Origin of the sequence: Frondihabitans sp. PhB188, from assembly GCF_003752365.1 — a bacterium.
In the GTDB taxonomy this organism is placed as follows: domain Bacteria; phylum Actinomycetota; class Actinomycetes; order Actinomycetales; family Microbacteriaceae; genus Frondihabitans.
In genome coordinates this window covers 226647-683772 of sequence record NZ_RJUO01000002.1, presented here as the reverse complement: position 1 = coordinate 683772, position 457126 = coordinate 226647, and the positions used below count along the sequence as shown (strand labels likewise).

Here is a 457126-nt window from a genome sequence, read left to right as displayed (position 1 = left end):
CCTTCACGCTCCGCGACCCGCTGCCGCTGGGATCGACGCCATGGCTCCTCGGCCTGTCTCTGATCGCCTTCAGCTGCACTGCGCTGGCCGAGTCGAACCCGTTCCGCGCCGGCGTCATCTGCCTCGGGATCGACGCGGCTCTGGCCGTCGTCTACGCCGACAGGCTTCCCATCGCCCACACCCTGATCACCAACTTCGGACTCCTCCTGCTGGCGGCGGGCCTGATCGCGGGAGTCCGGGCGCTGCGCGCGCGGGCGGATCGGGCGGACCAGGCCGAGGAGCGGGCGCGGATGCTCTTCGAAGACCACCAGCGCCAGGGCGCGCTCGAAGCCGAGCGTGTCCGCACGGACGCGCTGCTGCACGACACGGTTCTCGCGGCACTCCTGGCTGCGGCCGGCAACGACGCGCCGGACCGTGCTGCCGGCATGGCCCGGGCGGCTCTAGATATCGTGTCTGCCACCAGCACTCGCCCGCAGACGCCACCGCGGATCGCCTCCCTCGGCACGGCACTGTCGAACGCCGAGGCCGATCTCGCCCGCTTCCGTGGTGTGGCCACCCTCGACCTGACCCGCCTGGACGCCCTGGAGCTGCCGTCCGAGGTGGCGGAGGCTCTCATCTCCGCGACCGTGCAGGCTCTCCGCAACAGCGTGACCCATGCCGGGCCGTCCGCCCGGCGGACCGCTGCAGGCTCCCGACTCGACGACGGCGGCCTCCGGATCACCGTCTCGGACGACGGATCCGGCTTCGATCTCGGATCCATCCCACAGGAGCGACTCGGCGTCCGGGTGTCGATCCTGGAGCGCGTGCGTCACGTCGGAGGGTCGGCGAGCATCCACTCGGCACCGGGCGAAGGCACCACCGTCGTCCTGGAGTGGCACCCCGATCGCGCCCCGTCGCCGCTCACCCGTCGACCGGGCGAGTCGTTGTTCACCGTCATCCCGCGGCGCGTCCTCTATCGAATCCTCGGCGCCCTGATCGTCGTGGCATCCCTCATCGCGACACTCGACGCCCTTCTCGTCACCCACGCGTACGCATCGGTCGCAGCATCCGTCCTCGGCCTGAGCATCCTGCCCGCCCTCGTCCGGGGAGCACGGCGCGGAACGATGTCGAACCGCGCCGCCTGGGTGACCACGGGAGTCGGGGTCCTCCTGTGCTGCATCGCGACGATCGGGCTCGATGCCGCCGACTTCGACTCGGCGTCCATCGCCCGATTCACCTGCGGGGTCCTCGCGGGGGCGGCCATGGGGTGGATGGCGGGCCGCAGGCTCCCGCCCCTCATCACCATGGGCGCCCTCGTGACGCAGATCACCCTGTGGGCGGGCCCGTCCGGTGTCATCCGGCTGGGCCTCGCCGGCGAGATCGTGATCGTCGTAGCCGGGCTGCTCATCCACCACGCCATCCGCAAGGTCACGGCCGCGGCCGAGGTCGCAGCCAGGCAGCACGAGGAGCTGACGATCCAGCAGGCCGAGCTGGACGCGTTCGACACCGAGCGCCAGCAGCGACTTCAGCACGCCGGGAACACGGCCGCGCCGATCCTCCGCCACATCATCGCCGTGGTCGGCCGACTGGGCGAGGATGCCCGTACCGAATGCCGCGTGCTGGAGCAGGCTCTCCGCGACGAGATCCGCGGCCGCAGCCTGCTCAACGAGGCCGTCCGCCAGGTGGTCTCGGCTCATCGCCGCCGTGGCGCGCTCGTGCAGATCCTCGACGACGGCGGTCTCGACGGCCTCGATCCTGCCGCCCTCGACCTGCTCTTGGACGACGTGGCTCGGCACCTCGAGCCCGTCCGGTCGAGCCGCATCATCATCCGGACCGGCCGCCCCGAATCCGACACCGCCATCACCATCGTCGCCTCGACCCCCGACGAGACGGCCGCCGCCCTCGGCCTCGACGCCGACGACGAGGTCGACCTCTGGGTCACGATCCCGCATCCGGAGGCCGTCGAGCTCGCTGCCTGAGGACCCGCCGACACAGCGACGCCGAACGACCAGAGAGAGCGAGTGACGGGAATCGAACCCGCGCTATCAGCTTGGGAAGCTGAAGTTCTGCCATTGAACTACACTCGCGCACCGCCGAAGCGGAGCAAGACTACGCCGAGACGCAGCCCGTCAAGCATACCGAACGGCACGTGACCCCTGAGAACCCACGGCGTAATGCAGGCGTAATTCGCGAGCCACGCAGGCGAAATGCGCCGGGCGAAGACTGAGCGCATCCCAGTCAAGGAGCATCCATGATCGTCACAGTCGTCGCCGGCAACCCCAAGCCGGCCTCCCGCACGCTCGAGGCCGCCCGCCATGTGGCCGAGTCGATCACCGGCCGAGCCGCCGACAGCGAGGTCGACGTGGTCACTCTCGGTCCTTCTCTGCTCGGCTGGGGCGACGACACCGTGAAGGCAGCGGTCGAGCTCGTGGCCGGCAGCGACCTCGTGATCGTGGCCTCGCCGACGTACAAGGCGAGCTACACGGGTGTGCTCAAGTGCTTCCTCGACCAGATCGACGGGGCCACCGGGCTGAAGGGCGTCACGGTCGTGCCGCTCATGCTCGGCGCGGGGCCGACTCACGCCCTCGCTCCCGAGCTGCTGCTCAAGCCGATCCTGGTCGAGCTGGGCGCCACCGCTCCCGCGCAGGGCCTGTATCTGAACGAGAAGGCCTACGCCGACGAGGGCGCGTACGGCGGCTGGCTCGACAACTGGAGAGACATCGTCCTGGCATCCGCATCCGCCACCCTCGCTTCGTCTGCCTCGGGCAAGGAGTAGCCATGACCACCACCACGATCCACGACCTCGTCGAGGTCGGCACGCCCGATGCCGCAGCAGCGGTCAAGCTCGCATTCGGCTCGTTCCCTTCCGGTGTCGCGGCGCTCGCGGCCGAGGTCGACGGAGTCAGGGTCGGAATGGTCTCGTCGTCGTTCAGCGTCGGCGTCTCGTTCGACCCGCCGATGGTGATGTTCTCGGTGCAGAACTCCTCGACGACCTGGCCGATCCTCAAGCAGGCGGGCAGGATCGGCATCTCGATCCTGGGCTCGGCGCACGACGAGGCCTGCTACCAGCTGTCGAGCCGCAGCCGGGACCGCTTCGCCGGCCTCGACCTCCACGAGCCCGAGTCCGGTGCGATCTTCGTGAACGACGCCACCGTGTGGCTCGAGTGCGTGGTGCGCTCCGAGATCCCGGCGGGCGACCACCACGTCGTCGTGCTCGAGGTCACGTCGCTGCGCGTCGGCGACCAGACGGAGCCGCTCGTCTACCACGGCACGCGCTTCCGACGGCTCATCGCCGTCTGACCTCGCAGAATGCCAGGGGCGCAGGAACTCGCGCCCCACCGCCGCCGGGCCCCTAGCCCAGCGCGACGATCCTGACGTCGACGCCCGGCCCGGGCGCCCCTCGCGCGGCCAGATGGTCGAGTACCGCCGCCGCGACCGTGCGCGCCACTGCGGGCCCCGAGTGCTCGGGCCCCACGGCGACGTCGAGCTCGACCCTCGTCTGCGTCGCGGATAGGGCGACGGCGACCTGCGGTGTCGTCTTCGTGACCGTGCCGATGACGCTCCGGGCGAGCTGGGCGAAGCCCGGCCGCGGGTAGATCGCGGCGACGCCGGGAACGGAGCGGACGACCGCGGCGAGGTCGTCGGCGAGCGTGTCGGTCATGCGGCACCTCCGCCGAGCTGGTGCACGTCGCCGACGATCACGTCGACGCTGTCGACGACGAGCTCGGTCTGCGCGAGCAGGCGGGTGGCCACCGCTTCGCGGACCTCGTCGGCCATCGCCGGCACGAAGATCCCGCGGAGGGCGCTGATGGTGACTTCGACGTGAATCGGCGCGCCGGGCTCGGCGAGCGGACCGTCGAGACCGCAGGAGATGACCACGGCTCCGGGCACCGAGTCGCCGGCCTCGCGGATGAGGCCGCGGACAGCCCCCTCCGTCAGATGCAGCGTGCTCTGCAGGTCGGAGGAGACGAGAGGGATGTCGCGGCCGCTCCGCGCCTCGCGTCTGACGCGTTCCATGACGCCGCCGAACCAGCTCGGGTCGGCGAGGCTCTCCTGGGTGCCCTCGTCGGCGACCAGCCGGCTCGACAGGGCCCGGAGGCGCTGCAGCACTGCGAGCTGCCCGGCGTTCTCGGGAACCTCCTCGATCGAGGGGTCGTAGGGGATCCGGCCGGAGTCCAGGTAGTCGGCCAGGCGCTCGAGGGTGACGGTCTCGTCGCTCATCGCCAGGCCTCCATCTCTGTGGTCAGTGTCTCTCTCGCCCGGGCCAGCTGGCCTCGGGCGGCGGTGGTCGTGATGCCGAGGTGCTCCGCGATCTCGCCGTACGACTCGCCACCCACCTCGCGGAGGATCCAGCTCTGCCGCTGGAGCGGGGGCAGGCGGTCGAGCGCGCGGCGCAGGCCGGCCATCGCGTCGTCGGTCTGGGCGATGCGGGCCGGGTCGCCGTGGTCGTCGACCGGCAGCCGCGCCGAAACCGCCTCGTCGTCGATGTCGTCGGACGGCTTCCTCGCCCGCATCAGGTCGAATGCCTTCCGCGAGACGATCCGCATCATCCATCCCCGGACCGTATCCGGCGTGGTCAGGTTGGGCAGCTCGCGCCAGATCGCCACCGAGGCCTCCTGCACGGCGTCGGACGCATCGTGCTTCGAGCTCGTGAGGCGCACGGCGTAGGCGGTCATGAGGCCAAGGTGCCGCCGCAGGAGCACCTCGAAGGCGCGCGCGTCTCCGTCGGCCGCCCGGCGAGCGAGCAGCCCATCGGAGGCCTCGGCCAGCGACGGCGCGGGCGGGGGAGCGAGGTTCACCCCCTCAGACAACACCCCGGTTCCTGCAAAAGAAGTTTTTCGAAGAAAGTGCGTGACGTTTTCGGGAGTGGATGCGTCTCATTGTTACGCGGCTTCACGCCGCCCCGGACTCTCACCCCAGAGGAGCACCATCATGGCCGACAAGCCCACCGTCCCGACCGCTACCGCCACCCCGACGCCCACCGCCACTCCGGCGGCCGGCCGCGTCGACAAGGTCGCCACGCCGGTCACGACCACGACGACCGCCACGGGTGCGGCCACCTCAGGCAAGACCGTCATCGCCGACAGCGTCATCTCGAAGGTCGCCGGCATCGCAGCCCGCGAGGTTCCCGGTGTGTTCGCTCTGGGTGGCGGCGCCGCCCGCGCGTTCGGCGCCATCCGCGACGTGATCGGCTCGACCGACCTGTCGCAGGGCGTGCGCGTCGAGGTCGGGGAGACCCAGGTCGCCGCCGACGTCACCATCGTCGTCGAGTACCCGACGCCGATGAACGCCGTCGCCGAGCAGGTCCGTGCCGCGGTCGCCCTCGCCATCACCGACCTCGTCGGAATGCAGGTCGCCGAGGTCAACGTCGCGATCAACGACGTGCACATCCCCGGCGAGGACGACGACGACGAGAGCGTGCCCGCCGAGAGCCGCGTGCAGTGAGCGCGACGACCACGGGCATCGTGATCGGCGCCGTCCTCGGCGTCGTCGCGGTGGCCTTCGGCTTCTGGGCGCTCGTGCTGGTGGCCGTGTTCATCGCCGTCGGCGCCCTCGTCGGCCGCGTGGCGGCGGGCGAGCTCGACGTCTCCAGCCTCGCCGACGTGCTCCGCGGACGGCGCTCGTCCCAATGACAGACCCCCAGGCCGCCGCTCCCGTCGATGGCGACGGGGCGGCTTCGAGCGGGTGGTCGTCGGGTCCTGATTTCCCGGCGGCCACCTCTGCGCACCCCGGTGGCATTGACCACCCGATCGGCATGCGCGACGTCCCCGGGCGGGGGCCCGTGATCCCGGGTCATGTCAGCATCGCCTCCCGCGCCCTCCAGCGCGTCGGCGGTGCCGTCGTGGCCGAGCAGCTGCTCGTCGAGCGGCGTGACGTCCGGGTCGACGCGCGCGACGACGACGGCAGCCTCGCTCTCCGCGTCTCGACGCCGATGACGATCCCCCCGCTGACAGCCGTACCCGCCGATCAGGTCGGCGTGGTCGCCACGATCACAGCGCTCCAGGAGACTCTGACCCGTCGCATGGCCGAGGTCACGGGGCGCTCCGTCTCGCGCGTCGATGTCACCGTGACCGGCAGCCGCCTCCCCCTCACGAACGGACGACTCTCATGAGCTCCCTCAACCGGCGGATCCTGCGCCGCGAGACCCATTCATCGCGCTCCGGAGCGACCGTCGTCGTCCTCGTCGTTCTCGCGCTCGTCGCCGCCTACGTCGGCCTGGAGGCCGTCTACGACGCCCTCGGCCGGAAGCCGCTGCTGTTCTCGCCGCTGGACGTGCTCGGCTCGCTCCTGACTGCGGCGACCACCCAGGGCGGCCTCGTGATCGCAGCCGGCATCGTCACCGGCCTCCTCGGCCTCGTGCTGCTCGTCATCGCGCTCACGCCCGGCCGCCGCGGCCGCCACACCCTCGACGATCCGCGCCTCGCCGTGGTCGTCGACGACCAGGTCGTCGCCGCGTCGCTCGCCCGCACCACCCGTGTCGCCGCCGCTTTGGCGCCGGGCCAGGTCAGCGCCTGGGTCTCGCGTCGTGAAGCCCGCGTCACGATCACGCCCGCATCCGGTGCGCTGGCCGATGTCGAGGCCGTGCAGGCCGCGGCGTCCGACGAGCTCGCGGCCGTCGGGTATCGTCCGGCCGTCACCGCCGACGTCCGCGTCACCCGATCAGGAAAGCTCGGCGCATGACCTCCACCAATCGTCCTCTCAACCGGCTCTTCCTCGCGGTCGTCGGGCTCGTCTTCCTCGCGGTCGGGGCCTTCCTCGTCGCGGCGGCCCTCCCCGGCCGGTCGGTCGTCCGGGACTGGATCGGCCGCGCACGCGACGCCCAGGACACCGCGCTGAAGTCGTCGGCCATCGGCCAGCCCGCACCCTTCGACGGCAGCTACCTGCCGTGGGGACTCGCAGTCGTCTGCCTCGTCGTCGTGCTCGTCGCCGTCATCGCGGCGATCGCCCGCGGCGGCGGACGCACCGATCGCGTCGTCGAGGTCGACGAGCCCGCGGGGCGGATCGTCGTCTCGTCGCAGTTCGCTGAGACCGCACTCGTCGACGCGCTCCAGCCGCGCCGCGACATCGCAGCCGTCTCAGTCGCTTCGTACCAGCTCAAAGGAGCGCCGGCACTCAAGCTGCGCCTGCGCCTGACGGCCGGGTCGTCGCCGGTCCCCGCCGTGCGGGCGGCCTCCGAGGCCGTCACCGGGCTGGACGCCGTGCTCGGCGGCCCGCCCCTGCCTGTGCTCGTCGAGGTCGTGGGGGCGTCGCCCGTGCGACCCGGCGCGGACTCGCGCGTCAGCTAGATCCGCCCGCGTCAGACGCGCAGCAGCAGCTTGCCGACGTGGCCGCCCTCCTCCATCCTCCGATGGGCGAGGGCGGCTTCGTCGAGTGAGAACACCGTGTCGATGATCGGACGCACGACGCCCTGCTCGACCAGTGGCCAGACGTACTCGCGCAGGCCGCGGATCACCTCGGCCTTCTTGGCGACGGGGCGCGACCGCAGAGTGGTGCCCCAGACGCGACCGCGCTTGGCCATGAGCGCGCCGAGCTGGAACGTCGACGCGGCGTTGCTCTGATTGGCGATGACCATGATCCGGCCGCCGGTGCGGAGAGCTGCGATGTTGCGCTCGAGGTAGTCGCCGCCCACCAGGTCGAGGACGACGTCGGCGCCGCCGAGTTCCTGCGCCTTCTCGACGAAGTCGGCCTCGTGGTAGTCGACGGCGGTCGCACCGAGCGACTCGCAGAAGGCGACCTTCGCCGCCGAGCCCGCCGTCGCCAGCACCCGGGAGCCCAGCGCCGTGGCGATCTGGATCGCCATCGTGCCGATGCCGCTCGAGCCGCCGTGCACGAGCAGCGTCTCGCCGGGCTGGAGCTGCGCGCTCTGGAACACGTTCGACCAGACCGTCGCCGCGGCCTCCGGGAGGCCGGCCGCCTCGACGAGGTCGACCCCGTCGGGCACCGGTAGGACGAGGCGCGCGTCGACGGCGACCCGCTCGGCGTATCCGCCGCCGGCGAGGAGCGCGCAGACGCGGTCGCCGCGGGCGAAGGCGGTGTCGCCGGGGTCGGCGATGGTGCCCGACACCTCGAGGCCGGGCCACTCCGGCGCGCCGGGCGGCGGCGGGTAGTGGCCCTGGCGCTGGTTGACGTCGGCGCGGTTGACGCCGGCCGCGACCACGTCGAGGACGACCTCGCCGGGGCCCGCGGTCGGGTCGGGTGCCTCGCCGGGCGTGAGGACGTCGGGGTCGCCGGGCTCGGAGATCAAGATCGCTCGCATGGGATGATCCTGCCCCGTGCTCGCCGTCGAGAACTCAGGTTCGGTGCGCGGCGCCGCCGGCGGGGCACGTGCCAAGCCCCGCCGGGCCTGCACCGCCCCTGAGTTGCCAACGGCCGCCCCGCCCGCACCGCCCCTGAGTTGCCGACCGCCGCCCCGCTAGGCTGGCCGGGTGCTGCTCTCCGACCGCGACATCAAGGCCGAGCTCGACCTCGGGCGCATCGGGCTCGACCCGTACGACCCGAGCCTGATCCAGCCGTCGAGCATCGACGTGCGGCTCGACCGCTTCTTCCGGCTGTTCGACAACCACAAGTACCCGTTCATCGACCCGGCCGAAGACCAGCCGGAGCTGACGCACCTCGTCGAGGTCGACCCCGACGAGCCGTTCATCCTGCACCCGGGCGAGTTCGTGCTCGGCTCGACGTACGAGCTGGTGACCCTGCCCGACGACATCGCGGCGCGCCTCGAGGGCAAGTCGTCGCTCGGCCGTCTCGGCCTCTTGACCCACTCGACCGCCGGCTTCGTCGACCCGGGCTTCTCGGGGCACGTCACCCTCGAGCTCTCGAACGTCGCCACCCTGCCGATCAAGCTGTGGCCGGGTATGAAGATCGGGCAGATCTGCTATTTCCGGCTGTCCTCGCCGGCCGAGAACCCCTACGGCTCGTCGATCTACGGCTCGCGCTACCAGGGACAGCGGGGCCCCACGGCGTCGCGGTCCTTCCAGAACTTCGTCCGCACCGACACGGGTGCGGCACCGTCAGCGGCGAAGGACGCACAGGCTTAGGCCGAGTGCGGCCACTGCTCCAGCTGCCACCCCAGCCACGGCGACCACGCGAACGGCGCGGCCTCGACGGAGGCCTGCAGGTCGGCGGGCGAGATCCACGCCCACTCGGCGACCTCGTCGGGCGACGGCGCCGGGACCCCGACGGCCACGGCGGTGAACACCGGGCAGATCTCGTGCTCCACGACGCCCGAGGCGTCTACGGCGCGGTAGCGGAAGTCGGGCAGGATGGCCTCGACCTCGGCGACCTCCATCCCGAGCTCCTGGCTTGCGCGGCGGCGGACCGCCTCGGCAGGCGTCTCGCCGGGCGCGGGGTGGCCGCAGAAGGAGTTGGTCCAGACGCCCGGCCAGGTCGCCTTCGTCAGCGCACGACGGGTGACGAGGATGTCCCCCGTCTCCGGATTCGTCACGTGGCAGCTAAAAGCCAGGTGAAGCGGGGTTTCCGTCGTGTGGACGAGGGATTTGGGGTACGTGCCGACGGAGTTTCCGGCCTCGTCGACCAATACCACCAGCTCATCGAGGTCGTGTGCCACGGAGGCCGTGGTCGGCTGAGGAAGTGCCTCGGATTCGGGTCTCATTGCGCTGTAGTCTGCCCTAATGGAAGGTGATCACGCGCTCGCAGAGCTGCAAGCGGTGGGCGGGGGTCGCGCCTCCGACACTACCGAGCGGGTCGACGAGGTTCTCGCCGGGTTCTTCCAGGGCGCAAAGCGCCGGGCCGCCCGACTCGGGCCCCGCTACGTCGACCTCTGGAACGTGCTCGAGCGCAACTCGGCCGGCGGCAAGCGGTTCCGCCCGCGCATGGTCGTCGCCGCCTACGAGGGCCTCGGCGGCACGGACGCCGACGCGTGCGCCTCGGTGGGCGCGGCGTTCGAGCTGCTCCACACGGCGCTCATCGTGCACGACGACGTCATCGACCGCGACTTCTCGCGCCGCGGGATCCCCAACGTCTCCGGCAGCTACCGCGACACGGCGACGACCGCCGGCATCAGCACGCCCGCGGCCGAGCACCGCGGAATGTCGGTCGGCGTGATCGCCGGCGACCTCGCCCTCACCGGAGCGTCGCGTCTCATGCTCGAGGTCTCCTGCGCCGCCGGGGTCCGCGCGCAGCTGCTCGACGTGCTCGACGAGGCCGTCTTCGCCAGCGCCGGCGGCGAGCTGCTCGACGTCGAGCTCAGCCTCTCGCCCGAGGTCCCGTCGGTCGACGAGGTGCTCGAGATGGAGCGCGCGAAGACCGCCGTCTACTCCTTCGAGGCTCCCCTCATGGCGGGCGCTCTGCTCGCCGGCGCGGCACCCGACGTGGTCGTCGCCCTGCAGTCGTTCGGTCGCGAGATCGGCATCGCCTACCAGATCGTCGACGACCTCCTCGGCGTCTACGGCGTCGAGACGGAGACCGGCAAGACCACGCTCGGCGACCTCCGCGAGGGCAAGCGAACCGTCCTGATCGCGCACGCGGCGACGACCGACGACTGGTTCGCGATCCGGCCCTTCATCGGCAAGTCCGACCTGACCCTCGACGAGGCCGAGCACGTCCGGGCGCGGCTGGAGTCGTGCGGGGCCAAGGCCGCCGCCGAGCGCCTCGTCGACGAGCACGCCCGCCGAGCGCTGGCGATCCTCGACTCCGAGCTGATCACCGCCGACCTCCGATCGGTTCTCCACCCCGTCGTCGACACGGTTCTCGAGCGGACCCGATGACCCGTCTCGCCCTCTACGACCGGGTCGCCCACGAGGCCTCGGCCGACGTCATCCGCCGCTACTCGACCTCGTTCGGGCTCGCCTCGCGGCTCCTCGGCGCCGACGTCCGCGCCCACGTCGAGAACATCTACGCCCTCGTGCGGGTCGCCGACGAGATCGTCGACGGCCCCGCGGCCGAGGCGGGGGCCGACCCGGCCGAGTGCGAGCGCATCCTCGACGAGTTCGAGCGCGAGACCGAGCAGGCCATCGCCATCGGATTCAGCGCCAACCTCGTGGTCCACGCTTTCGCGGCCACAGCCCGAGAGACCGGCTTCGCGCAGGAACTCACCGCCCCGTTCTTCGCCTCCATGCGACGTGACCTCCACGCCGCCGAGCACGACCAGGCGTCGTTCGACCTGTACGTCTACGGGTCTGCCGAGGTCGTCGGCCTCATGTGCCTCCGGGCGTTCCTCCAGGGCCGCACCTACGACGCCCGCACCCTCGTGAAGCTCGAGAACGGGGCGCGCGCTCTGGGTGCGGCGTTCCAGAAGGTGAACTTCTTGCGCGACCTCAGCGACGACTTCGAGACACTGGGCCGCAGCTACTTCCCGGGGGTCGACCCGGCGAGCTTCAGCGACAGCGAGCGCGACCGACTCGTCGCCGACATCGACGCGGACCTCGCGGTGGCACGCGAGTGCCTCGAGTTCCTGCCGTCGTCATCCCGGCGTGCGGTCGCGCTGGCGCTGGGCCTCTTCGCCGAGCTGAACCGCCGCCTGGCCGTGACGCCGGCGGTCGAGCTGATGCGCACCCGGATCCGCGTGCCGAACCCCGTGAAGCTGCGCATCGCGGCGCGAGCGGCGGCCGGACTGTGAGCGGCAAGACGGCCGTCGTCATCGGCGGCGGCATCTCGGGTCTCGCCTCGGCCGGGCTGCTGGCGCGCGAGGGGTACGCGGTGACCGTGCTCGAGAAGGCGGGCGCGGTGGGCGGCCGGGCGTCGACGTGGGAGTCCGACGGGTTCCGCTTCGACATGGGGCCGAGCTGGTATCTGATGCCGGAGGTGTTCGACCACTTCTTCCGGCTGATGGGCACGACGGCCGAGGCCGAGCTCGACCTGGTGCCGCTCGACCCCGGCTACCGGGTGTACTTCGAAGACGGCGAGCCGATCGACATCCCGCAGGGGCTGGCCGAGAACCTCGAGCTGTTCGACCGTCTCGAGCCGGGCGCCGGAGAGCGGATGCGCCGGTACCTCGCTTCGTCCCGCGAGACGTACGACATCGCGAAGGAGCGCTTCCTCTACACGAGCTTCGGCAGCCTGCTGCCGCTGCTGCGCCGCGACGTCCTGACCCGCCTGCCGAAGCTCGCGCGCCTGCTGCTGCAGAACCTCGACTCGCTGGTCGGGAAGACGGTGAAGGAGCCGCGGCTGCGGCAGATCCTCGGGTATCCGGCGGTGTTCCTGGGCTCGTCGCCGTACGAGACGCCGAGCATGTACCACCTCATGTCGACGCTCGACCTCGACGACGGCGTGCAGTACCCGATGGGCGGCATCGCGGCGGTCATCGCGAGCATCGAGAAGCTGGCCCGCGAGGCCGGTGTGACCATCGTGACGGAAGCCGAGGTCACCCGGATCCGCACCACGGCCGGCCGGCGTCCGCGAGCCACCGGCGTCGACTGGGTCGACTCGTCTGGCACCGCGCGATCCACCTTCGCCGACGTCGTCGTCTCGGCGGCCGACCTGCACCACACCGAGACGGCGCTGCTGCCGAGCGAGCTGCAGACGTACGGCGAGAGCTACTGGGCCGACCGCAACCCCGGCCCGAGCGCCCTTCTGATGTACCTCGGCGTCGAGGGCGAGCTGCCCGAGCTCGAGCACCACACGCTGTTCTTCTCGAGCGACTGGCACGACAACTTCGGCCGCATCTTCCACGAGCCGAAGAGCATCCCGGCGCCGCCCTCGCTCTACGTCTGCAAGCCGTCGATCGTCGACCCGGCCACGGCGCCCACGGGACAGACGAACCTCTTCGTGCTCGTGCCGCTGCCGGCTCAGCCGGAGCTCGGGCGCGGCGGGGACGGGCTCGATGCCGCCGGGGGCGCCTCTGCCGTCGACAACTCAGGCTCGGTGCAGCTCGAGCGGCTCGGCGACGCTGTCATCGAGCAGATCGGCGCCTGGGCTGGCGCACCGGACCTGAGTTCTCGAATCGTGCTCCGTCGCACGCGCGGCCCGCAGGACTTCGTCGACGACTACAACTCGTGGTCGGGCAGCATGCTCGGCCCGGCGCACACGCTCCGGCAGAGCGCGATGTTCCGCGCGGGCAACGCCTCGAAGCGGGTCCGCGGCCTGCACTACGTCGGCGGATCGGTGCGGCCCGGGATCGGGCTGCCGATGTGCCTCATCAGCGCCGAGGTGCTCCTCAAGAACCTCCGGGGCGACACCTCGACCGAGCCGCTTCCGGAGCCCTGATGGGCGTGCTCTACCTCGTCGGCCTCCTCGTCGCCCTGACGGGAATGGTCGTGCTCGACCGTCGCTTCGGCCTGTTCTTCTGGCGCGACGCCCGCCGGGCCGCCGTGGTGCTCCCGGTCGGCATCGCGTTCTTCCTGGTCTGGGACCTCCTCGGCATCCGGAGCGGCATCTTCTTCCGCGGCGAGACGTCGTTCATGACGGGCCTCCAGATCGCACGGGAGCTCCCGGTGGAGGAGGTCTTCTTCCTCGCGCTGCTCTGCTACCTGACGATGAACCTCGCCGCCGGCATGCCGCTCGTGCTGTCGGCAACTCAGGGTCGACGCACGCGGGGGCGGCGCTCGTGAGCTACTGGGCGCTCAACGCGTTCTTCCTCGGAGCCGTCGCCCTGGCGGGGATCGCGGCCGCGATCACGCTCCGAGCGCGTCGGGCTCGCGTGCACGGCTCCTGCGTTGTCAGCGCGGCGCTCACTGTCGGCGTGCTCCTCGTGATGACCGCCGTCTTCGACAACGTCATGATCGGCATCGGCCTCGTCGGCTACGACTCCGGGAAGATCAGCGGTGTGTTCGTCGGCATCGCACCTCTGGAAGACTTCGCGTACGCCGTCGCGGCGCTCGTCCTGCTGCCATCGCTGTGGGTGCTGCTCGAGAGGAGGCCGAGGTGAAGGCGCTCTTCCCCGTGTCGCGCCCGCTGAGCTGGGTGAACACGGCGTTCCCCTTCGCGGCCGCGTACATCCTCACCGGGCTCGGCTCGGACGGCGTGAACTGGATCATCGCGATCGTCGGCATCGTCTACTTCCTCGGGCCCTACAACCTGGCGATGTACGGCATCAACGACGTCTTCGACTACGAGAGCGACCTCCGCAACCCGCGCAAGGGCGGCGTCGAGGGCGCGATGGTCGACCGCAGCTTCCACGCCACGATCCTGCGGGCCGTGGTCGTGACGAACGTGCCCTTCCTGGTCTTCCTCGTGCTGGTCGGGCATCCGCCGAGCTGGGCGGTGCTCGCCGTGAGCATCTTCGCCGTCATCGCCTACTCGCTGAAGGGGCTCCGGTTCAAAGAGCGGCCCTTCCTCGACTCGATGACGAGCAGCACGCACTTCACGAGTCCCGCTGTCTACGGACTCGTTCTCGCCGGCGCCACGTTCACCCCGCAGCTCTGGGCGCTGCTCGGCGCCTTCTTCCTCTGGGGGATGGCGAGCCACGCGTTCGGCGCGGTCCAGGACGTCGTCGCCGACCGCGAGGGCGACATCGCCTCGATCGCCACCGTCATGGGCGCGGCCTGGACCGTCCGATTCGCGTTCGCCGCGTACGCGCTCGCCGGCGTGCTGATGCTGTTCACCGCGTGGCCCGGCCCGCTGGGGGCTCTGCTGGTGGTGCCGTACCTCGTGGCGGTCGCACCGTTCTGGAGCGTGGCCGACGCCGAGGCCGAGTCGGCCAACCGCGGGTGGCGCCGGTTCCTGGCCATCAACTTCGCGTGCGGATTCCTCACCACGATGCTGCTGATCTGGTGGGTGGCTCTGGGCCCCTGATCGTCGTTTTCCGACAGTCGCCCATCGATTTGGCCGGGAACGGCTCCGCAGTGCCAGCCTTAAGGTCTGTTCATCTCAACCCAAGGAGAATCGCATGAGAGGCAAGATCCTGTTCGTCGCCGGACTCGCAACCGGATACGTCGTGGGTGCCCGCGCGGGTCGCCAGTCGTACGAGAAGATCAAGCGCCGTGCCGACCAGGTCTGGCACGACCCGTCGGTCCAGCGTGGCGTCACCAAGGCCGAGGACTTCGTTGCCGAGAAGGCGCCGATCGTCGGCAAGAAGGTGCAGGAGGCTGCGTCCGACGCCGCCCACGCCGCTACGGAGAAGGTCAAGTCGGCCACCTCGAAAGACACTCCCTGACCGTGGGTCTCTTCGACGTCTTCGACACGAAGCCGGAAGCGGGCGAGCGCAAGTCGCTCGGCAGCATGCTGGCTTCGCTCCCCGATCTCATCTCGCGGCTGATCCGGGGTGAGATCGCACTCGCGCGCGCTGAGCTGATCGCCAAGCTCAAGGTCGCGGGCCGCGGGATCGGCCTGCTGGTCGGCGCCGCCGTGTTCGGCTTCATCCTGCTCGAGGTGCTGATCGCCGCGGCGATCCTGGGCACCGCGACGGTGTTCCCGGCCTGGCTCGCGGCGCTTCTCGTAGCGGCGGCTCTGCTCGTCATCACGGCCGCGCTGGCCTTCGTCGGCTACCGCTCGCTCAAACGGGGCGTTCCGCCGGTGCCGACCGAGACGATCAAGAACGTCCGGAGCGACGTGCACGCCCTCAAGGGCGACGCCGCGAAGGAGTCGGCCGCGAAGTCATCGGCAGCGGAAGGCGACGCGAGATGAGCGAGCGCGACGACCCGAAGAAGCCCGCTGACGGGCTCGCCGACGACGTCGCGAAGATCTGTGACGAGTTCGCGGCCACGCTCGACGCGATCGAAGACCGCCTGAACCCGAAGACCCAGCTGCGCCGAGCCCGGTCGCGCGTGAGCAACGACCCCAAGGTCCTTGCCGCCGCGGCCGTCGGCGCTGCCGGGCTGGCGGCGGCAGTCACCGGCGTCGCACGCCTCGTGTCGCGCGCTCGCCGCTGATCCCTCCCCGGCGCGGACCCCTCCCGGGTGTCCAGCCACGCGAGACCCGCCCACACGAGACCCGCCCACACGAGACCCGCCCAAGCGAGACGTTGAACCCCCGGAGGACCCCGTGGCCCGAACTGCTGCTGCACCTGCCCGCGAGACCGGCGACGATGTCCGTGACGAGGGCCCCGATTCGCCGCTCGACCTGACGAAGCGCACCTGGATTTACACGCTCAAGAAGACCCTGCGCGAGTTCTCGAGCGACAGCTGCACGGATCTCGCTGCGTCGCTCACCTACTTCGCTGTTCAGGCTCTCTTCCCGGCGCTCCTGGCGATCGTGTCGATCCTCGGCCTGTTCGGCCAGGCGGACCAGACGACCAAGCAGGTCCTCGCCCTGCTCGGCCAGCTCGGCGCCTCCGACCAGATCATCCAGACGATCAGCGGCCCGGTCGAGGCGCTCTCGAAGTCACCCGCCGCCGGCATCACCTTCGTCGTCGGCGTGGTGGGCGCCATCTGGTCGGCCTCCGGCTACGTCGGAGCCTTCGGCCGCGCCATGAACCGGATCTACGACCGCCAGGAGGGGCGCCCGATCTGGAAGCTCCGCCCGACCAACCTCCTCGTCACGATCATCGCCGTCGTGCTGATCGTGATGGCCGGGTTGATCCTCGTGCTGAGCGGTGACATCGCCCGCACGATCGGCGACTTCGTCGGGCTCGGCGACGCCGCAGTGACCGTCTGGCTCATCGTCAAGTGGCCCGTGCTCGCCATCATCATCGTCGTCGTGGTCGCGGTGCTGTACTACTTCTCGCCGAACGTGAAGCAGCCGAAGTTCCGCTGGATGAGCATGGGCGCGCTGCTCGCGATCGGCATCTGGCTGATCGCTTCGATCGGCTTCGCGTTCTACGTCGCGAACTTCTCGAACTACAACAAGACCTACGGCGCTCTCGGCGGCGTCATCGTCTTCCTGCTCTGGCTGTGGATCACGAACAACGCCCTGCTCTTCGGCGCCGAGTTCGACGCCGAGGCCGAGCGCGGCCGCGAGCTCCAGGCGGGCATCAAAGCCGAGGAGGACATCCAGCTGCCCCTCCGCGACGACCGCCAGATCGAGAAGAAGGCGCTCAAGCACGAGAAGGACGTCCAAGAGGCGATCGAGGTCCGCGAGGCGGCAGAGCAGCAGCAGGAACTCGAGACGGCCGAGAAGGAGCGCGAGCGCGCCGGCTCCGAGTCCACGCCCAAGAACCCCGTCGACAACCCCGCCGACTTCGTCTGAGTCGTCGCACGCCCGCCAGCCGACGTCTGGCTAGACGTGGTGGGCGCCGTCAGCCGTATGACGCTCGTGCTGAGCGCCCCGGTCGGGTCGGCCCGGACGCCAGACCGGCCGAAGTGCGGGGTCCGTGCGGACCGTGCGCTGCTTCCGTGACGGGAGGGTCAGAACGAGAATCCGAGCTCGGCGGGATACTCGCCGCGTGCCGTGAGAGTGGCCGCCGCGTCGCGGAGGTGCGAGAGCGTGAGGCCCATGGCGCGCGGCCCGAAGCTCACGCGTGATACCCCGAGCTCGGCGAGCTTCGCGAGCGGCACGCTGTCGGCACCCGAGATGACGCTGACCTTGCCGTGGATCTGCGAGAGCGCGTCGGCCACCATCTGCTCGGTCGTGAGGCCGAGCACGAACGCGACGTCGGCGCCGGCGTCGAGGTAGGCGTTGGCGCGGGTGACCGCGTCGTCCCAGAGCGACGGGTCGCCGGCGAGAGCGTCGACGCGAGCGTTGATGACGATGGGCACACCCGCGCGGTCGCCGGCGGCGCGGGCCGCGGCGATCTTCGAGACCTGGGTGTCGATGTCGTACAGCTCGGCCTTGTCGCGACCGACGCTGTCCTCGATGTTGAGGCCGGCCGCGCCCGCTTCGATGAGCCGCCAGACGTTGTCGCGCGTTCCTGGGGCATCCGTGGCGTAGGCCTTCTCGAAGTCGACCGAGACGGGCAGCTCGACCGAGCGGACGATCAGCTGGGCCGCGGCCAGGGCCTCGTCGACGTCGAGGCCTTCGCCGTCTTCGACGCCATGCGCCTCGCTGATCGAGTGGCTCGCCGTCGCCAGCGCCTTCACCCCCGGAGCGGACGCGACGACGCGCGCCGTGATGCTGTCCCAGACGTTGGTGACGATCAGGGGATCGCCGGGAACGTGCAGAGAACGGAGCGTTTCGGCCTTCTCGGCCGTGGACTGGATCGACATGGGTCAAGCAAACCAGTCGGGGCCGATCGCCGCCAGCGTTCTCCACAGCCCCGTGCCGGTTTTGCACAGCGCCCCCGGCCCCGCGCGGGCCGCGCGGAAGGCGACGCCTAGACTTGCCGACACCGCCAGCCGAGACCGGCCGAGCGGAGCGGCCCACGGAGAACGGGAGGCGAGTTGGCCAAGGCACCCACCGTGTACGACGTGGCCGACCATGCCGGCGTCTCGATCGCGACGGTCTCGCGCGTCCTCCGTCGGCCCGACGAGGTGCGGCCCGAGACTCGCGCCCGCGTGCTCGAGTCCGTACGAGACCTCGGCTACGTCCCGAGCGGCTCGGCCCGCGGTCTCGCCGGGCGCCGCACCGGAGTGCTCGGGCTGTTCCTGCCCGGCTACGACGGTATCGACGTCTCCGTGGCCGACACCGTCGACGGGCCGTCCGGCGTGCCGCTCATCGACGATCGCGAGCCGATGGCCGCCCCGCCGTCGACGAGCCTCTACTTCGACGAGGTGCTCCGCGGCGCCGAGGTCGAGGCCTGGCGCCACGGATTCGCCCTCATGGTGGCTGCGGGCCGCGGTCAGAGCCGCGACGTGATGGTCAACGACATCGCGGGTCGGGTCGACGGCCTGGCGGTCCTCTCGCAGACGGTGCCCTCGGACCTCGTCGCGCACGTGTCGCGACGGATCCCCGTCGTCGTCGTCGCCGACACGAACCCGGGCGACGACCTCGATCACGTCGGGGTCGACAACGCCGGCGGCATGCGCGCTCTGGCGCACCACCTCGTCGACGGCCACGGCGTCACATCGGTCGTCTACGTCGCGGGGCCCAGCGACTCGCCCGACGAGGCCGGCCGCCGCGAGGGCCTCGACCAGGGGCTGGCCGACGGTGCGTTCGACCCGGCCGGGCTGCGGGTCGTCCCAGGAACCTTCGGGCGCGAGCGCGGCCGCGCCGTCGCCGAGCAGCTCCTCGCCGAGAGCGCCCTCCCGAGCGCGATCGTGTGCGCCAACGACCAGTCGGCTCTCGGTGTGCTCGACGTGCTCGCGGCGCGCGGGGTCGATGTGCCCGGGCGCGTGCTCGTCACCGGATTCGACGGCATCGACGCCGGTCGGTTCTCGACGCCGCGCCTCACGACCGTCCGGCAGCCGATGGCGGAGCTCGGCCGCGTCGCCGTCCGCGCGATCGTCGACCGTCTCGCCGACAGCACGCTTCCGGCGCGTCGACTGACGCTGCCGGTGCAGATCCTGCTCCGCGAGAGCTGCCCGCCGGCGCCCTAGGGTCGAATCCCGGTCGCCGCGACCAGCCGTCCGCTAGAAGTCCGTGACCCCGTACACCGGCCGGTCGGCGGCGAACATCTGCGTCGCCAGACGGATCGCGCCTCGGGTGTGCTCGACCACGAGACCGGCCTCGCCGAGCACCGACACCGGAACGCCGCCGAGGTAGAGCGTGGCGAGGGTCGCGGCGTCGAGCTCGAGCGACGCGGGCGCGGAGTCGGCGATGCGCGTCGCGTGTCCGACGCCGTCGACGACCTCGAGGCGGAAGGTGCCCTCGGCGTGCCCGAGCTTGTCGTGCACGCGCAGGGTGATCTCGCCGTCGCGGGCGTAGGGCCGGGCTGAGAGGGCCTTCTGCACGTCGAGCACGCGGAGCCAGACGTGGTCGCTCTCGCGCTCGGTCTGAAGCGAGCGGCTCGCGGTGAGGGCGTGCAGCAGCGGTGTCTCGACGGGGGCCTTCGACCAGCGGATCCGCTGCACGAGATCGACCGAGCCGAGGAAGTCCCACAGCCCGAGGAAGGCGTCCGCCGTCGCACTCACGAGATCCGCGATCTCGAGCACCGACGCTCCCGCCTCCTCCCGCATCGAGTAGAGCACGTACCCGTCGGCCTCGCCGGAGTCGGGCACGTGGATGGCGGCGCGCAGCTCGTCATCGGGCTTGGCGGTGCCGTAGGTGAGGCCGTTGTAGAGGTTCGAGTACTGGCCCTGCCGGTCGACCGAGCCGGGCGTGGTCTCGTGGAAGCGGGCGAAGACGCGCGGTGCGATGGCGGCGAGCGAGGTGGGGCTGGCCATCTCGACGCGGCCGGTGGGCTGTGCGAGCAGGGTGACGGGAACGTCGCGCTCGAGCACGACGGTGCGCTTGCGGGTCGCCGGGCCGTAGCCGAAGCGGCGGTAGATGGTCGACTCGCTGGCCGTCAGCGCGGCCAGGGCGTGCCCCGACGCGGCGGCTGCGGCGAGGCGCTCGGTCATCAGGGTACGGAGCATGCCTCGGCGACGGTGGGTCGGGCGCACGGTGACGTCTGACACCAGGTACGCATCGACGAGGCGGCCGCCGCCGACATTGATCGTCTTGGTGTAGCCGGTGAAGGTGCCGACCGGCCAGGTCTCGTCGAGGCCGCCGGCGACCGGGCGCCTCGGGTACACGCCCGTGAAGACGCGGCCGTCGTCGACCGAGCCGATGGCCGACTCGCGCACGGCATCGGCGTCGGCCTTCTCGTGGAACCCGATGCGGGTCGCTCCGAGCCAGGCGGCCGTCGCCTCGTCGGGCTTGCCGTCGACGAGGGCGGGCGAGAACGTGCGGACGACGTAGTCGTCATCGAAGGAGGCCATGCCTCCAGAGTAGGGGAGCGTCGCTGACCGGTCCCGGCGGGCCCCAGCCGGTCGCCGCGCAGTCAAACGGATCGTCTATCCTCTTTTCATGCCCCGTCCGACGCGCGCCGACGCGCACCGCAACCGCGTGCGGCTGCTCGCCGCGGCCCGCACCCGGCACCGGGCCGAGGGCCGCGTGCCCGGCCTCAACGAGCTCGCGCGCGACGTCGGCATGGGCGTCGGAACGGTGTACCGGCACTTCCCGACCCAGCGGGCGCTGGAGGAGGGGCTGGCGGTGGAGCCTTTGCTGCGCCTGGTGGCCGTCGTGCGCGACGCCGCGGCGGTGGGCGACCCCGGCGAGGCGTTCGAGCGCGCCGTCCGCGGGTCCGTCGCTCTCCAGGTGCGCGAGGTCGGGCTCGGCGAGGTGGTGACGGCTCAGGATGCCGTCGACCCGGACGTGGCCGCGGCGAAGGCGGAGCTGCGGAGCCTCGGCCGCGCGCTGCTGGAGGCTGCGCAGAAGGCGGAGGCGGTCCGACCCGACGTCGAGCCGGCCGACGTCGAGCGGCTCGCCCGAGGGGTCGAGGTCGCCGTGCGCCTCGCGCCCGAGCGGGGCCGTGCGGCGGTGCTCGCCGCGTACCTGGAGGTCCTCCTGGCGGGGCTCAGGGCGTAGAGCGCGAGAGGACCCCGAGTTCCTGCGCTGTGATCGAGGCTTGTCTCCGAGCTATGTATGCGCTTACACTGACCATGGTCACGCCGCATCGACGCGGCACGCGCCCGGGCGGAAGCCTGCGGGGCGGATCGACAGCACAGAAAGACGTGGCAACGATGCACACGACACCTCGCACGAGAACTCGCAGAGCGGCTGCGGCCCTGGGCTCCCTGCTCGCGGCCGCGCTCGTCCTCACGGGCTGTAGCATCGACATCAAGAGCGCGCCTGATCCGTCCCTCGGCGCCGACACGATGCTGATCGCGGCCGACAACGGCAGCCCCTCGCTGCAGCGGGTCTTCAATCCGTACCTGCCGAACACGCGCGTAGCGAGCTGGTACATGTTCGAGCCGCTGGTGATCCTCAACGACCTCAACGGCGACGAGGAGCCGTGGCTCGCGTCGAAGACCGAGATCCCGGACCCGCAGACGGTCGTCTTCACGATCCGCCAGGGCGTCAAGTGGTCTGACGGAAAGGCGTTCGGCCCCGACGACGTGAAGTTCACGTTCGACATGCTGAAGAAGTTCCCGAGCCTCGACCTCAAGGGCGCGTGGCAGTACATGAAGAGCGTCGAGGTGAAGGGCGACACCGTCGTCGTGCACCTGAAGGGCGACGACGTGCCCGCAGCCCAGATCATCGAGCAGACGCAGATCGTGCCCGAGCACATCTGGTCGAAGGTGAAAGACCCCTCGACCTTCACGAACCCCGACCCGGTCGGCACCGGCCCGTACAACCTCGGCAACTTCACGCCGCAGGAGTACGCGATGGACAAGAACCCGCTCTACTGGCAGGCCGACAAGGTGAAGGTGCAGCACCTCGTGCTCCCCGCGTCGAACACGCAGCTCGACGTCGTCACCAAGGGCTACGACTGGGCGTTCTCGTTCATCAGCGACGTCAAGGGCACCTGGAACGCGGCGAACCCGTCGAACACGTACTGGTTCCCGCCGGGAGGCACGATCAGCCTGTTCCCGAACCTCACCGAGGCGCCGTTCAACGACCTCGACTTCCGCAAGGGGCTCAGCTACGCGCTCGACCGCAAGGCCGTCGGCGACGCCGCAGCCGAGGGCTACATGCAGCAGGCCGGCCAGACCGGCATGCTGCTGCCCAACCAGGAAGACCTGCTCGACCCGGCCATCCCCGACAAGGGCCTCATCGCGCAGAGCGACTCGCAGGCGAAGTCGTCCTTCGCCAAGGCGGGCTACACGATGAAAGACGGCAAGCTCGTCGACACGACGGGCAAGGCGCTGACCATCACCATCACGACGGCCAACGGCTACTCCGACTGGCTGCGCGCAGTCCAGGCCATCACCAAGCAGTGGGCCGCCGTCGGCATCACCGTCAAGGTCGCCCAGCCGCAGCCCGCGGCCTACCAGCTCGCTCTCCGCAACGGCGACTTCCAGCTCGCGATGGGCTCTGTCGGCGGTACCGGGTCGGTGTACCAGGACTTCGCCAACAACCTCTCGAGCGAGTTCTACACGCCCATCGGCAATCAGGCGGCGAACAACTTCGGCCGCTACAGGAGCGCCGAGGTCGACGCCATCCTGAACGAGTTCACGACGACGACCGACGAGCAGGAGCAGAAGCAGCTCGGCTACCGGCTGCAGCAGATCTACTACGACGAGCTGCCCTCGATCGGCCTCTACTACGGCGGCTCATGGGGCCTCTTCTCGACGCAGAAGTTCACCGGGTGGCCGAGTGCCGACGATCCGTACACGAGCCCGAAGACCTACGTCTCGACAGCCCTGCTGATCCTGACTCACCTGAAGAAATCGGAGGCCGCGAAGTGACATACGCACTCCGCAAGGTCGGCCTGCTGATCCTGACCCTCTGGGCCGCCATCACGCTGAACTTCTTCCTGCCGCGGCTCATGCCCGGCTCGCCCACCGACGCCGCGATCGCGAAGCTCTCGCAGAACGGCCCGGTCACCGCCGCCACGCGCAAGGCCATCGAGATCCAGCTCGGCGTGCCCGACGGCAACCTGCTGTCGCAGTACGGCCAGTACCTCAAGCAGGTCCTGACGCTGGACTTCGGCGTGAGCTACACGTTCTACCCGCAGCCCGTCGCCGACCTCGTCGGCCAGGCGCTGCCGTACACCCTGATTCTGGTCGGGTTCGTCACGATCGTGGCATTCGTGCTCGGCACCCTGCTCGGCGTGCTTGCGGCGTGGAAGCGCGGCACCTGGCTCGACGCGCTGCCGACCCTCGGCGGATCGTTCGCGAGCGCCTTCCCGTACTTCTGGACGGCGCTCCTCCTGCTGTTCTTCCTCGGCTACGTGTTCAAGATCTTCCCGACGTCGGGCGCCTACGGCGTCACCAACGTGCCCGGCTTCTCGGGGGCGTTCATCGGGTCGGCCCTGAACCACGCGGTGCTTCCGGCGGTGACGATCCTGATCACCTCGCTCGGCGGCTGGATCCTCGGCATGCGCAACACCATGATCTCGACGCTCGGCGACGACTACGTCACCTTCGCCGAGGCGAACGGTCTCAAGCCGCACACCGTGGCCATCCGGTACGCGGCGCGCAACGCGATCCTCCCGAACCTCACCAGCTTCGGCCTGGCGCTCGGCGGCGTGGTCGGCGGCTCCGTGCTGGTCGAGACGGTGTTCGGCTACCCCGGCATCGGCTACCTGCTGCTCAAGGCCGTCACCAACCAGGACTACCCGCTCATGCAGGCGCTCTTCCTGATGATCACCGTCAGCGTGCTCCTCGCCAACTTCATCGTCGACATCCTGTACGGCGTCCTCGACCCGCGAACGAGAAAGTGAGGGCCGAACGATGACGACGACCCCTATCACCGCAGGAACTCCGGCACCCCCGCCCGACACCTCCGTCGCCGCGGCCGCCTCCCCCCTCCAGGTCCTCGCCCGCGTGGCGGCCACCGTCTGGTCGAACACCAAGGCGCGCATCGGCGTGGTGATCCTCCTCCTCTTCGTGCTGGCGGCGATCTTCGCGCCCCTGCTCGCTCCGTACGATCCCTCGTCGACCGAGTTCGCTCGCAGTCAGGACGCCTCCGCCGGGCACTGGCTGGGCACGACGGCCGCCGGCGAGGACGTCCTGAGCCAGCTCATCCAGGGCGCGCGCATCAGCGTGTTCGTCGGCTTCGTGGCGGGCCTCCTCTCCACGCTGGTCGCCGTGCTGATCGGCCTCAGCTGGGGCTACGTCCGCGGCTGGGTGGGCGACGTGATCAACTTCGTGGTGAACCTCTTCCTCGTCGTGCCGGGCCTGCCGCTGATGATCGTGATCGCGGCGTACCTGCAGAACGGCGGCATCGGGATGATCATCCTGGTGGTCGTGATCACCGGCTGGGCCTGGGGCGCGCGAGTGCTGCGCAGCCAGACGCAGTCGCTCCGCGGGCGCGACTTCGTGACCGCCGCGGTGTTCAGCGGCGAACGGCCGGCTCGGATCGTCTTCCGCGAGATCCTGCCGAACATGACCTCGCTGATCGTGGGCAACTTCTTCGGAGCGGCCACGAGCGCGATCCTCGCCGAGGCGGGCCTGGAGTTCCTCGGGCTCGGCGACCCGTCGACGGTCAGCTGGGGCACCATGCTCTTCTGGGCTCAGAACTCCAACGCGCTGCTCACCGGCCAGTGGGCGCTGCTCTTCGCGCCGGGCCTCTGCATCGCCCTGCTCGCGACGAGCCTCACCCTCATCAACTTCGGCGTCGACGGTCTCAGCAACCCGAGACTCCGCGAACGACGGAAGGTCCGCAAATGAGCTCCGACGACATTCTCCTCACGGTAGAAGACCTCAGCGTCGTCTACGAGCCCGACGGGGCCGACCCGACCTTCGCGGTCGAGAACGTCTCATTCGAGCTCCGTCGCGGCGAGTTCGTCGGGCTCGTCGGCGAGTCCGGATCCGGCAAGTCGACCCTCGGCTTCGCCCTGACCCGCCTCTCCAAGCCGCCGGCCCGCATCAGCCACGGGACGATCCTGTTCGACGGCACCGACATCGCCTCGATCGACGCGGAGCACCTGCGCGAGCAGCGCCAGGGCGGCTTCGCCATGGTGCTGCAGTCGGGCATGAACGCGCTCAACCCGGTGCGCACCATCCGCAACCACTTCTTCGACGTCTTCACGGCGCACGGCCACGTGTCGCGCGAGCGTCGCGAGGAGCGGGCGCGCGAGCTGATCGGCAAGGTCGAGCTGCCGGCCGCGACCCTCGACCGCTTCCCGGGCGAGCTGTCGGGCGGCATGCGCCAGCGCGTCTCGATCGCGCTCGCCCTGTCGCTCGAGCCGCAGCTGATGGTGTTCGACGAGCCGACGACCGCGCTCGACGTGCTCGTGCAGCACGCCGTGATGAACACGATCCGCGACCTGCAGGCCAGCGAGGGCTTCACCGCAGTGCTGATCAGCCACGACCTCGGAATCGTGCTCGAGGCGACGGAACGCGTGCTGGTCATGCATGAGGGCGTCATCGTCGAGGACGGCCCGTCGTCCGAGATCCTGAACGCGCCGACCGCCGACTACACCCGGATGCTGCTGAGCCACTACGCCGACCCGCGCGCCGAGGTCGTCTCGCTGCCCGGCTTCGAGGACCGCGCGATCCGACGCCAGGCCGGGGCCTCCCGGAGCGCCGTGGCCTCGCCCGAGCACGCGCCGACCGTCGTGACCCGCTCGATCAGCACGGCGCAGGAGTCGATCGTCGTCGAGCACGTCTCGAAGACCTACCCGCCGCCCCGACGCGGCGAGCAGCCGGTCCGCGCCGTCCGCGACGTGTCGTTCACGCTCGAGCCCGGGCAGTCCCTCGCTCTCGTCGGTCAGTCCGGCTCGGGCAAGTCGACGATCGCGAAGATGATCACCGGTGTCGAGAAGCCGAGCGAGGGGTCGATCCGCTTCGGCGGCCTCGACGTCGCGAAGCTCCGGCGCGGCCAGCTCCGCGACCTGCACCGCAACGTGCAGATGGTCTTCCAAGACCCGTACGCCGCGCTCAACCCGCTGCACACCGTCGAGTACACGCTGACCCGGCCCGTGGTGAACTTCACCGGGCTGAAGGGCCGCGACGCCCGTCAGCGAGTGCTCGAGCTGCTCGAGACGGTCGGCCTCGCGCCGGTCGAGCAGTTCGCCGCCAAGCTGCCGCACGAGCTGTCCGGCGGGCAGCGCCAGCGCGTCGTCATCGCCCGGGCGCTCGCCTGCGACCCGCAGGTGATCATCGCCGACGAGCCGGTGTCGATGCTCGACGTGTCGCTCCGAGCCGGCGTGCTCGCGCTGCTCGAGGACCTGAGGGAGAAGTGGGGCGTGAGCCTGCTCTACATCACGCACGACCTGCTCTCGGCGCGGCTCATCACCGGCAACATCATGGTGCTGCACGACGGCGCCGTGGTCGAGCGCGGCGAGACGGCCGAGGTGCTGCAGCGGCCGACCGACGACTACACCGTCGCACTGCTCGAAGCCGTGCCGAACCCGCAGCGCACGCGCCGCTGACCTCCGACACTCCACCGAAAGGAGCCACCGTGCTCACCTTCCCCGACGGCTTCCTCTGGGGCGCGGCCACCGCCGCCCACCAGATCGAGGGCAACAACGTGAACAGCAACTGGTGGGTGCACGAGCACACTCCGGGCACGAGCATCGTCGAGCCCTCGGGCGACGCGGCCGACAGCTACCACCGCTTCCGCGACGACATCGAGACGCTGGCCGGGCTCGGCCTCAACAGCTACCGGTTCAGCATCGAGTGGTCTCGCATCGAGCCCGAGCGCGGCTACGTCTCGCGCGCCGAGCTCGACCACTACCGCCGCATGGTCGATGCCTGCCACGAGTTCGGCGTCGAGCCGATCGTCACGCTCATGCACTTCACGGTGCCGCGCTGGTTCGAGCGCGACGGCTTCTGGCGCGCGTCCGACGCCGCCGACCTCTTCGCCCGCTACACCGAGGCGGCCCTCCCGGTCGTCGCAGAGGGCGTCCGCTACGTCTGCACGATCAACGAGCCGAACATCGCCGCCATGCTCGCCGGCGGCGAAGACGCCTCGAACCTCGTGGCCTACGGCCTGCCGAACCCCGATCTCCAGGTCGCCGACGCCCTCCTCGCCTCGCACGACCGGTCGCGCGAGGTGCTCTCGCAGGTCGCGGGGCTCCGAACGGGCTGGACCGTCGCCACCCAGGCGTTCAAGGCCGTCGACGAGCCGGGCGCCGCCGAGAAGCTCCGCGAGTACGGCCACCCGCGCGACGACTGGTACCTCGAGGCCGCGCGCGGCAACGACTTCGTCGGCGTCCAGGCGTACACGCAGACCTTCATCGGGCCGGAGGGCCCGCGCCCTGTCGCCGACGGGCTCGAGACCACCCTCACCGGCTGGGAGTTCTACCCGCCGGCCGCCGCCGAGGGCATCCGAAGTGCGTGGGAGCTCAGCGACCACGTGCCGGTCATGGTCACCGAGAACGGCATCGCGACCGCCGACGACACCCGCCGCATCGCCTACACGCAGGGCGCGCTCGAGCACATCCACGCCGCAATCGACGACGGCGTCGACGTGCTCGGCTACCAGCACTGGAGCGCCCTCGACAACTACGAGTGGGCCTCCGGCTTCCGCCCCACGTTCGGCCTCATCGCGTGGGACAAGCAGACGTTCGAGCGGACCCCCAAGCCGAGTGCGCGCTGGTACGGCTCGGTGGCGAAGGCCAACGGGCTGACGGCGGCCTAGACCGCGGGCGCAGGAACTGCCGGCGCTGCCCACCCCCGTCAGGAAGTTCCTGCGCCCTGGTCTATGGATGTGAAATATCGTATGATTGCCGACGACTTGTCCCGATCGTCAGGAGTCCGCATGCCCGCCCCCGAAACGAAGAACGACCGCCGCCGCGCCGCCCGAGAACGCGCGAGGCAGGCCATGGCGGCCCAGAGGCGCAGCGCCGCCCGCCGCGCTCTCGCCATCCGGTCGGGCATCGTCGCCGGCGTGATCGCCGTGCTGGCCGTCGTCGCTCTGGTGGTCGTCTCTGGCATCACGCCGCCGGGCCCGGGCCCCCGCAACCTCGCCGGCGACGGCGTCCGCATCGGCGAGGGCTTCGTGGCGGAGCGCAGCGTGGCCCTGCAGCCGGGTGCCGAGGCCACCCCGCCCGCGGCTCACGACGCCGACGCCGTCACGATCCGCGTCTACATCGACTACCTCTGCCCCAACTGCGGTGCATTCGAGGCCGAGAACGGCGACTACATCGAGGGCCTGGTGAAGTCGGGCGCCGCGGTGGTCGAGTACCACCCGATCGCGATCCTCGATCGCCTCAGCCAGGGGTCGAAGTACTCGACACGGGCGACGGCCGCCGCCCTGTGCGCAGCCGATCTGGCCCCCGACTCGTTCTTCGCCGTGAACGCGAAGCTGCTCGCCGACCAGCCCGCCGAGAACACCGCCGGCCTGACGAACGAGCAGCTGGTCTCCCAGATCTCCGGCACGCGAGGCCTGAAGAATCCCGCCGCCGTCGCGGAGTGCGTGCGAGACCAGCGGTTCGCCCCCACGGTCGCCGCCGTCACGAAGCGGGTCGCCGACAACGCCACGGCGGGGAGCGACGTCGCCGAGTTCCGCGGTACGCCCACGGTGATCATCGACGGCCGACAGTGGGAGGCCGGGGCTCAGACCTTCAGAGCCGCCGTCGCCTCGGCGACCGCCACCCGCGCGGCCGCCGAGTAGCCCTCGTCAGTCGATCGCCTTCTGCCTCGGGTTGACCCGCACCATCATCGCCAGGCCCACGGCCAGCACGATCGCGATGCCGATGGCGCCGAAGCGGGTGTTGCCCGAGATCGCCACGAACACGGTGAACAGGAGCGGCGCGAGGAAGCTCACGGCGCGGCCGGTCGTCGCGTAGAGGCCGAAGATCTCGCCCTCGCGGCCGGGAGGCGTGACCCGCGCGAGGAAGGAGCGGCTCGACGACTGGGCCGGACCGACGAACAGCGAGAGGAACAGCCCGCACGCCCAGAAGCCCGCCTTGGCGTCGCCGACGAACAGGATCGCGACGGCCGCGATGACGAGACCGGCGAGGCACACCACGATGATGAGCTTCGGCCCGAGACGGTCGTCGTAGCGGCCGGCCAGGAAGGCGCCGGTGCCGGCGACCAGGTTGGCCGCCACGGCGAAGTAGAGCACCTCGCTCTGCGTGAAGCCGAACACCTGCGAGGCGATGATCGCGCCGAACGTGAAGACCGCCGCGATTCCGTCGCGGTAGACGGCAGACGCTCCGAGGAAGAGCAGCACCTGCGGGTTCTTGCGGTACAGCTGGGCGATCGTGCGGCCGATCCGCTTGTACGAGGCGAGGAAGCTCAGTCGCGCCGTCGTCGGCCCGGTCGCGGGGATCTCGGGGACGTTCACGAACAGCGGGATCGCCAGGAGTGCGAACCACAGTGCCGACGCGACGATCGCGAACCGGACGTTGAGCACCCCGCCGGCGATCGAGGAGTCGAGGCCGAGCACGCCGGCGTGTCCGTCGACGCCGAAGCTCTGGATGAAGAGCACGAGCAGGATCACGAGCAGGACGATGCCGCCGAAGTACCCGGCTCCCCAGCCCCAGCTCGAGACTCGGCCGACGTTCTTCGGAGTCGAGACCTGCACGAGCATCGCGTTGTAGTTCACGTTGGCGAACTCCATCACCACGCTGCCCAGGGCCAGGAGCATCGCGCCGACGATCAGGTACGACTGCCCCGGCGCCACGAAGAACATGCCGAGCATCGCCGCGATGACGATGCCGGTGTTGATGCCGAGCCAGAGCTTCCGCTTGCCGGTGCCGTCGGAGCGCTGGCCGAGCAGCGGCGCGAGCAGGGCGATCAGGAGGCCCGCGATCGTGAGGGCGGTCGAGACGACCGAGGCGTTGTGGGCCTTCGCGGCCACGAGGGCGGCGTTGGTCATGTCGTCTCCGGCGGCCGCGACGACGGCGGGCGCGACGAACGAGTTCGACGCCAGGTAGGTCGAGAACACGAAGGTGACGACGATGGTGTTGAAGCCGGCGGAGCCGCAGTCCCAGAGCGCCCACGAGACGATCCGGCGACGGGGGATGGGAGTGGTGTCGGCCAGCGTCGCCTCGGTCATGACTGGACGCTACCGCGAACCTGTGAACGGAGGGTAGCGCCGTCCCGTCAGGAGCTCGGCGGGATCGAGACCCGGGTGGTGTCGACGCCGTCTGTGGCGAGCACCGTCGCCACGGCGTCGCGCCCGTCAGGCAGGAGCCGAGCGACCACGCGCCCGCTCTCGGCGGCGTCGAGCTGGGCGACGAGCGCCGTCTCGATCCGCTCGCGCACCTCGAGCGGCACGTCGGCGCCGGCACGGTCGTCGAGCAGCGACACGTCGACCCCGCGGGCTCGGGCTCGGCTCGCCGCGTCGGTGACCGGCGCCGTCGCGAGGTTGCTGGCTCGCAGCTGATCCCGGAGTCCCGCCTCGGCGAGGGTGAACGCGCGGCGGTCGTCTTCGGTGATGAGCTCGGCCGTCAGGATCCGCTGGAGCGCCGGCGTCGCGAGCGAGCGCAACTGGTCGAGGCGCGTGTTCTGCTCCTCGAGCGCGGCGGCGGCGGCCGCTTCCGAGCGCAGGCGCGTGAGCTCCGACCGCTGGAGGGTGCGGATCGACGCGCGCGTCCGGCCGAGCAGGATCGAGAACAGCCAGACGACGAGCACCAGCGCTGCCGACCGGATCACGAAGCCGACTCCCGCGGCGACACCCCGACCGACCACGGCGCTCCAGAGGACCGTCATCCCGGCCATGATCGCGAACCCCGACCACGCCCAGCCGGCGCGGCCGCGCAGCGTCAGCAGGAACATCACGAACGAGACCGCGCCCCACATCCAGGTCGCCCACCCCGGCCAGCCGCGGTCGGGGAGGTTCCACACGTTGAGCGAGGCGAGGGTGGTCAGCGCGACCACGCAGACGGTGAGCCGGAGCGGGTACGGCTCTTCGTGAGGCAGCGTGACCAGGTAGCCGGCGACCAGGACGGCCCCGAGAGCGCCCAGGGCGAGCAGCGGCACCCGGTTCTGGGGGAGCCCGTAGACGGTCACGGCCGTGTGCACTGCCGCGAAGAGCACGAAGAGCGCGGTCGTGCCGCGGCCGGTCAGCCGCAGGAAGGACGGCGTCGACGTCGTCATGCGACCTCCTCGGGCGACCAGGCGAGTGTCACGCGCGTTCCCAGTCCGCGGCCCGACTCGATGTCGGCGTGGCCGCCCGGCAGCGTCGCCATCCGGTTGAGGATGCTGACGCGCACGCCGAGCCGCTCGGGCGGGATCCGACGGCTGTTGAACCCGCGGCCGTCGTCGCGCACCACGATGGCGAGCCCGCCGTCGAGCGATGCGACTCGGACGAGCCGGGTGACGTCGCCCCCGGCGTCGTCGGCCGCCGCATGGAGCAGCGAGTTGCGGACGGCCTCGCTCGTCGCCTCGATGAGAGCCTGGGCGATGTCGGCAGGAACTCGCACGGCCGCCCCGAGCTCCCCGTCGAACGCGATCCCGGCCCCCTGCGACGACACCGTCGAGCGGAGGCGCCCGACGAACTCCTCCCCCGACAGCACCTGGTGCGGCGGCAGCGCCTCCTCGTTCAGGGTCCTCAGCGTGCTCGCCGCGAGCTCCCGCAGCGCCGGCGTCGGCACCGCGTCGGCCCGCGACGCGATCAGCAGCGCTGACAGCACGTGGTCGTGCACCAGGGCATCGATGCGGATCCGCTGCTGCACGCGCGCCGATGCCTCGGCCTCGTGCGATGTCTTGACCCGAGCGGCCTCGGCTGCGGCGTCGAGGCGGACCGCACTCGACCGGGTGACCAGCGTGAGCGCGACGAAGGCGCAGTCGAACAGGAAGTTGTAGGCGAGGTCCAGGGCCGCCAGAGTCACGCCCACCTCGGGCGCCGTGAGGTAGCGGATGACGCCCGATGTGATCGAGGTCGCGAGCACGTAGGCGGCGATGACCGGTCGACGCGCGCCGACCGCCATCGCCACGGCCGGCACCGTCATCAGGTCGTTCGTCCAGGGCGAGTCGCTCCCGGGCAGAGACTTCTGCGTCATCACGAGCGGGAACGCGAGCATCACGCCCCAGAAGGTCAGCGCGTGGGCCAGGGCCACCCGCCGGAGTGCAGTCAGCGAGGCCCAGGGGGCGAGCGCCAGCAGCAGGAACGGACCGGCCGCCGCCACGCAGTACAGAACGAGTCCTGCGACGCCGCCCATCGCCCCGAACTGCGCCATCGCCTTGCTGAAGCCGACGGCGAGGTAGACGATGCCGCCGATTCCGATCGAGACGTAGAGGATCCGCAGCACCCGGCGCTCGGCGTCGCCGCCCGCCTCGACGCTCTGCGTCTCGGTCATCGTCGCGGTCGGTCCTCGTCGATCAGGCCGTCCTCCGCCGCGCGACGGTGCAGGTCGACCTTCGTGTGGGCGGGGCGCCCGGCGTTGGCGTACTTGGCCCGGATGCGCGAGACGTAGTTGGCGACCGTCGACTTCGACAGGTTGGTCAGGTAGGCGACCGACTGCGCCTTCTCGCCGGACGCGTAGAGAGCGAGGATCTCGCGCTCGCGGGCGCTGAGGCCCGCATCGGCCAGGCCTTCGTCGCCGTCGATGGCGGCGGCCCAGTCGAGGCCCGGGACGGTCTCGCCGCTCGCTGCCGAGCGGATCGCATCGACGAGCTCGTCGACCGGCTGCGACTTGCGGACGATGCCGAGCGCGCCCGCCTTCGCCGCATCGCGGATCGCCTGTGGATCTTCGGCTGCGGTGAGGATCAGCACGTCGACGCCCGCAGACAGCAGCGAGCGGATGTTGTCGGTGGCGCTGGAGCCGTCGCCGAGACGCAGGTCGAGGACGACGAGGTCGACGGGGTTCTTCGCCAGGTCGAGTTCACGGACGGTCGCGGCGACGGTGGTCACGTCGATGTCGGGGTACTGGCGGAGGAGCTCGGCGAAGCCGACGGCGACGATCTCGTGGTCTTCCACGAGGGCGACTCGCAGGACGGTCAACGCCGCGGTCTCGGGGCCTGGGGTCGGGTCGGGCATCGCGTCTTCCACTCGTGAAGTCTAGGGTTCGTCGAATTTCCACCACGGTAGCGCGAATCGACTGTCTGCCCCCCATTCGGGTGCCATCACTAGTGATTCTGTCGAACTGGTTCGGTCGGTGGGATTCTGATGGCGTCGGAAGAGACGCCGGCCTCGATGCCCGAATCATCGAGATGCACCAGAGGGGCTGCCGCGAGAATCAGCGGGGGACGACACGCCGGTGGGGGGCCACGGTCGTGTCGTCCGCTGACGCGGCAGCCCGCCTCTGCTCCTGCGGAAGCGCGAAAGAGGGCGACCGGCCGTCGACCAGTCGCCCTCTTCGTCACGCGGGTGCTACTTGGAGTCCTTCGGCGTCCACTTGCCGTACGCGACAGATGACGTCTTGCCGTCCCTCGCGGTCTGGTCGAAGCTCAGCGTGTATGTGTGCTCCGGGTTCCAGACGCGCGTGGCAGTCCACTCGCCCTTCGCGTCCGCCGTGACGGACTGGTACGTCGTCGCGGTCGTGGCCGACGTGACGGCGATGGTCGCGAACGGCGTGGCGGTCCCGCGGAACGTCGCGTGGACCCCGGCCCCCTGGGCGGCGCCCAGAGCAACACCCGAGACCTGCAGCGGAGTGAAGACCGGTGCCTTGATGCCGATGGTCGTCGTGCTGGTGGTCTTGTCGGGGTTGGTCTGCGTGACCGTGACCTGGTAGTCGTTCGACGGGCCCCAGTTGCGCTCGGGGAGTGCCCAGGTGCCGTCGGCGGTGACCTTGGCGCTGCCCATCGGCACGTTCCAGCCGTTGGTGGCGTTGACGGCGGTGATGCCGGCGCCGGGGGTCCCCGTGCCGCGCAGGACGTTCAGTCCCGGTCGGTACGTCGCGCCGTCGGGGATGCTCGTGACGGCGACCGGCACGTTCGCCTCCTTGGACTTGAGGTGGATCACGGTGGTCTTCACATCGGCGCCCTTGGTAGCCGTGACGGTGATGTCGTAGCCGGCCGTCGTGGGTCCGAGGTTGCGGCTGAATGTCCAGTCGCCCTTCGAATCAGCAGTGTGGCTTCCCATCGGGGTACCCCACTGGTTGACGGCCGTGATCCGGGCGCCGGCCGTCGCAGTTCCGCGGAACTCGGCCACGCCGACGTCGTAGGTCGAGCCGTCGGCGGGCGACGACACGACGAGCGGACGCGAACCCGCGTAGTCGAGGTGCACGGTGGACGAAGACGAACCGGCAGGGCTCGTCTGCGTGAACGTGATGTCGTATCCGGTCGTCGTCGGTCCGAGGTTGCGAGCGAAGGTCCACGCGCCATCCTTGACGGTGGCGCGCCCCATCAGGGTGCCCCACTGGTTCGTCGCCGTCACCGTGGCGCCGTCGGTGCCGGTGCCCGCGAACGTCGAGATGCCGTCGACGTAGGTGTCGCCGTCGCTGTGCGACGTCACCGCGAACGGAGCGTCGGCCGTCGGGACGACGTCGACCGTGACGCGGGAGCGCGTCGTCACGTGGGCGTTCTGACTCTGCTCGACCGTGAAGGTGTGCTCGCCCGGGGTCAGGTCTGCGAGGGGCACCGCGTAGGTCCCCTCGTCGCCCGCGCCGCGCTTGCTGGCCTTCGCCATCGTCTCGCCGAGGACCTCGTCGCCTTCCTTCACGACGACGGTGGTGTCGCGAAGGGCGCTGCCCCGGAGCTCGGTGGAGTCGCCGACGATCTCGTCGCCGTCATCGAGCCCGTCGATCGTGACGACGTTCTTGGCGTCGACGTCGATCTCGATCGACTGCTCGTTGCCGAAGAGCTTCTGGGTGGCGACAAAAGGGACCTTCAAGTACCGCTGCAACGCGCTGGCAGGGACCCTGGCCTTCCACGTGCCGGTGGTGTCGACGTCACCTGCGTAGATCACCAGCGGCTTGGAGCCGAAGGTCACGTCGGCTACCACCTCCACGACGCGGCCGTCGGCGCCGGTTCCCCAGACCTCCAGGTCGTCGCCGTCGATCGCGACATCCAGGCTGAACGGAACCGATCCCACGTCGGACGGGGCGGTGAACTTCGCGATGCTGGAGCCCAGGACCGAGACAAGGTCAAGTCGGCCCTCGGTCGACGACGGCGCGAGAGAGACGTTCTGCCTCGAGGCAGGATTGCGGATCTCTCCGCCCGCGGCCACGAACCACTTCTGGTCACGCGCATTGTCACAGTCCTCAAGGGTGAGGCGGCGGTCTCGGACGTCGGGCTTCGCGTCGGTCAGGCAGAGCTCACCCGAGGCGTCCGTGATCGGTACATCGGCGCCGCGCTTCACGATCAGCGGCACAGCACCGACTCCGGCCTCGTCGGAGGACTGCTCCTTTCCGTTGGAACTGACGAGGTGGCCGTCGTTCGTCACTGTGAAGCCAGCGTTGAAGACCTTGCCTGGAAGGCCCGCGTAGCGGAACACAGCGGGGGAGGTGTCCCCTGTCGCCGCATCGGCGGTGACATCGACGGCGATCGTGTCGCGAGTGACGACAGTCGGGGCGTCGCGTTGCGCCTGCTCGACTGTGAGAGTGTGCTGACCCGTTGTCAGGCCCCGCACGGGGATGGAGTAGGTACCGGCGTCGGAGGCCGCGCGGGTCGACGACGGCTCTGCGATGGCCGACCCGATGACGGTCTCGCCCTTCTTGACGACGACCGTGGCGCCCGCCTGGGCTGCACCGGAGAGAGTGAGGGCATCCGAGGCCACCGTGCCCTCGATGGGATCGATCGTGACGACGTTCTTCGCGTCGATCGGGGTCTCGAACTCGACATCCTGGCCAAGGAAGCTCGAGAGGCCCGTGAGAATGATGTCGGGGAAGCGGTCGAGGATGCTGGTCGGAATCGACACCGACCAGATGCCGTCGGGATCGGCCCGTCGCGAGGCGAAGACGGCGCCCTCGCCGTTCACGTCACCCGAGACCGTCACGTACGAGTCGGGGTGGGCCGTGCCGAAGAAGGTCACCTGCTTCGGGGTGATGTCGGCGTGGACAGCGAACTCGCCTTCGCCGATGCCTTCCGGTGCACTGAGCAGGGCGGGTGCGGCGGGATCGAACCGTGCGGTCAGAGTCGCGGTCGATCCGGCGACTTCAGGCTTGAGGTATGAGGCCGTCTGGGCGTGGATGATCGATCCGTCGTCCAGCACGGCCCAGTCCTGGTCGCCTTCACCGGTGCACTGCGTCATCCCGACGCTCCAGTCTCCCCGGCTTCCCCAGCCGGGCGAGAGGGCCAGGCAGGTGTTGTCGTCGGCGTCCCGGATCTGCTGGACACCGCCGAGGGTGAACGAGAGGGTGCTCGCTTCGGGGGCCGCAGCGGCGAACGACGTCGCGCCCGCGTTGGAGCTCGTCAGCGAGCCGGTTCCGTCGACGGAGAAGCCCCCGAAGCGGTAGCCGCCTCCTCCGTCGCTCCAGCGGAAGACGAGCGGGTTGTCGGTGATGGTGCTCGCGCGGGACTGCGACTGCGACGTTGCGGGGCTCTCGGCGAAAGCTGCGGTCTGCAGTCCGGCGGCCAGAAGCGCCCCGAGGCTGAGGGCCGATGTCGCCGCGATTGTGCCGCGGCGTCGGCGGGAGGATGGCTTCACGTGTGTTCCTTTTGTACGGGCCCGAGGGCGATGCTGGAGCGATGGAGGCGGCGGAGCCCAGCGCAGAATGCGGCGCTGGGCTCCGCCGCTCAGAGTGAGAGACCGGACCTAGTTCGCCGACGGGGCCTTGACGATGACCGTCGCCGTGCTGGTGGTCTTGTCGGGATTGGTCTGGGTGACCTTGATCTCGTAGTCGTTCGAGGGGCCCCAGTTGCGCTCGGGGAGCGCCCAGCTGCCGCCGGCAGCGACCTTCGCGGTTCCCATCGGAACGTTCCAGTTGTTGGTGGCGTTGACGGCCGCGACCGTGGCACCGGGGGTGCCGGTGCCGCGGAGGATGTTCATGCCGGGCGTGTAGGTGGCGCCGTCGGCGATGCTCGTCACCGTGACGGGAACGTTCGCCTGCTTCTCATAGTCGAGGTGCAGCGAGACGGTCTTCGCCTCGGTCCCCTTCAGCGTCTGGGTGAAGACGATGTCGTAGCCCGCCGAGGTCGGCCCGAGATTGCGCGCGAACGTCCAGACCCCGTTCTTCACCGTGGCCGAGCCCATCGGCGTCCCCCACTGGTTCTTCGCCGTCACCGTCGCGCCTTCCGCGCCGGTGCCAGAGAATGTGGCGATCCCGTCGGCGTACGTGTCGCCGGTGGTGTGACTGGTGACTGCGAGATCAGCCGCTTCGAGCACGCGGGTCACCGCGTGGGTGACGGTCTGCTTGTCCGCGCCGGCGGTCTGCGTGACGGTCAGAGTCGACTTGCCGAGGCTGAGTCCGGCAGTCAGGCTGGCGGACCACGTGCCGTCCTCCTTCACCGTCGCGCTGCCGATCTTCGACTTGGGGCCGTAGCTGATGGCGACGGTCGATTTCGGCTCGCCCGTGCCCGTGAAGACAGGACGCGAGACGGTGACGGTGGAATCCGCGGCGGGGGAGTCGACGACGGGAGGGGCGATACCGTCCTGGACTTCGACGGTCACGCTGGACCGGGTCGTGGCGTTGTCGTTCTGACGCTGTTCGACGGTCAGCGTGTGCTCGCCGGGGGTGAGGCCCGACACGGGGACCGCGAAGGTGCCCTCATCGCCTGCGGCGCGTGCCGCGGCAGGCTCGGCTTCGACCTCGCCGAGAACCTCGTCGCCCTCGAGAACGCGTACTTTCAGGCCCCTGAGAGCAGTACCCGAGATGGAGGTGGACCCGCCGACGATGACGTCGCCGTCGGTGAGGTCCGCGATGGTGACGACGTTCTTGGCATCGAGATCGAACTCGAGGACCTGGGTCTGCGAGAGGTAGCGATCGGTCACGGTGACCCGGGCGTCGGGTACCTGGCGCAGGACGGCGCCCGGGACGACTGCGCTCCATGCGCCCGTCTCGTCGACGCTCCGCCCGGTGAGCTCTTGCGTGAGCCCGTTGATCGTGGCCGTCACGACGATCTCGCTCAACGGAGTCGCGGTGCCGGCGAGGTGGAGGGAGCCGTCGGAGAGATCGGCTTTCGCTCGGAGCGGCTCGGAGAAGACCTGCGGGGCGACGATGGTCATCCAGCGGCCCGCGGCTCCGGAGACCTGCAACGTCCAGGAGCCCGGCGTGGCGCCGGCGACCGGTACGAGGCCACGATCCGCATTGACGTCCTGGATGGTGCCGTCCTCCGTCATCGTCCACTCCTGGTCGGACTCACCGGTGCAGTCGAGGAGACGGGGGCGCTGATCCGCCGCCGAGCGCAGGGGCAGGGTGAGGCACTTCTCGCCGGCTTCGTCGGTGATCGCCGCGTTGGGCGTGCCGAACGAGTAGACGAGGGTCGTCGCTCCGCGTGCGGCATCGTCGTAGTCGCCGGAGGGCGTCGCCGAGAGGTAGCCGTCGGCGTCGGCGACGAAGCCGAGCAGTCGGTCGGCGCCGTCGAGAGACGGCGCGGCGAAGACCGAGGGGACCGCGTAGACGAGGTCGTCCGCCCCCGCGACCCGCACATACGCGTCGAAGGTGCCGGAGGCACTGGTCTCCGTGACCTTCACGAGCACCTCGGCCATCGCGCGGGCAGTCCGGGTCGAGAGGGTCGCCTTGACGGAGTAGGTTCCGTCCGGCGCGACGACTGCGTCGCCCTTCACCGCATCGGGCTCGATGAGCCCCGAGACGACGATGTCGGCCCCCGGGGTGCCCCGGCCGGTGATTGCGACAGATCCGTCGCCGAGCTTCGCGCTCTCGGTGGAGACGGGTCCTGAGTCGTGCCGCTGCACCACGGTCTTCGTAGACGACACCCGTCCGTCTTTCGACGTGGCTGTCACGACGAGCTCGTCGAGAGGCGCGACTCCTCGTGCGATAAGACCGAAGAGACCGCGGGTGTCTCGCGAGCCGATCGTCGTCGTCGCGACGGTCGTGCCGTCGAGCTGCACCGTGACCGTGGTGCCGGCACCGGCCTTGCCGCCGACGATGGCGGCGCCCGCCGTATCGAAGGCGAAGACGTCCTCGAGCCGCGGTCCAGCCTCCGGAGGCTCGATGGCCTCGTCGGGCTGGAAGTTGTCGGCGACGCCGGCCTGGGCGAAACCGGCGGTGCCCTTCTCGACGAAGGAGAGCCCCTGCGAGGAGGCCCCCAGGACGGCGTCGGGGAAGCCGGCCAGCCGGATGTTCAGCTCGCCACCCGTCTGGAACGTCTCGTAAGCCTGTCGCGGGTCATCTGCGTTGCACGAGACGAGCCGCACATCCGGGACGTGGGTGAGGCACCTGTCGGCTGCCCGGACCAGGCCTGTCTCGCCGACCCTGGGCAGGGAGAATCGCGCCGCCGCGGCTGTGGCCTCCGAGACGGATGCCGAAGGCGCGCCCGCGGCGATCCCTCGAGGCCCGGTCGTGGGTGTGGTGATGGGTACGAAGGAGCCAGCGCCGTCGGCGAGGACGAGCGGGCCGGCGATGCGGGTGGTTGCGGCTACTGCCGGGGTGGCGGCGATGGCGCTGACACCGACGGCCAGGAGGCAGGTCGAGGCAAGGCCCAGGGTACGGAATGACTTCATGAAGCTGCTTTCATCGATGGGGTTATCCACATGATATGTCACATGCATTTTCCGTCTTGGTCGAATTCCTTACGAGATGATCCGTATTCGAAGTTGAGCCTGGGGCGCTCAAGTCTTCAGGGGAAGACTTGACTCGAGTCGAAGGTCGAGTAAACTTGAGCGCGTCGGACTCAACTCCGACTCTCAGGTTTAGGTACACCAAGCACGACGAAGGAGAACAGCCACATGGCACGTGCAGTAGGAATCGACCTCGGTACCACCAACTCGGTGGTCGCCGTCCTCGAAGGCGGCGAGCCCACCGTCATCGCCAACGCCGAGGGTCTTCGCACGACCCCGTCGGTCGTCGCGTTCACGAAAGACGGCGAGGTGCTCGTCGGCGAGACCGCGAAGCGCCAGGCCGTCACCAACGTCGACCGAACCATCGCATCGGTGAAGCGTCACATCGGCACCGACTGGAAGGTCGAGATCGACGACAAGAAGTACACGCCGCAGGAGATCTCGGCCCGCATCCTGGGCAAGCTCAAGCGCGACGCCGAGCAGTACCTCGGCGAAGACGTGACTGACGCGGTCATCACCGTTCCGGCCTACTTCAACGACTCCGAGCGCCAGGCCACCAAGGAGGCCGGCGAGATCGCGGGCCTCAACGTGCTCCGCATCATCAACGAGCCGACCGCGGCCGCTCTGGCCTACGGCCTCGACAAGGGCAAGGAGGACGAGCTCATCCTGGTCTTCGACCTCGGTGGCGGCACGTTCGACGTCTCGCTCCTCGAAGTGGGCAAGGACGACGACTTCTCCACCATCCAGGTGCGGTCCACCTCGGGCGACAACCGCCTCGGCGGCGACGACTGGGACAACCGCATCGTCGAGCACCTCATCAAGAAGTTCAAGGACGCCAACGGCGTCGACCTCTCGACTGACAAGATCGCCAAGCAGCGCCTCAAGGAGGCCGCCGAGCAGGCCAAGAAGGAGCTCAGCTCCTCGTCGTCGACCAGCATCCAGCTGCCCTACCTCACGCTCACCGCCGACGGCCCCCTCAACCTCGACGAGACCATCTCGCGTTCGCAGTTCGAGCAGTGGACCTCCGACCTCCTCGACCGCACCAAGAAGCCGTTCAACGACGTCATCAAGGAGGCCGGTGTCAAGGTCGGCGACATCGCGCACGTCGTCCTCGTCGGCGGCTCGACCCGCATGCCCGCCGTCTGGGAGGTCGTCAAGCAGCTGACCGGCGGCCAGGACCCGAACAAGGGCGTGAACCCCGACGAGGTGGTCGCCGTGGGCGCGGCCCTCCAGGCCGGTGTCCTCAAAGGCGAGCGCAAGGACGTCCTGCTCATCGACGTCACCCCCCTGTCGCTCGGCATCGAGACCAAGGGCGGCGCGATGACCAAGCTCATCGAGCGCAACACGGCCATCCCGACCAAGCGCAGCGAGACCTTCACGACGGCCGACGACAACCAGCCGTCCGTCGCGATCCAGGTCTTCCAGGGCGAACGCGAGTTCACCCGCGACAACAAGAACCTCGGCACGTTCGAGCTGACCGGCATCGCTCCGGCTCCGCGCGGCATCCCGCAGATCGAGGTCACCTTCGACATCGACGCCAACGGCATCGTGCACGTGTCCGCGAAAGACAAGGGCACCGGCAAGGAGCAGTCGATGGTCATCTCGGGCGGCTCGTCGCTCTCGAAGGACGACATCGAGCGCATGGTCCGCGAGGCCGAGGAGCACGCCGCCGAAGACAAGGCGCGCCGCGAGGCCAACGAGCTCCGCAACTCGGGCGAGCAGCTGGTCTACTCGATCGAGAAGCTCCTGAAGGAGAACGACGAGAAGCTCCCTGCCGACGTCAAGACCGAGGTCCAGGGCGACGTCGACGCGCTGAAGACCGCGCTCGCCGGCGACGACGAGGCGGCCATCAAGCCGGCCGTCGACAAGCTGACCGAGTCGCAGCAGAAGATCGGCCAGGCGCTCTACGCGTCCGACCAGGCCTCGGCTTCGGCTCCGACCGACGAGCCCGCCTCCGAGACCCCGGCCGACGACGAGGACATCGTCGACGCCGAGGTCGTGGACGACGAAGACGACAAGAAGTAGCCCGTGACCGACGACAAGAACGGCACCCCCGAAGAAGAGCCGCTCCAGCCGACCCCGGAGTCGCCCAGCGAAGACGGCGGCACGGCCGACGTCGAGGGCGCGGAAGAGCTCGTCGAGGCCGAGGGCCCCGATGTCGAGCTGTCGGTCGAAGACGAGGCGATCCTGGATCAGGCCTCCGTCGACCTCGTGGCCGACATGCGCCAGGACATGCTCCGTGCGCAGGCCGAGCTGGTCAACTTCCGAAAGCGCGTCGAGCGCGACCGGGAGGCGAACCGGGACGCCGTCGTGGCCGAGGTGATCCGAGCGATCCTCCCGGCTCTCGACGATCTCAGCCGCGCCGAGCAGCACGGCGACCTCACCGAGGGCCCGATGGTGGTCATCGCCCAGAAGCTCCGCAGCGGATTCGATCGCTTCGGACTCACGCAGATCGGAGCCAAGGGCGACGTGTTCGACCCGAAGTTCCACGAGGCGATCGTCCAGCTTCCCACGGCCGACGTCACGGTCAACACCGTGGCCGATGTCATCGAGCCGGGCTACGTACTCGGCGAGAGGGTGCTCCGGGCGGCCAAAGTCGCCGTCTCGGTCCCGGCCTAGGCACTGCAGCGCCACCGGCGGCGGGCTCCCTCCAGGGGCCCGCCGCCATACTGATACTTCCGCGTCCCTCGAGGGGCGCGAGCGACACACAGAAGGGCGGCACGAGTGGCCAGCCAGGATTGGTTCGACAAGGACTTCTACGCCGTGCTCGGCGTGTCCAAAGACGTGACCCCCGCGGAGCTCAAGAAGGTCTACCGCAAGCTCGCCCGCCAGTACCATCCCGACTCGAACCCCGGCGACGCCAAGGCCGAGGCCAAGTTCAAGGAGATCTCCGAGGCCAACTCGGTGCTCTCCGATGCCGCGCAGCGGAAGGAGTACGACCAGATCCGCGCCATGGGCTCAGGTGCTCGCTTCACGGCGGGTGCCGGCGGCCAGGGTGGCGGGGGAGGCTTCGAGGACGTCTTCGGCGGCATGTTCGGCCAGGGCGGCCGACAGGGCGCAGGCGCCGGGCAGTATCCTTCAGGAGCGCGGGGCGGCGGCTTCGAAGACATCTTCTCCGGCATGTTCGGCGGCGGCGGTTTCGGCCAGACCAGCGGCGGCTACCGGGGATACGGCGGCCCGAGCAAGGGCCGCGACATCGTCGCCTCGACCACCCTCGACTTCCGCACGGCCATCACCGGCGACACCATCACGCTGACGCAGTCCCAGGGCAAGCCCATCAAGGTGCGCGTGCCCGCCGGCGTCCACGACGGCCAGAAGATCCGTCTGCGCGGCCGCGGCGAGCCCAGCCTCGACGGTGGCGAGCCGGGCGACATCGTCCTGACGATCGCCGTCCGCCCGCATCCCGTGTTCGAGCGCGACGGGCTCAACCTGCGACTCGATGTCCCGGTGACCTTCGCCGAGGCTGCCCTCGGCGCCACCATCGAGGTGCCCACGCTCAGCGGCGAGAACGTCCGCCTGCGGGTCGCGCCCGGGACGCCCAGCGGCCGCGTCCTTCGGGTCAAGGGCCGCGGGGTCGATGCGAAAGACGGAAAGGGCGACCTGCTCGCCACCGTCCAGGTGGCCGTCCCTTCGCACCTCAGCGACAAGGCCAAGGCGGCTGTCGAGGCCCTCGTCGCGGCGCTGCCCGTCGAGAACCCGCGCGGCGACCTGCTCGACCGAGCCAAGCAGAACTCGTAGCCCCGATCCTCGTAGTCTGACGACTATCCCGAGCCGGTGAGGAGGCCGACCATGGACGAGTACTCGCCGATCTTCGCGATCGCGGTCGCTGCCGAGCTCGCTGAGATGCACCCGCAGACGCTCCGCCAGTACGACCGCCTCGGACTCGTCATCCCGACGCGGACGGCTGGCAAGTCGCGGCGTTACTCGATGCGCGACGTCAATCAGCTGCGCGAGATCTCCCGCCTCAGCGGCGAGGGCGTCAGCCTGGAGGGCATCAAGCGGATCCTCGAGCTGGAGAACCACGTGACCGCACTGCAGTCGCGGGTACGCGAGCTCGAGTCTGCGCTCGCCGACGAGCTGCTGAACCGGCCGGGGTCGCGGGTGTTCGCGGCGTCGTCCGGCGGCGGCGTGGTGCCGCTTCGGGCCGGGCGGCGGCCGGAGCGCCCGACGCAAGTGGTGCTGTGGCGGCCCGAGGGGCGGTGAGGCGGCGGTGAGCTTCGTCCGACCGGCGCAGGTGCCGCGAGGCCCCGTTCTTGCGCCCCCTCGTGTCGTCGACCTGGCGGCGGGAGACCCGATCACGCCGGTCTGGGTGAACGAGGTGGGCGGTCTGACGTTCCAGCTCGGCGACGGCGACACCCGGCGGTTCGCCAAGTGGGCCCCGCACGGACGCGGCCTCGACCTGGCCGGCGAATCGGCGCGACTGCGCTGGGCCGTCGACCATGCGCCGGTGCCGCGAGTGCTCGACGAGGGGCGCGACGACGACGCCGAGTGGCTGGTGACGGCGGGGCTGCCGGGCCGGAGCGCGGTGGACGATCGGTGGCTCGCTGATCCTGCGCGGGCTGTGCCGGCGTGCGGTCGGGCGCTGCGGGCGTTCCACGACACCGTGCCCGTCGACGGCTGCCCGTTCGACTGGTCGATCGAGGAGCGGGCCGCAGGCTCGACGTTCGACACCCGCGACGCGCCGCCGATCGATCGGCTCGTCGTCTGCCACGGCGACCCCTGCGTACCCAACACGATCCTGAACGACGACGGCTCGTGGTCGGGCATGGTCGACCTCGACGCGCTCGGAACCGCCGACCGATGGGCCGACATCGCGGTCGCGACGATGAGCCTGACCTGGAACTACGGCCCCGGATGGGACGCCCCTTTTCTCGAGGCGTACGGCGTCGACGACGACCCCGCGCGCATCGAGTTCTACCGGTCGCTCTGGAACCGCACCTGAGACCGGGCTAGGGTCGGGCCATGAAGAAGGTGTCAGGGACCATCTCTCATCCGCTCACCGTCGAGGAGCCGATCGTGCTCACCGGGGTTGCTCCGAGGGGAGCGCTGGTCTGCGAAGGCGGCTCGCTCGACCTCCGCGGCGTCGTCGGCGACCGGCTGACAATCGAGCCGGGCGGGTACGTGCTCCTCAGCGGCACCTGCGACGCGACGGTCACGATCCACTCCGGCGGGTTGCTCGAGGTCGCAGGCACGCTGAACGGCCGCATCGCTCGCAACGACGGGGAGGTCTGGGCCATGGTGGGCTCGACCATTCAGGGACGGCTGCTGACGGCGCTCGGTCTGCTCGGGCCGCTTGACCCGGAGGCGACAGTCGAGGCGGGAGCGCCGCGGTTCCGGTTGACGTCGGTCGGAGGTCTTCTCGAGGTAGTGCCCTAGGCGTCAGGTGGTGTGCGCGTCGAGGAGGCTCTCGGAGCAGGGAGCGGGGAGCTGGTGCAGAGTCTCCGCGGCGAGTTCTGCTGCGATCGCGTCGCAGTCCAGAGTGGCCTGCCGCAGAGCGCTGTATGACCGCGTGAGCCGCGGCTGGCCGAAGATCTCGGTGATGTTGGGCAGACGCAGCTTGTAGGCGAGACCCGCCGTGGTGTCGTGGCAGACTCGCTGCAGATGCGGATTGCCGCAGTAGTCGACGAAGAGGTCGAAGGCTGCATACGTGTGGACGTTGAGGGCCAGGCCGTCATCGTTCTGGAGATCCGCCAGGCAGGTGTCGAGGGTGGCGACGATCTGCCTCCTCACCGGATCGGGCAGGACCGGCGTCGCCAGCCGAACCGCGCCTCCGAACAGGACCCCCAGCGTCTGGATGACCTGGACGGCCTCCTCCGCCCGGGGGACGGCGACGCGGGTGTGCTTGTTCGGCACGATCTCGACGAAGCCCGCGTGCGCGAGATCGCTCAGTGCCTCCCGCACAGGTGTCCGCGAGCAGCCCAGCCACGAGATGAGGTCGTCGTCGGCCAGGCGCTCTCCGGGTTCGAGGATGCCGGACAGGATCGCCTTGAGGATCTCTTCGCGGATCCGGTCGCGCATGAGCGTGCGTGGACTCGAGCGTTGGGTCTCAGGGATGGGCATAGACACAGCGTTTCGCAACAGTTGCCGTTTGTCAAATGTTTTATGCACATATTACGTTCGGGATCTACCGACCGGGCTGTGCACATCAGTACGCTTGGCTCATGCCCCTCGACCTCGCCGCCCTCCGCCGCCGTCCCGACTTCGAGGCGCCGAACCTGGTCGCGGTCGATGCCACCGATCGGCTGCTCCTCGATGAGGCGACCGCGACGCTCTCGGCACTCGGCTCCGGGCATCTCGCCGTCATCGGCGATCACTACGGCGCGCTCACCCTCGGTGCCGCGTCGGCGCACGGGCTGACCGGCATCCGCGTGTTTCAAGATCCGCTCGTGTCCGAGCTGGCACTCGACGCCAACGCGGCCGAGGTCGGTCTCGAGGGCACGTATGCGCACCATTCCCTCGACGGGGCGCTGGTCGACGGGGCCAGGGCCATCCTGCTCCAGCTGCCCCGCTCGCTCGCCGCGCTCGACGAGATCGCCGGCCTCATCGCGCGCCACGCCCATCCCGAGGTCGTCGTCTACGCCGGCGGAAGGCTGAAGCACATGACGACCGCGATGAACGACGTGCTTCGCGAGCACTTCGAGGTGCTCTACGCGGGTCTGGCGCGGCAGAAGTCGCGCGTGCTGACCGCGTCCGAGCCGGTCGACCCGCCGGTGGAGTCGCCCTGGCCACGCTCTCAACGGCACGATGATCTCGGTCTCGCCGTCGCGGCGTTCGGTGCCACGTTCGCCGGCGCGAAGATCGACATCGGCACGCGCGCCCTGCTCGACGTGCTGCCGGAGGCCCTCCCGTCGGCCGATGTGATCGTCGACCTGGGATGCGGGTCGGGTGTGCTCGCGGTCACAGCCGCCCTGAGGCGGCCCGAGGCTCGCGTCATCGCGTCCGACCAGAGCGCCTCGGCTGTCGCGTCCGCTCGGGCGACAGCAGAGCTGAATGGCGTCGCCGACCGCGTGATGGTCGTGCGCGACGATGCTCTCTCGTCGCAGGCCGAAGGATCGTGCGATCTGGTGCTGCTGAACCCGCCCTTCCACGTCGACGCCGCGGTCGAACCCGGCATAGCGCTCAAGCTGTTCGAGGCGGCGGCCCGGGTGCTGCGGCCGGGCGGAGAGCTGTGGACGGTGTACAACTCGCACCTCAAGCACAGAGACACCCTGGAGTCCGTCGTGGGTCAGACGCGTCAGGTCGCGCGCAACCCGAAGTTCACCGTCACGGCCTCCGTCCGTCGCTGACGGGCGCTCGCGTCAAGCGAGTGGTTCCCGGTGTCGTGCCGTGCCGATGTCGCCGACCTGCTCGAACAGCCAGGCCGTGCTCCGTTCGGCTGCGTCGCCCAGAAGGGCTTCGCGGACTTCCTGCTCTTCGCGCTCGTGACGAAGGGGATCGCCTGTACTCGATTCCGACATGGTCACCTCCCGTTGGCGTATTTCGGTTATCCCCGTCGTCCGCAGATCGAGGTGGGATCAGTCTTGCCCCGACCACGAGGGCCGCGCCCGTCTCCCAGGTGAAATTAATCGGCCGTTCTCATACGTCCGGCCCGGACCCCAGCTTGCCCAAGGACAGGTTGTACCTCGTTGCAATTGTCGATAGGAGAGACCGTGAATTCCTGCGACTCGTCTAGTCGAGCCGTTCCTCGATCGTGAGCGACGCTTCGATGTAGGCGAGTAGCGCGCTCCCGTACGCGTTCTCGGCGTCCGGCGCCGCGAACACCTGGATCTCAGCGCCGATCGTGGTGCTCACCTCGAAGTCGCCGGCCTCGGTGCGGGTCAGCGCATGGAACGTCGGGCCCAGCAGGTCTCGAAGCTGGTCCTCGCGCGGCAGCCAGAGCGAGTCGTCGGTCGACACCGAGTCGAGAGCCCACTCGGTGGTGCCGTTGAAGCCGAGCTCCGTGCCGGTCGGGTAGGTGTGCGCCTCGATGGTCATCTCACTGATGGTGAAGATCTCGGGGTCGCCCTCGCCCGGGTCGAAGGCCTCGCTGTCGATGAGAAAGCGGTCTCCGGTTGCGGGTCGCCAGCGGAGTCCGGCGTCGTGGAGGTTTCGGGCGAGAGCGACATCGATCATGCCGCCATCCTGCCCGACGCGGCTACTCCCTGCTCGTCCGGCCGGGGTGCTCACGGCAGGGGCGCAGGAACGCGGAATGGGCGCCTCCCACAGGAAGGCGCCCATCTCAGCGTGCTCGGCTTACTTCGTCGCTGCCGTGATCGTGTTCGCGGCTCCCTTGTCGTCCACCTCCGGCTTCGAGGCGCCGGTGTACTTGACGGCGTTCTCGTTGCCTGACAGGCGGACACGAGTCGTGGCATCGTCGACCGTGATGGTGTTGCGGTTGCCTTCGACCACGAGGTCGGTGGTGCCCTTCAGCGTGATCGAGGCGCCGGTTCCGACGACGCTGGTCAGATCGCACTTCACGTCGACGGTCTTCGGCTTCTTCGCCGCCTTGAGGGCGTCGGCGTCGATCAGCATGAAGTCGTCGACGCACTTCAGCGTGACTGCCGACGGCGCTTGCGTCGCGGTCGGCCCGGTCGGTTCGGGCTCCGAGACCTCGCTGGCGACTGTGCAGCCGGTCAGGGCGGCGCTTGCGCCGATCAGGAGGGCGACGGCGGACAGTCGTGCGGTGCGGCGGCGCATCAGCGTGCCGTGACGGTATTGCCCGCCGTCGTTCCGGTCGTGACGGTCGGTGCTGCCCCACCGTGAGTGAGCGCGTTGTCGTTGCCGCCGAAGTCGACCTTCCCGACGCTGGCGACGGTGACTTTGTTGTCGCTGCCCTCGAACACGAGGTGCTTCACGGCGCCGAGGGTGATGGTGCCATTCGTGCCGACGACGCTGACGACGCTGCAGCTTCCGGCCAGGTCGATCTGCGGTTTCTTCGCCGTGGGGGTGAGGACGGCGACGCCGTCGACGCACTTGTTGACGACCGGATCGGCTGGCGTCGGGAGAGAGGGCGAGGGCGTGGGGGCCGAGGTCGAGTCGGCGGTGGTGTCAGACGAGGTGCAGCCGGCGAGGACAGCGACGAGGCCGGCGCCGAGGGCGAGCGTGAGAATCGGGGTCTTCTTCATGGCGTTCGTGCTTTCTGGCGAGTCGGGGCAGGAGAGTGTGAGGGGCGGCGGGCCGGTAGGCCCGCCGCCCGGGTGGTGCGGGTGTTACTTGGGGGGGGTGGTGGCGGTCCAGGTGCCGTAGTTGACGCTGTCGGTCTTGCCGTCCTTTGCGACCTGGTCGAAGATCAGGTTGTAGGTGTGGGTGGCGTTCCAGGTGCGGGTCGCGGTCCACTGGCCCTGGGGGTTGACCTCGACGGTCTGGTAAGGCGATCCGGTGGAGGCGGACTTGATGGTCACGCTGCCGCCGGGGGTGGCGGTGCCGGTGAAGGTGGCGAAGATGGCGCCGGGGCCGTTTTCGGCGCCGGTGGTGACGCCGGTGACTTCGAGGTCCTTGAAGACGGGGGCGAAGATGTTGACCATCGTCGTGCTGGTCGTCTTGTCGGGGTTGGTCTGGGTGACCTTGATCTCGTAGTCGTTCGAGGGTCCCCAGTTGCGCTCGGGGAGTGCCCAGGTGCCGTCGGCGGTGACCTTGGTGGTGCCCATGGCGACGTTCCAGCCGTTCTTGGCGTTCACGGCGGTGATGGTCGCGTTCGGGGTGCCGGTGCCGCGGAGGATGTTGAGTCCGGGCGTGTAGGTGGCGCCGTCGGCGATCGAGGTGACTTCGACGGGGACGTTCGTGACTGCCTGGCTGATGTGCAGCGTGGAGCGCTGGACGTCGTCGCCCTTGGTGGCGGTGAAGCGGATGTCGTAGCCGGCGGTGGTGGGGCCGAGGTTGCGCGAAAAGGCCCAGTCGCCGTCGAGGTTGGCGGTGGCGGTGCCCATTCGGGTGTTCCACTGGTTGACGGCGGTGACGACGGTGTTCGGCGACGCCTTGCCGCGGAAGGTGGCGTTGCCGACTTCGTAGGTGGAGTTGTTCGCCGGGCTGGTGACCTGGAAGGCGATGACGCCCTGGTAGTTCAGGTGCAGCTGCGTGGTCTCGGTCCGGCCGTCTTTCGTGGCGGTGAAGGTGATGTCGTAGCCGGTGGTGGTGGGTCCGAGGTTGCGGTTGAACGCCCAGTTGCCGGTGCCGTCGGCGGTGTCGGTGCCCATGACGGTGCCCCACTGGTTGACGGCGCGGATCGTGGCGCCGACCGCGGCGGTGCCGCGGAAGGTCGTCATGCCCTCGGCGTAGTTCTCGTTGTTCGTGTGGGAGGTCACGCGGAACGGGGCCTCGGCGGCGACGCGGTTGACGATGTGGGTGAGGGTCTGGGTGTCTTTGCCGGAGGTCTGGGTGACGATGAGGGTCGATCGGCCCAGGGCGAGGCCCGAGGTGAGGTTGGCGGTCCATTCGCCGTCGGCGTCGACCGTGGCGGTGCCGATGGTGGAGTTGGGGCCGTAGCCGATCTTCACGGTCGCGCCGGGGTGGCCGTGGCCGGTGAAGACGGGGCGGGAGGTGGTGACGTTGGAGTTGTTTCCGGGGGACTCCACGGTCGGCGCGGTGATCTCGCCCTCACCATCACCCGGGTCGACGGTGCCGTCGGGGTTCAGGACGAGGGTGGCGGTGGTGATGTTGTTGCCCTTGCCGGTCTGAGTGACGACGAGGGTGTGTTTCGCGTTCGAGAGCTCGGCGACGCGGAGGCTCCAGGCGCCCGATGAGAGAACGTGGCCGCCCTGGAGGATCCCAGTCTTGCCCTCCTCCTGAATGCGAACCTGCGCCTGGGGCTCGCCCCGACCGGAGAAGGTCAGGGTGCCCCCCGGGTGAACGTAGTTGTCGACCGGGGATGTGATGGTCGTCGCGGCGCCGTAGATGAACTCGACCGATGTGGAACCGGCGTCGGTTCCGTTGATCGACTGGGTGACCGTGAAAGTGTGGGCGCCGCTGGCGTTAGGCGCCGCGACGGTGTGCTCGTAACGGCCAGTTTCGGAGTCCGTCTTGGTGGTGGCGACGGTCTTGCCGTCTTCGTCGGTGATGGTGATGTCCACGTTCTTCTCGCCGGTGCCGGCGATCGTCACGTCGTCGGTAACGGTGGTCGTCGCGGAAGCGGTGCCGGTCACGGCGGCGACGTCGAGGTCGAACATGAAGTCGAGCTCGGAGATTTTCTTACCGTCACCCCAGTTCTCGAGGTGGGTAGAGTTCTTGCCGTAGTTCAGGTCCTCAAGTACAGCGGACCAATTGCCATCGCTGTCGACATCGACTTCTTGGTTGTCATCGATCACGACGGTGGAATCAGGTTTTGCAGCACCGGTCAGCTTCGCCGTTCGGTTCACGAGGTCTGTGTCTTCGAGACCTGCCGTCATACCGAAGCGGATGCCCGTGAAGTCGGCAGCAGGGCCGGTGCTCGCTCGGTTCCACCACATCGTGCCATCGATCGTGACTGGCCCAGTTATGTAAGTCTCGCTCTTTGTGGCGGATAGGCGGCCGGCCGCATCGATCTTCCAGTCTCCAGTCATTCCGCAACCGCCGCTGTTGTCGCCGATTACGCCAACGTTCTTGTAACCAGCAGGAGCGAGGCACGCTCCAGAGCTGGCAACTCTCATGTTGAAGGCTCCGTCAGCCATTGGATAGAGGAGCAAGTCGGCAGCTTTGGACATTGCCTCGGCTTTCGTGTTGACCTTCGAGACGTAGACACCGGAGCTGGACGTGTACCAGGATCCAGCGACTTGGGCGTACATCTTTGCGGCAACGGGCTCCAGAGCAGCTGGAGAGGACAGGGGAGCTTCGGAGATGGCGGCGCGTGCGCTAGCGGGGCCGAAGCTCAGGCCAGAGGCGACAGTGGCGGCCGCAAGGGCGCCTGCCCCGAGGCCCCTAAGGATTTTCTTTGACAAGTTAAAATCTTTCGTTCGGGCCGCATACGGCGGCTCGGGCATGAATATCTAAAATGTTACGCCAGGAATGTGAATACTGCAAGGGTCGACGAAGTTGACCCTAGTCGAGCAGGCGAGTCGCGGCTAAACTTGAGTCAGTTCAACTCAAGTTTGCGAAGAATCACGAAAGGCACCATCGAATGGCGAACATGCAGGGCGCACCCGCCTCCGACGAGAAGCAGAAAAGCGCCCTCCAGCAGTACGGCGTCGATCTCACCGCGATCGCGGCGAGCGGCAAGCTCGATCCCGTGATCGGCCGAGACTCCGAGATCCGTCGCGTCAGCCAGGTCCTCACCCGCCGCACCAAGAACAACCCCGTGCTGATCGGCGAACCCGGGGTCGGCAAGACGGCCGTCGTCGAGGGCCTCGCTCAGCGGATCGTCGCGGGCGACGTCGCCGATTCGCTCAAGGGCAAGCGCCTGATATCGCTCGATATCGCGGCGCTGGTCGCCGGGGCGATGTACCGCGGCCAGTTCGAGGAGCGCCTGAAGAGCGTCCTGAAGGAGATCACGGAGTCCGACGGGCAGGTCATCACGTTCATCGACGAGCTGCACACGCTCATGGGTGCCGGTGGCGGCGAGGGCAGCGTCGCCGCGGCGAACATGCTGAAGCCGATGCTCGCCCGAGGCGAGCTCCGCCTCATCGGCGCGACCACGCTCGACGAGTACCGCCAGTTCATCGAGAAAGACGCAGCCCTCGAGCGCCGCTTCCAGCAGGTCTACGTGGGCGAGCCCACAGTGGAAGACACCGTCGCGATCCTCCGCGGCCTCAAGGAGCGCTATGAGGCGCACCACGGCATCACGATCGCCGACAGTGCTCTCGTCGCCGCCGCCTCCCTCAGCAATCGCTACATCACGAACCGCCAGCTCCCCGACAAGGCGATCGACCTGGTCGACGAGGCGGGCAGCCGCCTCAAGATGGAGATCGACTCGTCGCCCGTCGAGCTCGACCAGCTCTACCGCGGAATGGTGCGGCTCCAGGTCGAGGAGCTCGCGCTCCAGAAGGAGAAGGATGCCGCATCGCAGGCCCGCCTCGAATCGCTCCGCGACGAGCTCACCCTTCGCCAGCAGCAGTACGCCGACCTCAATCGGCGTTGGCTAGCAGAGAAGGCCGCGCTCCAGGGCGTCGGCGAGCTCAAGGGCCAGCTGAACCAGGCCCGCATCGACCTCGACAAGGCCATGCGCGAAGGCCGCTACCAGGACGCCTCCAAGATCAACTACGAGACGATCCCCGAGATCGAGAAGGCCCTGGCCGACGCCGAGAGCCTCGAGGCCGGCGGTGACCGGATGGTCAACGACCAGGTCACCGATGCCGACATCGCCGAGGTCGTCGCGTCGTGGACGGGCATCCCGGTTGGCCGCCTCATGGCCGGTGAGACGGAGAAGCTCCTCCACCTCGAGACGGAGCTCGGCCAGCGAATCATCGGGCAGCGCGAGGCGGTCCAGGCCGTCAGCGAGGCGGTGCGGCGCACCCGCGCGGGGATCTCCGACCCGGATCGTCCGACGGGGTCGTTCCTGTTCCTCGGGCCGACCGGCGTCGGAAAGACCGAGCTCGCCAAGGCCCTCGCCTCGTTCCTGTTCGATGATGACAAGGCCATGGTCCGCATTGACATGTCGGAGTACGGCGAGAAGCACATGGTGTCTCGGCTCGTCGGAGCCCCTCCCGGGTACGTCGGCTACGAGTCGGGCGGTCAGCTCACCGAGGCCGTGCGCCGGCGCCCGTACAGCGTGGTGCTCATGGATGAGGTCGAAAAGGCCCACCCGGAGGTGTTCGACGTGCTGCTCCAGGTGCTCGACGACGGTCGCCTGACCGACGGGCAGGGCCGGACTGTCGACTTCCGCAACACGATCCTCATCTTGACGTCGAACCTCGGGAGCCAGTTCCTGACCGATCCGTCGCTGTCTGACGAGCAGAAGCGCGACGCCGTCGACGAGATGGTGCGCCAGGCGTTCAAGCCCGAGTTCATCAACCGCCTCGACGACATCGTGCTCTTCCAGTCGCTGACGAAAGACGACCTCGGTCAGATCGTCTCGCTCTACGTCGACCGGCTGGCCAAGCGCCTCACGGACCGCCGCCTCGAACTCGCCGTCACGCCGAACGCGCGGACCTGGCTCGGCGACCGCGGCTACGAGCCGGTCTACGGCGCCCGGCCTCTGCGCCGCCTCATGCAGCGGCAGATCGACGACAACCTGGCGCGCGCTCTGCTCGACGGGTCGATCGCCGATGGCGACACGGTGCTCGTCGATGTGGCCCCCGACGGTGAGTCGCTCGCCGTGTCGAAGTCCACCCTCGACGACTCCGAGTAGGTAACAGCAGCCGGCCCCCGGGATGGCCCTCGCTGTCGGTGTGACATCGTGCCGCCGACGGCGAGGGCCATCTCGGGCACCCGGGCCGCGCTTCGCGGTCAGGGGCGGCAGAGCCGGGAGGGCGCAGGAACTCGCCCACCCGGCCCGCGCTCACTCCTTGCCGGGCGTCCAGGGGCCGTGCGTCACCGAGTCGCTCCGGCCCCGCGAGTCGGTCTGCTCGATCGCGAGGCGGTACGTGTGCGTGGCCGACCACGTCCGGGTCGACGTCCAGGTGCCGTCTTCGCCGGCCTTCACGGTGTCGTAGCGGTCGCTGGACTGGGTGGAGCGGATGACGACGGACGCTCCGGGCGTCGCGGTGCCCCGGATGGTGGCCCGGACGGAGGTGTCGTCGCGGTCGTCGGTCGTGATGCCGGCGAGGGCGAGTTCCTGCCACGCGTCGAACGGCACGGTCGTGGAGCCCGTCGGCGAGGAGCTGGTCCAGCCGCTGACGGGCGTGAAGGTCACCGAGAGGGGGCTCGTGTCGGGCACGTACGCGCCGGCGTTCACGGTGAGCTTGATGCCGCCGTTGCTCGCACCGGCGTTCGGGAGGTCTGCGCCGGTGCGGAGCGACGTGCGGGTGACGACCGTCGCGCCGTCGGCGGCGGGCTTGGCGGCGAAGGAGATGGTCCAGCCGTCGCGGGTGGTCGTCGCCGGCAGTGTCGCGCTGAGGCCCTTGGGCAGAGTCGCGGCCCAGACGAGCTTCTGCCCCTTCTTCACGGTCAGGCCCTTGGCACCGGTCGCGGGCTTGATCGTGAAGGCGAGCGTTCCCGTGGTGTTCGGCAGGAAGTCGTCGCCGGCGGCGGGGGTGACGGACACCGCGTGGACGCCGATGTTCGTCGTCGCCTTCGGTGCTGCGTTCGCTACGGCGGGCGGCGTCGCCAACGCCGCGACGAGGCCGGCAGTGACGGTAGCGGCCAGTACTCTCTTCATCGAAAACCTCTCATCTGCATTTATGGACAGAATGTTGCGTCCGGTGTAATTAATACAGATGGCCGAGGTTCGCGCAAATCAACGACGGAACGCCGCCCCCCAAGAGGGAGACGGCGTTCTGCTAGACGGGACCTAGTCGCGGGCGACGACGAGCTCGTCGAGGGCGAGGCGGGTGCGGGGGAGCGTCTCGCGCTCGGCCAGCTTCTCGGGGAGCTTGCCGGCCTCGTCGACGACGCCGAACGCGGTGACGGTGACGGGCAGGAAGCGCTCGGTCAGATCGAACGCCGTGCGGATGCCGTCGGCCTCGATGCCGGCCATCTGGTGGGCGTGCAGGCCCTCGGCGTGGGCCTGCACGGTCATCGCCGACACGGCGAGGCCCAGGTCGTACTGCGCCCAGCGGCGCTCTTCGCCCTCGTCGGTGGCGGTCTCGGCGACGGCGACGACGAGCGCTGCCGCATTGCCGGCCCACAGAGTGTTGAAGCCCATGAGGTTGGCGAGGATCGTGTCGAAGGTCTTCGTGCCGCGGCGGCCGGCGATGAAGCGGCGCGGCTGCATGTTCGAGGCGGATGGTGCCCAGCGGGCGGCCTCGAGGAGGGCGGTCAGCTGAGCGTCGGTGATCTCGGCGGCGGCATCGAACGAGCGGGGGCTCCAGCGCTCGTCGAGGAGCTCGACCAGCGGCACCTCGGTCTCGGACGAACGGACGGTGGATGAATTCGTGATGGTCATAGCTGTCTCCTCGACGCCGACGGTGGAACGGGGTGTGGTTCTCCTCGCCGTCGAGGAGTGCTGCTTCGTGCAACAGGCTACGCCCGGTGAATATGCCGACGCATCGACTTTCTCGTGGTGGCCGGGTCTCGGTCCGTCAGGGTCTCGGTCCGTCAGGCTCTTGGTCCGTCAGGGTGTCAGGCTGCCGAGCACGGCCGAGTCGAGCATGTCTTCTGTCACCGAGTACAGGGCGACGATCAGGATCGCGGCGACGATCGGCAGCCAGAACGTCGGCACGCGGCGCAGCACGAACAGCGCCGAGAACACCGTCGCGAAGACGGCGAGGATGATCGGCACGGCGATCGTCAGGGTGTTCGCCAGAGCCGTGCCGTCGACCGAGTACTGCGGCTCGGCCGCTCGTGCCGCCCCGGTGATCTCGTAGACGACGGCGATGAAGTAGAGGATCGCCGTGAACACGACCGTCGCGACGAGGTCGCCCTTGCGCGGGTGGTGCCGGCCCGGGTACCGGCCCGCCAGGCGGGTGGTGGCCACGGCTCCATCGGGGAGCCGCTCGTCGAGCGGGCGGTCGGGGGTGGGGATGCTCACGGGGCCGACTCGATCTCACGGCGGATCGACTCGGCGAGGGCGTCGACGTGTGCCTCGGTGGTGTCGAAGGAGCACATGAGCCGGACCTCGCCGGTCGACCGGTTCCAGTCGTAGAAGCGGTGCTCGGCGCGGACGGGCTCGATGACGTGCCTCGGCAGGATCGCGAAGACGGCGTTCGCCTCGACCGGCTGCGTCACCTCGACGCCGGGGAGCTCCACGAGCGCGTCGCGAAGCCTCTGCGCCATCGCGTTGGAGTGCTGCGCTGACCGCAGCCAGAGGTCGCCCTCGAGCACAGCGACGAACTGAGCCGAGACGAAGCGCATCTTCGAGGCCAGCTGGGCGTCCATCTTGCGGATGTAGGTGACGCCGGGGAGCTCGTCGTCGGTGAGGACGACGACCGACTCGCCGAAGATCAGGCCGTTCTTGGTGCCGCCGAACGACACGGCGTCGACGCCCGCGTCGCGCGTGAACTGCTGCAGCGTCGCGCCGGTCGTCGCTGCCGCGTTCGCGATTCGAGCGCCGTCGAGGTGGACCTTCATTCCGAGCGAGTGAGCGTGCTGCGTGATGGCGCGGATCTCGGAGACGCTGTAGGCCGTGCCCATCTCGGTCGTCTGCGTGATCGAGACGGCGAGGGGCTGCGGGCGCTGCTGATCGCCCCAGCCGTAGGCCTGCCGGTCGATGAGATCGGGTGTGAGCTTGCCGTCGGTCGTCGGCACCGTCAGCAGCTTGATGCCGCCGAGCCGCTCGGGCGCTCCGCCCTCATCGGTGTAGATGTGCGCAGTGGCTGCGCAGATGACCGCACCCCAGCGGGGCACGAGGGCCTGGAGGGCGACGACGTTCGCACCGGTGCCGGTGAGGACGGGGTGCACGGTCGAACCTTCACCGAAGTGCTGCACGACGAGCTCCGAGAAGCGTGCCGTGTAGGGATCGGCCCCGTACGACCCGACGTGCCCGCCGTTGGCATCGGCCAAGGCCTGGATCACCTCGGCGTGGGCGCCGGAGTAGTTGTCAGAGGCGAAGGAGTGGAGGGCGGGATCGTGCAGCTGGCTCACCCCTCCAGTCTCCCTCACTTTGCCGACACGGCTCATTCCTCCGCCGAGTCGGACCTCCCGGTGTCGTCGGCGGGCGGCGCGTCGTCGTCGGCGTCGTCAGCGCGGGGCGGCGCTGGCGGCGGAGCGATGTACTCGGGTGCGGGAGCGGCGAACGCGTCGCCACCGTAGACAGCGTTGATGCGCGCCTGGACGTTCCGCCAGATGGTGAGCCGCTGCTGGTTCATCGCGCCGTACCCGCCGTAGATCCGGTACTGGTTCTGGTGGCCCGAGATGTTGCCGACCCAGGAGGCGGTGACGACCTTGCTCGAGCCGCCGACGAGCCAGGTCTGCTCGGCGTGGTCCGTCGTGCCGGTCTTGCCCAGGATCGGCACGCCGTCGCGCGGGTTGGCCGACGTCGCGGTGCCGCCCGTGAAGACCCCCTGCATCGCCGACGCGACCTTGGCCGCGACGCCGGCGTCCATGACCCGCTCGCAGTGCGACCGGTGCCCGGCCAGCTTCTTCCCGTCGCCGTCGACGATCGAGTCGATGTAGATCGGCTCGCAGTAGACGCCGCCGTTGGCGATACCCGCGAACGCGGCGGCCATCGTGACCGGTGCGACCGTGTTGCCCGAGCCGATCACCGACGACGGGTACGCGACGAGATCGGCTCCGTCGGCGGCGTGGACGCCGAGCGATGCGGCGACGTCGCGGATGTCGCAGAGGTCGAGCTTCTGCGCCATCGCGGCGAAGGCGGTGTTGATCGAGCGGGCCGTCGCCTGGCGGGCGGTGACCGTGCCGGGGTTGCCGAAGTCGTCGTTCTTCGGGTCGAAGGTCGTGAAGTCGGCCGCGCCGCAGATGCGCATCGGGCTGAAGTCGCGCGGGGTGGCGTTCACGGTCTCGCCGAGCAGGTGGCCCTTGTTCAGCCAGTCGATGAGCGTGAAGGGCTTGTACGTCGACCCGGGCTGGAACCCGGTCGAGCTGCCCCACTTCTGATCGACCGCGTAGTTGACGGCGGTCGTGGTCGGGCCGCCGCCGTCGCGGGTGTCGTCGAAGTCCTTGTTCTGGGTCATCACGATCACGCGGCCCGAATCAGCCTCGACCGAGACGACGACACCGCCCAGGTCGTACCGCACCTCGTCTTTGGGAGCGTAGGTGTCGACCTGCTGCTTGGCTGTCGCCGTGAGGTCGAGGTCGAGGGTGGTGTGGATCTCGTAGCCCCCGAGCCGCCAGTTGTGCTCGCGCTCGGTGGTCGTCTCGCCGAGGGCGGGCATCGTCTTGACCATGCGCCGGATCAGGTCGCACCACTGCCGGGCGCCGATCTCGCCGACCGCGAGGCAGCCCTGCGTCGCCGAGGTGAGATGCACTGACGACCGGACCGTCTTGGCCTTCGCCTTCCCGAGGGTGGCGGCCGAGATCTTTCCGTGCTCATGCATCGCCTCCAGGATCACGTCGCGCCGCGCCTTGTTGGCCTTGTAGTGCGAGGCGCTCGACAGGTTGCGCCTCTCGGGGTTCTGCACCGTCGCGACGAGGCTCGCCGCCTCGGACGGCGCCAGCGCCTTGGCGTTCTTGCCGAAGTAGCGCTGGCTGGCGGCCTCGACGCCGTAGGTGTTGTCGCCGAAGTACGCGATGTTGAGGTACGCGAGCAGGATCTCGTCTTTGGTGTAGCGCTTCTCGAGGCCGATCGCGAACTTCATCTCGGCGATCTTGCGCGAGGTGCTGAGCTCGGTGGCCTTCTTGTAGGCGGCTTTGCGCTCGGCCGGGTCGTCGAGCGCCTCCGCCTGGGCGACGAGGATGTTGCGGACGAGCTGCATGGTCAGCGTGGACCCTCCGCCAGCCGCGCCGAGCTCTCGCGACAGCGCGCTGCCGGCGGCGGCCCGGGCGAGAGACGTCAGGTCGACGGCGCCGTGCTCGTAGAAGCCGTGGTCCTCGCCGGCGACGGCCGCGTCTTTCACCGTCTGGGCCACGTCGTCCCAGCCGACCGTGACCCGGTTCTCGCTGTACAGCGTCGCGAACGGCACCTGCTCGCCGCCGCGCTCGGCATAGAGCACGTTGCGCTGCTGGAGCTTCTGGATCTCGATGAACTCGGGGATGCTGTCGAACGTCGTCGCGGCGGCACCTGCGGCTCGGCCGGCGACCACCACTCCGGGCGCGACGCCGACCGACACTAGCAGTCCGGCGACGGCGCTGAGCGCGATGAAGCCGGCCAGGGCGGTGAGGGCTGAACGGAGGCGGTGAGGCTCGTGGGGCATGGGTCACATGGTATGTCACACCTCTGACAACGGAATCCCCCGCCCGGTGGACCCTGCTAGCCCGTCAGAGGGAGTTCTCGCTCAGCCATTCCGTCAGGACGCGCTCGAACTCCTGCGGCCGCTCGACGCTCGGCAGGTGCGCCGAGTCCGGAAAGCGTGCACCCGACGAGTTCGGCACCGTCGACAGCAGGTACTCCGCCGCCGCGAGCTCGCCCGACAGGTCGTGCTCGCCGACCACGACCAGCGTCGGCACCTCGATGTCGACAGTCCGGTAGTACGCCGGCGACTCCAGCGGCACGGGCGTGGCCTGGTCGGCGAAGCGCTTCAGGTTGTCGGCGTTGAGCTCGGAGGCCAGGCGCAGGAACTCGGGATCCAGCTCGAGCACGTCCCTCGTGGGCCCCGCCGCCCACAGCTCCGCCTCCCGCCGGTTCAGCTTCTCGTTCTCGCCGCGTGCAAGCAGGTCGTCCAGCTCGTCGAACAGCTCGTTCTCGCGCTCGGTCAGGTCGACCTCGGGGAAGCCCGACGGGTTCGAGCCGATCGTCACGAGCCCGGTGACGCGGTCGGGGTGCTCGAGGGCGGCGTCGATGGCGATGCGCCCGCCCCGGGAGGCGCCCACGAGCACCGCGCGGTCGATTCCTGCTGCGTCCATCACCGCGACGAGGTCGTCGACATCCGAGAAGCGCACGTCGGCGGTGGTGGTCTCGCCGAAGCCGCGGGTGTCGTAGCGGAGCACGCGGCGGGTGCTCGCGAGCGGCACGGCGAGAGGCTCCCACATGCGGAGGCTCGCCACTCCGGCGTGGATGAGGACGACTGCGCGGAGTTCCTGCGCCCCTGCGTTCTCGGGCTCGTGCAGCTCGTAGTGGAAGGTCGCGCCGTTGAACTCCGTCTCAGCCATGGTCACAACCTACGGCACGACCGGCCGGAGCTCGCCGCTCAGGCAGACTAGACGGATGGGCGGAGTGCTGATCGGGTTCGGGATCATCGGCACCGTCATCGCGATCGGCTACGTCGTCGGCCGCATCGACCTGCTCGGCCCGCAGGGGCACCGCGTGCTGAGCCAGCTCGTCTTCTTCGTGCTCACGCCGTGCCTGCTGTTCGTGAACATCTCGAAGGCCGACGTGAACGTGCTGTTCTCGCCGGTGCTCGTCGTCTCGACCATCTCGGCGCTGTTCGCCGGCGCCATCTCGATCGTCGTGCTGCGCCTGGTGTGGAGGCGATCCGTGCCCGAGACCGCGATGGGGACGATGGCGGGCGCCTACGTCAACGCGAACAACATCGGCCTGCCGGTCGCCGTCTACGTGCTCGGCAGCGCGACCTACGTCGCGCCGGTGCTGCTCTTCCAGCTGCTGGTTCTGACGCCGATCGTGCTGACCATCATGGACATCACGACGGCCACCGGGCCCCGCGGAAGCCTGCTGAAGACGGTCACCACCCCCTTTCGCAACCCGCTGCTGATCGCATCGCTGCTCGGCGTGCTGTGCTCGGTCTTCGAGGTCAGGATCCCGGACGACGTGCTCGAGCCCTTCGCGCTCATCGGGGCCGCGGCGGTGCCGGTCGTGCTGATTTCGTTCGGCATGTCGCTGCACGGCCAGAAGCCGCTGCAGGCCGGCTCGGCGCGGGGCGAGATCGTGCTCGAGAGCGCACTCAAGATTGTCGTGATGCCGCTCGTGGCGTGGATCCTGGGCGCGTTCGTCTTCGACTTCTCGCACGAGCAGCTGTTCGTGACGGTCGTGCTGGCAGGGCTGCCCAGCGCGCAGAACGCGTTCAACTACGCGCAGCGCTACGGGGTCGGGGTCGCCGTGGCCCGCGACACGGTGCTGATCACGACGATCGCGGCTGTCCCCGCCCTCGTGCTGGTCGCCGCGCTGCTGAAGTAGGAGCGGGCTGGAAGGCCGCGCCTGTCTAGAAGGCAGCGCCTGTCTAGAAGATCATCGGCCGGTCGTCGTCGTCGCCCGAGTCGACCTCGAGGTCGACGACCACCGGCACGTGGTCGCTCGGAGCGTCGCCCTTGCGCTCGTTGCGGTCGATGCGCGCGCTCGTGACCAGGTCGGCGAACGCCTTCGAGCCCAGGATGAAGTCGATGCGCATGCCCTCGTTGCGCGGGAAGCGCAGCTGCTTGTAATCCCAGTAGGTGTAGCCCTCGGGGAGGCGCGGGCGCACGACGTCGCTGAGCAGGCCCGGCTCGGTGAACGCGTCGAACGCGGCCCGCTCGGGCGGGCTGGTGTGGGTGTGACCCTCGAAGACCGCAGGGTCCCAGACGTCGCTGTCGAGGGGCGCGACGTTCCAGTCGCCCATGAGCGCGAGGGGCTGGTCGGGGTTCGCCTTCAGCCAGGCCTTCGTCTCGACCTGGAGCCTGGCGAGCCAGTCGAGCTTGTACGTGTAGTGCGGGTCGTCGAGCTCGCGGCCGTTCGGCACGTAGAGGCTCCAGAGGCGCACGCCGTCGACAGTGACGCCGATCGCGCGCGCCTCCTTCGGAGCATCCTGCGACTCGACTCCCTTGGCGAAGCCGGGCTGTGTCGGAAACGTGATCTCGACGTCGTCCATCGGCAGCCGGCTGGCGAAGCCGACGCCGTTCCACTGGCTCAGCCCGTGCATCTGCACCTCGTAGCCCGCCGCCTCGAACACGTCGAACGGAAACTGCTCGGGCTTGCACTTGAGCTCCTGCATGCCGAGCACGTCGACGTCTTCGCGGACCAGCCAGTCGACGACGCGGCCCGCGCGAGCACGGATGGAGTTGACGTTCCAGGTGGCGACACGCATGCCACCACGGTACCGGGCGCAGGAACTCGGGGTGGCCGGTTCGACCGCGCCCCGCGCGCCTGTGGAGAACTCCGGGAGGGCGCATCGCGCGCCCGGGTAACATGGTCGCCGTGACCGATGCACGCCAGAAGCTCATCTCCTACATCAGTGACCTTGCCGTCTTCCACGGCGACTTCACGCTGACCAGCGGCAAGAAGGCGACGTACTACGTCGATCTGCGCAAGGTCAGCCTCGACCACCGGGTCGCGCCGCTGATCGGCCAGGTCATGGTCGACCTCATCGAAGACGTCCCCGACGTCTTCGCGGTGGGCGGGCTGACGATGGGCGCCGACCCGATCGCCGCCGCAGTGCTGCACCAGGGTGCCGCCCTCGGCAAGGACTACGACGCGTTCGTCGTGCGCAAGGAGCCCAAAGACCACGGCCGTGGCCGTCAGGTCGAGGGCCCGGAGCTGACCGGCAAGCGCGTCATCGTGCTCGAGGACACCTCCACTACCGGCGGCTCGCCGCTCAAGGCCATCGAGGCTCTGAAGAAGGTCGGTGCCGAGGTCGTGGGCGTCGCCGTCGTGGTTGACCGTTCGACAGGCGCCCGAGAGGTCATCGAGAAGGCCGGCTACCCCTACTTCGCCGCCATCAGCCTGGAAGACCTCGGGCTGCAGCCGTGAGCGACGAGCGCAGTCCCGACGAGCAGCCCCCGCGTTCCACGCCGGGGCCCGACGGCGAGTCTGCGCGTGAAGTGCCGGGGCAGGGGTCTCCTGCACCTGATTCTCCCGTTCCCGGGTCTCCGACGTCGGGGCGCCGGGCCCTGCCGGTGGCGCCCGACTCAGTGCCGTCGGGTTCTTCGGCGTCGAGTTCTCCGGCGTCGGGGCAGTCGGCGTCGGGACAGGCGCCCTCCGTCTCGTCACCGTCGGCATCACCCGAGTCGGGTGACCCCGAGACCTACCAGACCATCCAGATCCTGCCCCGGCGGCTTCCCAGTGCCGAGTCGTTCTTCGGCGAGCCACGGCCGCCGCGCCATTCGGCCCGCGTCGATTCGTCGACTGAGCCCCTGAGCCCGGGGACGGCTCCGGACGCCGCGGCGGATTCACGTGCGGCTTCGGCGGGCTCGCCTGCTGTTCCGTCCGGTTCGCCCTCGGCACCGGCGGGTTCCTCGCCGGTGCCCTCGCCGGTCGAGCCCGGGGCATCACCGAGTGCGACGGCGCCCGAGGCATCACCGACTGCGCCGGCGCCCGATGCGGAGCCTCGGCCGGCGCCCGTGACGCCTCTCGTGGCAGAGCCGATGTTCACGGCGGCCGCCGTCTCATCGTCCGAAGCGCCGCGCGAGGCGTCGGAGGATGCGCCGGGACTCGACGCTCCTGCCCCCTCGACCGAGCCTCCCACGTCTCCGCATCCGATGGCCCTCGACCTGTCGACCCTCCGCGGTCAGTCCGGCGACGAGCCCCTCTCCGATGCCGCCAGTCCGTCGAGCCTGACGGCCGAGCAGCCAGCCCTCGACGCTGACGCTCTGCCGCGCCACGACAGTGCAGGCGAGACGCCGACGGCCGCATTCGGGGCTGTCTTCGGGGCGGTGCCTGACGCTTCAGTGGATACTGACGCTTCAATGGATACTGACGCTTCGGTCGATACTGACGCTTCGGTCGAGACCGACGCACCCGGTGCGGTCGCCGCCCCGGCTGGACCCATCGCTCCTGTGGCTGCGGCCTCCGAGCCGAGCGCCGCGCCTGTCGCGCCTGCCGCCTCGTTCACGGAGCTCATCGCCGTTCCGGCCGATGCAGTGCCGCCGACCGCCGAGCCGACCAGCTTCAACTGGGCCGACATCGCGTCGCCGGCCACCGCTTCCATCGACGCGTCAGACGTCCATGGTGTGCCGATGGCGCCCGAGGTGCCCGACGACGTGGTGCCGGTCGATCCGATCGCTCTCGACACCGAGGTCGCCGCCGCCCGGCCGGTGGTCGACCACGACGCCGTGCGCGCCGCCGATGCGATTCCGCTCGAGGTCGACGACACCCCCGCCGGGACGGTCGATCCCACGCCCACGATGGCGTGGAGCATCAACGACGGCGACGACGATGGCCCCCAGGGGGCGCGGGACGAGGCGACGCCTCCATTCAGCGGCGCGCCCGCCGACGCCGCGGCCGAGGCCGCGCCCGCCGTCGTCTGGTCGCTGAGCGACGACGACCCCGCACCCGCGGGTGGCTCGCCGGTGTGGGACCTCTCCGGCACGGACGACGGGTACGCGTCGGGGGAGTCGGACGTTCCTGCGCCCGCCTCTGAGCCGGCCGGCTCCGACGGCGACGAGACGGACGACGTCGACGCGATGGCCGCGCTCTTCGGCGAGCCGGACAGCGCGCCGGGACCCGAGGCGAGCTTTGACGACACGGCGACGCAGGCCTGGATCATGCCATCGGAGGAGTCGGCATCGTCGCAGGATGCCTCACCCGAGTCGTCGGCGCTGGAGGAGGACCAGCCGCTCGTCGCAGCTGCCTCCGGCGCCCAGACTCCGACCGGCCCCCAGACTCCGACCGGCCCCCAGACTCCGACCGGCGCCGAGACTCCGACCGTCGCCTACACGCCGCCGTTCGCGGCTGAGCCCGAGGCGTCTGCCGGGGGTAGCTCCTGGGCGGAGACTCCGACGGTCGCGTACACGCCGCCGGGCTCGACCGACCTGCCATCTGCCGTCTCGGAGCCTGCCGGGTTGGAGAGCGCCGCCTCGGAGCCTGCCCAGTTGGAGCCCACCAAGGCTGAGCCCGCAGAATCCGCGGCGACTATCGCGCTGCCGGCCGTCGCCGATCGTCCCTCCAGCGAGTCCTCGACCGCAGCGTCGGCCGACGCCGCTCCGACCGCGGTCGTCCCCGGACTGACCCCGTCGTACGGCGGGGCCACCGGGCGTGTGGTCACGCCCATCGACCCGAAGAACGTCCCCGCCGCCTGGGCCAGCGCTGCGCCGGGCGGCTACGCGTCTCCTGCGGCGAGCAGCATGGCTCCGCCCATCGACGCCGACCCCGGCAGTCCGGTCCGCGGCGGAAGTCGACGACCGTGGCTGTTCGTCGGGATCATCGTGGCGTTCCTGGTCGTGCTCGCCGTGCTCTTCTTCTTCGGTCGCACGATCGCCACCGGCGGGACATCGGCTCCTGCGCCGGCTCCCGTCGCGTCGACGACGTCGACGCCCTCGGCCACGACGAAGACGAGCCCGAGTCCGTCGTCGAGTCCGGCTCCGACGAAGACCGCGACGGCTGGCCAGGCTGCGCCAGGCACCCACCCGTGGAACGAGCTCACCGGGGGCGAGTGCCTCTCGGCGTTCACCAACGCGTGGCAGACGACGTACGACGTCGTCGACTGCGGGGGGTCGCACGTCGCCCAGCTCGTGTCGACCGGCAAGCTCGACGGAGCCGCCGGCTCGACGTACCCGGGCTCGGACGCGCTGCAGGCTCAGGTCTCGGGCGCGTGCCAGAAGTCGACCGCGATCAACATCAGCGCGGCGCAGGCCTACACCGACCTGCAGATCTCAGACAGCTACCCGTCGACAGCGGCCGAATGGGCCGCGGGCGCGCGCGACTACTACTGCTTCGCCAGCCGTGCTGGCGGTCAGGCGATCGCGAGCGACCTGGCGCCCTAGCGCAGCAAGACCGCCCCCCGGTGAGGAGTCGCTCGTTGTCGCCGCGGCGACCGGCGGCAGCAACGAGCGACCCCTCGGCGGCCGCGGAGTGACGCTGGGCGCTCGTGAGAACGTCAGAGGTTGCCGTCGGCGTCACCGAGGTCGTACGCGACAGGCTCGGTGCGGACCAGCTCGTGCACCCCGGCCAGGATCTCGGTCGGACGGAACGGGTAGCGGTCGATCTCGGCCTGGTCGCTGATCCCGGTCATCACGAGGATGGTGTGAAGGCCCGCCTCGATGCCGGCGATGATGTCGGTGTCCATGCGGTCGCCGATCATGGCCGTGTTCTCGGAGTGGGCGCCGATCCTGTTCATCGCCGATCGGAACATCATCGGGTTCGGCTTGCCGACGACGTAGGGCTCCTTGCCCGTGACCTTCGTGATCATGGCCGCGATGGCGCCGGTCGCAGGCAGGATGCCCTCGGCGCTGGGGCCGGTGGCGTCGGGATTCGTGACGATGAAACGCGCGCCGCCCATGATGAGACGGGCCGCCTTCGTGATCGCCTCGAACGAGTAGTTGCGCGTCTCGCCGACGACGACGTAGTCGGGCGCGGTCTCGGTCATGATGAAGCCGGCCTCGTGGAGGGCCGTGGTCATGCCGGCTTCGCCGATGACGAAGGCCGAGCCGCCCGGCATCTGCGAGCGGCAGAAGTCGGCGGTGGCGAGAGCCGAGGTCCAGATGCGGTCTTCGGGCACTTCGAGGCCGGACGCCCGGAGGCGGGCCGAGAGGTCGCGGGGCGTGAAGATCGAGTTGTTGGTCAGGACGAGGTACGGCGTGCCCGCGTTCTGCCACTGCCGGATCAGGTCGGCGGCGCCGGGCAGCGCCTGGTTCTCGTGGACGAGGACGCCGTCCATGTCGGTGAGCCAGCATTCGATCTCGTCGCGCGTCGCGGAGGCTGTGGCTGAAGGCATAGTCGAAGAGTAGCGGGAGGTGGTTACTGCGAGACTGAGGCCGTGACCGAACAGCCCGAGGCCAGCCCGGAGAGAACGACCAGTCCCGAGAGAACGACCAGCCCGGAGCGGACCACCAGCCCCGAGCAGACGACGCACGGTGTCGGTCCGTGGGCGGGCGAGCGCCCCGACGATCCGCGCTTCGACCCGAAGCTGCTCGACGAGGGCGACACGCGCAACGTCATCGACCGCTACCGGTACTGGTCGATGGAGGCGATCGTCGCTGACATCGACGCCCATCGGCACCCGTTCCACGTGGCGATCGAGAACTGGCAGCACGACCTCAACATCGGCTCGATCGTGCGCAGCGCCAACGCCTTCGCGGCCGACACCGTCCACATCATCGGCCGCCGCCGCTGGAACAAGCGCGGCGCGATGGTGACCGACCGGTATCAGCACGTCGTGAACCACCCGGACGTCGAGACCTTCATCGCCTGGACGAGGGAGCGCGGCATCCCCGTGCTCGCCATCGACAACGTCGACGGCTCTGTGCCGATCGAGACGTACGACCTCCCGGCGGAGTGCGTGCTGCTGTTCGGTCAGGAGGGGCCGGGCCTGTCGCCCGAGGCGATCGCGGCCTCCGACGCCGTGCTCGAGATCGTCCAGTTCGGCTCGACTCGGAGCATCAACGCTTCGGCCGCCGCCGCGGTCGTCATGCACGCCTGGGTACTGCAGCACGTGAAGTTCTGACAGCCGCCGCCGCTAGCGTTGCCTCATGTCCTCCACGAACCTGCTCGGCATTCCCGAGACGCTCCTCCCCGCTGAACCCGACGTGCTCGCCGCGCTCGAGGCCGGCACGCCACTGGTCGAGATCGTGACCGCGCATCCGTCGTCGTCGCTCGCCTGGGCTCTCCTCTCCGACGAGGCGGCAGCGGCCGGCGGGCGTGACCTCGAGGCGTACGCCTATGCGCGCGTCGGCTATCACCGCGGACTCGACTCGCTCCGCAAGGCCGGCTGGCGCGGCCAGGGCCCTGTGCCGTGGGCGCACGAGCCGAATCGCGGTGTCCTCCGGTCGCTGTTCGCACTGCGTCGCGGCGCCACGGCCATCGGCGAGACCGAGGAGGTCACTCGTCTGACGACGTTCCTGAACGACTCCGACCCCGAGGCGCTCGCGCACCTCCAATAGCACCTGAACCACCCTTGCCGGATGTGATATTTTGCATTAGATTTGGTGAAGCGACGCAGGGTCGCCAACCGAACGACCGAGCCCGACCGGTCGAGAATGCGAGATCAACCGGTGAGTTCGCCGCTTCGAGTGCTCCAGTACGGCGTCCACGATCGTGCGTACCCGCGCAATTCACGAATTCGTCGCTACCTGGAGTCCCTGGACGGCGTCGAGGTCCGGGTGGTCGAGCGAGCGAGGTCGGGCGGCCGGGTCCGGCGGGCCCTGGCCGACCTGACTGGCCTGTGGCAAGGCTCGAACGGTGCGGCGATCATCCTCCTGTCCGAGTTCCGGCTCACCCACGCCCCACTTGTCCGTGTCGTCGCGCGCCTCCGCCGGGCGCGCATTATCGTCGACGGATTCGTCGGCCTGCACGAGACGGCAGTCGGCGATTGGGGCTCCGTCCGCCCAGAGTCCCGGCGTGCCCGCCGTCTCGCGGCTGCCGATCGACGGGCCCTTGCGGCGGCCGACCTCTTCCTCATCGACACCGAGGTCCGGGCGTCGCAACGGCGCGGGGTTGTACCGCGCAGGGCTGTGTTCCGCAGGGCTGTGTCCCGCAGGAGCGCGCACATCCGCGTCCTCCCCCTCCCCGTCGGCGCCCCCGCCTGGGCCGTCCACCGCCCGCCGTCGCCGACCTCCCGCCTCCGCATCCTCTACTACGGCAACTACATCCCGCTCCACGGGCTCGACCTGGTCGCGGAGGCCCTCGACGAGCTGCACGGCCGACGCGACTTCGAGGTGACCTTCCTCGGCAGCGGGGCACGACGCGAGGCTTTCGAGGACCGGGTCGCCGCGAGCGCCTGGTCGCCCCGCGCGACGTTCTGCGACCCCGTGCCCGAGGCGGAGCTCGCCGACCGTATCGCCGACGCGACCGTGGTGCTGGGCGTCTTCGGAGACTCCGACAAGGCCCGCTCGGTCGTGGCCAACAAGGTCTGGCAGGGGCTCGCCTGCGGTCGCACTGTCGTCACGCAGGCCGGAGAGGCGCTCGCCGATGTGCCGCCCGCGGTGCGCGAGCTGCTCGTCGAGACCGAGCCGGGCTCGGCCCAGGCGCTCGCGGAGGCTCTCTCCCGAGTCCCGCTCAGCCCGTCGCCCGTCGCACCTCGCGCCAGCGTGCTCGTCGAGGAGCACGTCTGGGCCCGCTTCGCACCCCTCGGCGACTGGGTGAGCGAGGTGCGCCGGTGACCCGCCGCCAGCTCCGCGACATCGCCCTCTACGTGCTCGCGCCCCTCCTGGGCGGCCTGACCCCGCTCGCCGTGATCCCCGCAGTCACCTCCACCGCGGGTGCCGACGGCTGGGCGAGCGTCGCGGTGGCGCTCGCCGTCGGAGTGGCGCTGTCGGTCGTCGCCGAGCTCGGCTGGACCATCGTCGGTCCGCAGCGGGTGGCCCGTGATCGAGCTGGCGCGCTGGGCCTCTACGACGCAGCCTTCGCGTCGAGGCTCGCCGCGGTCGCCGTGCTGGGTCCGGTGGCCTCGGTCGTCACGGCCTCGCTCGTCGACTCCCATCGGCCGGCGGCAGCTCTGCTCGCATTCGCCGTGGTCGCCGCCTCCCTCAACCCGACCTGGTACTTCATCGGCACCGGCCAGCCTGTCCTGATCGTGGTGTGCGAGACGGTGCCGCGCGTGGCGCTGACGCTGTTCGCCGCGTTCGCCATCGCCGACGGCGCACCCCTCGAGGTCTACGGAGGCGCTCTGCTCGCCGGGGTGCTGGCGTGCTGGGCGCTGGCGGTGTGGCTCGGTCGACTGCCCGCAGCCCCGTCACGGCCGGCGTGGGCTGCGGTGCCCCAGACCCTGCGGGAGCAGGGCGTGCTGCTCGCCGGTCGCGGGATCACCACTGTCTACAAGTCGCTGCCCATCGTGCTCGTCGGGCTCGCAGCGCCCTCCGCCGTCGCTGCATACGGCGCCGTCGACCGGCCCCTGCGCATGGGGCTCGTCGTGCTCGCAGCTGTCCCGAACCGCATGCAGGCGTGGGTCGGCCACCCCGAGAGGCACCATCGCGTGCGGCGCGCCCGCCTGTCGATCGGGCTCAACGCCGCGCTCGGACTCGTGGCCGGGCTGGTGTTCGCCGTCGCCATGCCGTGGCTGAGCCCGTGGCTCTTCAGCGGCGTCGTCACCTTCTCGGCCGCCGCCGCGATCTGGGGCGGCGTGCTCGTCGCCGTCATCTCGCTGTCGCGCGGGCTGGGCCTGGCCCTGGTGGCCGACGACCGTGCCGGGACGACCACGTGGGCCTCCGTGGCGGCGGCTGCGGTCGCGGTCGTCGGAGTGCCGGTCGGGGCCGTGTCGGCTGGAGTGGCCGGCGCGCTCGCCGGGCTCGTCGTCGCGGAGACGGCCGGCGTCGTCGTCCAGGCCCTCGCGCTCCGGGCGCGGGTCGACGCGCGGGCGGTGGCGGCATGACGATGCTCCTCGTCGCCGCGCTGGGGCTCGCCGCACTCCTCGCCGGCCTCGCCCTCACGACGATCGTGCCGCGTGACGCCCGGCTCGGCGTCACGCTGGCGCTCGGCGTGGGTCTCCTCTTCGGCGCCACCTCGCGGAACGTCCCGGAGACGATTCGCGACGGCACGCTGGTCGTCGCGACGGTCGCAGTCCTGATCGCCGCGCTGCTGTCGCCTCGACCCCTGCACTCCCGTCGGGCTCCGTTCGGCGTCCTCGCCGCGTTCTTCACCGTCATGGTCGTCACGACCCTGGCCATGAACCCCGAGGCGCAGAATCTCGTGGTCCGGATCAGCGTCGTGTCCATCGCCTTCGCCTTCGCAGCGGGCCGGCTGGAGCGCCGCGGTCTCGCCGTCTTGCTCGACGGGCTGAGCCTGCTCGCGGTGATCGAGGCCGTGCTGGGCGCCATCGAGTTCTTCGTCACCGGCGAGCCGATCCCGTGGGGCCGTCGCGTCGCGGAAGACGGCTCATTCTTCGACGACACCAACAAGCTTCTCGGCGGTTCGTCCCTGCGCGTGCAGGGCACGACAGAGCACCCGATCCCGTATGCCGTGGTGCTGCTCGTCGGCGCTCTCGCCCTCGGCGTCCGGTGGGCGGCGCACGCGTCTCTCCTCCGTGTCGCGGCAGTCGCGCTGATCGGCCTCGGCCTGGTGCTGTCCGGGACGCGGAGCGCCATCGTCGCCCTGGCACTCGGCGGCGCCTACCTGGTGCTGTCGTCTGAGGCGTCGACTCGGGTGCTCCGGGTGACTGTGGTGGCGCTCGGCGGCCTGGTCGGGGCTGCCGTCTTCCTGCCCGTGATCGCCGATGCCGTGTCGACGCTCCTGTCGTCGGGGTCGTACGAGAACCGCGCCGGCGCCCTCGAGTCCGTGCCGCGCCTCCTCGGCCAGGACTTCGCGCACGTCCTTCTGGGCAACGGCGCCGGAAGCGAGCCTGGACTGTATGCGAACGGACTTCTGCCGCAGACGGGGTTCCAGAACGTCGACAACCAGCTCGTGACGAGCCTGGCTACGACCGGCGTCCTCGGCGCGGGCCTCTTGATCGCAGCGTTCCTGACCGGTTTCGCGTCCGCCGCGCGGCCCGGTCGCGTCCTGATCCTCGCGCTGGCTACGATGTTGTTCTCCTTCGACTACCTCGCGTGGAGCTCGATGGCGGCACTGATGGCCGTGGCGATCTGCCTGCCTCGACACGATGGCGAACCCGCTCCGTCCCGGAGCACCACGAAGGCGGCCGGGCTCACCTCGGCCTCGAAGAACCGACTGGAGTCGACCCGCCTATGAGCCGAAACCCCTCGACGACGACCGCCCCGACGCCGACGGCAGCGATAGTCGGCACCCGCGGCTACCCCAGCTACTACGGCGGATTCGAGACTGCCGTGCGCAGCCTCGCCCCCGCTCTCGTCGACGCGGGCTGGGATGTCGTCGTCTACGGCCGCCCCGGCTCCACGCGCGACGACGACCCGGGTCGTGACGACCGGGTCCGCACGGTCGTGACCCGCGGTTCCGAGACGAAGTCTCTCTCGACGCTGACGTACGGCTTCACCTCGGCCGTTCACGCGATGCTCCACAAGCCCGACGCCGCGTTGATCATGAACGTCGCGAACGGCTTCTGGCTGCCGCTCTTCCGGCTGCGCGGAATCCCCACGCTCGTCAACGTCGACGGGATCGAGTGGGAGCGCGCCAAGTGGGGCCGGCTCGCCAAGACCGTCTTCAAGGGCGGCGCCTGGTTCACGGCGAGATTCGCCGACCGCCTCGTCTGCGACGCCGTCGAGATCGCCCGCCGCTGGCGCCAGAGCTACGGCGTCGACGGCGTTTTCATCCCGTACGGCGCCGAAGACCCGGGCGCTCTGTCGATCGAGCCCGGACTGACCGAGCGCCAGTACGTGCTCGTCGTCGCGCGCTTCGTCCCCGAGAACACCGTCGGCGAGTTCTTCGAGGCCGTCGACCTCCTCGCTGCCGACCACGACGTCGTGATCGTCGGATCCAGCGGCTACGGCGGCGAGCTCGACGATAAGGCGGCGGCCCTGGCCGCGAAGCACGAGCGCGTGCAGTGGCTCGGCCACGTCAGCGACGACCGTCGCCTGCTCGCGCTCTGGCAGCACGCCGGCGCCTACTTCCACGGCCACAGTGTCGGCGGCACCAACCCGGCTCTCGTCCAGGCGATGATGTGCGGTGCGCCGACAGTGGCCCGCGACACGGTCTACAACCGCGAAGTGCTGGCCGACTCCGGCGTCTTCGTCCAGCCGACACCGCGGGGCATCCGCGATGCGATCGTCGCGCTGCTCGGCGACCCCGAGCGCCAGCAGGCGTTGAGCGCTGCGGCCCGCGAGAGGGCGCTCGCCGAGTACACTTGGGCCGGAGTCAACGGCCGCTACGAGGCTCAGCTGCGCGACCTGCTGCGCTCGTAGGCGCATTCGGTTGCGGGGCGCAGCTCCTGTCTCTGCAACCGATCTGGCCCGAGGGGACGGCGCCCGCCCGACGAGCGGGACTCAACCTCGCAGTCGGCCCATGAGCCGCGCGACGCTGGCGGTCGCGGCATCGACGCGCAGGCGCATGGCCTCGTACACGGCGTCGCCCTGCAGGTAGGGGTCGTCGATGTCGTCGTCTGAGGGAGACGGCGCAGGAACGAGCCCCCGACGCCGAGACAGGAGCGCCACCGCCGGGGCCCGCTGCGGCCCGTCGACCCCCGCCAGCCCGTCGGCGAGGTCGGCGTCGTCGAGCGAGTCGGCCAGGCGGGCGAACTCCGTCAGGGTGAACGCGATGCGGTTCGCGCGAGGCCAGGTCAGCACAGTGTCGCGGCGGTGGTCGCGAGTGAGCGCGAGAATCAGGTCGGCATCGCTGGCGATCGCTCGATCGAGCTGCCTCGCCTCGTGGCCCTCGGTGGTGAACCCGGAGCGAGTGGCGGCCGCCTCGGTCTCGGGTGTGGCGGGGGCGCCGATGACGGCTCCGGTTCCGGCGCTGACCACCTCGATCTCGGGCTGGTCGCGCATTGCGCGGCGGAGGGCGTGCTCGGCGTAGGGCGACCGGCAGATGTTGCCGGTGCAGACGGTCAGGATCCGGAACGGGGCGGCGGTCACTGGCGGACCTGCCGCAGGGCCTTTCGGCTCATTCCGCCGGCCGGGATGGTCTTCTCCGGGGCCCGGCCGTAGTACTCGGAGTAGCCGCCGTACCCGTAGCCGTTGGGGCCCTTGGTGGGCAGCTTGGTCATGACCACGCCCAGCGTGCGGCTGCCGATGTTCTGGAGCAGCGTCATGGCCTCCCGGAGCTGGCCGCGTTTCGAGCTGGCTGCCGAGACGATCAGGAGCGTGCCGGTGACGATCTTGCTGAGGACTGCTGCGTCGGTGACCGGAAGGAGCGGCGGGGCGTCGATGAGCACGAAGTCGTACCTCTCGGACAGTTGCTCGAGGGCGGCGCTCATCCCCATCGAGCCGAGCAGCTCGCTGGGGTTCGGTGGCACGCGCCCGGCCGGCAGTACAGCGAGATTGCCGCGTGAGCCCCAGGGCTGGAGGGCGTCGTCCATCTCGATCTGGCCGATCAGAACGTCGGTCAGGCCGACGGCGCCCTCGATGCCCATGATCTCGGCGGTGCGAGGGCGGCGGAGGTCGGCGTCGACGAGGACGACCGAAGCTCCGCTCTCGGCCAGGGCGATCGCGAGGTTCGCGGTGGTCGTCGACTTGCCCTCGGCGGGCATCGCGCTGGTCACGACATAGCTGCGACGGGTGACGCCCGGATCGATGAAGTTGAGGTTCGTGCGGAGCGCGCGGAACGACTCGGCGCGAGGGCTGCGCGGGTCGACGTGCACGATGAGCGGGTGCTTCGCCGCCTCGGGGTCGAAGCCGATTCCGCCGATGACGGGGGTGTCGGTGATGCTCGCAACGTCGGGCGCACCGTGGATGCGGGTGTCGAGCGTGTTGCGGAGGAGAGCACCCGCAAGCCCGGCGAGGAGGCCGACGACGAAGCCGAGGGCAATGTTGACCGGGACGTTGGGCGACGCGGGCGACGTCGGTGCGACGGCTTTCTGGAACGTGGCGATGCTGACCGGCGAGGTCGACCCGACGGCAGGCGCCTCTAGCTTCTTGGAGACGACGGTGCTGAAGCTCTTGGCGATCGCGTCGGCGGTGGAAGCGGCGCGCCCCGGATCGGTGTCGCTGACCGTGATGTCGATGTTCACCGTGTTGGGCTTCGACTGGGCCGAGACGCGACTCGCAAGCTGCATGCCGGACTCGGCGAGGCCGAGCTCTTTCACGACCGGGTCGAGCACGTCGGAGCTTGTGACGACCTGCACGTACGACCGGACCTTGGCCTGAGCCGCCGTGCTGCCCTGAGAGAGGTCGACGGCGCTGTTGTCGCCGGGCGTCTGCACCGACACGTAGAGCGTGGTCGTCGACTCGTACGTCTTCGTCGCGAGGAGCGAGAGGAGGCTGCCGCTGAGGAGTCCGAGCAGCGTGGCGGTGAGGATCAGCATCCAGCTGCGGCGGAGCAGCCGGATGAATTCGGTGAGTTCCATGGGGTCCCTGCGGTCAGTCGAGTGGTTCGGGCTGGATCGCCTCGACCGGACGGGTTGAGTCGCAGGAAGAAGCGCGGTGTGCAGTCATCAGCGTAACATGTTGGATTTGCATACGACAGGGCTAGGCGAGGATCGAGTTCAGCCGGACGGCTGCGGCATGAACCGATGCGTCGATGCTCATGGTGGAGGCGTTCGCGTGGACGTGGTCGGAGACTCGGCGCCGCAGGATCGGGTCGGCGACGAGGTCGCGCACGGCCGCGTCCCACCGAGGTGTGTCGTCCAGGGGTAGGACGAAGCGGCGGGCGAGCGCGGGGTCGGTGTAGAGGAAGGGTGCGACGCCGACCTGGTCGCTGAGGACGACCGGGAGGCCGCTCCAGGCCGCCTCGACGGCGCTCCTGCCGTACGCCTCGCGCTGGGCCGTGGATACGAACATCGACGCGTCGCGCCAGAGGTCGGCCGCGGGGCGCCAGCCGCCCCAGTCGAGCCCCGCGGGTGCCGTCGCGCGAAGCTGCGCTTCGAGCGGGCCGGCCCCGTGCAGGCGCCCGGGGATGCCCGTCCGGCGCACGAGCGAGGCGAAGTCGCCGGGGCGCTTGTCGCTGGTGAGCCGCGCCGCCCAGACCATGGGCGCATGGGCGGTGTCGCCGAACGAGCGGCGCTCGACGGGTGCGATTCCGGCCGGCACCACGTGCGCCGTGCGGGCGCGCGCGACCTGACCGGCGAGAAGCGGGGTGGTGGCCCAGACGTCGTCGGCCGCGCGGAGGGCTCGGGCCTCGAGCAGCTCGAGGGCCCGGCTTCGCAGAGCGTTCTGCTCGCCGCGCTCGGGCCACGGCAGGCCGCGGACCCAGGCGACATGTGCGGCGCCGCCGAGAGCGGGGATGCCGCGGGCGACGGCCATATCGGACTGCGAGATCAAGGTGATGACGACGTCGGCCCGCGTCGCCTCGGCGCAGGACGTGATCGCCTGGCGGATCTCGGGGAGGAGCCGCCGCCCGTGCTCGAGCATCGGCACCTCGGTCACGCCGGGGGTGGGCGCGACCTGGCCGGGGGCTCCGGGACGGACGCCGACGAGGGCGGTCCAGTCGAGGCCGGCAGCGCGGGCGGACGTCACGAGGTCGAGCGTCGAGCGGTAGACGCCGCTCCGAGCCATCAGGGGAAGGGCGAGGAGGCAGACCCTCACGCCGCGACCTCCGCCCCGAGCAGCGACAGCAGGAGGTCGTTCTTGACCCGCCACGTGGCCTCGGCCGGGAGCGGCGATGGTCGACGCGCGATTCGGTCGCCGGCCGAGGCGTGGGCGGCGATGACGTGCTCGTGCACCGAGAGGTCGCAGGCGAGGACCTCGTCGAGACCGCGATCGGTGACGCTGCAGAACGGCGTGCTCAAGACGGGGAGGCCGGCTGCTCGGTACTCGTACGTCTTGATGACGTCGCCGCCGACCTCGCCGTCGCCGACGCGGTGCGGGATCCACCCGAGGTCGAAGCGGGTCAGGAGCGCGGGGACGTCGTCGTAGTGGACGTCGCCGAGCAGCTCGACGTTGGGCAGAGCCGCCAGGGCGGGGCGGAACTCGGCGTCGAGGATCGGACCGGCGAAGACGAAGTCGACCTCGGGCAGGGCGGCGACCGTGCGGACGATGCCGTCGAGGTCGAGGCGGCGGCCGATCTTGCCGACGTAGCCGACCGTGAGCGCGCCGGTCGCGGCTGAGGTCGCGGAGAAGCGCTCCGGATCGCAGCCGTTGGGCACGAGGATCACGTCGTCGCGCCCGAACCGTCGGGCGAGCTGCTCCGTGCCGGCCCCGTTGGCCGTCACGTGGGTGGCTGCGGCGAAAGCGGCCGCGTACGCCTCCTCGACCTCGTCGCGGATCGACTCGAAGGCGTGGTGGATGCTCCAGTCGTCGAGGAGGTCGAGAACGGTGGGGCGACCGGACGCGAACGGGTTGGAGTGCTCGGGGGCCGTGGCCACGAACGGGTTCCAGACCAGGGCTGGCGTCTCGGCGTGAGCGGAGGGGATACGCGGGTAGCGATCGGCCGAGTCGACCCACCAGCGCCGGCGGCGCCGAGGGTGGGGGAGGCGCCAGGTGCCGGTCTCGACGGGGCTCGTGCCGGCGGCGAGGCCCCGGGTGCGCTTCGGACGGATCCGGTCGCGCGCGCGGAGCACCTGGGGCTCGGGGCGCGAGACGACGGCCACGCCCTCGCGGGTCGTCGCGCCGAGCCACTCGATGAAGTGGCCGTCGCGGGTGCGATAGCCCTCGGTGAGGAGCTTCGTGGTGCCGTGCATCGGGTAGGCGAGGACGGATGCCTCAGGCCAGTTGGGAGACTCCACGGGGTCCTTTCGGGCATACCGCGCGAGGGTTGTATGCGCAGTGTGATATGTCAACTGTAGCATCACATACCCGCGGAAAGAAGGCCCACCCCGACGGATCGGAGTGGGCCCGAGGTGACGCGCGCGACGTCAGCCGATCAGCGACGGCCTCAGGTCGCGCAGCGTGCGGCGCGCCGTCATGCGGCGGGCAGCGACGAACGACAGCAGGAGCGCCCCGAGCAGCCACAGGCCGAGCACCCCGGCGTCCTGCCAGGCGCTGGCGATGTTGCCGCCGTACATCAGCTGGCGGATTCCGTCGACGGCGTAGCTCATCGGCAGGGCGAAGTGCAGCGCGGCCAGCGGCCCGGGGAGCGTCTGCCAGGGGAACGTGCCGCCCGCTGTCACCAGCTGGATCAGCATCAGAACCAGGCCCAGGAACTGCCCGACGCTGCCGAGCCACACGTTCAGAGTCATGATGATCGCCGCGAAGGTCACCGACGCGAGCACCATCAGGCCGACCATCGGCACCGGGTTCACGACGTCGAACCCGAGCGCGAACTTCACGATCGCGAAGAGGGCGAGCATCTGAACGAGTCCCAGCACGGCCGGCGACAGCCAGCCGGCCAGAGTGATGCGCCCCGGCGCCCGGATCGCCGTGATGGCGCGCTTCGAGATCGGCTTGATGATGAGGAACAGCGCGTACATGCCGATCCACGCCGCCAGGCTGATGAAGAACGGGGCGAGGCCCGCGCCGTAGTTGCCTGCGCTGGCGATGGACGAGTCGCGGATCGAGACCGGGTCGGCAATCGCCGCGGCCTGCTTGTCGCGGCTGGCGGCCGTGGTGGCCGGGATCTGCTTGACGCCGTCCTTCAGGCCCGAGGTGAGCTTCGACGAGCCCGAGACGAGGTCGGCGGCTCCGGCGTCGAGCTTCGTGAGGCCCGACGACAGCGAGGCGGCGCCGGTCGACGCGGTCGCCGCTCCGGACGCGAGCTGCGACGACCCGTCGGCGGCGGTGGCGATGCCGTTCGTCAGGGCCGGGGCGGCGGCGCTCAGCTGGGCGGCTCCGGCGTCGAGCCGGGAGATGCCGTCGGCGAGGGCCGGGGCCGAGCCGGACAGCGTCTGGGCGCCGGCGGCGACCTGGGCGCTGCCGGTGGCGAGTTCCTGCGTCGATGTCTGCAGGGTGGCCAGCTGCTTCTCGGCCGCGCTCGCGGCGGTGGTGAGCCGCGTGGCGCTCGCCGTGTTCGAGGCGGTGAGGAGGCCCTGGAGGGCGGTCTTCTGGGCGTCCGTGAGGTTCGTGGCCGCGGCGATCTGGTCGAAGCCCTGCTGCTGCGCCTGCTGTGCGGCGGCGAGCTGGGCGGGCAGGGCGGCGACGGTGGCGAGAGCGATCGCGTGCTGGTCGGCAGCCTTCGTCGCGAGCTTGGCGTTGCCCTCGGCCACCTTCTGAGCGCCGGCGTTCAGATTCGCCGCGTCGGCCGGCAGCGAGGCCGTCTGCGACGTCAGCGTGTCGAGGCCGCTCGTCAGCTGCGCGGTCTGCGCGGGGAGTGCGGCCGTCGACGACTTCAGAGTCTGCAGGCCGTCGTTCAGGGATGCTGCTCCCGTCGACAGCTCCGACGTTCCCGAGGCGAGATCCCGGGCGCCGACCTTGGCGCTGTCGAGTCCTGACTTGAGCGATTTCGCACCCGAGGTGACCTTCGAGGATCCGTCGGCGGCGTCCGAGATGTTCGAGCGCACGTCGTTGAGGCCGACGAGCAGCGTCTTCGCTGCCGTCTTGCCCACCTCGGCGGTGATCGTCGCACGGATCGTCTTGCCCGCCTGATCGGCGATCGTCGACGAGAGGTAGCTCGTGGTGTCGTTCGTGGTCAGCTGGATCTTCGCGGCCGTGGGGTCGGTCGTCGACGCCGACGACAGGTCGGACGAGAACGACTTCGGGATCGAGAAGACGAAGTTGTAGGTCTCGTCTTTGATGCCCTTGTCGGCGGTGGCCTGCGAGACGACGTGCCAGTCGAAGTCCTTGCCGTCGACCAGCTGCTTGGTGATCGTGTCGCCGTAGTCGACGGCGTTGCCGTCGGCATCGGTCGCGCCGACGTCGTTGTTCACGATCGCCGCCGGGATGTGGTCGAGCTTGGCGTACGGGTCTTGGTTGGCCCAGAGGTACATGCCGCCGTAGAGGAGCGGCACGCACATGAGCGCGACGAAGGCGAGACGGGCGAGCGACGAGGCGGTGAGCCGCTTCAGCTCGGTGCGGACGAGGGCGAAGGTCTTCATGAGGATGCTTTCGGCGTCAGACGGCGGGGTTCGCGTCGACGCCGTCGTCGACCGGGAGCTGTTCGGTGGGTTCTTCGAGAGCAGGCAGGAGCTGGTTCACATGCAGCGCTGCCGCGACGCCGGTCACGAGCAGCACGGTGAAGCCGCGCGCCGAGAGGTCTTCGACGACCCGGAACCAGCGCTCGGTGTCGCCGCCGTGGCGTTCCGGCGACGTGATGATCAGGCCCTTCACGCCCGGGCGCAGCGCTGCGAGCTCACTGAGCAGGCGCACGCGGGCCTCGGTGGGCAGGTTCTTGAGGCGGGTCTCGTCGTGCTCGGCGAGGCCGACGGTGTCGAGGAAGTCGCGGGCACTGTCGGCGTTTCCGCGGAGGCCGGCCAGGGCGAGGTCTTCCTGGACGACGGTGCGGACCATCAGGTCGGCGAACGGCTCGGCGACGGTCGGGGTATCGACCAGGGCGAACGTCTCGCGGATGCGTGCCGCGTCGTCGACCCCGTCGATCAGGACGCGTCCGGTGTCGGGGCGCATGCGGCCGCCGGCGATGAGCGAGGCGAGCGTCGGGGCGCCCTCGGTCTCGACCGCGACGACGCCCGGCACGCGGGTGGACGCGGCCGCGGAGATCGCCGGCAGGGGAGCACCGGGGCCATCGCCGAGGCCGACGGCTTCGAGTGTGAGGTTCATGCGCGTGCCTTCTGGATCGTGGTCAGGATGGCCGTCGCGTCGGCCTGGCCGAAGCCGACCATCGCGAGGACGGAGAGCACGACGAGCCGCCGCCCCTCCGACGTCGACATCGGGTGGCGGGTCGACTCGTCGAGCACCGAGATCGCGGCGCTCTCGACGAGGCGTGCCAGGCGTCCGACCTCGATGTCGGTGCGGAACGAGCCATCGGCCACTCCGCGCGCGACGATGCGGAGCACGTGCCGACGGAGCGGAAGCAGGGCGTCGCCGACGAGATGAGCGTGCGGGCCGCGAACGGTCATGAGGGCCATCGACCTGACGTGGTCGACCTCATCCCACAGTCGTGCGCCCACCAGGGCCAGATCCGTCGCAGGAACTCGCGGCTCCTCGTCGGGGGCACCAGTGAGCATCGCGCGGTTGATCCTCGCCGCGCCGTGGAGGGCCACCTCGGCGAGGAGGGCGTCGCGGGTCGCGAAGTGACCGTAGAAGGCGCGGCGCGAGAGCCCCGCCTCGGTCGCCACGGCTTCCAGGGACGCGCTCGGGTCGGCGTTCAGCACGGTCGCCGCCGCGAGGATCAGCGCCTCGCGGTTCTCCGTGGCGTCGCGCCGAGGCGTACGGATGCGGGGCGTGGTGAGGGGCATGGCACGAGTGTACGCCTAAGTTGCACGCGTGTGTGCACTTTAATTCACGGGCGAGTTCGCTTGACAGGGCGACACGCCCGGGATGTATGCTCGGTGCTTCGTGCCGAACCCGGCACACGCCCTTGGAAGGAGCCGGTCGTGCTGAAAAGTCAGTCGAACCCGCAGCGCTATGAGCTCGAGCTCGCGCGCGCCTTCCACGAACTCGACTAGGGTCCGGACCTTCGACACACGAAGCCCCGCACCTCAATCGAGGCCCGGGGCTTCTCTCATTTCTCTCGCTTCTGCAGGGCGGACGGAATGCGCCTCCCCGGGTGCACTCCGCATCACCTCACAGAAACGAAAGGACCATGAAGAAGATCACCGACCGGCTCCTCAGCTGGGCGTCGATCCTGGAGCCGAACACCGAGCTCCAGGCCCGCACCACCTCGACCATGCCGTTCATCTACCCCCACCTCGCCCTCATGCCCGACGCCCACCTGGGCCTCGGCGCCACGGTCGGGTCGGTCATCCCCACGCTCGGCGCGGTCATGCCCGCGGCCGTCGGAGTCGACATCGGCTGCGGCATGATCGCCGTGAAGACGCAGTTCACCGCGACCGAGCTGCCCGACGACCGGAAGGCCGTGCGGGAGGCCATCGAGCGCGCCGTCCCCACGTCGGCCGGGTCGTACAACCGCAAGGTCGTCGCGACGGCGGAGCCGCGGGTCGCCGAGCTCGCGGCGATGGCCGAGGACGCCGGGTTCGATCCTGCGACCTACTCCGGCAAGTGGGATCTGCAGCTCGGGTCGCTCGGATCGGGCAACCACTTCATCGAGATCAGCCTCGACGAGAACGACGACGTGTGGCTCTTCCTGCACTCGGGAAGCCGCGGCGTGGGCAACAAGATCGCGCAGAAGCACATCGCCGTCGCCAAGGCAGCGATGACGAAGTGGTGGATCGAGCTGCCCGACCCCGACCTCGCCTACCTGGTCGAAGGCACGAAGGAGTTCTCGAGCTACATCGCCGAGCTGAAGTGGGCGCAGCACTTCGCGCTGCTCAACCGCGAGGAGATGATGGACCGCGTCGTGCGGCAGTTCTCGGACTGGGTCGGCGCGCCTGTCACCGAGCTCGAGCGGATCAACACGCATCACAACTTCACGCAGAAGGAGCAGCACTTCGGCAAGAGCGTCTGGCTCTCGCGGAAGGGCGCGATCTCTGCGCGCAAGGGGGAGGCGGGCCTGATCCCCGGGTCGATGGGCACCGCGTCGTACGTCGTCGAGGGCCTCGGCAACCCGGTCGCGCTCGAGTCGTCGCCGCACGGCGCCGGCCGGCAGTTCTCGCGGTCGAAGGCGCGCAGGACCTTCACGCACGACCAGCTGCGGGAGGCCATGCTCGGGATCGAGTACCGCGACACCGACGCGTTCCTCGACGAGATCCCGGCGGCGTACAAGCCGATCGACCAGGTGATGGCGGATGCTGACGAGCTCGTGTCGATCCGGCACACGCTGCGGCAGATCGTCAACGTGAAGGGCGACTGACAGAAGGAAGAGAGCCGGGCGCACGGATCAGGTGTGCGCCCGGCAGGGGGCCGGGGCAGCGCGCACGGATCAGGAGTGCGCGCGGCCCCGGAGACGACCGCTAGCTCGGGAAGCTGGCGGTGGCGACGATCGGCAGGTGGTCGGACTTGCCGCGGGGGAGGACGCGGACTGGTCCGACGAGCAGCCCGCGGGCCGCGACGAGGTCGAACCTGCCGCGGAGGACGCCGAAGCGGCGGTAGGTGTCGTCCGCCGCAAGCGACAGGGTGTGGCCGGTCGAGGCGAGCATGCGGCGGAGCGAGCCCACGCCGACGGGGTAGTTGAAGTCGCCGATGAGGAGGGTGGGCAGCCCTCCGCCGAGCGAGTCGAGCAGGGTGTGCGCCTGGCGCACCTGGCGGCGGCGCAGGCCGTTGCCGGCGGTGAGCGGCGACGCGTGGAACGAGCCGACGACGAACCGCCGACCCGAGAACCGGTCGAAGAGGCGAGCTGAGACGAGGCGGTGCGGCGTGGGTCCGTGCATCCGGTCGTGAACCGAGCGCCCGAGGCGGTCGACGCGGGCGTCCTCGACGACGAACCGGTCGCTGTGGCCGTAGACGGCGAGGCCGAGGCGGCCGTTCGAGGTCGCCACGAGGCTCGAGAGCCGGCCGATCGAGTCGGGCAGCTGCTCGGTGCGGGCCTCCTGGAGGAAAAGCAGGTCGACGCTCTCGAAATCGACCAGCGGCTCGAGCTCGTCGGCGGCGCGGTGCTTCCACAGGTTGTAGCTGAGGATCCCGTAGCCCGAGACGGTGCCGGAGCTGCGATGGGAGCTGGTGCATCCTGCGCTCTCGGTGTTGTTCACGGTGCGTCCCCTTCCCTGGGATGGTCGGTCTTCGTGCGTCCCGGTTCGTTCGGCGCCGTCCGCGAGAGGGTTGGGTCGCGCCATCACCCCAGAGCGAGGGCCGCGCCTGCTTGAATAGTCGCGATGACGCCCGCGCCCCCTCTCTTCCTCCGGCCGAGACTGGTCGGCCTGGTCGCTCTGGGCGGTGCCATCGGCACGGGCATCCGCGAGGCCCTAGCCCTCACCTGGCCGGCCGCGACCACCGGCTTCCCGCTCACGATCCTTCTCATCAACGTCGTGGGGTCGTTCGCGCTCGGCCTCCTGCTCGAGAGCCTCACCCGGCAAGGCGCCGATGAAGGCGGGCGCAGGAACTCGCGGCTCTTCGTCGGCACCGGCGTCCTCGGCGGCTTCACCACCTACAGCTCCTGGGTCACCGACGTCGCCACCCGCCTCGGCCCCGCACCCGGCGTCGCCCTCGCGTACGCGGCGGCGTCGCTCGTGCTCGGGCTGGTCGCCGCGCTCGCCGGGATCGCGCTCGCGGCCCGCCTGAGGCCCACCTCGTGATCGTGTTCCTTCTCGTCTGCGTGGCTGGCGGCGTCGGCGCCGCCCTGCGCTTCGTCGTCGACGGCGCGGTCCGTCAGCGGCTGGCGAGCACCCCGCTGGCGACGTTCCCCGTCGCGACCCAGGTGATCAACGTGACCGGCTCGTTCGGCCTCGGGCTCCTGACGGGGCTGGGGGCGTCGTCGGGCCTGCCGCACGACTGGGTGCTCGTGCTGGGCGGCGGCCTCATGGGCGGGTACACGACGTTCAGCACGGCGAGCGTCGAGGCCGTGCGCCTGGCCGGGCAGCGGAGGTTCGGAGCCGCAGTCGTCTACGGCGTGGGGACGCTCGTGGTCGCGACCGGCGCAGCGGCGCTCGGGGTGTGGATGGGCGGCGGGTTCTAGTTCCTGCGGCCGCCGCTGCTGGTGTGGCAGTCTCATGGCCATGGACCCCGTGACAGCGATCGCCTGGATCGTCGTGTTCGTCGTGGTGACGGTCGCCGTCACCGGGCTCTCGGGTCGGATCGGCTGGTCGGCACCCGTCACGCTCGTGCTCGTGGGCGCCATCGCCTCGTTCGTGCCGGCCGTGCCGCGCGTGACTCTCGAGCCCGACCTCGTGCTGTTCGGGCTGCTGCCTCCGCTCCTGTTCGCCGCCGCGATCCGGACGTCGCTGATCGACATCCGCGCCCGCAACGACTCGATCCTCTTGACCAGCGTCGCTCTCGTCGCCTTCACGGTCGTGGCCGTCGGCTTCGCGGCCTGGTGGCTCGTGCCCGGCATCACCCTCGCCGCCGGGCTCGCCTTCGGGGCCGTCGTCGCCCCGACCGACGCGGTCGCCGTCACCGCCGTCACCGGGAAGGTGCCGCTGCCCCGACGCGTCGTGACGATCCTCGAGGGCGAGAGCCTGCTCAACGACGCGACCGCCCTGGTCGCGCTCGACGCCGCGATCACGGCCATCACGCGGGTCGTCACGCCAGCGGACGTCGCCGGCGACTTCGTGCTGGCCGTCGTGGTCGGCGGCGGCATCGGCATGGCCGTCGGCTTCGTGCTCGGCGACATCCGCAAGCGGCTGCACTCGGCCGTGCTCGACACCAGCCTGTCGCTCGTCACGCCGTTCATCGCCTTCCTGCCTGCGCAGCTCCTGCACGGGTCGGGCGCGCTCGCGGTGGTCGTGGCGGGCCTGTATCTCGGCTTCCGGTCGCCCGTGGTGCTCTCGGCCGAGGCCCGGGTGGCGGAGAGGCTGAACTGGAAGACGGTGCAGTTCCTGCTCGAGAATGCGGTGTTCCTCTTCATCGGGCTGAACCTCGCGGGGGTGCTCGAAGGGGTCGTGAAGAACGGGCCGGGCCTCTGGGTGACCGTCGGGATCAGCTTCGCGGTGCTGGCGGTCGTGATCGCGTCGCGGTTCGCGTGGGTGTTCTTCACGATGCTGCTGTACCGGATCGGCCCCGCGCGGGTGCGCGAGCGCGCCTGGTCGGCGGCCTCGTCGACCGTGGTCTCGGCCGCGGGTATCCGCGGCGTGGTGACTCTCGCAGCCGTGTTCCTGCTGCCCGACCAGACGCCGCAGAGGGAGCTGCTGCAGTTTCTCGCGTTCGTCGTCGTGCTCGGCACGCTGCTCCAGGCGCTGCCTCTGCCGCTGCTGATCCGGCGCGTGCACCTGCCCGCGCCGAACCTCGCGCAGGAGTGGACCGAACGGCAGCTGCTCACCGCCGAGGCGAAGCAGGCGGGGATCGAGCGGCTCGACGCCGTCCGCACCGAGGACGACGAGGAGCGAGTCGTCGAGCAGCTGCGTCGGGCCTCGAGCTTCCTCTCCGAGCAGCTCGCCGACCCGTCTCCCGCCGACCGAGAGCCGTCGCCGGTCACGTTCAGCCGCCTGCGCGGCTCCATGATCGCCGCCGAGCGCGAGGCCGTGCTGCTCGCGCGGCGCGACGGCCGCTATCAGGAGGGTGCGGTGCAGGCCGTGCTCGCCGCCATCGACGCCGAGGAGACCGCGCTGCGGGCGCGGCACCCGAAGGCGATCGGGGAGTAGACCTCGGCAGGCTAGAGGCTCAGGTGCCGCAGCAGGATCGCGGCAACGTCAGTCGGCCCGACCGGCGCCGCGGATTCGACCAGCGTCTGTCCTCCGAAGCGCCGCAGCCCCAGGAACGACCGTGTCAGCACCTCGTCCGCCCCGCCGTGGCCGCCCTCGTCGAGGTGGCCGTGGTCGGTGGTGATCGCGACGAGCCAGTCCTCGTCGCGGGTCGCCGCTCGTGCCTCGACCTCCGCCAGAAGCCGGCCGAGCCGCTCGTCGACGCGGTGCATCGCCTCGCGGTACTCGGCCGAGTCGCCGCCGTAGAGGTGGCCCGCCTCGTCGACCTCGCCGAGGTAGACGAAGCTCAGGTCTGGGCCGGCGTCGCGGAGGGCCAGCCGCGAGAAAGCGGCGATCTCGCCGTCGGCATGCCGGTAGCCGTAGACCTCGCCGTCGCGGATCACGACGCGGTGACGGCCGGCGCGCTGGTCGTCCTCGCGGAACGCCAGCACCGGGCCGGGGCCCGCGGGGTCGGCGAGCGGCGGCCAGCTGACGGCCGCGAACGTCGAGCGGCCCGCAGCGGCGGCGCGCGTCAGCACGTCGACGGTCGCGTCGAGGCGATGGCCGAAGAAGGAGTTGTCGAAGACCCCGTGCACCGCGTGCGGCGCACCGGTCAGCAGCGACGACCAGCCGGGGCCCGAGATCGTCGGCACCTCCATGGTCAGCGGCAGGTGCGAGCCCTCGCGCAGGAACTCGGCAAGGTACGACGCCGCGCCCGGCCGCAGCGCGTCGTCGATTCGGAGTCCGTCGATCCCCACCAGCAGAGCCTTCGCGTCAGTCACGGGGCCAGGGTGCACCGGCGGGGTTGCGCGGGAGTGAACGGGGTTCCCGCGCCGTGTCCCTTTCTCTCGGGGCTGTGTCTCTCGGGCCCGTGTCTCTCGGGGCTGTGGATAACTCGACTGCCATTCCGTGGCGAAAACGTAGGATTGCCGGGTGACAGATCAGATCGAAGACCTCCACTTCGAGACGCGCGAGCTCTCGCTGCCCTCGGGCAAGCGCGATCCCGAGCGCGTCCCTCGTCTGTCGCGGACCGCCATCGTCCTTCTCCTCTGCATCCCGCTCGGCCTGGCTCTCGCGCTCGCGGCCATGTACTTCACCGGGGCCCTCGGCGGCCGCCTGATCGTCGACCCGGGCGCGATCGTCACGAACGGCCTCCCGATCACGACCGCCCTCTTCGACGGCTCCGCCGCCGTCGCGATCGGCCTGCTCGTCATCTCGGCCGTCGCGTTGCCCGGGCAGAAGACCGACCCGAAGTCGGCAAGCTTCAGCCAGTGGTACGCCTCCAGGTGGGCCACCTGGGCCGTGCTCGTCTGGCTGGTGTCCGCCGTCGCGAACCTGATGTTCCGGGCCGCCAACGTGCTCGGCGTCCCGTTCACGTCGCCGACGTTCCGCAGCCAGTTCTTCTTCTTCGCCTTCCAGCTCGAGCTCGGCCAGACCTGGGTCGTGACGATCTCGTGCATCCTCGCCGCGCTCGTGATCCTGCTCTCGACGAAGAACGTCTCGTGGCTCGCCGCGGCGATGGGCTTCGCCCTGTTCGCTCTGCTGCCGCTGTCGCTGTCGGGCCACTCTGCGGGCTCGAACGAGCACGTCAACGCCGTGAACAGCCTCGCCATGCACCTCGTGGGCGTCACCGTCTGGATGGGCGGCCTGATCGCCGTCATCCTGCTCCGCGGCAAGGTCGGGACGAACCTCGCCACGGTGGTCTCCCGCTACTCGGCCCTCGCCATCTGGGCTTTCGCCTTCGTCGCCTTCTCCGGCGTGATCAACGCGAGCCTGCGGCTCACGGGCCCCGCCGACCTCGTCACGACGACGTACGGCATGCTGATCCTCGCCAAGTCGATCATCCTGATCGGCCTGGGCGTCGCCGGCTACCTCCACCGCCGTCGCGTCATCCCGCGACTCGTCCGCGAGCCGGGCCGCACTCGCTCGTTCGTGCGTCTCGCCGTCGGCGAGGTCGTGTTCATGGTCGTCGCGATGGGCCTGTCGGTCGCCCTGTCGCAGAGCGCGCCCCCGGTGCCCCAGACGAACGGCGGCGACACCCGCGACGGGCTGATCGGCTTCCCGTACCCGGCGCCGATCACGATCCCGCGCTTCCTGCTCGGGTTCCACCCCGACTACTTCTTCATCGCCGTCGCGCTCATCATGGCGGGGCTGTACATCGCCGCCGTCATGCGGCTTCGCCGCCGCGGCGACACCTGGTCGTGGGGAAGGACCGTGCCGTGGCTGTTCGGCTGCCTCGGCCTGTTCTTCGCGACCAGCGGGGGGCCCAGCGTCTACGGCGCCGTGAACTTCTCGACTCACATGATCCAGCACATGGTGCTGATGATGTACGTGCCGCCGCTCCTCGTTCTCGGCGCTCCGATCCTCCTCGCGCTGCGGACGCTGCCGAAGCGCCGCGACAACAGCCGCGGCCCGCGCGAGTGGATCATGATCGTCATCCACTCCCGGTACGGCCAGGTCGTGACCAACCCCGTCGTGGCGGCGATCATCTTCGCCGGCAGCCTCATCGCCTTCTACTACACGGGCTGGTTCCAGGCGTCCCTCCAGACCCACCCCGGGCACTTCCTCATGGAGGTTCACTTCCTGCTCTCGGGCTACCTGTTCTTCTTCGTGCTGATCGGCGTCGACCCCGGCCCCAAGCGGCCGCCCTTCCCGATGCGGATCATCCTGCTGCTGGCGACGCTGGCCTTCCACGCGTTCTTCGGCCTCGCGATCATGTCGCAGACCACCATCCTCGCCGCCGACTGGTGGCACGCCCTCGGCAAGACGAACTACCAGGACCTCCTCTCCGACCAGCACACCGGGGGCGCGATCGCCTGGGGTGCGGGCGAGTTCCCCACCGTGCTCGTGGCACTGATGGTGATGCGGCAGTGGATCCGCAGCGACGAGCGCGTCGCCAAGCGCTATGACCGGCGTGCCGAGGTCGACGGCGACGCCGAGCTGCGGGCCTACAACGAGCAGCTCGCCGTGATGGCGGGCAAGCCGGCGGCCGCGCGCACCGAGGCGTCGACCCCCGGCGCGGAGTCCGACTCCTCCGCCGCTGCTGGCGATGCGCCCGACCGCCGCTCCGACGCCCAGTAGGCTCGTCGGCATGACCGTCCGGGTGACCTCGCGCGGGCTGCGCGTTGTGCGCGGCCTCGTCGTGGCGACCCTGTCGGTCACCATCGCCGCGTTCTCGCACGTGGCCGGCGGCGGAATGGAGCCGGGCGTGCTCGGCACCGTGCTCGCGCTCGCCTTCGCGATCCTCGCCAGCATCGCGCTCAGCGCCCGCGCCGTCTCGGTCGTCCCGCTCGCGATCTCGGTCGGGCTGAGCCAGGTCGTATTCCACCTGCTCTTCAGCCTCGGCGCCGATCTTCCCGCTTCTGCCGCCGGAACTCACGTGGGCATGCTCGGCATGGTGATGTCGGGCGGCGCCACCGCCACCCTCCCCGACCTCGGCGGCTCGACCGTCCACGCGATGGAGGGCATGAGCGACGCCCGCATGTGGGCGGGCCACCTCGCTGCCGCGGTCCTCACGACGCTGCTGCTCCTGCACGGAGAACGGGCCCTGCTGACCGTCGTGCGTCTCGCCGTCGCGCGTCTGGCCGTGGTCGTCCGCGTGCTCGTCGCAGCACCGCCCGTCCTCGCGCATTCCGTCGCGGCAGCGGTCGGCGACCGCAGCGGCATCCGCCGCCCTCTCGACGTCCTGCTTGCCTCTCGTCCGCATCGGGGCCCGCCGCTCGGCGCCTGACTCCGACCTCCTTCCCCTTTCTCGCGCGCGCACCGCCGCTCGATGGGCGGGCTCTCGTCGTGTCCGGCCCCTCTCCGGAGGCGCGCCGACACCGACCGCCACCCGCCGATCCCTTCACGGGCGCCGACCGGCACCCGCTCGGCGATCCTGCGCGCGCACCCTCACGAGAGACACCTCAACGCATGCCCTCCTTCCCCCTGCGCCGCGCGGCGCTCATCCTCCCGCTCGCCGGCGCACTCGTCCTGGCCGCACCCCTCGCGGCGTCCGCCCACGTGCACGTCGAGGGCGACGACGTCGCGCCCGGCTCGTACTCCACCCTCCAGTTCAAGGTCCCGACCGAGTCGGCGACCGCGTCGACCGTCAAGGTCGAGGTCGCCTTCCCGACCGACCACCCGTTCACCTCGGTCTCGTACCAGCCGATCGCCGGCTGGAAGGCCGACGTCGTCACCGGCACGCTGTCGAAGCCGGTCTCGACCGACGACGGCGAGATCACGAAGGCGGTGACGAAGGTGGTGTGGACCGCCGACTCCACTGCGGAGGGCATCGCTCCGGGCGAGTTCCAGCTGTTCACCGTCTCGGCGGGAGCCGTGCCCGATGTCGCCTCGGTCGAACTGCCGACGACGCAGACCTACAGCGACGGCAGCGTCGTGAAGTGGAACGAGGCGACTCCGGCGTCGGGCGAGGAGCCCGAGCACCCGGCACCCGTGCTCGCCATCACCGAGGCGGCGGCCGATCACCACGGTGCGGCGTCCGACACGGCGACGAGCGAGGCCGCGGCGACCGGTACGAGCGGCGACGGCGACAGCGGTCTCGGTCTGGGCCTCGGCATCGGCGGTCTCGGACTCGGGATCATCGCCCTGGCCGTGGCGGTCCTGGCCTACGTCCGCAGCGGTCGGGGTGCAGGCGCGGCTCGCCCGGCAGGCGGATCGGCCCCCACCACCGGATCGGCGGACTAGCGCGTGGCCCCGTCAGCACTCCGGCGCATCGCGGTCGCGGCGTCGGTCACAGCTGCCGCCGCGGTGCTGGCGGTGGCCCCGGCCGTCAGCGCGAGCGCCCACGACTACCTGGTCAGCTCGACTCCGGCCGACGGGTCGACGCAGTCCGAGAAGCTCGACCAGGTCGTGCTCACCTTCAACGACCGCGTGCTCGACCTGTCGGGCGACGGCTCGTCGAACGTCGTCGAGGTGACCTCGTCGGCCGGCAGGCACTTCGAGTCGGGCTGCCCGGCGATCGCCGACACCGACGTGACGGTGCCCGTCGCTCTCGGCGACTCGGGCAGGTACACGGTCACCTGGCAGGTCGTCTCGGCCGACGGGCACACCGTCTCGGACTCGATCGGGTTCACCTACGACAGGCCCGCCGATGTGGATGCCGCCGCCGGGAGGGCCTCGCGCCCGACCTGCGGCGACCAGCCCACGTCAGGAGTCGGCGCGTCGGCGTCCTCCTCGGGAGCTGAGGAGGGCGCAGGAACGTCCGCCCTCCCCGTCGCCCTCGGCGTCGGGGGCGGCATCATCCTCGTCGCCCTCGTCGCTGTGGTCGTCGTGCTGACCCGGTCGCGCAAGGGCCCGGCCGGCGGCCCGCCCGCGCAGTAACAGCTCTGCCGAGTGCGCGGTCTCTGCTTCCGGAAGTGCGCTTCCGGTGCGGAAACCGCGCATTCGGCACCCCGACGGCAGGCGTCTGTAGACTTAGGTGCACCTGCGCACGGGTGCATTCCCCCGAAGCGAGGAGCACCCAATGCCCGCCATCGTGATCATCGGAGCCCAGTGGGGCGACGAAGGCAAAGGCAAGGCCACCGATCTGCTCGGCAGCCGCATCGACTACGTCGTCAAGTTCAACGGCGGCAACAACGCGGGCCACACGGTCGTCATCGGCAACCAGAAGTACGCCCTCCACCTGCTCCCCTCGGGCATCCTCACCGAGGGAGTGACCCCGGTGATCGGCAACGGCGTCGTCATCGACATCGAGGTGCTGTTCGACGAGCTCGACGCGCTGATCGCCCGAGGCGTCGACGTCTCGAAGCTCAAGGTCAGCGCCAACGCGCACCTCATCACGCACTACCACCGCACTCTCGACAAGGTCACCGAGCGATTCCTGGGCTCGCGGTCGATCGGCACCACCGGCCGCGGCATCGGGCCGGCCTACGCCGACAAGATCAACCGCGTCGGCCTCCGGGTGCAAGACCTCTTCGACGAGAACATCCTGCGCCAGAAGGTCGAGGCCGCTCTCGACCAGAAGAACCACCTGCTGGTCAAGATCTACAACCGCCGCGCGATCAGCGCCGACGAGGTCGTCGAGACGCTCCTCAGCTACGCCGAGCGCCTCCGCCCGATGGTCGCCGACACCGCGCTCGAGCTCCACACCGCGCTCGAAGAGGGCAAGACCGTGCTGTTCGAGGCCGGCCAGGCCACGATGCTCGACGTCGACCACGGCACCTACCCCTTCGTCACGTCGTCGTCGTCGACCGCGGGCGGAGCCGCCACGGGCTCGGGCATCGGCCCCGGCCGCATCGCGCGGGTCATCGGCATCGTCAAGGCGTACACCACACGGGTCGGGGCAGGCCCCTTCCCGACCGAGCTGTTCGATGCGTCGGGCGAGTTCCTGCGCGCCAACGGCTTCGAGTTCGGCACCACGACCGGCCGCCCGCGCCGCTGCGGCTGGTACGACGCCCCGATCGCCCGCTACTCGGCGCGGATCAACGGCGTGACCGACTTCGTGCTGACGAAGCTCGACGTGCTCACCGGCCTCGAGACGATTCCGGTGTGCGTCGCCTACGACGTCGACGGGGTGCGCTTCGACGAGATGCCGGTGTCGCAGTCCGACTTCCACCACGCCGTGCCGATCTACGAGGAGTTCCCGGGCTGGACCGAAGACATCACCGGCGCCCGCACCTTCGACGACCTGCCGAAGAACGCCCAGGACTACATCCTCGCCGTCGAGAAGATGAGCGGCGCCCGCATCTCGGCGATCGGCGTCGGCCCCGGCCGCGATGAGATCGTCGAGCGGCACGACCTGCTGAGCTGACGACACCCGTCGCGCACCCGTTCTCAGCGTTTGGACAGGTCGCGCACAGGCGGAGGGTGTCGTGTTGCATCATGACACTTGAGATCGCCTACACCGCCATCGCCCACGCAACCGGAGGCGGCCGCGACGGCCACGTCCGCAGCGAAGACGACCGGCTCGACCTCGACACCCGGCCCCCCAAGGAGATGGGCGGCTCGGGTGACGGCACCAACCCCGAGCAGCTGTTCGCCGCGGGCTACTCGGCCTGCTTCCTGAGCGCCCTCCATGGCGTCGGCAAGGCGAAGGGCTTCGACACCACAGACGCCTCGGTCTCGGCCAGCGTCGGCATCGGCGCGAACGGAGAGGGCGGCTACGGCCTCGCCGTCGAGCTCGACGTCTACACGCCGAATGTCGCGCCGGAGAACCGCCAGGAGCTCGCCGACGCCGCCCACCACGTGTGCCCGTACTCGAACGCCACCCGCGGCAACGTCGAGGTGACGATCACGCTGGTCGACTAGAGGTCGGCTGCCCGGCCTCTCAGAGCTGGGCGTGTGCGGGCGGTCGCTCGGCGGTCGGGGTGAGAGCCCCGCTGCCGCGGCCGCCCGCTGTCGCGCTCCAGGCGAGGACGAAGATGAGCAGCGCTGCGGCGGCACCGGCGAGCACCATCGTTCCGATCCGGCGGCCGCGCGAGAGGCGGGTCTCGCGGACCTCGAACGAGACCGCGTGGCGTTGGCTCGCCGGCCAGGTGCCGTCGAACGACCAGGCCTCGACCACGCGCCGCGCCACGAACTCGTCAGCGCCCGGCCGTTCGCCCGCCGGGATCTCGGCGTAGGCGAGCTCGTCGATGTCGGCGCCGACGCGGGCCGCCGTTGCCCGGGCCGTGCGGAGCACCGACTGCGGCGTGCGAATCAGGTCGCCGGCGTTCCGCGCCAGGTCGATGGGCCCGAAGAGTGTTGCGCCCCAGAACAGCACAGCCAGGGCCCCGTCGCGGTCGCTGTGAAGCGTCAGGAGCAGTACCCCCACGAGAAAGACGATGGCGCCGACCACGATGCCGCGCACGGCCTGGGTCCGGTGCGGCCCGGCCAGGCGTTCCCAGCCCACGGCGTCACGCTCCCAGAACGACCAGCCCCGTGGAGCCTCGAGGAGGCCAACCACCGGCGTCCAGCCGAGCGGAGGCGTCCAGCCCTGGTTCGCCGCGACCCAGTCGGGGCTGGGCTCGGGCCAGGACGCAGGAACTCGGAACCGCAGCGGAAGCACCCCCGGGGCGGGCCGCGTTCTCGTCATCGGGGTCGCCGGATCGGCCGTAGCGAGTTCCATGAGGTGGGTGCCTTCCGTGGCGTCGTGCTGGAGCGTCGTGCTCTTCGAAGACTAGGCGTGCCGGCGTCTCGGGGCCATTCCCCTTAGCTGGGGGTTCCCCCGCCGCGTCGGCGGTGCGTCGGATCATCCGGCCTGGCGGTTTCTGCGAGCCGATAAAGTCGAGTCATGTCTGACACGACTCCCTCGGCCGCCGTCGCGCGCCTCCATTCGATCCGCGAGAGCATCGACAACATCGACGCCGCCCTCGTGCACCTGCTGGCCGAGAGGTTCAAGTTCACGCAGTCGGTGGGCGTGCTCAAGGCCGAGGCCGGCATGCCGGCGAGCGACCCGGATCGTGAGAAGGTGCAGATCCAGCGGCTCCGCGCCTTGGCCGTCGACTCGCACCTCGACCCCGACTTCACGGAGAAGTTCCTCGGGTTCATCGTCTCGGAGGTCATCCACCACCACGAGCGCATCGCGGCGGGCGACGAGGTCGGCTCGTGACGCGGATGTACGTCGGGGGCTACACGGCCTCCAGCGGCGGGACGGGCGAGGGCATCACCGTCTTCGAAGGGTCCGGCGACAGCGGATGGCGGGCGATGCAGGTCGTCCAGGCCGACGACCCGACCTTCCTCGCAGTCACCGAGGGCGCGCTCCACGCGGCGTCCGAGACCGTCGAAGGGCGCGTCGTCTCGTACACGATCAGCGCCGGCAGCCTCGTCGCGGCCTCGGTCGCGGCTTCCGGTGGCACGGCGCCGTGCCACCTCGTGCTCGACCCGGCCTCCGGCGCTCTCGTCGTCGCCAACTACACGGCCGGCACGTTCGGCGTGCTGGCGGCCGATGCGTCCGACCCGGCGCGTGTCACGCGCGTGCTGCCGCTTCCCATCGGCCGCGGGCCGGTGCTCGACCGCCAGGACGGCCCGCACGCGCACAACGTGATGCCCACCCCTGAGGGCACGGTGCTGGTCAGCGACCTCGGCTCCGACCGCATCTACGAGGTGCGCGTCGACCCCGTCACCCTCGAGCCGTCGTTCATCGGGTCGTCGGCCCTGCCGTCCGGCTCGGGCCCGCGGCACTTCGCGTGGCTCGGAGACAAGCTGCTCATCACCGGCGAGCTCGACGGCCGCCTCCACGTGCTGTCGCGCACCGAGTCGGGGTCGTTCGGCGTCGACTACTCCGTCGCCGCCTACGACGCGCGACTCTCCTTCGCCAGCGACGAGGTGCTGCTGTCGCACGTCGCCGTCTCGGACGGGTACGTGTACGCGGCGGTCCGCGGGCGCGACACGATCACCGTCTTCGCACCCGGTGCCGACGGCCGCCTGGCCGTCACCGCCGAGGTCCCCGCGGGAGGCCACTGGCCGCGCCACTTCGCCATCGAGGGGGGTCGCCTCTACGTCGCGAACCAGCTGTCGCACACCGTCGCCGTGCTGCCGATCGGCGCCGACGGCGTTCCGGGTGCGCCCGAGCTCCAGATCGAGCTCGGCAGCCCGTCCTGCGTCGTGTTCGCGTAGCGCCGGCGCCGGCGCCGGAGTCGACGCTCGCGACTGGTCCGGTGTGGGCGCGCGCTGCGGGGGTGCTCGGCGAGGTGGCCGTCACTGTCGGGTCGGCGGGCCGTGGGCGACGCCGAGGGCCATCTCGCGGTCGTGCTTGACGGTGCCGCCCGCGGGGTGCCCTGTCCTGGGCGAGCGCGGTGTCGAGTGGGCCCGATCTGGGGAAGAGGGCCGCGTGTTGGCGAGATGGCCGCCGCCGTCGGGTGGGCGGGGCGTAGGCGACGTGGAGGGCCATCTCGCGGTCGGGGCTTGACGGTGCCACCTGCGGGGTGCCCCGTTCTGGGCGAGCGCGGCAGGGCGACCGCGGCAGGGCGGGGCCGGCGGGGCCGCGCCCGCCGCCAGCTATTCCGCGATCGTGGCGCCGAAGCGCGCCGGCAGCGTGCCGCGGTGCGCCGCGCGGAGCTCCTCGAGCCCCACCGTGAAGACGCCCTGCACCTCGAGCGACGCCGACTCCTTGTCGGTGACGCCGATGCGCGCCACCGGGTAGCCCCGGCCCTCGCACAGCCCGCGGAACTTGACGTCGTCCTCGCGCGGCACCGACACGATCACGCGCCCGGTCGACTCGCTGAAGAGGGCGGTCGCCACGTCGACGCCGTCGCGCTCGACGATCTCGTCGAGCCACACGCGGGCGCCGACGCCGAAGCGCAGCACCGCCTCGGCGAGGGCCTGGCCGAGGCCGCCGTCGCTGAGGTCGTGGGCCGAGCCGATGAGCGACTCGGAGGCACCGGCGCGCAGCAGCGCGGCCAGCTGCTTCTCGCCGGCGAGCGAGACGCGCGGCGGGCGGCCGCCGAGGTGCTCGTGGATGGTGCCGGCCCAGGCCGAGCCGTCGAGCTCGAGCGACGTCGTGCCGAGCAGGTACAGGTTGTCGCCCTCGTCCTGCCAGCCGGAGGGGATGCGCTGGGCGACGTCGTCGATCACGCCGAGCACGCCGACAACCGGCGTCGGGTGGATCGGCTGCGTGCCGGTCTGGTTGTAGAACGACACGTTGCCGCCCGTCACAGGGATCTCCATCTCGAGGCACGCGTCCGACAGCGCTTCGACGGTCTGCGAGAACTGCCACATGACCTCGGGGTTCTCGGGGGAGCCGAAGTTGAGGCAGTCGGTCACAGCGACCGGCGTCGCACCGGTGACGGCGACGTTGCGGTACGCCTCGGCAAGGGCGAGGCGTGCGCCCTGCGCCGGGTCGAGCTGGCAGTAGCGGCCGTTCGCGTCGGTGGCGATGGCGAACCCGAGCCCCGACTCCTCGTCGACGCGGATCATGCCGCCGTCGTCCGGGAAGCTCAGCGCGGTGTTGCCGAGCACGTAGGTGTCGTACTGGTTCGTGATCCAGCTCTTGTCGGCGAGGTTCGGCGAGGAGAGCAGGCGCAGGAACTGCCCCCGCACGTCGTCGCCCTCCTCCGGGCGGGGCAGGCCCGCCGCCGAGTCGCCCTGCAGCTCGTCGATCCACGACGGGTAGGCGACGGGGCGCTCGTAGACGGGGCCGTCGACGGCGACCGTGCGGGGTTCGACGTTGACGATCTCTTCGCCGTGCCAGTTGATGACGAGGCGGCCGGTGTCGGTGACCTCGCCGAGGACGCTGGTCTCGACGTCCCACTTCCTGACGACGGCGAGGAAGGCGTCGAGCTTGTCGGGACGCACGACGGCCATCATGCGCTCCTGGCTCTCGCTCATCAGGATCTCCTCGGCGGTGAGCGTGGGGTCGCGCAGCAGCACCTTGTCGAGCTCGATGAACATGCCGCCGTCGCCGTTCGAGGCGAGCTCGGACGTGGCGCAGGAGATGCCGGCGGCCCCGAGATCCTGGATGCCCTCGACGAGCTCGTCGCGGAACAGCTCGAGGCAGCACTCGATGAGCACCTTCTCGGCGAACGGGTCGCCGACCTGGACGGCGGGACGCTTGGTCGGGCCGCCCGAGGAGAACGTGTCGGAAGCGAGGATCGACGCGCCGCCGATCCCGTCGCCGCCGGTGCGCGCGCCGAACAGCACGACCTTGTTGCCGGCGCCCTTGGCGTTGGCGAGGTGGAGGTCTTCGTGGCGGAGGACGCCGACGCTGGTCACGTTGACGAGCGGGTTGCCCTGGTACACCGGGTCGAAGATCGTCTCGCCGCCGATGTTCGGCAGGCCGAGGCAGTTGGCGTAGAAGCTGATTCCCGAGACGACGCCGTGGACGACGCGCTCGGTGTCAGGGGCGTCGAAGGCGCCGAATCGGAGCTGGTCCAGGACGGCGACGGGGCGGGCGCCCATGGAGATGATGTCGCGGACGATGCCGCCGACGCCGGTCGCGGCGCCCTGGAACGGCTCGATGTAGCTGGGGTGGTTGTGGCTCTCGCCCTTGAACGTGACGGCCCAGCCGCCGCCCACGTCGACGACGCCGGCGTTCTCGCCCATGCCGACCATCAGGTTCTTCTTCATCTCGTCGTTGACCTTCTGGCCGAACTGACGGAGGTACATCTTGCTGGACTTGTACGAGCAGTGCTCGCTCCACATGACCGAGTACATGGCGAGCTCGCCGCTGGTGGGGCGGCGGCCGAGGATCTCGCGGATCTGCAGGTACTCGTCTTCTTTCAGGCCGAGCGCGCCGTACGGCTGCTCGCGGTCGGGGGTCGCCGCTGCGTTCGCGACGGTGTCGGGGATGTGGCTGCCGGGGGCCTTGGTGAGTTCGGTGTCGGTCATTTGACGAGCGCCTTCTGGATGACGGAGGTGAAGAAGGTGAGGCCGTCGACGCCGGACGACATCGCGGCCGGGGTGTCGGGGCCGAAGCCGGGCTCGGTGGCGTGCTCGGGGTGCGGCATGAGCCCGACGACGTTGCCGCGCTCGTTGGAGACGCCGGCGATGTCGTCGAACGAGCCGTTCGGGTTGACTCCCACGTAGCGGAAGGCGACCTGGCCCTCGCCCTCGATGCGCTTGATGGTCTCGTCGTCGGCGATGAAGCGGCCGTCGGCGTTCTTCAGCGGGATCGTGATCTCCTGGCCCTGCGTGAAGCCGGTGGTCCAATCGGTGGCGGCGTTCTCGACGCGGAGCCGCTGGTCGCGGCGGATGAACTGCTGGTGCGCGTTGCGCGTGTGGGCGCCGGGGATGAGGCGCGCCTCGGCGAGCATCTGGAATCCGTTGCAGATGCCGAGCACGGGCATGCCCTTGTTCGCGGCGTCGACGACCTCGGTCATGATCGGCGACAGGCTGGCGATCGCTCCGGCGCGGAGGTAGTCGCCGTAGCTGAAGCCGCCGGGAAGGATGATGGCCTCGACGCCGTCGAGGTCGTGCGAGCCGTGCCAGAGGGCGACGGGCTCGCCGCCGGCGAGGCGGACGGCGCGCTGCGCGTCGCGGTCGTCGAGCGACCCCGGGAAGGTGACTACGCCGATCCGCATCAGGCGCTGACGGTGTTGTCGAGGACGGTGATGCTCACCACGTCTTCGATGACCGAGTTCGAGAAGACGTCGTCGGCGAGCTCCTTGACCTCGGCGAGGACGGCGTCGTCGACGTGGTCGACGGTGAGCTCGAATCGCTTGCCGATGCGCACCTCGTGGTAACCCTGACGGCCCATGCGCGAGAGGGCGCCGGTGACGGCCTTGCCCTGGGGGTCGAGCAGTTCGGCCTTGGGCATGACTTCGACGACGATCGTGGGCACCAGATGTCTCCTGAAGGAAGGGGGGCAGGACCGTTCGAGTCTACAAGTTCTGCGTTTGGCGGCAGAAGCCAAGGCTCCTGTCAGCGCGCTCTTATGACCGACCGGCAGAGTAGTTGTTGTCGGAAGCGACGAGGTCTTGTGATCGGGCCTTCGAAGTCCTCCGGCACTTGCTGTGAAGCTATCTGATCCGCTTCCAGCCTGAAGGCGCCTAGTCATTTCCCCCGATGGCTAGGCGCCTCCTCCTTTTTCGACCACGGCTCGCCCTTCGCCCGACGAGATCGGGTTCAGCGCTCGCCGCGCAGGTGCGCCGCCGTGAGAGCCGCCATCTCGTCGTCGCTCAGCTCGTCGATGACGGCCGCCTCGCGCCGGTCGGTGCGGGTCCACCGCACGAACAGGAAGATCAGCACCGGGATGTCGGCCACCTCGGCGATGAACCAGAGCAGGTCGCCCGAGAGCTGCTGATCGCGGAGCTGCGAGGGGAACCAGCCCGGGGCGAGCGCGGCGACCGCGTGGCCGTGGTCGAGCACGTGCCCGGTGATGCGCAGCACGATGGCCGGGATGGCGTCCAGGATGAGCTCGACGAACGCCAGCATGAACTCGACCGTGATGTAGAAGCTCGTGTGCGCCCGGCTGCCGTCGAACACCGGCAGGATCATGAGCAGGCCGACGAGCGGCACCAGCACCGTGATGAGGGCCTCGCTGATCGCGTTCTCGCGCAGGGCGAAGGCGATCGGCGTCAGGAACAGGGAGAACGCCGCCAGGGCGAACAGCGGCGAGAAGATCGCGCTGCCGAGCACGCGCATGAGGCGCGACGACAGGAAGTTCTCGAGCCGGGCGCGGCCGGTCTCGTCGAGGGCCAGCCGGGCCAGGTGCACCGGGCGGCCGACGGCGACGAGGGCAGGCACGACGAAGAGCAGCAGGGCGATCCGCGTCGTGAAGGCGAAGCGGAGGTCGTGGCTGTAGGCGCCGAGGAATCCGAACGAGATCAGGGCGTACGACCCGAGGCCGAGCGCGGCGAAGGCGAGGGTGCGCCAGCTCGACCAGGCGTCGCCGTTCCTGCGCGCGTGGACGACGCCGATCGCGTAGAGGGCGGCTGCCGCCACGATCACGACGAGGGCGACGGGGTCGAGGCGGAAGGTGAGCAGGATCGTGGCGACGGGAGGCGTGGCGATTTCCAATCAGGAGAAGACGGATCAAGTATGCGCTCGTCACGAGGGGTCCTCAGTTGTTTTGAATCATTCATAAAGACGTGCTTGACTGGGGTGATGGAGTCGAACGAGGCGGGCAGCATGCTGCGTGATGCGGGCCTTCGCGTCACCGCACCGCGCCTGGCGGCCCTCGAGGCGCTCGGCGACCACTCGCACGCCACCGTCGACGAGGTCTACGAGCGCGTCGCGACCGGCCTGCCCGGCACATCGCTCCAGGCCATGTACGTCGTGCTTGCCGCTCTGACCGGCGCGGGCCTCGTGCGGCGCATCGAGCCCGCCGGCTCGGCCGCGCGCTACGAGCTCCGCATCGGCGACAACCACCATCACGTCGTCTGCTCGCTCTGCGGCGCCGTAGAAGACGTCGACTGCGTCGTCGGCGAGGCTCCGTGCCTCATGCCGTCGCACACGTCCGGCTACCTGGTGCAGACCGCCGAGGTCACGTTCTGGGGCCTCTGCCCCGCCTGCCGTGCCCTCGAGACCGGCGACGACGCCGTCGCGTCCGTACCGGCTGCCGCGCCCCACGATCAACCCGTCCGTTCCTGATCAGCTAGGAGACAGAAATGACAGACGACAACTACACGACGAACGCCGCCGGCGCCCCCGTCGCGAGCGACGAGCACTCGCAGAGCGTCGGGGCCGACGGCCCCATCGCGCTCCACGACGCGTACCTCGTCGAGAAGCTCGCCCAGTTCAACCGCGAGAAGGTGCCGGAGCGCATCGTCCACGCCAAGGGCGGCGGGGCGTTCGGCACGCTGACCGTGACCGGCGACGTCTCGAAGTACACCCGCGCCTCGCTCTTCCAGCCCGGCGCGACCACGGAGATGCTCGCCCGCTTCTCGACCGTCGCCGGCGAGCAGGGCTCGCCCGACACCTGGCGCGACCCCCGCGGCTTCGCGCTGAAGTTCTACACGGACGAGGGCAACTACGACCTCGTCGGGAACAACACCCCGGTGTTCTTCATCCGAGACGGCATCAAGTTCCCCGACTTCATCCACTCGCAGAAGCGCCTGCCGGGCTCGCACCTCCGCGACCACGACATGCAGTGGGACTTCTGGACCCTCTCGCCCGAGTCCGCCCACCAGGTCACCTGGCTGATGGGCGACCGCGGCCTGCCGGCCTCGTGGCGCATGATGGACGGCTTCGGCTCGCACACCTACCAGTGGATCTCGGCCACGGGCGAGAAGTTCTGGGTCAAGTACCACTTCAAGACCGAGCAGGGCAACGAGATCCTGACGCAGGCCGATGCCGACCGCATCGCCGGCGAGGACGCGGACTTCCACATCCGCGATCTGTCGGAGGCCATCTCGCGCTCCGACTTCCCGACCTGGAAGCTCAGCGTGCAGATCATGCCGTACGCCGACGCCGCGACCTACCGCTTCAACCCGTTCGACCTGACCAAGGTGTGGCCGCACAGCGACTACCCCCTGGTCGAGGTCGGGACCATGGAGCTGAACCGCAACCCCGAGAACTACTTCGCGCAGATCGAGCAGGCGACGTTCGCCCCCTCGAACTTCGTGCCCGGCATCGCGGCCAGCCCCGACAAGATGCTGCTCGCCCGCATCTTCAGCTACGCCGACGCGCACCGCTACCGCGTGGGCACCAACCACGCCCAGCTGCCGGTGAACATGCCGAAGAACGAGGTGCACGACTACTCGAAGGACGGCGGCGCTCGCTACCACTTCTCGTCGGCCACGACGCCGGTCTACGCGCCGAACTCGGTCGGCGGCCCGCACGCCTCGCCCGAGGCGCACGGCGACGACTCCGGCTGGGAGTCCGACGGCGTCCTCGTGCGCTCGGCCGCGACGCTCCATGCCGAAGACGACGACTTCGGCCAGGCCGGGACCCTGTACCGCGACGTGCTCGACGACGCCGCTCGCAAGCGCATGGTCGGCAACATCGTGGGCCACGTCTCGAAGGTCACGCGCCCCGACCTGCTCGAGCGCGTGTTCGCGTACTGGACGAGCGTCGACGCGGAGCTGGGTGCGCGCGTGCGCGCGGGCGTCGTGCCGTCGGCGCCGGGCTCCAACGAGGACCCCGCGACGGTGGGCGTGCTGCAGTAGTCTCAGCCGCGCCGAAGCGGCTCAGCCCCGCCGGGTCTCCGGCGGGGCTGAGCCGTTCTCGCGGGGCCTGCCGCCGGGCTCAGACCATCTGGCCGTTCCAGTGGATGTCGCCCCCCGGCCAGTCCGAACGGGCCGCCCGGCACGGCCGCAGCAGCCATCCGGAGTCCTGGCTGACGAGGGTCGATGCGCCGTCGGCCGAGAACGCGTTGTAGTGGCCGGTGACGCCGTCGAGCGGCTCCCAGCCGTGGGTGCTGTAGAAGCGCTGCGTCTGCTCCCCGGTCTCGAGCAGGCCGAACGGCGCGGAGAGGCGCTCGAGCCCGGCGTCGACGAGGCGGAGCAGCTCACGGCCGAGGCCCGTGCCCTGCAGGATCGGCGAGACCGCGACCATGCCGACCGCGGCGACGAGCTGGTCGGCACCGTCGTCTGCCGCCGAGCCGACGGTGACGAACTGGCGGCGGAGCCCGGCGTGGGCGACGACCACGTCGCCCGAACGGGCGAGGACGCGGAGCTCGGGCTGCATCCCGGCCCAGCTGCGGGCGCCCTGGTACCAGTGGTCGTACGAGTCGAAGGCCTTCGCGAGCATGGCGGCGACGGCCTCGTGGTCGGCCAGCGTCAGATCGCCCTCGCGGACGATCTCGAACAGCGGCTCGGTCGGGCCGTCGTCGGCGTCGGACTGGGCCTGGTAGGTCATCCGTTCACCGTACGCGCGCCGGTCTGGACCGGGCGGGGCTACTCGTGGGTGAGCGTGCGACCGTAGCAGATCGAGTCGGAGTGGCCGACGTAGTGCCCGAAGTTCGGGATCTTCACGTAGCCCTCGCGCTCGTAGAAGCGGATCGCGTCGGGCTGGGCGACACCGGTCTCCAAGACCAGGCGGGTCCAGCCGCGCTTCAGGGCACGCGCCTCGAGAGCGCGGAGCACCTGGACGGCGGCACCGCCGCCTCGGCTCGACTGGCGGACGAACATGCGCTTGATCTCGGCGTCGCCGGCTTCTGCGGCCTCGCCGTCGAGCCTGCGCAGACCACCGCACGCGACGGGCTTGCCGTCGATGGTGGCGACGACGAACTCGGCCATGTCGGCGGCCGTCGGCTTGACGCCCGGCTCGGAGTCGTCGGTCCCGTAGCGGATCGCGATCTCAGCTCGCTGCTCGCAGCGGAGGTGGGCGCCTTCAGGGTCGGTCCACGGACGGTCCTGAATCTGGATGTCGGTGGTCAGTGTGTTCGTCACCGGAACATTCTGCATCTTCTCGGACGGGATCGTTAATCACATCCATCCAGATTCATGCAATTCAGTCAGCCGGAGGCGAAACGGACTCTAATTCGCGTCAGACCGACGGGTCAGGCGCTCGAGCAGCTCCCGGTAGCGGCCGGCCGTCTGCTCGATGACCCCGGCGGGCAGGGCGGGTGGAGTGCCCTCTCTGTCCCAGTTCGCCGACAGCCAGTTGCGCACGATCTGCTTGTCGAAGCTGTCGGTGCGGTTGCCCTGGTCGTACACCGACTTGTCCCAGTAGCGGCTGGAGTCGCTGGTCAGCACCTCGTCGGCGAGGGTGATCTCGCCTGTCTCCCGGTCGGCGCCGAACTCGAACTTCGTGTCGGCCAGGATCACGCCGTGCTCCGCTGCGATCGCGGCGGCCCTCCGGTAGATCTGCAACGACAGGTCGCGCAGCGCGGTCGCCGCGTCGGCCCCGACCAGCTCGACGGTGCGCTCGAACGTGATGTTCTCGTCGTGGTCGCCGAACTCCGCCTTGAAAGCCGGCGTGTAGATCGGCTCGGGCAGGCGGTCGCCCGACGAGAGCCCTGCGGGCAGCGGGATGCCGCAGACGGTGCCCGACTCCTGGTACTCGACCCAGCCGCTGCCGACGAGGTAGCCGCGCACGACGCACTCGATCGGGAACATGTCGAGCGGCTTGACCAGCATCGACCTCGACGCGACGGTCGCAGGAACTCGAGACGGAGACAGAGCGGGATCGATCAGGTGGTTCGGCACCTCGGCCAGCTGCGCGAACCACCAGGCGCTCAGCTCGGTGAGCAGGCTCCCCTTGCCGGTGATGCCGGGCTCGAGCACGAAGTCGAAGGCACTGATCCGGTCGCTCGCCACGACCAGCACGGCCGGGGCGTCGGCCAGGCCCGTGAATCCGTCGGGCACGTAGAGGTCGCGGACCTTGCCGGAGTAGAGGTGAGTCCAGCCGTCGAGGGGCTCGCCCGTGGGGCGCTCGGGGCCTGCGCCGGTCTGGTCGGTGCTCACTCGGCCACCTTCGCGGCGATGTCGCGTCGGAACTGGCCGCCCTCGAGCGAGATCCGGCCGAGCGCCTCGTACGCGCGGCTGCGGGCCTCGGTGAAGCCGGCGCCGGTGGCCACGACGCTGAGCACCCGGCCGCCCGTCGCGACGAGACGGTCGTCGAGGCGGGCGGTGGCGGCGTGGGCGATCGTGACGCCGGGAACCGCCAGGGCGGCGTCGAGCCCGACCAGCTCGCGCCCCGTGATCGGAGCGTCGGGGTAGCCCTCGGAGGCGAGGACGACGGTGACGGCCACCTCGGACGAGAAGACGGGAGCCGCGTGCGACGACAGCGAGCCGTTCGCGCTCGCGAGCAGCAGGGTGCTCAACGGAGACTCGAGCCGCGGCAGCACCACCTGGGTCTCGGGGTCGCCGAAGCGCGCATTGAACTCGATGACGCGGACGCCCTGCTCGGTGAGGATCAGGCCCGCGTAGAGGAGCCCGATGAACGGGGTGCCCTCCGTGGCGAGCTGGCGCACCGTCGGGAGGGCGATCGTCTCGATGACCTCCTCGACGAAGTCGGCCTCGCTGCCGAAGCGGTCGGCGAGCCACGGCAGCGGCGAGTAGGCGCCCATGCCGCCGGTGTTGGGGCCGGCGTCACCGTCGAGGAGGCGCTTGAAGTCCTGGGCGGGGCTGAGGGGGAGGACCGTGTGGCCGTCGGACAGGAGGAAGAGCGAGACCTCCTGGCCCTCGAGGAACTCCTCGATCAGCACCGAGCCGTGCTGCAGCCAGTAGGTCGCGTGCTCGATGGCGGCCGCGCGATCGTCGGTGACGAGCACGCCCTTGCCGGCGGCGAGGCCGTCGGCCTTCACGACGTAGGGGGCGCCGAATTCGTCGAGCGCCGTCGTCGCCTCGGCCAGGGTGCCGGTGCGGACGGCTCGGCCGGTGGGAACACGCGCTTCGTCCATGATCCGCTTGGCGAACGTCTTCGAGCCCTCGAGCGCGGCGGCCTTCCTGCCCGGGCCGAACACCGGGATGCTGTGCGCGCGCAGCACATCCGCGACACCGGCGACGAGCGGCGCCTCCGGACCGACGACGACGAGGTCGACGTCGTTCTCGAGCGCGTACTCCGTCACGACGCTGCCGTTCGTGGCGTCCAGGCCGACGACCTCGACCTCGGCGGCCATGCCGGCGTTGCCGGGCGCGGCGATGATGTGGTGGGCAGGGCCGTCGCCGGCGCGCTCGCGGAGGAGAGCCGTGACGATGGCGTGCTCGCGGGCACCGGAACCGAGGACGAGGATTCGCACGAAGGACACCTTATCGAGAGACGCGGTCAGGCTCCCCATGGGGCGCAGTAGCGTGGGAGCCGTGGCAAAGGCACGAATCGACCCGGCTGACGGCGCCGCCGCCGTCCGCGAGGCCCTCGGCGCGGGCGCCGACGCGCCTCGCACCGCGAAGGCGACGGCCGTCCGCTACCTCCTGCAGCTGCTCGGCGACCGCGAGCCCGGCGCGACCGTCGAGGTGCGCGTGCCTCCGTTCGGCGCCGTGCAGTTCCGCGAGGGGCTGAGTCACACCCGTGGAACCCCGCCGAACGTCGTCGAGACTGACGCGCTCACCTTCCTGGCCCTGGCCGACGGGCGGCTGACCTGGGCGGAGGCGGTCGACCGGGCGCTCGTGTCGGCGTCGGGGAGCCGCGCCGACCTGACGGGGTACCTGCCGATCCGGTGGGGGTGACGGCCAGTTCCTGCGCCCGGTCTCTCGACGCGGTGAGGACGGGCCCGGGCACCTGAGAGAATGGACGGGTGAGTACGGCACCCCAGAGTCCCCAGCAGCCCGAGCCGCAGGTCGAGACGACCCGCGACGAGGTGCGGGTGCGGCGGTCGCCGAAGTACTCCGTCTTCATCTTCGCCGGCATCATCGTCGGCGTCATCGCCACGTTCATCGCCGTCGCGGTCGCTCCCGGCGACGACCAGACGCCGTTCGCGCAGGCGTTCGGCTACTTCGCGCTCTACGGCATCGCGATCGGCGCCCTGCTCGGCGCGATCGTCGCCGTGATCTTCGACGCCGTGCTCGCGCGCCGCACCCGCAGCGCCGAGGGCGAGCGCGAGTCGCTGACGCTGCCCGAGACGGACGAGCCGGTCGAGGGCGAGCTGGAGTAGGGCCGTCGCGGCCTGGGCTCTCGGGATCGGAGGGTCTAGCCGTCCTGGCCGGTGAGGGTGCGGTCGCCGAGCGGGGCGTCGAGCCCGACGACCACCGTGGCGCGGAGGCCCTGCTGCGTCACCCACTCCGGAGCCCCGGGGATGATCCCCTGGTGAAGCTCGATCCGGACCTCCGTCGCCGACTCGAACACGCGGGCGTTGACGCCGTAGGCCTGGGGTACTCCGGTCCAGAACGCGACGCGGATCGTCGTCGGCGAGAAAGCCTCGGGGGTGAACCACCTCACCGGGGTCAGCTGCGTCATGTCGTCGCGCGACTCGAGCCGGAGCCCGATGGGAAACGGCGTGGCACGGGGCAGCTGGGTCGGTGCCGAGCCGTCGGGCGCGGAGGTGTCGGACGTCGGCGTCATCGACCGCGACGCGAGCAGGCCTGCCACGGCGATGGCCGCGATGCCGCCGATCTTCACTCTCCTGCGCATTCCGCATGGTAGCGCGGGTGTCGTGACGCCGCCCCCTCCGGATCGGCTCGAGCCCGCCGTCGCGCCGGCGGGATCGTGCCGATTCGGCGGGGCCGTCACCCTCGGCGGCTACCGCGGCACCCGCAGCCGCGCGAGCAGCTCCGGCCCCGAGCGCTCGATCTCGCGCCCGCCGAGGCGGATGCCGGCGGAGAGCACGACGGCACCGAGGCCGAGGCCGACGACGAGGGTGATCCAGCCGAGGAGGGCGCTACCGACGACGCCCGCGACGACGGCGAGCACGATCTCGGGGAGTGACAGGGCGGCGAGGATGCCCCAGGTGGCGAACGTCGTGACCGATGTCGTGAAGCCGGCGCCGGTCTTCGCGGCGAACGGGCTGTCGCCGGGGGCGGGCACCGGCAGGATGATCCTGCTGCTCGAGAGGCTCGAGAGGCCGAGACCGCTCAACAGGATTCCGAGCGAGAGTCCGAGCAGGGCGGGGAGAGCGGCCCAGGAACTCGCGACCGCCGCCGACCCCACCGTGATCCCGGCCACGACGGGCACGGCGAACACGGCCACGGCGGCGACCCGGCCGGTGCGGTCGGCCCGGCCGGTCACCCGCGCCGACAGGTGGGCGGCGAACGCCGTCGAGTCGTACGACAGGTCGCTGAAGATCGAGAGCGACACGAGGAACGCCACGACCGGCCCGGCCGCCGTCACGAGGCTCGGCAGGTCGAGGGTGCGGCTGTTCACGTAGAGCAGGATCGGGAAGATCGGGATCAGGATGAGCTGACGGCTGTAGCGCGGATCGCGGGTCCAGTAGGTGAGCGATCGAGCGGCGACGGCTCCGGTCGGAGACGCGGGGAACCAGCCGAACAGGCCGATGTGGCCGGCTTCGGCCGTCTTCGTCTCGGGCTGGACCGTCGTCACGAGGGCCGTCGCGAGCGTGCGCCGCCAGATCAGGACGATCACGGCCAGCGTCGCGACTGCGATCAGGAACTTGAGGCCGGCCTCGCCGTAGTGGCCGAGCGCGAGGTCGGACGGCACCGACCAGGCGGCGCCGAGCGGCGACCAGCTCAGGCCATCAGCCAGCTTCGGCAGGGCGTCGGCCGCACCGCGGATGCCCGCCGTCAGGACGGTGATGAGCGGGCCGAGCAGCAGGAGCGGCACCAGCACCAGGATTCCCGAGATCTCGCGGTACCGCCGGTGCGACGAGAGTCCGGCGTTGAGCGACTCGATCATGCGCGACGCGCAGACGCAGGTGAGCACGGCGATGGCCGCGGTGACGACTGCGGCGAGGGCGATGCCGGGGCTGCGCCACCAGGTCGCCGCCGTGAAGACGCCGGCCAGGAGGGTGACGGCGCCGGGGATCCCGAGCACGCCGCAGACCGCGAGGGCGAGCACCAGGCGCGACGGCGCGATCGGGAACACCCGGAGCCGCGCGACGCTCAGCGTCTGGTCGATGCCCGACGTGAGCAGGGGGACGACCGCCCACCCGAGCACGGTCGCCGCCCCGGCGAGGACGACGATCGTCCGGGCGAGCTCCACCGGAGCAGAACCCAGCAGAGTCAGCCCGATGAACGCCAGCACGAGGATGCCGATGCCGTAGACGGCGCCGATGATGACGGCCACCAGCTGCCACGGGCTGCGCGAGAGGGTGTTCCGCATCACGAGCAGCCGCAGCCTCAGGAGGTGCGCAACCACTCGGGCCCTCTCGTGTGGTGGCGGCCGCCGACGAGGTCGACGAAGACGTCTTCGAGGTCGCGGCCCGAGCGCACCTCGTCGATCGTTCCGGAGGCGAGCACGCGGCCGTCGGCGATGACGGCGACGTGGTCGCACATGCGCTGGACCATGTCCATCGCGTGGCTCGACACGATCACGGTGCCGCCCGATTCGACGTAGCCGTGCAGGATGTCGCGGATGTTCGCTGCCGACACCGGGTCGACCGACTCGAACGGCTCGTCGAGCACGAGCAGGCGGGGCGCGTGGATGAGGGCGGTGGCGAGAGCGATCTTCTTGGTCATGCCGGCGGAGTAGTCGACGACGAGCTTGCCGGCGGCCTCCCGCATGTCGAGCAGCTCGAGGAGGTCGTGCGTGCGGGCGGTGACGGTGTCGCGGTCCATGCCGTTGAGGAGGCCGTGGTACGTGATGAGCTGCTCGCCGCTGAGCCGGTCGAAGAGGGCGATGCCGTCGCTCAGGACGCCGACGAGGCGCTTGGCCGCCGTCGGATCCGCCCAGACGTCGACGCCCAGGATGCGGAGCTCACCGGCGTCGGGGCGGAGGAGCCCGGTCGCCATCGAGAGGGTGGTCGTCTTTCCGGCGCCGTTCGGGCCGACCAGCCCGTAGAACGAGCCGGAGGGCACCTCGAGGTCGAGGCCCTGCACGGCGATCTTGTCGCCGAACCGCTTCCAGAGTCCGCGGATGCTGAGCGCGGGAGTGCCGTCGCCGCGGCGGGGCTCGACCAGGCGGGTCGCCGGATCGGGTGGGGGCGCGTCGGACATGCCGTTCAGCCTAAGCGGGCAGGCACCTCGTGCGGTGGGTGAAAGCGCAGGTGCCGCCCGGACTGGGGTGGCCGCCCGCTCAGCTGAGCTGGTTCGCCTCGACCCAGGCCAGGTACTCGGGGGTGACGCTGCCGGTCACGTAGTCGCCGGTGAAGCAGCTCATCTCCAGGTCGGTGACGCTCGAGCCCTCGGTGATGGCGGAGCGCATGTCTTCGACCTCCTGGTAGATCATGTGGTCGGCGCCGAGCACCTGAGCGATCTCGGGGATCTTGCGGCCGTGCGCGATGAGCTCCTGGCGGGTCGGCATGTTGATGCCGTACACGTGGGGGAAGCGCACCGGGGGAGCAGCCGAGGTGAACGTGACCTCGTTGGCGCCGGCGGCGCGGGCCATCTCGACGATCTCGCGCGACGTGGTGCCGCGCACGATCGAGTCGTCGACGATGAGGATGTTCTTGCCCTTGAACTCCGAGCCCATGGCGTTGAGCTTCTGGCGCACCGAGCGCTTGCGCTCGGCCTGCCCCGGCATGATGAAGGTGCGGCCGACGTAGCGGTTCTTGTAGAAGCCCTCGCGGTACTCGATGCCGAGCTTCTGAGCGACCTGCGATGCGGCGGGGCGCGACGAGTCGGGGATCGGCATGACCACGTCGATGTCGCCGGTCGGGGCGTACTTCGCGATGGTGTCGGCCAGGCGGTCGCCGAGGCGGAGGCGGGCGTCGTACACCGAGATGCCGTTCATCACGGAGTCGGGGCGCGCGAGGTAGACGTACTCGAACGAGCAGGGGATGAGGCGCGGGGCCGCATGGCACTGCTTCGAGACCATCTCGCCGTCGAGCGAGATGAAGACGGCCTCGCCGGGTGCGACGTCGCGGATGATCTCGTAGCCGCCCGACTCGAGCACGAGGCTCTCGGAGGCGACGATCCACTCCTCCTTGCCGTTGTCGGCGAATCGGCGGCCCATGATCAGCGGACGGATGCCGAACGGGTCGCGGAAGGCGAGGAGCCCATGGCCGGCGATCATGGCGATCGCGGCGTAGGAGCCCTGGACGCGGTCGTGCACGCGGGTGACCGCGGCGAAGATCTGCTCGGGGTCGAGGTCGTGCCCGTTGACCTGCTCCTGCAGCTCATGCGCGAGCACGTTGACGAGGAGCTCGGTGTCGCTGTTCGTGTTGAGGTGGCGACGGTCGATGTGGAACAGCTCGCTGGTGAGCTCGCGCGTGTTCGTGAGGTTGCCGTTGTGGATGAGGACGATGCCGTACGGAGCGTTCACGTAGAACGGCTGCGCCTCCTGCTCGTTCGACGCGGCGCCCTTGGTGGCGTAGCGGACGTGGCCGATGCCCATCGTGCCCAGCAGAGCGCGCATGTCACGGGTGCGGAAGCCCTCGCGCACCTGACCGCGGGTCTTGTGGGAGTGGAAGACGCTGCCCTCGGCGGTCGCGATTCCGGTGGAATCCTGACCGCGGTGCTGAAGGAGGAGAAGCGAGTCGTAGACGAGTTGGTTGGCTGGCTCGTGCGCGACGAGACCGACGATGCCGCACATGGCGAGCTGGCTCCAGACCGTAGAGTTGGGCTTACCCACACAGTCTGCCATGACAGCCATTGGATGAAGAATTGACCAACAGCAGCTCCAGCTCCTATGCCGCCGCCGGTGTCGACACGGCCGCCGGCGACCTCGCCGTCGAGTTGATGAAGGCGGCTGTGTCGGCCACTCACACGACTAACGTGCTCGGCGGTGTCGGCGGGTTCGCGGGGCTGTTCGACGCGTCCTTCCTGAAGCGGTACGACCGCCCTCTGCTCGCCACCAGCACGGACGGCGTGGGCACGAAGGTCGCCATTGCGCAGGCCCTCGACAAGCACGACACCATCGGCCAGGACCTCGTGGGCATGGTCGTCGACGACATCGTCGTGGTGGGCGCCCGCCCGCTGTTCATGACCGACTACATCGCCTGCGGCAAGGTGGTGCCCTCGCGCATTGCCGACATCGTCGCCGGCATCGCGCGCGGCTGCTCGGCGACGGGCACGGCCCTCGTCGGAGGCGAGACCGCGGAGCACCCCGGCCTGCTGGGCCCCGACGACTACGACGTCGCGGGAGCCGCGGTGGGAGCGGTGGAGGCCGACGCGCAGCTCGGGCCGCACCTCGTGCAGGACGGCGACGTGGTCCTCGCCCTCGAGTCGTCCGGCCTGCACTCCAACGGCTTCTCGCTCGTGCGTCACATCCTCCGCTCGGCCGACCTCGGCTACACCGACGCGAACGCCGACCTCGGCGGCCTGATCGGCGAGGCGCTGCTCGAGCCGACGCGCCTGTACACGTCGCCGCTGCTGAAGGTCCTCGACGACCCGGCCGTGGCCGGCGGCGTCCACGCCCTCAGCCACGTCACCGGCGGCGGGATCGCCGCCAACCTCGCCCGCGTGCTGCCTGTCGGCTCCTGGACCGAGGTCGACCGGGCCTCCTGGTCGCCGGCGCCGGTGTTCCGCGTGCTCAGCGACATCGCGGGCGCCACGCTCGAGTCGAGCGAAGGCACCTGGAACCTCGGCATCGGCATGATCGCCGTCGTCTCACCCGCGGCGGCAGCCGCCGTCGCCGCGCTGCTCGAGGCCGAGGGAATCCGTACCTGGCAGGTCGGCGGCGTGTCGATGGCGACCCGAGACCTGGCCGGGTTCGAGCAGGGTGCGAAGGGCGTCGACGGCGGGGCCGTCCGGCTCGTGGGCTCCTTCGCTTCGTGACCACCCCGAGTTCCTGCGAGGTTAACGACAGGTGACGCCGGCCTGGCAGGGCCCCGACAACGGGGGACGCCGAGGTCACAGGATTTGTCCGCATTAGGCGGGACAAAACGGGCGTGTCGGACGTACCATGTGAGGGCCGCTCAACGAGGAGCGGCAGGCCCTCCCGAAAGGGCCGTCTACACAAGGGGCCCTGAAATGGCTTACACGCGTACCGTCACCGTCGTCGCTCACGAGGTCTTTGTCCGCACCGTCGAGGTGCCCGACGAGATTCCCGCCGAGCCGTTCACCGCGATCACCGGCGGCCGTGCCACCGCCGCGTTCACCGCAGCAGGCGGGTTGCTCGTCGTCGCCCTGGCGCTCATGCCCGCGATAACGGCGCTGTTCCACCAGTAGCCGTCGGCTGAGGAACGACGACGAGGGCCGCCTCCGTAAGGGAGGCGGCCCGTTCGTGCGTGAAGCCGCTACTGCACGTGAGCGCGCTGAGGTGGCGACTGCTTACGGCGACGCCGACCGCAGCACAGTGCTGGCGCTAGGCCGACTTGTGCTGCGGGCTCTGCTCGGCGTCGTAGTCGTCGGCGTAGGTGTCGACGTACTGGTCGTCTTCGCCGGTCTCGTCTTCGTCGTCGTCAGCCCACTTGTCGACGTACTGATCGTCGTCGTGCGGCGTAGACAGCTCTTTTTCGAGCGCGCCATAATTGGTGTCCGGGCTGAAGTACTTCAACTCGCGGGCAACCTTGGTGTGCTTAGCTTTTTGACGGCCGCGCCCCATGCGAGACCCCCTCGTGATTCTGGCCCCGTTCGCCGCCTCGGCGATACGTCTCCAGGAGAAACACTGGAGCTCGTTTCGCCGACGGGGCGCGGGAACTACCGACAGGTAAATGGTGCAAAACTAACCGCAACCTTAGCATGTGCCCGAGCGGTAGGACTCAGACCCGGAGTGCCACCAGAATGGGGAGCATGGCTGTCGACGCGGGAACCTCCGGGAACGCCGCTCGTACTCGAGTCGTGATCATCGGGGCCGGTCAGGCCGGACTTTCCGTCGCCTACTACCTGCGACGGTTCGGCCTTGCGCCGGGCAGCGACTTCGTCGTCGTGGACCGCGGGCCGAGCACCGGCGGGGCCTGGCAGTTCCGGTGGCGGGCGCTGCGCCTCGGCACCGCCCACAAGGTCAACGACCTCCCCGGGATGGCCGATCTGGGAATCAGCTTCGAGACCGCTGACCGCACGGCTCCGGCGCGCGACATCGTCTCGGACTACTACGACCGGTACGAGCGCTACTACGACCTCCAGGTGCTCCGCCCCCTCGACGTTCGGCGGGTCGACGAGGCCGGTGACGGGCGGCTCGCCGTGCACGTGCTCGACACGACCGGCGAGACCGAGGGAACGGTCACGACCGAGATCCTGGTCAACGCGACCGGCACCTGGGGCTCGCCCTTCCGTCCGCACTACCCGGGCAGCGCGACCTTCCGCGGGCGGCAGCTGACGACGGTCGACTACACCGATGCGGGTGACTTCCGCGGACAGGACGTCGTGGTCGTCGGTGGAGGCACCAGCGCGATCGGGTTCCTGCTCGAGCTCGAAAAGGCCGACGTGCCGACGACCTGGGTGACGCGTCGCCCGGTCGAGTGGTTCGACCAGCGGGAGCTCGGTATCGAGATGGGGCTGTCGGCCGTCGCCGAGCAGGACGACGCGGCGAAGCGGGGCCTGGCGCTGCCCAGCATCGTGAGCGGCACGGGCGTCCCCCTGAGCCGCCGGCACCGCGCGGGCATCGACCGCGGCGTGCTCGTCGAGAAGCCGATGTTCGCGTCGATCGAGCCCGACGGGGTGCGCTGGGCCGACGGGAGCTTCCAGAAGGCCGATGCGATCCTCTGGGCGACCGGCTTCCGGCCCGAGCTGCGGCACCTCTCGGCGCTGAAGCTGCGCAGCGAGCAGGGCGGCGTCGCGGTCGAGCGCGGCGTCTCAGCGCTCGATCCGCGCGTCTACTTCGCCGGGTACGGCCCGCAGGCGTCGACGATCGGGGCGAACCGGGCGGGGCGCGTCACGGCGAGGCAGATCCTGCTGGCGCTGAGCGCGCGGTAGGGGCGCGTCGGCGGCGGGGCGGCGGCGGGCACCGCCGGCAGGCCGGGTCTGCGGCTAGCATCGGCACACACCCGCGAGAAGGGAACACCATGACGTCGGACGCGAAGGTCTCCGCCTACCTCGATGCGCAGCCGCCCGAGCTGGCCGACGTGGGCTCGGTGCTCCGCGACGTGCTCGACACGTCGCTCGTGCGCGCCGAGGGAACGCTCTGGCACGGCCACCCGGTCTGGATGATCGGCAAGACGCCGGTCGCGGGCTTCAAGGCCTACCCGAAGTACGTCACGCTGCTGATCTGGCGGGCGGCCGAGCTGCCAGCGCACGAGGGGCTGCAACTCAACGCGTCCGGGCTCGGCTCGACCAAGCTGTCGTCGTCGGCCGCGATCTCGCGCGCGCACCTGTCGGCGCTGCTTGCCGAGGCGGAGGCGCTCGCCGAGTAGGCGGCCTGCCACGCTCAGGGGCCGACTCAGAGCCGCGGTGCCGGCTCCCCGCCGAGGGCCGACCACACCGTCACGGCCGCCGCCGCCGACCAGGCCTGCGGGCGGCACGCCGCCGGGTACGGCACGGGGCGCGGGATCTCGCGCGCGGAGTCGCCGGAGTGGAGCTCGGGCATCCGGAAGTCGAAGGCCGGTGCTGCGGCGAGCAGGCCCTCGGCGAGCGAGGCGGCCTCGGCGGTGAAGCCGTCGCGCGCGAGGCCGGAGATGGCGATGGCGGTGTCGTGGGTCCAGACGCTGCCGCCGTGGTAGCTGAGCGGCCAGTAGCCGGCGGAACCGGTCGACATCGTGCGCAGGCCGAAGCCGCTCGACATCTCGGGCGAGACCAGACGGCGGGCGACGAGCGCCGCCTGCGCGGGGTCGAGCAGGCCGGTGCCGAGAACGTGGCCGAGGTTGCTCGTGACGGTGTCGACGGGGCGCTTGTCGGCGTCGAGCGCGATGGCGAGGTAGTCGCCGTCGGGGTCGGAGATCCAGAACGAGGCGTGGAAGCGCTCCCTGAGCCGGGCCGCCCACTCGCGCCAGGGCGCGCCGTCGCCGCCGAGCCGGTCGAGCAGCTCTGCGCCGTGGTTCGCGGCCTCGTAGGCGTACGCCTGCACTTCGACCAGGGCGATCGGGCCGGTGGCGAGGGTGCCGTCGCGCCACTGGACGCTGTCGCCGGAGTCCTTCCAGCCCTGGTTCGAGAGGCCGTGGCCGGTCTCGTCGACGTACTCGAGGAGGCCGTCTCCGTCGCTGTCGCCGTAGTCGCGCATCCACGCGAGAGCGGCTTCGAGGTGCGGCAGAAGCGCGCGGACCTCGTCGTCGGGAAGGCCCCGGGTCCAGGCGTCGTGCAGCAGGCAGATCCAGAGGGCGGTCGCGTCGACCGTCCCGAAGTAGAGCGGCGGCAGGCTGATGCCCTCGCCGGGCAGGGTGAGGGTCTGCGACCGGAGCTCGTGCATGATCTTGCCCGGCTGCTCGGCCGTCTCGGCGACCCGCTCGGTGCCCTGCAGGCCGGCGAGCACGCGCAAGGTGCCGCGGGCGATCAGGAGCCCGTCGTCGACTGGGAGCAGAAAGCGCGCGGCCCAGAGCGAGTCGCGGCCGAACAGGGTGAAGAACCACGGCGCGCCGGCGGCGAGGAAGACGTGGTCGGGCTCGGCGACGGTGGTGAGGCGCAGGGCCTCGAGGTCGTCGAGGGCGCGGTCGAGCCAGCGAGCCAGGCGGTCGTCGGCGGGACGCGGGTCGAGGGCGGCCCACCGGGCGGGGGCGGAGACGCCGGCCACGACGGCGGCGGCGACGTCGGCGTGGAGGTCGAAGCCGACGGTGGTCTCGCCGCGCGCGGGCACGGTCGCGCTCCAGACGAGCTCGAGCCCGTCTGGCGCGGCGGCCGCGGAGGCACCCCGCAGGTCGAGGCGGACGCTCGCCGCCTCGGTCGCCCAGGTGGCGGACGTCGCCGAGACGTGGACGGTCGGCGCGCTAGGGCCGGAGGAGCCCGCCTTGACGTCCTCCAGGGCGGTGGCGTCCGGGGCGAGACGCACGCGGACCTCGACGGCGAGCGCCCGGTCGAGGCGGGAGGTGAGGGTGATGCGCTCGTGGATGCCGGCCGTGTGCGCGACGCGGAGCGAGCTCACGCGGACGTCAGGGTCGGCCCCCGGGTCGTCGAGCTGGCGCAGGAGCCCCTCGAAGCGCACGGCCGAGGCGCCGAGCGGCACCGTCGCGATGTGCTCGGGCGAGACGCCGTTCACGGTCAGCGACAGCCCCGAGATGAGCCGGACGTCGCCCAGGTAGACGCCGTGGATCGCGGCCGCGCCCATGGAGCCTGCGGCATCCGACCACGCCTGCGAGGGGGCGCGAAGCACCACGGTCTCGGCGTCGAGGAACGGCTGCAGGCGGGTTTCGGTGAGGGTGTCGGTCATGGGTCGGCTCCTTACGAGTCGGAAGTCGGGGAGATGCCGGGCAGCAGGCGGGCGTCGAGCGGGGTCGAGCCGCCGGGCTCGACGCGGTGGACTCGGCCGTCGGCCCGTTCGGTAATGATGTCGACGAGCACGGGGCCGTCGCCGTCGTCGCGGTAGACGACGCCGGTGCCCTCGTCGAGGGCGAGGCCCGGCGCGAGCAGGCCCCCGGCGACCGCGGCCTCGTAGGCCGGGCGGCGGCTGGCATCGGAGTCGTAGTGCACGGCCAGCGATCCGGGCACGAGGCCGAGCCCGTCGGCGACGGCCAAGGCGGTCGGCCCGAACGAGGTGGTGACGCCGCCGGTGTGCCAGCACAGCCCGCCGGCCGAGCCTCCGGCGAGGACGACGCCGCGGCGCCACGCGTCGCGCAGCACCGAGTCGAACCCGTGCGTCCGCCACACGGCCAGCAGGTTCACGACGCTGCCGCCCGAGACCCAGACGACGTCGGCGCCCGCCACGGCGGCTTCGAGCGACGGCGCGTTCGGGTGCGGGAAGAACCGCAGGTGCTCCGCGTCGGCGCCCGCGATGCGAGCGGCTTCGAGTTCCTGCCCCTCCAGGGAACGCTGGTCGCCGCCGGCGGTGTTCACGTGCAGCACCCGGGGCCTTCTGGTGGCAGGAACTCGCGCCAGCCTCAGAGCCTCGACCAGCAGGGGCCCGTAGCGGCTCTCGCTCCACTCCCCGGGCACGAGGCCGCCGCACGTGGCGAGGATCGTCGGGGCCTGAGCCGTCACTCCTTCACCGCCCCGTCGCTGGAGTTCATGATGCGCTTCTGGAAGACGAAGAACAGCACGGCCACCGGGATGGTCATGATCGCGGCCGCGGCGAGCTTGATCGGGTACTGGTTGCCGCTCGACAGCTGGCCGGACGCGAGGCTCGCGACGCCCTTGGTGAGGGTGGTCAGGCCGGGCGACTGGGTCGAGATGATGAAGTGCGGCAGCTCGTTCCAGGAGCCCTGGAACGACAGGATGATGATCGTCACGAGGGCGGGTCTCGCCATCGGGAGCACGATCGACCAGAACACGCGGAAGGTGCCGGCGCCGTCGATGGACGCCTGCTCTTCGACGGACCGCGGGATCGACTCGAAGAAGTTCTTCATGATGAAGACGCCGGCCGCGTCGACGAGCAGCGGGATGATCATGCCGGCGTACGAGTCGTACATGCCGAACTGGTTCAACACGAGGAACTTCGGGATCATCAGGACCACGCTCGGCACCGCCATGACCGCGACGAGCAGGGCGAAGACGACGTTCCGGCCGCGGAAGTCGAGCCTGGCCAGCGCGTAGCCGGCGAGCGAGTCGAAGAACACGCGCCCGGCCGTCACGAACACCGCGACGATGAACGAGTTCTTCACCCAGGTCGGGAAGTCGCTGTTCGTGAACAGCGTGTGGAAGGCCGCCGTCGTCCAGTTGACCGGGAGGGCCAGCGGGTTCGCCGTCGCGTCGGGCTCGGTCTTGAACGCGGTGACGACGTTGATCAGGAAGGGGAGGACATAGATCACCGCGATCGCGATCAGCGCGACGTACAGCACGATGCTGGCGGGCATCAGGGCGCGGTGGCGGCCGGCGCGGGCGGGCGGTGGCGCCTTCGAGTCTGGCTCTGGCGCACCGGTGCCGATCCGGTCGGCGAGGGGTGTCGAGGTCATCGGGAGGTCTCCTTCGCGGTCGTCGCGGCGGCACCGGTCAGGCGCGCGGGGTCGTAGAGGCGCATGCGGCGCTTCGAGACGGCGCGCTCCCGCAGCACGGAGCGCTGGACGAGCGTCAGCACGACGATGATGACGAACAGGATGAAAGCGATCGCGGCGCCCTGGCCCCACTGCTGGCTGCCGAACGCGGTCGTGTACGAGAGGTACGACGGGGTGACGGTCGTGTTGTCGGGTGCGCCCCGCGTGCCGGTGTAGATCTGGTCGAAGACTTGCCAGGTGCCGATCAAGCCGAGCGTCAGGACCGTGAACAGCGTCGGACGCAGCTGCGGCAGAGTGATCCGCCAGAACCGCTGCCAGCCGTTCGCGCCGTCCATCATGGCGGCCTCCTGGACCTCCGAGCTCAGGTTCTGCAGCGCCGCGATGAACAGGAGCATGAACGTGCCGCTGGTGGTGAAGACGGCCATCATGATGAACGCGCTCATCGCGACGCTCGGGCCGGCGAACCAGTCCCACCACGAGACGCCCAGCGCCGTGTGGCCGGTCAGTGCCGCCGGGCCCCGATCGACGCCGAACAGCCTCAGGGCGAGGTGCACGATGCCGTCGGGGTCGTTGAACCAGTTCGGTCCGTGGACCCCGATGAACGAGAGCGCCTTGTTGACGGCGCCCGTCGTCGAGAAGAGGAACAGCCACAGCACGGTGATGGCCACCGAGCTGGTCACCGACGGGAAGTAGAACGCGGTGCGGAAGAACCCGCGGCCGCGGAGCACCTGCCGGTTGACCAGCACGGCGAGCAGCAGGGCCACCGCGGTCTGGATCGGCACGACGAAGACGACGTACCAGGCGTTGTTGCGGAGGCTGGTGCCGAAGTTCGTCTCGGCCAGCGAGCCGCCCGAGAGCAGCTGCTGGTAGTTCTTCGTGCCGACGAACTTCACGCCGGATGACAGGGGCGAGCCGACGCCCGACCAGTCGGAGAAGCTCACCCACAGCGCCATCAGCACGGGGACGAGGAGGAAGAGGCCGAGCACCACGATGGTCGGCGACACGAACAGCCAGCCGGCGGCCCCCTGGCGCCGGGGCGGGCGCTTGCGGCCCGCCATCAGCTCTGCCCGGCCATCACTGGCTCAGCACCGCGGCGAACTGCTTCTGCGTGGTGGCCAGCAGAGCCTTCGCATCGGCGGTCTTCAGGCCGGACATCTTCGAGTCGAAGGCGGCGACCACGTCGGCCGAGCCGGCCTGGTTCGGGACGCCCTCAGCGAAGGAGGCCGAGTCGAGGAACGGCGCCAGGTCGGGGTTGTCCGTCTTCCAGGTGTCGGCGGCCGACTTGACGCTCGGCATCACGCCGAAGTCCTTGGCGAAGGTGAGCTGCTGGTCGGTCGACGTCAGCTTCTCGACGAGGTCGAGGGCCGCCTTCTGATTGGGGGAGTCTTTCGCGATGCCCCAGCAGTTCGTGAACTGGAGGGTGCCCTGGCCGGAGGGACCGGCGGGCATCTCGGCGACCTTGTACGAGATGTCGGGGTAGTCGGCCGACAGCGCGCCGGTGATCCAGTTGCCCTCGACGGTCATGGCCGCCTGGCCCTTGCCGAACGACTCGCCGCCCCAGCCGGTGCCGAGGTCGCTCGAGAACTTGGCGTCGCCCGACTTCAGGAGGCCCTGGACGTACTCGAGGCCCTGGAGGTTGGCGTTCGAGTCGACGGTGGCCTTCGTGCCGTCGGCGTTCGTGAACGAGCCTCCGGCCTCGGCCATGAAGGCGCCGACGCGGGCGTACTGCGGGCTGAGGGCGAGGCCGACGTGGTCGCTCGTGGTGAGCTTGGCGGCGACCGTCTTCAGCTGGTCCCAGGTGGTCGGGACGTCGCTGTCGGTGAAACCGGCCTCCTTCCACATCTTCTCGTTGATGATGAGGCCGAGCGTCGAGAAGTCCTTCGGAGCGCAGTAGAAGGTGCCGTCGACGGTGAAGCTCTTCACGAGGGTCGGGAAGAAGTCGCTCTTGTTCTTCAGCTGGTCGCCGTAGGCCAGCAGGCTGCCGTTCTTGGCGTAGCCGGCGAGCTGGTCGGTCGACACGTAGAAGACGTCGGCGGGCTTGCCCGAGGCGAAGCCCTGGCTGAGCTGCTGAGTGAGGTCGGAGGCCGCCGTGACGGTGGCCTTCGTTCCGCTCGACTTCGACCAGTCGGCGACGGCCGACGAGACCGCCTTCGTCTCGTGAGAGCCGCTGGATCCGATCAGGATGCTCAGCGGATCGTCGCTCGAGGTGAGCGCGGCGGCGGAGGAGCCGCTGCCGGCCCCGTCGCCGCTCGAGAACCCGGAGCCGCAGGCGGTCAGCCCGAGGGCGGCCACGGCGGTCAGGGCGCCTGCGGCCAGCAGGCGGTGGGTGCGTCTTTGCATTTCGTCTCCTTCGGCGAAGCTTCGCGGCAGTGCGGAGCCGGGGATCGCGCGGTGCACGAGCACCGTTATTTGAACGATCAAACTTTCTGGTAGAGACTGTAGGTCGAGCGGCTCGGCGGTGTCAAGGCGGGTCCGGGCCGCGTGTAACGTACGGGGAAGCCCGCGACGGAGGGAGGTGCGATGACCGGCACACGCCAGCCCACGGTCCACGACGTCGCCGCCGCCGCCGGGGTCTCGCGCCAGACAGTCTCGAACGTGCTGAACACGCCCGCCATCGTCAAGCCGGCCACCCGGGAGCGCGTCGAGCTGGCGATCGCCGCCCTCGGCTACCGCACCCACGCCTCGGCCCGGCGCCTGCGCACCCGCAAGAGCTCCACGATCGGCATCCGCCTCGACCCGGTGACGAACGGCATCTCGGGCTCGGTGCTCGACCGGTTCCTGCACGCCGTGACCGAGCGCGCCGACACCCGGGGCATGCGCATCCTCCTCTTCACGGCGCGCGATCCCGACGACGAGATCCGCCAGTTCGAGCGGCTCCTCGACGGCGCCGACGTCGACGGCTTCCTGCTGACCTCGACGACCTACGACGACCCGCGCACCGAGTGGCTGATCGCCAACGGCGCCGACTTCGTGACGTTCGGGCGGCCGTGGGGCGTAGCCGACGTCTACGACGACGCCCACCGCTGGGTCGACGTCGACGGGCACCACGGGCTGGCCGAGGCGGCCCGCGAGGTGCTCGAACTCGGGGCCCAGCGGATCGCCTACCTGGGCTGGCCGCCGTCCTCCGGCACCGGCGACGAGCGCCGCCGCGGCTGGCGCGACACGATGGAGGCCGCTGGCGTCGACGGACTCGACGCCCTGGAGCTGGCCTGCGAAGACTCGGTGGGGCTCGCCTCCGAGGCCGTCCGCGCTCTGGTCGACTCGGGCACCGCCTTCGACGGGCTCGTCTGCGCAAGCGACACCCTGGCGTTGGGAGCCCTCATGGTGCTGGGGTCGTCGGTGCCCATCGTCGGCTACGACAACACTCCGGTCGCGTCGGCCGTGGGGCTGGCCAGCGTCGAGCAGCCGCTCGAACAGGCGGCCGCGGCGGCCCTGGAGCTCCTGCTCGACGAGCGGCCGGGGGGCGACCTGATCGGAGAGCCGGGTTCGGCGGGCGACCCGCGTCACCGGCTCCTGCGGCCCGAGGTCGTCTGGCGCCGCTAGAGACGACCCCGAGGGGCGCAGGAACTAGCGCCCGCCGCCGTCCTGCGACTTCTTCGAGGGCGCCGACGCGCTGTTCCGGGCCGTCGACCGCGCCGCGGCCGCCTTGCGGCGCGCCTTCGACGACGAGCCCTTGCCGGCCGGGGCGGGTACGCGCTCGTCGACCGCGACCGCCGAGCGGGCGACCGCTTCGGCCTCGGCCTGCGCGGCCCGGGCCGACTCGGCGTCCTTGTGCATGGTGCGGGGCACCGGCTTGACCGGGCGCCGCGGCTCGCCGGAGCGGTCCTGGCCGGGGAACACGCGCGAGCGGCGACCGTAGAGCAGCTCGGACGAGTCGAGCAGCCACGGAACGAGCGCGACGGTGACGCCGTGCGCGAGCATGAGCTTCTGCCGGATGCGGCGCGAGCGGTGGTTGTGCAGCAGCGACTCCCACCAGTGGCCGACGATGTAGATCGGCGTGTAGACGGTGACGACCTCGGCCCCGAACTCCTCGCGGTGCGCCTTGATGTACTTGATCACCGGCACGGCGACGTCGCGGTACGGCGACGGGATGATGATCAACGGCACGTCGATGTTCATCTCGTCCCAGCGCTTCTGCAGAGCCTGGGTGGTCTCGGGGTCGACCGACACGTGGATCGCCTCGAGGGAGTCGTGACGCGCCGCGATGGCGTAGTCGATCGCCTTGAGCACGGGCTTCTGCATCTTGCCGACCAGGATGATCGCGTGGTCTCCGGTCGCACCGAACGTGGTGGTCTCGTCGACCTCCACCTCGACGTCGACGTCGCGGTAGTAGCGGTTCACGCCGAGCATCAGGGTGAACAGGATGGGCATGATCACGAACACGATCCAGGCGCCGTGAGTGAACTTGGTGATCGTCACCACTACGAGGACGGTGAAGGTCAGGATCGCGCCGATGAGGTTGATGGTGAGCGAGCGCTTGATCTGACCGCGGTCGACGGTGGCCGGGTCTTTCAGCAGTCCGAGCCAGTGGCGCACCATGCCCGACTGGCCGAGGGTGAACGAGACGAACACGCCGATGATGTACAGCTGGATCAGCTGCGTGACGTTGGCGCGGAAGACCAGCAGGATCATGCTGGCGATGATCGCGAGCACGATCACGCCGTTCGAGTAGATGAGGCGGTCGCCGCGGCTGTTGAGGGCCTTCGGGGCGTAGGTGTCGCGGGCCAGGATCGAGCCGAGCAGCGGGAAGCCGTTGAAGGCGGTGTTGGCCGCGAGGAGCAGCACGGCGGCGGTGACGGCCTGGATGACGTAGAAGAAGACGGACGAGCCGCCGAACACGCTGGCGGCGACCTGCGAGATGAGGCTGGGCTGCGGGGTGGTCTCGCAGTTCCTGAGCCCGATGAGATCGCAGGATGCCTCGGCGTAGTGCACCTTCGAGATGAGGGCGACGGCGACCAGTCCGGCGAACAGCACGATGGCGATCGCGCCCATCAGCACGAGGGTCTTCTGCGCGTTCTTGACCTTCGGGAAGCGGAAGGCCGGGACGCCGTTCGCGATGGCCTCGACGCCGGTCAGGGCGGAGCAGCCGGAGGCGAACGCGCGGAGCAGGAGGAGCACGAAGGCCGCGTGGGCCACCTGGTCGCCGTGCACCTCGTACTGCGCGCTGGAGGCGACCGGAGCATCGCCCGTGGCCGTGCGGAACAGCGCGACGACGATCATCACGAAGACGCTGGTAATGAAGAGGTAGGTCGGAACAGCGAAGGCCTTGCCCGACTCGCGGACGCCGCGCAGGTTCACGGCGGCCAGCAGGATGACGAAGAAGATCGCCATCTCGACCCGGACCTCGTTGAGCTGAGGCACGGCCGAGATGATGTTGTCGACGCCTGAGGCGACCGACACGGCCACGGTCATGACGTAGTCGACGAGGAGGGCGGACGCGACGATCAGGCCCGGCTTCTCGCCGAGGTTCTTGCGGGCGACCTCGTAGTCGCCGCCACCCGACGGATAGGCCTTGATGAGCTGGCGGTACGACAGGACGACGACGATCAGCAGGATGACGACCACGGCGGCGACACCCGGCGCCAGGGCCAGGAACGCCGTGCCGCCGATCAGCAGGATCATGAGGAGCTCCTGCGGCGCGTACGCCACGGAGCTGAGCGGGTCGCTCGCGAAGATCGGCAGCGCCAGGTGCTTGGGGAGGAGCTGACCCTCCAGCTTCTCGGAGGACAGCGGCTCGCCGATCAGCCACCTCTTGGGGGACCGTACGTCGTTAGTCACGAGCCGCAAGCCTAATCCTGTGCGAGGGCCTGTCAACATCGCGGGCCGCGCCGGTATTCCCCCAGTTCTCGGGCCGCTCACAGCACCCTCACGGAGCGGTGCCACAGCCGCCCCTCAGCGGGGCTGGTGTTGCATGAGAGAACTGCTACCGGTCGGTTCTTTCTCAGGGTGAGGCGCACGTGCATCTTCTTTCGGTCTTCAGCCTGCGCAACCGGGCCCTCATCGCTCTCATCACGATCGTGGTGGCGGTGTTCGGCGGGTACGCGTTGACGTCGCTGAAGCAGGAGCTGATCCCCGACATCCAGTTCCCGCAGATCGCGATCGTGTCGTCGTACCCGGGCGCCTCGCCCCAGGTGGTGAACGACAGCGTCTCGGGGCCCATCGAGAAGGCCATCCAGGTGATTCCGGGCCTCAAGTCGACGACCGCGACGTCGCAGACCTCCGAGAGCAACATCTCGGCCGAGTTCGACTACGGCACCGACCTCCCGGCCACCGAGGAGAAGATCCAGCAGGCCATCGACACGGTCACCCTGCCCGACAGCGTGAACACGCAGGTCGTGTCGGGGAGCCTCGACGACCTCCCGGTCGTGCAGCTCGCCGTCACGGGCGGCCCCGCCGACAAGCAGAAGCTCGTCGACGACCTGACCAACATCACCGTCCCTGCCCTTCAGAAGCTCGACGGGGTGCGGCAGGCGTCCGTCTACGGCGACGCCGGGCAGCGCTTGACGATCAAGCCCGACCAGGCGAAGCTCGCCGCGGTCGGCCTGACGATCTCCGCCATCAAGGACGCCCTCGACGACAACGGAACTCTCGTGCCGGGCGGCCAGATCACGCAGAACGGCAAGACGCTCTCGATCCAGGCGGGCCAGCGGCTCACCTCGGTGGCGCAGGTGCAGAAGCTCCCGCTCGTCGGCGCGAAGAACGCCCTCACCGGCGCCCTGCAGTCGACCGACATCGCCGACGTGGCCACCGTGAAGCTCACCAGCTCGCCGATCACCTCCATCTCGCGCGTGAACGGCAAGGACGCCCTGACGATCGCCGTGACCAAGACCCTCGAGGCCAACACCGTCGACGTGTCGAGCACGATCCGCGATCAGATCTCCTCGCTCGAGTCGAACCTCTCAGACGGCGTGAAGATCGAGGTCGTCTTCGACCAGGCTCCGTTCATCACGCAGTCGATCGAGAGCCTCTCCACCGAGGGGCTGCTGGGGCTCGCCTTCGCGGTGATCGTGATCCTGATCTTCCTGCTGTCGTTCCGTTCGACGATCGTGACCGCGATCAGCATCCCGACCAGCGTCCTCATCACCTTCATCGGCCTGCTCGCCTCGAACTACACGCTCAACATCCTGACCCTCGGCGCCCTGACGATCGCGATCGGGCGCGTAGTCGACGACTCGATCGTCGTGACCGAGAACATCAAGCGGCACCTCGTGCCGGGGGTGCCGCGGCTCCAGGCGATCACCGAGGCCGTGCGCGAGGTCGCGGGCGCGGTCACCGCCTCCACCATCACGACCGTCGTGGTCTTCCTGCCGCTGGCCTTCGTGCAGGACGTCACCGGCGAGCTGTTCCGCCCGTTCGCCCTGACGGTGGTCATCGCCCTCGTGGCGTCGCTGTTCGTATCGCTGACGATCGTGCCCGTGCTGGGCTACTGGTTCATGCGCCCGCCGAAGGAGCACAAACACGACCGCGCCCCGGCGAGCGATGCGGCCCCGACCGATCGGCTGCACCGCGCGTACCGCCCGATCCTGCTGGGCACCCTCCGCCACCCGTGGCTGACGATCCTCGCCGCCGTCGTGATCCTGGCCGGCTCGGGAGGCGCCGCGACCCTCCTGACGACGAACTTCCTCGGGTCGAGCGGCCAGAACACCCTGACGGTGACGCAGGAACTCCCTGCGGCGTCCAGCCTCGCCGTCCAGTCGAAGCAGGCGGAGAAGGTCGAGAGCGCACTCGACTCCATCGATGCCGTCGACACGGTGCAGCTCACCATCGGGTCCAGCGGCAACTCGCTGGCCGCGTTCTTCGGCGGCACCGGCGGCAGCACCGTGACCTACCAGATCACCACCGACGAGAACGCCGACCAGGACGCACTGACCGCCACCGTGCGAAACAAGCTGGGCGCGCTCTCCGATGCCGGCGACATCTCGGTCGAGGCGTCGTCGGGGCTCGGATCGAGCAACGACATCGAGGTGGACATCACGTCCAACGACGCCACCACCCTGTCCACGGCGTCCGACCGGGTGCTGAAGGCGATGAAGGGCCTGCCCGACACCGCCGGGGCCTCGACCAACCTGTCGGCGGCCCAGCCGCTCATCGGCATCCAAGTCGACCGCGCGAAGGCGGCGACCTACGGCCTGACCGAGCTCGAGGTCGGCGGCATCGTCTCGCAGGCGGTGCAGCCCTTCCAGGTCGGATCGCTCGAGATCGACGCGACGACGGTCGACATCTACACGATCCCGACGAAGGCACCGGCGACGCTGTCGGCGCTCAAGTCGGTGAAGATCCCGACCCCCACCGGGACGGTTCCGCTGTCGTCGATCGCGACGGTCTCGCAGACCGACGGACCGACCTCGATCACCACCGAGAACGCCGTCCGGAGCGCCACCGTCACGATCACGCCGGCCTCCGACGACCTCTCCGCCGCGAACTCGCAGGTCACCAAGGCGCTCGACGGGGTCGACCTGCCGAAGGGCGCGAGCGCCGAGATCGGCGGCGTCACCTCGCAGCAGGGCACGGCGTTCGCCGACCTGCTCATCGCGATCCTCATCGCCATCCTGATCGTCTACATCGTCATGGTCGCGGCGTTCAAGAGCCTGCTGCAGCCGGTGCTTCTCCTGGTGTCGATCCCGTTCGCCGCGACCGGCGCCATCCTGCTCCAGCTGATCGCCAACGTGCCGCTCGGCGTTCCCTCCATCATCGGAGTGCTGATGCTCGTCGGAATCGTCGTCACGAACGCCATCGTGCTCATCGATCTGGTCAACCAGTACCGCCGCCGTGGCCTGAACGTGCGAGAAGCTCTGATCGAAGGAACGTCGCGGCGTCTGCGGCCCATCCTGATGACGGCGCTCGCGACCATCTTCGCCCTCACCCCGCTGGCGATAGGTCTCACCGGGCACGGCTCGTTCATCTCGCAGCCCCTCGCGCTCGTCGTGATCGGCGGCCTGGTGTCGTCGACCGTGCTGACGCTGATCGTGCTGCCGACGCTGTACGGCCTGATCTACGGGTGGCTGGAGCGGCGCGCGGCGCGGCGCGGGGCGGTCGCCGCGTAGCGCTCTGCGCTCTGCGCTCTGCGCTCCGCGCTCTGCGCTCCGCGCTCGGCGCTCGGCGCGCGGCCTGCAGCGCGGCGCGAGATGGCCCTCGTCGTCGGGTCGGCCGGCGCCGCCCGACGGCGAGGGCCATCTCGCGGCGGAGGACTCGGTTCTACCTCGGGGCGGCGGCGAGTTCCTGCGCTCGCTATTCGGGGGTGAGGCGTGTAGCGTTGGTTGGTCGGCTCGAGACACCGTGCTAGTTGCGCGGATGGGTTTGTGTTCCTGCTGTGCCTGCTCCAGGCACCAGGACAGTCTCCGGGGCCGGAATCGCAGCGATCCGCTGCGACGAATCACATATGTGAACGGTCCCTGGCCAATGGCGCCCGGGTGAATCCTCGCGTCATCGAGAACCCAGGAAGAACCATGTCTCCTTACGACAGCTCTGCATCGCGCCCGCCCCGTGGAAAGGGCGAGCGACCCGGCTCCAAGAGCCCCAAGCACCGCGGGTTCCGCCCCGAGGCCGAGGGCGCTCCCGTCAAGAAGCGCTGGGACGCCGACGGCCGCGCTGCTCGCGCCGAGGGTCGTCCGGCCCGCGCCGAGGGCGGCCGCCCCAACTGGGAGCCGCGCAAGACCGGCGGCTCCAACCCCCGCTTCGGCGGCGGTGCCCGTGACGACCGCGACGCCCGCAACGGCGCTCGCGGCGGCGATCGCCCCTCGTACGACCGCGACTCGCGCCCCTCGCGCGGTGACGACCGCCCCTCGTACAACCGCGGCGGCGACCGCCCCGCCTACAACCGCGGCGGCGACCGCTTCGACCGCACCGACCGCTTCGGCGGCGGTCGCCCGAGCCGCGACGACCGCGCCCCCCGTTCCACCGACCGCGACGACCGTCCGGCCCGCGGCTACGACCGCCCCGAGGGCGGCCGCCCGGGCCGCGAAGACCGCGCCCCCTTCAAGAAGCGCGACGACTACGGCACCGGTCGCCCAGCGCGCTCGTTCGACCGCGACGACCGCTCCGCTCGCGGCACCGAGCGTCCGGCCCGCGGCGTCGACCGCGACGAGCGAGGCAACCGCCCGCCGCGCGACGACCGTGCGACGCGCGGCTACGACCGCGACGCGCGTCCGGCCCGCTCGAACGACCGCGACGACCGCGGAGCCCGCAGCGACGACCGCGGAACCCGCAGCTACGACCGCCCCGCGCGTGGCGACGACCGCGCGCCCCGCAGCTACGACCGCAGCGATCGCCCTGCTCGCTCGTTCGATCGCGACGCCCGTCCGGCCCGCTCGTTCGACCGCAGCGACCGCCCGGCGCGCTCCTACGACCGCGACGACCGCCCCGCACGCCAGGAGCGCAGCAGCGACTTCTACCCGAAGCGCGACCACCAGCACTTCAGCCCCGAAGACGACGTCAAGCTCGAGAAGCTGCAGGCCGAGGTCGTCACGGCCGGCGACGTCGCGGGCAAGACCTGGGGCGACCTGGGTCTCGGCGACAACCTCACCCGTCAGCTGATCGCGATGGGCGCCCCGTCGCCGTTCCCGATCCAGGCGGCGACCATCCCCGACGTCATCGCGGGCAAGGACGTCCTCGGCCGCGGCCGCACCGGCTCCGGCAAGACCATCGCCTTCGGCGCTCCGCTGGCCGAGAAGCTCCTCGAGCACGGCGGCGCCAAGGACCGCAAGATGGGCCGCAAGCCCCGCGCGCTGATCCTCGCCCCGACCCGCGAGCTCGCGATGCAGATCGACGACACCGTGCAGCCGATCGCCCGCTCGGTCGGCCTCTTCACCACGCAGATCTACGGCGGCGTTCCGCAGCAGCGACAGGTGCACTCGCTCCAGCGCGGCGTCGACATCGTCATCGGCACCCCCGGCCGCATCGAGGACCTCATCGACCAGGGCAAGCTCGACCTGAGCGAGGTGACCGTGACCGTCCTCGACGAGGCCGACCACATGTGCGACCTGGGCTTCCTCGAGCCGGTGCAGCGCATCCTCCGCGAGACCGCCGACGTCACCCGCCACGGCGCCCGCGCCCAGAAGCTCCTGTTCAGCGCGACCCTCGACAAGGGCGTCGCCAAGCTGGTCGACGAGTTCCTGACCGACCCGGCCGTCCACGAGGTCGCCGGCGAAGACCAGGCCTCGGCGACGATCGACCACCGCGTGCTCCTGATCGAGCAGCGCGACAAGGGCGCAATCATCGAGCAGCTCGCGCAGGGCAAGGGCAAGACCCTCGTCTTCGCCCGCACCCGCGCGTTCGCCGAGCAGCTCGCCGACCAGCTCGAAGACGCCGGAATCGCGTCGACCAGCCTCCACGGCGACCTGAACCAGTCGCGCCGCACGCGCAACCTGCAGCTGCTCACCTCGGGGCGAGTCAACGTGCTCGTCGCCACCGACGTCGCCGCCCGCGGCATCCACGTCGACGACATCGAGCTGGTCATCCAGGCCGACGCCCCCGACGAGTACAAGACGTACATGCACCGCTCGGGCCGCACCGGCCGCGCCGGCAAGGAGGGCACGGTCGTGACGCTGATCACGCGCGCCCGCCGCCGCCGCATGGAGGAGCTCCTCGACCGCGCCGAGATCAAGGCCGACATGATCGAGGCCCGTCCCGGCGATCGCCTGATCGACGAGCTCGCCGGCCTCTAGGCGTCACCCCCTCGAGACTCCAGCACCCGCTGATCCGGCACGCGCCGCACCATCGGGTGCTGGAGTCTCGTCGTATCGCGACCGTTCACGGCGGCGTGCCAGACTGCGCCCCATGCAGATCGTCACGTCGACCACGGCCAACGGAATCCTGACCCGCTCCGCCAGCGTCCCCGGGCGGTGCTACGGATCGATCGCCTTCGGCGTCGGCACCCGCGACGAGCCGGTGGCTCACCGCGGCATCAGCCACCTGATCCTGCACCTGATCGAGACGGCGATGGAGCCTGCCCTCATCCCCGCCGACGCGGCGCTCGACGAGGGCGCGCTGACGTTCAGCGCCTCCGGCACGACAGCCCAGGTGCTCCGCTTCTTCGAGACGCTCTCGGACGCCGTCCTGGCCCTCGGCAGCGTCTCGTCGTTCGAGCTGAGCCGGGCCAAGCGCCTGCTCGAGCTCGAGGATCCCGGCAGCGTCGCCTCCCCCGGCGTCGACATGCGCACCTTCCGCTACGGCCTCGGAGAACTCGGCCGCGCCGGCTTCGGCGAGCCCGGCGCCTCGGGGGTCGGCAAGAAGGACGTCTCACGCTGGGCCGCCACCTGGCTCACTGCCGAGAACGCGGCCGTCGCCCTCACCAAGCCCATCACGGCCTCCTTCGACCTCGACCTCCCGTCGGGCCCCAAGCCGTTCCGCGGCACGGCTGTCGCCCGCCCCGGTACGCCCACCCTGATCGCGTCAGAGAACGCGGGCATCGGTGCGTCGATCGTCCTCCCCAGCACCGGGGCGCAGGAACTCGGGACCGCCGTCCACCTCGCCCTCCGCGACCGCCTCCGCGTCGAGGCCGGCCTCGCCTACTCGGTCGACTTCGACCTCACGCGGGTCTCCGACACGGAGTCGGCCCTGACCTACTCGTTCGAGCCGGCCCTCGCCGACATCCCCGAGGGGGTGAGGGCGCTGGTCCACGGCCTCCAGGACATCGCCGACGAGGGCGTCTCCGCGGCGGTCCTCACTCTGGCGGTGGAGCACGCGCGTCTGGCCGCGGCGAGCGACCCGGAATCGGTGGCCGCCCACCTCCGCGACGCGAACGGCGCCGCGCTCCGCAGCTTCGGGACGGCGACGCGCGAGGAGAGCATCGCGACGGCCTCGGCCTTCACCTCGGAGTCGGTGGCGGCGGCCGTCTCGGCGGCGCTCCCGTCGCTGCTCGTCGCGTTCGACGGCGCCGCCGACCTCGCGAAGGTCGCCATGTCGCTGAAGCTGCCGATCGACTCGTTCGACCTGCTGCAGGAGTCGACCGAGAAGACGTGGAAGAAGGCGGTCAAGGCCGGCGCACCGGTCTGGTCGGGGAGGAAGTCGGCTGGCGCCGAGGGCGTCGAGGCGATCATCGCCGCCGATGCGGTGCTGTTCCGCGAGGACGACGTCGTCGCGGCGGTGCGGTTCGACGACCTGCTGATCGTGGGGGAGCGGCCCGAGGGAACGCTCGTACTGGTCGACGCCGACGGCCGATGGGACGCCTTCCACGCCGGCGAGTGGAAGCGGGGAAAGGCGTTCGTCAAGGCGCTACGGAAGGCTCTGCCGGCGGGCACGGTGGTGCCGTTCGCGGCCGTGGGTGCCTGAGGGGTCGGAGGGACGGCGAGGGGCAGTTCCTGCGCAGAGCGAGCCCGGGGCTCTCTCGGCTCAGAGGCGGTCGAGGATGCCGCGCGCGTAGTTGGCCTGCCCGGCGTGCTGCAGGCAGTCGTCGACGATGCTGACGAGGCGGGCACCGCGGGTGACCGGCGGGGTCCAGCCCTCGTCGACGATGTCGTCGAGGTCGGACTCGCCGACGCCGGCCAGGTAGGCGGCCGACTTCTCGGTGACGGCGGCCAGGTAGCCGTTCAGCAGGTCGGGCGTCGCGACGACGCGTGCCACATCGCCGGCGCTCATTCCGTAGCCCATCTCGTCGGGGCCGAACGGGAGCTCGAAGCGGTCGTACCAGCCGTCGGCCGTCCACACCTGCTCGGTGCCGGCGAGGTCGGCGATCTGGACGTCCTGGCCGCGGGCCGTGTGCCAGGCCAGCCAGGCGATCGTGTTGGTGCCGGGGCCCGGGCGGGCGGAGAGCTGCTGGGCGTCGAGGTCGGCGGTCGCGCGCTCGATGAGGGCGGGGACGCGGGAGAAGGAGTCGGTGAGCAGCTCGGCGGGAGTCATGGCTCCACGCTACGACCGGCCGCCGACATGCGCCCGCCGGCGAGACCAGTCAGGCCGTGCTCTGGTCGAAGCAGTCGGACCCCTCCGAGAGGGCGACCGCGACGCGGCCGAAGAGGGTGGTCATCTCGGCGTAGTCCGACTCGGGGATCGCCTGCGCGAGGGCGCAGCGGTAGACGTCGGCGACGGTCTGCACGGCGCCGCGGCCGGCCGGGGTGAGAGCGAGCACGACGCTTCGGCGATCGGTGGGGTGAGCCGTGCGCTCGATCGTGCCTCCCGCCTCGAGTCGGTCGACGAGGCTCGTCGTGGCCCCGGTGGACAGCTCGAGGAACTCGGCCACCTGCTTGGGCGTGACGCCGTCGCCGGCCTCGGAGATGAAGAAGAGGGCGCGGATGTCGGTCGCGCCCATCGCGAGGGCTGTGCTCTGGTGGATGATGACGCGGCCGTGCTGGAGCTGCATGAGTCGGAAGGCCTTGAGGAGCGCGGTGAGCTGCTCCGCCGAGGTCGATGCGGGCGCGGTGGCCTCGCTGATGGTCATGGGTTCTCCTGCTGTCAGGGCGGCGGAGCGCTGCGTGCAGCTGGTCGTCCGGAGCCGATGTCTCGATGATCGAGGTAGTCAATGCTAACCGACTACTCGATCATCGAGTCATCCCCAGAACTGGGGAGAGTCCGCCCGCCCGGGGCGCTCCGGTGCCAGGATGCAGGGATGAAGCTCGCAGAGGCCCTGATCAACCGGGGCGATCTCCAGAAGCGCATCGAGCAGCTCCGGGCCAGGATCCTGGCCAACGCCCGCTACCAGGAGGGCGAGGAGCCGGGCGAGGACGCCGCGGCGCTCCTCACGGAGGTGCAGTCGCTGCAGGACGCCCTCGAGCAGCTCGTCGTCGCCGTCAACCTGACGAACGCGTCGACCATCCTCGACGACGGGCGCACCATGACCGAAGCCCTGGCCCACCGCGACCTGCTGCGGACCCGGCACTCGATCCTCACGCAGGCCGCCGACGCGTCGGCCGGGGTCGGGGACTACGGCGGCTACCGGCAGCTCCGCAGCGAGCTGCGGCACCTCTCGGCCCTTCCCACGGCGCGTGTGCGCCAGCAGGCCGACGACGTCGCCCGGCGGCTGCGCGAGCTGGACGTGCTCATCCAGCAGGCGAACTGGGAGGCCGACCTCTCGGACTGATGGAATTGACGACTCGTCCGGTGAGTCGGTAGGCGCCGATCGGAGCGAGCACGGAGCCGACGAGGCGGCGGTCAATCCGCCTCATGTCTCCGCGAGGGGCAGCGGGCCGCGCAAGCAGGCACACCTCAGCCCAGCACGTGGAACACGTGACACCTCAGGAGTCACACCTCATCACCCCGTGCTGGCCGATCGACGCCGAGGGTGGGATCGGGGCCTCACCGGGCGGAGAGTCGTGGCGCGCCGAGGCTGTGGACGACTTCCGATGCGTGTCGGAGGGGCTGGATACAGTGATGCCACCCTCCACGAAAGGCCTCCCCGCTTGCGCATCCTCCACACCAGCGACTGGCATCTCGGGCGAACCCTGCACGGCGTCGATCTGACCGAGCACCACGCGGCGTTCCTCGAGCACCTCGTCGAGGTGGTGCGCGAGAGGGCAGTCGACGTGGTCGTCGTCGCCGGCGACGTGTACGACAGGGCCGTGCCGGCGGTCCCGTCGGTGCGGCTGCTCTCCGACGCCTTCGCCCGGCTGAGCGACCTCGCCACCGTGATCGTGACGCCCGGCAACCACGACTCCGCGACCCGTCTCGGGTTCGCGGCGGGGCTGATGCGGCCGAGCCTGCGCATCCTCGCGTCGGTCGACGACGTGGCCGAGCCGGTGGTCGTCACGGACTCCGACGGGCCGGTCGCGTTCTACGGCGTCCCCTACCTCAATCCGGACGACGTCCGGTACGCGTTCGGCGCCGAGCCGCTCCCGCGCTCGCACGAGGCCGTGATGGCAGCAGCGCTCGCCGGCGTCCGCGACAACCTCGCCGGCCGGGACGGCGCACGGTCGGTGGTCGTCGCCCACGCCTTCGTGGTGGGCGGGGCGGCCAGCGAGAGCGAGCGCGACATCCGCGTCGGCGGGGTCGACTCCGTGCCGACCGGGCTCTTCGACGGCTTCTCCTACGTGGCGCTCGGGCATCTCCACGGGCAGCAGACGCTGCGCTCCGACAGGGCCGTGATCCGCTACTCGGGGTCGCCGCTGGCGTTCTCGTTCGGCGAGCGAACGCAGGTGAAGTCGACGACCCTGATCGAGCTCGCGGCGGACGGGAGCGTCGCGCTCGAGCAGATCCCGGCACCCGTGCCACGACGGCTGTCCGAGATCACGGGCGACCTCGCCGACCTGCTCGACGGCCGTCACGACGACGTCGTCGACGACTGGCTCCGCATCTTCGTGACCGACGCGGTCCATCCCGCCGGGCTCCACGCTCTCCTGCGCGAGCGGTTCCCGCACGTGCTGGCGATTCAGCACGTGCCCACCGGCGGTCTCGCTCCGAGCGAGAGGCGGGCCATCGCCGTCGATGCCGACCCCGTCGAGGTCGCGACCGGGTTCGTCGAGTACGCGGCGGGTGCGGCGCCGACCGGTGTCGAGATCGCCGTGCTCCGCTCCGCCTACGAGCGCGCCCGCTCGGCAGAGGCGAGCGACTGATGGACCTCCACCGCCTCACTCTCCGCGCCATCGGCCCCTACGCCGGCGAGTTCACCGTCGACTTCGCCGCGCTCGGCACGTCGGGCGTCTTCCTGCTCGAGGGGCCGACCGGCGCCGGCAAGTCCACCGTCATCGACGCGATCGTCTTCGCGCTCTACGGCTCGCTGGCCGGCGCGGCCTCGAGCGACGACCGCCTCCACAGCCATCACGCCGCCCGCGACGTCGAGCCGTTCGTCGAGCTCGTCTTCGAGACGCCGGTCGGCATCCACCGCATCCGACGCACCCCCGCGTGGGAGCGCCCCAAGGCGCGCGGCGAGGGCTTCACGCGCGCCAACGCGTCGGTCACCCTGACGCGGCTGGCCACGCCCGACTCGCAGGGCGGCGAGCCGGTGTCGTCGCGCGCGCAGGAGGTCGGCTCCGAGATCGTCCGGATCGTCGGACTGACCAAGGAGCAGTTTCTCCAGACGATCGTGCTGCCGCAGGGCGAGTTCGCGCGCTTCCTGGCGTCGACCGGAGAAGAGCGGCGCCTCGTGCTGCAGTCGCTGTTCGGCACCGAGATCTACGACCGCACCACCGCCGAGCTCGTCATCGCCCGGCGCGACGCCCACGCGGCCGTGACCGCCGCCGAGACAGCTGTCGCGCAGGCGCTCGCGGGCCTTCGCGGCGCCACCGGCGACGACGGGGTCGAGGTCGTCGACGCACCCGATGCCGTCGCGCGCTTCACTGCGGCCGCTTCCTCGGGGGTCGACGCCCGAGAAGCGCGTCGAGCCGTCGCGGCCGCGGCCGAGGCCCGCCGTGTCGAGGCGGTCCGGCTGGTCGACGCGCTGGCGCGCCGCAGTCGTCTTCTGGCCCAGCGGCAGGAACTCGAGGCCGCCACCGCCGCTGCCGACACCGCGCGGGCTCGCCTCGCGTCGGCCCGCGCGGCCGCCCTCGTCGTGGCACCCGCTGCCGCACTCGCCCGTTCTCGGGCCGAGCTCGAGGCGGCTGCTGCCGCTCTCGCGGCCGTCGAGCCTGCGTCCGGCACATCGGCTCCGCCCCTCGCGGCTTCCCCTCCAGTGTCGGCTTCCGCTGCGTCTGTCGCTTCTCCTGACGCGGGGCCGTCCTCGTTGCGTGACCTCGTCCTCCGCCGCGACGCGCTCCTCGCCGAGATCGCCACGCTTCGCGACGTCGCGCGCGTCGAGTCGGGGCTCGACGCTCGCCGGTCGGCCCTCAGCCAGTCGCGACAGACGCTGCAGACGGGGCGCGCCGACATCGAGACGACCGAGTCGGCGCTGGCCGAGCGGGCTGCGACACGGGTCGAGCGGGTCGCCGCCCTCGACGACCTGCGTCGGCGCGTCGGCGACGTCGAGAAGGCGCGCTCCGAGTCCGCCGCCGCCGAGGTCGCCCTCGCCCGACTGCGTCGTCGCGACGACCTCGCGGCGCAGGTCGAGTCGATCGGTGCCCGCGTCGCACTGGCCGTCACGGCGGCGGGGGAGGCCGTGGCGGCCGAGGCCGAGCTCCGCCTCCGCCGTATCTCGGGCATGGCCGGGGAGCTCGCACGCGATCTCATTCCGGGGGAGCCCTGCATGGTCTGCGGAGCGGTCGAGCATCCGCACCCGGCCGGGATGCTCGACGAGCACCCGTCCGACGAGCGGATCGAGGAGGCCGCCGACGCAAGGGCTCAGGCCGAGGCCCGGCTTCGTGAGGTGCGCGGCGAGGAGAGCGCGCGTCGCGCGCTCCTCGACGACGCGAGCGCCGAGGTCGGCGATGCGACCGGCGACCAGCTCGCCGAGCGGCTTCGGGCGGCGACCGTCCGCCTGGCCGAGCTCGAGTCGGCGCGCGGCGAGCTCGCCACCGCCGAGACCGCGCTGGTCGCGTTCGACGATGAGACGACGGCGATGGCCACGGCCCTCGGCATCGCCCGCGAGGCGGCCCAGGGGCGGGCGGCCCGAATCGAGGCGGACGCCGAGGCGATCGACGCCGACACGGCTCGCGTCGCGGAGGCGCTCGACGGCCGCGCCCAGAGCTGCCGCGACCTCGTGTCCACCCTCGACGCCGACGAGCGCGCCCTCGCTAGCCGAATCGCCGCCCGCCGTACCCGTGACAGCGCCGCCGAGACCGTCGAAGCGCGTGCGGCCGAACTGGCGGGAGCCGTCGAGGCGTCGCCGTTCCCGAGCGCCGATGAGGCGGCGGCGGCCGTCCTCGGCTCCGCCCGGGAGGCCGAGTTCGCGCGGGTGGTCGCTGATCACGAGTCCGCCACCGCGATCGTCGCCGCAGGGCTCGCCGCCGCCGACATCGCGGCGCTCACCGGCGACGAGGAGCCCGGCCTCGAGGCCGCCACCGAGCGCGCCGACGCCGCCACGACCGCCCTGGCCGAGGCCGTCGATGCGGCCGCCAGGGCGAGCGACCTGGCGACGCGGGCCACGACGGCGCTGCAGGCCGTCGACGCCGCCGTCTCCGCGCAGGCCGCCGTCGCCGGCGAGACCCGGGCGATCGTGCGGATGGCCGACATCGCCAGCGCCGCCGGACGCGAGAACCTGCGCGGGGTGACGCTCGGGACCTACGTGCTGCTCCGACGGTTCGACGACGTGCTCGACGCGGCCAACGCCCGCCTCAGCGTGATGTCGAGCGGTCGCTACCAGCTCGAAGGGGCCGAGCGCGAAGCGGGCGCCCGCACCCGCAAGACCGGCCTCGCGCTGGCGATCCGCGACAACGCGACCGACACCACCCGCGACCCCAAGAGCTTCAGCGGCGGCGAGACGTTCTACGCCTCCCTCAGCCTCGCGCTCGGGCTCGCCGACGTGGTGAAGTCCGAGGCCGGCGGCATCGACCTCGGCACGCTCTTCGTCGACGAGGGGTTCGGCACGCTCGACCCCGAGACGCTCGACTCCGTGATGACCGAGCTCGGCAAGCTGTCGGCGGGTGGCCGCGTCGTCGGCATCGTGAGCCACGTCGACGAGCTCAAGCAGCGGATCGCCGACCGGATCGAGGTGCGGAGGAGGCCCGACGGGTCGTCCGTGCTCACGACGACGGCGGGGCGGTGAGGGGTGCGCCTGTCTTTCTGGCGACCGCCTCGAGTTCCTGCCAGGCACTGCCCTGCGCCCGCGGGGATTTCAGGGAGGATGGACGGATGACCATTCGATCGTTCGACCCCGCCGACACCGACGCGGTGGTCGCCCTCTGGCAGGAGGCCGGTCTGACCCGGCCGTGGAACGACCCGCGCAAGGACATCGAGCGCAAGCTGCGCGTGCAGGCCGAGCTCTTCCGCGTGGCCGTGGCCGACGACGGACGGATCGTGGCCACGGCGATGAGCGGGTACGACGGGCACCGCGGGTGGGTCTACTACGTGGCGGTCGCGGACTCCGAGCGGGGCACCGGGCTGGGCGCGCGCATGATGGCCGACGCCGAGGGGCTGCTGCTCGACCTCGGGTGCCCGAAGGTCAACGTGCAGGTGCGGGAGGGCAACGACCGCGTCATCGGCTTCTACGAGCACCTCGGGTTCGCGCCCGACAAGGCGATGGGACTGGGACGACGACTGATCGCAGACTGACCGGCTACCCTCGCCAGGTGAGCCACGCCTACCACCGGATGTTCCGCGCGCACACCGGGTACCGGTGGTGGAAGCCGCTGGTGGCCATCGCGATCGGCTTCGCGCTCTACTTCGGGTTCTCGCTCGTCTGGCAGCAGGGGCTCGTGCTGATCGTGGAGGCCGTCGGCGGACGTCAGGCGGGCGTCGACCTGGTCGACGCGGCGCAGCGCAACCCGCAGGACAGCTCGAACCCGCTCGTCATGCTGCTGACGCTGGGCGCGCTCGCGACGATGGTGCCCGCCGTGATCATCGCGGTCCGGCTGGCGGGCCTCGGCGGATGGGGTCAGCTGACCAGCGTCGTGGGGCGGCTGCGCTGGCGGTGGCTGGCGCGGTGCATCGTGCCCGGCGCCGTCTTCATCGGCGTGAGCATCGGCCTGAACGTGCTGACCTCGTCGATCTGGCCCGAGCAGGGTGCAGTCACGGCGCCGGGGACAGCGACGCCGCCGGCCGCGCTGTTCGCCTCGATCGTGATCATCCTGCTCTTCGTGCCGCTCCAGGCGGCCGGCGAGGAGTTCGCCTTCCGCGGGCTCGCCATGCAGAGCCTCGGCTCGTGGGTGCGCTGGCCCGTCGTCGCCATCGTCGTGCCGGTCGTCGGCTTCGCGTTCGCGCACTCGTACAACGCGTGGGGCCGTCTCGACGTGTCGGCGCTCGGCATCGCCTTCGCGTACCTGACCTGGCGCACCGGCGGGCTCGAGGCGGGCATCGTCGCGCACGTGATCAACAACGTCGTCGTCTTCATCATCGCGGCGCCCGTCGTGCAGGTCAGCCAGAACGACGGCTCGCCGATCGGGGCCGGCATCACCGTCGTGTCGGCAGGCGTCTACGTGCTCCTCGTCGAGTGGCAGGCGCGCCGGCACAGCCCTCAGCGCACCGGTGGCGGGCCTGTGGAGAACGCCAGCGCGATGTCGGACGACCCTCGTAGACTCGCCCGGTGACCACGACCTCCGCCCCCGCTCCCGTCGGCCGCACTCCGCTCGACGTGCTCCACGACGTCTTCGGCTACGACGCGTTCCGGGGCAGCCAGGCCGCGATCATCGACCAGGTCGCGAACGGTGGCGACGCCCTCGTGCTCATGCCCACGGGTGGGGGCAAGTCGCTCTGCTACCAGGTGCCCGCGCTCGTGCGCGACGGGGTCGGCATCGTCGTCTCGCCCCTCATCGCGCTCATGCAAGACCAGGTCGACGCGCTCGAGGCGGTCGGCGTCCGGGCCGCCTTCCTGAACAGCACGCAGGACTCGATGCAGCGAGCCGGCGTCGAGGCGGCCTTCCGCTCGGGCGAGCTCGACATGCTCTACCTGGCTCCCGAGCGGCTGCGGCTCGAGTCGACGAAGCATCTCCTCGACCAGGGGCGAATCTCGCTGTTCGCCATCGATGAGGCGCACTGCGTCGCCCAGTGGGGTCACGACTTCCGACCCGACTACCTCGAGCTCTCGGTACTGCACGAGCGGTGGCCCGATGTGCCGCGGATCGCCCTCACGGCGACCGCGACCGAGACGACCCACCGCGAGATCTCGACCCGCCTCGATCTCGACGGCGCCGCGCACTTCGTCGCCGACTTCGACCGGCCCAACATCCAGTACCGCATCGAGGCGAAAGACCAGCCGCTGAAGCAGGTGCTCCGCCTCATTCAGACCGAGCACCCCGGCGACGCCGGCATCGTCTACTGCCTGTCTCGCAACTCGGTCGAGAAGACCGCCGAGTCGCTCGTCGCCAACGGCATCCCGGCGCTTCCGTACCACGCCGGCCTCGACGCCGGCACGCGGCAGCGCAACCAGTCGCGGTTCCTCCGCGAAGACGGCATCGTCATGGTCGCGACCGTGGCGTTCGGCATGGGCATCGACAAGCCCGACGTGCGGTTCGTCGCCCACCTCGACCTGCCCAAGTCGGTCGAGGGCTACTACCAGGAGACCGGTCGTGCGGGCCGCGACGGCCTGCCCGCCACGGCATGGCTCGCCTACGGGCTGCAGGACGTCATGCAGCAGCGCCGCATGATCGACCAGTCCGAGGGCGACGCCGCGCACCGCCGGCAGCTCACCGCTCATCTCGACGCGATGCTCGCGCTGTGCGAGACCGTCGAGTGCCGCCGAGTGCAGCTGCTCGCCTACTTCGGCCAGACCTCGACGGCCTGCGGCAACTGCGACACCTGCCTGACCCCGCCGACCGCGATCGACGGCACGGTCCCGGCGCAGAAGCTCCTGTCGACGATCGTCCGCCTCAAGCGCGAGCGCAATCAGCAGTTCGGTGCCGGCCACCTCGTCGACATCCTCCTCGGCAAGCGCACCCCGCGCATGACGCAGCAGGGCCACGAGGCCCTCGCCACGTTCGGCATCGGCACCGAGCTGAGCGAGATCGAGTGGCGAGGCGTCGTGCGCCAGCTTCTCGCCCAGGGCCTCCTCGCGGTCTCGCCCGACGGCTACGGCACCCTCCTGCTGACGGACGCCTCTGGCGAGGTGCTCTCGGGGGCCCGGCCGGTCCGGCTTCGCAAGGAGCCCGAGCGCGCGGCGAGGTCGGTGCGCACCCGTCGGGGTTCCGGCGCCGCGGCCGTGACCGATCTGCCCGCCGAGGCCCAGCCGCTGTTCGAAGAGCTCCGCGCCTGGCGGGCCGCGACGGCTCGCGCCGCCGGAGTCCCCGCCTACGTCGTCTTCGGCGACGTGACGCTGCGCGGGGTCGCCGCCACGCGCCCCACCACGCTCTCCGCCCTCGCCGCCATCTCGGGCGTCGGCCAGAAGAAGCTCGAGACCTACGGCGAGGCGCTGCTCGAGGTGGTGGGCGGTGCTGGGGGTGGCGGTACCGCTGGATCGGGTGGGGCTGGGGCTGGCTCTGCGTCTGTTTCTGCCTCGGGTGGTCGAGCGGCGCCGGGGCGCGGGCCGGCCGCCGCGCCGGTGACCAGCTTCGACCCCGAGCCGGAGTTCGACGACGGCGGCTGGCCCGACGCGCCGCCCGACGACGCGTACGACGAGGGAGTGCCGCCCGACGAGTGGCGGTAGGGCGGACGCGTTGGCGGTCGCCTGCGTGCAGGCGCTAGCTCGCGTGTTCGCGCGCTAGCTCGCGTGTTCGCGTGTTTGCTCGCAAGGAAGTGTGGGGTGGACGTCCTTGTGGGGCGGGCGGATTGCGGCGGTTTGCCTTGTGGGGCGTGCAGCTGGACGGCGGAGTCCTTGTGAGCGCGCAGGGCGTCCTTTGATGAGGACCCACGCGGGCGGCGGGCGGCACGGAGCGCAACACGAATTGACCGCGCACGGGCCCGGCGGCTACCGTCGCGGCATGCCCGCGCCCGCCGACCCGACGCCTGACGCCCCGCGCCCCGACGCCTTCGCCGTCGTGTGGACGACCGCGGACGCGCCCCTCGCCCGCCCCCTCGTCGACGACCTCGCCCGCGACTACGACGCGCGCTACGAGCCCAACGACGGCATCCCGTCGTCGGCGGAGCTGACGCGCTACCCCGTCGAGCTGTTCACCCCCGAGCGCGGCGGCGCATTCCTGATCCTGACCGAGACCGCGCCGGCCGACCCTGCCCTCGACGCCCCCGCCCCGATCGCCACCGCCGTCGCCGGCGGGGCCTTCATCCGCGTCGACGGCGACACCGTCGAGATGAAGCGCGTCTGGACCCACCCCGACCACCGCCGCCGCGGCCTCGCCCGCCGGGTGATGGCCGTGCTGGAGGCCGAGGCGCTGGCCCGCGGCTACACGACCGCGCAGCTCACGACGGGTGCGCGTCAGCCGGAGGCGCTCGGCCTCTACCTGCGCCTCGGCTACGAGCCGCTGTTCGACCTCGACGGCGACTACGAGCAGATCAGCTACCTGAGGTTCCGCAAGGTTCTGGCCAGCCCTGGCGCGTAGCGTCGAGTGCATGAAGGTTACTGTTCTCGGTCTCGGCATCATGGGTCTCGGCGTCGCTCGCACGCTCCTGAGAGAGGGGTTCGACGTCACCGTCTGGAACCGGTCGGCCGAGAAGGCGGCGCCGCTGGCCGATGAGGGCGCGACCGTGGCGGCGTCCCCGGAGGAGGCCGTGGCGAGCGCCGACGTGATCCTGTCGATCCTGTTCGATGCGGACAGCGTGCTGAGCGTGCTCGCTCAGGCGTCCGGCGCGGTCCCGGACGACGCCGTCTGGGTGCAGGCGTCGACGATCGGCCTCGACGGCACGAACCGAGTGGTCGCCGCGGCCGACGACGCGGGCGTGTCGCTCGTCGAGGCCATGATGCTCGGCACGAAGCAGCCGGCCGAGACGGGCAAGCTCGTGATGCTGGCGGCGGGCGACGTGGCGCTGCTCGAGAGGGTGCAGCCGGTGCTCGACGCCATGGGTGCGAAGACGGTCGTGGCCGGCGACCGGGTCGGCAACGGCACGGCGCTGAAGCTCGCCGCCAACGCCTGGGTCGCGACGGTCACGGCGGGGATCGCGCAGTCGATCGCGCTGGCGGAGGCCCTGGGTCTCGACGGGGGGCAGTTCCTGCGCGCGATCGAGGGCGGTGCGACCGATACGCCCTACGCCCACGTCAAGGGCGAGTCGATGCTGTCGGGGGAGTTCCCGCCGTCGTTCGCACTCGACGGCCTGCGCAAAGACCTCAGCCTGATCGGCGAGGCGGCACGGGGCTCCGGAGTCGAGCCGCGCGTGCTCGATGCCCTCGCCGCGACGTACGCGGCGGCATCGGGTGACGGCCACGGCGGCGACGACATCGCGAGCGTCTACGCGGCGTTCACCCCTCGGGGCTGACCAATTGTTGCGAGTTAGAACAAATTGGTGATGTGAGCGCTCACTCCCGCTAGAGTCTCCGCATGACGTTCACCGCCGAACGCGAGCAGAACTGGGCCGGCACTCACGTGTACGGTGCCTCGCGCATCCTGAATCCCACATCCGTCGACGAGCTGCGCACGATCGTGGCCGCCGAGCCCCGTGTGCGAGCACTGGGCACACGCCATTCGTTCAACTCGGTCGCCGACGGGCCCGGCGTTCTGGTGTCGCCGATCGACATCCCCGCCGACATCGTCGTCAGCGACGACCGCACCTCGGTCGCAGTGGGCGCAGGAACCCGCTACGCCGTCGTCGCCACCGAGCTCGAGCGGCAGGGCCTCGCTCTGCACAACATGGGCTCGCTCCCGCACATCTCCGTCGGCGGGGCGACGGCGACGGGAACCCACGGGTCAGGCGCGGCGAACGGGTCGCTCGCGACCTCCGTGCGCGCCCTGGAGTTCGTCACGGCCGACGGGTCGGTCCGCACGGTCACCCGCGGCGACGCCGACTTCGCCGGCAGCGTCATCCACCTCGGCGCGCTCGGCATCGTGAGCCGCGTCACGCTCGACGTCGAGCCGAGCTACCGCGTGCGCCAGGACGTCTACCTCGGCGTGCCGTGGTCGTCGCTCGAGGGTGCGGGACTGCGGGAGATCATGAGCTGCGCGTACAGCGTCAGCCTGTTCACCGTCTACGGCGACGACATCACCCAGATGTGGGTGAAGACCAGGATCCCCGAGGGCGTCGACGACGTCGAGATGCCCGACGAGCTGTTCGGCGGCAAGCACAACGACAACCGCGTCGCCTTCGTGTCGGAGGACGACAACACGACTCCGATGGACGGCTCCGTCGGCCCCTGGGTCGACCGGCTGCCGCACTTCCGCATCGACCGGAACCCCTCGAACGGCGAGGAGATCCAGACGGAGTACTTCGTGTCGCTCGACGAGGGCGCCGCCGCGATCCAGGCGGTGCGCACGTTGGCCGCGAAGATCCAGCCGCACCTGCTCGTGACCGAGCTGCGCGCCGTCGCCGGCGACGACTTCTGGCTGAGCGAGACGCAGGGGCAGGACTCGCTCTGCATCCACTTCACCTGGGCGAAGCACGTCGACGAGGTCGCCGAGCTGATCCCGCAGATCGAGGAGGTCCTGCGGCCGTTCACCCCGCGCCCGCACTGGGGCAAGGTGAACACGGTGTCGGCGTCCGAGCTCGAAGAGCGCTACCCGCGGCTCGGGGAGTTCCGCGCGCTCGTCGCGAAGCACGACCCCGACGGCAAGTTCTCGGGCGGGTTCCTCGACGAGCTGGTGCTCGGGCGCTGATCGCGGCTCGGGCGCTGAGCGCGGCTCCGGGGCTGAGCCCGGCTTCGGCGTAAGGCGGCGTCACACGGGCGGCGGCTCGACGGCCGCTGGTTAGCCTTGACGGGTGGACGACGACCTGCAGGCGATGGTCGACTCCCTCGCGCTGAGCATCCAGCGGTCCGTGGCGGTCGACGACGCTCAGCTGCGCCTCGTCCGGTCCAGCGCCCACTTCGGCGACGAGGACGACCTCCGGCTCAAATCGCTGGTCGACCGGCGCGTGCCGGACGGCGTCGCCTCGCACCTGCACCGCCTCGGCGTCCCGTCGTGGCGGACCCCGGGTCACGTGGCCGGCACCCGGGATGACCCGTTCGCGACCCGCTGGTGCGTGCCGCTGCGCGCAGGTCTCGAGCTGCTCGGATTCCTGTGGGTCATCGACGACGGCGACCTCACCGACGACCAGCTGTCGCTCATCGCCGACGGGGCGGCGCGCTTCGAGGCCCGCCTGTCGCGCGACGCCGAGACCAGGGCCGGCGTCGATCGCCACCTGCAGAGGCTCGTCCGCGCTCTCGTCTCGCCGTCGGCATCCGAGCGGTCCGCCGCCCTCGACGCGGTCCGAGCCGGAGACGGCGGCGACCTGAGCCGCATCGACACCCTCCCGGCGCTGAGCGTCGTGCGGATCGCGGTCGAGCCGGGTCCGGATCCGTCGGCGGCGAGGCAGGCGCTATCGGCCTCCCTGTCGCGAGGCCTCCGAGCCGGGCTCGCGACGCGTCCGCCGGGCACCTACGCCGTCGCCGTCGGCGAGCGGGAAGCCGCCGCCCTCATCGGCTGGTCGGCCGTACCCGCCGATGGCGACGCCGAGATCGTGGGCGCGCGGGTCCGCGACGCCCTGGCCCGGACCGACCCGGACGTGGCCGAGGGGTCGACCGTCGGCGTCGGCGGAGCGGTGACCGCGCTCGACGAGGCGCACCTCTCCGCTCGGCAGGCCGCCGTGGCCGTTCGGGCCGCACGCGCGGACGCCGAGCCGCTCCGGCTGTGGTCCCGTCTCGGCGCGAGCGCGCTCGTCGCGGCCATCACGCCAGGCGGGATCGACCTCGAGGTCCTTCCGGAGCCGTTCGCGACGTTGCTGGCAGAGCAGAGTGGCGACACCCGCGCCCTGCTCCTCGCGTACCTCGACAACGCGGGGAGCGCATCGGTCACGGCGAACCAGCTCAATCTGCACCGGTCGACGCTCTACTACCGCGTCGCGCGCTTCGAGCAGGCCACCGGTCTCAGCCTCGACCGCGGCAGGGACCGACTGGCGCTGCACCTGTGGCTGACGCTCGACCGATTCGAGTCGTGAGGGGACGCTCCGGTCGCTGTCGGCACCGCGCGGTAAAGTTCCGCCCGAGCACCCCGAAGCACCGGGGTACGCGGAGGGGTACAGCGCAGAGATGACGCGACAGTTCGATCGGCCGAGAATCGAGGCGGCGGTTGCCGAGATCCTGAGCGCGATCGGCGACGATCCCGCCCGGCCCGGCCTCGCCGATACTCCCCGCCGCGTCGCCGACGCCTACGAGGAGTTCTTCTCCGGGCTCGGGGTCGACGTGAGCGCCCTGATGGGCGCCAGTGTCGTCCCCGCCGACGCCGGCGAGCTCGGCGAGCTCGTCATCGTGCGCGACATCCGGTTCCGGGCGGTGTGCGAGCACCACCTGCTGCCGTTCCTGGGCGTCGCGCACGTCGCCTACGTGCCCGGCACGCAGATCGTCGGGCTCGGCAAGATCCCCGGGCTGGTCGACACGCTCGCGTCCCGCCCCACGCTGCAGGAGCGCCTGGGCGAGGAGATCGCCGACGCGCTGGCGTCGTCCGTCGACGCGGCAGGCGTCCTCGTGGTTCTCGACGCGGTCCACGGCTGCGTGACGACCCGCGGCTCGCGGCAGACGCAGAGCTCGACGGTCACGGTGGCGAGCCGCGGCGTGCTCGGCGACCCCGCCGGTCGTGCGGAGGCCATCGCCCTCATCGGCCAGGGGGTCGAGTGACCTCGCTCGAGGCCGCGCCCGGGTTCCGGCTGCCGGCGATCTCGACCCCGGTCCGCCGCATCGGCCGCCGTACCTTCGACTTCGACCGCCAGATCGCCGTCATGGCCATCGTCAACCGCACGCCCGACTCGTTCTACGACCAGGGCGCCACATTCGCGCTCGACCGTGCCGTCGAGGCGGCGGTCGCCGCCGCCTCGGCCGGCGCCGACTGGGTCGACATCGGCGGCGTCAAGTTCGCTCCGGGGCCCGAGCTCTCAGCAGTCGAGGAGGCGGGGCGCGTCGTGCCGGTGGTGGAGGCGCTCGCACAGCAGTCGGATGTCGTGATCTCGGTCGACACGTTCCGACCGGAGGTCGCCGAGGCGGCGATCGCGGCGGGCGCCAGCGTCATCAACGACACCACCGGCCTCGCCGACCCGCGCCTCGCCGACGTGGTCGCGACCAGCGACGCCACCCTCGTCGTCACGCACTCGCTGGCTGCGCCGCGGCAGCCGGTGCCCCGCCCGCACTACGACGACATCGGCGGAGAGGTGGCGGAGTTCCTGCGCGGGCGTGTCGACTTCGCTCTCGAGCGGGGGATCCCCGAGGAGCGCCTGATCGTCGACCCCGGGCACGACCTCAACAAGAGCACGGTGCAGACCCTCGAGCTGACGCGCCGGCTGGCGGAGTTCACGACGCTGGGCCTGCCGGTGCTGGCCGCCGTGTCGAACAAGGACTTCATCGGCGAGTCGCTCGAGCGAGAGAAGCCCGAGCGGCTGGCCGGCTCGATCGCCGCAGCGACCGTGTGCGCGATGCTCGGAGCCCGGATTGTGCGGATGCACGCCGTGCGCGAGTCCGTCGACGCCATGCGCATGGTCGAGGCCGTGCTGGGCTGGCGCGAGCCGGCGAACCCGGTGCACAACCTGTGATCGACGCGCTGCTCCCGACACCGGGGAACGACCTGAGCGACGACGACCTGCTGGCGCTGTACGCGCCGGCCGACCGCTCCGTGCCGCGGCTGCGCGCGAACTTCGTGGCGAGCGTCGACGGGTCCGCGACGGCGTCCGGGCTCTCCGGCGCACTCGGCGGCCCGGCCGACAAGCGCGTGTTCGACCTGCTGCGGCAGCTCTGCGACGTCGTCGTGGTGGCTGCGGGCACGATCCGCTCGGAGGGGTACGGGGCGATGCGCCTGCCGGCGTCGGCCGAGCAGTGGCGGCGGGCGCAGGAACTCGCGCCCCAGCCCGCCTTCGCCATCGTGACGGGGCGCCTCGACCTCGACCCGTCCTCCGACGTGTTCGCGAAGGCGCCGGTGCGACCGCTCGTGCTGACCGCCGCCTCGGCCGACGCGGATCGGCGTGCGGCGCTCGCCGAGGTGGCCGACGTGGTCGACTGCGGCGACGACACGGTCGAGCCGCGGCGTCTCGTCGAGGTGCTCGTCGCGCGCGGCCTGACGCAGATCCACTGCGAGGGCGGGCCGTCGCTGCTCGGCGCCCTGATCGAGTCCGACGTGCTCGACGCGCTCTGCCTCACCATCAGCCCGGCGCTCGAGGGCGGCTCCGGCCCCCGGATCACGCACCGCGCCGCCGGCGCCGCTCCGATCGACCTGCGGGCGATGACGCTCGACCACGTGCTGAACGCCGACGGCATGCTGCTGACGCAGTACTCGCGGCGGCGCTGACCTCTGCCGGTCGCGACACGTGTCGAGGTAGCGACCCCACATCCGCGACAGGTGCCGACCGACTGGGCTCCGGCCGCCGAATAGCATCGAGCATGCCCATCGATCAACCGAACCCTGCCGCCGCGGCTCGTGGCTCTGTGCACGTCGTGGGCGCGGGCATCCTCGGCCTCTCGGCCGCCTGGCACCTCCATCTCGCGGGCTATCGCGAGATCACCGTCGTCGATGCCGGGCCCGCCCTCCACGGCACGACGCCGGCGGGCGCCGGGTTCGTGCTTCCTGCCGCCGCCGACGAGAGCCGCCGGGGCGGCACGTTCGCGGTGCCGATCTCGCACTACTCGCTCGACTTCTACCGGCGGCTCCACTCCGACGGCCACGACATCGAGTTCGGCGAGCACGGCAACATCGTCATGGCGACCACCGAGTCCTTCCTCGCGGAGTCGGCGGCCGGAATCGCCGGTCATCCCCTGGCCGATCCCGGCACCCGGGTGCTGAGCGCCGCCGACGTCGTGAGCCTCACCGGAGGCGCGGTGGACGGCGCCGCGATCACGGGCGGCGTCTTCATGCCCAGAGCCGGCCAGGTGACCACTTCTCGCGTCGTCGAGGTCCTGACCGCGCTGCTCGAGGCGGAAGGCGTGCAGATCGTCTACGGTGCCCGCGTCACCGCCCTCCAGACGGCCGACGGGCGTGTCTCCCTCCTGAGCACGTCCGTCGGCGACCTCCCCGTCGAGGCTGTCGTCCTCGCAGGTGGAGCGTGGCTGAACGCTCTGCTCGAACCCCTCGGCACCCGGCTCCCGCTGCTGCCGATGGTGGCCACGCGGTTCGTCACGGCGGATGCCGGGCTCGCCGCCGATATGCCGACGATCCAGAGCCGGGACCTCGGGCCGATGTGGCTCCGCAACCTGCACGGGTCGTTCTCGTGGGGTGCCGGCCCCGGCTATCGGAGCTCGCGACTGCTCCGCGCCTCGGGGGTCGACACCGGAGTCGCCGTCGGACGCCCCCGTGCCGACGTGCTCGTCGACGCCCTCCGGGTGCACCAGCCCGTGATGGAGCACGTGTTCCCGGTGCTCGCCGATGTCGAGGTCGTCACCGTCATCCAGGGTCAGCCCGTCTGGACCGCCGACGGCCGCGGCTACGTCGGCGAGGTCCCGGGTGTCGACGGCCTGTGGGCGCTCGGCGGAGACAACGAGAGCGGCGTCATGAACGGACCCGGGATGGGCCGGCTCCTCGCCGACATCGTCACCGGCGCCGACGACCCGATCGCCGATGTCGCGGCCTTCCGTCTGGACCGCCTCCCGCAGGCCGACTTCCCGACCGAGGAGTCCATCGAGGCCTTCATCGCGTCCGAGGGCGACCGCGTCGCGCACGCGTTCACCGATTGATCCACCTCGCCACAGCAGGCACACCTCCCCACCACCGATCGATAGGCCCTTTCATGCGACTGAAGTCCCGGCTCGCCGTCCCCCTCGTCGGAGCAGCGCTTCTCGCCGTCCTCTCCGGCTGCGTCAGCGTCTCCTCCGACTCCGTCGACGACAGCTCGTCTGACACCATCACCCTCGGGACCACCGACAAGGTGACCGCCCTCGACCCCGCCGGCTCGTGGGATACCGGGTCGTTCGCCATCCAGACCAACGTCTACGGCGAGCTCCTCAACTTCAAGCCGGGCACGACGACGCCGGTTCCCGACCTGGCCGAGTCGGCCGAGTTCACGACGCCGACGACCTACACGGTGAAGCTTCGCTCGGACGAGAAGTTCTCGAACGGCCACGCGCTGACGTCGTCCGACGTCAAGTTCTCGTTCGACCGCATGATCTCGATCGCAGACGCGAACGGCCCGTCGTCCCTGCTGTCGAACGTCGAGAGCGTCGCCGCTCCCGACGACACGACGGTCGTCTTCACGCTCAAGGAGGGCGACGACCAGCTCTTCCCGCAGGTGCTCGCCTCGCCCGCCGGCTTCATCGTCGACGAGGACGTCTTCTCGGCGACGAAGCTGACCGCCGACGCGACGATCGTCGCGGGGAACCCTTTCTCGGCGCAGTACCGCCTCAAGCAGTACACCCCGTCGCAGATCGCCGACTACGTGGCCAACACGAACTACGACGGCGTCCTCGGCTCGCCGAAGACGAAGAACATCCTCGTCACGTACTACACGAGCGCCACCGACCTCAGGCTCGACGTCGCCGACGGCAAGGTCGACATCGCCTCGCGCGCCCTCTCGCCGACCGACATCGTGTCGCTCCAGAAGAACTCCAAGGTCACGATCCATACGGGGCCCGGCTCGGACATGCGCTTCGTCGTCTTCAACTTCGACACCATGGCGTTCGGCACGAAGTCGTCCGACCCCGACAAGGCCAAGGCTCTCGCCGTCCGCCAGGCCATCGCCGACGTCGTCGACCGGGCTGCGCTCGCGAAGGACGTCTACAAAGGCACCTTCTCGCCGCTCTACTCGGTGATCCCGGCGGGCCTCGCCGGAGCGACCGACGCCTACAAGACCGCCTACGGCGACGGTGAGGGCGGCCCGGACGTCGCGAAGGCCGAGGCCGTGCTGAAGGCCGCCGGCATCACGGCGAAGGTCCCGGTCAAGCTGCAGTTCAACACCGACCACTACGGCGCCTCGTCGTCGGACGAGTACTCCGAGCTGGCCGACCAGCTCAACGCCTCCGGCCTGTTCACCGCCACCACGCAGTCGACCCTGTGGGAGCAGTACCTGAAAGACATCTCGGCGGCCGAGTACCCCCAGTTCCAGCTCGGCTGGTCGGCCGACTACCCCGACTCCGACAACTACTTCAACGTGATCTACGACCCGGCCTCGTCGCCCGCTTTCATCAACAACGGGGCGCGCGACGCGAAGCTCAACGAGCTGATCGCCGGCGAGAAGGTCGAGGCCGACGCCGCCGAGCGGACCACCCTGATCGAGGAGGCCCAGACCCGCGCCGCCGAGGTGCTGTCGACGCTGCCGCTGCTGCAGGGCAAGCTCGTCGCCGTCTCGGGGACCGACATCACCGGCATCGACTCGACGCTCGACGCGTCGAACCGCTTCCGCTTCGGGGTGCTCGGCCGGAAGTAGCTAGCGCGCCAGCGCGAAGCGCGACGGCGGGCGATCGCCCGCCGTCGCGAGGTCGGCGAGAATTCGGCCCACGGTCGGCGTGAACTTGAAGCCGTGCCCTGAGAAGCCGGCGCCGACCGTGACCGGGCCGACGCGGTCGAGCACGAAGTCGGTCGTGTCAGTCGACGTGTAGGTGCAGCTGATCTCGGCGAAGTCGTCGGGGTCGACGCCCGGAAGCCAGTCCGCCGCGTACCGCCGGAGGGCTTCGAGCTGCACGGGCTCCGACTCGAAGGTGCGAGCATCGGGGTCTGTCACCAGTCCGGTGCCGTGCCAGCCGACCTTGACGCCCTCGCCGGGCGTGAGCATGCCGTAGACGTCGGAGTACCAGTAGTCGCCCGACTCGCTCGAGCGGTCGTGCAGGTGGTTGAACGAGGGCCAGGCGTCGCCCCCGAGCGCGGGCCTGAGGGCGAAGTGGGCGGGCTGCTCCTGCGTGACGACGAGTCGCGGCAGCCGGATCCGGTCGCCGAGCAGCTTCTCGGTCCAGGCGCCGGCCGTGACGACGAGCGACCGGGCTCGCACGGTGGCGACCCGCCCGTCGGTCTCGAGGTCGACGTCGGCGTGGTCGTCGGCCACTCGGATGTCGACGGCGCGCGTCGCGTGCCTGACCTCGGCGCCGAGCGACGTCGCGACCTGCTGCAGCGCCGCGACCGAGGCATCGGCGCGCACGCGGCCGGAGTCGGGCGAGAACAGCACGCGCGTGTCGAACCGCATTCCGGGCCACCGCTCGTGCGCCTCTTCCGGGCGCAGGAACTCGGAGCGCACGCCCGTCCCGGCCAGCGCCGCGCGCACCGCGTCGAACGAGGCCCGCGATTCGCCGTCGCCGTTGCCCGGGCCCTCGCCGTGGTTCACCAGGCCGACGAGGTCGAGCAGCTCGGCGCCCGAGGCGGCCTCGAGCTCCTCCCACAGGCATCGTGCCTCGACGAGCATGGCCACGTAGTCGGGCTCGGAGTAGGCGACGTTGAAGTTGCGGAACTCGCCGTGCGAGGCGCCCATCGCGTGGCCGGGCTCGAAGCGCTCCGCGAGGAGCACCTCGCGGCCGCGTCGGGCGAGGGCCCAGGCTGTGGCGGAGCCCATCGCGCCGCCCCCGACGATCAGCGTGTCGACGTGTTCGATGTTGGGTCCTCTCGTGGCCGTCGTTCAACGGTACGGCGAGTGCGACAGCCGGGTGGCCGACAATCGTCGGAATCCGGAGTCGTCACCTCGACCAGGTGCCGCCAGCGGCCTCCGTCGCGGTGGACCGGATGCGCCCGCGACGATCGGTACCATAGGTCGCATGCAGGATTTCGGCGACTTCATCCAGTGGCTGACCGACTCGGCCAGCCAGCTGCCGACGACGCTCGTCTGGGGCCTCGGATTCGCGTTCGCCTTCCTCGAGTCGGGGCTCGGCCTCGGCTTCTTCGTTCCGGGCGAGACCGTCGTGACGATCCTGGCGGCGACGTTCGAGTCGGTCCCCGCCGTCCTCGTGATGCTCGTCGTCGTGGCCGTCGGCGGATCGCTGGGCGACCATGTCGGCTACACGATCGGCCGCCGGATCGGCCCCCGCATGCGCGAGACGAAGCTGATCCAGAAGCTCGGCACGAAGAACTGGGACCGCGCCGTCGGGGTGCTCGAGAAGCGCGGCGCCCTCGCGGTCTTCCTGACGCGGCTCGTTCCGGTCGTCCGGACTCTCACTCCTGCCGCGGCCGGCGTCGCCCAGGTGCCCTACCTCGCCTTCCTTCCGGCCTCGCTCCTCGGCGCCCTGACCTGGTCGACCCTCTACGTCGGCATCGGCTACCTCGTGCGGTCGTCGCTCGACGTGATCCAGAAGTACCTGGGCTCGGCCGGCTGGCTGGTGCTGGGGGCGGTCCTCGTCGTCGCGGTGATCGTCATCATCGTGCGCATCGTGCAGAAGCGCGCGCCCGCCGACGATCAGCGCGCGGTGATCGGCAACGGCGCCGAAGCCGGCACCATGCCGCCGGCCAAGGGCGTCATCGGCTCGCTGCGGTACCGGCTGTTCCAGCAGGACGAATGGCGGACGATCCCGAACGCCGTGTCGGCGGTGCGGATCCTCCTGCTGCCGGTGTTCGGAATCCTGCTCGTGCTCGAGCACTACTGGGCGTCCATCGTCGTGCTCCTCGTGGTCTTCCTCAGCGACTTCGTCGACGGGTTCGTCGCCCGACGCTTCCACATGACCAGCGTCCTCGGCGCGTGGCTCGACCCCGTCGCCGACCGCCTCACCATTCTGATCGTCGGCGTCTCGTTCGTCGCCGCGCGGATCGTCCCGTGGCAGACGGTCGTGATCCTTCTGATCCCCGACGTCCTGATGGGGATCTGGGCGGTGGCCGCCTTCAACGGCGCCCCGGACGTGAAGGTCTCGTTCATCGGCAAGGTCCGCACCACCCTGCTGTTCGTCGGGCTGTTCCTGATGCTGGTCGGAATGGCGGTGCCGTCGGTGTACCGCGTGTTCGTGGGCGTCGGATTCGTGCTCTTCCTGCTCGGCATCATCGGCCACTACATGGCGATGACTCACAACGCGCGGGGCATGCTCGGCCTCTGGCAGCGGTCGCGGGCGGCGGGGCGGGTCGACGCGGCGTAGCCTGCCGGTTCAGGAGGGGCGGCGGCAGTTCCTGCGCCCTCTGCCGTTTTGCAGGCTGCGCAGGTTGTTCACCTTCGTGACCCCTGTTCGTTATCCGGGCTTCCTAGGTTTCTCTCGGCACCCTCCGCCGAGATCAGAGAGAAGAACATGCGCACTCGCCCCACCCGCCGAGCCGTCGGCACGGCCGCCGTCGCAGCACTGGCCGCCGTCGCCCTCGTCGCGACCCCGATCGCCGCCACCGCCGCGACCTCGTACCCCAGCGACACCACGGCACCGGCGCTCACCCCGCTGTTGACCGGCTACAACCAGTTCTGGACCTCCGACGGCAAGAACGACCTCCACGGCTCGGTCGAGGACAACGCGACACTCGCCCTCAACGACAGGCTCGCCGTCTGGATCAACAACAACGCCACGGCGAAGCAGCAGTTCCGCGCCCTGCAGAACTCCGAGTACCAGACCAGCGACGGCACCGCCTACGACCAGTCGGTCTCGATCGCCGACGGCCTCGGCTCGGTCATCTCCAAGCTCTACGTCAAGGGCACCGTCAGCGGCGACCTGCCGCTGACCACCGCGCTGGTCAACTCGTCGACGGGCACCTCGGGCGCCTACGTCGGCACCAGCGTGCCGAAGGCCGCCTTCAGCTACCCGCGCCCCTACCTCCCCAGCGACGCGAGCTCGACCGCCGTGTCGGGCGACGCCGCCGGCTGCGCCCCCGCGACGGTGAACGCGTCGTCAGTGCAGAGCAACCGCACCGGAAAGAGCTACGCCGACGCGGCCGGAAACCTGAAGATCAAGCGCGTCGCCGACACGGTCGACGCGACGCACGAGTTCTCGAACAGCGACGTCGCCCTGTCGGCCGGCTACGGCACCGTGGGCATCTGCACCGGAGGCTCGTACCCGTCGGGTCACACCACGACGGCCTACCAGGCCGGACTCTCGCTGGCCGAGCTCCTGCCCGAGCTCGCCCCCGAGATCCTCGCCCGCACCTCCGAGGCCGGCAACAACCGCATCGTGCTCGGCGTGCACTACCCGCTCGACATCGTCGGAGGCCGCATCTCGGGCGAGGCCGCTCTCGCGACCCGCATGTCGGACGCCGCCTACGTGAAGGGCGTCATCGCTCCCGCGCGCGCGGAGCTCGTCGCGTACATCAAGTCGCAGACGCACACCACTCTCGCCAAGACGCTGAAGACCCAGAAGTCGTACGCCGACAACCCCTACGGCGGCAAGAAGATGCCCGGCGGAACCGCGCAGATCGTCACCGACCGCCGCTCGGCCGTCAACGTCTACACCGACCGCCTGACGTACGCCTTCCCGAAGACGGGCGCCACCGGTGCAGCGGCGTCCGTGCCGGCGGGTGCGAGCAGCCTGCTCCTCACGGCCTACCCGACGCTGACGGACGCCCAGCGCACCTCGGTGCTCGCGCAGACCGAGATCGCCTCGGGCTTCCCGCTCGACCAGACCCGCAAGGCGACCGGCTCGTGGGAGCGGCTCAACCTCGCGAAGGCAATTAGCGCCATCGTCCAGGTAAACAAGAACGGCACCGTGAAGGTGCTCTCGACCGGTGGCGTGGCGAAGGTCGTCAAGGCCGTCAAGTAGGGCACAGGTCAGTACGGTCGGCCGGGTCTCCGCTCTTGCGGGGGCCCGGTCGTCTGTGCGGGCGCAGGGCAATCGCATCGCCGGCGTCCAGCCCGTCGAAAGCCGCGGCCCCGATGGTTGACACGTCAGGAAGCCACGAACCGAGAGGGCCGCATGAACATCCGCGCCAGAGGGATCCGCAACGCCCGCGCCGTGACCGCCGTCGTCGGGGCCGTGGGCGTCGTCATCGCTGCCGTCAGCGGTATCGCCGTCTTCAACCAGAGCGCCGACGCGTCGGCCGATGCCGCCACCACGCCGGGCGCGTCGACCTCGTCGACGGCGACCGACTCGGCCTCCGCCGAGCCGTCGAGCTCGTCGTCCGCCTCCGCCTCCGCCTCCGCGTCATCGTCAGCCTCCACCGAGCCGTCGGACACCTCGTCGTCCGAGAGCTCGTCGTCCGGCATCAGCAGCGGCACGTCGTCGGGCTCCTCCGACGCGACGTCGTCCGGCTCCTAGCCCAAGGCCGTCCGCGGGCACGGCGAGACTCCAGCGGTGGCCCCTCGGCGGAGCCGATCAAGGGCCAAATCTGGAGTCTCGCCACCTGCAGGAGGCTGGCTACGAGCAGGTGTAGGTCACGCCGTTGACCTGGTGCGTGCCCGGACCGAGGTCGGCGCACTTGGCGGCGACGCCCGCGATCGCGATGCCGCCGATGATCCCGCCGATGATCGTGAGCGCGAGCACGACGCTCGCGATGATGATGCCGGCCGTGGCGAGGCCACGCGGCCGGCCGTCGCGGGGCGCGGTGCGGAACGCGATGATCGACAGGATGAGCCCGACGACGCTGAGCACGCCGAGGAAGGCGAGGATGAACCCCACGATGGCCATCGGGGAGGTGCCCTGGCGCACGGCACCCGGGTTGTAGCCCTGCTGCCCGTCGTACGGCTGCGGAGACCCGTAGCCCTGCGGCTGGCCGGAGCCCTGTCCGTATGCCGGCGGCTGTCCTCCGCCTGCCGGAGGCCCGCTCTGGTAGGCCGGCTTGCCGTCGTCGTCCGGTGTCCGTGCGTCGCTCATGTGATCCCCCTTGTTCGTGATGGTGCGTGCAACAGTAGGCCACTGGCGCCCAGGGCGCATTCCGGGTCCTCATAAGAACCGCAGGGCGACGACAGGGCAGGCCGAAAGGTGCGGCCGCGACAGTGGAGGTCCCGACGGAAGGACCAGCCATGACCCAGTACTCCCCGCAGGCGGCCACGACCCTCACGGCCGCGACCGAGTGGCCGCTGTGGAGCACGACGGCGCGCATCGTCGTCACGGACGCCGTGGCGCTGACCCGCGCCCGGCAGATCGCCGACCGGATCCTGGCCGACGTCGAGATGGCGGCGAGCCGGTTCCGCGCCGACTCGGAGGTCCGGCGGATCCAGGACCGCGCCGGGGAGGGCGTCGAGGTCAGCGACATGCTGGCGGCGCTCGTGCACCAGGCGCTGCTCGCCGCCCGCGTCACCGACGGCGACGTCGACCCCACGCTCGGCGGGGTGCTCGACGGCCTCGGCTACGACCGTGACGTCAGGATGCTGCCCCGCGCCCAGCACGGCGACGAGGCGTCGTTCTCGATCTCGGTGGCGGTGCCGCGCGAGCCCGGCTGGTCGCGCGTGCGGCTGGACGGGCGGGTTCTGACAGTTCCTGCGCCCCTCCGGCTCGACCTCGGCGCCACGGCGAAGGCCGTCGCCGCCGACCTCTGCGCGACGGCGATCGCCTCCGAGCTGCAGTGCGGCGTGCTCGTCAGCCTCGGCGGCGACATCGCCACGGCCGGGCGGGCGCTGGGCGACGGCTGGCAGGTGACGGTGCAGGATCTCGCGGACGACCCGGTGTCGCGCATCACCGTCTCCGACGGCTTCGCGGTCGCCACCTCCAGCACGCAGAAGCGCCGGTGGGTGCATGACGGCCGCCAGGTGCACCACATCCTCGACCCGCGGCTCGGCCTGCCGGTGCCCCCGGTCTGGCGGAGCGTCACGGTCGCGGCGCCCGACTGCTTCCACGCGAACACCCTCTCGACGGCCGCGATCGTCAAGGGGCGCCGCGCGATCGACTGGCTGAACCGCCGCGGCATGCCGGCCCGCCTCGTCGACACGCACGGCGACGTCGTGCACCTGAACGGCTGGCCCGACGACGAGACCGCTCCGCACCGCCACGCCGACCGCTGGGCGAGCTGACGTGGACGACGCCCTCTGGGCCATCGGCCGAGGCACCGGCATCGCCGCGCTCGTGCTGTTCACGGGGTCGATCGTGCTCGGCATCATCACCCGGTCGGGCCGGCCGCTGCCCGGACTCCCGCGCTTCTCGGTGACGCTCGTGCACCGCAACGTGTCGCTCGCGGCAACCCTCTTCTTGCTCGTGCACATGAGCACGCTGTTCTTCGACCCGTACGCGCAGCTGAACCTGCTCGACCTGGTGGTGCCGTTCTTCGGCGAGTACCGGCCGTTCTGGCAGGGCCTCGGCACGGTCGCGTTCGACCTCGCCGGCGTGATCGTCGTGACGAGCCTCCTCCGCAACCGGCTCGGGCCCCGCGTCTTCAAGGCCCTGCACTGGTCGGCCTACGCGCTCTGGCCGATCGCGCTGGCGCACGCCGTCGGCAACGGCACGAACGGCACCGACGGCTGGTTCCTCGCGCTCGCCGGGGCCTCGGTGCTCGCCGTGCTGGTCGCCCTCGGCTGGCGGCTGTCGTCGCGCTACGTCGAGTTCCGCGGAGTTCGACTCGGAGAGATCTCATGACCATGACCCAGCCCATCCGCACCAGCGTCGCCGGCCCCACCGGGGTACGACGCCTGTTCGCGGCACCGGCACCCGACCTCGCGTCGCACCTCGCCGCGTTCGGCCCGATGCCCGCCGCCTTCGACGAGGGCCATCTGATCGCCGAGCTCGATGACTCCGGCCTGACGGGGCGGGGCGGCGCCGCGTTCCCGACCTGGCGCAAGCTCATCGCCGCGGCCGAGTCGGTGCCCTCCAAGCGCGGACCCGCGGTCGTCATCGCGAACGGCGCCGAGGGCGAGCCGCTCAGCAGGAAGGACGCCACTCTCCTGCGCAGCGCCCCGCATCTCGTGCTCGACGGGCTCCTCCTGGCAGCGGCCACGATCCGCGCCGGCGACGTCGTGCTCTACGCACCGGCCTCGTCGTTCGAGCCGGTGGCGCGGGCCATCGCCGAGCGTCCCGACGCGGGCCGTGTGCGTCTGGTCGCCGCCCGTGACACGTTCCTATCAGGCGAGGCGTCGGCCGTGGTCAGCGCGGTCGGCGGCGGGCCCGCGATCCCGCGCGACCACCCCGCCCGGCTGACCGATGCGGGCCTGCGCGGAGCCCCGACCCTCGTGCAGAACGTCGAGACCCTCGCCCACGTGGCGCTGCTCGCCCGGTTCGGGGCCACCTGGTTTCGCCAGGCGGGAACCCCCGACGACCCCGGCACGCGCCTCGTCTCGCTCAGCGGCGACCTCCCGGTGCCGGCCGTCTTCGAGGTGCCCGGCGGCGTGCCGCTCGCCGACGCGCTGGGCGCCGCGGGAGCCTCCGTCGACGGCCTCCGAGCCGTGCTGGTCGGCGGCTACCACGGCGCCTGGGTCCCGGCGTCGGCGCTCTCCACCCGGTTGTCGATGCAGGAACTCGCGCCCTTCGGCGCAACCCCCGGCGCCGGAATCCTCATGGCCCTCGGCACGCACCGATGCGGCCTCGACGCCGCCGCAGAGATCGCGGCGTACCTGGCCGGCCAGTCCGCCCGCCAGTGCGGCCCGTGCGCCAACGGCCTGCCGCGGCTCGCCGACGTGCTGCGGCGCCTCGCTGCCCGCGACCGGGCCGAGTGGCTCCCCGGCGAGGTCGACCGGCTGGCGCGGCTGGTCGCCGGGCGCGGCTCGTGCCACCACCCCGACGGAACGTCGCGCATGGTCCTGAGCGCGCTCACCGTCTTCGCCGACGACGTGCGCGAGCACCTCGCCGGACGCTGCGTGGTGACGTCGTGACCCGCGTCGACGTGCCGTTCGGGCGGCGGGCCGTCGGTGCGCGCGGCGCGCGTGCGGCCGGTGTCGACGCCGCGCCCCGCGCGGCGGGCGCCGGCACGCTCCACATCGACTGGACGCGCTGCGACGGCCGCGGGCTCTGCACCGAGCTCCTGCCGGAGCTGCTCGACCGCGACGAGTGGGGCTACCCGCTCGCGCGCACCGGGCCGGGGTCGGACGTCGCCGTGCCCGCCGAGCTCGCCCGGGCAGCCCGCCAGGCGGTCGCGCTGTGCCCGCGCGCGGCGCTTCGGCTGGGGTGAGCGGCTTACGTGCTCGTTCCCGCAGTCTCGCAGCGATACCCGAGGGTCGTCAGCGGCCGGGCGGGAGAGCAGCCGCACCGGGCCGCCGAGCCCGTCGTCGGGTAGCCCGGTCGCGCAGAAACCTGCGCGACGGCGGCACGAACCCGAACACGAACGAGATCGCGAGCAGAGCCAGCAGTACATCGGTGGCGACCGAGGCCCCCGCGCTCCCGGCCGTCGGGATCGCGAGACCGAGCACGACCCAGCGCGGCCACCCCCAGCCGCGCCAGAGGAACACGGCCAGGACGACCAGGATCGCGGGCAGGATCGACCCGCCCGCCAGCGCGCCGACGTGAGTCCCGGGCGTCGAGGCGGCCGCTGTGATTGTTGAGACGACACCGATCGCGGCGCCGACGGCCAGCAGGGCCGCAGCGATGACAAGAGTTGCCGGTGGGCGATCGTGGCCCGGCTGGGGGTCTGTCAACGGGTTCCCTCCTAAGCGGATTCCCTCTGTGTGGTCTGGATAACCGTTCTACCGCGCGATACGCGGGCTCGGGCACCCCGTTCCTGCGCTCCACCTCCACCGGCAGGCATAGCCTTCAGACATGACACGCCTCACGACGCCCTTCGGGGCCAAGTCCACCGCCGCCGAAGTGCTCGAGGGGATCGACCTCACCGGGAAGCGCGCGGTCGTCACCGGCGGCGCCTCGGGCATCGGCATCGAGACCGCGCGGGCGTTCGCCGGCGCCGGAGCCGACGTCACGCTGGCCGTCCGCAACGAGGTCGCCGGGGCCGAGGCGGCGGCCGACATCGCGTCGACCACGGGGTCCACGACGGTCGCGAGCCGCTACCTCGACCTGCAGAAGCGCGAGACGCTCGCCGCGTTCGCCGACGCCTGGGACGGCCCGCTCGACATCCTCGTCAACAACGCCGGCATCATGGCGACGCCGTTCGAGCGCACTCCCGACGGAAACGAGCTGCAGTTCGCGAACAACCACCTCGGCCACTTCGCCCTCGCCGTCGCCCTGCACGACGCGCTGGCCTCGGCCCGCGACGGGGCCCGCATCGTGTCGCTCAGCTCCACCGGGCATCTGGCCTCCGACGTGGTCTTCGACGACCTCGCCTTCGAGCGCCGCGAGTACGACCCCTGGCTCGGCTACGGCCAGTCGAAGACCGCGAACGTGCTCTTCGCCGTCGGCGTCTCACAGAAGTGGGCCGACGACGGGATCACCGCGAACGCCGTCCACCCCGGCGGCATCATGACGAACCTGCAGCGGCACCTCGACCCCGACTTCGCCAGGAAGGCCGGCTGGGTCTCCGAAGACGGCACCCCGAATCCCGCCTTCAAGACCACGGAGCAGGGCGCGTCGACGTCGGTGCTCGTCGCGGCATCGCCCCTGGTGGACGGCATCTCGGGCCGCTACTTCGAAGACGCCAACGAGGCCCTGCCCCACGACCCCGACGGCCCGCGCTCGGGCGTCGCCGCGTACGCGGTCGACCCGTCGTCCGCCGAGCGCCTCTGGGCGGTGTCGCTCGACCTCACGCGGTAGACGGGTCGAGGGGTACGCGCAACCCCTTGTGCGCCAGCCCCGAACGCGTAGAACTGAACGATGAAGCGAATCACCTACGGCGGCCGCTCGCTCGTCACCGCGGCCGTCGTGGCCGACGCTCTGCTCGACTACGCGGTCCACGTCGCCGGGCGCGGCGTGGCCGTGGTGGTGGAGGTCCCGGTGCTGGAGGAGAACGGCGACATCGCCTCCCACGCCCTCCTGCTCGGCCCGGGGACCGCGCTCGACGTCGTCGACATCGACGGCTACATGTCCGCCAGTCGCGACGGGGAGTTCGCGATCCCCGACTTCCCCCCGCTGATAGTGCACGCGATGTCGCTCGATCCGGCCGACGCGCCCGAGCTCGCCGATCCCTTCGAGATGCTCCGCGGCGAGATGGCGCCGCGTCCCGCGTAGCGGCTGGGCCTCCTGATCCGGCCGTCACATCAGTCCGCGGCATGGCACCCGGGCCGATCGCGAGTGCGTGGGCCGCACGGAGGGGGCGCAGGAACGGGCAGCCCGCCGGCGAGCCGCGAGTTCCTGCCCGCTCGCCGGGCCGGCCCGGACGCCGTCACACCCCCGCCCCGCGCCCGAAACACTCCCGCAACACCGTCGGCCTAGGTTCGTCACATGGGAGACCTCTTCGACGGCTATGCCGGCGTCAGCCACGGCAGGGCCGGCGGCGCGGCCACGGGCGCATGGGACGAGATGTTCCTGCGCGCCGGCGGTCCACGCGCCATGTACCGCGAGATCCATGCCGCGCTCGAGAGCATGACGCAAGACGAGCTGCGGGGCCGCACGGCCGCCCTCGCCGACTCGTACCTCGCCCAGGGCGTCACATTCGACTTCGCCGGCGAGGAGCGGCCGTTCCCGCTCGACGCGGTGCCGCGCGTCATCGAGCAGGCCGAGTGGGTGGACGTCGAGAAGGGCGTCAAGCAGCGGGTCAAGGCGCTCGAGGCGTTCCTCGCCGACGTCTACGGCCCGCAGCGCGCTGTGGCGGACGGCGTCATTCCGGCGTCGCTGATCACGTCGTCGAGCCACTTCCACCGGCAGGCCGCCGGCATCGACCCCGCCAACGGCGTGCGGATCCAGGTGTCGGGAATCGACCTGATCCGCGACGAGGCAGGCGCCTGGCGCGTGCTCGAGGACAACGTGCGAGTGCCCTCGGGGGTCAGCTACGTCATCTCGAACCGCCGGGTCATGGCGCAGACCCTGCCCGAGCTGTTCGTCTCCATGCGGGTGCGGCCGGTCGGCGACTACCCGAACAAGCTGCTCCACGCGCTGCGCAAGAGCGCCCCGGTCGGCGTCGAGGACCCCACCGTGGTCGTGCTCACGCCCGGCGTCTTCAACTCGGCGTACTACGAGCACACGCTGCTGGCCCGCCTGATGGGCGTCGAGCTCGTCGAGGGCCGCGACCTCTACTGCTCGGGCGGCCGCGTCTGGATGCGCACCACCGCCGGCCCGCAGCGCGTCGACGTGATCTACCGCCGTGTCGACGACGAGTTCCTCGACCCCCTGCAGTTCCGCGCCGACTCGGTGCTCGGCTCACCGGGCCTCCTGATGGCGGCGCGGCTCGGCACCGTCACCATCGCCAACGCGGTCGGCAACGGCGTCGCCGACGACAAGCTCGTCTATACGTACCTGCCCGACCTGATCCGTTACTACCTCGGCGAGGAGGCGATCCTGCCGAACGTCGACACCTGGCGCCTCGAAGACCCGGGCGCGCTCGAGGAGGTGCTCGACCGGCTCGACGAGCTCGTCGTCAAGCCCGTCGACGGCTCGGGCGGCAAGGGCCTGGTGGTCGGACCGGCCGCGTCCAAGTCGGAGCTCGACGAGCTCCGAGCTCGACTCATCGACGACCCGCGGGGCTGGATCGCGCAGCCGGTCGTCCAGCTGTCGACGATCCCGACGCTCGTCGACGACGGCCTCCGGCCCCGCCACGCCGACCTCCGCCCCTTCGCGGTCAACGACGGCGACGACGTCTGGGTGCTGCCCGGCGGCCTCACGCGCGTCGCGCTCCCCGAGGGGCAGCTCGTCGTCAACTCGAGCCAGGGCGGCGGATCGAAGGACACCTGGGTGGTCGGCGTCGACGCCGGCACCTGGGTGGCGGGGCACAGCGTCTCCGAGCTGGTCGGCGAGCAGGCGACGCCCACGTCGTCGATCCCGATCATCGCGGCCGACCACGTGCCCGACCACTCGCCCGAAGACGACCCCAAGCGCGACCAGCAGTCGCAGCAGCAGCAAGCGCAGGTTCCCGGACCCCACAACGTCACCCAGGAACAGCAGCAGCAACAGGAAGGCACGTCATGCTGAGCCGGATCGCCGAGAGCCTCTTCTGGATCGGCCGGTACATCGAGAGGGCTGACGGCACCGCCCGCATCCTCGACGTGCACCTCCAGCTGCTCCTCGAAGACCCCTGGATCGAGGAGGACGCCGCCTGCCGGTCGCTCCTCTCGGTCATGGGGTCGGAGGCGCCCGAGGGCGTCGAGATCACTCGGGCCGACGTGCTGTCGATGCTCGCCGTCGACCGCCACAACCCGGCTTCGATCGCCTACTCGCTCGGAGCGGCGCGCGAGAACGCCCGGCGGGCCCGCGAGATCGTGTCGACCGAGCTCTGGGAGTGCCTCAACACGACCCGTGCCCGGATGCCGCGCAAGGTGTCGAGCGACAAGGTGCACGAGTTCTTCGCCTGGGTGCGCGAGCGCTCGGCGCTGGCCGTCGGCATCATCGAGTCGGCGACGAGCCGCGACGAGGTCTGGCAGTTCTTCACCCTCGGCCGGTCGATCGAGCGCGCCGACATGACTGCCCGCCTGCTGGCGACGCGCACGCTGACCGAGGCGTCGGGCCCGTCGTGGACCACGATCCTGCGGTCGGTCGGGGCGTACGAGGCGTACCTCCGCACGTACCGCGGGGTGCCGAGCGCACGCAACGCGGCGGAGTTCCTGCTTCTGGATCGCCTCTTCCCGCGGAGCGTGCTGTTCGCGATCTCGCGGGCGGAAGCGTGCCTGCGCGAGGTCGAGCCCAACACGGCGCGGACGGCCTCGTCGGATGCCGGGGTCCGTATCCTCGGACAGATGCGCTCCGAGCTCGAGTACAAGCCGATCGCCGAGATCCTCGACGACCTGCCGACGCACATGGACGCCGTGCAGGCCGCGACGTCGGCCGCATCGGAGGCGATCCGCCAGCGCTACTTCCCGACCTCCGCCGCGCCGACCTGGGTCGGTGAGCGCTCGTGAGCCGACTCCGCATCAAGCACGTCACGGGGTTCCAGTATGAGGGCGAGGCCAAGGCCAGCTACAACGAGGCGCGCATGCTGCCGGCGTCGACCGAGAACCAGTTCGTGCTCTCGTCGAACCTCCGCATCGAGCCGAACTCGGGCGCCCACGAGTACCTCGACTACTGGGGCTCGCGCGTCTCGTCGTTCGAGGTGCTCCAGCCGCACCGCCAGCTGTCGCTGACGGCGACGTCGCTCATCGAGGTGCGCCCCTCGCCCCACCTGCCGCACGACCTGTCGTGGGACGACCTCCACGACGCCGCCACCCGCCGCTCGGAGTTCGTCGAGCAGCTCGAGCAGACGCCCCTCACGGCGCCGCCGCCCGAGGTCGTCGAGCTGGCCGCCGCGGCGGTCGCCGACACGGCGACGCCCTGCGAGGCCGCGCTGCGCATCGGCGAGGAGATCGGCGACCGGGTCAAGTACCTCCGGGGCGTCACGAACGTGAAGTCGACCGCGGCCGACGCCTGGGCCGCGGGAGCCGGCGTCTGCCAGGACATCGCCCACATCACACTCGGCGCGCTCCGCTCGGCGGGCATCCCGGCCCGGTACGTCTCGGGGTACCTGCACCCGAAGCCGGCCGCGCCGCTCCACGAGACGATCGTCGGCGAGTCGCACGCGTGGGTCGAGTACTTCTGCGGCGGCTGGTCGGGCTACGACCCGACGAATCTCATCGACATCGGCGAGCGGCATGTCGTCGTCGGCCACGGCCGCGACTACAACGACGTGCCGCCGTTGCGCGGGGTGTACGGGGGATCGCGGACGTCGAAGCTCTTCGTCACCGTCGAGATCACCCGCGAGGCGTAGTCCGCGGCCTCCGCCTCCGCCTCGGCCCCGCTCCCGCCCCCGAAGCCGCCGAGACTCCAGACGTGGCCCCGATTCGGTATCGAAAAGGGGCCACGTCTGGAGTCTCGGCGGCTCGGCGGCTCGGAGGCTCTGCGGCTCGGCGCAGCAGGGCGCCGACGGTCAGCAGGCCTCGTAGACGTAGTCGGCCGACTTCGGCGTCGTCAGGTCGCGATCGCGCAGGATCGTCATCGGCGGCGTGGCCGAGCGGGCGCAGACCTCGGCGAACGTGCCCCGGAGGTCGTCGGTGTACTCGACGTCGAGCACGTTCGAGCCGTACACCGTCGTGAAGGTGCCGCACTCGTCGTAGGTGTCGCACTCCTCCGAGACCGCGAAGTCGTAGCCGATCTGCGTCTTGCCGCGCGATCCGAGCTGCGCGGTGTTCTTCTGCCCGGCCGCGAGGCCGTCGGCATGGGCCTGCTTCACGAGCAGCTTCGCGAACGCGATCGCCTGAGCCAGCGTCAGCGCGCCCTTCGATCGGGAGTACGAGTCGAGGTTGTCGAACTCGACGGCCTCGAAGCCCTTCGTCGCGCACGACTTCGTCGACCCGCCGACGATCGTCGCCGCCTCGAGCCGCTTCGCGCGCGTCGAGATGTCGATGATGTGCTCGTCGGGCCAGCCCGGGTCGACCAGCGGCTTGCCCGACTTGGTGTGCACGATGAGCGAGCTCGGCCACTTCACGCCAGGCTGGGTCTGGAACCCGTTGACGTAGCAGATCGAGTAGATGCCCTTGGCCGGCTTCGAGGTGCTGTCGCGGGTGACGACCGTGACCCCGTCGGGCGGCGTGTACGAGCCGCCGAGCTGGTAGTCGGCGGCGCCGTGCACGGGCGGGAGTGCGATCGTCGCTGGCGGGTCGGCGACCGAGGCCGAGCACCCTCCGGCGGTGGTGACGACGAGGGCTGCGACAACGGCGGCCGCGGCGAGAGCGAGGCGGGCGCGGAGCATGCGCCCCAGCCTAGGTGGCGCCGACGCCACGAGGCAGGCCCCCGATCGGGCAGGCGCGCAGGAACTGGCGGCCCGCCGCCGTTCGCCGAGTTCCTGCGCCCCCGCTACCGCCGCGCGACCGTCTCGTCGGCCGCCAGCTCCGTTCGGACGCCGTCGCGCATCGCCTGGCCCGGCAGCGTGATCAGGCCGGTCGGGGGCAGCCCGTCGCCGTCGTGCCGCACCCGGAAGTGCAGGCCCGAGTCGTGCCGCAGGCGCAGGTGCTGGCGCCGGACGAGCCAGATGATCGCGACGGCTGCCGCCGCGAACCCGGCCCCGGCGCCCACGCCGATGGCCGCGCGCGGGCCGTAGGTGTTGGCGACCCAGCCGACGATCGGGGCGCCGATGGGGGTTCCGCCCGTGAAGATCGCCATGTAGAGGGCCATGACGCGGCCGCGCATCTCGGGTGCCGCGCCGAGCTGGACGGTGCCGTTGGCGGTCGTCATGAGGGTGATCGACGACAGGCCGACCGCGACGAGCACGGCGGCGAAGCTCCAGTAGGTCGGCATCAGAGCGGCCACGGTGCAGGTGACGCCGAACGAGACGGCGGCGAGCACGAGGATCCGCATGCGGGGCCGCTCGCGCCGCGCCGACAGCAGGGCACCGGCGAGGGATCCCACCGCGACGGCCGAGGTGAGCAGGCCGAATCCGTCGGCTCCGACGCCGAACGCCTGCGTGGCCATCGTCGAGGTGAAGATCGGGAAGTTCATGCCGAACGTGCCGATGATGAAGATCATCACGAACACGACGACCAGGTCGGGGCGACCGCGGACGTACCGGAACCCCTCTTTGATCTGGCCCTTCGCCCGCGAGACCTTCGGCTTGAACTCGAGCTCGCGCACGCGGATGAAGCGGAGCGACGACAGGACCGCCAGGAACGACGCCGCGTTGATCAGGAAGACCCAGCCCGAGCCGACCGTCGCGATGAGCACGCCGGCGACGGCGGGGCCGATCAGCCGGGCGCCGTTGAACGACGCCGAGTTGAGCGACACCGCGTTCGACAGCTTCTCGGGCGGCACGAGCTCGGAGACGAAGCTCTGGCGGATCGGCGCGTCGATGGCCTGCACGATGCCGAGCAGCAGCGCGAAGCCCCACACCATCCAGAGCTGGACGACGTGCGTGACGACGAGCAGGCCGAGCGCCAGCCCGAGCGTGCCGAGGGCCGCCTGCGTGAACATCAGCATCCTGCGGCGGTCGTAGCGGTCGGCGATGAGCCCGGTGATCGGGATCATCAGAATCGGCGGCAAGAACTGCAACGCCATCGTGACGCCCAGCGCCGTGGCGTTGTGGTCGGTGAGCTCGGTGAGCACGACCCAGTCCTGCGCGGTCGACTGCATCCACGTGCCGGTGTTCGACACGAGCGCCCCGCCGAACCACAGCCGGTAGTTGTGCAGGCTGAGCGAGCTGAACATCGCGCTCACTCGCGAGCCAGCTCTCGCAGGATCCGCGTGGCCTCGGCAAGCGATCGGCGCTCGTCGGCGGTGAGCCTGGCCAGCCGCGGCACCAGCCACTCGTCGCGCCGGCGCCGCGTCTCGAGGACGAACGTCGCGCCGTCGAGCGTGGTGCGGAGCACGACCTTGCGCCGGTCGTCGTCGTCGGTGCCGCGCTCGACGAAGCCGAGCTCGACGAGGGCGCCGACCGTCCTGTTCATCGACGGGGGAGTCACGCCCTCGTGCTCGCTGAGCGCGCCGATCGTGAGGGGCTCGTTCTGGAGCAGGAAGCCGAGGGCCGCCATCTGCGCGTCGGTGACGTGCGTGTCGGCCTTTTGCTGACGGAGGCGGCGCGAGAGGCGGAGGACGCCCTGGCGCACGTCGGTCGCCAGCTGGGAATGGGGCACCGTGCGCAGGGCGCCGGTGCTGGGACTGGGGTCGGTCATCGATGGTTAGCCTAACAAATTAGCTTTGCTAAATAAATGGCACCGGCGTAGGATTCGAGATAAGCAACAACCGTTTACTAAATGTCACGAAGGACACAAGAACATGGCAAGGTTCGACAGCAGGGTCGCGATCGTCACCGGCGGCGGCAGCGGCATCGGCGAAGGCATCTCGAAGGCGCTCGCCGCCGAGGGTGCGAAGGTCGTCGTCACCGACATCAAGATCGAGGCCGCGCAGCGCGTCGTCGACGAGATCGTGGCCGCCGGCGGCACCGCCGCGGCCTTTTCGGCCAACACCGGCATCGCCGAAGACAGCGAGAAGACCGTGAAGTTCGCGCAGGACACCTACGGCGCCCTCCACCTCGCCGTCAACAACGCCGGCATCGGCGCGCCCGCCGCGAACATCGGCGACTACGAGGTCGCCGCATGGGACCGCGTCGTGAACGTCGACCTGAACGGCGTCTTCTACGGCCTCCGCTCGCAGCTGCCCGCCATCGTCGCGGCCGGCGGCGGCGCCGTCGTCAACATGAGCAGCGTGCTCGGCTCCGTCGGCATCGCCCAGAACGCCGCCTACGTCGCCTCGAAGCACGCCCTCATCGGCCTCACCAAGGTCGCCGCCCTCGAGTACTCGGCGCAGGGCGTCCGCACCAACGCCGTCGGCCCGGGCTTCATCGACACCCCGCTGGTCCGCTCGTCGCTCAGCCCCGAGGCGCTGACCGGCCTCGAGGCGCAGCACGCCACCGGCCGCCTGGGCACGGACGCCGAGGTCGCCGCGCTGACGCTCTTCCTGCTCAGCGACGACGCGTCGTTCATCACGGGCTCGTACCACCTCGTCGACGGCGGCTACTCGGCCCACTAGACCGCAAAGGGGGCGGCTGGGCCGCCTGAGGCCGAGAGCGCGCTCGTTGTCGTTTCCGCCCCGGAAAACGACAAAGAGCGCACTTTCTTCGTCGCGGGAGTGCGCGCTTCAGCGCCGCTTCAGCAAACTGCCGTCAAGATGGGCCCCACACAGTTGGGGAGGCCGCATGCGCGTGCTCGTCGTCGAAGACAACGCGGGGCTCGCGCACGGCCTCCGGCTCGGGCTCGAGGCCGAGGGGATCGCCGTCGACCACGCCGCGACCGGCACCGACGGCCTCTGGCGCGCCCGCGAGAACGAGTACGACGTGGTCGTGCTCGACATCATGCTGCCCGGCATGAGCGGCTACGCCATCTGCCGCACCATGCGCGACGAGGGCGACTGGACCCCGGTCATCATGCTCACGGCCAAGGACGGCGAGTGGGACGAGATCGAGGGGCTCGACACGGGAGCCGACGACTACCTGACGAAGCCGTTCTCGTTCTCGGTCCTGCTCGCCCGTATGCGCGCGCTCGTGCGGCGGGGCGCTCGCGAGCGGCCGACGGTGCTCGAGGCCGGAGACCTGCGCCTCGATCCTGCGTCCCGGAAGGTCTTTCGCGGCGACGAGCAGATCGAGCTGACGACGCGCGAGTACGCCGTGCTGGAGTTCCTGATGCGGCACGCGGGCGAGGTCGTCACGAAGCGGCAGATGCTCGACGGCATCTGGGACGACGACTTCGAGGGCGACAACAACATCGTCGAGGTCTACGTGCGGCATCTGCGCAACAAGATCGACCGGCCGTTCGACCGCGAGTCCATCGAGACCGTGCGCGGCGCCGGGTACCGTCTGGCGGGCAACGGTGGCTGAGCGTCGGCGACGAGGTTCTCTCCGCCTGCGGATCACCGTCGCGGCCGTCGCGATCGTGGGCGTGACGCTCGTGGGGGCCTCGGTCGTGTACTCCGTCGTGCAGCGGGCCGTGCTCGAGCAGGGCGTGCGGTCGACCGCGACGAGCGACGCCGACCGGGTGCTGTCGCGCCTCGAGGCCGGAACGGCGCCCGCGACGGCGGTCCGGGGCACGGGCACGCCCGACGGGTCGGTCGCCGTGGTGCTGTCGGCCGACGGGTCGAAGGTGCTCGCGTCGTGGGGCGATCCCTCCGCGGTCCGCGCCTACCTCACGCTCGCGTCGCCGGTGAAGACCGGCACGGTGTCGCTGTCGGGCGAGCGGTACGCGTTCGAGACGTCGTCGGGCACGTTCACGCCGACGCCGGTGCCGACCGTCACCGTCCCGGCCCAGGACGACTCGGGCAAGACCTCCCCGTCGCCGAGCTCCGAGCCGACCTCGGGCGCAGGAACCGGCACCACCACCGGCACCACCGACGACTCGGGCGGCTCGGGAGCAGACTCCGGCGGAACCTCCGGCGGGTCGGACGACTCCGGCGGCTCCGGCTCCGGCAGCGGGCGCCAGTCGGGCAAGGGCGGCGGCGGTGGCTCCGGCGGCGGTGGCTCCGACGACGTCGGTGCGCCCGCTCCCGGCGCCCCCGCGCCCGACGCGGGGTCGGCCTCCGTGAGAACGCCCGGCCCCGTGATCCACCTCGCCGCCGCGCGGCCCGACCCGTCGACCGACTACGTCGTGGCCGCGGCTCGCTCGCTCGCCGCCAACGCCGTGACCGAGCGCGCCACGCTCACCACGCTCGGCGTCGTGATCCCGATCCTGCTGCTGGTCATGGCGGCGACGACGTGGCTGGTCGTCGGCCGGTCGCTCCGGCCCGTCGAGCAGATGCGGCTCGAGGTCGAGGGCATCACCGCCGCACGGCTCTCGAATCGGATCCCGGGCCAGGGCGGCTCGGACGAGATCGCCCGGCTCGCCACCACCCTCAACGAGATGCTCGACCGGCTCGACGACTCTGCCAAGTCGCAGCGTCGCTTCGTCTCCGACGCCTCGCACGAGCTGCGGTCGCCCCTCGCCGTCATGCGGCAGCTCGCCGAGGTGCAGCGCGCCTACCCCGGCCGCATCGAGCCGGAGCTGCTCGCCGACACCGTGCTCACCGAGGGACAGCGCCTGGCCGACCTGGTGCAGGGCATGCTGATCCTCGCGCGAGCCGACGAGGGCGGACTCGAGCCTGCGATGCAGGCCGTCGACGTCGACGACATCGTCCTCGGCGAGGCGGCACGCCTCCGCTCGGCGGGGGCGGTGACGGTCGACGCCACGAACGTCACAGCGGCCCGGGTGCGGGGCGATCGGGGGATGCTGGCGCAGGTGGTCAGGAACCTCGCCGACAACGCCGCCCGGCACGCAGCAGGCGCGGTCGCCCTCTCACTCGAGGTCGCCGACGGGCGAGTGCTGCTCGCGGTCGACGACGACGGAGCGGGTGTGCCCGCGGCCGACCGCGATCGGGTGTTCTCACGGTTCGTCAGGCTCGACGAGGCCCGGGCCCGCGAGGCCGGAGGGTCGGGGCTGGGACTCGCCATCGTGCGCAGCCTCGTCGGCGTCCACGACGGCGAGGTGCGCGTCGCCGACTCCGCCCTGGGCGGTGCCCGCTTCGAGGTGTCGCTTCCCCTGCTCGACGACTGACGGCCCTCGACGACCGAGCCCGTTCGCACCTGAACGTTCGTTCAGGGCGCTTCAGACCCGGTTCAGCACCCCCTTGGGAAAGTCATGTCAGCCGCACAGGCGGCCCACCCACCACGGAGGACATCATGAACCGCACCAAGAAGCTCGTCATCACCGGCACCGCCGCCGCGGCGCTCGTGCTCGGATCCGCCGGCATCGCCTTCGCCTCGCAGGGCGCCGACGACACCGCCACGCCGGTCGCCACGACCACCGCCAGCCCCGCCGCCCCCACGGCATCGGCCACGCCGACCGGGTCGCCGAGCACCACGCCCACCGCGAAGCCGCACGCGCGCCACGGCCACGGCGCCGATGACGCCGCCGGTCACGCGCGCCACGGACGCGGGGCCGACGACGCTCCGGGCCACGTGCGCCACGGGCGTGGGGCCGATGACGTCGTCGCAGTTCCTGCGCCCGTCGCCTCCACCACGCCGGCCCCGACGACCGCGCCGGCCGCCGACGACTCCGGCCACCACGCCACCGCGCCGGCCCCGGTCGCCTCGACGGCTCCCACCCCGGTCGCCGCCGTCAGCGATGACGGCCCCTCGCACGACGCGGGCGACGACCACGGTGGAGACCGCGACGGCTCGAGCAGCGGCAGGCACGGCGGCTCGGACGACGGCTCCGGCCACGACGCCGGTGACGACCACGGCGGACACGGCGGACACGGCTCTGACGACTGATTGTCTTGGCGGCTGGCGCCGCCGTCACCGCCGAGAGTGCACTCGTTGTCGCCCAGGACCCCCTGGTGCGATAACGAGTGCGCTTTCGCGCGCGGGCCGCAGCCTCGCCGCCACCCAGTGCCAGACTGGCGTCATGGCTCGCGACGACCGCACGCTCACGGACGCCCACGGCGTCGTCATCCACTACTACGTGTGGGCGGCCTCCGCGCCGCGCGGCATCGTCCAGCTCGCGCACGGCGTCGGCGAATACGCGCTCCGGTACGAGCGGCTCGCCGAGGCACTGGCCGCCGCCGGCTACACCGTCTACGCCGACGACCACCGCGGACACGGCCGCACGGGCATCGGCCAGTGGGGCGAGGGCAGCCCGATGCTCGGCCACCTCGGGCCCGGCGGCCTCCCCGCCACCGTCGAGGCCGTGCGCGATGTGACCCGGACGGCCCGCGCCGACGCCCCCGGGCTCCCGCTCGTTCTGCTCGGGCACTCGTGGGGCTCGCTGATGGCTCAGATCATCGTCGACGCGCACGCCGACGACTACGACGGCGCCGTCCTCACCGGCACCGCGTATCGCACGCCCCTGACGATGAACGGCGGCGACCTCAACAAGCGCCACGCGCACCTCGGCACCACGGGGTTCGAGTGGCTGAGCCGCGACCCCGCCGTCGCCGCCGCGATGGCCGTCGACCCGCTGGCCATACCAGCCACCGTCCTGAAGCTCTTCGGCCTCCGCGACGCGCTCCGCCTCTACGGCCGCCCTACCCGGCACCCGAAGCGCGACCTGCCGCTGCTCGTGATGGTCGGCGACGACGACCCGCTCGGCGGCCGCACCAGCGCGGAGAAGCTCGTGGCGGCGTACCGGGACCGGTCGGGCTTCACCGACGTCGAGCTCATCGTCTACGACGGGGCGCGGCACGAGGTGTTCAACGAGACCAACAGGGACGAGGTCACGGTCGACCTGATCGGGTGGCTCGACGCTCGTTCCGCAGTTCCTGCGTAGGCTCGCTTCTATGCACGGTGAGTACAAGGTCCCAGGCGGAAAGCTCGTAGTCGTCGACCTCGACGTCATCGACGGGAGGCTGTCGGGGTTCCGGCTCGCGGGCGACTTCTTCCTCGAGCCCGACGACGCCCTCGAGGCGATCGACCGCGCCGTCAACGGTCTTGACGCCGCCGCCGACTCCGCCGACATCTCGGCCGCGATCCGGGCGGGGCTCCCCGAGGGCACCACGATGCTCGGCGTCTCGCCCGAGGCGATCGCCGTCGCGATCCGCCGGTCGCTGAGCCGCGCGACCGACTGGCGCGACTACGACTGGCAGATCATCCACGACGGGCCCGTCTCGCCCAACGTGCATCTCGCTCTCGACCAGGTGCTCACCGAAGAGGTGGGGGCCGGCCGCCGCGGGCCCACGCTGCGCTTCTGGGAGTGGAACGAGCCCGCCGTCGTGATCGGCAGCTTCCAGTCGCTCAAGAACGAGGTCGACGCTGAGAACGCCGAGAAGCACGGCTTCCAGGTCGTGCGCCGCATCTCGGGCGGCGGTGCCATGTTCATGGACGCCGACTCGATCGTGACCTACTCGCTGTACGCCCCGGGCGACCTCGTGCAGGGCATGAGCTTCGCCGACTCGTACGCCTACCTCGACGAATGGGTGATCCAGGGGCTCAAGTCGATGGGCATCGACGCGTTCTACCAGCCGCTCAACGACATCACGAGCGCCAAGGGCAAGATCGGCGGCGCCGCGCAGAAGCGCCTCGGCAACGGCGCCCTCCTGCACCACGCCACCATGAGCTACGACATGGACGGCGACACGATGGTGCAGGTGCTCCGCATCGGCCGCGAGAAGATGAGCGACAAGGGCACGACCTCGGCGGCCAAGCGGGTCGACCCGCTGCGCTCGCAGACGGGACTGCCGCGCGCCGAGGTGATCGACAGCCTCAAGCGCACGTTCACGGGCCTCTACGGCGCGACCGTCGGTCACGTGACCGACGACGAGCTGGCGCAGGCCGAAGAGCTGGTGCGCACCAAGTTCGCGACGCCGGAGTGGCTGGCCCGCGTCCCCTAGAAAGCCGAGTGCGAGAGGTAGTCCGCGGGCACAGCGCCGAGCACCGACGGCCGCCTCGGGTCGATCGGCTCCGTGATGGCCGTCGCGCCCTTGCGGATGCGCACGGTCATCAGCAGCTCCTGGCCGAGCGCGGGCAGCGACTCGTGATCGGGGTCGCGGATGCCGAGCACGAGAGTGTGCGAGGCGTCGGCCAGCCGGAACTCCACGTATCCCGCAGAATCCCACGCGTCGACGATGCGGCCGCCGACGGTGCCGACGGCCTCTGCCTCGTGGCTCTGCTCGACGAGGTCGGCGATCGTGCGGGTCTCGGCGGCGTCGGCGGCGGTCGTCGTGCAGGGCCGCACCGGTGCGGAGCCGGTCAGGGCTGCGCGCCGCTCATACGGCGAGTCGCCGGCGGCCTCGGCCGAGTCGCAGAGATCGGAGAGCAGGAACTCGAGATCGGCAACCGCCCCGCCGTCACCCCCGACGAACACGGGAATCCCGTCGACGAGGCCCGCCCCCTCTTCCGCGGCGGCCGTCGCGCCCGCCAGCCGCTTCGGCGTGGCCATCGCCCGCCCGAAGAACAGCGGCAGGGGCCCGCCGCTGCGCCACCGGTACAGCACCTCGACCTGGGCGCTCAGCTCGGTCGGCGCGAGGGCGCGACGGAGCGCCTCGACACCGGAATCGTCGAGACCGGGGGCGAGGGAGGCGAGGAGGGCCGAGTCGATTCCACTGAGAAGGCTCTCGAATCGGGTCAGCTGCTGGGCGAGTGTCACCCTCTGAGTTTCCTGGAAGCGCACTCCACGCGTAAGTCCGCAAAGGGGTGCGACCCGAACGCGGGCCGGTCAGCCGACGACGACGTAGTGGTAGCCGAAGCGCCCGCCGGTCACCGACGACGGCCGGGGCGACCTCGAAGGGCTGGGCGAACACCACGCGCACCTGCGGGCCGCTGGTGGCGCGGGCACCCGTGCCGAAGACGATCCAGCCGCCGGTGTCCGAGCCCGACACGACGGCGGGCTGCCCGCCCGTTCCGTTCGCCGCCGGCGGCTAGTGCGCCCCGTTGGGTGAAGCGGTCGGGCGCCTGGAGAGGCGTATTAACTCTGGGTAGTCATCCAGAATTCGTACTCGAACGGAAATCGGCTCTAGCCGATGACCTGGTACGTGAAGCCGAATCCCGTCTTGGTCACGCCCTGGGGCGGGACCTCCGCCAGGCCGATGTCGAAGTGGGTGCGCGACGGCGACACGTAGAACGGTCGCGTGGCCGCGCCCGAGCCGGTCGGGGTGATGACGACCGCGGGCGTCACGTCGAACGGCTTGTCGTAGGTGACCCGCACCAGGCCCCCTCGCACGGTCAGGGTGCCCGTGCCGAAGTAGAGGAATCCCGACGTGTCCGTGCCGTTCAAGGTCGGCGAGGGCGGAGCGGTCCCCGCCCCGGGCAAGGGCGTCAGCTGAGGCTTCGACAGCGCCCGGTCTGACCGAAGATGTCTCCCGAGGATGACGTCCTCGCTCGCGCGGATGCGACCGGGCCAGATCCACGTCGGACGGTCGGCGGAATCGCGGTCATCGGCCAGGAGGGTCTTCGAGTAGGGGGCGGTGCTCGTGGGGTCGATCAGGACCCGAGCGCCGTAGGCGTCTCCCGCCGTGACCGCCGCGCGCTCGAACCGCGCGAAGCGGGTGCCGACGACGGCGAAGTCGTCGCCCCGCTCGAGCTGGATGAGGGTCTCGGACGGCCCGCCCGTCTTCCTGGCGTCAGCGCCCAGGAAGGCGCCGCCGATGAGGCGGATGCCGCCTGAGAGCGGCTCGGTGAGAGTCAGGTTCTGGCGGTGGACGAGGAGCGGCGCGGGGCCGCCGTAGACGAACGCGTCGGTCAGCTCGAGCTGGCGGACGTTGCCGAGGCGGATCAGCGGATCGACGTTGCCGGGGAACGCCGAGTGCTCGTCGGCCGGCGACTCGACGTGGAGGAACGGCAGGCGCACGAACTCCACGACATTGCCGCCGTGGCCGTCCCAGGCGATATCGAGGGCGACGTTGGCTGCCCGTTCGATGGTGAGGTTGTAGCAGGTGAACGTGTTGGTCTGCTTCGTCGGGTCGTCGGGCGTGGTGACGACCATCGCCGCGGCGTCGCGGCTTCCGCAGTTGTCGATGAACAGGTCGGTCCAGGTGTTGTTGTTGACCCGGTTGATCTGGATCGCCGTACCGGGCACATCGAACAGCCGGACGCGGTTGATGCGCGACTCGAAGCCGTTGTCGACGCGGATGAGGGGAGCCCGGCTGCCATTGCCGTGGAGCGTGATGAACTCGACGGTGATGGCGCCGCCGTCGATCACGAGCAGCGGGTCGACGCTCCGCTCGCGGTGGTGCAGGTTGACGCCGCCGCGGGCCGACGGTGTGAATCGGCTGCTGTCGGCACCCTCCCCGATGATCTTGACCAGGGTCGGGATGGTGAGGCTGTCGATGATGTAGTGGCCGCTCGGGATGAGCACGACGCCGAGTTTCGCGTGCGCCGCCTGGATGGCCGCCTGAAAGGCGACGGTGTCGTCGGTGACGCGGTCGCCGACCGCCCCGAAGTCGGTGACGTCGAACATCGACGCTGTGACCTTCTGCCCGCTCTTTCCCGGTGTGGGTGCTGCCGATGCCGGCGAGGCGGCGACGGCCGTGATGCCGGCGGCGGTGGTGAGGGCCGCCGCGGCGAGGAAGCCGCGACGGCCATGGGGAGAGGGGCTCCGGTCAGAAGTCATGCAGAGGACTCTACATGAGATATTTCAATGACTCAGCGCCGCACGAGCTCCTCGTACTGCGGGTTCTTCTCGACGTACTTCGCGACATACGAGCAGGCGGGCACGACGCGCTTGTCGCTCGTCGCCTTCACGTCGTCCAGGGCGTGCTGCACGAGCACTGCGGCATAGCCGTTGCCCTGCTCGGCAGGGTCGACCTCCGTGTGCGTGAACGCGATCTCGCTGTCGGACTCCTGGAAGGCGGCGAAGCCGACCGTCCGTCCGTCCTTGAGGATCGTGTACTGGCTCTGGGCGTCATCTCTGCGGACTTCGACGGTCATGGCCGAAACGATACGCCGCGGTGGTCGGGCGGCGCTGTCAGGACGACCACAATAGGAGGATGCCCGCAGACTGGACCACGGAGTCGCGTGACCGTGTCGTCCACGGCGACAACCTCGAGTTCCTGCCGACCCTCCCCGACGGGGCGTTCACAGTCGTCTACCTCGACCCGCCGTTCAACACCGGCCGCAGCCAGACCCGGCACGAGACGCACTCGGTGCGGGGCTCGCGCACCGGAGCCGTGGCCGGCTTCAAGGGCGTGCAGTACGAGCGGATCCGCGGCGACCTGATGAAGTACGACGACCGGTTCGACGACTACTGGTCGTTCCTCGAGCCGCGGCTCGCCGAAGCATGGCGGCTGCTCGCGGACGACGGCACCCTCTACCTCCACCTCGACTACCGCGAGGCGCACTACGCGAAGGTGCTGCTCGACGCTCTGTTCGGCCGCGCGTCCTTCCTGAACGAGATCATCTGGGCCTACGACTACGGCGCCAAGAGCAAGTCGCACTGGCCGACCAAGCACGACACGATCCTCGTCTACGTGAAAGACCCGGCGAAGTACCACTTCGACTCGAGCGCCGTCGACCGCGAGCCGTACATGGCGCCGGGCCTGGTCACGCCCGAGAAGGCCGCGCGGGGCAAGCTGCCCACCGACGTCTGGTGGCACACGATCGTGTCGCCGACCGGCAAGGAGAAGACCGGCTACCCGACGCAGAAGCCGCTGGGCATCCTGCGGCGCATCATCCAGGCCTCGACGCGCGAGGGCGACTGGGTGCTCGACTTCTTCGCAGGATCCGGCACGACGGGTGCGGCAGCGGCCGAGCTGGGCCGCCACTTCGTGCTCGTCGACAGCAACACGGAGGCCGTCGCCGTGATGCGCCGACGCCTTCCCGACGCCGACTTCGTGACGGCCTAGGGGCCGCAATCTGCTGCGTTGTCGGTGGCCCGGCATAGCTCCGCTATTACCGGGCCGCCTCCGCCTTGCATCTCACGGCTCCTAGGCCGCCACTTCGTGACGGCCTAGGCCGCCACGGGAGGGTTCAGGCCGTCTTGAGCAGCTGTTTGAAGGCCGAGCCGTGGAACACGAGGGGTTCCAGCGACGCGTCGGTGTAGAGGCCGGTGACCTCGAGCAGGATCATCGTGTGGTCGCCCGCGGGGTACTCCGCGTACGCCTTCGTCTCGAGCCACACGGGCGAGCCGTGCACGAAGAGGGCTCCGTCGTCGCTGGTCTCCAGCTCGAGGTTCTCGAAGCGCGTCGCCTTGTCTTTCGCGGCGATCTGGCGCGCGGTCTGGCCGTGCGTCTCGCCGAGCACCGAGATGCCGATGCGCTCGGCCTTCTTCAGCGTGGGCCAGGTCGTCGACGTGTTCTGCACCGAGAAGCCCACGAGCGGCGGGTCCATCGAGATGCCCACGGTGAACGACGAGGCCACGAGGCCTTCGCGCTCGCCGTCGACCTCGGCGGCCAGCGCGACCACCCCGGACGGGAAGTACGAGAACGTCGTGCGCAGGAGCTGCGAGTCGGGGGAGTACGGGGTGAGAGCCATGATCGGGTCCTTCGTCGGTGTTGTGGTTCCATCGTGACACTCGATTGTTGAATCTAGATTTCGCCGCCGTGAAAAAAGTCGCCGTATTTCGTCGGAGGCCTGGCCGTGGCGGCGGAAGGCCCGGAACTGCGGGAGTTCCGGGCCTTCTGCCGAGGTGACCACCTCGAGTTCCTGCGCCCTGGGCTCTGCCCGGACGCGAGTCCGCCGACCTAGTCGCGGCTGGGGATGCGGATGCTGCCGGTGTCGGGCGACACCGGGGAGCCCATCGTGTTGGCGGCGGACTGCGCGGCGAGTGCGGCGCGGTCGGTCTCCTCGGCGTCGGCATCGACCTGCGCCTTGGCGGAGGCCGCCGCGGCGTTCTGGTGGGCCTGCTCGGCGTTCTGGTGGGCCTGCTCGTCCATGGCGGAGCGCGTGCGGAGCGGCGCCGGGCGGAGGAAGAAGCTCAGGACGAACGCCACCGAGACGACGACGAGCGCGATCGTGAAGACCGAGACCGACGCGTGCGCGAAGCCGTAGAGGAACGGCGCCTTGAGGGCTTCGGTCGCCTTGTTCAAGAACGAGGTGTCGCCGTTCAGCGCGTTTCCGAGAGCGGCGGTGTTGCCCGTCTGGACCTGCTTGAGCAGGTCGAGGATCCCGGCGTTGTTCGGGTTCGACGTCACCGTCGTGTCGGCCAGCGCCGACTTCAGGTTCGCCGCAAGCGTCTTGTCTTTGAAACCGTCCGGGATCGTCGTGCCGAGGCGCGAGAACAGCACCGAGAACAGGATCGCCGTGCCAGCCGTGCCGCCGATCTGGCGGAAGAACGTCGACGACGAGGTCGCGACGCCGATGTCGGCCGGGCCGACGGAGTTCTGCGAGGCGAGGGTCAGCGTCTGCATGAGCTGGCCGAGGCCGAGGCCCACGAACACCATGCCGATGGAGAGGAAGTACCACGGCTTGTCGTAGGTGAGCTGGCTGAACCAGGCGAAGCCCAGGATCATGAACGCTGTGCCGATCGGCGGGAACATCTTGTACTTGCCGGTGCGGGAGATGATCTGGCCCGAGACGATCGACGAGATCATCAGGCCCAGGATCATCGGGAGCATCTGGAAGCCCGACTCGGTGGGCGTGGAGCCGTTGACGAGCTGCAGGTAGAGCGGCACCGTCAGGAGCGCGCCGAACATGCCGAAGCCGACCAGTACGCCGAGGACGGTCGCCATCGAGAAGGTGCGGCTCTTGAACAGCTTGAGCGGGATGAGCGCGGCGTCGCCCATCATGCGCTCGGCCACGATGAAGCCGATGATGCCGAGACCGCCGATGACGTAGCAGGCCCAGGCGCTGAGCGAGCCCCAGCCCCACTCGCGGCCCTGCTCGGCTACCAGGAGGAGCGGCGCGGCCGACACGATGACGAGCGAGGCGCCCCACCAGTCGATGCGGATGTTGTCTTTGCGGCTCTGGCCGGGGATGTGGAGGAAGCGGCCGACGATGATGAGGGCGATGATTCCGATCGGCACGTTGAGCAGGAAGACCCAGCGCCATCCGGTGATGAACAGGATCGAGTCCGCACCGGCGAAGAGGCCGCCGATCAGCGGGCCGATGACCGACGAGATGCCGAAGACGGCGAGGAAGTAGCCCTGGTACTTCGCGCGCTGGCGGGGAGCGAGGATGTCGCCCATGATCGCGAGCGGGAGAGCCATGAGGCCACCGGCGCCGAGGCCCTGCAGGCCGCGGAAGGCGGCGAGCATGTACATCGAGTCCGAGAACGACGCGGCGGCCGACCCGATGATGAAGATGGCGATCGCGATGATGAACAGCGGGCGGCGGCCGAAGAGGTCGGACAGCTTGCCGTAGATCGGCGTCGCGATGGTGGAGCAGATCAGGTAGGCCGTCGTGACCCAGGCCTGGTGGTCGAGGCCGTGGAGGTCGTCGCCGATGGTGCGGATCGCCGTGCCGACGATCGTCTGGTCGAGCGACGACAGGAACATACCTGCCATCAGGCCGAAGATGACGAACAGGATCTGCCTGTGCGTCATCAACCCCTGCTGCTCGACGGGTGCCGTCTCTGGTGCGGCTGCTTCTGCCCGGGACATCTGTCTCTTTTCGTCTCATTGCGTACCGCGCGCACTGACCGCGCGCGATTGTTTGCAATCGATGCAAAATTACACGAGTGTCACGAATTTGCCTAAGCCGTTCTCCCGAGCTGCCGAGGTCGCAGTGTTAGTGTGGCCGCCGCCCGGTCTGACTCGAATGGTTTTGGTGCATGCGTAAAAGGTTCGTCCCTGTTCTGACCACGGCCGTGGTCGCGACCGCCCTGCTAGCAGGATGCACCTCCGGCACGTCCGGCGTCATGCCTCCCGCGACGCTCGGAGAGCAGACGCCCCTGAAATCGTCGACCCCGGCGGCTCCCACCGCGTCATCGCTGTCGGCGACCTCCGGCGGTCTCGTCGGCGGCTCGACCGTCACCATCTCGGGCACGTCGCTCGCCGACGTCAGCGCCGTGAAGTTCGGCACCGTCGCCGCCACCTCGGTCAAGGCCACCGCCACCTCGGTCACCGCCGTCGTGCCGCACGCCGTCGACTACCAGCCGTCGACGGTCGATGTCACAGTCACCGGCGCCTCGTCGTCGGGGCTCTCGTACGACTACAAGGTGACCGACGGTGTCGACAGAGAGATGCAGTACGCGTTCCAGCACTGGTCGGCGAAGGCGTACAACGCGTCGTTCGCCAACTTCAACGCCGTCGGCGGCGACTGCCAGAACTTCGTGAGCCAGGCCCTCGCCGCGCGCGGCCTCGCCCAGAACGACTCCTGGTACTACAACTCGACCGGCCACAGCGAGTCCTGGGGCTACGCTCCGTCGTTCGACACGTACCTCGCGACGACGCCGTCGCTCGGCTTCACCCGCCTGGCCGCGACCGAGCGCTCGAAGCTCGCCATCGGCGACCTGGCGTACTTCGACTGGAACGACAACGGCGTGCCCGACCACGTCATGATCGTCAGCGCGATCGCAGGCAGCAAGATCTCGCTCGTCGGCCACAACCTCGACTACGACTACCGCGACCTCGACACCGCCATCACCAAGGACCACCCCGGTGCCGACGTCTGGTTCTACAAGGTCCCAGCGTCTCTGTAGCAGCGCCTGCGCCTGCGCCTGCGCCTGCGGCGCCGGCGGGTGAGGAGTCGCTCGTTGTCCTGCTCGACCCCGGTCGCCGACAACGAGCGACTCCTCACCGTCGTCCACAGGGGGCGCTTCTCCACAGAAGAGACCTGGCGCAGGAACTCGGGGTGGCCGGGCCGCCACGCTGGGTGCGTGTCCTCGTCGCCCCTTCCTGATCCGCTGGCTGAGGCGCCGTTCGCGGTCGCCGATGCGTACCGCGCCGGAGTCGGCGTGGGCCGCCTTCGCGCGGCAGACCTCGCCGTGCCGTTCCTCGGCGTCCGGGCGGTCAGCCCGGCAGCAGACCTGGCCGGACGATGTCGCGAGGCAGCCCTCGTGCTCGGGGCGGACCAGTGCTTCAGCCACCTCACGGCGGCGGCCCTCTGGGGTCTTCCGCTTCCTTCCCGGTACGCGGATCGTCCGGTGGAGCTGCACGTCTCGACGACGGGGAGTCGGGCGATGCGTCGTCCGGGAGTCATCGGCCACCGGATCACGCCCGTAGCTCGACTCCTTCTCGACGGGCTGCCGGTCGTCGACCCGGTCACGGCGTGGGCGCAGTGCTCGGAGCAGCTCCGGGTCGACGATCTCGTCGCGATGGCCGACGGCCTCCTCGGGGAGTGGTCGACACGACCCCGGGCGCGACTCGTGGAGCGCGAGCTGCTCGAACGCGCCGCGGCCTCGCGTGCGGGTTCCCGCGGTGTCGTCGCACTCCGGGAGGCGCTCGATCTGGCACGGTCGAACGTTCGCTCACCCGGCGAGACGCGCCTCCGCCTCCTCCTCGTGCGGGGCGGACTGCCGGAGCCCGAGCTCAACGTCGAGGTGCGTGATGACGACGATCGCTGGCTCGGCATCGGCGACCTCGTGTTCCGCGACGCTCGAGTCGTCGTGGAGTACGAAGGCGACGGGCACCGCGTCGACAGGAAGCAGTTCGAGTCCGACATCGACCGCCGAGAGCGGTTCGCCGACGCGCGGTGGCGCACCATCCGCGTCACCGGAGGCGCACTGCGCACGTCGTCGAGCCAGGTCGTCGCGCGAGTGCGCAAGCACGTCCTAGGTGCAGATGCTTCCCCTGCAGGCCGGTGAGGGGTCGCTCGTTGCTGTCGGCGGGGCGGTTGAGGACAAGCAGCGACTCCTCGCCGGCGTGCGCGCGTGCGCGCGTGCGCGTGCGCGTCAGCGCGCGCTCGCGCTCAGCGCGTGGGGCGGAGGAGGAGGGGGATGAGCACCGCGACGGCCAGGAGCACGGCGGCGACACCCCCGACGAGGCCGAGCCAGAGGGCGCCCGCGCCCGGGGCGGAGCCCGGCACAGGGCGCGCGAAGGTGAGCACGACGAACGCCACGACCTGTGCCGCCACCTGCACGAGCACGTAGCGCACGAGGGGCGGCCGGAGCACGGCGACCTGCACGCGCGCACGGAGCGGCAGCCAGGCGGCGAGCTGCCCGGCGACGAGCAGGAGGTGGATCGCTGCGAGGAGCACGACGAACGCGGGCGTGTAGCCGAGGTCGCCGTCGATGACGAGCGCGAGGCCCAGCATCACGCTGAGGATGGCGGCGAAGGGCGTGCGCGGCAGGGCGGCGGCTCCGACCGTGAGGAGGAGCGCGACGACGAGCCAGCCGCTGACGCCGATCACGACGAGCGACGCGAGGGCTCCGACGACGCCGATCAGGACGGTGACGGCCGCGGCCGGGACGGTGCGGCCGACCGCGGGGAAGCCGGGGGTCATCGCATCCTCCGGGGGCGGCTGAGCATGCGCAGCTGCACGGCTGGAACCGGCACGCCGGGCTGCTCGCCCCACCGCACCAGCTCCACGCCCGACGCGGCCATGCTGTCGAGCCGGTAGGTGCGCTCGAGCATGAGCAGCTGGTGGGCGGTGCGCTCCTCGCGGGTGGTGCGGGAGATGTCGGCGGCGGGCAGCACGTCGACGGCGAGCACCCGGTGGCCGGTGGAGGCCCAGGTGATCGCCATGGTCGCGGCCTGCTCGTCGAGGAAGGTCGACAGCACGACGACCAGCGACGAGGCCGGCACGAGCGGCGTGCGCACGGACCGGACCGGCTCGCCCGTGGGGGCCGCCGTCGCGATGGTCTTCTGCAGGCGTTCCAGGTGCCGCGTGCCGCCGCCCGGCTCGACCGCGCGGGCGGTGCCGGCGAGGTCGCGCAGGCCGACCCGGTCGCCGGCGGCCAGGTAGGCGGCCGCGAGCGAGAACGCGGCCTCCCGGGCCAGGTCGAGCGACGTCGCCGTGGCGACCGTGCCGCGCGCGCCCGACCAGCGGGTGATGTCGGCGCCGACGTCGTCGCGGTCGTCGATGACGAGCATCACGATGGCGTCGGCGGTCGAGAAGGTGCGGCGCACGTAGAGCTCGCCCTCGAGGGTTGCTCGGCGAGCCGTGGCCTTCCAGTCGATGCGCCGCAGCCGATCGCCGGGCGTGAACAGGGCGACATCGCGGAACTCCCCGCCGTCTCCCGGCGTCGCCGAGCCGTGGGCGCCGGTGATGCCGACGACGCGGAGGGGCAGCGGCAGGTTCTCCATCCGGAGGCGCGGCGGCGGTACGACGCGCGAGCTCACGGGCCCGGGCTCCGGCGACGAGACGGCCGTGCCGCGGGCACCCAGCACCGAGTAGTGCATGCGCACGATCTCCTGCGGGCCGGAGTGGGCGACAGGGATCGTGCCGATCAGCCGCGCGGCGGTGTCGCGGTCGACGGCGAAGCGGTGCGTCGTGTCGTCGGCGGCCTCCAGCAGCACGGCGACGCTCTCGGCCCCCTCGGGCAGATCGAAGCCGATGCGATAGGCCACCCCCGACGAGTCGGCATCAGGGCGCAGGAACGTGCGGACCGTCACCGCGGCCCCGCGCCGCGGCCGCGCGTCAGCCCCAAGCGCCACCGCCACGAACAGCGGGAGCGCCAGCAGGGCGAACTCGGCGTGCGTGGTGACGAGTCCGAGGGCCGCCAGCAGCACGGCGGCGCCGGCGCCGAAGAGCACGGGCGGGGTGACCGCCCAGCGCGGCGCCGCCGAGGTCTGGTCGACCGCCCCTCCCGCACCCGGATCACGCTCGCCTCTCGCAGGCGTGCCGACTCCGCCGGAGGACTGCGCGCCGGTCGGCGAGGTCGCCCCCGACGGAGGCTCGGCCTCGGTCACGGGCGCGCGGCGACCGCCGGCGCGCCCTCGCCGACGGCGGGCGGGCCCGCGACCTGTCCGACGATTCCCCGGATCACGCCGGCCGAGTCGACGCCGTTGGCCCAGGCCTGCGGGGTCAGCGAGACGCGGTGGGCGAGCACGGGGACCGCGGCCGCCTTGATGTCCTCGGGGGCGACGAAGTCGCGGCCGTCCATGACGGCGCGGGCGCGACCGACGAGCATGAGGCCCTGGGCGCCGCGGGGCGAAGCGCCGACCTGGATGTCGCGGTGGCCGCGAGTGGCAGTGACGAGGTCGACGCAGTAGAGGGCGATGTCGGGGTCGACGTGCACGGTCTCGATGGTGTTCTGCATCGCGAGCAGCGTCTCGGGGCTGATCACGGCCTCGACGGAGCCGACCTCGCGGCGACGGTCGACGCGGTTGAGCAGCACGGCCTGCTCGCCCTGCCGCGTGGGGTAGCCGACCGAGAGGCGCACCATGAAGCGGTCGAGCTGCGCCTCGGGCAGCGCGTACGTGCCCTCGTACTCGATGGGGTTCGAGGTCGCGATGACGTGGAACGGCTTCGGCAGCGGGAAGCTCTGGCCCTCGACGGTCACCTGGCCCTCGGCCATCGCCTCGAGAAGCGCCGACTGGGTCTTGGGCGAGGTGCGGTTGATCTCGTCGGCCAGGAAGAGGCCCGTGAAGACCGGCCCGGGGCGGAAGACGAACTCCGAGGTCTTGGGCGCGTAGAGGAACGAGCCGGTGATGTCGGCGGGCAGCAGGTCGGGCGTGCACTGGAGGCGCCGGAAGTCGAGCCCGGTGGCCTGCGCGATGCTGCGCGCCGCGAGCGTCTTGCCGAGGCCTGGGACGTCTTCGAACAGGACGTGACCGCCGGCCAGGATGCTCGCGAGGGCGAGCTCGAGCGGGTCGCGCATGCCGACGACGAGGCGGCCGACCTCGTCGAGGATTCGTCGGCTGAGGTCGGCGACCTCGGCGATGGAGAGCTGCGCGTCGGGGGAAGTCGTGGTCACGGGTGCCTCTCGGTGGGTGCGGGGTCGGAAGCGGGTGCGCCGCCTGGATCGGGTGCGCTGCTGGGAGCGGCTGCCGGGCCCGAAGCGGGTTCCCTGCCGAGCGCCTCGACGGCATTCATCAGCCGGGTGAACGACACGAGGTCGAGGTGCGACCTCCGCGGCGTCATCAGCGTGCGGACGACGGGCGGTGCGAGGATCGCCTCGATCTGAGCCCGGTCGTCGGGGTCGTACAGGTCGAGCCCGTAGAGGAACAGCAGGCGATGCCGGGCCGCCTCGCGGACTCGGGACAGCGTCTTCTCGTGGATGCCGCCGTGCGATTTCATCGCCCAGCCGAGGCGCTCGAGGTCGCGCCGGGCACCGGGCGTGCGCCGGACGACCGGGCGCGGCCACTCGGCCCTGTCGCCCTCCTGGACCGAGATCCAGGTCACGCCGACGGCGAACACGGCCAGGCTCACCAGCGACGCCGGCAGCGGTTCGACGCCGAAGAACCAGACGATCCCGCCGACGACGAGCGCGGCGACGGCGACCAGGATCGCCGGCACCCGCAGCGGCGGACGGAGCAGCGCCCTCACGGCGCGGCCTCCGCGTCGGCGGCGGCCCACTGGGCGTCGAGGGTCTGCAGGGCCGCGCGCGCGGCGGCCACGTCCCGCGCCGTCGAGACGGCGTCGCCGAACCGGACGGCCAGGTACAGGCGTCGGAGGGTGGCGAGGGCGGACCCGTCGACTCCCGTCCGTTCCAGGATGCGGCTCGTGAACTCGGTCGGGGTCTCGGACTCCAGCCGGCGGTACCCGGCGTCCTCCGCGGCCTCCTGCAGGCCGAGCCAGGCCTGCACGATCGCGTCGCCGGGCTCCCGGTCTCCGTCGAGCACGTCGAGTGCGCGTCGGAGCCCCCGCCGGAGGTACGGGGCGCTCGTCTCGACCGACGGGTCGTCGCCGAGGAGGTCGAGCGCCTCATCGCCGAGACCGCCCGGGCCGCCGCGCTGGCGGTCGCGCAGTCGTCGCAGCACGTAGCGGACGACCACGAATACCAGGAACGCGCCCACCAGGCACAGCACGAGGATGACGATCCAGCCGAGGTCGGGGCGGCTGCCCGTCGCGATCGGCGGCGGAGTGCCCGTCGCCACGGCGGCCGGCGGCGGGGTCTGGACGAGCGGCTTCGGGCTGGGCAGCACGCCGAACGTGCGGCGCGGGCCGGTGAAGACGAGGGCGCTGCCGAGGGCGCTCCCGAGTGCGATGAGCAGCGCGAGGCCGCCGGCGACGAGGCCTGCGACGGGCGGGCGGAAGCGGCGGCGTGGCTCAGCCACGTCTGGTTCCTGCCGCGAATCGCCCTCGCTCATGCCTCGACGCTACCGGACGCATCGCGGCCGGAACCGCGACGGTGCGCGCCTGGGGATAACTCGCTACGCGGCGACGCCGAGCCCGTCGAGCGCCTTCTCGAAGATGGTGAGCCCCTGCATGCCGGGGAGGCTGGCGATGTTGTTGTCGAGCTTCTTCATCTCTTTGCGGCCTTCGACGCCGCTCATGATCTGGCCGAACACGAACTGCACGTCGTCGCGCTCCATGATGCTCGAGCCGACGGGGGCCCAGAACTTCGAGAGGAGGAGGCGCGTGAGCTTCTGGGCGCGCTTGCTCTTCTGCAGGCGCTCGCGGGCCTGCGACACGTAGAACGCGACGTGGCGGGTCTCCTGCTTGGCGATGCGGCGCAGCAGCTCGCCGAGCACGGGATCGGTCTCGAGGTCGGCCATTCGCTTGTACGCGCTGACGGCGGACCACTCGTTGGCGGCGCCCCACGACATGTGGACGGCCACGAAGTCGCTGCCGACGATCTTGCCGAGCATGGACTGCTTGATCGGGTCGAGGCGGTCGCGCCAGCCCAGCTTGAGGCGGGAGGCGCGGAGAGCGTCGTAGTCGACCGTGATGCCGTGGACCTCGAGGACAGCGCCCAGGGCCTCGCCATGCCAGAACTCCTCGCGGTTCCACATCGTCATGAACGTCGAGATGTCGCCGTCCTTGTGCGACGGCGTGGTGAGGAGGTCTCGGGTGTAGCAGACGGTGTGGTACTCGACGTCGGCCATGTAGCGCAGAGTGCGGAGCGTCTCGGGAGAGAGGGGGTTCTGGCGGAAGTGCTCGAGATCGAGGTCGTCCCAGCCCAGGCGCTCAGAGCCGGCAGCGTACTTGTCGATATCGAATGCCATTACATGTCGGAAGAGGCATATAGCCTCTCCCACTCCCTTCGGGTCTGCCGCCTCGACGGCGCGCGCAGACTTCTACGCGTCCTTAGAGATTAGCTCGATCGGCCCGCGCTTCCAATCGCGGATTCTCCACCTTCTTCGGAGCGCCTCCCGCGAGAGATTGGCATCGGGGTTCACGGCACTGGGATTTCCGACCATCTCGAGCCAGACGAGGTCGGAATGGCTGTCACCGTATCCATAGGAGGCACTCAGGTCGAGGCCGTTCAGAGCGGCGTACTGGCGCAGCCAGGCGGCCCTGGCCTCACCCACCACCGGAGGCTTCGCGAGGTACCCGGTGAATATGCCGTCGCGGGCATGCATGGTGCCTGCGACGACCTCGTCGAACAGGTTCGCGAGGGGCTCGACGAGAGTCCCGATCGATCCGGTGACGAGCACCGTGCGGTGGCCGGCAGCGCGGTGGGCGGCGATCCGCTCAATCGCGGCGGGCATCGTGCTCTTGAGGAGCGTCTGACCGAAGCTCTTGGCGACGACCTCCTCGAGGCGGCTGACGGGCATGCCCTCATAGCGGCGCAGGAACGCGCGGATGAACTCGGCGCGATCCCGCTGCTCTGCCCGCAGGTACCCCGGCAGCGCCGCCAGCAGGCTCGCCACCTCGCCCGGCCAGGCCGCCTTGCCGAACCCGCTGCCGCGCACCCAGAGGTACTGCTCGACGAGGTTCGAGTCGACGACCGTGCCCTCGAGGTCGAACACGGCGACGACGTCGCTCCGCTGCGGCAGCACCGGCTCGGCTGCCGGCGCCGACGTGGCAGGTCGCACGCTGAACGCGCGCGTCATCGTGGTGACGGCGGGGAAGTGGACGCCCTGGAAGTAGTCCTCCCACTGGATGTCGGTCATGTCGAAGCCGATGTCGAGAGCCTTCTCGGGCGTCTGGGTCGCTACGATCGCGGCCTGGAGGGCCTTGGTGCGGGTGTCGTCGAAGATGATCTCGGACTGGATGTAGTGGCGGTAGAGGTCCGTCAGGCTCTGCAGCGACTCGAGGTCGCTGCGACGGCGGTCGACCGAGGCCAGCGCTTCTCGGGTGCGCGTCGTCGAGGGCATCCGGATGAAGAGCGACTCGCGCGCGTCGTTGATCCGGGCCCGAAGGCGCACGGCCCGCTCGACCTTGCGGCCGCCGGGGAAGCGCCAGGTGGCCGCCGCGATGTCGCCGCTGTCGGGCGTCGGCACCGGATGCGCCGTGAAGAACATGCTGAGGTTGGTGAACATGCGGTGGATCGGTAGCGGGTTGCTGGCCCCCGACGACACATGGAAGAACTGCGGTTCGCCCGCCGGGGCCGGGTTCGCGGCCACCAGGACGATCACGTTGACGACGAAGTCGACGGGCACGACGTCGAGGACGGAGTCGGGGACGCCCGGGAACTCGGGGAGCATGCCTCGGCCGTAGGCCATGATCAGCGGGTCGGCGACCTTGAAGCCGTCGATCCAGCCCGGGTACGGGTGGCGGAGAGCGCTCTCGACGATGGCGGGGCGCACGAACGAGAGCCGGTGGCCCGCAGCCGCCCACATCTGCTCGGCGGCGCGCTCGGCGAAGGCCTTCGTCAGCGTGTAGACGTCGGTCCAGCCCAGGCTCTCGGCACGTGTGCGGCCGTGGTCGACCAGCTTCGCCTTCACCCAGTCGACGCGGCGCGACTCCGCCTCACGGGAGACGGCCAGAGGGCCTTCCTTGCCGTGCTTGGCCCGGGCCTCCGCCATGAACCGGCGGAGCACCTCGGGCTGGCGCGAGGCGAGCTCGACGCGCGAGCGGGCGCCGCGTGCGGCGTCGAACTCGGCGCGCCAGTCGACGTCGTGCGTCAGCGACGCCTCGGGGAAGATGCCCTTGCGGAGGCCGCCGACGTACGCGGTGGAGACGTGCACGACGTGCGGGTCGATCTCGGCCGCGAGCAGTGCCTCGTAGAGGCCGACCGCGCCGCCGACGTTGGTCTCGAACGCCTGATCGATGGGCGGGTCGAACGACACGCTCGACGCGCTGTGGATGACGAGGTCGATGTCCTTCGGCAGAGCCGGGACGGAGTCGAGCCCGCCCTCGAGCACGCGGAGCCGCTCGGTGACGGCACGCTCGACCTCGGCCTCGCCGACCGAGTCGCGCCACGACTTGAAGACGGGCTTCCGGAGCATGTGCCGCAGACGGTCGACGCCGGACGTGCTGCCCTTGGTCCGGATCAGCAGCGAGACGGTCGTCTCCGGGTGCGAGGCGAGGAGCCGCTCGAGGATGGCCTGGCCGACGAAGCCCGTCCCGCCCGTCAGGAAGACGTGGGCGTCGCCGAGGTCGGTCTGAAGCTCGGGGAAGGCGGTGACGGCGGCGCTCACGGCAGGAGCTTCTTCGCCGTGACGGAGCCCATGCGGGCGTCCATGCCGGGCAGGGCGGCGACGCGCGTGCCGATCGACTCCGCGCGGGCGGCGCCCCCGGTCCCGCCGAAGACGAACGTCTCGAACATGTCGCGGTCGACGGCGGCTCGCTCGACGCCGCCGATCGGCCAGGCGGCCGTGAGGAGGGCGGCCCTGGCGCGCCGGACGGCCGCCTTGGAGTCGCGGAGCCGCCAGTCGGTCTCGTCGGCGAAGAACGCCTCGTGCCTGGTCTTGATGATCTGGATCCTGCCGATCGTGTCGCGCAGCGCGGACGACGTCGTCGTCTCGCGCAGGTGGTCGTATGCCGCTCGGAGTATCCACTCGTCGATCAGGCCGACCGTCATGTGGACGGCCACGATCGGAGTCCCGAGCCCGACGGCCGCGAGGGCTCGGCGGATGGGGCCGGAACGCTGGATCGCCTCGTCGGCGCTCCTGCGGGGTGCCCCCTCGGGGACGGTCCGGGTGCGGGGGAGGCCGTGAGCCTCCAGGACGGCGTCCAGGGCGTCGGCCATCCAGAACTTCTCGAAGGCCCAGGTGACGAGGAACGCGGTGACCCGGGCGTCCTTGTGGGTCGCTGTCACGAGGAGGTTGCGGAGGTGCTCCATCGTGGCGGCTTCGAGCCTGGCGGCGTAGCGCAGGAACTCGAGTTCCTGCGCTGAGAGGGGCTCGGACTCGTACGAGGCCAGGTCGAGCTCGGACCGGAAGTTGCCCTGAGCCGTGCGCGTGAACTCGCGGATGTCGAACGGCCGTGCGACCTGCGGGTCAGGACTCGTGGTCATGAGCGTTTGCCTCCGGAGCGGTACTGAGCAATGGTCGATGCACGAAGTTGCCCGTAGGCACCGTATCGTAAGCGGCATGGCTGTAGCGCTCGTGACCGGGGGCACGTCCGGCATCGGAGCCGAATTCGCCCGCCAGCTCGCACACAAGGGATACGACCTCGTTCTCGTCGCTCGAGACGAGGTGAGGCTCGCCTCCATGGCGACGGAAATCCGCGGCATCGGCCGCTCCGTCGAGGTCTTCCCCGCCGACCTCGCGAACCGCGACGACGTCGACCGGGTGGCTTCGCGACTCGAAGACGACGACCGTCCCGTTGACGTGCTCGTGAACAATGCCGGCTTCGGCATGCACATCCCGTTGACGTCGCGCGACGTCGCCGGACTCGACCTCGGCTTCGAGGTGATGTGCCGTGCGGTGCTGGTGCTCTCGGGTGCTGCGGCACGGTCCATGCGCGGTCGCGGAACGGGCCGCATCATCAACGTGTCGTCGACGGCCGGCCTGCTCGCGATGGGCGCCTACTCCGCGATCAAGGCGTGGGTGACGTCGTTCTCCGAGGGCCTCGCCGTCGAGCTGGACGGAACCGGCGTGACCGTCACGGCCGTCCTGCCCGGCTGGGTTCGCACGGAGTTCCATCAGCGAGCCGCTATCCGGACGACCAGCATTCCAAACTCCCTCTGGCTCGACGCCGAACAACTGGTCACCGCGTGCTTGCGCGACGTCGACAGGGGCAGAGTGATCTCCATACCCACCGTTCGGTACCGAGTGCTGGTCGGGTTGCTGCGTCACGCACCCAAGAGCGCAGTCCGCAAGGTGTCGGGAGCCATCTCGTCCAGCAGGAAGAAATCCGTGGAGGCGTGATCGTGGACGAACCGAAGAGCGACAAGGTCGAGAAGGCCGACAAGCACGACGACGCCGCGTCGAAGCTGGGCGCCGTCGCGGCTGACGTCGCCGGCCGAGTGAGCGAGAGCGCCGCCGACGTCAAGGTCCGGGTCAGCGAGGGCGCCGCCGATGTGAAGGTGCGCCTGGGCGAGGGCGCGGCCGACGTCCGCGACCGCTTCAACAGCCGGCGGCACGCGTCCGCGCGCTACGTGGCCCAGCGCTGGCTCATGAAGCCGACCATCTGGTCGATCACCGACGTGACCGTGATCGGGCGCGAGCGGCTTAAGGGCCTCGAGGGCGGCTTCGTGCTCATCGCCAACCACTCCAGCCACCTGGACGCGCCGCTCATCGTCGGCGCTCTCCCGCGCAAGCTGTCGCGCTACCTCGCGACCGGAGCCGCGGCCGACTACTTCTTCGACGTCTGGTGGCGTCGCGGCCTCACCTCCCTGTTCTTCAACGCGTTCCCGATCCAGCGCGGACGCCGAGCCGGTGCGAAGCCGTCGAAGCACGCCGACGCGGCCGTCAGCGCCGCCTCGCTGCTCAGCCGCGGGTTCCCCGTCCTGGTGTTCCCCGAGGGCACGCGGTCGAAAGACGGCGAGATGGGCCCGTTCAAGCCCGGAGCCGCCCGCCTCGCAGCGGCCTGCGACGTCCCGATCGTCCCGCTCGCCCTGATCGGCGCCAACATCGCGCATCCGCGTGGGGCCCACTGGCCCCGCCCGGGCCGGCTTCCCGTCGGCGTCGCGTTCGGCGACCCGATGCGGCCGGAGCCCGACGAGACCGCGATCGCGTTCTCGAATCGGCTCCGCGAGGAGATCCTGCGCATCAGAAACCAGTACTCGGCCGATATCCTGGGCCGCACCCTCTCGCCGTCCAAAGGAGCCCGCCCGTGACCGACCTCAAGCCCCGACAGGCCTCGGCCGCCGAAGACGGTCCCGACGTCAAGCACATGAAGTGGTGGGGCTGGGGCGTCGACGGCGTCGCCTTCCACCACGAAGACAAGCCCGCGTTCGCGCCGTTCGTGAAGAAGATGGTCGGCGTCGACCTCAACTCGGCCGCCGTCACCGCCGCCCCGTCGTTCGACGAGCTCGACATCCCCGGCTCGAGGATCACCGCCGAGGTCTCGTCGGCCCTGTCGCTCATCGTCGGCGAAGGCCACGTCGTGCTCGGCGACATGGAGCGCGTCGTCCACACGTACGGCAAGAGCATCCGCGACCTGATCAAGATCCGCAACGGCATCTTCCCGCGCGTGCCCGACGCGGTCGTCTACCCGGCCACCGAGTCCGAGATCGCCAAGATCGTCCAGCTCTGCGTCGAGCACGACCTCGTGCTCATCCCCTTCGGCGGCGGCAGCAACATCGTCGGCGCGCTGGAGCCGATGCCCGGCGAGGACCGCATCGTGCTCTCGCTCGACATGGGGCGCCTCGACCGTGTGCTCGACATCGACGAGGACGGCCGCCTGGCTCGCATCCAGGCCGGTGCCCAGGGGCCCGACATCGAGGAGCAGCTCAACGCCAAGGGCTGGACGATGGGGCACTTCCCCGACAGCTTCACGCACTCCACCCTCGGCGGCTGGGTCGCGACTCGCTCATCGGGCATGCAGTCCGACAAGTTCGGCGACATCGCCGACCTGACCAAGGGCCTCCGCCTGGTTCGCCCCGACGGCGTCGTCGTCATCCGCGCCGTGCCGTCGGCCTCGACCGGCCCGTCGCTCCGCGAGATGATCATCGGCTCCGAGGGCCGTCTCGGCGTCATCACCGAGGTCACCGTCCAGGTGCACCGCCTCCCCGAGAAGCGCGAGATCCTCGCCTACTTCTTCCCGACCTGGGAGGCCGGCCTCGCGGCCATGCAGGCGATCTCGGAGAGCGACGCCAACCCGTCGATCACCCGCGTCTCGAACGAGTTCGAGACCGAGATGTCGCTGGCCACGTCGAAGGCGAGCAAGGGCATCTCCTCCCTCCTCAACCAGGGCGTGCAGCGGTTCATGAAGCTTAAGGGCTGGGACCTCTCGAAGATCTGCCTGTCGTTCATCGGCTATGAGGGCTCCGAGGAGCACGTCGCCATCAACGAGAAGCTCGTCTCGAAGATCGTCCGGAAGCACGGCGGCTTCGGCGTCGGCAAGGGCCCAGGCGTCCTCTACGACCAGAAGAAGTTCGACACTCCCTACCTGCGCGACTTCTTCCTCGACCACGGCGGCGCAGCCGACGTCTCGGAGACGAGCGCCCCCTGGTCGAAGCTGCTTCCGCTCTACAACGGCGTGTACGCGTCGGCGAACCGCGCCTTCGAGAAGATCGGCGTGCAGGGCCTGATCATGGCGCACCTGTCGCACTCGTACCACTCGGGCGCCTGCCTGTACTTCACGTTCGCGTTCGAGCACGGCGACCAGCCGCTCGAGCAGTACGACGTCGTCAAGAAGGCGATCCAAGACGCGTTCATCGCCGAGGGCGGCACCGTCTCGCACCACCACGGAGTCGGCCTCGAGCACGCCCCGTGGATGGCCGCCGACGTCTCGGCACCCGGCCTCGCGCTGATGCAGGGAATGCTCGACACCGCCGACCCGAAGCGCAACTTCAACCCGGGCAAGATCACCGGCAAGTAGGGGCGGGGCGCGTGCTGGCCCCGGGCCGGCGGGCCAGCCCCGTCGTATCGGCGTGCCCGCCGCGCCAGCCCCGCCAGATCGGCTCGCTCCCTCCGTGTGAACGGCGGGGGTGAGCCGATTCGGAGGGGCTCGCCGTGTCTCCGGGCGCAGGAACTGCGCCACCCCGTACGGCAGACTGTCCGGATGCGCACCGCCAGCCCGTCCAACTCCGACCGCAGCCGCTTCACCGCCCTCGAGCTCGAGCTGGCTGCCATCCTGTGGGCCTGGGACCCTGTCGGGGTCGCCCCCGGCCGCACCGACGACGGCGAGTACGACGACCTGGTGCGGCCGATCCTCATCGAGCTCGGCCACGGCGTCCGCGACACCGCCCTCGCCGTGAAGATCGCCGGCGCGATGAGCACCGACTACGGCCTGGCCATGCGCGAGCAGCAGGCCCGCGGCGTCGCCGCCACGATCACGGAGTGGTGGGCGGCGCAGCCCTGACCCGCCGCTCGCGCCGCATGCCGACGGCCCCGCACGCAGACGGCCCCACAGGCCGCGGCGAGTGGGGCCGTCTGCACTGAATCGTGCGGTGCTCGAACAGCTAGGCGCCGAGCGCGGCGTCGACGATCGTCTTCGCCTCCTCCTGGACGCGCTTCAGGTGCTCCGGGCCCTCGAACGACTCGGCGTAGATCTTGTAGACGTCTTCGGTGCCCGACGGGCGGGCGGCGAACCACGCCTTCTCGGTGACGACTTTCACGCCGCCGACCGCGGCGCCGTTGCCGGGGGCCTCGCTGAGCTTCGCGACGATCGGGTCGCCGGCGAGCTCGGTGGCCGTGATGTCGTCGCCGCTGAGCTTGCCGAGTCGTGCCTTCTGCTCTTTGGAGGCGGCGGCGTCGATGCGCTGGTAGACCGGAGCGCCGAACCTCTCGGTCAGGTCGGCGTACAGCACCGACGGAGACTTGCCTGTGACGGCGAGGATCTCGCTGGCGAGGAGGGCGAGGATGATGCCGTCTTTGTCGGTGGTCCAGACGGAACCGTCGCGACGCAGGAACGACGCGCCGGCCGACTCCTCACCGCCGAAGGCGACGCTGCCGTCGACCAGCCCGGGTACGAACCACTTGAACCCGACCGGGACCTCCCAGAGGCGACGGCCCAGCGAGTCGGCGACCTTGTCGATGATCGACGACGACACCAGCGTCTTGCCGATGGCGGCGTCGGAGCGCCACTCGGGGCGGTGGCTGTAGAGGTAGTCGATGGCGACGGCAAGATAGTGGTTGGGGTTCATGAGGCCGCCGTCGGGGGTCACGATGCCGTGGCGGTCGGCGTCGGCGTCGTTGCCCGTGACGATGTCGAACTCGCCCTTGCGCTCGACGACGCTCGCCATGACGGAGGCGCTCGAAGGGTCCATCCGGATCTTCTCGTCCCAGTCGAGCGTCATGAAGCGCCAGGTCGGGTCGACGCCGGGGTTCATGACCGTGAGGTCGAGGCCGTAGGCGTCGCGGATGGCGGCCCAGTACTCGACGCTCGCGCCGCCCAGCGGGTCGGCACCGATCTTGATGCCGGCCTTCTTGATGGCGTCGAAGTCGATCACGTTGGCGAGGTCGAGCACGTAGCGGCGCAGGAAGTCGTAGCGGCCGGGGCTGACGTCGCTCGTCTTCACCTCGACGTTGCCGCCGGCGATGATCTCGTTGGCGCGGTTGGCGATCCACGACGTGGCGTCGCTGTCAGCCGGACCGCCGTGCGGGGGGTTGTACTTGAAGCCGCCGTCACGAGGGGGATTGTGGCTGGGCGTCACCACGATGCCGTCGGCCTGCTCGGTGTGGGCGGGATCGTTGTTGTAGACGAGGATCGCGTGGCTCACCACGGGGGTGGGCACGTAGCCGTTCTCGGCGTCGGCGAGGACCTTCACGCCGTTGCCCGCGAGGACCTCGAGGGCGGTGCGCTCGGCAGGGCCCGAGAGGATGTGGGTGTCGCGGCCGATGAACAGCGGGCCTGTGATGCCCTGACCGGTGCGGTACTCGACGATGGCCTGCGTGATCGCCGCGATGTGCGCCTCGTTGAAGGCCGAGTCGAGCGACGAGCCGCGGTGGCCGGACGTGCCGAACACGACCTTCTGCGACGGGTCGGTGACGTCGGGGGTCAGCGAGTAGTAGGCGGATGTGACTGCCTCGGGGTCGATGAGGTCAGCGGGGGTGGCGTAGGTGCCGGCGCGATCGGTCATGAGACTCATAGTGGCACCTGGCGGAGAACCGCGTCGAAGTTGTCCACAGGCGAGGCGGGCCAGCGAGGAGGAGGGTGCGCCTGCCCTAGGCTCTGAGCCATGTCAGAGCACGCCGGCGCCCGCCCCGAGACCACGTACAGCTATCTCGGCCCGGCGGGCACCTTCACCGAGGCGGCCCTCAAGCAGGTGCCGGAGGCCGCCGGGAAGACCTGGCGCAGCGTCAACAACGTGGGCGAGGCCCTGGCCGACGTCGTCGCCGGGCGCAGCGTCGCCGCGATGATCGCGATCGAGAACTCCGTCGACGGCGGCGTGAGCGCGACGCAGGACGCCCTGGCGAACGTGCCCGGCCTGCGGATCCTCGGCGAGTACCTCGTCAAGGTCGACTTCGAGCTCGTCGCGCGGCCGGGTACGTCCCTCGCGGAGGTCAAGGTCGTCAACGCCCACCCGGTCGCGTACGCCCAGTCGCGCCGGTGGCTCGACAGCACGCTGCCCGAGCACGGTCACCTCCCGGCCACCTCCAACGTGGCTGCGGCCGCTGCCCTCCTCCCGCCGGCGCCGGGTGAGGCGATCGTCGGGGTTCTCGCCGACGCGGCCGTCGCGCCCCTCGGCATCACCGAGCACTACCCGCTCGAGGTGCTCGCGCGGAACATCGGCGACAACTCCAACGCCGTCACGCGCTTCGTGCTCGTCGGCCGGGCCTCGGCGGTGCCAGCGGCGACCGGGTCCGACAAGACGACGATCATCGCCGAGCTGCCCGACAACCGCGCTGGAGGGCTGCTCGACATGCTGGAGCAGTTCGCGACGCGCGGCATCAACATGAGCCTGCTCCAGTCGCGACCCATCGGCGACGCGCTCGGCCGGTACCGCTTCGTGATCGACCTCGACGGCCACATCCTCGACGAGCGGGTCGCCGACGCCCTGCTCGGCCTCAAGCGGTTCAGCCCGAGCGTGATGTTCCTCGGGTCGTACCCGCGGGCCGACCACAAGGCGGTCACGGTGACGCCGCGCTACGACAACGCCGCTTTCGTCGAGGCGCGCGACTGGCTTCGCGGGTTGGTCGCGGGCGAGCCCGGCGACGGGTAGGCGCGGGGCGGGCGAGCCCGGCGGCGGGTGGATGCAGGCGGGCGGCGGGCGAGCCCGGCGGCAGTTCCTGCGCCCGCGGGGTTCTAGGCGGGGACGCGCACTCGGAGGGCCAGCGGGTCGACCCAGGCTCGGATGGCGACCGCCATGCCGTGCGAGTCGCCGTCGAGCTCGAAGTCCTGGGGGGATTCGAGGCGGACGACGATCTCGGAGCCCTTCATGTAGCGGACGGTCTTGAGGTCGGGCGCGAGCCTCATGACCTGGCGGCCCGCTCGGCTGCGGCGGAGGATGCCGTTCTCCCACACGATCTTGAGCCAGATGCCGACCCAGTCGATCTTGCGTTCGGGGCGGAGGGCGACGATGTCGAACACCCCGTCGTCGATTGCCGCGTCGGGCAGCAGCATCAGGTTGCCGGGGAGCAGCCCGCAGTTGCCCAGGATGATCGTGTGGGTCTTCATCGACTTGCGGCCCGAGTGGTCGAGGTCGTAGCGGATGTTCATGCTGTTGTTGTCGCGGAGGCTCCGGGCGATGGCGTCGACGTAGGCGAGCCAGCCGATGCGCTTCTTGAGGGTGTCGTTCGTGTTGGCGAGCATCTGGGCGTCGAGCCCGAGCCCGGCCATCACCACGAAGACGCTGCGGTCGCGCGTGCCGTCGGGGTTCTCGATGTCGACGACGCCGAGGTCGATCTTGCGCTCGACGCCGTGGAAGACGGTCGAGATCGCGTTGTCGAGGTGGTCGAGGCTGAGCTTGAGGTTGCGGGCGAGCAGGTTGCCGGTGCCCGACGGCAGGAGGCCGAGCGCCGTCGTGGAACCCCGCAGCGCCTCGGCGACGTTGCGCACGGTGCCGTCGCCGCCGGCGGCGATGACCACGTCGGCCCCGGCCTCGACGGCCTGGCGGGTGACGCCGCCGCCCGGGTCTTCGATGCTGGTGGCGTAGTAGAGCGTCTCGTTCCAGCCCGCCTTGTTCTGGTGACGGCGGACCGACTTCTTGATGTCGGCGAGCGACACCTTGATCGGGTTGTAGACGACGGCCGCGGTCTTGGGAGCGGCGGCGGCGGCCTCGGGGGCATCCCTCTCGGCGGGCGGGGAGGACGGGGTGCTCATGGGCCAACCGTATTCGACGCGGACCGCGCGTGTGTGGCGGGCGTGTTAACGCAGTCGTCGAGCGGCGTTCTCCACAGGCCTGACGGGCGGAGGCGACTCGCGGCCGGTATTCCTTAGACTGGCGGGGTGATCGATCCCCAGCTGCTCCGCGACGCCCCCGACCTCATCAAGACGAGCCAGGCGGCGCGCGGCGACTCCACCGAGGTCGTCGACGTCGCAGTCGCGGCCGACGTCAGCCGCCGGGCCGCGATCGCGTCCTACGAAGACCTCCGCGCCGAGCAGAACGCCTTCGGCAAGACCGTGGCCAAGGCGCCTAAAGACGAGAAGAAGCAGCTCGTCGCCCAGGCCCAGCTGCTCGCCGCCAGGGTGAAAGAGGCGCAGGCCGCGTCGACCGCCGCCGACGAGGCCTTCGACGCGGCGATCCGCGCCATCGCCAACCCGATCATCGACGGGGTGCCGGCCGGCGGCGAGGAGAACTTCGTCACTTTGCGCACGCACGGCGAGCCCCGCGAGTTCGACTTCGAGCCGCTCGACCACGCCGACCTCGGCGAGAAGCTCCGCGCCATCGACATCAAGCGCGGCACGAAGGTGTCGGGCTCGCGCTTCTACTTCCTGCGAGGCGTGGGCGCCCGCCTCGAGCTCGGGCTCATGAACATGGCGCTCGACAAGGCCATGGCCGAAGACTTCACGCCGCTCATCACGCCGACGCTGGTCCGCCCCGAGATCATGGCCGGCACCGGATTTCTCGGCGCCCACTCCGACGAGATCTACTACCTCCCGGCTGACGACCTCTACCTCACCGGCACGAGCGAGGTCGCGCTCGCCGGCTACCACGCCGACGAGATCGTCGACGTGTCGGAGGGCCCGATCCGCTACGCCGGCTGGTCGACCTGCTACCGCCGCGAGGCCGGTGCCGCCGGCAAGGACAACCGCGGCATCCTGCGCGTGCACCAGTTCAACAAGCTCGAGATGTTCACGTACGTGCACCCCGATCAGGCCGAGGCCGAGCACGACAAGCTCGTGTCGTACCAGGAGGCCATGATCCAGGCGTGCGAGCTCAGCTACCGCGTCATCGACGTGGCTGCCGGCGACCTCGGCTCGAGCGCGGCCCGCAAGTTCGACATCGAGGCCTGGGTTCCGACGCAGGGTACCTACCGCGAGCTGTCGTCGACCTCGAACTGCACGACGTTCCAGGCCCGCCGCCTCGACACCCGCTACCGCACCGAGTCGGGCAAGACGGCGCCGGTCGCCACGCTGAACGGCACGCTGGCCACCACGCGCTGGCTCGTCGCGATCCTCGAGACGCACCAGCAGGCCGACGGCTCGGTCGTCGTGCCCGCAGCCCTCCGCCCCTACCTCGGCGGCCTCGAAGTGATGGAGCCCGTCGCGTGACCTCCTCCACCCCCGCCGTGACGCGGTCCCCTGCTCCGCGCCGAGACGACGCCTGGCTCGTCGCGCTCGACGTCGACGGCACGATCATGACCGAGGGTGGCCAGATCAGCGATGCGGTCGCCGGCGAGATCCGCCGCCTGCGCGGCGAGGGCCACGAGGTCATGATCGCCACGGGCCGCTCGGTCGCGATGACGCTGCCCGTCATGGAGCGGCTCGGCCTGGAGTCCGACTACGTGGTCTCGTCGAACGGTGCGATGACGCTCGGGCGCGATGACACTGCCGCCAGTGGTTACTCGACGGTCTTCGTCGAGGAGTTCGACCCCACCGATGTCCTCACGACGATCAACGGCCGCCTCGAGGGCGCCGGCTACGCCGTCGAGGATGCCCACGGCAACATGCTCTACCTCGGGGCGTTCCCCGAGATCGCCCTCACTCCGACGAGCCGCGAGGCGAGCTTCGACGAGCTCTGCGGTGTCCAGGCGACCCGCGTCGTCGTCATGTCGCCGTCGCACAGCCTCGACGAGTTCCTCGAGATCGTCGAGAGCATGGGCCTGCACAAGGTCAGCTACAACGTCGGCTGGACGGCCTGGCTCGACATCGCGCCCTTCGGCGTGACCAAGGCCACGGCGCTGGAGCGCGTCCGCACGTGGCTCGACATCCCGGCCGAGCGCGTCATGGCCGTGGGCGACGGGCGCAACGACATCGACATGCTCGCGTGGGCCGCGCGCGGCGGCCGCGGTGTCGCGATGGGGCAGGCGCCCGACGACGTGCTCGAGGCGGCGTCCGAGCGGACCGGCTCGGACGTGGAGGACGGGCTCGCCGCGGTGCTGGCGACGCTGTAGCGCTTGTACGCCGCGCGAGCGTGCGCCTCGCGTCGCGTCGCGAGCGTGCTCGTCGCGCCGCTTCATAAGGACGCCTGGGGTAGACGTCCTCGTCAGCGTCGCACCCCGGCGGCGTTCTCCTAGTGGGCGTCGCAGATTCGCCGTCGAATCCTTCGTCACGCACACGTCGTCCTTGCCAGAGGACGCGCCACATCACGCGTCCGATACACTCGCAGAGGCTGCGAACCCGCGTGTTCGCACGCCGGGAGGGCTGTCCGAGCGGCCGATGGAGCTTGTCTTGAAAACAAGTGGGCAGAAATGTCTCGTGGGTTCGAATCCCACGCCCTCCGCATGGCCACAGTGATACTCGTCCGGCATGGACGCACGTCCGCGAACGCGTCGGGGGTGCTGGCCGGGCGCACCGCCGGCGTCCGGCTCGACGACACCGGGCGGCGTCAGGCCGCGCGCACAGCCGAGAGGCTGGCGGCGGTTCCGCTGGTGGCGACGGTGTCGAGTCCGCTGGAGCGGTGCCGCCAGACGACCAAGTTCCTGCGCGATGCCCAGGAGGGCAGCCCTCCCGCGCTCATCGAACGCGCGATCACGGAGTGCGACTACGGCGACTGGCAGGGGCGCACGCTCGCGGAGCTCGCCAAGGAGGACCTCTGGAAGGTCGTCCAGTCGCAGCCGTCGGCCGCGGTCTTCCCGGGCGGCGAGTCGCTGCCGACGATGCAGGCGCGTGCGGTAGCGGCGATCCGGAAGCACGACGCCGCGTTCGAGGCCGAGTTCGGGCCGGGTGCGGCGTGGGCGGCGATCAGTCACGGCGACATCATCAAGTCGATCCTGGCCGATGCGCTGGGCATGCACCTCGACCTCTTCCAGCGCATCAACGTCGGCCCGGCGTCGGTGTCGATCATCCGCTACGGCGCGAACCGGCCCGACGTCATCGCGACGAACACCGATTCGGGCGACCTGTCGTGGCTGGCGAAGACGGCGGCGCCTGCGGCCGATGCGGCGGTCGGCGGCGGCGCCTGAACCCTCGCGTTCGGCTTCTGCGCCGAGTTGCGAGACGCGGCATCCCCGCCGTTTCGGCAAAGTCCCTCTGACGCGACGGCGGGGCCGTGCCGATTCGGCGGGGCCGCGCCGCAGACCGGCGGTGCCGTGCCGATCCGGCGGGGGCCGTACCGCGCGACGGCGGGGCCGTGCCGAAACGGCGGGCCCGCACCCGGCGACGGCGGCGTCCGATGCACGCAGCGCCAGCCTCGCAAACACCCGGGAAGACCCCGCCCGACGCTCGTAGAATAAGCGCATGCCTACCATCGTCCACGGGTTCGACTGGCCAGACCGACTGATCGTCGGGACGGTGGGCCACCCCGGTTCGCGCTCCTTCTACCTCCAGGCGAAGGACGGCCGCCGCGTCGTCAGCGTCGCTCTCGAGAAGGAGCAGTCCGCGGTCCTCGCCGAGAAGATCGACGAGATCCTCGACGACCTGATGGCCCATGAGGGCAACCCGTTCAGCGTCCCGTCCGGCACCCCCGTCGAGCTCGTCGACAACGAACCGCTCGAGCAGCCCGTCGACTCGCAGTTCCGCACCGGGGCGATGACCCTGGGCTGGGACGTCACGACGTCGCAGGTCGTCATCGAGGCCTACCCGGTCGACGACAGCGACGACGATGTCGATGAGATCGACGCCGAGACCGAGCCGGCCGAGATGATGCAGGTGCGGATCCCCGTCGGCACGGCCCGGGCGTTCGCCAAGCGGACCCTCGAGATCGTGGGCGCAGGCCGTCCGCTGTGTCCGCTGTGCGGCCAGCCCATGGACCCCGAGGGGCACGTCTGCGTCGAGCCCGGCGACTTCTGATGCAGCCGGCGGCCGAGCTCGACCACGGCGCGCTCGAGATCACCGGTCGCATCCCCACCGCGTCGAACGCCACGTTCCTCGGCACGATCGGCGGGATCGAGGTCGTCTACAAGCCGATCGCCGGCGAGAAGCCGCTCTGGGACTTCCCCGACGGCGACCTCGCCCACCGCGAGGTGGCCGCGTACGTCGTCTCGGAGGCCTTCGGCTGGAACATCGTGCCCCGCACCTGGCTGCGCGAGGGCCCGCTCGGCCTCGGCATGGTGCAGCTGTGGCAAGACATCGACCCCGACCAGGACGCCGTCGACCTCGTCGACTCCGCGCTCGTGCCCGACGAGGGGTGGCGCCACGTCTTCGACGGAAGCGACGAGTTCGACAGGTCGGTCGCTCTGATCCACGAGGATTCGACCGCGCTGCGCCGCATGGCCGTCTTCGACGTCGTCGTCAACAACGCCGACCGCAAGGGCGCGCACATCCTCGAGATGCCGGGCGGCCACCGGCATGGGGTCGACCACGGCCTCACCTTCCACGAGGAGCACAAGCTCCGCACCGTCCTCTGGGGCTGGCTCGGCGAGGGGCTCCGCGACGACGAGGTCGCCGGCCTCGATCGGGTGCTGGCAGGCCTCACGTCCGGCGGCCTGGCCGACACGCTCGGCGACCTCCTGCAGCAGCGGGAGATCGCCGCGTTCACCGCCCGCGTCGAGCGCCTGCGGGCCAACCCGATCTTCCCCGCGCCGCGCGGCCACATGCCCGCGGTGCCCTGGCCCCTCTTCTGACGGTTCGGGGCTCGTGCCAGGTCGGCGAGAACTCACGCCGTCCTGAAGCGACGCTGCCGGGCTTCCCCCGTGCGTGGATGCGCGCCGAGGGGTTTCGTCTGGAGTGGCTTTCCCTGGCGGTGAATTCACGCCCAGGGAAAGCCGGAGTGGCTTTCACTGGCGGTGAATTCACGCCCAGGGAAAGCCCTCCAGAACGAAACCCCGGGGGCGTGCGGACCCGAGCCGCAAGGGCGCAGGAACTCGGCCTACGCCGACCACGACCCCCAGCCGCGCCCGAACATGTCGTCGAACCCGGCCGGACCGCCGAGCCCGCCGCCGCCGAAGCCGCCGGCCCCCCGCGACCCGAGGTACGAGCCCACCACCGCGGCACCGAGGTCGTCTGCCTCCGGCGCCGTGACGCTCCCGCCGACGCGCTTGGCCATCGAGTCGATGAAGCGGGCGAGGCCGGGGTCGTCCCCGAGACGGAAGAACGTGGTGTGGGCGCCCAGCCGCATCGAGTTGTCGAGCTCGCGCACGGCGTACGCGATGGTCAGCGGGTCGGGCGGGTAGCTGAAGTAGACCTCGCCGTTCGGCTCGAGGTGCGATGTCGGCTCGCCGTCGGTGACGATCAGCAGCACCGGCTGCGCGTTGGGGTGCTTGCGGAAGTGCCGGTTGGCCAGGAGGAGCGCGTGGTGGAGGTTCGTGCCCTTGTCCCACATCGCTTCCAGGCCCACGAGCTGCTCGATGTCCATCACCTCGGCCTGGCGGCCGAACGCGATGAGCTGGAGCTCGTCTCCGCGGAAGCGCGAGGTGATCAGCGTGTGGAGGGCGAGCGCGGTGCGTTTCATCGGCACCCAGCGGTTGTCCATCGCCATCGAGAACGAGGTGTCGACGAGCAGGGCGACGCAGGCCTGGGTGCGAGCCTCGGTCTCCTGCACCTCGACGTCGCCGATCTCGATTCGGAGGGGAGTTCCTGCGCCCTCGCCTGCCTGGCGGGTGATCGCGTTCGTGATGGTGCGCGTGACGTCCCAGGGCTCGGTGTCGCCGAACTCCCATTCGCGGGTGGCTCCGGAGCGTTCGCCCGCGGCGCCGGCCTTGCGCATGTCGCGGGCTCCCTGACGGCCCGACATGCGGTCGGCGATGTCGCGCAGCAGCGCCTTGCCGAGCTGTCGCATGGCCTTGGGGGTCAGCTTGAGCGAGCCGTCGGTGCCGCGCTTGACGGCGGCGGAGTCGTGCAGGGCCTTCTCGAGCTGCTGCAGGGCCCGGGCGTCGACCGCGGCCTCGTTGCCGAGCTGCTTGGCGAGCGTGTCGAGGTCGAGGTCGTCGAGCTGGGAGCCGTTGTGCGACTGCGCGAGCTGCTCGGCCAGCTGGTCGAGGTCGGCGAGGTCTTGGAAGACGCCGGTGCCGTCGCCCAGGCCGAGGCCCTGCTCGCCGTCCATCTGCTCGGAGCCGCCCCAGTTCTCGCCGGGGCGGAGCGCCTGGAGGTTCTCGTCGAGCTGAGCCAGGGAGTCCATCAGATCGGGTGAGCCGAAGGCCTGCTGGGCCAGGGCGTCGAGCTCGTCGCGCTGCTCCTGCGTCATCGAGTTGCGCATGCGCTGGGCGGCGGCGGCGCGGGCCGCCATCGCGTCGATCAGGTCGTCGACGTTCTGCGGGTTCTCGGGGAAGAACTCGCCGTGCTTGGCCATGAAGTCGTCGAACTGCTCGGGGGTGTCCTCGCCGCGGGCGTGCGCGGCCAGCAGCTCGTTCAGGTCGCCGAGCATGTCCTGGATGGCCGCCCGGTCGGCGTCGGTGGCGCTCTCGAGCGCCTGCTTCATGCCGGCGAAGCGCTGGTCGAGCATCTCGCGGCCGAGGAGGTCCTTGATCTTCTCGAAGTCCTGGCGGGCTTCGCGGCTCTTCCACCGGTAGTCGTTCAGCTCGGTGACGGCGGCCGCGGGCGAGGCCGGGAGGCTGTCGAGCTGGAGCTCCGAGAGGGCGCGGTCGCCGTCGTCCATCTCGGTGTCGCGCGCGAGCTGGCCGCGCTCGGCGAGGACGGCCTTGTCGAGCAGCTCCTTGATCTCGCGGATAGTGCCGTCGAGGTTGTGCTTCTGGGCGAGCTCGCGGCGGCGCTCGGCGACCCGGCGTGCCAGGTCGTCGAGCCCGGCCTGGTCGCGTCCGCCGCGTCGCAGGAACTCGCGCATCGCGTGCTCGGGCGAGTAGCCCGCCATGACCTCCTGCCCGATGGCGTCGAGCGCCTCGGTGAGGTCGACCGGCGGGGCCAGCGGGTCGGGGCCGCCCGCGTACTTGCCGTAGCGCGAGTCGCGCGACAGGCGGCGGTTGCCCCTAGCCATAGATGGCCTCGCCTCCGCCGGTCTCCTTGCTCACTCGGCGCGCGAGGTAGAGCCCCTCGAGGGCCAGCTCGATCGCGCCGGCCTTCTCGCCGTCGGTCTTCGCGTCGAGCCGTTCGCAGACGTCGTCGTAGATCTCGGACTCGCCCAGCGACGGCAGGCCCGCCAGGAAGTCGCGCGCCGTCACCTGCTCGCCGGTGGTCACCATCGTCCCGGCCTCGAGCGCGTCGACGAGCATCCCGAAATCGATGCCGCGGAAGTGCGCGCGCACTGCCTCGGCCGTGGCCGTCCGCAGGAGGTGGTCGAGGATCTCGTCTTCACGCCCCTCCTCGCCCGACTCGAACTCGATCTTGCCGCCGAGCACGTCGACCGCCGTCTCGAGGTCGATCGGCCTGGCCACCGCCTCGGGCTCGCCCTGGCGGCTGGCGCGGTGCAGCGCCGCCGCCGCGATGGTCTCGGCCCCGGCGATCGCGAATCGGGCGCTGACGCCGCTGCGCTGGTCGACGGCGCTCGACTCCCGCAGGGCCCGGGTGAACCGGGCCAGGATCTCGATCAGGTAAGCAGGAACTTCGGCCACCAGATCGGCCTCCTGCAGGATCACCGCGATCTCGTCGTCGAGCTCGGTCGGGTAGTGCGTGCGGATCTCGGCGCCGAACCGGTCTTTCAGCGGCGTGATGATGCGGCCGCGGTTCGTGTAGTCCTCGGGGTTCGCGCTCGCCATCACCAGCACGTCGAGCGGGAGCCGCAGGACGTAGCCGCGGATCTGGATGTCGCGCTCCTCCATGACGTTGAGCATGGCGACCTGGATGCGCTCGGCCAGGTCGGGCAGCTCGTTGATGGCGACGATGCCGCGGTGACTGCGGGGGATGAGCCCGAAGTGGATCGTCTCGGGGTCGCCGAGGCTGCGGCCCTCGGCCACCTTCATGGGATCGACATCGCCGATGAGGTCAGCGACGCTCGTGTCGGGGGTCGCGAGCTTCTCGACGTACCGCTCCGAGCGGCTCCGCCACTCGACCGGCAGCAGGTCGGCGAGCTCGGCGGCGCGTCGGATGCTCTCGGACGTGATCGGCTCGTACGGGTGCTCGCCGAGCTCGGAGCCGGCAATCACCGGCGACCACTCGTCGAGCAGGCCGGCCATGGTGCGGAGGATCCGCGTCTTGCCCTGGCCGCGCTCGCCGAGGAGCACGATGTCGTGCCCGGCGATCAGAGCACGCTCGAGCTGCGGGATGACGGTGGATTCGAAGCCGTGGAGGCCGGGCCAGGGGTCACGGCCTTCACGGAGAGCGGCGAGCAGGTTGTCACGGATTTCGGCACGAAGGGTCTTCTGGACGTGCCCCGCTGCGCGGAGCTCGCCGACCGTTGCCTCAGTTGGACGGGTCACTCGCGCAACGGTACGCCCGCTGTGTGTCGTCGGCGTCACACGATGCTGTGCGCCCTCCGCATCGAGCCCTACTTCGCGGCCTCGGCGACGACGGCGTCGACGGCGTCGGCCGGGGTCAGCGCGTCGGCGGCCGGCTTCGGGAAGCTCGAGATCGTCGACTTCGTGATTCCCGTCGACGAGATGAGCAGGTTGCCCTGGACCGCCGTGATGGCGCTGAAGGTCGCGTCACCCGCCGCGGCGCCGGCCGACGACGGGAGCGTGATGGTCTCCTCGAGGTCGATCGTGCGGTCGGCGTCGGTCGAGGCCGTGCCCTTCTTCAGCGCGATGGTGATCGACTGCCCCTGGACGGTGAGGGTGATCTTGCCGCACGCCGAGATCAGGTCGTCGACCTTCGACTCGGTGTCGCCGCTCGTGATCGCGCTGGGCAGCGCCTTGCCCGCGACCGTGGCGACGGAGACGGTGCTGGTGCCGTCGACGAGGGCGGCTCCCACGCTGTCGGCCGGGGCCGTGATGCCGAGGCCGGCCTTGAGCTTGGTCTTGCACGACTCGGGCGCGATCGTGACGCCGCTCTGGTCGAGGAGGGTCGAGAGCGGCGAGCTGCCGGCGGCCGAGGTGTTGGCCGCCTTGAGAGCGGCGTTGTCGTAGAGCTTGGCGCTGGAGCCGACTTTCGGCTTGACGGCCGTCATCAGCGCAGTCAGGTCGTCGGACGTGTAGGTCTTCGCGTCGGCGGTCGGGGTCGGCGTGCTTGCCGGGGCTGAGGAGTCGCCCGCACTCGGCGTCGACGGCGACGAGCACGAGGTGAGCCCGGCCGCGGCGATGGCGGCCGAGGCGACGAGGACGAAGAGGCGGGCGGTACGGCTGATCTTCACGGGAGTGCCTTCACGGGACGGCTGCCGGGGCTCGCGAAGCATCTCGCCCCCCACGGACATGATTCTTGGTCGATCCCAACAGTAGACCCGCCCTCGCGCTGCGGGCCGACCTGTCAGCGCGCGACGGGCGCCGGGTCGGGCATGACCGGCAGGTCGGCCAGCCGGCGGGTGCGCCGCCAGACGAAGAAGCCGGTCAGGGTGAAGACGCCGTAGACGATGTACATGAGCCCCGACGCCCAGAGCCCCGCGCTCAGCAGCAGCGGGACGCCGACGATGTCGACGGCGACCCAGATCAGCCAGAACTCGACCCACCCCTTGGCCATGCCGTAGGTGGCGAGCAGAGACCCCGTGAAGATCCACGCGTCGGCCCAGACGGGAGCGTACGAGCCGAGGGCGGTGAAGATCGGCGTGAGCACGGCGGTGCCCCCGACGAGCGCGACGAGGAGGAGGACGCGGGAGCGGGCCCCGGCCCAGCGGGGCTCGACGGCGGTGGCGCCGGAGTTCCTGCGCCCCTGCCAGCGGTACCAGCCGTAGACGGAGACGATGATGAACATGATCTGGCGGCCGGCCTGCCCCAGCAGGTTCACCGGGTGGGGCGTGTCGAACACGGCGCCCATGAACACCGTGAAGAGCAGGGCGTTGCCCAGGATGCCGATGGGCCAGGCCCACACCTTGCGGCGCATGCCGCCGAGCGCGCTGATCAGGCCGAAGAGGTTGCCGATCACCTCGCGCCAGAGCACGGCCTGGTTGCCGACCGTGAACTGCGCGTCGAAGAGCCAGTGGATGGCGCTCATGATTCCTCCCGGAGGGTCGCCAGGGTCAAACCGTAGTCGCCGGTTTTCCATTCCCCCGTATGGACTTTCGCCGGGCGCGCGAGAGCGAGGCGAACAGCACCCCGCCCACCACGAAGGCGCCGCCGATCAGCTCGGCGAGGTCGGGCACCTGCCCGAAGGCGAGCCACGACGCCAGCACGCCGATCACCGGCACCAGCATCGAGAACGGCGCGACCTGCGACGACGGGTACTTCGCGAGCAGGCCGTTCCAGAGCCCGTAGCCGAGCACCGTCGCGAACAGGATCACGTACAGCAGCCCGAGCACCGCCGGGAGCGCGTCGAGCGTCAAGGCCGTCGACAGCGACCGCCCGATCCTGCCCGGCCCCTCGAACAGCAGCGACAGCGCCAGCATCGGCAGAGGCGGAACGACCGACATCCACAGCGTCAGGTGCAGGGCGTTCGGGGCCGCCGCCCTGCGCGACGCCACGTTGCCGAGCGCCCAGCCGAGAGCACCGCACAGACCCAGGGCCAGGGGCAGGAACTCCGCCACCTGCGCCCGGTGCACCGCGATCGAGGCGAGCCCCACCACCGCCACCCCGATCCCGATGGCCTGGCGGCGGGTGATCCGCTCCCGGAGCAGCACGCCGGCGATCAGCACGGTGAAGGGTGCCGACGCCTGGACCACGATGGATGCGAGACCGCTGTCGAGGCCGGCGTCCATGGCGAGGTAGAGGAAGCCGAACTGCAGGATGCCGAGACAGGTGCCGACGGCGAGGAGCCACCGCACCGGGATCGCCGGCCTCGGCACGAACAGGACGGTCGGTATCGCGAGGATCCCGAAGCGGAGGGCCACGGTCAAAAACGGCGGGAAGTGCTCGAGCGCCAGCGCCGTGGCGGGGAAGTTGACGCCCCAGACGATCGCGACGAGGGCGGCGCGGAGGCGGTCGGTCGGCGTCATCGCCCCATCCTGGCGGGGATTCCACGCGGCGGACAGCTCCAATCCGCAGTCCGCGGCATTCTGCAGATCGCCTCCGAATCCCGTCGGCGGTCAATGGCTGCTGGCTAGAATCGTGAGCCTTGCCGCCCCCGCGCGGCGCGGCGTCGTACCGGGCGATTCGGGCCCGGGTGCCTTTCGACGTGTGCGCCGCCGCCTGAGGAAAGGACCCGCGTGAGCGACAACCACCGCTCCGAGAGCCCCCGCCGTGCCGCACGCCGAGCCCGGGAGGCCGCCGAGGCCCCTGCGACCCCGTCGCCCGCCGACTCCGGCCTCGCCCGGCACGGCCGTCTCGGCCACCGCGGATCCGGCGCGTTCGTGCTGAAGTCCGTCGCCATCGCCGCGGCCGTCGTGCTGGTCAGCGGCGTCTCCGTGGGAGCGATCGCCATCAAGCAGCTGAAGGACAATCTGGGTAGCGGAGTCGCCCTGCAGGGCGAGGAGACCGAGAAGGCGCTCCAGGGCACCGGCATCGGCGCCTACCAGGGCGGCTTCAACATCCTCATCGTCGGCACCGACAACGACGCGAAGCAGAGCACGACCGAGTTCGGCGAGCGGGACGCGACGCTCAACGACGTCAACATCCTGCTCCACGTGTCGGCCGACCACACCAATGCCACGGCCGTCAGCATCCCGCGCGACCTCGTCGTTCCGATCCCGTCCTGCAAGAAGGAGGACGGCTCCGGCTCGTCCAGCGCGATGTCGGCGCAGCCGATCAACACCGCGTACTCGTACGGGGGCCTCAACTGCGTTGTCCAGACGGTGAAGGGCCTCACCGGCCTCGACATCCCGTTCGCCGGCCTGATCTCGTTCAACGGCGTCATCGAGATGACCAACGCGATCGGCGGAGTCCCGGTCTGCGCCAACAAGCCGATCCACGACACCTACACGGGCCTCGACATCCCGGCGGGCACGACCACGCTGCAGGGGCAGGACGCCCTCGCCTTCCTGCGCTCGCGCCACAGCATCGGCGACGGATCCGATCTCGGCCGCATCTCGAGCCAGCAGGTGTATCTCTCGTCGATGCTCCGCACGATCAAGTCGAAGGGCGTGCTGGGCAACCCGGCCAAGCTCCTGAAGCTGGCGCAGGCGGCGACCGAGAACATGACGCTCTCGAACAGCCTCAACAACGTCAGCCGCATGATCGAGATCGGCGTCGCCCTCAAAGACCTGCCGCTCGCCAACGTGAACTTCGTGCAGTACCCCGGCTCGACCGCCGGCACCGGCGTCTACTCGGGCAAGGTCCAGCCCGACACGGACACAGCAGGGCTCCTGTTCGACGCGATCAAGGCCGACAAGCAGTTCACTATCCCGGAGGGCTCGACCGGCATCGGCTCGGAGGACACCTCCGGATCGACCGCCACGTCTCCCGCCACCACGCCCGCGGCGCCGTCGTCCGGGGCCGCCGGGACGCCGACCGCTCCTGCGACGTCGTCGACGACGTCGCCGTCTCAGACGACGCAGATCAGCGGCCTCACCGGTCAGACGGCCGCCGACAAGACCTGCTCGGTGGCCTACAAGTTCTAGGTGCTCCCTGAGGGGAGGTCCGCCCCGCGAGTAACCATCTCGCGGGGCGGCCTCAGTCACTCGACCGCTCAGGGGATGAGCGGGAGTGAGACCCTGCGAGGCCGGGATCAGGGGTGTTCGGCCTCGCAGGGCGCTGCGTGTCCGGGCATCTCTGCACGGCGGAACATCCGTTCCAGGCGCGACTCGACGGATTCGGGCCGTCGAGACTGGGGAGCGCCTCGGGGTGGAACGGGCTGGTGAGTAGAACTCTAGGTGTCCGCACAAATGAGGACAAGGGGACATTCCCACCCAGATCGGGGGGCAAAAACGTCCGCGTTAATGCGGACACGGGGTCAGCGACCTCATGGCGCAGGAACTCGCCCGGCCTCCGCTATAGTGGAGGCCGTGCGCTCGCAAGTCGGGCGCCGAGGAGCTGTCGCATAGTTCGGCCTAGTGCACCACCCTGCTAAGGTGGAGTGCCCTTTTTGGGCACCGTGGGTTCAAATCCCACCGGCTCCGCACTGGATTCTGCCTGTTCGCCGCTGGCGCGGCTCACCAACGCCAGTGCTAGCGCCTTCGGCTCGCTCTCGCTCGCACGCGTCTTGCTCGCTGGCGCTCGCTCGACGCTGTGGCCTACCTCGCTTCGCTCGGTGGCCGGCGGTGGCGCGGGACCACGACAGGGCCTACCTCGCTTCGCTCGGTGGCCGGCGGTGGCGAGGGTCGCGGGGCCGGGGATCAGGAACGCGTGCACGTACCAGCCGGGAGCCAGTCCGCCACGGCGAAGGCGGGGCCGACGGTGTGCACCATCTCGTTGGCGACCGAACCCGGATCGAGGGCCGCTGCCCTCAGCGTTCTGTACCACGGCAGTTCCTGCGCCCCGATGCTGAGGAGCACCACGCCGATGAAGGGCGATCTCACGGAGGCCTCTCTCGACCGGGACGGGGTGGCACCGGCGAAGTGATGCCGAGCAGCCCCTTCGTGACCCGGCCGTCAGGGTCATCGGGCATCATGGGGGCATGGGATACAGCGCCGTCCTCTTCGACCTCTACGGCACCCTCGCGCCGGGTGGCACGAGGGCGACGCGCGACGCGGTGTCGCTCCAGGTCGCTGACGACCTCGGCGTCGACCCGACCGCGTTCTGCGACCTCGTCCGCGACACGTTCCTGGACCGCACGCTCGGCCGCCTCGGCTCGCTCGAGGAGACCCTCCGCACCCTCGCCGGCCGCCTCGGCGGCTCACCCGACGACGCCGCCGTCGAGCGCGCCGTCGGTCGACGTCTGGGGATGACCGCGTCGCTGCTCGAGCAGACCTGGGCCCTCGAGGTGCTCGACGAGCTCCGCGACCGCGGTTACGCGCTCGCGCTGGTCAGCGACTGCTCCGTCGAGACGGCCGTCGTCTGGCCCACCACGGCGCTCGCGGAGCGCTTCCAGACGGCAGCCTTCTCGTCGGTCCACGGGGTCAAGAAGCCCGACGCCCGGCTGTACCGGGCTGCGACCGACGTGCTCGGGGTCGAGCCCGAGGAGTGCGTCTACGTCGGCGACGGCGGCAGCACCGAGCTTCCCGGCGCCGCGGCGCTCGGAATGCGGGCGATCTGGCTCGACCACCCCGGCAACGACGGGGGAGCCGCCGACCCCGGCTGGTCGGGTGAGGCGATCCATGAGTTGCGCGAACTGCTCGGGCTGCTTCGACCGCTGCACGTTCCTGCGCCAGGAGACTGATCTCACCCTGTCGGGGGATAGCCGTTTCTCAGGCGATCAATAGAATCGACCGCATGTATCTGGTGCTGTCGGCGTTCTACTTCCTGCTGGTCATCGCGGCGCTCGTCGACATCATCACGCGCGACGAGTCGCAGGTGCAGCACCTGCCGAAGCTGATGTGGGTCTTTCTCGTGATCATCATCCCGGTGATCGGCAGCATCCTCTGGTTCGCGGTCGGCCGCGACTACCGGCCGCAGCCGGAGTTCGTCCGCTACGGCGATCCGCGCCGGCACTCGGCGGCCGCCGAGACGGTCGACGTGCGGGCGCAACGCGTCTCGACGACGGAGCAGCAGCTCGCCGAGCTCGACCGCGAGATCGAGTTCTACGAGAAGCAGGCGAAGCTCAAAAGGCTGCAGTCCGAGCTCGACGACAAGGCCGGCGAGTAGCGACCCGCGTCTTCCTCTCCACAGGGTGACCGTTCGGCGACGATCGCGCGAACCCTGTGGAGAACTGTCGCAGGAACTCGAGAACTCGGCTTACATGGCAGAGGTCGCGGGTCACACCGCTCGCGGGTTCCAGCTCAGGGGAGACAAGCCATGCAACGATCACACGTGCGCGCCGTCGGCGCAGCAGTCGGGGCCGCGGCCATTCTCGGCGGCGTCCTGGTGGCGGTTCCGGCTTCGGCCGCTCCGTCGTCCGGCACCGTGCGCATCCACGACATCCAGGGCGCCGCGTGGGTCTCGCCGCTCGACGGCCAGAAGGTCGCGAACGTGCCCGGCATCGTCACCGCGGTCCGCGCCAGCGGGTCGAGCCGCGGCTACTGGATCCAGGACGCGCAGGCCGATTCCGACCCCGCGACCAGCGAGGGCGTGTTCGTCTACACGGGCGCTGCGCCGACCGTGGCCGTCGGCGACTCCGTGCTGGTGTCCGCGAGCGTCAAGGACTATCGCGCGATCGCGTCGGGCACCACTCTCGCGACGACCTCGTACCTCTCGGTCACCGAGCTGACCTCGCCGACGGTGTCGGTGCTCTCGCACGACAACGCCCTGCCCGCCCCGGTCGTCATCAGCCCGACGACCGTGCCCGCGGTCTACGCCCCCGACCTCGCTGGCGCGAACATCGAGTCGACGGCTCTCGCGCCGACGCGCTCGGCGCTCGACTACTACGAGTCGGTCGAAGGCATGCGCGTGCAGGTCGACGACGCACGGGTCATCGGCCCGAGCGACCAGTACGGCGAGCAGTACATCACGACGAAGCCCGACCAGCTCGCCAGCGCCCGCGGCGGCGCCCTGCTCACCGCCGAGAACGCGACGCCGTCCGGTCGCCTCGAGGTCGTCCCCGCCGACGGCAGCAACCCCGGCGTCAGCGTCGGCGACGTCCTCAGCGGCGCGACGGTCGGCCCGATCGACTACTCGCAGTTCGGCGGCTACCTGATCACGGCGACCACGCTCGGCTCCGTCGCCTCGAAGAACCTCGCGCCGACCGTCGCCGAGAAGGCCGACCGCAAGCAGCTCTCGGTCGCGACCTACAACGTCGAGAACCTGCAGCCCACGGACTCGGCCGCGAAGTACGCCGCGCTCGCCAACGGCATCGTGACGAACCTGTCGTCGCCCGACATCCTCACCGTCGAGGAGGTGCAAGACGACAGCGGCGCCGCCGACGACGGGACCGTCGCCTCCGGCCAGACGCTCGCCAAGCTGACGTCAGCGATCAGAGCCGCCGGCGGCCCGACGTACTCGTCGCGCTCGATCGACCCGGTCAACGACCAGGACGGCGGCCAGCCCGGCGGCAACATCCGCATCGTGTTCCTCTACAACGCCCAGCGCGTCAGCTTCGTCGACACGGGCGATGCCGGCGTCGACCGCGCAACGACCGCCACCGCAGCGATCTCGCGCAGGGGCGCCTCGTCGCTGACTCTCTCGCCCGGCCGCATCGACCCGACCAGCGACGCTTGGGCGTCAAGCCGTAAGCCGCTGGTGGGCCAGTTCACGTTCCGCGGCAAGACGGTGTTCGTCGTCGGCAACCACTTCGCCTCGAAGGGCGGCGACCAGAGCCAGGACGGCCGCTTCCAGTACCCCGCGCAGTCGAGCGCCGTCCAGCGCGCGAAGCAGGCGACCGAGGTCAACCAGTTCGTGGGCAGCATCCTGAAGCACGACTCCAGGGCGGCTGTCGTCGTCGCGGGCGACCTGAACGACTACCAGTTCAGCCCGGCGATGAAGGTGCTCACGGGCCAGGCCAAGGGGAAGCCGATCCTGACCGACCTGATCACAACGCTGCCGGCGAACCAGCAGTACACCTACGACTATCAGGGCGTGAGCGAGGTGCTCGACCACATCCTGGTCACGAAGGGCGTCGGCACTCCCGAGTACGAGGTCGTCCACACCAACGCCGAGTACGCGAACCAGATCAGCGACCACGACCCGCAGGTCGTCCGGCTGTTCGGCAAGGCGGAGAAGCCCGACCTGTCGATCGCCCCGTTCGGCACAGCCGTCGGCTACAGCGACGCGCTGAACAAGCTCGACTACAAGGGAGCGGAGGTCGGCGGCCTGTCGTCGCTCGCGTACGACAAGCGCGCCCGATCGTGGATCTCGGCCGTCGACAACCACGCCGACGACCCGTCGCGCCTCTGGTTCATCGGCCGCTCGCTGCAGAACCCGACCGTGACCCGGTCGCCGCTGGTGCTGAAGAAGTCCGACGGCACGCCCTACACCGGGCTCACGGCCGACAACGAGGGCCTCGCGGTCCTGCCGAACGGCGACTACCTGATCTCGAGCGAGACCGAGCCGTCGATCCGCGTCTTCGGGCGCGACGGCGTCGAGAAGTCGCAGCTCGCCGTCCCCGGTCGCTTCGCGGTCACCGGTACGACCCTGGCCGGCTCGTCGGAGGTCGGTGAGGCCACCTCGAACGCCACTCTCGAAGGGCTGACCATCTCGCCGTCCGGCCGCACCATCGTGGCGGCGATGGAGGGGGCGCTCTCGGGCGACGTCTCGTCGAGCGGCGACGCCACGTCGCACCGGTTCCTCGTCTACACGGCTGGCAAGAGGGGCACGTACTCGCTCACGAAGCAGGTCGGGTACCGCACCGAGACCGGCATGCGGGTACCCGAGGTCGCGGCTGTCGACGACGACCGCCTCCTCGTCGAAGAGGCATCGTTCGCCGCCGATACCGGCAACGCCGTGACGCTCTACGAGGTCAGCGGGCTGTCGAAGGCGGCCGACGTCTCGAAGGTCGCGAACCTGTCGGCGGCGCCGGCCCGATCGATCCTGTCGAAGACACTGGTCGCCGATCTCGTGAAGGGCCCGACGCTCGGCGCCACAGCGCTCGAGTCTCAGGCGAACCCGCTGCTGGACAACTTCGAGGGGATGGCGCTCACCAGCGGCAGCTCCGGGCTGCGGGGCCATGGCGCCGGCAGGAAGGTCGGCGTCAGCCTGATCTCCGACGACAACTTCGGAGCCAAGCAGGTCACGCGCGTCGTGAACATCGAGCTGAAGCTGCCCCGGTAGTCCGTCCGATCAGGTGAGGTGCCGGCCCAGATGCGCGAGCTGGGCCGGCACCATCCGCCGCCAGTAGCCGACGTCGTGCGCACCCGGCTCGAACCCGCCCGCGGGCGCCGTGGCAAAACCCGCCACGTAGTCGCGCGCGGCCGGGTAGAACCCGTCACCCGTCCCGCAGTCGACCCTCACGGCGATCCCGTCGAGGGTCGACTGCCGCCCGAACACCGTGTGCGCGGCGAAGTCGGCGGGCGAGTCGAACGCGATCGACGCAGCCTCGGCGGCCGTGTGCCAGATGGCCGGGCTCTCCGCAGCGACCGCGGCCACGCGCGGCGAGCCGAGCTGCGAGGCGAGCGCCAGCGCGCCGAAGGCGCCCATCGACCAGCCCAGAAAGCCGATCCGCGCGACGTCGAGCCCCCTCTTCCGAAGCAGCGGCAGGAACTCGCCCACCACCATCGCACCGGCGTCCTCACCGGTCACCCGCCGGTGCCAGTAGGTGTTGCCTCCGTCGATCGAGGCGAGCGCGAACGGCGGCCCGCCGGCCTGGGCGTGCGCGGCGAGGTACCGGTCGAGGCCCAGGTGCGCGCCGCCGAAGGCGGAGGCGTGGGTGCCGCCGTAGCCGTGGAGCACGACGGCCACGGGGAGGGGATCGCCGGGCGCTGAGCCGGGCGGGTACGCGATCGACCAGCCCACGTCGGCCCCGAGGCGGGCCTTCGAGGCGAACGAGCCGCTCACGAGGCTGCCCCCGCCGGCGGAGGGCACGACGCCGGGTGCGCCGTCGAGGTGCAGCAGGCGGTGGAGGGTAGTGCGGCCCGGCAGGAGCCCCTGCTCGACGGCGGCGCCGCCTGCGGCGGTGAGGGCGGCTGCGGTGGCGGCAGTTCCTGCGCCCCAGAGCAGTGATCGTCGGGAGAGCAGTGATCGTCGGGAGAGCAGTGCTCGTCGGGAGGTGGTCACGTCGCGAGGCTACTGAGCGGCACCCGCCCGCGGGGTCCGCCGCGAGGACGAGACACCTGGGTCGCTAGGAGCGTTTGCGCGCGGCGATCGAGAACGCGAGCGGCAGCCGGTCGGCGTGCTCGGGGAGCACGTAGTCGCCGCCCTCCTCGACCATGTGCGGCAGGGCGGCCCAGGGGAGAGTGCGGTGCTCCTGCAGGTCGATCAGCTGGAGGCCCGCGCCGAGCAGCGCGCCGACGATCTCGGCGAGCGAATGGGGCCACTCGTACGTCGTGCGGTGCGCGATCGTGGCGGCAGGATCGCCGATGTAGGTCTGCTCGTCGTCGTACCGCAGCGGCTCAGGCCCCGGGAAGTAGCGGCGCCCGACGACCAGCAGCCCGTCGTCGCGCTCGTCATCCATCGCGTTCAGGATCGGATGGGCGTCGCGCACGTAGAAGAGGCCGCCGGGCTTCAGCAGGGCGTCGATCGTGCGTGCCCAGGCGCCCAGGTCTTCGAGCCAGCAGAGCACGCCGATGCTGGTGTAGACGACGTCGAAGGTCTCGTGGACGTGCCCGGGAGCGTCGTCGACGGTCGACTCGACGAACGTCGCGCGGTCGTCGAGGCCCGACGCGGCGGCCAGGTCGCGCGCGGCCGCGATCGACGCAGGCGAGAAGTCGATGCCGGTGACCGTGGCGCCGAGCCGCGCCCAGCTGAGCGTGTCGGTGCCGATGTGGCACTGCAGGTGCGCGAGCGCGAGGCCGTCGACGGTGCCGCCGGGCAGGAACGGGGCCATCAGCGGCACGTCCTCCCGCACGACGTCGGAGAGGTAGTCGGGCGACGCCGCGAACCGGTCGACGCGGTACCCCTCCAGGTGCGGTTCGACGCGGTCGTCCCAGTTCGCGCGGTTGGTGTCGGTGTGCTCGGCAGGCATGGCTCCCCCTCGGTCGGTGCCGCCCGGGAGGGCAGCCGACCAGGATGCCAGGTGCGGCGGCGTGGCGCCACCCCCGAGGCGATGCGGGCGCAGGAACTGCCGCCCCGGCCCCCGGCGCGACCATTGCGTCCGAGGCCGCTTGGCGTTGTCTGGGCGTTCACGCGCTCAGGAACCATCGGGGAGGCGGCCGAGTTCCTGCGGTCTAGGCTTTCGGGCGTGGACAGCCCCGGAACGCGCAAGGTCGGCCGACCCCGCGATCCGCTGGTCGAGGAGCGCCTCCTGCGCGTCACGCAGGAGCTGATCGCCGAGATCGGGCTCGACTCGCTGACGATGAACCGCGTCGCCGAGCGGGCCGGGGCGAGCAAGGCGACGCTCTTCCGGCGCTGGGACGACAAGCGGTCGCTCGTGCGCGACGCGGTCGCCGCCTTCGACGTCGACACCACGATCCCGAACACGGGGGCGCTCCGCACCGACCTGGAGGCCCTGATCCGCACCTGGGTGAGCCCGATCGGCTATCCGCCCGCGGAGTTCCGACACGTCATCGCGGCGATCTCTCGAGACCCCGACATCTGGCGCGCCTTCGACGCCGCCACCCACGCCGAGCGCACCCGCTCGCTGACCGTCATCGTGAAGCGCGCCGTGTCGCGCGGCGAGGCAGAGCCCCTGCGGTACGACGCCGCATTCGTCACCCGCGCCGTGCACTCGCTCGCCGTCGAGCACGCCGCCCAGCGCGAGCTGCCGCTCGACGAGGCCTTCGTGGCCCGCGCCATCGAGAGCATCGTCGAGCCGATCCTGGGCGTCGGGCGCGACCCCGAGGCCGACGCGCGCGACGTGGCCGCTGGCATCCCCCTGCACGTGCGGCGCTAGCGCGCCGGCGCCCCGGCGCCCCGGCGCCCCGGCGCCCCGGCGCCCCAGCGCCGCCGCCCCGCCGCCCCCGCCGGCAGGCCGGTGAGGAGTCGCTCGTTGCTCTAAACCGCCCTGGCGGCGAGCAACCAGCGACTCCTCACCGGCCTGGGGCGGGGCTGGGCGGGGCGCGGGGCGGGGCGCGGGGCGCGGGCGCGGGGCGCGGGGCGCGCGGGGATGGGACGATGGGGGCATGACCGCCACGCTCGTCGCCAAGGGGCTCGCCGGCGGATACGCCGCTCGCACGCTGTTCGACTCTCTCGACCTGACCGTCGCCCCCGGCGACGTCATCGGCCTCGTCGGCGTCAACGGCGCGGGCAAGTCGACGCTGCTGCGCCTCCTCGCCGGCGTCGACCAGCCGCTCGCCGGGACGGTGTCGCTCTCGCCGAGAGACGCGTTCGTCGGGTGGCTGCCGCAGGAGCACGAGAGGATCGCCGGCGAGACCGTCGGCGCGTACATCGGCCGCCGGACGGGCTGCGCGACGGCGACGCTCGAGATGGACGCCGCCGCAGCTGCTCTCGCCGACCCCGACGGGGGCGACGCGGCGGCCGACGCCTACTCGACGGCGCTCGACCGATGGCTCGCCTCGGGCGCGGCCGACCTCGACGAGCGGGTGCCCGTCGTGCTGGCCGACCTCGGGCTCGACGACGCCGTCGGGATCGACAGCGAGATGACGGCGCTCTCGGGCGGGCAGGCCGCCCGGGTCGGGCTGGCCGCGCTGCTCCTCAGCCGCTTCGACATCGTGCTGCTCGACGAGCCCACGAACGACCTCGACCTCGACGGGCTCGCGCGGCTGGAGGAGTTCGTGGGCGGCCTGCGCGGCGGCGCGGTGCTCGTCAGTCACGACCGCGAGTTCCTGCGCCGATCGGTCACCGCCGTGCTCGAGCTCGACCTGCCCCAGGCGACGCACCGGCTCTTCGGCGGCGGGTACGACTCGTACCTCGACGAGCGCCAGATCGCCCGCCAGCAGAAGCGCGACGCCTACGACGAGTTCGCCGCGACCAAGGCCGACCTCGTCGGGCGGGCCCGCACGCAGCGCGAGTGGTCGAGCCAGGGCGTCCGCAACGCGATGAAGAAGTCGCCCGACAACGACAAGATCCGCCGCAAGGCCGCCGCCGAGTCGAGCGAGAAGCAGGCGCAGAAGGTCCGGCAGATGGAGTCGCGGATCAGCCGCCTCGACGAGGTCGACGAGCCGCGCAAGGAGTGGCAGCTCGAGTTCACCATCGGCCAGGCGCCGCGCTCGTCGTCCGTCGTGGCGACCCTCTCGGAAGCCGTCGTCGAGCAGGGCGACTTCGCCCTCGGGCCCGTGTCGCTGCAGGTGAACGGCGGCGACCGCATCGGCATCACCGGCCCGAACGGCGCTGGCAAGTCGACGCTGCTCCGCGCTCTTCTCGGGCGGCAGGAACTCGCCGCCGGCTCCGCCTCGCTCGGCGCCACGGTGGCCGTCGGCGAGGTCGACCAGGCCCGCAGCGTCTTCACCGGCCGCCGCGCGCTCGCCGACGTCTTCGAGGCCCTCGTGCCCGAGCTGACGCAGGCCGAGGTCCGCACGCTCCTCGCGAAGTTCGCGCTCAAGGCCGACCACACCGGCCGCGCCGTCGACGAGCTGTCGCCGGGTGAGCGCACCCGTGCCGGGCTCGCGCTGCTTCAGGCCCGCGGCGTGAACGTGCTCGTGCTCGACGAGCCCACCAACCACCTCGACCTCGCCGCCATCGAGCAGCTCGAGCAGGCCCTCGACTCGTACGACGGGACCCTGCTGCTCGTCACCCATGACCGGCGCATGCTCGAGACCGTGCGGCTCGACCGGCAGTGGCGCGTCGAGGCGGGGCGGGTGACCGAGCTCTGACCCGTGTGGCGGCGTTCACGAGGGCCGCAGGCAGGCGCTAGCCTCAGACCATGAGCTGGAAGTCCATCACGGCGACCGTGGCCAAGATCGTCGTCGGCATCAACTTCTTCCTCCGGGTGACATCGGTCATGGCGGTGCCCCGCAACCGGCGCCCGACCACCGCCCTGGCGTGGCTCCTCGCGATCTTCGCCGCGCCGATCCCCGGCGTGATGGCGTTGAACCTGTTCGGCTCGACCCTTCTCCCCAAGGGGCGCCGTGAGAAGCAGGCCGAGATCAACGGGTTCATCCTCGAGACGACGTCGGGCCTCGACCTCGTCACGAAAGAGGAGAGCTGGCCGCGCTGGTTCGGCTCGGTCGTCGACCTGAACCGCAAGCTCGGCGCAATGCCGCTCGTGGGTGGCAACGACGCGCACATCCTCGCCGACTTCGCGGGCACGATGCGCGCCATGACCGACGCGATCGCCAAGGCCGAGCGCTACGTGCACGTCGAGTTCTACCTCTTCGCCTACGACAGGGCGACGGTCGAGTTCTGCCGGGCCCTCGAAGACGCGCACCGGAGGGGCGTCACCGTCCGGGTGCTCTACGACCACTGGACGACCATGCGGAACCCCGCCTCCAGAGACACTCTGGCGTGGCTCGAGCGCACCGGGATCCCGAACCGCGCCATGCTGCCCGTGAACGCGCGAACGCTGCTGCGGCGCCGCCCCGACCTGCGCAATCACCGCAAGGTCGTCGTGATCGACGGCACCATCGGCTTCATGGGCTCGCAGAACCTCGTCGATCCCGATTACAACAAGGCCTCCAACCGGCGTCGGCACCTGCGCTGGAAAGACCTGATGCTCCAGCTCGAGGGTCCGGTCGTCGCCGGTGTGAACGCCATCTTCATCACCGACTGGTTCGCCGAGACCGAAGAGCTCCTGCAGCGCGAGGCCGACCCCATCCACGACGTCGTCGAGCCCGACACGCTCGACTGCCAGATCGTGCCCTCGGGGCCGGGGTTCGAGGGCGAGAACAACCTCCGCCTCTTCAACGCGCTCGTCTACGGCGCCCAGGAGAAGCTGATCATCGTCAGCCCCTACTTCGTTCCCGACGACTCCATGCTCTACGCGATCACGACCGCGGCCCAGCGCGGCGTCGAGGTGCAGCTGTTCGCCTGCGAGGTCGGCGACCAGTTCATGGTCTATCACGCTCAGCGCTCGTACTACGAGACGCTTCTGCGCGCCGGCGTGCGCATCTTCCTGTACCGCAAGCCGATCGTGCTGCACGCGAAGCACTTCACGGTCGACTCCGACGTCGCCGTCGTCGGGTCGAGCAACATGGACATGCGGTCGTTCAGCCTGGACTTCGAGGTCTCGGTCATGATCCGCGGCCGCAGGTTCGTCTCCGAGCTCGCGAAGGTGCAAGACGACTACCGGGCCGAGTCGCGCGAGCTGTCGCTGACCGAGTGGCTCGACCGGCCGCTGCTGTCGCGGATCCTCGACAACGTATGCCGGCTGACGGCGGCGGTGCAGTAGAGCGGTCCCCCCCGGGCCGCTTCGCTAACCGTCTGACGCACGACTCGCCGACGCGACGGTCAGCGGTGCGTGAAACGGTTAGCGAAGGGACGCCGGCGGGGCGTCAGGGCGCCAGCGCACCGGGGGTGTACGTCAGGATCGCGACGCCGGTGGCCGTCGTGCGCGCCTCGGCGAGCGTGAGCGGCACGGGGCCCGCGCCCGGCGCCCAGAGCGGGCGGCCGGTGCCGACGACGACGGGAAACACCATGAGGCGGATCTCGTCGACCAGGCCCGCGGCGACCAGGGCGCCCAGCAGCTGCGCGCTGCCGTTGATCAGGAGCGTGCCGGTCGACGCGTCGTCTTTGAGGGCGCGCACGGCCTCGACGACGTCGGTCGCCAGCGGAGACGCGTTCCACGTCAGCGCGTCGGGCGTAGACGTCGCGACGAACTTCGGCATCGAGTTCATCTTCACGCCGAACTCGCCGGTCTCGGCCTCCATCTGAGGCCACGCCTGCGAGAAGCCCTCGTAGGTGACGCGGCCGAGCAGCAGGGCGTCGGCCTCGATGAGGTTGTTGTACTGGAACGCCTGGAGCTCTTCGGCGAAGTAGGGCGCCGACCAGCCCGGCTCTTCGAAGACCCCGTCGAGGGTGACGTACTCGACTGCGACGATGCGACTCATAGGGCAGAAGCTAGCGCACCGAGGTGACCTGCCGGTAGGCGGCGACGAGCCCGTCGGCGGAGTGGGCCCAGCTCAACCCGGCGGCACGGACGCGCGCCGCGGTCGCGAGCGACGCAGCGAAGCCCCCGTCGCGGAGGATGCGCTCGATCGTCGATCCCCAGACCTCGGGGGCGCGCGACCGCAGCACGACGCCCGTCACGCCGTCCACGACGGCTTCGCGGAGGCCGCCCGCGGCCGCAGCGACGACGGGCGTGCCGCTGGCAGCAGCCTCGAGGGCCACCAGGCCGTAGGTCTCGGAGTGCGACGGGACGACGGCCACGGCGGCCTCGCGGAGCAGCGCGGCGAGGTCGGCGCGCGGCTGCGGACCGACGAACCGCACCCGGTCGCCGATGCCGAGCCCGTCGGCCAGGGCGCGGAGCTCGCCGGGGTAGCTGCGGTAGTCGACCGACTCCTCGCCGGCGATGACGAGGTCGGGGCGCACGTCGGCGGGGATCGCGGCGACGGCCTCGATCGCCAGGTCGAACCCCTTGAGCGGGTCCAGGCGGCCGGCCGCGACGACGAAACGCGTCTCCGAGCGCGCACCCGGCCGGAACATCACCGAGTCGACCCCCGGCGGCACGACGTGCACGCGGTCGGGGTCGCCGCCGAGGCGGTGCACGACGGTCTCCGCCTCGGCGGCCGAGATGGCGACCACGCCGTCGGACTCGACGGCCAGCCGGGCCTCGCCGGCGAGGCGCCCGGGCGACTCGGGCCTCTCACCGTCTGACAGCGGGCTCGCCGGATCGGCGGCGATCGAGTGGAAGCTCTGCAGGTGCGGCAGCCCGCGCTCGCGGGCGTAGGGCATCGCCGCGATGCCCGAGAACCAGTGGTGGGAGTGCACGATGTCGTACGGCCCGAAGGCCTCCAGGGCGGCGCCGAAGTCGGCCATGTAGAGCTCGTGCATGCCCTTCGCCAGGGGCTCGGCGGGGCCCGCGTCGAGGAACCTCAGCACGACGCCGTCACCCAGCGACGTCGACTCCGGCTGGTCGGGCGACGATCGGCGGGTGAGCACCTCGACCTCGTGGCCGAGCGCCCCGAGGGCCACCGCCTGGTTCCGGACGACGACGTTCATGCCGCCCGCGTCGCCGATCCCGGGATCGGACGCGGGTGACGTGTGCAGGCACACCAGGGCGATCCGGAGAGGGGTCGAGGGCATCGTCCCAGCGTATCGGCCCGGCCGGGGTACGTCGCGGCCGGACGATCTCAGCCGCCGACCGGTATCACTGAGCCATGACCTCCTCCTACCCGTACCCGCTCGGTGTCTCCGTCGTCGACGGCGGCGTCCGTGTCGCCGTCTACTCCGAGACCGCCACGGCCGTCTACTTCTGCAGCTTCGACGCCGACGGCGCCGAGACCCGGCAGGAACTCGACACGCGAACCGGGTACGTCTTCCACGGCTTCGTTCCCGGCATCACTCCGGGCACGCACTACGGTCTGCGGGTCGACGGCGCATGGGACCCCGCCAACGGCCTCCGCCACGACGTCGCGAAGCTCCTCCTCGACCCGCACGCCCGCGCCATCGACGGCGGCTTCGAGTGGGGCCAGGCCCTGTTCTCGCACGAGTTCGACGACCCGTTCGCGCGCAACGACGAGGACTCGGCGGCGTCCATGCCGAAGTGCGTCGTGACCGACGACTCGTTCGACTGGGGCGACGACGCACCGCCGCAGGTGCCGCTGGCCGAGACGGTGCTGTACGAGGTCCACGTCAAGGGGTTCACGAAGAGGCACCCGGGGGTCGCGGCGGACACGCAGGGCACCTACGCGGGTCTCGCAGTTCCTGCGGTCATCGAGCACTTCACGAAGCTCGGCGTGACCAGCGTGGAGCTGCTGCCCGTGCACCAGTTCGTGCAGGACGACACCCTCGCCGACAAGGGACTCCGCAACTACTGGGGCTACAACTCGATCGGGTTCTTCGCGCCGCACAACGAGTACTCGTCGTCGGGCCAGGCCGGCCAGCAGGTCGCCGAATTCAAGTCGATGGTGAAGGCGTTCCACGCGGCGGGGCTCGAGGTGATCCTCGACGTGGTGTTCAACCACACCGCCGAGGGCAACCACCAGGGGCCGACGCTGTCGTTCAAGGGCATCGACAACGCGTCGTACTACCGGCTGGTCGACGACGACCGCCGCAGCTACTTCGACACCACCGGCACCGGCAACAGCCTCAACGTCGGGCACCCGGCCGCCCTGCGCCTTATCATGGACTCGCTGCGGTACTGGGTGACCGAGATGCACGTCGACGGCTTCCGCTTCGACCTCGCGACCACGCTCACCCGTCAGGACGGCGACGCCGAGAAGCACAGCGCGTTCCTCGACCTCTGCCACCAGGACCCGGTGCTCGCGCCGGTCAAGCTCATCGCGGAGCCGTGGGACACCGCGGGCTACCAGGTCGGCGGATTCCCGGCCGACTGGTCGGAGTGGAACGGCAAGTTCCGCGACGACACCCGCGAGTACTGGGGCTCGGGCGACGTGCTCGGCACCTTCACCCAGCGCGTGCTCGGCAGCCCCGACGTGTACGAGGGCGACCGCCGCGCGCCGGTCTCGAGCGTCAACTTCGTGACCGCGCACGACGGCTTCACCCTGCGCGACCTCACCTCGTACGCCGAGAAGCACAACGAGGCGAACGGCGAGGACAACAACGACGGCGAGAGCAACAACGCCTCGTTCAACGGCGGAGTCGAGGGCGACACCGACGACGCGGGGGTGCTCGAGTGGCGGGGCCGCCAGCAGCGGAACCTGCTGGGCACCCTCCTGCTGTCGGCCGGCGTGCCGATGCTGCTCGGCGGCGACGAGCTCGGGCGCACGCAGGGCGGCAACAACAACGCCTACTGCCAGGACAACGAGATCTCGTGGTTCGACTGGGAGAACGTCGACCAGGAGCTCCTCGACTTCACCACCGCGCTCGTCTCGCTCCGGAAGTCGTCGAAGGCCCTGCGCCCGGAGTGGTTCCGCACCGCCCCCGGCGACTCGGCCTCGACCGTCGAGATCCTCCGCGCCGATGCCCGTCCGTTCGAGGAGCACGACTGGCAGGATCCCGAGAACCGCGCCGTCATGTTCGTTCTCGCGCACGAGGGCGCCGACACCCTGGCCGTCCTGATGAACGCCGCCCACAACGGCGTCGAGTTCACGCTGCCCGAGGCGCCCTCCGGGGAGTGGGAGCTGGCGATCTCCAGCGACAGCGAGCAGCAGGTGGCCGCTCCGGTCTCGACGCTGATCGTCCGCGACGCCTCCTTCACGGTGGTCCGCTCACGCGCCTGATTGTTCACATGCCCCGGCGTGAGGGGTCGGTGGTTGCTCGGCGGGCAGGCTCACCTGAGCAACCAGCGCCCCCTCACCGGGACGGATAGGGTCTCTCCATGCACTCCAGCTTCGCCGTCCGCTCCGTCAGCGAGGACGACTGGCGCCAGGTGCGGTCGCTCCGCCTCGAGATGCTGGCCGACACCCCCATCGCGTACGGCGAGACGCTCGAGACGGCTCTGCGCCACCAGGAGCCCGAGTGGCGCCTGCGCGGCCGCCGCGGCACCGACCGCAGCTCCGCCTCGTTCGCCGCCATCGAGGTCGCCTCCGGGCGCTGGATCGGCACGATGGGCGGCTACCTTCCGACGGGCGGCGAACCGCTGCTCGTCGGCGTCTACGTGGCGCCCGACTTCCGCGGGGCGGCGGCGGGCGTCGCCGACCTCCTGCTCGACGCCGTCGAGGCCTGGGCGGACGGGTACGGCGAGGAGCTGTTCCTGCACGTCCACGAGGACAACCGGCGTGCCGTCCGGTTCTACGAGAAGCGCGGGTTCGTCGACACCGGCCGCCGCCTCGCCTACGAGCTCGAGCCCGGCGGGCGCGAGGTTGAGATGCGCAAGCAGCTCTAGCGGGTCAGAGCAGGCGCTGCGTCGGCCGGCACGGCGTGACGATCGTCGCAGGGCGCCCCGCCTCGTCGAGCGGCTCGTCGCGCCCCAGCACCTGCGTGCGGTCGAGCCCGTGCCGCAGCCACACCGACGCCGTCCAGGCGCAGAGCACGGCATCGATCAGGTCTTCGCGATGCTTGTGCCCCGGGCCGTCGAGCGGCGTGGGCGACTCCAGCAGGTCGGCTGTGAGCGGGTGCGACCGGAGGTCGACAGGAGGGTCGGCGGCGTCGAGCCGGGCCAGCCGCCCGATCAGGTCGTCGGTCGCCGCGCGCCGGGCCAGCCGAGCCTCAGCGGGTGGGAGCGCCCGGTCGAGCCGCTTGTACCGCGGCCGCTCGACGTCGTAGCCCAGCTCGGACATCCCGACGAGGGTGGTGAACGGGTAGCACTCGAAGGCGACTCGGGCTCCGTCGGCGGGTGGCGATGTTCCTGCGACCACGGTCACGCCGTGCTCGTCGAGGAGATCGCGCAGACGGAGGCCGGCGAGCCAGGGGAGGGCCTGATTGGTCGCATTGCACGAGACCTTCCAGCGGCCGTAGGCGCGCCCGACCTGCTTCTCGGACTCGCGCATGCCCGTCGCGTTCGGCACGACGAGGGGCGCGTCGACGGCGATGACCGCCCCCGCGCCGGTGTGGCGCAGGATCCACTCGGCGGTCGCGTCGACCCCGCGGGTCCAGCCCGCGTCGACGATCGTGCCGTCGGGCTGCATCGCGCAGACGCCGGTCTCGTTCGCCAGCCTCGCCCGGGTCGCCGGCCCGGTCGTCGACGCCGGCCTGGCGGGAGACCCCTCGCCCCACGCGAGGTCGACGCCGATCAGGAGCACGAGCCCACGGTAGTCGCGGCGGCTCCGAGTCCGGCGCGCGGACTACCCTTGCGGCATGAGCGACCTGGCGCCCACCCGCACGCCCACCCCGGCCGACCTGCGACGGTGGCGCCGCTACCTCGCCGACGAGCGAGCGGAGGCGGCCGTCTACCGCGACCTGGCCGCGCGGCGCGCGGGGGAGGAGCGCGACATCCTGCTCGCCCTCGCCGACGCCGAGGGGCGCCACGCGCAGCACTGGCTCGATCTGCTGGGCGACCGCGTGGGCAAGCCCGCCGGCACCGACCTCCGCACCCGGATCCTCGGCCTGCTCGCCCGCCGCTTCGGCTCGATCTTCGTGCTGGCCCTCGTGCAGAGCGCCGAGGGCCGCTCGCCGTACGACGCCGACGCCGACGCGACGGACGCCATGGCGGCCGATGAGCGGATCCACGGCGAGGTCGTGCGCGGGCTCGCCGAACGCGGGCGGTCGCGGCTGTCGGGGACGTTCCGGGCGGCGGTGTTCGGCGCGAACGACGGTCTGGTGTCGAACCTCGCGCTGATCCTGGGCGTGAGTGCGACAGGGGCCTCGCACGCGGTGGTGCTCGTGACGGGCCTCTCGGGGCTGCTCGCCGGTGCGCTCTCGATGGGCGCCGGGGAGTACGTCTCCGTCTCGTCGCAGCGCGAGCTCCTCGCGGCGTCGACGCCCGATCCCGACGCGCAGAACGCGCTCCGCCACCTCGACGTCGACGCCAACGAGCTGTCGCTCGTGTACCGCGCCCGGGGCATGTCGCAGGAACTCGCGGACACCCGCGCCCGCGACGCCCTCGCCGCGCTCCCCGCGCCCGCCTTCCCCGCCGGGGGTGCCGACTCGGCCTCCGCCGACGCGCACGAGGCCATCGGGTCGGGCCTCGGTGCCGCCGTCTCGAGCTTCCTGTTCTTCGCGTCGGGCGCCGTCATCCCCCTGATCCCGCTGTTCTTCGGAGCCACCGGGCTGACGGCCGTCGTGGTCGCCGCCGTGCTCGTCGGGCTCGCCCTGCTCGGCACGGGGGCCGTCGTCGGCCTCCTGTCGGGTACCTCGCCTCTGCGCCGGGCCCTGCGCCAGCTCGCCATCGGGTACGGGGCCGCCGCCGTCACCTACGCACTGGGGCTGGCTTTCGGGGCGTGACCCGGCCGTCTGGGTCCGCTCGCCGCGCCGCGCCCCGCTCCTGCCTCGGGCGTCCCGGTCTTTTCGAAATTCAAGGAGAAAAGCGCGGACGCAGCCGACCTCATGCCGATAGGCGGTCGTCGCGGCAAAAATTTCCTTGAATTTTCGGCGACGAGCGGGGGCAGGGCAGGGCGGGGCAGGGGCAGGGGCAGGCGGCGGGGAGAAGACGGGAGCGGTGCCGGTCAGATCGAGCGGTCGAGCTTCCACGCCAGCCACGCCGTCGCGATGACCACGCCCGACGACAGCAGCCGCGCGCCGACCAGCACACCCGGACCTGTCGACATGGTCAGAGTCATGTCCTCGCCGACGCCGATCGCGAAGATCGCCCCGGCGGCCGCGAGCGTCGCCACCATCGCGAGGCCCAGCAGCCCCGACGTGAAGCCGTGCGCCTTGCGTCCCACCGTGTCGCGGGCGTCGTTCGACCAGACGGCCGCGGCGCTCCGCACGATCGCGAGCCACAGCATGCTGACCGCGCAGGCCCCGACGACGTCGCTGACGCGGTGCCAGCCGAAGGCCACCGTCTGCTCGGCGACCCAGGCGGCGAAGAGCGTGCCGACGATCATGATGAGCGGCCGGAGGTGGCGCCCGAACGCGGTGCCGAGCGCCAGCACGCCGGCGACCGCGATGGTCACGTGCCCGCTCGGGAAGCTGTTGCTGAGGGTCAGCGAGGTGAGCTCAGGTCGCGGAGCGATCGCCTTCACGACCTGCGCCGTCGCGATCGCGCCCACGATCAGGGCCGCTCCCTGCAGTGCCGCACCCGGCCGCCGCCGCACGAACGCGATCACCACGACCACGCCGACCGCGGCCAGCACCGCCGGGATCGTGATCGCGTCGAGGGCCCGCCCCGACTTCAGCAGGGTCTCGCCGTCGACTGACCGCAGGATCGAGTCCTCGATCATCTGGCCCTGCTTGGTCAGCACCGCCGCCGTGTACACGCCGCCCAGAGTGATCACCGAGCCGACGCTCGTCAGCATCCACCGGGCCGGCACATGACGACGCACGGCCGTCCGGGTCGGGAGAGTGGTGGCGTTCACCCCGTAATCCAACCGCACGGCGCCTGACAGGAGCCTCTGTCCCGACCGCCAAAGAGCGGTGAGGAGGCGCACACCCCGCCCTCGGATCAGGGCGCAGGAACTCGAGATGGAGACCTCGATTCGCGCCCACCCCCGCCCTCGTGTAATGTTTCCTCTGGCCATTCGGCCAGAAACAACCTGCGCGCTCGTAGCTCAACGGATAGAGCATCTGACTACGGATCAGAAGGTTGGGGGTTCGAGTCCCTTCGAGCGCACGTGCTTGCTACACGACACTGAAGAAGTCACACGACAGCGAAGATGTCACACGACAGCAAAGAAGTCGTGGAGCAGAGCAAGAGAACTGAGTTGAGACAGCAGTAAGGCGAGGCCCCGCACTTCAAGGAGTGCGGGGCTTTGCTTTGCCCTGCGTCAGGCCGACTCGCGTCCGACGACGTGCACGGCTTCATACGACCGGCCGGGATGGCCGACGCCGGCTATGGCGTCGACGAGCCGCTGGGCCGCGACACGGCCGAGATGCTGCAGGTTCATGTCGACGCTCGTCAGGGGCGGTCGTGACTCCGTGACGAGCAGATCCCAGTTGTCGAACCCGACGACTGCGATGTCGTGCGGCACTCGCCTGCCGAGGTCATGGAGGGTGTCGAGCACCCCGCGAGCGATGTGGTCGCTGCCGGCGATGATCGCATCGATGCTCGGATCGCCGTTCACGAGCAGTCGAGCGCAGTCACGCCCCCAGGCTTCTCCCCACTGGCCGAACAGCGCCCGCCCGCCGGCCAGCTCTAGTCCGTGGTCGGCGAGCTCGGCGATCACGCCCGCCGCGCGATCCTGGGCGGCCGCATACGAGGCCTCGCCGTTCACGAGAGCGATGCCGCGCCGGCCCGACTCGACGAGGTGGCGGACGGCCAGTCGACCAGCCAGATGGTTGTCCGGCGTGACCGACGAGTCGGCGTCATCGGTCGACGGCGCGTAGACGTAGACCACAGGGATGTCCGAGGCGAAGGTCGCGGGCGGTCGCGGGTTCGTCGTGCGTCCCACGATCAGCAGGCCGTCGACCTTCCGTGCCATGAGGGTCTGGATGTGCAGCTGCTCTCGCAGGACATCGTCGCGGGCGTCGGCCAGCAGGACCGAGAGGGAGCCCGACCCGAACGCGTCCTCCGCGCCGAGCAGGATCGGCAGGACGAAGCGGTTGTCGAGGTCGCTCGTGATCATGCCGATGGTGTTCGTGCGCGACGAATTAAGGGCTTGGGCGAAGTAGTTCGGCGTGAAGTCCAGCGATGCGGCGGCGGCCTCAACCCGGAGCCGGGTGGCCTCCTTGACGTGGGTGCGCTTGTTGAGCGCCTTCGAGGCTGTCGCGACAGAGACGCCCGCGGCGCGTGCGACATCCGTCAGGGTGACCTTGCCGGAGGCTTCGCGGGGCGGGCCGCCGGTGATGGACATGATCCGAAATTAGTTCAGGACTGGGTTGACAAGCAAGCGGTCCACAAAATATGGTCCTTCCGAAACCGGTTTCGGTTTTGGTTTCAACGGAGAGATCGAGTCCCCACAGCGGACCTCTCCGTCCCGCATCCTGCAGACACGCTGCATTCAGAGAGGAATCACTGTGATCTCGTTCTTCCGCCGCAAGCGCGCATTGACCGCGCTCGCCGGTCTCGCCGTCGCCACCGTCGCGCTCACCGGCTGCTCCACCGGATCCGGTGGCGGCAGCTCCGCCGCCAAGGGCACCTACACGTTCTGGGACCCGTATCCGCAGTTCGACGCGTCGTCCGCCTGGACGAAACTGGTTGAGAAGTGCGGCACGGAAGCCGGCGTCACGATCAAGCGCACCGGCTACGACACGTCGGATCTCACCAGCAAGGCGCTTCTCGCCGGCCAGCAGGGCAACTCGCCCGATCTCCTGCTCGTCGACAACCCCGTCGTCTCCACTCTCGCCGATGCGGGCCTGCTGACGGACACCTCGGAGACCAAGACCAGCACCTCCGACATCGAGGCGAACATCCTCGCGGCCGGCCAGGTCGACGGCAAGACGTACGGGGTTCCGATCGGCGCGAACACGCTCGCGCTCTACTACAACAAGAAGATCCTGAGCGCGGCCGGCGTCGACGCCTCGAAGATCACGACGTGGGACTCCCTGACCGCGGCGCTCGCAAAGGTGAAGGCGGACGGGAAGAAGGGCATCACCTTCTCGGCCATCGGCACCGAAGAGGGCAGCTTCCAGTTCCTGCCCTGGTACTGGGGGTCGGGAGCCGACCTGACGAAGCTCGACTCGTCGGACGCGGCATCGGCTCTCTCGCTCTGGACCGACTGGGTAGACAAGGGCTACGCCCCCAACTCGGTCATCAACAACACGCAGACGACCTCCTGGCAGGAGTTCCTCACCGGCGACTTCGCCTTCAGTGAGAACGGCACCTGGCAGCTCGCCGGCGTCAAGGCGTCGAAGATCGACTACGGCATCATCTCGATCCCGGCGAAAGCCGGCGGAGCGGCTCCCGCGCCGACGGGCGGCGAGTTCCTGACCATCCCGGTCCAGAAGGACTCTGCTCGCTACGCAGTCTCGAAGAAGATCCAGTCGTGCCTGACCTCGACGGCCAACTACGTCTCGACCGACACCACCCTCTCGTACGTCGCCCCCACCAAGGCCGCGCAGGAGAAGCAGGTCGCGGCCGACCCGGACCTCGAGCCCTGGGTCACCGCGGTCGGCGACGCCAAGGGTCGCACCAGCGACAACCTCGGCACGAAGTACCCCAAGATCTCCGAGCAGCTCTGGAAGGCCGTGCAGAACAGCCTCAGCGGCTCGCAGACGCCCGACGCCGCCCTGAAGCAGGCGCAGACCGCCGCCGCCGCGGCAATCAAGTAATCCCCCACCCCCGACACGGCAGCCCGCAGGAGCATCCCCATGAGCAGCACCATCATCGAACGCCCTGAGGCCGCCGTGCCCGACGGGAGGCCGGCGACGAACGCCGGCCTCCCGCCCCGACCCTCTCTGAAGAAGCGATTCCGCGCCGACCAGCTCACCGCCTGGGGGTTCATCGCCCCGGTCGTCGCCTACCTCGTCATCTTCTACGCGTACCCGCTCTTCAAGAACGTCGACCTCTCCGTGCGCGACTACACGGTCCGGTCGTTCATCGACGGCAACGCCCCGTTCGTCGGATTCGCCAACTTCACCGCGATCTTCCAGAACCCGACGTTCGGACCGGCACTCGTTCACACGCTGCTGTTCACCGGCATCTCGATCGCTTTCCAGTTCACGATCGGCATGGCCCTGGCCGTGTTCTTCTTCCAGAACTTCCGGCTCTCCTCGACCCTGCGGGCCCTGTTCCTGGTGCCCTGGCTCCTGCCGCTCATCGTCAGCGCCTCGACCTGGTCGTGGATGATGAACAGCGACTCCGGCGTCATCAACTCCGTTATCCAGAGCTTCGGCGGCACCGGCATCAACTGGCTGACCTCCCCGCACTGGGCACTCGTCGCAGTGATCATCGCGAACATCTGGATCGGCATCCCGTTCAACCTGGTGATCCTCTACAGCGGCCTGCAGAACATCTCGACGGACATCTACGAGGCGGCTTCGCTCGACGGCGCCAACGCGTCGCAGAAGTTCTGGCGGATCACGTTCCCTCTGCTCAAGCCGGTGTCGGCGATCACGATCCTTCTCGGCCTCGTCTACACGCTCAAGGTCTTCGACATCATCTGGATCATGACCAAGGGCGGCCCGGGCGATTCGTCCACCACCTTCGCCATCTGGTCGTATCAGCTCGGCTTCGGCAGCACTCTGCCGGACTTCAGCCCGGCCGCCGCCGTCGGCAACCTCCTCATCGTCATCGCCCTCATCTTCGGGTTCCTCTACCTCCGCGTGCAGAAAAGGCAGGACGCCTGATGTCCAGCATCACCACTCGACTCTCGAACGTCGCTCCCGGAAGCAGGCGGCGCGGCCGCCGCACCTGGCACAAGACCCTCCTCGGCCTGGTCTTCACGGCGATCATGCTGTTCCCCATCTACTGGATGGTGAACGTCTCGCTGACGCCGGCCGACCGGATGCGGAGCTCGCCGCCATCCTGGTTCCCGTTCGCACCGACCTTCGACGGCTACATCGCCGTGATCCAGCAGCAGCTCCCCTACCTCGGCACAAGCCTCGTGATCGGCCTCGGCACCGTCCTGCTCACGGTCGTCGTCGCCGCTCCCGCGGCCTACTCGCTGGCCAAGCTGCGGCCGAAGGGCGGGGGCGCACTCTCGTTCGTCCTGCTGGTCGCTCAGATGATCCCGCAGGTGATCGTGGCCATGGGCTTCTACGCCATCTACCTCAACCTCGGCATCCTCAACCAGCCCGCCGGCCTGATCATCGCCGACTCCACCCTCGCCGTGCCCTTCGGCGTGCTGATCTTCACCGCCTTCATGAGCGGGATCCCCGACGAGCTGATGTCCGCCGCGAAACTCGACGGCGCAGGCACCATGCGCACGTTCCTGAGCGTCGTCCTGCCCGTGAGCCGCAACTCGATCGTGACCGTGAGCCTCTTCGCGTTCCTGTGGGCGTGGTCCGACTTCGTCTTCTCCTCGACTCTCAACTCCGGCGGGGACGCCCAGACGATCACCCTCGGCATCTACCGCTACATCGGCAACAACAACCAGGACTGGAACTCCATCATGGCGACCGCCGTCGTCGCCTCCATCCCCGCGACCATCCTGCTGATCGTCGCCCAGCGCTACGTCGCCGCCGGTGTCACCGCGGGCGCCGTGAAGGACTGACCATGACCGACACCATCTCCCTCGCGGCCCCCGGCACAGAAGGTCGCTCGACCAATCGACGCGGCGGTCCCGTGTCGCCGTCGACCTCGCTCCTCACCCCGCTCGACTCCAGCGAGATCCATCTGACCAAGGGCTACTGGCGCGATTGGCAGCGGACCAACGCCGAGGTCGTCCTGCTTCACTGCGAGACCTGGATGGAGCGCATCGGCTGGACCTCGAACTTCGACCGTGCCGCATCCGGCGAGACCGGCTGGCAGCACTCGGGCATCGAGTTCGTCGACTCCGAGATCTACAAGCTCCTCGAGGGCATGGCCTGGGAGCTCGGCCGCGGTGGCGACCCCGAGCTGAACGCCCGCTACGACTCGCTGGTCTCGCGCGTGGCAGCGGCGCAGGACCCCGACGGCTATCTCCACACGTCCTTCGGCCGTTCCTGGCAGCGCCCGCGCTACTCGGACCTCGAGTGGGGTCACGAGCTGTACTCGTTCGGCCACCTGATCCAGGCCGCCGTCGCCCGCATCCGCACTGTCGGCCACGGCGAGCTCGTCGATGTCGCCGTCCGCCTCGCCGACCACCTCTACGAGACCTTCGGGCCCGACGGGCGGGTCGCCGTCTGCGGCCACCCCGAGATAGAGCCCGCACTGGTCGAGCTCGGACGAGCCCTCGACGAGCCCCGCTACATCGAGCTCGCCGGCCTGTTCGTCGAGCGCCGCGGGCACGGGCTCCTGAAGCCGATCGAGTACGGCCAGGAGTACTTCCAGGACGACGTGGCCGTCCGCGAGGCGACGACCCTCCGAGGCCACGCGGTACGCGCCCTGTACCTGGCCTCAGGCGCGCTCGACGTCGCAGTGGAGACAGGGGATCAGGAACTCGCCCACGCCGTCGAGCAGCAGTGGCGGCACACGGTGGCCACCCGCACCTACGTCACCGGCGGCATGGGATCGCACCACCAGGACGAGGCGTTCGGCGTCGACCACGAGCTCCCGCCGGACCGCGCCTACTCGGAGACCTGCGCCGGCATCGCCTCCACGATGCTGTCGTGGCGCCTGCTCCTGCAGAACGGCGACTCGGCGTATGCAGACCTCATCGAGCGCACGCTGTTGAACAACGTCATGGCGTCCCCGCGGGAAGACGGCCGAGCCTTCTTCTACACCAACACTCTCCACCAGCGTGTTCCCGGCACGGTGCCGTCCGAGGTCGACATCAACGCCCGGGCTCTGTCGAGCCTCCGAGCGCCGTGGTTCGAGGTGTCGTGCTGCCCGACCAACGTCGCGCGCACGCTCGCCAGCGTCGAGCTGTACTTCGCCACCAAGACCGACGACGGCATCCAGCTGCACCAGTACGGCGACTACGACGTGCACACGACACTCGCCGACGGTACGCCGATCGAGTTCTCCGTCGCGAGCGGCTACCCGTTCGACGGCCGCGTCACGGTCACCTGGCGCCGGAGCACCGGCCGCTCGGTCGACCTGCGACTCCGAATCCCGGCCTGGGGTGCCGGCGCCGTCCTGAGCCTCGTCGGCGAGCAGCCACGCAGCGTCGACGCCGACCACGCCATCGTCTCGCGGGCTTTCGAAGCGGGCGACACCGTCCAGCTCGACCTGCCCATGGAGGCGCGGTGGACCACCCCGGACCCTCGGATCGACGCGATCCGCGGCACCGTGGCCGTCGAGCGAGGTCCCCTCGTCCTCTGCCTCGAAGAGACCGGGGGCTCGGTCAACGACGTCGTCGTGGACACGGACGAGCCACTGTGGACGACAGACCGCGGCGCCGGGGTGACCGTCCGCGACATCTCCACTGTCGATCCGGCGTGGCCCTACGGCGACGCCGTCCCGGCCGAAGGGCCAGGGCGCCACGCGATGCTCGTCCCCTACGCCACCTGGGCGAACGACGGGCCCTCGACGATGCGGGTGTGGCTCCCGAGGGGGTAGCGCGCCGACAGGCTTCGCCGGGGCAGCCTGTCCGGGCGGACGGAAAGAAACATCAGCAGACCACGCAAAGGAGCATGGAATGAAGAAGAGAACCATCACGTCAGCGATAGCGGCGTCGGCCCTGGTGGCCACCAGCGTCTTCGCCTTCGCCGGCGCCGCGCAGGCGGAGACGAACACCCTCGTCGTCAATGCCGGCGCGACGCTGCGGCCGGTCACCCACGCCGCCTCGGGGGGCCTCTACGCGCTGGCGACGACGACCACCCCGGATCCTGCGCTCCTGCCTCCCCTCCACCTGAGCCAGCTCACGCAGCCGGCGCCCGGTGTCACTCAGCTCGGCAACGGCGCGACGACGCCGACCGGCGACGCGCTCAAGGTCGCGCCCAGCGCGATCGGCGCCGGCGCCCAGACGACGGTCCGCATGCCCGACATCTACCCGGACTTCCCGTACAAGTGGGTCTCGATGTCGGACTACCTGAGCAAGGTCGACACCATGGTCAAGGCCCGCCTCGCCGCGACGTCGACCACGAACATCAACGGCTGGGAGCTCTGGAACGAGCCCGACGGCAACTGGGACACCGCCAAGGCCGGCCCGTTCAACGACGCCTGGGTCCAGATCTACCGCGAGGTCCGCTCGCTCGACACGGTCACCCCCATCGTCGGGCCCAGCTACAGCCAGTACAACCACGCCACCATGGTCGCGTTCCTGACCAACGCCAAGAACACCGGCACCATCCCCGACGTGACCAGCTGGCACGAACTCGACAGCGGTCAGAACGGCTGGGCGCGGATCACCTCCGACGTCGCCGACTACCGCGCCGTCGAGACCTCCCTGGGCATCTCGCCCCGCCCCATCTCGATCAACGAGTACGCGGCGCCCGACCAGGTCGATGTGCCCAGTGCAGCCCTCCACTACGTCGCCCAGTTCGAGCGGGCCGGCGTCCGCGACGCAGAGCGCGCGTACTGGTTCGAGTCCGGGACCGTCAACGGACTCCTCTACAACGGGGCTCCGACCGCGAGCTACTGGATGTACAAGTGGTACGGCGACATGGCAGGAAGCATGCTGCCCGTCACCGCGTCCAACTACCTCGACGGCATCGCCTCCCTCGACTCGACGCGCAAGAAGGTCGACGTCGTCTTCGGCGGCCAGGCCGGCACCACCACGGTGCGCGTCGACGGGCTCTCCGGTTTCGGCACGCAGGTGAAGGCGACGCTGTCGTACACGCCGGGATCGGGACGGCAGACCAACGTCGCCGCGCCGACGTCCCTCGGCTCGCAGACGCTCCCCGTCACCAACGGCTCGGTCAGCGTCCCCGTCTCGGCCAACGCCGACTACAACGGCGCCTACCAGCTCACCGTCACTCCGGTCGCCGGACCGACCACGGCATACCAGCAGACCTACGAGGCTGAGAACGCCACGGTCGTCAATGCGTCGAGGCTCAGTTCGTCGACCGCCTCCAACGGCGGCTACGTCGGTCGCATCGACGGGTCGTCCGACATGCGCAGCGACAGCTTCGTGGACTTCCTCGTCACCGTTCCCACGGCCGGCAGCTACAACCTCGCTGTCCGCTACGCCAACGGGGGCACCGCCACATCGACCCAGGGCCTGGCCTACAACGGAGGCGCGTTCTCGACGGTCTCCTACCCGGTGACGGGCAGCTGGGGTTCGTTCGCGAACTCCGTCACGACGCCGGTCACGCTCAAGGCCGGGTCGAATGTCATCCGGCTGGCGAAGGGATCGCCGAACTACGCCGGGGGCTCGGGCTATGCGGAGCTCGACTCCATCACGGTCACTCCTCGCTAGGAGCGCCCGCTGAAGGCGAGGCCCCGCGCCGAGAGGTGCGGGGCCTCGGTCTGCTCGCGGGTAGCCTGCCGGGATGAACGCCGAGACCGCCGGCCGAGACGGCGCGCTGACGCGGTCGGAGCGCGCGAACGCGGCCGTGCTCAGGCGGGGCCGAGGCCGGTCACCCCTCCGGTGACCGCTCGCGTGGTCTCGCCGTCGGGCCACCGCAGGACGATGCCGCGCTCCAGCGTCAGCGAGCCGACCTCGGCCGTCGATGCGAACGGAGAGTCCATGCGCGACTCGCCCGGGCGGTCGGCCGTGATCATCCCGAAGCCCGGGAAGCACCCGAGCCAGTCGCCCAGCGCGACGTCTGCCGAGGCGTGCGGCGTCGGGACCGCCTCGACGTCGAGCACCGCGCCGTAGCCGCTGGCCTCGGCGAGCATGCCCGCCGTGCCGACGATCCCGGCCATGCTGACGTCCTTCGCGGCGGCCGGCCGCGCGCGGGCCACGGCGGCGGCGAGGTCGCGCAGCTCGTCGGAGCGGCGTCCCTCGGTCGAGTTCCACTGCGCTCCGCGGTGTCCTTCGCGCCAGGAGCCGCTGACGTCGATGGTGAGGCTGAGCGCGTCGCCGTAGCGGCCGCCCCCGCCCGGAACCGGATGGCCCGTGCGTCCGAGAGCCGTGACGGAGAGCGCTGCCGGCACGCCGACCTGCGTGTGCCCGCCCAAGATGGGGATGCCCCAGGCCGCAGCGCCGCGACGGATGCCTGTCATCACGCGGCGTACGAACTCCGTGTCGCGCCCGGCCACGGCGTCGAGAAGCCCGACCGGCGCGGCGCCCATCGCGCTCAAGTCGTTGACGTTGACGAGCACGCCGCACCAGCCGGCCCACTCCGGATCGCGCTCGACCATGGAGGGCAGGATCGCGTCGCACGCGGCGATCACGTCGCTTCCGGGGACGGGAGCGCCGTCGTCCCCGACCCAGCCGGGGCCGCCGAGCGAGGTCGCCGGGGCGTCGGCCCACGCCGAGTGGGGCTCGAGCAGGGCGGCGAGGTGCGACTTCGTGGCGTCGACGAGTCGCTGGTACCGGTCGATCGGCCAGCGCATGGCGAGATGGTCGACGCCGCCGATGACAGTGCTGCCCGTCGTCTGCCAGCCGAGGCGACGGAAGAGGACCGAGCTCCGGGTCTGCACGGTCGCGTCGAAGCGGATCACCCCGAGCTGCTCCGCCAGGGCGCTCGCCGCCCGCACGAGCGCGGAGCCGATTCCGAGCGCACTGCGGGCCTCGGGGGCCACGACCAGGCGCGAGCCCGTCCACCAGCCGATGTCGCGGGCGCCGACGGGTGAGATCCGCACGCCGCCGACGACCGTCGTGCCGGCCCGCGCCACGAGCACGACGGTGCGCGGGTCGTCGTCCAGGTCGTCGCGGTCCGTGCCCGCGAAGAGCCCCTGCTCATCGACGAAGGCCGCCTGCCGGAGCCTGCGGTAGGCGTCGACCTCCGTGCCTTCGGCGATGGCGACCAGGAACTCGGCGGGACGCGCGACGACACTCGGCCCCATGAGGGCCGGCACATCCAGCAGGGCCACCGCTAGCCCCCCGCCGTCTGCAAAGCCGAGCACGCGCCGCACGCCGCGCAGCCCGCCTTCTGGTCGGAGCCGCGCATCCCGGCAGCGATCAGCGCCTGCGACACCCGGGACGTGATGTCGTGGAGGACGCCGCGGTGGGGTGCAGGCACCTTGTCGACGTCGGTCGCGAGGGTGCCGCGGAGCGGGCGGAACGGGACGACGAACGGGTAGACGCCCATGTCGATCAGCTCCTGCGCTCCGGCGACCATCTCGTCGGGGTCCTCGCCCATTCCGACGAGGAGGTAGGTCGAGACCTGGTTGCGGCCGAAGACCCGCACGGCCTCCCGCCAGGCGGCCCGGTACTCGTCGAGCGAGACGCGCGACTTGCCCGGCATCCACCGGCGCCGGACCGCGTCGTCCATCGACTCGACGTGGATGCCGATCGAGCGGGCGCCGGCTTCGTACAGGTCGGTGATCGTCTTCAGGTCGGCGGGCGGCTCGCACTGGACCTGGATCATCAGGTCGGGGACGGCCTTCTTGATCGCGCGGACGCAGCGGGCCAGGTGAGTGGCCCCGCGGTCGCGCCCGTTCGAGGTGCCGGTCGTCATGACCATCTGCTCGACCCCGTCGAGTCGCCAGGCCGCCTCCGCCACCTCGGCGATCATCGCCGGCGTCTTGACGGCCACGGTGCTCCCCGACTTCAGCGACTCCTCGATGGAGCAGAAGCGGCAGCGCTCCGCCGGGTCGTAGCGGATGCAGGTCTGCACGACCGTCGTGGCGAGCACCTTCGCGCCGTGCAGGCGCGCGATCTGCTCGTACGGGACGCCGTCGGCGGTGGCGAGGTCGTAGAACCTCGGCCGATCGACGGGGGACACCTCGATTCCGGTGTCCTCCCCGTCGAGCAGGAGCCGGCCGTCGTCGACGAGGTAGGGGCTGTCCTGGTTGACCGGGATGGCCGACTGCATCCCCTGGAACAGCACGTGCCCGTCGTCGCTCGGCCCGGCGCCGCCCTCGCGATGCACGGGTGCCGCGACGCGGATGCCGCGGATCGCGACGTCGACCCGGGTCGACAGCGCCCCGCCGTTGGTGATGGTCACGGTCAGACCATGTAGGTGCTGTTGATGATCGCGCCCTTGCGGGCGTAGTGGATGACGGCGTCCTGGACGTCGAGCGGGTGGCAGGGGATGACGCCCTCGATGAGGTCCTCCTCGCGGTTGCCGTGGAGCGCCAGGCCGAAGCGGCAGCAGAACACGGTGCCGCCCTCCTTGATGAAGGTCTCCAGGGCGTTGTTGATGTTGTTCTCGCCCGGGAACCCGTCGGCCCCGGTCGTCGGGAAGCCGCGGTTGGCGATGCAGTTCATCGAGCCCGGGCCGTAGAAGTACAGGACGCTCGTGAATCCCTTGCGGAGGGCGCGGATCGCCTGCAGCGTCGCGACGAAGCTGACGGAGGACTCGTGGGCGATGCCGTGGACGAGCTGGAAGTAGTACTCGTCTTTCGTGGCCGTGTAGTCGGGGAAGATCTTCGTCGATCCGTAGATGTTCGAGCCCTTGGGGATCGAGGGGTGAGGGATCTCGGTGCGAGAGGTCTCGATGTTGTCGAGGATCTGCTGGTCGTAGTCGATGTCGCTCATGTGTGTCTCCTAGCGGGTCGAGATGCATGCGTGTCTGGATCGGGAGCCGTACGAGATCGAGTCTTTGCCGTGTTTGTTGCGGACTGGTTTCGGCGAGATTGCATGTTTCCGCCGAAACGAGCTCTTATTCCTGCCGTAACCATTCAGAAACACGTGCCGTCGTTGACTAGGTGCACCGCAGGATCCTGCGCGTCCCGCTCCACTCACCGCAAGGAGACCCGATGGCCACCACCGTCGCAGCCGTCTCGGCGAATTTCACACGAGACCTCGAGCAGAACTACGCGCTCATCGAATCCCTGGTCGCCGAGGCACGGGAGAACGACGTGCGGCTCCTCGTCCTGCCGGAGGCCGCGATCGGCGGGTACCTCTCGTCGCTCGGCAACCACGGCGACACCCTGAAGAACACGACGCGCTCCCTGCCGCCGGCGATCTCCCTCGACGGCCCCGAGATCCGCCGGGTCCAGAGCATCGTGGGCGACCTGGTCGTCTGCATCGGCTTCTGCGAGCTGGCCGACGACGGCGAGACCCGGTACAACGCGGCCGTGTGCCTCGACGGGACGACGATCTACGGCTCGTACCGCAAGGTGCATCAGCCGCTCGGCGAGAACATGTCGTACTCGGCCGGAGACGTCTACGAGGCGTTCGACACCCCCGTGGGTCGCGTCGGGATGCAGATCTGCTACGACAAGGCGTTCCCGGAGGCGGCCCGTTCGCTCGCGATGGACGGCGCCGAGATCATCGTGAGCATGTCCGCCTGGCCGGCTGCGCGCACCGCGACCGCCGAGAACCTGCAGGAGGACCGCTGGACCTACCGGTTCAACCTGTTCGACATGTCGAGGGCCCTCGACAACCAGGTGTTCTGGATCGCCTCGAACCAGGCCGGCACCTTCGGCTCGCTCCGCTACGTGGGCAACGCGAAGGTCGTCGACCCGGGTGGCAACATCCTCGCGACGACTCTGCTCGACTCGGGCATGGCGATCGCCGAGATCGACGTCGAGGGCACCTTCGCAGCCATGCGCGGCGGCATGTTCCACCTGCGAGACCGTCGCCCCGACGTGTACCGGACCGGCGAGGGGGCGTTGATCGATGCCTGAGATGACCTTCGAGGTGCGCTGGCCGGACGGCTCCGAGGTGTCCTGCTACTCGCCCAGCCTCGTGATGCACGACTACCTCGACCGCGGAGCGACGTACTCGGTGGACGAGTTCGTGAGGCGGTCGTCGGCGGCGCTCGACCTCGCCAGCGAGCGGGTGCTCGCCACGTACGGCTTCAGCTGCACGTCGGCGATCCAGCAGAAGAGCGAGATCGTCGCGACCGCAGCCGGCTTCGATACCGGCACCGTCGAGATCCTGCGCATGGAACCGGGGCTGCCCTCGTGAGCGCGCGGATCACCGACGGCTCGCACGTCGAGGTCGCCGTCGTCGGGGGCGGCCAGGCCGGGCTGTCCATGAGCTGGCAGCTCACGCAGCGGGGCATCGGCCACCTCGTGCTCGAGCGAGACACGGTCGCCCACGACTGGGCCGACCGCCGCTGGGACAACTTCACCCTGGTCACGCCGAACTGGCAGTGCGCTCTACCCGGGTATCCGTACGACGGCGCCGATCCGGACGGCTTCATGAAGCGCGACGAGGTGCTCGCCTGGATCCGCCGCTACGCCGAGTCGTTCGGTGCGCCGGTCGTGGAGGGCGTGCTCGTCACTCGAGTGCGTGAGGGGGCGGCGGGCGGCTTCGAGGTCGTCACCGACCAGGGCACCATCACGGCCGACCAGGTGGTCGTCGCGACCGGCGGCTACCACCGGCCCGTGCTGCCGGCAGCGGCCGGCCGGATCAGCGGCTCGATCGTGCAGGTGCACTCCGCCGACTACCGGTCCGCCGACGTGCTGCCCCAGGGGGGAGTGCTCGTCGTCGGCTCCGGCCAGTCGGGCGCGCAGATCGCCGAAGACCTGTTCCTCGCCGGGCGCGAGGTCCACCTGGCTCTCGGGTCGGCTCCTCGCTGCGCTCGCTTCTACCGCGGCCGCGACTGCATCGCCTGGCTCGACGACATGGGCGTCTACGACATCCCCGTCCAGGCCCAGGTCGGCGGACTCACCAAGCGCGAGTCGACGAACCACTACATGACCGGACGCGACGGAGGCCGTGACATCGACCTGCGGTCGTTCGCCCTCGGCGGCATGCGCCTCTACGGCCGTCTGATCGGCGGCGGTGGCACGTCGCTCGCCTTCAGCCCGACGGCCGAGGCGTCGCTCGACCACGCCGACTCGGTGATGGAGTCGATCAAGACAGACATCGACCGGTACATCGACCGTGCCGGGATCGACGCGCCCCGCGAAGACCGCTACGTGCCCGTGTGGCGGCCCGACGAGGAGGTGACGTCCCTCGACCTCGACGAGGCCGGGATCACCAGCATCATCTGGTCGGCGGGGTTCCGATCCGACTACTCCTGGGTGCAGGTCGGCGTCTTCGACGGCGCCGGGCACCCCACGCACCAGCGCGGTGTCACGGCCGCTCCGGGGCTGTACTTCCTGGGCCTGCCGTGGCTCCACACCTGGGGGTCGGGGCGCTTCGCGGCGATCGCCCGCGATTCGGAGCACCTCTCGTCGGCCATCGGCGACCGCGCGCGACACCCCGCGGAGGCCGCTGTGCCGGGGTAGCGGGCATTAGCCTGTCCGACATGGCCGAGATCACGATGGGCGCGGTCGCCGCCCACTTCGGGCGCGACATCGAGCGGACCCTCGCCAAGCTGCCGGGCATGATCGACCAGGCGCGCGAGCGCGGCATCGACCTGCTCGTCCTGCCCGACGCCACTGTCGGGGGCTACCTGCTCGACATGGTGCACCCCGGCCCGGAGGCGCTGCCGCCGGCCGTCGAGCTCGACGGACCGGAGGTCCAGGCCATCGCCGACATGGCAGGCGACCTCACGCTGTGCTTCGGCGTGGCCGAGAGGGCGCTCGAGGGCGGCGAGGACGTCCGGTACAACAGCGCCGTCTGCGTCCAGGGCGGCAGGGTCCTCGGCACGCACCGCAAGGTGCACCTGCCGCTGGGCGAGTCCGAGGCCTATCGCGCAGGATCCGGCTTCCGCTCGTTCGACACCCCCGTGGGGCGCCTGGGCATGCTGATCGACTTCGACAAGACCTTCCCGGAGTCGTCGCGGACGCTGGCTCTCGACGGCGCCGAGATCCTCGCCTGCCTCAGCGCCTGGCCCGCCAGCGTCACCGACCGCTCGGACCGACTCCGCAACGACCGTCAGGCCCACCTGTTCGACCTCTACGACTGCGCTCGCGCCGCCGAGAACCAGGTCTACCTCGTGTCGTCCAATCAGACCGGCGTCCTCGGCGGGCTGCGCTTCCTCGGGCAGGCCAAGGTGGTCGACCCGGCCGGCGAGATCATCGCCAAGACCTGGGCCAAGGGGGGCCTCGCCGTCGCCACGGCCGATGTCGCCACCGATGTCGCCCGGGCTCGGCGCACCATGTTCCATCTCCGCGACCGCGCCCCCAAGGCCTACGGCCCCACGGTGGCCGCGGCCCGCGACTGACCGATCTCAGCTGACCTTGGAGGTCGCGTGCGTATCGCCCAGGTGACTTACTCGACCAAGCCGCGCGGCGGCGTGGTCCACACGCTCGCCCTCTCGGAGGCGCTGGCCCGTCGCGGCCACGACGTCACGGTCTGGACCCTCGGGCGCGGCGGCGACCAGGCCTTCTTCCGCTCGGTCGACCCCGCGGTGACCATTCGGGTGGTCCCGTTCGAGCCGATCGACGGAGAAGACGTGGGGCACCGGATCCAGAGGTCGATCGAGACGATGCGGAGGGCGTTCGCCGAGTCGTCGTCCCAGTTCGACGCCGTCCACGCGCAGGACTGCATCTCGGCCAACGCGGTCGGCCCCTGCATCCGCACGATCCACCACCTCGACGAGTTCACGACCCCGCAGCTGATCGCCTGCCACGACGCGGCCATCAGGGAGCCGATCGCCCGGCTGTGCGTGTCGGCGGCGGTCGCCTCCGACGTCGCGGACGGCTGGGGGCTCGCGCCGACGGTGATCCCGAACGGCGTGGACGCGGAGCGATTCGTGGCCGCCGCCGGCCCGGCCGGGAAGGCGGGCCGCGATCGCTGGCGCACGGAGCTCGGGCCCTACGTGCTCGCATTAGGCGGGATCGAGCCGCGCAAGGGGAGCATCGACCTCCTCGATGCGTTCTCCCTCCTGCGCTCTCAGCGCCCCGACCTGCGGCTGGTATTCGGCGGCGGCGAGACGCTCTTCGACTACCGCCCGTACCGCGAGGCCTTCGATGCGCGGGCCGCCGTGCTCGGAATCGCGCCGACGATCCTCGGCGTGATCGACGAGCCCGAGCTGGCCCCTCTGGTCGCCGGCGCTGCGGCCCTGGCGTTCGTGTCGACCAAGGAGGGCTTCGGCCTGGCGGCGATGGAGGCCCTGGCCGCCGGAGTCCCCGTCGTCGCGCGCGACCTCCCTGTCCTGCGCGAGGTGTTCGGCTCGACCGTGTCGTACGCCACCGAGGCGACGTCGATCGCCGCCGCGCTCTCGTCGGCGATCGGCGGCGACGGGCCGACGGCCGACGGCGGTCGCGCGCTGGCGGCCGCCCACGACTGGGACGACGTCGCACGCCTCCACGAGTCGTTCTACGAAGCGGTCGGTCAGGAGGGCGACCATGGCCAGGCAGTCGATCTCCCGGATCTTCACGGCGCTCGCTGAGCAGGATCCCCACCGCGTCGTCGCGACCGACGACGCGGGGACGCTGACGGCCGTCGAGCTCGACCAGGCCTCCAACCGCCTCGCGCGGGCCTACCTCGCGCTCGGTGTCACGACAGACTCGCTGGTGACGGTCTCGCTGCCGAACACCGTCGAGATCGTGATCGTCTGCGTCGCGGTCTGGAAGTGCGGCGCCACGCCCCAGCCGATCTCGACGGGGCTCTCGCTGGCGGAGCGCGACGAGCTCGTCGAGCTGGTGTCGCCGGCCCTGGTCGTCGGCTTCGAGGCTGAACGCGACGTGCCGTGGGTGCCCGTCGGCTGGACTCCCGGCGCCTCGGTCTCGGACGCCGCGCTGCCGGACGCCTGGGCCGCGAGCTGGAAGGCGCCCACGTCGTCGGGCTCGACCGGGCGCCCCAAGGTCGTCCTGGCGGCCGGGCCGGCCCTCATGGATCCCGACCTCGCCGTGGCGCCCTACCTGCCGCGCGAGCAGGTTCAGCTCGTCACCGGGCCGCTGACCCACTCCGCCACGTTCACCTACGCGTTCCGCGGCCTGATGACCGGCCACGCCCTCGTCATCCTTCCGCGCTTCGACGAGACGCGGGCGCTCGCCGCGATCGAGACCCACCGGGTCACGTGGGCGCTGCTCGTCCCGACGATGATGCACCGGCTCCTCCGCCTACCGGAGTCCGAGCGCGCGGCCGCGGACCTCTCGAGCCTCCTCACGGTCCTGCACCTGGGGGCGCCGTGCCCGCCCGACCTCAAGCGCCGCTTCCTGGACTGGGTCGGTCCGGAGCGCGTCGTCGAGGTCTACGCGGGCAGCGAGTCGAACGGGCTCGTCATGATCCGCGGCGACGAGTGGCTGGCCCACCCCGGCAGCGTCGGCCGCGCGATCGGCGGCACGACGGTCGCGATCCGCTCCGCCGACGGCGCGGAGCTCCCGGCGAACGAGGTCGGCCGGATCTGGCTGCACCGGGAGGGCGAGCCGACCTACCGCTACCTCGGCGGCTCCTCGTCGCGGACCCCGGACGGGTGGGACACCATCGGCGACCTCGGGCGGGTGGACGACGACGGGTACCTCTACGTCGTCGACCGTGCGGACGACCTGATCCTGCGAGGAGGGGTCAACGTGCACCCCGCCGAGATCGAGCGCGTACTCGAGGCTCACCTCGCCGTGCGGAGCGCCGTGGCCTTCGGCGTGCCGGACGACGACCTCGGGCAGCGCATCGAGGCCGTCGTCGACGTCGCGGGCGCCGCGGTCGAGGCCGGCGACGTGCTCGCCTGGGCGGCCGGTCGACTCGATGGCGCTCGCCGCCCCGCGCGGATCCACGTGGTGGACGACCCCGTCCGCAACGACGCGGGCAAGACGAGCCGCCGGGCCTACGCGCGTCGGTTCGGCCCCGCCGGCTGAGCCGTCGGACCGGTCTCTGCGACGCGCTCTGAGTCTTCGGGCGCATAATGAAGGGACACTAGCGCGACACCTGTCGTCGAAACGAGTTCCCCGGACAGCGCTGCCGCACGAGAGGAACAGCAATGAAGGCACTCCGCTACGTCACGGTCGGCGCGGCCCCCGAGGTCGTCGAGATCCCGATCCCGAAGCCGGGCCCAGGGCAGGTTCTGCTCCAGGTGACCGCCGGCGGCGTCTGCCACTCCGACGACTACGTGATGGGGCTGTCGGCGGAGGAGTACGCCGCCGCCGGCTACCCGCTCCCGATGACGCTCGGCCACGAGGGCGCGGGAATCGTCCACGAGCTCGGCGAGGGCGTGTCGACGGTGAAGGTCGGCGACGCCGTCGCCGTCTACGGCCCCTGGGGCTGCGGCTACTGCCGCAACTGCTCGATGGGCCACGAGAACTACTGCACGAACGCGGCAGAGCTCGGCATCACGCCTCCCGGTCTCGGCACCGACGGCTCGATGGCCGAGTACATGATCGTCGACGACCCGCGCCACCTGGTGCCGCTGGGCGACCTCGACCCGGTCAAGAACGTCTCGCTCACTGACGCCGGCCTCACGCCCTACCACGCGATCAAGCGCTCCCTGCCGAAGCTCGGCGCCGGCACCCACGCCGTCGTCATCGGCTCGGGCGGTCTCGGCCACGTGGGCATCCAGATCCTCAAGGCGCTCTCGGGTGCGACGGTCATCGTGCTCGACGTCAACGACGAGAAGCTCGAGCTCGCGAAGCACGTCGGCGCCGACATCACGATGATCAGCGACGGCGACGCCGCGGCGAAGATCCTCGAGCTGACCGACGGCAAGGGAGTCGACGCGGTGTTCGACTTCGTCGGCGCCAAGCCCACCATCCCGCTCGCCATCGCCGTTGCCGCGTCGGAGGCCGACGTCACGATCGTCGGGATCGGCGGCGGCGCCGTCGAGTTCGGCTTCGGCACGATCAAGTACGACGTCGCCGTGCGGATTCCGTACTGGGGCTACCGCAACGAGCTGATCGAGGTGCTCGATCTGGCCCGTGCCGGCAAGATCGACGTCGAGATCCAGCAGTACTCGCTCGACGACGGCCCGAAGGCCTACGCCGACCTGGCGAGCAGCTCCATCCGCGGCCGCGCGGTCATCGTCCCGTAGGGTGTCCGAGCGGCGCGCGGCGGGCCCGGTCAGTAGTGCCGCGTCGCGAGCGCCACGTCGGAGCCGGCGGGGGTGATGGAGACGGCGCGGATCGACCCGGCGGCGATGTCGGTGGCGGCGGAGAGGTCGGACGCCGTGCCGCCGATGGCCTTCCAGGTGGCGACGGTCGTGCGAGTTCCGGCGTCGTCGATCACGACCAGGTCGTACGAGCCGCTGTCGGTCGCCCAGTCGGTGCCGTACGAGCAGTGCCAGTCGACGCGGGTTCCCCAGTCTTTGGCGGTCAGGCCGATGTCGGCCTCGACGGGGCTTCCGGCGGCGGGGGTCATGGCCGCGAGCGGGGCGGACGGGTCGGGACGCAGGGCGCCGACGGTGAAGCCCCCGGCGATCAGGAGCACGGCCGAGACGGCGGCGACGAGCACCAGGCCGACGCGGCGGCGCCGACGGCGGGATGCGATCCGGCCGGCGATCGACTGCACCGTGCTCGACGGCACGGGCGTCGTCGCCTCGTCGTCGAGCAGCTCGAGGGCCTCCTGGGCGCTCAGCGAGCGGAGCAGCGCGGGCAGCCCGGCGATCTCGGCCATCTCGGCGCGCGCGTCGGGACGGTCGCGCAGGTAGGCCTCGTACTCGAGGCGCTCCTCGGGCGTGAGCGAGCCGAGCACGTAGGCGGCGTCCCAGTCGCGGGGCTCGTCTCCCGAGGTCGGCGGCGGGGTGTCGTGGGTCACTGGGTGACCCCCCTCTCTTGAAGCGCGAGCCGCAGGGCCCGCAGCGCGTAGTGCAGTCGCGACTTGATGGTGCCGGGCGGGACCCCGGCCTGGTCGGCGAGGTCGGCGATGGACATGCCGAGGTGGTAGGCGCCGACGATCACCTGGCGGTGCTCGCGGGTCAGCGACTTCATGGCGTCTTGCAGCAGCCACTTGCTCAGGCTGGCGTCGGTCTCGTCGGCGGTCGCGCGCTCGGGCAGCAGGTCGGTCGGGAACTCGTGGCGGTGATGGGCGCTCCGGGCGTCGTCGACGACCAGGTTGCGCGCCACGGTGAACAGCCAGCGCCGCGCCGAGAGGTCGTCGCCCTCGAGCAGGCGGGTGTTCTTCCAGAGCCGCAGCAGCGACTCCTGCACGATGTCCTCCGCGAGGGCGGGGTCGTTCGTCAGCCGCGACACGTACCGCTGGAGCGCGGGCGCGTGCGTGTCGTGGATCGCCGACAGCAGCTCGCTGTGGTCACCGCGCATGGCGTCCCTCCTCGGGGCAAGTCTCCATCAGATGTCGCCGAGGGTCACGGGACAGGGTTCGCGGGTCAGCGTGCACCGGTCAGTACCCCGTGAAGGCGTCGGTGGTGGTGCGGTGCACGCCGGCCCGCTTCATGACGGCCTTCACCCCGGCGACCAGACGAGGGGAGCCCGAGACGTAGGCTCGCCGTCGGTGCGCGTCGGGCACGAGGTCGCGGAGGTGCTCGACGGTGAGAGGCCCGCGGCCGGCGTACGTCCAGCCCGGGGGGAGGTGGGCCGGGAGTTCCTGCGTCAGGACGATGCCACGACCCGCGCCGAGCCGCAGCTCGCCCAGGTACGCGAGCTCGTCGGGGGTGGATGCCGAGAGCACGACCACGACGTCGCGGAGCTCGTCGCGGGCGGCGGCCTCGGCCAGCTGGCTGACGAACGGGGTGACGCCGATGCCGCCGGCCACCAGCAGCAGCGGCACCGAGGCGTCGGCGGGCAGCGTGAAGTCGCCCCCGACCACGGTCGCGCTCACGGTCTCGCCGTCACCCAGCGCCAGCAGCCGGCTCTTGAACGTCGACGACGGGTCGGCGGCCTTGATGCCGATGCGGATCACGTCGGGCTCGGACGGCGCCGACACGATGCTGAAGACGCGCCGTTGCCCGCGCACGTCGGCCCCCGCGTGCGGAATGCTCAGCTCCAGGAACTGCCCCGCCCTGAACGCGACCGGCCGCCGCGGGCGGAACGCCACCTCCCACGCGGTCGGCGTCAGCCTCCGGCGCTCGACGAACTCGAGGGCGACGCGTCGGCGCTGCCCGACCGCGAACGCGAGCACGTTGCCGATGACGAGCGCCAGCTCGTAGGTGCCGTAGAGGGGTCCGACGTGGAACGGCAGGGCGAACAGCACGCCGACGATCACGGCCAGGGCCAGCTGCTGCCAGCGCCGCGGCGGGAGGGTGAGCGGCTCGCTCAGCATGAACCCCGCGAAGAAGACGACCGGCGACGAGAGCACGGCGTTCGAGAGCGCGGCGGGCAATGCGGTGCCGAACGACATCGACGCGAGGGTCACGCCGGCGATCGCCACGACCGCGAAGACGAGGCCCATCGTGAGCTTCCGCGTGCGCCGCAGGATCGCGAGGGAGGCGACGAGCACGACCGGGAGCATCGCCGGAGACCCGATCCACCAGCCCGGGAAAGCCGCGGGGATCGCGACGCTCATGACGACGGCCGCGATGGCAGCGGGGTTCGCGACGTGGCGTCCGCGGATCGCGAGGAGGTACTTCGAGGCCGAGGCGACGGCACCCGCGATCGCGAGGGCGGCGATGCCGGTGCCCGTGAGGCTCGGCTGGAAGAGGAAGACGAGGATCAGCGCCGTCACGAACGACGACTCCGTGTGGGCCTTCGCGCGGAACGCCAGGGCGAGCAGCCGCGTGCTGACGACGGTGGCGACGCAGGCCACTAGGGCGCCGACGACGATGGCCAGGGGGCTGTAGGCGATGAGCCCCAGCGCCGCGGCGATCAGCGACCAGACGAGCAGGGCCAGAAGCGCCAGGAGCACGAGCCGGTACATGGTGACGCGGCCGGTGACCCCGTCGAACCAGGCCGAGACCGAGCGCGGTCGGGTGGTGCGGCCGAGGGCGGCAGCCGGAGCGCTCATCGGAAGAGCACCTCGTCGAAGGCGGCGGTCGCCTCGACGGAGCCGTCGCGCAGAAGGCGGAGCGACTCGAACGCGATGCCGACACCCCGCTCGGCGAGCTCGGCGTGCGTGGTGAAGAACAGCGCGCTCGCCAGGCCGTCGGCCTCGAGGGCGGCGGGGGCGAGGGCCCAGGTCGCGAGGACCTCCCGCGTGGGCGCACCCGACCGCCCGTCGAGCACGTGGTGGAGGTCGTCGCCCCAGGCGCGGCGGTTCACCGCCGACGCGCACAGGGCCGTGTCGCGCAGCTCGACGACGCCGATGGCGAGCGTCGGATCGAGCGGGTGCTCGAGGGCGACCCGGGCAGGGACCTCGCCCGCCTGGCGGATGTCGCCGCCGGCGTCGATGGTGAAGTCGTCGATGCCGGCGTCGGCGAGGACGTGGGCCACCAGGTCGACCAGGTAGCCCTTGCCCGCCGCGCCCACGTCGATCAGCACCGGCTCGAGCGTGACGAGGTGCGTGCCGTTCCAGGTGGCGGCGTCGCCCCACCGCGGCACGGCCGCGGGGTCGGGCGTCGCGTGGAACGCGTAGTCGGCGCCGTAGCCGAGGTGCTCGAGGCGCCGGCCCACGAGCGGGTTGACGGCGCCATCGGTCGCGGCGGCGAGCACCGAGTAGAGGTCGAGCAGCGGCCCCGCCTCGCCGGGCAGCTCGTAGCGCCCCGCCTTCCGCGCGATGCGGCTGACCAGAGAGTCGGGGCGGAACCGCGACCAGGCGAGGTCGAACGCCTCGATCCGGGTGTCGACGGCTCGGCTCGCGTCAGCAGGCAGGGCCCCGAGCGTGGTGATGCTCCAGCGCGTGCCGATCGCGTCGAACTCGATCCGGGTCGGCGCGAGCGCTGCGTCAGGCCGTGGCATCGGACTTGATCTTCGACAGCGCGTCGTCGAAGCCCTGGCTGGTCAGCGACGAGCCGGCGACGTTGGTCACATTGAGGTCGTCGATCTTCGTGCCGACGATGGCGTCCGAGATGCCGCCGATGAACTTCGCCTCGTACTGCGTCGCCGTCGGGTCGGCCTTGACCGTCTTGACGTCGACGGCCTTCACCGTGTCGCTCGCGATCGTCAGGGTGACGCTGATGACCTCCTGGCCGCCGGGCGACGAGTAGGTTCCCTGCTCGGTGTAGGCGCCGTCCTCGTAGGTGCCGGAGCCGGCATCGGCGGGGGCCGAGCTGCCGGAGGTCGAGCCGCTGTCGGAGCTCGCAGGCGCCTTCGTCGCGCCGGCGTCGGCGGACGACCCGCCGCCGGTCGAGGCGGCGCCGGCCGAGCAGCCGGTCAGGACGCCGAGGGCGGACAGGCCGGTGAAGGCCAGGAGGGCGGTGCGGGAGCGGGGGAGGGACATCGCTATCTCTTCTCGTCGAACGGGCGTCGCGGTGACGCGGCCGGGCTGGCCTATCCCGACAACGAGACGGAGTGCGAGAAGGTTCAGTCCGCTCGACGGATCGGCGCGACGGAGTCGGCGGCCGCGCGGGCGGCGGAGCTACGCTGGCACCGAGCCGACCGAGGGAGCCCCATGAGCGCCGTCCGCATCCACAACTTCGCCGTCTCGCTCGACGGATTCGGCGCTGGTGCCGACCAGAGCCTCGAGGCCCCGTTCGGCCATGCCGACGGGCGGCTGATGGGCTGGTTCATGGGCACCCGGACGTTCCGGGCCATGCAGGGCGCCAAAGGCGGGACCGCCGGCATCGACGACGCGTTCGCCTCGGCGTGGGGCACCGGGATCGGCGTCGAGATCATGGGCCGCAACAAGTTCGGCCCCCAGCGCGGCCCCTGGACCGACGACGAGTGGACGGGCTGGTGGGGCGACGATCCGCCGTTCCACACGCCGGTCTACGTGCTGACGCACCACCCGCGCGAGCCGCTGGTCATGGAGGGCGGCACGACGTTCCACTTCGTCGACGCGACACCGGCCGAGGCGCTGGCCCAGGCGACGGCGGCGGCGGACGGCCTGGACGTGCGCATCGGCGGCGGCGTGGAGACGGTGCGCGAGTTCCTGCGCGCGGATCTCGTCGACTACCTGCATCTCGTGATCGTGCCCATCGTGCTGGGCCGGGGCGAGCGCGTCTGGGACGACCTGGAGGGGCTCGAGGGGCGCTTCGACGTCGAGAGCGTCAGCTCGCCGAGCGGCGTGACGCACGTCGTGTTCACGCGCCGGGGCTGACCGGCGGGGGCCGGCGCGCACCCGCTGAATCGGCGCCAGCCCGCCGGACGACGACCGCCGGGAGCGGCGCAGCTCGGGCGGCGGAGACCCCTTGCGCAAATTTTTAATGGTGATAAATTAACGGCACGCAGGAACTCGACGGAGAGGCTCCCATGACCGACATCGCCGCATTCGCAGAGGCCCACGCCGCCCGGCTCGACGAGCTGATCGACGCGGTGGTGCCCTCCGACGACTTTCCGTCCGGAGCCGAGGCCGGAGGCCGAGAGTTCCTGCGCCGGGTGCTCGCCGAGAGGCCGGAGTGGGTCGCGCGCGTCGAGGGGGTGCTCGCCGAGGGCGAGGCCTCTGCCGACTGGGACTGGTTCGCCGAGCTCGTGTCGGGCGGCTACTACGCCGATCCCGACAACGGCGGCAACGACGGAGCGCGCTCGTGGCAGATGGTCGGCTGGAGCCCCGACCCGATCGGCGGCTGGAGCACGGCGGTGCCGGTGGCCGAGGCGCCGAAGACGGTGGTGCACGCCCGCGATCTCGACGACCGCTACGACGCGATCGTGATCGGCTCGGGCGCCGGGGGAGGCGTCGCCGCGTGCGGGCTGGCCGAGGCCGGCCGGCGCGTGCTGGTCGTCGAGGCGGGGGCGTGGCCCGGGATCGCCGAGCTCGCCGCGGACCACATCCGCAACCCGCGCTCCGACTGGGGCCTCGCGCCGCTGTCGGGTCCGTCCGACTCCGGCAACCCCCGGATCGGCAACCGCGGCGACCTCCTGCGCCCGTCGGATCCCGCCTGGGGCAACAACGCGTTCACCGCGGGCGGCGGCACCCGCGTCTACGGGGCTCAGGCCTGGCGGTTCGGGCCCCGCGACTTCACGATGGCCTCGACGTACGGCGTCCCGGAGGGCAGCTCGCTCGCGGACTGGCCGATCGGCTACGACGACCTCGAGCCGTACTACGGGCGCGCCGAGCGCGAGGTCGGCGTCTCGGGCGGCGACGTCGACGGACCCTGGGCGGGGCCGCGCAGCACCCCGCTGCCGATGGGCCCGGTCGGGTCGGGGCCCGCCCGCGCACGCCTCGCGGAGACCGCCCAGACGCTCGGCTTCTCGACCGTCCACGTGCCCCTCCTGATCAACACGCGCGAGTACCTCGGCCGCCGCGCCTGCGAGCAGTGCGGCCTCTGCGTCGGCTTCTCGTGCCCGGTCGATGCCAAGAACGGCAGTCAGAACACGATGCTCACCCGCGCCTTCGCGACCGGCAACGCCGCGATCGTGCTCGAGACACGGGCGAGCAGGATCCGCACCGACGCAGCCGGCCACGTCGTAGGAGTCACCCTCGTCGGCACCTCCGACGGCGTGGACTGGACGCGCGACGTCGACGCCGCCGAGGTCGTCGTCTCGGCCGGCGCCACGGAGTCGGCCCGCCTCCTGCTGAACAGCGCGCACGAGCACGAGCCGAACGGGATCGGCAACAACCGCGACCAGGTCGGCCGCCACCTGCAGGGCCACGTCTACGGCGGCGCGTTCGGCATCTTCGACGAGCCGGTCGAGGATGCTCTCGGGCCCGGTCCGTCGATCGCGACGACCGACTTCCGGCACGACACCGGAGACGGCCGCATCGGCGGCGGCATCATCGCCAACGAGTTCGTCGCGACGCCCTCGAACACGTACCGGTACCTCACCGGAGCGGGTCTGCTCGCCCGCGCCGGAATCGAGAGCAAGCGCGGCATGCGCGACCTCTACCGGCGCACCATGCGGCTGATGGGTCCGATCCAGGAGGTCACGTCGGCGGAGGCGCGCGTGCGCGTCGACCCCTCGGTCGTCGACCGCCACGGCGTCCCGGTGGCGCGGATCAGCGGCAGCGTGCACGCCGAAGACGTCCGCGCCCGCGACTTCACGAGCGGCATGAGCGGCGAGTGGCTGCGCGGAGCGGGCGCGACGTCGGTGGTCGAGCTCCGGTCGCCGATCGACGGGCCGAGCGTCGGCCAGCACCAGGCCGGTACCGCCCGCATGGGAGACGACCCGGCGACGAGCGTCGTCGATCCGTTCGGGCGCGTGTGGGGCCACGACAACCTCCGCGTCGTCGACGGCTCGGTTCACGTGACGAACGGCGGCGTGAACCCCGTGCTCACCATCTTCGCGACGTCGCTGCGGAGCATCGAGCAGATGGCGGGCGGCTGGGTCTCGCCCCGAGAGCCCGAGCTCGCGGTCTCGTGAGGGGGCTGGTGCTGTGAGTCGGACCGCTGTGCGCCGGATCGCTGTGAGTCGGGTGGCCGCGTGAGCCGACCGGGCACGTACGCCAAGGGGGCGGCGAAGCGGCTGGAGATCCTGGAGGCGGCACACGCGGTGCTCGCCCGGGAGGGGTACCGCAACTCGTCGCTGCGGTCGATCGCGCGAAGCCTCGGGATGGAGCCCGCGCACATCCTGTACTACTTCGGCAGCCGCGAGGAGCTGCTGCGCGAGGTGATCGAGCGGTGGGACGCCGACTCCCGACGCGCCCATGAGTCGCTCGACGCGCTCGACGGGTTCGCGGAGGCCGTGCGGCGCAATGTCGGGATCCCGGGGATCGTGCACACCTACCTCACGTTCGCCGCGGAGGCCGTCGACCCGGCCCACCCCGCCCACCAGTACTTCATCGACCGGTTCGAGAGGACGCGGGCGGAGCTCAGCGCCGCGATCGCCGACGGACAGGTCGCCGGCACCCTCCGGGCCGCGCTCGACCCCGACCGGACGGCGCGGACGCTGATCGCCGTCTCGGACGGCCTGCAGCTCCAGGCGCTCGTCGACCCGGGCGTCGACGCGGTCGCCGACATGGCGGCGGCTATGGCCGACCTGCGGGTCTAGGCGGCGCCGCGCTGCGTCTGCCGCGGCGCGCCGGGCCGGCGTGTGCCCGCGGTGTCGGGGTGGTGGCCCCGCCGGATCGGCGTGTGCCCGCGGTGTCGGGGTGGTGGCCCCGCCGGATCGGGTCGTGCCCGCCGTAATGTCGGCGGGATTGTGCCGAATCGGCGGGGTTGGGCCAACGCCCGCCGGAACGGCTCGGGCCCGCCGAAACGGCACGGGCGCCACGCCGCGAGCCGGCGTCTAGGCCGACGGCGAGGGCTCACCGGCCCCGCCGACCCCGGCCCCGCCGCCACCCCGCACCCGCACCACCTCGTCGAGCACCGCGTCCGCGACCGCGCGCTTCGACCCCGCCGACTCGGCCACGACCGAGCCCGCGCCGTCGAGCACGACGACGGTGTTGTCGTCCGACCCGAAGCCGGCCGCCCATCCGACGAGGTTGACCACCAGCAGGTCGGCGCCCTTGCGGGTCGCCTTCGTGCGGCCGAGCTCGAGCAGCTCGTCGCGGGTGGGGGCGGTCTCGGCCGCGAATCCGACGACGGTCTGCCCCGGACGGCGTGCCGCGGCGAGCCCGGCCAGGATGTCGGGGTTCTTCACGAGGCGGAGGGTGAGCTCGTCGCCCTCGGCGTCCTTCTTGATCTTCGTCTCCGACACGCTTGCCGGGCGGTAGTCGGCGACGGCCGCGGCCATCACGACGACGTCGGCGATCTCGGCCGCGCTCTCGACGGCGAGAGCCATCTCGGAGGCGGTGGTCACGTCGATAACAGCAAGGCCCGCGACGTCGACCTCGCCCGCCAGGTGCGCGGCGACGAGCGTCACCTGGGCGCCGCGCGCGAGCGCGGCCCGGGCGAAGGCCACGCCCTGCTTGCCGCTCGACCGGTTGCCGAGAAACCGCACCGGGTCGAGCGGCTCGCGCGTGCCCCCGGCCGAGACGACGACGCGCAGGCCGTCGAGGTCGCGGGCCGGCACCGCCGGCGCAGCGGATGCCTCGAGCACCCTCAGCGCCGCCGCGACGATCTCATCCGGCTCGCTCATGCGGCCCTCGCCGACGTCGGTGCCGGTCAGAGCGCCGCTCCCGGGCCCCACCACGACGACGCCCCGCTCGCGCAGTGTCGCCACGTTGGCCCTGGTCGCCGGATTCGACCACATCTCGGTGTGCATGGCCGGCGCCACGACGAGCGGCGCCCGCGAGGCCAGCACGGTCGTGCCGAGGAGGTCGTCGGCGAGGCCGGCGGCGAGCTTGGCCAGGGAGTTCGCGGTCGCAGGGGCGACGACGATCAGGTCGGCGGCCTGGCCGAGCGCGACGTGGCGGACAGCGGCGACGTCGTCGTAGAGCGAGGCGGTGACCGAGTTCCTGCTGATCGCCTCCCAGGTCGGAAGCCCGACGAAGCGCAGCGCCGCCTCGGTCGGGACGACGTGCACGTCGTGGCCGGCCTTGACGAGCAGGCGCACGACGCCGACGGCCTTGTAGGCGGCGATGCCTCCGGTGATCCCCACCACGATGGTCTTGCTGTCGGTCATGACTGTCTCACCTTCGTCGAAGCGCACACCTCTATCCTGTCCGAGTGTGCACCGTCGTCATCGGGTTCGATCCCGCGGCCGCCTGGCCGGTCGTGCTGCTGGGGCTTCGCGATGAAGAGGCGTCTCGCGCGTGGGATCCTCCCGGCCCCTGGTGGCCGCACCTCGGCGACGGGATCGTCGGCGTCCACGACCGCGAGGCGGGCGGCGCCTGGCTTGCCGTCAACGAGTCGACCTCGCGCGCATCCGTGGTGCTGAACCGGCACGAGCCGGTGCCCGTCCCGTTCGGCGGCTACGTCTCGCGCGGCGTGCTGCCGCTCGAGTCGGTGACCACGGGGGCGCAGGAACTCCGCGACCCCGACGCCGACCTCCCCAAGACGCGCGCCTTCAACCTCGTCGATCTCGCCCCCGACTCCGTCTCCTTCACCCGGTGGGACGGCGCCCGCGTCGAACGGCACGACCTCGGGCCCGGCGTGCACATGATCACGCACGAGGGCCCGGATGTGCCGTCGGTGGCCCGCGAGCACCGGTGGCTGCCGGAGTTCCGCGCCGCTGCCCGCCCCGACGGACCCGCCGCCGAGCCGACGTGGGAGCCGTGGCTCGACGTGCTGCGGGCCAGCGCCGTGCTCGCGCCGACCGACGACGAGGCGCTCTTCCGCCGCGACGAGGCCGAGGGGCACGTCTACGAGTCGCTGTCGGTCACGGCGCTCGCCGTGCGTCCGGGGGAGGCGTCGCTGCGTCACGCGCGCCTCGCCAGCCCCGGCCATCTCGCCGAGACGCTCGCCTGGCGCTAGACCGTCGCGAGTTGCCCACATCTGGGCGAACGCGCCACCGGTCTCCCCCGATCGGGGACTCTCGCGCGTGCGCGATCGAGGCCGACGGCGCCAGCCGGTCTACGCGCAGCGCACGGCGGCGAGGCCGGCCAGCGAGAGCACGTTGACGGTGACGGCGGCGCTGGTGGCGGTCCAGTTCGACGACAGGTTCGTGCGCACGCGGATCGGCTGGTTCAGACCGAGGGCGAGGAGGCCGCCGCCGGCGAGGACGACCGTGCGGGTGGCTCCGGGGACGGTGGTGGTTCCTGCGCCCACGAGCACGTCGAAGCCCGTCGGCGTCGCGCCGCTGTACGTCCACGAGATGGTGACCGTGCTGCCGTCGGCGTTGTTCGTGCAGGTGACACCCGTGGCGGCGGTCGCGGTGGCGGTGCTGAAGGTGCCGGTCGCGGCCCCGGAGTCGCTGAAGGCGGCCTGCGTGTCGACCAGGCCGTGGCCCGTCACGCCGAGGGTCACGGCGACTCCGAGGGCGAGCGCGACGATGGCCAGGCGCACGCCCGCTGGGCGCCCCCGGTGTCGCGTGCTTTCGGACATCGCCGACTCCTGATCCGTGGCCGTGCGCTGGTGAGGCGCGGGCCGTGACCTCCATTGTCACCGGATCGGGCGGAAACCTCTAGCCTTCGTCGCTCTGACCCCGGGCGTTGTAGACGAGCACGCCGCCCGCGTCGACAGCCTCCCGGTACGCCCGGAACACCGCCAGCGCCTCGTCGCGGAGCACGTTCTCCGTCACCGTGATGCCGCGCGACTCGAACTCCTCGGCCCAGTCGGCGGTCAGGGGGCCCTCGTCGAACGTCGAGATCTCCTCGAGCTCGGGGCCGGATCCGGCGACGAACAGCGACGTGATGCCCGACCACATGGCCGAGCCGTAGCACTGGATGCACGGGCGCCAGTTGACGACCAGCTCGTGCTCGGGGAGGCCGGAGCCGCCGAGATCCCACGACCCGACCGCCTTCTGCGCGAGACCGAGCGCCATTCCCTCCGCGTGCGCCGAGCTGATGCCGCTCGCCAGCACGACGTTGACGCCCACCGACACCAGCCGACCCGATTCGCGCTCCACCACGATCGCTGCGAACGGCCCGCCGTTGCCGCGCCTCCAGTTCTCGTCCGCGAGCGCGTTGACGAGGCCCATCCGCTCCTCGGGCGACGGCAGGAACTCGGGTACGTCGGCCACGGCGTCGTCGATCCAGTACGGCAGGGCGAGGGTGAACTCGGATTCGATGGGCATGGCGCGAGCGTAGCCACCGCATGTTTCGGGGTCGTGTCAGGCCGACCTCGGCGGCGACGCGATCCTGCGCCAGCTCGGCGCGAGCGTGTTCCGCTGACGCCGGTCAGGGCCTCGGTCTCGGGTCAGCTTTCTCCGTGCTGGGCTAGAGGTGGCGTCCGGTGCGGGATTCCTTCAGCGTCGCGTTCAACTGCGTGGTCAAGATGTCGGCCAGGCCTTGCAAGATCTCGACCTCCTGGTCGCTCCAGTGGCGGGGTTCGTGATCGATGGCGCAGAGCGCTCCCACCGCGTGCCCTTCCGTGGTGATGAGAGGTATCCCGGCGTAGGCCGCCCAGTTGCTCTCCGAGACCGAGGGGCTGCTCTGAACGAGAGGGTGTCTTGCGGCGTCGTCGATGACGAGGGGCTGCCGGGAGGTGATGGCGTACTGGCAGTAGGAGTGCTGCAGGGGTGCGTGTCCTTGCGCGGCCCAGGGCTCGGGGACGCCGATCTGACTGGCGTAGACCTGCCTGTCGTTCTCGATCAGGGTCACCATGGACACCGGGGCGCCGAGCATGTCCGAGGTCAGCTTCGTGAATCGGTCCAGGTCGACGTTGCCGGCCGTGTCCCGGCGGAGCGATGCGACCGCGGCGAGCCGCTCGCTGTCGCCCAGCACCGAATTGGGGGCTCCGGTCAGAGAACCTCTCGTCAACCCCAGCTGAGTACTGACGGCGTTTCGCAACATGACGTCCGTCACCGGACCGGTGACGACCCGGGTTGCGCCGGCCCGGTCGGCGGCGACTGCGGCCTCGGGAGTGTTGGCGATGACGAAGACAGGGATGTCGGCGGTGTCGGGCAAGGAGAACAGCCGTCCGACCAGTGCGAGCCCGAACGGGTGGGTCATGGAGTGGCCCAGGACGACGAGGTCCGGTTGCGCCTTCACGATGGCAGTGGTGGCTTCGAAGGGGCCGTCTCCCACCATCACCTCGAACCCGTACGGCAGCAGCGCCTGGATGGCGTCCCGCCGGGTACTCGCGTCGCTGTCCACGAGGAACACCCGGCCGCGTGACTTGTCCAGAGGCGGGAGGCCTGGCGCGGATGCTGAGGTCAGCGTTGACGACATCACGAACAACTTTCTCTGGGTGAGGCTTCGAAGCGTCGAAGCGTCGAAGCGTCGAAGCGTCGGGGCTCCGGGGCGGACCGGGTGTGACCCGGTAAGCCAGCATCTCCTGGCAGGCTCCGAACGGTCACACCCCGAGTGGGGGCCGTGATCATTCGAACCCCGCTCCAGCTAGATGATCTAAGGGAATCGGAGTACCGGCCCCCCTCGGTTTGGGGATAACCACCAGAGGCGTCTCTGCGAGAACCGGCTGAGAGCACACCGGACGGTAGCGAGCTCGACCATCACTCACGGCCCTCCGTTGAGGCAGGGCAGCGGGTCAGGCAGACCCCGAACGTGTCTTTGGCCAGGGCGGCGAGGTGGGCGATGGGGGCGGGGTGGCTTTGACCCGAATCAATGCCGCCCCGCCTGGAGTCGGACCGTGGGGTACAACTCCCGCCGGGAGAGACCCTCAACCAGCGTGGCTGAGACGGTAACCGGACTCTCGCGCGGGTGCCCGATATCTCTGTCGTCGCCGAGACAACGCAGAGGGTACCGCCAGAGCCTCCCATCGGAGCGCAAAGCGCCGTACCGTCGATGCATGGACATCACGACGGAGATCCGCGAGTTCCTGGTCACCCGCCGGGCGCGCATCACACCCGAGCAGGCGGGGCTGCCCGTGTTCCAGGGCCACCGCCGAGTGCCGGGCCTGCGCCGCGAAGAGGTCGCGATGCTCGCGGGCGTCAGCGTCGACTACTACGTGCGGCTGGAGCGCGGCCACCTCAGCGGCGTCTCGGAGGGCGTGCTCGAGGCGCTCTCGCGCGCCCTGCAGCTCGACGACGTCGAGCGCATGCACCTGTTCGACCTCGCCCGCACGGCGAACGCCTCCGTCGGAACCCGGCGACCTGCGACGTCGAACCGCATCCGGCCGAGCGTGCAGCGGCTGCTCGACGCGATCGGCGCGCCGGCCTGGGTGCGCAACAACCGCACCGACTTCCTCGCGTCGAACGTGATGGGCCGGGCGCTCTACTCGCAGATCTTCTTCGACCCCGCGCGGCAGGCCAACTCGACCCGCTTCGCCTTCCTCGACCCGCGCGCCGTCGACTTCTGGCCCGACTGGGACCGCATCGCGAGCGACAGCGTCGCCACGCTGCGTCAGGAGGCCGGGCGCAACCCGTTCGACAAGGGGCTCACCGACCTCATCGGCGAGCTGTCGACGCGCAGCGAGGCGTTTCGCGTGCGCTGGGCGGCCCACGACGTGCACCAGCACCGAGCCGGCATCAAGCGGATGAACCACCCCGTCGTCGGCGAGATGGAGCTGACGTACGAGGCGATGGAGCTGCGGCAGGATCCCGGCCTCACCCTCCTCACCTACACGGCCGAGCCCGACACCGTGTCGGCCGACCGCCTCCGGCTCCTCGAGTCGTGGGCCGCGTCCGAAGACGTCGCAGCCCGCGCCGTCGCGGCCGCCGGACCCGCCTCCTGACACCGGTTTCGCCGGCGGACTCCGGCGATCGTCGGTGTCCGCGCGCCAAAGCGGTGTCACCGAGCGCGGTGTACTCAGCGCGCGGCGGGCGCCCGGCGCAGCCGCCAGAACGCCAGCACGGCCGCGAGCCCGGCCCCGATGACGGCGACCCAGAGCACGCCGCTCGACGCCGACGCCTGATCGGCGAGCGACGTGGCGCCGGTCAGCACCAGCGCCATGCTCACCGCCCCGGCGCCCGCCGACTGCGCGATCGTGCGGTTGATGTTGAGCATGCCCGCGGCCGGGCCCGACATCCGGGGCGTGGCGGCGTCCATCATGTCGCGGTTGTTCGGCGCCTGGAACACGGCGAACCCGAAGCCGGTGAAGGCCGTGCAGAGCAGCACCTGCCAGATCGGCGGGTGGTCGCCGAGCAGCGCCAGCGAGAGCAGCCCGAGCGTGAAGAGCGCGAGCCCGATGGTGGCCATCAGCGTGGGCGAGAAGGAGTCGGCCACGCGGCCGGCGATGGGCGCGACGATCACGATCACGAGCGGCCACGGCGTGAACAGCAGCGCCGATTCGAGCGGGGTCGCGTGGTACGCCGTCTGGAAGAGGAAGGGCAGGGCCACGAACGCGACGCCCTGGCCGAAGAACGACCAGAAGGCGGCGAGGACCGCGAGCACGAAGCGGCCCGAGAACATCGAGGGCGGCAGCACCGGGGCGACGGCGCGCTTCTCGTGCCGCAGGAAGAGCATCGCGAAACCAGCGCATCCGGCGAGCAGGACGCCGGCGAGCCAGACGGTGGAGTCGTCGGCGAGCTGGTGGACGCCGAGCAGGAAGCACGCGATGGCCGCGCCGCCGGTCAGGGCGCCGACGAGGTCGAAGGCACCGCGAGACGGAGGCGTGTGCGGCAGGGCCACGAGCACGAGCACGCTCGCCAGGGCGCCGATGGGCACGTTGATCAAGAACAGCCACGGCCACGACAGGTTGGCCAGGATCACGCCGCCGAGCGCGGGGCCCGCCGAGATGCCGAGCGCGACGATCATCGCGTTCAGGCCCAGGATCGACCCCAGCCGCGCCGGCGGAAAGAGCTGGCGGTAGGTGGGGATCACGACGGCGAACAGGAGCGACGCGGCCGCGCCCTGCAGCACGCGGCTCGCCACGAGCGCCTCCAGCGACGGCGACAGCGCGCAGAAGAGCGACGCCAGGGTGAAGACCGGCGTGCCGATCAGGAACAGGCGCTTGCGGCCGAGCTGGTCGGCGAGGCCGATCGCGAGCGGCAGGCAGCAGGCGACGGCGAGCAGGAACGCCGTGGCCACCCACACGGCGTCGCCGGCGGTGACGTGCAGATCGCCGGCGAGCTGCGGCAGGGCGACGTTCACGATCGACGCGTCGATGTTGGCCATCAGCATCGAGAGCAGGAGGCCGACGAGTGCGACGGTGCGCCGGGCGGCGCCGATCTCGAACGTGCCCGAGACGCCGCCGGCGACGGGGATCGGCGTGGTCGAGGTGCTCACAGCGCGGCCTCCGCGGAGACGAGGGCGCGGCAGCTGCCGCGGTCGATGAACTCGGCGGGCAGGTCGACGACGCGCGGGGCCGAGGGAGCCGTGCCGCGGAGGCGGCCGACGACGAGCTCGACCGAGTGGAACGCGAGCTGGTCGAGCGGCTGGCGCACGGTGGACAACGGGGGGTCGAGCAGTTCCAGCCACGGATTGTCGTCGAACGCGATGACAGAGAGGTCGGCAGGAACTCGGGTGCGCAGCTGCCTCAGCCGCAGCAGCGCACTCTGCACCTGCGCGGTGTTCGCCACGATGAGGGCTGTGGGTGGGGCGTCCAGGCCGAGCAGATCGCTGACGGCATCCGCTCCTCCCGTGCCGCGGTAGGGCACATGCCGCAGCAGCTCGGCGCCGACCGGGACGCCGGCGGCGCGGAGTGCGTCGACGTGGCCGTCCTGCCGCTGGCGGCCGGCGGACGTGTGCCCGGGGCCCGAGATCATGCCGATGCGCCGGTGACCGAGGTCGAGGAGCCGGCGGGTGGCGGTCGCCGCGGCCTCGGCGTTGCGGATGCTGACGCTGTCGGCGCCGTCGACCTCGTCGACGGTGCGACTGACGAAGACGAGCTCGATGCCGCGGTCGGCGAGCTTGCGCCACTGCTCGGGGTTCTCGCCGGTGGGGGCCGCGATGACGCCGCCGACGGAGCGGTCGAGGAGGGAGGTCAGCAGATCGGCCTCGAGGTAGGGGTCTTCCTGGGTCGTCATCAGGACGACCTGGATGTCATGCGCGCGGGCCTCGGTGGCGATGCGGTCGGCGAGCCGGGCGAAGAACGGGTTCGTCAGGTCGGGCACGAGGAGCGCGACCGACGAGGCGAGGGAGCGGTTCAGGTCGCGGGCGGCGGCCCGCGGGCGGTACGACAGCGCCTCCATTGCGTCTACGACCCGCTGCCGGGTCTCGAAGGCGACGGGCCCGTCGTTCAGGACGCGGGAGACGACCGAGACGGAGACGCCGGCTTCGCGGGCGACGTCGCGGATGGTGGCGGGCTTCATCACTCGTCGATGGTACAAAAATGGAACCGGTACCACAATGCGGCAGGTGTCGAACAGGGGGTGGCCGACGGGTGGCACCCCCGCCGGGGGCACCCGCTTTAGGGGATATGCACCGGGGTACAGGCACCGGAGGATCGTCACAGCCCCGCTCGTGTCGAGGATCAGCCGCCGCGATCGGAGAAGCGGTCCCCACCACCGCGAACGATCTGCCATCCCACGTCTCGAGGACTCTGAATGCCCGAACACGCCGCCCGCCTCCCCCTCTCGAAGCGGCTGCTGAAGCCCGCCGCGATCGCCGCTGTGATCCTGCTCGGCGCTCTCGGCATGACCGAGGGGCAGACCAGCGCCGCCAAGGCCGCCGCCCTGCTCTCCTGCGATCAGAACACCGTCTACGCGATCACGGGCTCGAACGGCACCGTGCAGGGGATCAACGTGTCGAACGGCTCGACGACCGCCCTGCCGAGCTTCGGCACGGCGAACAACGCCCTCGCTATCGCCCCGAACGGCACGGCCGCCTATGCGACCGTCAATCAGGCCGCCGCTAATACCGCCGGGGCCATCACCAAGTACGACGCGGCCACGGGGAACGTCACGACAGAATCGCCCGTCAGCATCCCCGGCAACACCTTCCGCGGAGCGATCAACCCGCTGAACAGCTACTACTACTACGCGCAGGGCGGCGTCTCGGACCCTGCCGTCTACGCCTACGACACCATCAACAAGACCCCCATCGGGCTCGTGGGCCACCTGCCCGCGGTGACCGCAGGCAACGGCGACTTCGCGTTCTCGACCACCGGACAGCTGTACCTCGCGGCTGGAGCGCAGGTGCTCCGGGTCGACACGGCCATCCCCACGACCGCCGGCAACGTCTCCCTCGCCACCAGCCAGGTCACCGCGCTCCCGTCGGGCACGAACAGCCCGGGCATCGCCTTCTCGACCAGCGGGTACCTGTACGTCGCGAGCGGTACGAGCCTCCTCAAGATCGACCCGAGCTCCGGCGCCAACATGGGCACCGTCGCCATCGCGGGCAACATCCAGCCCAGCGACCTCGCGTCGTGCAACTACGCCGACAGCGTCTCGGCGAAGGCGTCCGTGAACGAGCGCTGGCAGTCGACCGACCAGTTCGGCCTCGAGGTCGACGGCGACGGCCTGCTCTACGGCAACACCGCGACGACCTCCGGCACCGCCACCGGCCTCCAGAAGGCCATCGCCGGCGCCTCGCTCGTCGTCGCCGGCCAGACCTACACGGCGAAGGAGACGGCCAAGGGCACGACCGATCTCGCGAACTACGACACGAGCTACGTCTGCACGACCAAGACCGTCGACGGCACCACCACGCAGACCCAGCCCACCCAGGGCACCTCCGCGTCGATCACCCTCGCCGCGAACTCGGCCGACGCCGACGTCTCGTGCGTCTTCACCAACACGCTCAAGGCCGTCCACTCCGTGGCCGTCGCCGACAGCTTCCACACGCCCACCGGCACGACCCTGACCGTCCCGGCCGCCGGCGTGCTCGCCAACGACACCGTCGGCACCGGCAACACCGTCGCGGTCTCGTCGCAGCCCTCGAACGGCAGCCTGACCTTCGACACGGCGACCGGCGCCTTCACGTACGTGCCCGCCGACGGCTTCGCGGGTACCGACACGTTCACCTACACCGACACGGACTCCTCGGGCACGGCCTCGACGGCCACCGTCACGATCGTCGTCGGACCCACCGCCGTCGACGACTCGGCCACGATCGGGGCTGACGACACCCTCGCCGTCGACTCCGACCACGGCGTGCTCGCGAACGACAAGGGCACCGGCCTCACCGCGGTCAAGGCCTCGGATCCGAGCCACGGCTCTGTCACCGTGAACCCCGACGGCTCGTACACGTACGAGCCGACCGCGAACTTCTCGGGTCAGGACTCCTTCACCTACACGGTCACCGACTCCGGCACCGACTCGGCGACCGGCACGGTCACCATCACCGTCACCCCGAAGGCCGTCGCCGACACCCTCCCCTCGACGACGATCAACCAGACCGCCGAGATCCCGGCCTCGACCCTCACGGGCAACGACCGCGGTACCGGACTGACGATCACCGCCGTCGGCCCGGCCGCGACCGGAACCGTCTCGCTCTCGTCGGACGGCTCGAGCATCACCTACGTGCCGAAGCCCCGCACCTCCGGAATCGACACCTTCACCTACACGGTCACCGACGCCTCGGGCACGACCAGCACGGCGACCGAGACCATCCGCATCGCCCCGACCGCGGCCGACGACACGCTGCCGTCGACCCCGGCCGGCGCACCCGAGACCATCACGAGCGCCACCCTGCTCGGCAACGACCGCGGCACCGGCCTCAGCGTCACCGGCGTGAGCTCGGCCTCCAACGGCACCGTCGCCCTGTCGACGGACGGCACCGAGGTCGTCTTCACTCCTGCCGACGGGTTCTCGGGCCCGGCCCAGTTCACCTACGAGGTCACCGACTCCTCCGGCGGAACGGCGACCGCCGTCGGCCGCCTGACCGTCGAGCCCGAGGTCGGCGCGAACGCCATGACCGCCGTCTCGGGCCAGGAGCTCAGCGTCTCCAAAGAAGACGGGGTGCTCTCCGACTCGTCCGGCAGCGGTCTCCAGGCGTCCCTCGAGACCGGGCCGCGGCACGGCGACCTGACCCTGAACACGGACGGGTCGTACACGTACACGTCCGATCCTGCGTTCTCGGGCACGGACACCTTCACCTACACGGTGACGGACAGCTCGAACGGCACCACGACGGGCACCGTGACCATCACGGTCGTGCCGTCGGCGAAGGACGACACTGTCACGCCGACCGACGCGGGCGTCACGGAGAGGATCGCGGCCGCCGACCTGACCGGCAACGACTCCGGCTCGACCCTGACGGTCGCCGGGATCACGCAGGGCCAGCACGGCCGCGTGACGCTGAACAGCGACGGCACCGTCTCGTACCGCCCCCACACCGGCTGGTCGGGCACCGACACGTTCACCTACACGGTCACCGACGGCTCCACCGTCTCGGAACCCGCCACCGTGACCATCGCCACGACGCCGGTCGCCGTCGACGACACGGTGCCGAACGCCACGGTCGGCACCGACTCGGTGATCCCCGCGGCCGACCTCACCACGAACGACAAGGGCACCGGCCTCACCATCACCAGCGTCCAGAACCCGTCGCTCGGCTCCGTCTCGCTGGACTCCGACGGCGACGTCGTCTACTCGCCGACCCCCGGGTTCTCCGGCATCTACACGTTCGACTACACGGTGACCGACGGCTCCGGCCAGAAGTCGACCGCGACGGCGACCATCACCGTCGCCCCGTCGGCCGGGCCGCTGACGGCGACCCCGACGGCCGCGACCACCGACACGGTCGCAGCCGACGACGGCCTCCTGTCGCAGGCCGACGGCTCCGGACTCTCGGTGGCGATCGCCAGCCAGCCCGACAACGGCACGGTCACGCTCGTCGGCACCGACGGCGGCTACACGTACGTGCCGGCCCCCGGCTACTCGGGCCCCGACTCGTTCACCTACACGGTGACCGACGGAAGCGGCACGTCGACCACCGGAACGGTGACCGTCACGGTGCTCCCCAAGGCCGTCGACGACACGGCGACCGCTCTCTCGGGCGTCGACACCGCCATCACGACCGCGTCGCTCACCGGCAACGACAAGGGCACCGATCTGAAGGTCACCGGCGTCACGCAGCCGACCGGAGGCGCCGTCGTCGACTCTGGCGACGGCACGCTCACCTTCACGGCCGACCCGACCTTCTCGGGCACGACCACCTTCACCTACACCGTCTCCGACCCCGCCGGCGGAACCGCGACGGCCACCGTCACGGTCCAGGTCGCCCCCGTGGCCAAGGCCGACTCGGGCACCACGCCGGCCGGCACGAAGCTGACGGTCGCCAAGGCCGATGGCCTCCTCGCGAACGACTCCGGCGCGGGTCTCACCGCCGCGCTGGCCACGTCCGCCGCGCACGGCACGGCCGCCGTCGCCTCCGACGGCAGCTGGACCTACCAGCCGACCGGCTCGTTCTCGGGTACCGACTCCTTCACCTACTCGGCGACGGACTCCTCGGGCACGATCCGCACGGCGACCGTCAAGGTCACGGTCACCCCGAAGGCGGTCGCCGACGCCTACACGACCGCTGCCGGAGTACCGGTCCACCGCGACGCGAAGGGCGTCCTCGCCAACGACATCGGATCGACCCTGACCGTCACCGGCGTCGCCACGACGACCTCCGCAGGCTCGGTCGTGACCACCCCCGCGGGCGGCACCGTCACCATCAAGGCCGACGGCACGTTCGACTACACGCCGGCCGCCGGGTTCTCGGGAGCCGACACCTTCCCCTACGCGATCACCGACGGCTCGCACCAGACCGTCGCCGCGAACGTGGTGGTCACGGTGACTCCGGTCGCCGTCGACGACGCATTCGAGACGGGCGCAGGAACTCCGCTGGCCATCGGCGCGACCGACCTCACCGGCGACGACCTCGGCACCCACCTGGCCGTCACCGCCACCGGGACTCCGAAGCACGGCACCCTGGTCCCGGCGACGAGCGGCTTCACCTACACGCCTGCCGACGGCTTCTCAGGCACCGACTCCTTCACCTACACGGTGACCGACTCGTCGGGCCAGGCGGCGACGGCGACGGCTCGCATCCTCGTGGGCGTCCGCGCAGCCGACTACGCCGCGGGCACAGACGCCGGCACCTCGGTGAAGAAGAGCGCCCAGAACGGCCTGCTGAAGGACGACTCGGGCACGAAGCTCGTCGCGACGCTCGACCAGGCGCCGACGCACGGCACCGTCACGGTCGACCCCGACGGCGCGTACGTCTACATCCCCGCCCGGGGCTTCTCGGGCACCGACTCCTTCACCTACACGGTGACGGACGACTCCGGCCAGGTCCGGACGGGCGTCGTGACCATCACCGTCACGCCCCTCGCCGCCCCGAACTCCGAGAAGACGAAGGCCGGCAGGCAGCTGGTCGTCGGCGGCAGCGGGGGAATCCTCGGCAACGACTCGGGCTCCGGCCTGGTCGTGACCGGAGTCACCACCCCGTCGCACGGCGGAACCGCCGTCATCAGCGGCGCGGGCGTCCTGACCTACACGCCGGCCACCGGGTTCTCGGGCACCGAGACGTTCGACTACACGGTCACCGACACGTCCGGCCAGACGGCCACGACGACCGTCACGGTCACCGTCCTGCCGAACGCCGCCGCCGACTCGGGTGCGACGACGATGGGCCGCAGGCTCGCCGTCACCGCGGCCGAGGGGCTGCTGTCGGACGACCTCGGGACCGGCCTCACCGCCGCCCTGAAGTCGGCGCCGCACCACGGCACGGTCGCCGTTCGCCCCGATGGCTCGTACACGTACGTGCCGAAGGCGGGCTTCACCGGCGTCGACACGTTCACGTACACGGCGACCGACGCCAGCGGCCACTCGACGACGGCCACGGCGACCATCACCGTCGCCCCCGGTGCCAGCGCAGCGGATGACGCGATCACCGGCAAGCCGAACCACGCGGTCACGGTGAACCTGCTGGCGAACGACAACCCGACCTCGGGGGCGACCTTCGACCCGTCGTCGATCGGCCTTCTCGACCCGGCCACCGGCCACGTCGTCCAGTCGCTCGAGATCGCCGGCAAGGGCACCTTCCGGGTGGTCGACAGCACGGTCACCTTCGCACCGGAGCACAACTTCCACGGCGAGACGCAGATCCGCTACCGCGTCGCCGACTCCGACGGCGTCTACGTCTCGGCCGTCATCCGCGTGACCTACCCGACGGTCGTCGCCGCGGCGATCAGCGGCTCGGCCGGAGCCGTCGCCTCGTCGCTCGCCTTCACCGGCTCGACCGGCACCGGACTCACCCTGACGGTGGGAGCCGCCGCGATGCTGCTGGGCCTCGGCCTGATCGCGGCTCGTCGCCTCCGCCGCCCGGCTCCGGGGCCGCGCCGCACCGGGGTCTAGCCTTCGCACCCACGATCGGGACTCGCCACCACAGGCTTCTGTGGTGGCGAGTCCCGATCGTGCGTTTCACCGGGCGACGCGGTCGCACATCGCTTTCGTAAATCGTTACACAAAACCATTGACGGGCCTGTGAGTGCGATGCGACTATCGACACGCACCGAAATTGATTCGTTTCAAAACGTGTCTCTCCGCTCGTCGCATCCCGCCGGCGAGCCTCTTACAAGGAGGTAAGAATGTTTCGACGTACCCAGAAGGGCGCGGCTCCCCGAGTCGCTTCCCGAGCGGTGAAGGCAGCAGGACTGGGCGGCGCCGCCGTCCTCCTGCTCTCGCTCACCGCGTGCTCGGCCGGCGGCGGCGGCGGATCGAGCGACGGCCCGGTCACCATCACGTTCCTCACCGACAACGCTCCCGCCAGCAGCACGTCGGGCCAGGCGCTCATCAAGGCCTTCGAGAAGGACAACCCGAAGATCACGGTCAAGCTCGACTCGCGCCCGCAGGGCACCGACGGCGACAACCTCATCAAGACGCGCCTGTCGACCGGCGAGATGGCCGACGTCTTCACCTACAACTCCGGCTCGCTCTTCCAGGCGCTGCACCCCGACAACACGCTCGCCGACCTCTCGGACCAGAGCTGGGTGAAAGACCTCACGCCCGAGTTCAAGACGACGGTCAGCACGTCCAAGGCCACGTACGGCGCCCCCTTCGGCACCTCGTTCGGCGGCGCGGTCATGTACAACAAGGCCGTGTACAAGAAGCTCGGCCTCGACGTCCCGCAGGACTGGGCGACGTTCATGAGCAACAGCGACAAGATCAAGGCCGCCGGCATCACCCCGATCATCCAGACCTACGGCGACACCTGGACCAGCCAGCTGTTCGTGCTCGGCGACTTCGCCAACGTGACCTCGCAGCAGGAGGACTGGGCCAGCCAGTACACGAAGAACAAGGAGCGCTACGTCGACCAGCCGGCGTTCGCGTCGTTCCAGCACCAGCAGGAGGTCTACGACAAGGGCTACCTGAACAAGGACTTCGCCTCGGCCACCCAGGTCGCCGGACTCAAGATGCTCGCCACCGGCGAGGGCGCCCAGTACCCGATGCTGACCAACGCCATCGCGACGATCCAGCAGAACAACCCGGACGACGTGAACGACATCGGCGTCTTCGCGCTGCCGGCGCAGAACGCCTCCGACACCAAGATGACCATCTGGGAGCCGGGCGGGGCCTACATCCCGAAGACGACGGAGGGCGGCAAGCTCGCCGCCGCGAAGAAGTTCGTGGCGTTCATGAACTCGTCGGCCGGCTGCGAGATCCAGAACACGACGATCGCACCGTCAGGGCCCTACGCGACCAGCGCCTGCACGCTCCCGAGCGACGTGGCGCCCGTCATCACCGACCTCCAGAAGTACGTGGATGACAAGAAGGTGGCCCTCGCTCTCGAGTTCCTGAGCCCCATCAAAGGACCGAACCTCGAGAAGATCACGGTCCAGGTCGGCTCCGGCATCAGCTCGGCGGCGACCGGCGCCAAGCTGTACGACGCCGACGTGAAGCAGCAGGCGCAGCAGCTGGGCGAGCCCGGCTGGTGACCCGCCGCTAGAGAACCGACCCCGCGCGGGCGGCGGCGACCCCGCCGCCCGCGCACCCCCGCTTGTGCACCACCGCAAAGGAGCGCTGATGACCGCAACACTGACCACGCCGGCTGCGCCGCCGACACCGACGACCACGCGCCCGCCCCGCGGGCGGAAGCGGGGCCTCAGCACGGGCCGCACGTACCCCTCGTGGTTCTACATCCCGGCGACGGCCCTCTACGTGGTGCTGTTCGCCGTCCCGACGTTCGCGTCGTTCTACTTCGCCCTCACCCGCTGGACCCTGTTCGACATCACGTTCATCGGGTTCCAGAACTTCGTGCAGTTCTTCCAGGACCCCCAGCTGACCCAGGGCTTCATCCACACGTTCGAGTACGGCTTCGTCACCAGCGCCGCCAAGGTCGTGATCGGGCTGGCCCTCGCGCTCCTGCTCACCTCCCCGGTGCTCGGCCGCGGCTACCTCCGGGCCGTCGTGTTCTTCCCGGTGCTCGTGTCGACCATCGGCATCGGCATCACGTTCAAGGCGCTGCTCGACCCGTTCCACGGCATCGTCAACAGCGTGCTCGGCACCCTGGGCCTGCCCCAGCCCGGCTGGCTGACCGACCCGGCCCTCGCGCTCTGGTCGGTCGCCGCGGTCGACGTCTGGAAGGGCGTCGGCATCGCCACCCTGATCTTCATCGCCGGAATCGTGGCGATCCCCCAGGAGTACGTCGAGGCCGCGAAGGTCGACGGCGCCAGCGCCTGGCAGGTGTTCAAGTCGGTCACGCTGCCCCTGTCGCGCCCGGCGATGGGCACGGTCATCATCCTGTCGCTGATCGGCGGCCTGCGGTCGTTCGACCTGATCTGGGCCATGACCGGCGGTGGTCCCGGCTTCACCTCCGACGTCATCGCGTCGGTCATCTACAAGCAGTACCAGTCCGGGTTCTACGGGCTGTCGACAGCGGGCAACGTCGTGCTCTTCGTGGTCGTGACGGCGATCATGATCCCGGTGTCGCGGCTGCTGAACCGAGGGGAGAAGGAGTCATGAGACGCGCACGCATCCAGAAGTGGACGGTCGGAACCATCGCGATCGTCGTGTCGTTCGTGGTCTTCCTCGTGCCGTTCGCCTTCGTGGTGCTCCAGGCGGCGAAAGACCCCGCCGAGGCCGCCGACCTGTCGTTCTCGCTGCCGACGAACTGGCAGATCTGGCAGAACCTCACCGCCGTGCTGCAGTCGAACGACGGCGTCGTCGTGCGCTCGTTCATCAACAGCGGCATCCTCACCGTGTTCAGCGTCGCGCTCATGGTCGTCGTCGCCGCGATGGTGGGCTACGTCCTGCAGCGCAAGCCGTCGCGGATGAACGGCGTCATCAACTTCTTCGTGCTGGCCGGCCTCATCGTGCCGCCCGCGGTCGTCCCGACCATCTGGGTGATGCAGGGCCTCGGCATCTTCAAGACGCTGCCCGGCATGATCCTGATCGAGGCGACATTCGGGCTCTCGTTCTGCATCCTGCTGTTCCGGGCCTTCGTCGCGACGATCCCGCGCGAGCTCGACGAGGCGGCCGTGCTCGACGGCTCCGGGCCGATCCGGCTGTTCTTCTCGGTCGTGCTGCCGCTGCTCAAGCCGGTCGTCATCACGGTGATCCTGGTGCAGTCGGTCGCGGTGTTCAACGACTTCGCGGGCCCCCTGTACTTCCTGCCGGGAGCTGACAATTCGACGGTCCAGCTGACGCTCTACAACTTCCAGAGCCAGACTCTGAGCCAGTACAACCTCCTCTTCATGGACGTGCTGCTGATCACCATCCCGCCGCTCATCCTCTACATCTTCTTCAACCGCCAGATCGTCGCCGGCATGACCTCCGGCGCAGTGAAGGGCTGACCCGTGACCCCTCAGACAGAACCGACCACGCACACAGAAAAGGACAGCATGACCTCGAACGCATCCGCCTCCTGGACGGCGCAGATGATCGCGCCCGACGCCGACCTCCTCGGGGCACCGCTGCTCCGCACGGAGTTCACGCTCGACGAGGGGCACGGCACCGTGACTCGCGCCGAGCTCCGCCTGTCGGCGCTCGGCATCGTCGAGGCGTTCCTCGGCGGCGAGCACGTCTCGCCCGACCTGCTGACGCCCGGCTGGTCGAGCTACGAGTGGCGCGTGCGCTACCAGACCTACGACGTCGCCGCGCAGATCCGCGAGACGACCGTCCTCGGTCTCGCCCTCGGCAACGGCTGGTACCGCGGCCGCCTCGGCTGGTCGGGCGACGGCGGCTGGTACGGCGACGAGGCCGCGGCGTTCGCCGAGCTCGAGATCGAGTTCGAGGACGGCCACGTGCAGCTCGTCGTCACCGACGACACCTGGACGGCCGGCGCCTCGACGACCACCCGCAACGACCTCTACGACGGTCAGGACATCGACGCGCGCCTCGCCCGCACCGACTGGCTCGACGTGGGCTTCGACGGATCGGGCTTCGCGGGCACGCACGCCGTCGAGTTCGACCTCGGCAAGCTCGAGCCCTACATCGGGCCCTCGGTGCGCCCGACGCAGGAACTCGCCGTCACCGAGGTCATCACGACCCCGAGCGGCGCCACCGTCCTCGACTTCGGCCAGAACCTCGTCGGCTGGCTCCGCGTCAACGTCACCGGCCCTGCCGGCACCGTCGTCACTCTGCGGCACGCCGAGGTGCTCGAGAACGGCGAGCTCGGCGTGCGCCCGCTCCGAACGGCGAAGGCGACCGACCGTTTCACCCTCTCGGGCGGCGCCGACGTCTTCGAGCCGACGTTCACCCTGCACGGCTTCCGCTACGCCGAGGTCGACGGCTGGCCCGGCGAGCTCGACCCGGCGGCCATCACCGCCGTCGTCATCGGCTCGGAGCTCGTCCGCATCGGCGAGTTCACCACCAGCGACGCCGATCTCAACCAGTTCCACGAGAACGTCGTCTGGGGCATGCGCGGCAACTTCGTCGACGTGCCGACCGACTGCCCGCAGCGCGACGAGCGTCTCGGCTGGACCGGCGACATCGCCGCGTTCGCTCCGACGGCGTCCTTCCTCTACGACGTGGGCGCCTTCCTCGGCGACTGGCTCGTCGACCTCGAGCGCGAGCAGGAGCACCACGACGGGATCATCCCGTTCGTCGTGCCCGACGTGATCAAGTACATGCCGAAGATCGGCGCGTTCCCGGATCCCGACTCCACCGCCGTGTGGAGCGACGCGGGCGTCTGGGTGCCGTGGACCCTGTACCAGGCCTATGGCGACGAGACGGTCCTGCGCACGCAGTGGAGCTCGATGGCGTCGCACGCCCGTCGGGTCAAGTCCCTGCTGTCGCCGGCCGGCGTCTGGGACACCGTGTTCCAGTTCGGCGACTGGCTCGACCCCGACGCGCCGCCGGAGAACCCGGCCGCCGCCAAGGCCGACACCGGCGTCGTCGCGACCGCCTGCGCGTACCGCACCGCGACTCTCGTCGCCGAGTCGGCCGCGATCCTCGGGCTGACCGCCGAGGAGGCCGAGTTCCGCGCGATGGCGGACGACCTGCTGGCGGCCTTCCACGCGGCCTACATCGACGAGAGCGGGGTGATCCTGAGCGACTGCACCACCGTGTACAGCCTCGCCATCGTCTTCGGGATCGTCGAGGGGGAGCTGCTCGAGTTCGCCGGCAACCGGCTCTCGGAGCTCGCGGCCGAGAGCGGCTACACGATCTCGACGGGCTTCGCCGGCACGCCGTTCATCACCGACGCCCTCACTCAGACCGGCCACCTCGACGACGCCTACCGCCTGCTGCTGCAGAAGGCCTGCCCGTCGTGGCTCTACCCCGTCACCATGGGCGCGACCACCATCTGGGAGCGCTGGGACTCCATGCTCCCCGACGGCAGCATCAATCCCGGCGAGATGACGTCGTTCAATCACTACGCGCTCGGCGCCGTCGCCGACTGGATGCACCGCGTCGTCGGCGGTCTCTCGGCGACAGCCCCCGGCTACTCGGAGGTGCTGATCGCGCCGCAGCCCGGCGGCGGGCTGACCTCGGCGGCGACGTCGCTGGTGACCCCGCACGGCCGGATCGCGGTGTCGTGGACCCTGGACGGCGAGACGCTGACGGTGGAGACGGACGTGCCCGCGGGCGTGTCCGGCACGCTGCGGCTGCCGGGCGCCGCCGACCGGCCCGTCGTCGAGGGGCATGACGTGGTGACGGCCGACGTTCCTGCGCCGGTGTCTGTCTGAGGCTCGGGTTCCGAGACCCCGGTATCCGCCGCACCTGGCGGATGCCGGGGTCTCGCCGTGCCGTGCCGGACGAGGAGCTACGAGCGGGGCGGGCGGGTCGACGTGCCGACCCGGAGGCGCGGCTCGATCAGCAGCTGCTTCGACTCGGTGCGGCCGGCGAGGCGCTCCAGCAGGAGGGTGACGGCGGTCGCGCCCATCTCGTGGCCGCGCTGGTCGACGGTCGTGAGCGAGACGGCGGGGTGGGCCGTCATCGGGATCCCGTCGTACGAGGCGAGCGAGATGTCGTCGTGCGTGAGCCCGGAGTCGAGGATGGCGCGCTGCACGCCGAGGGCGATGGAGTCGTTGCCGGCGAAGATCGCGGTCGGGAGCTCGTCGCCGCTCTGCCGGGCATCGCGGAGCAGCGTCATGGTGGTCGCGTACGCCTCGTCGTCGTTGGCCCCGGTGCGGATCACCCGTGCGGAGCGGTCGAGACCGGCCGCCGCCATGGCCGCGTGATAGGCCTCGTAGCGGACCGCGTGCGGGGTGAGCGAACCCGCCGCGGTGACGGCCGCGCCGTGGGTGAGGTGGGCTATCCGACGGTGGCCGAGGTCCCGGAGGTGCTCCATGACGAGCCGGGTTCCGAGTGCGTCGTCGCTCGCGAGGGTGTCGTACGCGGCCGACTCGTCGTGTCGACCCAGCATGACGATCGGCATCTGGCGCGACAGGCGGGCCAGCCACGCGGTGCCGACGAGCGGCGAGATGGCGACGAGGCCGTCGACCTGGCGGTCGGCAAGGGCCTCGAGGGCGCGGAACTCGAGCGCGTCGGCCGACATGGCGGGAGCGACGACCAGCTGGTACGGGGAGTCGGCGAGGGCGGCCATCGCCCCGCCGATCAGGACGTTGAAGAACGGGTTGCTGTCGCTCGGCATCTCGAGGCCGATCGTGAAGCCCGAGCCGCGCATGGCCCGGGCGGTGGCGCTCGGCCGGTAGTCGAGGGCGTCGATCGCGGCCGTGACCCGCTCGCGCATGCCGGGGCTGACCCCGTAGGCGTTGCGGATGACCTTCGACACGGCCGAGTGCGAGACGCCGGCCAGCCGCGCGACGTCGCGGATCGTGGCCTTGCCCGGCGGGGTCGCGCTCACAGGATCGCCGCTCGCCGACATGGCTCCACTGTACTGTCGCGCGGGGGTCGAAGTGCCTCTGTCCACCACCCCGGTCGGCCCCGTAGGTTCGAGGTATGGAACACCTCGTCTACCTGCTCGCCGCGATCGTGACGGTCGTCGTGCTCTCGGGTCTGGTGGGCGGTCTGGCGGCGTTCGTGGTGGCGATGCGCCAGCCGTCGGGCGCGGCCTCGCGCGGCGAACGTCCAATCGCGGCTGTCTCCCGCCCCGCCACCCCGCCGCTGGCGGACGCTCGCCGCCCGGAGTAGCTCAGCGGCGGCCGGCGAGGCGTCGCTTCCGCGCCATCACCACACTGGCGCCGGCGGCCATCACGACGCTCGGTGCGAGAGCGCCGGGCAGCGCGCCGGGCATGAACTGCGCGGCGACGATCACCGCGCCGACCGTGGTCCCCATCAACGGGGCAGACCTTCCGAGAATACTCATTCTGAACATCATATCCGAGAGCGAGTGCCGCGAGCGCTAGTCGAGCAGGCCGTTGTCGTGCGCGTAGACGACGAGCTGCACGCGATCGCGCAGCCCGAGCTTGCCCAGCACGGCCGACACGTGCGACTTGACCGTCGACTCGCTCACGTACTCGTGGGTCGCGATCTCCGAGTTCGAGAGCCCGCGGGCGGCGAGCGTGAACACGACGCGCTCGCGCGCGGTCAGGTGCAGGAACTCGACGGGGCTGGGCCCCTTCGCCGGGGTCTGCGCCGCCTCGACGTCGGCACTGAACAGCTGGCCGAGCTCATCGGGCGCGAGGACAGCGCTGCCGGCATTCACCGCCCGGATCGCCGCCGTCAGGAATGCCGGCGTGCTGTCCTTCAGCAGGAAGCCGCTGGCGCCGCGCCGGATCGCGGTCGCGGCCGCGGCATCGAGCGCGAACGTCGTCAGCACGATCACGCGCGGCGGCCGCTGCGGTCCGGCGGGGCCGAACAGGGCGCCGACGGTCTCGACGCCGTCCATCACGGGCATGCGCATGTCGAGAAGCACGATGTCGGGCCGCGTCGCGGCGATGACGTCGAGGCCCTCGCGGCCGTTGCCGGCCTCGCCCACCACCTCCATGTCGTCTTGCGCGTCGAGCGCGACGCGGACGCCGCCGCGGAACAGCTCCTGGTCGTCGACGAGGACGATGCGGATCATGGGGACTCCTCGGTGGGGTGGGGAAGGGGGATCCGCGCTCGCGCGGTGAAGGTTCCGTCGACGGCCTCGGCCTCGAGGCTGCCCCCGACGGCGGAGACCCGGGCCTGCATGCCCTTGAGCCCGGTGCTCGGGACGCCGGTCGCGGCGGCCGCGTCGACGCGCAGCCCTCCGCCCGGGGTGGTGGGCGGCTCGTCGAGCACCTCGTTGTCGACCTGCAAGACGACGTCGCTCTGCCGCCACGTCTCGGCGAACGCGATCGGGCGACCGGGGGTGCCGTGGCGGAGGGCGTTGGCGAGCATCTCCTGGGCGACGCGGCGCACGACGAGCGCGCGGGCGGGGTCGGGCTGGCGCACGGCGCCGCGCACGGTGTGCTCGACGGTGACGCCGGCGGCGCGCACCTGCTCGAGCAGAGCGGCGAGGTCGTGCGGCTCGTCGGCGCCCCCGCCGCTGCTGGCCGTGCCGCTCAGCACCTCGCGCACCTCGCCGAGCGAGCGGCGGGCGGTGTCGGCGATCGTCGCCGTGACGGTGCGGATGCGGGCGGTGTCGTCGATGAACTGAACGGAGTCGGCCTGCGCGATGATGACGGCGAGCGAGTGGCCGACGATGTCGTGCACGTCGCGCGCCATCGCGGCGCGGACCCGCTCGGCCTGTGCGACGCCCTGAGCCTCGACGGCCTCGGTCTGGGCCAGCACGGCCTCGGTCTGCGCCTTGGCCGCCTGGGTCTGGGCCTGGAGGCGGAGATCGGACTCCGAGCTCCGCGAGCGGAACGCGCGGACGGTGAGTCCGGCGAGCCAGGCGAAGCCGAGGACGCCGATCGGGGCGAGCAGGGCCGCGATCGCCTGCCACGGCGAGCCGTCGAGGAAGAGCGTGAAGCGGGTGCCGGTGCGCGACAGGTAGACCGAGGCGATGCTGCCGCCGACCACGGCCGAGATGAACGAGGCGAGCAGCACGGCTCGGCTGCCGCGACTCGCCGCCGCGTAGATGACGAGCACGAGAGCCACGGTCGTGACGTTCGGCCGCTCGTTGCCGTAGACCTGGAAGGCCGCCATGACCCAGATCAGGATCAGGGCCCAGCCCGGAAAGACGCGGCGCAGGGCGACGGCGGCCACGGCGAGCAGGGCGGTGCCGGCAGTGGGGCTGTTGAGCTGGATCCCGAAGTTCACGAGGCTCAGCACGAAGAGGACGGCTGCGACGGTGAGGTCGGTGTAGAAGGCGCGCGAACGGAACCGGTGGGCGATCGACGTCTCCATGCGGTCCTCTCCGGTTCGTCCGCGCGCGACCGCACGGACACTCCATCCTCGCGGATTCGAGAACGCCGGGCTTAGTCCGGCAGGCGGAGATGGGTCGTGAGGATTCGTCCTCCCGGCCGATTGACCCCCATGTGACATATCTTACTGTGGTTGACGGCTCCACTCGCGGGCCACGATCACGAGGGGTTTCCGATGAGCACCGCCGCAGAACTCACGGTCGACGCTGACGCAGTCGCCCGCAACACGCGCCTCTTCGCCGAGCGCGCCCACGGCCACCTGATGGCCGTCCTCAAGGCCGACGCGTTCGGCCACGGCGACCTGGCCCGCGTCGCAACCGACAACGGCGCGAGCTGGCTGGGCACGACGTCGCTCGCCGACGCGCACGACCTCCGCGAGCGGGCCCCGGGCACGCCGATCCTGAGCTGGCTCAACCCCGTCGATGCCGACTGGGGCGGGGCGGTGGTGGCGGGGATCGACGTGGCGGTCCCCACGGCCGAGCACCTGCACGCTGTGTCGCGGGCGGCGGCCGCTGCAGGCGGCATCGCGCGGATCCACCTCCACATCGACCTCGGCATCAACCGCGACGGGGCCGCGCGCTCCGACTGGGCCGCCCTCTGCGAGCTGGCCGCGCTGCACGAGCGCACTTCCGGCCGGGTGCGCGTCGTCGGCATCATGGGCCACCTGTCGTCCGCCGACGCTCCCAGCTCACCCGAGAACGCGCGCGAGCGGATGCTCTTCGACAACGCGGTGCGCGTCGCGCGGGCGAGGGGGCTGCGACCGGTCGTCCGGCATCTGGCCGCCAGTGCGGCGACTCTCACCCAGCCGGAGGCGCTGTACGATCTCAGCCGCGTGGGCGCCGGCCTCTACGGCATCGATCCGTCGCGGACCACGAGCCTGCACTCCGCGCTGACGCTCACCGCGCCGATCGTCTCGGTCAAGCGCGTGGGTGCGGGTGCCGGGGTCGGCTACGCGCACACCTGGTCGACCTCCCGTCCGACCTCGCTCGCGCTCCTGCCGGTCGGCTACGGCGACGGCCTCCCTCGCACGGCGTCGGGGCGAGCCTGGGTGCAGGTCCGCGGTCGGCGTCGTCCGGTGGTCGGCCTCTTCTCGATGGACCAGGTGGTCGTCGACGTGGGCGATGATCCCGTGATGGCGGGTGAGACTGCGACGGTGTTCGGCCCCGGCGACCACGGCGAGCCGACCGTGCGCGAATGGGCGGACTGGTCGGGCACCATCGACCACGCGATCGTGGTCGGCATCGGCGCGCGAGTCACCCGTCGGACCGTCGGCCTGGCGGAGGTCTCGGCGTGAGCGGGGCAGAGGGCGTGAGCCGCGCGGGCGGGATGCTCCGACTCGCGGTCATCGGCGGTGGCGAGAACTCCGAGCACGACGTGTCGCTCGCGTCGGCGGCCGGTGTCGCGTCGGCCGCGATCGAGTGCGGCTTCACCGTCGTCGGCCTGACGATAGGCCGCGACGGCACCTGGGCGACGGCGGCGGGCGCTCCCATCGGCGTCGAGGACGCCGTCCGGATCCTGCGCTCCTGCGACGTCGCCTTCCCCGCGCTCCACGGTGTCAACGGCGAGGACGGCCTGCTCGCCGCCTTCCTGACGGCGATCGGCGTGCCGTACGTCGGCTCCGACATGCCGGCCGGCGTCCTGGGCATGGACAAGTGGGTCACCAAGTTGATCGCCGAGGCTGTCGGTGTCGCGACCGCCCCGGGTGTGCTTGTCCGCGCAGGAACCCGACCCTCCTCCGCCCTGCCCGCCGTCCCGGTCGTGGTGAAGCCCGTCGCCGCCGGCTCGAGCCACGGGGTCACGTTCGTCGCCGACGCCGCCCTGATCGACCTGGCCGTGGTCGCCGCCCTGGAGCACGACGACCGGGTGCTCGTCGAGAAGGCCGTCGTCGGCCGCGAGGTCGACATCGCCGTGATCGAGCGGGCTGACGGCGCCCTCACGGTCAGCCCTCCGCTCGAGATCGACCTGGGGGGCGAGGACGTCTTCGGGACCGAGCGGAAGTACGGGGGGACGGCGCGGTTCGCCGTTCCTGCGCCCGTGAGCGACTCGGTGCGCGTCGAGATGGAGAGCGCGGCACGGACGCTGTTCCGGGCGCTCGGCTGCCGCGGCGTCGCGCGCTTCGACTTCTTCGTGACCGATTCGGGGATCGTACTGAACGAGGTCAATACGATGCCGGGGTTCACCGCGCAGTCGCAGGTGCCGCAGATGTTCGAGGCGGCGGGCTGGAGCTACGCGCGTCTCGTGGGGGAGCTGGTCGAGGTCGCGCTAGCCGGCGCCGTCGTCCGCCCTGTCAGGGGTTAATCGACGAGATCGCAGCAGCGGCGCCCGGAGGCGACCACTGCTGCGATCTCGGCGAAGTGTCGGCTGGCGACTAGCGCGAGACGCTGCGGCGTCCGCTGACGCGCAGGTAGATCACGAGCACGATGATCGCGCCGATGATGGAGCCGACGATGCCGGCGGGCTGGAAGAAGCCGTCCGAGGCGTCCTTGTGGAAGATCAGGTAGCCGATGAAGCCGCCGACGAACGATCCGATGATGCCGAGGAGGATCGTCATCGGGATCGAGATGTTCTGCTTGCCCGGGACGACGAGACGTGCGACCGCACCGGCGATGAGGCCGATGACGATGAGGCTGATGATGAGGCCGAGCATGGTGTTCTCCTTGTGGGGGATTGGGGGCCGCTCGGGAAGTAGCGACTCATCAACGAAACACTCAGGAACGGCCCAGCGCCCGATTTCGTGAGGGGATGGCCGCTAGGCGGACATCAGGCGTATCCTTCTCGCCGCACGTGTGCTGCCGAGCTCATTCGCCGTGCCCGGCGAGGCCGAGAGACAGGGTGACGACCGCGCTGGCGCGTTCTCGAGGGAGCGGATCGTCCGTGGCGATGATGACCAGAGCACCTGCCGCCGCCGATGCCTCGATGGCGGTCCAGACGAGTTCCGCCGTGGCCTCGTCGAGCTCGCTGGTCGGATCGTCCACGACGATCAGGCGAGGGGTCCCGATGAGGGCACGGGCCAGGGCCACTCGCTGCTGCTGTCCTCCCGAGAGCTGCTCGACGAGGTTGTGCCAGCTCGCCGGCGGCAGGCCGAGTGACGCGAGAAGCCGCTCGACGTCTGTGACGACAGGAGGCGTCGAATGCGATCGACCCCTGGCCGTGCGATGCCCGCCAGCGGATGCGAAGAGCCGGACTGCGACGTTCTCCACGGCCGTCAGGCCTCCGAGGAGCTCGTGACGCTGCGCGAGAATCCCGGCCTCGCCGAAGCGGGGCGGAGAGCCGTCGATGAACGCGTGTCCCGCCGAGGGCATCCGGGAGCCCGTCAGGACCTCGAGCAGGGTGGACTTGCCGCTGCCGGCGCCGCCCGTGACCACGACGAGATCGCCGGAACCCGCTTCGAGCGTCACCGGGCCGATGCGTCGCGACGGCCCCAGCACGATCTCGACCGCGTCGAGACGGAGGGTGACAGGGCTCACGGGGTCACCTCGTCGCGCTGCAGGTTCAGCACGAGTTCGCCGGGGGCCGTCTCGGCCACCGAGACGAACGAGCCGGCCGGCCAGCGGTCGCGGAGCTCGGCGGGCAGCTGGACCGAGCCGTCGGCGCCGACCACGGCGAAGCGCCCGCGATCAGAGGCCTCCTCGCCGATCCGGCCGTCGCGGAGGTGGATCATGCGCTGCATCCGGGCAGCGACCTGCTCGTCGTGCGTGACGATGAGCGTGGCGGTGCCCTCGGCGCTCGCGGTCTCGACGAGCACGTCCAGGAGGTGATCGCGGGAGGCGTCGTCGAGCTGGCTCGTGGGCTCGTCGGCGACGAGCAGGCGCGGCCGACCCGCCATCGCGACCGCGAGCGCGACGATCTGCTGCTCCGACGGGCTCATCGCAGAGACCGGTCGACGGTCGCGATGCAGGTCGCTCGACCGCAGCACCCGTCGGCCGAGACGCACGTCTCCGCGTTCGGCGCCGCGCAGGGCCCACGCGAGGTTCGCGTCCGAGTCTTCGTGCAGGAGCAGGTTCGTGGACGCGCCCTGGAGCATCAGCCCGAGGGTCGACCGGCGCACGTGCGCCAGCTCGCGTTCCTTCGCCCTCCCGATGTCGGTGCCGAACACCACGACGCGACCGGCCGACGGTCGGAGGATTCCGGCGACGATGGCCATGAGCGTCGACTTGCCCGACCCGGACGGCCCGAGGAGGGCGATCCGCTGTCCCTCCTCGACGACCAGGTCGATGCCTCGGAGGGCCGCGACGTCGGTGTCGGCCTCGCGGTAGACGTGCACGAGGCCCTCGCAACGGAGGGCGGCGGGGGCGGTTCGGCGGAGGGTCTCAGTCATCGCGACGACCGCCCCACGGCGCCGACCTCGAGCCGGGCGCCGACTGCGGAGCCACCCGCTGCGAGGAGCAGGGTTCCGGCGACAAGCGCGATGAGGGGCAGGACAGCCGGCGAGAAGTCGGGTGGCGGCGTGGCACCGTCTCCGGCGAGGAGCGGCAGCCGCGAGATCGTCAGGGCGAAGGCGGCGAGGCCGCTCACCGTGCCGAGGACGATCCCGCCGGCCACGGGAGTGAATGCCTCGAGCAGGAGAAGGCCTCTCAGCTTCTGCGGGGAGATGCCGGCGTCGAGAAGCGACTGCCAGTCCGAGCGTCGGCCGGCGCTTCCGATGATGCGGAGGGCCGCCGCCGCTACGAGCGTCAGCAGAAGTGCCGCCGCGCCGATCGGGAGGCCCGCGAGGGCTGCCCGCGGGTGGGCTTCCCGGACGTCTGCCGTGACGACGTCAGAGAGGTGCGTGACGGCGGTGACACGGATTCCCTCGGAACGGAGCGCAGTCAGCACCGCGGGGTGCTGACCGGGAGACAGCCACACCTCGTCGTGGCCGACCCGCGAACCGGAGTCGGAGATCCTGCTGGCCGTCTCCAGATCGATCAGGGCGCCGGTGTCCAAGAGGCGTGGAAGGGCTCGGGCCCGGCCGATGACTGTCAGCACGCGAGGGCTGAGGTCGGGGGCCACGCCCTGGACTCCGTCGGGGACGCCCGGGTAGTCCTGGACGCGGGTTCTGCTGCCGAGGAGAGCGGGAAGGGGATCCGGGGCGTCTCGAGGCATCGCGCTGACCGTGTTTCCGCCGTCGAAGTCGGAGAATTGCAGCCGGAGTCCGGTCACCGTCGCCGGCCCGTCTCTGCCCTGGGAGATCCGGACGGAGGCCTGCTGCTGGCTGTCGGTGCGGTCGCCGATGCGATTGCGCCACTGGGAGGGGACGAGCCACCTGGCGAGCTCGGAGACGTTCTGCCGGTCGGTGGAGACGCCGGTGACGGTGAGTTCGTACCCGAACGGCAGCGGGTCGGCCAGAGCGCTCTCGATGCCGATCCACGCGACCCGGCAGCCTGCGGAGCAGGGGAACGAGCCCGCCGGACTCACGAGAGTGCCGTTATGCGGGGTGCCGAAGACCACGGTGTGCCAGCCGTCGGCGGCCTGGACGACGGCGATCAGGTGGAGCGTCGACGGATCCGTCTTCTGCGCCGTGACGCCCGCGCCGGCGATGCGAAGGCGGAGAGATGTCCCGTGGGCGGTGAGAGGTGCCGTTCCCTTCGGGACGAGCAGATCTCGGAAGGCCTCGGACGAGAGCCCGAGCCAGGCCGGACGAACGCGGGAGACAGCCGCGAATCGTGAGGTGTCGACCGCGATGAACCGCCCGACGCCGTTGCCCGTCGTGGAGACCTCGGCGGCCATCGCGACCTGCCCGGAGGGATCTGCGCGGCGGACGGCCTCGAGGAGGGACACGGTGCGAGGCACCTCGATTGTCAGGACGGTGTCCGCCCCGAGTGATGCGGCAGCCCGGTTCTGCTGCAGATGCACGGCGACCACGGCCACCTGCGCCGAGTACGTCGCGACTGACAACCCGAGCGACACCATCACCGCGGCCAGCAGGACGGACGGGGTGCGCCCGAGTTGACGACCGACCACGATGCCGCCGAGGGATCGCGGTGACCGACGGGACATCCTCCGGAGCACGACTATGGCGATCTGGACAGCGAGGATGCCGGCGACCACCGCTATCAGGCTCGGCGTCAGCGATGCGAGCTGCACGCCGCTGATGGTCTTCAGCCCGAGCAGTGAGTAGACGACTGCGGCTGTCAGGAGCACGGCCCCCGACTGCGCGACCAGCGCTGTGCGGCTGATGGTGCGCGGTTCGGTCGACTCGCGGAGGACGGAGGTCAGCGGCAGGCGTGCCGACCGGATGCTCGCAGCAGCCAGGGCCGCGAGCGCACCGAGGAGGGCGAGGCCCGCGGCGGCGAGGACGAGCGGGCGTATCGGCTCCACCGGCGCTCCAGGGCCGATGACGAGGTGGACGGCCTCTCGGGCCGAGAGGACGGCGAGGCCGAAGCCCGCGACGGCTCCGGCGACGAGGGCGATGCCCGGTTCCAGAAGGATCATGCCGATCCGCCGCCCCACCGGAAGACCGCGGAGCCGCGCGAGGCCCCACTCCTTGGCGCGGACTCGCCCGATCCGCTGCACAGCCAATGCGATGGCGAACCACGACAGAGCGAGGGCCTCGACGACGACGATGGCCAGGAGCGCCTCCGCAGCCCGGTGCTGGGGTCCCAGTCGCGCGATTATTCGAGGGAGCGGACTCGCGGTGTCGGTATCGGAGATCGCAGCGATGCCGTCGAGCGTCGCCCGGTGCGCTGCCGACACGTCGCGCAGCGCCCGCGGCACGTCGTCCAGGCGCAGAACATGCCGGAGCCCGCGGAGGGCGTAGCCGGTGGCTTCGAGTTTCTGAGCGTCGAACTGCGCGTCCGCGACGACGAACGAGGGCGCGTCGGATACCCCCGCGACGCCGAAGAAGGACGCCGGGTCCGACAGGAAACGGCCACTGAGCGGTCGGTCGTCGTAGATTCCCACGACCGTCACCGGCACCTGATCGTTCACGATGAAAAGGGAGAGCCTGGTCCCCAGCACCAGGCCAGCCTGACTTCCCCTCGTGTCCCTGTTCGCGGCCTGGGCCGCTTCCCGACTGACGGCGACCTCCCCGACCGCGTCCGGGCACCTGCCCTCGAGGAGGGGCGCGCCAGCGCAGTCCGTGCCGCCGCCGACCAGGCCCACCGTCGGCAGGGTGCCGCTCTCGCTCGGAGATGCGGCCTTTTCCCAGGACGACGCAGAGGTCGCGGCCGACACGGTGACGGGGTCAGACCACAGGGAGGCAGAAGAGCCGGTGAGAGCATCGACGGCGGCTTCGTAGCCGGAACTGACATCGCCGGGCCCGGAGTCCGCAGAGGCGACGAGCGTCGTCCGGCTCCCGCCGACAGGGCCGGTCGCATCCGCCAGCGTCTGCTGCTCGAGAGAGCGGAGCATCACGGGAGCGAGGGCGGAGAGCACGACGGCGATCAGTGACAGGACGAACAGGGACAGGAAAGCCGCAGGCCGTCGTCGGACGCTTCGCGCCCAGAACGGTCCTCTCATCACGCAGCTCCTTCGCCCGCCGTCCCGGCAACACTAATGCGTCGACGGCGCGGCGCAGCGAGCCGCGGCCCGCTCGATCGGCGAGACCCCGCCTAGTTCGCGAGGATGGCCTCGATCTGGCCCATGGCGAGGGTCATGCCCTCCTTCATGCCCATGGCGATCAGCTTCTCCATCCCCTCGAGCGAGTCGAAGTGCGAGACCAGCGTCATACGGGTTCCGCCCTCGGCGGGCTCGAGAGTCATGCGCATGCTCGTGATCGGCATCGTCTCGTCGGGCGTGCCGTCGCCCTCGGCGAAGCCGTCGCGAAGCTCGAGGCTGCGCGGCTCGTCGACGGCCGTGATGACCCACCACCCGGGCACCGTGTCGCCCTCGGGAGAGGTCATGTGGTACGCCGTCGTCGAGCCGACAACGAGGTCGTGCTGGGTGAACGTGGCCGGGTACGTCGGCGGGCCCCACCAGCGCTCGAGCTGGCGCGGGTCGGCCCAGAGCTGCCAGACGCGCTCCGGGGTCGCGTCGAGCTGGGCCACGACGGTCATGGTGAGATTCTCGGTGTCGTGAGTGGCATCGATGGCGAATGTCATGTGTCCGTTCCTTTCGATGGTGCGTCGGTGGATGATGCGGGTGCCGGCAGGTCCGTGGCTGGTCCGTCTTCGGCGAGGAGGGCGTTCATGCGCCGGAAGCGCTGCTTCCAGATGTCCTCGTAGCTTCTCAGGAGCTGCTCCGCTCGCTGGATGGTGCCGATGTCGCCCGACACGATCTGCTCGCGCCCGCGCCGGGCCTTGTGCACGAGAGAGGCCCTCTCGAGGACCGCGACGTGCTTTTGGACCGCCGCGAAGCTCATCTCGTAGCGGTCGGCGAGGGTCGACACGGACTGCTCGGCGCGGATCACTCGCTGCACGATGTCGCGCCGGGTGGCGTCGGCCAGTGCGTGGAAGATCCGGTCGATCTCATCCTGTGTCAGTTTTTCTACAACCATTTGGTTGCACGTTAGACCGACGACGCGTGAAGCGCAAGCACTACCGTCGGGGGATGAGCGAAACCATCCCCGTCTTCCTCGACTGCGACACCGGAATCGACGACGCCCTCGCCCTGGCGCACCTGCTCTCGCGCGACGACGTCGACCTGGTCGGCATCGGGGCGGCGAGTGGAAACGTCACGGCGGCGCAGGCGGCGGCCAACACCCTCGCCCTGCTGGAACTCGCCGGACGCACCGATATCCCGGTCGCCGTCGGCGGCGAAGACCACCGCGCCCACCCCTTCGACGGCGGAGCCCCCCACGTGCACGGGGCGAACGGCATCGGCGGGCTCGATCTCGCGGCCCCTGCCGTCACCACGGTCGAAGGCAGCGCCGCCGACCTCCTGATCACGGCCGCCAAGGCGCACCCCGGCCGGCTCCGCGTCGTGGCGATCGCGCCGCTCACCAATCTCGCGCTCGCCCTCGATCAGGAGCCGGAGCTCCCCGGTCTCATCGAGAGCCTCACGATCATGGGCGGAGCGGTCTGGGGCGCCGGCAACCGCACGCCGTTCGCCGAGGCGAACATCGCCGGCGACCCCGAGGCCGCCGCGCTCGTCTTTGCCGCCGACTGGCCGATCACCCTCGTGCCGCTCGATGTCACCCGGCAGCACCGGTTCGACGAATCGGATCGCGCCGCCCTGCTGGCCGCGGGAACGCCGATGACGTCAGCGCTCGGCGAGATGCTCACGACCTACTTCGACTTCTACGAGACGGTGCTGGGCGAGCGTATGTGCCTGCTGCACGATCCGCTGGCGTCGATGATCGCGACGGGCGACGTGGTCCCGGACCTCACGCGAGCGACCGCCATCCGCGTCGACCAGAGCGACGGCCCCGAGCGAGGCCGCACGGCGCCCGTCGACGGCGAAGGGACGCTCGTCGTGACGAGTGCCCCTTCGGAGAGTGCGCGGCTGCTGCTGGCGCAGCTGCTGGGCGAGGCCTAGCGGACCCGCTTGATCGGGATCACGGCCAGAGCGCCGACGATGCCGATGATGCCCGCTCCCCAGAGCATGAGCGTGTAATTCTGACCGGCGGCGCTGCCGATGCCGAGCAGGAGGCCCGCGAAGGCCGGGGCCAGAGACTGCGGCAGCGCGTTCGCGATGTTGATGACGCCGAGGTCCTTGCCGGGCTTGTCGGCGTTGGGCAGGACGTCGACGACGAGCGCGGTGTCGATCGAGGCGTAGATTCCGTACGCGAAGCCCATGATGACCTCCGCGAGGTAGAACGCGCCGAGCGTCGAGGTGTGGGCGAGGATGATCAGGCCGACGGCGAACAGCGCGGTCGAGCCTCCGACGAAGATCTTGCGACGGCCGAGCTTGTCCGAGAGCCAGCCCGAGACGGCGGTCGAGGCGATGAGCGCGATCGTGTAGAGCAGCACGCCGAAGGCGACGGCCTCGACGGCCTGCTGCTTGCCCAGGCCGATCTGGTGCTGCATGTAGAACAGGCGGTAGGTCGTGAACATGAAGGTCGCGAAGATGATAAGGAAGCGCGACCACCAGGCGAAGGCGAAGTCGGGGTTCTTGATCGGGTTCGTCCAGAACGACGAGATGATGTTCAAGAAGGTGAACTTCTTGATCGGCGCGGTCGGCAGCTCGTCGCGGGCGACGAAGGCGTAGACGATGACGAGGGCGAGCGCGAGGAAGCCGGGGGCGATGAACAGCACCGGCAGGTTGAACGCGAAGAAGACAGCGAGGTAGGTGCCGAAGAGCACGGCGCCGTTCTGCGCGAGCGAGATGATGCTGGAGGCGCGGCCGCGCTGGAACTGCGGCACGTTGTCGGCGAAGCTCGCCGTGAGCGTGGAGTAGGTGGCGTTCGCGGCGACCTGGCAGATCAGCCAGCCGACGATCAGCTGGCCGGTGCCCTGCGCGTAGGCGACGACCGCGAGGCCGACGATGAAGACGATCGAGCCGCCGAGCAGCCACGGACGACGACGGCCCCAGCGGGTGCGGGTGCGGTCGCTCAGCGCGCCGGCGAGCGGGTTGGCGAACAGGGCGCCGAGGGCCCCGATCGGCAGCACCGACGCGATCATGGCGGTGGCCGCCGCTTCGGTGGGCGCGAGTTCCTGCGCCTTGAGCTGCATGCTGACGTACACCGGCGACAGGAGCGCCACGAAGATGCCGAACTGGGCGAGGCCGAGGCCCCAGAGGTAGAGCTTCGACACGGCCACGGTGCTGACGGCCTGGGTGAGGGGATCCGGAATCTTCGTTGCTTCGGGTGTCGACATGACGCCTCCTTGAGTCACAAACAAAAACCAACCACAGGTCGGCAACGCGACAGTAGTCGGTTTGCGGGTGCCTGTGCAACTGTTTCGCGGACCTTGTGAGCCGCCTGATCACCGGGCTACGCTGAGTTCGGCCATGAAATGATCGACTTTTGATCGAAGATCAACAGAAGTCACCACGAGTTTCCAGGAGTCACTGATGACAACGCCTCTCTCCGTCCAGCTCTACAGCGTCCGTGACGCCGTGGCCGAGAATCTGCAGGCGGCAGTCGACCGTCTCGCGGCCATCGGGTTCACCGATGTCGAGCCCTACGGCTTCGCCGAGCGCCCCACCGAGTTCGCCGCGGCATTGAAGTCCGCCGGCCTCGCCGCGCCGTCCGGCCATGCGGCCGTGATCGCCTCCGACGACCCCGACGCGATCTTCGCCGCAGCCGTCGAGGTCGGCATCGAGACCGTCATCGACCCGCACGCACCCGACCCGAGCTGGGCCTCGACCGACGCGGTCGCGGCCCTCGCCGAGCGCGTCAACTCGCTGTCTGCCACGGCTGCCGCGCACGGGCTCCGCTTCGGCTATCACAACCACAACTGGGAGCTGGAGAAGACCTTCGACGGTCAGACCGCTCTCGAGCTGTTCGCCTCGCAGCTGGCGCCCGAGGTCGTCCTCGAGGTCGACACCTACTGGGCGGAGATCGGCGGCGTCGACGCCGCCGCTCTCCTGACGCGGCTCGGCGACCGCGTCCAGCTGATCCACGTGAAGGACGGACCCCGGACCGGCGGCAAGGAGCTCCAGGCTCCCGCCGGTCAGGGCGAGATGCCGATCCCCGCCATCCTCGCCGCAGCACCCCAGGCGCGACGCGTCATCGAGTTCGACGTCTACGCTGGCGACGTCTTCGAAGGCATCGCCGAATCGTTCGCCTGGCTCACCGAGCACGACACTGTAGGAGCAGACAAGTGACCAATTCCGTAAAGATCGGCTTCATCGGAGCCGGCAACATCTCGACCCAGTACTTCGACAACCTGACGAAGTTCGCAGACGTCGAGGTCGTCTTCATCGCCGACATCAACCTCGCCGCAGCCGAGGCGCAGGCCTCGAAGTACGGCATCGCGCGCTTCGGCACCGTCGACGAGCTCCTCGCGATCGACGAGATCGAGATCGTCGTCAACCTGACCCTTCCGGCGACGCACGCCGAGGTCGGCGAGCGCATCCTCGCCGCCGGCAAGAACGTCTGGAGCGAGAAGCCGCTCGCTCTCGACGCCGCCAGCGGCACCCGTCTTCTCGAGGCGGCGGCCGCAGCCGGGCTGCGCGTCGCGTGCGCCCCCGACACCGTCCTCGGCGGCGGCATCCAGACCGCGATGCGCGCCATCGCCCGCGGCGACATCGGCGAGCCGCTCACCGCGACCACGCTGTTCCAGGTGCCCGGGCCCGAGTCGTGGCACCCCGGCCCGGAGTTCCTGTTCGCCAAGGGCGCCGGCCCGCTGTTCGACATGGGCCCGTACTACGTGACCACGCTCGTCCACGCGTTCGGCTCGGTCGCGACGGCGCAGGCCGTCTCGTCGAAGTCGCACGAGACGCGCACCATCGGCTCGGGCCCCAAGGCCGGCACCGAGTTCCCGGTCGAGGTGCCCACCCACTACTCGGCGCTCCTCTCGTTCGAGGCCGGCCAGTCGGCTGCCACGACGCTGAGCTTCCAGCAGGCGCTGCCGCGCATGGGCTTCGTCGAGATCACCGGCACCGAGGGCACTCTCGTCCTCCCCGACCCGAACACCTTCGAGGGCGACTCCACCCTGTGGGCCTTCGGCAAGGGCGAACCGACCACCATCCCCGTCGAGGGCTCGACCTGGGGCCGCGGCACCGGAATCGTCGACCTCGCACGCTCCATCCGCGCGGGCGTCCCCGAGCGTGCCACCGGCGCGATCGCGGGCCACGTGCTCGACGTGCTCCTGGGCATCACCGAGGCCGCCGAGACCCGCTCGACCGTCACGATCGCCAGCTCCGTCACGAAGCCCGAGCCGCTCCCGGTCGACTTCGACCCGTCGGCCGCGACGCTCTAGCAGGGCCGGAAGGGCGCAGGAACCCCGGTTCCTGCGCCCTTCGTCACGCCGCGGGCGGCCCGGCCTCCGCCGCGATCCGCGCCACCTCGTCGGCATCGAGCGCGAAGACGATCCCGCCGTCGTCGGGCGCGGCGGCCGTGAAGGGCAGCACGCGGACTCCGCCGTCGGCGTCGAGCCTCACGATCGTTCCGGCGGCCCCGCGCACGGCGCCCTCGTGGCCGGCGGGCGCGAACAGGTCGGACTGGTTCGCGACGCCGCCGCTGACCACGACGGGGATGCCGGCCACCGCGTCGACGAGCGACAGATGGTAGTGGCCGGCGAGGACGACGCGGACGTCGGTGCCGCGGATCACCTCGACGAAGGCCTCGGGATCCTGCAGCTCGAGAGCGGCGAGGAGGGGCGTCGCGGCGGGGATCGGCGGGTGGTGCAGCAGCACGACGGTGCCGCGGGGGCTGGGCGTCGCGAGCTGCTGCGCGAGAAGGTCGAGCTGCTCGGCGCCGAGACGGCCGTAGCCGGCGCCGGGGACCGCGGTGTCGAGGACGACGACGCGGGTCTGTGCGACCGAGAATACCGGGGTCGTCTCGCCGAGGACCTCGCGGAACCCGTCGTGCAGGTCGTGGTTGCCCATGGCGTAGGCGACGCGGGCGCCCCGCGCAGCGGCCCACGGCTCGACGAGATCGCGCAGGGTGCGGTACGACTCGGGGGTTCCGTCGTCAGACAGATCGCCGGTGCACGCCACGAGGTCGAGACGCTCGATCGCCGAGGCCCGGGCCAGCACTCGCTCGAGGTTCGCGCGGGTGTCGACGGTGCCGTAATGGCGGCCGTCGCCAGCGAAGAGGTGGGTGTCGCTCAGGTGCAGGATGTCGAACGTATCGCTCATGCGCTCACGGTAGCGCGGGCCGGTGACAGGCCGCGTGCGCGCTGCCAGAGCGACGGCGCAACGGGGCCGGGGTTTCTCCTGGAGTCGCTTTCCCTGAGCGTGAATTCACGCCCAGGGAAAGTCTCCCCAATGGAAACCCCGGGCCCGCGGGGTCGTGATCGGGTGGCGTGGCCGCGCGTCAGAGCCAGCGCGGCACCCCGGCGTAGCGGCCGGGGCGGTGGTTGAGCGCGATCATGAGGTTGATGACGACCGCACCGCCGGCCGACAGCAGCACGAGCCAGGCGGGCACGACGGCGAAGGCGGCGAGCACGACGGCGACGTCGAAGCCCATCTGCACGTAGCCGGCGCGCCAGCCGAGGCGCTCCTGGGCGATCAGCGCGACGATGTTGAAGCCGCCGAGGCTCGCGCCGTGGCGGAACAGCACGATCACCCCGAGTCCGGCGAGCACGTTGCCGACGACCACTGCGTAGACCGGCGACAGGTGCGAGACGCCGAGGGCGGCGACGTGGACCGATGAGAGTCCTGAGACGAGGGCCACCGACAGGGCGGTCTTGAGCGTGAAGATCCAGCCCTTCTTCCAGAGGGCGAGGGCGAAGAACGGCGCGTTGACGGCGAAGAAGAGCACGCCGAAAGGGACCGGGGTGGCGTAGCTGATCAGCAGCGAGAGCCCCGCGGTGCCACCGGTGACGACGCCGGCCGACTTCAGCAGGAAGAGGCCGAGCGACGCGACGAGCGTGCCCGTCGCGATGCCGAGGGCGTCCTCGATCATCGAGTGGCGGGTCGGGGAGGGGGCCGGCGCGGTCGTGGCAGCGGCGGCAGGCAGCGTCTGGGTCACGGCCCCATCGTCGGTGCGCGTGGGCCGACGCGCAAGCATCGGGCGCAGAAACGTGCACACGCCCATGCCAGCCATCGATTCCGGGCAGAATGCTCACATGACCGTCGATCCTCTCGATGCCCGCCTGATCCTCGCCCTCGACGCCGACCCCGACGCCACCGTGGTCGCGCTCGCCGCGAAGCTCGGCGTCTCGCGCAACACCGTGCACGCCCGCCTCAAGCGCATGGTCGACGGGGGCACGCTCGGCGCGCAGAGCCGGCGCGTGCATCCGGCGGCGCTCGGCAGGCCGCTCACCGCGTTCGTCTCGATAGCGCTGAGCCAGGCCGACGAGGAGCATGCCGTCGCCGGCCTCGCCGCGCTGCCCGAGGTGATCGAGCTGCACGCCATCACGGGCGAGAGCGACATGCTGGCGCGGGTCGTCGCCGCCACGACAGAGGATCTGCGGCGGGTGACGGGGGCGATCCTGCGGATCCGCGGCGTGGTCCGCACCAACACGACCATCGCGCTGACCGAGGTGCTGCCGATGCGCCTGGGCCCGTTGCTCGAGCGCGAGGCCGCCCTCTAGCCGGACCTGCGTGAGCGCTCGACGATGGCCGTTGCAGATTAGGCAAGGTTTGCCTAACTAAGGATGACCTAATAAAGTCGATGCGACCCCACCCGAAAGGCACCGCCCTTGTCATCCTCCCTCCTGCGCAAGTCCGCCGCGATCGCGGCCGCCGCTGCCCTGGCCCTCTCGCTGGCCGCCTGCTCGACCTCGAGCGACGCCGGCTCGACCGACACGTCGAGCTCGTCCGCCGACGCGTTCCCGGTCACGATCAAGTCGGCACTCGGCTCCGCGACCATCGAGTCGAAGCCTCAGCGCGTCGTCACCATCGGCTGGGGCGCGGCCGACACCGTCGTCTCGCTCGGCACCACCCCTGTCGGCATCGAGGAGGTCACCTGGGGAGGCGACTCCGAGAAGGACTACCCGTGGGTGACCGAGGCGATCCAGAAGCGCGGCGACGCGCTGCCGAAGACGTTCGCCGTCTACCCCGACATCGACATGACGGCGCTGGCCGAGCTGAACCCCGATGTGATCATCGCGCCGCAGTCGGGCATCACTGCCAAGCAGTACAAGACGCTCAGCGCTCTCGCACCGACCGTCGCCTACCCCGGCGAGGCGTGGGGCACCTCGTGGAGCGACGAGATCTCGATCATCGGCAAGGCGCTCGGCGAGACGGCGAAGGCCGACGACCAGGTGACGAGCATCAAGAAGACTCTGGCCGACACCGCCGCCGCCAACCCCGAGTTCGCCAAGTACGACTTCACCTACATCTACGCCGCCGAGCCGGGTGCGCTGTCGATCTACCAGAAGGGCGACCCGCGAGTCGACATCATCTCCGGTCTCGGACTGACGCCGGAGAAGACCGCGGCGGCCCTTCCGAAGACGGCCGGCACCTTCGTCTCGACCATCGGACTCGAGAAGGCCGATGAGCTCGACAAGACCGACATCGTCTTCACCTGGTTCAACGACAAGGCCAACCAGGCCGAGATCGAGAAGCAGCCGCTCTATGCGCAGATCCCCGCCGTGAAGCGCGGCTCCTACGTCGCCAACACGAACCAGCAGCTCGCGATGGCCTCGACGGTCATCACCAGCCTGAGCCTGCCGTACGCGCTCGACCGCTACGTCGACATGATCAAGGCGGCTGTCGCCAAGGTCGAGTAGTCGGTTCGCTCCCGAGACGGCCCCCGTGCAGCCGCGCGGGGGCCGTCTCTGGTCGCAGGATCGCGCCGTCGTCAGCGCGGCGGGCCGTCAGGGGCGGCGCGGCGCCGTCGACTCCCGCGCCACCAGCGACGTCGCGAGCTTCACGTGGTGCGAGGACGGCGCCGTGCCCGACGCCAGCCGCAGCACGGTCTCGACGGCGAGGCGGCCGATCTCGCGCATGGGGGTGCGGATCGTCGAGAGCGTAGTCGGCATGGGCATCGCCGAGTAGGTGTCGTCGTAGCCGATGACGCTGACGTCGTCGGGAACCCGGAGCCCTCGGGCGACGACGGCCCGGATGGCGCCGAACGCGGCGCCGTCGTTCGTGGCGAACACGGCCGTCGGCGGGTCGGCGAGGGCGAGCAGCCGCGCGGTCTCCAGCTCGGCGGCATCCAGGCTCGAGGGAGCGGCGTCGACGGGCCACGCCCCGAGGGGTTCGCCGATCAGCTCGGAGTCGTCGACGATGCCCGCCGCGGCCAGCGCGTCGCGGTAGCCGCCGAATCGCTCGCGCTCGTCAGCGCCGGCCGGGTGGCCGCTCACGAAGCCGATGCGGCGGTGCCCGAGCGCGATGAGGTGCTCGGTGGCCTGGAGGCCGCCGGCGAAGTGGTTGGAGCCGATGCTCGCGAACGATGCGTCGAGGCTCGCGGCCGAGGCGTTCGGCCCGCTCGGCGGGTCGACCGCGACGAGGGCCAGCCCGGACTCGCGGCACGCGGCGACGAGCCAGGGCTCGACGCGGGTCGTCACGAGCACGACGCCCTGATGGCCGCGTGAGGTGATCGACTGCACCCACGCTCGGTCGAGCACGAGGGGCTCCTGACCGTCGCCGGGCACGCGCAGCACGGTGGTGACGAGATCGACGCCGGCGCCGCGGCTCGCCGCCACGAGCCCCTCGAGCACCTTCATCGAGTAGAGGTTGACCAGGGTGTCGAAGACGACGTGGACGGGACCGCGCCCGGGTCGTTCGCGCGAGAGCGGCGTGTAGCCGACCTGGGTCATCGCCCGTTCGACCCGCTCGCGGGTGGCCTCGGAAGAGCCTGGCCGCCCGTTCAGGACCTTCGAGGCGGTCGCCTTCGAGACGCCGGCGAGCGCTGCCACGGCATCGAGGGTCGGCCGGGAGTCCGGTGTGCGTGCCATGGAATGCCCCTCACGACGACAGTCGATGCTTGACGGGGATCGATCGTGCTCGTAGCCTCGATTTGCCAGCGAAACTTATTGAAACAGTTTCGCACATGGAAAGCAAGAGCGCGAGTACAGCCTCTGCGCGCGCGCAGTTCGACGACGAATGAGAGCACGATGTCTTACACCCCGAAGCAGGTCCTGTTCGGCGCGGCGTATTACCACGAGTACCAGCCGACGCCGCGACTTAAGCAGGACTTCGACGAGATGAAGGCGGCGGGCTTCAGCGTCATCCGCATCGGCGAGTCGGTCTGGTCGACGTGGGAGCCCGAAGACGGCGTCTTCGACCTCGAGTGGATCACCCCCGTGCTCGACGCCGCCGCCGAGTACGGCATCGGCGTGATCCTCGGGACGCCGACCTACGCGATCCCGCCGTGGCTGCAGCGCCGCTACCCCGAGCTCAACGTCGAGATCGCCACGGGCAGGCCGTTCGGCTGGGGCATGCGCCAGGAGATCGATGTCACGCACGCCGCGTTCCGGTTCCATGTGGAGCGCGTAGTCCGGAAGATCCTCGAGCGCCACGCGTCGCACGAGGCGATCATCGGCTTCCAGGTCGACAACGAGCCCGGCGCCTGGGTCATCCACAACCACGACGCGTTCGAGCGCTTCCGCGACCGTCTCCGCAAGAAGTACGGCACCGTCGAGACGCTGAACGAGACCTGGGGCCTGACGTACTGGTCGCACCGGCTCACCGACTGGAGCGACCTCTGGCGCCCCGACAGCAACTTCCTCCCGCAGTACGACCTCGCGTGGCGGCTCTTCCAGGCCGACCTCCTGACCGAGTACATGGCCTGGCAGACCGCGATCGTCGACGAGTACGCGGGCGACCGCTTCGTCATGACCTGCATGTCGTACACGCGCCCGACGATCCGCGACGACGCCATCGGGCAGATGATGACGGTCACGGCGGGCAACCCGTACTTCAAGGCGCAGGACGCCCTGACCCTCCCCGACTCCGAGATCAAGCCGCAGACATGGTGGACCCAGGGCACCTGGGGCCTCTACCACTCGGCCGACTGGATGTACGGCACCCGCCACGAGCCGTTCCTGGTCACCGAGGTCGGCGCGGGCTCGATCGGCTTCTCGTCGATGAACCACCCCGCCTACCCCGGCCAGCGCCGCCAGAGCGCCTGGGCGCTCATCAGCCGCGGCGCGCAGATGATCGAGTACTGGCACTGGCACACGCTCCACTTCGGCCCGGAGACCTACTGGGGCGGCGTCCTCCCGCACAGCGAGAAGCCGGGGCGCACGTACCGCGAGATCGCTGCGCTCGGCTCGGAGCTGCAGGAACTCGGCGACCGCATCGTCGGCCTCACCCCCGACGCGCACGTCGGCCTCCTCTACGACCACGCCTCCAAGTGGGCCTTCGAGAAGTTCGGACCTCTGGCCGGCCCCGGCGGCTGGCCCATCGACGACTCCTACTCGCCGCTCGTCGAGGCGTTCGAGCGAGGTGCCTTCGACGCGGGGCTGCAGACCCGGCTCTTCCACACGTCGGCCATCCTCGACTTCGACCCCGCGGTCATCGCCGCCGAGATCCCGGTGTTCGTGGCGACCGCCTACTACGTGGCCGACGACGCCGTCCTGGCGTGGCTGCGCGACTACGCAGCCGCCGGCGGCCACCTGATCGTCGGACCCCGCACCGGGTACGCCGACCTCGAGGCCCGCGCCCGGCTCGAGGTCGCTCCGGGCGGGCTCGCCGACGTCGCGGGGGCCTGGTACGACGAGTACACCAACGTCGAGGCGCCGGTTCCTGTCGTCGCAGTGGCCGGTTCGTGGCTCGAGCTGCCCGACGACGCCGCGGCGGTCGAGTGGATCGAGGCGTACGAGGCCACCGACGCCACCGTCCTCGCCCGCTACGACCACCCGCACCACGGCAGCTACGCCGCCGTCACCACCAAGGAGCTCGGCTCGGGCCGAGTCACCACCGTCGGCGCACTGCCGAACCCTCCGTTCGCGCAAGGCCTCTTCGCCTGGGCGGGCGAGATCGGCTCCGCCCGGCCGTGGCGTCCCGCCGCCGGCTCCGTGCGCGTGCACTCGGCCGTCAACGAGGCCGGGGAGCGCCTCCACGTCGTGCAGAACTGGTCGTGGACGCCCGCCTCGGTCGAGCTGCCCTTCGCGGCGGCCGACCTCCACTCCGGCGACGCGCTCGAGGCCGGCGCGGCCCTGTCGCTCGGCGCCTGGGACGTCCGCGTGGTGGTGACCCCCGGCTAGCCGAGTGGCGCGCGCGTACCCCGGGCGTTGACTGGCGGGGTGTGCGCCGTCCGGGCGCGCCGGAGAGGAGAACCGGCATGGCAACGGAGATCACGGAAGGCGGCGAGGCCACCCTCGCAGCGATCGAGCGCATGCGCGACCAGTCGCTGGAGCTCGGCGAGAGGTTCGACGTCGACTTCGCCGACCACGACCCGGCCGAGGGGCAGCCTGCCGGCGGCGGCGGCATCGCCTGGTTCTGGGAGACGTTCGGGAAGTCGTTCTCGGACATCGATCACGACGTCGTCGAGACGATCGCGACGCCCGCGAAGTTCATCACCATCACCGACCTGTCGGGCACCCACACCGGCGAGTTCATGGGGCACGCTGCGACCGGCAAGCGCTTCACCGTGCGCAACGTGCAGGTGATCGGGTTCGCCGACGGCAAGGCCCGCGACCGCTGGGGCTCGACGGACGTCCTGGGGATCCTGCAGCAGCTCGATCTCCTGTAGCGACGGGTCTGCTCCCGGGTGCCGCCGGGGCTATCACCCGGTCGGGTGGCACCAGAACGTGGAGGCGCGGGAGAGGCGCCCGCGACCCTAGCCTTGCCACGAGGGCGGAACGCCGACCCTCACGAGAGAGGGGTCGCGCATGGACGGCAGCAACGGACTGGTTCGCGGAGTTCCTGCGTACACGTGGTCTCTGGCCTTCGTGCTCGCCGGAGCGATGACGGTGCTCGGTCTCGTCTCCCTCGTGGGCGCCCTGCTGTCCGTCGCCACCACCGGTCAGCCCGACCTCAGCGTCACGGTGGCGCCCGTCGTCGTCCTCGCGCTGGGGCTCGCCGGCCTGCCGCTGTGCCGGATCGCGCTGCCCCGGGTGGCCGCGCGCGAGGCCGAGGCGGGGTACACGACCGTCCCGCTGCTGTCGGGCGATCTGCCTCTGCGCGACCCGCGCGACGGCCGCACCCTGCTCGCAGCCGGTGCCACCGTGCCGCGCTCGTACCGCGTCAGCCTGCGGCCGGCGCGCCGGCTCGCGCACGCATAGGCGCTCGCTGGCTGTGCCGCGCGAGTCGAGCGACCCGCGTCGGCTCAGCCGTTCGGGCCGCCGCGCAGGTCGATGCTGATCTGATCCGCGTCGAGCACGACCAGGGAGCTCTGCAGGATCTCGGCGTCGAACGTGCCGTCGTCGCGGGCGTCGAGCAGTGCGTTCCGCTGCGCCTGCAGGACGGCGAGCCGCGTCTCCTTGTCGACGAAGTCGCCGCGCTGGTAGTCCGTCATCAGCGGCGCCGATGCCTCCTGCATCAGCGTCATGATCTTGGTGCGCTCCGCCGTCTCGTCGGCCGGGTTCGTCGTCGCGGGCGCCAGTCGCTTCACGAGCCAGCCGATGCTGCCGCCCTGGAGGAGCAGCGACCCCGTTGCGACGGCGAAGGCGATGAACACCAGGAGGTTGCGGTGAGGGGCGTCCTCCGGGAGCGTCTGGGCCGCCGCGACGGTGATGGCGCCGCGCATGCCCGCCCAGACGAGGATCGTGCCCTCCTTCCAGCCGAGCGGCGCCTGCAGGTAGTACTCGATGTCGGCCAGAGCCCGCACCAGTCTCGTGCGCATCATGCGAGGCGCGTGGGGTCCTGTCTCGCCTTCTCGAAGCGCTCCTGACCGGCGCGGCTCGCTCCGCGTCGCGACCCGTCGGTGATCGCCAGAGGCTCACCGCTGTCGATCTGGCCCTGCATGGTCGTGAAGCGGTCTTTCGACTTCGCCATCCGTGCGGCCCGCTTCTTCAGGCCGTTCAGCAGCAGGCTCAGGTAGAGCGCTCGCACGCCGAGCGTGATGACGAACGCGCCGGCCGCGATCAGCAGCGCCAGCGGGACGCCGACGCTGTCCTCGTGCACGTCGCTCAGGATGCGGGAGAGCTGGAGCCCCATCGTCAGGAACAGCGCGCCTTCGAGGACGAGCTCGACCGTCCTCCAGTTCTGTGCGTCCGACAGGCGATGCTGCGGGCTGAGGACGCGCGGCGCACCCCGCCCCGTCACCAGCCCGGCCACCACCGCTGCGACGAGTCCGGACGCTCCCAGCGCCTCGGTCGGCAGCGCGGCGATGAACGGCACGGCGAAGCCGATCACCGTGTTGACCGTGGCGTCCTGAACCCGCTTGCGCACGAGGAGGTTGACCTTGCCCACAGCGAAGCCGATGGCGACGGCGACGAGGACCGCGTAGGCGAACGACCCGAGGGCGCCGATCGCCGAGAACGACAGGGCGACGGCGGCGACGGCCGACCGCAGGGTCACCAGGGCCGTGGCGTCGTTGAGGAGGCTCTCGCCCTCCAGGATCGAGACCACGCGCGGCGAGACGCCCAGCTTCTTGATGATCGACGTGGCCACGGCGTCGGTGGGGCTCACGACCGCGCCGAGGGCGATCGCCCAGGCCAGCGGCAGGTCGGGGATCGCCCACGCGAAGAACAGGCCGAGCAGGAGGGAGGACGCGATCACGAGCACGACCGACAGCCCGCCGATCGCGCCGAACTCGCGCCGGAAGTTCATCGACGGCATGGACACCGACGACGAGTACAGCAACGGCGGCAGGACGCCCAGCAGCAGCCACTCGGGATCGATCGGGAGATCGGGCACGGCGGGGATGAGCCCGACGACGATTCCGAGCACGACGAGCAGGAGCGGCGTGGCGATTCCGACGCGCGGCCCGAACGCCGTCGCACCGGCGACAGCCAGCAGGCCGAGCACTCCGATGATCAGCGGTGTCATGCGTCCATTGTGGCGTCACGAGCCGTTCGTTCGCGGCGCGGCCCCGCGAGGACTACCGTTGGAGGAGCATTCGAGCGAAGACGACGAACCAGCGCCTTCGCGGCCTCCTCGTTCGTCGCAGGGAAGAGGACCACATGGCAGAGATGCCGCACGTCGTAATCGTCGGGGGCGGGTTCGCCGGCATCGCCACCTTGAAGGCACTCAAGGACGCCCCGGTCCGCGTGACGCTGATCGACCGCCACATCTACAACATGTTCCAGCCCCTCATGTACCAGGTGGCGACCGGCGGGCTCAACGCCGGCGACGTGACGTACTTCCTGCGGAGCCTGCGCAAGTCGCAGCCCAACGCCAACTTCCAGCATGGCCTGCTGGCCAAGATCGACGACGATGCTCGCAGGATCACGCTGGCCGACGGCGAGGTCATCGCCTACGACGCTCTCGTCCTCGCGAACGGCGTGAACACCAACTACTTCGGCACGCCCGGCGCCAAGGAGTACGCGAAGTCGATGTACTCGCGCTCGCAGGCGCTCCGCATCCGCGACGAGCTGTTCACGCAGCTCGAGAAGGCGGCGCTCCGCGAAGACACCTCCGAGGTGCGCGTCGTGATCGTCGGCGGCGGCTCCACCGGCGTCGAGATGGCCGGCGCGCTCGCCGAGCTGCGCGACCAGGCGCTCATCCACGCCTACCCCGAGATCGACCGCAAGAGCATCACCATCACGCTCGTGCACCGCTCCGGCGAGCTGCTCAAGCCGTTCGCGGCGCGCCTGCGCAAGTACGCGGCGTCGTCCCTCCGCAAGCGCGGCGTCGAGCTCCGCCTGAACACGGGCGTCGCCGAGGTGCAGAAGCACGGCGTCGTGACGGCCGACGGCGAGTTCATCCCCGCCGAGCTCGTCATCTGGGCCACCGGCGTCACGGCCCACGGCGAGGTCAACGACTGGGGGCTCGAGCAGGGCAGCGGCGGGCGGATCGTCGTCGGCTCCGACCTGCGCGTGAAGGGCCACGACCGCATCTTCGCCGTCGGCGACATCGCGCTCACGCCCAAGCCCCTCGACCAGCTCGCCCAGCCGGCCCTGCAGGGCGGGGTGCACGTCGCCGAGCAGATCCAGCGCATCCTCGCCGGCAAGCCCACCAAGAGCTTCAAGTACCACGACCGCGGCACCATGGCGACGATCGGCCGTCACGCCGCCGTCGCCCAGCTGCGCGGCGGGATCACCCTCACCGGCGTGCTCGCCTGGTACACGTGGATCGTCATCCACATCTACAGCCTGCTCGGCAACAGCAACCGCATCACCACGATGGCGCACTTCATCTCGCGCTACGCCTTCTTTGCCTACCGGAAGGCCGTGCCGATCGTCGGCGACGTGCGCCCGGTGCGCAAGCACGGCGACCGCGTCGAGGAGATCCCGGCCACCACTGACGCGCGCGGGTAGGTCCGTGCCCTCCTGGTACGACCGCGCAGAGCGCGATCGTGCCGGGGGCGCGGGCCTACTGGTGCCTGTCTGGCGCCTTTGGCGCGGGTCCGTGCCCTCCTGGTACGCCCGTGCAGGTCGCGATCGTGCCGGGGGCGCGGGCCTGCTGGTGCCTGTCTGGCGCCTTCGGCGCGGGTCCGTGCCCTCCTGGTCCGCCTCGGCCTGCGGCCGGGGCGTGCCGGGGGTGCGGGCCTGCGTCGGCGGCGCGGGCCTGCGTCGGGTCAGAAGAGGGTGGGGGCCGGAGGGTCGGCGGGAGCGGGCGCGCGACGACGGCCGTGCAAGCCGAAGAGATCGCGCGTGGCCGGGCCCGGGACGGGCAGCCCGTGTCGGCGCAGTGAGGCTCGCGCTCGGTCGTACACGAGTTCCTGGTACCCCTTCGACGCGTGCGTACCGCCCGAGTAGAGCCTGCGGTAGCCGTCGAGGAGGTGCGGGCGCTCGCGCTCGATCCAGCTCAGGTAGAGCTCCTTCACGCCCGGCTGCAGGTAGAGCAGCGACGGCAGCACGTTGGTCGCGCCCGCGTCGGCGAGTGCGCCCATCAGGTCGTCGACCTGCTCGGCGGAGTCGGTCAGCCCCGGCAGCAGGGGCGCTGCGAAGACCGTGCAGTCGAGGCCGGCGTCGCGGATCGCGCGGACGGTGGCGAGTCTCGCCGTGGCAGACGGTGTACCCGGCTCGATGGAGGACTGCAGGTCGTCGTCGAGAACGGCGATGGACATGCCCAGCTGCACGTCGACGCGCTCGGACGCTCTCACGAGGCGGTCGAGGTCGCGACGGATGAGGGAGCCCTTCGTGAGGATCGAGAAGTCGACCCCGGCGTCGGCGAGCGCGTCGATGATGCCCGGCATGAGCGCGTACCGGCCCTCGGCCCGCTGGTAGGGGTCGGTGTTCGTGCCCATGGCCACCCGCTCGGGCAGCTCGCGCTTGCGCGCCAGCTCGGAGCGGAGCACCTCGGCGACGTTGGTCTTGACGACGATCTGCGTGTCGAAGTCGTCGCCGAGCCCCATGCCGAGGTGCTCGTGCGTCGGGCGCGCGTAGCAGTAGACGCAGGCGTGGGTGCAGCCGCGGTACGGGTTGATGGTCCACTCGCCGGGCAGCACCTTGGCCGTCATCGGCACGTGATTGAGCGCCGACTTGCTGAGCACCTCGTGGAACGTGATGCCCTGGAACTCGGGCGTGCGGACACTCCGGACGAGCCCGCTGACGCGCTCCAGGCCGGGCAGGGCGCCGGGCGCGCTGGCATCGATGCGCTGACCCGCCCACCGGAGGCCGCTCTGCTGAAGTGCTGCGTCGTTCACGCCGCGACCCTACGGCGACCCACCGACATTCGCGCAGCTCGTGCGCGCGGCTCGAGTCCGCACCACGTCGTGCGCTCCCGCCGGCCAGCGCGGCGAGGTGGCCGTCGGTGTCGGCTCGGGCCCGCGGACCCGACGCCGGGGGCCATCTCGCCGAGTCGCGCGCGGGGGCTGCGCGCCGGCCCGCCCCGTGAGGTGGCCGTCGGTGTCGGCTCGCGCCTGCGGACCCGACGCCGGGGGCCATCTCGCCGAGTAGGGCGCAAGGGCTGCGCGCCGGCCAGCGCCGCGAGGTGGCCGTCGGTGTCGGCTCGCGCCTGCGGACCCGACGCCGGGGGCCATCTCGCCGAGTCGCGCGCGGGGGCTGCGCGCCGGCCAGCGCGGCGAGGTGGCCGTCGGTGTCGGCTCGCGCCTGCGGACCCGACGCCGGGGGCCATCTCGCCGAGTCGCGCGCGGGGGCTGCGCGCACCGACGCAGCTAGAGCGACCCCAGCAGCCGCTCCGCCGCGGCCCGCAGCACGGGCACCTCGGTGCGCGCGGTCTCGAGCACGACGTCGCGCGACTTCGCCGAGTACCGGTGCAGCACGCGGGATCGGATGTGCGAGATCTCCTTCCACGGCACGCTCGGCTCGCGCTTGCGGGTGGCCGACTCGAGCCCGTGGACGGCCTCGCCGATCTCGACCAGCCGCATGCGGATCGCGTCGAACGCGAGGTCGGGGTCGACGCCGTCGCGCGCCAGATAGTCGGCGATGATCTCGCAGGCTGTCACGATCTCGCCGAGGCGGGTGCTGTCGTCGCGGCTCACTGGCCGGCGCCAATCGGGGTCACGTCACTGACTGTAGCGGGCGAGGTGGATGAAGCGGGCCAGAGCCGTGAACACGGTGCGACGGGGAGGTGTCCGAGCGACTACCGTCGTCTACAGGAGCCGGATTCACCGGCCCGACGAGGAGGCACCGTGTTCGAAGCCGAGAACCTGCGCGATTGGATCGGCCTCGCGGTCGTCGACCAGAGCGACGACAAAGTCGGGACGCTCGAGAGCGTCTACTTCGACACGTCCACCGACAAGCCCGCATTCGCCACGGTCGAGTCGGGCGTGCTCGGCGGCAAGAAGCTGATCTTCGTACCGCTCGACGGCGCGGTCGTCGCCCCCAAGCACCTGAAGGTGCAGTTCGGCAAGAAGCTGATCAAGGAGGCCCCGTTCATCGCCACCGACGGCGAGCTGCAGGCCTCTGACGAGCCCGCGATCTTCGCGCACTACGAGCTGCCGTACGCCACGGGCAGCGGCGGCGAGCGTCGGCTCGGGCGGCGCTGACCGCGAGTTCCTGCGCCCGTATCCGACGCAAGAGCGGCCGGCCCGGTGTTCGACGTTAGTCGGATCCCGGACCGGCCGCTCTCTGTTCGCGCCTGGCCCGATCAGCCCGTGTTCTGCAGGCCGGCGGCGATCCCGTTGACGCTGAGCAGCAGGAGGCGGTGGTCGGCGTCGGCCGGGTCTTTCTCGACGGAGCGGCGGATTCCGCGGAGGGCGCGCAGCTGCAGCAGCGACAGCGCGTCGACGTAGGGGCTGCGGAGGCGCACCGCGCGGCTCAGGACGGGCCGGCCGCCGAGCACGTCGTCGGAGCCGCTCGTCGCGAGCACCCACTGGCGGGTGAGCGCCATCTCGTCCATGACGGCAGCCGTGAGGTCGTCGCGATCGGCGAGGGCGAGGTACTGGCGGGCGATGGTCTCGTCCGTCTTGGCCAGCGACATCTCGACGTTCTTGATCATCGCGGCGAACAGCGGCCAGTTCGCGAAGGCATCGCGCAGGATCTCGACATCGCCGACGGCGGCCAGCGCCGAGCCGAGTCCGTACCAGCCGGCGAGATTGATCCGCGCCTGCGACCAGGCGAACACCCAGGGGATGGCGCGGAGGTCTTCGAGCGACGACACCGACAGGCCGCGGCGGGCCGGGCGGGAGCCGAGGGCGAGGAGGCCGATCTCCTCCATCGGGGTGACCTGCGCGAACCACTGCGCGAAGCCGTCGGCCTTGACCAGGCCGAAGAAGCGCTCGCGCGAGGCGGCGTCCATCGTCTCGGCCAGGGCGCCGTAGCGTGTGGCGGCGTCGGCGTTGAGCTTCTCGTTCGACGGGCTCGACGCCATCAGGGTCGCGGCCGCCATCTGCTCGATGTGGCGGGCGGCGATGGTCTTGTTGCCGTACTGGGCGAAGATGACCTCGCCCTGCTCCGTGATCTTGAAGCGGCCGGCGACCGATCCGGGCGGCTGCGCCATCACGGCCTCGTTGGCCGGCCCGCCGCCGCGGCCCATCGCACCGCCGCGGCCGTGGAAGAGGGTGAGCTCGATGTCGTTCTCGGCGGCCCAGTCCGAGATGCGGGCCTGCGCGTCGTAGAGCGCGAACGTCGCCGAGACCGGCCCGACGTCTTTCGACGAGTCGGAGTAGCCCAGCATGACCTCGACCGTGCGGCCGGTCGCGTCGAGCCGCTCGCGGTACGACGGCGACTCGAGGATCTCGGTGAGAATGCGCGTGCTGTTGTCGAGGTCGGCGAACGTCTCGAACAGGGGGATGACGTCGAGGACGGGTGCGGCCTCCTTCGATCCGAGCGCCGCCTCGGCGAGCGAGAAGACGTTCTCGAGGTCGTCGGACGACTGCGTGAACGACACGATGTAGCGAGCGGCTCCGCGGCGGCCGAAGCGCTCCTGCAGGCCCTTGATCGTCTTGAAGACCTCGAGCACCTCGGTGGTCATCTCGCTCAGCTCGCCGCCGGCGCGGATCTCGGCCAGGGCCGTGCGGTGCACCTGCGAGTGCTGGCGCACCTCGAGCTCGGCCAGGTGGAAGCCGAACGTCTCGACCTGCCAGACGAGGTTCTGGAGCTCGCCGTTCGCGGCGCGGTGGGCGCCGGCCGCGCGGAGCGACGCCTGGATCGTGCGGATCTCGTCGAGCAGGACCTCGGGCGAGCCGTAGGCCAGGGGGCCGCCCTTGCGGGTGGCGCGGATGCGGGCGGCGATGAAGAGCAGCACTCGGCGGTGCGTCTCGCCGGGGGAGCGGATGCCGATCCGGCTCGCGAGGGCCTCGTCGAGGGCGTGCTGCGAGTCGGCCAGGGCCTGGAGCCCGGCGTCGGGCGGGGTGTCGGCCTCGTCGAGCGTGAGGGTCGAGCCGATGCGCGAAGCGGCCCGCGAGAGGCCCAGCAGGACGTGCTCCGAGGCGATCTCGGCGGCCTGCCGGGTGACATCGGCCGTGACGTGCGGGTTGCCGTCGCGGTCGCCGCCGATCCAGCTCGAGAGGCGCAGGAAGGCGGGGGCCACCGGCGGGGTCGAGCCGGCCGCGTCGCCCTGGAGGCGGTCGTCGAGCAGGCGGTAGACGCGAGGCACGATCTCGAACAGGGTCTGGTCGAACACGTTCATCGCCGTGCGGACCTCGTCGAGCGGGGTCGGGCGGGTCGTGCGGATGGGCGACGTGCGCCAGAGCGTGTCGACCTCCTCGAGCAGGCGACGCTCGATGTCGCCGGTCTCGATGTCGTTCTGACTCGAGTCGCGGGCCTCGAGCAGATCGCTGATGCGGCGGATGGCCGACGCCACGGCGCGGCGGCGGGCCTCGGTCGGGTGCGCGGTCAGCACCGGCTGGAAGCGGAGGTTCTGCAGGCGGTCGGCCGCGGCCTCCGCGCCGACCTCCTCGGTGAGCTGGTCGAGCGTCGCCGGCAGCGAGTCCGACGCGTCGCCGGCCGCCGAGCCGCGGCGCTTGAGGACGCGCACGCGGTGGTGCTCCTCGGCGAGGTTCGACAGGTGGAAGTAGCAGGTGAAGGCGCGGGCGACCTGCTCCGCGCGCTCCTGGTCGAGGTCGTCGACGAAGCCCTGGGCGGTCTCGACGGCCTCCTGGCCCTCGTAGGCGCCGATGACCGCGAGGCGGACGCGCTCGACGTCGGCGAACAGACCCTCGCCGCCCGACTCGCGGAGCACGCGGCCGAGCAGGTTGCCGAGATAGCTGACGTCTTCGCGCAGATGGGCGTCGACGGCCTCGCGGATGTCGTCGCGGCTCGAGCCGGGCTGGCGACGGGCACCTTCGAACGTGGTCATGGCAGATCCCTTCGGAGGTGTCGGGTGGTCACCCTCAATAGTTACCAGAGTTTGGCAGACCGTTACGCCGCGAGAAGCCGTGTTCCAGGTGTGACATTCTGTGTGCATGGAACCGTACTTCCGCCCCTTCGCCGCGCTCGGCCTCGTCCTCCTGCTCGCCGGGTGCACGACGGGCGCAGGAACCCGGGGGCGTCCCCTCGGCGCCTACCTCGGGTCCCCGCTCGCCGCCGTCGACCAGTCGGTCGCTCGGCCGGCGCAGATGCGGCTCGTCGACCGCGGCGACCTGCTCGGCGCGCTCACCGTGCCCGAACCCGCCACCGCCGGATCCGCGCCCTGGACGGTCGTCGCCCTCTGCGCCGACGCCCCGCACCTGCCGTCCGCCCGCCGCGTGTCGGCCGCCGTGGTCCGCACCGGCGATCTCGACGCCCGCCTGCTCGAGCAGGTGCAGCTCGGCGTCTTCGCGGACGCCGTCGAGTGCGGCCCCGGCGAGACCCGCGCGATCCCGTGACGGGGCTAGCGGAGGCGGCCGAGCACCCGCCGCACGATCGCGTCCTTGCGCGCTGTGAACGGCGGGTAGGCCACGCGCAGCGTGTCGGGGTGCAGCGGCTTCGACAGCACGGCCTTCTCATGGCTGAACGTCACCAGGCCGCGCTCGCCGTGGTACGCGCCCATGCCGCTGGCGCCCACCCCGCCGAACGGCAGCCCGGGCACGGCGAGATGAGCCGACGGAGCCCCGAACGACACCGCGCCCGACGAGGTCTCGCGGAGGAGGCGGCGGCGCGCGCCGGCCGATTCCGTGAACGCGTAGAGGGCGAGGGGCTTCGCGCCCGCGCGGATGTGGGCGATGGCCCCGTCGAGGTCGGGCACCTCGACGACGGGGAGGATCGGGCCGAAGATCTCCTGCTGCATCACCGGGTCCGTCGGGCGGATGCCGGTGAGGACGGTCGGCGGGAAGAAGCGCGACGAGCGGTCGGGCTCGCCGACGGCGGCCGCGGTTCCTGCGCCCATCAGCCCTTCGAGCCGTTCGAACTGGGAGTCGGAGACGATCCTCCCGTAGCTGTCGCTCTGCGCCGGGTCGGCGCCGTAGAACTGACGCACCGACTGCCCGACGAAGTCGACGAGCCGCTTCGTCAGGTCGGGCGTCGTCAGCACGTAGTCGGGCGCGACGCAGGTCTGGCCGGCGTTCATGAACTTGCCCCAGGCGATCCGCCGCGCGGCCGCGCGCAGGTCGGTGGAGCCGTCGACCCACACCGGCGACTTGCCGCCGAGCTCCAGCGTCGTCGGGGTCAGGTGCTCCGCCGCCGCCCGGGCGACGATGCGGCCGACGCGCTCGCCGCCGGTGAAGAAGATGTGGTCGAAGCGCTCGCGCAGCAGCTCGGTGGTCTCGTCGGCGCCGCCGGTGACCACGGCGACGGCCTCTGGCAGGAACTCCGGCAGAAGCGAGTGCAGCACGGCCGCCGTGGCCGGCGCCAGCTCGCTCGGCTTCAGCACCGCCGTGTTGCCGGCTGCCAGAGCGGCCACCAGCGGGTCGAGGCTGAGCTGCACCGGGTAGTTCCAGGGCGCGATGATCAGGACGACTCCCAGCGGCTCCCTCACCACGGTCGCCGTGGCGGGGGCCACCAGCAGCGGCACGGGGTGCCGCTTCGGCTTGAGCCACGACCGCAGGTGCCTCAGGGCGTGATCGATCTCGGCGACCACGACGTCGATCTCGGTGAGCCGCGCCTCGTCGGGATGCTTGCGGAGGTCGTCGTGCAGGGCGCGCTCGAAGTCGGCTCCGCGGTCGACGAGCATGCGCCGGAGGGCTCGGAGCTGGGCGAGCCGCCAGTCGAGGGGTGCCGTGACACGCGAGTCGAAGGTGGCGCGCAGGCGGGCGACGGTGTCAGCGGCTTCGGTCATGCCCCATCCTGGCACCGGCCGCACCGGCTACGCGGCCCGTACGCGGGCATGCGGCGCCTCGGATCAGCTGCTCGCGCGGCGGAGGCGGGTCACCAGGGCGGCGCCGACCAGCAGGAGCGCCGCGGCTGACGTCGCCATGGTGACGCCGCCGACCACGGCCGGCCGAATGTCGACGGAGAGCAGAAGGCCGAGCCCGGTCGTGCTGCCCCCGATGGCGACGCAGGCGACCATGCCCGCTGTCCACCACGCCCAGGAGGCTCCCCGTGCGTCGGTGGTCGTCGGCGCGCGGCGAAGCCATCGAGCGCCGAGAGCTCCGAGCCCGGCGAGACCTGCGAGTGACAATGCGTACTGCAGCCACTGGTGAGCGGGGAGTCCGACGACCTCCGCTCTGAGGGCCGGCAGGGCGACGACGGCCGCTCCGGACGCGTGCGTGAAGGAGTCCCAGGCGAGGTGGCTCGCGACGCCCACCACGCAGCCCGCGACCAGGATCGCCGGAGGCGCGGCGGCCGTCCGGCCGGGGACGCGCCGCGCCAGAGGGCGGGGGAGCAGTCGAGGCAGGACCGGGACCAGCACGATGCGCCAGATCACGAGCAGCCCCAGTGCGATCGGGAGGGACGCCCAGATCGCACCGAGGGCGGAGTGCGTGATGTCGTAGTCGAGCCAGCGCGCGAACAGCGGAAGATCGGGCGCCATGGCGCCGCACGCCACGGCTGCGAGGGGCAGCCCCGCCCGGGCGAGCAGGGGAGCGATGATCGCGTGGCTGAGCGTGTACGGCATCGTCGTATTTTACATTCGCGAGCCCGGAGAGGGAGCTGCCAGCCAGGGGGCGGCGGCGGCGGTGGGGGCTGCGGGCTCGGCCGAGTGTCAGAAGGCGAGCAGGTTCTCCTTGAAGGTGCCGAACTCGTACTCGGTGCGGGCGAGACCACGCCGCTGCATCTCGGGTACGAGGCCGTCGACGATCTCGGCGACCGACTGGCGGCTCAGTGCGCCCGAGAACAGGAAGCCGTCGCCGCCGACCTCCTCCATGACCTCCTCCATCTGCCTCGCGACGGTCGCCGGCGAGCCGACGAACGGCACGGCGTTCAGCGACGGCATCGAGGCGAGCTCGCGCAGGGTCGCATCGGGCTTGCCCTTCTTCAGGAACGCCTCGAGCGTGGTGCGGTGCCCGTTCGTCGTGATCGCGGGCGGCACCTCGTCGAGCGCGAACTGCGTGAAGTCGACGTTGGTGAGGGCGCTCAGGTGGGCGAGCGCGAGCTCGAGGCCGGCGTCGCTCGGCACGGCGCGGCGAGCGGCCTTCGCCTGGGCGAGCTCGTCGGTCTCGTCGAGTACGGGCGTGACGACGTAGAGCACCTTGATGTCGTCGGGGTTCCGCCCCGCCGTAACGGCCTTCTGGCGGATGTCGTCGCGGTACTGCTTCATCTCGGCCACGCCGGTGGCCGAGCAGATGATCGTGTTGGCGTGCTTCGCGGCGAATGCGCGGCCCCGGGGGCTGCCGCCGGCCTGGCAGAGCGCGGGCTGACGCTGCGGGCCGGGCATCGCGTTGAGCGGACCGCGCACTTTGAAGAAGGCGCCCTCGTGGTGGATGGGGTGCACCTTCGTGTGGTCGGCGAAGACGCCGGTCTCGCGATCGCGGACGAGCGCGCCCTCGTCCCACGAGTCCCACAGCTTTTTCACGACGCCGACGTACTCGTCGGCCATCTCGTAGCGCTGATCGTGCTCGTAGAGCTCGTCGAGGCCGAAGTTCTGGGCGGCGAGGTCCTCGCTCGAGGTGACGACGTTCCAGCCGATCCGGCCGTGCGTGAGGTTGTCGAGGGTGGCGTACAGGCGGGCCAGGATGAAGGGTGGGTAGAAGCTCGTCGACGCGGTCGCGACCAGGCCGATCCGGTCGGTGTGCTCGCCCAGCTTCGCCATGAGCGGCAGCGGATCCTGCTTCGGGGCGTACATGTTGTACTTGAGGTCGGTCGCCATCGAGCCGCCGTGGACGTCCGACACCATCAGGGAGTCCTCGAACATCACGTAGTCGAACTTCGCCCGCTCCATGGCGCGGACGATGTCGACGTAGAAGTCGCCGTCGATCCAGTCCTCGCCGTTGGTCCCGTCGAACGGGCCGAGCCACGAGGGCGACGAGAAGTTCAAAAACCAGGCGAGGTGCAGTTTCTTGGGCATGCCTGGACGCTATGCGGGGCGTATTTCGCCTCCGAGTCGCCCGCGTCTCGCTTCATTTCGCAGGGGCGGCGCAATCGGCGCGCAATACGCCGCCCCTACCGTCGGGGCATGACCGAGACGACGACACTCATCCGCACCCTGCCCGACGACGCCGCTCGCGCGGGGAGCGTCGCCTGGACCATCGACGACGGCACGAACGCGGAGTCGATCCGCCGCCTCGCTCTGTTCGCCGCGGAGACGGGGACGCGGATGACGATCTTCCCGGTCGGCAGCTACCCCGGCTGGACCGAGCATGCCGAGCTCTTCGCGCCGCTCGTCGAGTCCGGCCAGATCCAGGTCGGCAACCACACCTGGTCGCACACCGAGCTGACGACGCTCACCGACGAGCAGATCGTCGACGAGCTGGAGCGCAACGAGGCGCACTTCGTCGGCCTCTGGGGCGTGTCGACGAAGCCGTACTTCCGTCCGCCGAACGGCCCGCGCGACGAGCGGACCGACGCCGCCGCAGCGAGCGCCGGCTGGACCCGCCAGGTGATGTGGTCCGGCCTCCTCGCGGAGGGGCCGGCGAAGGGGGCGCAGGAACTCCTCGCCTCCGTCGACACCGAGTTCGCCCCGGGAGCCGTCGTCATCGGCCACGTCAACTACGAGGCCATGCAGGAGGTCCTGCCCGACGTGCTGGCCAGGCTGACCGCCGCGGGCCTGGCGTCGGTCACCATTCGCGACGCCTTCGGCGCCTGACCTCGGGCTCACGCCTCCGACGTGAGCCGCTGCTTGAACGTGCCGGACGGCTGCACCGTCCGCACCAGACCGCGCCGCTGCAGCTCGGGCACGAGCCCGTCGCAGATCTGGTTGATGTAGCGGCGGGTCAGCATTCCGCCGCCGCCGGCGAACAGCAGGAACCCGTCCCCGCCGACCTCCTCGAACACCCGCTGCATCTCGTCGGCGACGGTCGCCGGTGTGCCCGCGAGCGGCACCGCCTCGAACTCGTCCGACGCCGCGGCCTCGCGCAGCGTGCGATCGCCCGCCCACTTGCGGAAGGCATTGGTGATGCTCTTGCTCGAGTCCGTCACGATGTCCGGGAACTTCTCGTCGAGCGGGAACTGCGCCATGTCGATCTCGTCCGACATCATCAGGAGGCGGCGTCTCGCGCGCTCGTCCGTGATCTGGAAGCGCTCCTCGCGTCGGCGCCGCGCGAGCTCGTCGGTCGCCTCGACGAAGGGCGAGATCATGTACAGGATCCGCACGTCGTCGGGGTTGCGGCCGAACTCGACGGCCTTCGCCCGCACCTCGTCGCGGTAGTCGCGCATCTCGTCGACGCCCTTGGCGCTCGACACGATCGTGTCGGCGTACTTCGCGGCGAACGAGCGCCCGACCGAGCTCCCGCCGGCCTGGAAGATCGGCGGCCTGCCCTGCAGCGGCGGCAGGGCGTTGAGCGGTCCGCGGACGTCGAAGTGCGGGCCGTGGTGATCGATCGTGTGCACCTTGGTCGAGTCGACGTAGGTGCCGGTGGCGCGGTCCATGACCACGGCGTCGGCGTCCCACGACGTCCACAGCTTCTGCACGACCTCGACGAACTCCTCGGCGATCTCGTACCGGGTGTCGTGCGCGGGCAGCTCGTCCATGCCGAAGTTCCTGCCCGCGAGCTTGCCGCCCGACACCACGACGTTCCAGCCGACCCGGCCGTCCGTCAGGTGGTCGAGCGTCGTGAGCAGCCGCGCCAGCAGGAACGGCTGGTAGAAGCTCGTCGACATCGTCGCGACGAAGCCGAGGTGCTCGGTCGCCGCCGCCAGCAGCGGGATCAGGGGAAGCGGGTCGCTCTTCGGCGCTCGGACGGTGAACTTGAGCTCGGCCTCGGCCGAGCCGCCGTAGACGTCCGAGATGTAGGTGCTGTCCTCCAGCATCATGCAGTCGAAGCCGGCGCGGTCGAGCGACCTCGCCATGTCGACGAAGAAGTCGCCGTTCATCCACTCGTCGCCGGTGGTACCCGACCACGGCTGGTTCCACGCCGGGGTCAGGAAGTTGATGAACCAGCCCAGTCGCATCCGCGTCGTCGGCGTGCTCGGCATCAGAAGGACCTCAGATTCTCTCGGAAGGTGGCGCCCTGGGGCAGGTAGTCGCTGCGGGTCAGGCCGCGGCGCTGGAGCTCAGGAACGAGGCCGTCGACGATCTCGCCGATGTAGGTGCGCGTCATCGGCCCCGACATCAGGAAGCCGTCGCCTCCGACGTATCCCATGACCTCCTCCATTCGGTCGGCGACCGACTCGACGCTGCCGACGAGGTCGACGGCGCTGATGCTCCAGCCGGCGGCGACCTCGCGGAGGGTGCGGCCGTCGTCGCCGAGCTTCAGGAACTCCGAGAGCGTCGTGCGGTGGCCGTTGGTGGTGATGTCCTGCGTCACGGGCGCGTCGAGGTCGAACTGGGAGAAGTCCACCTCGGTGAGCGCGCTCAGGTGAGCGAGGGCCTTCTCGACGTTCGTCTCAGCCTGCGCTTTCGAGGAGGCCTGGAGTTCCTGCGCCTCGGCATCGCTGGCAGCGACGAGGGGGCTCACGATGAAGAGCACCTTGATGTCGTCGGGGTCGCGCCCGGCCTCGGCGGCCAGGCGGCGGATGTCGTCGCGGAACTCCTTCATGCGCTCGGGGCCGCGCGACTGGGCGATGATCGTGTCGGCGTGCTCGGCCGCGAAGCGCTTGCCGCGCGGGCTTCCGCCGGCCTGGCAGATCACCGGCCTGCGCTGCGGGCCGGGCACCGTGTTGAGCGGGCCGCGCACCGAGTAGTACTCGCCGGAGTGGTCGATCGTGTGGACCTTGGTGTGGTCGACGTACCTGCCCGTCTCGCGGTCCTGGATGATGGCGCCGTCGTCCCAGGAGTTCCAGAGCGCGTCGACGACCTGCACGAACTCGTCGGCCCGGTCGTAGCGGCCGTCGTGCTCCTGCAGCTTGGTGCGGCCGTAGTTCTGGGCTGCGCGGTCCTCGCTGGAGGTCACGATGTTCCAGCCGGCGCGGCCGCGGCTCAGGTGGTCGAGCGTGGTCATGGTGCGGGCCAGCTGGTAGGGCGGGTAGAAGCTCGTCGACGCCGTCGCCACGATCCCGAGGCTCGTCGTCACCGCGGCGAGAAGCGGGACGAGAGCGAGGGGGTCGTGCTTCGGGGCGTACAGGTGGTGCTTCAGGTCGGCGCGCGACGACCCCTCGTAGGCGTCGGACACCATCGAGCTGTCCTCGAGCATGATGTAGTCGAAGCGAGCGCGCTCCAGGGCCTGGGCGAGGTCCTGGTAGAACCTGCCGTTCGCCCAGGTCTCGCCGTTGTGGCCGGAGAACTGGCCCTCCCACGGAGGCGGGGCGAAGTTGGTGAACCAGCCCAGGTGGAACATGTCGGTCACGGATCGGCCTCTCAGAACGCTCGGAGGTTGTTCTTGAACGTGGTGTCGGCGTAGCCGTCGCGGATCAGGCCGCGGCGGCGGAGCTCGGGGGCGAGGTCGCCCGCGAAGTCGGCGACGGCGCGCGGCGTCACCGACGACCCGATCAGGAATCCGTCGCCGCCCACCTCCTCCATCACGGCCTCCATCTGGTCGGCCGCGGTCGCCGGCGAGCCGACGATCGTCAGGCTCGGGGGCAGCTGGGTCGCGATCTCGCGCAGCGTCAGGTGCTCGCGGCCTTTAAAGAACGCGTCGGTCGTGGTCCGGGCGGCGTTCGTCTCGAACGCCGGGACCGGCTGGTCGAGGTCGAACGCGGCGAAGTCGATGCCCGAGGCGAACGACATGCGGGCCAGGGTCTTCGAGACGTCGGACTCCGCTTCTGCCTGCTTGCGCCGCTGGAGCTCGAGGGCGTCGTCGTGGGTGTCGCCGATGATGAAGTCGGTCAGGAACATGACCTTGACGTCGTCGGGGTTGCGGCCGTGGGCCGCGACGCGGGCGCGGATGTCTTTGCGGTACTCCGTCATCCACTCGACGGTGCCGCTGGGGGCGACGATCGTGTCGGCGTAGGTCGACGCGAACTCGCGGCCGACGGGGGAGCCGCCGGCCTGGCAGATGACCGGGAGGCGCTGCGGGCCGGGCGGGGCGTTGAGGGGTCCGCGCGTCGAGAAGTAGGTGCCCTCGTAGTCGACCTGGTGGATCTTCGTGTGGTCGGCGTAGACGCCGGCCTCCACGTCGTCCAGGACGGCGTCGTCGTCCCACGAGGTCAGTAGCGCCGTGACGGCCTTGGCCCAGTCGGTCGCGATCGCGTAGCGCTCGTCGTGCGGGTACTGCTTGTCGAGGCCGTAGTTCTGCGCGGTGCGGTCGTTGTGGCTGGTGACCAGGTTGAAGCCGACGCGGCCGTGCGACAGGTGGTCGAGCGTCGTCATGAGGCGAGCCGCGAGGAACGGCGGGTAGAACGTCGTCGTCATCGTGGCGATGATGCCGATGTGCTCCGTCGCCTGCGCGAGCAGCGGCACCAGGGCCATCGGGTCGTGCTTGGGCGCCGCGAAGGTGGTCGACAGCGAGTACTCCATCGACGAGCCGAAGGCGTCGGGGATGAAGCTGCCGTCCTCGATCATCATGTAGTCGAAGCCGGCGCGCTCCAGGGCCCTGGCGAAGTCGACGTAGGCGTCCGGGTTCGGGAAGTAGTTGCCGCGGTCGCTGTGGCCTTCGTTCCAGCCCTGCGGGTAGTAGCTGAGGAACCATCCAAGGTGGAACACGGGGGTGTCCTTTCGGGTCGGCGGAAGGCGGGTCAGTAGGCCAGGAGGTTCTCGCGGAACGTGGCCTTGTCGTACGACGGGCGGATCACGCCGCGCTGGCGGAGGGCCGGGGCGAGGCCGTCGGCGATCTCGGTGATGTTCTTGCGCGTCACCGGCATGGCGATCAGGTAGCCGTCACCGCCCGCGTAGTCCATGTGCTCCTCCATCTCCTGCGCCACCGACTCCGGTGTGCCGACGAGACGGACCGACTCCTGCGTGCGGTGGTTCATGACCGCCTCGCGGATGGTGGCGCCCGAACGTGCCCAGTCGTTCATCGTCGACTGGTGGCCCTCGTTCTTCGAGAGGTCGGGGAAGGGGGCGTCGTAGTCGAACTTCGACCAGTCGGTGCTCGTGAAGTACGAGAAGCCGGCGACCTGCGCGTCGATGTTGGCGGCGGTCGCGTCTTTCATCGCCTGGTCCTTCGCCTCGGCCTCGCCCTTCGAGTCGGCCATGATCGGCGACACCAGGTAGAGCACCTTGACGCCGTTCGGGTCGAGGCCCAGCGCCTCGCGGCGGGCCGTGATGTCGTCGCGGTACGCCTTCATCTCCTCGACGCCCTTGACCGCGGCGATGATGGTGTCGGCGTTGCGGGCGCCGAACTGGCGGCCGACGTCCGAGCCGCCGGCCTGGCAGATGACCGGGTGGCGCTGCGGGCCGGGGATCGTGTTCAGCGGGCCGCGCGAGCGGTAGTACTTGCCCTCGAAGTCGACCGTGTGCACCTTCGTGTGGTCGGCGAAGACGCCCTGCGCCTCATCCATGAGCACCGCGTCTTCGTCCCATGAGTCCCACAGCGCCTTGACGACGTCGACCCACTCGTTGGCGCGGTCGTAGCGCTCGTCGTGGGGGATCAGGTCTTTGAGGCCGTAGTTCTGCATGGCCGACTTGTTGCTCGACGTCACCAGGTTCATGCCGACGCGGCCCTCGGTGATGTGGTCGAGCGTCGAGAACAGGCGCGCCGCCATGAACGGGTGGTAGAACGACGTCGAGATCGTCGCGACGATGCCGATGTGCCGGGTCGCGTTCGTCAGCAGGGGCACCAGCGGGATCGGGTCGAAGCGGATCGTGCCGCCGCTCTTCACGCTCGACTCGAAGGTGCCGCCGTGGACGTTGGGGAGGACGGAGGAGTCCTCCATCATCATGTAGTCGAAGCCGGCGCGCTCCAGCGAGGTCGCCATGTCGATGAAGAGCTGCGGGTTGCCGACGTCGCTTCCGACGTTGCCCGACCAGCGCTGATTCCAGTTGTAGACGCCGAACCCGGTGCCCATGAACCATCCCATGTGAAACATCTGCGTGCCCTTTCGTTCAGGAGTCGTCGGCCACCGGAGCCGAAGACGACCCGTGCCTGTGGAACCAGTCAAGGGGCGGCGTATTACAGCCGCGAACGGGGCGTATTTCTCGCGTATTACGCTGTCGAGTCGATTTGACGTCAGGTGTCGCCCAGATGCGAAACCGGCCGTACGGTGGGTCCACTCACGCAAATAGGGATGGTGCGACCGACTATGTCCTACACGTTCAACGAGCAGCGGGCGGCGCAGTTCCAGAAGCAGCGCCAGCTCCAGCAGGCCCCTCTCCACACGTCCTCGCGACGCACGTACGAGCAGCTCCGGGCGAGCATCCGCGCGGGCATCGCCGACGCCGAGAACAACCGCTTCCACGAGCTCAGCATCTCGAAGGAGTTCGGGGCCAGCAGGAACTCCGTCCGGGTGGCGCTGTCGATGCTGGTCGCCGACGGTCTGATCAGCCGGGCGCCGCGGCGCGGAACCCTCCTGACCAACCGGATCGTCGACTTCCAGGTCGACCAGGTGCTGCCGCGCGACTTCACGCCGCACCCGCAGGACGACGCCTACGACCTCGGCGTCGTGACCCTGCAGGACGGCGTGATCCCGACGCCCCCGATCGTCGCCGACCTGATGGGCGCGCCGGCCGACTACACGCTCAGCTACGTCCAGCTCGGCGTCTACGGCGACTCGCCGATCTTCCTGCGCACCGGCGTCGTGCCCCTGCTGGAAGACCCGCAGAACTTCGTCGACCGCGTCGAGTCGTTCGAGACGACCGCGACCAACAACCACCCCCTGGCGATGCCCGAGATGAGCAATCCGGCCGAGGCGCTCGAGGTGACGGCCACGATGCGCCGCACCTTCAAGGAGGAGTTCGGCAAGCTGTACGGCTGCGCCTTCGGCTTCCTGCGCAACCGCGTCGAGGTGGTCGGCGCCGACGAACGCACCGCCCGCCTGCTCGGCGTCGAGGAGGGCTCCCCGCTGCTCCTTCGCCAGCAGTACAGCTACGACATCCAGGGTCGCGCCCGCGAGTACAGCTTCACGCACTTCCGCGGCGACCGGTCGACCCTGTCGAAGACGCAGGCGCACCTGCACTCCGAGCCGGAGAAGACCGATGACGCCGAGTGATGCCCAGCCCGTCCCGCCGTCCGAGCTCGTGCAGCGCCGCGCCCAGGCGTGGATCTCGCGCATCGCGGCCGACACCGGAGACGACCTCGCACCCGAGACCCCGACACCGGGGCGCAGGATCGAGCCCGAACCCCTCGTGGTCATCCCGTTCGGCGCTCACACCGACCACCAGCGGCTCCTCCTCGACACGGGCGAGGAGGCCGAGGTGCGCCTCCGCGTCATCGAGCACGCCCTGGTCTCGTCGTCGCCGCTGATCCGCGCTCGCATGCACACCGATCAGGACACCGTGGCGATGCTCGAGCAGCACGCCACCCTCGACGACGAGCCCCTGTTCGTGCGCGTCTCGTACCATCTCTCGAGCGACCTCGACCCGATCTCGCGCGCCTGGAGGGCGCACGTCCCCGGCGCCGACGTCGGCACCATGGGCGACCTGTTCCGCCGGCTGTTCGGGCGCGAGCTGGCCCGCACCGAGTCGAGCGTCGAGGCCGTGCGCAGCGACGCGCGGACGGCCCTGTCGTTGCGAGTGCCGGTCGGCAGCCCGATGATCCTGCGCGAGATGGTGCTGACGGCCGACGACGGCGTGGTGCGGGAGCTGAGCTTCACGCACTTCAGGGCGGACCGCGTGGCCTTGCTCGCCGACTGATCATGTCGGTGTCGCGCCTGCGGCGTCGCTCTAGGAGCTGCGCTCAGCGCGACGGTCGATGCGGCCTGAGGCGCGCCCCAGAGCACGGTTGAGCAGCCAGCCGAGACCGCCGAGCGCAGGCAGCAGGACGACTCCGAGGGTCCACAGCGCCTTCGCGCCGAAGGCGCTGCTCCGGTCACGCCAGATCTGGACGAGAGCGACGGCGTCGAGTGCCAGGAGGGCAGAGGCCAGGAGGAACGGCAGGACGCCGAGCGAGTGTGCGATCACGAGAATCTCCTTCGATTGATGCCTGCTGGACTCAGCATATGAGATTGAGAGTTCACATTTCTGTACTCTTGACGCGTCATTGGAGACCATCGTGAAAATCGCTGCATTCGCCACCGTCCTTCTCGGGCTTGGCCCGCTGAGCCTGCTCGTCCCCGCCTCCGCCGCCCAGGCTGCCGGGGGTGAGGTTCTCAGTTCTGTGGTCGAAGCCGATCTTCGCGCGCACATGACCGAGGGGGCGATCGCCGGTCCGACTCAAGACCGCCTGATCGCGAAGCTCGAGCGCGGTGAGGTGCTTGACGTGTACACCGACGCAAGCCCGATCGCCACGACCACGCGGGTCGGTCCCGATGAGACGGTTCGCGAGACGTTTGCCGACGGCTCGGTCAAGATCGTGACTCTTGCAGGCGATCGACCGTCCAGAACGGGCTTGTCCGGGTGCGGCAGCTCCGGCGGATGGAAGACCAGCTGCAAGGTCTCCGTCTGGGATCCGATCTCTTCTGCACGGTTCTTCGTCGACTACCAGACGAGCGGGGTCGGCAAGGCGAAGGTGCGGTCGTTCCACGGCGCCACCTGCGCAGTCGTCGGCGGTTCGTGCAGCCTGCCCTCGCCGACGGGGATCGCTCGCGCGACGCAGAGTTCCGCCGGTCCCGCCTGGGCGCGGGTCAGCTACAAGGCCAATGCGGGGCCGATTCGCGTTTCGGGGGAGTTCGGACTGAGGGTGTCGGGGGCGAAGGCGAGCACGTACTGATCTCCAGCGGACCTGCATGGCCGGCCGCGCCGAGTTCCCGGGTTGCCGCGACAGAGAAGGCCCCCGCCGCTGGTGCGACGGGGGCCTTCTGCTGCGCGGGTCAGTCCTTGGTCATGACCGAGAGGTCGACCGCGTGGTCGAGACGCCAGGTCCAGCCGTGGAGCTTGGACGAGACGGCCGAGTCGGAGGCCGGCTGCGCGATGTAGATCGCGGCGATCTGATCGCCGAGCCAGCGCTTCTCGGCGGCGTTGTAGGCCTTGCCGCCCTCGTCGGTCAGCGGGTCGGGCACGTCGTTCGCCGTGGCGAGCAGCTTCGCGAACGTCGGGTCGTCGTACTGCGAGTAGTTCGACGACGAGCCGGGCGTGGTCTGCAGGCCGAGCTGGTAGCCCTGCGAGAGCGCGAGCGCCTCACCGGTGAACAGGCTGGCCTCGGTCTGGCCCTTGGTGCCGCGCTCCTGAGCCTGAGCCGTGGGGACGGAGTCGACGGTGATGTCGAATCCGGCGGCCTCGGCCGAGCTCTTGATCGCGACGGCCGTGTCGACCATCGCCTGGTTGTCGTTCGCGACCGTCAGCGTGACCGGGATGTTCGTCGTGTAGCCGGCGGCCTTCAGCACCTTCTTCGACGTGGCCGCGTCGTAGCTGTAGTCAGGCAGGCCCGAGCCGTCGTAGCCGGGAGCGCCCGAATCGAGCATGGTGTTCTTCTTGGTCGCTCGGCCCTGGAGCACCCCGTCGATGACCTGGCCGTAGTCGATCGCCGTGGTGAACGCCTTGCGCACCGCGATGTCTTTGAACGGGCCGGTCTTCACGTTGAGCTGGATCGCGACGTAGCCGTTGCGGGCCTTCTTCGGGACCAGGACGCCGGAGTCCTTCTCCAGCGACGCCTGGTCGGCGGGCAGGAGCCCGAGAGCCACGTCGGCGTCGCCGTTCTTGAGAGCCGTGGCACGGTTGCCGGCATCCGCGACGACGCGCTGGATGATCTTCGTGATGGTGGGGGTGTTCGCGAGCCCGGTGTCGGTGCGCGCCTCGAGCACCATCTCGGAGCCTTCGGTGACGCTGGCGACCTTGTAGGCGCCGAAGCCGAAGTCGAAGCGGCCGGACGAGAACTTGGTCGCGTAGGGGTCGTCCTTGGTGACGTGCTTCTTGAGGAACGTCGAGTCGTAGATCTGGCCGACGATGTCGCTGAGGTTCGACAGCAGCGTGAAGCCGTAGGCGGCCTTCGCGACCGTGAACTTCACCGTGTACTTGTCGGGCGCGGTGATCTGCTTGAGGTCCGTGAGCGCCGGCGTGATGACGTAGGGCACGATGCTGGTCGCGGCCTTCATCTTGCGCTCGAACGACCAGAGGACGTCTTCGCTCGTGAGCTCGTTGCCCCGCTGGCTCTTCACTCCGTGACGGAGGTTGAACGTGTAGGTCAGGCCGTCCTCCGACTTCGTGTAGCTCTTGGCGAGGACGCCGGTGAAGTTGTAGATGTCCTGGTCCTGGGTGTCCTTCTGGTCGCCCGCGACGTACTTCTGGGTGATCAGGTCGTTGAACAGGTAGTCGCCGGTGTCGAAGTAGCCGGCGGTCAGCGCGAAGCTGGTGTCGAAGCTCAGCTGGGTGGCGAGGGCGGGGAGGACCTCGACGACGGTCTTGCCGGTCGTCTGCTTGGGCGCGAGGTTGCTGCAGCCGGTGAGGACGAGGACGGTTGCGGTCACGGCCGCCGCGGCGGCTAAGAGCCGCCGGTACGAGGGCCGCGTATTTCGAGAACGACTGCTACTGAACACTGCGTACTCCAGGTGTGTGAGGGGGGAGGTCTCCGCAAGTGTCGAAGTCGGCTGTTTCAGCCGATGACGCCAATCGTTTCAGTCTGATTTCGCTAGGGCGGCGTAAGCAAAGTCGGCGATTGTTTCGGCCCCGGGTCAGGACTTTTCGCCAGGGTGGCGAAATGTCACCGTAATGATCCGCGGGTCGATTCGAAACACCCGTCGCCCAGAATTGTCCCACGTTCGCGGGGCCCGCCGAACGATCTCGTCTAGTGACTCGGGCCCCGGTCCGATCCCTCGACGAAAGGCACGATCGAGCATGAGAGCACACCGATGAGCGCAGAGTCCCTCCTCGACGTCAGGAATCTGAGCATCCAGTACCCGGGCACCCCGACGCGAGCGGTCGACGAGGTCACCTTCCAGATCGGCCGCGGCGAGGTCGTCGCCCTGGTCGGCGAGTCCGGCTCGGGCAAGTCGACGCTCGCCCGAGGAGTCGCAGGACTCCTGACCGACGAGCGCATCGACGTCACGAGCACGGCGCTGACCTTCGACGGCGCCCCCATCGAGCGGAACGCCGGCGCGGTCCTCCCCGAGCGCATCCCCGGCATCACGATGATGTTCCAGGACGCCTCGACGTCGCTCGACGTGGTGTGGAGCGTGGAGGACCAGCTCGTCGCGATCCTCCGCAACGTCGAGCGCATGTCGAAGAAGGCGGCGCGCGTGCGCGCCATCGACTGGCTCGACCGCGTCGGCCTCGCTGACACCCAGCGCGTCATGAAGGCCAAGCCCTACGAGCTGTCCGGCGGCATGCGCCAGCGCGTGATGCTCGCCCTCGCTCTCGCCTCGGCCCCGCGCCTCCTGATCGCCGACGAGCCGACCAGCGCGCTCGACGCCTCGCTGTCGCGTCTGTCGATGGAGCTGATGACGAGCCTCACCACCGAGCTCGGGACGGCCCTCCTGATCGTGAGCCACGACATCGCCATGTGCACCGAGTTCTCGGATCGCACCTTGGTCATGTACCACGGCGCCCTCGTCGATCAGGGCGCATCGGCGACCCTGACCGAGACGGTGACGCATCCCTATGCCCGGGGCCTGCTGGCCTGCGTGCCGACGTTCGAGCACCTCGACGACGACGAGCTGCCGACGCTCGACCTCTTCCTCACCGCGTCGACGAGCGCCGCCAAGCAGGGGGCCGCCGCATGAACGCCGCCGAGTTCGTCCTCGAGGACGTCGCCAAGCGCTTCGGCTCCGAGCGCCGCGGCCACGTCGCCGTCAAGGGCCTCACCGACCGCTTCTCGAACACCCAGTCGGTCGGCATCATCGGCGAGTCCGGCTCGGGCAAGTCGACGCTCGGACGCATGCTCTGCGCGCTCGAGACCGCCACGAGCGGCTCGATCCGCTTCAACGGCGAGGAGATCGCCGACATCCGCGCGTCGAAGCCGAAGCTGATTCAGTTCCGCCGCGACGTTCAGCTGATCGGGCAGGACACCACGTCATCGTTTGATCCTCGCCACTCGCTGCGCGAGTCGATCATGTACCCGGCGATGAGCCTCACCGGGCTCAGCCGCAAGGAGGCCTACGAGAAGACCGACCAGGTCGTCGAGCTGCTCGGCCTCAGCCCGAAGATGGCCGATCGCCCCTCCGAGGGGGTCTCGGGCGGTCAGCGCCAGCGCTTCGCGATCGCGCGGGCCCTGATCGTCGAGCCGCGCATCCTGGTCTGCGATGAGGTCGTGTCGGCCCTCGACGTCTCCGTGCAGGGCGGCATCCTGAACTTCCTGAAGACGTACCACCGCGACCGCGAGGCCGGCATCATCTTCATCTCGCACGGTCTGCCCGCCACCTCGTTCATCTCGAGCGAGCTGCGGGTCATGTTCCAGGGCGAGTTCGTCGAGGCGGGCTCCACGCGCCGCGTCGTCACGGAGCCCGAGGCCGACTACACGAAGAAGCTCCTCGCGGGCTACCGCGCCGTGCCCGAGACCCTGGAGGCCGAAGTTGCCTGAGTTCCTGTCGCGGCAGCGCTGGTGGATCACCCGCGTACTGCTCCTGCCCCTGCACCTCTTCGTGTTCGCCATCATCACGTTCCTGCTGCTCCGCCTGGTCCCCGGCGACCCGGTGGCGAGCGTTCTCGGCCCGAACTACACCCAGGCGGCGTACCTGACGATGCAGAGGGCCCTGGGGCTCGACGGCAGCGTCTGGTCGCAGCTGGGCCGCTACATCGTCGAGATCCTGCACCTGGACTTCGGCAGCTCGATCCAGACCGGCCGGGCCGTCATGAGCGAGATGGGCACCCGCCTGCCGGGAACCCTCGAGCTCGCCGTCCAGGGCCTCTTCTTCACGGTGCTGCTCAGCCTGGTGCTGTCGTACGTCGCCGTGTTCCACCCCAAGACGGTGCTCGCGAGGATCGTGCTGGTCTACTCGCGAGCCGCGGGCGCCCTGCCCGAGTTCGTGCTGGCGGTGTGGGCGCTGTTCGTCTTCTTCACCGTCCTGCACGTCGCGCCGGCTCCGCTCGGGCGCCTGTCGACCGACCTGCCCACGCAGACCGTGATTACCGGGTTCCCCTTCCTCGACACGCTGATCCAGGGCTACACGGCCGGTGCGATCTCGATGGCGGCCCACCTCGTCCTGCCGATCGCGGTCATGGCCATCGCGTCGTCCGCCGTCGTCATCAAGGTGCTGGTGTCGAGCCTCCAGGGCGCGATCCAGGATCCCGCCACCGCGTTCCGCATCACCACCGGCAGCGGCCGACGCGCCACCGTCCTCAGCGTCTACCGCCGCGCGGCCCCCGCCGTCGTCACCCTCGTCGGCCAGATGTTCGGCTACCTCGTCGGAGGAACCATCGTGCTCGAGTCGCTGTTCGGCTTCGCCGGCCTCGGCTCGTACGCCGTGAAGGCCGTCCTCTCGACCGACTACCCCGCGATCCAGGGCTTCCTGCTCGTGGTCGCCGGGATCACCCTGATCGTGTACATGATCGTCGACCTCGCGGTCATGACGGTCGACCCCCGGCGCCGTCCGGGCTCAGTAGGGAGCAACTGATGACCACCGCCACCCTGCCGCTCACCGCGGCCCGCGCCGAGCGCCGCAAGTACTCTGCGAAGCTCCCGCGCCGCCGGATCGACTTCCTCCTGCTGCTGCCGTCGCTCCTGATCGTGCTGCTCGCGATCGTTGGGCCCTTCCTCACGCCGTACAGCGCCACCACCATCTCAGGCGCGGTGTCGTCGGCCCCGTCGATGGCGCATCTGTTCGGAACCGACAGCGTCGGCCTCGACGTGTTCTCCCGCGTGATCGGGGCGGCGCGCTACAACCTCGTCATCGCTGTCGCCACCACGCTGCTCTGCACGGTCATCGGGGTCGTCTTCGGCCTCGGGATCGGCTGGTTCGAGTCGGCACGCGGCGCGGCCGGCCTCGTCGCGCGCGGCACGACGCGCCTGTTCGACCTCCTCCAGGCGGTGCCGGCCATCCTGCTCGGCCTCGTGATCGTGTCGTTCTTCGGGGCCAGCGTCATATCGCTGACCGTCGGAATGGCGATCATCCTCGCGCCGATCCAGATGCGGCTCGTGCGCATCGAGGTGCTCCGCGTCCGCAAGGAGGCCTACCTCGACGCCGCCCGCATGGCCGGCCAGAACGAGCTGAAGCTGCTGGCGCGCCATGTCCTGCCGAACTCGATCTGGGTGGCGCTCGAGAACATGTCGTTCCTCTTCGCCACGAGCATCCTGCTCACCGCCGCCCTCGGCTTCGTCGGAGTCGGACTCCGCCCGCCGACGCCGGAGTGGGGCTCGATGATCTCGTCGGCCACGAACGACGCGCTCACCGGGCGCTGGTGGTCGGCGGCGTTCCCGTCGATCGCGATGATGATCACCGTCTGGGCCTTCTCGAACGCGTCGCACGCCCTGTTCGGTCGGATCGCGCCGAAGAAGCTGGCGGCCGCGGCGGCGTCGTCGTCGCCCGTGGTTCCGTCGTCCGAGGCGGCTGCCGAGGCGCGCTAGCCCATCCGTCTCTCCGAGATCGCATTTGCGCCATCGCACGGTGGCGCGGGTGCGATCTCGGCGTTCACGGGAGGGAGGGGGCAGGCCGCCGACGGGGTCGGCCCCGGGCTCCCGCCGGGACGCACGTGCGGCGGGCACCGCGTCGGCGGGCGTGCGTCGGGTTCGGCGGGTCTCCGCCCGCCCGCCGACGCCTACCAGCCCCCGCCGACGCGGGGCGGCCCTGCACGCACGGGGGCGCGCCGGCGCCGAGCCACGGCGGGAGCCCTCCGCCGGGCCGGACGGCAGCGGGCCCCCGTGTTGACGGTCGGGCTAGAAGGCCTGCAGGTTCTCGCGCAGGGTCGTGCCGCTGTACTCGCTGCGGATCAGCCCGCGGCGACGCAGGGCCGGCGCGAGCCCGTCGGTCACCTCGGTGATGTAGCGGCGGGTGAGCTGGCCGGCGATCAGGAAGCCGTCGCCGCCGACCTCGTCCATGGCCTCGCCCATGACGGCGGCGACCTCGTCGGGTGTCCCGCTCACCTCGAGCGAGCCGAGGCGGACCGGCCGCGAGGCGATCTCCCGCAGCGTCGTCTCGGGGTTCGAGCCCTGCAGCATGCCGAGGGTCGACGACGACGCGGCGTTCGTCTTGATCTCGGGCAGGGGGGAATCCAGGTCGAACTGCGAGAAGTCGATGCCGCTCGACCACGACAGACGCGAGAGGGAGTCCTCGATCGTCGTCGCGTCGATGCGCGCTTTCTTCGCCACGGCCTCCTCGTGGGTCTCGCCGAGCACGGGCGAGATGGTGAACAGGATCTTGACGTCGCTGGGCTTGCGGCCCGCGGCGATCAGCCGCTCGTCCATGTCGGCGCGGTACTCCTTCATCGCCTCGATCCCCGGTACCGATGCGACGACCGTGTCGGCGTACTTCGCGGCGAGGCTGCGGCCCGCAGGCGACCCGCCGGCCTGGCAGACGATCGGATGGCCGCCGGTCGGGGCGATGGTGTTGAGCGGTCCGCGCGACTTGTAGAAGCGGCCCTCGAAGTTCACCAGGTGCACCTTGGTGTGGTCGGCGAAGACCCCCGACTCGTGGTCGCCGACGACGGCGTCGTCCTCCCAGGAGTCCCAGAGCCGGCCGACGAGGTCGATCCACTCGTCGGCCATCTCGTACCGGAAGTCGTGCTCGTAGTGCTCGTCCCGGCCGAAGTTCTGAGCCGTGCGGACGTTGTGCGCGGTGACCAGGTTGACGCCGGCGCGGCCGTCCGACTGCAGCGCGAGGCTCGACATCAGGCGCGCGGCGGCGAAGGGCGGGTAGTAGGGAGTGGCGAGCGTCATGATGACGCCGAGGTGGCGGGTCGCGTCGAGCAGCAGCGGCACCAGCGTCGCCGGGTCGAGCTTCGGCGCGTGGTTGGCCTTCTCGAGGTAGTAGCGGCTCGTGCCCTCGAACGCATCGGGGATGAAGGCGCCGTCCTCGAGCATCATGTAGTCGAAGCGGGCGCGCTCCATCGCCTTCGCGAGCTCGATGTAGAGGTCGGGCTTGACCCAGTCGCGGGCCGCCTCGCCTGACCAGTCCTTGGCCCAGCTCGGGACCGAGTAGTTCAGAAACCATCCCATGTGGAACATTCGCGTCTCCATCCGGGCGCGGCGCCGTGCCACGACCCTCCATCAGCCAGTACAGGGGCGGCGCATTTCACGGTCGTGACGCCGGAGTAACGGCTGATTGCGCTGGGGGTTCGCTGATTGGGGCCATCCCCCGGCCAGTGCACGGGCACTCCGCAGTATTCTCGGAGCATGACCACGAGCAGCGACGAGGTCGACCTGCTGATCGATGCGTGGGCCGGTCAGCTTCCCGAGACCGACTTCTCCCCCCTCGACGTGATGTCGAGGCTCCGGCGCGTCTCGTTGCGGCTCAACACCCTGCGGGCTCAGGCGTTCAAGGGCGCCGGCCTCGCGATCTGGGAGTTCGACGTGCTCGCGGCCCTGCGCCGCGCCGGCGAGCCGTTCCAGCTCAGCCCCGCCCAGCTCGTCAAGGTCACGATGGTCACCAGCGGCACCCTGACCAACCGGCTCGATCTGCTCGAGGAGCGCGCTCTCGTGGAGCGCCGCAAGAACCCGGAAGACGGCCGCGGTGTGCTCGTCTGCATGACGCCCGTCGGCCGCGAGATGGTCGACGAGGCCATGCTGGCGCTCGTCGCCGAAGAGGAAGTGCAGCTCGGGCCGCTCTCCCGCAGCGAGCGCGCCCAGCTGATCGAGCTGCTCCGGCGGCTCGGCGACGGCTTCGCGCCGGGCGATCCCGCATAGGCGCGACCGACCCGAGCGGCGCCGGAGCGAATCCGAGAATATGATCGCCTCATTGTCTTAGATGAGGAGTTCTCGTGCACCGTCGCACACCAGTTGAGCCGTCCGTCCGACCGACGAGAGCACGTCGCGGATGGGCCGTCCTGACCATCGCCCTCGCGGTGTCTCTCGCGGCCGCCCTCGCTCCCGGGGTCGCGAGCCCGGCTGCGGCCGCCTCCCCTCCCGATCAGTGGACGGGCGTGTACGGATCAGCCGGGAGCAGCTCGACGAATACCGGCGAGCACGTCCTGACGGCCGGCAATGCGGGAAAGATCACGCAGGCCTTCGCCGCCACGAACCGGACCGGCGGCTCGTACCCGCCGGTGGTCCTCGGCGGTGTCGTGTACACCGTCGGGGGTACCACGTCTCCGCGCTTCTACGCTTCGTCGCCCAGAACTGGCAAGGCCCTCTGGAGCATGGCCCTGCCCTACGCCGTCAGCTCCTACGGGTACGGCATGACCGGAACGGGATCGACCGTCCTGATCTCGTTCGGAACCTCGCCCGCAGGCGGGGTCCTCGTCGTGGATGTGGCGAAGCACGCGATCACCGCTCGGGCCTTCCTGCCGAAGGCGACGACCCCTGGCGCGGACCGCACCTATCCCGGTACTCCCACGACGGACGGCACCCGCGTGTTCCTCTTCGGTTCGGGCTACCCCGTGCTCGCGTTCTCGGTGAAGTCCGGCAAGCTCCTCTGGAAGCACTCGTACACGCCGAACAACAACGACGGCATCGACTTCGTCTACGGCTTTGCGGTCGGCGGCGGAACCTTCTACACCAGCGGCGGCGAAGGCCTCGTCGCGTACAGCGCGACCACCGGCCGCAAGAAGTGGACCAGCGACCCGGCATTCTCGTACGGAACCCCGGTGCTCGCAGGCGGTCGCGTCTTCGTCAACGTCTCCGACGCCGTCGCCGCGTTCCCGGCGGCGGGGTGCGGCGCCGCCTCCTGCAAGCCCCTCTGGTCGACCGCGGTCGACAGCTACGACTCCGACATCATCGGGATCGCGGGCGCCGACTCGACGAACCTGTTCATCACGTACCGCACGTCTCACGAACCCGACCCGACGAAGTGCGAGGCGCGGTTCGCCGGACACATCGCCCGACTGTCGGCGTCCACCGGCACGGTGAAGTGGCAGACGGAAGTCGGCGACTTCGCCCAGGGCATGGTGCGCGGCGGCGATGTGGTCTGGATCGTCAACGAGTACGGCGAGTTCCAGAACGGGACGTGCGTCGGCGACCAGTACCGCCTCCTCGCCTACTCCACGACGGCCACCGCCACGGCCCCCCTCGCGGCGCTCCCCATCGACAGCGCGTACTTCTACTACCCGCAGACACTCGCCGTCGCCTCGGGCACCGTGTTCCAGAGCCCGAACTCGTCGACCCTGGTCGGCTACCGGGTTCCGGGCACGTGACGCGGCAGGCGTCGGCCTCCGGGAATCAGACTAGGGCCTGGGCCTGCTGCAGTGTTCCGCGCAGGATCTGCTCCATCTCGTCGAACTCCGCCTGGCCGGCGATGAGCGGCGGCGCCAGCTGGATCACCGGGTTCACGCGGTCGTCGGGCCGGCAGTAGAGCCCGTTGTCCATCAGCGCCCCGGGCAGGAACTGCTTGATCAGGAGCTCGCGCTCGGCGGCGTCGAACAGCGCCTTCGACCCCTTGTCGCGAACGAGCTCGATCGCCCAGAAGTAGCCGTCCCCGCGGACGTCTCCGACGATGTCGAGGTCCTTCAGCTTCGAGAGCGTCGCGCCGAACGCCGCCTCGTTGTCGAGCACGCGCTGGTTCAGGCCTTCACGCTCGACGATGTCGAGGTTGGCCAGCGACACGGCGGCCGACACCGGGTGACCGCCGAAGGTGTACCCGTGCGGGAAGAAGTCGGTGCCCGTCAAGAACGGCTCCATCACGCGCTCGTTGGCGATCATGGCTCCGATGGGGCCGTAGCCGCTCGACATCCCCTTGGCGCATGTGATGATGTCGGGCTCGTAGCCGAACTTCTCGCAGGCGAACATGGTGCCGTGGCGGCCGAACGCGCAGATGACCTCGTCGCTGACGAGGAGCACGTCGTATCGGTCGCAGATCGCGCGCACCCGCTCGAAGTACCCGGGCGGCGGGGTGAAGCAGCCGCCGGAGTTCTGCACGGGCTCGAGCACGACGGCCGCGACGGTGTCGGCTCCCTCGAAGAGGATCGCCTCCTCGATGCGGTTCGCGGCCCACAGCCCGAAGGCCGCCTCGTCGCCGCCCCACTCGTCGGAGGCCCGGTAGAAGTCGGTGTTCGGAACGCGGAAGCCGCCCGGCGCCAGCGGCTCGAACGCCTGCTTCATGGCGGGCAGGCCCGTGATGGCGAGGGCTCCGTGCGTGGTGCCGTGGTAGGCCGACATGCGCGAGATGACCTTGTGCTTCTGCGGCTTGCCGGTCAGCTTGAAGTACTGCTTGGCGACCTTCCACGCGCTCTCGACGGCCTCGCCGCCGCCCGACGTGAAGAAGACGCGGTTGAGGCTGCCGGGGGCGTAGTGGGCGAGGCGCTCGGCGAGCTCGATGACCGGACGGGAGGTGGTGCCCCAGTTCGGGAAGTACGCGAGCTTGGCGGCCTGGTCGGCGGCGGCGCTCGCGAGTTCCTGCCGCCCGTGCCCGGCCTGGACCACGAACAGGCCGGCCAGGCCGTCGAGGATCCTGTGGCCGCGGTCGTCCCAGAGGTAGACGCCCTCGGCATGGTCGATGACGCGCATCGGCTTCTCCTGGAACGGGGCCATGCGCGAGAAGTGCATCCACAGGTGGTCGCGCCCGGCGGCCTCCAGCGGGGTGAATGCCGAGGGCGTCTCGGTCGTGGTCGGCGCCGCGTCGGTGGTCGTCATGGCGACCATCGTGCCGGGCCGTCACCGTGGGCCCCATGGCCGATTCGTCACTCGGGCGCCGTTGCAGTGCCGGTTCGGCGCAGGAACTCACCCGACGTCGTCGCGCAGCACCAGCGACAGGTAGTGCCGCAGCGCCGCCCACACGTCGACCTGGCGGGGGTCCATGGTCCACTGCAGCTGGATGCCGTCCCACAGCGCCACGAAGCCGGCGCCGGCGAGCTCGGGGTCGACGCCGTCGCGCAGGAGCCCGCGCTCGGCGAGGTCGCGGAACTGACCGGCGAACAGCTCGCGCGTGCGCCGGAACCGCTCGACGAAGTAGTCGTGCGCCGGGTGCGCCTGTCCGGTCGCCTCGGCGCAGAGGGTCGTGTAGAGCTCGATGATGCCCGGGGTGCCCGTGTTGTGCGCGACCTGCGCGCGGGCCCCGTCGACGAGTCCGAGCCCGGCCTTGATGTCGTCGCCGCGCGCGTCGCGGTCGGCGAGGACGGCGAGCAGCAGGTCTTCTTTGGCGGGGAAGTGGTGGAGCACGGCCGACTGGCTGACCCCGGCGGCGTCGGCGACATCCTGCACGCTCCCGGCCCGGTACCCCTGAGCCGCGAACACCTCGCGCGCGGCGTCGAGGATCGCCGTGCGGCGGGCGGCGCTCTTGGCGTAGGGGCCGCGGACGCCGGTGGACCGGGGGCTCACGGCAGTTCCTGCGGGGGCATGAAAGGAGTGTAACCACTCTCCTTTCATGCTAGCGTCGCACCACGCACCGATCGAAGGAGATTCCCCCGTGAGCAGCACCCCGGCCTACGTGACCGACATCGTCCCGGGCAGCGTGCTCACGCCGAGCGGCCGTGCCGTGCCGGCGCGGTCGTGGCTGCACAGCGACGCGCCCCGGGCCGATCTCTCAGGACGGTGGGCGTTCCGGCTGCGGCCCCGCGCCGACGGTGACGACGCGTTCGCCGCCGACGGCTTCGACGTCTCGGACTGGAGCACCATCGCCGTGCCGTCGCACTGGGTGCTCGGTGGCGACGGCGCCGAACCGGCGGGCGAGGACCGCGGTGCGCCGATCTACACCAACGTGCAGTTCCCGTTCCCGGTCGAGCCGCCGTTCGTGCCCGACGACAACCCGACGGGCGATCACGTGAGGGACTTCGAGGTGGGGCCGGAGTTCCTGCGCGCCGCCTCCCAGACGCTGCGCTTCGACGGGGTCGAGTCGACCTTCAAGGTCTGGCTCAACGGGTCTCCGGTCGGCACCGCCGCCGGCAGCCGCCTCGCGCACGAGTTCGACGTGACGGGGCTGCTGCGCGAGGGCGGCAACCGCATCGCCGTGCGCGTGCACCAGTGGTCGGCCGCGTCGTACGTCGAAGACCAGGACCAGTGGTGGCTGCCCGGCATCTTCCGCGAGGTCACCGTCGAGGCCCGGCCCGCGGGCGGCATCGACGACGTCTGGCTGCGCACGGCCTGGTCGGCTGCCGACGGGGCCGCGCTCGACCCCGAGGTGCGGGCGGCCGACGACGCCTTCCCGGTGACGCTCACGATTCAGGAACTCGGGGTGGCCGTCGAGTGGGCCACCGCCGCCGACGTCGCGCCGTTCGCCGTCCCCGGCGCCGAGCCCTGGTCGGCCGAGTCGCCGCGCCTGTACGAGGCCGTCGTCACCGCGCAGGGCGAGACGGTCACGCAGCGCATCGGGTTCCGGACCATCCTGATCGACGGCGACCGGCTGCTCGCCAACGGCCGCCGCCTCGTCTTCCACGGCATGAACCGCCACGAGGCGCACCCCGACCGCGGCCGCGTCTTCGACGAGGAGCACGCCCGCGCCGACCTCGCGCGGATGAAGCGCTTCAACGTCAACGCCATCCGGACCAGCCACTACCCGCCGCACCCGCGCCTGCTCGACCTCGCCGACGAGCTCGGCTTCTGGGTCGTGCTCGAGTGCGACCTCGAGACGCACGGCTTCGAGCGCGGCGGCTCGCAGACCGGCCTCGAGGGCTGGGGCCCGCGGCCCGCCGACGCCTGGGTCGACAACCCGAGCGACGACCCGCGCTGGCGCGACGTCTACCTCGACCGCATCGAGCGCACCGTCGAGCGCGACAAGAACCACGCGAGCATCGTGCTCTGGTCGCTCGGCAACGAGGCGGGCACCGGGCGCAACCTCGCCGCCATGAGCGCCTGGGTGCACGACCGCGACCCCGAGCGGCCGGTCCACTACGAAGGAGACCTGCAGGGCGCCTACACCGACGTCTACTCGCGCATGTACTCGTCGATCCCCGAGACCGAGTCGATCGGCCAGGACTCCACCGAGCTGCTCCACCTCGCGAGCGCCGCCGAGTCGGCCCGCCTGCGCACCCGCCCCTTCCTGCTCTGCGAGTACGTCCACGCCATGGGCAACGGCCCGGGCGCCATCGACCAGTACGAAGACCTCGTCGACCGCTACCCGCGCCTGCACGGCGGCTTCGTGTGGGAGTGGCGCGACCACGGCATCCGCACACGCACGGCCGACGGCGCTGAGTTCTTCGGATACGGCGGCGACTTCGGCGAGGTCGTGCACGACGGCAACTTCGTGATGGACGGCATGATCCTGAGCGACGACACGCCGACGCCCGGCCTGCACGAGTGGGCCGCGGTGGTCGCGCCGTTCCGCTTCGCCTTCGCTGACAGCGAGAGCGCAGGAACGCGCATCACCGTCTCGAACCACCGCCACTCGAGCGACTCCTCCGACGTCCGCCTCACCTGGCGGCTCGAGGCCGACGGCGTCGTCACGGCGTCCGGCGACCTCGACGCCGGGATCGTCGCGGCGGGGGAGTCCGTGAGCGTCGACCTGCCGGCCGGCGCCGTCTCAGGAGAGACGTCGTCGCCGGGCGGCGAGACGTGGCTCACCGTGTCAGCCGTCCTGAGCGACGACACGGCGTGGGCGCCGGCGGGCCACGTGCTCGCAGCCGCGCAGCACGACCTCACTCCGCCCGCGCCCCGGCGTCGCCCCGCGCGCTCCGGCGGCGACCTCCTGCCGGCCGCGTTCGACGCCGACGGGGCCCTCGGCGCTCTGGCCGGGCTCGCGGCGTCGGGCCCGACGCTCTCGGTGTTCCGGGCGCCGACGGACAACGACAGTCTCGGCCACGGCGGCAGCTACGACATCGCCGGCGTCCTGCCGAACCTCGGGCGCGGAGTTCAGGCGTTCTCGCTCGCCGAGCAGTGGGAGGCCGCCGGGCTCCACCGCATGACGCCGAGAATCCTGAGCTCGGAGGCCGGCCCGAGTCGCGTAGCCCGCCTCACCCGCTGGGCCCCCGCCGGATCGCGCCACTCGATCACCGTCGAGACGGTCTGGGAGCCGTACGGCGACGACGTCTTGCTGACCGCGCACATCGCGCCGTCGGCCGGCTGGGACCTCGTGCTGCCCCGCCTCGGCCTGCGGTTCGACCTGCCGGCCGAGGTCGAGACGGCGTCGTGGTTCGGCACCGGCCCGCTCGAGTCGTACCCGGACAGCCGGCGCGCAGCCCTCGTCGGGCGGTACTCGGCGCCGATCGACGAGCTCGGGGCCGGCTACGCCCGTCCGCAGGAGACCGGACACCGCTCCGAGTTCAGGACGCTCGACCTCGACGGCGCCATGCGGATCACCGCGCTGCCGGACCACCGCGGCCTGCCCGGCTTCACCCTCGCGCGGCACACCGCCGAGCAGGTCGCCGTCGCCGGTCACCCGCACGAGCTGCCGCCGTCGACCGCGACCCACCTCTACGTCGACGCCGCGCAGAACGGCCTGGGCTCGCGGGCGTGCGGCGTCGACGTGTGGCCGCTCTTCGCGCTGCGGCCCGAGGCCCGGACGCTGCGGCTGGTCTTCGGGCGGGCCTGAGCCCGGCCGCGAGTTCCTGCGCCCGTCGCCTCGGTTCGTCGCGGAGAAGCCCCGATCTGGGCAGATGGCTGCTGCCATCGCCCAGATCGGGGCCTCTCGCCCAATCAGGGTGCGGTGTCGGCGACCGACGTCGTCACAGCGGTGGAGTCCCAGACCGTCCCCGCGGGCAGGGGGCCGTACGCTTGCGCCTCGATGACACGCGAACCGATCAGCTGGCCGGTCGCCGGGTCGATGATGATCTCCTGGTGCTCGCCCCCGCGGTTGGGCTCGGAGCGCCCGATCGCGATACCGGTGCGGCCATCGACGGTGGCGGCGTCATCGGTCACCTCGACTCCCGGGAGCAGTGCGAGCATGCCGTAGATCGCCGAGCGGAGCTTCGCGGTCGCGGTCCCGCTCGTCAGCACCTCGGTCGCACGCACCATGGTGTCCTCCTCGCGGCTGGCGGATCCGCCGGTGTAGTGCGAGTCGAAGTAGGCCAGGAGCGCGTGAGGCTCGGTGGGCATCGCGTCGAGTCCCTGGACCGACCACGGGGTGCCGTAGAACTCCCCGTCTCTGGCGTGCCACGTGCCCTCGGGATAAGGCGTGCCGTTCTTGTCGTACTCGGCCTTCGCGGCGGCGGCATCGGCCGCGGGCAGGAACGTGGTCGGAGCCTCGGTCTTCCTGACCAGGACCCAGTCGGATGCAGGGTCGGCGGGGATGTAGAGAGTGCGGGTCTCCATGATCTGGACGCCGTACTTCGCCGGGCCGTCGTCGGTGACGCCGTACTGGCCGACGCTCGTCTCGACGGTGACGACCTTGACGAACTGGCCCGGCTTCACGACGGGGTCGCTCTCGCCGATGGCTGTGACGGCCGCGTGATGCAGCACCCCGGCCGCCTCGGCCGAGGCGCCGTGGCCTGCCGTCCCCGGAACGCTGACGCCGAGCACGTTGGCTGCCACCAGGACGGCCGACAGGACGAGCACGGCGCCGGCCGTCGCCGCTCCCGCGCGGCGGACGCGGCGCCGGGTGTGGGTGACGTCGATGACGGTGGAGCGGATGGGACGGAGCGCCTCGTCGAGTGCGGCGCCGTCGGGCGGTGCGATGGAGATCATGATGGACCTTTCAGAGGAGTCAGTCGGCGCGCAGGGCGCGGAGTCGGGAGCGGGTGCGCTGGATGCGCTTGCGGGCGGAGGCCGCGGTGAGGCCGAGCAGCATCGAGGCGTCCTCGTAGCTGCGGCCCTCGATCAGGCACAGCTGGCAGAGCCGACGGTCTACCTCCGAGAGGGCCGCGATCTCGTCGCGAACCCAGGTCAGCTCCTCAGCGGCGGCCTCCTGGTCGATCCGGCGGTGCCAGGTCGGGTCGCCGACAGACGCCTCGGCGAGCTCGTCCGTGCGGAGCCGGCGTCGCTGTCGGTTCAGGTTGAGCGACACGTTGCGGCACGTGGTCAGCAGCCACGGAACGACGGAGCTGTCGACGATCCTGATCGTGGCGCGGCGCCGCCAGGCCACGAGAAACGTCTCTTGAACGAGGTCGTCGGCGTCGGACCGGACGTCGGCGAGTCCCCAGGCGTACCGGTAGACGGTGCGCGAGTGTCGGTCGAACAACGTCGCGAACGCCTGCTCGTCGCCCCGCTGGGCCAGTCGGACGAGCTCATGCTCGTCGGTGTCGTCTCGTGGTCTCTTCACGGTCACCTCCACTCATGAGGTGTCTGGGGAGAGCCCAGTGTGACATCGGGCGGCGGCGGGTTGCGGCTGGCCGGGGCACGGCTTAGCGTGAGCGTCGTGCGGCGACCACCGGACGAGGCGGACCGCGTTCGATGAGCGCGGTTCTCTCCGGGGCTACCCCGGGGGACGAGGATTGACCACGACATGACACCGCGAGAGGCGAAGCGCGCTTCGCGCACCCTGCCTCCCGCACCGGCCGATGAGTCGTCCGGCGGTCGCCTGCACGCCCGCGGCGGGCAGCCCTCCGGGGCCTCGCCGTACGAGGTGGCCGTGGTGCTGGCCGATGCCTTCGCCGCTGCACCCGGGTGGGACGTCCGCAGTCTGTCGGCGGCAGGCACCGCGGCGTTCGGGTCGGGCCGGCGCTTCGTGCCGCTGGCGGTCCTGGGCGTCCTGCAGGCGCTGCCCCGGCCGATCCTCGACTCGCCGCGCACGACGGCACGGCTAATCGTGGCCCTGCCCGGCTTCGTCGAGGCCGTGCGGCGCAGCGCCGAACGAGCGCCGGTCGTCGTGCTCTCGCGCGAGGTCGTCCCCGTCGCCGCTGTCGGGCCCGGCCCGCGCGTCGACACGGTCGCCGACCTCGCGCGCCTCCTCGGCGTGACGGTCGGCCGCCTGGAGTGGTTCGCCGACACGAAGGGGTGGAACCGACGCGCTCCCGCGGGCCCACTTCACCACTACCGCTACGAGTGGGTCAGCCGCCCCGGGCGCACGCCGCGGCTCCTCGAGGTGCCGCTCGGCCTCCTGAAGACCGTGCAGCGCACCGTGCTCGACGAGCTGCTGGCGCCGATGCCGCTGCACGACGCGGCGCACGGCTTCGTCCCGGGCAGGAGCGCCGTCACGGGCGCGGCACTCCACACCGGGCGCGAGGTCGTGCTCGCGCTCGATCTGGTCTCGTTCTTCGCCGCCGTCAGCGCCCGCCAGGTGTACGGGCTGTTCCGCCGGGCCGGCCTCGCTGAACCTGTCGCGCACCTCCTGGCCGGCGTCTGCACGCACGCCGTCCCCGTGCATGTGCTCTCGGCGATGCCCGACGGAGGCTCCTCGACCGAGCGGTTCGAGCTGCGGCGCGCGCTCGCGGCGCCGCACCTGCCGCAGGGCGCGCCGTCGTCTCCCGCGCTCGCGAACCTGAGCCTCGCCGGCCTCGACCGGAGGCTCGACGGCTGGGCGCGTGCGGCGGAGGCCGTGTACACCCGGTACGCCGACGACCTGTCGTTCTCGGGCGACGGGGAGCTGGGCGGGCGAGTTCCTGCGTTCCTCCGGGGTGTCGAGCGGATCGTCACCGACGAGGGGCACACGGTCAACGCGAGGAAGACGCGCGTGCGGCGGGCCGGGGTGCGCCAGACCGTGACCGGCATCGTGGTGAACCAGACGACCTCGCCGGGGAGGACGGAGCACGACCGGCTGAAAGCCATCGTGCACAACTGCGTGCGGTACGGACCTGCTTCGCAGAACCGCGACGGGCACCCGGCGTTCCGCGAGCACCTGCTCGGGCGGATCGCCTGGGTCGAGCAGCTGCATCCGGCCCGGGGCGCACGGCTGCGGGCCGAGTTCGATCTCATTCGCTGGGACTGAGCACCTCGCCCGCTTGGGGGACTGTCGAAAACGGCCGGGTCGCTTAGCCTGTCAGGATGACATCCAGCGTTCTCACCGAGACTCGCAAGGCGATCGACGACGCGGCGCGCGACATCGCTCTCTCGACCGGTCTCTCGACGATCACGCTCCGACGCCTCTGCGCGGTCACCGGCCTGACCCCGGGTGTCGTGGCTGCCGAGGAGCCGTCGATGCACGCCCTCGTCGCCCGGACCTTCTCGGACGTGGCCCGCGCCGACTTCGTGGGCATCACCACGGCAATGGCCGCCGAGGCGACCCCTCTCTCGGCCCTCCGGGTTCTGGTCTCGGCCGTGCTCGTGACCGACGACAGCCTCGACAAGACGATCTGGGCCGACGCCTGGAGCGTGGGGCGCCACAGCGAGTTCGTGGCGACGGCACTCCGCGAGCGGCTGCACGAGTGGCAGGACACCCTGGTCGCCCTCCTGATCGCGGGCACCGCGTCAGGCGACTTCTCGGTCACCAACCCGGGGCTGGCCGCCCGCCAGTTCTTCGCCCTGATCGACAGCACCACCGTCTACGGGCTGGTGGGCTACCTCGACGAGCACGAGCGCGTCGAGCTGTTCACCCGCTCGCTCGAGGTGAGCATCGGCCTCGCCGCCGGCACGCTCGCCCCCTAGAGCTTCCTGAAATTCAAGGAGATTCTCGCCAGCCGCAACGGCCTCAGTGCGATCCGGCGCTGCGCGTGCCGAAAAGTCCTTGAATTTCTCGGGCGGGGCATCGATAGGGTCGGCCCATGGCCACCCTCCGCAACTTCATCGACGGCGAGTACGTCGACGCCACGGGCACCGACTCGTTCGCCCTGATCGACCCGGCGACCGAAGACACCTACGGCATCTCGCCGGTGTCCGACCGCGAGACCGTCGACCGTGCCTACCGCGCCGCCGCGACCGCGTTCGAGACCTGGGGCGAGACGACCCCGGCCGAGCGGCAGCTGGCGCTCTTCCGCATCGCCGACGCGATCGAGGCGCGGGCCGAGGAGTTCGCCGACGCCGAGTCGACCGACACCGGCAAGCCGCGCGCGAGCCTGGTGGCCGACGAGATCCTGCTGTCGGTCGACCAGATCCGCTTCTTCGCCGGCGAGGCCCGCCACCTCCAGGGCATGAGCGCGGGCGAGTACATGCCCGACCACACGTCGTTCATCCGCCGCGAGCCGATCGGCGTCGTCGGCCAGGTCACGCCCTGGAACTACCCGCTCAACATGGCGGTGTGGAAGTTCGCCCCGGCGCTCGCCGCGGGCAACACCACCGTGCTGAAGCCGAGCGACACCACGCCGCTCTCGACGCTGCTGCTCGCCGAGGTCGCCGCGGAGTTCCTGCCCCCGGGCGTTCTCAACGTCATCACCGGCGACCGCTCGACGGGCGCGGCGATGATCGAGCACCGCACCCCGCAGCTCGTGTCGATCACCGGCTCGGTCCGGGCGGGCATGGCGGTGGCGCGCTCGGCGGCCGACGACCTGAAGCGCGTGCACCTCGAGCTCGGCGGCAAGGCGCCGGTGATCGTGTTCGACGACGCCGACGTGGCCCTGGCGGTCGAGGGGATCGTGTCGGCGGGGTTCTTCAACGCCGGCCAGGACTGCACGGCCGCGACGCGAGTGCTCGTGCAGGCGGGCATCGCCGACGAGTTCACGCAGGAACTCGCAGCCCGCACCCGGAGCCACGCCCACGTCGGCGCCCCGGCCGACCCGGGGGCCGCCTTCGGTCCCGTGAACAACGCCGCCCAGCTCGCCCAGGTGCAGGGGTTCCTGTCGCGCCTGCCGGACCACGCCGTCGTCGAGGCCGGGGGCCACCGTCAGGGCGACGTCGGGTTCTTCCACGAGGCGACGGTGGTCTCGGGGCTCCTCCAGGGCGACGAGGCCGTGCAGCAGGAGATCTTCGGGCCCGTCATCACCGTGCAGCGCTTCGCCGACGAGGCCGAGGCCCTGGCGCTCGCCAACGGCGTCGAGTACGGCCTCGCCTCGAGCGTCTGGACCCGCGACCACGCTCGGGCCCTGCGCTGCGCCAAGCGGCTCGACTTCGGGTGCGTGTGGATCAACACGCACATCCCGATCGTCGCCGAGATGCCGCACGGCGGCTTCAAGCACTCGGGATACGGGAAAGACCTGTCGTCGTACGGCTTCGAGGACTACACGCGCATCAAGCACGTGATGTCGTACATCGGCTGAGCCGGTCGTTGCCGGCGCCATCAGCCCAGATCGAGGCTTCTCGCCGGCGAGAACGCCCAGATCGGGGAGAGTCGCCGACACGGCGGGGTTCCCGTGCCGGATGACGCGGACTCTTCCTCCGGCGCGCGAGCTTCTGCCGGACCAGTGCAGGGTCGCGCACTGCAGTTCACGGCCCGACTGCGGGCGGTCGTTTGAGATCCCTTCACGTTGCACCCGCGAATGTAAATGAATAACGTGACACTGAAATGACAGAAAGATCTGTCGTTCCGGTCTCTCACCCATGGGGTGAAGTCAAGGAGTTCTCATGCGCGTTATTCGATCAATCACAGCCGTCCTGGCCTCCACGGGGGTCATTGCCGGTGTCGGCATCGCCGCCGCGGCACCCGCATCTGCTGCGCCTCGCGCGTGTGAGAAAGGCGTCGGCTGCACCTACGAGGACGCCAACTACGGCTGGGGTTACATCCACTTCAGCCGCAATGTCAAGGACTACGAGCCCATCGGGTACTGGGCGACCTCGTATCACCCGAAGACGAACGACGCTGCTTCGTCGGTCTACAACAACGGAAACGTGAAGCGGGCGATGTGGTTCAAGGATTCTCGCTACAAAGGGACGAAGGTGACCCTCGCGCGTCAGACGGGAATTCCGAATCTGGGAAGCGTCAGCTTGAACGACAAGGTGTCTTCCGCCTGCTTCGAGACCTACTGCTACTGAGATGGGCCGCATTTTCCTATCCGGCCTTGGCGTCGTCGCCATCGCCTCTGTAGCTGCGTGCAGCTCCACGCAGGCAGGAGTGGTGTTGCCCGAAAAGCACCATTCGTCCTGGCGGCTGCCCTTGGACGCCTATAGCTCGCCATTGGTCAATCTCGCGGAACAGGCCGAGAACACCTTGATCGAGGACTGCTTTCGTCAGGACGGTCGTTCCCTCTCATTCAGCCGCATCGATGAGTCGACAAGGCCGGGCGAATCGTGGAATGCAGCCCACCGAAAGCTCTTCAATGAGCCGCTTGCATCGAAATACGGATACGGCAACTCGTTCGAGTACGACTTGACGATCGCCGAGATCACACGAATGCGCAGTCTTGACGAGAAGATAGATAGGAGCGTCGGAGCAGCTGCCGATGGGCTCTTCGATTCCTGCCTCGATAAGAGCAGGGCGGCCATCGAGGGAAGCTCGGTCTCTGATCCCTATCAACTCGCCCATAGTCTGGCCGGCGTTGCCTACGACGATGCGTATGCGAGCGTTCCGGTGCGCCACGCGGCAGACGAGTGGAAGCTGTGCATGAAGGCCGTCGGCGTTCCCGACCTGCCGGATAATCCGAACGAGATGCCGTCGCCTTCGATCGATGCTCTCCGTCCAAGTGGCGTCGACGTGGTCATTGCTCCCGGCGAGGAGACGAACGTGCCACCGGAGGAGCGCCGGGTCGCCGTCGCGGATGCGAAGTGCCAGGTGAGTTCGGGGTACGCCGCCGCCGCCTATGACGCCGAGTGGGACGCCCAGGCGGCGGCGCTCTCCGCCAACGCCGACGAGCTCGAACGCTACAAGGTCGAGGCCGACAAACGGGTCGACCGGGCCAAGAAGATCCTGGCCGAGCACTCCGCGACACGATGAGGCCGATCCGCTTCCCCCGACGGAGAGTCACGGCCGTCGTCGTGCCACTGGTCGCCCTCTGTCTGGTGGCGGGCGGGTGGGGGCTCGCCAGCGCCTTCCAGTCGCCCGCACAGCGGGAGGCAGCGGCGGCACCCCCGACACCGGGGCCTGTGACTGCAGCGGTCGAGCGGGGAGACCTCGTACGGACCGTGTCGTTCGCCGCCGAGGTCGCGAGAGCCGAGAAGCTCGATGTGGCGCTCGCACCCCGCGACGAGGCGCGGACCTACATCACGAAATCCGTGTCGTCCGCGGGGGAGGCAGTCGGGGCGGGTGCCGTCGTGGCCGAGGTCAACGGCCGCCCAGTCTTCGTAGTCGCGGGCCTTTTCCCCTTCTACCGGGATCTCGGCGAGGGCGACACCGGCCCCGACGTCCGCCAGCTCCAAGCCGGGCTCGCCGCAGCGGGCCTCGGCTCCGGAGCGGACGGCGTGTTCGGGGATGTCACGGCGCGAGCGGTCCGAGGCCTCTACGACCGGGCGGGCTACTCGGTGCCCGAGGCGCCGGGTACGGGCTCGGCCCCCGAAGAAGATGCCGCTCCACGCGAGACGGAGACGTCATCGGTCGACACCGAATCCGTCGGTGTGGCACGACGGGTGCTCGTACCCTTTGCCGAGCTGACCGTCGCCTCAGCTCTCCCGGCCACGGTCGTCACGGCGCCGCCCGAGGGAGCGAAGGTGACGGACGAGTCCCGGATCGTCCTCGGGCGCGGAGCGGCGATTCTCCGAGGCAGTATCCCGCGGCTCGCGTCCGAGGGGATCACCAGTGCCACGACCGGGTCTGTAGCGATCGCGGGAGGAGAGCCGGTGGCCGTGTCGGTGACTTCCGTGACCGGAGAGCCCGAAGCGGAGGACAGGAGCGTGCGACTGAAACCGGCGACCACCGGCCTTGGGGAGGTGATCGGGCAGAGCGGCGTCGTGGTCCTGGAAGTCGAGGTGGTCGAGAAGGATGCGCTTCTCGTGCCGTCGGTGGCGGTAGCCGGTGGGGGCGGCGCGGGCCGGTCGCACCTTCTGGTTCGGAAGCGGACGGGGGAGTTTCACCGGATCGCCGTGCAGGAGCTGGGTGAGCTGGATGGGTTGAGCGCCGTCGAGCCCCTGGACGCCGACGAACTCCACGAGTCCGACCGGGTGCGAGTCGGATGACACCCCTCATTCGGCTGACCGGAATCGCCCGGACCTTCCGCGGAGCCGTCGAGACCCGAGCACTCCGGGAAGTCGCGCTCGAGGTCGAGGCGGGTGAGCTCCTGGTCATCGTCGGTCCGTCCGGTGGGGGCAAGTCCACGCTTCTCAACGTGATCGGTCTGCTCGACCGGCCCGACGAAGGGCAGTACGTCCTCGACGGCGTCGACGTCGCCGCGAGTTCGACTCGGGCCCTGGCGGAAGCCCGATCCAGCACCTTCGGGTTCGTGTTCCAGGGCTTCCATCTGCTCGACGATCGGCCCGTCGTCGACAGTGTCGAGCTCGGACTCCTTTATCGCTGCCTGTCCAGGGACGATCGGCGTTGCCGCGCGCTGGCGGCCCTGGATCACGTCGGCATGGCGGAGTTCGCCTCCCAGAAGGCATCGCTGCTCTCGGGCGGCCAACGTCAGAGGGTGGCGATCGCCCGCGCGCTCTCGGCCACGCCCCCGGTGATCGTCGCGGACGAGCCCACCGGCAACCTCGACTCCGACAACGGCGAGAAGGTCGTGCAGGCGTTGCTGGAGCTCCGCGATCGTGGACACACGGTGGTGATCGTGACGCACGACGCGTCGCTCGCTTCGATCGCCGACCGAGTGGCGCACCTCCGCGACGGCAGGATCGAGCGGATCGAGCGGCTCCGCACGGCGGCGCCGGCTCCCACGGACGAGTTGCAAGTTCCTGGTCTCCCGTCTCGCATTCGCGTGCTAGACGTGGTGCGCGACGGCCTCGCCGGAGTCGTCTCGAAGAGGGGCCGCACGGCGGGCCTGGCCGGAGCGGTGGCGGTCGCGGTGGCGATGGCCGTCGGGACGATCGGTCTCTCGCACTCCGCGGGCGCGCAGGTGTCGGACCGGTTCGATCTCCACGCCAATCGCGACGTGGCGGTCTCGTGGGACGCCCCTCGCACCGAGGAGCAGGGGGCCTCCGTGCCTCGTCCGGGCCGGGCGGCGACTGCGGATCTGCTCGACACTGCGGCCTCGCTCGCGGGTGTCGACTCGGTCGGGCTCCTTTCGCACCGCGGGAGCGCCCGCTTCCGCACGGGGGACACCCGACCCCTTCTCCAAGCGCCGGTTGCGTCGATGACGGCCGGTGTGGAGGAGGCGGCGCGCCTCCGCATCCGCTGGGCGCCCCAGCATGCGGAGGTCCTCGCCCCCGACGAGGTGCTGCTCGGACGGAGCCTCGCTCGTCAAGTCGCTCTCGGTCCCCTGGCCGCCGGTCCGTGGGTGAGCATCGGCGACGCCGACGCGACGGTCGTGGGCATCGTCGAGGGGTCGCCCCGGCTGCCGGACCTCCTCGGCTCGGTCGTGACGGCCTTCGATCCCGCGCTCCCGGTCGAGCATCCGAGCCGGACCATCGCGCTGTTCCGCACGGCCTCGGGGGCCGCGCCGCAGGTCGCTCGTCAGGCGCCGCTCACAATCGACCCGGCGGCCCCGCAGACCCTCACCGTCGACGCTCCTGCCGACCCGAGGACTCTCCGAGGCGAGATCGAGGGCGATGTCCAGTCGACGCTTCTCGCTCTCACGGGGGTGTCTCTGGCGGCTGCGATCGTCGGCCTCGGAAACTCGATGGCATTGGCGGTGCTGGAACGGCGGCGGGAATTCGGGCTCCGGCGCGCAGTCGGCGCGCGGCCGGTCCACATCTCCGCCCTCGTCCTCTGCGAGTCGAGCCTGATCGGCGCGATCGGCGGGGTGGTCGGCCTGTTCCTCGGCCTGGCGGCGGTCCTGACCATCACAGTGGCTCGGCAGTGGATCCCTGTCTTCGATCTTCTGCTCGCTCCCGCCGCGATCATCGGCGGGATCGTGGTGGGTGCGCTGGGCGGCACGGTCGCCGCAGTCCGCGCGAGCCGGATCCAGCCTCAGGAGGCACTCCGGCTCTAGACGCCCGACTGAGAGGGAGCAGAGCCCAGGGTCCGCCTTGAGGACGATTTCACAACGAATAGCTCAGCCCTCTTCGCGGAATCGCCGTACCCCGTTTACCGTTGACGCGTGACCCAACGTTCCGCCCCCCGAATCATCGGCGCCCTCTTCGGCTTCATCGGCCTGTCCGTGGTGGCCGGCATGCTCGCCGCCATGCTGTTCGTGCCGACCCTCGCGGTGGCCGGCGAGGGCGTGGTCACCGCCGCCGACACGTTCAACGCGCTCCCGAGCTACCTGAAGATCACGCAGCCGGCTCAGGCGTCGTCGATCTACGCCAAGAAGGGCGGCAAAGACGTCAAGCTGGCCTCGTTCTACGTGCAGAACCGCACCGACGTGGCGCTCGACGAGATGTCGCCGTGGGTCGCGCGGGCCACGATCTCGACCGAAGACCCCCGCTTCCGCACCGAGGGCGCGATCGACCTGCAGGGCACCGTCCGCGGCGCGCTCGCGACGACCCTCGGCCACGACGTGCAGGGAGGCTCGTCGATCACCCAGCAGTACGTCAAGAACGTGCTCGTGCAGCGCTGCGCGCAGGAGTACGACGGCTCGACGAAGGAGGACAAGGCGAAGGCATCCAAGTGCTACGACACTGTCACCGCCCAGTCCGCGGCGCGCAAGCTGAAGGAGCTCCGCTACGCGATCGGCGTGCAGAAGAAGTACTCCAAAGACGACATCCTCCGCAGCTACCTCAACATCGTCGGCTTCGGCGGCACCGTCTACGGCATCCAGGCCGCCGCGGAGTACTACTTCGGCGTCCCTGCCAAGGCCCTGACGCTCGCCCAGGCGGCGACGCTCGCCGCCATGATCAACAACCCCTCCAACCTGCGGATCGACCAGCCGGCGAACAAGGCCAACGGCAAGGCGAACCACTACGCCGCGACGCTCGAGCGCCGCAACTACGTGATCCACCGCATGGAGATCGAGGGGTTCGTCACGCAGGCGCAGTACGCGAAGGCGATCAAGCAGCCCGTCACCCCGCACATCACGCAGCAGTCGAACGGCTGTGCGACGGCCGCGAAGTACGACGCCGGCTACTTCTGCAAGTACGTCGAGCTGTCGCTCCTCGACGACACCGCGTTCGGCAAGACGGCCGACAAGCGCATCGAGACCCTGACCGAGGGCGGCCTGGCTATCCACACCACGCTCAACCTCGACTTGCAGGCGCAGGCTCAGACCGCGGTCAGCGCATACATGCCCACGAGCGTCCCCGGTCTCAACGTCGGCGCCTCGAACGTGTCGGTCGAGCCGGGCACGGGTCGCATCATCACGATGGTGCAGAACACGACGTTCAATGAGACATCGACCGGTGGGGCCGGCACGACCAGCGTCAACTACAACACCGACCACGACCGGGGCGGCTCGCAGGGCTTCCAGACGGGCTCGTCGTTCAAGGCCTTCACGCTCGCCGCCTGGCTCGAGGCGGGCCACACGCTCAACGAGACCGTGACGACCTCCGAGCACGACTTCACCGGAAGCGAGTTCACGAACAGCTGCTACGGCATCAGCAACGATCCGTGGCCCGTGGCGAACGCCGAGGCGGTGCCGGGCTCGATGTCGGTCATGCTCGCGACCGAGGAGTCCATCAACACCGCCTACGCGCAGATGGGCAAGAAGCTCGACCTCTGCTCGATCCAGAACGCCGCCTTCGGCATGGGGATCCACCCGGCCGATCCCGACGCGAACCCGTTCATCTCGGTGCCGTCGATGATCCTGGGCACGAACTACGTCGCCCCCCTCGCGATGGCCACCGCGTACGCCGGCATCGCCAACAACGGCGTCGTCTGCTCCCCTGTCGCCATCATGAGCATCACCGGCGCCGACGGCAAGAAGATCGCGGCCACACCGACCAAGTGCACTCAGGGAATGTCGGAAGACGTCGCGCACGGCGTCCAGTACGCCCTTCAGACCGTCCTCACTCCGGGCGGTACCGCCGCATCGGCCAACCCCGGCGACGGCGTCCCGATCATCGCCAAGACGGGCACCACCGACGGCGCCGTCCAGAACTGGCTCGTCACCTCGACGTCGAAGATCGCGCAGGCCACCTGGGTCGGCAACATCTCGGGCGGGGCGAATTTCTATCACACGTACATCAACGGGCAGTACGGCTACGGCCTGAAGTTCTCGATGGACAAGCAGATAATCCACGACCTCAACGTCGCCTACCCCGGGGCGACGGGCTTCACGGCCCCGCCGCAGTCCGAGATCGGCTACGTGCAGAAGGCGCCGGCGAAGTCCGACCCGTCGGGTGACTCGAAGAACGACAAGGGTGCGGACAAGGCGCCGACGCCGCCGACGGACAAGGGCAAGAACTAGCCCGACTCAGACGACGAACGCCGTCTCGTGGGCGGCGCTCCGCCAGCGCGAGCCCGGACTGAGCGTCGACCACACCTCGGCGAGGCGCGAGATGCCCTCTTCGAGCGCTGCGTTGGAGCCGGTGATCGGGATTCGGAGGTTGCGCTCGAACGCGCCGTCGATGCCGAACCGCGAGCCCGCAGTCACGGTGACGCCCCGGGAGCGGGCCGCGAGCGACAGGGCGGAGCTGAGGGGGGCGCCGAGGCCGATCCACAGGGCCAGACCGCCGTTGACCGTCGGCACCTCCCACTCCGGCAGGAGCTCGCTGAGCAGGCGCACCGCGGTATCGCGCCCGGCACCGAGCTCGATGCGCCGGGCCTCGCGGATGCGCGGCAGGTGCGCCATGGCCTCCACCGCGACGAGCTGGTCGAGAGCCCCGTTGCCCATGTCGCCGGCGGGCCGGGCGAGGGCGAAGCGCTCGATGAGGTGGCGTTCGGCACGGATCCAGCCGATGCGCAGGCCGCTCCAGATCAGCTTGCTCATCGAGCCGACGGTGATGACCGTGGCGCCGTGCGACGGCAGCGCGGCGAACGGGGTGGTGGTGAACGGCCGGTCGATGTCGAGGTCGGCGGGGGTCTCGTCGACGAGCAGCGGGGTTCCGGTGCGCGCCGCGGTGGTGAGCAGGAGCTCGCGGTCGTCGTCGCGGAGGCTCGCGCCGGTCGGGTTGTGGAAGTCGGGGATCAGGTAGGCGAGGGCAGGACGCGCATCGCGGAGGGTCTCGGCGAGGCCGGGCGCGTCGGTGCCGCCGAGGGGGAGCGGGCTGGCGACGAGCCGCGCGCCGGCTGACAGGAAGGCGTCGAGGGCGTGCGGGTAGCTCGGCGTCTCGACCACGACGCGGTCGGCCCGGCCGAGGAGCGTCCGGGCGATGAGCGCGATGGCGTGCTGGGCGCCGAGCGTCACGAGGATGTTGTCGGCGGTGGTGGGGGCGCCCTTGGCGGTGTACTGGTCGGCGATGGCCTGGCGGAGTTCCTGCGCCCCGAGAAAATCGATGCCGCCTCGCGCGACGTGCTCGGGCAGGCGAACGAGGGCCCGGGCGGCGAAGTCGGCCACCTCGGGCCACGCCGGGGGGGTCGCCTTGCTCAGGTCGAGGTCGACGGGGCCTGAGACGTCGGCGGGGCGCGTCGCGTCGGGGAGCTCGAGCACGCTGCCCGAGCCCTGGACGCTCGACAGCACGCCGCGTTCGCGCAGGAGCCGGTACGCCGACACGACGGTGGTGCGGCTGATGCCGAGCGCACGGGCGATCTCGCGCTCGGCCGGGAGGCGGGTGGACGAGCGGACGCGGCCGTCGATCAGGAGCACGTTCAGCTTCTCGGCGAGCTCGATGTGCGCGACGCCGCCGTGGCGCCATTCGCCGAGGAGGGTCTGGAGCGCGTGGGTTCCGAGGGCGGTCGTCGTGGTCACGGAGCCACTTTACCGAGATTGGTCCTTTCTGCGGCCGCCGAAGCAGGATTGGATCTCGACATGAGCTCATTGGACCCGTCAATCATCGCCCTGCTCGTCTTCGCCGGGATTGGCCTCGTCGCCGTCGCCTTGGTCGTCGTCGCCGTCGCGCGCGACGGCTACGGGCCGGTGCCCGACCGCGATGGAGGTCGCCGCGCGACTCAGCGCCGCAGCGTCTGAGCCGGGTACTCGCCGAACCGCTTGACGTAGGCCGACGAGAATCGGCCCGAGTGCGCGAAGCCCCAGCGGAGGGCGATCATCGACACGGTGGTCTCGGAGGGGGCCGCGGCCAGCAGCTCGCCGCGCACCCGGTCGAGGCGGACACCCCGGAGGTACTCGCTCGGCGTCGACTCGAACTGCTGGTGGAAGGCGTGCTGCAGCCCGCGCAGGCTGAGGCCGGCCGCGTCGGCGATCGCCGTGGTCGTGATCGGCTCGGCCGCGTGCTCGTGGACGAACTCCAGGGCCGCGACGAGCCGCGCGTTGCCGGGCGCGACCGCCAGACCTCGCCGCTCGGGGCCCTCGTGCGCGAACGTGTCGAGCAGGGCTCCGGCGAGCAGCCGCTTCGCCTCGGACTGCTGCAGCTCGGTCGAGGGCGTGCCGAGGATGGCGCGCGCGGCCACCTGGACGGCCTCGTTCCACGCCACGAGCGCTGCCGTGTCGGGAATCGCCGTGTGGTCGAAGTGGAGCCGGCTCGGCTCCGCGCCGGCTCGCTCGGCCGCGATCCGCTCGAGGTAGCCCGACTCGAAGTGGATGAGGTTCTGCCGGAAGTCGCTGAGGTGGAACGCGTACCGCCGACCCGTCGGGAACATCGCCGGTCGCCCCCGCGCCATCCGCAACTCGTCCGCGCCGATGTCCATCAGGCCCTGGCCGGCGGTCAGCCACGACACGATGTACTCGCCCTCGGGCTGCACCGTGCCGCGGATCGATCCGAGAAACCTCGACGACCGCAGGGTCACGTCGTCGTCGCCGTCGATCGTGTAGCGGTACGCGAACGGCAGCTCGGTTTGCTCCGCGTAGAAGCCGGAGCCGTTGTAGTTGCCCGCGTACAGGGCGAAGGCCTCGTCGAGGTCGCGTCCGTGGTGGTCGGCCTTGATCTGGGCGGTATCGGGCGTCTGCTCGGCGTCCGGGCTGTCGTGGTGCTGGCTCATCGATGGGGATGATCGCACGTGGGTGACGCTTGCGTCATCCCCTGGTGCGGCCGTGTTTTTCCTGATAGTGGGCGAGTGTTAGGCACACCTCCGGCGCTGACCGGGGACTATCCGAAAAACGCCAGGCGACGAGGGCACAGTGGAGGTCCGTCCCTGAATTCACAAGGAGTACTCGATGTCGAACGACAACCCGTCTGGTGCCGGTTCTGCCGGAGACCCCGCTGCCGACCGCCCTCAGGCCGGCCCCGCCCCGCAGTACGGCGAGTACGCGCCTCCGGGTGCTGTCCCGCCGCCCGTCACGACGCAGCCCGCCGCCGATTCCACGGGATCGCAGGCCGAGCAGGCCGGCGGCTTCGGCGCGTTCGCCGGCGGCGGCTACCCGCAGGTCGTCGCGACCTACACGAAGTACGAGGACGCCCAGGCCGCGGTGGACCGCCTGAGCGACGAGGGCTTCCCCGTCGAGAACGTCTCGATCGTCGGCCACGACATCCGCACGGTCGAGAACGTGTCTGGGCGTCTCACCAACGGCAAGGCGGCCGGGCGCGGTGCGCTCAGCGGCGTCTGGTTCGGCCTGTTCCTCGGCTTCCTGTTCGCGATCTTCGCCAATGCGAACCTCGTCGCGGTGCTCCTCACGGCCGTCGTGGCGGGTGCCGTGTGGGGAGCCCTGTTCGGATTCGCCGGGCACGCCATGACCCGCGGCCGCCGCGACTTCTCGTCGATCAAGACCATGGAGGCCGGTCGCTACGAGGTGCTGGTGCGCGGGGAGTTCTCCGCCCGGGCCTCGCAGGTGCTGACTCAGGCCGTCTACAAGTAAGGGTTGAGTCCACCCCGCTCACCTTTGTGGGCGGGGTGGGAATGTCTCGCGTCCTCCTGCGTTGAGTTGAGTCAAAGGCACTCAAGTTTCTCCTGGAGGTTCCATGCCCGACAACGTCGACATCAGCCGACTCCTCAGCCGTCGCACGCACGAGCTCATGGCCGCGGCGCGCGAGATCGCCGTCTCGCGCGGTCACGCGGAGCTCGACGCTCTCCACATCCTTCGGGCCGCGCTCGACCTCCACCCGGCCAGCGACCTCGTCGCCTACGTCGGAGCCGACCGCGAGGCCCTGGCCGCGGCAGTCGACGGCCGCCTCCCCGGCGCGTCCGCCGATGCCCCGCAGCGTCCGGCCCTGACCGCGGCGGCCCAGCGGATCCTGCTGGAGGCCGCTCAGGCGGCACGCGCATTCGGCTCGACCTACGTCGACCCGGAGCACGTCGTCTTCGCGCTCGTCGTCGATCAGGGCTCCGCGCCCGGCCAGCTGCTCGGCGCCGCGGGGATCACTCCCGAGGCCATGCAGCGCTTCGTGCAGTCCGGCGGCCCCGCGCAGGCGGCGGCCGGCGCCGAGCCGGCTTCCGAGACGCCGACGCTCGACCAGTACGGCACGGATCTCACCGCGCGAGCTCGCGAGGGCCTCATCGACCCGGTCATCGGCCGCGCCGATGAGATCGAGGCGACCGTCGAGATCCTGCTCCGCCGCACCAAGAACAACCCCGTCCTGATCGGCGAGCCTGGCGTCGGCAAGACCGCCATCGTCGAGGGTCTCGCCCTGCGCATCGTCTCCGGCGACGTGCCTCCGGTGCTCCGCGACAAGCGCGTGGTCGCCCTCGACCTGCCGGGCATGGTGGCGGGCACCCGCTACCGCGGCGACTTCGAGGAGCGCCTCACCAAGGCGATGGACGAGATCACAGCGCACTTCGACGAGCTCATCGTCTTCATCGACGAGCTGCACACGGTCGTCGGCGCCGGTGCCGGAAGCGACGGCGGAATGGACGCCGGCAACATCCTGAAGCCGCGTCTCGCCCGGGGCGACCTCCACGTCGTCGGCGCCACCACGCTGGCCGAGTACCGCCGCGTCGAGAAGGACGCCGCACTCGAGAGGCGCTTCCAGCCCGTCCAGGTGCCCGAGCCCTCGGTGGCCGATGCCACGGCCATCCTCGGCGGGCTCGCCCCGCGCTACGAGGAGCACCACTCGGTGACCTACACGCCCGAGGCCCTCGCGGCCGCAGTGGAGCTCTCGCACCGCTACGTCAGCGACCGCTTCCTCCCCGACAAGGCCATCGACCTGATCGACCAGGCCGGCGCGCGCCGTCGCCTGCGCCTCGGGCTCGTCGTCGACACCGCCGCCCTCCAGGCCGAGCTCGCCGAGCTCGAGGCCGAGAAGAACCGCGCGGTGGCGGCCGAGCGGTACGAGGAGGCGTCGGGGCTGCGCGACGCGATGACGGCCGTCGAGGCCCGGCTGGCGGAGGCGTCCGGCGTTCCTGCGCCCGAGGACCTCGCCGCGAACGCCGACGCGGTCATCACCGCCGACGACATCGCCGAGCTCATCTCGCGCGCCACGGGGATCCCCGCCGCGCGCCTCACCGACGGCGACCGCTCACGGCTCGCGCTGCTCGAGACGGAGCTGCACGAGCGCGTCGTCGGTCAGGACGACGCCGTCGCGGCGATCGCCAAGGCCGTCCGGCGCTCGCGCACCGGGCTCGGCGACCAGCGCCGCCCGACCGGCAGCTTCCTCTTCCTCGGCCCGACGGGCGTGGGCAAGACCGAGCTGGCGAAGGCCCTGGCCGCGTCGCTGTTCGGCGACGAGACCGCCATGCTGCGCTTCGACATGTCGGAGTTCGGCGAGCGCCACACCGTCTCGCGCCTCGTCGGCGCCCCTCCCGGCTACGTCGGCTACGACGAGGCCGGTCAGCTGACCGAGCGCGTGCGCCGCAACCCGTACTCCGTCATCCTGCTCGACGAGATCGAGAAGGCGCACCCCGACGTGTTCAACCTGCTGCTGCAGGTGCTCGACGACGGGCGCCTGACCGACGGACAGGGACGCACTGTCGACTTCCGCAACACGGTGGTCATCATGACGTCGAACCTCGGGTCGGAGTTCTTGGCGTCGCGGAGCGGTGCGATGGGCTTCGTCGGCGGGCCGGCCGACGGCGGCGGTTCTGACAGGCACAGCGGGTTCGGCTCGGACAAGGCGCTGCGCGACCGCGTGATGGGCAAGCTGCGCGAGGCGATGCGACCGGAGTTCCTCAACCGCATCGACGAGATCGTGCTGTTCCGCAAGCTCGAGCGCACGCAGCTCGCAGCGATCGTGTCGCTCATGCTGGCCGAGACCGGCGCCCGGCTCGCCGCGCAGGGCATCCGGTTCGACGCCTCGCCCGAGGCCGTCGACTGGCTGGCCGAGCACGGGTACGAGCCCGAGTACGGCGCTCGCCCGCTGCGCCGGCTGATCCAGCGCGAGATCGACGACCGGCTCGCGACGCTCATGGTCGACGGGCGCCTCGCCGCCGGGTCGACCGTGCGGCTCGCGGTGGCCGGCGGCGGCCTGACGGCCGACGTGCTGGTGGCGGCGGCCGTCTAGCGGCCCGGCCGGCCAGCCGGCCCCTTCCCCGCCGTTTCGGCTCGATCCCTCCTGCGCGACAGCGGGGATCTGCCGAAACGGCGGGGCTCCGCGCGTCGTGGCGCGGCCCTAGGCGTTGAGCGTGCCGTCGTAGAACGGGCTGGCCGACGGCGCGAGCGCGAGCGAGGCCTTCGCCGTGGCGCTCCACTCGTCGACGACGACCTCCGTCGAGCCCGCCTCGATCCCGTCGAGCACTGCGATCACGACGTCGCGGGGTGCGAGCAGCGGACCGTCGTAGCCGGCCATCATCTCGGTGTCGGCGGCTCCGAGGTGGACGCCCGTGACGAGGGTCCCCTGCGCTGCGAGCTCGAGGCGCACGCCGTTCGTCATCGCCCAGCCGGCCGCCTTGGCCGCACCGTACGCACCGGCGCCGATCCAGTTGAACCACGACAGCGCCGACAGGACGTTCACGATGCCGCCGCCGCCGTTCGCCCTGAGGATCGGCGCGAACGCCCGCACCATGCTCAGGGTGCCGAAGAAGTGGGTGTCCATCTCGCGGCGGATCAGGGCGAGGTCGCCCGCGACCAGGTCGGCGCCGGTCGAGACGCCGGCGTTGTTGATCAGCAGGGTGACGTCCTGAGCTGCCGCTGCCACGGCGTCGACGGACGCCTGGTCGGTGATGTCGAGCGGCAGGATCGCGACGCCGGTCAGCCCGGACAGCTCGGCGTCGACGCCCTCGGGGCGCCGGGCGGTCGCGTAGACCTTCGCCGCGCCGCGCGCGAGCAGCTCTTCGACGAACTGCCGGCCGATGCCGCGGTTCGATCCGGTGACGAGGACGATCTGGCCTTCGATGTTCATTGGTGCCCCTTTTCCGGTGCCGTCCGTTCGGCACTCGTCGAGCGTACGAAGCAGGTTATGCGCAGGTCGATGCCCGAAGAGACCAGATCGATAGCCGATCGACTCATGTGCGCAGGTGCATAGATGACCGGCGGCTATTCTGAGGGGATGGACCTCCTTGCCGACGTACTCGCGGTCTCCGGCGTCCGCGGCACCCTCGGCGCCCGGATCGAGGCCACCGCGACCTGGGGTGTCTGGTGGACCGACAACCCGGGCGCCGCCTTCTACGCCGTCACCTCGGGCACCGCATGGCTCGGCGTGCCCGGGCACGACCCCCGACAGCTGATGCCCGGCGACGTGGTCCTCCTCCCGACAGGGGTGGGCCACACTCTGACGAGCTACCCGGGCGCTCCCGCGCCGCTCTGCGACTCGAGCACGGCCGCCCACGCCCGGCGCACGGGCGGGGTGCTCCGGTTCGGCGACGGCGATGTGCAGACGCACATCCTCGGGGCCGCCTACCGCCACGACCCGGCGGTCTCCACCCAGGTGCTGGAGCTGCTGCCGGAGGTCGTCCACATCCGCGCCGACAACGGGGGCACCTGCCTCGACGACACCGTGCGCCTCCTCGCCCGCGAGCTCGCCCACCCGCAGATCGCAGCGAGCGTAGTGATGAACAGCCTGGTCGACATCCTGCTCGTGCAGCTTCTCCGCGTCTGGCTCGCCACGAGGCCTGCGCCGTCGGAGCCGTCGTGGCTCGGGGTCCTCGGCGACCCGCTGATGACCGAGGCGCTCACTCTCGTGCACGCCGACCCCGCCGCGCCCTGGACCACGACCGCCCTCGCGGCGCGACTGAACGTCTCGAAGGCGACTCTCGCCCGGCGCTTCCAGTCGGTGGCGGGCGAGACTCCGGCGGCGTACCTGACGCGCTGGCGGATGGACCTCGCCGCCGTGCGGCTGCGCGACGGCGACGAGCCGCTGGAGGCCGTCGCAGCGGCGGTGGGGTACTCGTCGGTGTACGCGTTCTCGAGGGCGTTCAGCCGAGCGCGGGGTGCGGCGCCGGGGCGGTTCCGCGCGGCGGCTCGGGCGGTGGCGGCGTAGTCGCAGTTCCTGCGCCCCGGGGGTGATGGTTGAGGGGACGACACTGCCGGTACGCTCCGAGCATGAGCAGTGCAGCATTCGTCGTCGGCGAGGCGCTCGTCGACATCGTTGTCGACGGCGACTCCACGGTCGAGCACCCGGGCGGGAGCCCCATGAACGTCGCCTACGGGCTGGCCCGGCTCGGAGTCGGCACCGCGTTCCGCGCCTCGGTCGGCCGCGACGCACGCGGCGACGCCCTGCTGGCGCATCTCGCCTCGGCGGGGGTGAGCGTCGACCCGGCCACGGTGACCTCGCACCGGACCTCGACGGCGGTCGCCACGATTCAGGAGGATCGCCACGCCGAGTACGAGTTCGACATCGAGTGGGCACCCGGGGCGATCAGCGTTCCTGACGACGTCGCGCTGCTCCACACCGGCTCGATCGCGACCGCCCTCGCGCCGGGCAGCGACGACGTGCGGCGCCTGTTCGAGGCCTCGCGCGACCGGGCGCTCCTGAGCTTCGACCCGAACGTGCGGCCCAGCATCACGCCCGACCGCGACGCCGTCCTGGCCACCGTCGACGCGCTGGCGCGGGTGGTGCACGTGCTGAAGATGAGCGACGAGGACGCCGCCTGGCTGCACCCGGGCCTGTCCCTCGACGCCGTGCTCGACCGCTACCTCGGCCTGGGCGTCACGCTCGCGGCCATCACTCGCGGCCCTGACGGTGCGGTCGCGGCCACGTCGACCGACCGGGTCGCGCTGCCCTCGCTTCCCGTCGAGGTCGTCGACACCATCGGCGCCGGAGACGCCTTCATGTCGGGGCTGCTGTTCGCGCTGCTCGACGGCGGGCACGCCGACTCGGTGCGCGCTGGCGGGCTGGCTGCCGGCGTGCTGTCCTCCGTCGTAGCGACGGCCCTGACGAGCGCCCGCGTCACGGTGTCGCGCGCCGGGGCGAACCCTCCGACGGTCGCGGAGCTCGGCCGCTAGCGACCGCTGTCCGGGCCGGACCCCGAACCCACGATCGGGACCCGACACCACGACATCGCGTGGTGTGGAGTCCCGATCGTGGTGCGGTGGGGGAGGTCCGGGCGGGACGGGCTAGGGGCAGGGCACCGCGACGGCGCCGGTCGTGACCGGCACGGGCGCGGCCGGCGCCGACGCCGCGCGAGACGACCCGCTCCGCCCCAGCACCAGCAGCGTCACGAACCCGAGCGCCGCGATGACGGCCGACACCGTGAAGGTGGCACCGTAGCCGCCGAGGCCGAGGGTGACGGCCCCGACGATCGAGCCGCCCGAGATCGCCAGCTGGATCGTGGTGACGAACATCGCCAGGCTGCCCTCGGCGACGCCGGGAGCGGCGGTGGACATCCACGTCTGCATGCCGAGCGGCATGCCGCCCCAGACGAAGCCCCAGACGACGAGCAGCACGAACACGCCGGGCACGGTCCAGGCGAGCAGCGGCAGAAGCACGATCGCGACCGCGAGCAGGATCTTGCCGAACAGGAGCGTGCCGACCAGGTTTCGCGACAGGGCGACGCTGAACGCGAAGTTGCCGGCGATCCCGGCGATGCCGAAGACCAGCAGCGCCAGCGTCACGGTGGACGTGTCGACCTTGACGAGGTCCTCGAGGTACGGCGTGATGAAGGTGTACGCGGTGAACTGCGCCAGGAACACGAAGGCCGTCGCGATCAGGCCGACGCGGGCGCGCTGCACCCGGAACAGCCCGCCGAAGGTGCGGAACGCCACGCGCGAGCTCGACGGGATCGACGGCAGGAGGATCAGCTGGCCGACGAGCGCGACGACCGCGAGGCCGGCGCCGATCACGAAGGCGAGGCGCCAGCTCGCGAGGTTCGCCACGAGCGACCCCAGCGGCAGGCTGACCACGGTCGCGACCGAGACGCCCGCGGTGATGATCGAGGTGGCCTTGATGACCTGAGGTGCCGCGACGAGGCGGCCCGCGATGCCGGCGCCGATGGCCCAGAAGGCGCCGAGGGTGACGCCGAGCAGCACCCGCGCGACCAGGAGCAGGGCGAACGAGCCCGCCATGGCGCCGACGACGTCGGCGATGATCAGCAGCACCATCAGCGACCAGAGCACGTAGCGGCGGTCGATGCGCGAGCTGACGACGGTGATGACGGGGGCGCCGATCGCGGCCGCGATGGCGGTGGCGACGATGAGGAGCCCTGCAGTGCCGATGCCGATCCCGAGGTCGGAGGCGATGTTGGGCAGCAGGCCGATCGGGAGGAATTCGGAGAGGACGAGCACGAACGAGCCGAGCGATACCGAGATCACGCCGAGCCATCCGCGCCTTTCAGGCGACTGAGTCATGCTCGGCCCAAGCTCTAGGAGCGCCGATCCATTCCCCGGTGTCGCGCCGCGTATCGTGGGCCGGGTGACCGGGCGCGACGTGACCATCGAGCTGCTGCTCGCCTCGCCCCGGCACCGCTACGACGGCCGCCCCGCCGACGGCGCCCGGCCGTTCGGCCAGGGGGAGCGCGAGAGCGAGCTGCCCGGCCGCGTCGAGATCCGCGCCGGCCTCGGCATCGTCGGCGACCGCTACTTCGCGAAGCCGGCGCACCGCGGCGCGTCGGTGACCTTCTTCGACGTCGGGCAGCTCGAGACGGCGGCGCAGGAACTCGGGGCGGTCGCCTTCGATCCCGCCCGCACCCGTCGCAACGTGATCGTCCGCGGCATGCCGGTCGACACCCTCCGCGGAGCCCTGTTCTCGCTCGACTCGGGCGCAGGGGCCGTGCTCTTCCGGGGCAACCGCCCCGCCAACCCGTGCGCCTGGATGGACCACGAGCTCGCGCCCGGCGCCTTCGCGGCCCTCCGCGGCCGCGGCGGGATGCGGTGCGAGCCGCTCACCGACGGCGAGCTGACCCTCGGGCCGGCGGTGTTCGAGGTCGTCCAGCCGTCATGATGGACTCGTGACCGAATCACGGACCGACTTGCTCTTCAGCGGGATCGTCTACTGCGACCTCGTCTTCTCGGGCGTCGCTGTGCCCGAGGCGGGCACCGAGGTGTTCGCGAAGGCGTTCTCCGTCACGCCCGGGGGAGTGGCCAACCGCGCCGTGGCGGGGGCGCGCCTCGGCGCCTCGACGGCGCTGCTCGCCGAGCTCGGCGACGACGTGCTCGGGGCTCACATCCGCAGCCTCCTGGAGATCGAGGCGAACCTCGACGTCAGCCGTGTCCGCACGCTGCCCGGCCGGCAGAGCCCGGTGACCGTGGCTCTCACCGGCGCGCACGACCGGAGCTTCATCACCTACGAGGAGTCGCTCACGGACGCCGAGTGCCAGCGCCGCAAGACGCCTCCGGCCGGGCTCGGCGCGGTCGGAGTCGTGCACGTCGAGCTCGCCGAGCCGGTTCCCGGCTGGGTCGCCGAGCTGCGCGCCGGCGGGACGACTGTCGTGGGCGGCGTCGGCTGGGACTCCACGGGCTCGTGGTCGAGCGAGGTGCTCGACCGGCTCGACGGCGTCGACGTCTTCGTGCCGAACGACCTCGAGGCGATGCGGTACACGCGCACCGACGACGCCCACCTCGCGGCGAGGGCGCTCGGGGAGCACACGCCCCTCGCCGTCGTGACGCGCGGGCCCCGCGGGGTCGTGGCGTACGACGCCGGGAGCGGGACGATGGTCGAGACGGCGGCGGTGGCAGTTCCTGCCGTCGATCCGACCGGAGCCGGCGACGTCTTCGTAGCGGCCCTGATGGTGGTGCTCGGCCGCGACTGGCCCCTCGAGCAGAAGCTGCGATTCGCGGGGCTGAGCGCGTCGCTCTCGGTCATGAGCCTCGGCGGGGCCGCCAGTGCTCCGGTGCCCGAGGCGCTGGTCCGGTTCGTGGAGGAGCAGCGGCCCGAGGGCGACTGGACTTTCGTGTCGGAGTGGGCGGCATCGCTGTAGCGGTCGAGGGTCGTGGACCGAGGTCCGATATGCAGGAACCGTGGTCTCGCTGACATTTGTTTGATACTTTGGGGGAGTCCACGGCATCGGATCAGGGTCGTGGACGACGGCGATCCACGCGATCGCCTGGCGGGGCCGGTCGTTTGGGTCGATCGGCCTCGCCCCTTCCTGCTCGAGGCAACACGAGGTGATCTGTCTGTCCGCCTTTCGGCTGTCATGCGGGGGACGACTTGCTGAGAACCTGGCAGTGGTCGACAGGTGCGTGATTACGTTGTCTCCATGGATCCGCGAGCACGACGAAGCCGCGACCGGCTGACCTCCGCCGTACTGGCCCTCGCCGCGGCAGGTCGCATCGACGACGTGAGCGTCTCGGAGGTCGCCCGAGACGCCGGCGTCACGCGCGATACGTTCTACCGGCACTCCTCGTCGGTCGTCGACCTGCTGGCACTCGCCCTTCACGAGAAGCTCGAGGAGTACCTCCTCGGCTACGTCGGTCAGGGCATGCCCGCGTCCAGCGCGCTCCAGGGTGTGCTGGCGACGGCGGAGGCCGGGCTCCTCCGGCACATCGCCGCTTTCGGGCCCGCGTACCGCGCGGCCCTGCTCGGGCAGAACGGAGCGCCCGTGCGGCGCTCGCTGTCGACGTTCCTGGCCGACAACATCGTCACCGCTCTGACCGCCTATCCGCAGATCGCCCCGCTCCCGGTAGAGCAGATGGACGACCAGACCACTCGGATGATCGCGGCCTATGCGGCATCGGGCACAGTCGGCGCGATCGAGGTGTGGCTGCAGATGGGCGACCTGGACGACATCGAGGGCGCGGTGCACGCCATCGCCGCCGGCGCTCCGACCTGGTGGCGCCTGGCGACGGGAAAGCCCGCGTAGTCAACCCCCGCTCGGGTGGTGGAAATCGACTCGGCTCGCTCGTATGATCGTCACAGGAAGCACCGAGGGTTCCGGCACAGGCCGCCTCGACACGTTCGCCCCTCTTCCGGATCCCGCGGTCCGCCCGCGTCGTTTGCCGAACGGCGCCTGAACCGCCGAGAGAGGTCCGCGATGTCCGAGCTCACCATCGAGTTCGTCGTGCGAGACACGACCGGGGCCATCGTCGCCCTCGTCACCCCGACCGGCGTCATCGACGCCGAGTTCGCGGCGCAGCAGATCCACCGCGGCGAGGCGCACTACTTCGCCGGCCCCGACTCGTACCAGCGGGCGCGAGTGCGCTCGCTGCCTTTCCTCGACGGCCGCTACCTCTACGTGAACTGGGACGGCACGCGCCGCAACAACCTCCACGACCTCGCGCGCGGCCTCAAGCGCATCGAGCTGCGGACGAAGACGCACGCGCATCTTCCCCGCCGCGGCGAGTGGATCGCACGGCTCTTCGGCCGGGCTCGCGCGGCCCTCGCAGCCTGAGCGTCCGCACCCGCGAGCGGGCACGAGAAAGCCCGGCGACAGGAAGGTCGACTACGCTCGGACCATGTCGGTCTTCGCAGTCTTCCTCGCCATCGTCGCCGGGCTCATGGCAGTCGCCCTCATCGCACTGTTCGTCACGATGATCGTGCTCGCCGTCAAATCGCGCAGGACCGCGACCGCGGCCACGCTGTACCGCAACGACTGACGCCGACGCGCGCGGTCAGACCGTGCGCGGGGCCTTGGCCAGGTTCTCGACGAGCTCCGCCTTCGACTGGCGCACGACGTAGGCCGGGCGGTCGCGCTCGACGCGCCAGCTGTCGGCCAGCGGGCCGACGTTGACGGTGTCGAAGCCGAACTCGTCGTAGAGCTTCTCGACGAACGTGCTCGCGTCGTCGAAGTCGCTCGAGGTCGCGAGTGCGCGGCGCTTCGGGTCGCCCGCCGGGAGGGCGTCCTCGGTGATGTCCTTCGCCATGATGTGGTTGAAGCCCTTGGCGACGCGGCTCGTCGGGAGGTGCCTCTGGAGCATCTCGCTGACCGTGTCGGTGCCTTCGTCGAGAGCGGCGATGTGGCCGTCGCGCTCGAAGTAGTAGTTGTTCGTGTCGATGACGATCTTGCCGGCGAGGGGCTCGACGGGGACCTGCTCGATGGCCTTGAGCGGAACGGTCACGACGACGACGTCGCCGGCCTCCCCTGCCCCGGCCGCGGTCGCGGCGCGCGCCTTCGGCCCGAGCTCCGTGACGAGGTCGGCGAGGGTCTCCGGCCCGCGGGAGTTGCTGATGACGACGTCGTATCCGGTCGCGATCGCCGCGCGGGCGACCTGGCTGCCGATGTGACCTGCTCCGATGATTCCTAGTGTGCTCATGGTGATGGCAACGGCTCCTGCCGTCAGAAAAATCCGTTCTGCGGTGAGAGTTCCCTGAAAATCCAGGCGGAGGGGATTCCCAGGCGCACGATTTGATCCGCACGATGCCCTCGCCTAGCGTGGTGCGTCGTTCGGCCCTCGTCACCGGGGGCCTCGCCGCGGCGCTGCATCTCGCCGTCGGGCCGCCCAGCCTGCAGCAGCCGCTACCTGACCTCTATCGGCAGGGATGGGCGGCCGACCCTCGAGGTCTTCGGCGTCCCCCTGGAGCATTCATGGCATCGAAGAACACCGCATCGAAGAACACCGCATCGAAGAGGATCGGCCGTCCCCGCGTCCTCCTCGGATCGGCCGCGCTCGTCGCGCTCACCGCCGGCGGAGTCGGCCTCGCGGCGGCCCCGGCCAACGCGGCCGACGCCTCCACGTGGGACGCCCTCGCTCAATGCGAGAGCGGCGGCAACTGGGCCATCAACACCGGCAACGGCTACTACGGCGGACTCCAGTTCACCCAGGGCACGTGGACCGCCAACGGCGGCGCCGGCTCGCCGGCCGCCGCCAGTCGTGCGACGCAGATCTCGGTCGCCGAGAACGTCCTCGCCTCGCAGGGCTGGGGCGCCTGGCCGGCGTGCTCGGCGAAGCTCGGGCTCTCGGGCACCTCCGGTGCGGCCGCGGCGGCACCGGCGGCTCCGGCGGCACCGGCGGCTCCCGCGGCACCCGCCGCTCCCGAGACGCCTGCTGCTCCGGCCGCACCCGCGCCGTCCACGAGCACACCGACGACGACCGAGTCGAGCACGGTGCCCGCACCGGCGATCACGCCGGTCAAGACCAGCGGCAAGACCTACGCCGTGAAGTCGGGCGACACGCTCGCGACGATCGCCACGCACCTCGACCTCGACGGCGGATGGCAGGAACTCGCCGGCGCCAACACGACCACGGTCACCGACCCGGACCTCATCTACCCGGGCCAGAAGCTCGAGCTCCCGGCCTAGTCGACGGCACGCCACGAGATGGCCGTCCCGGTCGTCACTCCCTGCGGGGTGCGACCGGGGCGGCCATCTCGCCTGCGGTCGGGTCGTAGCGCGTCGAGCGGTCTAGTGCCGGTGCTTCCAGAGGTAGGGGAGGAAGAACGCCAGATTGGCGCTGCCTCCCATGCTCGACCGCATGATGACCTCGGTCTCGCGGTCGAACTCCTCGGCGGGGTCCTGCGCGGCCGATTGCTCTTGCGTGGGAGCGATGTACGAGCACTGCTCGATGAGCAGCTTGATCTCGCGCTTCGCTTCGCGGGCGAACCGTCGTGTCTCGTGATCCATTGGTCTTCGTCGCCTCTCTGCGCCGCCTACCGGGAGCCCTGGGGCTCCGAGTCGCCGACTCCGATGTCGACGATGCCTCCAGGGTACGACTCTCCCCGGGAGAACGGCCACCCGTCGCGGATTCGCCCTGCGGCTCGCGTCGCGGCGGCTGGCTAGGCTGTGGGCATGTTCGTCGACATGCCCGAAGAAGAGCTCCGCCGCTACACCAGCAGCCAGGTCGATCCCGTCGACTTCGACGAGTTCTGGGCGGCCACCCTCGACAGCACCCGGTCTCACGATCTCGGCCTCGCCGTGGTGCCCGTCGACACCGGCCTGGCCACCGTCGACGTGTTCGACGTGACGTTCGCCGGGTACGAGGGGCAGCCGGTCCGGGCGTGGCTGCGCGTGCCGCACGGCGCGTCGGCGCCGCTCCCGGCCGTCGTGCAGTTCGTCGGGTACGGCGGAGGCCGAGGGCGTGCCGTCGAGAATCTCTTCTGGTCGTCGGCCGGCTACGCGCACCTCCAGATGGACACCCGGGGGCAGGGCTCGGCGTGGAGCGAGGGCGCGACCGCCGACCCCGATGGCGGCGGCCCCCAGTTCCCGGGCTTCCTGACCCGGGGTATCGACAGCCGCGAGACGTACTACTACCGCCGAGTGTTCGCGGACGCTGTCCGTGCGGTCGAGGCGGCTCGCACCCTGCCGGCGATCGATGCCGATCGGGTGGTCGTGCTCGGCGGCAGCCAGGGCGGAGGCATCGCGCTCGCCGTAGCCGGTCTCGTTCCGGGGCTGGCCGCAGCGTTCCCGCGGGTGCCCTTCCTCTGCGACTTCCCGCGCGCGACCGTCATGACCGATGCCGATCCCTACAAGGAGATCGGCCGGTACCTGGCCGTGCACCGCGACCGGGTCGACGCCGTGCACGGCGTGCTCGCCTACTTTGACGGCGTCAACTTCGCCCGCCGTGCGACCGCGCCCGCGTGGTTCACGACGGCGCTGATGGACCCGATCTGCCCGCCCTCGACCGTCTTCGGCGCGTTCAACGTCTACGGCGGCGAGAAGGCGATCACCGTCTGGCCGTACAACGGCCATGAGGGCGGCGACGTCTTCGACGACGAGGCGCAGCTGGCTGTTCTCCGACAGGTGCTGCCGGTCTGACGACGCGAGAGCATGATGGATCGACGCCGCCGATCGGAGCGGCCCGACGAACTGGAACGACCCATGACGATGACCGTGCTCCTCGAGATGACCCTCAACACCGACGTCGCCGGCGCGACCGAGGTCATCCGCGAGGTCCTGACTCAGACGCGCGACCGCGAGGGCAACACCGGCATCGACATCCTGATCGACGACGACGACCCGTCGAAGATCGTGATCGTGGAGTCGTGGGCGACCGTCGAGGCGCGCACCGCCTACGCCGAATGGAGGCAGACCCCGGAGGGGGCCAACCGCCTCGGATCGATCATGGCCGCGCCGCCGGTCTTCCGCACCTTCACCGAGGGCATCGAGCTCTAGGAGGGCATCGAGCTCCAGCGGCGCGGGCCGCGACCAGGGCCTTCGCACAGTCCTCGGACCGGAGGCGGATGTCGGCGGCCCCCACTTCTGGTGCTTGCCACATCTATTCGACAGACGTACGGTTGCCCCAACCCAGCCACAAGGGGTCGGTCGTTCACCACGGATCAGGACGACACGACGACCTCCGGCGAACCGAACCAACCACTCGGAGCAACCCATGTCCCAGCTCGTCCCTGCCCTCCTGCGCCCCGCGCGGGTCCAGCGCTACCGACTCGTCGGCGACGGACCCTCGTCCGTCCCCCGACCGCACGATGCGCCCCAGGGGCATGCTCCCGGGGAGAACCCCGACCGCGTGCTCGTCTTCGGAAACGGAATCGCGATGGGCTGGGGCGTCGGCACCCACGAGCTCGCGATCCCCGGCCAGCTCGCCCGCGCTCTGAGCCAGCGCACGGGGCGCGGGGCCGACGTCGACCTCCTCGCCGACATGCGGTGGGACGTCGAGTCGGCCGCGAGCGTGCTCTCCGGCGACTCGCTAGGGGTCTACGACGCCATCGTCATCGTGATGGGGGCGAGCGACGCCTACCGCTTCACCTCGCCCCGCAAGTGGGCCGAGGGTCTGGTGCGTCTCATCGACGCGTTCGAGCGTCACACGGCGCCTCTCACCAGGATCTTCGTCATGGGCATCCAGCCGGTGTCGAGCATCCCGATCTACAGGGCCCGTCCGGGCGGCGAGACCGACCGGTGGGCCGATCACCTCAACCAGCTCACCTTCGCCATCTGCCAGGGTCACCCGCGAGCGCACTTCGTCAGCCCGCCCGAGAACTGCCTGCCGACGACGAGGCAGGGATCCACCGCCGCGGAGCACCGCTACCGATCGCCTGAGCGCTTCCGCCAGTGGGCGCTCACCATGGCCGACGCCATGACACCGCACCTCGAGATGCAGGCCGCGCCCGGGAGCGAGACCCGCGCGGCGCGCGACCGTCCTCAGTCGCGCGACCGCCGGCTCGCGGCCATCTGGGATGCCGGCCTCGACGGCTCCCCCTCCGAGAGGCGCTTCGACGAGATCGTCGCCCGCGCCGCCCAGGCCTTCGGAACCAGGGGCGCCGCCTTCACCGTCATCGGCGGAGACCGGCAGTGGAACAAGGCCGTGGCCGGAATCGACGCGGGCCCCGAGGCTTCGCTCGAGACGTCGTTCTGCCGCGTGACGATCGAGCACTCCACGCCGTTGGTGGTGCAGGACGCCTGGTCAGACGCGCGGGTTCCCGGGGAGGGTGCGCCTATGCGCTTCTACGCGGGCTACCCGGTCGAGACTGCCGACGGCACCCGGATCGGCGCGCTCTGCGTCTTCGACTCCGAGCCTCGGGAGGGGGAGGACGTCGACGTGTCGATGCTCCGCGAGCTCGCACTCCAGATCCAGCACGAGCTGGGATCGGTGCCGGTCAGCTGAGCGTTCGTCCCGGTGTGCCACGGTCAGGGGCTCGACGGTCAGCGTCCGGCCGGCGACCGTGACGGTGGCCGGGTCGGCGCCCAGATTGGCAGCGACGACCTCGACCCCGGTCGGGCGGCGCACCGCGATCGCCCACGTGTCCGGCCCCACCCGACCGGCCTCGACGACCTCGCACCCCTGGAACGAGCTGAGGATCCGCAGTGCGTCGGCGGCGGGGTAGGGCGCGCCGTCCGCATCGCCGAAGCCGCGCGGCCCCCACGCCTCGGCGAACGCCAGCGACGCCACGCCGTCGACGGTCAGTGCGGCGGCCGAGGCGACCAGCCAGGCGGCGAAGAACGGCTCGCGCTGCAGCGGGTCGGACGATCCCCACGTGAGCGCGGCTTCTGATCCGTCGCGCTCCGGGTCGTCCGGCGCGGGTGTCGGCGCCGAGGTCGCGACGGCATTGAACCGCGCGCGGAGCGAGATCGGGCCGACGTGCACGGGGCGGCCCGCGGCGATCCGCACGGCCTGCTCGGCGACGGTTCGCTGAAGGGCGATCGACTCGACCTTCTGCGTCGTCGACCAGTCGTGCATGCCCGCGGTGACTGAGAAAGTCACGCCGGCCAGGTCATCGGGCAGGGACTGCGAGGTGCGGTTGAGCTCGGTGAAGTGAGCGCGCGTGCCGCCGACCAGGGTGCCGGTCAGAGGCTCGCTCGCGGCGAGCTCGCCGAGGCGGCGCCAGAGCTCGGGCGTCGTGCCGTGTGTCGCGGCGTCATAGACGGCCAGACGGCCGACCGGGACCCCGCAGAGCGCGTGGGCGGCGGCGACGAGCTGCTCCGCGTCGGCTGCGATCAGGCGCACGTCGAGCCGCGCACCGGGGGAGTCGGCGCGGGCCCGGCTCAGGACTCGCGACCAGGCGGCGCTGGTCAGGTCGAGCTCGACGAGGATCCCGGCGCCCGCGAGCCATGGGAGCAGGCGGCGGGGGCGACCCGGGGCGCTGGCGGCTCCGACGGCGAGCTGCGGGAAGACGGCGGCGGTGCGCGCCTCAGGAGATGCGGCAGCCGGAGAGGCCGGGGCCGTGCCGGTCGGCGTGAGCACGGCGGATTGCCTGATCACGGCGCCGGCAGCGACGCGGACCGGGAACGGCAGCGACAGCGGCGTGCTGTAGGTCTTGAACGACGCGTCCGTCCAGTTCCGCTGGTCCTCCATCTCGAAGACGTCGCCCTCGAACCGGAGCTCGCCGCCCGCGAACCGCAGGCCGGCGATGTCGCGGGCCGGCTGGTGCGGGGCGACGTCGACGGGGAACGCGGTGTCGGAGGTCGTCCCGTCGGGATGCACGACGGTGAGCGGCGTGCCCGCGAGCGCGGGGGAGTGCAGCACGATGAGGCCGGCTCGGTTGCTGTCGAAGTCGCTGTGCGCGACGATCTCGGCTTCGAGCCGCAGGCCGGGGCCGTCCGGGCGGAGCGTCGCCGTCCAGGTCGCTTTCACCCCGAGGTCGTCGAGCTCGGCCGTCAGCGTGAGCGAGCCGTCGCCTCCCCGCGAGAGCGCCGTCGAGGCCGCCGGGATCGTGCGCCAGTCGCGGTCGCGCACGACGACCCGGATCGCGCGCAGGAACTCGCGCCCCGCGTGCTCGAGGCGATCGAACGACGCGTCTTCCACGACGACCGTCCACTCGTCCGTCACCTGGAGTCGTTCGGGCAGCCGGAGCCGTTCGGGGGAGCCGGTCATCTCATCTCCGTCGATGTCGCGAGTGGTGCCACCGCGGCGAAGGGAGCGCGGTGGTAGAGGAGCACTGTGGAATAGGAGCACAGTTGAATAGGAGGACAGTGAAGTGGAGCGGCTGATCGCGATTGGTCAACCGGTTCTGTTCCAGCGACAGTGTAGGGCGTTCGGCCTGCCGTCGCACTCGCGATTCGAAGGAGAATCATGACCCGTCTCACCGACCTCGCCGACGCGGGACTCGTCCCGGCCGGAGCCGCACCCGAGCGCCTCGCCACCGGCGCCATCTGGTCGGAGGGGCCGTGCTGGATCCCGGCGAGCCGCACGCTGCGCTGGAGCGACATCCCGAACGACCGCATCCTGCAGTGGTCGTGGGATACCGGCGAGATGAGCGTCTACGCCTCGGGCGTCGAGTTCACGAACGGACGGGTCATCGACGACGACGGCAGCGTCGTGCAGTGCTCCCACGGTCGTCGCCGGGTCGAGCGCGACCGCGACGGAGTCATCGAGGTGATCGCCGACCAGTGGAACGGCTACCGGTTCAACTCCCCGAACGACGTGGTCGTCAAGCGCGATGGCACCGTCTGGTTCACCGACCCGCCCTACGGGATCATCGAGGCCCGAGAAGGTCACCCCGGCTTCCGCGAGTACGGCGACCACTGGGTGTTCCGGGCTGATCCGGTCACGGGCGACGTGCGCCCCGTGGTGCTCGACGTCGAGGAGCCCAACGGCTTGGCGTTCTCGCCCGACGAGTCGGTGCTCTACGTCGCCGACACGTCTTCTGCGCGCCAGCCCGCGGGTGTCGGCAACCGCTGCATCCGCGCGTACGACGTGACCGACGGCGTCCGGTGCAAGAACTCACGGGTGTTCGCCACGGTGGGCTCGGGTCTGGCCGACGGATTCCGCGTCGACGCGGCGGGGAACGTCTGGACGTCGTGTGCGACCGGCGTCGAGGTCTACGCGCCGGACGGCGAGTTCCTGGGTGCAGTGGATCTGCCGGAGCTGACGGCGAACCTCTGCTTCGGCGGACCGGACGGCACGACGCTGTTCGCCGCCGCCTCGACGAGCCTCTACAGCATCGCGACAACGACCACCGATGCGCGCCTGACTCGTCGCTGACGGACCGCTGACCCGCCCCTAGGAGTCGAGGTCGAGGCTCGCCACGCGATCGCCCGCCGTGGTCATGTGCACGCGCATGGCCGCCTCGGCCGCCACCGAGTCGTGCGCCGCGATGGCCTCGTAGATGGCCATGTGCTCGCGCAGGGCGACAGCGCCCTGGTCGCGGTCGCGGAGGCCGCGCTCGACCCAGAGGCGCAGGAGGGAGCGGACGCTCTGCAGGAGGTCGCGCAGCACGACGTTGTCGGCGCTCGCCGCGATCTGCAGGTGGAAGCGCACGTCGGCCTCGACGAAGCGGTCGAGGTCGTCGAGGCTCTCCTTCATGGTCTCGATGTGCCGCGCCAGCATCTCGACCTCGTCGTCGGTGATCCGGCTCGCGGCGAACGCGGCCGCCTGGATCTCGAGCGCGCCGCGGACCTCGATCAGCTCACGGGTGCGCGACGCGGAGAGCATGAGCCCCCAGCTGAGCGTCGTCGGCAGGAGCTCGGAGGTGGAGTCGCGCAGGTAGGTGCCCGAGCCGGGACGGACGCTGACGATCCCGAGGATCTCGAGCGCCGCGAGGGCCTCGCGGACGGCGGACCGCCCCACCCCGAGCTCCTCGGCGAGCTGGCGTTCTGGAGGGAGCCGCGACCCGGGGGTGAGCTCGCCGCCGGTCAGCAGCGAGATGAGCTGCTTCACGACCTCGGCCACGGCGGTCCCCCGGGGCACGGCTTCGATCTCGAGCCGCAGCGTCGCGGGGTCGTCGTCTGGATAGGCCGGCATGGCGTGAAGCCTATCTTTTGGTCAACCAATTCGGGGGCGGGCACACCGGCAGTTTAATTGGTCAACCGGTTGACAGATTATGTTGCGGGAGTCATCATGGGAGCAGTGACGCGGGACGACCCTCTCGTGCACGTCCGACAACGTCGTTGAACGAAATGGAGTCGCAGTGGACGCCCCCTTGACAGCCACCCCCGCGCCGAACGGCGTCGAGAGGTCGGCCATCCGCAAGATCTCGATCCGGCTCGTGCCGTTCGTGGCCCTGATGTTCTTCATCAACTACCTCGACCGCACCGCCATCGGCTTCGCCGCCCCCAACGGCATGGAGGCCGACCTCGGTCTGAGCGCCGCGCAGTTCGGCTTCGCCTCGGGCGTCTTCTTCATCGGCTACATCCTTCTCGAGGTGCCGTCGAACCTGGCCCTGGCGCGCTTCGGCGCCCGCCGCTGGCTCGCCCGCATCATGGTGACCTGGGGCATCGTGGCGTTCCTGTTCACCTTCGCCCAGAATTTCGAGCAGCTCGCGGGCCTCCGCTTCCTGCTGGGCGTCGCCGAAGCCGGGTTCTTCCCCGGCGCGATCCTGTTCCTGAGCCTCTGGGTGCCGTCGAAGCACCGCTCGAAGATCCTGGCCCTGTTCTACCTGGCCCAGCCGCTCACGAGCGTCGTGGGTGCCCCGCTGGCCGGACTCCTGCTCCAGAACGACGGCGTGCTCGGCCTCGAGGGCTGGCGCTTCATGTTCCTCTGCGTCTCGATCCCCGCGGTCATCGTCGGCGTCGTGGCCTGGTTCTACCTCAAGGACAGGCCCTCGCACGCCAAGTGGCTGACCGAGGAGGAGAGCACCTGGCTCGAGACCACTCTCGAAGAGGAGAAGATCGGCACCGAGACCAGCGCCACCGGCATCGGGGGCCACGGCGTCGGCCTCGGCCGCGTCCTGAAGAGCGGCCGGGTCTGGATGCTCGCGTTCATCTACTTCGGGTTCATCTACGGCCTCTACGCTCTCGCCTTCTTCCTGCCGACGATCATCGGCACCTTCCAGGAGCAGTTCGGCACCGAGTTCGACCTCTTCGAGAAAGGGCTCATCACGGCCATCCCCTACGTGCCGGCGGCTCTCGCCCTGTACTTCTGGTCGCGGGACGCCACCAAGCGCGGCCTCAGGACCTGGCACATCGTGATCCCGGCGATCGTCGGCGGCGTCAGCATCCCCGTCGCGCTCTATATGAACTCGCCGGCGGCGACGATCGTCGTCATCGCATTCACGGCCATGTCGATCTTCGCGGCTCTCCCGAACTTCTGGACGCTGCCCACGCAGTTCCTCACCGGCACCGCCGCCGCAGCCGGCATCGCGCTCATCAACACCATGGGCAACCTGGCCGGCTTCGCGGCCCCGTACATCACCGGGGCGGTCACCGACGCCACCGGCGGGTACCGTGCAGCCATGTTCATAGTCGGATTCTTCATGCTCCTGTCCGCCCTCCTGATGGCGCTGCTGTCGCGCAAGCGCCGCGTCGGACCGACTGCCACCGCCGAGAGGCCGGCTGCCGCCACGGCCGCGGGGCTCGGCTGATGACGCGCCTCTTCAACGAGCCGTCCGACTTCGCCGACGAGGCGGTCGACGGGTTCGTCGCAGCCAACCGCCGCTGGGTCCGCAAGGTCCACGGCGGCGTCGTCCGCACGGCCGCCTCGGCACCCGGCTCGGTGGCGCTCGTCGTCGGCGGCGGGTCGGGCCACTACCCGGCGTTCGGCGGTCTCGTCGGACCAGGCCTCGCCGCGGGCGCGGCCCTCGGCAACCTGTTCGCCTCGCCGTCGTGGCAGCAGGTCCGCTCGGTCTCGAAGTCGGCCCACAACGGCGGCGGCGTCCTGCTCAGCTACGGCAACTACGCCGGCGACGTCCTGAACTTCGACCGCGCGCAGGCCAGGCTCCGCGAGGAGGGCATCCGCGTCGAGACGGTGACGATCACCGACGACGTCGCGAGCGCCTCCGCTGCCGAGAAGCACAGGCGCCGCGGCATCGCGGGCGACTTCACCGTCTTCAAGGCGGCGGGTGCCGCAGCGGCAGCCGGGTACTCGCTCGACGAGGTCGTCCGCGTGGCGCAGAAGGCCAACGACCGCACGCGGTCGATCGGCGTCGCGTTCACCGGGTGCTCCCTGCCGGGGGCCGACGAGCCGCTGTTCACCGTCCCCGAGGGCCGGATGGCCGTCGGGCTCGGCATCCACGGCGAGCCCGGGATCTCCGAGCAGGATGTCCCGACGGCGGCCGGCCTCGCCGAGCTCCTCGTCTCGACCCTGCTCGCCGAGCTGCCCGACGGCGTCGAGCGGGCCGACGGCCAGCGCGTCGCGGTCATCCTGAACGGCCTCGGATCGGTCAAGTACGAAGAGCTCTTCGTCGTCTACGCGAAGATCGACGAGCTGCTGACCGCCGCGGGCGTCGAGGTCGTCGAGCCGGAGGTCGGCGAGCTCGTCACGAGCTTCGACATGGCCGGCGCCTCGCTGACCCTGTTCTGGCTCGACGACGAGCTGGAGAGCCTCTGGGCCGCCCCGGTCGACGCGCCCGCCTACAAGAAGGGCTCGGTCGACCCCTCGAGCGCCGCAGCCGAGATCCACGACGAGGAGGAGCTCGCCGAGCCGATCCCCGAGTCCTCCGAGGAGTCGCGACAGGCCGCGGCCCTGGTCGTGACCGCCCTGGATGCGATCAAGGTCGTCATCGACGAGAACGCCGACGAGCTCGGCCGGATCGACGCGGTGGCCGGCGACGGCGATCACGGCATCGGCATGCAGCGCGGCGTCACCGCCGCGGTGGAGGCCGCCCACGACGCTCTCGACCGGGGAGCCGGAGCCAAGACCGTCCTCGACCGGGCGGGCGACGCCTGGTCGGACCGCGCCGGCGGAACCTCCGGTGCCCTGTGGGGGTCGGCCCTCGGCGCCGTCGGAGGCGCGCTCACCGACTCGGCCGCGGCGGACGCCGACGCCGTGGCGCGCGGAGTCGCGCAGGCGACCACCGAGATCCTCGAGTTCGGCGCCGTCGTCGGCGACAAGACCATGGTCGACGTGCTCGTGCCCTTCTCGACGGCGCTCACCGAGCGCGTGCAGGCCGGCGAGCACCTGACCGATGCATGGAAGACCTCGGCTGACATCGCCTCCGATGCCGCAGCCGCCACCAAGGACCTCCTGCCCAAGATGGGGCGAGCTCGTCCGCACGCGGAGAAGAGCCTCGGCACCCCCGACGCCGGAGCCGTGTCTCTCGGCCTCATCGTGCAGTCCGTCGCGACAGTCCTCGCGACCTCAACGAAGTAACCCCGAAGGAGAACGCAATGGCTGAGCAGCTGCGAATCGTCATCGGATCCGACGACGCCGGATTCGACTACAAGGAGATCGTCAAGCAGGACCTGGAGGGCAACGCCCTCGTCGCCTCCGTCGTCGACGTGGGAGTGGACGCGGCGTCGCACACCCCGTACCCGTCCGTGGCCATCGCCGCGGCGGAGATGATCGCGCGCGGCGAGGCCGACCGTGCCGTCCTGTTCTGCGGCACCGGCCTCGGTGTCGCGATCGCGGCGAACAAGGTCCCGGGCATCCGTGCCGTGACCGCGCACGACTCGTTCTCGGTCGAGCGATCGATCCTGTCGAACGACGCCCACGTCCTGTGCCAGGGGCAGCGTGTCGTCGGGATCGAGCTCGCCCGCCGCAATGTCCGCGAGTGGCTGACCTACACGTTCGACACGTCCAGCGCGTCGAACGACAAGGTCCAGATCATGAACGACTACGAGGCCGCGAACACGACCGGCGCCCCTGCGGCGGTGGACTCCGCCTCATGCTGAGCGACTCGGCGGCAGCCCCCTTCACCGTGGGGGTGAGCCTGAAGATGTACTTCGGCCACGCCCGCACGGTGGAGTGGGCCACCGCCATCGGCGACATCGCACGTCGCCACCCCGCGGTCGCGGACGGCCTGGTCGAGCTGTTCGTCGTCCCGACCTTCCCGTCGATCGTCCCCGTCCGCGACGCGCTCGCGGGTGCTTCGGTGCGCCTCGGCGCGCAGGACATCGCGTGGGCCGACTCCGGCGCGTTCACCGGCGAGGTCTCCGGCGTCGAGCTGGCCGAGATCGGCTGCACGCTCGCCGAGGTCGGCCACGCCGAGCGCCGCGCGCTCTTCCACGAGGACGACGAGGTCATCGCGCAGAAGACCGCCGCCGCTCTCCGCAACGGCCTGACTCCGCTCCTCTGCGTCGGCGAGGAGGAGGCCGCCTCGCCGGCCATCTCGTCGCTCGAGGTGACCCAGCAGATCGAGTCCGCGCTGGCGCAGGCCGGTCCGGGCGCGATCATCGTCGCGTACGAGCCGCAGTGGGCCATCGGCGCGCCCAAGCCCGCCGCCCCCGAGTACATCGCCGCGGTCGTCGCTGAGCTCGAGCAGTTCGTCCAGGCGCTCGAGGGCCGCGACGGCAGCCGGGTCATCTACGGCGGCAGCGCCGGCCCCGGCCTGCTGACCTCCCTCGGCGGCGACGTGAAGGGCCTCTTCCTCGGCCGCTTCGCGCACGACCCCGCTGCGGTCGAGCTGATCCTCGACGAGGTCGTCGCGCTCGCGCATCAGGGGGCCTCCGCGTGATCGGCCTCTCGACCTACGCCTACTTCTGGCGGTTCTCGGAGCGGGTCGCCGACCCGATGAGCCTCGACGACATGCTGCGCGACGCGGCGGCGATCGGCGCGGAGCTCTTCCAGATCTGCGACTACGCACCCCTGGCCGGGTACGACGACGCGCAGCTCGCGGCGACCAGGGCGGTGGCCGACGGGCTCGGGCTGACGCTGGAGGTCGGGACGCGCGGCACAGTTCCTGCGCACCTCGACCGCCACCTCGACCTCGCCGTCGCCCTCGGCGCGACCGTCGTCAGGAGCATGTGGACCTCGGGCGACGACCGGCCGACCTTCGACGAGAGCGTCGCTCGGCTCCGTCAGATCGTGCCGCGCTACGAGGCCGCCGCTGTCACGCTGGCGCTCGAGACCTACGAGCAGGTGTCGTCGACCGAGCTGGTGGCGCTCGTGGAGGCCGTCGGCAGCGAGCACCTCGGCATCTGCCTGGACCCCGCGAACACCGTCGCGAACCTCGAGAACCCCGCCGACGTCACGGCGCGCTGCCTGCCGCACGTGAAGAACTGGCACGTCAAGGACTTCGACTTCACCCGCCAGGCGGGCTGGGTCGGGTTCAGCCTCGTCGGCGTGCCCCTCGGCGAGGGCCGCCTCGACTACGACGGCATGCTCGCCGCCATCGACCCCGGATCGCGCGGCATCAGCCAGGTCGTCGAGCACTGGCTGCCGTGGCAGGGCGACGAAGAGACCACCACTCGCCTCGAGCGCGAGTGGACCGAACACAACCTGAAATTCCTGAAGGAGAAGAACACGTGACCGACATCCTCGACACCACCCCATCCGTCACCTACGCCGACGGCCAGGGTGCGCCCGACATCACCGTGGCGGTCATCGGCGCCGGCGGCAAGATGGGCCAGCGCGTCTCGAACAACCTCGCCAAGAGCTCGTACACGACGCTGTACTCGGAGGCATCGCCGAACGGCGTCGCCCACATCGAATCGCTGGGCCGCACCGTCACGCCGACCGACGACGCCGTGAGAGACGCCGACGTGGTGATCCTCGCCGTCCCGGACGTCGTGCTCGGCCGCGTCTCCGAGTCGGTCGTTCCGCAGATGAAGTCGGGCGCCATCATCCTGACGCTCGACCCGGCCGCCGCCTACGCAGGACTCCTGCTCGCCCGCGAGGACATCCACTACGCCGTGGCGCACCCCTGCCACCCGAGCGTCTTCCTCGAGCGCACCACCAAGGAGGAGTGGGCCGACACGTTCGGCGGCGTCGCGGCTCCCCAGGAGGTCATCGCCGCTCTCGAGGGCGTCGACGAGGACTCCCCGGTGCGCGAGCTGGCCACCCAGGTCATCTCGACCATCTACGCGCCCGTCATCGCGGTGCACTACGTCACGGTCAAGCAGCTCGCCGTGCTCGAGCCGACCCTCGTCGAGACGATCGCCTGCATGATCGGCGCCTTCCTGAAAGAGGCCCTCGAAGAGACCGTCGACGGCGTCGGCGTGCCCTACGAGGCCGCCCGCGCGATGCTCTACGGCCACACCTGGATCGCCCTCACCAACGGCCTCCGCGGCTCGAACCCGTTCTCGGACGCCTGCCACATCGCCATGGACTACGGCCGCGAGTCGATCGTCAAGGACGACTGGAAGAAGATCTTCGACGACAGCCAGCTCGACTCGGTCATCGCCAAGATGCTGAAGATCGACGCGGTGAAGCGCTGACCCGTTGATCCGCTGACCCGCTGATCCGTTGATCCGTTGATCCGCTGACCCGCTGATCCGAAGCGCCTTAGGGTAGAGCAATGGCCCGGCGCGCAGGAACTCGACTCCTCACCGTCTGCGTCGCCGTAGTGGTCGTCCTCGCCGTCTTCGCCACGGCCTTCCTGGTCTACGCGAACCAGGTCATGCCGGGGGAGCGCGCGGCCGCCCTCACGGTGTGGCGCGACGACCGCGTCGCCGTGCGCGACGCCGGCGACAGCGTCGTGATGACGCCGACCGGTGCGTCCGACGGGGTCGGAGTCGTGTTCATCCCCGGCGCCAAGGTCGACCCCTACGCGTACATGGTGACGTTCCGCGACGTCGTGGCCGCCGGCACCACCGTCGTCATCACGAAGCCGACGCTCAACCTCGCGTTCTTCGACACCCGGCCGCTGTCGACGTTCGAGGCGCACGCGCCCTTCGTCACGACCTGGGCCGTCGGCGGCCACTCGCTCGGCGGGGTCCGCGCCTGCCAGCTCGCCGAGACCGGCGAGACGAGAGGACTCCTCCTGCTCGGCAGCTACTGCGCCAACGACCTCGCCTCGTCGGGGCTCGACGTGCTGAGCCTGGCGGGGAGCCGCGACGGGCTGTCGACTCCGGCGAAGGTGGGTGCCGCCAGGACGTTCCTGCCGTCGGATGCGTCGATGGTGACGATCCGGGGTGCGAGCCACGCCAGCTTCGGGGCGTACGGGAAGCAGCCGGGCGACAACACGCCGACGCTGTCGCGCGCCGCGGTCGATCGGCAGATCACGGCGCGCGTCGAGGCCTGGGTCTCCGGCCTCTAGCGATCACCCCGTGTAGGCACCCGCCAGGATGTCGTCGACGAGCGTCGGGCCGGTCGGCGTCCAGTCGAGGAGCCGGCGGGTCGCCGCGCTGCTGGCGGCGAGGTCCATGCCCCAGAACAGGCCGATGAAGCCGCCCATGCTGGCCTGCGACTCCTCTGACGTGAAGGAGCGCGCCTCGAGGCCGAGCGACTGGGCGATCGCCGCGGCGATGTCTCTGCTGGCGACGCTCTCCTCGCCGACGGCGTGCAGAGCAGCGCCCGCGGGCGCCTTCTCGAGGCCGAGGCGGATCATGCGCGCGGCGTCGGCCACATGGACCGCGGCCCAGCCGGTGGAGCCGTCGCCGACATAGCCGGCGTAGCCGTTGCGCTTGGCGGCGTCGGTGATGATCGCCATGAAGCCGTGGTCGCCCATGCCGTGCGTGGTCGGCGAGAAGCGGAGGCTGATCGACTTCACGCCCTTCTCGACGTAGTCGAAGGCGAGGTTCTCGGTGCCGCCGCGGGGTGCGTCGGGGCCGACGGCCGGCGACGAGTCGGTCTCGAGGGCGGGCCGGCTCTGCGCGAGCCCGGCGACTCCCGAGGCGAGGAGCAGGGCCCTGCCGGTGCCCGCGAGGGTGTCGCCGAGGGTCTCGACTGCGGCGCGCTCGGCGCGGTTGGTCTCGACCGGGTCGCCGAAGTCGTGCTTGTTGGCGAGGTGGACGACTCCGTCGGCCGCTTCGGCGCCGGCACGCAGGCCGGCCAGGTCGTCGAGGTCGCCCCGCAGGACGGTGGCGCCCTTGGCCTCGAGGGCTGCCGCAGAGGCGTCGGAGCGGGCGAGGCCCGTGACGTCGTAGCCGTGGCTCAGGAACTCGTCGACGGTGTGGGAGCCGATCCAGCCGGATGCTCCGGTGATGAAAACACGCATGTCATCTCCTAGTGATGTCAGTGACGGACATCAGCAACTGTACGCCTGATGTCAGGATCTGTCATCACCCGGTCGAGACCCGTATCATCGGAGAATGGGTCGATGGGAACCGGGCGGCAGCGACCGCCTTCGCGAGGCGGCACTCGAGCTCTTCCTCGAGCGGGGCTACGAGCAGACGACCGCCGCCGAGATCGCGCAGAGCGTCGGCCTGACCGAGCGCACGTTCTACCGGCACTTCCCCGACAAGAAGGAGGTGCTGTTCGGCGGCTCCGTCGAGTTCCGAGCGACCATGGTCGACTCCGTCCTCGGCGTGCCGGAGGGGCTCGCACCCCTGGAGGTCGTGGCGCGCGCGCTCGCCTCGGCGACGGAGTTCTTCCCCGACGAGCGCCGCGAGTGGTCGCGGAAGCGCTGGCAGGTGCTGTCGGTGAACCCCGGCCTGATGGAGCGCGAGCTGCTGAAGATGGCCGACGTCGCCGCCGGCATCGGGGCGCGGCTGCGCGAGCGCGGCGTGCCCGAGCCCGCCGCGACGCTGGCCGCCGAGTCGGGGATGACGGTGTTCCGGGTCGCGTTCGACGTCTGGCTCCAGCCCGGCGAGCGGCGCTCGATGGCCGAGATCGAGGGCGAGATGTTCGCCGCGCTGGGGGCGGTCGTCGGGGTGTAGGCGGAGTTCCTGCGTGGAAGCGGCTCTGCGCTCTGGGGGTGTGCCGGGAAGGCCGGGGGCCCGCCGAATCGGCACGGCCCCGCCGAATGGACGGCGGGGTCGAGCCGAAACGGCGGGGGTTCGGTGCCGAGGGGGCGGGGTCGAGCCGGAACGGCGGGGGTGCGGCGCCGACGGGTGGGGCCGAGCCGGAACGGCGGGGGTGAGCCCCGCGCCCGCCGCGCCGACCTAGGTCGTGACGTCGATGTCGATGTCGCTCCGGTCGACCGAGATCGTCGGGATCGACGCCGTGACGACCGAGCCGTCGGGGCGCAGCATCCCGCGGAGGTCGCTGGTCGTCGGGGGAGCGGTCTCGATCCGCGGACCCTGGTTCGGCAGCGCGACGGTCACCGGCGAGCCGGCGACGACCTCGATCTTCTCGTGGACGACGTGCACCGTGACCTGGGTGCCCTCCTCGATGGTGAAGGTGATGTCGGACTGCGTCACGTCGACCCGCATGCGCGAGCCCTTGACGGTCATCTTGTACGTGAGGCGCTCCCAGTCGGCCGGGAGGCGCGGGTTGAACGTGAGGCGGCCGGAGTGGTCGCGCATGCCGCCGAACCCGAACACCATGGCGCTCCAGATGCCGCCGGTCGACGCGACGTGCACGCCGTCGGAGGTGTTGTGGTGCAGGTCGGCGAGGTCGACGAACAGCGCCGACAGGAAGTAGCTGTGGGCGAGCTTGTAGTGGCCCACCTCGGCGGCGATGATCGACTGCACGACGGCCGACAGCGTCGAGTCGCCGGTGGTCAGCGCGTCGTAGTACTCGAAGTTGCGGCGCTTCTCGGCGGGCGTGAACTCGTCGCCCTGGAGGAACAGCGCGAGCACGACGTCGGCCTGCTTGAGCACCTGGAACCGGTAGATGACCAGCGGGTGGTAGTGGAGCAGCAGCGGTCGCTTCGACGCCGGGGTCGAGTCGAGGTCCCAGAGCTCCTTGTCCAAGAACTGGGCGTCCTGCGGGTGGATGCCGCGGTGCGGGTCGAACGGGATCTCCATCGCGTCGGCGGCGGCGCGCCACCCGCGGATCTCGTGCTCCTGAAGTCCGACGCGCGTCACCATGCGTTCGTACGCGACCGGGTCGTTCGCCATCAGCTCTTCGCAGATGCGCACGGCCGACCAGAGGTTCGCCCGCGCCATGACGTTCGTGTAGAGGTTGTCGTCGACGACCGTGGTGTACTCGTCGGGCCCGGTGACTCCGTCGATGTGGAACTTCTGGTCGCCGTTCGAGCGCCAGAAGCCGAGGTCGGCCCAGAGCCGCGCCGTCTCGACGAGGATGTCGACGGCGCCGCGGGCGAAGAAGTCCTCGTCGCCGGTGGCGGCGACGTACTGCATCAGCGCATGCACGATGTCGGCGTCGATGTGGTACTGCGCTGTGCCGGCCGCGTAGTACGCGCTCGACTCGAGGCCGTTGATGGTGCGCCACGGGAAGAGCGCGCCGCGCTGGTTGAGCTCGCTCGCCCTGTCGCGTGCAGCGGGGAGCATGCCCTCGCGGAACCGCAGGACGTTCCGGGCGACGTTCGGCGCCGTGTACGACAGGAACGGCATGACGTAGATCTCGGTGTCCCAGAAGTAGTGACCGCCGTAGCCGGAGCCCGAGACGCCCTTCGCGGCGACGCCCTGGCCGTCGGTCCGGGCCGAGGCCTGCGCGAGCTGGAAGATGTTCCAGCGGACGGCCTGCTGCAGGATCGGGTGGCCGGGCAGCTCGACGTCGCTGCGCACCCAGAAGTCGTCGAGCCAGTCGCGCTGCGCCTGGAAGATCTCCTCCACCGGCGTCTCGGCGGCGCGGTCGAGGGTGCGGTCGCAGCGGTCGGCCAGCTCGCGCGGCGGCACGCCCCGCGACGAGTGGTACGTGATGGCCTTGATCATGCGGATCGGCTTGCCGGCCTTCGCCTTGACCCGGTAGACGTGCTTAGCCAGGTCGTCGTCGATCTGCGTCGACTGCGACCACTCGTTCTCGGTGTCGAGCGTGTGCTCGGCACCGACGGCGATCGTCATGCCCGAGTTCGAGGTGCGGTAGCCGAGCACGTAGCGGGTGCCCTGGACCTTCTTGTACGACGGCTGCAGGACTCGCGCCGTGAAGCTCTCGGCCTTGCGGGGGTCGAAGGTCGCGGCGGCGCGCATGCCCGCGTGGTACTCGTCGCCGAGGTCTTGGCGGTTGAGGATCTGGCTCGAGATCAGGATCGACGCGTCGGCGTCGAGGACTGTCACCTCGTAGTCGATGACAGCGAGGTGGCGGTCGGTGAACGACACGAGGCGCCGGCTCGTCAGCCGCACGAGCTTGCCGGACGGCGTGCGCCACTCGATGTCGCGCACGAGCACGCCGTCGCGGAAGTCGAGTCGACGCGTGTACTTCAGGATGTCGGCCTCGCTCAGCACGAACGGCTCGTCGTCGACGTAGAGGCGGACCACCTTGGCGTCAGGCGCGTTGACGATCGTCTGGCCGACGCTCGCGAACCCGAACGCCTCCTCCGCGTGGCGGATCGGCCAGGTCTCGTGGAAGCCGTTGATGAACGTGCCGTCGGCGTGGCTGCCGCGCCCCTCGTCGAAGTTGCCGCGCAGGCCGAGGTAGCCGTTGCCGACGGCGAAGATCGTCTCGGTGACCCCATGGTCTTCGGCGTGCTCGGCCTCGACGAACGCCCACTCGTCGAGCGGGAAGCGGTTGCGGTCGAGGGGGTCTTCGGTGATGACGGTCATGCGCGGTTCTCCGTGGCGGTAGGGTCGAGGGGTTCGCTGACGGGGCCGACGAGCTCGTCGAGGTCGGTCACGACGAAGTCGGCGCCGAAGTCGAGCAGGGCTGCGGCGCCGACGCCGCGGTCGACGCCGAGCACGAGGCCGAACGCCCCGGCGCGGCCGGCCTGGACTCCCGACTGGGCGTCCTCGACGACGACGCAGTCGGCCGCGGTCAGGCCGAGGCGGCGGGCGCCGTCGAGATAGGTGTCGGGGGCGGGCTTGCCGGCGAGGCCCTCGGCGGCTGCGACCTCGCCGTCGACGACGACCTCGAAGTACGAGCTCAGGCCGGCCGCGGCCAGCACGGGCACGGCGTTGCGCGAGCTCGAGACGACGGCGACCTGGTGACCCGATGCGATGGCCGCGCGCAGGAACTGCAGCGACCCCGGGTACGGGGTCACCCCGTTCTGCGCCAGCTCCGCCGCGAACACCTCGTTCTTGCGATTGCCGAGCCCGCACACCGTGTCGGCGTCGGGGGCGTCGTCGGGCGCGCCCTCCGGCAGAGTGACGCCGCGGCTGGCGAGCATCGACCGGACGCCGTCGTAGCGGGGCTTCCCGTCGACGTAGTCGAAGTAGTCGGCGTCGGTGTACGGCGCCGCCCCGGGAACGTGCTCGGTCAGATAGGTCGAGAACAGCGTCGCCCAGGCGCGCATGTGCACCTCGGCGGTCGGCGTGAGGACGCCGTCGAGGTCGAACAGGATGCCGGGGAGGCGGCGAAGCGCCGCGGCGTCGCGGGGCGCGGAGGAAGAGGGCACGAAGCGGGGGATCCCTTCGAGATCGAAGTCGCCTGGAGAGGGCGGAAACGTCGGCGTTTCGATGGAGCGGACATGATCGGTGGACCGGGGGCTCGGGAACCGCCGCTCGTCAAGTCTGGCACGCCGGACCGCCGCCCACTAGTGACGGATGGCCGAGCGTCAGTTCTGGTCGACGCCGCCCATGCCCTCGAGCGCGGCGGTCAGGATCGTGCCGACGGCATCGGGCAGCACGTGGTGGTTGAGGTAGATGCCCTCGAGCCAGGACAGCACCTCGTCGGCGGGGAGGCCGACGGCGGTCCAGTCGATCCCGGGCAGGGCGCTGGTGACGGGCAGCTCGGTCGCAGGATCGAGGCGCGCCTCGGCGATCGCGACCTCCGCGGCGCCCTCCGACGCCGACCACAGCAGCGCTATCGGATGATGCTCGCCGTCGATGTGCTCGTGGTCGACCGCGCCGCTGCCGAGCCAGGGGAGCGTGAGCAGCTCGCCCTCGATGTCGACGGAGATCAGGTCGAGCTTCGTGGGCTCCTCGACCTCGCAGATGTAGAGGTCGAAGCCCTCGTCGTGCCAGGCCGCGGCCTCCTCGACGTCTTCGAGCAGGTCGGGCATGCGCTGGTGGAACTCCGCCAGCAGGATGGACGCCCACGACAGGATCTCGTCGGTCGCCGCCGGCGGCCACGGACTCCGATCCGCTTCGGCGCCATTGCCGCGATGGAAGTGGTAGTCGATGCCGCCGTCCACGGTGTCGAGGTGGATCTGGCCGCTGTCGAACTCGACGGCGAGGCTCGAGTGGCCCGTCTCGTCGTCCCAGTCGCCGAAGAGGTCGGGCGTGCCGAGGCCGGCCGCCTTCTTCCAGGTGGCGGGGCCGATCGCCGCGGCCGTCTTCGGGCCGAGGTTCAGCACCGCCTGGAACCGTGTCGTCGGAAGGCGGAGACTCATGTCGGTCACGGGTGGATCCAATCGCTCGGCTTCGAGACTAGTCGACGCCGAGCGACCGGATCTCCGCGGCCCGGGCCCTACGCGATGGCGTTCAGCTCGGCGAACTCGGCGTCGCTCAGCTCGATCTCGGCACCGTGCATGTTGTCTTCGAGGTGGGCCACCGTCGACGTGCCGGGGATCGGCAGCATGACCGGCGAGCGCTTGAGGAGCCAGGCGAGTGCGAGCTGCGCCGGCGTGGCCTGCTTCTTCTCTGCGATCTCGGCGAGCGGACTTCCCTCCGCCGCCAGCGACCCGGTCGCGAGCGGGAACCACGGGATGAAGCCGATGCCGTGCTCGGTCGCGTAGTCGAGCAGCTTCTCGGACGACCGGTCGGTCAGGTTGAACAGGTTCTGCACCGACACGATCGTCGCCACCTTCTGAGCCTGCTCGAGCTGCTCCACCGAGACCTCCGAGAGGCCGATGTGGCGGATCTTGCCTTCGTCCTGGAGCTTCTTCAGCTCGCCGACCTGGTCTTCGAGCGGCACCTTCTCGTCGATGCGGTGCAGCTGGTACAGGTCGATCCGCTCGAGGCCGAGCCAGCGCAGGCTCATCTCGGTCTGCTGGCGGAGGTACTCGGGGCGGCCGACCGGCGGCCACTCGTTCGGTCCGGACCGCGTGAGCCCGCCCTTGGTCGCGATGACGAGGTCGTCGGCATAGGGCTTGAGCGCCTTGGCGATCAGGGGCTCGGCGACGGCCGGGCCGTACGAGTCGGCCGTGTCGATGAAGTTGACGCCGAGCTCGACGGTTCGGCGCAGGACGCGGATCGCCTCGGCCTCGTCTTTCGGCGGACCCCAGACGCCGGCGCCGGTCAGCTGCATGCTGCCGTAGCCGAGGCGGTTGACGGTGAGGTCGCCGCCGAGGTCGAACGTGCCGGAGGCCTGCGCGGGAAGAGATTCGAGTGTCATGGAGTGGGTACCTTCCGTTCGGGGACAGGAGCAGTCAACGCCTCGTCCCATGCGGGCGCACTCAGCTACAATTAGTTGTCGGTACAACTAATTGGGTGTATTCTCGGTGACATGTCCACAAGCTCCTCGGGAACCAGCGCCCTCGACCTCCTCGCCGCCGACACGTCGATGGGCGCCGTCACCCTCCGCGTCGCCGATCTCGACGCCATGACGGCCTACTACCGCGACGCCGTCTCGCTGGCCGTGCTCGCCCAGGAGCCCGAGCGCAGCGTCCTCGGCCGTGTCGGCGTCCCGATCGTGATCCTCGAGCACGCCCCCGAGCTGCGTCACGCCGGCCCTCGCCAGGCCGGGCTGTTCCACACCGCGATCCTCTTCGAGACCCAGGCCGACCTCGCGTCCGCCGTCTACTCGGTCGCCTCCCGCTACCCGGACTCCTTCACCGGCAGCGCCGACCACCTCGTCAGCAAGGCCTTCTACTTCGACGACCCCGAGGGCAACGGCATCGAGCTCTACTGGGACCGCGAGCGCACGAGCTGGAGCTGGACCCACGGCCAGATCGACATGGCGACCCTCGCTCTCGATCCGAACGCCTTCCTGAACGAGAACCTCGCCGAGCAGGCGTTCGCCGAGGCCGCCAGGCGCCCCGCGACCGTCGGCCACGTGCACCTCAGCGTCGGCGACGTGCCCAGCGCCCGCCGCTTCTACGTCGAGCAGCTCGGCTTCGAGGCGACCACCGAGTTCGGTCCGCAGGCGCTGTTCGTCAGTGCCGGCGGCTACCACCACCACATGGCCATGAACACCTGGCAGAGTGCGGGCGCGGGTCGCCGGCAGCTCGCCCTCGGGCTCGGCCTGGTCCGCATCCAGGTGCCCGGAGCCGACGACCTCGGCGCGCTCGGCGAGCGGCTGGCGCACTACGGCGTGGCCACCGCCGACGACGGCCGCCTGCTCGGGTTCGACGACCCGTGGGCGAACCGCATCGAGGTGTCGGTCACGGCGCAGTAGCGCGGCGGCGGTCGGACGGTCGGCGGGCTGCGAGTTCCTGCGCCCGCCCCGCGAACCCGGCGTCTACCCCCGAACCGGCGCTGGCGACGCGGAGGGACCGGGTCTAGCATCCCCGGCATGGGCATCCGCGAAGACCGGCGCCGCGCCACCGTGGCGCGGATCCTCGCGGCCGCGGGCGCCGAGTTCGAGGAGCGCGGCTACGAGTCGGCGTCGTACGGGTCGATCGCGACGCGGGCGGGCGTGGCGAAGAGCCTCGTCAGCTATCACTTCGCCACCAAGGCCGACATGGCCGCGCGGGTCGTCGCCGAGGCGTTTCCGCAGGGGACCTTCCTGAACACCGAGCCGTCGCCCGACGGCCCGCTCTCGGACATCGTGCAGTCGACCGCCGAGGTGGCGCGCGCGTTCACGACCAACCCGCTGGCCCGCGCGAGCCTGCGCCTGGTCAACGAGCAGAGCCTCCAGGATCCCGCCGCTCCCCGCCCCTATGTCGGCTGGGTCGCCCGCATGTCGGACGATCTCCGCGCCGCCGCGGCACGGGGTCTCATCACGATGGGCGTCGACACGCACCGTGAGGCGACGATCCTGGTCGGGCTCTTCGTGGGCATCCGCTACGTCACCGACACGCTCGACGAGCGCGACGCGTTCGTCGACCTGGCCGTGACGACGATCCGTCAGCGGCTGGTCTTCCTCGGGGCCGACGAGGCGTCCCTGCCCGCTACTGCGGCTCAGTGAGCGCGCCCGCGGGCAGCCCCAGCGCCGTCTCCATCGACGTGAACACCACTGCCGACCGCTCGGACGCCTCGCGGTAGCCCACCAGCGCGTACGCCGTCGTGCTGTCGAGCAGAGCGAACATCTGCAGCGACACCAGCTCCGGCGTCGCCGTCGCGAACGCGCCCTCGGCGATCCCGGCGGCAAGGATCTCGTCGGCCAGCGCGCTCCACTCGCCCATCAGCGAGCGTGTCGCGGCGGCCAGCGTCGGCGAGCGGCGGCCGAGGCTCCACGCGTCGGCCCAGAGCGACGACACGTCGTCGCGCCCGGGGGCGAGGAGGGTCGCGAGCACAGACCGCAGCCTTCCGAGGGCGGGCCCGTCACCGGCCAGACGGGCGACCTCGTCGAGCTCCGCCCGTGCCAGCTCGTCGAAGGTGCGCGCCACGAGCGTCTCCATCGACGGCTCGTAGTGCGCCACCAGCCCCGAGGCGACACCGGTCTCGGCCGCCACCGCACGGAGGGTCACCGCGCCGAGCCCCTCGCGCAGGGCGACGGCGCGAGCGGCCGCGGCGATCTCGGCGCGGCGCTCAGCGGGTGGTCGGCGAGAAGGCATCCCTGAATCGTAGCCTTCCCTTCCGCGCTTGTTGATCGTATGATCAACAAATGCAGCTCATCGTCGCTCCAGTGCTCCCGTCGCCGCTCGCCGCCCCCGTCTCCGCCGAATCGGCGCGTGCCCCCGTCCGCGTCGCCCTCGTGCAGATGCGCTGGCACGCCGACCCCGCCGAGCATGTCGCCGAGCTCGACGAGGGCATCCGGCTCGCCGCGGCCGAGGGTGCCGAGGTGGTCTTCCTGCCCGAGCTGACGCTGCGGCGCTACCCGGGCGACACCCCCGCGACCGGCCGGCCGGTCGACGACGCCGAAGACCTGCACGACGGGCCCACCGCGACCTTCGCGCGCGAGGCGGCGATGCGGCACGAGCTGTTCGTCCACGCGTCCCTGTACGAGCGGCCCGCCGCGTCGATGGGGATCGCCGGCGACCCGCGGGGCTTCAACACCGCGATCCTCGCCTCGCCGACAGGCGAGATCGTGGCCGCCACCCGCAAGACCCACATCCCGATCAGCGCGGGCTACTACGAAGACACCTACTTCCAGCCGGGGCCGTCCGCCGACGCCTATCCCGTGCACGATCCCGCGGGCCTCGAGGCCCGTCTGGGCCTCCCCACCTGCTGGGACGAGTGGTTTCCCGAGGTGTCGCGCAGCTACGCGCTCGCCGGCGCCGAGGTGCTCGCCTACCCCACCGCGATCGGCTCCGAGCCGACCTTCCCCGACTTCGACACCAGCGGCATCTGGCGCCACGTCATCGTGGCGAACGGCATCACCAGCGGCCTGTTCATGGTCGTGCCCAACCGCTGGGGCGACGAGGGGGACATCGCCTTCTACGGGTCGTCGTTCATCTCCGACCCGTTCGGGAGGATCCTCGCCGAGGCGCCGCGCGACGCCTCCGCCGTGCTGGTGGCCGACCTCGACATCGCCCAGCGCGAGGAGTGGCTGCGGCTGTTCCCCTTCCTGCTGACGCGGCGGCCCGATACGTATGGCGCCCTCGTCGCGCCGGTCGACCCGGTGGCGAACGGGTACGGGGCTGTGGAGGCGGCGGCGGCCTCGTCGTCGCCATCTGGCCCTGAAGCATCCGGCCCCGAAGCATCCGGCCCCGAAGCATCCGGCCCCGGATCACCCGGCCCCGGATCGCCGGGCCCCGGATCGTCGGGCGTCGAGCCCTCGGGCGCAGGATCGGCAGCCCTCTGATGGGCTGGCGCATGCCGGCCGAGACCGAGCCGCACGACCGCACCTGGATGGCCTTCCCGCGCGAGGGCTTGACGCTCAACGACGATCCGGCCTCCGCCGAGGAGGCCCGCGCCGCCTGGGCAGCGGTGGCCCACGCGACCGCCGAGTTCGAGCCGGTCACCGTCGTCGTCGACCCGTCGGCGCTCGCGGATGCGCGACGGCACCTCTCCGCCGCCATCGACATCGTCGAGGCGCCGCTCGACGACTTCTGGATGCGCGACATCGGGCCGACGTTCGTGGTGCCGGCGGGGGCGGCCGACTTGTCGCCCGCGCCCGCGCCCGGCCTCGGCGCCGTCGACTGGATCTTCAACGGCTGGGGCGCGCAGGTCTGGGCCGAGTGGGGGAGCGACCGGGAGATCGCCCGTGTCGTCGCCGAGCTCGCCGGCGCCGAAGTCATCCCGTCGCTCCTGGTCAACGAGGGCGGCGCCATCCACGTCGACGGCGCCGGGACCGTGCTGGTCACCGAGACCGTGCAGCTCGACCCGGGCCGCAACCCGCACGCCGACCGCGCCCGCGTCGAGGCCGAGCTGGCACGCACCATCGGCTCGACCCATGTCGTCTGGCTGCCGCGGGGGCTGACCCGCGACTACGAAGAGCTGGGGACCCGCGGCCATGTCGACATGGTCGCCGCGATGCCCTCGCCCGGGCGGGTGCTGCTCCACGCCCAGACCGACGCGGGGCACCCGGACCACGCGGTGAGTGCGGCGTCGAGGGAGTTCCTGCGCGGGCAGACGACTGCGAGCGGAACGCCGTTCGAGGTGATCGACCTGCCGGCCCCGTCAGGGCTCCGCGACGACGAGGGCTTCGTCGACCACAGCTACGTCAACCACCTCGTCGTGAACGGCGGGGTCATCGCCTGCGGGTTCGGCGATCCGGCGGCCGACGACCGTGCCGCCGGGATCCTCGCCGAGGAATACCCGGGCCGCCGCGTCGTCACCGTCGACGCCCTCCCGATCTTCGCGCGCGGAGGCGGCATCCACTGCATCACGCAGCAGCAGCCCGCCCTGCCCTGACGCTCTCGCCCTTTCGCCCGCGCCGTCAGCGCGCGAGCGCGGCCAGCGCCCGCCGGTCGGCGGCGAGCCGCGCCAGCGGTTCCGCCGTGGGCGAGCCGTGGCCCGGGACGAGCAGGGCGGCAGCCGCTGCGAAGGGCTCGAGGGCGTCGAGGCCCTCGGCGTAGGCGGCGAGCGGGTCGGGCCCGTCTTCGGGAAGGGGCGGCTCGACGTCGCTGAGCATGTCGCCCGCGAGCAGGACGCGTCGGGTCGGCAGCCAGAGTGCGGTGTGGCCCGGAACGTGGGCGTCGTGCACGACGAGCTCGACCCGCGGGCCCGGCCACGGCACGGCGGGGGCGGCGAGTTCCTGCACCCGGGCCACCAGGGGGACGAGCTCGGCGGGCCACGGACCGAGCTCGGCGAGGAGCGCCGCACGGCCCTCCGGCGAGGTCGAGCGGCGGACGGTCTCGGGCGACGCCCACCGCGGCACGTCGCCGAAGCGCGGGTGCCACAGCAGGTGGTCGAAGTGCGCGTGCGTCGAGAAGCCCGCCTCGACGGTCAGGCCGAGGGTGTCGAGGTCGTCGGCGAGCGACTCGAGCTCGTCGACCTCCCACGCCGGGTCGACGAGGAGCGCCCGACCGCCGGGCCCGACGACCACGGTGGTGGTCGTCGAGTCGCGGCGGCTGGTGGCGACGAGGATCCCGGCGGCGACCTCGACGAGGCGCACGGGGGCGTCCGTCTTCGTCGTCAGTGGAACGTCGGACCGAGTTCGGCTTTGGCCTTCTTCAGCTCCGCCTCCATCGCGAGGTTCTCGCGGCGGGTCTTCGTTCCGAGCGCCCAGAAGACGACGCCGAGCACGATGAACGCGAGCACCGGCAGCAGCTCGGTCAGGAGGTACAGGTCGCCCTCGCTCGCCTTCCAGCCGTCCGGGCGGAAGTCTTTGCCGAACCAGTTGAACCCGGCGCCGGGCGCCATCAGCTGGACGACGGCGAACGCGAGCGTGACCATCAGCAGGATCGTCAGGAAACGGTGCGCGGGCATCCTGTAGGGGCGCGGAGTGTCGGGGTGGCTGCGACGGAGCTTCCACAGCGACGGGAAGATCAGCAGGTAGCTGATCAGCGTCGTCGAGATCGTCACGCCGAGCACGGCGGTGAAGAACTTGTACGCGTCGCCGCCCGTGATCGAGGTGGCGAGGACCAGCACGAGCGTCGAGACGATGCCGCTGAAGATGTTGACGCGGACCGGCGTGCCCAGCTTGGCGTTGATCACGCCCAGCGAGCGGGGAGCGGCACCGTCGTAGCCCGACACCGCCAGGGCGCGGTCGGAGCCCATGATCCAGGTGACGCCCGACGTGAGCACGCAGATCACGACGACGATGCCGGCGACCCCGCCCAGCACCGCTCCGGCACCCGTGAGGGTCGGGACGCCGTCGGAGGCGATCGAGCCGCCGTACACGGTGAAGACCGACTTGATCGCGTCGACGAAGCCGCCGAGGCTGGTGACCTGGTCGGCAGGGATCACGAGCAGGATGCCCAGGATCGGGACCGCGTAGAGGAGGAACGAGAAGGCGGCCCCGCGCGCGATCGCGAACGGCACGTCGGCCGTGGAGTCCTTCATCTCCTCGCCGGCGCTGTTGGGCAGCTCGAACCCGACGAAGTTGAACAGCAGCACGCCGATGAGCCCGACGAAGCCGCCGGCGGTGGGGAGGAAGCTGCTGGCGCCGAGACCGTGGACGCCGTTCTGGACGCCGTAGGCGATGACAGTGATCACGAAGACGCCGAGCAGCACGAAGCGGGCGAAGGCGCCGACGGTGGTGATCCACTTGCCGACCCGGAACGACAGGACCGCGGCCAGCACGGCGACCCAGATGAACGGCACCGTGATCAGGTAGTAGACCGGCGTGGAGAAGTCCTTGCCGCCGTTGAAGAACTCCCGCAGAGCGTAGGCCGCGACGCCGGCGAGCGTTCCGCCGAGCCAGACCGGGTTCGTGATCCAGTACAGGACGTTGTTGATCGCGCCGACCAGGTGGCCGAAAGCCATCCTGGTCCACAGGTACGGGCCGCCCTGCTGCGGGAAGGCGGTGCCGAGCTCGGAGAAGAGGAGCGCCTGCGGCACGAAGAAGATGATCGCGAAGATCACCATCCAGGTGAAGGCCTCGCCGCCTGCCGCCGCGACCGCGGCGATCGTGTCGACCCCGACGATGGTGCAGATCAGGAAGAACAGGATGTCGAACCGGCCGAAGTGCTTCTTCAGCTTGCTGCTTTCGGTGGCCGCCGGAGCGACCGCCTGCGTGTCGAAGTCGAGTGCCATGGGTGCCGAGCTTCTTTCAATCGGGACGGTCGGGTGCGCCGTCGAGGTTGCGGGAAGGGGTGGAGCAGGGCAGAGCGTGGTGCAGGAGGTGCGCGTTCGGGTGGTCGTTCGAGTGCGGGCGGAGACGGTGGAGCGGAGCGGCGGCTAGGGGGTGACCCCTGCCGTCGCCGGAAGCGACGCCGCGATCTCGGTGCCGAGGCGATGCCCCATGCGGATCGCGCCGTCGACGTGCTGGAAGCCGAGACCGGCGATGTCGCTCGAGCCGAAGCGGATCGGGCCGACCGCCGAGTGCTGATCGGCACCGTACCGCGTGAGTCCGCCCAGGTCGAAGCTGGCCGCGTAGGCCCCCTGGGTCCACTCTTCGGCGGCCCAGTCGCTCTCGTAGTAGACGACCGGCTCCAGTGCCGCGGGGCCGTAGTAGGCGGCGAGGGAGCTCAGGATCTCGGCCCGGCGCTCGTCGGGCGAGAGCGCGAACAGGCGGTCGGCCTTCTCGTCCGAGACGAAGCCGACCAGCGTGCCCCGCGTCTCGCCGTGGTTGCTGTTGTCGTAGGCCTCGTGGACGAGCTGATAGGGGCTGAACGCCGTGCCCGAAAGGCCCGACTCGCGCCAGAACGGGGTCTCGTAGGTCGCGTGGACCTTGATCACGAGACCGAGCGAGAGGTGCTGGTGCAGCTGCTGGCGTCGGCGCGGCAGCGGCGGGTTGTAGGCGATGCGGTTGTAGAGGTTCGGCGGGACGGCGACCAGCGCCCGCTTCGCCTCGACCCGCAGCGAGTCCGTGACGGCGGCGACCCCGTCGTCGCCCCACTCGAGCGTGCGGACGGCCTCGCCGAGGTGCACGTTGTCGCCGAGTCGTGCCGCCAGGGCCAGCGGCACGCTCTGCAGGCCTCCGACCACGCGCTTGTCGAGGATGAAGTCGGCGTCGACGAGGTTGGAGAAGCTGCCGGCGCTCGCCGCCATCAGGAGGGCCTGCAGTGCCGAGAAGGCGTGGGCCGGCTTCGTGAGCATCGCGTCGGCGATGAAGAGGGCGATGTTGTCGCGGGCCTCCTCGTCGTCCGACTGAGTGGCCAGCCAGTCCTTGAACGAGACGTGGTCGAGCTCGACGGCACGCGGGTGGTTCCACGGTGCGTCCGGGTCGGTCTGCGCGGTCAGCTCGTCGAGCACCTCGATCAGGCGCTCGATCTCGCGCTCGGTCGTCTTCGACGCCGGAAAGATGTCTCCGGTGAAGCGCTTGGGCTCGCTGTCGCGGCCGACGTAGACGCTCTCGCCGTCGCGGAAGCGCGAGTACGTCTCGAGCCCCAGCTCGTCGAGGGTGGCTATGAGCGCCGTCTGGTCGGGAGAGACCCACTGGCCGCCGATCTCGAACATCTGGCCGTCGATGTCGTTGGTCCACAGGCGTCCGCCGACCCGGTCGCGGGCCTCGAGCACGATGACGCTGTGGCCGGAGCGGACGAGGTCGGTCGCGGCGGTCAGGCCGGTCGCGCCGGCACCGATGACGACGACGTCGCAGGTGAGGGTGGTGGTCATGCTGATCTCCTTGGGGCAGAGCTGACAAACGGTGCGTGGGCTGTCATGGGTGCCCATCGGCGGCGCTCGGCGTCGTCAATGGGCACTCATGACGTGCTTCACCCGCGTGTAGTCGTCGATCGAGTACCGCGACAGGTCTTTGCCATAGCCGGACTCCTTGAAGCCGCCGTGCGGCATCTCCGCCGCCAGCGGGATGTGGGTGTTGATCCAGACGCAGCCGAAGTCGAGGTCGCGCGCGAACCGCTCGGCGGTCTGGTGCTGGTTCGTCCAGACGCTCGATGCGAGCGCGTACCGCACGCCGTTCGCCATCTCGAGAGCCTCGTCGTCAGTGTCGAAGGCCTGCACGGTGAGCACCGGGCCGAACACCTCGTCTTGGACGATCGAGTCCGTCTGCTCGACGTCGGCGACCACCGTCGGGGCGTAGTAGTAGCCGACGCTGCCGACCCGGAAGCCGCCGGTGCGGACCGTCGCGTGATCGGGCAGCGCCTCGACGGCGGCCGAGACGGCGGCGAAGTGACGGGCGTTGTTGAGGGGTCCGTAGAACGCCTCGTCGGAGTCGCCGGTGATCGTGGCCTCGGCAGCCCGCACGAGCGCGTCGACGAAGGCGTCGTGGATCGAACGGTGCACGACGACGCGGGTCGCGGCCGTGCAGTCCTGGCCGGCGTTGAAGAAGGCGGCCTGGGCGATCGCCTCGGCAGACGCGTCGATGTCGACGTCGGGGAAGACGACGACGGGTGCCTTGCCGCCGAGCTCGAGGTGGACCCGCTTGAGCCCCGCTGCGCCCGAGGTCGCGACCGCGCGGCCCGCGCGGACGCTGCCGGTGATCGCGACGAGGCCCGGAGTCGGGTGCTCGGTGAGGAGCGAGCCCGTCGAGGCGTCGCCGAGCACGACGTTGAAGACGCCGTCGGGCAGGATGCCGCGGGTGAGGTCGGCCAGCACGAGCGTGGACTCGGGGGTCGTGTCGCTGGGCTTCAGCACGATGGTGTTGCCGGCGGCCAGGGCCGGGCCGATCTTCCAGAGCGCCAACATCAGCGGGTAGTTCCACGGGGTGACCTGGGCTACGACGCCGATCGGCTCGCGCCGCACCGACGAGGTCAGCCCCTCGAGGTACTCGCCCGAGGCGACGCCGTCGAGCATCCGTGCGGCACCGGCGAAGTACCGGATCTGATCGGCCCCCACCGCGACCTCCTCGGCCGCGATCGTCGCCTTCGGCTGGCCGGTGTTGCGGGCCTGGGCTTCGACGAGGTCGTCCGAGCGGGCCTCCAGTGCGTCGGCCAGCGCGAGCAGCGCCTTCTGGCGGACGCTCGGCGTGGACCGCTTCCAGCCGGGCAGCGCGGCGTCGGCCGCGGCCATCGCGGCGTCCACGTCGGCTGCGACCGAGACCGGCGATACCGCGACGACCTCCTCGGTGCGCGGGTCGACGACGTCGATCGTCGCATCGCCCCGGGCGGGTACGAACTCGCCGCCGATGAAGTTCTGCAGTGGCTCAAGAGGCATGGATCGCTCCGGTTCAGGCGTCGTCGGAAGTGGTCAGCGGAACGAACGTGTAGGACGTGTCGAGGTACTCGTGGATGCCCTGAGCGCCGCCCTCGCGTCCGAGACCCGACGACTTGACGCCGCCGAAGGGCGCGGCCGCGTTCGACACGACGCCGGAGTTCAGACCGAGCATGCCGGAGCGGAGCGAGGCGATCAACCTCTGGCCCCGCGCGAGGTCGGTGGTGAAGGCGTACGACACCAGGCCGAACTCGGTGTCGTTCGCCATCTCGACGCCCTCCGTCTCGGTCTCGAAGGTCGCGATCGCTGCGACAGGCCCGAAGACCTCCTCGCGGAGGAGTCGCGTGCCCGGCTGGATGCCGGTGAGGACGGTGGGCTCGAAGAAGGTGCCCGGCCCGTCGACGGCCGAGCCGCCCGAGAGCACGGACGCGCCGCGTGAGACGGCGTCGCCGACGAGTTCGGCGCTCTTGCTGACTGCCGCCTCGTTGATGAGGGGGCCGATCGAGACGCCGTCCTCGGTGCCGCGGCCGACGCGGAGCGCCTCGACGCGCGCCGTCAGTCGGGCGGCGAACTCGTCGGCGACCCCCGACTGCACGAAGAAGCGGTTGGCGGCGGTGCAGGCCTCGCCGATGTTGCGGAACTTGGCGAGCATGGCCCCGTCGACCGCCTTGTCGAGGTCGGCGTCGTCGAACACCAGGAAGGGCGCGTTGCCGCCGAGCTCCATGGAGGTGCGGAGCACGTTGTCGGCCGCCTGCTTCAGCAGGATCTTGCCGACCGGGGTCGAGCCGGTGAAGCTCACCTTGCGCAGGCGGTCGTCGGCCATGACGGCGGATGAGACGCCGGACGCGTCCGTGGTGGTGACGACGTTGACGACACCGGCGGGCACTCCCGCCTCGATCAGGATCGCCGCGAACGCGAGGCTCGTGAGCGGCGTCAGCTCGGCCGGCTTGAGCACCACGGTGCACCCGGCGGCCAGCGCCGGCGCGATCTTGCGTGTGGCCATCGCGAGCGGGAAGTTCCACGGCGTGATCAGGAAGCAGGGCCCGACGGGGCGATGCGACACGATCGTCGTGCCCGTGCCCTCGGGGTTCGTCCCGTAGCTGCCCGAGATGCGGACGGCCTCCTCCGAGAACCAGCGCAGGAACTCCGCGCCGTACGTGACCTCGCCCCTCGCCTCCGGGAGCGACTTGCCCATCTCGAGGGTCATGAGCAGCGCGAGGTCGTCCGCGCGCGCGATGGTCAGGTCGAACGCGCGCCGCAGGATCTCGCCTCTCTTGCGGGGCGGGGTCGCCGCCCACTCGTCGGCGGCCCCGACCGCGGCGTCGAGCGCGGCGACGGCGTCTGCGGGCGAGGCGTCGGCGACCTGCGCGAGCGTCTCGCCGGTGGCGGGGTCGACGACGCCGAACGTCTCGCCGCCGGTGGCGTCGCGCCAGACGCCGTGGATCAGCAGCCCGGTCGGGATCGTCGCGAGCAGCTCGGCTTCGCGAGTCGTCGTGATGGTCATGCGGCCTCCAATGCCTGGGCGACCACGTCGAGCCCTTCATGCAGGAGCGCGTCGCCGATCGAGAGCGGCGGCAGGAACCGGATGACGTTGCCGTAGGTGCCGCAGGTCAGGAGTATCACCCCGGCGGCATGACTGGCGGCCGCCACACGGGAGGTGAGGGCCGCGTCGGGCTCGCCGGTCGCGGGGTCGACCAGCTCGACGGCGATCATGGCGCCTCGTCCGCGCACGTCGCCGATCCGCCGATCGGAGGCCTGGCGCTCCGAGAGCCGGGCCTTCATGATCTGCTCGATCTCGCCGGCCCGGGCGACCAGCCCGTCGTGCTCGTACGACTCGATGGCGGCGAGAGCCGCCGCGCACGCGATCGGGTTGCCTCCGTAGGTGCCGCCGAGACCGCCGACGTGCGGGGCGTCCATGATCTCGGTGCGGCCGGTGACGGCCGAGAGGGGCAGGCCGCCGGCGATGCCCTTGGCGGTGACGATGAGGTCGGGGACGAGCCGCTCGTGCTCGCTGGCGAACATGGCGCCGGTGCGGGCGAAGCCGGTCTGCACCTCGTCGGCGATGAACACGACGCCGTTCGCCGTCGCCCACTCGGAGAGCGCGGTCAGGAAGCCCGGCGCGGGGACGATGAAGCCGCCCTCGCCCTGGATCGGCTCGATGATGATCGCGGCCGTGCTGGCCGCGCCCACCTGCTTCTCGATCATGGCGATCGCGCGCTTCGCGGCCTCGGGGCCGGAGAGCCCGTCGTGGAACGGATACGACAGCGGCGCCCGGTAGATCTCGGGGGCGAACGGGCCGAAGCCGCTCTTGTAGGGCATCGACTTGGCGGTCAGCGCCATCGTCAGGTTGGTGCGCCCGTGGTACGCGTGGTCGAATGCGATGACCGCGGGTCGCCCCGTGTACGAGCGCGCGATCTTGACGGCGTTCTCGACCGCCTCGGCGCCCGTGTTGAAGAGCGCGGTGCGCTTGTCGTGATCGCCCGGCGTCAGTCGGTTGAGGGCTTCGGCGACGTCGACGTAGGAGTCGTAGCCGGTGATCATGAAGCAGGTGTGCGTGAAGCGGTCGACCTGTTCGTGCACGGCGGCGACCACCCGGGGGGCTGCATTGCCGACTCCGGTGACGGCGATGCCCGTGCCGAAGTCGATGAGGCTGTTGCCGTCGACGTCGACGAGCACGCCGCCGCCCGCGACGTCGGTGAAGACGGGGAGGGTGATCCCGACGCCGCGGGCCACCGCCGAGTTCTTGCGGGCGAGGAGCTCGCGCGATCGGGGGCCGGGGATCTCGGTGACCAGGCGGCGTTCCTGCGGGAGAGAAGGCCCCCCGACGTGAGCGCGGCCGTCGCTGGACAGCCGGGAGTCGACGAGCGTCATGGCGCCTCCTAGAAAACGGTGGATCGGTTAGACGAGACACTAGGGAGAGAGCGCACCCCCGGCGATGCCGTTTCGGCAGGACTGTGGACAACCGGTGGCCCGAGCGGCAATCGGGGGATAGCCTGTGGCGCGTGCAGACCACCACGCCTCCCACTGTCCGAGGCCTTCTCGCCGAGTCCGCCCTGCGGCTGATCCCGCGCCTGACCGGCGACGGGCGCGACACCGAGATCGACTGGGTGCACAGCTCCGACCTCGTCGACCCGACGCCGTTCCTGACCGGCGACACGATGCTTCTCACGACGGGGACGCAGTTTCCGCTCGACGACGCCGACGAGTTCTACGCCGACTACGTCGACCGTCTCGTCGCGGCCGGTGCCGTCGCGCTCGGCTTCGGCCTCGAGGTGATCCGCGAGGGCACCCCGCAGCCGCTCGTAGACGCCTGTGCGGCCCGCGGCGTCACCCTGGTCGAGGTGCCGTACGAGGTGCCGTTCATCGCGCTGATCCGCTGGGTCGCCGACCGGATCGCCGCCAGGGAGCACGAGCGCGACGCGTGGACGCTCGGCGCTCAGCGGGCCGTCTCGGTCGCCGCCCTCACCGCAGGAACCCTGGTCGCCGTCGTGCGCGCGCTAGCCGAGCAGGTCGAGGGCGCGGTCGTCATCCTGTCGTCGACCGGCGACGTCGTCATCGAGGAGAACGCGCGCGGCACCGGGCTCGACGCCCTCGTCGCCGAGGGGCGGAGGATCCTCGGGCGCGGCTCGCGGGCCAGCGTCGAGACGACCCTGCCGGGCTGGCCGGGCTTCGCGACGACGCAGACGCTCGGCCCGCGCGGCGGACTCCGCGGGGCCATCGGCGTGGCCGGGGCCGGCCGCAACGACGTCGCCATGCAGGCCGTCGTCACCAGCGCGGTCGCGATCGTCGAGGTGCTGCTCCGCTACGGCGACGCCGAGCGCCACCTCGAGCAGCGGCTCGGCGCCGTCATCGTGCGGCTCCTGCTCGACGGGCACCTCCCGGGCGCCGTCGCGGCGGCCGCCGAGTTCGACGCCGAGATCCCCGACGCGCTCCGGGTCGGGGTGGTCGTGCTGGCGAGGTCCTCGCAGCCGTCCGAGCGCTGGCGGCTCGTCGACGCGCTCACTCGCAGGCACCTCGCCTTCGCCGACGCCATGGCCGAGCGCATCGTCTTCCTGCTGCCGGCGGCATCGACCGACGACCTGTCCCGGCTCGTCGACACGACGCCGGCGCTGGCCGTCCTGCCGATCGGCCTGTCGTCGGTGCTCGCGCCCGTCGAGGCCGCCACGGGGCTCGCTCAGGCGACGCGGGCGCTCGGTCAGGACCCCGGGGCCGGCCTGCACGTCTTCGGCGACTCGGCGGCGGGACTGCTCGACGACCTGTGGTCGCCGGCGGCCGAGAGCCTCGCCAGGCGACGGCTCGGGGCCCTCGACGGCGAGCCGGGCGACCTCGTCGCGTGCTCGCGGCTCTGGCTCGACCACAACGGGCACTGGGAGTCGGCGGCGCGCGAGGCGGGCCTGCACCGGCACACGCTCAAGGCCCGCATCGCGAGAGTCGGCATCCTGCTCGATCTGGATCTCGAGTCGTTCGCCGGGCGGGCCGAGCTGTGGGCGCTGCTTCAGGCGTCGCGGGCCTGACGAAGCGCTAGGCGCCGACCAGCCACAGCGGGTCGGCGAGGTAGCGGGCGCCGACCTCGACCGTGCCGGGCAAGTTCTCGTCCCAGAGGTCGGCGGGCAGTGCGTCGGCGCGGTGCGTGGTCGCCCAGCCGAGCATCGTGAGCCGGCGCATCAGCGAGAGCGACCCCGCGACCTCGAGGTCGTCGCGTGACAGCGGTGCCACCTCGCGGTAGCCGTCGAGCCAGCGCGCGCCCATCTCGAGGGCGGCGGGCCGGTGCTCGTAGAAGGTCAGCGCCGAGCCGAAGTCGTAGAGGTAGAAGCCGTACCCGCAGTCGTCGAAGTCGATGATCGTCATCGCGCCCTCGTGCGTTATGACGTTCGACGGGCGGAGGTCGGAGTGGATGAGGCCCCAGTGCTGCGGCGTCCTCAGGATTCCCGACAGCGTGGCGCGGGCCGAGTGCTCCGCCCGCTCCAGCACGGCGCGATCCGCCTGAGTCAGCGGCGCGTTCCGCCAGTCGCCCCAGCGCGCCAGCCCGCCCGTCATGTCGTCGAGCGACCAGTCGAAGCGCTGGAACCGGGCCGGCGACTCCCAGCCGCGGGAGTGCTCGTGCAGCTGCGCGGTCAGCCGGCCGATCTCGACGAAGTGGTCGGCGAAGTCGATTTGATCCTCGAGGATGGTGCCGGTCACGAAGTCGAACCCGACGGCCGTCCAGGCGGCCCTGGTGTCGTCGGTCAGGAACTGCACCAGGTCGCCGTCCTCCCCGTGTCGCGGCGACGGCGTCGGCACCCCCGCGTCGCGCTGCAGGGCCTCCACCCAGAGCAGCTCGCTTCGCACGTGCTCGACGCTCACCGCGTACCCGGGGCGGCCCAGCCGGACGACCAGGCCCGGCACGCCGTCGACCGCCACCTTGAACGTGATGTTCTCCGAGACGGCGATCAGCGTGACAGCCGTGCGCTCCGGGGGCAGGGCCCAGCGGCCGCACACGCCGGCGTGCACCCAGGAGGGGGCGTCGTCGCCGCGGCCCACGTGATCGAAAGCCGCGAGCGAACCCGCCATCTGCTCGGTCGTCATGAGACAGAAACCTAGGGGCGGGGCGCAGGAACTCAGGCCCTCGCGCCCCATCCTTTACCAGCCGTTCACGCCCGTAACACGCCATTCATCCGGCCGGGGCGGTTGGTAACGTCCCGGCAACACGGGGTGTCCCCGCCGGGCACCGCGCCCTCGGAGAATGGACGTGCACCCACGAACGACGGGACCCCCATGGCGAACACCGCTTCCATCCTCGACGGCAACAGCTTCAAGGCCGAGGACGCCGCCGCGCTCGACCCGCGCACGCGTGCCTTGACAGAGCGGCGCGAAGTGCTCGGGGCCGCCTACCGCCTGTTCTACAAGCACCCGGTCGAGATCGTCCGGGGCCGCGGCGCCCACGCCTGGGACGCCCAGGGAAACGAGTACCTCGACCTCTACAACAACGTGCCGAGCATCGGGCATGCCCACCCCCGCGTCGTCGAGGCCGTGCGCAAGCAGATGTCCGAGCTCAACACCCACACGCGCTACCTGCACGAGGGCGTCCTGAACTACGCCGACGACCTCCTGTCGACGATGCCCGACGAGATCGACCAGGTCATGTTCGTCTGCACCGGCTCCGAGGCGAACGACCTGGCCCTGCGCGTCGGCCGCGAGTACACCGGCGGAACCGCCTGGATCGCGACGAGCGAGGCGTACCACGGCAACACGGCGCTGGTCTCGGCGCACTCGCCGTCGCTCCGCGGGCCCGAGACGATGGACCCGACGCTGCGCATCGTCGACCCGCCCGACACCTACCGGCTCGGCTCCGAGACGGCCGAGGGCGCAGGCGCCTGGTGGCTGGCTCAGGTCACCGCGGCGATCGCCGACATCGAGGCGTCGAGCGACGGGTTCGCCGGGCTCATTCTCGACTCGTCGTTCTCGTCCGACGGGATCTTCCTGGGCGAGCCCGGCATGATCCACGCCGCGCTCGAGCTCGTGCACCAGCACGGCGGCGTCGTCATCGCCGACGAGGTGCAGCCCGGGTTCGGCCGCACCGGCGAGGCGTTCTGGGGGTTCGCGCGCCACGGCTTCGTTCCTGATCTGGTGACGACCGGCAAGCCCATGGGCAACGGCTTCCCGATTGCGTCCATGGCCGCGCGCCGGGAGGTGCTCGAGGCGTTCAGCACCCGGCGCCCGTACTTCAACACCTTCGGCGGCAACCCCGTCGCGATCGCCGCTGCCCAGGCCGTGCTCGACGTCATCCGCGACGACGGGCTCCAGGCCAAGGCCCTTCGCGTCGGAGCCGTCCTCCGCGACGCGATCCGCGAGCTCGTGCCCGCGCACCCCGGCATCGGAGACGTCCGCGGATCCGGCCAGTACACCGGCGTCGAGATCGTCGACGACCCCGGCACCAAGGTCGCAGGAACGCGCTCCGCCCTCGCCCTCCTCGAAGAGCTCCGCGACCGCCGGGTGCTCACCAGCGTGTGCGGCCCCACCAACAGCGTCCTGAAGCTGCGTCCTCCCCTGGCATTCGACGAGGACGACGTGCCCCGGCTCGTCGAGGCCCTCGACGGATCGCTGACCGCGCTCGGCATCTAAGCTCATCGCGTGCCCCGAGACCACTCCGAGCTCGCCGAGCGCCTGCGGCGGATGATCGCGCGCGCCGAGCTGCGCGTGGGCGATCGCATCGGATCGGAGCGGGCCATCGCCGAGCAGTTCGGGGTGCCTCGCTCGGCTCTGCGCGAGGCCCTCGAGGAGCTCGAGTCGGCGGCGGTGATCCGGCGCACCATGGGCCGGACCGGCGGGGTGTTCGTCGCCGACGGCAAGATCGAGCGCCAGCTCAACACGATCATGGGCGTGCCCGACATGCTGCGCCAGCAGGGCTTCACCTCGTCGACGGAGGTGCTGTCGGAGGGGATCGGCGTGGCGTCGCCGTCCGAGCAGCGGAGCCTCGGCCTGGCCGACGGCGAGAACGTCTTCCGGATGCGTCGACGGCGCGACGCCGACGGCATCCCGCTGTCTCTCGACACGATGGTGCTTCCCATGCGGCTCGTGCCCGGCTTCCAGGACAGCGACCACACCGGGTCGGTCTACCGCGTGCTGTCGCGCGACTACCGCGTCGAGATGGCTCAGGCCGACGAGACCATCGACGTCGTGGCGGCGACGTCCGAGCAGGCGGCGATCCTCGGTGTGGAGGTCGGCGCGCCCCTGTTCGAGATCTGGCGCATCACGTTCGACGCGTCCGAGGCGGCCATCGAGTTCTCCCACGACTTCTTCCGAGCCGACCGCACCCGGATCTCGCTGCGCCGCTACGGGGCCCGGTGGAAGCGCGTGCCCACCGGGCGCTGAATCATTCTTCCGACTGACCCCGCGGGCCGACGACCGGCCTACTGTGAGGGCATAGTCGATTCACAGGGGGATCACATGCGGGGCAAGGCATATCTCGGCGTCGCGGCGCTTGCGGCGACGCTCATCCTGACCGGGTGCACCGGCACGGCGACGACCTCGCCCGCGGTGTCCTCTGCGGCGGGCCCGTCCACGTCGCCGGGCGACGGTGCATCCGGCGGGCCCTCCTCGGGCGGCGCCGCATCCGCGACTGCGACGCCCGGTCCGTCAGCGACGGCCAAGCCGACGGCCAAGCCGACGGCGACCGCCGAGGCCGACCCGCACCACGACCACGGAACCGTCCCGACCTCGTGCAAGGCGACGATGTCGGCGGCGACCTACGCGAAGACCTTCGCCTCGACGCCGTTGAACCCCGCCGGATACGACCTCAAGGGCAAGCTCGGACTCCTTCCCGCCAGTGCGCAGACGAGCGGCCGCAGACTCGAGTGCCTGTGGCGCGACCCTCGGGCCGACATCACCAATCTCGACATGGTCATCGCCCCTGTCGACCCGGTCAAGGCCGTCGCCTTTCTCACGGGGCTGAAGTCCAAGGGCTTCACCTGCGTCCCCCTCGGCGAGGGCACCCGCTGCCAGAGCGTCACGACCGACAGCCAGTACGGCGTCGAGATCGGTTCGACCTACTACGTCCGGGGCTCGACCGGGGTGTACATCAGCCAGGCGAACTTCCCGACGAACGGGCTGCTGAACGAGGTCATCGCGCGGGTGTGGTGACGGGGGAGCGCGTGAACCGGCCCACCCCGGGCGGGGTGGGGCAGTTCCTGCGCTCGCGACTACACGAGGTCGGACTCCCGCGGCGCGGGATCGGGAACGGCGTGCGGGAAGATCTCGGATTCCATCGCGTCGTAGCCTTCGGCCTGCGGGTCGCCGTGCAGCCCTCCTGAGAGCGCGTACTCCTCCTCGGGGGCGAGCACGAGGTTCTTGCGGCCGACCGTGGCGAACAGCACCAGGCCGACGGCGTACACGATCAGCATGATCACGATCGCCGACCAGAGCGCGGGATTCAGGATCTCGCCCACGAAGATCGCGAGCCCGATGATCCCGGCGATGTACGCCCCGGCGACTCCCCACGGCGACTTGTAGGGGCGCTTCGCGTTCGGGAACTTCCGGCGCAGGATCAGGAACGACACCATCTGCAGCATGTACGACACGACAGCGCCCCAGACGGCGATGTTCAGCACGAGCCCGCCGCCGGCGCCCGGCGTCGACCTCTCGGCGGCGAACAGCGCGATCAGGCCGATCGCGGAGGCTACGGCGATCGCGATCACCGGAGTCTGGCGCTTGCCCGTGACCGACAGGCCGCGCGGGTAGTAGCCGGCCCGCGAGAGCGAGTACATGTTGCGGCCGGCGGCGAACATGATGCCCTGGAGGCTGGCCAGCAGGCCGACGAGGGCGAACGCGCTCAGGACGGCCGCTATCTTGTCGTTGGGAATGATCGCGCGGAAGCCGTCGAGCAGGGGCTCGAGGCTGGCGCCGGCCGCGGTCCCGCCGATCACGGCGGGGTTCAGCACGAGCACGATCGCGCCGCAGCCGATCAGCGTGGCGAGGCCCCACACGCTGGCCTTCGGGATGTCCTTCGTCGGGTTGTGCGCCTCCTCGGCCGACAGCGGGAGCTCCTCGATGCCGAGGAACAGCCAGACGCCGAACGGCAGGGCGAAGAAGATCGGCAGGATCCCGTGCGGCAGGAAAGCCGTCTGGCCCGCGTCCGGCTTCACGTCGAACAGGCTGCCGAAGTCCAGCTTCCCTGAGAAGACGGCCATGACCGCGAACGTCACGAGCACGCCGATCGAGATCAGCGCCACCACGAGCGCGAACCGGAACGAGACGCTCGACCCCAGCGAGTTCAGGCCGATGAACACGGCGTACAGGATGATCCACCACACCCAGATCGGCAGGCTCGCCCCGGTCAGGTCGGTCAGGATCGGGTCGGCGTACCCGGCCGAGAAGTACACGACCGCGGCCGTCGTGAGGACGTACTCGAGCGTCTCCGCGAGCCCCGTCACGAATCCGCCCCACGGACCCATCGAGGCGCGGGCGAACGAGTACGCGCCGCCCGTGTGCGGCATCGCGGCGCTCATCTCGCCGATCGAGAAGATCATGCCGAAGAACATCACGACCACGACGGCGGACGCGATCAGGAGGCCGCCCCAGCCGGCGCTCGTGATGCCTGCGTTCCAGCCGGAGAAGTCTCCTGAGATGACGGCCGCGATGCCGATGCCCCAGATCCCCCAGAATCCGGCCGTGCGGCGCAGCTGCCGCTTCTCGAAGTAGTTCGGGTCGGCGGACGTGTACGTCACGCCGTTCGTGGAGCCGGTTCCGGTCGACATCAGAGGTCTCCTGTTCGCTGGCGGGTGGTGGATGGCCTCACTTTCGCGGTCGGCGGGCGGGCGCTTGTGACCGCCTCATAAATGGGCTGTAACGAGCGTGTTAAGCGGCCCCCGGTCGGGGGCTCGCGCCAAGCTGGCAATCCCCTATGATTTGCACGGTCTGAAAGTTGGGGGAGTCATGAGCAGGTACTCGAGAGCTCGTCTGGTCGCGCTCGTCACGGCGGGCGTCGTAGTGGCTGCCGGCGTGGGTGCGGGGTCGTCGGCCGTGGCCTCGACGAACGCCTCGACGCCGGGTGTCACCACGACCGCCGTCGGCAACTTCCCGAGCGGTGAGGCCGTGTCGCCGGACAACAAGTGGCTTTACGTCACATCGTCGAGCTACGGGACGGTCTCGGTGATCGACGTCCACACCAAGAAGCTTGTCGGGACTATCTCTGTACCGGGCGCGACCGACGTGGCTTTCTCGCGCACCGGACGGCATGCCTACGTGCTCGCGAGAGGCTACGTCCGCATCATCGACGCCGCGACCCGAAAGGTCACGGGGAGAGTTGCCGACCCGTCGGGCTCCGCCGAAGCGCGACTCGAGAGCAACGGCCGCTACCTGTTGCTGACTCGCGACTCCCATCCTGGCGCAGCGCTGTTCGACACTCTCACGAACATGGTGGCAGTCCTGCCCGACGGACCGACCGGCTTCGCGGAGCAGTACAGCGCCAGTGGAGCGACTTCGTACGGCCTCGACTTCAACTCGGTTGCCGATGCGACCACATTCGTCCGGTCCTCGACCTCCACCGGCGCCGTGCTGTCGCGATCGACGAGCTGGCCGTCCAAAATGTCACAGGAGGACCTCGCCGTGGCGTCCGACGGCTCCGTCGCCGCCGTGATCGAGCCCCTTCGGACTGGCGGCGTCAGCGACGACGACCGGGTCCTCGACATCATCGATGCTCATTCGGCGACAGTGCGTCGCACGGTGACGATTCCGGCGGCGAACAGCTTCCGCAATCTCGCCGTCACTCCGGACGGCTCCGCGGTGATCGTGCGCCTAGGCAGCGGCCTGACGGTCGTCGACGCAGCCACGGGCCATATTCGCGGCGAGATCGACCTTGCCGGTCCGACGTCAGCGTGGCACTACTCGCCCGACGGTCGATTCGTCTTCGTGGTCAGCGTCGGACCGGCCACCAACGGAGGATCGGTCGATCAGATCGCCCTTGCCACCGCATCGGTCGTCCGCCACATCAAGGTCGGCAACGATCCGCTCTTCGCGCTGCCGAGCGTGACTGGAAAAACGGTCTACGTCCCCAATTACAGGGACGGCACTGTGTCCCAGGTGTCGATGACCACGACGGGATTCCATGCGACCCTCAGGCAGGACTGGGGATCCGACCGCTACGGGAGCGCCGTCGTCGAGTCGCGGTTGACAAACTCGACGGACCGTTCGGCGACCTACATCACGTCCGACGCTGACCCCGCTCTCATGCTCGGTCTTGCCGCCGTCTCCGGGCGCTCGCGGAGCAACCAGTTCCTGGTCATCCCCCGGACTGGCCCTTCTGCTGCTGCGATCGCCGAGATCGGCCGAGTCGACCGGACCTGGATTTACGTCGTCGGTGACGAGAGCATCGTCTCGGCGTCGGCGTTCGCGACCCTTCGAAACAAGTTCGGCAACGGGGTGCGACGCATCGCGGGTTCTGACGCCACCGCGACCCTGCTCGACGTCGAGGCCACTCCCGAGACATCGTCCGGCCAGATTGCCACTACGGTCTACGTGGCCGACCGCGACAGCTACGCGGCCGCGCTCGCCGGACCGTCGGCCGCTGCGACCAGCGGGGCTGACTTCGTGCTCGTCGACGGTTCCGCATCGTCGTTGCCCGCGTCGGTCACGTCCTATCTGACGTCCGCCGGACGCTTCCCGGACCCCCTGGCCTTTGTCGTCCTCGGCAACGAGACGACAGTCTCTTCCGGAATCGCTTCCCAGCTCGCCGGTCTCGGGACTGTGAAGCGGTACGGCGGATCCGATCGCTACGCCATCGCCGCCGCACTCAATGCCGACCACGACAGCGCGCCAGCGTCCGTAGTCGCTGTGAATGGGGGTGACGTCGTCGACGCGGCGATGGGGGCGACTCGCGCTCGCGGACTCGGCGGAACTGTCGATCTCGTCCATTCCGACTGCGTCCCAGCTGAGGTCGTACACCGCTGGACGGCGGGCCCCGCTGTCAGCCTGACCCTCCTCGGAAGTCCGAGCCAGCTCGGCTTGGGCGTCGTCGCGGCCAGGGCGTGCCCGTGATGCGTTCGGCGCGGATCGCAGCAGCCGAGTACAGGAAAGTTGGCCGTCGAGTCGCAGGCACCGCCGTGGTGGTGGCCGGTCTAGTCGTCGGCGGGATCGGCGTGGGGACGTCGGCGTCGGCCGTAGTTCCTGCCCTTTCTCCTTCATCGGCCGCCGCTTCGTCGGGTGTGCACGCGAAGACGGAGGTGCTGGCGTACCTGGCCGGTGACGAGCCGGGCGTCGTGATCAGCACGCCGTCGACCGGGTCGACAAGGACGATCCTCGCGGGGCAGACCGTGCTCGACCCCGCGATCTCGCCGGACGCGTCGCAGCTGGCCTACACGGCGCCCACGCCGGAGGGACCCGCGGGGCTGTTCGTCGAGCCGATCGACGAGTCGTCCACACCGGTCCTCCTCGTGACGCTTGCGGCCGCCGACTCCGTGGCGCATCCCAAGTGGTCCCCTGACGGATCGAAGATGGTCTACACGCGGATCGAGGCGGACGCCTCGCGAACGGAAGTCGTGGTCGATGCCGCGACCGGCGCTCAGCTCTTTGCAACCGCCGACGCGGGTACCGACGCCGTCCTGGTCGGCGACAACGCCCGACTCGTCAGCTCGGTGGGGGGCCAGCTGAGGTTCACGCTGCTCTCTGACGGCTCCACCCATCCGGAGTATGTCGACGGTTCGAAGCCTCGAATCGGCCCAGACGGTTCGTCCTTCTCGTATCTGATCACCAACAACGCCATGTGGATCGGTCGTTACAGGGATGACAGCGGGCCCGAGCATCCGGGCATCTCCGACGACGAAGTCGCGGGGGCCAGCGGCGTGGCGGGCGCGAACGAAGCGGACGCGTCGTGGTCGGCCGACGGTTCCGTCTTCTACGAGATCGTCGATGTCGTCAAGTCAGATCCGTCGAAGGGGAGGGGGATCGTCGAGGTCCAGGTGGGCGCGAAACGAACGATCCGCGTTGCGGCAGCGTCTGGAAGTGACCCGTCCGAGCTGAGTGCCGGCGCGACCATGCGTTCGTCGACGGCGACGGGCGACCTCTTCACGCCGGTGACGGCGGCCAGGATCCTCGACACGCGCACTGCGGTCGGCGGGCATAAGGGACGTGTCGGAGCGGGGAGAAGCGTGGTCCTTGCCGTGCGCGGACACGTCGGAATTCCCGCCGATGCCACCGCGGTCACAGTGCAGGTGACGATCGTCACGCCGACGGCCTCGACGACCGTCTCGGTGACGCCCGGGTTGCAGGGCGCCGACACTCATGCCGGTGCGCGCTCCTCGAAGGCGGCGAACACCACAACGGAGCAGACGGTGGCGCTCGACTCCAGCGGGAATATCCGCCTCACGAACGTACTGGGCACGACCGACCTCGTCGTAGACGTCGAGGGGTACTTCGCGTCCTCCCACGGGTACGGATTCACACCGGTGACCGAGGACAAGGACACGGCACGCGTCGGCTATTCCGCGGTCGTGAAGGGCACCCCGGGAAGCTTCATCCCCTTCTCGCTGACACCGCCTTATTCCGACCTTCCGTCATTCGGCACGTCGACCATCGTTGCAGCGCAGGTCACAGTAATGATGGAGTCGCCGAAGGCGACGACGCGGCTAGGTATCTCGACGCGCTTACCATCTGCGTCGCATCCGGGGACCGCGACGACGATCCTGTCGACGCGGCCCGGAATCAGGACCTCCAACACTTTCATTGTCCCGGTGACGGACTCGGCGCGCCGATTCTGGATCTACGACTCCACGGATTCGTCGGGTGTCAGCGTTCAGGTTGACGGAATCTTCTCCGCGGATGGGACGCTCGGCTATATCCCGACCGCCCGCACACGCGTCGTCGACACGCGATCGAGTTCGGGTCTGATCTCGGGGGGCGATCGCTCCATCGCCTTTTCCGTAGCCGACCGGCTCGGGATCCCCGACCGCGCGCGCGTCGTCATCGCAGACATCTCGGGTGTCACGCCTGCTGTGGCGAGTGGCTACGAGGTCGGTCCGGCGTTCAGTGCCGGGCTTTACGGCGCACCCCTGACTCATGCGTTGTCCGTGCCGAAGGGGGCGACGGCGACTCGCGACATCACGATCGAGCTCGGAGCTGACGGTGGAATCTCGTATCGAGCGGAAAAGACGGCCGCTGGGGGCGCCCTGGTCGCCGACGTGCTCGGCTACTACGCGGAGTAGCGGGCACGCTTCGCAAAATCAAGGAGATTCGGGCGGCTGGCGACAGGTTCATGCCGATCCGCGGCCGTCGGCGGCGACATTCTCCTTGAAATCAGACGAGTTGGCGGTGCCGACGACAGAGAAACGCCTGGCGGCCACCGACGCATGCGGATCGGGACGGGTGGCGCGGAGAATCTCCGTCGCTAGGCCCCGACGGTCGACTCGCGGATCACGAGCGTCGGCTCGATCACGGCGGACGCGGGCTCGCGCCCCGCGATCAGGTCGAGCAGCGCGCGCCCGGCCAGGCGGCCCACGTCTTCGAGGCGGAGGTTGACGGTGGTGAGCGGCGGGCGGCTGGCGAGCGCCATCACGTTCCAGTCGTCGTAGCCGGTGACGGCGACGTCCTGAGGCACCGACTTGCCGAGCTCGCGCAGCCGGTCGCAGACGCCGCGGGCGACCTGGTCGCTGCCGCACGCGATGGCGTCGACGTCGGGATTCTGCCGCAGCAGCAGGTCGACGGCCTGGCGCCCCCAGCGCTCCGACCACTCGCCGAAGAGGGGCGGCGCGACGAGGTTCGGGCCGAGCAGGGCGGCGGCGGCCCCGGCGCGCAGGGTCGAGGCCGCATGGCGCGACGGCCCGGAGACGTAGGCGACTCGGCGGCGGCCGATCGTGAGCAGGTGCTCGGCGAGGATCTCGGCGCCGCGCGCATCATCGACCGCGACCGACACGTCGTCCGGAGACAGCGACGGGGTGAACGCGTAGACCACGGGGATGTCGACCTCGATGCGCGGGCGCGGGTCGGACGACCGGCCCGTCACGATGATGCCGTCGACTCGACGCGACGAGAGAGACCGGAGGTAGTGCTGCTCGCGCACGGAGTCGTCGCGGGTGTCGCACATCAGGACGGCCATCTGCCCGGCGCTCAGGACGTCCTCGGCACCGAGCATGACCGGGATCGAGAACCGGCCGAACGAGTCGGTGGTGATCATGCCGACGGTGTAGCTGCGTCCTGACGAGAGCGCCCGGCCGCGGGCGTCCATGACGAAGCCCAGCTTCTGCGCCGCCTCGCGGACGCGCAGCCGGGTCTCCTCGCGCAGCTGGCCGGTGTCGTTCAGCGCCTTCGAGGCGGTGCCGATCGAGACCCCGGCGAGGGCTGCGACGTCGGTGATGCGCACGATCGTCTCGCCGGCCACGGCAACCGCCTTTCCTGAAAACCGCGCAGGAACTCGAGGTGGTCCCTTTCCACAGGTCATCATAGGCACGGACTTATCCACAGTTTGCATCCGGGCCTTGTGTGGATGCCATGCGCGCCGTACGGTGATCTCAGAAAACGTATTCCGCCGCACGCTTGCAAAGGAGCAGCATGACAACCACGGCCACCCTCGGCACTCCGCGTCGAGCCCAGCCCGTCCAGCCGACCGATTCCGCGACCGCGGCGCTCCGTCCCCTCGACGCGGGCGCCGCCCACATCACCTCCGGGTTCTGGTCGCTGCGACAGGAGCGCAACGGCGCTGCCGCCATCCGCGAGGCCTACGACCTCCTCGAGAAGGCCGGCAACTTCTCGAACCTCCGCATCGCCGCCGGGCTCGAGTCCGGCGAGGCACGCGGCCCGATCTTCATGGACAGCGACATCTACAAGTGGCTGGAGGCGGTGGCGTTCGAGTACGGCCGCAACCCGTCCGACGACCTCCTCGAGATGCAGCGCGAGGTGACCGCGCTGGTCGCTCAGGCTCAGGCCGACGACGGCTACCTCGACTCCGTCCAGCAGATCCAGGGCGGGGTCGCTGGGCGCTACACCGACCTCCCGTGGAGCCACGAGATGTACTGCGCCGGCCACCTGTTCCAGGCGGCTGTCGCGCAGGTCCGCGCCACCGGCGACACCGGCCTGCTCGACGTCGCGGTGAAGCTCGCCGATCACCTCGACGCGACCTTCGGCCCCGACAAGCGCCTCGACGTCGACGGCCACCCCGTCGTCGAGATGGCGCTCGTCGAGCTCTACCGGGTGACCGGAGAGCGCCGTTACCTCGACCTCGCCGCCCACTTCGTCGAGGCCCGCGGTCGGGGCTACACCGCCGAGCGCGGCAAAGAGGCCACCTACTTCTCCGACCGGCTCCCCGTCCGCGAGGCCGTGACCGTCGAGGGCCACGCCGTGCGCGCCGTCTACCTCGGTGCCGGCGCGACCGACGTCGCCCTCGAGACCGGCGACGCCGAGCTCCTCGCCGCCCTCGAGACCCAGTTCGCCTCCATGATGTCGTCGAAGGCGTTCATCACCGGCGGGCTCGGCGCCCGCTGGGACTGGGAGGCCTTCGGCGACCCCTACGAGCTGCCCACCGACCGCGGCTACGCCGAGTCGTGCGCCGCGATCGGCGGCGTCCAGTGGGCCTGGCGACTGCTGCTCGCGACCGGCAAGCCCGTCTACGCCGACGCGATCGAGCGGTTCCTCTACAACGCGTTCCTCCCCGGTGTCTCGCTCGCAGGCACCGAGTACTTCTACGTGAACCCGCTCCAGCAGCGCGCCGACGCCCATGCCGACGAGAACCGCTCGCCGGCTCACGGCCGCCGCGGCTGGTTCGACTGCGCGTGCTGCCCGCCGAACATCATGCGCACCTTCGCCAGCCTCGACGCGTACCTCGCGACGACCACCGGCGGCGGCCTGCAGCTGCACCAGTTCGCCTCGGGCGACTTCGCGTTCGACAACGGAGCGGTGCGCGTCACGACCGACTACCCGTGGTCGGGCTCGATCGGCGTCGAGATCACCGAGACGACCGGCAGCTGGGCGCTCGAGGTGCGGGTGCCCGCGTGGTCGGACGACACGAAGGTCACCGTCGGCGGCGAGCCCGTCGCCGCACCCGCGGGCGAGTACGTGCGCATCGAGCGCGAGTTCTCCGTCGGCGATGTCGTGCAGGTCGAGCTCGACCTGACCCCGCACCTCTACGCCGCCGACGCCCGCGTCGACGCGGCCCGCGGCAGCGTCGCAGTGGAGCGCGGCCCGCTCGTCTACGCCGTGGAGCACGGCGACATCCCCGGGACGGCCGTCGACGACATCCTGCTCGACACCTCCGCGCCCATCGAGGCGACGAAGGTCGACGGCCTGCTCGACGGCGTCGTCACCCTCGCGCTGTCCGGGTCGACGCCGTCGACCCATGCCGAGACCGCCTGGCCCTACCGACGGGTCGACCACGGCGGCGCGGACGGTGTCGGCTACCCAGGTGCGAATGCAAACCGGCCACCAGAAGTTCCTGCGCCCGTGGCTTTCACCGCGATCCCGTACTACGCGTGGGCCAACCGCGAGATCGGCCCCATGCGCGTGTGGATCCCGACTCTCTAGTGCCATGACCGTCGACAGGAGAACGTTTCTGGCGGGGTCCGTTATCGGAGCAGCGTCGCTCGCACTCGCAGGATGTGCGGGCACGCTGCCTCGGATCGACTCCTCGGCAGCAGGCTTCACCAAGAAGGCCACCGGCACCATCAACGTGTGGTGCCGCTCCGCGACGCAGGCAGGCCTCGTCGCCCTCGTCGCCGACTTCAACAAGTCGCACGGCGACCTCAAGGTCGAGCTCACGCCCGTGCCCGACGGGCAGTACGTGACCAAGCTCGCCACCGCGATCCGAGGCGGCGAGCCGCCCGACGTCGTCGACATGGACGACATCAACTCGTCGCTGTTCATCTTCCGCGACGTGTTCGCCGATCTGACGAGCGTTGTCGAGGCGCTCCCGTACTACGACAAGCTCTCGACCGGGCACATGGGGCTGCTGAAGCACGACGGGAAGATCTTCGGGGTGCCGTACCTCGCCGACAACTCGATGCTGTTCTACAACAGCGAGCTGCTCCAGAAGGCAGACGTCGACCCGGCCTCCCTGTCGACGGGCTTTGACGGGCTCCTCGCCGCGGCGAAGAGCGTGCAGAAGCTCGGCGGCGACGTGTTCGGCTGGACCCTGTCGGGCAACGCCGCCGGCATCCTCGGGTTCACGGTGCAGCCGCACATCTGGGCGACCGGGAGCGACATGCAGAAGGGGCCGATCGGCAAGCAGCAGGGCAACATCGTCGGCAACGACGCCCTCGAGCAGACGCTGTCGTTCTACCGTCAGCTCTGGACCGACAAGCTCGTCTCCCGCAACGCCTACAGCGACGCCGGGCAGACGTGGGGCGCCGACTTCCGGGCCGGCACCGTCGGGCTCATGCCCGTGTCGTACGGCGCGATCGCGGCGTCGACCCCGGAGATGATGAAGAAGATCGGCGCCGTGCTCCTGCCCGGCCCCACGGGCGGCGCCGCCTTCTTCGACGGCGGCGACAACATGTGCATCCCGAACGGCGCCAAGAACGCGCCGGGCGGGTGGGAGTTCATGAAGTACGCCACCGCCACGAAGACGCAGTCGAACCTCCCGGCCGGCGGCTACTTCCCGATCCGCTCCGATGTGCTGACCCCCGAGTACGAGGCGAAGTACCCGCTGTCGGTGCTGCCGCTGAAGAACATCGACAAGGGCTACGCGCCGCAGACGCTGGCGTACAACCTGCTCTACAACCAGCCGTCGAGCCCGTTCTTCTCGATGTTCCGGGAGGCCGTTTTCGGCAGCGGCGTCACCCAGGCGATGAAGACCGGGCAGATCGCCTGGGATCGCATCCTCGACCAGGCCCAGGCCTGACCCACTCGCACAAGGAGGTGCAGAAGTGTCCACAACAACCGTCAGGCCGCCGCTCGCGTCTGATCGTCAGCCGGCGCCGCCGCGCAGACGCGCGTCGCTCACCCATCCGCCGCGCACCGGCTTCGCGCTCGTCACGCCAGCGATGCTCTTCGTCGTCGTCTTCGTGGTGGCGCCGCTGATCGTAGCGATCTACATCTCGCTGACCAACTGGCCGCTCATCGGCAGCTACCGCTTCAGCGGCCTGGAGAACTACTTCAAGCTCTTCCAAGACCCGGCGTTCGTGCAGTCGATCGGCTACACCCTGCTGTACACGGCGATCGTCACGGTGCCGATCCTCGCGGTCGGGTACTTCCTGGCCGTGCTGGTGCGGTCGAAGCGACGCGGGGCGACGCTGCTCCGCACGATCTTCTTCCTGCCGTTCGTCGTCGGGCTCTCGACGCTGAGCTTCATGCTCGTGCTCGAGGCGCAGCCGTCGTCGGGCCTGGTGAACGTGCTGCTGAAGCTGCTCCACATCACCGACGGCACCACGGCGTGGCTCGTCAACGGACCGCTCGCGACCGGCCTGATCTGCGTGTTCGTGGTGTGGGCCGTCTCGGGCCTGACGATGGTGCTCGTCATGAGCGCCATGCAGGGCATCCCCGACGAGATCTACGAGGCCGCGTCGCTCGAGGGGGCGAGCTGGTGGCAGCAGGAGCGCCTCATCACGATCCCTATCATCCGCAACACGCTCGCCCTGAGCGTCATCATCTCGGTCACCGGTTCGCTTCTCGCCTTCACGCAGTTCTACATCCTGACGCAGGGCGGCCCCGGAACCGAGACCCAGACCATCGTCGGCTACATCTACAACCGCGCGTTCGTGCAGCTCCAGCTGGGCGCGGCGACCGCCGAGGCCTTCGCGCTGATCATCGTGATCGGCCTCGTGACCGCGTTCCAGTTCTGGGCGCTGAGGGAGAAGGACGAATGACCGCACTCGCAGGCCGCGTCTCCGAGACGTCGCCGTCGACGGATCCGTCGCCACGCAGCCTGAAGCATCATCAGGGCACCGTCGACCACCCGCGCGACACCCGGGTCAAGCGCACGCTCTACGCCATTGCAGGAATCGGCTCGGCGCTCATCTTCGGCGTGCCGCTCCTGATCGCGATCATGCGGGCCTTCCAGCCGAACGCCGTCATCACGGCGGCTCCGACCTGGGCGACCTTCTGGAACTTCGGCTTCGAGAACTTCCAGGCCATCTTCAGCCCGTCGTCGCACCTGCTGACGGGCCTCGTGAACAGCCTGATCGTCGCCATCTCGACGGCCGTCATCACCGCGGTCGTCGCGACGATGGCCGGCTACGGGTTCTCCAAATTCCGGTTCCGCGGGTCGAAGGTCGTCTTCGGGCTCGTGCTGCTCACCATGATGGTGCCGTTCCAGGCCATCCTGACTCCGCTCTACCTGCAGCTGAACGCGATGCACCTGACGAACTCGCTTGCGGGCCTCGTGCTGTTCTACGTCACGGTCAACCTGCCGTTCGGCACCTTCGTGATGCGGAACGCCTTCGACGCCATCCCCGACGAGCTCGAAGACTCGGCGCTCGTCGACGGTGCGAGCCGCACCCGGGTCACCGTCACGGTGCTGCGGCCGCTGCTGCTGCCGGGAGCGGCCACCGCGGCCCTCTACGCTTTTCTGGCGGCGTGGACCGAGTTCCTGGGCGCCTTGACCTTCCTGACGAAGGACTCGCTCTACACCCTGCCGGTCGCCCTGCTCAATCTGCAGACGGGCACGTACGGCCAGGTCAACTACGGCACCCTCGTCGCCGGCTCCGTGATCGCGATGATCCCGTGCATAGCGCTCTACGTCGGTCTGCAGCGGTTCTACGTGGCGGGCCTGTCGTCGGGTGCGCTGAAGGGGTAGCGCTCCGGCGGGCGGTGAAGTGAGGGGTCGCTGGTTGTCGGCGCGGGGGTGCTCGGTCAGCAACCAGCGACTCCTCACCGCCCGGGTTGGGGCGGGGCTCGCGGTGCGCGCCCGCACGCGCGCGCGGCGCGCGGCCCCGAGCCGCTCAGGCCAGCGGCAGGTGCTTCCGCGACGACACCAGCACGAGCACGAACGACGCCAGCGCCAGCCCGACGGCCACCGTCAGGATGGTCAGCACGGGCACCGCGGAGGCGAGTGCCGCGATGACGGCGGGGGCGAGGAAGCCGGCGTAGGCGATCGCGTAGAAGACACCGGTCAGGCCGGCGAGGTCGCGAGTTCCTGCGATCGTCTGAACTTCCTGAAGACCTGACACCAGGCCGATGCCCATGCCGAAGCCGATGACGACGTCAGCAGCGAGGCCGACCCAGATCGACTGGGTGGCGATCGCGGCGATGACGATGACGAGTCCGACCCCGATGAACGCGACCATCGTCGCGAGTCCGCGAGCGCTGGACGTCGAGTGGACACGGCGCGCGAGCGGCTGAAAGGCCGACGAGACACCGAGTGCCACGACGGTCGCGGCGGTCGCGAACACGAGACCCCACGATCCGGTCGCCCCGCGGAGCTGCGTCGGCAGATAGCCGTAGCCGATGGCCGCGCCGGCGAAGATCCACGGGCACGAGATCGCGACAACGCGCACGAAGCGGCGGTGCTTGGCCGACGGCACTGTGAGCTGCTTCCACCACGGTCCGGCGAGGCCGCTGCCCGACTGCGTCTCAGGAGCCCGCAGCACCACCAGGATGAACGGCAGGGTCACCATGATGTGAATCAGGAAGGGCAGCACCTCAGGAATCGGCCCCCACTGCGCGATCAGGCCTGCAACGAGGGCACCGGCGCCTGAGCCCAGCGTGAAGGCGAGCGACGCGCGGCGAGCACCGGCGGCACGGTCGGCCGTCGGGTCGAAGCGGCCCTGCGAGAGCTCCTTGATCCAGCTGTTTCCGACGGCCATGGCGACGCCGACCGTCGCTCCTGAGAAGAGGCGACCGATCAGCAGGAACTCGGGACCCATCGGCCCGCAGGCCAGCAGCCCGCTCCCGACGACGGCGGACACCAGCCCCGCCAGCATCAGCGGCTTGCGGCCGTGGCGGTCCGACAGCGAACCGGCGATCAGGAGCGCCGGCGCGAGACCGAGCACGTACACGCCCAGGAACGCGTTCACGAGCACGGAGCTGTAGTGCTGCCGGTCTTCGTACATCAGGAGGAGGGGGCTGAACTGGTTGCCGCCCCACGACGAGACGAAGACGGCGCCCCAGAGGAGAAGCCACGTGCGGGGCTTCGCGGTTCCTGCGCCCGCGACCGTCGTCGCGCGGACCGAGCCGGTGTCGACCGCGCTCACAGCAGGCCCCTCAGGATGCCGACGTGGCGGGCGAGGACCGCCGCGTAGGCATCGGCGTCGCGCCGCGCGACGGCGTCGGCCAGCGCCTCGTGATCGTGGAGTGTGACCGCGAGGTGATCAGGACGCACACGGGTGAGGTGATGACGGAGGCGATGGGCTCGGTCGTGCAGGAGGCGGGAGAAGTGCGCGGCGATCGGATTGCGGCTCGCCAGCACGACGGCGGTGTGGAAAGCGTCGTCGGCTTCGAGGAAGGCGTCCGTGTCTCCCGCCGATAGCGCTTCGCGCTGCGCCGTCAGGAGGGTCCTGAGCACGGCTACGAGCTCGGTCGCGTCGGAGGCGACGGCGCGCCGGGCGGCCGCCGCCTCGACGGCCTCGCGCATCTCGACGACGTCATCGGCCTCGCTCGGCGACATCGGCCGGACGACGGCGCCCTTGCGCGACTCAAGCGTCAGGAGCTCCTCCGCGGCGAGGCGGAGGAACGCCTCGTGCACGGGCGTGCGGCTGAGCCCGAGCTCCTGGCAGACGGTGATCTCGCTCAGGGAGGAGCCGCCGGGCAGGTCGCCGCGGATGATCCGGCGCTTGGTGTCGATGTACGCGCGCTCGGCGGCGCTCGTGTCGGGAAGGGTCGCTGTCACGGGACGAGCATAGGTTGCATGCAACGATGCATGCAATGGGTGGAAGTGGCGGGACCTTGCTTATTCAGGGCATCTGCACGGCACCCGTCGCCGATGCCCGGCCCTACGCTGAGGGGGTGAGAATTCTCCTGATTCGGCACGCCCAGACCACAGCCAACGCTGGCGGCATCCTCTCGACCGCCGCCCCCGGCCCCGAGCTGACTGAGCTCGGCCGCGCGCAGGCCGAGGCGCTCGTCGATCGCCTGGCGCACGAGTCGATCGCCGGCATCTTCGTCTCGTCGCTGCAGCGCACCGCGCAGACGGCCGCGCCCCTCGGCTGCGCCAGGGGGCTGGAGATCGAGGTCGTCGACGGCGTGCACGAGATCGAGGCCGGCGACTTCGAGGGCACGAACGACACCGACTCGATGACCGCCTACCTTGCGCCGATCCGCCGCTGGGCCGAGGGCGACCTCGCGGCGACGGTCCCCGGGGCCTACGACGGATCGCACTTCCTCGGCCGGTTCGACGGTGCGCTCGCCGCGATCGCCGAGAGGCACGACGACGACTCGACGGTGGTCGTGGTGTCGCACGCCGGATCGATCCGCGTCTGGCTCGGCGGCCGCGCGACGAACCTCGACCCGGCATTCTCGGTCGCCCACTCGCTCGACAACGCCGGGGTGATCGAGCTGTCGGGGTCTCCTGACGGAGGGTGGCGCGTCGACGCGTGGCAGGGCGAGGCGGTGCAGGCCTACTGAGTTCGGGGTGGGCGGCGGGTGCGAGTTCCTGCGCCCCGGGCTCTGTTGCGTCTCAGGCTCTGGTGCTGCTCAGGCGCCGAGCAGCGCCCGCGCCGTGCTCTCGTCGATGATCAGGTCGGTGACGAGGCCGGCCGCGAGAGCCCCGCGAATACCCGGCACCTTCGACGTGCCGGCGACCACGCAGACGCGGCGCGGCGCCCGGCGGATCGTTGCGAACTCAGGACCCGACGCGCGCTTGTTCAGCTCGATGTCGCTCGACGAGCCGTCCTCCCTCAGGAAGACGGTCGCCACGTCGCCCACGACGCCGTCGCGCCGCAGGCTCTCGTGGTCGGCATCCTCCAGGTAGCCGCCGGAGTAGACGTGGCTCGGCACGAGGGCCGACGGGGCTCCGATGCCGAACAGCACGACGTCCATCGACTCCTGAAGCTCGAGCACCCGCTTGGTGCTGCGCTCACGCCAGAGGGCGAGCTTCGTGTCGGGGTCGTCGAAGAACGCCGGCACGGGGAACTGCTGCACCTGCGCACCGAACGCGTCTCCGAACCGGCGCAGGATCTCACTCGCGTAGACGATGCCGGTCGTGCGGGTGTTGGCAGCGCCGTTCAGCTGCACGATCATCGAGCCGTGCGTCGACTTGGGCACGAGGTAGCGGCTGATCGCGCTGACCGTCGAGCCCCAGGCGATGCCGACGACCATGTTCGAGTCGACGAACGGCGTGAGAATTCGTGCAGCCGACAGGGCTACGCGGTCGAGCCGATCGACGTCGGTGGTCTGGTCGGGGATCGGCACGACGTGGGCGACGACGTTGTACCGACGGTGCAGGGCGTCGCTCACGACGGTCGCCTGATCGAGCGGCGACTTGATCTGGATGTCGACGAGGCCGGTCTCCCGCGCGAAACTCAGGAGGCGCGACACGGACGATCGCGACGTTCCGAGCTCGCGAGCGATCGCCTCCATCGTGAGGTCCTGGAGATAGTAGAGATGCGATGCGCGCAAGGCGTCCTGAGTGCGGTCTGACGCGGTTGAATCAGGAAGAGTCATGAGTGCCTCCGTCTGCACGTATGTGCACAGGCCTTGACCACTCGCGCGCACACGTCAAGTATGGCTGTGTTCAGCATCACCAGTTCCACTGAGATCGAAGAGGACAGAGCCAGTGACCGAGTCGAAGAAGACAGAAGCGGGCAAGCTCCGCGCCAACGTGTCGCGAATCGTGGATCGGCCGTCGGCCCAGGTCCTGATCATCGGCGGCGGCATCAACGGAATCGCGACGTTCCGCGACCTGGCGCTGCAGGGCGTCGACGTCGTGCTCGTCGAGCGCAACGACTACGCGTCGGGCGCTTCGGCCGCGTCGAGCCACATGATCCACGGCGGCATCCGCTACCTCGAGAACGGCGAGTTCCGTCTCGTCCGCGAGTCGGTCGAGGAGCGAAACGGCCTCCTGAAGATCGCACCCCACTACGTCAAGCCGCTTCAGACCACGATGCCGATCTTCTCGACGTTCTCCGGTCTGATGAACGCGCCCCTGCGCATGCTCACGCACAAGCAGCGCTCCACCAAGGAGCGCGGCGCCGTCCTGATCAAGGTCGGCATGACCCTGTACGACTCCTTCTCGCGTGACGGCGGCACCGTCCCGCGTCACAAGTTCCTGACTCGCTCCGCGGCCCTCCGCGACATGCCCTCCCTGAACAAGAACCTCAAGTACACCGGCACCTACTACGACGCCTCCGTGCACGAGCCCGAGCGTCTCGCCCTCGACGTACTGAAGGACGGCCTCGCCGCCGGCAACCGCGGCGCCGCCGGAGCCACCTCCCGCAGCGCGAACTACGTCGAGGCGGTCGGCGCTCAGGACGGCGGCGTGCTCCTGCGCGACGTCGTGTCGGGCACGGAGTTCGTCGTCACCGCCGATGTCGTCGTCAACGCCTCCGGGCCCTGGACCGACCTCACCAACGAGGTCTTCGGCGCGACGTCGCAGTTCATGGGCGGCACCAAGGGCTCGCACATCGTCGTCGACCACCCCGAGCTCCTCAAGGCCACCAACGGCCGCGAGCTGTTCTTCGAGAACAACGACGGCCGCATCGTCCTGATCTACCCGCTCAAGGGCCGCGTCCTGATCGGGACGACCGACCTCGAGGCCGACATGAGCCAGCCCGCAGTCTGCACCGAGGAGGAGGTCGACTACTTCTTCGACCTCGTGAAGCACGTCTTCCCGAAGATCACGATCACGCGCGACGACATCGTCTACCGCTACTCGGGCGTGCGCCCGCTGCCGAAGCACGACGACCTCGCCGCCGGCTTCGTGTCACGCGACTACCGCATCGTCGAGACCGAGGTCGCCTCGCTGCCGAAGTCGAAGGTGCTGTCGCTCGTCGGCGGCAAGTGGACCACCTTCCGCGCCCTCTCGGCGCACCTCTCGACCGAGGCCACCACGCGCCTCGGCGTCGGACGCACCATCGACACCGCGGGCATGCCCATCGGCGGCGGCAAGGACTTCCCGACGCTGCCCGGCGACCGCGCCAAGTGGATCACCGAGCACCAGGGCGGCCTGGATCGCGCTCAGGTCGACCGCCTCCTGACCCGTTACGGAACGCGCGCCGAAGAGGTCATCCAGACGCTCCTCGACCAGCCGTCCGAGGCCCTCGCGAGCGATGCCGACTTCACCGAGGCCGAGATCGCCTACTTCGCCGAGCACGAGGACGCCGTCCACCTGGTCGACGTCATCCTGCGCCGCACGAACCTCGCGTTCGTGGGCGGCGTGACCCACGAGGTCCTCGCTGAGATCGCCGGAATCCTGCAGAGCTCGCTCGGCTGGACCGATGACGCGCGTGACGCCGAGATCGCGGACACCGTCGAGATCCTGAAGACGTTCCACGGCGTCGAGGTCTCGTCGCAGGATGCCCCCGCCGGCTCGTCGGCCCAGTCGCCTGCCGCTGCCCCCGCCGAGGCCGAGAGCCCCGTGTCGGCCGCGGCCTCCGGCTCGCCCCAGGCGTAAGCCACCCACGACTCGCGGCCCCGCCGCCCGGACTCGCGAGAGGTTCGGGTGGCGGGGCCGCGTTCGTCGTGCGCGGTGCGGACTCAGGTGATGTGGGCGGGCAGAGCGTGCGATCGCCGAGTCCGCGGCGGGCGCGGTGCGGTTCTCCTGAATCGCGACGTGCGTCGGGAGGCGAGGCGCCGAGTTCCTGCGCCCTGATCAGTGCACGGGCACAGGAACTCCGCGCTCCGCGCTAGCCGCCGAGCCTGCCCGTCAGGCGGCCATGGAACGCCTGCGACCTCTCGTCGAGGCCCTCGATCGCTACGGTCTTGCCGAGCGCGGCGTACTTCGTCTCGATCGAGTCGAGAGCGGCGACGGTCGAGGCATCCCACACCTGGGCGGCGGTGAGGTCGATCGTGACGTTCTCAGGATCTTCGGCGTAGGCGAACCGCTCGACGAGGTCGTTGGACGAGCCGAAGAACAAGGGTCCTGACACGGCGTATCGCACGGCCTCGCCCACGGAAGCGCGATCCACCTGAATGACGTGCGCGACTCGGCGCGCGAACAAGACCATCGCGAGCACGACGCCGACGAGCACTCCGAGCGCGAGGTTGTTCGACACCACCACCACCACGACGGTCACGACCATGACGATTGTCTCGGGGACGGGCATGCGGCGAAGGGTCGACGGCTTCACGCTGTGCCAGTCGACCGTCGTGATGGCCACGATCATCATGACCGCGGCCAGAGCCACCATGGGGATCTGCGCCATGACCCCCGCCAGACCCGTGACGAGCGCGAGCAGGAACAGCCCGGCCACCGCCGTCGACACTCGCGTCCGGGCGCCGCCGGTCTTCACGTTCAGGATGGTCTGGCCGATCATGGCGCAGCCGGCGATGCCTCCGTAGAACCCCGCCGCGATGTTCGCGACGCCGAGCGCCCACGACTCCTTGCCCTTGTGGGAGCGAGTCTCGGTCAGGTCGTCGACGAGCTTCGCCGTCAGGAGGGTCTCCATCAGGCCGACGAACGCCACGCTGATGGCGGTCGGCCAGATGATCGACAGCGTCGTCAGGTTCAGCGGAACGAGCAGCTGCGTCAGGCCGGGAAGGCCTCCGCTGAGGGGTCCTTCGTCGCCCACGTTCGGCACGTCGGCACCGCCGAAGATGACGATCGCCGTCACCAGCACGATCGCGACGAGCGGCGCCGGCACGGCCTTCGTGAAGCGCGGCAGGATCAGGATCACCGCGAGCGTCAGGGCGAACAGCACGTAGGCCAGCCACGGCACGTCGATGACGTGCCGCACCTGCGCGACGAAGATCAGGATGCCGAGCGCGTTGACGAAGCCGATCATGACGCTGCGGGGGATGAAGCGCATCAGACGCGCGAGCCCCGCGGTGCCGAAGACGATCTGCACGATTCCTGCCAGAACGACCGTCGGCAGCACGTACTTGACCCCGTGCTCGTGAACCAGAGGCGCGATCACGAGCGCGACCGACCCGGCGGCGGCCGTCACGACTCCCGGTCGGCCGCCGAGCACGGTCATCACCAGAGTCAGGACGATCGACGCCACGAGGCTGACCAGCGGGTCCACTCCGGCGACGACCGAGAACGAGATCACCTCGGGAACGAGCGCGAGCGTCGTGACGATGCCCGCCAGCGCCTCGCGGGTGAGCAGGCGCGGGTTCTTCAGGACGTCGAGCACGCCGATCGGGCGGTCGAGGGCAGGCGTGATCATGGCGTCTTTCGGGTGCGGTCGAAGGTGATGCAGGAACTCGGGGCAGTCGTCAGATCAGGCGGCACCCGGTCGATTCGGGGCGCACCGTTGCGCCAGTGTCAGGATACGCGGCCACCGGGTCAGCTCCGCACGTGCATCCGCTCCCCCTGCCGCCCGAACAGGCTCAGGAATTCGACAGCGCGCTGGTCGGCGCGGCCGAACCAGTGGGGCGTCGTGGTGTCGAACTCGGCCGCCTCGCCTGACTCCAGGACCATGTCGCGGTCGCCGACGATCAGCCGCAGGCGACCGCGGATCACGTAGACCCACTCGTGGCCCTCGTGCGTGCGCGGAGTGGGGTCGCGGTCGTCAGCGCTTCGGGTGCCGTCCGTGCTTTCGGCGAACAAGTGCTTGAAGACCTGAACGCCTGACGCGCCGCGCGACAGCGGCAGGATCGTCTGGCCGTGCCGGCGGACCGGCTTGATATGAATGCGCGGGTCTCCGGTCTGCGGTGCGCCGACCAGATCGTCGAGCGGGACGCCGTGCGCTCGGGCGAGGGGGAGGAGGAGCTCGAGAGTCGGCTTGCGGCCGCCCGACTCCAGCCGCGAGAGCGTGCTCACCGAGATCCCGGTCTCCGTGGACAGATCGGCGAGGGTCACGTCGCGCTGCTGACGGAGGGCTCGGAGGCAGGTGCCGACGGCGTCGAGCACCGCGCGCGTGGGGTCGAGGTTTGCCATACCGGCAAGGTTAGTTGCCGTCCGGACTCGTGTCGACTGAGGATGAGCCATGATCGATTCAGTCCCAGCCGTGTCCGGAGATGCGAACCCCTACGACGTCATCGTCATCGGCGGAGGTGCAGCCGGCCTGAGTTCCGCGCTGACGCTTGCCCGAGCGCGCCGACGCGTCCTCGTCGTCGATTCGGGTGAGCCGCGCAACGCCCGTGCAGAGGGCGTTCACAATTTCCTCACCCGCGACGGGATGACTCCGCTCGACCTCGTGGCCGCGGGTCGCGCCGAGGTCGAGTCGTATGGCGGCATCGTTCGCGAGGGGGTCGTGGTCGCGGCGCGTGGCGATGTGGCGCGGGGGTTCGAGGTGGATGTGGTGGCTTCTGCTGTGGGTCGTGCGGGTGCGGGTGCTGGTGCTGGTGCTGGTGCCGGTGCCGGTGCAAGCGCAAGTGCAGGTATGGGTGCCGGTGCGGGCAGCGGTGTGGGTGCGGGCGGCGTCGCCGGTGCTGGGGGCGGTCCCGGTTCGGGCGATGGTGCGGGGGCACGCCGTGTTGCGTCGGCCGACTCAGGAATGCTGACGCTGCGCGCCCGTCGCCTCGTGGTCACCACGGGAATCACGGACGAGCTTCCTGAGGTCGCGGGCCTCGACGCCCGCTTCGGCCGCGACGTCATCCATTGTCCGTACTGCCACGGCTGGGAGGCCCGCGATCTGCCGATCGCCGTCATCGGCGTCAACACGTTCGCCACGCACCAGGCGCTCCTCTTCTCGCAGTGGTCGCCTGACGTGACCCTCGTGGTGCACGACCCGTCGGCGGCGCCTGGTCCCGACGACCGAGAGCGGCTCGCCGCGCGAGGCGTCCGCGTCGTCGAGGGCGGCCCGATCGAGTCAGTCCGTGTCGACGGCGATGCGCTCACCGGGCTGCGACTCGTCAGTGGGAACGTCGTCGACGCTCGGGCCGCCGCAGTCATGCCGACCGCCGTCGCCCGAGCCGGGTTCGTCGCCGACCTCGGGCTCGAGCTCGCGCCCGTGCCGATGGGTGCTGGGACGCGGATCGAGGTCGACGCGGCGCAGGGCACCTCGGTCGCCGGGGTGTGGGCCGCGGGGAACGTGACGGACCCTTCCCAGCAGGTGATCGCCGCCGCCGCGGGTGGCGTCGTCGCGGGGGCGCGGGCCAACTTCGACCTGCTGGAGGAGGACACGGCCGCCCTCGTCGCCGAGGCGCGGGCCGGCGCCTGACGGCGCGGGCCGGCGCCTGACGGCGCGGGCCGGCAACCGCGTCACACGCGGAGCCGAGCTTCCACCTCGCCGAGAGTGCACTTTTTGTCGATAAACGGCCCTCTGGCGACAAAAGTTGCACTTTCGCCGCAAGCGCGGGCCCTCACGTCGACGTCGACGTCGGCGTCGACGTCGGCATCGACACAGCCGGGGCCCACCGCGACCGCCGCGACCGCGACCGCCGCCGCCACAGCCCCTCACGGCCAGGCCGCCGCCACCCGCACACGCGGAACGGCCCCGGGCACGATACGCAGAACGGCCCCGGGCACCAAGCCCGGGGCCGTTCCGTACTGCGGTGAGCGCTAGTGCGCGGCGACCGGCACGTCGCTGCCGCTGTGCTCGCCGGCAGCAGCGACCTCGGCCTGACGGACGCCGTGGGGGCGGATCAGGAGTCCGCCGATGAGCGCGATGATCAGGAAGACGCCCGTCGCGATCCAGAAGGCCAGGTGGTACCCGGAGAGCGTCGCGTTGGCGAGGTCGGTCGGGGTGCGACCGTGGTCGTCGAGGTAGGACGTGATGGCGTTCGCGCTGAGGGTCGAGAGGAGCGCCGTTCCGATGGAGCCGCCGATCTGCTGCGCCGTGTTGACGGTGGCCGAGGCCACGCCGGCGTCCTCGCGAGCGACGCCAGAGGTGGCGGTGTTCATGGCCGACGAGAAGATCAGGCCCATTCCGAGGCCCATGACGATGAGGCCGGGAAGGACGACGCCCGCGTAGCTGGAATCGAGGCCGATCCGCGTCAAGAGTGCGAGGCCGCCGGCGGCGATGAGGGCGCCGACGAAGATCAGCAGACGCGGCCCGACGCGCGGCAGCAGGCGGCTGCCGAACAAGGTGGCGCTGAACATGATCGACAGCGGCATCGGGAGGAACGCCACGCCGGTCTTGAGCGACGAGAAGTTCAGCGTCTGCTCCATGTAGTAGGTCAGGAACAGGAACACGGCGAACATGCCGATTCCGGCGAGGCCGACTGTGAGGTACGCGCCGCCGCGGTCGCGGTTCAGGATGACCCGGAGCGGGAGCAGCGGATGCTTGACGCGCTGCTGGATCAGGACGAACGCGATCAGGAGGACGACGCCGGCCGCGAGGCAGGCGATCGTGACCGGGTCGCTCCACGAGCTGGTCTCGGCGTTCGAGAAGCCGTAGACGATTCCGACGAGCCCGGCCGTGACCGTGACGACGCCGGGGACATCGACCTTGGGCTTGTGAGCGACGACGCCGCGCGCCTTCAGGAACACGATCGCGCCGACGAGGGCGAGGACTGCGAAGACCACGTTGACGAAGAGGCAGAAGCGCCAGGAGGTGTACTCGGTGAGCACACCGCCGAGGAGGAGGCCGACGGCCGCTCCCGAACCGGCGATGGCGCCGAAGATGGCGAACGCCTTGCTGCGCTCCTTGGGCTCGGTGAAGCTCGTCGTCATGATGCCGAGCGCGGACGGGGCGAGCAGCGCGCCGAACACGCCCTGCAGAGCACGAGCGGCGACGAGAGCGCCGAACGAGTCGGCGGCCCCGCCCAGGACGGAAGCACCGGCGAAGCCGACGAGCCCGATGATGAAGGTCGTGCGGCGACCGAAGATGTCCGAGAGGCGGCCGCCGAGCAGGAGGAGGCTGCCGAACGCGAGCGAGTAGGCCGTGACGATCCACTGGCGGTTGTCGTTCGAGAAACCCAGGTCGGCCTGCGCCGAAGGGAGAGCGATGTTCACGATGGTGGCATCGAGAACGACCATCAGCTGAGCCAGCCCGACGATCGCCAGGATGATCCACTTGTGGTCGCGGGCGGCGGGTGCCGGCGACGAGTTCGGTGCCGCGGTCGCGGCAGAGGTGGTCGAGGTCATTGCATCCTGACGGTCGTGAAAACGGGAGAGAGAAAAGAAGAGGCGTTCACCGTTGGACGCAGTCGCGAGGCTACGGGGAGCCACCGACACTCGGACTCCAAGCGTGCAGTCACCGCAATCATTCCCTGATTCGCGGGAAATCCTCAGAGAGTTACAGAGAGTTCACGAGCGGGCCTTGCCCGATGCACTCGCCGCGAGGGTAGCGAGGTCGATGTCCAGCAGCAGCTTGACTCGCTCGTCTCGCCCCTCGCCGTAGCCGACGTCCGGCACGACGACGCTGGTGACGTGGCTCATGATGGCTCCGCCGATGTCGTTCCAGGCTCGGTCTCGCGCGGCGAGGACGATCTCGTCGACGTAGGCGTCATCGGCCGCCAGGGTCTCGAGACGCGAGGCGATCGTCGTGTAGATGGTCTGCCGCGAGGCGAGTGCAGTGTTGTCGTCGGCACGGTAGTCGAACTGGTGGCGCGAGCGTCCGCTCGACTTGAGAGCCTTGGCCCGCGTGTCGACCATGCGGCCGGCGAGCTCCACCTGCTCCTGCGCGAGGTGCGCCAGCTCGTCGCGCACGGCGACGGCTGTCTCGACGACGTCGAACGACTCCTGCTCGCGGAGCGCGCTCACGATGATCCGGTTCGCGACGGCGATCGTGGCCGCCGACTTCGCGATGAGCAGACCGTCGGCGACGGCGCCCTCGACCTCTGCGGGGTCGACGGTCTCCGCCGCGAGGCGGGCGCGCTTGGACTTGGATCTCACCACCCCTCAACGCTAGCGCGACAGGCGGTGGTTCGACGATGCGTGGCAGTCCGAGCAGGCGCGGATGTCGACGGGCACCCCTACTGTCGTCGCATGGCGATCACCCCCGACACGAAGAACTGGACCTGGGTCCTCGAGAGGCCGTGCGCTGACTGCGGCTACGACTCCGGCGCGACGGCGTTCGACGACGTGCCGCGTCTCGTACGAGAGAACGCAGCCGCGTGGCCGCCACGCCTCGCAGAGCACGACGCGCGAGACCGACCCGACGACGCGACGTGGTCGCCTCTCGAGTACGGCGCGCACGTCCGCGACCTCTTCCGCGTCTTCTCGACGCGCCTTCAGCTCATGCTCGACGACGACGCCCCGACGTTCCCCGACTGGGACCAAGATGCCACTGCCGTCACCGACGACTACGCGTCGCAAGAACCGACCGTGGTCGCCGACGAGCTGCTCGCCTCGGCAGTGAGAATCGCCGACGCGTTCGAGGCCGTGCGCCCCGAGCAGCTGCCGCGCACGGGGCTGCGCTCCGACGGCAGCGGGTTCACGGTCGAATCTCTCGCCCTCTACTTCGTCCACGACCCGATTCATCACCTGCACGACGTGACGGCGACGCTCTGAGACGAGAGAAGCGCAAGAACTCGGGGCACTCACTCCGCTCAGACCGAGAACGCCGCTTCCGGGCCACCCGTCAGCGCTGCGGTCACGCGCTCCGTCATGTCGGCGCTCATGGCCGGCATCGCATCCGCGGCGAACCACCGCGCCTCGGTGTTCTCGCCGTCGGCCGGCCGGGGGGCCCCCGAGACATAGCGGCAGACGAAGGTGTGGTCGATGTACTGGGCGCGGTCGCCGTTGGGATACGTGATCTCGTCCGTGACGCCGATTCGAGCGAGCCGGACCGGCACGACGACGAGGTCGGCCTCCTCGAGCACTTCGCGAGCAGCGGCTGCGGCGGGCTGCTCTCCGGGATCGATGATGCCGGTCACGGGTGTCCACGCACCCGTGTCGCTCCGCTTCACCAGCAGGATCTCCGCCGAAGCCGAAGAAGTCCGCGGCGACCCGTCCAGGTCGCGCACGACGACGGCGGTCACGCCGGTGAGCCAGAGCGGCGCGGTCCCGATCTTCTCGCGGAGGGCAAGGACGAATTCGGGGGTGGCCATGCGGGCAGGCTAGCAAGCGACGCGCCCGGGAACCCCGTGAATTGGGGGCACGATGCCCCGGACGGGGGACTCCCCGGGGTTGGTTGCACCCGGGAACATAAACGTGGGCCCGACGGGCGGGCCCAGGGGAGTTCCATCGTGACCATCGTCAATCCTTCGGCAGCCGACGCGCTGCGCGAGATCGAGCTGCCGTCGTCGTGCCTCAAGGCCGGCAACGGGCGAGGCGTGCCCATGCGCCGCTACTCCATGCTCGACTCCACCCTTCTTCTCACCGCGGTCCAGTCGATCGTCATCGCCACGCTGCTTCCGCTCGAGGGCAACGTCAAGCTCGCCGCGATCATCCTCGGCGTCGTCTTCACTGCCATCGCCGCCGTGATCAGCCGCCGCCGTGCCATCCGCAGCAAGGCCGTCCGCGACGAGCGCGCCGCGATCATCCGCTGGCTCGCGATCCACACGCCGCTCGACCACCGCAGCCGCCTCGCGCTCGCCTGGGCCGAGCCGCAGGAGATCGGCGACCGCCAGTACGAGTTCCGCTCCCTGACGGGCGGGCGGCAGCTCTCGCTCATCATCGACCTCGACATCCAGGTCGCATCGCTCGCGACCCTGTAGGGCCGGTTCGCCGGCACGGCGGGCCTCGACGGCGGGCTGCGAGTTCCTGCGCCCGTGGTCTGTGGAGAACTCCGGCGGCGAATCGACGCCCGAGCCTAGAATCGTCTCGCCCCGCAATCGCGACGAAACGAGACGACAGTGACCCCGACGACAGCGTCAGACGCAATCGCAGTAACCCCGAAGATCTTCGGTGACATCACCAAGGCCTTCGGCAACACCCCCCTGGTTCGAATCAACAAGCTCGGCGGCTCCGAGCGGGCCGAGATCCTCGGCAAGCTCGAGTTCTACAACCCGGGCAGCAGCGTCAAAGACCGTCTCGGCGTCGCCATCGTCGACGCCGCCGAGGCCTCGGGCGAGCTGACCGCCGGCGGAACGATCGTCGAGGGCACGAGCGGCAACACCGGAATCGCCCTGGCCCTCGTCGGCGCTGCGCGCGGCTACCGGGTGGTCATCACGATGCCCGAGACGATGAGCGTCGAACGACGCGTGCTGATGCGGGCGTTCGGTGCCGAGATCGTGCTCACGCCGGGTGGCGAGGGCATGCGCGGCGCACACGACCGAGCCGAGCAGATCGTCGCCGAGACCCCCGGTGCCGTGCTGGCGCACCAGTTCGAGACGCTCGCCAACGCCGAGATCCACCGCACCACGACGGCGCAGGAGATACTCCGCGACACCGACGGCAAGGTCGACATCTTCATCGCCGGCGTCGGAACAGGCGGCACGATCACGGGTGTCGGCCAGGTTCTCAAGGAGAAGGTCCCAGGCGTCCAGATCGTCGCGGTCGAGCCCGCCGACTCGCCCCTGCTCTCGCAGGGCAAGGCCGGCCCGCACAAGATCGCCGGCATCGGCGCGAACTTCGTGCCCGAGGTGCTCGACACCAGCGTCTACGACGAGGTCTTCCCGGTCGAGCTCGACGACGCCCTCCGCGTCGCCCGTGAGCTCGCCAGCGAAGAGGGGATCCTCAGCGGCATCTCGTCGGGAGCGATCATGCACGCGGCCCTCGAGATCGCGAAGCGTCCTGAGAACGCTGGCAAGCGCATGGTCGCGATCGTCTGCGACACCGGTGAGCGCTACCTCTCGACGGTGCTGTTCAGCGACCTGACGGACTAGGGGTGCGGCTGATCGCGCGCCTGCGCGACGACGTCCGTGCCGTCCGGCGCGGCGACCCTGCGGCGCGCGGCACGGCCGAGATCGTCATCGTCTACTCGGGGCTGCACGCCGTCTGGGCCTACCGGTTGACGTCGAGACTGTGGCGCGAGCGCCCCTTCCCGGGTGCCCGCTTCGCTGCCCGACTGGGGTCGCAGACGGCACGTTGGCTCACCGGCATCGAGATCCATCCGGGCGCGTCGATCGGCGACCGCCTCTTCATCGACCACGGCATGGGCGTCGTGATCGGCGAGACGGCTGTCATCGGCGATGACGTGCTGATGTACCACGGGGTCACTCTCGGTGGTCGGGGCATCTCCGGGTCAGCCCGTCGGCACCCGACCGTCGGCGATGGCGTCATGATCGGAGCGGGGGCCGCGATCCTCGGGCCGGTCACGGTCGGCTCGGGCGCACGCGTCGGCGCCGGGGCCGTCGTGACGGCCGATGTGGCTCCGGGGGCGACCGTCGGCGGCGTCCCGGCGAAGCCCCTCGACTGAGCCCGGTCGGGGGACGGACTCAGCAAGCACTTACGACCAGGGAGTTCACTGTCCTAATGGCGCCCTCCACCCGAAGTCCCGCCCGAATCCTTCCGCTCGACGGACTCCGCACCCTCGCGATCCTCGCAGTGGTGCTCTACCACCTGCACGTGCCCGGGTTCTCCGGCGGCTTCGTCGGCGTCAACGTCTTCTTCGTGCTCTCGGGTTTCCTGATCACGTCGCTTCTGCTCGACGAGCACCGCAAGTCGGCGACCATCAACCTGGGCCGCTTCTGGGTGCGCCGCATCCTGCGCCTGTATCCGACTCTTCTCGTCGTAGTCGTCGTCGGTGTCTCGCTCTGGTTCCTGGTCGGCGACTACGGCTACTCCGACGTGGGTGCCGCCAGCGGCGCCCTCATCGCGCTCACCTACACGGGCAACTTCATGCGCGCCTTCGGCCACGTGTCGCAGGGCGTCTTCGCCCCCGGCTGGAGCCTCGCGATGGAGGAGCAGTTCTACCTCGTATGGCCGCCGATCCTGCTCCTGATGCTGTCGCGGGGCATCCGCCGCCGCACCGTCGCCTGGATCGGCGCCGGCGCCGTCGTCGTGTCGTGCACCCTCGCCGCGGTGTTCTACGACGCCCCGTCCGGCATCGCCACTCCCGACATCTACTTCAGCCCGGTCTCGAACCTCGCCCCGCTGATGATGGGCTGCGTGCTGGCGCTCGCCCTCACTCACGAGCGGGTCCGCACCTTCTTCTCCGGCCGCATGTCGATGATCTCGTCGAGCCTCGGGTTCGCCGGCATCCTGGCAGTCCTCTTCCTGATGCCCGACGACTGGAAACAGGACGCAGGAACATTCGCCCTCACTCTGCCGGCCGCCGGTCTGGCGACGACCCTCCTCGTCGCCGGGGTCAGCCAGGGGTCGCGCACGACGCCCGTCGGAGCACTCCTCTCCTGGCGTCCCATGGCCTGGTTCGGCCGCAACGTCTCGTACTCGCTGTACCTGTGGCACATGATCGTCCTGGCGCTGCTCGAGCCGTACGTGCACGGACTGGGTGGCAAGTTCCTGTTGCTGGGAGCGTCGTGCGCCGTGGCCGTCGGAAGCCACTTCGCGATCGAGCGCCCCTTCCTGAAGGTCAAGAAGCGGTTCGAGCCGGCCTCGTGGTCGCGGCCTGTGGAGAACCCTCGCCCGACTCAGCCGAGTATGCAATCGTTGAAGGTGTGATCAGCACCTCCTCGTCTTCCGTCGGCTCGCTCAGTCGCTACCGCGCCGACTTCCCCGGCCTTCAGCCGGAGGTCAATGGCGAACCGCTCGCGTACCTCGACTCGGGCGCGACCGCGCAACGGCCGTCGGCGGTGCTGGATGTCGAGAGGCGGTTCCTCGAGACGACGAACGCCGCAGTCCACCGCGGCGCTCATACCCTGGCCGCCTTGGCGACCGAGGCGTACGAAGAGGCTCGCGAGACTGTCGCTCGCTTCGTCGGCGCCCGGTCGAGCGATGAGATCGTCTGGACGTCGAACGCCACCGACGCGCTCAACCTCGTCGCCTACGGCATGGGCAACGCGACTCTGGGTCGCGGCGGACCTGAGGCGAGCCGCTTCGTCCTGGCTCCCGGCGACGAGATCCTCGTCACCGAGGCCGAGCATCACGCCAACCTCGTCCCTTGGCAGGAACTCGCAGCTCGCACCGGCGCGACGTTCCGCTACGTGCCCGTGCACGACGACGGCACCTGGTCGATCGACGACGCGGCTGCGGCCCTGACCGATCGCACCCGGGTCTTCGCCTTCGCGCACGTCTCGAATGTCACCGGACACGTCGCTCCCGTCGCCGAGCTCGCCGAGCTCGCGCACGGCGTGGGTGCCCTCGTCGTGCTCGACGCCTGCCAGTCGGCTCCGCATCGCGCGCTCGACCTGGTCGGCCTCGGCGTCGACTTCGCCGCCTTCTCGGCGCACAAGATGCTCGGCCCGACCGGCATAGGCGTGCTCTGGGGGCGTGAGGAGCTGCTCGACGCCCTGCCGCCGTTCCGCACCGGCGGCTCGATGATCACGACCGTGACCATGGAGTCGTCGAGCTTTCTGCCATCACCCGCGCGGTTCGAGGCCGGCACGCAGCCGGTGTCCCAGTCCATCGCACTCGCCGAGGCGGTCCGCTACCTGGAGCGCGTCGGGCTCGAAGCCATCGACGAGCACGAGGCGCGCCTCGGCCAGCGTCTGGTCGACGAGCTCGGTGCCCTGCCCGGTGTCCGCGTCGTCGGCCCCGCTTCGGGCGTCGCGCGTGCCGGTCTGGCGAGCTTCGACGTGGCCGGTGTCCACGCCCATGACGTCGGGCAGTTCCTCGACGCGCAGGGGATCGCGGTGCGCGTAGGCCACCACTGCGCGCAGCCGCTGCATCGCCGGCTCGGGCTGACAGCGACTACGCGCGCCTCGACCTACCTCTACTCGACCGACGACGAGATCGACCGCCTGGTGCAGGGCGTCTCCGAGGTCCGCGCCTACTTCGGAGCCGAGTGATGTCCGACGCACTCGCAGGCCTCTATCAGCAGGTGATCCTCGACCACGCCAAGGCACGGACCGGCGATCGCGAGCTGCCGGGTGCCGACGCGGAGCACTATGAGCGCAACCCCACGTGCGGTGACGAGATCACCGTCCGGGTCGTGATGGAGCCCGGCACCGACACCATCCGCGAACTCGCGTGGCAGGGCGACGGCTGCTCCATCTCCATGGCGTCGGCATCGGTCCTCGCCGACATCGCGCCCGGCCTCACCCTCGCTGAGCTGGCCGAGCGCACCGAGGCGTTCCGGGGCATGATGCGATCGAAGGGCGCGGGCGAACCCGACGAAGACCTTCTCGGCGACGCGGTCGCGTTCCAGGGCGTCTCGAAGTTCGTCATGCGGGTGAAGTGCGCGATGCTCTCGTGGGTCGCCGCCGAGGCGTGCTCGACTCAGCTCGTCGCCAAGGTTCGCTAGCCCGTCACAACGGTCTGCACCGGCGGACACGCCCGGTCGGCGGGCGTCCTTCCGCAGAAAACTCCCACCCGTCGCTTAGCCTGTGGAATCACCGGCGACGGCGGCCGCCAGGCGATGTCATGCGCCCGGCGAGCTGCTGAGACGTCGGCCGACGCAGGGAGCGGGATGGCGCAGGAGAGCAAGGTCGCACAGGGCGGCAAGGTCGCACAGGTCAAGCACGGTCAGCTCAGGCGGCCGCATCCCGTCGCGTCGCTGCTGCGCCTGGTCGCCGTCGTGGTCGCCGTGGGGCTCGTCTCGTCCGCCTGCGTCGTCGCCTACGCGGCCCATGATGTCGTGACGACCGCTGCGCCGCCCGTCCACATCCCCCACCTCCCCGGGCATACGGCCGAGCCTCTGCCCGAGGCGCCGGCCGGGCAGACCGTCGGCGAGGTCAACATGCTTCTCATCGGCACCGACACCCGGACCGGACAGGGCCAGGACTACTCCGACTCCGCGAATCAGGACGCCAGTACGGGCGCCGGCAACAACGACGTCAACATCCTGCTGCACATCTCGAAGGACCACTCGAGCATCTCCGTCGTGAGCTTCCCCCGTGACCTGATGATCCCGATCCCGTCCTGCCCGACAGCCTCAGGCGGCTACTCGTACACGACCAGCAAGGCCATGCTGAACACGGCCCTCAGCCGCGGCGGCGACGACCGGCACGGTCTCGCCTGCGCCGTCCTGACGATCGAGCAGCTGACCGGGCTCGACATCCCCTATGCGGCGAGCGTCACTTTCGCCGGCACCAGCGCGATTTCCACCGCGATCGGAGGCGTCACCGTCTGCCTCGCGACGCCGATTCAGGACGACAACGTCGATCCGCCGCTCGACCTCAAAGCAGGCGAGCAGACCGTGGTCGGCGACGAGGCCCTGTCGTTCCTGCGCAGTCGCCACGGAGTGGGAGACGGAAGCGACCTCGGCCGCATCAGCAACCAGCAGGTGTTCATGTCGTCGCTGGCTCGCCAGCTCACGAGCTCCTCGACGTACGCGAACCCGTTCAAGCTGTTCGCGATCGCCTCGGCGGCCTCGAAGAACATGCTCCTCTCCGACACGCTCAACGTGAAGACGCTCATCGGAATCGTCCAGGCCGTGCAGACGGTGGGCTTGTCGAACATGGTCTTCGTGCAGTACCCGGTCGGGGAGGACCCCGACGACAGCAACCGCGTCGTGCCGAACGCGTACGCGGCCGGGCAGCTGAATCAGGCGCTGATCGCCGACCGGCCGATCGTCCTGACGGGCACGACCGGAGACGCCGCCGAGACCGACCCGTCGAGCACGCCGTCGGCGGGGGCCACCTCGCCTCCGTCGACACCCGCGTCTGCCGGATCGACCTCGCCAGCCACGACGCCACCGGCCTCCACACCCGCGAAGACCACGGCTCCCTCCGCGTCGGTCACTCTGCCGCCGTCGGTCACGGGGCAGACCGCCGCGCAGAAGACCTGCTCCAAGAAGGGGCAGTACTAGCGTCACGTTTCGTCACGTTGCGCGGGCCCACCCCCGGGCGTCGGATGATCGTCAGGTGACTTCATCGACCCGCGGAACCGTCGTCGTCCTCGGCGGCGGCGACCCGGGCGGCGATCTCGGGCATGTCGTCGACGCCCTGGCGCTCGCCGGGTTCCGGGTCGAGACGCTTCCCGACGTCACGCCCGATATCGAGTCCGCGCGGGCCGCGGTCGTCCGGGCCTTCGACGACACGGCCAACGACCTGCCGCGCGTGCTGGTGGGCTCCGGAGTCGGTGCGACCCTCGCAGCGGGCCTCGCCGCGTCGCGTCCCATCGGCATCGAGGCCCTCGTGCTGGCGAACGTCGTGACCGCGTCGTCGCGGGGCGTCGAGCTCCCGGACGGCATCGCCCTGCCGGCCGCCCGCTCCGTCCGCCAGCCGACGCTGGTCTTCCACGGCGATCGCGACGCCGTGACCGACATCGCCGACGCGGCCAGTTGGGCGACCCAGCTGCCGTTCGGCGTCGTGCGCGTCGTCCACGGCGGCGGGCACGACGTGCTCGGCGGGGAGTCTCGACGGTCGGTGGCCGCGGCGATCGTGCTGTTCGTGGAGCGGCAGCGCGCCGGGGCGCCGGTGCTGACGGACGGGTTCGCGTAGATCCTGCGCCCTGCGCCCTGCGCCGTGCGCCGTGCGCCGTGCGCCGTGCGCCGTGCGCCGTGCGCCGTGCGCCGTGCGCCGTGCGAGTCGCGCGCACCCGCCCGCAACTCAGGCGATCTGCTCGCCGCGCGCCGCATCCCCGAGGATCGCGACGCTTGCTAGAGCACAACGCCTGAGTCGGCTGCCTGAGGACGGCTCGGACACTCGGGCGAAGTCGCCGTAGCAAGGCGTGACGGCGCCGACGACGCGGGTGGGCTCGAGCAGGGTCGTGCGTCCTGAGCCCCTGCGCGTCCCGACTTCGGCGTGCGGCGCTCCTCCGGCGCGAATCGCGCTCGACGGCACCTGACCGCGACTGAAGGATGTCGGCTCTTCTGACGATTCCCAGGTGGTGTTTGCCCATTCTTAGGATTGTCTTGGGACGCATCCTGTTTTCTGGACGGGTGAGTTCTTCCCCCGCCATCGCGCGCCTGTCTCCCGCGCCGCTCCGCTCAGGGCGGGTCGCGCACCGCCGCGGCGACCTCCGCCTCGGCTGGGCACTCGGGCTGTTCGCCTGGGCCCTGGCCTCCGCGTGGTCGTGGGTGCCGTCGTTCTGGGGTGACGAGGCGGCGAGCGTTCTCTCGGCCGAGCGGCCGCTCCCGAGCCTCTTCCGGATGCTGGGCCACGTCGACGCCGTCCACGGGACGTACTACCTCGGCCTGCACTTCTGGATCGAGGTGTTCGGCGCCTCGCCGTTCTCCGTCAGGATGCCTGCCGCGATCGCGACGGGCCTCGCCGCCGTCGGGCTGTACTTCCTGGTCCGCGAGCTCCGCTCCCGTCGGCTCGCTGTCACCGCGGCTCTGCTCTTCGCCGTCGTGCCGCGAACGATCGCGTTCAGCGACGAGACGCGCGCCTACGCCTTCAGTGCCGCCATCGCCGCCTGGTCGCTCTTCCTGCTGGTGCGGCTGGTCGGCCGCGGTGTCACCTCGAAGCGATGGTGGCTGGGCTACGGCCTGCTCTTCGCGGCGGGTGTCTACACATTCCTGTACTTCGGGCTCTTCGTCGTCGTTCACGCGCTTGTCCTGCTCCAGGCCCGGGTGCCGCGCGACATCCTGAGACGGTGGGCGCTTGCGACAGCCGGCGCGGTGATCGCGGCGGCTCCTGTCATCGTCTTCGGCCTCGGGCAGCACGATCAGGTCGGGTTCCTCGCGCGCCGCGAGACGGTGACGCCGCACTCGATCCTCGTCACGACCTGGTTCGGCGAGTGGTGGTTCGCGGTGATCGCCTGGGTTCTGATCGTGACGGCGGTCGCGTTCTTCGTCGTCGACCTCGTCCGCGACCGCCGAGTCGACCTGGGCGCGGCCCAAGTGGGCCGCCCCCGGCCGATCAGCCTCACCTGGCTGGGCATGGCCTGGTTTGTCGGCCCTCTCCTCATCCTGATGGCCGGCAACCTCGTGGTGGCCGACTTCACTCCTCGCTACCTCTCGTACTCCGCGCCCGCGGCGGGTCTTCTGATGGCCATCGGACTCGTCCGGATCGCAGGACTGATCGGCCGCACCCGACCGCGCCGTACTCTCGTCGCGACCATAACCGGCGTGGCGCTGGTCTTGGGTGTCGCAGCGCCGATCTACGCCGCCTCCCGCACGCCGTACGCGAAGAACAACACGGGATGGCAGTCCATCAGCGAGGTCGTCGGCACCAGCGCGCGCGCCGGCGATGCCGTCGTGTTCGACGAGTCCACGCGGCCGTCACGCCTGGTCCGGCTCTCGATGTACCTCTATCCGGCCGGCTACCGGGGCCTCCGAGACGTCACTCTCGAGACGCCGTACGCCGACACGAACTCTTGGCACGACTCCGTCTACACGGTCGATGAGGCTCTGAGACACGACCGCTTCGACGGCGTCACGACCGTCTGGCTCGTCGAGTACGGCGACGACGACTACGGCCTGAAATCGCTGCAGGACGCCGGCTACGCAATCGCCTCGACGCACACGGCGCACAACGCGACGATCCTCGAGCTGACGAAGTAGCCGGAGGCGGTGCGGGTGGAGCCCGACTCAGGCAGAGACGCGCCGGAGAGCCTTCACCGCGACGTCGAGCACCGGCTGAGCGACGAACGAGCCGCCGTCGGCTGCGTCGACCAGGAGTCGCGCCCGATCCGGGCTCAGGCCCGCGAAGCACTCGGCGATGGTGATGCCGTGCGACGGCCGGTCGGTGACGATCACGGGGTCGCCTGCGGACACCGAACCTGAGGAGACGACGCGGAGGTACGCGCCCGTCCTGTTCTCGGCGGTGAATCGCTTCACCCAGCGCGGCTCCTTCATGCGGCGGGCAAAGGTGGCGCAGGGCGTTCGGGGCATCGTCACCTCGAGCACGAGCGCGTCGCCGATCCGCCAGCGCTCGCCGATGACGGCCCCGCCCACGTCGACCCCGGTGGTCCTGAGGTTCTCGCCGAACAGGCCGGGGGCGATCTCGCGCCCGAGCAATCCTGCAAAGTGGGCGGCATCCTCGTCCGAGAAGGCATAGACCGCCTTGTCGGCCCCGCCATGGTGCGTGCGATCGGCCTGGACGTCGCCGTAGACGCCGAGCTTCCTCACGGCGACGGGCTCGTCGAGGGGAGTCTTGTCGATGGCGGTGACGCCGACGTTCCCCGAGTCAGGACGCAGGCGGGCGACACGGCAGACGGCGGTGATGGCGGGCATGCCTCCATGGTGCCATCCGGTCGACGAGACGACCAGGGGCGCAGGAACTGCGGAACCGCCGCCGAGCCGCACCGCAGCCGCGCCCGGCGTCCGTCTCCGCACCCGCCACCGCCGCTCCGGCTCGCCCCTTCCGGGCTAGAGCTCGACGACCTCGAACTCGAGGAGGTCGGCGCCCGTGGCGACAGGCGTGGGCGCGGTGGCTCCGTCGGCCGCCGCAGCCTGGGCGCCGTGTCCGGCGCTGTCGGCGTGTCCGTCGCCGTGCGGGGCCGAGCCGCCGTGGCCGTGAGCCGCCTTGGCGCCGTTCTCGGCCCAGTCCTGGAAGCTGGCCTCGTCGGCCCACGTCGTCACCACGAAGTAGCGGTCTTCGCCCTTGATCGGGCGGAGCAGCTGGAAGCCCTCGAAGCCGGCGGCGCCGTCGACCGAGTGCTTGCGAGCGGCGAAGCGCTTCTCGAGCTCGGCTCCGTGGCCCTCGGGCACGTGGATGGCGTTGATCTTGACGACTGACATGGGCTCTCTTCGGATCGATTTCGGGAGGACGGCGTCAGCCTAGCGAGCACGTCTTGGTGCGCGCTTCAGGCCATGGACCCCGGGATCCGGTCGCGGTCGTAGGTGATGTCGGTGTAGCCGTGGGGGAGGGGCAGGCCCTCCGGTCCGAGGTTCACGAAGACGATCTTGTCGATCGTCAGGATGCTCTGGCGCGTGACCATGTTCCTCACCTCCGCGCGCATGGTGAGCGACGTCCGGCCGAAGTGCGTCGCGCGCAGGCCCATCTCGATCAGGTCGCCCTGGACTGCGCTCGACACGAAGTTGATCTCGGAGATGTACTTCGTGACGACGAAGCCGTTGCCGAGCTGGAGGATGGCGTAGATCGCGGCCTCCTCGTCGATCCAGCGGAGCAGGGACCCGCCGAACAGCGACCCGTTGGCATTCAGGTCTTCAGGACGGACCCACTTGCGCGTGCGGAAGTTGATGGAGTCGGGATCGGACGCGGGAACTCGAGTTCCTGCGGGGTCGCCCTCATGTTCTGACATGCATCGATCGTAGCGAATCAGGAGGGCAGGACTCGTTGGGGGCCTGCCCCGTCGCCCGCGAGCTCGTCCTCAGGATTCAGGAGGGAGCAGGTTCCGAGCGACAGGCAACCGCAGCCGATGCAGTCCGTGAGCTGGTCGCGCATCCGGGTGAGCGTGGCGAGGCGCTCCTCGACATGGGTGTTCCAGGCGTTCGAGATGCGCTGCCAGTCGGCGCGGGATGGCGCGCGATCAACCGGGAGCGAGTCGAACATCGCCGCGATGTCGGCGAGCGGGATGCCGAACCGGACTCCGAGCCGCACCATCGAGACGCGTCGAAGGGCGTGGCGCGGGAACATGCGCGTTCCGCCGACCGTGCGAGTTGACTGGACGAGGCCCTTCGACTCGTAGAAGCGGATCGTCGCCACAGTGGCGCCGGAGCGCTTTGCGAGCTCCCCGATGGAGAGGGCGTCTCCTGCGGTCTTCGTCATGTGTCGTCCAAACCGAGTTCTCACCTGAGTGGGAGCTTGACCTCAAGTGCACTTGAGATCCTAGGCTGGAAACGACTCCGAATCACCGCGGAATGCACCGCCCAATCCGGCGGCACACCCAAGAGAAAGCGACAACAGTGGCCGAATACACTCTTCCCGACCTTGCGTACGACTACTCGGCCCTCGCGCCGAGCATCTCGGGCCAGATCATGGAGCTGCACCACTCCAAGCACCACGCGACCTACGTCGCCGGCGCGAACACCGCCAACGCGGCCCTCGCCGAAGCCCGCGAGAGCGGCAACCTCGCGAACGTCAACAAGCTCGAGAAAGACCTGGCGTTCAACCTCGGCGGCCACGTCAACCACTCCATCTTCTGGACCAACATGTCCCCGGACGGCGGCGACAAGCCCACCGGCGACCTCGCGTCCGTCATCGACGACCAGTTCGGCTCGTTCGACCAGTTCGTCGCGCACTTCACCGCCGTCGGCCTCGGCGTCCAGGGCTCCGGCTGGGCCGTCCTCGCCTACGACATCGTGGGCCAGAAGCTCAGCATCTTCCAGCTCTTCGACCAGCAGGGCAACGTGCCCTTCGGCCTCGTGCCCCTGCTGATGCTCGACGTCTGGGAGCACGCCTACTACCTCGACTACAAGAACGTCCGCGCCGACTACATCAAGGCGTTCTGGAACATCGTCTCCTGGCAGAACGTCCAAGACCGCTACACGGCCGCCACGACCAAGACCGACGGCCTCATCGTCCTCTAGTCGTTCGTCCCTTAGCGCCCGTCACCTCACGGTGGCGGGCGCTTGTGCGTGGGCCCTCGACGGCCTCGGCCTCGACGGCCTCGGCCTCGACGGCCTCGGCCTCGATGGCCTCTCTCCCGTCCGACTTCTGGCGTAGCAAGCCGGACTTTTGATTGACAGTCGGCAGAAGTCCCGGTTAGATCAGAGCAGACCGTCTCCGAACCTCGAAGGATCACTCATGGCTCCCACACCGCTGCGTGTCGCCATCATCGGTACCGGCATGATCGGCGCAGTCCACCGGCGAGCCGCCCGAGACGCGGGTGCCGAGGTCATCGGAGTCCTCGGCTCGTCGCCGTCCCGCTCCACCGAGTTCGCATCGCAGTGGGGCGTTCCCAGGGCATACGCGGCCTTCGACGACCTCCTGGCCGACTCGCCCGACGTGATTCAGATCTGCACCCCGAACGGCACCCACTTCGACTACGCCATGCAGGCCATCCGCGCCGGTGTCGCCGTCGTGTGCGAGAAGCCGCTCGCGATGACGGCCGATCAGGCGCAGGAACTCGAGGCTGCCGCACTCGCATCCGGGGTCGTCGCCACCGTTCCCTTCGCGTACCGCTACCACCCCCTCGTCCGCGAGCTCCGCTCTCGGCGCATCGCCGGAGAGTTCGGCGACGTCCTCCTCGTCCATGGCTCGTACCTGCAGGACTGGCTGCTCGATCCGCAGTCGTCCTCGTGGCGGGTCGACGCGGAGGCCGGCGGTCGGTCCCGCGCCTTCGCCGACATCGGCTCGCACTGGTGCGACCTGGCCGAGTTCATCTCGGGTGAGCGCTTCACCGAGGTATCGGCGACGACGTCGATCGTGTACCCGATGCGTCCTGAACCTTCTGGGCTGTCCTTCGGGGGCGCGTCGGACGGCTCTGCGCCGATCCGGGAGGTCACGACAGAGGACACCGCCATCGCCACCTTCCGCACAGCGTCGGGCCGCACCGCCAACACCGTGATCTCGCAGGTCAGCGCCGGCCGCAAGAACCGCCTCTGGGTCGAGGTCGACGGATCGGCCGGCTCTGCGGTCTTCGACCAGGAGAACCCCGACAGCGTCTGGATCGGCGGGGAGGCGTCGTCGACGATCCTGCACAGGGCCTCGGGTGACGTCTCCGCCGATCAGGCGCGGCTCAACCTCGTGCCTTCGGGCCACCCGCAGGGATATCCTGACGCCTTCGCGGCCTTCCTCGCCGACACCTACACGGCTGTGCGGGGCGGGGCCCCTGAGGGGCTCCCGACTTTCGCCGATGGCGCTCGCGCCGCCCGCATCATCGATGCGGTGCTCGAGAGCGCGTCGTCGTCGTCCTGGATCCCGATTCCCGATGGTGTCTCCGCGTTCGCCGGAAGTCGGGCCTCGTGAGCTGTCGTCTGGCGTGAGCTCGTTCTGGTCGCGGAGCAGGTGGTCTACGTCGCAAGCCGGAGACCTCATCAGTTCCAGGCTCACGAGCAAGCCCGGCCGGCCCGCGCGAGGGAGCTCATGGCGTCGGCATCCCGCTGGGCTCGGACCTCGGACGAGGTGAGCCTCCCCCGGGGCGCCGCGAGGTGAGCCTCATCCATCGCCGCGGGGCTGACGCGGCACCGCCAGGGCCGCCGACCGCGAGGCCGGACCCGTCGGAGCGGTCGCACGCCGATGGCTGCCGTGGAGTCGCCGAGGTGCCGCTGGACGGCTCGCGTCGTCGCCAGCCGGATCTGGTCCCATGCGTGGCGAACCATCGTCGAGCTCATGCGCAGCGGCATCTTGCCGTCGATGGCGATCGCGAGGTCCTTCGTCCGGTCGGCTTCGAACGTCGACTGGTGGAACTCGCGGCCGTCCAGCTCGACAGCGACGACGCCGTCCACCACCAGATCGATCGACTGACCCGTGCTCACCGCCACCTGCGCCTCGACGTGGTGGCCATCGGCGATGTACCGGACCCTCGCGACGGACTCCAGGACGCTCTGCGACTCGGCGTCCGACCAGGTGGCCACCCCGCGGGCGTCGGCGGGAAGGCTGTCGAGCACCTCCCGCAGATCGTCGACGCTGTAGAGCGATGAGCGCCGGGCCCAGTCCCACAGGGCGACGGCGGCCTCGAACGACGAGTCGAGGAGGGCCCGCCGAAGGGCGTCCCTCGCATCGACGACCGTGTGGTCGCCCCGGTCGACGACGTGCTGACGGTCGTGGACGACGCGGACGCCCGGCGCCCGTCGGAGTCGCGCGGCGTTGCGCGGGACGGACACCGCCAACGGGATGTCGGTCTGCCAGGTCCAGGCGCCGAGCAGGACGAGAGCAGCGATGCCGGTCAGACGACCGCCGACTCGCAAAGCGACGAATCTCGGATCGGCCTCGGTGAAGGTCGTGTACCAGCCTCGCCGGGCCCGCCGGACGGCGCCGCTGCGGACGGCCCGGGTCAATGTGCGACTGCTGAACGGGAGGTCGCGCCGAGGGAGGGCGCCGCCGTTGTCGAGGACGTACTGGTGGACGGACTGGAGTGTGCTCTGGTTCATGCCGACAAGGTTCGCGACCGTGACGGCGCCGTGGAGCATCGTCGGCGGATCTGTGGATAACTTCTCCGGGCGGCGAAGGTGGGGATAACCCCGGCGGTCCGGGGGCTGCTCAGGAGGGTTGTCGCCGGCGGGGCGCGGGACCCGAGTTCCTGCGCCCTGGCTTGCTCAGATCGCCTGAGTACGCGCCGCCCGCCTAGGCGTGGTCGACGTGCTCGTGCGCCTGGTGCGCGACCGGCTCGAGCTGGAAGGTGGAGTGCTCGATCTGGACGCTGAAGTGCTCCAGCACGCACGATTGGAGGTCGTCGAGGATTCGGGGCGCGTGCCCGTCTTCGAAGCAGCCCTGCTCGACGACGACGTGCGCGCTCAGGATGGGCAGGCCCGTCGCGATCTGCGACGCGTGGAGGTCGTGGACGCCGCGGACATGCGGCAGCTCGAGCATGTGCGTGCGGACGGCTTCGAGGTCGAGACCACGCGGTGTCGACTCGAGCAGGACGCCCGTGGTCTCGCGGAGGAGACCGACGGTGCGGGGGATGATCAGGACGGCGATGAGCATGCCGGCGATCACGTCGGCGCGGGTCCAGCCGGTTAGCGAGATCAGGATGGCAGCGGCGATGACGGCGACCGAGCCGAGGGCGTCGTTCAGGACCTCCAGGAAGGCCGCGCGCAGATTCAGGTTCTCGCCACGGGACGACGACAGGACGGCGAGAGAGGCGACGTTGCCGACGAGGCCGATGATCCCGAAGATCAGAAGCGACGACGACGGCACCTCGGGCGGGGCGAGCAGTCGCTGCACGCCCTCGACCAGCGCGTAGATGCCGACGGCCAGCAGCACGGCGGCCTGGCCCAGCGCGGCGAGTACCTCGGCGCGGCGATAGCCCCAGGTGCGGGCCGATGTCGCCGGACGGGACATGAGCCCCGCGGCGACGAGCGCCGCGGTGAGCCCCGCGACGTCGGTCAGCATGTGGCCGGCGTCGACGAGCAGCGCGAGGCTGTCGGTGGTGACGGCTCCGACGACCTCGGCGATCAGGATGACCGACGTGATCGCCAGGGCGATCGACAAGCGGGTGCGGGACGACGTCGCCGCCCCGTGGTCGTGCGACATCAGCCCTCCCCGTGGTGGTGCCGGATCGGGGCGCCCACCGTGTGCTCGGCCTGATGGATGGCGTCCTGGACCAGCTTCGAGACGTGCGTGTCGACGAGCCGGTAGAACACGCGGTTGCCGTTCTGACGGGTCGAGACCATGCGCGCCATCCTGAGTTTCGCGAGGTGCTGCGAGACCGCGGTGGGCGACTTGCCCACCCGCTCGGCGAGGGCGTTGACCGACAGCTCTCCTGAGTCGAGCGCGAGGACGAGCCGCACCCGTGTCGCATCGGCGAGCATCGCGAACACCTCGACCGCGACCTCCACGAAGGTGTCGTCCGTGATGTCGTCGTCGAGTGCGGCCGCTTCGTCGGGGATCACCTGCGAATCTTCGAGCATGCGTAGATAGTTGCACGGTGATCGCCTGCGGGCAATGGAATTGCGCCCTTATTCAGGAAAACGGGCGCGTTAGGGTCGGCAGCGCGCGGATCAACGCGGTTGCGGGAGCAGATCGCCTGAGTTGCGCGCACCGCCGCCGCAGCGAGGCCGCACCGCATCGCACCGCACCGCAAGCGCACCGCACCGCAACCGCACCGCACCTCCGCGCGAGCGCGGCCGCAGGTCAGCCCTGCGCCGCGTGGACCAGCTGGAGCACGCCGCGCAGCTCATGCGCGTCGACCTGGCCGGGCGCGCTCGCGGTGCCGGCCGAACCGAACGTCGCGCACGATCCGAAGGTCTCGCCGGCGAGGCGGCTGACGACACCGAGCGGCCCCATCGACATGGTGATCGCCGGGCGCACGGCTCTGGTCGAGGTGAACTCCGCGGTCGCCTGCAGCAGGGTCAGGACGTCGCCAGGAGAATTGGGCATGACGGCGACCTTGACCACGTCCGCTCCGAGATCCTGCTGGAGCGTGAGCCGCGCGACGATCTGCGCGACCGGCGGCGTGCGCTCGAAGTCGTGCGACGACATGATCACGGCGACTCCGGCCTCGTGAGCGCCGTTGACCAGGCGCTCGAGCGATCCGAGCTCGGTGAACATCTCGACGTCGACCGCGTCGACGAGTCCGGAGTGGATTGCGAGACGGAGGAGCGACTCGTAGTCGCGGGCATCGATGTCGCGTGCCCCGCCCTCTGGCTTCGAGCGGAACGTGAACAGCACCGGGACGTCGTCAGGCAGCTCTTCGCGCAGCGTCTCGAGGAGCTCGAGCACCTCCGTGTGGTGCTCGACGTCGTCGAAGTGGTCGACGCGCAGCTCGACGAGGTCGTAGTCGTCGCGGGCGAGCCCGCCCACGGTCGTGCGCACCGCGTCGAGGCTCGCGCCGACGATCGGGACGATGATCTTGGGTGCGCCGGCGCCCAGCATCAAGCCTCGGAGGGACGCGGGGCGGAAGGTCTCGGTCACAAGTCGAGGCTACCGGCGGCCGATGGTGCAAGCCCTACGGACTCCCGCATGGCCTGCCTGATTCCCGTCTCGCCATCGAGGGGTTCGTCCTGAGCCCGTCCCGTGAAGAGACGGATCTGCCCGATCGCCTGTTCCACGAGCATGTCGAGCCCGCTGACGGCGGTGGCGCCCGAGGCCCGCCAGGCCGAGGCGAGGGGGCTCGGCCAGGGGTCGTAGGCGACGTCGAGCAGGACGGCATCGGGCGACGACGGCGTCATCTCCGGAAGCGGAACCCCGCCGGGGAGAGTGCTGATGACGAAATCGTGGGGCCCGCTCGCGGGAGCGCTCGACAGCGAGTCGACGGCGAACGCGATGTCGAGGGCCGAGGCGACCGCCTCGAGTTCCTGCGCCTTGGAGGGATCGCGCAGGAACGCCGACACCGAGCGCGCCCCGAGCTCGTGGGCCGCTGTCAGCGCCGAGACGGCCGTCGCACCTCCGCCGAGGATCGCCACGCGCTCGTGCCGCCCCTCGTGCGCCTCCGAGATCGCGCGCGTGATGCCGTCGACGTCGGTGTTGTGCCCGGCCATCGTGCGGCCCGCCCCCGTGCCTGAGAAGACGACCGTGTTCGCGACACCCAGCTGTCGGACCAGTGGCGACGCCGAGTTGAGCATCGCGACGACCTCGCGCTTGAGCGGCATGGTCAGGCTGAGACCCAGCCAGGAGTCGTCGAGCGAGTTCAGGAGGTCAGGGAGCTCGCCCGACGCCACCTCGCGCCGTCCGTACTCGTGGTCGAGCCCGAGGAGGCGGTACGCCGTCGACTGCAGGGTGGGCGAGAGGGAGTGCTCGATGGGGGAGCCGAGGACGGCGAGACGCATGCGACAACCCTACTGAGCGGGTCGCCGAAGTCAGGGGTCGGGTCACGACCTCAGGACGTCGGCGATCCGATCCAGGGCGAGCCGTGCCTCCGGGAGCCACGGTGCGCCCGGAAAGTCGTGGAAGCCGCCGCGCGTGATCCTCAGCTCGGCCTCGCCACCGGCGTCGCGGATGCCGCGAGTCAGGAGCTCTGCGTCGGCGAGGAACACGTCGCGGTCGCCCTGGTAGGTGTGCACGGGCGGAAGTCCTGAGAGGTCGCCGTAGAGGGGGCTGACGCGCGGGTCGCGCAGGTCGAGGCCCCCAGCCCAGAGTCGGCCGGCCTCCATCAGCCCGGCGGGGGCGAGCATGTGGTCGAGCGGGGCGAGTTCCTGCACCCGGGGATTCGACATGGTCACGTCGACCCAGGGGGAGATCAGGACGACGCCGCGCGCCGGAGGGAGTCCGGCGTCGCGTTGGGCCATGGCCTGGCCGAGCGCCAGGCCGGCACCCGCGGAGTCGCCGCCGAGGAAGACGCGGTCGCCGTGAACGTCGCGTGCCCGCTCGGCAACCTCGTTCAGGAACGGATAGGCGTCGACCGCGGTGAACTCCGGCGCGAGCCCGTAGAGGGGGACGCTCACGCTCACGCCGGTGCGGGCGATGAGCCCGGCCAGGATGCCCCAGTGCGGCCCGACGAGGGGGAAGACGTAGCAGCCGCCGTGCGTGTAGACGAGGTGCGCTCCCGACGGGTTCGACAGGGGAGTGAGCGTGACGAGCCGGTGGCCGGCGACGAGCTCCTCGGTCACGGACGCGACCTTGCGGAGGCCTGCGGGGATCGGGGCGGCGGTGCCGCGGTTGTCGATCGCGCGGCGGAGCGTCTCGGCGTCGGCCGTGCTCCGCCCCCGCAGGACGAGAAGGCGGCGGGTGGCGCTCAGGAGAACCGACATGGGCCCGAGCCTAGCCAGATCGGGAGAAAGTAGTGGGTCGTGGTGACTTTAAGGGTTAGAGTCAGGTAGACATTAACTGCGAGGGCCGGCAAGGGGTGACAATGTGAGCGATTCCACGCTGGCGAGCATGTCTCCTGCGCTCGCGGTCTCGACGGTGGTCTTCTCGCTGATGCCGTCCGACTCGACGGGGCGCATGGCTCTGCATATCCCGCTGGTGCGCCGGATCCGGGAGCCCTACCGCGGTCGTTGGGCCCTGCCGGGTGGCCCGCTCGCGGCCGACGAGGACCTGGCCGACGCGGCCCGTCGCCACCTCGTGACGACGACGGCGCTGTCGCCGACCTATCTAGAGCAGCTCTACGCGTTCGGCGCGCGAGGCCGGTCTCTGGCCGAGCGCGTGGTGTCGATCGTGTACTGGGCACTCGTGTCTCGGGCCAACGCGGCCGACGATGCGACCACGGCGCTCGTGCAGAGCGACCCGAACGTGTGCTGGTTCGACGCGGACGACCTTCCTGAACTCGCCTTCGACCACCGGACGATCGTCGACTACGCCCTCTGGCGGCTCCGCACGAAGATGGAGTACAGCCGGATCGCCCACGCCTTCATCGGCGACACCTTCACGCTCGCCGGCCTGCGCGAGGTGCACGAGGCGGTGCTCGGACGCGAGCTCGACCCGGCCAACTTCCGCCGCATGGTCGAGTCGAGCGACTCCGTCGTGCCGACGGGGGAGTTCCTGACCGGCACCCCGCACCGGCCCCCGCGCCTCTATCGCTACAACCACGCAGTCGACCTCGTCGACCCCAATCCGCTCGGGCGCACCTGAGACCCGAGCGCCGGACCTCCTTCCTGACGCAGCGCACACCCCAGTCATCCGACTATCGAAGAAAGCCGCACCATGACCTCCGTCGACACCACGATCCGCCGCATCACCAACGGTGAGGCCCCCGGCGCCGTCTGCACCACCGACCTCCGCGAGGCGCCGTGGGCGTTCGACACGGGTGTGCCCTCGTACGGCCCCGGCTCGTCGATGTTCGACGCGATCCCGGCGCGCTCGCCGCTCCAGGGCGAGATACCGGCCGAGTACCGCGAGGCGTCGGCCGACGAGCTGCACCGCCGCATCCTCGCGGCGAAGGAGATCCTCGGCGACCGCGTCCTGATGCTCGGCCACTTCTATCAGCGCGACGAGGTCGTGCAGTACGCCGACTACGTGGGCGACTCGTTTCAGCTCGCGGTGAAGGCCAAGGCGTCGCCCAATGCCGAGGCGATCGTCTTCTGCGGCGTGCACTTCATGGCGGAGACCGCCGACCTCCTCTCGACGCCCGAGCAGGCGGTCATCCTGCCGAACCTCGCGGCTGGTTGCTCGATGGCCGACATGGCCGACATCGACAGCGTCGAGGCGGCCTGGGAGCAGCTCGAGGGCATCTACGGCGACATGACGGCCGTCGACGAATCAGGACGAGTTCCGGTCATCCCGGTCACCTACATGAACTCGGCCGCCGACCTCAAGGGCTTCTGCGGCCGTCACGGCGGGATCGTCTGCACCTCGTCGAACGCCGAGACCGTTCTCGAATGGGCTTTCGCCCGGGGCCGCCGCGTGCTGTTCTTCCCCGACCAGCACCTCGGCCGCAACACTGCCAAGGCCATGGGCATCCCGCTCGAGAGCATGCCCCTGTGGAACCCTCGCAAACCGCTCGGCGGGTCGACATCTCAGGAACTCGACGACGCGAAGGTAATCCTCTGGAACGGCTTCTGCTCTGTGCACAAGCGCTTCACCGTCGCCCAGATCGAGCAGGCCCGCGCCGAGCACCCCGACGTGCAGGTCATCGTGCACCCCGAGTGCCCGATGCTCGTCGTCGACGCCGCCGACTCGTACGGTTCGACCGACTTCATCGTGAAGGCCATCGAGGCGGCTCCCGCCGGTTCGACCTTCGCGATCGGCACCGAGATCAATCTGGTCCAGCGTCTGGCACAGCAGTACCCGCAGCACACGATCTTCTGCCTCGACTCGGTCGTCTGCCCGTGCTCGACGATGTACCGAATCCACCCCGGCTACATCGCCTGGGCACTCGAGGCGCTGATCGGCACGGCCGACCGGCCCGCCGAGGTGCTCAACCGAATTCAGGTCTCTGACGACGTCGCCGAGCCCGCCCGCGTCGCGCTGGAGCGGATGCTCGCCGCCAAGCCGAACCACACGGTCTCGGTCTGACATGGCCGAACTCAGGAACATCGTCGTCGTCGGGTCGGGGCTCGGCGGTCTCACGGCGGCACTCCACGCCGACGCACTGGGCCACAGCGTCACGCTCCTGACCAAGGGCGCGCTCGACGAGAGCAACTCCCGCTATGCGCAGGGAGGAATCGCCGCGGCAGTCTTCGATGACGACACCGTCGAGCTGCACGTCGAGGACACCCTGGCCGCCGGTGCCGGACTGTCGGTGCTCGCCGCCGTCGAGGCTCTGTGCGGCGACGGTCCCCTTCGAATCGCCGACCTGGTCCGCTGGGGCGTTCGCTTCGACGGCGACGAATCAGGATTCTCCCGGGGTCTCGAGGCGGCGCACAGCCGCGCGCGCGTCCTCCACGCCGGCGGCGACGCGACCGGCAGGGCGATCGTCCTGGCCCTGATCGCGCGGCTTGCGGCATCGCGGGTAGAGGTCGTCGAGCACGCATTCGTCACGGACCTCCTGATCACCGCCGACGGAGAACCTCGCGTCGCCGGGCTCATGGCTCGTGTCGGCGAGGGCACGGAGCCGCTGGAGATTCGCGCCGACGCGGTCGTGCTCGCCACGGGTGGCGCCGGGCAGCTCTTCGAGTTCACGACGAACCCGGCGGGCGCGACGGCCGACGGCCTGGCAGCCGCCTGGCGTGCCGGTGCGCGCGTCGACGACCTCGAGTTCTACCAGTTCCATCCCACGGCGCTGGCTGTGCCGGGCAGCTTCCTGATCTCGGAAGCCGTCCGAGGCGAGGGCGCCGTGCTCCTCGACGCCGCCGGCCGACGCTTCATGACCGGCGTGGATCGTCGCGCCGAGCTCGCCCCGCGCGACGTCGTGGCGCGCGGCATCGCCCGGCAGATGGCCCTGCAGGCAGGACTCCCCGTCCACCTGGACGCCACCGCTCTCGGCCGCGAGACGCTCGAGAAGCGCTTCCCGACCATCACGCGGGCGACGCGCGCCGCCGGACTCGACTGGGCCGCCGAGCCGATCCCGGTCACGCCCGCCGCGCACTACTTCATGGGCGGCATCTCGACCGATCTCGGCGGGCGTACGTCGCTCCCCGGCCTCTACGCGGTCGGCGAGGTGGCCTCGACCGGCGTTCACGGGGCCAACCGACTCGCCTCGAACTCGCTGCTCGAGGCCGCGGTCTTCGGCTGGCGCGCGATCGAGGCCATCGTGGCCGACGAGATTCCGACGACGCAGGAACGCGAGGTGGAGGCACCCGGGCCCGCCCCGACCGGTGCGGAAGGCGGGGGCGGGCGCGAGTTCCTGCGCCCGGATCTTCAGCACCTCATGTGGTCGGCTGCCGGCGTCGAGCGGTCAGGAGAGACGATGCTCGCCGCCGCCGAGACCCTCGCGGGTGCCACAGCGCCGACCGATGATCCTGAGACGACGAACCTGCTCGACGTGGCCCGCCTCGTGCTGGCCGGAGCCCTCGCCCGCGAGGAGTCGCGCGGCGCCCACTACCGGGCCGACTTCCCCTTCCCATCCGACGAGTTCGCCCACGCCATCACGTGGACACGAGAGGTTCCCCAGCATGCTCACTGACGACGCGATCCTGCAGGTCGTCCGCGCCGCGCTCCGAGAGGACGCCCCCTGGGGCGATGTCACGAGCGATGCCCTCATTCCTGAGACGGCGACCGCGACGGCGGCCGTGGTGGCTCGCGAGCCCGGCGTCCTGAGCGGGACGCGCGTGCTCGTCGCGACTCTCAGCGAGGTCGACCCGCTCGCCGAGGTCGAGCTCCAGGCCGCCGACGGCGATGCCTTCGTGGCGGGCCAGACGCTCGCCGTGCTTCGCGGCTCGGCCCGCTCTCTGCTCCGGGCCGAGCGAGTCGCTCTCAACCTGACGCAGCGACTCTCCGGCATCGCCACTCTGACAGCTCAGTACGTCGCTCTCACCGAGGGCACCCGGGCCCAGATCGTCGACACCCGCAAGACGACACCGGGGCTCCGCGCCCTCGAGCGCGACGCCGTCGTCGCGGGTGGGGGTCGCAACCACCGCTTCTCGCTGTCGGACGCCGTGCTCGTGAAGGACAACCACCTGGCCGTCCTGATCGCGTCGGGGCTGACTGTCACCGAGGCCCTCCTCGCCATGAAGGGGAAGCTCTCGCACACGACCCACGTCGAGGTCGAGGTCGACCGCATCGACCAGATCGAGGCCGTGCTCGCGGCGGGCATCGACACGATCATGCTCGACAACTTCTCGTCAGCCGACCTCGTCTCAGGAGTCGAGCTCGTGGCCGGACGAGCCCTCGTGGAGGCGAGCGGCGGGGTCGACCTGACCACCGTCGCCGCCATCGCGGCGTCCGGGGTCGACCTCATCTCGGTCGGCGCGCTGACCCACAGCGTGCGCGCGCTCGACCTCGGGCTCGACATCGACGTCGACGTTCCTGCCGGACGCACGCCCGCCGGGTTCGCCCGCGCTGACGCCTGACGGGACACCCGTGCTCTACCTCGACGCCGCCGCGACCTCGCCCGCCCGCCGCGAGGCCGTCGAGGCCATGTGGCCGTTCCTGACGAGCGACTTCGGCAATCCGTCAAGCCACCACACGGTCGGGGAGTCGGCGGCTCGGGCACTCGCGACAGCCCGCGCTCAGATCGCGGACTGGCTCGGCTGCCGCCCGGGGGAGGTCGTCTTCACGGCGGGCGGCACCGAGGCCGACAATCTCGCGATCAAGGGGATCGCGCTCGGTTCGCCCCGTGGCAGGCACCTCGTGACGAGCCGCATCGAGCACGAGGCCGTGCTCGAGTCGGTGCTCTTCCTGGAGCGGCTGCTCGGGTTTCAGGTGTCGTACGTCGACCTGACCGACGACGGGCTCGTCACCCCGGCGGCGCTGGCACGAGTCCTGAGAAGCGATACGACGCTCGTCTCGATCGCTCACGCCAACAACGAGATCGGGACGGTGCAGCCCATCGCCGACCTGACCGCCGTGACGCGCGAGGCCGGCGTGCCCTTCCACACCGATGCCGTCCAGTCGGCAGGCTGGCTCGACACTCGCGTCGACGTGCTCGGCGTTCAGGCGCTGTCGATCTCAGGACACAAGCTCGGGGCGCCCAAGGGCGTCGGCGCGCTCTACGTCGCGGGCCGGGTGCCGCTCGAGCCGCTCGTCCACGGTGGCGGGCAGGAGCGCGGGCGGCGCTCCGGCACTGAGAACGTAGCGGGCGCGGTGGCGCTCGGTGTGGCCGTCGGGATCGCAGAGCAGGAAAGACGCGCTCGGGCGGATGCCGCCGCGGGCGTCCGCGACGCGTTCGTAGCAGAAGTCCTGACGCGCGTACCCGGCGCCCGCCTGACCGGCCCCGCCGAGGCACGGCTGCCCGCCAACGCGTCGTTCGTCTTCCCGGGGACGAGCGGGGAGGCCGTCCTGCTGGAGCTGGAGCGCCGCGGCGTCGTGTCGTCGAGCGGCTCCGCCTGCGCCGCCGGAAGCGACGAGCCCTCGCACGTCCTCACGGCGCTCGGCATGGACGCCGATCTTGCGCAGACGTCGGTCCGGTTCACCTGGGGCGGCGGGCTCACAGCGCAGGAACTCGGGTCGGTCGCCGCCGACGTCGAGGCAGCCGTCGCCGCCGTGCGCGAAATCGCGGGCTAGTTCCTGCGCCCAGGAACACGGCAGGGTGGTCGCCCGAGGCGCGCCCGCCGCCGCCAGCACAGGAAAGCCGGCGCGGTCCTCCCGTCGAGGCCCGCGCCGGCGTCAGAGGCCGTGCAGTTTTCCTAAGCGCGCAGCCCGGGCCCGGGCCGCTACGCAGCCACCGGCTGTCCGGCCGGCGCGAGCCCCGCCTCGGCGCGCTCGGCGTCGGCGATCGAGGCGTCGATCGGGCGGCGGCGGACGAAGCGCTTCAGGACCACGTACACGACAGCCGTCACGACGGTTCCGGAGAGGATCGCGACGATCCACATGAGGAGGTTGCCGATCGCGAAGAACACGAAGATGCCACCGTGAGGCGCCTGAGAGGTCACGCCCGCGGCCATCGAGATCGCTCCGGTCAGCGCGCCGCCCACCATGCTGGCGGGGATGACGCGCAGCGGGTCCGCAGCGGCGAACGGGATCGCGCCCTCCGAGATGAACGATGCTCCGAGAAGCCACGCCGCCGCGCCGTTGTTGCGCTCGATCGGGGTGAAGCCCTTGCGGTACAGCACGGTGGAGGCGAGCGCCATCGCGAGCGGCGGCACCATGCCGGCTCCCATGACGGCGGCCATGATCTCCCACGGGGCGGGGTTGGCGACCGAGCCCGCCGAGAGTCCGGCCACAGCGAACGCGTAGGCCACCTTGTTGACCGGGCCGCCGAGATCGAAGCACATCATCAGGCCGAGGATGATCCCGAGCACCACGACGCCCGAGCCGGACAGGCCGTTCAGGAAGTCGCCGAGCGCTTTCGTGAGGGCCGCGATCGGTCCGCCCAGGAAGAGGAGCAGGAGACCGGAGGCGAAGATCGAGGCGAACAGCGGGATGATCACGACGGGCATGAGACCGCGCACGAAGCGGGGCACGTTGAGCTTGCCGATGTAGTAGGCCGCGAAACCGGCGAGCAGACCGCCGACGAGGCCGCCGAGGAATCCGGCGTTCATGAACACCGCGATCGCGCCGGCGACGAAACCGGGGGCGATGCCGGGTCGGTCGGCGATCGCGTAGGCGATGTAGCCGGCGAGGGCTGCCACGAGGAATCCGAGCGATGCTCCGCCGATCTGGA

At 70.6% G+C, this 457126-nt stretch carries 415 protein-coding genes and 4 tRNA genes (2 of these 419 only partly in view); 239 read left to right on the top strand and 180 right to left on the bottom strand.

Annotated features, from left to right (window positions below):
- Positions 1 to 1958: the 3' portion of a sensor histidine kinase gene (locus EDF46_RS08100; protein WP_123505750.1), read on the top strand. 226 nt of this gene lie to the left of the window's left edge; only the last 1958 of its 2184 coding nucleotides appear in the window; the start codon falls outside the window, past its left edge; it ends in the stop codon at positions 1956 to 1958.
- Positions 1959 to 1995: 37 nt separating this feature from the next.
- Here EDF46_RS08100 and EDF46_RS08095 read toward each other — a convergent pair.
- A tRNA-Gly gene (locus tag EDF46_RS08095) sits at positions 1996 to 2066 on the bottom strand.
- A 164-nt stretch (positions 2067 to 2230) separates the two neighbouring features.
- On the opposite strand from EDF46_RS08095, the gene EDF46_RS08090 reads away from it, so the two are divergent.
- Positions 2231 to 2755, top strand: coding sequence for an NADPH-dependent FMN reductase (locus EDF46_RS08090; RefSeq protein WP_123505749.1), 525 nt, complete (start codon positions 2231 to 2233; stop codon positions 2753 to 2755).
- A 2-nt stretch (positions 2756 to 2757) separates the two neighbouring features.
- The gene (locus tag EDF46_RS08085; protein WP_123505748.1) at positions 2758 to 3279 is read left to right on the top strand and encodes a flavin reductase family protein; all 522 of its coding nucleotides are present in this window, start codon (positions 2758 to 2760) and stop codon (positions 3277 to 3279) included.
- Positions 3280 to 3331: 52 nt separating this feature from the next.
- Here the strand turns inward: EDF46_RS08085 and EDF46_RS08080 are convergent, their stop codons facing one another.
- From EDF46_RS08080 to EDF46_RS08070, 3 genes are read right to left on the bottom strand one after another with little or no spacing between them, the layout of a single operon-like run.
- Complete coding sequence (locus EDF46_RS08080) at positions 3332 to 3640, bottom strand: hypothetical protein (RefSeq protein WP_123505747.1); 309 nt, start codon at positions 3638 to 3640, stop codon at positions 3332 to 3334.
- On the bottom strand, positions 3637 to 4200 hold the full coding sequence (locus tag EDF46_RS08075) for an Asp23/Gls24 family envelope stress response protein (protein ID WP_123505746.1): 564 nt from the start codon (positions 4198 to 4200) through the stop codon (positions 3637 to 3639). The genes EDF46_RS08080 and EDF46_RS08075 overlap by 4 nt, the downstream gene beginning before the upstream one ends.
- Positions 4197 to 4778: an RNA polymerase sigma factor gene (locus tag EDF46_RS08070; protein ID WP_123505745.1), complete on the bottom strand. Its 582-nt coding sequence runs from the start codon at positions 4776 to 4778 to the stop codon at positions 4197 to 4199. Before EDF46_RS08070 ends, EDF46_RS08075 begins: the two co-directional genes overlap by 4 nt.
- A gap of 133 nt (positions 4779 to 4911) precedes the next feature.
- Here EDF46_RS08070 and EDF46_RS08065 point away from each other — a divergent pair, with 133 nt between their 5' ends.
- The 5 genes from EDF46_RS08065 to EDF46_RS08045 are packed head-to-tail and all read left to right on the top strand — an operon-like array spanning position 4912 to position 7265.
- Positions 4912 to 5424, top strand: a complete 513-nt coding sequence (locus EDF46_RS08065) for an Asp23/Gls24 family envelope stress response protein (protein WP_123505744.1) — start codon at positions 4912 to 4914, stop codon at positions 5422 to 5424.
- Positions 5421 to 5612 carry a DUF2273 domain-containing protein gene (locus EDF46_RS08060; RefSeq protein ID WP_123505743.1) on the top strand — a complete coding sequence of 64 codons (192 nt, stop codon included), beginning with the start codon at positions 5421 to 5423 and terminating at the stop codon, positions 5610 to 5612. Before EDF46_RS08065 ends, EDF46_RS08060 begins: the two co-directional genes overlap by 4 nt.
- Positions 5609 to 6091, top strand: a complete 483-nt coding sequence (locus EDF46_RS08055; RefSeq protein ID WP_148061170.1) for a hypothetical protein — start codon at positions 5609 to 5611, stop codon at positions 6089 to 6091. The genes EDF46_RS08060 and EDF46_RS08055 overlap by 4 nt, the downstream gene beginning before the upstream one ends.
- Entirely contained in the window at positions 6088 to 6660 is a 573-nt protein-coding gene (locus EDF46_RS08050) for a DUF6286 domain-containing protein (RefSeq protein WP_123505741.1), read from the top strand. Before EDF46_RS08055 ends, EDF46_RS08050 begins: the two co-directional genes overlap by 4 nt.
- Positions 6657 to 7265: a hypothetical protein gene (locus tag EDF46_RS08045; RefSeq protein ID WP_123505740.1), complete on the top strand. Its 609-nt coding sequence runs from the start codon at positions 6657 to 6659 to the stop codon at positions 7263 to 7265. The genes EDF46_RS08050 and EDF46_RS08045 overlap by 4 nt, the downstream gene beginning before the upstream one ends.
- Before the next feature lie 11 nt (positions 7266 to 7276).
- Here EDF46_RS08045 and EDF46_RS08040 read toward each other — a convergent pair whose 3' ends face one another.
- The gene (locus tag EDF46_RS08040; RefSeq protein ID WP_123505739.1) at positions 7277 to 8236 is read right to left on the bottom strand and encodes an NAD(P)H-quinone oxidoreductase; all 960 of its coding nucleotides are present in this window, start codon (positions 8234 to 8236) and stop codon (positions 7277 to 7279) included.
- 169 nt (positions 8237 to 8405) lie between these two features.
- Here EDF46_RS08040 and dcd point away from each other — a divergent pair, with 169 nt between their 5' ends.
- Entirely contained in the window at positions 8406 to 9017 is a 612-nt protein-coding gene (gene dcd, locus EDF46_RS08035; protein WP_123505738.1) for a dCTP deaminase, read from the top strand.
- Here the strand turns inward: dcd and idi are convergent.
- A complete protein-coding gene (idi, locus tag EDF46_RS08030) occupies positions 9014 to 9592 on the bottom strand; it encodes an isopentenyl-diphosphate Delta-isomerase (RefSeq protein WP_123505737.1) in 579 nt (192 codons plus the stop codon). The two genes, dcd and idi, sit on opposite strands and share 4 nt — an antisense overlap.
- A gap of 19 nt (positions 9593 to 9611) precedes the next feature.
- Here idi and EDF46_RS08025 point away from each other — a divergent pair, with 19 nt between their 5' ends.
- The 10 genes from EDF46_RS08025 to EDF46_RS07980 all read left to right on the top strand — a co-directional run bounded on the left by EDF46_RS08025 (position 9612) and on the right by EDF46_RS07980 (position 17001).
- Positions 9612 to 10706 (top strand): polyprenyl synthetase family protein, encoded by a 1095-nt coding sequence (locus EDF46_RS08025; protein WP_123505736.1) that lies wholly within the window; start codon positions 9612 to 9614, stop codon positions 10704 to 10706.
- Complete coding sequence (locus tag EDF46_RS08020) at positions 10703 to 11557, top strand: phytoene/squalene synthase family protein (protein ID WP_123505735.1); 855 nt, start codon at positions 10703 to 10705, stop codon at positions 11555 to 11557. Before EDF46_RS08025 ends, EDF46_RS08020 begins: the two co-directional genes overlap by 4 nt.
- Positions 11554 to 13143: a phytoene desaturase family protein gene (gene crtI / locus EDF46_RS08015; RefSeq protein ID WP_123505734.1), complete on the top strand. Its 1590-nt coding sequence runs from the start codon at positions 11554 to 11556 to the stop codon at positions 13141 to 13143. Before EDF46_RS08020 ends, crtI begins: the two co-directional genes overlap by 4 nt.
- Positions 13143 to 13487 carry a lycopene cyclase domain-containing protein gene (locus tag EDF46_RS08010; RefSeq protein ID WP_123505733.1) on the top strand — a complete coding sequence of 115 codons (345 nt, stop codon included), beginning with the start codon at positions 13143 to 13145 and terminating at the stop codon, positions 13485 to 13487. The genes crtI and EDF46_RS08010 overlap by 1 nt, the downstream gene beginning before the upstream one ends.
- Entirely contained in the window at positions 13484 to 13804 is a 321-nt protein-coding gene (locus EDF46_RS08005; protein WP_123505732.1) for a lycopene cyclase domain-containing protein, read from the top strand. The genes EDF46_RS08010 and EDF46_RS08005 overlap by 4 nt, the downstream gene beginning before the upstream one ends.
- Positions 13801 to 14670, top strand: a complete 870-nt coding sequence (locus EDF46_RS08000) for a prenyltransferase (RefSeq protein WP_233579935.1) — start codon at positions 13801 to 13803, stop codon at positions 14668 to 14670. The genes EDF46_RS08005 and EDF46_RS08000 overlap by 4 nt, the downstream gene beginning before the upstream one ends.
- Positions 14671 to 14764: 94 nt before the next feature.
- Positions 14765 to 15031, top strand: a complete 267-nt coding sequence (locus EDF46_RS07995; protein ID WP_199738232.1) for a hypothetical protein — start codon at positions 14765 to 14767, stop codon at positions 15029 to 15031.
- Positions 15032 to 15033: 2 nt separating this feature from the next.
- Entirely contained in the window at positions 15034 to 15501 is a 468-nt protein-coding gene (locus EDF46_RS07990) for a phage holin family protein (protein WP_233579934.1), read from the top strand.
- On the top strand, positions 15498 to 15746 hold the full coding sequence (locus EDF46_RS07985) for a DUF3618 domain-containing protein (protein ID WP_123505730.1): 249 nt from the start codon (positions 15498 to 15500) through the stop codon (positions 15744 to 15746). Before EDF46_RS07990 ends, EDF46_RS07985 begins: the two co-directional genes overlap by 4 nt.
- A gap of 112 nt (positions 15747 to 15858) precedes the next feature.
- Entirely contained in the window at positions 15859 to 17001 is a 1143-nt protein-coding gene (locus tag EDF46_RS07980; RefSeq protein WP_199738231.1) for a YihY/virulence factor BrkB family protein, read from the top strand.
- A 158-nt stretch (positions 17002 to 17159) separates the two neighbouring features.
- Here EDF46_RS07980 and EDF46_RS07975 read toward each other — a convergent pair whose 3' ends face one another.
- Positions 17160 to 17957 (bottom strand): isocitrate lyase/phosphoenolpyruvate mutase family protein, encoded by a 798-nt coding sequence (locus tag EDF46_RS07975; protein WP_123505729.1) that lies wholly within the window; start codon positions 17955 to 17957, stop codon positions 17160 to 17162.
- Between the two features lie 174 nt (positions 17958 to 18131).
- Between EDF46_RS07975 and EDF46_RS07970 the strand changes: the two genes are divergently transcribed.
- The gene (locus tag EDF46_RS07970) at positions 18132 to 19226 is read left to right on the top strand and encodes a LacI family DNA-binding transcriptional regulator (RefSeq protein ID WP_123505728.1); all 1095 of its coding nucleotides are present in this window, start codon (positions 18132 to 18134) and stop codon (positions 19224 to 19226) included.
- Between the two features lie 33 nt (positions 19227 to 19259).
- Here EDF46_RS07970 and EDF46_RS07965 read toward each other — a convergent pair whose 3' ends face one another.
- The gene (locus tag EDF46_RS07965) at positions 19260 to 20549 is read right to left on the bottom strand and encodes a GNAT family N-acetyltransferase (RefSeq protein WP_123505727.1); all 1290 of its coding nucleotides are present in this window, start codon (positions 20547 to 20549) and stop codon (positions 19260 to 19262) included.
- A gap of 88 nt (positions 20550 to 20637) precedes the next feature.
- On the opposite strand from EDF46_RS07965, the gene EDF46_RS07960 reads away from it, so the two are divergent.
- The 7 genes from EDF46_RS07960 (at position 20638) to EDF46_RS07930 (ending at position 28839) form a co-directional block, all read left to right on the top strand.
- Positions 20638 to 21198: a TetR/AcrR family transcriptional regulator gene (locus tag EDF46_RS07960; RefSeq protein ID WP_123505726.1), complete on the top strand. Its 561-nt coding sequence runs from the start codon at positions 20638 to 20640 to the stop codon at positions 21196 to 21198.
- Between the two features lie 155 nt (positions 21199 to 21353).
- The gene (locus EDF46_RS07955) at positions 21354 to 23021 is read left to right on the top strand and encodes an ABC transporter substrate-binding protein (RefSeq protein WP_123505725.1); all 1668 of its coding nucleotides are present in this window, start codon (positions 21354 to 21356) and stop codon (positions 23019 to 23021) included.
- Complete coding sequence (locus EDF46_RS07950) at positions 23018 to 23998, top strand: ABC transporter permease (protein WP_123505724.1); 981 nt, start codon at positions 23018 to 23020, stop codon at positions 23996 to 23998. Before EDF46_RS07955 ends, EDF46_RS07950 begins: the two co-directional genes overlap by 4 nt.
- A 10-nt stretch (positions 23999 to 24008) precedes the next feature.
- On the top strand, positions 24009 to 24947 hold the full coding sequence (locus EDF46_RS07945) for an ABC transporter permease (protein WP_123505723.1): 939 nt from the start codon (positions 24009 to 24011) through the stop codon (positions 24945 to 24947).
- Positions 24944 to 26653, top strand: a complete 1710-nt coding sequence (locus EDF46_RS07940; RefSeq protein ID WP_123505722.1) for an ABC transporter ATP-binding protein — start codon at positions 24944 to 24946, stop codon at positions 26651 to 26653. The genes EDF46_RS07945 and EDF46_RS07940 overlap by 4 nt, the downstream gene beginning before the upstream one ends.
- 29 nt (positions 26654 to 26682) lie before the next feature.
- Positions 26683 to 27864 carry a glycoside hydrolase family 1 protein gene (locus EDF46_RS07935; protein WP_123505721.1) on the top strand — a complete coding sequence of 394 codons (1182 nt, stop codon included), beginning with the start codon at positions 26683 to 26685 and terminating at the stop codon, positions 27862 to 27864.
- 120 nt (positions 27865 to 27984) lie between these two features.
- Complete coding sequence (locus EDF46_RS07930; protein ID WP_158614189.1) at positions 27985 to 28839, top strand: thioredoxin domain-containing protein; 855 nt, start codon at positions 27985 to 27987, stop codon at positions 28837 to 28839.
- A 6-nt stretch (positions 28840 to 28845) separates the two neighbouring features.
- Here EDF46_RS07930 and EDF46_RS07925 read toward each other — a convergent pair whose 3' ends face one another.
- The 6 genes from EDF46_RS07925 to EDF46_RS07900 all read right to left on the bottom strand — a co-directional run bounded on the left by EDF46_RS07925 (position 28846) and on the right by EDF46_RS07900 (position 39678).
- Entirely contained in the window at positions 28846 to 30228 is a 1383-nt protein-coding gene (locus tag EDF46_RS07925) for an MFS transporter (protein ID WP_123505719.1), read from the bottom strand.
- Between the two features lie 47 nt (positions 30229 to 30275).
- Positions 30276 to 31271, bottom strand: a complete 996-nt coding sequence (locus EDF46_RS07920) for a hypothetical protein (protein ID WP_123505718.1) — start codon at positions 31269 to 31271, stop codon at positions 30276 to 30278.
- Complete coding sequence (locus tag EDF46_RS07915) at positions 31268 to 32473, bottom strand: sensor histidine kinase (protein ID WP_123505717.1); 1206 nt, start codon at positions 32471 to 32473, stop codon at positions 31268 to 31270. The genes EDF46_RS07920 and EDF46_RS07915 overlap by 4 nt, the downstream gene beginning before the upstream one ends.
- The gene (locus tag EDF46_RS07910) at positions 32470 to 33165 is read right to left on the bottom strand and encodes a response regulator transcription factor (protein ID WP_233579933.1); all 696 of its coding nucleotides are present in this window, start codon (positions 33163 to 33165) and stop codon (positions 32470 to 32472) included. The genes EDF46_RS07915 and EDF46_RS07910 overlap by 4 nt, the downstream gene beginning before the upstream one ends.
- Positions 33166 to 33486: 321 nt before the next feature.
- Positions 33487 to 36702 carry a hypothetical protein gene (locus tag EDF46_RS07905; RefSeq protein ID WP_123505716.1) on the bottom strand — a complete coding sequence of 1072 codons (3216 nt, stop codon included), beginning with the start codon at positions 36700 to 36702 and terminating at the stop codon, positions 33487 to 33489.
- A 108-nt stretch (positions 36703 to 36810) separates the two neighbouring features.
- Positions 36811 to 39678 carry an Ig-like domain-containing protein gene (locus tag EDF46_RS07900; protein ID WP_123505715.1) on the bottom strand — a complete coding sequence of 956 codons (2868 nt, stop codon included), beginning with the start codon at positions 39676 to 39678 and terminating at the stop codon, positions 36811 to 36813.
- A 225-nt stretch (positions 39679 to 39903) separates the two neighbouring features.
- On the opposite strand from EDF46_RS07900, the gene dnaK reads away from it, so the two are divergent.
- The 6 genes from dnaK to EDF46_RS07870 all read left to right on the top strand — a co-directional run bounded on the left by dnaK (position 39904) and on the right by EDF46_RS07870 (position 45111).
- Positions 39904 to 41760, top strand: coding sequence for a molecular chaperone DnaK (gene dnaK / locus EDF46_RS07895; RefSeq protein ID WP_123505714.1), 1857 nt, complete (start codon positions 39904 to 39906; stop codon positions 41758 to 41760).
- 3 nt (positions 41761 to 41763) lie between these two features.
- Positions 41764 to 42354, top strand: coding sequence for a nucleotide exchange factor GrpE (locus EDF46_RS07890; protein ID WP_123505713.1), 591 nt, complete (start codon positions 41764 to 41766; stop codon positions 42352 to 42354).
- Positions 42355 to 42459: 105 nt separating this feature from the next.
- Positions 42460 to 43473 (top strand): DnaJ C-terminal domain-containing protein, encoded by a 1014-nt coding sequence (locus EDF46_RS07885; RefSeq protein ID WP_123505712.1) that lies wholly within the window; start codon positions 42460 to 42462, stop codon positions 43471 to 43473.
- Between the two features lie 51 nt (positions 43474 to 43524).
- The gene (locus tag EDF46_RS07880; RefSeq protein ID WP_123505711.1) at positions 43525 to 43938 is read left to right on the top strand and encodes a heat shock protein transcriptional repressor HspR; all 414 of its coding nucleotides are present in this window, start codon (positions 43525 to 43527) and stop codon (positions 43936 to 43938) included.
- A gap of 7 nt (positions 43939 to 43945) precedes the next feature.
- On the top strand, positions 43946 to 44677 hold the full coding sequence (locus EDF46_RS07875; protein WP_233579932.1) for an aminoglycoside 3'-phosphotransferase: 732 nt from the start codon (positions 43946 to 43948) through the stop codon (positions 44675 to 44677).
- 20 nt (positions 44678 to 44697) lie between these two features.
- On the top strand, positions 44698 to 45111 hold the full coding sequence (locus EDF46_RS07870) for a hypothetical protein (RefSeq protein WP_123505710.1): 414 nt from the start codon (positions 44698 to 44700) through the stop codon (positions 45109 to 45111).
- 3 nt (positions 45112 to 45114) lie between these two features.
- Here EDF46_RS07870 and EDF46_RS07865 read toward each other — a convergent pair whose 3' ends face one another.
- Entirely contained in the window at positions 45115 to 45795 is a 681-nt protein-coding gene (locus tag EDF46_RS07865) for a GntR family transcriptional regulator (RefSeq protein WP_123505709.1), read from the bottom strand.
- 101 nt (positions 45796 to 45896) lie between these two features.
- Between EDF46_RS07865 and EDF46_RS07860 the strand changes: the two genes are divergently transcribed.
- Positions 45897 to 47021: a methyltransferase gene (locus EDF46_RS07860; protein ID WP_123505708.1), complete on the top strand. Its 1125-nt coding sequence runs from the start codon at positions 45897 to 45899 to the stop codon at positions 47019 to 47021.
- Between the two features lie 382 nt (positions 47022 to 47403).
- Here the strand turns inward: EDF46_RS07860 and EDF46_RS07855 are convergent, their stop codons facing one another.
- The 4 genes from EDF46_RS07855 to EDF46_RS07840 all read right to left on the bottom strand — a co-directional run bounded on the left by EDF46_RS07855 (position 47404) and on the right by EDF46_RS07840 (position 51065).
- Positions 47404 to 47847, bottom strand: a complete 444-nt coding sequence (locus EDF46_RS07855; protein ID WP_123505707.1) for a pilus assembly protein CpaE — start codon at positions 47845 to 47847, stop codon at positions 47404 to 47406.
- A gap of 120 nt (positions 47848 to 47967) precedes the next feature.
- Positions 47968 to 48411 carry a DUF3060 domain-containing protein gene (locus EDF46_RS07850; RefSeq protein WP_123505706.1) on the bottom strand — a complete coding sequence of 148 codons (444 nt, stop codon included), beginning with the start codon at positions 48409 to 48411 and terminating at the stop codon, positions 47968 to 47970.
- Entirely contained in the window at positions 48411 to 48839 is a 429-nt protein-coding gene (locus tag EDF46_RS07845; protein ID WP_123505705.1) for a DUF3060 domain-containing protein, read from the bottom strand. The genes EDF46_RS07850 and EDF46_RS07845 overlap by 1 nt, the downstream gene beginning before the upstream one ends.
- 84 nt (positions 48840 to 48923) lie before the next feature.
- Complete coding sequence (locus tag EDF46_RS07840; RefSeq protein WP_148061169.1) at positions 48924 to 51065, bottom strand: Ig-like domain-containing protein; 2142 nt, start codon at positions 51063 to 51065, stop codon at positions 48924 to 48926.
- Positions 51066 to 51802: 737 nt separating this feature from the next.
- Here EDF46_RS07840 and EDF46_RS07835 point away from each other — a divergent pair.
- On the top strand, positions 51803 to 53968 hold the full coding sequence (locus EDF46_RS07835; protein ID WP_123505703.1) for an ATP-dependent Clp protease ATP-binding subunit: 2166 nt from the start codon (positions 51803 to 51805) through the stop codon (positions 53966 to 53968).
- Positions 53969 to 54118: 150 nt separating this feature from the next.
- Here the strand turns inward: EDF46_RS07835 and EDF46_RS07830 are convergent, their stop codons facing one another.
- The 6 genes from EDF46_RS07830 to EDF46_RS07805 all read right to left on the bottom strand — a co-directional run bounded on the left by EDF46_RS07830 (position 54119) and on the right by EDF46_RS07805 (position 60423).
- Positions 54119 to 54937 (bottom strand): hypothetical protein, encoded by an 819-nt coding sequence (locus EDF46_RS07830; protein WP_123505702.1) that lies wholly within the window; start codon positions 54935 to 54937, stop codon positions 54119 to 54121.
- Between the two features lie 132 nt (positions 54938 to 55069).
- Positions 55070 to 55663: a nitroreductase family protein gene (locus tag EDF46_RS07825; protein ID WP_123505701.1), complete on the bottom strand. Its 594-nt coding sequence runs from the start codon at positions 55661 to 55663 to the stop codon at positions 55070 to 55072.
- 168 nt (positions 55664 to 55831) lie between these two features.
- The gene (locus EDF46_RS07820) at positions 55832 to 56248 is read right to left on the bottom strand and encodes a hypothetical protein (protein ID WP_123505700.1); all 417 of its coding nucleotides are present in this window, start codon (positions 56246 to 56248) and stop codon (positions 55832 to 55834) included.
- Complete coding sequence (locus tag EDF46_RS07815; protein WP_123505699.1) at positions 56245 to 57336, bottom strand: low specificity L-threonine aldolase; 1092 nt, start codon at positions 57334 to 57336, stop codon at positions 56245 to 56247. The genes EDF46_RS07820 and EDF46_RS07815 overlap by 4 nt, the downstream gene beginning before the upstream one ends.
- Positions 57333 to 59528: a transglycosylase domain-containing protein gene (locus EDF46_RS07810; RefSeq protein ID WP_123505698.1), complete on the bottom strand. Its 2196-nt coding sequence runs from the start codon at positions 59526 to 59528 to the stop codon at positions 57333 to 57335. The genes EDF46_RS07815 and EDF46_RS07810 overlap by 4 nt, the downstream gene beginning before the upstream one ends.
- A 64-nt stretch (positions 59529 to 59592) precedes the next feature.
- Entirely contained in the window at positions 59593 to 60423 is an 831-nt protein-coding gene (locus tag EDF46_RS07805) for an alpha/beta fold hydrolase (RefSeq protein WP_123505697.1), read from the bottom strand.
- 55 nt (positions 60424 to 60478) lie between these two features.
- Between EDF46_RS07805 and EDF46_RS07800 the strand changes: the two genes are divergently transcribed.
- Positions 60479 to 61405, top strand: a complete 927-nt coding sequence (locus EDF46_RS07800; protein WP_123505696.1) for an AEC family transporter — start codon at positions 60479 to 60481, stop codon at positions 61403 to 61405.
- A gap of 43 nt (positions 61406 to 61448) precedes the next feature.
- Here EDF46_RS07800 and EDF46_RS07795 read toward each other — a convergent pair whose 3' ends face one another.
- Positions 61449 to 62288 carry an exodeoxyribonuclease III gene (locus tag EDF46_RS07795; protein ID WP_123505695.1) on the bottom strand — a complete coding sequence of 280 codons (840 nt, stop codon included), beginning with the start codon at positions 62286 to 62288 and terminating at the stop codon, positions 61449 to 61451.
- A gap of 110 nt (positions 62289 to 62398) precedes the next feature.
- Between EDF46_RS07795 and pyrE the strand changes: the two genes are divergently transcribed.
- Positions 62399 to 62950, top strand: coding sequence for an orotate phosphoribosyltransferase (pyrE, locus tag EDF46_RS07790; RefSeq protein ID WP_199738230.1), 552 nt, complete (start codon positions 62399 to 62401; stop codon positions 62948 to 62950).
- Between the two features lie 602 nt (positions 62951 to 63552).
- Positions 63553 to 65901 carry a septum formation family protein gene (locus EDF46_RS07780; RefSeq protein ID WP_158614188.1) on the top strand — a complete coding sequence of 783 codons (2349 nt, stop codon included), beginning with the start codon at positions 63553 to 63555 and terminating at the stop codon, positions 65899 to 65901.
- Positions 65902 to 66014: 113 nt separating this feature from the next.
- Here EDF46_RS07780 and EDF46_RS07775 read toward each other — a convergent pair whose 3' ends face one another.
- Complete coding sequence (locus tag EDF46_RS07775; protein WP_123505691.1) at positions 66015 to 66851, bottom strand: HAD-IIA family hydrolase; 837 nt, start codon at positions 66849 to 66851, stop codon at positions 66015 to 66017.
- 42 nt (positions 66852 to 66893) lie between these two features.
- On the opposite strand from EDF46_RS07775, the gene EDF46_RS07770 reads away from it, so the two are divergent.
- From EDF46_RS07770 to EDF46_RS07745, 6 genes are all read left to right on the top strand, one after another.
- Entirely contained in the window at positions 66894 to 67580 is a 687-nt protein-coding gene (locus EDF46_RS07770) for an RNA methyltransferase (protein ID WP_123505690.1), read from the top strand.
- A 25-nt stretch (positions 67581 to 67605) separates the two neighbouring features.
- Positions 67606 to 68016 carry a DUF3151 domain-containing protein gene (locus EDF46_RS07765; RefSeq protein WP_123505689.1) on the top strand — a complete coding sequence of 137 codons (411 nt, stop codon included), beginning with the start codon at positions 67606 to 67608 and terminating at the stop codon, positions 68014 to 68016.
- A gap of 111 nt (positions 68017 to 68127) precedes the next feature.
- Entirely contained in the window at positions 68128 to 69234 is a 1107-nt protein-coding gene (locus EDF46_RS07760; RefSeq protein WP_158614187.1) for a glycosyltransferase, read from the top strand.
- Entirely contained in the window at positions 69231 to 70442 is a 1212-nt protein-coding gene (locus EDF46_RS07755; protein ID WP_123505687.1) for a hypothetical protein, read from the top strand. Before EDF46_RS07760 ends, EDF46_RS07755 begins: the two co-directional genes overlap by 4 nt.
- Positions 70439 to 71755, top strand: a complete 1317-nt coding sequence (locus EDF46_RS07750; RefSeq protein WP_123505686.1) for an O-antigen ligase — start codon at positions 70439 to 70441, stop codon at positions 71753 to 71755. The genes EDF46_RS07755 and EDF46_RS07750 overlap by 4 nt, the downstream gene beginning before the upstream one ends.
- The gene (locus EDF46_RS07745) at positions 71752 to 72882 is read left to right on the top strand and encodes a glycosyltransferase (RefSeq protein ID WP_123505685.1); all 1131 of its coding nucleotides are present in this window, start codon (positions 71752 to 71754) and stop codon (positions 72880 to 72882) included. Before EDF46_RS07750 ends, EDF46_RS07745 begins: the two co-directional genes overlap by 4 nt.
- An 81-nt stretch (positions 72883 to 72963) precedes the next feature.
- Here the strand turns inward: EDF46_RS07745 and EDF46_RS07740 are convergent, their stop codons facing one another.
- The 7 genes from EDF46_RS07740 to EDF46_RS07710 form a co-directional block, all read right to left on the bottom strand.
- Positions 72964 to 73551 (bottom strand): low molecular weight phosphatase family protein, encoded by a 588-nt coding sequence (locus EDF46_RS07740; RefSeq protein WP_123505684.1) that lies wholly within the window; start codon positions 73549 to 73551, stop codon positions 72964 to 72966.
- Entirely contained in the window at positions 73548 to 74981 is a 1434-nt protein-coding gene (locus EDF46_RS07735; RefSeq protein ID WP_123505683.1) for a polysaccharide biosynthesis tyrosine autokinase, read from the bottom strand. The genes EDF46_RS07740 and EDF46_RS07735 overlap by 4 nt, the downstream gene beginning before the upstream one ends.
- Before the next feature lie 121 nt (positions 74982 to 75102).
- On the bottom strand, positions 75103 to 76158 hold the full coding sequence (locus tag EDF46_RS07730) for a glycosyltransferase family 4 protein (RefSeq protein WP_123505682.1): 1056 nt from the start codon (positions 76156 to 76158) through the stop codon (positions 75103 to 75105).
- On the bottom strand, positions 76155 to 77297 hold the full coding sequence (locus EDF46_RS07725; RefSeq protein ID WP_199738229.1) for a glycosyltransferase: 1143 nt from the start codon (positions 77295 to 77297) through the stop codon (positions 76155 to 76157). The genes EDF46_RS07730 and EDF46_RS07725 overlap by 4 nt, the downstream gene beginning before the upstream one ends.
- A 129-nt stretch (positions 77298 to 77426) precedes the next feature.
- Positions 77427 to 79541: a YhgE/Pip family protein gene (locus EDF46_RS07720; protein WP_123505680.1), complete on the bottom strand. Its 2115-nt coding sequence runs from the start codon at positions 79539 to 79541 to the stop codon at positions 77427 to 77429.
- Between the two features lie 16 nt (positions 79542 to 79557).
- Positions 79558 to 80220: a hypothetical protein gene (locus tag EDF46_RS07715; protein ID WP_123505679.1), complete on the bottom strand. Its 663-nt coding sequence runs from the start codon at positions 80218 to 80220 to the stop codon at positions 79558 to 79560.
- Positions 80217 to 80858, bottom strand: a complete 642-nt coding sequence (locus EDF46_RS07710) for a TetR/AcrR family transcriptional regulator (RefSeq protein WP_123505678.1) — start codon at positions 80856 to 80858, stop codon at positions 80217 to 80219. The genes EDF46_RS07715 and EDF46_RS07710 overlap by 4 nt, the downstream gene beginning before the upstream one ends.
- Positions 80859 to 81205: 347 nt before the next feature.
- Between EDF46_RS07710 and EDF46_RS07705 the strand changes: the two genes are divergently transcribed.
- Positions 81206 to 82372 carry an RtcB family protein gene (locus EDF46_RS07705; RefSeq protein ID WP_123505677.1) on the top strand — a complete coding sequence of 389 codons (1167 nt, stop codon included), beginning with the start codon at positions 81206 to 81208 and terminating at the stop codon, positions 82370 to 82372.
- A 100-nt stretch (positions 82373 to 82472) separates the two neighbouring features.
- On the opposite strand, the gene EDF46_RS07700 is transcribed toward EDF46_RS07705, so the two are convergent.
- On the bottom strand, positions 82473 to 83207 hold the full coding sequence (locus tag EDF46_RS07700) for an endonuclease/exonuclease/phosphatase family protein (protein WP_123505676.1): 735 nt from the start codon (positions 83205 to 83207) through the stop codon (positions 82473 to 82475).
- A 123-nt stretch (positions 83208 to 83330) separates the two neighbouring features.
- Here EDF46_RS07700 and EDF46_RS07695 point away from each other — a divergent pair, with 123 nt between their 5' ends.
- From EDF46_RS07695 to EDF46_RS07685, 3 genes are read left to right on the top strand one after another with little or no spacing between them, the layout of a single operon-like run.
- On the top strand, positions 83331 to 83750 hold the full coding sequence (locus EDF46_RS07695) for a CrcB family protein (protein ID WP_123505675.1): 420 nt from the start codon (positions 83331 to 83333) through the stop codon (positions 83748 to 83750).
- On the top strand, positions 83747 to 84130 hold the full coding sequence (locus EDF46_RS07690) for a CrcB family protein (RefSeq protein ID WP_123505674.1): 384 nt from the start codon (positions 83747 to 83749) through the stop codon (positions 84128 to 84130). Before EDF46_RS07695 ends, EDF46_RS07690 begins: the two co-directional genes overlap by 4 nt.
- Positions 84131 to 84164: 34 nt before the next feature.
- Positions 84165 to 85751: a Na+/H+ antiporter gene (locus EDF46_RS07685; protein WP_233579931.1), complete on the top strand. Its 1587-nt coding sequence runs from the start codon at positions 84165 to 84167 to the stop codon at positions 85749 to 85751.
- A gap of 11 nt (positions 85752 to 85762) precedes the next feature.
- On the opposite strand, the gene EDF46_RS07680 is transcribed toward EDF46_RS07685, so the two are convergent.
- Positions 85763 to 86572: an alkaline phosphatase family protein gene (locus EDF46_RS07680; protein ID WP_123505673.1), complete on the bottom strand. Its 810-nt coding sequence runs from the start codon at positions 86570 to 86572 to the stop codon at positions 85763 to 85765.
- Between the two features lie 151 nt (positions 86573 to 86723).
- On the opposite strand from EDF46_RS07680, the gene EDF46_RS07675 reads away from it, so the two are divergent.
- The 6 genes from EDF46_RS07675 (at position 86724) to EDF46_RS07650 (ending at position 93038) form a co-directional block, all read left to right on the top strand.
- On the top strand, positions 86724 to 88871 hold the full coding sequence (locus EDF46_RS07675) for a cytochrome c oxidase assembly protein (RefSeq protein ID WP_233579930.1): 2148 nt from the start codon (positions 86724 to 86726) through the stop codon (positions 88869 to 88871).
- Between the two features lie 10 nt (positions 88872 to 88881).
- Positions 88882 to 89520 carry a hypothetical protein gene (locus EDF46_RS07670; RefSeq protein WP_148061166.1) on the top strand — a complete coding sequence of 213 codons (639 nt, stop codon included), beginning with the start codon at positions 88882 to 88884 and terminating at the stop codon, positions 89518 to 89520.
- A 182-nt stretch (positions 89521 to 89702) separates the two neighbouring features.
- The gene (locus EDF46_RS07665) at positions 89703 to 90476 is read left to right on the top strand and encodes a YcnI family protein (protein WP_123505671.1); all 774 of its coding nucleotides are present in this window, start codon (positions 89703 to 89705) and stop codon (positions 90474 to 90476) included.
- A gap of 3 nt (positions 90477 to 90479) precedes the next feature.
- A complete protein-coding gene (locus EDF46_RS07660; RefSeq protein ID WP_123505670.1) occupies positions 90480 to 91112 on the top strand; it encodes a copper resistance CopC family protein in 633 nt (210 codons plus the stop codon).
- Positions 91113 to 91254: 142 nt separating this feature from the next.
- Positions 91255 to 92541: an adenylosuccinate synthase gene (locus EDF46_RS07655; protein WP_123505669.1), complete on the top strand. Its 1287-nt coding sequence runs from the start codon at positions 91255 to 91257 to the stop codon at positions 92539 to 92541.
- Positions 92542 to 92612: 71 nt separating this feature from the next.
- The gene (locus EDF46_RS07650) at positions 92613 to 93038 is read left to right on the top strand and encodes an organic hydroperoxide resistance protein (RefSeq protein ID WP_123505668.1); all 426 of its coding nucleotides are present in this window, start codon (positions 92613 to 92615) and stop codon (positions 93036 to 93038) included.
- 19 nt (positions 93039 to 93057) lie between these two features.
- Here EDF46_RS07650 and EDF46_RS07645 read toward each other — a convergent pair whose 3' ends face one another.
- Positions 93058 to 93837 carry a hypothetical protein gene (locus EDF46_RS07645; RefSeq protein ID WP_123505667.1) on the bottom strand — a complete coding sequence of 260 codons (780 nt, stop codon included), beginning with the start codon at positions 93835 to 93837 and terminating at the stop codon, positions 93058 to 93060.
- A gap of 165 nt (positions 93838 to 94002) precedes the next feature.
- On the opposite strand from EDF46_RS07645, the gene EDF46_RS07640 reads away from it, so the two are divergent.
- Both EDF46_RS07640 and EDF46_RS07635 read left to right on the top strand, forming a co-directional pair.
- Entirely contained in the window at positions 94003 to 94320 is a 318-nt protein-coding gene (locus EDF46_RS07640; RefSeq protein WP_123505666.1) for a chorismate mutase, read from the top strand.
- Between the two features lie 5 nt (positions 94321 to 94325).
- Entirely contained in the window at positions 94326 to 95327 is a 1002-nt protein-coding gene (locus EDF46_RS07635) for a beta-propeller fold lactonase family protein (protein ID WP_123505665.1), read from the top strand.
- Positions 95328 to 95708: 381 nt separating this feature from the next.
- Here the strand turns inward: EDF46_RS07635 and purL are convergent, their stop codons facing one another.
- The 4 genes from purL to EDF46_RS07615 form a co-directional block, all read right to left on the bottom strand.
- Entirely contained in the window at positions 95709 to 98036 is a 2328-nt protein-coding gene (purL, locus tag EDF46_RS07630) for a phosphoribosylformylglycinamidine synthase subunit PurL (protein ID WP_123505664.1), read from the bottom strand.
- Positions 98033 to 98728: a phosphoribosylformylglycinamidine synthase subunit PurQ gene (purQ, locus tag EDF46_RS07625; RefSeq protein ID WP_123505663.1), complete on the bottom strand. Its 696-nt coding sequence runs from the start codon at positions 98726 to 98728 to the stop codon at positions 98033 to 98035. The genes purL and purQ overlap by 4 nt, the downstream gene beginning before the upstream one ends.
- Complete coding sequence (purS, locus tag EDF46_RS07620) at positions 98728 to 98988, bottom strand: phosphoribosylformylglycinamidine synthase subunit PurS (RefSeq protein WP_123505662.1); 261 nt, start codon at positions 98986 to 98988, stop codon at positions 98728 to 98730. The genes purQ and purS overlap by 1 nt, the downstream gene beginning before the upstream one ends.
- A 284-nt stretch (positions 98989 to 99272) precedes the next feature.
- The gene (locus EDF46_RS07615; protein WP_233579929.1) at positions 99273 to 100166 is read right to left on the bottom strand and encodes a cytochrome c oxidase assembly protein; all 894 of its coding nucleotides are present in this window, start codon (positions 100164 to 100166) and stop codon (positions 99273 to 99275) included.
- 87 nt (positions 100167 to 100253) lie between these two features.
- Between EDF46_RS07615 and EDF46_RS07610 the strand changes: the two genes are divergently transcribed.
- Together EDF46_RS07610 and EDF46_RS07605 are read left to right on the top strand one after the other, a co-directional pair.
- Positions 100254 to 100739 carry a Fur family transcriptional regulator gene (locus tag EDF46_RS07610; protein WP_123505661.1) on the top strand — a complete coding sequence of 162 codons (486 nt, stop codon included), beginning with the start codon at positions 100254 to 100256 and terminating at the stop codon, positions 100737 to 100739.
- Positions 100740 to 100756: 17 nt separating this feature from the next.
- Complete coding sequence (locus EDF46_RS07605; protein WP_123505660.1) at positions 100757 to 102256, top strand: catalase; 1500 nt, start codon at positions 100757 to 100759, stop codon at positions 102254 to 102256.
- A gap of 79 nt (positions 102257 to 102335) precedes the next feature.
- On the opposite strand, the gene EDF46_RS07600 is transcribed toward EDF46_RS07605, so the two are convergent.
- The 4 genes from EDF46_RS07600 to purD all read right to left on the bottom strand — a co-directional run bounded on the left by EDF46_RS07600 (position 102336) and on the right by purD (position 105774).
- Positions 102336 to 102947 carry a GNAT family N-acetyltransferase gene (locus EDF46_RS07600; protein ID WP_123505659.1) on the bottom strand — a complete coding sequence of 204 codons (612 nt, stop codon included), beginning with the start codon at positions 102945 to 102947 and terminating at the stop codon, positions 102336 to 102338.
- 38 nt (positions 102948 to 102985) lie between these two features.
- Entirely contained in the window at positions 102986 to 103480 is a 495-nt protein-coding gene (locus tag EDF46_RS07595; protein WP_233579928.1) for a GNAT family N-acetyltransferase, read from the bottom strand.
- 87 nt (positions 103481 to 103567) lie between these two features.
- Positions 103568 to 104497, bottom strand: coding sequence for a phosphoribosylaminoimidazolesuccinocarboxamide synthase (locus EDF46_RS07590; protein WP_123505657.1), 930 nt, complete (start codon positions 104495 to 104497; stop codon positions 103568 to 103570).
- A complete protein-coding gene (gene purD, locus EDF46_RS07585) occupies positions 104494 to 105774 on the bottom strand; it encodes a phosphoribosylamine--glycine ligase (protein WP_123505927.1) in 1281 nt (426 codons plus the stop codon). Before purD ends, EDF46_RS07590 begins: the two co-directional genes overlap by 4 nt.
- A gap of 61 nt (positions 105775 to 105835) precedes the next feature.
- On the opposite strand from purD, the gene EDF46_RS07580 reads away from it, so the two are divergent.
- Positions 105836 to 106201, top strand: coding sequence for a sterol carrier family protein (locus tag EDF46_RS07580; RefSeq protein WP_123505926.1), 366 nt, complete (start codon positions 105836 to 105838; stop codon positions 106199 to 106201).
- 68 nt (positions 106202 to 106269) lie between these two features.
- Positions 106270 to 106626, top strand: a complete 357-nt coding sequence (locus tag EDF46_RS07575) for a hypothetical protein (RefSeq protein WP_123505656.1) — start codon at positions 106270 to 106272, stop codon at positions 106624 to 106626.
- A 35-nt stretch (positions 106627 to 106661) separates the two neighbouring features.
- On the opposite strand, the gene EDF46_RS07570 is transcribed toward EDF46_RS07575, so the two are convergent.
- The 4 genes from EDF46_RS07570 to purF all read right to left on the bottom strand — a co-directional run bounded on the left by EDF46_RS07570 (position 106662) and on the right by purF (position 111116).
- Positions 106662 to 107102, bottom strand: coding sequence for a hypothetical protein (locus EDF46_RS07570; RefSeq protein WP_148061164.1), 441 nt, complete (start codon positions 107100 to 107102; stop codon positions 106662 to 106664).
- Between the two features lie 108 nt (positions 107103 to 107210).
- Complete coding sequence (locus tag EDF46_RS07565) at positions 107211 to 108782, bottom strand: transporter (RefSeq protein ID WP_123505654.1); 1572 nt, start codon at positions 108780 to 108782, stop codon at positions 107211 to 107213.
- Positions 108764 to 109579, bottom strand: coding sequence for an ABC transporter ATP-binding protein (locus tag EDF46_RS07560; RefSeq protein WP_123505653.1), 816 nt, complete (start codon positions 109577 to 109579; stop codon positions 108764 to 108766). The genes EDF46_RS07565 and EDF46_RS07560 overlap by 19 nt, the downstream gene beginning before the upstream one ends.
- Before the next feature lie 79 nt (positions 109580 to 109658).
- On the bottom strand, positions 109659 to 111116 hold the full coding sequence (purF, locus tag EDF46_RS07555; RefSeq protein ID WP_123505652.1) for an amidophosphoribosyltransferase: 1458 nt from the start codon (positions 111114 to 111116) through the stop codon (positions 109659 to 109661).
- Between the two features lie 71 nt (positions 111117 to 111187).
- Between purF and purM the strand changes: the two genes are divergently transcribed.
- Positions 111188 to 112300, top strand: coding sequence for a phosphoribosylformylglycinamidine cyclo-ligase (purM, locus tag EDF46_RS07550; RefSeq protein ID WP_123505651.1), 1113 nt, complete (start codon positions 111188 to 111190; stop codon positions 112298 to 112300).
- A gap of 195 nt (positions 112301 to 112495) precedes the next feature.
- Positions 112496 to 112693, top strand: coding sequence for a hypothetical protein (locus EDF46_RS07545; protein ID WP_123505650.1), 198 nt, complete (start codon positions 112496 to 112498; stop codon positions 112691 to 112693).
- A 136-nt stretch (positions 112694 to 112829) separates the two neighbouring features.
- On the opposite strand, the gene EDF46_RS07540 is transcribed toward EDF46_RS07545, so the two are convergent.
- Positions 112830 to 113069 carry a DUF3073 domain-containing protein gene (locus EDF46_RS07540; RefSeq protein ID WP_123505649.1) on the bottom strand — a complete coding sequence of 80 codons (240 nt, stop codon included), beginning with the start codon at positions 113067 to 113069 and terminating at the stop codon, positions 112830 to 112832.
- Between the two features lie 188 nt (positions 113070 to 113257).
- On the opposite strand from EDF46_RS07540, the gene EDF46_RS07535 reads away from it, so the two are divergent.
- Together EDF46_RS07535 and EDF46_RS07530 are read left to right on the top strand one after the other, a co-directional pair.
- Entirely contained in the window at positions 113258 to 114379 is a 1122-nt protein-coding gene (locus EDF46_RS07535; protein WP_123505648.1) for an NAD(P)-binding domain-containing protein, read from the top strand.
- 89 nt (positions 114380 to 114468) lie between these two features.
- The gene (locus tag EDF46_RS07530) at positions 114469 to 114816 is read left to right on the top strand and encodes a DUF1801 domain-containing protein (protein WP_123505647.1); all 348 of its coding nucleotides are present in this window, start codon (positions 114469 to 114471) and stop codon (positions 114814 to 114816) included.
- A 26-nt stretch (positions 114817 to 114842) separates the two neighbouring features.
- Here EDF46_RS07530 and EDF46_RS07525 read toward each other — a convergent pair whose 3' ends face one another.
- From EDF46_RS07525 to EDF46_RS07505, 5 genes are read right to left on the bottom strand one after another with little or no spacing between them, the layout of a single operon-like run.
- Complete coding sequence (locus EDF46_RS07525) at positions 114843 to 116759, bottom strand: glycogen debranching N-terminal domain-containing protein (protein ID WP_123505646.1); 1917 nt, start codon at positions 116757 to 116759, stop codon at positions 114843 to 114845.
- 11 nt (positions 116760 to 116770) lie between these two features.
- Positions 116771 to 117526, bottom strand: coding sequence for a Type 1 glutamine amidotransferase-like domain-containing protein (locus EDF46_RS07520; RefSeq protein ID WP_123505645.1), 756 nt, complete (start codon positions 117524 to 117526; stop codon positions 116771 to 116773).
- Positions 117523 to 118437, bottom strand: coding sequence for a carbohydrate ABC transporter permease (locus EDF46_RS07515; RefSeq protein WP_123505644.1), 915 nt, complete (start codon positions 118435 to 118437; stop codon positions 117523 to 117525). Before EDF46_RS07515 ends, EDF46_RS07520 begins: the two co-directional genes overlap by 4 nt.
- The gene (locus tag EDF46_RS07510) at positions 118434 to 119534 is read right to left on the bottom strand and encodes a carbohydrate ABC transporter permease (protein ID WP_123505643.1); all 1101 of its coding nucleotides are present in this window, start codon (positions 119532 to 119534) and stop codon (positions 118434 to 118436) included. The genes EDF46_RS07515 and EDF46_RS07510 overlap by 4 nt, the downstream gene beginning before the upstream one ends.
- 16 nt (positions 119535 to 119550) lie before the next feature.
- Positions 119551 to 120816 (bottom strand): extracellular solute-binding protein, encoded by a 1266-nt coding sequence (locus tag EDF46_RS07505; protein WP_123505925.1) that lies wholly within the window; start codon positions 120814 to 120816, stop codon positions 119551 to 119553.
- A gap of 180 nt (positions 120817 to 120996) precedes the next feature.
- Here EDF46_RS07505 and EDF46_RS07500 point away from each other — a divergent pair, with 180 nt between their 5' ends.
- Positions 120997 to 122019 carry a LacI family DNA-binding transcriptional regulator gene (locus EDF46_RS07500; RefSeq protein ID WP_123505642.1) on the top strand — a complete coding sequence of 341 codons (1023 nt, stop codon included), beginning with the start codon at positions 120997 to 120999 and terminating at the stop codon, positions 122017 to 122019.
- 24 nt (positions 122020 to 122043) lie between these two features.
- Here EDF46_RS07500 and EDF46_RS07495 read toward each other — a convergent pair whose 3' ends face one another.
- Positions 122044 to 124293, bottom strand: coding sequence for an APC family permease (locus EDF46_RS07495; protein WP_199738228.1), 2250 nt, complete (start codon positions 124291 to 124293; stop codon positions 122044 to 122046).
- 140 nt (positions 124294 to 124433) lie between these two features.
- On the opposite strand from EDF46_RS07495, the gene EDF46_RS07490 reads away from it, so the two are divergent.
- The 3 genes from EDF46_RS07490 to EDF46_RS18300 all read left to right on the top strand — a co-directional run bounded on the left by EDF46_RS07490 (position 124434) and on the right by EDF46_RS18300 (position 131745).
- Positions 124434 to 127520 (top strand): efflux RND transporter permease subunit, encoded by a 3087-nt coding sequence (locus tag EDF46_RS07490; RefSeq protein ID WP_123505641.1) that lies wholly within the window; start codon positions 124434 to 124436, stop codon positions 127518 to 127520.
- 402 nt (positions 127521 to 127922) lie between these two features.
- Positions 127923 to 130139, top strand: coding sequence for a DEAD/DEAH box helicase (locus EDF46_RS07485; RefSeq protein WP_123505640.1), 2217 nt, complete (start codon positions 127923 to 127925; stop codon positions 130137 to 130139).
- Between the two features lie 112 nt (positions 130140 to 130251).
- Positions 130252 to 131745, top strand: a complete 1494-nt coding sequence (locus tag EDF46_RS18300) for an insulinase family protein (protein ID WP_158614186.1) — start codon at positions 130252 to 130254, stop codon at positions 131743 to 131745.
- A 60-nt stretch (positions 131746 to 131805) separates the two neighbouring features.
- Here EDF46_RS18300 and EDF46_RS07475 read toward each other — a convergent pair whose 3' ends face one another.
- Both EDF46_RS07475 and EDF46_RS07470 read right to left on the bottom strand, forming a co-directional pair.
- Positions 131806 to 132312: a DinB family protein gene (locus tag EDF46_RS07475; RefSeq protein ID WP_123505639.1), complete on the bottom strand. Its 507-nt coding sequence runs from the start codon at positions 132310 to 132312 to the stop codon at positions 131806 to 131808.
- 49 nt (positions 132313 to 132361) lie between these two features.
- Complete coding sequence (locus tag EDF46_RS07470; protein WP_123505638.1) at positions 132362 to 132847, bottom strand: MarR family winged helix-turn-helix transcriptional regulator; 486 nt, start codon at positions 132845 to 132847, stop codon at positions 132362 to 132364.
- A gap of 168 nt (positions 132848 to 133015) precedes the next feature.
- Here EDF46_RS07470 and EDF46_RS07465 point away from each other — a divergent pair, with 168 nt between their 5' ends.
- From EDF46_RS07465 to EDF46_RS07395, 15 genes are all read left to right on the top strand, one after another.
- A complete protein-coding gene (locus EDF46_RS07465; protein WP_123505637.1) occupies positions 133016 to 133486 on the top strand; it encodes a DIP1984 family protein in 471 nt (156 codons plus the stop codon).
- A gap of 319 nt (positions 133487 to 133805) precedes the next feature.
- Positions 133806 to 134954 carry an exonuclease SbcCD subunit D gene (locus tag EDF46_RS07460; RefSeq protein WP_123505636.1) on the top strand — a complete coding sequence of 383 codons (1149 nt, stop codon included), beginning with the start codon at positions 133806 to 133808 and terminating at the stop codon, positions 134952 to 134954.
- Positions 134954 to 137977, top strand: a complete 3024-nt coding sequence (locus EDF46_RS07455; RefSeq protein ID WP_123505635.1) for an AAA family ATPase — start codon at positions 134954 to 134956, stop codon at positions 137975 to 137977. The genes EDF46_RS07460 and EDF46_RS07455 overlap by 1 nt, the downstream gene beginning before the upstream one ends.
- An 86-nt stretch (positions 137978 to 138063) precedes the next feature.
- Positions 138064 to 138483 carry a GNAT family acetyltransferase gene (locus EDF46_RS07450; RefSeq protein ID WP_123505634.1) on the top strand — a complete coding sequence of 140 codons (420 nt, stop codon included), beginning with the start codon at positions 138064 to 138066 and terminating at the stop codon, positions 138481 to 138483.
- Between the two features lie 17 nt (positions 138484 to 138500).
- Positions 138501 to 139457, top strand: a complete 957-nt coding sequence (locus tag EDF46_RS07445) for a CPBP family intramembrane glutamic endopeptidase (protein ID WP_123505633.1) — start codon at positions 138501 to 138503, stop codon at positions 139455 to 139457.
- Positions 139454 to 141508 carry a DNA helicase RecQ gene (recQ, locus tag EDF46_RS07440; RefSeq protein WP_123505632.1) on the top strand — a complete coding sequence of 685 codons (2055 nt, stop codon included), beginning with the start codon at positions 139454 to 139456 and terminating at the stop codon, positions 141506 to 141508. The genes EDF46_RS07445 and recQ overlap by 4 nt, the downstream gene beginning before the upstream one ends.
- 274 nt (positions 141509 to 141782) lie before the next feature.
- Positions 141783 to 142358 (top strand): GNAT family N-acetyltransferase, encoded by a 576-nt coding sequence (locus tag EDF46_RS07435; protein ID WP_123505924.1) that lies wholly within the window; start codon positions 141783 to 141785, stop codon positions 142356 to 142358.
- A gap of 10 nt (positions 142359 to 142368) precedes the next feature.
- Complete coding sequence (locus EDF46_RS07430) at positions 142369 to 143229, top strand: NAD(P)-dependent oxidoreductase (RefSeq protein ID WP_123505631.1); 861 nt, start codon at positions 142369 to 142371, stop codon at positions 143227 to 143229.
- Between the two features lie 62 nt (positions 143230 to 143291).
- A complete protein-coding gene (locus tag EDF46_RS07425) occupies positions 143292 to 144560 on the top strand; it encodes a D-arabinono-1,4-lactone oxidase (RefSeq protein ID WP_123505630.1) in 1269 nt (422 codons plus the stop codon).
- Between the two features lie 103 nt (positions 144561 to 144663).
- On the top strand, positions 144664 to 145878 hold the full coding sequence (locus EDF46_RS07420) for a CdaR family transcriptional regulator (protein ID WP_123505629.1): 1215 nt from the start codon (positions 144664 to 144666) through the stop codon (positions 145876 to 145878).
- 91 nt (positions 145879 to 145969) lie between these two features.
- Positions 145970 to 146554, top strand: a complete 585-nt coding sequence (gene folE, locus EDF46_RS07415) for a GTP cyclohydrolase I (RefSeq protein WP_123505628.1) — start codon at positions 145970 to 145972, stop codon at positions 146552 to 146554.
- Positions 146551 to 147459 carry a dihydropteroate synthase gene (folP, locus tag EDF46_RS07410; RefSeq protein ID WP_233579927.1) on the top strand — a complete coding sequence of 303 codons (909 nt, stop codon included), beginning with the start codon at positions 146551 to 146553 and terminating at the stop codon, positions 147457 to 147459. Before folE ends, folP begins: the two co-directional genes overlap by 4 nt.
- Positions 147456 to 148208, top strand: coding sequence for a pyrimidine reductase family protein (locus EDF46_RS07405; protein WP_233579926.1), 753 nt, complete (start codon positions 147456 to 147458; stop codon positions 148206 to 148208). The genes folP and EDF46_RS07405 overlap by 4 nt, the downstream gene beginning before the upstream one ends.
- A 92-nt stretch (positions 148209 to 148300) precedes the next feature.
- A complete protein-coding gene (locus EDF46_RS07400; RefSeq protein ID WP_123505627.1) occupies positions 148301 to 149587 on the top strand; it encodes an FAD-binding oxidoreductase in 1287 nt (428 codons plus the stop codon).
- Between the two features lie 53 nt (positions 149588 to 149640).
- Positions 149641 to 151272 carry an ABC transporter substrate-binding protein gene (locus tag EDF46_RS07395; protein ID WP_123505626.1) on the top strand — a complete coding sequence of 544 codons (1632 nt, stop codon included), beginning with the start codon at positions 149641 to 149643 and terminating at the stop codon, positions 151270 to 151272.
- Here the strand turns inward: EDF46_RS07395 and EDF46_RS07390 are convergent, their stop codons facing one another.
- Entirely contained in the window at positions 151273 to 152403 is a 1131-nt protein-coding gene (locus tag EDF46_RS07390) for an FAD-dependent oxidoreductase (RefSeq protein WP_370454076.1), read from the bottom strand.
- Positions 152404 to 152584: 181 nt separating this feature from the next.
- On the opposite strand from EDF46_RS07390, the gene EDF46_RS07385 reads away from it, so the two are divergent.
- The 3 genes from EDF46_RS07385 (at position 152585) to EDF46_RS07375 (ending at position 155977) form a co-directional block, all read left to right on the top strand.
- A complete protein-coding gene (locus tag EDF46_RS07385) occupies positions 152585 to 153886 on the top strand; it encodes a CDP-alcohol phosphatidyltransferase family protein (RefSeq protein ID WP_123505624.1) in 1302 nt (433 codons plus the stop codon).
- 147 nt (positions 153887 to 154033) lie between these two features.
- The gene (locus EDF46_RS07380; protein ID WP_123505623.1) at positions 154034 to 155482 is read left to right on the top strand and encodes a phosphatase PAP2 family protein; all 1449 of its coding nucleotides are present in this window, start codon (positions 154034 to 154036) and stop codon (positions 155480 to 155482) included.
- A gap of 153 nt (positions 155483 to 155635) precedes the next feature.
- Positions 155636 to 155977, top strand: a complete 342-nt coding sequence (locus tag EDF46_RS07375) for a hypothetical protein (RefSeq protein ID WP_123505622.1) — start codon at positions 155636 to 155638, stop codon at positions 155975 to 155977.
- A 99-nt stretch (positions 155978 to 156076) separates the two neighbouring features.
- Here EDF46_RS07375 and EDF46_RS07370 read toward each other — a convergent pair whose 3' ends face one another.
- Positions 156077 to 156532 carry a DUF4190 domain-containing protein gene (locus tag EDF46_RS07370; protein ID WP_123505621.1) on the bottom strand — a complete coding sequence of 152 codons (456 nt, stop codon included), beginning with the start codon at positions 156530 to 156532 and terminating at the stop codon, positions 156077 to 156079.
- Between the two features lie 149 nt (positions 156533 to 156681).
- Between EDF46_RS07370 and EDF46_RS07365 the strand changes: the two genes are divergently transcribed.
- Genes EDF46_RS07365 through EDF46_RS07350 form a run of 4 tightly spaced genes read left to right on the top strand, consistent with a single transcriptional unit; the run spans position 156682 to position 159752 of the window.
- Positions 156682 to 157668, top strand: coding sequence for an FAD:protein FMN transferase (locus EDF46_RS07365; RefSeq protein ID WP_123505620.1), 987 nt, complete (start codon positions 156682 to 156684; stop codon positions 157666 to 157668).
- Position 157669: 1 nt separating this feature from the next.
- The gene (locus EDF46_RS07360) at positions 157670 to 158227 is read left to right on the top strand and encodes a ferric reductase-like transmembrane domain-containing protein (protein WP_123505619.1); all 558 of its coding nucleotides are present in this window, start codon (positions 157670 to 157672) and stop codon (positions 158225 to 158227) included.
- Positions 158224 to 159456, top strand: a complete 1233-nt coding sequence (locus tag EDF46_RS07355) for an NADH-ubiquinone oxidoreductase-F iron-sulfur binding region domain-containing protein (RefSeq protein WP_123505618.1) — start codon at positions 158224 to 158226, stop codon at positions 159454 to 159456. Before EDF46_RS07360 ends, EDF46_RS07355 begins: the two co-directional genes overlap by 4 nt.
- On the top strand, positions 159453 to 159752 hold the full coding sequence (locus EDF46_RS07350; RefSeq protein WP_233579924.1) for a ferredoxin: 300 nt from the start codon (positions 159453 to 159455) through the stop codon (positions 159750 to 159752). The genes EDF46_RS07355 and EDF46_RS07350 overlap by 4 nt, the downstream gene beginning before the upstream one ends.
- 49 nt (positions 159753 to 159801) lie before the next feature.
- On the opposite strand, the gene EDF46_RS07345 is transcribed toward EDF46_RS07350, so the two are convergent.
- Entirely contained in the window at positions 159802 to 160215 is a 414-nt protein-coding gene (locus tag EDF46_RS07345; protein ID WP_123505617.1) for a hypothetical protein, read from the bottom strand.
- Positions 160216 to 160336: 121 nt separating this feature from the next.
- Between EDF46_RS07345 and EDF46_RS07340 the strand changes: the two genes are divergently transcribed.
- The 5 genes from EDF46_RS07340 to EDF46_RS07320 all read left to right on the top strand — a co-directional run bounded on the left by EDF46_RS07340 (position 160337) and on the right by EDF46_RS07320 (position 165356).
- Positions 160337 to 161281 (top strand): SDR family NAD(P)-dependent oxidoreductase, encoded by a 945-nt coding sequence (locus tag EDF46_RS07340; protein WP_123505616.1) that lies wholly within the window; start codon positions 160337 to 160339, stop codon positions 161279 to 161281.
- Positions 161282 to 161341: 60 nt separating this feature from the next.
- Positions 161342 to 161695 carry a hypothetical protein gene (locus EDF46_RS07335; protein ID WP_123505615.1) on the top strand — a complete coding sequence of 118 codons (354 nt, stop codon included), beginning with the start codon at positions 161342 to 161344 and terminating at the stop codon, positions 161693 to 161695.
- A gap of 213 nt (positions 161696 to 161908) precedes the next feature.
- Positions 161909 to 163591 carry a circularly permuted type 2 ATP-grasp protein gene (locus tag EDF46_RS07330; protein WP_123505614.1) on the top strand — a complete coding sequence of 561 codons (1683 nt, stop codon included), beginning with the start codon at positions 161909 to 161911 and terminating at the stop codon, positions 163589 to 163591.
- Positions 163585 to 164514 carry an alpha-E domain-containing protein gene (locus tag EDF46_RS07325; protein ID WP_123505613.1) on the top strand — a complete coding sequence of 310 codons (930 nt, stop codon included), beginning with the start codon at positions 163585 to 163587 and terminating at the stop codon, positions 164512 to 164514. The genes EDF46_RS07330 and EDF46_RS07325 overlap by 7 nt, the downstream gene beginning before the upstream one ends.
- The gene (locus tag EDF46_RS07320; RefSeq protein ID WP_123505612.1) at positions 164511 to 165356 is read left to right on the top strand and encodes a transglutaminase family protein; all 846 of its coding nucleotides are present in this window, start codon (positions 164511 to 164513) and stop codon (positions 165354 to 165356) included. The genes EDF46_RS07325 and EDF46_RS07320 overlap by 4 nt, the downstream gene beginning before the upstream one ends.
- A gap of 159 nt (positions 165357 to 165515) precedes the next feature.
- Here EDF46_RS07320 and EDF46_RS07315 read toward each other — a convergent pair whose 3' ends face one another.
- The 3 genes from EDF46_RS07315 to EDF46_RS07305 all read right to left on the bottom strand — a co-directional run bounded on the left by EDF46_RS07315 (position 165516) and on the right by EDF46_RS07305 (position 168249).
- Positions 165516 to 166337 (bottom strand): endo alpha-1,4 polygalactosaminidase, encoded by an 822-nt coding sequence (locus EDF46_RS07315; protein ID WP_123505611.1) that lies wholly within the window; start codon positions 166335 to 166337, stop codon positions 165516 to 165518.
- 104 nt (positions 166338 to 166441) lie between these two features.
- Positions 166442 to 167794: an MFS transporter gene (locus tag EDF46_RS07310; protein ID WP_123505610.1), complete on the bottom strand. Its 1353-nt coding sequence runs from the start codon at positions 167792 to 167794 to the stop codon at positions 166442 to 166444.
- Complete coding sequence (locus EDF46_RS07305) at positions 167791 to 168249, bottom strand: MarR family winged helix-turn-helix transcriptional regulator (RefSeq protein WP_123505609.1); 459 nt, start codon at positions 168247 to 168249, stop codon at positions 167791 to 167793. The genes EDF46_RS07310 and EDF46_RS07305 overlap by 4 nt, the downstream gene beginning before the upstream one ends.
- Positions 168250 to 168352: 103 nt before the next feature.
- Between EDF46_RS07305 and EDF46_RS07300 the strand changes: the two genes are divergently transcribed.
- From EDF46_RS07300 to EDF46_RS07275, 6 genes are all read left to right on the top strand, one after another.
- Entirely contained in the window at positions 168353 to 169105 is a 753-nt protein-coding gene (locus EDF46_RS07300) for an SDR family NAD(P)-dependent oxidoreductase (protein WP_123505608.1), read from the top strand.
- A gap of 166 nt (positions 169106 to 169271) precedes the next feature.
- Positions 169272 to 169949 carry a response regulator transcription factor gene (locus EDF46_RS07295; RefSeq protein WP_123505607.1) on the top strand — a complete coding sequence of 226 codons (678 nt, stop codon included), beginning with the start codon at positions 169272 to 169274 and terminating at the stop codon, positions 169947 to 169949.
- Positions 169942 to 171654 carry a HAMP domain-containing sensor histidine kinase gene (locus tag EDF46_RS18700; RefSeq protein ID WP_233579923.1) on the top strand — a complete coding sequence of 571 codons (1713 nt, stop codon included), beginning with the start codon at positions 169942 to 169944 and terminating at the stop codon, positions 171652 to 171654. Before EDF46_RS07295 ends, EDF46_RS18700 begins: the two co-directional genes overlap by 8 nt.
- 125 nt (positions 171655 to 171779) lie before the next feature.
- Positions 171780 to 172373 (top strand): hypothetical protein, encoded by a 594-nt coding sequence (locus EDF46_RS07285; protein WP_123505606.1) that lies wholly within the window; start codon positions 171780 to 171782, stop codon positions 172371 to 172373.
- 133 nt (positions 172374 to 172506) lie between these two features.
- Positions 172507 to 173367 (top strand): alpha/beta fold hydrolase, encoded by an 861-nt coding sequence (locus EDF46_RS07280; RefSeq protein ID WP_123505605.1) that lies wholly within the window; start codon positions 172507 to 172509, stop codon positions 173365 to 173367.
- A gap of 10 nt (positions 173368 to 173377) precedes the next feature.
- Positions 173378 to 174427, top strand: coding sequence for a biotin/lipoate A/B protein ligase family protein (locus EDF46_RS07275; RefSeq protein WP_123505604.1), 1050 nt, complete (start codon positions 173378 to 173380; stop codon positions 174425 to 174427).
- Here the strand turns inward: EDF46_RS07275 and EDF46_RS07270 are convergent.
- The 3 genes from EDF46_RS07270 to EDF46_RS07260 all read right to left on the bottom strand — a co-directional run bounded on the left by EDF46_RS07270 (position 174424) and on the right by EDF46_RS07260 (position 177461).
- Complete coding sequence (locus EDF46_RS07270; protein ID WP_123505603.1) at positions 174424 to 175182, bottom strand: hypothetical protein; 759 nt, start codon at positions 175180 to 175182, stop codon at positions 174424 to 174426. The genes EDF46_RS07275 and EDF46_RS07270 overlap by 4 nt on opposite strands.
- 366 nt (positions 175183 to 175548) lie before the next feature.
- Complete coding sequence (locus EDF46_RS07265; RefSeq protein ID WP_123505602.1) at positions 175549 to 177144, bottom strand: glycosyl hydrolase family 28-related protein; 1596 nt, start codon at positions 177142 to 177144, stop codon at positions 175549 to 175551.
- A 32-nt stretch (positions 177145 to 177176) separates the two neighbouring features.
- Positions 177177 to 177461 carry a GNAT family N-acetyltransferase gene (locus tag EDF46_RS07260; RefSeq protein WP_123505601.1) on the bottom strand — a complete coding sequence of 95 codons (285 nt, stop codon included), beginning with the start codon at positions 177459 to 177461 and terminating at the stop codon, positions 177177 to 177179.
- 59 nt (positions 177462 to 177520) lie between these two features.
- On the opposite strand from EDF46_RS07260, the gene EDF46_RS07255 reads away from it, so the two are divergent.
- Entirely contained in the window at positions 177521 to 178375 is an 855-nt protein-coding gene (locus EDF46_RS07255; protein ID WP_123505600.1) for a site-specific DNA-methyltransferase, read from the top strand.
- A gap of 124 nt (positions 178376 to 178499) precedes the next feature.
- On the opposite strand, the gene EDF46_RS07250 is transcribed toward EDF46_RS07255, so the two are convergent.
- Both EDF46_RS07250 and EDF46_RS07245 read right to left on the bottom strand, forming a co-directional pair.
- Entirely contained in the window at positions 178500 to 179003 is a 504-nt protein-coding gene (locus EDF46_RS07250) for a flavin reductase family protein (RefSeq protein ID WP_123505599.1), read from the bottom strand.
- 209 nt (positions 179004 to 179212) lie between these two features.
- Entirely contained in the window at positions 179213 to 181069 is a 1857-nt protein-coding gene (locus tag EDF46_RS07245; protein ID WP_233579922.1) for an MDR family MFS transporter, read from the bottom strand.
- Positions 181070 to 181239: 170 nt separating this feature from the next.
- Between EDF46_RS07245 and EDF46_RS07240 the strand changes: the two genes are divergently transcribed.
- Together EDF46_RS07240 and EDF46_RS07235 are read left to right on the top strand one after the other, a co-directional pair.
- Positions 181240 to 182109, top strand: a complete 870-nt coding sequence (locus EDF46_RS07240) for an amidase domain-containing protein (RefSeq protein WP_123505597.1) — start codon at positions 181240 to 181242, stop codon at positions 182107 to 182109.
- Between the two features lie 177 nt (positions 182110 to 182286).
- The gene (locus tag EDF46_RS07235) at positions 182287 to 183213 is read left to right on the top strand and encodes a hypothetical protein (protein WP_123505596.1); all 927 of its coding nucleotides are present in this window, start codon (positions 182287 to 182289) and stop codon (positions 183211 to 183213) included.
- Between the two features lie 104 nt (positions 183214 to 183317).
- Here EDF46_RS07235 and EDF46_RS07230 read toward each other — a convergent pair whose 3' ends face one another.
- From EDF46_RS07230 to EDF46_RS07195, 8 genes are all read right to left on the bottom strand, one after another.
- On the bottom strand, positions 183318 to 183851 hold the full coding sequence (locus tag EDF46_RS07230) for a hypothetical protein (RefSeq protein WP_123505595.1): 534 nt from the start codon (positions 183849 to 183851) through the stop codon (positions 183318 to 183320).
- Positions 183848 to 185260: a DUF58 domain-containing protein gene (locus EDF46_RS07225; protein ID WP_123505594.1), complete on the bottom strand. Its 1413-nt coding sequence runs from the start codon at positions 185258 to 185260 to the stop codon at positions 183848 to 183850. Before EDF46_RS07225 ends, EDF46_RS07230 begins: the two co-directional genes overlap by 4 nt.
- Complete coding sequence (locus EDF46_RS07220) at positions 185257 to 186267, bottom strand: MoxR family ATPase (RefSeq protein WP_233579921.1); 1011 nt, start codon at positions 186265 to 186267, stop codon at positions 185257 to 185259. The genes EDF46_RS07225 and EDF46_RS07220 overlap by 4 nt, the downstream gene beginning before the upstream one ends.
- Positions 186264 to 186839, bottom strand: coding sequence for a hypothetical protein (locus tag EDF46_RS07215; RefSeq protein WP_148061163.1), 576 nt, complete (start codon positions 186837 to 186839; stop codon positions 186264 to 186266). The genes EDF46_RS07220 and EDF46_RS07215 overlap by 4 nt, the downstream gene beginning before the upstream one ends.
- The gene (locus EDF46_RS07210; RefSeq protein WP_158614185.1) at positions 186836 to 187570 is read right to left on the bottom strand and encodes a DUF4129 domain-containing protein; all 735 of its coding nucleotides are present in this window, start codon (positions 187568 to 187570) and stop codon (positions 186836 to 186838) included. Before EDF46_RS07210 ends, EDF46_RS07215 begins: the two co-directional genes overlap by 4 nt.
- Before the next feature lie 96 nt (positions 187571 to 187666).
- Entirely contained in the window at positions 187667 to 188461 is a 795-nt protein-coding gene (locus EDF46_RS07205; protein ID WP_123505591.1) for a ferritin-like domain-containing protein, read from the bottom strand.
- A 72-nt stretch (positions 188462 to 188533) separates the two neighbouring features.
- Positions 188534 to 190822 carry an HAD-IB family hydrolase gene (locus EDF46_RS07200; RefSeq protein WP_123505590.1) on the bottom strand — a complete coding sequence of 763 codons (2289 nt, stop codon included), beginning with the start codon at positions 190820 to 190822 and terminating at the stop codon, positions 188534 to 188536.
- Positions 190819 to 191640 (bottom strand): hypothetical protein, encoded by an 822-nt coding sequence (locus EDF46_RS07195; RefSeq protein WP_123505589.1) that lies wholly within the window; start codon positions 191638 to 191640, stop codon positions 190819 to 190821. Before EDF46_RS07195 ends, EDF46_RS07200 begins: the two co-directional genes overlap by 4 nt.
- Positions 191641 to 191716: 76 nt before the next feature.
- Here EDF46_RS07195 and EDF46_RS07190 point away from each other — a divergent pair, with 76 nt between their 5' ends.
- The 4 genes from EDF46_RS07190 (at position 191717) to EDF46_RS07175 (ending at position 195596) form a co-directional block, all read left to right on the top strand.
- Complete coding sequence (locus EDF46_RS07190; protein WP_123505588.1) at positions 191717 to 192496, top strand: SDR family oxidoreductase; 780 nt, start codon at positions 191717 to 191719, stop codon at positions 192494 to 192496.
- A gap of 2 nt (positions 192497 to 192498) precedes the next feature.
- Positions 192499 to 193407 carry a lysophospholipid acyltransferase family protein gene (locus tag EDF46_RS07185; protein ID WP_233579920.1) on the top strand — a complete coding sequence of 303 codons (909 nt, stop codon included), beginning with the start codon at positions 192499 to 192501 and terminating at the stop codon, positions 193405 to 193407.
- Positions 193404 to 195113, top strand: a complete 1710-nt coding sequence (locus EDF46_RS07180; protein WP_370454069.1) for an FAD-binding oxidoreductase — start codon at positions 193404 to 193406, stop codon at positions 195111 to 195113. Before EDF46_RS07185 ends, EDF46_RS07180 begins: the two co-directional genes overlap by 4 nt.
- A 183-nt stretch (positions 195114 to 195296) precedes the next feature.
- A complete protein-coding gene (locus EDF46_RS07175) occupies positions 195297 to 195596 on the top strand; it encodes a hypothetical protein (RefSeq protein ID WP_123505587.1) in 300 nt (99 codons plus the stop codon).
- A 100-nt stretch (positions 195597 to 195696) separates the two neighbouring features.
- Here the strand turns inward: EDF46_RS07175 and pgm are convergent, their stop codons facing one another.
- The gene (gene pgm / locus EDF46_RS07170; RefSeq protein WP_123505586.1) at positions 195697 to 197316 is read right to left on the bottom strand and encodes a phosphoglucomutase (alpha-D-glucose-1,6-bisphosphate-dependent); all 1620 of its coding nucleotides are present in this window, start codon (positions 197314 to 197316) and stop codon (positions 195697 to 195699) included.
- Positions 197317 to 197415: 99 nt separating this feature from the next.
- Here pgm and pheA point away from each other — a divergent pair, with 99 nt between their 5' ends.
- Complete coding sequence (gene pheA / locus EDF46_RS07165) at positions 197416 to 198399, top strand: prephenate dehydratase (protein WP_123505585.1); 984 nt, start codon at positions 197416 to 197418, stop codon at positions 198397 to 198399.
- A gap of 83 nt (positions 198400 to 198482) precedes the next feature.
- On the opposite strand, the gene EDF46_RS07160 is transcribed toward pheA, so the two are convergent.
- Positions 198483 to 199499: a diacylglycerol kinase family protein gene (locus EDF46_RS07160; RefSeq protein ID WP_123505584.1), complete on the bottom strand. Its 1017-nt coding sequence runs from the start codon at positions 199497 to 199499 to the stop codon at positions 198483 to 198485.
- A gap of 126 nt (positions 199500 to 199625) precedes the next feature.
- Between EDF46_RS07160 and serS the strand changes: the two genes are divergently transcribed.
- From serS to EDF46_RS07130, 6 genes are all read left to right on the top strand, one after another.
- Positions 199626 to 200891: a serine--tRNA ligase gene (serS, locus tag EDF46_RS07155; RefSeq protein WP_123505583.1), complete on the top strand. Its 1266-nt coding sequence runs from the start codon at positions 199626 to 199628 to the stop codon at positions 200889 to 200891.
- Complete coding sequence (locus tag EDF46_RS07150) at positions 200888 to 201733, top strand: HAD family hydrolase (RefSeq protein ID WP_233579919.1); 846 nt, start codon at positions 200888 to 200890, stop codon at positions 201731 to 201733. Before serS ends, EDF46_RS07150 begins: the two co-directional genes overlap by 4 nt.
- Before the next feature lie 244 nt (positions 201734 to 201977).
- Positions 201978 to 202062: transfer RNA gene (locus tag EDF46_RS07145), tRNA-Ser, on the top strand.
- Between the two features lies 1 nt (position 202063).
- Complete coding sequence (locus EDF46_RS07140) at positions 202064 to 202744, top strand: histidine phosphatase family protein (RefSeq protein WP_123505582.1); 681 nt, start codon at positions 202064 to 202066, stop codon at positions 202742 to 202744.
- A gap of 274 nt (positions 202745 to 203018) precedes the next feature.
- Positions 203019 to 203570, top strand: a complete 552-nt coding sequence (locus tag EDF46_RS07135) for a DUF3090 domain-containing protein (RefSeq protein ID WP_123505581.1) — start codon at positions 203019 to 203021, stop codon at positions 203568 to 203570.
- Positions 203570 to 204343, top strand: coding sequence for an SCO1664 family protein (locus tag EDF46_RS07130; protein WP_123505580.1), 774 nt, complete (start codon positions 203570 to 203572; stop codon positions 204341 to 204343). Before EDF46_RS07135 ends, EDF46_RS07130 begins: the two co-directional genes overlap by 1 nt.
- A 245-nt stretch (positions 204344 to 204588) precedes the next feature.
- Here EDF46_RS07130 and EDF46_RS07125 read toward each other — a convergent pair whose 3' ends face one another.
- From EDF46_RS07125 to EDF46_RS07105, 5 genes are all read right to left on the bottom strand, one after another.
- The gene (locus EDF46_RS07125; RefSeq protein WP_123505579.1) at positions 204589 to 206649 is read right to left on the bottom strand and encodes a VWA domain-containing protein; all 2061 of its coding nucleotides are present in this window, start codon (positions 206647 to 206649) and stop codon (positions 204589 to 204591) included.
- A complete protein-coding gene (locus EDF46_RS07120) occupies positions 206642 to 208027 on the bottom strand; it encodes an AAA family ATPase (RefSeq protein WP_123505578.1) in 1386 nt (461 codons plus the stop codon). Before EDF46_RS07120 ends, EDF46_RS07125 begins: the two co-directional genes overlap by 8 nt.
- 68 nt (positions 208028 to 208095) lie before the next feature.
- Complete coding sequence (locus EDF46_RS07115; protein WP_148061162.1) at positions 208096 to 208896, bottom strand: hypothetical protein; 801 nt, start codon at positions 208894 to 208896, stop codon at positions 208096 to 208098.
- Between the two features lie 113 nt (positions 208897 to 209009).
- Positions 209010 to 209690: a nicotinamide riboside transporter PnuC gene (gene pnuC / locus EDF46_RS07110; protein WP_123505576.1), complete on the bottom strand. Its 681-nt coding sequence runs from the start codon at positions 209688 to 209690 to the stop codon at positions 209010 to 209012.
- A 25-nt stretch (positions 209691 to 209715) separates the two neighbouring features.
- Positions 209716 to 210627, bottom strand: a complete 912-nt coding sequence (locus EDF46_RS07105) for an EamA family transporter (protein ID WP_123505575.1) — start codon at positions 210625 to 210627, stop codon at positions 209716 to 209718.
- 210 nt (positions 210628 to 210837) lie between these two features.
- Between EDF46_RS07105 and EDF46_RS07100 the strand changes: the two genes are divergently transcribed.
- Both EDF46_RS07100 and EDF46_RS07095 read left to right on the top strand, forming a co-directional pair.
- Positions 210838 to 212187, top strand: a complete 1350-nt coding sequence (locus EDF46_RS07100; RefSeq protein WP_123505574.1) for an LCP family protein — start codon at positions 210838 to 210840, stop codon at positions 212185 to 212187.
- Between the two features lie 408 nt (positions 212188 to 212595).
- Positions 212596 to 212685 (top strand) — tRNA-Ser (locus EDF46_RS07095).
- A gap of 216 nt (positions 212686 to 212901) precedes the next feature.
- Here the strand turns inward: EDF46_RS07095 and EDF46_RS17995 are convergent.
- On the bottom strand, positions 212902 to 213084 hold the full coding sequence (locus tag EDF46_RS17995) for a hypothetical protein (protein ID WP_148061161.1): 183 nt from the start codon (positions 213082 to 213084) through the stop codon (positions 212902 to 212904).
- 98 nt (positions 213085 to 213182) lie between these two features.
- Between EDF46_RS17995 and EDF46_RS07085 the strand changes: the two genes are divergently transcribed.
- The 3 genes from EDF46_RS07085 (at position 213183) to EDF46_RS07075 (ending at position 217366) form a co-directional block, all read left to right on the top strand.
- Complete coding sequence (locus EDF46_RS07085; RefSeq protein ID WP_123505572.1) at positions 213183 to 213884, top strand: HAD family hydrolase; 702 nt, start codon at positions 213183 to 213185, stop codon at positions 213882 to 213884.
- 53 nt (positions 213885 to 213937) lie between these two features.
- Entirely contained in the window at positions 213938 to 214309 is a 372-nt protein-coding gene (locus EDF46_RS07080; protein ID WP_123505571.1) for a PLD nuclease N-terminal domain-containing protein, read from the top strand.
- 150 nt (positions 214310 to 214459) lie between these two features.
- Complete coding sequence (locus EDF46_RS07075; RefSeq protein WP_123505570.1) at positions 214460 to 217366, top strand: esterase-like activity of phytase family protein; 2907 nt, start codon at positions 214460 to 214462, stop codon at positions 217364 to 217366.
- A 9-nt stretch (positions 217367 to 217375) separates the two neighbouring features.
- Here EDF46_RS07075 and EDF46_RS07070 read toward each other — a convergent pair whose 3' ends face one another.
- Complete coding sequence (locus EDF46_RS07070; protein ID WP_199738227.1) at positions 217376 to 218308, bottom strand: alpha/beta hydrolase family protein; 933 nt, start codon at positions 218306 to 218308, stop codon at positions 217376 to 217378.
- 64 nt (positions 218309 to 218372) lie between these two features.
- Complete coding sequence (locus EDF46_RS07065) at positions 218373 to 219215, bottom strand: bifunctional 2-polyprenyl-6-hydroxyphenol methylase/3-demethylubiquinol 3-O-methyltransferase UbiG (RefSeq protein WP_123505569.1); 843 nt, start codon at positions 219213 to 219215, stop codon at positions 218373 to 218375.
- 216 nt (positions 219216 to 219431) lie between these two features.
- Between EDF46_RS07065 and EDF46_RS07060 the strand changes: the two genes are divergently transcribed.
- The 3 genes from EDF46_RS07060 to cls all read left to right on the top strand — a co-directional run bounded on the left by EDF46_RS07060 (position 219432) and on the right by cls (position 223475).
- Complete coding sequence (locus EDF46_RS07060; protein WP_158614184.1) at positions 219432 to 220082, top strand: TetR/AcrR family transcriptional regulator; 651 nt, start codon at positions 219432 to 219434, stop codon at positions 220080 to 220082.
- 229 nt (positions 220083 to 220311) lie between these two features.
- Positions 220312 to 221961 (top strand): ABC-F family ATP-binding cassette domain-containing protein, encoded by a 1650-nt coding sequence (locus EDF46_RS07055; protein ID WP_123505567.1) that lies wholly within the window; start codon positions 220312 to 220314, stop codon positions 221959 to 221961.
- A gap of 50 nt (positions 221962 to 222011) precedes the next feature.
- Positions 222012 to 223475 carry a cardiolipin synthase gene (gene cls, locus EDF46_RS07050; protein WP_123505566.1) on the top strand — a complete coding sequence of 488 codons (1464 nt, stop codon included), beginning with the start codon at positions 222012 to 222014 and terminating at the stop codon, positions 223473 to 223475.
- Positions 223476 to 223578: 103 nt separating this feature from the next.
- On the opposite strand, the gene EDF46_RS07045 is transcribed toward cls, so the two are convergent.
- Together EDF46_RS07045 and EDF46_RS07040 are read right to left on the bottom strand one after the other, a co-directional pair.
- Entirely contained in the window at positions 223579 to 224133 is a 555-nt protein-coding gene (locus EDF46_RS07045) for a dihydrofolate reductase family protein (RefSeq protein WP_123505565.1), read from the bottom strand.
- Positions 224134 to 224143: 10 nt separating this feature from the next.
- A complete protein-coding gene (locus EDF46_RS07040; RefSeq protein WP_123505564.1) occupies positions 224144 to 225328 on the bottom strand; it encodes a glycosyltransferase in 1185 nt (394 codons plus the stop codon).
- Positions 225329 to 225402: 74 nt separating this feature from the next.
- On the opposite strand from EDF46_RS07040, the gene glgX reads away from it, so the two are divergent.
- Complete coding sequence (glgX, locus tag EDF46_RS07035) at positions 225403 to 227427, top strand: glycogen debranching protein GlgX (protein WP_123505563.1); 2025 nt, start codon at positions 225403 to 225405, stop codon at positions 227425 to 227427.
- A gap of 98 nt (positions 227428 to 227525) precedes the next feature.
- Positions 227526 to 228032 carry an N-acetyltransferase gene (locus tag EDF46_RS07030; protein WP_123505562.1) on the top strand — a complete coding sequence of 169 codons (507 nt, stop codon included), beginning with the start codon at positions 227526 to 227528 and terminating at the stop codon, positions 228030 to 228032.
- A 4-nt stretch (positions 228033 to 228036) separates the two neighbouring features.
- Here the strand turns inward: EDF46_RS07030 and EDF46_RS07025 are convergent, their stop codons facing one another.
- A complete protein-coding gene (locus EDF46_RS07025; protein WP_123505561.1) occupies positions 228037 to 228888 on the bottom strand; it encodes a DUF429 domain-containing protein in 852 nt (283 codons plus the stop codon).
- 55 nt (positions 228889 to 228943) lie between these two features.
- On the opposite strand from EDF46_RS07025, the gene EDF46_RS07020 reads away from it, so the two are divergent.
- Positions 228944 to 230029, top strand: coding sequence for a VIT1/CCC1 family protein (locus EDF46_RS07020; RefSeq protein WP_123505560.1), 1086 nt, complete (start codon positions 228944 to 228946; stop codon positions 230027 to 230029).
- A 221-nt stretch (positions 230030 to 230250) separates the two neighbouring features.
- Here the strand turns inward: EDF46_RS07020 and EDF46_RS07015 are convergent, their stop codons facing one another.
- The gene (locus tag EDF46_RS07015; RefSeq protein ID WP_158614183.1) at positions 230251 to 231102 is read right to left on the bottom strand and encodes a phosphatase PAP2 family protein; all 852 of its coding nucleotides are present in this window, start codon (positions 231100 to 231102) and stop codon (positions 230251 to 230253) included.
- Positions 231103 to 231283: 181 nt separating this feature from the next.
- Here EDF46_RS07015 and EDF46_RS07010 point away from each other — a divergent pair.
- Positions 231284 to 231356 (top strand) — tRNA-Arg (locus EDF46_RS07010).
- Positions 231357 to 231510: 154 nt separating this feature from the next.
- Here EDF46_RS07010 and EDF46_RS07005 read toward each other — a convergent pair.
- On the bottom strand, positions 231511 to 232536 hold the full coding sequence (locus EDF46_RS07005; protein ID WP_123505558.1) for a LacI family DNA-binding transcriptional regulator: 1026 nt from the start codon (positions 232534 to 232536) through the stop codon (positions 231511 to 231513).
- A 163-nt stretch (positions 232537 to 232699) separates the two neighbouring features.
- Between EDF46_RS07005 and EDF46_RS07000 the strand changes: the two genes are divergently transcribed.
- The 5 genes from EDF46_RS07000 to EDF46_RS06980 all read left to right on the top strand — a co-directional run bounded on the left by EDF46_RS07000 (position 232700) and on the right by EDF46_RS06980 (position 239565).
- Positions 232700 to 233953, top strand: coding sequence for an extracellular solute-binding protein (locus EDF46_RS07000; protein ID WP_233579918.1), 1254 nt, complete (start codon positions 232700 to 232702; stop codon positions 233951 to 233953).
- Positions 233954 to 233992: 39 nt separating this feature from the next.
- Positions 233993 to 234970: a carbohydrate ABC transporter permease gene (locus tag EDF46_RS06995; RefSeq protein WP_123505557.1), complete on the top strand. Its 978-nt coding sequence runs from the start codon at positions 233993 to 233995 to the stop codon at positions 234968 to 234970.
- Positions 234970 to 235836, top strand: a complete 867-nt coding sequence (locus EDF46_RS06990) for a carbohydrate ABC transporter permease (RefSeq protein ID WP_123505556.1) — start codon at positions 234970 to 234972, stop codon at positions 235834 to 235836. The genes EDF46_RS06995 and EDF46_RS06990 overlap by 1 nt, the downstream gene beginning before the upstream one ends.
- Positions 235837 to 235838: 2 nt before the next feature.
- A complete protein-coding gene (locus EDF46_RS06985; RefSeq protein ID WP_123505555.1) occupies positions 235839 to 237764 on the top strand; it encodes a glycoside hydrolase family 127 protein in 1926 nt (641 codons plus the stop codon).
- A 79-nt stretch (positions 237765 to 237843) separates the two neighbouring features.
- On the top strand, positions 237844 to 239565 hold the full coding sequence (locus tag EDF46_RS06980) for a CBM35 domain-containing protein (protein ID WP_233579917.1): 1722 nt from the start codon (positions 237844 to 237846) through the stop codon (positions 239563 to 239565).
- Between the two features lie 140 nt (positions 239566 to 239705).
- Here EDF46_RS06980 and EDF46_RS06975 read toward each other — a convergent pair whose 3' ends face one another.
- From EDF46_RS06975 to EDF46_RS06965, 3 genes are read right to left on the bottom strand one after another with little or no spacing between them, the layout of a single operon-like run.
- Positions 239706 to 241127 (bottom strand): MSMEG_0567/sll0787 family protein, encoded by a 1422-nt coding sequence (locus EDF46_RS06975; protein ID WP_233579916.1) that lies wholly within the window; start codon positions 241125 to 241127, stop codon positions 239706 to 239708.
- A gap of 2 nt (positions 241128 to 241129) precedes the next feature.
- Positions 241130 to 242203: an MSMEG_0568 family radical SAM protein gene (locus EDF46_RS06970; protein ID WP_233579915.1), complete on the bottom strand. Its 1074-nt coding sequence runs from the start codon at positions 242201 to 242203 to the stop codon at positions 241130 to 241132.
- A gap of 2 nt (positions 242204 to 242205) precedes the next feature.
- Positions 242206 to 242736 carry an MSMEG_0572/Sll0783 family nitrogen starvation response protein gene (locus tag EDF46_RS06965; RefSeq protein ID WP_123505554.1) on the bottom strand — a complete coding sequence of 177 codons (531 nt, stop codon included), beginning with the start codon at positions 242734 to 242736 and terminating at the stop codon, positions 242206 to 242208.
- Between the two features lie 221 nt (positions 242737 to 242957).
- Here EDF46_RS06965 and EDF46_RS06960 point away from each other — a divergent pair, with 221 nt between their 5' ends.
- The 7 genes from EDF46_RS06960 to EDF46_RS06930 all read left to right on the top strand — a co-directional run bounded on the left by EDF46_RS06960 (position 242958) and on the right by EDF46_RS06930 (position 250006).
- Positions 242958 to 243830, top strand: a complete 873-nt coding sequence (locus EDF46_RS06960; protein WP_123505553.1) for a carbon-nitrogen hydrolase family protein — start codon at positions 242958 to 242960, stop codon at positions 243828 to 243830.
- Positions 243823 to 244113 carry an MSMEG_0570 family nitrogen starvation response protein gene (locus EDF46_RS06955; RefSeq protein ID WP_123505552.1) on the top strand — a complete coding sequence of 97 codons (291 nt, stop codon included), beginning with the start codon at positions 243823 to 243825 and terminating at the stop codon, positions 244111 to 244113. The genes EDF46_RS06960 and EDF46_RS06955 overlap by 8 nt, the downstream gene beginning before the upstream one ends.
- On the top strand, positions 244110 to 245384 hold the full coding sequence (locus EDF46_RS06950) for an MSMEG_0569 family flavin-dependent oxidoreductase (protein ID WP_233579914.1): 1275 nt from the start codon (positions 244110 to 244112) through the stop codon (positions 245382 to 245384). The genes EDF46_RS06955 and EDF46_RS06950 overlap by 4 nt, the downstream gene beginning before the upstream one ends.
- Before the next feature lie 20 nt (positions 245385 to 245404).
- On the top strand, positions 245405 to 246265 hold the full coding sequence (locus EDF46_RS06945; protein ID WP_123505551.1) for a carbon-nitrogen hydrolase family protein: 861 nt from the start codon (positions 245405 to 245407) through the stop codon (positions 246263 to 246265).
- A 27-nt stretch (positions 246266 to 246292) separates the two neighbouring features.
- Positions 246293 to 247435, top strand: a complete 1143-nt coding sequence (locus EDF46_RS06940; protein WP_123505550.1) for an MSMEG_0565 family glycosyltransferase — start codon at positions 246293 to 246295, stop codon at positions 247433 to 247435.
- Positions 247392 to 248840: an AMP-binding protein gene (locus EDF46_RS06935; RefSeq protein WP_123505549.1), complete on the top strand. Its 1449-nt coding sequence runs from the start codon at positions 247392 to 247394 to the stop codon at positions 248838 to 248840. The genes EDF46_RS06940 and EDF46_RS06935 overlap by 44 nt, the downstream gene beginning before the upstream one ends.
- Before the next feature lie 122 nt (positions 248841 to 248962).
- Positions 248963 to 250006, top strand: a complete 1044-nt coding sequence (locus EDF46_RS06930) for an NAD(P)-dependent alcohol dehydrogenase (RefSeq protein WP_123505548.1) — start codon at positions 248963 to 248965, stop codon at positions 250004 to 250006.
- 29 nt (positions 250007 to 250035) lie between these two features.
- Here EDF46_RS06930 and EDF46_RS06925 read toward each other — a convergent pair whose 3' ends face one another.
- The 5 genes from EDF46_RS06925 to EDF46_RS06905 form a co-directional block, all read right to left on the bottom strand.
- Positions 250036 to 250728, bottom strand: coding sequence for an anti-sigma factor (locus EDF46_RS06925; RefSeq protein ID WP_123505547.1), 693 nt, complete (start codon positions 250726 to 250728; stop codon positions 250036 to 250038).
- Positions 250725 to 251231: a sigma-70 family RNA polymerase sigma factor gene (locus EDF46_RS06920; protein ID WP_123505546.1), complete on the bottom strand. Its 507-nt coding sequence runs from the start codon at positions 251229 to 251231 to the stop codon at positions 250725 to 250727. Before EDF46_RS06920 ends, EDF46_RS06925 begins: the two co-directional genes overlap by 4 nt.
- 79 nt (positions 251232 to 251310) lie before the next feature.
- The gene (locus EDF46_RS06915) at positions 251311 to 252870 is read right to left on the bottom strand and encodes an FAD-dependent oxidoreductase (protein ID WP_123505545.1); all 1560 of its coding nucleotides are present in this window, start codon (positions 252868 to 252870) and stop codon (positions 251311 to 251313) included.
- Positions 252867 to 253760, bottom strand: coding sequence for an FAD:protein FMN transferase (locus EDF46_RS06910; protein WP_123505544.1), 894 nt, complete (start codon positions 253758 to 253760; stop codon positions 252867 to 252869). The genes EDF46_RS06915 and EDF46_RS06910 overlap by 4 nt, the downstream gene beginning before the upstream one ends.
- Positions 253747 to 254241 carry a hypothetical protein gene (locus EDF46_RS06905; protein WP_123505543.1) on the bottom strand — a complete coding sequence of 165 codons (495 nt, stop codon included), beginning with the start codon at positions 254239 to 254241 and terminating at the stop codon, positions 253747 to 253749. The genes EDF46_RS06910 and EDF46_RS06905 overlap by 14 nt, the downstream gene beginning before the upstream one ends.
- Positions 254242 to 254412: 171 nt before the next feature.
- On the opposite strand from EDF46_RS06905, the gene EDF46_RS06900 reads away from it, so the two are divergent.
- From EDF46_RS06900 to EDF46_RS06890, 3 genes are all read left to right on the top strand, one after another.
- Entirely contained in the window at positions 254413 to 255060 is a 648-nt protein-coding gene (locus EDF46_RS06900; RefSeq protein WP_123505542.1) for a dihydrofolate reductase family protein, read from the top strand.
- 152 nt (positions 255061 to 255212) lie between these two features.
- Entirely contained in the window at positions 255213 to 257261 is a 2049-nt protein-coding gene (locus EDF46_RS06895; RefSeq protein WP_123505541.1) for a GMC oxidoreductase, read from the top strand.
- A 60-nt stretch (positions 257262 to 257321) separates the two neighbouring features.
- Positions 257322 to 257888, top strand: a complete 567-nt coding sequence (locus EDF46_RS06890; RefSeq protein ID WP_123505540.1) for a TetR/AcrR family transcriptional regulator — start codon at positions 257322 to 257324, stop codon at positions 257886 to 257888.
- A 237-nt stretch (positions 257889 to 258125) separates the two neighbouring features.
- Here EDF46_RS06890 and coaBC read toward each other — a convergent pair whose 3' ends face one another.
- The gene (coaBC, locus tag EDF46_RS06885) at positions 258126 to 259403 is read right to left on the bottom strand and encodes a bifunctional phosphopantothenoylcysteine decarboxylase/phosphopantothenate--cysteine ligase CoaBC (RefSeq protein WP_123505909.1); all 1278 of its coding nucleotides are present in this window, start codon (positions 259401 to 259403) and stop codon (positions 258126 to 258128) included.
- A 44-nt stretch (positions 259404 to 259447) separates the two neighbouring features.
- Here coaBC and EDF46_RS06880 point away from each other — a divergent pair, with 44 nt between their 5' ends.
- A complete protein-coding gene (locus EDF46_RS06880; RefSeq protein ID WP_158614182.1) occupies positions 259448 to 260194 on the top strand; it encodes an NRDE family protein in 747 nt (248 codons plus the stop codon).
- Between the two features lie 99 nt (positions 260195 to 260293).
- Here EDF46_RS06880 and EDF46_RS06875 read toward each other — a convergent pair whose 3' ends face one another.
- From EDF46_RS06875 to EDF46_RS06865, 3 genes are all read right to left on the bottom strand, one after another.
- Positions 260294 to 260764 carry a hypothetical protein gene (locus tag EDF46_RS06875; protein WP_148061160.1) on the bottom strand — a complete coding sequence of 157 codons (471 nt, stop codon included), beginning with the start codon at positions 260762 to 260764 and terminating at the stop codon, positions 260294 to 260296.
- Between the two features lie 79 nt (positions 260765 to 260843).
- Positions 260844 to 261455, bottom strand: a complete 612-nt coding sequence (locus EDF46_RS06870) for a nucleoside deaminase (RefSeq protein WP_123505537.1) — start codon at positions 261453 to 261455, stop codon at positions 260844 to 260846.
- A gap of 142 nt (positions 261456 to 261597) precedes the next feature.
- A complete protein-coding gene (locus EDF46_RS06865) occupies positions 261598 to 262551 on the bottom strand; it encodes a GAF domain-containing protein (protein WP_123505536.1) in 954 nt (317 codons plus the stop codon).
- Between the two features lie 577 nt (positions 262552 to 263128).
- Between EDF46_RS06865 and EDF46_RS06860 the strand changes: the two genes are divergently transcribed.
- The gene (locus tag EDF46_RS06860; RefSeq protein ID WP_123505535.1) at positions 263129 to 264013 is read left to right on the top strand and encodes a helix-turn-helix transcriptional regulator; all 885 of its coding nucleotides are present in this window, start codon (positions 263129 to 263131) and stop codon (positions 264011 to 264013) included.
- A 74-nt stretch (positions 264014 to 264087) separates the two neighbouring features.
- Here the strand turns inward: EDF46_RS06860 and EDF46_RS06855 are convergent, their stop codons facing one another.
- Both EDF46_RS06855 and EDF46_RS06850 read right to left on the bottom strand, forming a co-directional pair.
- Positions 264088 to 265506: a DHA2 family efflux MFS transporter permease subunit gene (locus tag EDF46_RS06855; protein WP_123505534.1), complete on the bottom strand. Its 1419-nt coding sequence runs from the start codon at positions 265504 to 265506 to the stop codon at positions 264088 to 264090.
- A complete protein-coding gene (locus EDF46_RS06850) occupies positions 265503 to 266531 on the bottom strand; it encodes a LacI family DNA-binding transcriptional regulator (RefSeq protein ID WP_233579913.1) in 1029 nt (342 codons plus the stop codon). Before EDF46_RS06850 ends, EDF46_RS06855 begins: the two co-directional genes overlap by 4 nt.
- Before the next feature lie 234 nt (positions 266532 to 266765).
- On the opposite strand from EDF46_RS06850, the gene EDF46_RS06845 reads away from it, so the two are divergent.
- From EDF46_RS06845 to EDF46_RS06825, 5 genes are all read left to right on the top strand, one after another.
- Positions 266766 to 272507 (top strand): Ig-like domain-containing protein, encoded by a 5742-nt coding sequence (locus tag EDF46_RS06845; protein ID WP_123505532.1) that lies wholly within the window; start codon positions 266766 to 266768, stop codon positions 272505 to 272507.
- 233 nt (positions 272508 to 272740) lie between these two features.
- Complete coding sequence (locus EDF46_RS06840) at positions 272741 to 274087, top strand: ABC transporter substrate-binding protein (RefSeq protein ID WP_123505531.1); 1347 nt, start codon at positions 272741 to 272743, stop codon at positions 274085 to 274087.
- 88 nt (positions 274088 to 274175) lie between these two features.
- Positions 274176 to 275114: a carbohydrate ABC transporter permease gene (locus tag EDF46_RS06835; protein WP_123505530.1), complete on the top strand. Its 939-nt coding sequence runs from the start codon at positions 274176 to 274178 to the stop codon at positions 275112 to 275114.
- Positions 275111 to 275944: a carbohydrate ABC transporter permease gene (locus EDF46_RS06830; RefSeq protein WP_123505529.1), complete on the top strand. Its 834-nt coding sequence runs from the start codon at positions 275111 to 275113 to the stop codon at positions 275942 to 275944. Before EDF46_RS06835 ends, EDF46_RS06830 begins: the two co-directional genes overlap by 4 nt.
- A gap of 48 nt (positions 275945 to 275992) precedes the next feature.
- Positions 275993 to 278278 (top strand): alpha-L-rhamnosidase, encoded by a 2286-nt coding sequence (locus EDF46_RS06825; protein ID WP_123505528.1) that lies wholly within the window; start codon positions 275993 to 275995, stop codon positions 278276 to 278278.
- 77 nt (positions 278279 to 278355) lie between these two features.
- Here the strand turns inward: EDF46_RS06825 and EDF46_RS06820 are convergent, their stop codons facing one another.
- The gene (locus EDF46_RS06820; protein ID WP_123505527.1) at positions 278356 to 279420 is read right to left on the bottom strand and encodes a LacI family DNA-binding transcriptional regulator; all 1065 of its coding nucleotides are present in this window, start codon (positions 279418 to 279420) and stop codon (positions 278356 to 278358) included.
- 74 nt (positions 279421 to 279494) lie between these two features.
- On the opposite strand from EDF46_RS06820, the gene EDF46_RS06815 reads away from it, so the two are divergent.
- Positions 279495 to 279686 (top strand): hypothetical protein, encoded by a 192-nt coding sequence (locus tag EDF46_RS06815; RefSeq protein ID WP_123505526.1) that lies wholly within the window; start codon positions 279495 to 279497, stop codon positions 279684 to 279686.
- A gap of 1 nt (position 279687) precedes the next feature.
- On the opposite strand, the gene EDF46_RS18295 is transcribed toward EDF46_RS06815, so the two are convergent.
- From EDF46_RS18295 to EDF46_RS06805, 3 genes are read right to left on the bottom strand one after another with little or no spacing between them, the layout of a single operon-like run.
- Positions 279688 to 279861, bottom strand: coding sequence for a hypothetical protein (locus tag EDF46_RS18295; protein ID WP_158614181.1), 174 nt, complete (start codon positions 279859 to 279861; stop codon positions 279688 to 279690).
- 36 nt (positions 279862 to 279897) lie between these two features.
- On the bottom strand, positions 279898 to 280560 hold the full coding sequence (locus tag EDF46_RS06810) for a response regulator transcription factor (RefSeq protein ID WP_123505525.1): 663 nt from the start codon (positions 280558 to 280560) through the stop codon (positions 279898 to 279900).
- The gene (locus EDF46_RS06805; RefSeq protein WP_123505524.1) at positions 280557 to 281810 is read right to left on the bottom strand and encodes a sensor histidine kinase; all 1254 of its coding nucleotides are present in this window, start codon (positions 281808 to 281810) and stop codon (positions 280557 to 280559) included. The genes EDF46_RS06810 and EDF46_RS06805 overlap by 4 nt, the downstream gene beginning before the upstream one ends.
- Positions 281811 to 282002: 192 nt before the next feature.
- On the opposite strand from EDF46_RS06805, the gene alr reads away from it, so the two are divergent.
- Together alr and EDF46_RS06795 are read left to right on the top strand one after the other, a co-directional pair.
- Positions 282003 to 283121, top strand: a complete 1119-nt coding sequence (gene alr / locus EDF46_RS06800; protein WP_123505523.1) for an alanine racemase — start codon at positions 282003 to 282005, stop codon at positions 283119 to 283121.
- Positions 283118 to 284125 (top strand): ATP-grasp domain-containing protein, encoded by a 1008-nt coding sequence (locus EDF46_RS06795; protein WP_233579912.1) that lies wholly within the window; start codon positions 283118 to 283120, stop codon positions 284123 to 284125. The genes alr and EDF46_RS06795 overlap by 4 nt, the downstream gene beginning before the upstream one ends.
- Positions 284126 to 284195: 70 nt before the next feature.
- Here the strand turns inward: EDF46_RS06795 and EDF46_RS06790 are convergent, their stop codons facing one another.
- From EDF46_RS06790 to EDF46_RS06765, 6 genes are all read right to left on the bottom strand, one after another.
- Positions 284196 to 284474 (bottom strand): GlsB/YeaQ/YmgE family stress response membrane protein, encoded by a 279-nt coding sequence (locus EDF46_RS06790; protein ID WP_123505521.1) that lies wholly within the window; start codon positions 284472 to 284474, stop codon positions 284196 to 284198.
- Positions 284475 to 284625: 151 nt separating this feature from the next.
- Positions 284626 to 285294 carry an ATP-binding cassette domain-containing protein gene (locus EDF46_RS06785; RefSeq protein WP_158614180.1) on the bottom strand — a complete coding sequence of 223 codons (669 nt, stop codon included), beginning with the start codon at positions 285292 to 285294 and terminating at the stop codon, positions 284626 to 284628.
- On the bottom strand, positions 285291 to 286145 hold the full coding sequence (locus EDF46_RS06780; protein ID WP_123505519.1) for an ABC transporter ATP-binding protein: 855 nt from the start codon (positions 286143 to 286145) through the stop codon (positions 285291 to 285293). Before EDF46_RS06780 ends, EDF46_RS06785 begins: the two co-directional genes overlap by 4 nt.
- Entirely contained in the window at positions 286142 to 289264 is a 3123-nt protein-coding gene (locus EDF46_RS06775) for a hypothetical protein (protein ID WP_123505518.1), read from the bottom strand. The genes EDF46_RS06780 and EDF46_RS06775 overlap by 4 nt, the downstream gene beginning before the upstream one ends.
- Before the next feature lie 92 nt (positions 289265 to 289356).
- Positions 289357 to 289845: an SRPBCC domain-containing protein gene (locus EDF46_RS06770; protein ID WP_123505517.1), complete on the bottom strand. Its 489-nt coding sequence runs from the start codon at positions 289843 to 289845 to the stop codon at positions 289357 to 289359.
- A complete protein-coding gene (locus tag EDF46_RS06765) occupies positions 289842 to 290240 on the bottom strand; it encodes a metalloregulator ArsR/SmtB family transcription factor (protein WP_123505516.1) in 399 nt (132 codons plus the stop codon). The genes EDF46_RS06770 and EDF46_RS06765 overlap by 4 nt, the downstream gene beginning before the upstream one ends.
- A gap of 53 nt (positions 290241 to 290293) precedes the next feature.
- Between EDF46_RS06765 and EDF46_RS06760 the strand changes: the two genes are divergently transcribed.
- On the top strand, positions 290294 to 291220 hold the full coding sequence (locus EDF46_RS06760; RefSeq protein ID WP_199738226.1) for a nucleoside hydrolase: 927 nt from the start codon (positions 290294 to 290296) through the stop codon (positions 291218 to 291220).
- Here the strand turns inward: EDF46_RS06760 and EDF46_RS06755 are convergent.
- Positions 291217 to 292500 carry an MFS transporter gene (locus EDF46_RS06755; protein WP_123505515.1) on the bottom strand — a complete coding sequence of 428 codons (1284 nt, stop codon included), beginning with the start codon at positions 292498 to 292500 and terminating at the stop codon, positions 291217 to 291219. The genes EDF46_RS06760 and EDF46_RS06755 overlap by 4 nt on opposite strands.
- Positions 292501 to 292696: 196 nt before the next feature.
- Between EDF46_RS06755 and EDF46_RS06750 the strand changes: the two genes are divergently transcribed.
- Both EDF46_RS06750 and EDF46_RS06745 read left to right on the top strand, forming a co-directional pair.
- Entirely contained in the window at positions 292697 to 293452 is a 756-nt protein-coding gene (locus tag EDF46_RS06750; protein ID WP_123505514.1) for a sugar phosphate isomerase/epimerase, read from the top strand.
- On the top strand, positions 293449 to 294549 hold the full coding sequence (locus EDF46_RS06745) for a Gfo/Idh/MocA family protein (protein WP_123505513.1): 1101 nt from the start codon (positions 293449 to 293451) through the stop codon (positions 294547 to 294549). Before EDF46_RS06750 ends, EDF46_RS06745 begins: the two co-directional genes overlap by 4 nt.
- Positions 294550 to 294592: 43 nt before the next feature.
- On the opposite strand, the gene EDF46_RS06740 is transcribed toward EDF46_RS06745, so the two are convergent.
- Positions 294593 to 295429: a metallophosphoesterase gene (locus EDF46_RS06740; RefSeq protein ID WP_123505512.1), complete on the bottom strand. Its 837-nt coding sequence runs from the start codon at positions 295427 to 295429 to the stop codon at positions 294593 to 294595.
- A gap of 178 nt (positions 295430 to 295607) precedes the next feature.
- Positions 295608 to 296198, bottom strand: coding sequence for a YitT family protein (locus tag EDF46_RS06735; protein WP_233579949.1), 591 nt, complete (start codon positions 296196 to 296198; stop codon positions 295608 to 295610).
- A 163-nt stretch (positions 296199 to 296361) separates the two neighbouring features.
- Between EDF46_RS06735 and EDF46_RS06730 the strand changes: the two genes are divergently transcribed.
- Positions 296362 to 296829, top strand: a complete 468-nt coding sequence (locus EDF46_RS06730; RefSeq protein ID WP_123505511.1) for an Lrp/AsnC family transcriptional regulator — start codon at positions 296362 to 296364, stop codon at positions 296827 to 296829.
- 108 nt (positions 296830 to 296937) lie between these two features.
- The gene (locus EDF46_RS06725) at positions 296938 to 297969 is read left to right on the top strand and encodes an iron-siderophore ABC transporter substrate-binding protein (protein WP_123505510.1); all 1032 of its coding nucleotides are present in this window, start codon (positions 296938 to 296940) and stop codon (positions 297967 to 297969) included.
- Positions 297970 to 298056: 87 nt separating this feature from the next.
- Here the strand turns inward: EDF46_RS06725 and EDF46_RS06720 are convergent, their stop codons facing one another.
- Positions 298057 to 299139: a LacI family DNA-binding transcriptional regulator gene (locus EDF46_RS06720; protein WP_123505509.1), complete on the bottom strand. Its 1083-nt coding sequence runs from the start codon at positions 299137 to 299139 to the stop codon at positions 298057 to 298059.
- Between the two features lie 159 nt (positions 299140 to 299298).
- On the opposite strand from EDF46_RS06720, the gene EDF46_RS06715 reads away from it, so the two are divergent.
- The 3 genes from EDF46_RS06715 to EDF46_RS06705 all read left to right on the top strand — a co-directional run bounded on the left by EDF46_RS06715 (position 299299) and on the right by EDF46_RS06705 (position 302412).
- Entirely contained in the window at positions 299299 to 301392 is a 2094-nt protein-coding gene (locus EDF46_RS06715) for a beta-galactosidase (RefSeq protein ID WP_123505508.1), read from the top strand.
- 77 nt (positions 301393 to 301469) lie between these two features.
- A complete protein-coding gene (locus tag EDF46_RS06710; RefSeq protein ID WP_123505507.1) occupies positions 301470 to 301880 on the top strand; it encodes an ester cyclase in 411 nt (136 codons plus the stop codon).
- Positions 301881 to 302019: 139 nt separating this feature from the next.
- Complete coding sequence (locus EDF46_RS06705; RefSeq protein WP_123505506.1) at positions 302020 to 302412, top strand: hypothetical protein; 393 nt, start codon at positions 302020 to 302022, stop codon at positions 302410 to 302412.
- 44 nt (positions 302413 to 302456) lie between these two features.
- Here EDF46_RS06705 and EDF46_RS18695 read toward each other — a convergent pair whose 3' ends face one another.
- Both EDF46_RS18695 and EDF46_RS06700 read right to left on the bottom strand, forming a co-directional pair.
- Positions 302457 to 302975 carry a cation:proton antiporter gene (locus tag EDF46_RS18695; RefSeq protein ID WP_233579911.1) on the bottom strand — a complete coding sequence of 173 codons (519 nt, stop codon included), beginning with the start codon at positions 302973 to 302975 and terminating at the stop codon, positions 302457 to 302459.
- Positions 302972 to 304120, bottom strand: a complete 1149-nt coding sequence (locus EDF46_RS06700) for a sodium:proton antiporter (protein WP_233579910.1) — start codon at positions 304118 to 304120, stop codon at positions 302972 to 302974. Before EDF46_RS06700 ends, EDF46_RS18695 begins: the two co-directional genes overlap by 4 nt.
- Before the next feature lie 134 nt (positions 304121 to 304254).
- Between EDF46_RS06700 and EDF46_RS06695 the strand changes: the two genes are divergently transcribed.
- Positions 304255 to 305550, top strand: coding sequence for an NAD(P)/FAD-dependent oxidoreductase (locus tag EDF46_RS06695; RefSeq protein WP_199738225.1), 1296 nt, complete (start codon positions 304255 to 304257; stop codon positions 305548 to 305550).
- 260 nt (positions 305551 to 305810) lie between these two features.
- Here EDF46_RS06695 and EDF46_RS06690 read toward each other — a convergent pair whose 3' ends face one another.
- Positions 305811 to 306881, bottom strand: coding sequence for an Rv2578c family radical SAM protein (locus tag EDF46_RS06690; RefSeq protein ID WP_123505505.1), 1071 nt, complete (start codon positions 306879 to 306881; stop codon positions 305811 to 305813).
- A 471-nt stretch (positions 306882 to 307352) separates the two neighbouring features.
- The gene (locus EDF46_RS06685) at positions 307353 to 307679 is read right to left on the bottom strand and encodes a DUF86 domain-containing protein (RefSeq protein ID WP_123505504.1); all 327 of its coding nucleotides are present in this window, start codon (positions 307677 to 307679) and stop codon (positions 307353 to 307355) included.
- A 150-nt stretch (positions 307680 to 307829) separates the two neighbouring features.
- On the opposite strand from EDF46_RS06685, the gene EDF46_RS06680 reads away from it, so the two are divergent.
- Positions 307830 to 308186: a PRC-barrel domain-containing protein gene (locus EDF46_RS06680; protein WP_123505503.1), complete on the top strand. Its 357-nt coding sequence runs from the start codon at positions 307830 to 307832 to the stop codon at positions 308184 to 308186.
- 101 nt (positions 308187 to 308287) lie between these two features.
- Here EDF46_RS06680 and EDF46_RS06675 read toward each other — a convergent pair whose 3' ends face one another.
- On the bottom strand, positions 308288 to 310939 hold the full coding sequence (locus EDF46_RS06675; RefSeq protein WP_123505502.1) for a phosphoenolpyruvate carboxylase: 2652 nt from the start codon (positions 310937 to 310939) through the stop codon (positions 308288 to 308290).
- A gap of 106 nt (positions 310940 to 311045) precedes the next feature.
- Between EDF46_RS06675 and EDF46_RS06670 the strand changes: the two genes are divergently transcribed.
- Positions 311046 to 311447 (top strand): hypothetical protein, encoded by a 402-nt coding sequence (locus EDF46_RS06670; RefSeq protein ID WP_123505501.1) that lies wholly within the window; start codon positions 311046 to 311048, stop codon positions 311445 to 311447.
- A 5-nt stretch (positions 311448 to 311452) separates the two neighbouring features.
- Here the strand turns inward: EDF46_RS06670 and EDF46_RS06665 are convergent, their stop codons facing one another.
- The 3 genes from EDF46_RS06665 to EDF46_RS06655 all read right to left on the bottom strand — a co-directional run bounded on the left by EDF46_RS06665 (position 311453) and on the right by EDF46_RS06655 (position 315001).
- Entirely contained in the window at positions 311453 to 312835 is a 1383-nt protein-coding gene (locus EDF46_RS06665) for an aldehyde dehydrogenase family protein (protein ID WP_123505500.1), read from the bottom strand.
- Positions 312836 to 312898: 63 nt separating this feature from the next.
- Positions 312899 to 313612 (bottom strand): DUF4184 family protein, encoded by a 714-nt coding sequence (locus EDF46_RS06660; RefSeq protein ID WP_123505499.1) that lies wholly within the window; start codon positions 313610 to 313612, stop codon positions 312899 to 312901.
- 87 nt (positions 313613 to 313699) lie between these two features.
- Positions 313700 to 315001, bottom strand: a complete 1302-nt coding sequence (locus EDF46_RS06655; protein WP_123505498.1) for an NtaA/DmoA family FMN-dependent monooxygenase — start codon at positions 314999 to 315001, stop codon at positions 313700 to 313702.
- Positions 315002 to 315109: 108 nt separating this feature from the next.
- Between EDF46_RS06655 and EDF46_RS06650 the strand changes: the two genes are divergently transcribed.
- Entirely contained in the window at positions 315110 to 315739 is a 630-nt protein-coding gene (locus EDF46_RS06650; protein WP_123505497.1) for a polysaccharide deacetylase family protein, read from the top strand.
- Positions 315740 to 315747: 8 nt separating this feature from the next.
- On the opposite strand, the gene EDF46_RS06645 is transcribed toward EDF46_RS06650, so the two are convergent.
- Genes EDF46_RS06645 through EDF46_RS06630 form a run of 4 tightly spaced genes read right to left on the bottom strand, consistent with a single transcriptional unit; the run spans position 315748 to position 320997 of the window.
- Complete coding sequence (locus tag EDF46_RS06645; protein ID WP_199738224.1) at positions 315748 to 317067, bottom strand: NtaA/DmoA family FMN-dependent monooxygenase; 1320 nt, start codon at positions 317065 to 317067, stop codon at positions 315748 to 315750.
- Positions 317067 to 318368, bottom strand: coding sequence for an NtaA/DmoA family FMN-dependent monooxygenase (locus EDF46_RS06640; RefSeq protein WP_123505904.1), 1302 nt, complete (start codon positions 318366 to 318368; stop codon positions 317067 to 317069). The genes EDF46_RS06645 and EDF46_RS06640 overlap by 1 nt, the downstream gene beginning before the upstream one ends.
- A 20-nt stretch (positions 318369 to 318388) precedes the next feature.
- A complete protein-coding gene (locus EDF46_RS06635; RefSeq protein WP_123505496.1) occupies positions 318389 to 319672 on the bottom strand; it encodes an NtaA/DmoA family FMN-dependent monooxygenase in 1284 nt (427 codons plus the stop codon).
- 32 nt (positions 319673 to 319704) lie between these two features.
- Positions 319705 to 320997, bottom strand: coding sequence for an NtaA/DmoA family FMN-dependent monooxygenase (locus tag EDF46_RS06630; RefSeq protein ID WP_123505495.1), 1293 nt, complete (start codon positions 320995 to 320997; stop codon positions 319705 to 319707).
- Between the two features lie 213 nt (positions 320998 to 321210).
- Between EDF46_RS06630 and EDF46_RS06625 the strand changes: the two genes are divergently transcribed.
- Together EDF46_RS06625 and EDF46_RS06620 are read left to right on the top strand one after the other, a co-directional pair.
- The gene (locus EDF46_RS06625) at positions 321211 to 322116 is read left to right on the top strand and encodes a GntR family transcriptional regulator (protein WP_158614179.1); all 906 of its coding nucleotides are present in this window, start codon (positions 321211 to 321213) and stop codon (positions 322114 to 322116) included.
- A complete protein-coding gene (locus tag EDF46_RS06620; protein WP_123505493.1) occupies positions 322103 to 322759 on the top strand; it encodes a UTRA domain-containing protein in 657 nt (218 codons plus the stop codon). The genes EDF46_RS06625 and EDF46_RS06620 overlap by 14 nt, the downstream gene beginning before the upstream one ends.
- 30 nt (positions 322760 to 322789) lie before the next feature.
- On the opposite strand, the gene EDF46_RS06615 is transcribed toward EDF46_RS06620, so the two are convergent.
- Entirely contained in the window at positions 322790 to 323026 is a 237-nt protein-coding gene (locus EDF46_RS06615) for a PLDc N-terminal domain-containing protein (protein ID WP_199738222.1), read from the bottom strand.
- 91 nt (positions 323027 to 323117) lie between these two features.
- Between EDF46_RS06615 and EDF46_RS06610 the strand changes: the two genes are divergently transcribed.
- Positions 323118 to 323774 carry a hypothetical protein gene (locus EDF46_RS06610; protein WP_123505491.1) on the top strand — a complete coding sequence of 219 codons (657 nt, stop codon included), beginning with the start codon at positions 323118 to 323120 and terminating at the stop codon, positions 323772 to 323774.
- 100 nt (positions 323775 to 323874) lie between these two features.
- On the opposite strand, the gene EDF46_RS06605 is transcribed toward EDF46_RS06610, so the two are convergent.
- Positions 323875 to 325467: an ABC transporter substrate-binding protein gene (locus EDF46_RS06605; RefSeq protein ID WP_158614178.1), complete on the bottom strand. Its 1593-nt coding sequence runs from the start codon at positions 325465 to 325467 to the stop codon at positions 323875 to 323877.
- Between the two features lie 381 nt (positions 325468 to 325848).
- Here EDF46_RS06605 and EDF46_RS06600 point away from each other — a divergent pair, with 381 nt between their 5' ends.
- The 4 genes from EDF46_RS06600 to EDF46_RS06585 are packed head-to-tail and all read left to right on the top strand — an operon-like array spanning position 325849 to position 329498.
- On the top strand, positions 325849 to 326718 hold the full coding sequence (locus EDF46_RS06600) for an ABC transporter ATP-binding protein (protein WP_123505489.1): 870 nt from the start codon (positions 325849 to 325851) through the stop codon (positions 326716 to 326718).
- Positions 326715 to 327515, top strand: coding sequence for an ABC transporter ATP-binding protein (locus tag EDF46_RS06595; RefSeq protein ID WP_123505488.1), 801 nt, complete (start codon positions 326715 to 326717; stop codon positions 327513 to 327515). Before EDF46_RS06600 ends, EDF46_RS06595 begins: the two co-directional genes overlap by 4 nt.
- On the top strand, positions 327508 to 328548 hold the full coding sequence (locus tag EDF46_RS06590) for an ABC transporter permease (protein ID WP_123505487.1): 1041 nt from the start codon (positions 327508 to 327510) through the stop codon (positions 328546 to 328548). The genes EDF46_RS06595 and EDF46_RS06590 overlap by 8 nt, the downstream gene beginning before the upstream one ends.
- Positions 328548 to 329498, top strand: a complete 951-nt coding sequence (locus tag EDF46_RS06585) for an ABC transporter permease (RefSeq protein WP_123505486.1) — start codon at positions 328548 to 328550, stop codon at positions 329496 to 329498. Before EDF46_RS06590 ends, EDF46_RS06585 begins: the two co-directional genes overlap by 1 nt.
- A gap of 309 nt (positions 329499 to 329807) precedes the next feature.
- Here EDF46_RS06585 and EDF46_RS06580 read toward each other — a convergent pair whose 3' ends face one another.
- On the bottom strand, positions 329808 to 331094 hold the full coding sequence (locus EDF46_RS06580; protein WP_123505485.1) for an NtaA/DmoA family FMN-dependent monooxygenase: 1287 nt from the start codon (positions 331092 to 331094) through the stop codon (positions 329808 to 329810).
- Positions 331095 to 331262: 168 nt separating this feature from the next.
- Here EDF46_RS06580 and EDF46_RS06575 point away from each other — a divergent pair, with 168 nt between their 5' ends.
- The gene (locus tag EDF46_RS06575) at positions 331263 to 331772 is read left to right on the top strand and encodes a MarR family winged helix-turn-helix transcriptional regulator (RefSeq protein ID WP_123505484.1); all 510 of its coding nucleotides are present in this window, start codon (positions 331263 to 331265) and stop codon (positions 331770 to 331772) included.
- 74 nt (positions 331773 to 331846) lie between these two features.
- A complete protein-coding gene (locus tag EDF46_RS06570) occupies positions 331847 to 333217 on the top strand; it encodes a PQQ-binding-like beta-propeller repeat protein (protein ID WP_123505483.1) in 1371 nt (456 codons plus the stop codon).
- A 25-nt stretch (positions 333218 to 333242) separates the two neighbouring features.
- On the opposite strand, the gene EDF46_RS06565 is transcribed toward EDF46_RS06570, so the two are convergent.
- Together EDF46_RS06565 and EDF46_RS06560 are read right to left on the bottom strand one after the other, a co-directional pair.
- A complete protein-coding gene (locus EDF46_RS06565; RefSeq protein WP_123505903.1) occupies positions 333243 to 334652 on the bottom strand; it encodes an aspartate aminotransferase family protein in 1410 nt (469 codons plus the stop codon).
- An 87-nt stretch (positions 334653 to 334739) separates the two neighbouring features.
- On the bottom strand, positions 334740 to 335336 hold the full coding sequence (locus tag EDF46_RS06560) for a TetR/AcrR family transcriptional regulator (RefSeq protein ID WP_233579909.1): 597 nt from the start codon (positions 335334 to 335336) through the stop codon (positions 334740 to 334742).
- A gap of 88 nt (positions 335337 to 335424) precedes the next feature.
- Between EDF46_RS06560 and EDF46_RS06555 the strand changes: the two genes are divergently transcribed.
- Positions 335425 to 338481, top strand: coding sequence for a glycoside hydrolase family 2 TIM barrel-domain containing protein (locus tag EDF46_RS06555; protein WP_233579908.1), 3057 nt, complete (start codon positions 335425 to 335427; stop codon positions 338479 to 338481).
- Between the two features lie 104 nt (positions 338482 to 338585).
- Here the strand turns inward: EDF46_RS06555 and EDF46_RS06550 are convergent, their stop codons facing one another.
- A complete protein-coding gene (locus EDF46_RS06550) occupies positions 338586 to 339572 on the bottom strand; it encodes a CU044_5270 family protein (RefSeq protein WP_123505480.1) in 987 nt (328 codons plus the stop codon).
- A 19-nt stretch (positions 339573 to 339591) separates the two neighbouring features.
- Positions 339592 to 340146 carry an RNA polymerase sigma factor gene (locus tag EDF46_RS06545; RefSeq protein WP_158614177.1) on the bottom strand — a complete coding sequence of 185 codons (555 nt, stop codon included), beginning with the start codon at positions 340144 to 340146 and terminating at the stop codon, positions 339592 to 339594.
- A gap of 183 nt (positions 340147 to 340329) precedes the next feature.
- Here EDF46_RS06545 and EDF46_RS06540 point away from each other — a divergent pair, with 183 nt between their 5' ends.
- The 8 genes from EDF46_RS06540 (at position 340330) to EDF46_RS06505 (ending at position 350998) form a co-directional block, all read left to right on the top strand.
- A complete protein-coding gene (locus EDF46_RS06540) occupies positions 340330 to 341751 on the top strand; it encodes a reverse transcriptase family protein (protein ID WP_123505478.1) in 1422 nt (473 codons plus the stop codon).
- Between the two features lie 56 nt (positions 341752 to 341807).
- The gene (locus tag EDF46_RS06535) at positions 341808 to 342407 is read left to right on the top strand and encodes a TetR/AcrR family transcriptional regulator (protein ID WP_123505477.1); all 600 of its coding nucleotides are present in this window, start codon (positions 341808 to 341810) and stop codon (positions 342405 to 342407) included.
- 116 nt (positions 342408 to 342523) lie between these two features.
- Positions 342524 to 343951 carry an aminobutyraldehyde dehydrogenase gene (locus EDF46_RS06530; protein ID WP_123505476.1) on the top strand — a complete coding sequence of 476 codons (1428 nt, stop codon included), beginning with the start codon at positions 342524 to 342526 and terminating at the stop codon, positions 343949 to 343951.
- A gap of 304 nt (positions 343952 to 344255) precedes the next feature.
- Positions 344256 to 344663 carry a peptidase inhibitor family I36 protein gene (locus EDF46_RS06525; protein ID WP_123505475.1) on the top strand — a complete coding sequence of 136 codons (408 nt, stop codon included), beginning with the start codon at positions 344256 to 344258 and terminating at the stop codon, positions 344661 to 344663.
- Position 344664: 1 nt separating this feature from the next.
- On the top strand, positions 344665 to 345561 hold the full coding sequence (locus EDF46_RS06520; protein WP_123505474.1) for a hypothetical protein: 897 nt from the start codon (positions 344665 to 344667) through the stop codon (positions 345559 to 345561).
- 41 nt (positions 345562 to 345602) lie between these two features.
- On the top strand, positions 345603 to 346736 hold the full coding sequence (locus EDF46_RS06515; protein WP_148061158.1) for a peptidoglycan-binding protein: 1134 nt from the start codon (positions 345603 to 345605) through the stop codon (positions 346734 to 346736).
- On the top strand, positions 346733 to 348646 hold the full coding sequence (locus EDF46_RS06510) for an ATP-binding cassette domain-containing protein (protein WP_123505472.1): 1914 nt from the start codon (positions 346733 to 346735) through the stop codon (positions 348644 to 348646). Before EDF46_RS06515 ends, EDF46_RS06510 begins: the two co-directional genes overlap by 4 nt.
- A gap of 108 nt (positions 348647 to 348754) precedes the next feature.
- The gene (locus EDF46_RS06505; protein WP_123505471.1) at positions 348755 to 350998 is read left to right on the top strand and encodes a transglycosylase domain-containing protein; all 2244 of its coding nucleotides are present in this window, start codon (positions 348755 to 348757) and stop codon (positions 350996 to 350998) included.
- A gap of 6 nt (positions 350999 to 351004) precedes the next feature.
- Here EDF46_RS06505 and EDF46_RS06500 read toward each other — a convergent pair whose 3' ends face one another.
- Positions 351005 to 352438 carry a PLP-dependent aminotransferase family protein gene (locus tag EDF46_RS06500; protein WP_123505470.1) on the bottom strand — a complete coding sequence of 478 codons (1434 nt, stop codon included), beginning with the start codon at positions 352436 to 352438 and terminating at the stop codon, positions 351005 to 351007.
- Between the two features lie 60 nt (positions 352439 to 352498).
- On the opposite strand from EDF46_RS06500, the gene EDF46_RS18290 reads away from it, so the two are divergent.
- On the top strand, positions 352499 to 352657 hold the full coding sequence (locus EDF46_RS18290; protein WP_158614176.1) for a hypothetical protein: 159 nt from the start codon (positions 352499 to 352501) through the stop codon (positions 352655 to 352657).
- Here the strand turns inward: EDF46_RS18290 and EDF46_RS06495 are convergent.
- The gene (locus EDF46_RS06495) at positions 352639 to 353625 is read right to left on the bottom strand and encodes a helix-turn-helix domain-containing protein (RefSeq protein WP_123505469.1); all 987 of its coding nucleotides are present in this window, start codon (positions 353623 to 353625) and stop codon (positions 352639 to 352641) included. The two genes, EDF46_RS18290 and EDF46_RS06495, sit on opposite strands and share 19 nt — an antisense overlap.
- Positions 353626 to 353800: 175 nt before the next feature.
- On the opposite strand from EDF46_RS06495, the gene EDF46_RS06490 reads away from it, so the two are divergent.
- Both EDF46_RS06490 and EDF46_RS06485 read left to right on the top strand, forming a co-directional pair.
- The gene (locus EDF46_RS06490; protein ID WP_233579907.1) at positions 353801 to 354439 is read left to right on the top strand and encodes a general stress protein; all 639 of its coding nucleotides are present in this window, start codon (positions 353801 to 353803) and stop codon (positions 354437 to 354439) included.
- A 103-nt stretch (positions 354440 to 354542) separates the two neighbouring features.
- Complete coding sequence (locus tag EDF46_RS06485) at positions 354543 to 357017, top strand: ATP-dependent Clp protease ATP-binding subunit (RefSeq protein WP_123505468.1); 2475 nt, start codon at positions 354543 to 354545, stop codon at positions 357015 to 357017.
- Between the two features lie 108 nt (positions 357018 to 357125).
- Here the strand turns inward: EDF46_RS06485 and EDF46_RS06480 are convergent, their stop codons facing one another.
- Positions 357126 to 357854, bottom strand: a complete 729-nt coding sequence (locus EDF46_RS06480) for an SDR family oxidoreductase (RefSeq protein WP_123505467.1) — start codon at positions 357852 to 357854, stop codon at positions 357126 to 357128.
- Between the two features lie 147 nt (positions 357855 to 358001).
- Here EDF46_RS06480 and EDF46_RS06475 point away from each other — a divergent pair, with 147 nt between their 5' ends.
- Together EDF46_RS06475 and EDF46_RS06470 are read left to right on the top strand one after the other, a co-directional pair.
- Positions 358002 to 358931 carry an AraC family transcriptional regulator gene (locus EDF46_RS06475; protein ID WP_123505466.1) on the top strand — a complete coding sequence of 310 codons (930 nt, stop codon included), beginning with the start codon at positions 358002 to 358004 and terminating at the stop codon, positions 358929 to 358931.
- 62 nt (positions 358932 to 358993) lie between these two features.
- The gene (locus tag EDF46_RS06470; RefSeq protein WP_123505465.1) at positions 358994 to 359896 is read left to right on the top strand and encodes a carbohydrate kinase; all 903 of its coding nucleotides are present in this window, start codon (positions 358994 to 358996) and stop codon (positions 359894 to 359896) included.
- A gap of 111 nt (positions 359897 to 360007) precedes the next feature.
- On the opposite strand, the gene EDF46_RS06465 is transcribed toward EDF46_RS06470, so the two are convergent.
- The gene (locus tag EDF46_RS06465) at positions 360008 to 361237 is read right to left on the bottom strand and encodes an MFS transporter (protein WP_123505464.1); all 1230 of its coding nucleotides are present in this window, start codon (positions 361235 to 361237) and stop codon (positions 360008 to 360010) included.
- 64 nt (positions 361238 to 361301) lie between these two features.
- Here EDF46_RS06465 and EDF46_RS06460 point away from each other — a divergent pair, with 64 nt between their 5' ends.
- The 5 genes from EDF46_RS06460 to EDF46_RS18285 all read left to right on the top strand — a co-directional run bounded on the left by EDF46_RS06460 (position 361302) and on the right by EDF46_RS18285 (position 364420).
- Positions 361302 to 361829, top strand: a complete 528-nt coding sequence (locus EDF46_RS06460) for an MOSC domain-containing protein (RefSeq protein WP_233579906.1) — start codon at positions 361302 to 361304, stop codon at positions 361827 to 361829.
- 7 nt (positions 361830 to 361836) lie between these two features.
- Positions 361837 to 362805: a carbohydrate kinase family protein gene (locus EDF46_RS06455; RefSeq protein ID WP_123505463.1), complete on the top strand. Its 969-nt coding sequence runs from the start codon at positions 361837 to 361839 to the stop codon at positions 362803 to 362805.
- Positions 362806 to 363084: 279 nt separating this feature from the next.
- Positions 363085 to 363687 (top strand): TetR/AcrR family transcriptional regulator, encoded by a 603-nt coding sequence (locus EDF46_RS06450; RefSeq protein WP_123505462.1) that lies wholly within the window; start codon positions 363085 to 363087, stop codon positions 363685 to 363687.
- A gap of 171 nt (positions 363688 to 363858) precedes the next feature.
- Complete coding sequence (locus tag EDF46_RS06445; RefSeq protein ID WP_123505461.1) at positions 363859 to 364215, top strand: hypothetical protein; 357 nt, start codon at positions 363859 to 363861, stop codon at positions 364213 to 364215.
- Positions 364216 to 364279: 64 nt separating this feature from the next.
- Positions 364280 to 364420 (top strand): hypothetical protein, encoded by a 141-nt coding sequence (locus EDF46_RS18285; protein ID WP_158614175.1) that lies wholly within the window; start codon positions 364280 to 364282, stop codon positions 364418 to 364420.
- Positions 364421 to 364435: 15 nt separating this feature from the next.
- Here the strand turns inward: EDF46_RS18285 and EDF46_RS06440 are convergent, their stop codons facing one another.
- A complete protein-coding gene (locus EDF46_RS06440; RefSeq protein ID WP_123505460.1) occupies positions 364436 to 365077 on the bottom strand; it encodes an NADPH-dependent F420 reductase in 642 nt (213 codons plus the stop codon).
- Positions 365078 to 365349: 272 nt separating this feature from the next.
- Between EDF46_RS06440 and EDF46_RS06435 the strand changes: the two genes are divergently transcribed.
- A complete protein-coding gene (locus EDF46_RS06435; protein ID WP_123505459.1) occupies positions 365350 to 366063 on the top strand; it encodes a transglycosylase family protein in 714 nt (237 codons plus the stop codon).
- Between the two features lie 102 nt (positions 366064 to 366165).
- On the opposite strand, the gene EDF46_RS06430 is transcribed toward EDF46_RS06435, so the two are convergent.
- On the bottom strand, positions 366166 to 366384 hold the full coding sequence (locus EDF46_RS06430) for a hypothetical protein (RefSeq protein WP_123505458.1): 219 nt from the start codon (positions 366382 to 366384) through the stop codon (positions 366166 to 366168).
- A 165-nt stretch (positions 366385 to 366549) separates the two neighbouring features.
- Here EDF46_RS06430 and EDF46_RS06425 point away from each other — a divergent pair, with 165 nt between their 5' ends.
- From EDF46_RS06425 to EDF46_RS06405, 4 genes are all read left to right on the top strand, one after another.
- On the top strand, positions 366550 to 367515 hold the full coding sequence (locus EDF46_RS06425; RefSeq protein WP_123505457.1) for an acetylxylan esterase: 966 nt from the start codon (positions 366550 to 366552) through the stop codon (positions 367513 to 367515).
- 63 nt (positions 367516 to 367578) lie between these two features.
- Complete coding sequence (locus tag EDF46_RS06420) at positions 367579 to 367872, top strand: putative quinol monooxygenase (RefSeq protein ID WP_158614174.1); 294 nt, start codon at positions 367579 to 367581, stop codon at positions 367870 to 367872.
- A gap of 217 nt (positions 367873 to 368089) precedes the next feature.
- Positions 368090 to 369319: a GAF domain-containing protein gene (locus tag EDF46_RS18930; protein ID WP_370454068.1), complete on the top strand. Its 1230-nt coding sequence runs from the start codon at positions 368090 to 368092 to the stop codon at positions 369317 to 369319.
- A 1905-nt stretch (positions 369320 to 371224) separates the two neighbouring features.
- Entirely contained in the window at positions 371225 to 372136 is a 912-nt protein-coding gene (locus EDF46_RS06405; protein ID WP_123505453.1) for an SMP-30/gluconolactonase/LRE family protein, read from the top strand.
- A gap of 18 nt (positions 372137 to 372154) precedes the next feature.
- Here the strand turns inward: EDF46_RS06405 and EDF46_RS06400 are convergent, their stop codons facing one another.
- Positions 372155 to 372895 carry a FadR/GntR family transcriptional regulator gene (locus EDF46_RS06400; RefSeq protein ID WP_123505452.1) on the bottom strand — a complete coding sequence of 247 codons (741 nt, stop codon included), beginning with the start codon at positions 372893 to 372895 and terminating at the stop codon, positions 372155 to 372157.
- 166 nt (positions 372896 to 373061) lie between these two features.
- On the opposite strand from EDF46_RS06400, the gene EDF46_RS06395 reads away from it, so the two are divergent.
- From EDF46_RS06395 to EDF46_RS06365, 7 genes are all read left to right on the top strand, one after another.
- Positions 373062 to 374453, top strand: coding sequence for an MFS transporter (locus tag EDF46_RS06395; RefSeq protein WP_370454067.1), 1392 nt, complete (start codon positions 373062 to 373064; stop codon positions 374451 to 374453).
- A complete protein-coding gene (locus EDF46_RS06390) occupies positions 374453 to 376180 on the top strand; it encodes a dihydroxyacetone kinase family protein (RefSeq protein WP_123505451.1) in 1728 nt (575 codons plus the stop codon). Before EDF46_RS06395 ends, EDF46_RS06390 begins: the two co-directional genes overlap by 1 nt.
- A 17-nt stretch (positions 376181 to 376197) precedes the next feature.
- Entirely contained in the window at positions 376198 to 376701 is a 504-nt protein-coding gene (locus EDF46_RS06385) for a ribose-5-phosphate isomerase (protein WP_123505450.1), read from the top strand.
- Positions 376695 to 377483 (top strand): triose-phosphate isomerase family protein, encoded by a 789-nt coding sequence (locus tag EDF46_RS06380; protein ID WP_123505449.1) that lies wholly within the window; start codon positions 376695 to 376697, stop codon positions 377481 to 377483. The genes EDF46_RS06385 and EDF46_RS06380 overlap by 7 nt, the downstream gene beginning before the upstream one ends.
- Positions 377480 to 378277, top strand: a complete 798-nt coding sequence (locus EDF46_RS06375) for a sugar phosphate isomerase/epimerase (RefSeq protein ID WP_233579905.1) — start codon at positions 377480 to 377482, stop codon at positions 378275 to 378277. The genes EDF46_RS06380 and EDF46_RS06375 overlap by 4 nt, the downstream gene beginning before the upstream one ends.
- Before the next feature lie 5 nt (positions 378278 to 378282).
- Complete coding sequence (locus tag EDF46_RS06370; RefSeq protein ID WP_255410943.1) at positions 378283 to 379185, top strand: phosphogluconate dehydrogenase C-terminal domain-containing protein; 903 nt, start codon at positions 378283 to 378285, stop codon at positions 379183 to 379185.
- 80 nt (positions 379186 to 379265) lie between these two features.
- Positions 379266 to 380006 (top strand): alpha/beta hydrolase, encoded by a 741-nt coding sequence (locus EDF46_RS06365; RefSeq protein ID WP_123505447.1) that lies wholly within the window; start codon positions 379266 to 379268, stop codon positions 380004 to 380006.
- Between the two features lie 3 nt (positions 380007 to 380009).
- On the opposite strand, the gene EDF46_RS06360 is transcribed toward EDF46_RS06365, so the two are convergent.
- The gene (locus tag EDF46_RS06360) at positions 380010 to 380906 is read right to left on the bottom strand and encodes an SDR family oxidoreductase (RefSeq protein WP_123505446.1); all 897 of its coding nucleotides are present in this window, start codon (positions 380904 to 380906) and stop codon (positions 380010 to 380012) included.
- A gap of 94 nt (positions 380907 to 381000) precedes the next feature.
- Between EDF46_RS06360 and EDF46_RS06355 the strand changes: the two genes are divergently transcribed.
- On the top strand, positions 381001 to 381567 hold the full coding sequence (locus EDF46_RS06355; RefSeq protein WP_123505445.1) for a TetR/AcrR family transcriptional regulator: 567 nt from the start codon (positions 381001 to 381003) through the stop codon (positions 381565 to 381567).
- Positions 381568 to 381792: 225 nt separating this feature from the next.
- On the opposite strand, the gene EDF46_RS06350 is transcribed toward EDF46_RS06355, so the two are convergent.
- From EDF46_RS06350 to EDF46_RS06335, 4 genes are all read right to left on the bottom strand, one after another.
- A complete protein-coding gene (locus EDF46_RS06350; RefSeq protein ID WP_123505444.1) occupies positions 381793 to 384297 on the bottom strand; it encodes a glycoside hydrolase family 65 protein in 2505 nt (834 codons plus the stop codon).
- Complete coding sequence (locus tag EDF46_RS06345; protein ID WP_123505443.1) at positions 384294 to 385085, bottom strand: HAD family phosphatase; 792 nt, start codon at positions 385083 to 385085, stop codon at positions 384294 to 384296. Before EDF46_RS06345 ends, EDF46_RS06350 begins: the two co-directional genes overlap by 4 nt.
- A gap of 159 nt (positions 385086 to 385244) precedes the next feature.
- The gene (locus EDF46_RS06340) at positions 385245 to 386030 is read right to left on the bottom strand and encodes a hypothetical protein (RefSeq protein WP_123505442.1); all 786 of its coding nucleotides are present in this window, start codon (positions 386028 to 386030) and stop codon (positions 385245 to 385247) included.
- Positions 386031 to 386098: 68 nt separating this feature from the next.
- Positions 386099 to 386965, bottom strand: coding sequence for an aldo/keto reductase (locus tag EDF46_RS06335; RefSeq protein ID WP_123505441.1), 867 nt, complete (start codon positions 386963 to 386965; stop codon positions 386099 to 386101).
- Positions 386966 to 387076: 111 nt separating this feature from the next.
- On the opposite strand from EDF46_RS06335, the gene EDF46_RS06330 reads away from it, so the two are divergent.
- On the top strand, positions 387077 to 387967 hold the full coding sequence (locus EDF46_RS06330) for a VOC family protein (protein ID WP_233579904.1): 891 nt from the start codon (positions 387077 to 387079) through the stop codon (positions 387965 to 387967).
- A gap of 117 nt (positions 387968 to 388084) precedes the next feature.
- Positions 388085 to 388699 carry a TetR/AcrR family transcriptional regulator gene (locus EDF46_RS06325; protein ID WP_123505440.1) on the top strand — a complete coding sequence of 205 codons (615 nt, stop codon included), beginning with the start codon at positions 388085 to 388087 and terminating at the stop codon, positions 388697 to 388699.
- Here EDF46_RS06325 and EDF46_RS06320 read toward each other — a convergent pair.
- Positions 388683 to 389288: a TetR family transcriptional regulator C-terminal domain-containing protein gene (locus tag EDF46_RS06320; RefSeq protein ID WP_123505439.1), complete on the bottom strand. Its 606-nt coding sequence runs from the start codon at positions 389286 to 389288 to the stop codon at positions 388683 to 388685. The genes EDF46_RS06325 and EDF46_RS06320 overlap by 17 nt on opposite strands.
- A gap of 50 nt (positions 389289 to 389338) precedes the next feature.
- Here EDF46_RS06320 and EDF46_RS06315 point away from each other — a divergent pair, with 50 nt between their 5' ends.
- Positions 389339 to 390478, top strand: a complete 1140-nt coding sequence (locus tag EDF46_RS06315; protein WP_123505438.1) for a nitrilase-related carbon-nitrogen hydrolase — start codon at positions 389339 to 389341, stop codon at positions 390476 to 390478.
- Positions 390478 to 391530 (top strand): agmatine/peptidylarginine deiminase, encoded by a 1053-nt coding sequence (locus EDF46_RS06310; protein WP_123505437.1) that lies wholly within the window; start codon positions 390478 to 390480, stop codon positions 391528 to 391530. The genes EDF46_RS06315 and EDF46_RS06310 overlap by 1 nt, the downstream gene beginning before the upstream one ends.
- Positions 391531 to 391555: 25 nt before the next feature.
- Here the strand turns inward: EDF46_RS06310 and EDF46_RS06305 are convergent, their stop codons facing one another.
- From EDF46_RS06305 to gabT, 6 genes are all read right to left on the bottom strand, one after another.
- Complete coding sequence (locus EDF46_RS06305) at positions 391556 to 392233, bottom strand: MBL fold metallo-hydrolase (protein WP_123505436.1); 678 nt, start codon at positions 392231 to 392233, stop codon at positions 391556 to 391558.
- 20 nt (positions 392234 to 392253) lie between these two features.
- On the bottom strand, positions 392254 to 393816 hold the full coding sequence (locus EDF46_RS06300) for an APC family permease (protein ID WP_123505435.1): 1563 nt from the start codon (positions 393814 to 393816) through the stop codon (positions 392254 to 392256).
- A gap of 144 nt (positions 393817 to 393960) precedes the next feature.
- A complete protein-coding gene (locus EDF46_RS06295; protein ID WP_123505434.1) occupies positions 393961 to 395340 on the bottom strand; it encodes an NAD(P)/FAD-dependent oxidoreductase in 1380 nt (459 codons plus the stop codon).
- Between the two features lie 75 nt (positions 395341 to 395415).
- A complete protein-coding gene (locus tag EDF46_RS06290) occupies positions 395416 to 396837 on the bottom strand; it encodes an aminobutyraldehyde dehydrogenase (protein ID WP_123505433.1) in 1422 nt (473 codons plus the stop codon).
- Positions 396838 to 396850: 13 nt separating this feature from the next.
- A complete protein-coding gene (locus EDF46_RS06285) occupies positions 396851 to 398338 on the bottom strand; it encodes an NAD-dependent succinate-semialdehyde dehydrogenase (RefSeq protein WP_123505432.1) in 1488 nt (495 codons plus the stop codon).
- Positions 398335 to 399705, bottom strand: a complete 1371-nt coding sequence (gabT, locus tag EDF46_RS06280) for a 4-aminobutyrate--2-oxoglutarate transaminase (protein WP_123505431.1) — start codon at positions 399703 to 399705, stop codon at positions 398335 to 398337. Before gabT ends, EDF46_RS06285 begins: the two co-directional genes overlap by 4 nt.
- Before the next feature lie 131 nt (positions 399706 to 399836).
- Here gabT and EDF46_RS06275 point away from each other — a divergent pair, with 131 nt between their 5' ends.
- The gene (locus tag EDF46_RS06275) at positions 399837 to 401348 is read left to right on the top strand and encodes a PucR family transcriptional regulator (RefSeq protein ID WP_158614173.1); all 1512 of its coding nucleotides are present in this window, start codon (positions 399837 to 399839) and stop codon (positions 401346 to 401348) included.
- A 7-nt stretch (positions 401349 to 401355) separates the two neighbouring features.
- Here EDF46_RS06275 and EDF46_RS06270 read toward each other — a convergent pair whose 3' ends face one another.
- Complete coding sequence (locus EDF46_RS06270) at positions 401356 to 402399, bottom strand: phosphotransferase enzyme family protein (RefSeq protein ID WP_158614172.1); 1044 nt, start codon at positions 402397 to 402399, stop codon at positions 401356 to 401358.
- A gap of 189 nt (positions 402400 to 402588) precedes the next feature.
- On the opposite strand from EDF46_RS06270, the gene EDF46_RS06265 reads away from it, so the two are divergent.
- From EDF46_RS06265 to EDF46_RS06255, 3 genes are all read left to right on the top strand, one after another.
- Positions 402589 to 403935 (top strand): aspartate aminotransferase family protein, encoded by a 1347-nt coding sequence (locus tag EDF46_RS06265; RefSeq protein WP_123505428.1) that lies wholly within the window; start codon positions 402589 to 402591, stop codon positions 403933 to 403935.
- 9 nt (positions 403936 to 403944) lie between these two features.
- Positions 403945 to 404685: a GntR family transcriptional regulator gene (locus tag EDF46_RS06260; RefSeq protein ID WP_123505427.1), complete on the top strand. Its 741-nt coding sequence runs from the start codon at positions 403945 to 403947 to the stop codon at positions 404683 to 404685.
- A 75-nt stretch (positions 404686 to 404760) separates the two neighbouring features.
- A complete protein-coding gene (locus tag EDF46_RS06255) occupies positions 404761 to 405453 on the top strand; it encodes a hypothetical protein (RefSeq protein WP_123505426.1) in 693 nt (230 codons plus the stop codon).
- Positions 405454 to 405512: 59 nt separating this feature from the next.
- Here the strand turns inward: EDF46_RS06255 and EDF46_RS06250 are convergent, their stop codons facing one another.
- Positions 405513 to 407066: an amino acid permease gene (locus EDF46_RS06250; RefSeq protein WP_123505425.1), complete on the bottom strand. Its 1554-nt coding sequence runs from the start codon at positions 407064 to 407066 to the stop codon at positions 405513 to 405515.
- A gap of 178 nt (positions 407067 to 407244) precedes the next feature.
- On the opposite strand from EDF46_RS06250, the gene EDF46_RS06245 reads away from it, so the two are divergent.
- A complete protein-coding gene (locus EDF46_RS06245) occupies positions 407245 to 409344 on the top strand; it encodes a hypothetical protein (protein ID WP_123505424.1) in 2100 nt (699 codons plus the stop codon).
- Between the two features lie 167 nt (positions 409345 to 409511).
- The gene (locus EDF46_RS06240) at positions 409512 to 411506 is read left to right on the top strand and encodes a hypothetical protein (RefSeq protein ID WP_123505423.1); all 1995 of its coding nucleotides are present in this window, start codon (positions 409512 to 409514) and stop codon (positions 411504 to 411506) included.
- A gap of 182 nt (positions 411507 to 411688) precedes the next feature.
- Here EDF46_RS06240 and EDF46_RS06235 read toward each other — a convergent pair whose 3' ends face one another.
- Positions 411689 to 412678, bottom strand: a complete 990-nt coding sequence (locus EDF46_RS06235; RefSeq protein WP_233579903.1) for a LacI family DNA-binding transcriptional regulator — start codon at positions 412676 to 412678, stop codon at positions 411689 to 411691.
- 170 nt (positions 412679 to 412848) lie between these two features.
- Here EDF46_RS06235 and EDF46_RS06230 point away from each other — a divergent pair, with 170 nt between their 5' ends.
- The 4 genes from EDF46_RS06230 to EDF46_RS06215 are packed head-to-tail and all read left to right on the top strand — an operon-like array spanning position 412849 to position 418021.
- Positions 412849 to 414813 carry a glycoside hydrolase family 127 protein gene (locus EDF46_RS06230; RefSeq protein WP_123505422.1) on the top strand — a complete coding sequence of 655 codons (1965 nt, stop codon included), beginning with the start codon at positions 412849 to 412851 and terminating at the stop codon, positions 414811 to 414813.
- Positions 414814 to 414817: 4 nt separating this feature from the next.
- Entirely contained in the window at positions 414818 to 416128 is a 1311-nt protein-coding gene (locus EDF46_RS06225; protein ID WP_123505421.1) for a sugar ABC transporter substrate-binding protein, read from the top strand.
- A gap of 25 nt (positions 416129 to 416153) precedes the next feature.
- On the top strand, positions 416154 to 417092 hold the full coding sequence (locus EDF46_RS06220; RefSeq protein WP_233579902.1) for a carbohydrate ABC transporter permease: 939 nt from the start codon (positions 416154 to 416156) through the stop codon (positions 417090 to 417092).
- Positions 417089 to 418021 carry a carbohydrate ABC transporter permease gene (locus tag EDF46_RS06215; protein WP_123505419.1) on the top strand — a complete coding sequence of 311 codons (933 nt, stop codon included), beginning with the start codon at positions 417089 to 417091 and terminating at the stop codon, positions 418019 to 418021. Before EDF46_RS06220 ends, EDF46_RS06215 begins: the two co-directional genes overlap by 4 nt.
- Before the next feature lie 145 nt (positions 418022 to 418166).
- Here EDF46_RS06215 and EDF46_RS06210 read toward each other — a convergent pair whose 3' ends face one another.
- Positions 418167 to 419417, bottom strand: coding sequence for an MFS transporter (locus tag EDF46_RS06210; RefSeq protein WP_123505418.1), 1251 nt, complete (start codon positions 419415 to 419417; stop codon positions 418167 to 418169).
- Positions 419414 to 420052 carry a GntR family transcriptional regulator gene (locus EDF46_RS06205; protein ID WP_123505417.1) on the bottom strand — a complete coding sequence of 213 codons (639 nt, stop codon included), beginning with the start codon at positions 420050 to 420052 and terminating at the stop codon, positions 419414 to 419416. The genes EDF46_RS06210 and EDF46_RS06205 overlap by 4 nt, the downstream gene beginning before the upstream one ends.
- A gap of 116 nt (positions 420053 to 420168) precedes the next feature.
- On the opposite strand from EDF46_RS06205, the gene EDF46_RS06200 reads away from it, so the two are divergent.
- Entirely contained in the window at positions 420169 to 420786 is a 618-nt protein-coding gene (locus tag EDF46_RS06200) for a histidine phosphatase family protein (RefSeq protein ID WP_158614171.1), read from the top strand.
- A 69-nt stretch (positions 420787 to 420855) separates the two neighbouring features.
- Here EDF46_RS06200 and EDF46_RS06195 read toward each other — a convergent pair whose 3' ends face one another.
- Positions 420856 to 421824: a sugar-binding transcriptional regulator gene (locus EDF46_RS06195; RefSeq protein WP_123505415.1), complete on the bottom strand. Its 969-nt coding sequence runs from the start codon at positions 421822 to 421824 to the stop codon at positions 420856 to 420858.
- Between the two features lie 112 nt (positions 421825 to 421936).
- Here EDF46_RS06195 and EDF46_RS06190 point away from each other — a divergent pair, with 112 nt between their 5' ends.
- Positions 421937 to 423772: a glycerol-3-phosphate dehydrogenase/oxidase gene (locus EDF46_RS06190; protein WP_123505414.1), complete on the top strand. Its 1836-nt coding sequence runs from the start codon at positions 421937 to 421939 to the stop codon at positions 423770 to 423772.
- 232 nt (positions 423773 to 424004) lie between these two features.
- On the opposite strand, the gene EDF46_RS06185 is transcribed toward EDF46_RS06190, so the two are convergent.
- Positions 424005 to 425486, bottom strand: a complete 1482-nt coding sequence (locus EDF46_RS06185; RefSeq protein WP_123505413.1) for a SulP family inorganic anion transporter — start codon at positions 425484 to 425486, stop codon at positions 424005 to 424007.
- Positions 425487 to 425605: 119 nt separating this feature from the next.
- Positions 425606 to 426199, bottom strand: a complete 594-nt coding sequence (locus EDF46_RS06180; RefSeq protein ID WP_123505412.1) for a helix-turn-helix domain-containing protein — start codon at positions 426197 to 426199, stop codon at positions 425606 to 425608.
- Positions 426200 to 426248: 49 nt separating this feature from the next.
- Between EDF46_RS06180 and EDF46_RS06165 the strand changes: the two genes are divergently transcribed.
- Entirely contained in the window at positions 426249 to 427424 is a 1176-nt protein-coding gene (locus EDF46_RS06165; RefSeq protein WP_158614170.1) for an NAD(P)/FAD-dependent oxidoreductase, read from the top strand.
- Between the two features lie 341 nt (positions 427425 to 427765).
- Here EDF46_RS06165 and EDF46_RS06155 read toward each other — a convergent pair whose 3' ends face one another.
- Positions 427766 to 429292 carry an MFS transporter gene (locus tag EDF46_RS06155; protein WP_123505410.1) on the bottom strand — a complete coding sequence of 509 codons (1527 nt, stop codon included), beginning with the start codon at positions 429290 to 429292 and terminating at the stop codon, positions 427766 to 427768.
- 162 nt (positions 429293 to 429454) lie between these two features.
- A complete protein-coding gene (locus EDF46_RS06150; RefSeq protein ID WP_123505409.1) occupies positions 429455 to 430045 on the bottom strand; it encodes a hypothetical protein in 591 nt (196 codons plus the stop codon).
- Between the two features lie 90 nt (positions 430046 to 430135).
- Here EDF46_RS06150 and EDF46_RS06145 point away from each other — a divergent pair, with 90 nt between their 5' ends.
- Positions 430136 to 430660, top strand: coding sequence for a DinB family protein (locus EDF46_RS06145; protein ID WP_123505408.1), 525 nt, complete (start codon positions 430136 to 430138; stop codon positions 430658 to 430660).
- 38 nt (positions 430661 to 430698) lie between these two features.
- On the opposite strand, the gene EDF46_RS06140 is transcribed toward EDF46_RS06145, so the two are convergent.
- Positions 430699 to 431199 (bottom strand): NUDIX domain-containing protein, encoded by a 501-nt coding sequence (locus tag EDF46_RS06140; RefSeq protein WP_123505407.1) that lies wholly within the window; start codon positions 431197 to 431199, stop codon positions 430699 to 430701.
- A gap of 138 nt (positions 431200 to 431337) precedes the next feature.
- On the opposite strand from EDF46_RS06140, the gene EDF46_RS06135 reads away from it, so the two are divergent.
- The 9 genes from EDF46_RS06135 to EDF46_RS06095 all read left to right on the top strand — a co-directional run bounded on the left by EDF46_RS06135 (position 431338) and on the right by EDF46_RS06095 (position 440543).
- On the top strand, positions 431338 to 431808 hold the full coding sequence (locus tag EDF46_RS06135; RefSeq protein ID WP_123505406.1) for a hypothetical protein: 471 nt from the start codon (positions 431338 to 431340) through the stop codon (positions 431806 to 431808).
- A 138-nt stretch (positions 431809 to 431946) separates the two neighbouring features.
- The gene (gene cysK, locus EDF46_RS06130) at positions 431947 to 432918 is read left to right on the top strand and encodes a cysteine synthase A (RefSeq protein WP_304999876.1); all 972 of its coding nucleotides are present in this window, start codon (positions 431947 to 431949) and stop codon (positions 432916 to 432918) included.
- 2 nt (positions 432919 to 432920) lie between these two features.
- Positions 432921 to 433451, top strand: coding sequence for a serine O-acetyltransferase (cysE, locus tag EDF46_RS06125; RefSeq protein ID WP_123505405.1), 531 nt, complete (start codon positions 432921 to 432923; stop codon positions 433449 to 433451).
- Between the two features lie 56 nt (positions 433452 to 433507).
- Positions 433508 to 434656 (top strand): acyltransferase, encoded by a 1149-nt coding sequence (locus tag EDF46_RS06120; protein ID WP_123505404.1) that lies wholly within the window; start codon positions 433508 to 433510, stop codon positions 434654 to 434656.
- Positions 434656 to 435942: a SufS family cysteine desulfurase gene (locus EDF46_RS06115; protein WP_123505895.1), complete on the top strand. Its 1287-nt coding sequence runs from the start codon at positions 434656 to 434658 to the stop codon at positions 435940 to 435942. The genes EDF46_RS06120 and EDF46_RS06115 overlap by 1 nt, the downstream gene beginning before the upstream one ends.
- Positions 435942 to 436397, top strand: coding sequence for a Fe-S cluster assembly sulfur transfer protein SufU (sufU, locus tag EDF46_RS06110; RefSeq protein WP_123505403.1), 456 nt, complete (start codon positions 435942 to 435944; stop codon positions 436395 to 436397). Before EDF46_RS06115 ends, sufU begins: the two co-directional genes overlap by 1 nt.
- A 165-nt stretch (positions 436398 to 436562) precedes the next feature.
- Complete coding sequence (locus tag EDF46_RS06105; RefSeq protein WP_123505402.1) at positions 436563 to 437903, top strand: LCP family protein; 1341 nt, start codon at positions 436563 to 436565, stop codon at positions 437901 to 437903.
- A 55-nt stretch (positions 437904 to 437958) separates the two neighbouring features.
- Complete coding sequence (locus EDF46_RS06100; RefSeq protein ID WP_123505401.1) at positions 437959 to 438537, top strand: alpha/beta hydrolase; 579 nt, start codon at positions 437959 to 437961, stop codon at positions 438535 to 438537.
- Between the two features lie 440 nt (positions 438538 to 438977).
- Entirely contained in the window at positions 438978 to 440543 is a 1566-nt protein-coding gene (locus tag EDF46_RS06095) for a glycosyltransferase family 39 protein (protein ID WP_158614169.1), read from the top strand.
- A gap of 27 nt (positions 440544 to 440570) precedes the next feature.
- Here the strand turns inward: EDF46_RS06095 and EDF46_RS06090 are convergent, their stop codons facing one another.
- From EDF46_RS06090 to soxR, 4 genes are all read right to left on the bottom strand, one after another.
- A complete protein-coding gene (locus EDF46_RS06090) occupies positions 440571 to 441215 on the bottom strand; it encodes an MOSC domain-containing protein (RefSeq protein WP_123505399.1) in 645 nt (214 codons plus the stop codon).
- A 135-nt stretch (positions 441216 to 441350) separates the two neighbouring features.
- Positions 441351 to 441722, bottom strand: coding sequence for an antibiotic biosynthesis monooxygenase (locus EDF46_RS06085; protein WP_123505398.1), 372 nt, complete (start codon positions 441720 to 441722; stop codon positions 441351 to 441353).
- 65 nt (positions 441723 to 441787) lie between these two features.
- Entirely contained in the window at positions 441788 to 442246 is a 459-nt protein-coding gene (locus tag EDF46_RS06080; RefSeq protein WP_123505397.1) for an acyl-CoA thioesterase, read from the bottom strand.
- 17 nt (positions 442247 to 442263) lie between these two features.
- Positions 442264 to 442713: a redox-sensitive transcriptional activator SoxR gene (soxR, locus tag EDF46_RS06075; protein WP_123505396.1), complete on the bottom strand. Its 450-nt coding sequence runs from the start codon at positions 442711 to 442713 to the stop codon at positions 442264 to 442266.
- A 137-nt stretch (positions 442714 to 442850) separates the two neighbouring features.
- On the opposite strand from soxR, the gene EDF46_RS06070 reads away from it, so the two are divergent.
- Positions 442851 to 443474 (top strand): superoxide dismutase, encoded by a 624-nt coding sequence (locus tag EDF46_RS06070; RefSeq protein WP_123504556.1) that lies wholly within the window; start codon positions 442851 to 442853, stop codon positions 443472 to 443474.
- A 217-nt stretch (positions 443475 to 443691) separates the two neighbouring features.
- Positions 443692 to 444855 carry a Gfo/Idh/MocA family protein gene (locus EDF46_RS06065; protein ID WP_123505395.1) on the top strand — a complete coding sequence of 388 codons (1164 nt, stop codon included), beginning with the start codon at positions 443692 to 443694 and terminating at the stop codon, positions 444853 to 444855.
- Positions 444856 to 444935: 80 nt separating this feature from the next.
- Here the strand turns inward: EDF46_RS06065 and EDF46_RS06060 are convergent, their stop codons facing one another.
- The 6 genes from EDF46_RS06060 to EDF46_RS06035 form a co-directional block, all read right to left on the bottom strand.
- On the bottom strand, positions 444936 to 445979 hold the full coding sequence (locus tag EDF46_RS06060; RefSeq protein ID WP_148061156.1) for a glycyl-tRNA synthetase: 1044 nt from the start codon (positions 445977 to 445979) through the stop codon (positions 444936 to 444938).
- A gap of 193 nt (positions 445980 to 446172) precedes the next feature.
- A complete protein-coding gene (locus EDF46_RS06055; protein WP_123505393.1) occupies positions 446173 to 447081 on the bottom strand; it encodes a cation diffusion facilitator family transporter in 909 nt (302 codons plus the stop codon).
- Positions 447081 to 447458 carry a metalloregulator ArsR/SmtB family transcription factor gene (locus EDF46_RS06050; protein WP_199738221.1) on the bottom strand — a complete coding sequence of 126 codons (378 nt, stop codon included), beginning with the start codon at positions 447456 to 447458 and terminating at the stop codon, positions 447081 to 447083. Before EDF46_RS06050 ends, EDF46_RS06055 begins: the two co-directional genes overlap by 1 nt.
- Before the next feature lie 223 nt (positions 447459 to 447681).
- Positions 447682 to 448461 carry a type I 3-dehydroquinate dehydratase gene (gene aroD / locus EDF46_RS06045; protein ID WP_148061155.1) on the bottom strand — a complete coding sequence of 260 codons (780 nt, stop codon included), beginning with the start codon at positions 448459 to 448461 and terminating at the stop codon, positions 447682 to 447684.
- Positions 448458 to 449315 carry a shikimate dehydrogenase gene (locus EDF46_RS06040; protein ID WP_123505392.1) on the bottom strand — a complete coding sequence of 286 codons (858 nt, stop codon included), beginning with the start codon at positions 449313 to 449315 and terminating at the stop codon, positions 448458 to 448460. The genes aroD and EDF46_RS06040 overlap by 4 nt, the downstream gene beginning before the upstream one ends.
- 42 nt (positions 449316 to 449357) lie before the next feature.
- A complete protein-coding gene (locus tag EDF46_RS06035) occupies positions 449358 to 450236 on the bottom strand; it encodes an alpha/beta hydrolase fold domain-containing protein (RefSeq protein ID WP_123505391.1) in 879 nt (292 codons plus the stop codon).
- A gap of 127 nt (positions 450237 to 450363) precedes the next feature.
- Between EDF46_RS06035 and EDF46_RS06030 the strand changes: the two genes are divergently transcribed.
- The 5 genes from EDF46_RS06030 (at position 450364) to EDF46_RS06010 (ending at position 456027) form a co-directional block, all read left to right on the top strand.
- The gene (locus tag EDF46_RS06030; RefSeq protein ID WP_123505892.1) at positions 450364 to 451056 is read left to right on the top strand and encodes an NUDIX domain-containing protein; all 693 of its coding nucleotides are present in this window, start codon (positions 450364 to 450366) and stop codon (positions 451054 to 451056) included.
- A 72-nt stretch (positions 451057 to 451128) separates the two neighbouring features.
- Entirely contained in the window at positions 451129 to 452439 is a 1311-nt protein-coding gene (nadA, locus tag EDF46_RS06025; RefSeq protein WP_123505390.1) for a quinolinate synthase NadA, read from the top strand.
- A gap of 1 nt (position 452440) precedes the next feature.
- Entirely contained in the window at positions 452441 to 453988 is a 1548-nt protein-coding gene (gene nadB / locus EDF46_RS06020) for an L-aspartate oxidase (RefSeq protein WP_123505389.1), read from the top strand.
- Complete coding sequence (gene nadC / locus EDF46_RS06015) at positions 453978 to 454874, top strand: carboxylating nicotinate-nucleotide diphosphorylase (RefSeq protein ID WP_123505388.1); 897 nt, start codon at positions 453978 to 453980, stop codon at positions 454872 to 454874. Before nadB ends, nadC begins: the two co-directional genes overlap by 11 nt.
- Before the next feature lie 10 nt (positions 454875 to 454884).
- Positions 454885 to 456027, top strand: coding sequence for a cysteine desulfurase family protein (locus EDF46_RS06010; RefSeq protein ID WP_123505387.1), 1143 nt, complete (start codon positions 454885 to 454887; stop codon positions 456025 to 456027).
- A gap of 149 nt (positions 456028 to 456176) precedes the next feature.
- On the opposite strand, the gene EDF46_RS06005 is transcribed toward EDF46_RS06010, so the two are convergent.
- A protein-coding gene (locus tag EDF46_RS06005) for a fructose-specific PTS transporter subunit EIIC (protein WP_123505386.1) crosses the window boundary here: on the bottom strand, positions 456177 to 457126 show its final stretch. 1162 nt of this gene lie beyond the right edge of the window; only the last 950 of its 2112 coding nucleotides appear in the window; its start codon lies off the right edge, out of view; it ends in the stop codon at positions 456177 to 456179.

Bases quoted from the DNA above. Each gene is read 5' to 3' on its own strand.
- EDF46_RS06730 (WP_123505511.1), top strand. From the start codon at position 296,362: ATGACCGTCGATCCTCTCGATGCCCGCCTGATCCTCGCCCTCGACGCC.
- soxR (WP_123505396.1), bottom strand. From the start codon at position 442,713: ATGACGAAGACCGCAGGAGACGCCCTCTCCATCGGGGAGCTCGCAAAG.
- EDF46_RS06915 (WP_123505545.1), bottom strand. From the start codon at position 252,870: ATGAGCGCTCCGGCTGCCGCCCTCGGCCGCACCACCCGACCGCGCTCG.
- EDF46_RS18295 (WP_158614181.1), bottom strand. From the start codon at position 279,861: ATGAGTATTCTCGGAAGGTCTGCCCCGTTGATGGGGACCACGGTCGGC.
- EDF46_RS07775 (WP_123505691.1), bottom strand. From the start codon at position 66,851: ATGCCTTCAGCCACAGCCTCCGCGACGCGCGACGAGATCGAATGCTGG.
- EDF46_RS07105 (WP_123505575.1), bottom strand. From the start codon at position 210,627: ATGACGCCGACCGACCGCCTCCGCGCCGCCCTCGTCGCGATCGTCTGG.
- pgm (WP_123505586.1), bottom strand. From the start codon at position 197,316: ATGACCGATCGCGCCGGCACCTACGCCACCCCCGCTGACCTCATCGAC.
- EDF46_RS07735 (WP_123505683.1), bottom strand. From the start codon at position 74,981: ATGGAACTCACCGAATTCATCCGGCTGCTCCGCCGCAGCTGGATGCTG.
- EDF46_RS07880 (WP_123505711.1), top strand. From the start codon at position 43,525: ATGGACGAGTACTCGCCGATCTTCGCGATCGCGGTCGCTGCCGAGCTC.
- EDF46_RS06630 (WP_123505495.1), bottom strand. From the start codon at position 320,997: ATGTTTCACATGGGATGGTTCATGGGCACCGGGTTCGGCGTCTACAAC.
- EDF46_RS07265 (WP_123505602.1), bottom strand. From the start codon at position 177,144: ATGACTTCTGACCGGAGCCCCTCTCCCCATGGCCGTCGCGGCTTCCTC.
- EDF46_RS06530 (WP_123505476.1), top strand. From the start codon at position 342,524: ATGGCCACCCTCCGCAACTTCATCGACGGCGAGTACGTCGACGCCACG.
- EDF46_RS07510 (WP_123505643.1), bottom strand. From the start codon at position 119,534: ATGGCGGGCCGCAAGCGCCCGCCCCGGCGCCAGGGGGCCGCCGGCTGG.
- EDF46_RS06120 (WP_123505404.1), top strand. From the start codon at position 433,508: ATGGCGCCCTCCACCCGAAGTCCCGCCCGAATCCTTCCGCTCGACGGA.
- EDF46_RS06430 (WP_123505458.1), bottom strand. From the start codon at position 366,384: ATGGATCACGAGACACGACGGTTCGCCCGCGAAGCGAAGCGCGAGATC.
- EDF46_RS08080 (WP_123505747.1), bottom strand. From the start codon at position 3,640: ATGACCGACACGCTCGCCGACGACCTCGCCGCGGTCGTCCGCTCCGTT.
- EDF46_RS06435 (WP_123505459.1), top strand. From the start codon at position 365,350: ATGGCATCGAAGAACACCGCATCGAAGAACACCGCATCGAAGAGGATC.
- EDF46_RS07560 (WP_123505653.1), bottom strand. From the start codon at position 109,579: ATGTCCGACGCGCCCCCACCCGATCCGGCGACCCGCCTGGTCGAGCCC.
- EDF46_RS06485 (WP_123505468.1), top strand. From the start codon at position 354,543: ATGCCCGACAACGTCGACATCAGCCGACTCCTCAGCCGTCGCACGCAC.
- EDF46_RS07600 (WP_123505659.1), bottom strand. From the start codon at position 102,947: ATGACCTACCAGGCCCAGTCCGACGCCGACGACGGCCCGACCGAGCCG.
- EDF46_RS06735 (WP_233579949.1), bottom strand. From the start codon at position 296,198: ATGATCGAGGACGCCCTCGGCATCGCGACGGGCACGCTCGTCGCGTCG.
- EDF46_RS07365 (WP_123505620.1), top strand. From the start codon at position 156,682: ATGACCCAGTACTCCCCGCAGGCGGCCACGACCCTCACGGCCGCGACC.
- purF (WP_123505652.1), bottom strand. From the start codon at position 111,116: ATGTGCGGCATCGTCGGTCTCGTCGCGCACGAGCCAGCCAACCAACTC.
- EDF46_RS07190 (WP_123505588.1), top strand. From the start codon at position 191,717: ATGGCTGTAGCGCTCGTGACCGGGGGCACGTCCGGCATCGGAGCCGAA.
- EDF46_RS07470 (WP_123505638.1), bottom strand. From the start codon at position 132,847: ATGACCATCAGCGAGGCCACCGCGCCCGCATCGACCTCGGCGGAGCAG.
- EDF46_RS07570 (WP_148061164.1), bottom strand. From the start codon at position 107,102: ATGCGCAGGAGAGTGAAGATCGGCGGCATCGCGGCCATCGCCGTGGCA.
- EDF46_RS07055 (WP_123505567.1), top strand. From the start codon at position 220,312: ATGACCGCCACGCTCGTCGCCAAGGGGCTCGCCGGCGGATACGCCGCT.
- pnuC (WP_123505576.1), bottom strand. From the start codon at position 209,690: ATGAGCGCCATCCACTGGCTCTTCGACGCGCAGTTCACGGTCGGCAAC.
- EDF46_RS06695 (WP_199738225.1), top strand. From the start codon at position 304,255: ATGGCAGAGATGCCGCACGTCGTAATCGTCGGGGGCGGGTTCGCCGGC.
- EDF46_RS06055 (WP_123505393.1), bottom strand. From the start codon at position 447,081: ATGTCGCACGACCACGGGGCGGCGACGTCGTCCCGCACCCGCTTGTCG.
- EDF46_RS06145 (WP_123505408.1), top strand. From the start codon at position 430,136: ATGGCGATCACCCCCGACACGAAGAACTGGACCTGGGTCCTCGAGAGG.
- EDF46_RS07855 (WP_123505707.1), bottom strand. From the start codon at position 47,847: ATGATCGATGTCGCTCTCGCCCGAAACCTCCACGACGCCGGACTCCGC.
- EDF46_RS07355 (WP_123505618.1), top strand. From the start codon at position 158,224: ATGACCATGACCCAGCCCATCCGCACCAGCGTCGCCGGCCCCACCGGG.
- EDF46_RS07125 (WP_123505579.1), bottom strand. From the start codon at position 206,649: ATGGCTAGGGGCAACCGCCGCCTGTCGCGCGACTCGCGCTACGGCAAG.
- EDF46_RS06365 (WP_123505447.1), top strand. From the start codon at position 379,266: ATGGCCCGGCGCGCAGGAACTCGACTCCTCACCGTCTGCGTCGCCGTA.
- EDF46_RS07715 (WP_123505679.1), bottom strand. From the start codon at position 80,220: ATGAACCTCACACTCGAAGCCGTCGGCCTCGGCGATGGCCCCGGTGCT.
- EDF46_RS18695 (WP_233579911.1), bottom strand. From the start codon at position 302,975: ATGATGCGCACGAGACTGGTGCGGGCTCTGGCCGACATCGAGTACTAC.
- folE (WP_123505628.1), top strand. From the start codon at position 145,970: ATGACGCGACAGTTCGATCGGCCGAGAATCGAGGCGGCGGTTGCCGAG.
- EDF46_RS07040 (WP_123505564.1), bottom strand. From the start codon at position 225,328: ATGCCCTCGACCCCTCTCCGGATCGCCCTGGTGTGCCTGCACACGTCA.
- EDF46_RS07435 (WP_123505924.1), top strand. From the start codon at position 141,783: ATGCCCGCGCCCGCCGACCCGACGCCTGACGCCCCGCGCCCCGACGCC.
- EDF46_RS06535 (WP_123505477.1), top strand. From the start codon at position 341,808: ATGACATCCAGCGTTCTCACCGAGACTCGCAAGGCGATCGACGACGCG.
- nadB (WP_123505389.1), top strand. From the start codon at position 452,441: ATGGCCGAACTCAGGAACATCGTCGTCGTCGGGTCGGGGCTCGGCGGT.
- EDF46_RS07815 (WP_123505699.1), bottom strand. From the start codon at position 57,336: ATGAGCCGTGTCGGCAAAGTGAGGGAGACTGGAGGGGTGAGCCAGCTG.
- EDF46_RS07160 (WP_123505584.1), bottom strand. From the start codon at position 199,499: ATGAGCACCCCGTCCTCCCCGCCCGCCGAGAGGGATGCCCCCGAGGCC.
- EDF46_RS06290 (WP_123505433.1), bottom strand. From the start codon at position 396,837: ATGCCTCTTGAGCCACTGCAGAACTTCATCGGCGGCGAGTTCGTACCC.
- EDF46_RS07340 (WP_123505616.1), top strand. From the start codon at position 160,337: ATGACACGCCTCACGACGCCCTTCGGGGCCAAGTCCACCGCCGCCGAA.
- EDF46_RS06780 (WP_123505519.1), bottom strand. From the start codon at position 286,145: ATGACTGAGACCCTCCGCCGAACCGCCCCCGCCGCCCTCCGTTGCGAG.
- EDF46_RS06770 (WP_123505517.1), bottom strand. From the start codon at position 289,845: ATGACATTCGCCATCGATGCCACTCACGACACCGAGAATCTCACCATG.
- EDF46_RS07635 (WP_123505665.1), top strand. From the start codon at position 94,326: ATGTACGTCGGGGGCTACACGGCCTCCAGCGGCGGGACGGGCGAGGGC.
- coaBC (WP_123505909.1), bottom strand. From the start codon at position 259,403: ATGACCGACAGCAAGACCATCGTGGTGGGGATCACCGGAGGCATCGCC.
- EDF46_RS06525 (WP_123505475.1), top strand. From the start codon at position 344,256: ATGCGCGTTATTCGATCAATCACAGCCGTCCTGGCCTCCACGGGGGTC.
- EDF46_RS07005 (WP_123505558.1), bottom strand. From the start codon at position 232,536: ATGTCCATCACCGGCGGCCCGCCCCGCGAAGCCTCCGGCAAGGTCACC.
- EDF46_RS06840 (WP_123505531.1), top strand. From the start codon at position 272,741: ATGTTTCGACGTACCCAGAAGGGCGCGGCTCCCCGAGTCGCTTCCCGA.
- EDF46_RS07075 (WP_123505570.1), top strand. From the start codon at position 214,460: ATGCAACGATCACACGTGCGCGCCGTCGGCGCAGCAGTCGGGGCCGCG.
- EDF46_RS06035 (WP_123505391.1), bottom strand. From the start codon at position 450,236: ATGTCGGTTCTCCTGAGCGCCACCCGCCGCCTTCTCGTCCTGCGGGGG.
- EDF46_RS06225 (WP_123505421.1), top strand. From the start codon at position 414,818: ATGACCGTCGACAGGAGAACGTTTCTGGCGGGGTCCGTTATCGGAGCA.
- EDF46_RS06060 (WP_148061156.1), bottom strand. From the start codon at position 445,979: ATGAACCAGAGCACACTCCAGTCCGTCCACCAGTACGTCCTCGACAAC.
- EDF46_RS06255 (WP_123505426.1), top strand. From the start codon at position 404,761: ATGCGGGGCAAGGCATATCTCGGCGTCGCGGCGCTTGCGGCGACGCTC.
- EDF46_RS06245 (WP_123505424.1), top strand. From the start codon at position 407,245: ATGAGCAGGTACTCGAGAGCTCGTCTGGTCGCGCTCGTCACGGCGGGC.
- EDF46_RS07835 (WP_123505703.1), top strand. From the start codon at position 51,803: ATGGCGAACATGCAGGGCGCACCCGCCTCCGACGAGAAGCAGAAAAGC.
- EDF46_RS07535 (WP_123505648.1), top strand. From the start codon at position 113,258: ATGGCTGTCGACGCGGGAACCTCCGGGAACGCCGCTCGTACTCGAGTC.
- EDF46_RS06930 (WP_123505548.1), top strand. From the start codon at position 248,963: ATGAAGGCACTCCGCTACGTCACGGTCGGCGCGGCCCCCGAGGTCGTC.
- EDF46_RS07610 (WP_123505661.1), top strand. From the start codon at position 100,254: ATGGAGTCGAACGAGGCGGGCAGCATGCTGCGTGATGCGGGCCTTCGC.
- EDF46_RS07915 (WP_123505717.1), bottom strand. From the start codon at position 32,473: ATGACCGAGACGCAGAGCGTCGAGGCGGGCGGCGACGCCGAGCGCCGG.
- EDF46_RS06710 (WP_123505507.1), top strand. From the start codon at position 301,470: ATGGCAACGGAGATCACGGAAGGCGGCGAGGCCACCCTCGCAGCGATC.
- EDF46_RS06155 (WP_123505410.1), bottom strand. From the start codon at position 429,292: ATGACCTCGACCACCTCTGCCGCGACCGCGGCACCGAACTCGTCGCCG.
- EDF46_RS06185 (WP_123505413.1), bottom strand. From the start codon at position 425,486: ATGATCACGCCTGCCCTCGACCGCCCGATCGGCGTGCTCGACGTCCTG.
- EDF46_RS07940 (WP_123505722.1), top strand. From the start codon at position 24,944: ATGAGCTCCGACGACATTCTCCTCACGGTAGAAGACCTCAGCGTCGTC.
- EDF46_RS07795 (WP_123505695.1), bottom strand. From the start codon at position 62,288: ATGCGTGTCGCCACCTGGAACGTCAACTCCATCCGTGCTCGCGCGGGC.
- EDF46_RS06230 (WP_123505422.1), top strand. From the start codon at position 412,849: ATGACAACCACGGCCACCCTCGGCACTCCGCGTCGAGCCCAGCCCGTC.
- EDF46_RS07695 (WP_123505675.1), top strand. From the start codon at position 83,331: ATGACGCCCGCGCCCCCTCTCTTCCTCCGGCCGAGACTGGTCGGCCTG.
- EDF46_RS07975 (WP_123505729.1), bottom strand. From the start codon at position 17,957: ATGTCGATCCAGTCCACGGCCGAGAAGGCCGAAACGCTCCGTTCTCTG.
- EDF46_RS06495 (WP_123505469.1), bottom strand. From the start codon at position 353,625: ATGAGCCAGCACCACGACAGCCCGGACGCCGAGCAGACGCCCGATACC.
- EDF46_RS06645 (WP_199738224.1), bottom strand. From the start codon at position 317,067: ATGCCGAGCACGCCGACGACGCGGATGCGACTGGGCTGGTTCATCAAC.
- EDF46_RS06440 (WP_123505460.1), bottom strand. From the start codon at position 365,077: ATGAGCACACTAGGAATCATCGGAGCAGGTCACATCGGCAGCCAGGTC.
- EDF46_RS06140 (WP_123505407.1), bottom strand. From the start codon at position 431,199: ATGGCCACCCCCGAATTCGTCCTTGCCCTCCGCGAGAAGATCGGGACC.
- EDF46_RS06180 (WP_123505412.1), bottom strand. From the start codon at position 426,199: ATGGCAAACCTCGACCCCACGCGCGCGGTGCTCGACGCCGTCGGCACC.
- EDF46_RS07705 (WP_123505677.1), top strand. From the start codon at position 81,206: ATGAAGAAGATCACCGACCGGCTCCTCAGCTGGGCGTCGATCCTGGAG.
- EDF46_RS07670 (WP_148061166.1), top strand. From the start codon at position 88,882: ATGACCGTCCGGGTGACCTCGCGCGGGCTGCGCGTTGTGCGCGGCCTC.
- EDF46_RS08040 (WP_123505739.1), bottom strand. From the start codon at position 8,236: ATGCGAGCGATCTTGATCTCCGAGCCCGGCGACCCCGACGTCCTCACG.
- EDF46_RS06835 (WP_123505530.1), top strand. From the start codon at position 274,176: ATGACCGCAACACTGACCACGCCGGCTGCGCCGCCGACACCGACGACC.
- EDF46_RS06250 (WP_123505425.1), bottom strand. From the start codon at position 407,066: ATGTCGACCGGAACCGGCTCCACGAACGGCGTGACGTACACGTCCGCC.
- EDF46_RS06270 (WP_158614172.1), bottom strand. From the start codon at position 402,399: ATGACGACCGAGCAGATGGCGGGTTCGCTCGCGGCTTTCGATCACGTG.
- glgX (WP_123505563.1), top strand. From the start codon at position 225,403: ATGACCTCCTCCTACCCGTACCCGCTCGGTGTCTCCGTCGTCGACGGC.
- EDF46_RS08025 (WP_123505736.1), top strand. From the start codon at position 9,612: ATGGAAGGTGATCACGCGCTCGCAGAGCTGCAAGCGGTGGGCGGGGGT.
- EDF46_RS07245 (WP_233579922.1), bottom strand. From the start codon at position 181,069: ATGTCCCGGGCAGAAGCAGCCGCACCAGAGACGGCACCCGTCGAGCAG.
- EDF46_RS07860 (WP_123505708.1), top strand. From the start codon at position 45,897: ATGCCCCTCGACCTCGCCGCCCTCCGCCGCCGTCCCGACTTCGAGGCG.
- EDF46_RS06085 (WP_123505398.1), bottom strand. From the start codon at position 441,722: ATGTCAGTCGTCAAGATCAACGCCATCCACGTGCCCGAGGGCCACGGA.
- EDF46_RS07305 (WP_123505609.1), bottom strand. From the start codon at position 168,249: ATGACCGACCCCAGTCCCAGCACCGGCGCCCTGCGCACGGTGCCCCAT.
- EDF46_RS06960 (WP_123505553.1), top strand. From the start codon at position 242,958: ATGGCCACCACCGTCGCAGCCGTCTCGGCGAATTTCACACGAGACCTC.
- EDF46_RS07085 (WP_123505572.1), top strand. From the start codon at position 213,183: ATGGGATACAGCGCCGTCCTCTTCGACCTCTACGGCACCCTCGCGCCG.
- EDF46_RS07285 (WP_123505606.1), top strand. From the start codon at position 171,780: ATGAACCGCACCAAGAAGCTCGTCATCACCGGCACCGCCGCCGCGGCG.
- pheA (WP_123505585.1), top strand. From the start codon at position 197,416: ATGTCAGAGCACGCCGGCGCCCGCCCCGAGACCACGTACAGCTATCTC.
- EDF46_RS06740 (WP_123505512.1), bottom strand. From the start codon at position 295,429: ATGAGCGATACGTTCGACATCCTGCACCTGAGCGACACCCACCTCTTC.
- EDF46_RS07370 (WP_123505621.1), bottom strand. From the start codon at position 156,532: ATGAGCGACGCACGGACACCGGACGACGACGGCAAGCCGGCCTACCAG.
- EDF46_RS06405 (WP_123505453.1), top strand. From the start codon at position 371,225: ATGACCCGTCTCACCGACCTCGCCGACGCGGGACTCGTCCCGGCCGGA.
- EDF46_RS07030 (WP_123505562.1), top strand. From the start codon at position 227,526: ATGCACTCCAGCTTCGCCGTCCGCTCCGTCAGCGAGGACGACTGGCGC.
- EDF46_RS06480 (WP_123505467.1), bottom strand. From the start codon at position 357,854: ATGAACATCGAAGGCCAGATCGTCCTCGTCACCGGATCGAACCGCGGC.
- EDF46_RS06945 (WP_123505551.1), top strand. From the start codon at position 245,405: ATGGCCGAGATCACGATGGGCGCGGTCGCCGCCCACTTCGGGCGCGAC.
- EDF46_RS06805 (WP_123505524.1), bottom strand. From the start codon at position 281,810: ATGGAGACGTCGATCGCCCACCGGTTCCGTTCGCGCGCCTTCTACACC.
- EDF46_RS07810 (WP_123505698.1), bottom strand. From the start codon at position 59,528: ATGCCCCACGAGCCTCACCGCCTCCGTTCAGCCCTCACCGCCCTGGCC.
- EDF46_RS06575 (WP_123505484.1), top strand. From the start codon at position 331,263: ATGACCACGAGCAGCGACGAGGTCGACCTGCTGATCGATGCGTGGGCC.
- EDF46_RS18290 (WP_158614176.1), top strand. From the start codon at position 352,499: ATGAGCTCATTGGACCCGTCAATCATCGCCCTGCTCGTCTTCGCCGGG.
- EDF46_RS07250 (WP_123505599.1), bottom strand. From the start codon at position 179,003: ATGGCTCTCACCCCGTACTCCCCCGACTCGCAGCTCCTGCGCACGACG.
- EDF46_RS06640 (WP_123505904.1), bottom strand. From the start codon at position 318,368: ATGTTCCACCTGGGCTGGTTCACCAACTTCGCCCCGCCTCCGTGGGAG.
- EDF46_RS08045 (WP_123505740.1), top strand. From the start codon at position 6,657: ATGACCTCCACCAATCGTCCTCTCAACCGGCTCTTCCTCGCGGTCGTC.
- EDF46_RS06350 (WP_123505444.1), bottom strand. From the start codon at position 384,297: ATGACCGTCATCACCGAAGACCCCCTCGACCGCAACCGCTTCCCGCTC.
- EDF46_RS07475 (WP_123505639.1), bottom strand. From the start codon at position 132,312: ATGACTCCCGCCGAGCTGCTCACCGACTCCTTCTCCCGCGTCCCCGCC.
- EDF46_RS06595 (WP_123505488.1), top strand. From the start codon at position 326,715: ATGAACGCCGCCGAGTTCGTCCTCGAGGACGTCGCCAAGCGCTTCGGC.
- EDF46_RS06065 (WP_123505395.1), top strand. From the start codon at position 443,692: ATGGCTCCCACACCGCTGCGTGTCGCCATCATCGGTACCGGCATGATC.
- EDF46_RS06195 (WP_123505415.1), bottom strand. From the start codon at position 421,824: ATGACTCTTCCTGATTCAACCGCGTCAGACCGCACTCAGGACGCCTTG.
- EDF46_RS07865 (WP_123505709.1), bottom strand. From the start codon at position 45,795: ATGCCCATCCCTGAGACCCAACGCTCGAGTCCACGCACGCTCATGCGC.
- EDF46_RS07385 (WP_123505624.1), top strand. From the start codon at position 152,585: ATGCAGGATTTCGGCGACTTCATCCAGTGGCTGACCGACTCGGCCAGC.
- idi (WP_123505737.1), bottom strand. From the start codon at position 9,592: ATGAGACCCGAATCCGAGGCACTTCCTCAGCCGACCACGGCCTCCGTG.
- alr (WP_123505523.1), top strand. From the start codon at position 282,003: ATGAGCACCGCCGCAGAACTCACGGTCGACGCTGACGCAGTCGCCCGC.
- EDF46_RS06755 (WP_123505515.1), bottom strand. From the start codon at position 292,500: ATGTCGACACCCGAAGCAACGAAGATTCCGGATCCCCTCACCCAGGCC.
- EDF46_RS07255 (WP_123505600.1), top strand. From the start codon at position 177,521: ATGCCCGCAGACTGGACCACGGAGTCGCGTGACCGTGTCGTCCACGGC.
- EDF46_RS07335 (WP_123505615.1), top strand. From the start codon at position 161,342: ATGAAGCGAATCACCTACGGCGGCCGCTCGCTCGTCACCGCGGCCGTC.
- EDF46_RS07380 (WP_123505623.1), top strand. From the start codon at position 154,034: ATGCGCACTCGCCCCACCCGCCGAGCCGTCGGCACGGCCGCCGTCGCA.
- EDF46_RS06860 (WP_123505535.1), top strand. From the start codon at position 263,129: ATGGACATCACGACGGAGATCCGCGAGTTCCTGGTCACCCGCCGGGCG.
- EDF46_RS07195 (WP_123505589.1), bottom strand. From the start codon at position 191,640: ATGACCACGAGTCCTGACCCGCAGGTCGCACGGCCGTTCGACATCCGC.
- EDF46_RS06360 (WP_123505446.1), bottom strand. From the start codon at position 380,906: ATGCGTGTTTTCATCACCGGAGCATCCGGCTGGATCGGCTCCCACACC.
- EDF46_RS07505 (WP_123505925.1), bottom strand. From the start codon at position 120,816: ATGCAAAGACGCACCCACCGCCTGCTGGCCGCAGGCGCCCTGACCGCC.
- EDF46_RS07375 (WP_123505622.1), top strand. From the start codon at position 155,636: ATGAACATCCGCGCCAGAGGGATCCGCAACGCCCGCGCCGTGACCGCC.
- EDF46_RS06760 (WP_199738226.1), top strand. From the start codon at position 290,294: ATGAGCGAAACCATCCCCGTCTTCCTCGACTGCGACACCGGAATCGAC.
- EDF46_RS07525 (WP_123505646.1), bottom strand. From the start codon at position 116,759: ATGACCGACACCCTCACCGAAACCCGCCTGCAGCCGTTCCTCGACGCC.
- EDF46_RS06585 (WP_123505486.1), top strand. From the start codon at position 328,548: ATGACCACCGCCACCCTGCCGCTCACCGCGGCCCGCGCCGAGCGCCGC.
- EDF46_RS07995 (WP_199738232.1), top strand. From the start codon at position 14,765: ATGAGAGGCAAGATCCTGTTCGTCGCCGGACTCGCAACCGGATACGTC.
- EDF46_RS07650 (WP_123505668.1), top strand. From the start codon at position 92,613: ATGACACTTGAGATCGCCTACACCGCCATCGCCCACGCAACCGGAGGC.
- EDF46_RS06465 (WP_123505464.1), bottom strand. From the start codon at position 361,237: ATGACTCAGTCGCCTGAAAGGCGCGGATGGCTCGGCGTGATCTCGGTA.
- EDF46_RS06520 (WP_123505474.1), top strand. From the start codon at position 344,665: ATGGGCCGCATTTTCCTATCCGGCCTTGGCGTCGTCGCCATCGCCTCT.
- EDF46_RS06215 (WP_123505419.1), top strand. From the start codon at position 417,089: ATGACCGCACTCGCAGGCCGCGTCTCCGAGACGTCGCCGTCGACGGAT.
- EDF46_RS07295 (WP_123505607.1), top strand. From the start codon at position 169,272: ATGCGCGTGCTCGTCGTCGAAGACAACGCGGGGCTCGCGCACGGCCTC.
- EDF46_RS06815 (WP_123505526.1), top strand. From the start codon at position 279,495: ATGGAACACCTCGTCTACCTGCTCGCCGCGATCGTGACGGTCGTCGTG.
- EDF46_RS06450 (WP_123505462.1), top strand. From the start codon at position 363,085: ATGGATCCGCGAGCACGACGAAGCCGCGACCGGCTGACCTCCGCCGTA.
- EDF46_RS06400 (WP_123505452.1), bottom strand. From the start codon at position 372,895: ATGCCGGCCTATCCAGACGACGACCCCGCGACGCTGCGGCTCGAGATC.
- EDF46_RS06425 (WP_123505457.1), top strand. From the start codon at position 366,550: ATGTTCGTCGACATGCCCGAAGAAGAGCTCCGCCGCTACACCAGCAGC.
- EDF46_RS06830 (WP_123505529.1), top strand. From the start codon at position 275,111: ATGAGACGCGCACGCATCCAGAAGTGGACGGTCGGAACCATCGCGATC.
- EDF46_RS06080 (WP_123505397.1), bottom strand. From the start codon at position 442,246: ATGTCAGAACATGAGGGCGACCCCGCAGGAACTCGAGTTCCCGCGTCC.
- EDF46_RS07130 (WP_123505580.1), top strand. From the start codon at position 203,570: ATGCAGCCGGCGGCCGAGCTCGACCACGGCGCGCTCGAGATCACCGGT.
- EDF46_RS08055 (WP_148061170.1), top strand. From the start codon at position 5,609: ATGACAGACCCCCAGGCCGCCGCTCCCGTCGATGGCGACGGGGCGGCT.
- EDF46_RS06285 (WP_123505432.1), bottom strand. From the start codon at position 398,338: ATGACCATCACGACGACTCGCGAAGCCGAGCTGCTCGCGACGATCCCG.
- EDF46_RS07485 (WP_123505640.1), top strand. From the start codon at position 127,923: ATGTCTCCTTACGACAGCTCTGCATCGCGCCCGCCCCGTGGAAAGGGC.
- sufU (WP_123505403.1), top strand. From the start codon at position 435,942: ATGTCCGACGCACTCGCAGGCCTCTATCAGCAGGTGATCCTCGACCAC.
- EDF46_RS07515 (WP_123505644.1), bottom strand. From the start codon at position 118,437: ATGACCTCGACACCCCTCGCCGACCGGATCGGCACCGGTGCGCCAGAG.
- EDF46_RS06385 (WP_123505450.1), top strand. From the start codon at position 376,198: ATGGCTGAGCAGCTGCGAATCGTCATCGGATCCGACGACGCCGGATTC.
- EDF46_RS07685 (WP_233579931.1), top strand. From the start codon at position 84,165: ATGGCCATGGACCCCGTGACAGCGATCGCCTGGATCGTCGTGTTCGTC.
- EDF46_RS06355 (WP_123505445.1), top strand. From the start codon at position 381,001: ATGGGTCGATGGGAACCGGGCGGCAGCGACCGCCTTCGCGAGGCGGCA.
- EDF46_RS18930 (WP_370454068.1), top strand. From the start codon at position 368,090: ATGTCCCAGCTCGTCCCTGCCCTCCTGCGCCCCGCGCGGGTCCAGCGC.
- nadA (WP_123505390.1), top strand. From the start codon at position 451,129: ATGACCTCCGTCGACACCACGATCCGCCGCATCACCAACGGTGAGGCC.
- EDF46_RS07805 (WP_123505697.1), bottom strand. From the start codon at position 60,423: ATGGCTGAGACGGAGTTCAACGGCGCGACCTTCCACTACGAGCTGCAC.
- EDF46_RS06620 (WP_123505493.1), top strand. From the start codon at position 322,103: ATGACGCCGAGTGATGCCCAGCCCGTCCCGCCGTCCGAGCTCGTGCAG.
- EDF46_RS07500 (WP_123505642.1), top strand. From the start codon at position 120,997: ATGACCGGCACACGCCAGCCCACGGTCCACGACGTCGCCGCCGCCGCC.
- EDF46_RS06790 (WP_123505521.1), bottom strand. From the start codon at position 284,474: ATGCTCGGCCTCATCATCAGCCTCATCGTCATCGGCCTCATCGCCGGT.
- EDF46_RS07135 (WP_123505581.1), top strand. From the start codon at position 203,019: ATGCCTACCATCGTCCACGGGTTCGACTGGCCAGACCGACTGATCGTC.
- EDF46_RS07545 (WP_123505650.1), top strand. From the start codon at position 112,496: ATGGCTTACACGCGTACCGTCACCGTCGTCGCTCACGAGGTCTTTGTC.
- EDF46_RS07925 (WP_123505719.1), bottom strand. From the start codon at position 30,228: ATGACCGAGGCGACGCTGGCCGACACCACTCCCATCCCCCGTCGCCGG.
- EDF46_RS06475 (WP_123505466.1), top strand. From the start codon at position 358,002: ATGGACCTCCTTGCCGACGTACTCGCGGTCTCCGGCGTCCGCGGCACC.
- EDF46_RS06420 (WP_158614174.1), top strand. From the start codon at position 367,579: ATGACGATGACCGTGCTCCTCGAGATGACCCTCAACACCGACGTCGCC.
- EDF46_RS07275 (WP_123505604.1), top strand. From the start codon at position 173,378: ATGCACGGTGAGTACAAGGTCCCAGGCGGAAAGCTCGTAGTCGTCGAC.
- EDF46_RS06310 (WP_123505437.1), top strand. From the start codon at position 390,478: ATGGGCTGGCGCATGCCGGCCGAGACCGAGCCGCACGACCGCACCTGG.
- EDF46_RS07330 (WP_123505614.1), top strand. From the start codon at position 161,909: ATGGGAGACCTCTTCGACGGCTATGCCGGCGTCAGCCACGGCAGGGCC.
- EDF46_RS07710 (WP_123505678.1), bottom strand. From the start codon at position 80,858: ATGCCCCTCACCACGCCCCGCATCCGTACGCCTCGGCGCGACGCCACG.
- EDF46_RS06330 (WP_233579904.1), top strand. From the start codon at position 387,077: ATGTCCACAAGCTCCTCGGGAACCAGCGCCCTCGACCTCCTCGCCGCC.
- EDF46_RS07065 (WP_123505569.1), bottom strand. From the start codon at position 219,215: ATGCCTGCCGAGCACACCGACACCAACCGCGCGAACTGGGACGACCGC.
- purL (WP_123505664.1), bottom strand. From the start codon at position 98,036: ATGACCGACACCGAACTCACCAAGGCCCCCGGCAGCCACATCCCCGAC.
- EDF46_RS06720 (WP_123505509.1), bottom strand. From the start codon at position 299,139: ATGGCACGCACACCGGACTCCCGGCCGACCCTCGATGCCGTGGCAGCG.
- EDF46_RS06955 (WP_123505552.1), top strand. From the start codon at position 243,823: ATGCCTGAGATGACCTTCGAGGTGCGCTGGCCGGACGGCTCCGAGGTG.
- EDF46_RS06040 (WP_123505392.1), bottom strand. From the start codon at position 449,315: ATGCGTCTCGCCGTCCTCGGCTCCCCCATCGAGCACTCCCTCTCGCCC.
- EDF46_RS07080 (WP_123505571.1), top strand. From the start codon at position 213,938: ATGTATCTGGTGCTGTCGGCGTTCTACTTCCTGCTGGTCATCGCGGCG.
- EDF46_RS07300 (WP_123505608.1), top strand. From the start codon at position 168,353: ATGGCAAGGTTCGACAGCAGGGTCGCGATCGTCACCGGCGGCGGCAGC.
- EDF46_RS07720 (WP_123505680.1), bottom strand. From the start codon at position 79,541: ATGAAGACCTTCGCCCTCGTCCGCACCGAGCTGAAGCGGCTCACCGCC.
- EDF46_RS07955 (WP_123505725.1), top strand. From the start codon at position 21,354: ATGCACACGACACCTCGCACGAGAACTCGCAGAGCGGCTGCGGCCCTG.
- EDF46_RS07280 (WP_123505605.1), top strand. From the start codon at position 172,507: ATGGCTCGCGACGACCGCACGCTCACGGACGCCCACGGCGTCGTCATC.
- EDF46_RS06580 (WP_123505485.1), bottom strand. From the start codon at position 331,094: ATGTTCCACATGGGATGGTTTCTGAACTACTCGGTCCCGAGCTGGGCC.
- EDF46_RS07530 (WP_123505647.1), top strand. From the start codon at position 114,469: ATGACGTCGGACGCGAAGGTCTCCGCCTACCTCGATGCGCAGCCGCCC.
- EDF46_RS06600 (WP_123505489.1), top strand. From the start codon at position 325,849: ATGAGCGCAGAGTCCCTCCTCGACGTCAGGAATCTGAGCATCCAGTAC.
- EDF46_RS06705 (WP_123505506.1), top strand. From the start codon at position 302,020: ATGGACGGCAGCAACGGACTGGTTCGCGGAGTTCCTGCGTACACGTGG.
- EDF46_RS06765 (WP_123505516.1), bottom strand. From the start codon at position 290,240: ATGGTTGTAGAAAAACTGACACAGGATGAGATCGACCGGATCTTCCAC.
- EDF46_RS06910 (WP_123505544.1), bottom strand. From the start codon at position 253,760: ATGCCACGGCCTGACGCAGCGCTCGCGCCGACCCGGATCGAGTTCGAC.
- gabT (WP_123505431.1), bottom strand. From the start codon at position 399,705: ATGACGCTCGTCGACTCCCGGCTGTCCAGCGACGGCCGCGCTCACGTC.
- EDF46_RS06995 (WP_123505557.1), top strand. From the start codon at position 233,993: ATGAGCAGCACCATCATCGAACGCCCTGAGGCCGCCGTGCCCGACGGG.
- EDF46_RS06625 (WP_158614179.1), top strand. From the start codon at position 321,211: ATGTCCTACACGTTCAACGAGCAGCGGGCGGCGCAGTTCCAGAAGCAG.
- EDF46_RS07765 (WP_123505689.1), top strand. From the start codon at position 67,606: ATGTCCTCCACGAACCTGCTCGGCATTCCCGAGACGCTCCTCCCCGCT.
- EDF46_RS06320 (WP_123505439.1), bottom strand. From the start codon at position 389,288: ATGCCTTCTCGCCGACCACCCGCTGAGCGCCGCGCCGAGATCGCCGCG.
- dnaK (WP_123505714.1), top strand. From the start codon at position 39,904: ATGGCACGTGCAGTAGGAATCGACCTCGGTACCACCAACTCGGTGGTC.
- EDF46_RS07930 (WP_158614189.1), top strand. From the start codon at position 27,985: ATGCCCGCCCCCGAAACGAAGAACGACCGCCGCCGCGCCGCCCGAGAA.
- EDF46_RS06295 (WP_123505434.1), bottom strand. From the start codon at position 395,340: ATGACCACCACCCTCACCTGCGACGTCGTCGTCATCGGTGCCGGCGCG.
- EDF46_RS08020 (WP_123505735.1), top strand. From the start codon at position 10,703: ATGACCCGTCTCGCCCTCTACGACCGGGTCGCCCACGAGGCCTCGGCC.
- EDF46_RS07495 (WP_199738228.1), bottom strand. From the start codon at position 124,293: ATGTTGACAGGCCCTCGCACAGGATTAGGCTTGCGGCTCGTGACTAAC.
- EDF46_RS06660 (WP_123505499.1), bottom strand. From the start codon at position 313,612: ATGCCGTACACGCTCAGCCACGCGATCATCGCTCCCCTGCTCGCCCGG.
- EDF46_RS07640 (WP_123505666.1), top strand. From the start codon at position 94,003: ATGTCTGACACGACTCCCTCGGCCGCCGTCGCGCGCCTCCATTCGATC.
- EDF46_RS07665 (WP_123505671.1), top strand. From the start codon at position 89,703: ATGCCCTCCTTCCCCCTGCGCCGCGCGGCGCTCATCCTCCCGCTCGCC.
- EDF46_RS06445 (WP_123505461.1), top strand. From the start codon at position 363,859: ATGTCCGAGCTCACCATCGAGTTCGTCGTGCGAGACACGACCGGGGCC.
- EDF46_RS06265 (WP_123505428.1), top strand. From the start codon at position 402,589: ATGGCGAACACCGCTTCCATCCTCGACGGCAACAGCTTCAAGGCCGAG.
- EDF46_RS06390 (WP_123505451.1), top strand. From the start codon at position 374,453: ATGACGCGCCTCTTCAACGAGCCGTCCGACTTCGCCGACGAGGCGGTC.
- EDF46_RS06775 (WP_123505518.1), bottom strand. From the start codon at position 289,264: ATGAGAGGACCGTTCTGGGCGCGAAGCGTCCGACGACGGCCTGCGGCT.
- EDF46_RS06510 (WP_123505472.1), top strand. From the start codon at position 346,733: ATGACACCCCTCATTCGGCTGACCGGAATCGCCCGGACCTTCCGCGGA.
- EDF46_RS07985 (WP_123505730.1), top strand. From the start codon at position 15,498: ATGAGCGAGCGCGACGACCCGAAGAAGCCCGCTGACGGGCTCGCCGAC.
- EDF46_RS07140 (WP_123505582.1), top strand. From the start codon at position 202,064: ATGGCCACAGTGATACTCGTCCGGCATGGACGCACGTCCGCGAACGCG.
- EDF46_RS07230 (WP_123505595.1), bottom strand. From the start codon at position 183,851: ATGACCCCCGGCTTCCCCGCGGTCGGCCGCACCGTCCCGGCCGCGGCC.
- EDF46_RS07175 (WP_123505587.1), top strand. From the start codon at position 195,297: ATGCGCACCGCCAGCCCGTCCAACTCCGACCGCAGCCGCTTCACCGCC.
- cls (WP_123505566.1), top strand. From the start codon at position 222,012: ATGAGCTGGAAGTCCATCACGGCGACCGTGGCCAAGATCGTCGTCGGC.
- EDF46_RS06650 (WP_123505497.1), top strand. From the start codon at position 315,110: ATGACCGAGACGACGACACTCATCCGCACCCTGCCCGACGACGCCGCT.
- EDF46_RS06050 (WP_199738221.1), bottom strand. From the start codon at position 447,458: ATGCTCGAAGATTCGCAGGTGATCCCCGACGAAGCGGCCGCACTCGAC.
- EDF46_RS06470 (WP_123505465.1), top strand. From the start codon at position 358,994: ATGAGCAGTGCAGCATTCGTCGTCGGCGAGGCGCTCGTCGACATCGTT.
- EDF46_RS06105 (WP_123505402.1), top strand. From the start codon at position 436,563: ATGGCGCAGGAGAGCAAGGTCGCACAGGGCGGCAAGGTCGCACAGGTC.
- EDF46_RS07455 (WP_123505635.1), top strand. From the start codon at position 134,954: ATGGACCTCCACCGCCTCACTCTCCGCGCCATCGGCCCCTACGCCGGC.
- EDF46_RS06870 (WP_123505537.1), bottom strand. From the start codon at position 261,455: ATGCCCATCGAATCCGAGTTCACCCTCGCCCTGCCGTACTGGATCGAC.
- EDF46_RS06325 (WP_123505440.1), top strand. From the start codon at position 388,085: ATGGGCATCCGCGAAGACCGGCGCCGCGCCACCGTGGCGCGGATCCTC.
- EDF46_RS07605 (WP_123505660.1), top strand. From the start codon at position 100,757: ATGACAGACGACAACTACACGACGAACGCCGCCGGCGCCCCCGTCGCG.
- EDF46_RS06655 (WP_123505498.1), bottom strand. From the start codon at position 315,001: ATGCCCAAGAAACTGCACCTCGCCTGGTTTTTGAACTTCTCGTCGCCC.
- EDF46_RS07750 (WP_123505686.1), top strand. From the start codon at position 70,439: ATGACGATGCTCCTCGTCGCCGCGCTGGGGCTCGCCGCACTCCTCGCC.
- EDF46_RS08075 (WP_123505746.1), bottom strand. From the start codon at position 4,200: ATGAGCGACGAGACCGTCACCCTCGAGCGCCTGGCCGACTACCTGGAC.
- EDF46_RS06300 (WP_123505435.1), bottom strand. From the start codon at position 393,816: ATGGCACTCGACTTCGACACGCAGGCGGTCGCTCCGGCGGCCACCGAA.
- EDF46_RS08085 (WP_123505748.1), top strand. From the start codon at position 2,758: ATGACCACCACCACGATCCACGACCTCGTCGAGGTCGGCACGCCCGAT.
- EDF46_RS07645 (WP_123505667.1), bottom strand. From the start codon at position 93,837: ATGGAACTCGCTACGGCCGATCCGGCGACCCCGATGACGAGAACGCGG.
- EDF46_RS07920 (WP_123505718.1), bottom strand. From the start codon at position 31,271: ATGACGACGTCGACGCCGTCCTTCCTGCGGCTGACCGGCCGCGGCACG.
- EDF46_RS07045 (WP_123505565.1), bottom strand. From the start codon at position 224,133: ATGAGTCGCATCGTCGCAGTCGAGTACGTCACCCTCGACGGGGTCTTC.
- EDF46_RS07830 (WP_123505702.1), bottom strand. From the start codon at position 54,937: ATGAAGAGAGTACTGGCCGCTACCGTCACTGCCGGCCTCGTCGCGGCG.
- EDF46_RS07845 (WP_123505705.1), bottom strand. From the start codon at position 48,839: ATGAAGAAGACCCCGATTCTCACGCTCGCCCTCGGCGCCGGCCTCGTC.
- EDF46_RS06750 (WP_123505514.1), top strand. From the start codon at position 292,697: ATGACAACGCCTCTCTCCGTCCAGCTCTACAGCGTCCGTGACGCCGTG.
- EDF46_RS08065 (WP_123505744.1), top strand. From the start codon at position 4,912: ATGGCCGACAAGCCCACCGTCCCGACCGCTACCGCCACCCCGACGCCC.
- EDF46_RS06715 (WP_123505508.1), top strand. From the start codon at position 299,299: ATGTCTTACACCCCGAAGCAGGTCCTGTTCGGCGCGGCGTATTACCAC.
- EDF46_RS06490 (WP_233579907.1), top strand. From the start codon at position 353,801: ATGTCGAACGACAACCCGTCTGGTGCCGGTTCTGCCGGAGACCCCGCT.
- EDF46_RS07965 (WP_123505727.1), bottom strand. From the start codon at position 20,549: ATGGCCTCCTTCGATGACGACTACGTCGTCCGCACGTTCTCGCCCGCC.
- EDF46_RS07465 (WP_123505637.1), top strand. From the start codon at position 133,016: ATGAAGCTCGCAGAGGCCCTGATCAACCGGGGCGATCTCCAGAAGCGC.
- EDF46_RS06825 (WP_123505528.1), top strand. From the start codon at position 275,993: ATGACCTCGAACGCATCCGCCTCCTGGACGGCGCAGATGATCGCGCCC.
- EDF46_RS06335 (WP_123505441.1), bottom strand. From the start codon at position 386,965: ATGACACTCGAATCTCTTCCCGCGCAGGCCTCCGGCACGTTCGACCTC.
- EDF46_RS07430 (WP_123505631.1), top strand. From the start codon at position 142,369: ATGAAGGTTACTGTTCTCGGTCTCGGCATCATGGGTCTCGGCGTCGCT.
- EDF46_RS07315 (WP_123505611.1), bottom strand. From the start codon at position 166,337: ATGCTCCGCGCCCGCCTCGCTCTCGCCGCGGCCGCCGTTGTCGCAGCC.
- EDF46_RS06670 (WP_123505501.1), top strand. From the start codon at position 311,046: ATGGAACCGTACTTCCGCCCCTTCGCCGCGCTCGGCCTCGTCCTCCTG.
- EDF46_RS06665 (WP_123505500.1), bottom strand. From the start codon at position 312,835: ATGACCGAAGCCGCTGACACCGTCGCCCGCCTGCGCGCCACCTTCGAC.
- EDF46_RS07825 (WP_123505701.1), bottom strand. From the start codon at position 55,663: ATGACCATCACGAATTCATCCACCGTCCGTTCGTCCGAGACCGAGGTG.
- EDF46_RS06165 (WP_158614170.1), top strand. From the start codon at position 426,249: ATGATCGATTCAGTCCCAGCCGTGTCCGGAGATGCGAACCCCTACGAC.
- EDF46_RS06550 (WP_123505480.1), bottom strand. From the start codon at position 339,572: ATGATCTCCATCGCACCGCCCGACGGCGCCGCACTCGACGAGGCGCTC.
- EDF46_RS07850 (WP_123505706.1), bottom strand. From the start codon at position 48,411: ATGCGCCGCCGCACCGCACGACTGTCCGCCGTCGCCCTCCTGATCGGC.
- EDF46_RS07800 (WP_123505696.1), top strand. From the start codon at position 60,479: ATGGGCGGAGTGCTGATCGGGTTCGGGATCATCGGCACCGTCATCGCG.
- EDF46_RS06920 (WP_123505546.1), bottom strand. From the start codon at position 251,231: ATGCGCGGTGACCACAGCGAGCTGCTGTCGGCGATCCACGACACGCAC.
- EDF46_RS06905 (WP_123505543.1), bottom strand. From the start codon at position 254,241: ATGTCCCTCCCCCGCTCCCGCACCGCCCTCCTGGCCTTCACCGGCCTG.
- EDF46_RS07540 (WP_123505649.1), bottom strand. From the start codon at position 113,069: ATGGGGCGCGGCCGTCAAAAAGCTAAGCACACCAAGGTTGCCCGCGAG.
- EDF46_RS06700 (WP_233579910.1), bottom strand. From the start codon at position 304,120: ATGACACCGCTGATCATCGGAGTGCTCGGCCTGCTGGCTGTCGCCGGT.
- EDF46_RS06850 (WP_233579913.1), bottom strand. From the start codon at position 266,531: ATGAAGCCCGCCACCATCCGCGACGTCGCCCGCGAAGCCGGCGTCTCC.
- EDF46_RS06675 (WP_123505502.1), bottom strand. From the start codon at position 310,939: ATGACCACGTTCGAAGGTGCCCGTCGCCAGCCCGGCTCGAGCCGCGAC.
- EDF46_RS06965 (WP_123505554.1), bottom strand. From the start codon at position 242,736: ATGAGCGACATCGACTACGACCAGCAGATCCTCGACAACATCGAGACC.
- EDF46_RS07020 (WP_123505560.1), top strand. From the start codon at position 228,944: ATGAGCGACCTGGCGCCCACCCGCACGCCCACCCCGGCCGACCTGCGA.
- EDF46_RS06820 (WP_123505527.1), bottom strand. From the start codon at position 279,420: ATGTCGGCGAGCGGCGATCCTGTGAGCGCGACCCCGCCGGGCAAGGCC.
- EDF46_RS06875 (WP_148061160.1), bottom strand. From the start codon at position 260,764: ATGTCCGAAAGCACGCGACACCGGGGGCGCCCAGCGGGCGTGCGCCTG.
- EDF46_RS06540 (WP_123505478.1), top strand. From the start codon at position 340,330: ATGACACCGCGAGAGGCGAAGCGCGCTTCGCGCACCCTGCCTCCCGCA.
- EDF46_RS07395 (WP_123505626.1), top strand. From the start codon at position 149,641: ATGCGACTGAAGTCCCGGCTCGCCGTCCCCCTCGTCGGAGCAGCGCTT.
- EDF46_RS07325 (WP_123505613.1), top strand. From the start codon at position 163,585: ATGCTGAGCCGGATCGCCGAGAGCCTCTTCTGGATCGGCCGGTACATC.
- EDF46_RS08050 (WP_123505741.1), top strand. From the start codon at position 6,088: ATGAGCTCCCTCAACCGGCGGATCCTGCGCCGCGAGACCCATTCATCG.
- EDF46_RS07745 (WP_123505685.1), top strand. From the start codon at position 71,752: ATGAGCCGAAACCCCTCGACGACGACCGCCCCGACGCCGACGGCAGCG.
- EDF46_RS07870 (WP_123505710.1), top strand. From the start codon at position 44,698: ATGAAGAAGGTGTCAGGGACCATCTCTCATCCGCTCACCGTCGAGGAG.
- EDF46_RS06895 (WP_123505541.1), top strand. From the start codon at position 255,213: ATGACCGACATCGCCGCATTCGCAGAGGCCCACGCCGCCCGGCTCGAC.
- EDF46_RS07400 (WP_123505627.1), top strand. From the start codon at position 148,301: ATGCCCATCGATCAACCGAACCCTGCCGCCGCGGCTCGTGGCTCTGTG.
- EDF46_RS07425 (WP_123505630.1), top strand. From the start codon at position 143,292: ATGACGTTCACCGCCGAACGCGAGCAGAACTGGGCCGGCACTCACGTG.
- EDF46_RS07960 (WP_123505726.1), top strand. From the start codon at position 20,638: ATGCCCCGTCCGACGCGCGCCGACGCGCACCGCAACCGCGTGCGGCTG.
- EDF46_RS06865 (WP_123505536.1), bottom strand. From the start codon at position 262,551: ATGTCGTCAACGCTGACCTCAGCATCCGCGCCAGGCCTCCCGCCTCTG.
- EDF46_RS08010 (WP_123505733.1), top strand. From the start codon at position 13,143: ATGGGCGTGCTCTACCTCGTCGGCCTCCTCGTCGCCCTGACGGGAATG.
- EDF46_RS06315 (WP_123505438.1), top strand. From the start codon at position 389,339: ATGCAGCTCATCGTCGCTCCAGTGCTCCCGTCGCCGCTCGCCGCCCCC.
- EDF46_RS07945 (WP_123505723.1), top strand. From the start codon at position 24,009: ATGACGACGACCCCTATCACCGCAGGAACTCCGGCACCCCCGCCCGAC.
- EDF46_RS06810 (WP_123505525.1), bottom strand. From the start codon at position 280,560: ATGATCCGCATCGTCCTCGTCGACGACCAGGAGCTGTTCCGCGGCGGC.
- EDF46_RS18285 (WP_158614175.1), top strand. From the start codon at position 364,280: ATGTCGGTCTTCGCAGTCTTCCTCGCCATCGTCGCCGGGCTCATGGCA.
- EDF46_RS06090 (WP_123505399.1), bottom strand. From the start codon at position 441,215: ATGCCCGCCATCACCGCCGTCTGCCGTGTCGCCCGCCTGCGTCCTGAC.
- EDF46_RS08090 (WP_123505749.1), top strand. From the start codon at position 2,231: ATGATCGTCACAGTCGTCGCCGGCAACCCCAAGCCGGCCTCCCGCACG.
- EDF46_RS18300 (WP_158614186.1), top strand. From the start codon at position 130,252: ATGCAGATCGTCACGTCGACCACGGCCAACGGAATCCTGACCCGCTCC.
- EDF46_RS07260 (WP_123505601.1), bottom strand. From the start codon at position 177,461: ATGACCGTCGAAGTCCGCAGAGATGACGCCCAGAGCCAGTACACGATC.
- EDF46_RS06565 (WP_123505903.1), bottom strand. From the start codon at position 334,652: ATGACGACCACCGACGCGGCGCCGACCACGACCGAGACGCCCTCGGCA.
- EDF46_RS06980 (WP_233579917.1), top strand. From the start codon at position 237,844: ATGAAGAAGAGAACCATCACGTCAGCGATAGCGGCGTCGGCCCTGGTG.
- EDF46_RS06845 (WP_123505532.1), top strand. From the start codon at position 266,766: ATGCCCGAACACGCCGCCCGCCTCCCCCTCTCGAAGCGGCTGCTGAAG.
- EDF46_RS06935 (WP_123505549.1), top strand. From the start codon at position 247,392: ATGGCCAGGCAGTCGATCTCCCGGATCTTCACGGCGCTCGCTGAGCAG.
- EDF46_RS06380 (WP_123505449.1), top strand. From the start codon at position 376,695: ATGCTGAGCGACTCGGCGGCAGCCCCCTTCACCGTGGGGGTGAGCCTG.
- EDF46_RS07900 (WP_123505715.1), bottom strand. From the start codon at position 39,678: ATGAAGTCATTCCGTACCCTGGGCCTTGCCTCGACCTGCCTCCTGGCC.
- EDF46_RS07205 (WP_123505591.1), bottom strand. From the start codon at position 188,461: ATGGCATTCGATATCGACAAGTACGCTGCCGGCTCTGAGCGCCTGGGC.
- purQ (WP_123505663.1), bottom strand. From the start codon at position 98,728: ATGCGGATCGGCGTAGTCACCTTCCCGGGGTCGCTCGACGACCGCGAC.
- EDF46_RS06990 (WP_123505556.1), top strand. From the start codon at position 234,970: ATGTCCAGCATCACCACTCGACTCTCGAACGTCGCTCCCGGAAGCAGG.
- nadC (WP_123505388.1), top strand. From the start codon at position 453,978: ATGCTCACTGACGACGCGATCCTGCAGGTCGTCCGCGCCGCGCTCCGA.
- EDF46_RS06900 (WP_123505542.1), top strand. From the start codon at position 254,413: ATGAGCGCCGTCCGCATCCACAACTTCGCCGTCTCGCTCGACGGATTC.
- EDF46_RS06985 (WP_123505555.1), top strand. From the start codon at position 235,839: ATGACCGACACCATCTCCCTCGCGGCCCCCGGCACAGAAGGTCGCTCG.
- EDF46_RS07450 (WP_123505634.1), top strand. From the start codon at position 138,064: ATGACCATTCGATCGTTCGACCCCGCCGACACCGACGCGGTGGTCGCC.
- EDF46_RS07240 (WP_123505597.1), top strand. From the start codon at position 181,240: ATGCGTAAAAGGTTCGTCCCTGTTCTGACCACGGCCGTGGTCGCGACC.
- EDF46_RS07655 (WP_123505669.1), top strand. From the start codon at position 91,255: ATGCCCGCCATCGTGATCATCGGAGCCCAGTGGGGCGACGAAGGCAAA.
- EDF46_RS06030 (WP_123505892.1), top strand. From the start codon at position 450,364: ATGTCTCCTGCGCTCGCGGTCTCGACGGTGGTCTTCTCGCTGATGCCG.